General features: G+C 64.0%; 402 protein-coding genes and 2 tRNA genes (2 of these 404 cut by a window edge). 220 read left to right on the top strand and 184 right to left on the bottom strand.

Features of this window, described 5'->3' with window-relative positions; translation table 11 throughout:
* On the top strand, positions 1–2499 hold the 3' portion of the coding sequence (locus AC07NV_RS10065; RefSeq protein ID WP_495166210.1) for an ABC transporter permease. 3 nt of this gene lie to the left of the window's left edge; the window shows 2499 of its 2502 coding nt (coding positions 4–2502); its start codon lies beyond the left edge, outside the window; its stop codon occupies positions 2497–2499.
* Positions 2500–2643: 144 nt separating this feature from the next.
* Here AC07NV_RS10065 and AC07NV_RS10070 read toward each other — a convergent pair whose 3' ends face one another.
* From AC07NV_RS10070 to thrS, 5 genes are all read right to left on the bottom strand, one after another.
* Positions 2644–3405 (bottom strand): sulfite exporter TauE/SafE family protein, encoded by a 762-nt coding sequence (locus AC07NV_RS10070; protein WP_495166211.1) that lies wholly within the window; start codon positions 3403–3405, stop codon positions 2644–2646.
* A gap of 122 nt (positions 3406–3527) precedes the next feature.
* A complete protein-coding gene (locus AC07NV_RS10075; protein WP_495166212.1) occupies positions 3528–4682 on the bottom strand; it encodes a hypothetical protein in 1155 nt (384 codons plus the stop codon).
* 9 nt (positions 4683–4691) lie between these two features.
* A complete protein-coding gene (locus AC07NV_RS10080) occupies positions 4692–5381 on the bottom strand; it encodes a helix-turn-helix domain-containing protein (protein ID WP_495166213.1) in 690 nt (229 codons plus the stop codon).
* On the bottom strand, positions 5378–6241 hold the full coding sequence (locus tag AC07NV_RS10085; protein ID WP_495166214.1) for a metallophosphoesterase: 864 nt from the start codon (positions 6239–6241) through the stop codon (positions 5378–5380). The genes AC07NV_RS10080 and AC07NV_RS10085 overlap by 4 nt, the downstream gene beginning before the upstream one ends.
* Positions 6238–8241 carry a threonine--tRNA ligase gene (gene thrS / locus AC07NV_RS10090; protein ID WP_495166215.1) on the bottom strand — a complete coding sequence of 668 codons (2004 nt, stop codon included), beginning with the start codon at positions 8239–8241 and terminating at the stop codon, positions 6238–6240. Before thrS ends, AC07NV_RS10085 begins: the two co-directional genes overlap by 4 nt.
* Before the next feature lie 144 nt (positions 8242–8385).
* Here thrS and AC07NV_RS10095 point away from each other — a divergent pair, with 144 nt between their 5' ends.
* The 11 genes from AC07NV_RS10095 to AC07NV_RS10145 all read left to right on the top strand — a co-directional run bounded on the left by AC07NV_RS10095 (position 8386) and on the right by AC07NV_RS10145 (position 13754).
* Positions 8386–8808, top strand: a complete 423-nt coding sequence (locus AC07NV_RS10095; protein ID WP_495166216.1) for a MerC family mercury resistance protein — start codon at positions 8386–8388, stop codon at positions 8806–8808.
* Complete coding sequence (locus AC07NV_RS10100; protein ID WP_495166217.1) at positions 8805–9182, top strand: VOC family protein; 378 nt, start codon at positions 8805–8807, stop codon at positions 9180–9182. The genes AC07NV_RS10095 and AC07NV_RS10100 overlap by 4 nt, the downstream gene beginning before the upstream one ends.
* A 103-nt stretch (positions 9183–9285) precedes the next feature.
* A complete protein-coding gene (locus AC07NV_RS10105) occupies positions 9286–9708 on the top strand; it encodes a hypothetical protein (protein WP_495166218.1) in 423 nt (140 codons plus the stop codon).
* On the top strand, positions 9705–9899 hold the full coding sequence (locus AC07NV_RS10110) for a helix-turn-helix transcriptional regulator (RefSeq protein ID WP_495166219.1): 195 nt from the start codon (positions 9705–9707) through the stop codon (positions 9897–9899). The genes AC07NV_RS10105 and AC07NV_RS10110 overlap by 4 nt, the downstream gene beginning before the upstream one ends.
* Positions 9900–9979: 80 nt before the next feature.
* Positions 9980–10234 carry a DUF6356 family protein gene (locus AC07NV_RS10115; protein ID WP_495166220.1) on the top strand — a complete coding sequence of 85 codons (255 nt, stop codon included), beginning with the start codon at positions 9980–9982 and terminating at the stop codon, positions 10232–10234.
* Positions 10235–10366: 132 nt separating this feature from the next.
* Positions 10367–11131: an alpha/beta fold hydrolase gene (locus AC07NV_RS10120; protein ID WP_495166221.1), complete on the top strand. Its 765-nt coding sequence runs from the start codon at positions 10367–10369 to the stop codon at positions 11129–11131.
* A gap of 9 nt (positions 11132–11140) precedes the next feature.
* On the top strand, positions 11141–11578 hold the full coding sequence (locus tag AC07NV_RS10125; protein ID WP_495166222.1) for an acyl-CoA thioesterase: 438 nt from the start codon (positions 11141–11143) through the stop codon (positions 11576–11578).
* Between the two features lie 9 nt (positions 11579–11587).
* Positions 11588–12025, top strand: a complete 438-nt coding sequence (locus AC07NV_RS10130) for a VOC family protein (RefSeq protein ID WP_495166223.1) — start codon at positions 11588–11590, stop codon at positions 12023–12025.
* 10 nt (positions 12026–12035) lie between these two features.
* Positions 12036–12443 (top strand): VOC family protein, encoded by a 408-nt coding sequence (locus AC07NV_RS10135; protein WP_495166224.1) that lies wholly within the window; start codon positions 12036–12038, stop codon positions 12441–12443.
* 68 nt (positions 12444–12511) lie between these two features.
* Positions 12512–13240: a hydroxyacylglutathione hydrolase gene (gene gloB, locus AC07NV_RS10140; protein ID WP_495166225.1), complete on the top strand. Its 729-nt coding sequence runs from the start codon at positions 12512–12514 to the stop codon at positions 13238–13240.
* Positions 13241–13304: 64 nt separating this feature from the next.
* Positions 13305–13754 (top strand): hypothetical protein, encoded by a 450-nt coding sequence (locus AC07NV_RS10145; protein ID WP_495166226.1) that lies wholly within the window; start codon positions 13305–13307, stop codon positions 13752–13754.
* Between the two features lie 209 nt (positions 13755–13963).
* Here AC07NV_RS10145 and AC07NV_RS10150 read toward each other — a convergent pair whose 3' ends face one another.
* From AC07NV_RS10150 to AC07NV_RS10160, 3 genes are all read right to left on the bottom strand, one after another.
* Positions 13964–15769 (bottom strand): AMP-dependent synthetase/ligase, encoded by a 1806-nt coding sequence (locus AC07NV_RS10150; protein WP_495166227.1) that lies wholly within the window; start codon positions 15767–15769, stop codon positions 13964–13966.
* Between the two features lie 49 nt (positions 15770–15818).
* Positions 15819–17510, bottom strand: coding sequence for a gamma-glutamyltransferase (ggt, locus tag AC07NV_RS10155; RefSeq protein ID WP_495166228.1), 1692 nt, complete (start codon positions 17508–17510; stop codon positions 15819–15821).
* Between the two features lie 73 nt (positions 17511–17583).
* A complete protein-coding gene (locus tag AC07NV_RS10160) occupies positions 17584–18651 on the bottom strand; it encodes a quinone-dependent dihydroorotate dehydrogenase (protein ID WP_495166229.1) in 1068 nt (355 codons plus the stop codon).
* A gap of 80 nt (positions 18652–18731) precedes the next feature.
* Between AC07NV_RS10160 and AC07NV_RS10165 the strand changes: the two genes are divergently transcribed.
* The 11 genes from AC07NV_RS10165 to AC07NV_RS10215 all read left to right on the top strand — a co-directional run bounded on the left by AC07NV_RS10165 (position 18732) and on the right by AC07NV_RS10215 (position 29134).
* Positions 18732–20552 carry a DUF885 domain-containing protein gene (locus AC07NV_RS10165; RefSeq protein WP_495166230.1) on the top strand — a complete coding sequence of 607 codons (1821 nt, stop codon included), beginning with the start codon at positions 18732–18734 and terminating at the stop codon, positions 20550–20552.
* Positions 20553–20655: 103 nt separating this feature from the next.
* Positions 20656–21543 (top strand): AraC family transcriptional regulator, encoded by an 888-nt coding sequence (locus AC07NV_RS10170; RefSeq protein WP_495166231.1) that lies wholly within the window; start codon positions 20656–20658, stop codon positions 21541–21543.
* A gap of 298 nt (positions 21544–21841) precedes the next feature.
* Positions 21842–22402 (top strand): peroxiredoxin, encoded by a 561-nt coding sequence (locus tag AC07NV_RS10175; protein ID WP_495166232.1) that lies wholly within the window; start codon positions 21842–21844, stop codon positions 22400–22402.
* A 201-nt stretch (positions 22403–22603) separates the two neighbouring features.
* On the top strand, positions 22604–23113 hold the full coding sequence (locus AC07NV_RS10180; RefSeq protein ID WP_495166233.1) for an SUF system Fe-S cluster assembly regulator: 510 nt from the start codon (positions 22604–22606) through the stop codon (positions 23111–23113).
* Positions 23110–24597: a Fe-S cluster assembly protein SufB gene (gene sufB / locus AC07NV_RS10185; protein ID WP_248455806.1), complete on the top strand. Its 1488-nt coding sequence runs from the start codon at positions 23110–23112 to the stop codon at positions 24595–24597. Before AC07NV_RS10180 ends, sufB begins: the two co-directional genes overlap by 4 nt.
* Before the next feature lie 400 nt (positions 24598–24997).
* Complete coding sequence (gene sufC / locus AC07NV_RS10190) at positions 24998–25828, top strand: Fe-S cluster assembly ATPase SufC (RefSeq protein ID WP_495166699.1); 831 nt, start codon at positions 24998–25000, stop codon at positions 25826–25828.
* 112 nt (positions 25829–25940) lie between these two features.
* Complete coding sequence (locus AC07NV_RS10195) at positions 25941–26669, top strand: SufD family Fe-S cluster assembly protein (RefSeq protein ID WP_495166234.1); 729 nt, start codon at positions 25941–25943, stop codon at positions 26667–26669.
* A complete protein-coding gene (locus AC07NV_RS10200) occupies positions 26666–27847 on the top strand; it encodes an aminotransferase class V-fold PLP-dependent enzyme (protein ID WP_495166235.1) in 1182 nt (393 codons plus the stop codon). Before AC07NV_RS10195 ends, AC07NV_RS10200 begins: the two co-directional genes overlap by 4 nt.
* A complete protein-coding gene (locus AC07NV_RS10205) occupies positions 27844–28338 on the top strand; it encodes an SUF system Fe-S cluster assembly protein (RefSeq protein ID WP_495166236.1) in 495 nt (164 codons plus the stop codon). The genes AC07NV_RS10200 and AC07NV_RS10205 overlap by 4 nt, the downstream gene beginning before the upstream one ends.
* Positions 28338–28694 (top strand): HesB/IscA family protein, encoded by a 357-nt coding sequence (locus tag AC07NV_RS10210; RefSeq protein WP_495166237.1) that lies wholly within the window; start codon positions 28338–28340, stop codon positions 28692–28694. Before AC07NV_RS10205 ends, AC07NV_RS10210 begins: the two co-directional genes overlap by 1 nt.
* 2 nt (positions 28695–28696) lie before the next feature.
* Positions 28697–29134, top strand: coding sequence for a GNAT family N-acetyltransferase (locus AC07NV_RS10215; RefSeq protein WP_495166238.1), 438 nt, complete (start codon positions 28697–28699; stop codon positions 29132–29134).
* Here AC07NV_RS10215 and AC07NV_RS10220 read toward each other — a convergent pair.
* The 4 genes from AC07NV_RS10220 to AC07NV_RS10235 all read right to left on the bottom strand — a co-directional run bounded on the left by AC07NV_RS10220 (position 29131) and on the right by AC07NV_RS10235 (position 33335).
* The gene (locus AC07NV_RS10220; protein WP_495166239.1) at positions 29131–29847 is read right to left on the bottom strand and encodes an extensin-like domain-containing protein; all 717 of its coding nucleotides are present in this window, start codon (positions 29845–29847) and stop codon (positions 29131–29133) included. The two genes, AC07NV_RS10215 and AC07NV_RS10220, sit on opposite strands and share 4 nt — an antisense overlap.
* A 71-nt stretch (positions 29848–29918) precedes the next feature.
* Entirely contained in the window at positions 29919–31310 is a 1392-nt protein-coding gene (locus tag AC07NV_RS10225; protein ID WP_495166240.1) for a cation:proton antiporter, read from the bottom strand.
* 116 nt (positions 31311–31426) lie between these two features.
* Positions 31427–31867: a hypothetical protein gene (locus AC07NV_RS10230; RefSeq protein WP_495166241.1), complete on the bottom strand. Its 441-nt coding sequence runs from the start codon at positions 31865–31867 to the stop codon at positions 31427–31429.
* A 73-nt stretch (positions 31868–31940) separates the two neighbouring features.
* Positions 31941–33335 (bottom strand): cytochrome P450, encoded by a 1395-nt coding sequence (locus AC07NV_RS10235; protein WP_495166242.1) that lies wholly within the window; start codon positions 33333–33335, stop codon positions 31941–31943.
* A gap of 173 nt (positions 33336–33508) precedes the next feature.
* Here AC07NV_RS10235 and AC07NV_RS10240 point away from each other — a divergent pair, with 173 nt between their 5' ends.
* Complete coding sequence (locus AC07NV_RS10240; protein ID WP_495166243.1) at positions 33509–34459, top strand: hypothetical protein; 951 nt, start codon at positions 33509–33511, stop codon at positions 34457–34459.
* Between the two features lie 16 nt (positions 34460–34475).
* On the opposite strand, the gene AC07NV_RS10245 is transcribed toward AC07NV_RS10240, so the two are convergent.
* From AC07NV_RS10245 to AC07NV_RS10275, 7 genes are all read right to left on the bottom strand, one after another.
* Positions 34476–35822 (bottom strand): dicarboxylate/amino acid:cation symporter, encoded by a 1347-nt coding sequence (locus tag AC07NV_RS10245; RefSeq protein ID WP_495166244.1) that lies wholly within the window; start codon positions 35820–35822, stop codon positions 34476–34478.
* Positions 35823–35909: 87 nt separating this feature from the next.
* Entirely contained in the window at positions 35910–37688 is a 1779-nt protein-coding gene (locus AC07NV_RS10250; RefSeq protein ID WP_495166245.1) for an SLC13 family permease, read from the bottom strand.
* 7 nt (positions 37689–37695) lie between these two features.
* The gene (gene aroC, locus AC07NV_RS10255; RefSeq protein WP_495166246.1) at positions 37696–38772 is read right to left on the bottom strand and encodes a chorismate synthase; all 1077 of its coding nucleotides are present in this window, start codon (positions 38770–38772) and stop codon (positions 37696–37698) included.
* 3 nt (positions 38773–38775) lie between these two features.
* Positions 38776–39306, bottom strand: coding sequence for a GNAT family N-acetyltransferase (locus AC07NV_RS10260; RefSeq protein ID WP_495166247.1), 531 nt, complete (start codon positions 39304–39306; stop codon positions 38776–38778).
* Positions 39299–40126, bottom strand: coding sequence for an enoyl-ACP reductase FabI (fabI, locus tag AC07NV_RS10265; RefSeq protein WP_495166248.1), 828 nt, complete (start codon positions 40124–40126; stop codon positions 39299–39301). Before fabI ends, AC07NV_RS10260 begins: the two co-directional genes overlap by 8 nt.
* Positions 40123–41199, bottom strand: coding sequence for a YihY/virulence factor BrkB family protein (locus AC07NV_RS10270; protein ID WP_495166249.1), 1077 nt, complete (start codon positions 41197–41199; stop codon positions 40123–40125). Before AC07NV_RS10270 ends, fabI begins: the two co-directional genes overlap by 4 nt.
* Before the next feature lie 3 nt (positions 41200–41202).
* Complete coding sequence (locus AC07NV_RS10275; RefSeq protein WP_495166250.1) at positions 41203–42138, bottom strand: DnaJ C-terminal domain-containing protein; 936 nt, start codon at positions 42136–42138, stop codon at positions 41203–41205.
* Between the two features lie 133 nt (positions 42139–42271).
* Here AC07NV_RS10275 and pdxH point away from each other — a divergent pair, with 133 nt between their 5' ends.
* Both pdxH and AC07NV_RS10285 read left to right on the top strand, forming a co-directional pair.
* Entirely contained in the window at positions 42272–42850 is a 579-nt protein-coding gene (pdxH, locus tag AC07NV_RS10280) for a pyridoxamine 5'-phosphate oxidase (protein ID WP_495166251.1), read from the top strand.
* On the top strand, positions 42847–43668 hold the full coding sequence (locus AC07NV_RS10285; RefSeq protein ID WP_495166252.1) for a PhzF family phenazine biosynthesis protein: 822 nt from the start codon (positions 42847–42849) through the stop codon (positions 43666–43668). Before pdxH ends, AC07NV_RS10285 begins: the two co-directional genes overlap by 4 nt.
* On the opposite strand, the gene AC07NV_RS10290 is transcribed toward AC07NV_RS10285, so the two are convergent.
* Positions 43663–44820, bottom strand: coding sequence for a serine hydrolase domain-containing protein (locus AC07NV_RS10290; protein ID WP_495166253.1), 1158 nt, complete (start codon positions 44818–44820; stop codon positions 43663–43665). The genes AC07NV_RS10285 and AC07NV_RS10290 overlap by 6 nt on opposite strands.
* Here AC07NV_RS10290 and AC07NV_RS10295 point away from each other — a divergent pair.
* Positions 44819–45253 carry a hypothetical protein gene (locus AC07NV_RS10295; protein WP_495166254.1) on the top strand — a complete coding sequence of 145 codons (435 nt, stop codon included), beginning with the start codon at positions 44819–44821 and terminating at the stop codon, positions 45251–45253. The genes AC07NV_RS10290 and AC07NV_RS10295 overlap by 2 nt on opposite strands.
* On the opposite strand, the gene AC07NV_RS10300 is transcribed toward AC07NV_RS10295, so the two are convergent.
* The 6 genes from AC07NV_RS10300 to AC07NV_RS10325 all read right to left on the bottom strand — a co-directional run bounded on the left by AC07NV_RS10300 (position 45250) and on the right by AC07NV_RS10325 (position 49261).
* On the bottom strand, positions 45250–45495 hold the full coding sequence (locus tag AC07NV_RS10300; protein ID WP_495166255.1) for a hypothetical protein: 246 nt from the start codon (positions 45493–45495) through the stop codon (positions 45250–45252). The genes AC07NV_RS10295 and AC07NV_RS10300 overlap by 4 nt on opposite strands.
* Before the next feature lie 3 nt (positions 45496–45498).
* Positions 45499–46281, bottom strand: a complete 783-nt coding sequence (locus AC07NV_RS10305; protein ID WP_495166256.1) for a helix-turn-helix domain-containing protein — start codon at positions 46279–46281, stop codon at positions 45499–45501.
* Positions 46282–46505: 224 nt separating this feature from the next.
* Positions 46506–47429, bottom strand: coding sequence for an alpha/beta fold hydrolase (locus AC07NV_RS10310; RefSeq protein WP_495166257.1), 924 nt, complete (start codon positions 47427–47429; stop codon positions 46506–46508).
* Positions 47430–47757: 328 nt separating this feature from the next.
* Entirely contained in the window at positions 47758–48642 is an 885-nt protein-coding gene (locus AC07NV_RS10315; protein WP_495166258.1) for a pirin family protein, read from the bottom strand.
* Positions 48642–49016 carry a cupin domain-containing protein gene (locus tag AC07NV_RS10320; RefSeq protein ID WP_495166259.1) on the bottom strand — a complete coding sequence of 125 codons (375 nt, stop codon included), beginning with the start codon at positions 49014–49016 and terminating at the stop codon, positions 48642–48644. The genes AC07NV_RS10315 and AC07NV_RS10320 overlap by 1 nt, the downstream gene beginning before the upstream one ends.
* Positions 49013–49261 carry a BolA family protein gene (locus tag AC07NV_RS10325; RefSeq protein ID WP_495166700.1) on the bottom strand — a complete coding sequence of 83 codons (249 nt, stop codon included), beginning with the start codon at positions 49259–49261 and terminating at the stop codon, positions 49013–49015. The genes AC07NV_RS10320 and AC07NV_RS10325 overlap by 4 nt, the downstream gene beginning before the upstream one ends.
* A gap of 196 nt (positions 49262–49457) precedes the next feature.
* Between AC07NV_RS10325 and AC07NV_RS10330 the strand changes: the two genes are divergently transcribed.
* The 4 genes from AC07NV_RS10330 to AC07NV_RS10345 all read left to right on the top strand — a co-directional run bounded on the left by AC07NV_RS10330 (position 49458) and on the right by AC07NV_RS10345 (position 52675).
* Positions 49458–49949, top strand: coding sequence for a J domain-containing protein (locus AC07NV_RS10330; protein ID WP_495166260.1), 492 nt, complete (start codon positions 49458–49460; stop codon positions 49947–49949).
* Positions 49950–49959: 10 nt separating this feature from the next.
* Complete coding sequence (locus AC07NV_RS10335; RefSeq protein ID WP_495166261.1) at positions 49960–50397, top strand: ester cyclase; 438 nt, start codon at positions 49960–49962, stop codon at positions 50395–50397.
* A 95-nt stretch (positions 50398–50492) separates the two neighbouring features.
* A complete protein-coding gene (gene cobS / locus AC07NV_RS10340; protein WP_495166262.1) occupies positions 50493–51482 on the top strand; it encodes a cobaltochelatase subunit CobS in 990 nt (329 codons plus the stop codon).
* A 5-nt stretch (positions 51483–51487) separates the two neighbouring features.
* The gene (locus AC07NV_RS10345) at positions 51488–52675 is read left to right on the top strand and encodes an alpha/beta hydrolase (protein ID WP_495166263.1); all 1188 of its coding nucleotides are present in this window, start codon (positions 51488–51490) and stop codon (positions 52673–52675) included.
* Positions 52676–52679: 4 nt separating this feature from the next.
* On the opposite strand, the gene AC07NV_RS10350 is transcribed toward AC07NV_RS10345, so the two are convergent.
* Both AC07NV_RS10350 and AC07NV_RS10355 read right to left on the bottom strand, forming a co-directional pair.
* A complete protein-coding gene (locus AC07NV_RS10350; RefSeq protein WP_495166264.1) occupies positions 52680–52811 on the bottom strand; it encodes a hypothetical protein in 132 nt (43 codons plus the stop codon).
* Positions 52808–54025 (bottom strand): MFS transporter, encoded by a 1218-nt coding sequence (locus AC07NV_RS10355; RefSeq protein ID WP_495166265.1) that lies wholly within the window; start codon positions 54023–54025, stop codon positions 52808–52810. Before AC07NV_RS10355 ends, AC07NV_RS10350 begins: the two co-directional genes overlap by 4 nt.
* A gap of 161 nt (positions 54026–54186) precedes the next feature.
* On the opposite strand from AC07NV_RS10355, the gene cobT reads away from it, so the two are divergent.
* The 5 genes from cobT to AC07NV_RS10380 all read left to right on the top strand — a co-directional run bounded on the left by cobT (position 54187) and on the right by AC07NV_RS10380 (position 61507).
* Positions 54187–56010 (top strand): cobaltochelatase subunit CobT, encoded by a 1824-nt coding sequence (cobT, locus tag AC07NV_RS10360; RefSeq protein ID WP_495166266.1) that lies wholly within the window; start codon positions 54187–54189, stop codon positions 56008–56010.
* Between the two features lie 182 nt (positions 56011–56192).
* Positions 56193–57839, top strand: coding sequence for an acetolactate synthase large subunit (locus tag AC07NV_RS10365; RefSeq protein ID WP_495166267.1), 1647 nt, complete (start codon positions 56193–56195; stop codon positions 57837–57839).
* Positions 57840–57975: 136 nt separating this feature from the next.
* Positions 57976–59409, top strand: a complete 1434-nt coding sequence (locus AC07NV_RS10370) for an aldehyde dehydrogenase family protein (RefSeq protein WP_495166268.1) — start codon at positions 57976–57978, stop codon at positions 59407–59409.
* Between the two features lie 151 nt (positions 59410–59560).
* Positions 59561–60442: a UDP-2,3-diacylglucosamine diphosphatase gene (locus AC07NV_RS10375; RefSeq protein ID WP_495166269.1), complete on the top strand. Its 882-nt coding sequence runs from the start codon at positions 59561–59563 to the stop codon at positions 60440–60442.
* Positions 60443–60454: 12 nt separating this feature from the next.
* The gene (locus AC07NV_RS10380) at positions 60455–61507 is read left to right on the top strand and encodes a glycosyltransferase family 4 protein (RefSeq protein ID WP_495166270.1); all 1053 of its coding nucleotides are present in this window, start codon (positions 60455–60457) and stop codon (positions 61505–61507) included.
* A gap of 35 nt (positions 61508–61542) precedes the next feature.
* Here the strand turns inward: AC07NV_RS10380 and AC07NV_RS10385 are convergent, their stop codons facing one another.
* Positions 61543–63939, bottom strand: coding sequence for a TonB-dependent receptor plug domain-containing protein (locus AC07NV_RS10385; RefSeq protein ID WP_495166271.1), 2397 nt, complete (start codon positions 63937–63939; stop codon positions 61543–61545).
* 267 nt (positions 63940–64206) lie between these two features.
* Between AC07NV_RS10385 and guaA the strand changes: the two genes are divergently transcribed.
* Positions 64207–65793 carry a glutamine-hydrolyzing GMP synthase gene (guaA, locus tag AC07NV_RS10390; RefSeq protein WP_495166272.1) on the top strand — a complete coding sequence of 529 codons (1587 nt, stop codon included), beginning with the start codon at positions 64207–64209 and terminating at the stop codon, positions 65791–65793.
* A gap of 417 nt (positions 65794–66210) precedes the next feature.
* Here guaA and AC07NV_RS10395 read toward each other — a convergent pair whose 3' ends face one another.
* Positions 66211–68100, bottom strand: coding sequence for a CocE/NonD family hydrolase (locus AC07NV_RS10395; RefSeq protein WP_495166701.1), 1890 nt, complete (start codon positions 68098–68100; stop codon positions 66211–66213).
* Positions 68101–68615: 515 nt separating this feature from the next.
* Here AC07NV_RS10395 and AC07NV_RS10400 point away from each other — a divergent pair.
* The 3 genes from AC07NV_RS10400 (at position 68616) to AC07NV_RS10410 (ending at position 81069) form a co-directional block, all read left to right on the top strand.
* Positions 68616–78734, top strand: coding sequence for a LysM peptidoglycan-binding domain-containing protein (locus tag AC07NV_RS10400; RefSeq protein ID WP_495166273.1), 10119 nt, complete (start codon positions 68616–68618; stop codon positions 78732–78734).
* Positions 78735–79211: a hypothetical protein gene (locus AC07NV_RS10405; protein ID WP_495166274.1), complete on the top strand. Its 477-nt coding sequence runs from the start codon at positions 78735–78737 to the stop codon at positions 79209–79211.
* Between the two features lie 454 nt (positions 79212–79665).
* Positions 79666–81069: a long-chain-fatty-acid--protein ligase gene (locus tag AC07NV_RS10410; protein ID WP_495166275.1), complete on the top strand. Its 1404-nt coding sequence runs from the start codon at positions 79666–79668 to the stop codon at positions 81067–81069.
* A gap of 66 nt (positions 81070–81135) precedes the next feature.
* On the opposite strand, the gene AC07NV_RS10415 is transcribed toward AC07NV_RS10410, so the two are convergent.
* Positions 81136–82302 (bottom strand): DUF3089 domain-containing protein, encoded by a 1167-nt coding sequence (locus AC07NV_RS10415; protein WP_495166276.1) that lies wholly within the window; start codon positions 82300–82302, stop codon positions 81136–81138.
* The gene (locus AC07NV_RS10420; RefSeq protein WP_495166277.1) at positions 82302–84623 is read right to left on the bottom strand and encodes a TonB-dependent receptor; all 2322 of its coding nucleotides are present in this window, start codon (positions 84621–84623) and stop codon (positions 82302–82304) included. The genes AC07NV_RS10415 and AC07NV_RS10420 overlap by 1 nt, the downstream gene beginning before the upstream one ends.
* Positions 84624–84869: 246 nt before the next feature.
* Between AC07NV_RS10420 and AC07NV_RS10425 the strand changes: the two genes are divergently transcribed.
* The 13 genes from AC07NV_RS10425 (at position 84870) to AC07NV_RS10485 (ending at position 102379) form a co-directional block, all read left to right on the top strand.
* Entirely contained in the window at positions 84870–85796 is a 927-nt protein-coding gene (locus AC07NV_RS10425; RefSeq protein WP_495166278.1) for a helix-turn-helix transcriptional regulator, read from the top strand.
* A gap of 98 nt (positions 85797–85894) precedes the next feature.
* Positions 85895–87079 (top strand): amidohydrolase, encoded by a 1185-nt coding sequence (locus AC07NV_RS10430; RefSeq protein WP_495166279.1) that lies wholly within the window; start codon positions 85895–85897, stop codon positions 87077–87079.
* Positions 87076–88677 carry a GMC family oxidoreductase gene (locus tag AC07NV_RS10435; protein ID WP_495166280.1) on the top strand — a complete coding sequence of 534 codons (1602 nt, stop codon included), beginning with the start codon at positions 87076–87078 and terminating at the stop codon, positions 88675–88677. The genes AC07NV_RS10430 and AC07NV_RS10435 overlap by 4 nt, the downstream gene beginning before the upstream one ends.
* On the top strand, positions 88674–90149 hold the full coding sequence (locus AC07NV_RS10440) for an aldehyde dehydrogenase family protein (protein ID WP_495166281.1): 1476 nt from the start codon (positions 88674–88676) through the stop codon (positions 90147–90149). Before AC07NV_RS10435 ends, AC07NV_RS10440 begins: the two co-directional genes overlap by 4 nt.
* Complete coding sequence (locus tag AC07NV_RS10445; protein WP_495166282.1) at positions 90139–91296, top strand: MFS transporter; 1158 nt, start codon at positions 90139–90141, stop codon at positions 91294–91296. Before AC07NV_RS10440 ends, AC07NV_RS10445 begins: the two co-directional genes overlap by 11 nt.
* Positions 91296–92417, top strand: a complete 1122-nt coding sequence (locus AC07NV_RS10450; RefSeq protein ID WP_495166283.1) for a DUF2817 domain-containing protein — start codon at positions 91296–91298, stop codon at positions 92415–92417. The genes AC07NV_RS10445 and AC07NV_RS10450 overlap by 1 nt, the downstream gene beginning before the upstream one ends.
* Positions 92418–92475: 58 nt before the next feature.
* Positions 92476–93150 (top strand): hypothetical protein, encoded by a 675-nt coding sequence (locus AC07NV_RS10455; protein WP_495166284.1) that lies wholly within the window; start codon positions 92476–92478, stop codon positions 93148–93150.
* Between the two features lie 152 nt (positions 93151–93302).
* A complete protein-coding gene (locus AC07NV_RS10460) occupies positions 93303–94526 on the top strand; it encodes a DUF3089 domain-containing protein (RefSeq protein WP_495166285.1) in 1224 nt (407 codons plus the stop codon).
* 79 nt (positions 94527–94605) lie between these two features.
* Positions 94606–95067 carry a hypothetical protein gene (locus AC07NV_RS10465; protein WP_495166286.1) on the top strand — a complete coding sequence of 154 codons (462 nt, stop codon included), beginning with the start codon at positions 94606–94608 and terminating at the stop codon, positions 95065–95067.
* A gap of 114 nt (positions 95068–95181) precedes the next feature.
* A complete protein-coding gene (locus AC07NV_RS10470; protein ID WP_495166287.1) occupies positions 95182–97467 on the top strand; it encodes a TonB-dependent receptor in 2286 nt (761 codons plus the stop codon).
* Between the two features lie 138 nt (positions 97468–97605).
* Positions 97606–100158 (top strand): alpha-L-rhamnosidase-related protein, encoded by a 2553-nt coding sequence (locus tag AC07NV_RS10475; protein ID WP_495166288.1) that lies wholly within the window; start codon positions 97606–97608, stop codon positions 100156–100158.
* Positions 100155–101612 (top strand): MFS transporter, encoded by a 1458-nt coding sequence (locus AC07NV_RS10480; protein ID WP_495166289.1) that lies wholly within the window; start codon positions 100155–100157, stop codon positions 101610–101612. The genes AC07NV_RS10475 and AC07NV_RS10480 overlap by 4 nt, the downstream gene beginning before the upstream one ends.
* A 104-nt stretch (positions 101613–101716) precedes the next feature.
* Complete coding sequence (locus tag AC07NV_RS10485) at positions 101717–102379, top strand: TetR/AcrR family transcriptional regulator (protein WP_495166290.1); 663 nt, start codon at positions 101717–101719, stop codon at positions 102377–102379.
* Here the strand turns inward: AC07NV_RS10485 and AC07NV_RS10490 are convergent.
* The 8 genes from AC07NV_RS10490 to AC07NV_RS10525 all read right to left on the bottom strand — a co-directional run bounded on the left by AC07NV_RS10490 (position 102374) and on the right by AC07NV_RS10525 (position 112201).
* A complete protein-coding gene (locus AC07NV_RS10490) occupies positions 102374–104680 on the bottom strand; it encodes a family 78 glycoside hydrolase catalytic domain (RefSeq protein WP_495166291.1) in 2307 nt (768 codons plus the stop codon). The two genes, AC07NV_RS10485 and AC07NV_RS10490, sit on opposite strands and share 6 nt — an antisense overlap.
* Positions 104677–105609, bottom strand: a complete 933-nt coding sequence (locus AC07NV_RS10495; RefSeq protein WP_495166292.1) for an alpha/beta hydrolase fold domain-containing protein — start codon at positions 105607–105609, stop codon at positions 104677–104679. Before AC07NV_RS10495 ends, AC07NV_RS10490 begins: the two co-directional genes overlap by 4 nt.
* Positions 105606–106817 (bottom strand): MFS transporter, encoded by a 1212-nt coding sequence (locus AC07NV_RS10500; RefSeq protein ID WP_495166293.1) that lies wholly within the window; start codon positions 106815–106817, stop codon positions 105606–105608. Before AC07NV_RS10500 ends, AC07NV_RS10495 begins: the two co-directional genes overlap by 4 nt.
* Positions 106818–107067: 250 nt before the next feature.
* Entirely contained in the window at positions 107068–107349 is a 282-nt protein-coding gene (locus AC07NV_RS10505) for a hypothetical protein (protein ID WP_495166294.1), read from the bottom strand.
* Positions 107350–107539: 190 nt separating this feature from the next.
* Positions 107540–108739, bottom strand: a complete 1200-nt coding sequence (locus tag AC07NV_RS10510; RefSeq protein ID WP_495166295.1) for an ABC transporter permease — start codon at positions 108737–108739, stop codon at positions 107540–107542.
* Positions 108739–109470 carry an ABC transporter ATP-binding protein gene (locus AC07NV_RS10515; protein WP_495166296.1) on the bottom strand — a complete coding sequence of 244 codons (732 nt, stop codon included), beginning with the start codon at positions 109468–109470 and terminating at the stop codon, positions 108739–108741. Before AC07NV_RS10515 ends, AC07NV_RS10510 begins: the two co-directional genes overlap by 1 nt.
* Positions 109467–110777, bottom strand: a complete 1311-nt coding sequence (locus tag AC07NV_RS10520; protein WP_495166297.1) for an efflux RND transporter periplasmic adaptor subunit — start codon at positions 110775–110777, stop codon at positions 109467–109469. The genes AC07NV_RS10515 and AC07NV_RS10520 overlap by 4 nt, the downstream gene beginning before the upstream one ends.
* Positions 110774–112201 carry an efflux transporter outer membrane subunit gene (locus tag AC07NV_RS10525; RefSeq protein WP_495166298.1) on the bottom strand — a complete coding sequence of 476 codons (1428 nt, stop codon included), beginning with the start codon at positions 112199–112201 and terminating at the stop codon, positions 110774–110776. Before AC07NV_RS10525 ends, AC07NV_RS10520 begins: the two co-directional genes overlap by 4 nt.
* Before the next feature lie 453 nt (positions 112202–112654).
* On the opposite strand from AC07NV_RS10525, the gene AC07NV_RS10530 reads away from it, so the two are divergent.
* From AC07NV_RS10530 to AC07NV_RS10545, 4 genes are all read left to right on the top strand, one after another.
* Positions 112655–117097, top strand: a complete 4443-nt coding sequence (locus AC07NV_RS10530; RefSeq protein WP_495166299.1) for a hypothetical protein — start codon at positions 112655–112657, stop codon at positions 117095–117097.
* A gap of 331 nt (positions 117098–117428) precedes the next feature.
* Entirely contained in the window at positions 117429–117797 is a 369-nt protein-coding gene (locus AC07NV_RS10535; protein WP_495166300.1) for a DMT family transporter, read from the top strand.
* 5 nt (positions 117798–117802) lie between these two features.
* A complete protein-coding gene (locus tag AC07NV_RS10540) occupies positions 117803–119089 on the top strand; it encodes an ArnT family glycosyltransferase (protein ID WP_495166301.1) in 1287 nt (428 codons plus the stop codon).
* Positions 119079–120539, top strand: coding sequence for a UbiA family prenyltransferase (locus AC07NV_RS10545; protein ID WP_495166302.1), 1461 nt, complete (start codon positions 119079–119081; stop codon positions 120537–120539). The genes AC07NV_RS10540 and AC07NV_RS10545 overlap by 11 nt, the downstream gene beginning before the upstream one ends.
* An 81-nt stretch (positions 120540–120620) precedes the next feature.
* Here the strand turns inward: AC07NV_RS10545 and AC07NV_RS10550 are convergent, their stop codons facing one another.
* The gene (locus tag AC07NV_RS10550) at positions 120621–122093 is read right to left on the bottom strand and encodes a hypothetical protein (RefSeq protein ID WP_495166303.1); all 1473 of its coding nucleotides are present in this window, start codon (positions 122091–122093) and stop codon (positions 120621–120623) included.
* 604 nt (positions 122094–122697) lie between these two features.
* Between AC07NV_RS10550 and AC07NV_RS10555 the strand changes: the two genes are divergently transcribed.
* Positions 122698–123606, top strand: a complete 909-nt coding sequence (locus AC07NV_RS10555) for an alpha/beta fold hydrolase (RefSeq protein ID WP_495166304.1) — start codon at positions 122698–122700, stop codon at positions 123604–123606.
* On the opposite strand, the gene AC07NV_RS10560 is transcribed toward AC07NV_RS10555, so the two are convergent.
* Positions 123596–124522, bottom strand: coding sequence for a LysR substrate-binding domain-containing protein (locus AC07NV_RS10560; RefSeq protein WP_495166305.1), 927 nt, complete (start codon positions 124520–124522; stop codon positions 123596–123598). The two genes, AC07NV_RS10555 and AC07NV_RS10560, sit on opposite strands and share 11 nt — an antisense overlap.
* Before the next feature lie 110 nt (positions 124523–124632).
* Between AC07NV_RS10560 and AC07NV_RS10565 the strand changes: the two genes are divergently transcribed.
* The 8 genes from AC07NV_RS10565 to AC07NV_RS10600 all read left to right on the top strand — a co-directional run bounded on the left by AC07NV_RS10565 (position 124633) and on the right by AC07NV_RS10600 (position 133302).
* Positions 124633–125868 carry a metal-dependent hydrolase family protein gene (locus AC07NV_RS10565; protein WP_495166306.1) on the top strand — a complete coding sequence of 412 codons (1236 nt, stop codon included), beginning with the start codon at positions 124633–124635 and terminating at the stop codon, positions 125866–125868.
* Positions 125865–127028: an MFS transporter gene (locus AC07NV_RS10570; RefSeq protein ID WP_495166307.1), complete on the top strand. Its 1164-nt coding sequence runs from the start codon at positions 125865–125867 to the stop codon at positions 127026–127028. Before AC07NV_RS10565 ends, AC07NV_RS10570 begins: the two co-directional genes overlap by 4 nt.
* A gap of 121 nt (positions 127029–127149) precedes the next feature.
* Positions 127150–127935, top strand: a complete 786-nt coding sequence (locus AC07NV_RS10575) for a HalD/BesD family halogenase (protein WP_495166308.1) — start codon at positions 127150–127152, stop codon at positions 127933–127935.
* A gap of 45 nt (positions 127936–127980) precedes the next feature.
* Positions 127981–130239: a TonB-dependent receptor gene (locus tag AC07NV_RS10580; RefSeq protein ID WP_495166309.1), complete on the top strand. Its 2259-nt coding sequence runs from the start codon at positions 127981–127983 to the stop codon at positions 130237–130239.
* Between the two features lie 26 nt (positions 130240–130265).
* Complete coding sequence (locus AC07NV_RS10585) at positions 130266–131534, top strand: M24 family metallopeptidase (protein WP_495166310.1); 1269 nt, start codon at positions 130266–130268, stop codon at positions 131532–131534.
* Between the two features lie 34 nt (positions 131535–131568).
* Positions 131569–132159 (top strand): discoidin domain-containing protein, encoded by a 591-nt coding sequence (locus AC07NV_RS10590; protein WP_495166311.1) that lies wholly within the window; start codon positions 131569–131571, stop codon positions 132157–132159.
* A 208-nt stretch (positions 132160–132367) separates the two neighbouring features.
* Positions 132368–132691, top strand: coding sequence for a hypothetical protein (locus tag AC07NV_RS10595; RefSeq protein ID WP_495166312.1), 324 nt, complete (start codon positions 132368–132370; stop codon positions 132689–132691).
* A 14-nt stretch (positions 132692–132705) separates the two neighbouring features.
* Positions 132706–133302 (top strand): YdeI/OmpD-associated family protein, encoded by a 597-nt coding sequence (locus AC07NV_RS10600; protein WP_495166313.1) that lies wholly within the window; start codon positions 132706–132708, stop codon positions 133300–133302.
* 18 nt (positions 133303–133320) lie between these two features.
* On the opposite strand, the gene AC07NV_RS10605 is transcribed toward AC07NV_RS10600, so the two are convergent.
* Complete coding sequence (locus AC07NV_RS10605) at positions 133321–133617, bottom strand: winged helix-turn-helix transcriptional regulator (RefSeq protein ID WP_495166314.1); 297 nt, start codon at positions 133615–133617, stop codon at positions 133321–133323.
* Here AC07NV_RS10605 and AC07NV_RS10610 point away from each other — a divergent pair.
* Together AC07NV_RS10610 and AC07NV_RS10615 are read left to right on the top strand one after the other, a co-directional pair.
* Entirely contained in the window at positions 133616–134464 is an 849-nt protein-coding gene (locus tag AC07NV_RS10610) for a glutathione S-transferase family protein (RefSeq protein WP_495166315.1), read from the top strand. The two genes, AC07NV_RS10605 and AC07NV_RS10610, sit on opposite strands and share 2 nt — an antisense overlap.
* 106 nt (positions 134465–134570) lie before the next feature.
* On the top strand, positions 134571–135053 hold the full coding sequence (locus AC07NV_RS10615) for a GFA family protein (protein WP_495166316.1): 483 nt from the start codon (positions 134571–134573) through the stop codon (positions 135051–135053).
* A gap of 4 nt (positions 135054–135057) precedes the next feature.
* Here AC07NV_RS10615 and AC07NV_RS10620 read toward each other — a convergent pair whose 3' ends face one another.
* Positions 135058–135738, bottom strand: coding sequence for a helix-turn-helix domain-containing protein (locus AC07NV_RS10620; protein ID WP_495166317.1), 681 nt, complete (start codon positions 135736–135738; stop codon positions 135058–135060).
* 45 nt (positions 135739–135783) lie between these two features.
* Positions 135784–136215 carry a nuclear transport factor 2 family protein gene (locus AC07NV_RS10625; protein WP_495166318.1) on the bottom strand — a complete coding sequence of 144 codons (432 nt, stop codon included), beginning with the start codon at positions 136213–136215 and terminating at the stop codon, positions 135784–135786.
* 149 nt (positions 136216–136364) lie between these two features.
* Between AC07NV_RS10625 and AC07NV_RS10630 the strand changes: the two genes are divergently transcribed.
* The gene (locus AC07NV_RS10630) at positions 136365–137600 is read left to right on the top strand and encodes an MFS transporter (protein WP_495166319.1); all 1236 of its coding nucleotides are present in this window, start codon (positions 136365–136367) and stop codon (positions 137598–137600) included.
* Here AC07NV_RS10630 and AC07NV_RS10635 read toward each other — a convergent pair.
* Positions 137597–138079 carry a methylated-DNA--[protein]-cysteine S-methyltransferase gene (locus AC07NV_RS10635; RefSeq protein ID WP_495166320.1) on the bottom strand — a complete coding sequence of 161 codons (483 nt, stop codon included), beginning with the start codon at positions 138077–138079 and terminating at the stop codon, positions 137597–137599. The genes AC07NV_RS10630 and AC07NV_RS10635 overlap by 4 nt on opposite strands.
* Before the next feature lie 115 nt (positions 138080–138194).
* On the opposite strand from AC07NV_RS10635, the gene purT reads away from it, so the two are divergent.
* Complete coding sequence (gene purT, locus AC07NV_RS10640; protein ID WP_495166321.1) at positions 138195–139376, top strand: formate-dependent phosphoribosylglycinamide formyltransferase; 1182 nt, start codon at positions 138195–138197, stop codon at positions 139374–139376.
* On the opposite strand, the gene AC07NV_RS10645 is transcribed toward purT, so the two are convergent.
* Together AC07NV_RS10645 and AC07NV_RS10650 are read right to left on the bottom strand one after the other, a co-directional pair.
* The gene (locus AC07NV_RS10645; RefSeq protein ID WP_495166322.1) at positions 139373–140797 is read right to left on the bottom strand and encodes a sensor histidine kinase; all 1425 of its coding nucleotides are present in this window, start codon (positions 140795–140797) and stop codon (positions 139373–139375) included. The two genes, purT and AC07NV_RS10645, sit on opposite strands and share 4 nt — an antisense overlap.
* Positions 140798–140810: 13 nt before the next feature.
* On the bottom strand, positions 140811–141551 hold the full coding sequence (locus tag AC07NV_RS10650; RefSeq protein ID WP_495166323.1) for a response regulator: 741 nt from the start codon (positions 141549–141551) through the stop codon (positions 140811–140813).
* 135 nt (positions 141552–141686) lie between these two features.
* Here AC07NV_RS10650 and AC07NV_RS10655 point away from each other — a divergent pair, with 135 nt between their 5' ends.
* The 3 genes from AC07NV_RS10655 to AC07NV_RS10665 all read left to right on the top strand — a co-directional run bounded on the left by AC07NV_RS10655 (position 141687) and on the right by AC07NV_RS10665 (position 146096).
* Positions 141687–142529, top strand: a complete 843-nt coding sequence (locus tag AC07NV_RS10655; protein WP_495166324.1) for a MipA/OmpV family protein — start codon at positions 141687–141689, stop codon at positions 142527–142529.
* A gap of 253 nt (positions 142530–142782) precedes the next feature.
* Positions 142783–145596, top strand: coding sequence for a DNA polymerase I (polA, locus tag AC07NV_RS10660; protein WP_495166325.1), 2814 nt, complete (start codon positions 142783–142785; stop codon positions 145594–145596).
* Positions 145593–146096, top strand: a complete 504-nt coding sequence (locus AC07NV_RS10665) for a hypothetical protein (RefSeq protein WP_495166326.1) — start codon at positions 145593–145595, stop codon at positions 146094–146096. Before polA ends, AC07NV_RS10665 begins: the two co-directional genes overlap by 4 nt.
* 18 nt (positions 146097–146114) lie before the next feature.
* Here the strand turns inward: AC07NV_RS10665 and AC07NV_RS10670 are convergent, their stop codons facing one another.
* On the bottom strand, positions 146115–146726 hold the full coding sequence (locus AC07NV_RS10670; RefSeq protein ID WP_495166702.1) for a DUF805 domain-containing protein: 612 nt from the start codon (positions 146724–146726) through the stop codon (positions 146115–146117).
* A gap of 285 nt (positions 146727–147011) precedes the next feature.
* Between AC07NV_RS10670 and AC07NV_RS10675 the strand changes: the two genes are divergently transcribed.
* The gene (locus tag AC07NV_RS10675; protein WP_495166327.1) at positions 147012–147686 is read left to right on the top strand and encodes a CDP-alcohol phosphatidyltransferase family protein; all 675 of its coding nucleotides are present in this window, start codon (positions 147012–147014) and stop codon (positions 147684–147686) included.
* A 9-nt stretch (positions 147687–147695) separates the two neighbouring features.
* Here AC07NV_RS10675 and AC07NV_RS10680 read toward each other — a convergent pair whose 3' ends face one another.
* The gene (locus tag AC07NV_RS10680; RefSeq protein ID WP_495166328.1) at positions 147696–148589 is read right to left on the bottom strand and encodes a prephenate dehydratase; all 894 of its coding nucleotides are present in this window, start codon (positions 148587–148589) and stop codon (positions 147696–147698) included.
* A 182-nt stretch (positions 148590–148771) separates the two neighbouring features.
* Here AC07NV_RS10680 and AC07NV_RS10685 point away from each other — a divergent pair, with 182 nt between their 5' ends.
* Together AC07NV_RS10685 and AC07NV_RS10690 are read left to right on the top strand one after the other, a co-directional pair.
* Positions 148772–149425 carry a c-type cytochrome gene (locus AC07NV_RS10685; protein ID WP_495166329.1) on the top strand — a complete coding sequence of 218 codons (654 nt, stop codon included), beginning with the start codon at positions 148772–148774 and terminating at the stop codon, positions 149423–149425.
* The gene (locus AC07NV_RS10690) at positions 149425–149850 is read left to right on the top strand and encodes a c-type cytochrome (protein WP_495166330.1); all 426 of its coding nucleotides are present in this window, start codon (positions 149425–149427) and stop codon (positions 149848–149850) included. The genes AC07NV_RS10685 and AC07NV_RS10690 overlap by 1 nt, the downstream gene beginning before the upstream one ends.
* Before the next feature lie 98 nt (positions 149851–149948).
* On the opposite strand, the gene AC07NV_RS10695 is transcribed toward AC07NV_RS10690, so the two are convergent.
* Complete coding sequence (locus AC07NV_RS10695) at positions 149949–150821, bottom strand: LOG family protein (RefSeq protein WP_495166331.1); 873 nt, start codon at positions 150819–150821, stop codon at positions 149949–149951.
* 38 nt (positions 150822–150859) lie between these two features.
* Positions 150860–151561 carry an extensin family protein gene (locus AC07NV_RS10700; protein ID WP_495166332.1) on the bottom strand — a complete coding sequence of 234 codons (702 nt, stop codon included), beginning with the start codon at positions 151559–151561 and terminating at the stop codon, positions 150860–150862.
* Positions 151562–151733: 172 nt separating this feature from the next.
* Between AC07NV_RS10700 and AC07NV_RS10705 the strand changes: the two genes are divergently transcribed.
* From AC07NV_RS10705 to AC07NV_RS10715, 3 genes are all read left to right on the top strand, one after another.
* Entirely contained in the window at positions 151734–152861 is a 1128-nt protein-coding gene (locus AC07NV_RS10705; protein WP_495166333.1) for a phosphoserine transaminase, read from the top strand.
* A gap of 81 nt (positions 152862–152942) precedes the next feature.
* Complete coding sequence (gene serA / locus AC07NV_RS10710; protein ID WP_495166334.1) at positions 152943–154529, top strand: phosphoglycerate dehydrogenase; 1587 nt, start codon at positions 152943–152945, stop codon at positions 154527–154529.
* A gap of 144 nt (positions 154530–154673) precedes the next feature.
* Positions 154674–155786, top strand: a complete 1113-nt coding sequence (locus AC07NV_RS10715; RefSeq protein ID WP_495166335.1) for an ATP phosphoribosyltransferase regulatory subunit — start codon at positions 154674–154676, stop codon at positions 155784–155786.
* Here AC07NV_RS10715 and AC07NV_RS10720 read toward each other — a convergent pair.
* Entirely contained in the window at positions 155783–156160 is a 378-nt protein-coding gene (locus tag AC07NV_RS10720) for a DOPA 4,5-dioxygenase family protein (RefSeq protein ID WP_495166336.1), read from the bottom strand. The two genes, AC07NV_RS10715 and AC07NV_RS10720, sit on opposite strands and share 4 nt — an antisense overlap.
* 133 nt (positions 156161–156293) lie before the next feature.
* Here AC07NV_RS10720 and AC07NV_RS10725 point away from each other — a divergent pair, with 133 nt between their 5' ends.
* Positions 156294–157583, top strand: a complete 1290-nt coding sequence (locus tag AC07NV_RS10725; protein ID WP_495166337.1) for an adenylosuccinate synthase — start codon at positions 156294–156296, stop codon at positions 157581–157583.
* On the opposite strand, the gene AC07NV_RS10730 is transcribed toward AC07NV_RS10725, so the two are convergent.
* The gene (locus AC07NV_RS10730; RefSeq protein ID WP_495166338.1) at positions 157527–158795 is read right to left on the bottom strand and encodes a methionine gamma-lyase; all 1269 of its coding nucleotides are present in this window, start codon (positions 158793–158795) and stop codon (positions 157527–157529) included. The two genes, AC07NV_RS10725 and AC07NV_RS10730, sit on opposite strands and share 57 nt — an antisense overlap.
* A 90-nt stretch (positions 158796–158885) precedes the next feature.
* Here AC07NV_RS10730 and AC07NV_RS10735 point away from each other — a divergent pair, with 90 nt between their 5' ends.
* The gene (locus AC07NV_RS10735) at positions 158886–159386 is read left to right on the top strand and encodes an Lrp/AsnC family transcriptional regulator (RefSeq protein ID WP_495166339.1); all 501 of its coding nucleotides are present in this window, start codon (positions 158886–158888) and stop codon (positions 159384–159386) included.
* Here AC07NV_RS10735 and AC07NV_RS10740 read toward each other — a convergent pair.
* Positions 159376–160263, bottom strand: coding sequence for a haloalkane dehalogenase (locus tag AC07NV_RS10740; RefSeq protein ID WP_495166340.1), 888 nt, complete (start codon positions 160261–160263; stop codon positions 159376–159378). The two genes, AC07NV_RS10735 and AC07NV_RS10740, sit on opposite strands and share 11 nt — an antisense overlap.
* Positions 160264–160350: 87 nt before the next feature.
* Between AC07NV_RS10740 and AC07NV_RS10745 the strand changes: the two genes are divergently transcribed.
* Complete coding sequence (locus tag AC07NV_RS10745) at positions 160351–160854, top strand: L,D-transpeptidase family protein (protein WP_495166341.1); 504 nt, start codon at positions 160351–160353, stop codon at positions 160852–160854.
* 10 nt (positions 160855–160864) lie between these two features.
* A complete protein-coding gene (locus tag AC07NV_RS10750; protein ID WP_495166342.1) occupies positions 160865–161455 on the top strand; it encodes an NADPH-dependent FMN reductase in 591 nt (196 codons plus the stop codon).
* Here the strand turns inward: AC07NV_RS10750 and AC07NV_RS10755 are convergent.
* Entirely contained in the window at positions 161452–162765 is a 1314-nt protein-coding gene (locus tag AC07NV_RS10755; protein WP_495166343.1) for a spinster family MFS transporter, read from the bottom strand. The genes AC07NV_RS10750 and AC07NV_RS10755 overlap by 4 nt on opposite strands.
* A 111-nt stretch (positions 162766–162876) precedes the next feature.
* On the opposite strand from AC07NV_RS10755, the gene AC07NV_RS10760 reads away from it, so the two are divergent.
* Positions 162877–164451: an amidase gene (locus AC07NV_RS10760; protein WP_495166344.1), complete on the top strand. Its 1575-nt coding sequence runs from the start codon at positions 162877–162879 to the stop codon at positions 164449–164451.
* Positions 164452–164457: 6 nt separating this feature from the next.
* Here AC07NV_RS10760 and AC07NV_RS10765 read toward each other — a convergent pair whose 3' ends face one another.
* The 3 genes from AC07NV_RS10765 to AC07NV_RS10775 all read right to left on the bottom strand — a co-directional run bounded on the left by AC07NV_RS10765 (position 164458) and on the right by AC07NV_RS10775 (position 167001).
* A complete protein-coding gene (locus AC07NV_RS10765) occupies positions 164458–165213 on the bottom strand; it encodes a class I SAM-dependent methyltransferase (RefSeq protein WP_495166345.1) in 756 nt (251 codons plus the stop codon).
* 85 nt (positions 165214–165298) lie between these two features.
* Positions 165299–165781 (bottom strand): DUF2721 domain-containing protein, encoded by a 483-nt coding sequence (locus AC07NV_RS10770; protein ID WP_495166346.1) that lies wholly within the window; start codon positions 165779–165781, stop codon positions 165299–165301.
* Positions 165781–167001, bottom strand: a complete 1221-nt coding sequence (locus AC07NV_RS10775) for an LL-diaminopimelate aminotransferase (RefSeq protein WP_495166347.1) — start codon at positions 166999–167001, stop codon at positions 165781–165783. Before AC07NV_RS10775 ends, AC07NV_RS10770 begins: the two co-directional genes overlap by 1 nt.
* A 116-nt stretch (positions 167002–167117) precedes the next feature.
* Here AC07NV_RS10775 and AC07NV_RS10780 point away from each other — a divergent pair, with 116 nt between their 5' ends.
* The 3 genes from AC07NV_RS10780 to clpS all read left to right on the top strand — a co-directional run bounded on the left by AC07NV_RS10780 (position 167118) and on the right by clpS (position 170346).
* Positions 167118–168899, top strand: coding sequence for a PHA/PHB synthase family protein (locus AC07NV_RS10780; protein ID WP_495166348.1), 1782 nt, complete (start codon positions 167118–167120; stop codon positions 168897–168899).
* Positions 168900–169020: 121 nt separating this feature from the next.
* On the top strand, positions 169021–169773 hold the full coding sequence (locus AC07NV_RS10785; protein ID WP_495166349.1) for a phasin family protein: 753 nt from the start codon (positions 169021–169023) through the stop codon (positions 169771–169773).
* A gap of 207 nt (positions 169774–169980) precedes the next feature.
* Complete coding sequence (clpS, locus tag AC07NV_RS10790) at positions 169981–170346, top strand: ATP-dependent Clp protease adapter ClpS (RefSeq protein ID WP_495166350.1); 366 nt, start codon at positions 169981–169983, stop codon at positions 170344–170346.
* Between the two features lies 1 nt (position 170347).
* Here the strand turns inward: clpS and AC07NV_RS10795 are convergent, their stop codons facing one another.
* Positions 170348–170839, bottom strand: coding sequence for a winged helix-turn-helix transcriptional regulator (locus tag AC07NV_RS10795; protein ID WP_495166351.1), 492 nt, complete (start codon positions 170837–170839; stop codon positions 170348–170350).
* Positions 170840–170930: 91 nt separating this feature from the next.
* On the opposite strand from AC07NV_RS10795, the gene AC07NV_RS10800 reads away from it, so the two are divergent.
* Positions 170931–171662, top strand: a complete 732-nt coding sequence (locus AC07NV_RS10800) for an SDR family oxidoreductase (RefSeq protein WP_495166352.1) — start codon at positions 170931–170933, stop codon at positions 171660–171662.
* Complete coding sequence (locus tag AC07NV_RS10805) at positions 171656–172273, top strand: 2-hydroxychromene-2-carboxylate isomerase (protein ID WP_495166353.1); 618 nt, start codon at positions 171656–171658, stop codon at positions 172271–172273. The genes AC07NV_RS10800 and AC07NV_RS10805 overlap by 7 nt, the downstream gene beginning before the upstream one ends.
* A gap of 2 nt (positions 172274–172275) precedes the next feature.
* Here AC07NV_RS10805 and AC07NV_RS10810 read toward each other — a convergent pair whose 3' ends face one another.
* Both AC07NV_RS10810 and AC07NV_RS10815 read right to left on the bottom strand, forming a co-directional pair.
* Positions 172276–173199 (bottom strand): DMT family transporter, encoded by a 924-nt coding sequence (locus tag AC07NV_RS10810; RefSeq protein ID WP_495166354.1) that lies wholly within the window; start codon positions 173197–173199, stop codon positions 172276–172278.
* A gap of 84 nt (positions 173200–173283) precedes the next feature.
* Positions 173284–174345 (bottom strand): DUF3011 domain-containing protein, encoded by a 1062-nt coding sequence (locus tag AC07NV_RS10815; RefSeq protein WP_495166355.1) that lies wholly within the window; start codon positions 174343–174345, stop codon positions 173284–173286.
* 186 nt (positions 174346–174531) lie between these two features.
* On the opposite strand from AC07NV_RS10815, the gene murA reads away from it, so the two are divergent.
* Positions 174532–175815: a UDP-N-acetylglucosamine 1-carboxyvinyltransferase gene (gene murA / locus AC07NV_RS10820; protein WP_495166356.1), complete on the top strand. Its 1284-nt coding sequence runs from the start codon at positions 174532–174534 to the stop codon at positions 175813–175815.
* Here murA and AC07NV_RS10825 read toward each other — a convergent pair.
* The 5 genes from AC07NV_RS10825 to AC07NV_RS10845 form a co-directional block, all read right to left on the bottom strand.
* Entirely contained in the window at positions 175802–177082 is a 1281-nt protein-coding gene (locus AC07NV_RS10825) for an alpha/beta hydrolase family protein (RefSeq protein ID WP_495166357.1), read from the bottom strand. The two genes, murA and AC07NV_RS10825, sit on opposite strands and share 14 nt — an antisense overlap.
* 35 nt (positions 177083–177117) lie before the next feature.
* Positions 177118–178080 carry a DMT family transporter gene (locus tag AC07NV_RS10830; protein ID WP_495166358.1) on the bottom strand — a complete coding sequence of 321 codons (963 nt, stop codon included), beginning with the start codon at positions 178078–178080 and terminating at the stop codon, positions 177118–177120.
* A complete protein-coding gene (locus tag AC07NV_RS10835) occupies positions 178077–179087 on the bottom strand; it encodes a threonine aldolase family protein (RefSeq protein WP_495166359.1) in 1011 nt (336 codons plus the stop codon). The genes AC07NV_RS10830 and AC07NV_RS10835 overlap by 4 nt, the downstream gene beginning before the upstream one ends.
* Positions 179088–179627: 540 nt before the next feature.
* Positions 179628–180845, bottom strand: coding sequence for an argininosuccinate synthase (locus AC07NV_RS10840; RefSeq protein WP_495166360.1), 1218 nt, complete (start codon positions 180843–180845; stop codon positions 179628–179630).
* A 332-nt stretch (positions 180846–181177) separates the two neighbouring features.
* Positions 181178–181726, bottom strand: a complete 549-nt coding sequence (locus AC07NV_RS10845) for a hypothetical protein (RefSeq protein WP_495166361.1) — start codon at positions 181724–181726, stop codon at positions 181178–181180.
* Positions 181727–181809: 83 nt separating this feature from the next.
* Between AC07NV_RS10845 and AC07NV_RS10850 the strand changes: the two genes are divergently transcribed.
* Positions 181810–182769 (top strand): helix-turn-helix transcriptional regulator, encoded by a 960-nt coding sequence (locus tag AC07NV_RS10850; RefSeq protein ID WP_495166362.1) that lies wholly within the window; start codon positions 181810–181812, stop codon positions 182767–182769.
* 48 nt (positions 182770–182817) lie between these two features.
* Positions 182818–183255 (top strand): DUF1801 domain-containing protein, encoded by a 438-nt coding sequence (locus AC07NV_RS10855; protein WP_495166363.1) that lies wholly within the window; start codon positions 182818–182820, stop codon positions 183253–183255.
* On the opposite strand, the gene AC07NV_RS10860 is transcribed toward AC07NV_RS10855, so the two are convergent.
* The 4 genes from AC07NV_RS10860 to AC07NV_RS10875 are packed head-to-tail and all read right to left on the bottom strand — an operon-like array spanning position 183243 to position 187888.
* Complete coding sequence (locus AC07NV_RS10860; protein WP_495166364.1) at positions 183243–184481, bottom strand: class I SAM-dependent methyltransferase; 1239 nt, start codon at positions 184479–184481, stop codon at positions 183243–183245. The genes AC07NV_RS10855 and AC07NV_RS10860 overlap by 13 nt on opposite strands.
* A gap of 42 nt (positions 184482–184523) precedes the next feature.
* Positions 184524–185303 carry a molybdopterin-dependent oxidoreductase gene (locus AC07NV_RS10865; RefSeq protein WP_495166365.1) on the bottom strand — a complete coding sequence of 260 codons (780 nt, stop codon included), beginning with the start codon at positions 185301–185303 and terminating at the stop codon, positions 184524–184526.
* Positions 185300–186151 (bottom strand): cytochrome b/b6 domain-containing protein, encoded by an 852-nt coding sequence (locus tag AC07NV_RS10870; RefSeq protein ID WP_495166366.1) that lies wholly within the window; start codon positions 186149–186151, stop codon positions 185300–185302. The genes AC07NV_RS10865 and AC07NV_RS10870 overlap by 4 nt, the downstream gene beginning before the upstream one ends.
* A gap of 30 nt (positions 186152–186181) precedes the next feature.
* The gene (locus AC07NV_RS10875) at positions 186182–187888 is read right to left on the bottom strand and encodes a class I adenylate-forming enzyme family protein (RefSeq protein ID WP_495166367.1); all 1707 of its coding nucleotides are present in this window, start codon (positions 187886–187888) and stop codon (positions 186182–186184) included.
* Positions 187889–188022: 134 nt separating this feature from the next.
* Here AC07NV_RS10875 and lgt point away from each other — a divergent pair, with 134 nt between their 5' ends.
* The 6 genes from lgt to AC07NV_RS10905 all read left to right on the top strand — a co-directional run bounded on the left by lgt (position 188023) and on the right by AC07NV_RS10905 (position 193849).
* Positions 188023–188841: a prolipoprotein diacylglyceryl transferase gene (lgt, locus tag AC07NV_RS10880; protein ID WP_495166368.1), complete on the top strand. Its 819-nt coding sequence runs from the start codon at positions 188023–188025 to the stop codon at positions 188839–188841.
* A complete protein-coding gene (locus AC07NV_RS10885; protein ID WP_495166703.1) occupies positions 188828–189901 on the top strand; it encodes a class I SAM-dependent methyltransferase in 1074 nt (357 codons plus the stop codon). Before lgt ends, AC07NV_RS10885 begins: the two co-directional genes overlap by 14 nt.
* Positions 189898–190416, top strand: coding sequence for a GNAT family N-acetyltransferase (locus tag AC07NV_RS10890; protein ID WP_495166369.1), 519 nt, complete (start codon positions 189898–189900; stop codon positions 190414–190416). Before AC07NV_RS10885 ends, AC07NV_RS10890 begins: the two co-directional genes overlap by 4 nt.
* Entirely contained in the window at positions 190413–191174 is a 762-nt protein-coding gene (gene pgeF / locus AC07NV_RS10895; protein WP_495166370.1) for a peptidoglycan editing factor PgeF, read from the top strand. Before AC07NV_RS10890 ends, pgeF begins: the two co-directional genes overlap by 4 nt.
* A gap of 19 nt (positions 191175–191193) precedes the next feature.
* Positions 191194–192477, top strand: coding sequence for an MFS transporter (locus AC07NV_RS10900; RefSeq protein ID WP_495166371.1), 1284 nt, complete (start codon positions 191194–191196; stop codon positions 192475–192477).
* 79 nt (positions 192478–192556) lie between these two features.
* Entirely contained in the window at positions 192557–193849 is a 1293-nt protein-coding gene (locus tag AC07NV_RS10905) for a cystathionine gamma-synthase family protein (protein ID WP_495166372.1), read from the top strand.
* A 32-nt stretch (positions 193850–193881) separates the two neighbouring features.
* On the opposite strand, the gene AC07NV_RS10910 is transcribed toward AC07NV_RS10905, so the two are convergent.
* Positions 193882–194601 carry an HAD family hydrolase gene (locus tag AC07NV_RS10910; protein WP_495166373.1) on the bottom strand — a complete coding sequence of 240 codons (720 nt, stop codon included), beginning with the start codon at positions 194599–194601 and terminating at the stop codon, positions 193882–193884.
* A 100-nt stretch (positions 194602–194701) separates the two neighbouring features.
* Here AC07NV_RS10910 and AC07NV_RS10915 point away from each other — a divergent pair, with 100 nt between their 5' ends.
* From AC07NV_RS10915 to AC07NV_RS10935, 5 genes are all read left to right on the top strand, one after another.
* Complete coding sequence (locus tag AC07NV_RS10915) at positions 194702–195808, top strand: ABC transporter permease (protein WP_495166374.1); 1107 nt, start codon at positions 194702–194704, stop codon at positions 195806–195808.
* Positions 195808–196662, top strand: a complete 855-nt coding sequence (locus tag AC07NV_RS10920) for an ABC transporter ATP-binding protein (protein ID WP_495166375.1) — start codon at positions 195808–195810, stop codon at positions 196660–196662. Before AC07NV_RS10915 ends, AC07NV_RS10920 begins: the two co-directional genes overlap by 1 nt.
* A 9-nt stretch (positions 196663–196671) precedes the next feature.
* On the top strand, positions 196672–197613 hold the full coding sequence (locus AC07NV_RS10925) for an MlaD family protein (protein ID WP_495166376.1): 942 nt from the start codon (positions 196672–196674) through the stop codon (positions 197611–197613).
* Between the two features lie 14 nt (positions 197614–197627).
* Positions 197628–198236, top strand: a complete 609-nt coding sequence (locus tag AC07NV_RS10930; protein ID WP_495166377.1) for an ABC-type transport auxiliary lipoprotein family protein — start codon at positions 197628–197630, stop codon at positions 198234–198236.
* Positions 198237–198382: 146 nt separating this feature from the next.
* The gene (locus tag AC07NV_RS10935; RefSeq protein WP_495166378.1) at positions 198383–198703 is read left to right on the top strand and encodes a DMT family transporter; all 321 of its coding nucleotides are present in this window, start codon (positions 198383–198385) and stop codon (positions 198701–198703) included.
* 24 nt (positions 198704–198727) lie between these two features.
* Here the strand turns inward: AC07NV_RS10935 and AC07NV_RS10940 are convergent, their stop codons facing one another.
* On the bottom strand, positions 198728–199123 hold the full coding sequence (locus AC07NV_RS10940; protein ID WP_495166379.1) for a VOC family protein: 396 nt from the start codon (positions 199121–199123) through the stop codon (positions 198728–198730).
* Positions 199123–201714, bottom strand: a complete 2592-nt coding sequence (gene pepN / locus AC07NV_RS10945) for an aminopeptidase N (protein WP_495166380.1) — start codon at positions 201712–201714, stop codon at positions 199123–199125. Before pepN ends, AC07NV_RS10940 begins: the two co-directional genes overlap by 1 nt.
* A 46-nt stretch (positions 201715–201760) precedes the next feature.
* On the opposite strand from pepN, the gene AC07NV_RS10950 reads away from it, so the two are divergent.
* Positions 201761–202552 (top strand): Rossmann-fold NAD(P)-binding domain-containing protein, encoded by a 792-nt coding sequence (locus AC07NV_RS10950; RefSeq protein ID WP_495166704.1) that lies wholly within the window; start codon positions 201761–201763, stop codon positions 202550–202552.
* A 9-nt stretch (positions 202553–202561) separates the two neighbouring features.
* Here the strand turns inward: AC07NV_RS10950 and AC07NV_RS10955 are convergent, their stop codons facing one another.
* The 13 genes from AC07NV_RS10955 to AC07NV_RS11015 all read right to left on the bottom strand — a co-directional run bounded on the left by AC07NV_RS10955 (position 202562) and on the right by AC07NV_RS11015 (position 218430).
* Positions 202562–203746 carry a DUF445 domain-containing protein gene (locus AC07NV_RS10955; RefSeq protein ID WP_495166705.1) on the bottom strand — a complete coding sequence of 395 codons (1185 nt, stop codon included), beginning with the start codon at positions 203744–203746 and terminating at the stop codon, positions 202562–202564.
* Between the two features lie 159 nt (positions 203747–203905).
* The gene (locus AC07NV_RS10960; protein WP_495166381.1) at positions 203906–207322 is read right to left on the bottom strand and encodes an efflux RND transporter permease subunit; all 3417 of its coding nucleotides are present in this window, start codon (positions 207320–207322) and stop codon (positions 203906–203908) included.
* A gap of 46 nt (positions 207323–207368) precedes the next feature.
* Complete coding sequence (locus AC07NV_RS10965; protein WP_495166382.1) at positions 207369–208577, bottom strand: efflux RND transporter periplasmic adaptor subunit; 1209 nt, start codon at positions 208575–208577, stop codon at positions 207369–207371.
* A gap of 293 nt (positions 208578–208870) precedes the next feature.
* Positions 208871–209140, bottom strand: coding sequence for a GlsB/YeaQ/YmgE family stress response membrane protein (locus tag AC07NV_RS10970; protein WP_056371821.1), 270 nt, complete (start codon positions 209138–209140; stop codon positions 208871–208873).
* Between the two features lie 119 nt (positions 209141–209259).
* Positions 209260–209523, bottom strand: coding sequence for a GlsB/YeaQ/YmgE family stress response membrane protein (locus AC07NV_RS10975; protein ID WP_039572182.1), 264 nt, complete (start codon positions 209521–209523; stop codon positions 209260–209262).
* A 1004-nt stretch (positions 209524–210527) separates the two neighbouring features.
* On the bottom strand, positions 210528–211637 hold the full coding sequence (locus AC07NV_RS10980) for a DUF2853 family protein (RefSeq protein ID WP_495166383.1): 1110 nt from the start codon (positions 211635–211637) through the stop codon (positions 210528–210530).
* A 151-nt stretch (positions 211638–211788) separates the two neighbouring features.
* Positions 211789–212778 carry a quinolinate synthase NadA gene (gene nadA / locus AC07NV_RS10985; protein ID WP_495166384.1) on the bottom strand — a complete coding sequence of 330 codons (990 nt, stop codon included), beginning with the start codon at positions 212776–212778 and terminating at the stop codon, positions 211789–211791.
* Between the two features lie 63 nt (positions 212779–212841).
* A complete protein-coding gene (locus AC07NV_RS10990) occupies positions 212842–213480 on the bottom strand; it encodes a DUF4230 domain-containing protein (protein ID WP_495166385.1) in 639 nt (212 codons plus the stop codon).
* A complete protein-coding gene (locus tag AC07NV_RS10995) occupies positions 213477–214277 on the bottom strand; it encodes a hypothetical protein (RefSeq protein WP_495166386.1) in 801 nt (266 codons plus the stop codon). The genes AC07NV_RS10990 and AC07NV_RS10995 overlap by 4 nt, the downstream gene beginning before the upstream one ends.
* Positions 214278–215195, bottom strand: a complete 918-nt coding sequence (locus AC07NV_RS11000; protein WP_495166387.1) for an MBL fold metallo-hydrolase — start codon at positions 215193–215195, stop codon at positions 214278–214280. It abuts the gene before it with no gap.
* 135 nt (positions 215196–215330) lie between these two features.
* Entirely contained in the window at positions 215331–217019 is a 1689-nt protein-coding gene (locus AC07NV_RS11005; protein ID WP_495166388.1) for a M56 family metallopeptidase, read from the bottom strand.
* Positions 217016–217384: a BlaI/MecI/CopY family transcriptional regulator gene (locus AC07NV_RS11010; RefSeq protein WP_495166389.1), complete on the bottom strand. Its 369-nt coding sequence runs from the start codon at positions 217382–217384 to the stop codon at positions 217016–217018. Before AC07NV_RS11010 ends, AC07NV_RS11005 begins: the two co-directional genes overlap by 4 nt.
* A 452-nt stretch (positions 217385–217836) precedes the next feature.
* Positions 217837–218430, bottom strand: coding sequence for a TetR/AcrR family transcriptional regulator (locus AC07NV_RS11015; protein ID WP_495166390.1), 594 nt, complete (start codon positions 218428–218430; stop codon positions 217837–217839).
* A gap of 71 nt (positions 218431–218501) precedes the next feature.
* Between AC07NV_RS11015 and AC07NV_RS11020 the strand changes: the two genes are divergently transcribed.
* Positions 218502–219500 carry a saccharopine dehydrogenase NADP-binding domain-containing protein gene (locus tag AC07NV_RS11020; RefSeq protein WP_495166391.1) on the top strand — a complete coding sequence of 333 codons (999 nt, stop codon included), beginning with the start codon at positions 218502–218504 and terminating at the stop codon, positions 219498–219500.
* 70 nt (positions 219501–219570) lie between these two features.
* Here the strand turns inward: AC07NV_RS11020 and grxD are convergent, their stop codons facing one another.
* From grxD to AC07NV_RS11035, 3 genes are read right to left on the bottom strand one after another with little or no spacing between them, the layout of a single operon-like run.
* Positions 219571–219903 carry a Grx4 family monothiol glutaredoxin gene (grxD, locus tag AC07NV_RS11025; protein ID WP_495166392.1) on the bottom strand — a complete coding sequence of 111 codons (333 nt, stop codon included), beginning with the start codon at positions 219901–219903 and terminating at the stop codon, positions 219571–219573.
* 50 nt (positions 219904–219953) lie between these two features.
* Positions 219954–220187 carry a BolA/IbaG family iron-sulfur metabolism protein gene (locus AC07NV_RS11030; protein WP_495166393.1) on the bottom strand — a complete coding sequence of 78 codons (234 nt, stop codon included), beginning with the start codon at positions 220185–220187 and terminating at the stop codon, positions 219954–219956.
* A gap of 4 nt (positions 220188–220191) precedes the next feature.
* A complete protein-coding gene (locus tag AC07NV_RS11035; RefSeq protein WP_495166394.1) occupies positions 220192–220518 on the bottom strand; it encodes a DUF1476 domain-containing protein in 327 nt (108 codons plus the stop codon).
* Positions 220519–220727: 209 nt separating this feature from the next.
* Between AC07NV_RS11035 and AC07NV_RS11040 the strand changes: the two genes are divergently transcribed.
* From AC07NV_RS11040 to AC07NV_RS11075, 8 genes are all read left to right on the top strand, one after another.
* Entirely contained in the window at positions 220728–223826 is a 3099-nt protein-coding gene (locus tag AC07NV_RS11040) for a CHAT domain-containing protein (protein WP_495166395.1), read from the top strand.
* A 4-nt stretch (positions 223827–223830) separates the two neighbouring features.
* Positions 223831–225918: a CHASE2 domain-containing protein gene (locus AC07NV_RS11045; RefSeq protein ID WP_495166396.1), complete on the top strand. Its 2088-nt coding sequence runs from the start codon at positions 223831–223833 to the stop codon at positions 225916–225918.
* The gene (locus tag AC07NV_RS11050) at positions 225905–226666 is read left to right on the top strand and encodes a hypothetical protein (RefSeq protein ID WP_495166397.1); all 762 of its coding nucleotides are present in this window, start codon (positions 225905–225907) and stop codon (positions 226664–226666) included. The genes AC07NV_RS11045 and AC07NV_RS11050 overlap by 14 nt, the downstream gene beginning before the upstream one ends.
* A gap of 123 nt (positions 226667–226789) precedes the next feature.
* Complete coding sequence (locus AC07NV_RS11055) at positions 226790–228667, top strand: ShlB/FhaC/HecB family hemolysin secretion/activation protein (protein ID WP_495166398.1); 1878 nt, start codon at positions 226790–226792, stop codon at positions 228665–228667.
* Positions 228668–228696: 29 nt separating this feature from the next.
* The gene (locus AC07NV_RS11060; RefSeq protein WP_495166399.1) at positions 228697–235632 is read left to right on the top strand and encodes a hypothetical protein; all 6936 of its coding nucleotides are present in this window, start codon (positions 228697–228699) and stop codon (positions 235630–235632) included.
* 58 nt (positions 235633–235690) lie between these two features.
* Positions 235691–237136 carry a cysteine--tRNA ligase gene (gene cysS / locus AC07NV_RS11065; protein WP_495166400.1) on the top strand — a complete coding sequence of 482 codons (1446 nt, stop codon included), beginning with the start codon at positions 235691–235693 and terminating at the stop codon, positions 237134–237136.
* A 38-nt stretch (positions 237137–237174) separates the two neighbouring features.
* Positions 237175–237531 carry a hypothetical protein gene (locus AC07NV_RS11070; protein WP_495166401.1) on the top strand — a complete coding sequence of 119 codons (357 nt, stop codon included), beginning with the start codon at positions 237175–237177 and terminating at the stop codon, positions 237529–237531.
* Between the two features lie 7 nt (positions 237532–237538).
* Entirely contained in the window at positions 237539–238483 is a 945-nt protein-coding gene (locus tag AC07NV_RS11075) for a D-2-hydroxyacid dehydrogenase (protein WP_495166402.1), read from the top strand.
* Between the two features lie 184 nt (positions 238484–238667).
* Here the strand turns inward: AC07NV_RS11075 and AC07NV_RS11080 are convergent, their stop codons facing one another.
* The 6 genes from AC07NV_RS11080 to pyk all read right to left on the bottom strand — a co-directional run bounded on the left by AC07NV_RS11080 (position 238668) and on the right by pyk (position 247490).
* A complete protein-coding gene (locus AC07NV_RS11080) occupies positions 238668–239516 on the bottom strand; it encodes a metallophosphoesterase (RefSeq protein WP_495166403.1) in 849 nt (282 codons plus the stop codon).
* Positions 239517–239559: 43 nt separating this feature from the next.
* Positions 239560–241494: a cytochrome c3 family protein gene (locus AC07NV_RS11085; protein WP_495166404.1), complete on the bottom strand. Its 1935-nt coding sequence runs from the start codon at positions 241492–241494 to the stop codon at positions 239560–239562.
* A 16-nt stretch (positions 241495–241510) separates the two neighbouring features.
* Complete coding sequence (locus AC07NV_RS11090) at positions 241511–242392, bottom strand: hypothetical protein (RefSeq protein WP_495166405.1); 882 nt, start codon at positions 242390–242392, stop codon at positions 241511–241513.
* On the bottom strand, positions 242392–244827 hold the full coding sequence (locus AC07NV_RS11095; protein ID WP_495166406.1) for a cyclic nucleotide-binding domain-containing protein: 2436 nt from the start codon (positions 244825–244827) through the stop codon (positions 242392–242394). Before AC07NV_RS11095 ends, AC07NV_RS11090 begins: the two co-directional genes overlap by 1 nt.
* Before the next feature lie 237 nt (positions 244828–245064).
* Positions 245065–245838: an arginyltransferase gene (locus tag AC07NV_RS11100; RefSeq protein ID WP_495166407.1), complete on the bottom strand. Its 774-nt coding sequence runs from the start codon at positions 245836–245838 to the stop codon at positions 245065–245067.
* Between the two features lie 197 nt (positions 245839–246035).
* A complete protein-coding gene (pyk, locus tag AC07NV_RS11105; protein ID WP_495166408.1) occupies positions 246036–247490 on the bottom strand; it encodes a pyruvate kinase in 1455 nt (484 codons plus the stop codon).
* A gap of 108 nt (positions 247491–247598) precedes the next feature.
* Here pyk and AC07NV_RS11110 point away from each other — a divergent pair, with 108 nt between their 5' ends.
* The 3 genes from AC07NV_RS11110 to AC07NV_RS11120 all read left to right on the top strand — a co-directional run bounded on the left by AC07NV_RS11110 (position 247599) and on the right by AC07NV_RS11120 (position 248565).
* Positions 247599–247919, top strand: a complete 321-nt coding sequence (locus AC07NV_RS11110) for a DUF1244 domain-containing protein (RefSeq protein ID WP_495166409.1) — start codon at positions 247599–247601, stop codon at positions 247917–247919.
* A gap of 63 nt (positions 247920–247982) precedes the next feature.
* Entirely contained in the window at positions 247983–248225 is a 243-nt protein-coding gene (locus tag AC07NV_RS11115) for a DUF2312 domain-containing protein (protein ID WP_037514655.1), read from the top strand.
* Positions 248226–248247: 22 nt separating this feature from the next.
* Positions 248248–248565, top strand: coding sequence for a YbjQ family protein (locus AC07NV_RS11120; protein ID WP_495166410.1), 318 nt, complete (start codon positions 248248–248250; stop codon positions 248563–248565).
* A 21-nt stretch (positions 248566–248586) separates the two neighbouring features.
* On the opposite strand, the gene AC07NV_RS11125 is transcribed toward AC07NV_RS11120, so the two are convergent.
* Positions 248587–248880 (bottom strand): YciI family protein, encoded by a 294-nt coding sequence (locus AC07NV_RS11125; protein WP_495166411.1) that lies wholly within the window; start codon positions 248878–248880, stop codon positions 248587–248589.
* Positions 248881–248995: 115 nt separating this feature from the next.
* On the opposite strand from AC07NV_RS11125, the gene AC07NV_RS11130 reads away from it, so the two are divergent.
* The 11 genes from AC07NV_RS11130 (at position 248996) to pal (ending at position 257172) form a co-directional block, all read left to right on the top strand.
* On the top strand, positions 248996–249742 hold the full coding sequence (locus AC07NV_RS11130) for a YebC/PmpR family DNA-binding transcriptional regulator (RefSeq protein WP_495166412.1): 747 nt from the start codon (positions 248996–248998) through the stop codon (positions 249740–249742).
* Positions 249743–249838: 96 nt separating this feature from the next.
* Positions 249839–250312, top strand: coding sequence for a crossover junction endodeoxyribonuclease RuvC (gene ruvC / locus AC07NV_RS11135; RefSeq protein WP_495166706.1), 474 nt, complete (start codon positions 249839–249841; stop codon positions 250310–250312).
* A 221-nt stretch (positions 250313–250533) separates the two neighbouring features.
* Positions 250534–251133, top strand: coding sequence for a Holliday junction branch migration protein RuvA (gene ruvA, locus AC07NV_RS11140; protein ID WP_495166413.1), 600 nt, complete (start codon positions 250534–250536; stop codon positions 251131–251133).
* The gene (locus tag AC07NV_RS11145; RefSeq protein ID WP_495166414.1) at positions 251130–251540 is read left to right on the top strand and encodes a GFA family protein; all 411 of its coding nucleotides are present in this window, start codon (positions 251130–251132) and stop codon (positions 251538–251540) included. The genes ruvA and AC07NV_RS11145 overlap by 4 nt, the downstream gene beginning before the upstream one ends.
* Positions 251533–252564, top strand: coding sequence for a Holliday junction branch migration DNA helicase RuvB (gene ruvB, locus AC07NV_RS11150; protein WP_495166415.1), 1032 nt, complete (start codon positions 251533–251535; stop codon positions 252562–252564). Before AC07NV_RS11145 ends, ruvB begins: the two co-directional genes overlap by 8 nt.
* Positions 252565–252685: 121 nt before the next feature.
* Positions 252686–253150 carry a YbgC/FadM family acyl-CoA thioesterase gene (locus tag AC07NV_RS11155; protein WP_495166416.1) on the top strand — a complete coding sequence of 155 codons (465 nt, stop codon included), beginning with the start codon at positions 252686–252688 and terminating at the stop codon, positions 253148–253150.
* Positions 253144–253842 (top strand): protein TolQ, encoded by a 699-nt coding sequence (gene tolQ / locus AC07NV_RS11160; protein WP_495166417.1) that lies wholly within the window; start codon positions 253144–253146, stop codon positions 253840–253842. The genes AC07NV_RS11155 and tolQ overlap by 7 nt, the downstream gene beginning before the upstream one ends.
* Positions 253842–254351, top strand: coding sequence for a protein TolR (gene tolR, locus AC07NV_RS11165; protein WP_495166418.1), 510 nt, complete (start codon positions 253842–253844; stop codon positions 254349–254351). The genes tolQ and tolR overlap by 1 nt, the downstream gene beginning before the upstream one ends.
* Positions 254352–254360: 9 nt before the next feature.
* A complete protein-coding gene (tolA, locus tag AC07NV_RS11170) occupies positions 254361–255182 on the top strand; it encodes a cell envelope integrity protein TolA (RefSeq protein WP_495166419.1) in 822 nt (273 codons plus the stop codon).
* Positions 255183–255187: 5 nt separating this feature from the next.
* Entirely contained in the window at positions 255188–256552 is a 1365-nt protein-coding gene (gene tolB / locus AC07NV_RS11175) for a Tol-Pal system beta propeller repeat protein TolB (protein WP_495166420.1), read from the top strand.
* Positions 256553–256653: 101 nt separating this feature from the next.
* Positions 256654–257172, top strand: coding sequence for a peptidoglycan-associated lipoprotein Pal (gene pal, locus AC07NV_RS11180; protein ID WP_495166421.1), 519 nt, complete (start codon positions 256654–256656; stop codon positions 257170–257172).
* Here the strand turns inward: pal and AC07NV_RS11185 are convergent.
* The 15 genes from AC07NV_RS11185 to AC07NV_RS11255 all read right to left on the bottom strand — a co-directional run bounded on the left by AC07NV_RS11185 (position 257159) and on the right by AC07NV_RS11255 (position 273606).
* Positions 257159–257899: a prepilin peptidase gene (locus AC07NV_RS11185; RefSeq protein WP_495166707.1), complete on the bottom strand. Its 741-nt coding sequence runs from the start codon at positions 257897–257899 to the stop codon at positions 257159–257161. The two genes, pal and AC07NV_RS11185, sit on opposite strands and share 14 nt — an antisense overlap.
* A 31-nt stretch (positions 257900–257930) precedes the next feature.
* Positions 257931–258647: a type II secretion system protein N gene (gene gspN, locus AC07NV_RS11190; protein WP_495166422.1), complete on the bottom strand. Its 717-nt coding sequence runs from the start codon at positions 258645–258647 to the stop codon at positions 257931–257933.
* Positions 258644–259126 carry a type II secretion system protein M gene (locus AC07NV_RS11195; protein WP_495166423.1) on the bottom strand — a complete coding sequence of 161 codons (483 nt, stop codon included), beginning with the start codon at positions 259124–259126 and terminating at the stop codon, positions 258644–258646. The genes gspN and AC07NV_RS11195 overlap by 4 nt, the downstream gene beginning before the upstream one ends.
* The gene (gspL, locus tag AC07NV_RS11200; RefSeq protein ID WP_495166424.1) at positions 259123–260268 is read right to left on the bottom strand and encodes a type II secretion system protein GspL; all 1146 of its coding nucleotides are present in this window, start codon (positions 260266–260268) and stop codon (positions 259123–259125) included. Before gspL ends, AC07NV_RS11195 begins: the two co-directional genes overlap by 4 nt.
* Position 260269: 1 nt before the next feature.
* Complete coding sequence (gspK, locus tag AC07NV_RS11205; protein WP_495166425.1) at positions 260270–261277, bottom strand: type II secretion system minor pseudopilin GspK; 1008 nt, start codon at positions 261275–261277, stop codon at positions 260270–260272.
* The gene (gene gspJ / locus AC07NV_RS11210) at positions 261274–261885 is read right to left on the bottom strand and encodes a type II secretion system minor pseudopilin GspJ (protein ID WP_495166426.1); all 612 of its coding nucleotides are present in this window, start codon (positions 261883–261885) and stop codon (positions 261274–261276) included. The genes gspK and gspJ overlap by 4 nt, the downstream gene beginning before the upstream one ends.
* Positions 261882–262259 (bottom strand): type II secretion system minor pseudopilin GspI, encoded by a 378-nt coding sequence (gene gspI, locus AC07NV_RS11215; protein ID WP_495166427.1) that lies wholly within the window; start codon positions 262257–262259, stop codon positions 261882–261884. Before gspI ends, gspJ begins: the two co-directional genes overlap by 4 nt.
* The gene (locus tag AC07NV_RS11220) at positions 262249–262728 is read right to left on the bottom strand and encodes a GspH/FimT family pseudopilin (protein WP_495166428.1); all 480 of its coding nucleotides are present in this window, start codon (positions 262726–262728) and stop codon (positions 262249–262251) included. The genes gspI and AC07NV_RS11220 overlap by 11 nt, the downstream gene beginning before the upstream one ends.
* A complete protein-coding gene (gspG, locus tag AC07NV_RS11225) occupies positions 262706–263164 on the bottom strand; it encodes a type II secretion system major pseudopilin GspG (RefSeq protein WP_495166708.1) in 459 nt (152 codons plus the stop codon). The genes AC07NV_RS11220 and gspG overlap by 23 nt, the downstream gene beginning before the upstream one ends.
* A 33-nt stretch (positions 263165–263197) precedes the next feature.
* On the bottom strand, positions 263198–264412 hold the full coding sequence (gspF, locus tag AC07NV_RS11230; RefSeq protein WP_495166429.1) for a type II secretion system inner membrane protein GspF: 1215 nt from the start codon (positions 264410–264412) through the stop codon (positions 263198–263200).
* Complete coding sequence (gspE, locus tag AC07NV_RS11235) at positions 264405–265898, bottom strand: type II secretion system ATPase GspE (protein WP_495166430.1); 1494 nt, start codon at positions 265896–265898, stop codon at positions 264405–264407. The genes gspF and gspE overlap by 8 nt, the downstream gene beginning before the upstream one ends.
* A complete protein-coding gene (gspD, locus tag AC07NV_RS11240; RefSeq protein WP_495166431.1) occupies positions 265895–268108 on the bottom strand; it encodes a type II secretion system secretin GspD in 2214 nt (737 codons plus the stop codon). Before gspD ends, gspE begins: the two co-directional genes overlap by 4 nt.
* A gap of 6 nt (positions 268109–268114) precedes the next feature.
* Positions 268115–268993: a type II secretion system protein N gene (locus AC07NV_RS11245; RefSeq protein ID WP_495166432.1), complete on the bottom strand. Its 879-nt coding sequence runs from the start codon at positions 268991–268993 to the stop codon at positions 268115–268117.
* Positions 268994–269268: 275 nt separating this feature from the next.
* On the bottom strand, positions 269269–271956 hold the full coding sequence (locus tag AC07NV_RS11250) for a TonB-dependent receptor domain-containing protein (protein ID WP_495166433.1): 2688 nt from the start codon (positions 271954–271956) through the stop codon (positions 269269–269271).
* Positions 271957–272037: 81 nt separating this feature from the next.
* A complete protein-coding gene (locus AC07NV_RS11255; protein WP_495166434.1) occupies positions 272038–273606 on the bottom strand; it encodes a beta-helix domain-containing protein in 1569 nt (522 codons plus the stop codon).
* A 304-nt stretch (positions 273607–273910) separates the two neighbouring features.
* Here AC07NV_RS11255 and AC07NV_RS11260 point away from each other — a divergent pair.
* A tRNA-Leu gene (locus tag AC07NV_RS11260) sits at positions 273911–273997 on the top strand.
* A gap of 115 nt (positions 273998–274112) precedes the next feature.
* Here the strand turns inward: AC07NV_RS11260 and AC07NV_RS11265 are convergent.
* From AC07NV_RS11265 to AC07NV_RS11275, 3 genes are all read right to left on the bottom strand, one after another.
* Positions 274113–275903, bottom strand: a complete 1791-nt coding sequence (locus AC07NV_RS11265; protein WP_495166435.1) for a DUF885 domain-containing protein — start codon at positions 275901–275903, stop codon at positions 274113–274115.
* A 157-nt stretch (positions 275904–276060) separates the two neighbouring features.
* Entirely contained in the window at positions 276061–276699 is a 639-nt protein-coding gene (locus AC07NV_RS11270; RefSeq protein ID WP_495166436.1) for an NADPH-dependent FMN reductase, read from the bottom strand.
* A gap of 11 nt (positions 276700–276710) precedes the next feature.
* On the bottom strand, positions 276711–277475 hold the full coding sequence (locus AC07NV_RS11275; RefSeq protein WP_495166437.1) for a phytanoyl-CoA dioxygenase family protein: 765 nt from the start codon (positions 277473–277475) through the stop codon (positions 276711–276713).
* Between the two features lie 99 nt (positions 277476–277574).
* Here AC07NV_RS11275 and AC07NV_RS11280 point away from each other — a divergent pair, with 99 nt between their 5' ends.
* From AC07NV_RS11280 to AC07NV_RS11290, 3 genes are all read left to right on the top strand, one after another.
* Positions 277575–278495, top strand: a complete 921-nt coding sequence (locus AC07NV_RS11280) for a LysR substrate-binding domain-containing protein (RefSeq protein WP_495166438.1) — start codon at positions 277575–277577, stop codon at positions 278493–278495.
* A gap of 992 nt (positions 278496–279487) precedes the next feature.
* Positions 279488–281800: a TonB-dependent receptor gene (locus tag AC07NV_RS11285; protein ID WP_495166439.1), complete on the top strand. Its 2313-nt coding sequence runs from the start codon at positions 279488–279490 to the stop codon at positions 281798–281800.
* A 185-nt stretch (positions 281801–281985) separates the two neighbouring features.
* The gene (locus tag AC07NV_RS11290; protein ID WP_495166440.1) at positions 281986–283995 is read left to right on the top strand and encodes an alpha-glucosidase; all 2010 of its coding nucleotides are present in this window, start codon (positions 281986–281988) and stop codon (positions 283993–283995) included.
* On the opposite strand, the gene AC07NV_RS11295 is transcribed toward AC07NV_RS11290, so the two are convergent.
* On the bottom strand, positions 283941–284858 hold the full coding sequence (locus tag AC07NV_RS11295) for a LysR family transcriptional regulator (RefSeq protein ID WP_495166441.1): 918 nt from the start codon (positions 284856–284858) through the stop codon (positions 283941–283943). The two genes, AC07NV_RS11290 and AC07NV_RS11295, sit on opposite strands and share 55 nt — an antisense overlap.
* 65 nt (positions 284859–284923) lie before the next feature.
* Between AC07NV_RS11295 and AC07NV_RS11300 the strand changes: the two genes are divergently transcribed.
* The 4 genes from AC07NV_RS11300 (at position 284924) to AC07NV_RS11315 (ending at position 289418) form a co-directional block, all read left to right on the top strand.
* Positions 284924–286477: a glycerol-3-phosphate dehydrogenase/oxidase gene (locus AC07NV_RS11300; protein ID WP_495166442.1), complete on the top strand. Its 1554-nt coding sequence runs from the start codon at positions 284924–284926 to the stop codon at positions 286475–286477.
* Position 286478: 1 nt separating this feature from the next.
* Positions 286479–287882 carry an FAD-binding oxidoreductase gene (locus tag AC07NV_RS11305; RefSeq protein ID WP_495166443.1) on the top strand — a complete coding sequence of 468 codons (1404 nt, stop codon included), beginning with the start codon at positions 286479–286481 and terminating at the stop codon, positions 287880–287882.
* Between the two features lie 109 nt (positions 287883–287991).
* On the top strand, positions 287992–288174 hold the full coding sequence (locus tag AC07NV_RS11310) for a hypothetical protein (protein WP_495166444.1): 183 nt from the start codon (positions 287992–287994) through the stop codon (positions 288172–288174).
* Positions 288171–289418 carry an FGGY-family carbohydrate kinase gene (locus AC07NV_RS11315; RefSeq protein WP_495166445.1) on the top strand — a complete coding sequence of 416 codons (1248 nt, stop codon included), beginning with the start codon at positions 288171–288173 and terminating at the stop codon, positions 289416–289418. Before AC07NV_RS11310 ends, AC07NV_RS11315 begins: the two co-directional genes overlap by 4 nt.
* Positions 289419–289429: 11 nt before the next feature.
* Here AC07NV_RS11315 and AC07NV_RS11320 read toward each other — a convergent pair whose 3' ends face one another.
* On the bottom strand, positions 289430–290266 hold the full coding sequence (locus tag AC07NV_RS11320) for a sugar phosphate isomerase/epimerase family protein (protein ID WP_495166446.1): 837 nt from the start codon (positions 290264–290266) through the stop codon (positions 289430–289432).
* 194 nt (positions 290267–290460) lie between these two features.
* On the opposite strand from AC07NV_RS11320, the gene AC07NV_RS11325 reads away from it, so the two are divergent.
* On the top strand, positions 290461–291807 hold the full coding sequence (locus AC07NV_RS11325) for a spinster family MFS transporter (RefSeq protein ID WP_495166447.1): 1347 nt from the start codon (positions 290461–290463) through the stop codon (positions 291805–291807).
* Positions 291804–292970 carry an iron-containing alcohol dehydrogenase gene (locus tag AC07NV_RS11330; RefSeq protein WP_495166448.1) on the top strand — a complete coding sequence of 389 codons (1167 nt, stop codon included), beginning with the start codon at positions 291804–291806 and terminating at the stop codon, positions 292968–292970. Before AC07NV_RS11325 ends, AC07NV_RS11330 begins: the two co-directional genes overlap by 4 nt.
* A gap of 202 nt (positions 292971–293172) precedes the next feature.
* On the opposite strand, the gene AC07NV_RS11335 is transcribed toward AC07NV_RS11330, so the two are convergent.
* The 4 genes from AC07NV_RS11335 to AC07NV_RS11350 all read right to left on the bottom strand — a co-directional run bounded on the left by AC07NV_RS11335 (position 293173) and on the right by AC07NV_RS11350 (position 297780).
* Positions 293173–294240, bottom strand: a complete 1068-nt coding sequence (locus AC07NV_RS11335; RefSeq protein WP_495166449.1) for an LLM class flavin-dependent oxidoreductase — start codon at positions 294238–294240, stop codon at positions 293173–293175.
* Positions 294237–295139 (bottom strand): aldo/keto reductase, encoded by a 903-nt coding sequence (locus AC07NV_RS11340; RefSeq protein ID WP_495166709.1) that lies wholly within the window; start codon positions 295137–295139, stop codon positions 294237–294239. Before AC07NV_RS11340 ends, AC07NV_RS11335 begins: the two co-directional genes overlap by 4 nt.
* 162 nt (positions 295140–295301) lie before the next feature.
* Entirely contained in the window at positions 295302–296603 is a 1302-nt protein-coding gene (locus tag AC07NV_RS11345; RefSeq protein ID WP_495166450.1) for an MFS transporter, read from the bottom strand.
* 172 nt (positions 296604–296775) lie between these two features.
* Positions 296776–297780 (bottom strand): LacI family DNA-binding transcriptional regulator, encoded by a 1005-nt coding sequence (locus AC07NV_RS11350; RefSeq protein ID WP_495166451.1) that lies wholly within the window; start codon positions 297778–297780, stop codon positions 296776–296778.
* A gap of 160 nt (positions 297781–297940) precedes the next feature.
* On the opposite strand from AC07NV_RS11350, the gene AC07NV_RS11355 reads away from it, so the two are divergent.
* Positions 297941–299041, top strand: a complete 1101-nt coding sequence (locus AC07NV_RS11355) for a YeiH family protein (protein WP_495166452.1) — start codon at positions 297941–297943, stop codon at positions 299039–299041.
* Here AC07NV_RS11355 and AC07NV_RS11360 read toward each other — a convergent pair.
* A complete protein-coding gene (locus AC07NV_RS11360; RefSeq protein WP_495166453.1) occupies positions 299038–299880 on the bottom strand; it encodes an amidohydrolase family protein in 843 nt (280 codons plus the stop codon). The genes AC07NV_RS11355 and AC07NV_RS11360 overlap by 4 nt on opposite strands.
* Positions 299881–300004: 124 nt before the next feature.
* On the bottom strand, positions 300005–302749 hold the full coding sequence (locus tag AC07NV_RS11365) for a TonB-dependent receptor plug domain-containing protein (RefSeq protein WP_495166454.1): 2745 nt from the start codon (positions 302747–302749) through the stop codon (positions 300005–300007).
* Between the two features lie 184 nt (positions 302750–302933).
* Here AC07NV_RS11365 and AC07NV_RS11370 point away from each other — a divergent pair, with 184 nt between their 5' ends.
* Together AC07NV_RS11370 and AC07NV_RS11375 are read left to right on the top strand one after the other, a co-directional pair.
* Positions 302934–304910, top strand: coding sequence for an isoaspartyl peptidase/L-asparaginase (locus tag AC07NV_RS11370; protein ID WP_495166455.1), 1977 nt, complete (start codon positions 302934–302936; stop codon positions 304908–304910).
* Positions 304910–305356: an Lrp/AsnC family transcriptional regulator gene (locus tag AC07NV_RS11375; protein ID WP_495166456.1), complete on the top strand. Its 447-nt coding sequence runs from the start codon at positions 304910–304912 to the stop codon at positions 305354–305356. The genes AC07NV_RS11370 and AC07NV_RS11375 overlap by 1 nt, the downstream gene beginning before the upstream one ends.
* 4 nt (positions 305357–305360) lie before the next feature.
* On the opposite strand, the gene AC07NV_RS11380 is transcribed toward AC07NV_RS11375, so the two are convergent.
* On the bottom strand, positions 305361–307007 hold the full coding sequence (locus tag AC07NV_RS11380) for a sulfatase-like hydrolase/transferase (RefSeq protein WP_495166457.1): 1647 nt from the start codon (positions 307005–307007) through the stop codon (positions 305361–305363).
* A 121-nt stretch (positions 307008–307128) separates the two neighbouring features.
* On the opposite strand from AC07NV_RS11380, the gene AC07NV_RS11385 reads away from it, so the two are divergent.
* Positions 307129–307755, top strand: coding sequence for a TetR/AcrR family transcriptional regulator (locus AC07NV_RS11385; protein ID WP_495166458.1), 627 nt, complete (start codon positions 307129–307131; stop codon positions 307753–307755).
* A 4-nt stretch (positions 307756–307759) separates the two neighbouring features.
* On the opposite strand, the gene AC07NV_RS11390 is transcribed toward AC07NV_RS11385, so the two are convergent.
* The 3 genes from AC07NV_RS11390 to AC07NV_RS11400 form a co-directional block, all read right to left on the bottom strand.
* A complete protein-coding gene (locus AC07NV_RS11390) occupies positions 307760–309592 on the bottom strand; it encodes an arylsulfatase (RefSeq protein WP_495166459.1) in 1833 nt (610 codons plus the stop codon).
* Between the two features lie 80 nt (positions 309593–309672).
* Positions 309673–310461 carry an enoyl-CoA hydratase/isomerase family protein gene (locus AC07NV_RS11395; protein ID WP_495166460.1) on the bottom strand — a complete coding sequence of 263 codons (789 nt, stop codon included), beginning with the start codon at positions 310459–310461 and terminating at the stop codon, positions 309673–309675.
* A complete protein-coding gene (locus tag AC07NV_RS11400; protein WP_495166461.1) occupies positions 310458–311234 on the bottom strand; it encodes an SDR family NAD(P)-dependent oxidoreductase in 777 nt (258 codons plus the stop codon). The genes AC07NV_RS11395 and AC07NV_RS11400 overlap by 4 nt, the downstream gene beginning before the upstream one ends.
* A gap of 531 nt (positions 311235–311765) precedes the next feature.
* On the opposite strand from AC07NV_RS11400, the gene AC07NV_RS11405 reads away from it, so the two are divergent.
* Positions 311766–313349, top strand: a complete 1584-nt coding sequence (locus AC07NV_RS11405; protein WP_495166462.1) for a Na+/H+ antiporter — start codon at positions 311766–311768, stop codon at positions 313347–313349.
* Between the two features lie 175 nt (positions 313350–313524).
* Here the strand turns inward: AC07NV_RS11405 and AC07NV_RS11410 are convergent, their stop codons facing one another.
* Together AC07NV_RS11410 and AC07NV_RS11415 are read right to left on the bottom strand one after the other, a co-directional pair.
* On the bottom strand, positions 313525–315060 hold the full coding sequence (locus AC07NV_RS11410) for a serine hydrolase (protein WP_495166463.1): 1536 nt from the start codon (positions 315058–315060) through the stop codon (positions 313525–313527).
* 130 nt (positions 315061–315190) lie between these two features.
* A complete protein-coding gene (locus AC07NV_RS11415) occupies positions 315191–317512 on the bottom strand; it encodes a TonB-dependent siderophore receptor (RefSeq protein ID WP_495166464.1) in 2322 nt (773 codons plus the stop codon).
* A 101-nt stretch (positions 317513–317613) separates the two neighbouring features.
* On the opposite strand from AC07NV_RS11415, the gene AC07NV_RS11420 reads away from it, so the two are divergent.
* The 3 genes from AC07NV_RS11420 to AC07NV_RS11430 are packed head-to-tail and all read left to right on the top strand — an operon-like array spanning position 317614 to position 319818.
* Positions 317614–317898, top strand: a complete 285-nt coding sequence (locus tag AC07NV_RS11420) for an iron transporter (protein WP_495166465.1) — start codon at positions 317614–317616, stop codon at positions 317896–317898.
* A complete protein-coding gene (locus AC07NV_RS11425) occupies positions 317895–319499 on the top strand; it encodes a PepSY-associated TM helix domain-containing protein (RefSeq protein ID WP_495166466.1) in 1605 nt (534 codons plus the stop codon). Before AC07NV_RS11420 ends, AC07NV_RS11425 begins: the two co-directional genes overlap by 4 nt.
* Positions 319489–319818 carry a DUF3325 domain-containing protein gene (locus tag AC07NV_RS11430; protein ID WP_495166467.1) on the top strand — a complete coding sequence of 110 codons (330 nt, stop codon included), beginning with the start codon at positions 319489–319491 and terminating at the stop codon, positions 319816–319818. Before AC07NV_RS11425 ends, AC07NV_RS11430 begins: the two co-directional genes overlap by 11 nt.
* A gap of 100 nt (positions 319819–319918) precedes the next feature.
* Here the strand turns inward: AC07NV_RS11430 and AC07NV_RS11435 are convergent, their stop codons facing one another.
* From AC07NV_RS11435 to AC07NV_RS11445, 3 genes are all read right to left on the bottom strand, one after another.
* On the bottom strand, positions 319919–320599 hold the full coding sequence (locus AC07NV_RS11435) for an isochorismatase family protein (protein ID WP_495166468.1): 681 nt from the start codon (positions 320597–320599) through the stop codon (positions 319919–319921).
* Between the two features lie 64 nt (positions 320600–320663).
* The gene (locus tag AC07NV_RS11440; protein ID WP_495166469.1) at positions 320664–321305 is read right to left on the bottom strand and encodes a hydrolase; all 642 of its coding nucleotides are present in this window, start codon (positions 321303–321305) and stop codon (positions 320664–320666) included.
* A gap of 144 nt (positions 321306–321449) precedes the next feature.
* Complete coding sequence (locus AC07NV_RS11445) at positions 321450–322316, bottom strand: pirin family protein (protein ID WP_495166470.1); 867 nt, start codon at positions 322314–322316, stop codon at positions 321450–321452.
* A gap of 111 nt (positions 322317–322427) precedes the next feature.
* Between AC07NV_RS11445 and AC07NV_RS11450 the strand changes: the two genes are divergently transcribed.
* Positions 322428–323351 carry a LysR substrate-binding domain-containing protein gene (locus AC07NV_RS11450; RefSeq protein ID WP_495166471.1) on the top strand — a complete coding sequence of 308 codons (924 nt, stop codon included), beginning with the start codon at positions 322428–322430 and terminating at the stop codon, positions 323349–323351.
* Between the two features lie 60 nt (positions 323352–323411).
* Here AC07NV_RS11450 and AC07NV_RS11455 read toward each other — a convergent pair whose 3' ends face one another.
* From AC07NV_RS11455 to AC07NV_RS11480, 6 genes are all read right to left on the bottom strand, one after another.
* Positions 323412–323759 carry a hypothetical protein gene (locus AC07NV_RS11455; RefSeq protein WP_495166472.1) on the bottom strand — a complete coding sequence of 116 codons (348 nt, stop codon included), beginning with the start codon at positions 323757–323759 and terminating at the stop codon, positions 323412–323414.
* Between the two features lie 112 nt (positions 323760–323871).
* Positions 323872–324483 (bottom strand): glutathione S-transferase, encoded by a 612-nt coding sequence (locus AC07NV_RS11460; protein ID WP_495166473.1) that lies wholly within the window; start codon positions 324481–324483, stop codon positions 323872–323874.
* Positions 324484–324543: 60 nt separating this feature from the next.
* Positions 324544–326691, bottom strand: a complete 2148-nt coding sequence (locus tag AC07NV_RS11465; protein WP_495166474.1) for a beta-glucosidase family protein — start codon at positions 326689–326691, stop codon at positions 324544–324546.
* Between the two features lie 102 nt (positions 326692–326793).
* Positions 326794–328521 carry an arylsulfatase gene (locus AC07NV_RS11470; protein WP_495166475.1) on the bottom strand — a complete coding sequence of 576 codons (1728 nt, stop codon included), beginning with the start codon at positions 328519–328521 and terminating at the stop codon, positions 326794–326796.
* Between the two features lie 65 nt (positions 328522–328586).
* Complete coding sequence (locus AC07NV_RS11475; protein ID WP_495166476.1) at positions 328587–330884, bottom strand: TonB-dependent receptor; 2298 nt, start codon at positions 330882–330884, stop codon at positions 328587–328589.
* A gap of 158 nt (positions 330885–331042) precedes the next feature.
* A complete protein-coding gene (locus AC07NV_RS11480; RefSeq protein ID WP_495166477.1) occupies positions 331043–332098 on the bottom strand; it encodes a LacI family DNA-binding transcriptional regulator in 1056 nt (351 codons plus the stop codon).
* 125 nt (positions 332099–332223) lie between these two features.
* Here AC07NV_RS11480 and AC07NV_RS11485 point away from each other — a divergent pair, with 125 nt between their 5' ends.
* Positions 332224–333147 (top strand): formylglycine-generating enzyme family protein, encoded by a 924-nt coding sequence (locus tag AC07NV_RS11485; RefSeq protein WP_495166710.1) that lies wholly within the window; start codon positions 332224–332226, stop codon positions 333145–333147.
* A gap of 79 nt (positions 333148–333226) precedes the next feature.
* On the opposite strand, the gene prfH is transcribed toward AC07NV_RS11485, so the two are convergent.
* The 5 genes from prfH to rtcR form a co-directional block, all read right to left on the bottom strand.
* On the bottom strand, positions 333227–333844 hold the full coding sequence (gene prfH / locus AC07NV_RS11490) for a peptide chain release factor H (RefSeq protein WP_495166478.1): 618 nt from the start codon (positions 333842–333844) through the stop codon (positions 333227–333229).
* Entirely contained in the window at positions 333841–334947 is a 1107-nt protein-coding gene (locus AC07NV_RS11495) for an RNA ligase RtcB family protein (protein WP_495166479.1), read from the bottom strand. The genes prfH and AC07NV_RS11495 overlap by 4 nt, the downstream gene beginning before the upstream one ends.
* A complete protein-coding gene (locus AC07NV_RS11500) occupies positions 334944–335429 on the bottom strand; it encodes a hypothetical protein (protein ID WP_495166480.1) in 486 nt (161 codons plus the stop codon). Before AC07NV_RS11500 ends, AC07NV_RS11495 begins: the two co-directional genes overlap by 4 nt.
* Complete coding sequence (locus AC07NV_RS11505; protein WP_495166481.1) at positions 335419–335559, bottom strand: hypothetical protein; 141 nt, start codon at positions 335557–335559, stop codon at positions 335419–335421. Before AC07NV_RS11505 ends, AC07NV_RS11500 begins: the two co-directional genes overlap by 11 nt.
* A gap of 207 nt (positions 335560–335766) precedes the next feature.
* On the bottom strand, positions 335767–337356 hold the full coding sequence (rtcR, locus tag AC07NV_RS11510; protein WP_495166482.1) for an RNA repair transcriptional activator RtcR: 1590 nt from the start codon (positions 337354–337356) through the stop codon (positions 335767–335769).
* A 266-nt stretch (positions 337357–337622) separates the two neighbouring features.
* Between rtcR and AC07NV_RS11515 the strand changes: the two genes are divergently transcribed.
* The 17 genes from AC07NV_RS11515 (at position 337623) to AC07NV_RS11595 (ending at position 358974) form a co-directional block, all read left to right on the top strand.
* Positions 337623–339170 carry a vWA domain-containing protein gene (locus tag AC07NV_RS11515; RefSeq protein WP_495166483.1) on the top strand — a complete coding sequence of 516 codons (1548 nt, stop codon included), beginning with the start codon at positions 337623–337625 and terminating at the stop codon, positions 339168–339170.
* 456 nt (positions 339171–339626) lie between these two features.
* Positions 339627–340853 (top strand): RtcB family protein, encoded by a 1227-nt coding sequence (locus AC07NV_RS11520; protein ID WP_495166484.1) that lies wholly within the window; start codon positions 339627–339629, stop codon positions 340851–340853.
* A gap of 30 nt (positions 340854–340883) precedes the next feature.
* Positions 340884–341333, top strand: a complete 450-nt coding sequence (locus tag AC07NV_RS11525) for a hypothetical protein (protein WP_495166485.1) — start codon at positions 340884–340886, stop codon at positions 341331–341333.
* A 31-nt stretch (positions 341334–341364) separates the two neighbouring features.
* On the top strand, positions 341365–342150 hold the full coding sequence (locus AC07NV_RS11530; protein ID WP_495166486.1) for a nucleotidyltransferase domain-containing protein: 786 nt from the start codon (positions 341365–341367) through the stop codon (positions 342148–342150).
* Positions 342147–343166, top strand: coding sequence for an RNA 3'-terminal phosphate cyclase (gene rtcA / locus AC07NV_RS11535; RefSeq protein ID WP_495166487.1), 1020 nt, complete (start codon positions 342147–342149; stop codon positions 343164–343166). The genes AC07NV_RS11530 and rtcA overlap by 4 nt, the downstream gene beginning before the upstream one ends.
* Before the next feature lie 166 nt (positions 343167–343332).
* Positions 343333–343914, top strand: a complete 582-nt coding sequence (locus AC07NV_RS11540) for an ANTAR domain-containing response regulator (RefSeq protein WP_495166488.1) — start codon at positions 343333–343335, stop codon at positions 343912–343914.
* Positions 343911–345122 (top strand): CmpA/NrtA family ABC transporter substrate-binding protein, encoded by a 1212-nt coding sequence (locus AC07NV_RS11545; protein ID WP_495166489.1) that lies wholly within the window; start codon positions 343911–343913, stop codon positions 345120–345122. Before AC07NV_RS11540 ends, AC07NV_RS11545 begins: the two co-directional genes overlap by 4 nt.
* A 258-nt stretch (positions 345123–345380) precedes the next feature.
* Positions 345381–346613 (top strand): nitrate/nitrite transporter, encoded by a 1233-nt coding sequence (locus AC07NV_RS11550; RefSeq protein ID WP_495166490.1) that lies wholly within the window; start codon positions 345381–345383, stop codon positions 346611–346613.
* Positions 346614–346616: 3 nt separating this feature from the next.
* The gene (locus AC07NV_RS11555) at positions 346617–347819 is read left to right on the top strand and encodes an alginate export family protein (RefSeq protein ID WP_495166491.1); all 1203 of its coding nucleotides are present in this window, start codon (positions 346617–346619) and stop codon (positions 347817–347819) included.
* A complete protein-coding gene (nirB, locus tag AC07NV_RS11560; protein WP_495166492.1) occupies positions 347819–350296 on the top strand; it encodes a nitrite reductase large subunit NirB in 2478 nt (825 codons plus the stop codon). The genes AC07NV_RS11555 and nirB overlap by 1 nt, the downstream gene beginning before the upstream one ends.
* Positions 350293–350634, top strand: a complete 342-nt coding sequence (nirD, locus tag AC07NV_RS11565; RefSeq protein WP_495166493.1) for a nitrite reductase small subunit NirD — start codon at positions 350293–350295, stop codon at positions 350632–350634. Before nirB ends, nirD begins: the two co-directional genes overlap by 4 nt.
* Positions 350634–353231, top strand: coding sequence for a molybdopterin-dependent oxidoreductase (locus AC07NV_RS11570; RefSeq protein ID WP_495166494.1), 2598 nt, complete (start codon positions 350634–350636; stop codon positions 353229–353231). The genes nirD and AC07NV_RS11570 overlap by 1 nt, the downstream gene beginning before the upstream one ends.
* Positions 353221–354006: a uroporphyrinogen-III C-methyltransferase gene (gene cobA / locus AC07NV_RS11575; RefSeq protein WP_495166495.1), complete on the top strand. Its 786-nt coding sequence runs from the start codon at positions 353221–353223 to the stop codon at positions 354004–354006. The genes AC07NV_RS11570 and cobA overlap by 11 nt, the downstream gene beginning before the upstream one ends.
* Before the next feature lie 10 nt (positions 354007–354016).
* A complete protein-coding gene (locus AC07NV_RS11580) occupies positions 354017–355225 on the top strand; it encodes a molybdopterin molybdotransferase MoeA (protein ID WP_495166496.1) in 1209 nt (402 codons plus the stop codon).
* A complete protein-coding gene (locus tag AC07NV_RS11585) occupies positions 355216–355707 on the top strand; it encodes a hypothetical protein (RefSeq protein WP_495166497.1) in 492 nt (163 codons plus the stop codon). Before AC07NV_RS11580 ends, AC07NV_RS11585 begins: the two co-directional genes overlap by 10 nt.
* A 214-nt stretch (positions 355708–355921) precedes the next feature.
* Positions 355922–357010: a LysR family transcriptional regulator gene (locus AC07NV_RS11590; protein ID WP_495166498.1), complete on the top strand. Its 1089-nt coding sequence runs from the start codon at positions 355922–355924 to the stop codon at positions 357008–357010.
* A gap of 194 nt (positions 357011–357204) precedes the next feature.
* Positions 357205–358974, top strand: a complete 1770-nt coding sequence (locus AC07NV_RS11595) for a DUF885 domain-containing protein (RefSeq protein ID WP_495166499.1) — start codon at positions 357205–357207, stop codon at positions 358972–358974.
* Here AC07NV_RS11595 and AC07NV_RS11600 read toward each other — a convergent pair.
* Positions 358881–359303: a hypothetical protein gene (locus AC07NV_RS11600; protein ID WP_495166500.1), complete on the bottom strand. Its 423-nt coding sequence runs from the start codon at positions 359301–359303 to the stop codon at positions 358881–358883. The two genes, AC07NV_RS11595 and AC07NV_RS11600, sit on opposite strands and share 94 nt — an antisense overlap.
* 75 nt (positions 359304–359378) lie before the next feature.
* Between AC07NV_RS11600 and AC07NV_RS11605 the strand changes: the two genes are divergently transcribed.
* The 5 genes from AC07NV_RS11605 (at position 359379) to AC07NV_RS11625 (ending at position 367210) form a co-directional block, all read left to right on the top strand.
* Positions 359379–362102, top strand: coding sequence for a TonB-dependent receptor plug domain-containing protein (locus AC07NV_RS11605; RefSeq protein WP_495166501.1), 2724 nt, complete (start codon positions 359379–359381; stop codon positions 362100–362102).
* A 29-nt stretch (positions 362103–362131) separates the two neighbouring features.
* On the top strand, positions 362132–363691 hold the full coding sequence (locus AC07NV_RS11610; RefSeq protein WP_495166502.1) for a serine hydrolase domain-containing protein: 1560 nt from the start codon (positions 362132–362134) through the stop codon (positions 363689–363691).
* 140 nt (positions 363692–363831) lie between these two features.
* Entirely contained in the window at positions 363832–364440 is a 609-nt protein-coding gene (locus AC07NV_RS11615; RefSeq protein ID WP_495166503.1) for an RNA polymerase sigma factor, read from the top strand.
* A 107-nt stretch (positions 364441–364547) separates the two neighbouring features.
* Positions 364548–365810: a M20/M25/M40 family metallo-hydrolase gene (locus tag AC07NV_RS11620; protein ID WP_495166504.1), complete on the top strand. Its 1263-nt coding sequence runs from the start codon at positions 364548–364550 to the stop codon at positions 365808–365810.
* The gene (locus AC07NV_RS11625; RefSeq protein ID WP_495166505.1) at positions 365807–367210 is read left to right on the top strand and encodes a CapA family protein; all 1404 of its coding nucleotides are present in this window, start codon (positions 365807–365809) and stop codon (positions 367208–367210) included. Before AC07NV_RS11620 ends, AC07NV_RS11625 begins: the two co-directional genes overlap by 4 nt.
* Positions 367211–367213: 3 nt before the next feature.
* Here the strand turns inward: AC07NV_RS11625 and AC07NV_RS11630 are convergent, their stop codons facing one another.
* Positions 367214–368107: a LysR family transcriptional regulator gene (locus AC07NV_RS11630; RefSeq protein WP_495166506.1), complete on the bottom strand. Its 894-nt coding sequence runs from the start codon at positions 368105–368107 to the stop codon at positions 367214–367216.
* A gap of 203 nt (positions 368108–368310) precedes the next feature.
* Between AC07NV_RS11630 and AC07NV_RS11635 the strand changes: the two genes are divergently transcribed.
* The 5 genes from AC07NV_RS11635 to AC07NV_RS11655 all read left to right on the top strand — a co-directional run bounded on the left by AC07NV_RS11635 (position 368311) and on the right by AC07NV_RS11655 (position 372248).
* On the top strand, positions 368311–369450 hold the full coding sequence (locus AC07NV_RS11635; protein WP_495166507.1) for an NAD(P)/FAD-dependent oxidoreductase: 1140 nt from the start codon (positions 368311–368313) through the stop codon (positions 369448–369450).
* A 337-nt stretch (positions 369451–369787) separates the two neighbouring features.
* Positions 369788–370483, top strand: a complete 696-nt coding sequence (locus AC07NV_RS11640) for a hypothetical protein (RefSeq protein WP_495166508.1) — start codon at positions 369788–369790, stop codon at positions 370481–370483.
* 49 nt (positions 370484–370532) lie between these two features.
* Complete coding sequence (locus tag AC07NV_RS11645) at positions 370533–370778, top strand: YdeI/OmpD-associated family protein (RefSeq protein WP_495166509.1); 246 nt, start codon at positions 370533–370535, stop codon at positions 370776–370778.
* A gap of 40 nt (positions 370779–370818) precedes the next feature.
* On the top strand, positions 370819–371514 hold the full coding sequence (locus AC07NV_RS11650) for an MFS transporter (RefSeq protein ID WP_495166510.1): 696 nt from the start codon (positions 370819–370821) through the stop codon (positions 371512–371514).
* Entirely contained in the window at positions 371511–372248 is a 738-nt protein-coding gene (locus AC07NV_RS11655; protein ID WP_495166511.1) for a hypothetical protein, read from the top strand. Before AC07NV_RS11650 ends, AC07NV_RS11655 begins: the two co-directional genes overlap by 4 nt.
* Positions 372249–372370: 122 nt before the next feature.
* Here AC07NV_RS11655 and AC07NV_RS11660 read toward each other — a convergent pair whose 3' ends face one another.
* Positions 372371–374170, bottom strand: coding sequence for an ABC transporter ATP-binding protein (locus AC07NV_RS11660; RefSeq protein WP_495166512.1), 1800 nt, complete (start codon positions 374168–374170; stop codon positions 372371–372373).
* Positions 374171–374747: 577 nt separating this feature from the next.
* On the opposite strand from AC07NV_RS11660, the gene AC07NV_RS11665 reads away from it, so the two are divergent.
* The 7 genes from AC07NV_RS11665 (at position 374748) to AC07NV_RS11695 (ending at position 381052) form a co-directional block, all read left to right on the top strand.
* Positions 374748–375284, top strand: coding sequence for an RNA polymerase sigma factor (locus AC07NV_RS11665; RefSeq protein ID WP_495166513.1), 537 nt, complete (start codon positions 374748–374750; stop codon positions 375282–375284).
* The gene (locus AC07NV_RS11670) at positions 375274–376227 is read left to right on the top strand and encodes a FecR family protein (protein ID WP_495166514.1); all 954 of its coding nucleotides are present in this window, start codon (positions 375274–375276) and stop codon (positions 376225–376227) included. The genes AC07NV_RS11665 and AC07NV_RS11670 overlap by 11 nt, the downstream gene beginning before the upstream one ends.
* Positions 376214–378574 carry a TonB-dependent receptor gene (locus AC07NV_RS11675; protein WP_495166515.1) on the top strand — a complete coding sequence of 787 codons (2361 nt, stop codon included), beginning with the start codon at positions 376214–376216 and terminating at the stop codon, positions 378572–378574. The genes AC07NV_RS11670 and AC07NV_RS11675 overlap by 14 nt, the downstream gene beginning before the upstream one ends.
* Positions 378575–378791: 217 nt before the next feature.
* Complete coding sequence (locus AC07NV_RS11680) at positions 378792–379085, top strand: YMGG-like glycine zipper-containing protein (RefSeq protein ID WP_495166516.1); 294 nt, start codon at positions 378792–378794, stop codon at positions 379083–379085.
* A 69-nt stretch (positions 379086–379154) separates the two neighbouring features.
* Entirely contained in the window at positions 379155–379808 is a 654-nt protein-coding gene (locus AC07NV_RS11685) for an outer membrane protein (protein WP_495166517.1), read from the top strand.
* Between the two features lie 62 nt (positions 379809–379870).
* Positions 379871–380275, top strand: a complete 405-nt coding sequence (locus tag AC07NV_RS11690; RefSeq protein ID WP_495166518.1) for an RcnB family protein — start codon at positions 379871–379873, stop codon at positions 380273–380275.
* A gap of 701 nt (positions 380276–380976) precedes the next feature.
* A tRNA-Thr gene (locus AC07NV_RS11695) sits at positions 380977–381052 on the top strand.
* A 376-nt stretch (positions 381053–381428) separates the two neighbouring features.
* On the opposite strand, the gene AC07NV_RS11700 is transcribed toward AC07NV_RS11695, so the two are convergent.
* On the bottom strand, positions 381429–381974 hold the full coding sequence (locus AC07NV_RS11700; protein ID WP_495166519.1) for an arsinothricin resistance N-acetyltransferase ArsN1 family B: 546 nt from the start codon (positions 381972–381974) through the stop codon (positions 381429–381431).
* A gap of 99 nt (positions 381975–382073) precedes the next feature.
* Between AC07NV_RS11700 and AC07NV_RS11705 the strand changes: the two genes are divergently transcribed.
* The 6 genes from AC07NV_RS11705 to AC07NV_RS11730 all read left to right on the top strand — a co-directional run bounded on the left by AC07NV_RS11705 (position 382074) and on the right by AC07NV_RS11730 (position 388383).
* Complete coding sequence (locus tag AC07NV_RS11705; protein ID WP_495166520.1) at positions 382074–382403, top strand: ArsR/SmtB family transcription factor; 330 nt, start codon at positions 382074–382076, stop codon at positions 382401–382403.
* Between the two features lie 13 nt (positions 382404–382416).
* Positions 382417–382845 carry an arsenate reductase (glutaredoxin) gene (gene arsC / locus AC07NV_RS11710; RefSeq protein ID WP_495166521.1) on the top strand — a complete coding sequence of 143 codons (429 nt, stop codon included), beginning with the start codon at positions 382417–382419 and terminating at the stop codon, positions 382843–382845.
* A 3-nt stretch (positions 382846–382848) separates the two neighbouring features.
* A complete protein-coding gene (gene arsB, locus AC07NV_RS11715; protein WP_495166522.1) occupies positions 382849–383910 on the top strand; it encodes an ACR3 family arsenite efflux transporter in 1062 nt (353 codons plus the stop codon).
* 4 nt (positions 383911–383914) lie between these two features.
* Positions 383915–384673 (top strand): arsenical resistance protein ArsH, encoded by a 759-nt coding sequence (gene arsH / locus AC07NV_RS11720; protein ID WP_495166523.1) that lies wholly within the window; start codon positions 383915–383917, stop codon positions 384671–384673.
* 607 nt (positions 384674–385280) lie between these two features.
* A complete protein-coding gene (locus AC07NV_RS11725; RefSeq protein ID WP_495166524.1) occupies positions 385281–385616 on the top strand; it encodes a hypothetical protein in 336 nt (111 codons plus the stop codon).
* A 1441-nt stretch (positions 385617–387057) separates the two neighbouring features.
* A complete protein-coding gene (locus AC07NV_RS11730; RefSeq protein WP_495166525.1) occupies positions 387058–388383 on the top strand; it encodes an alginate export family protein in 1326 nt (441 codons plus the stop codon).
* Between the two features lie 7 nt (positions 388384–388390).
* Here AC07NV_RS11730 and AC07NV_RS11735 read toward each other — a convergent pair whose 3' ends face one another.
* The 8 genes from AC07NV_RS11735 to AC07NV_RS11770 all read right to left on the bottom strand — a co-directional run bounded on the left by AC07NV_RS11735 (position 388391) and on the right by AC07NV_RS11770 (position 398866).
* Entirely contained in the window at positions 388391–390232 is a 1842-nt protein-coding gene (locus AC07NV_RS11735; RefSeq protein ID WP_495166526.1) for an ABC transporter ATP-binding protein, read from the bottom strand.
* Positions 390233–390236: 4 nt separating this feature from the next.
* Positions 390237–392039 (bottom strand): ABC transporter ATP-binding protein, encoded by a 1803-nt coding sequence (locus tag AC07NV_RS11740; protein WP_495166527.1) that lies wholly within the window; start codon positions 392037–392039, stop codon positions 390237–390239.
* A 20-nt stretch (positions 392040–392059) separates the two neighbouring features.
* On the bottom strand, positions 392060–393118 hold the full coding sequence (locus AC07NV_RS11745; protein WP_495166528.1) for an ABC transporter substrate-binding protein: 1059 nt from the start codon (positions 393116–393118) through the stop codon (positions 392060–392062).
* A gap of 11 nt (positions 393119–393129) precedes the next feature.
* Entirely contained in the window at positions 393130–394491 is a 1362-nt protein-coding gene (locus AC07NV_RS11750) for an LLM class flavin-dependent oxidoreductase (RefSeq protein ID WP_495166529.1), read from the bottom strand.
* A gap of 70 nt (positions 394492–394561) precedes the next feature.
* Positions 394562–395308: a class II aldolase/adducin family protein gene (locus AC07NV_RS11755; RefSeq protein WP_495166530.1), complete on the bottom strand. Its 747-nt coding sequence runs from the start codon at positions 395306–395308 to the stop codon at positions 394562–394564.
* 3 nt (positions 395309–395311) lie between these two features.
* Complete coding sequence (locus AC07NV_RS11760; RefSeq protein ID WP_495166531.1) at positions 395312–396442, bottom strand: ABC transporter substrate-binding protein; 1131 nt, start codon at positions 396440–396442, stop codon at positions 395312–395314.
* Between the two features lie 161 nt (positions 396443–396603).
* Positions 396604–397707 carry a sigma-54 interaction domain-containing protein gene (locus AC07NV_RS11765; RefSeq protein ID WP_495166532.1) on the bottom strand — a complete coding sequence of 368 codons (1104 nt, stop codon included), beginning with the start codon at positions 397705–397707 and terminating at the stop codon, positions 396604–396606.
* 106 nt (positions 397708–397813) lie between these two features.
* Entirely contained in the window at positions 397814–398866 is a 1053-nt protein-coding gene (locus tag AC07NV_RS11770) for an ABC transporter substrate-binding protein (protein ID WP_495166533.1), read from the bottom strand.
* Positions 398867–399207: 341 nt separating this feature from the next.
* Between AC07NV_RS11770 and AC07NV_RS11775 the strand changes: the two genes are divergently transcribed.
* The 7 genes from AC07NV_RS11775 to AC07NV_RS11805 are packed head-to-tail and all read left to right on the top strand — an operon-like array spanning position 399208 to position 405495.
* Positions 399208–400317 (top strand): ABC transporter substrate-binding protein, encoded by a 1110-nt coding sequence (locus AC07NV_RS11775; protein ID WP_495166534.1) that lies wholly within the window; start codon positions 399208–399210, stop codon positions 400315–400317.
* Complete coding sequence (locus AC07NV_RS11780; protein ID WP_495166535.1) at positions 400317–401123, top strand: ABC transporter permease; 807 nt, start codon at positions 400317–400319, stop codon at positions 401121–401123. The genes AC07NV_RS11775 and AC07NV_RS11780 overlap by 1 nt, the downstream gene beginning before the upstream one ends.
* Positions 401120–401887 carry an ABC transporter permease gene (locus AC07NV_RS11785; RefSeq protein WP_495166536.1) on the top strand — a complete coding sequence of 256 codons (768 nt, stop codon included), beginning with the start codon at positions 401120–401122 and terminating at the stop codon, positions 401885–401887. Before AC07NV_RS11780 ends, AC07NV_RS11785 begins: the two co-directional genes overlap by 4 nt.
* Before the next feature lie 17 nt (positions 401888–401904).
* On the top strand, positions 401905–402759 hold the full coding sequence (locus tag AC07NV_RS11790; RefSeq protein WP_495166537.1) for an ABC transporter ATP-binding protein: 855 nt from the start codon (positions 401905–401907) through the stop codon (positions 402757–402759).
* A complete protein-coding gene (locus AC07NV_RS11795) occupies positions 402759–403367 on the top strand; it encodes a nitroreductase family protein (protein ID WP_495166538.1) in 609 nt (202 codons plus the stop codon). Before AC07NV_RS11790 ends, AC07NV_RS11795 begins: the two co-directional genes overlap by 1 nt.
* Positions 403364–404326, top strand: coding sequence for an LLM class flavin-dependent oxidoreductase (locus AC07NV_RS11800; protein ID WP_495166539.1), 963 nt, complete (start codon positions 403364–403366; stop codon positions 404324–404326). Before AC07NV_RS11795 ends, AC07NV_RS11800 begins: the two co-directional genes overlap by 4 nt.
* An 11-nt stretch (positions 404327–404337) precedes the next feature.
* Positions 404338–405495, top strand: a complete 1158-nt coding sequence (locus tag AC07NV_RS11805; protein ID WP_495166540.1) for an LLM class flavin-dependent oxidoreductase — start codon at positions 404338–404340, stop codon at positions 405493–405495.
* A gap of 72 nt (positions 405496–405567) precedes the next feature.
* Here AC07NV_RS11805 and AC07NV_RS11810 read toward each other — a convergent pair whose 3' ends face one another.
* The 6 genes from AC07NV_RS11810 to AC07NV_RS11835 all read right to left on the bottom strand — a co-directional run bounded on the left by AC07NV_RS11810 (position 405568) and on the right by AC07NV_RS11835 (position 412815).
* Complete coding sequence (locus tag AC07NV_RS11810) at positions 405568–407898, bottom strand: TonB-dependent receptor (RefSeq protein WP_495166541.1); 2331 nt, start codon at positions 407896–407898, stop codon at positions 405568–405570.
* A gap of 352 nt (positions 407899–408250) precedes the next feature.
* A complete protein-coding gene (locus tag AC07NV_RS11815) occupies positions 408251–408913 on the bottom strand; it encodes a Type 1 glutamine amidotransferase-like domain-containing protein (protein ID WP_495166542.1) in 663 nt (220 codons plus the stop codon).
* Between the two features lie 280 nt (positions 408914–409193).
* On the bottom strand, positions 409194–409784 hold the full coding sequence (locus AC07NV_RS11820) for a 2OG-Fe(II) oxygenase (RefSeq protein ID WP_495166543.1): 591 nt from the start codon (positions 409782–409784) through the stop codon (positions 409194–409196).
* Positions 409781–410611, bottom strand: coding sequence for a multinuclear nonheme iron-dependent oxidase (locus AC07NV_RS11825; RefSeq protein WP_495166544.1), 831 nt, complete (start codon positions 410609–410611; stop codon positions 409781–409783). Before AC07NV_RS11825 ends, AC07NV_RS11820 begins: the two co-directional genes overlap by 4 nt.
* Positions 410604–412544, bottom strand: a complete 1941-nt coding sequence (locus AC07NV_RS11830) for a RiPP maturation radical SAM C-methyltransferase (RefSeq protein WP_495166545.1) — start codon at positions 412542–412544, stop codon at positions 410604–410606. Before AC07NV_RS11830 ends, AC07NV_RS11825 begins: the two co-directional genes overlap by 8 nt.
* 4 nt (positions 412545–412548) lie before the next feature.
* The gene (locus tag AC07NV_RS11835; protein ID WP_495166546.1) at positions 412549–412815 is read right to left on the bottom strand and encodes a Nif11-like leader peptide family natural product precursor; all 267 of its coding nucleotides are present in this window, start codon (positions 412813–412815) and stop codon (positions 412549–412551) included.
* Positions 412816–412918: 103 nt separating this feature from the next.
* On the opposite strand from AC07NV_RS11835, the gene AC07NV_RS11840 reads away from it, so the two are divergent.
* A complete protein-coding gene (locus AC07NV_RS11840) occupies positions 412919–413227 on the top strand; it encodes a hypothetical protein (protein WP_495166547.1) in 309 nt (102 codons plus the stop codon).
* A 335-nt stretch (positions 413228–413562) separates the two neighbouring features.
* Here AC07NV_RS11840 and AC07NV_RS11845 read toward each other — a convergent pair whose 3' ends face one another.
* Both AC07NV_RS11845 and AC07NV_RS11850 read right to left on the bottom strand, forming a co-directional pair.
* Positions 413563–414807 (bottom strand): tyrosine-type recombinase/integrase, encoded by a 1245-nt coding sequence (locus AC07NV_RS11845; RefSeq protein ID WP_495166548.1) that lies wholly within the window; start codon positions 414805–414807, stop codon positions 413563–413565.
* Between the two features lie 267 nt (positions 414808–415074).
* A complete protein-coding gene (locus AC07NV_RS11850) occupies positions 415075–415731 on the bottom strand; it encodes a TetR/AcrR family transcriptional regulator (RefSeq protein ID WP_495166549.1) in 657 nt (218 codons plus the stop codon).
* Between the two features lie 72 nt (positions 415732–415803).
* On the opposite strand from AC07NV_RS11850, the gene AC07NV_RS11855 reads away from it, so the two are divergent.
* From AC07NV_RS11855 to AC07NV_RS11865, 3 genes are all read left to right on the top strand, one after another.
* On the top strand, positions 415804–416538 hold the full coding sequence (locus tag AC07NV_RS11855) for a hypothetical protein (RefSeq protein WP_495166550.1): 735 nt from the start codon (positions 415804–415806) through the stop codon (positions 416536–416538).
* 174 nt (positions 416539–416712) lie between these two features.
* Positions 416713–417276: a DUF1993 domain-containing protein gene (locus AC07NV_RS11860; protein ID WP_495166551.1), complete on the top strand. Its 564-nt coding sequence runs from the start codon at positions 416713–416715 to the stop codon at positions 417274–417276.
* A 227-nt stretch (positions 417277–417503) separates the two neighbouring features.
* Positions 417504–418265: a sulfite exporter TauE/SafE family protein gene (locus tag AC07NV_RS11865; protein ID WP_495166552.1), complete on the top strand. Its 762-nt coding sequence runs from the start codon at positions 417504–417506 to the stop codon at positions 418263–418265.
* Between the two features lie 84 nt (positions 418266–418349).
* On the opposite strand, the gene AC07NV_RS11870 is transcribed toward AC07NV_RS11865, so the two are convergent.
* From AC07NV_RS11870 to AC07NV_RS11890, 5 genes are all read right to left on the bottom strand, one after another.
* Positions 418350–418973, bottom strand: coding sequence for a hypothetical protein (locus tag AC07NV_RS11870; protein ID WP_495166553.1), 624 nt, complete (start codon positions 418971–418973; stop codon positions 418350–418352).
* A 143-nt stretch (positions 418974–419116) separates the two neighbouring features.
* Complete coding sequence (locus AC07NV_RS11875) at positions 419117–419830, bottom strand: lysozyme inhibitor LprI family protein (RefSeq protein WP_495166554.1); 714 nt, start codon at positions 419828–419830, stop codon at positions 419117–419119.
* Positions 419831–419973: 143 nt separating this feature from the next.
* A complete protein-coding gene (locus AC07NV_RS11880; protein WP_495166555.1) occupies positions 419974–420660 on the bottom strand; it encodes a DUF4189 domain-containing protein in 687 nt (228 codons plus the stop codon).
* A 24-nt stretch (positions 420661–420684) separates the two neighbouring features.
* Positions 420685–421173, bottom strand: a complete 489-nt coding sequence (locus AC07NV_RS11885; RefSeq protein ID WP_495166556.1) for a hypothetical protein — start codon at positions 421171–421173, stop codon at positions 420685–420687.
* A 98-nt stretch (positions 421174–421271) separates the two neighbouring features.
* Positions 421272–422111, bottom strand: a complete 840-nt coding sequence (locus tag AC07NV_RS11890) for a hypothetical protein (protein WP_495166557.1) — start codon at positions 422109–422111, stop codon at positions 421272–421274.
* A 369-nt stretch (positions 422112–422480) separates the two neighbouring features.
* On the opposite strand from AC07NV_RS11890, the gene AC07NV_RS11895 reads away from it, so the two are divergent.
* The gene (locus tag AC07NV_RS11895) at positions 422481–423107 is read left to right on the top strand and encodes a LuxR C-terminal-related transcriptional regulator (protein ID WP_495166558.1); all 627 of its coding nucleotides are present in this window, start codon (positions 422481–422483) and stop codon (positions 423105–423107) included.
* A 4-nt stretch (positions 423108–423111) separates the two neighbouring features.
* On the opposite strand, the gene AC07NV_RS11900 is transcribed toward AC07NV_RS11895, so the two are convergent.
* The 4 genes from AC07NV_RS11900 to AC07NV_RS11915 all read right to left on the bottom strand — a co-directional run bounded on the left by AC07NV_RS11900 (position 423112) and on the right by AC07NV_RS11915 (position 428651).
* Positions 423112–424770: an ATP-binding response regulator gene (locus AC07NV_RS11900; protein ID WP_495166559.1), complete on the bottom strand. Its 1659-nt coding sequence runs from the start codon at positions 424768–424770 to the stop codon at positions 423112–423114.
* Between the two features lie 240 nt (positions 424771–425010).
* Positions 425011–426024: a formylglycine-generating enzyme family protein gene (locus AC07NV_RS11905; RefSeq protein ID WP_495166560.1), complete on the bottom strand. Its 1014-nt coding sequence runs from the start codon at positions 426022–426024 to the stop codon at positions 425011–425013.
* Between the two features lie 78 nt (positions 426025–426102).
* Positions 426103–428241 carry a beta-glucosidase gene (locus AC07NV_RS11910; protein WP_495166561.1) on the bottom strand — a complete coding sequence of 713 codons (2139 nt, stop codon included), beginning with the start codon at positions 428239–428241 and terminating at the stop codon, positions 426103–426105.
* Between the two features lie 104 nt (positions 428242–428345).
* Entirely contained in the window at positions 428346–428651 is a 306-nt protein-coding gene (locus AC07NV_RS11915; RefSeq protein ID WP_495166562.1) for a hypothetical protein, read from the bottom strand.
* A 121-nt stretch (positions 428652–428772) separates the two neighbouring features.
* Here AC07NV_RS11915 and AC07NV_RS11920 point away from each other — a divergent pair, with 121 nt between their 5' ends.
* The gene (locus tag AC07NV_RS11920; protein ID WP_495166563.1) at positions 428773–430140 is read left to right on the top strand and encodes a sulfatase-like hydrolase/transferase; all 1368 of its coding nucleotides are present in this window, start codon (positions 428773–428775) and stop codon (positions 430138–430140) included.
* 31 nt (positions 430141–430171) lie between these two features.
* Here AC07NV_RS11920 and AC07NV_RS11925 read toward each other — a convergent pair whose 3' ends face one another.
* Genes AC07NV_RS11925 through AC07NV_RS11935 form a run of 3 tightly spaced genes read right to left on the bottom strand, consistent with a single transcriptional unit; the run spans position 430172 to position 434575 of the window.
* Positions 430172–431191, bottom strand: a complete 1020-nt coding sequence (locus AC07NV_RS11925) for a LacI family DNA-binding transcriptional regulator (protein ID WP_495166564.1) — start codon at positions 431189–431191, stop codon at positions 430172–430174.
* Position 431192: 1 nt separating this feature from the next.
* Complete coding sequence (locus tag AC07NV_RS11930) at positions 431193–432170, bottom strand: alpha/beta fold hydrolase (protein ID WP_495166565.1); 978 nt, start codon at positions 432168–432170, stop codon at positions 431193–431195.
* Complete coding sequence (locus AC07NV_RS11935) at positions 432170–434575, bottom strand: TonB-dependent receptor (protein WP_495166566.1); 2406 nt, start codon at positions 434573–434575, stop codon at positions 432170–432172. Before AC07NV_RS11935 ends, AC07NV_RS11930 begins: the two co-directional genes overlap by 1 nt.
* A 173-nt stretch (positions 434576–434748) precedes the next feature.
* Between AC07NV_RS11935 and AC07NV_RS11940 the strand changes: the two genes are divergently transcribed.
* Together AC07NV_RS11940 and AC07NV_RS11945 are read left to right on the top strand one after the other, a co-directional pair.
* Positions 434749–436446: a sulfatase family protein gene (locus tag AC07NV_RS11940; RefSeq protein ID WP_495166567.1), complete on the top strand. Its 1698-nt coding sequence runs from the start codon at positions 434749–434751 to the stop codon at positions 436444–436446.
* Positions 436447–436751: 305 nt separating this feature from the next.
* A complete protein-coding gene (locus AC07NV_RS11945) occupies positions 436752–436946 on the top strand; it encodes a hypothetical protein (RefSeq protein WP_495166568.1) in 195 nt (64 codons plus the stop codon).
* Positions 436947–436990: 44 nt separating this feature from the next.
* Here AC07NV_RS11945 and AC07NV_RS11950 read toward each other — a convergent pair whose 3' ends face one another.
* On the bottom strand, positions 436991–437266 hold the full coding sequence (locus tag AC07NV_RS11950) for an HU family DNA-binding protein (RefSeq protein ID WP_447751101.1): 276 nt from the start codon (positions 437264–437266) through the stop codon (positions 436991–436993).
* A 309-nt stretch (positions 437267–437575) separates the two neighbouring features.
* Between AC07NV_RS11950 and AC07NV_RS11955 the strand changes: the two genes are divergently transcribed.
* Positions 437576–438085: a DUF3617 domain-containing protein gene (locus AC07NV_RS11955; RefSeq protein ID WP_495166569.1), complete on the top strand. Its 510-nt coding sequence runs from the start codon at positions 437576–437578 to the stop codon at positions 438083–438085.
* A 292-nt stretch (positions 438086–438377) separates the two neighbouring features.
* Here the strand turns inward: AC07NV_RS11955 and AC07NV_RS11960 are convergent, their stop codons facing one another.
* A complete protein-coding gene (locus AC07NV_RS11960) occupies positions 438378–440102 on the bottom strand; it encodes a hypothetical protein (protein WP_495166570.1) in 1725 nt (574 codons plus the stop codon).
* Positions 440103–440709: 607 nt separating this feature from the next.
* Between AC07NV_RS11960 and AC07NV_RS11965 the strand changes: the two genes are divergently transcribed.
* Positions 440710–441456, top strand: a complete 747-nt coding sequence (locus tag AC07NV_RS11965; RefSeq protein ID WP_495166571.1) for a gamma-glutamylcyclotransferase — start codon at positions 440710–440712, stop codon at positions 441454–441456.
* A 60-nt stretch (positions 441457–441516) separates the two neighbouring features.
* Here AC07NV_RS11965 and AC07NV_RS11970 read toward each other — a convergent pair whose 3' ends face one another.
* Positions 441517–442104 (bottom strand): MGMT family protein, encoded by a 588-nt coding sequence (locus AC07NV_RS11970; RefSeq protein WP_495166572.1) that lies wholly within the window; start codon positions 442102–442104, stop codon positions 441517–441519.
* A 223-nt stretch (positions 442105–442327) separates the two neighbouring features.
* Here AC07NV_RS11970 and AC07NV_RS11975 point away from each other — a divergent pair, with 223 nt between their 5' ends.
* The 11 genes from AC07NV_RS11975 (at position 442328) to AC07NV_RS12025 (ending at position 449755) form a co-directional block, all read left to right on the top strand.
* Positions 442328–442594, top strand: coding sequence for a hypothetical protein (locus tag AC07NV_RS11975; RefSeq protein WP_495166573.1), 267 nt, complete (start codon positions 442328–442330; stop codon positions 442592–442594).
* A 151-nt stretch (positions 442595–442745) separates the two neighbouring features.
* On the top strand, positions 442746–443201 hold the full coding sequence (locus AC07NV_RS11980; protein WP_495166574.1) for an ester cyclase: 456 nt from the start codon (positions 442746–442748) through the stop codon (positions 443199–443201).
* Between the two features lie 150 nt (positions 443202–443351).
* Positions 443352–444449 (top strand): bifunctional DNA-binding transcriptional regulator/O6-methylguanine-DNA methyltransferase Ada, encoded by a 1098-nt coding sequence (gene ada / locus AC07NV_RS11985; protein WP_495166575.1) that lies wholly within the window; start codon positions 443352–443354, stop codon positions 444447–444449.
* A complete protein-coding gene (locus AC07NV_RS11990; protein ID WP_495166576.1) occupies positions 444446–445087 on the top strand; it encodes a DNA-3-methyladenine glycosylase family protein in 642 nt (213 codons plus the stop codon). Before ada ends, AC07NV_RS11990 begins: the two co-directional genes overlap by 4 nt.
* Positions 445088–445164: 77 nt before the next feature.
* Entirely contained in the window at positions 445165–445791 is a 627-nt protein-coding gene (locus AC07NV_RS11995) for a hypothetical protein (RefSeq protein WP_495166577.1), read from the top strand.
* 8 nt (positions 445792–445799) lie between these two features.
* On the top strand, positions 445800–446450 hold the full coding sequence (gene alkB, locus AC07NV_RS12000) for a DNA oxidative demethylase AlkB (protein WP_495166578.1): 651 nt from the start codon (positions 445800–445802) through the stop codon (positions 446448–446450).
* Between the two features lie 146 nt (positions 446451–446596).
* Positions 446597–446848, top strand: coding sequence for a hypothetical protein (locus AC07NV_RS12005; RefSeq protein WP_495166579.1), 252 nt, complete (start codon positions 446597–446599; stop codon positions 446846–446848).
* A 120-nt stretch (positions 446849–446968) separates the two neighbouring features.
* Positions 446969–447721, top strand: a complete 753-nt coding sequence (locus AC07NV_RS12010) for a 2OG-Fe(II) oxygenase (RefSeq protein WP_495166580.1) — start codon at positions 446969–446971, stop codon at positions 447719–447721.
* 36 nt (positions 447722–447757) lie between these two features.
* Entirely contained in the window at positions 447758–448504 is a 747-nt protein-coding gene (locus AC07NV_RS12015; protein WP_495166581.1) for a 2OG-Fe(II) oxygenase, read from the top strand.
* Between the two features lie 95 nt (positions 448505–448599).
* The gene (locus AC07NV_RS12020) at positions 448600–449112 is read left to right on the top strand and encodes a methylated-DNA--[protein]-cysteine S-methyltransferase (RefSeq protein ID WP_495166582.1); all 513 of its coding nucleotides are present in this window, start codon (positions 448600–448602) and stop codon (positions 449110–449112) included.
* A gap of 1 nt (position 449113) precedes the next feature.
* Positions 449114–449755, top strand: a complete 642-nt coding sequence (locus tag AC07NV_RS12025; protein WP_495166583.1) for a hypothetical protein — start codon at positions 449114–449116, stop codon at positions 449753–449755.
* A 61-nt stretch (positions 449756–449816) separates the two neighbouring features.
* On the opposite strand, the gene AC07NV_RS12030 is transcribed toward AC07NV_RS12025, so the two are convergent.
* From AC07NV_RS12030 to AC07NV_RS12040, 3 genes are all read right to left on the bottom strand, one after another.
* Positions 449817–450524, bottom strand: coding sequence for a 2OG-Fe(II) oxygenase (locus AC07NV_RS12030; protein ID WP_495166711.1), 708 nt, complete (start codon positions 450522–450524; stop codon positions 449817–449819).
* Between the two features lie 41 nt (positions 450525–450565).
* Positions 450566–451129, bottom strand: a complete 564-nt coding sequence (locus tag AC07NV_RS12035) for a methylated-DNA--[protein]-cysteine S-methyltransferase (RefSeq protein WP_495166584.1) — start codon at positions 451127–451129, stop codon at positions 450566–450568.
* 130 nt (positions 451130–451259) lie between these two features.
* The gene (locus tag AC07NV_RS12040) at positions 451260–452195 is read right to left on the bottom strand and encodes a hypothetical protein (RefSeq protein WP_495166585.1); all 936 of its coding nucleotides are present in this window, start codon (positions 452193–452195) and stop codon (positions 451260–451262) included.
* Between the two features lie 188 nt (positions 452196–452383).
* On the opposite strand from AC07NV_RS12040, the gene AC07NV_RS12045 reads away from it, so the two are divergent.
* Positions 452384–454375, top strand: a complete 1992-nt coding sequence (locus AC07NV_RS12045) for a M3 family metallopeptidase (protein WP_495166586.1) — start codon at positions 452384–452386, stop codon at positions 454373–454375.
* A gap of 362 nt (positions 454376–454737) precedes the next feature.
* On the opposite strand, the gene AC07NV_RS12050 is transcribed toward AC07NV_RS12045, so the two are convergent.
* Both AC07NV_RS12050 and AC07NV_RS12055 read right to left on the bottom strand, forming a co-directional pair.
* Entirely contained in the window at positions 454738–455442 is a 705-nt protein-coding gene (locus AC07NV_RS12050; protein ID WP_495166587.1) for an anti-sigma factor family protein, read from the bottom strand.
* A complete protein-coding gene (locus AC07NV_RS12055; protein ID WP_495166588.1) occupies positions 455439–455927 on the bottom strand; it encodes an RNA polymerase sigma factor in 489 nt (162 codons plus the stop codon). Before AC07NV_RS12055 ends, AC07NV_RS12050 begins: the two co-directional genes overlap by 4 nt.
* A gap of 123 nt (positions 455928–456050) precedes the next feature.
* On the opposite strand from AC07NV_RS12055, the gene AC07NV_RS12060 reads away from it, so the two are divergent.
* The 4 genes from AC07NV_RS12060 to AC07NV_RS12075 all read left to right on the top strand — a co-directional run bounded on the left by AC07NV_RS12060 (position 456051) and on the right by AC07NV_RS12075 (position 460769).
* Complete coding sequence (locus AC07NV_RS12060) at positions 456051–457319, top strand: S8 family serine peptidase (protein ID WP_495166589.1); 1269 nt, start codon at positions 456051–456053, stop codon at positions 457317–457319.
* Between the two features lie 94 nt (positions 457320–457413).
* The gene (locus AC07NV_RS12065; protein ID WP_495166590.1) at positions 457414–458262 is read left to right on the top strand and encodes a hypothetical protein; all 849 of its coding nucleotides are present in this window, start codon (positions 457414–457416) and stop codon (positions 458260–458262) included.
* Between the two features lie 316 nt (positions 458263–458578).
* A complete protein-coding gene (locus tag AC07NV_RS12070; RefSeq protein ID WP_495166591.1) occupies positions 458579–460099 on the top strand; it encodes a hypothetical protein in 1521 nt (506 codons plus the stop codon).
* A 223-nt stretch (positions 460100–460322) separates the two neighbouring features.
* Complete coding sequence (locus AC07NV_RS12075; RefSeq protein WP_495166592.1) at positions 460323–460769, top strand: hypothetical protein; 447 nt, start codon at positions 460323–460325, stop codon at positions 460767–460769.
* 139 nt (positions 460770–460908) lie between these two features.
* Here the strand turns inward: AC07NV_RS12075 and AC07NV_RS12080 are convergent, their stop codons facing one another.
* On the bottom strand, positions 460909–461373 hold the 3' portion of the coding sequence (locus tag AC07NV_RS12080) for a M48 family metalloprotease (RefSeq protein ID WP_495166593.1). 1512 nt of this gene lie beyond the right edge of the window; the window shows 465 of its 1977 coding nt (coding positions 1513–1977); the start codon falls outside the window, past its right edge; its stop codon occupies positions 460909–460911.

Consider the following 461373-nt stretch of genomic DNA (forward strand, 5'->3'; position numbering starts at 1 on the left):
CTGCCGCTCGCCACGCTTTGGCGGATCGCGCGCCGCGACCTCGCGGCGCGCATCCGTGGTCTGCGCCTCCTCGCGATCTGCCTGTTCCTTGGGGTTGCGACGCTGGCGGCGATTGGCAGCCTGACGCGCGGCATCACGTCCGAGCTGGAAGTGCGCGGGCAGACGATCCTCGGCGGCGACGTCGAATTCAGCCTGCCGCAGCGCGAAGCGACTCCTGCGGAAATGGCCGGTTTTCGCCGCGTCGGCACGCCCTCGGCGACCGTGCGGCTGCGCGCGATGGCGAACGATCCCGACGGCGAGGCGTTGCTGTCCGAGCTGAAGGCGGTCGACGGCGCCTATCCGCTCTATGGCATAATGCGGCTGGAGAGCGGCGTGCGCAAAGGGCCGCCGCCGCCGGGCGGCATCTGGATCGGCAAGGACCTCGTCTCGCGATTGGGCCTGAAGGTCGGCGAACGCGTGAAGTTCGGCGAGACGAGCTTCCTGATCGACGGCGTGATCGCCGAGGAACCAGACCGTCTGGGCGAGGGCTTCACGCTCGGCCCGGTTGCTATCATCGGGCTGGCCGACTTGCCCGCGACGCAGTTGATCCAGCCGGGCAGCCTGTACGAGAGCAAATATCGCGTCCGCCTGCCGGGCAGCGCGAACCCCGAAGCGGTCGGCAAGGCGCTGACAACCGAATTCCCCGACGCCGGCTGGGACGTCACCGACAGCAGCAACGGCGCGCCGGGAACGCGGCGCTTCATCGAGCGCATGGGCCAGTTCCTGTCGCTCGTCGGCCTCGCCGCGCTGGTGATCGCCGGGATCGGCGTCGGCAACGGCGTCGCGAGCTATCTTGCGGGCAAGCGCCCCGGGCTTGCGACGCTGAAAGTGCTCGGCGCCGATAGCGGCACGGTGGCGCGCATTTACGGGCTTCAGATCCTTGCGGTCGCGGCAGTGTCGATCGTCGCGGGGCTGATCGTCGGCGCGCTCGCGCCCGCGATCATCGGTGCGATTGCGGGCGATGTGCTGCCGGTCAAACCCGGCGTTGCCATCTATCCGCTGCCGCTCGCGGTGAGCGCGGCCTATGGCCTGCTGATCGCGATCGCCTTTGCCCTGCCCCCGCTCGCGGCGACGCGGCATGTTCCCGCTGCGGGCCTTTACCGCGCGACGGTGAGCGGTGCGGCGCGGATCGACCGGCCGACGGTGATCGCCGTCGCCGCGGCGCTGGCCGCGATTATTGCGCTGGCAGTCGGCACCGCGCGCGAGCCGCTGTTCGCATTGGGTTTCATCGGCGCTGCGATCGGGCTGCTGCTCATCCTCGTCGGGCTCGGCTGGCTGGTCCGCCGTACCGCGAGCCGCCTGCCGCGGCCGAAACGTCCGCTGTTCCGCCTCGCACTCGCGAACCTGCACCGCCCCGGTGCCGCGACGGGCGCGCTCGTGGTGGCGCTCGGGCTGGGGCTCACGCTGTTCGTGACGCTCGCGGCGATCCAGACGAGCATCACCGCCGAAATCCGCTCGACCGTACCGCAGCGCGCGCCGAGCTTCTTCGTGCTCGACGTGCCGCGTACCGAGACCGCGCGTTTCCGGACGATGGTGACGGGAGCCGACCCCAAGGCCGAAATCAATATGATCCCCGCGCTGCGCGGCAGCGTCACCGAATTCGCCGGACAGCGCGTCGACGCGCTTGCCGAACTGCCCGAAGGGGCATGGGTGCTGCGCGGCGACCGTGGGCTGACCTACAGCCCCGTTCTGCCCAACGGCAGCGAACTCGTCGGCGGAAAATGGTGGGCGGCCGATTACAAGGGGCCGCCGCTGGTCAGCGTCGAGCAGGATGTCGCGACGTCGCTCGGGCTCAAGCTGGGCGACACGCTGTCGGTCAATGTGCTGGGGGTCGAGGTGCAGGCAAAGGTCGCGTCGTTCCGCACCGTGAATTGGGACAATTTCGGGCTCAACTATGTGCTCGTTTTTTCGCCCGGCACTTTCGACGCGGCGCCGCACAATATGGTCGCGACGGTGGCGGTTGGCCCCGAGGCCGAAACCGCGCTATCGCGCAGCATCCCGCGCGCCTTTCCGTCGGCCTCGCTGATCGCGGTGCGCGATGTGGTGTCGCAGGTCACGACCTTGCTCACGCAGATGAGCCAGGCAATTGCGGCGGCGGCGAGCATTGCGATCCTTGCCGGCATCGCGGTGCTGATCGGTGCAATTGCGGCGAGCCGCGAGCGGCGCGTTTACGACAGCGTGATCCTGAAGCTGCTCGGCGCGACGCGCGGGCAGATCCTCGGCGCGCAGGGTATGGAATATGCGGTGCTCGCGGGCATCCTCGCGGTGCTCGCGCTTGGGCTGGGGCTTGCGGGCGCGTGGTATGTCGTGACGCAGCTGTTCGACTTCACCTTTGCGCCCGACCCGTTCATCGTCGGCGCCACGCTGCTGGGCGGCGCGGGGCTGTCGTTCCTGATCGGGATCGCGGGGAGTTGGCCCTTGCTGTCGGCAAAGCCGGCACAGGCGCTGCGCAGCCTCTAACCCATATCCGTTCGTGTCGAGCGAAGTCGAGACACCCAGAAGGCGTGCACCAACGAGGGGCATCTCGACTTCGGCCGAAGGCCGAAGTTTATCCTGAGCGCCTGCCAAGGCAGTCGAAGGGCTCGATGCGAACGGAAGTAAAAGTTAGGTCAGGAGGCGGAGCAGCGCCGACATCCCGGCGACGCCGAGCACGGCGGCGACAATGCCGCGCCACACGGGCACGGGGACGCGGCCGAACAGCCGGGTCCCGACATGGTCACCGATCACCATGGGCACGAAGAGCAGCAGCGACAGGGTGAAGAGTTTCATCGCCGCAAGGCCAAGCCAGAGCGAGGCGAGCGTCCCCGCAATCGCGGTGGCGAAAAAGACGAGCATCATCGACGCACGCGCAACGCCGGGTTCGATCCGCTGGCGCAGGTAAAAGGGCACGACGGGCGGGCCGGGCATCGCGGCAAAGCCGGTGAGGATACCCGACGCAATCCCGGTCAGACCGATCGAGACGCGCCCCGGCCGGTGGCCGTCGGGGTGCTGCGGCATCAGGATCAGCAGGAAGGCGGCGATGGCGATCACCGCGATCAGCAGCCGCGCGACGTCGGGGGTTACCGCCTTCAGCGCGATCATGCCGATCGGCGTCGCGAGCATCGCGAGCAGGCCGATCGGCACCGCAGTGCGGCGGTCGGCGCCCGCTGCGATCCGCCCGAAACCGACCGGACCGATCAATAGCTGCAGCAAGATGCCGAGCACCACCGCCTCGCCCGGCGGCATGATCAGGCCGAGCAAGGGCACGAGGATGATCGCCATGCCGAAGCCAGTGAGGCCGCGCACGAAGGCGGCGCCAAAGGTCATCGCCGCGGCCCCCGCGAAAGTCAGCGGAGCGATACCGACGAGGTGCGACAGGTCGTTCAAGCGGCGTGCGCCACAACTGGCGTGCGGAAGGCGGGTCGGAAGGGCAGCACTTGTTTCCCCGGCAGCGGATCGGTCGGCCCGGCCGATACCCCACGAATGCCGGGGCGGCTAGCCCTCGCCGCTCAGGTCAGCGGCCAGAGTTTGCCGACCGGCCGTTCGAGCACCTGCGCGGCGATGCTGTGCAATCGCTGCGGGGCGAGACGCCCTGTGCTTGCCGCCTGCCCCAGCCAGGTTTCGATCGATCCGCCGGTGTCGATCCATTTGTCCTGCCGGAGCATCCCGTAAAAAGCACCTGCGAGGACATGGATGCCGTCGTCCGATTTGCGCCAGCGGTCGGCGGGATTGCGCGCGACCCCCAGTGCCTCGGCGATCAGCTGATCGAGCGCCTGCGCAAGGTCCTCGTTCAACAGGCCGTCGAGCGTCGTATAGCCCCATTTGGGGTCATGTTCGCTGACGACGCGCGGGATCAGCGGGTCTTTCGCGAGGATGGCGAGGGTCGCCTTTGCGGCGGCGCCGTCCATCGGCACCGGCGGGTGGAGCATTTCATGCGCGGCGTTGCGCACGGTGATCGCAGTGTTCCAGTCGGCCGCCTGCAAAAAGGTCTGGCCCTGCACCTTGATGCCGTGCGGCTTGCAAAATTGCAGCAGAACCACCTCGACTTCGGGGTCGAACGTCCGGCCGGTCAGCTTTTCGTGAAGACGGATCACATCATAGGCACCGAGGTCGGCCTGAAGCTGCGCGATGCGGCCTTCGAGCGCCGCTATGCGTTCGGTACGGAACGCAGCGAAACCGGCGTTCTGCATCGCTTCGAGTACCGCCTTGACGCGCGGGGCATGGCCGGCGAACCAGCCCCAGTCCTTTTCGTTCCAGTTGCTGCTCGCGCGATAGGCGGGAAGCAGGCGCGTCTCGGGCGCCGCGGCCGCAGCGATCAGCGCGGCAAGGCTGGTGTCGTCGCCGCCCGAGAAGATGAGCGACAAGACCGGCCCGAGCAGCCCGAAACCCGCTTCGCTGGCCTCGCGCGACAAGGCGGGAATCTCGGCGCGAACCGCGGCCGGAAGGCGCGGCGCGAAGGCGTCGGCATCGGTCTGGTAATAGGGCAGATAGAGCTCTCCCCCGGCTAGCGGCCCGAGAAAGGCGAGCGCGTCGAACCCTTCGGACCCACGCACTTTCCATTGCGTGCGCATCGGCGGGCGCGGGCCTTGCGCCAGGGCGACAGAGGGAGCAGCGAGGGCGAAGGTGCCGAGCGAGGCGGCAGCAAGAAAAAGACGGCGATCCATGACCCGGGTCTAGCGCGGATCGGTGCCCCCGGCTTGAACGGACTTTGCCCGGTGCAGGATTGGCGGAAGGCCGGTCAGCGCGGTGATCGACCGCGTCAGATGCGCCTGATCGGCAAACCCCTGATCGGCGGCAAGATCGGCGAAACTGCCGTGCCAGCTGTCGAGCGCGAAGAGCGCACGCCGCGTGCGTGCCTCCAGCCGGAAGCGCTTGGGACTGACGCCATAGGCGCGGGCAAAGCCGCGGCTGACCGACGCCGGGTTGATCGCCATCCGGCGCGCCCATGGCTCGAGCGCGATGTCGGGATCGGTACGCAGCGCGGCGGCGAGCAGGTCAGGCCAGTCGTCGCGCTGCGCAGCGCCGGGCCGGAAATATTCGCAGACATATTCGGCGGCGGCCAACGGGTCGCGCTCGGCAAGCCGCGCGGCGATGTCGGGATCGGAAAGGCTGCCCGCGCCGATAGGCAATTGCCCCATTGCCGGGAGGTTGAGCACGCGCGCGCCACGTGCGCCGAACCGGTCGAGGTGCGCCGTCCAGCGGCCGTGTATCACAACCGTTCCGGGGAGCGCCGCAAAGCGCCCCTCGTCGCCCGCCTCCTCATACCCGCCGTCAAGGACCAGCGCGATATAGCCATCGGCATGGCGATGGCGTGGCAGGCATTCGCCCGCTTGATGCCGGCCGATGTCGCCCGGGCCGTTCATCGTGCCGGATCCGGGCCCAATGTCACGACCCACGCATCGGGCGGCGTGTTGAAACGGATTGGCAGGAGGCTCGTCCCGAGCCCCGCGCCGACGAACACGCGCTGGGCGCCGTCGCGAATGTCGCCGCAGGCAAAGCGGTCGCCGTAGCGCGAAACATAGCTGAGTGCGCCGATGAACGGGAAGCGGATCTGGCCACAATGCGTGTGGCCGGCGAAAATTGCCGCCACCGACGGTTTCACCGCGGGGACGATATCGGGACTGTGCGTCAGGATCAGCGGCACGCCTGGACCGAGCCGGTCCATCGCGGCGAGCGTCGCGAGCACATCGTCGTGCCCCGAATAATCGTCATCGACCCCGCCAATGACGAGCGGGCCGAGCTTGATCGCCTCGTTCTGGAGCACGCGAAGTCCGCGTCTTTCCAGCTCACCGCGCAGCGCATCGGGTTTGAACCAATGATCGTGATTGCCGGGCGCGACGACAACGCCGAGCGGCGCACGAAGGCCGCCGAGCGGTGCCACCACTTCCGCCGCCGTGTAGAGATGCGTCGCGCTGCGCTTTTCGCTGACGAGGTCGCCCGCGATCAGCACAAGGTCAGGCTTCAGCCGGTTGAGGTCGCCGACGATCCGCACCAGCCGCGCGGGCGGCATGTCGGGACCCGCGACGTGAATGTCCGACAACAACAGGATCTTCAGCGGTGGCTGACCCACCGGCCAGTCGGCAACCGCGACCGTCGCGGTGCGGATCAGCGGGTCGCGCGTCGCGTTCCAATAGCCCCTGGCGAGAAGCGCCGCGCCGATGAACGCCAGCAACGAAAGCCAGCGCAGCCACCGGCGCGGGCGACGCTTCTCCGCCGCGATCAATCGCGAAGATCCGGCGGGGTCGCCTCACCCTTCAGCATCGCGATGGCTTCGGCGAGCGGCATGATGCGCTGGCCGTCCTGCCCGAGCGTGCGGATCGCGACGGTGCCTTCTTCGGCTTCGCGATTGCCTACGACCAGCAGATACGGAACCTTGGCAAGGCTGTGTTCGCGGACCTTGTAGTTGATCTTCTCGTTGCGGACGTCGCTTTCCACGCGGATGCCCGCCGCGGTAAGCTGCGCCACCGCGTCCTTGGCGTATGCGTCGGCGTCGCTGACGATCGTCGCGACGACCGCCTGCACGGGCGCAAGCCAGGTCGGGAAGCGGCCGGCGAAATGCTCGATCAATATGCCGATGAAGCGCTCGTACGTGCCGAGGATCGCGCGGTGGAGCATCACCGGGCGATGCCGCTCGCCATCCTCGCCGATATACGACGCATCGAGGCGCTCGGGCATCACGCGGTCGGACTGGATCGTCCCGCACTGCCACGTCCGGCCGATCGCGTCGGTCAGGTGGAATTCGAGCTTGGGCGCATAGAAGGCGCCCTCGCCCGGCAGTTCTTCCCAGCCATAATCGTCGTTCGCCATGCCGGCGCGCTCGACGGCTTCGCGAAGCTCGGCCTCGGCCTTGTCCCACATCTCTTCGGTGCCGAAGCGCATGTCGGGGCGCAGCGCGAGCTTCACCGCATATTTCTCGAAGCCGAGCTGTTTGTAGACGCGATCGAGCAGCGCGCAGAAATCGCGCACTTCGTCGACGATCTGGTCTTCGCGGCAGAAGATATGGCCGTCGTCCTGTGTGAACTGGCGCACGCGCATGATGCCGTGCAGCGCGCCGTGCGGCTCGTTGCGGTGGCAACAGCCCATTTCGGCCATGCGCAGCGGCAGGTCGCGATACGACTTCATGCCCTGACGGAAGATCAGGACGTGCGCGGGGCAGTTCATCGGCTTGAGCGCCATCCACTCGGCGTCGTCGGAGACGATCGGACCTTCGTCTTCGATATTCGGGACCTCGTCGGGGATCACGAACATATTCTCGCGATATTTGCCCCAGTGACCCGATTGCTCCCACTGCTTGGCGTCCATCACCTGCGGGGTCTTGACCTCCTGATAGCCCGAGCCGTCGATCGCGCGGCGCATATAGGCCTCGAGCTCGCGGTAGATGCGGTAACCCTTCGGGTGCCAGAAGACGCTGCCGTGCGCCTCTTCCTGCAGGTGGAACAGGTCCATCTCGCGGCCGATCTTGCGGTGGTCGCGCTTCGCGGCCTCTTCGAGGCGGACGAGATGCTCATTGAGCTGCTTCTTGTTGAGCCAGCCGGTGCCGTAAATGCGGCTGAGCTGGGCATTCTTCTGGTCGCCGCGCCAATAGGCGCCCGAAACGCGCGTCAGCTTGAACGCGGCGGGGTCGAGCTTGCCCGTCGAGGCCAAATGCGGCCCGCGGCACATGTCCATCCAGCCGTCGCCCGAGCGATAGACGGTGAGTTCCTCGCCCTCTGGCAGTTCGACCGCCCATTCGGCCTTGAAGCTCTCGCCCTCGGCCGCCCATTTGGCGATCAGCTTGTCGCGCTCCCACACTTCGCGCGTCAGCGGCAGATCGGCGGCGATGATGCGGCGCATCTCCTCCTCGATCAGCGGAAGTTCGTCGTCGCGGAACGGGCCATGCTCGGCGGTCGGCGCGAAGTCGTAATAGAAGCCGTCGCCCGTCGACGGGCCGAAGGTGATCTGCGTGCCCGGAAACAGGTTCTGCACCGCTTCGGCCAGCACATGCGCATAGTCGTGGCGGAAGAGTTCGAGCGCGTCGGCCTCGTCGCGGCTCGTCACCAGCGACAGGTTCGTGTCTTCCTCGAGCGGGCGCATGATGTCGCGCAGCTCGCCGTCGATCTTCGCGGCGAGCGCGGCCTTGGCGAGGCCGGGTCCGATGTCCGCCGCGATCTGCAGCGCGGTAGTGCCGCGCACGACTTCACGGGCAGAGCCATCGGGAAGGGTGACACGGATCATTTCGGACATCGAAAATACAGCCTTTCTGGGCAAAATTGCCGCGCCCCTTTGCCAGCATGCGATATGGGCGGCAAGGGGCCGATTCACAACAAGCCTTGTAATGATACAATGTATCCTTATCTCGCGAGCACGCCCTCCCGCGAAAGAAACCCCATGTGCCTCCCCGCCGCGCGCCCGCGCCTTGCCGACCTGACGGGGATTGCCCTGTCGTTCACCTGCCTGATCCATTGCCTCGCGCTGCCGCTGCTCCTTCTGCTCGCCCCGGCGCTCAGCCGCTGGATCGTGCTGCCCGAGGGGGTTCATGCGGCGATCCTGCTGCTCGCCTTGCCCGCGGCGGCGATCGCGATGCGCGATGGGTGGCGGCGGCATCGGCGCCTGACGCCGGGCCTGCTCGCGGTCGTCGGGCTTGGCTTACTAGCGACAGGTCTCGCGGCGCACGAAGGCTGGTTCGCGGTTGCCGGCCCCGAGGCCGCAGACAGGTTGCTGACATCGGCCGGCGCGCTCACCCTCGCCGCCGCGCACCTCGTCAACTGGCGCTGGCGTCACCGCGGCGGCGGGCATAAGCTGGGGGCATGACCGACGCCCCGCCCCACAGCATCGCCGCGATCCTGCCCTGCACCGACCTCGACGCCAGTACCGCTTTCTATGAAAAGCTCGGCCTGTCGGTCGTCAGCGATCATGGCAGCTATCGGTTGCTCGAAGACGGTAAAGGCTGGCAATTGCATCTGACGAACGAGTCGCCCGAGGGGTGGCTGGTGCCGGGGCAAAATCCCTTCGGCCTGTACCTCTATACCGAACGCGTCACAGAACTGGCGGAGCGAGTACGCGACGATATTCTCGAACGCGAGAAGGCGCCGACGCACAAGCCGTGGGGCATGTATGAGTTCGCACTGTCGGACCCCGACGAGACGCTGGTGCGCATCGGCTGGCCGAGCCGGCTGGTGGGTTGAGCGCCCTCCTTTGAATGGGAAGCTTGTCGTTATGCATAGCTTCCTTGACAAATTGCGAGCAGATAGGTAAATTGTGCTTGTCATTTTATGGAGCACCCTTGACATGTCGACCTATAAGAGCCCCGCTATCCGACGCTACACGATCCGCCTCGCGGTGCTGATGAGCCTCTATGCCCTCCTGATCTTTGCCGCGGGCTGGACCTTCCGGCATAGCGAGATTGCAGGGCTTCCAGCCTACGCGCTGGCGATCGCGCCGGCGCTGCCGATCATCGGCGTGTTCTGGGCCGTGATGCGCCTGCTGGTCGAAGAGAGCGATGAATTCATCCGGATGCTGCACGTCCGGCAGTGCCTGTTCGCTACGGGCTTTTGCCTGATGGTGATGACAATCTGGGAGTTTCTGCAGAATTACGGCCTCGTGCCGGCCGGGAACGGCGGCTTCGGCGCAGCCTTTTTCTGGTTTATCGGCCTCGGGCTGGGTGCGGTTTATAACCGGATCACGATAGGCGCGATCGGCACCCAAGCGTGAAAAACCGCCTGAAGGTGCTGCGTGCCGAACGCGACTGGAGCCAGAGCGATCTTGCCGATCATTTGCAGGTGTCGCGCCAGTCGGTCAATGCGATCGAAACAGGGAAATATGACCCGTCGCTGCCGCTCGCCTTTCGCATCGCCGACGTCTTTGGCCTGCCGATCGAAGACATATTCCTGCGCGAGGGATAATCGGACGGATCGGCGCGCCACCCTTGCGGCAGAGAGCCTCTCCCGCTACGGCGACGGCCAGCCGGAAAGGAGCCTTCCCCATGTTCAAGCGCCTGTTCGTCGACCACCCGAAGAGCGTCGATGAGAATTACGTCGAGCATTTCGGCGTCGCGTCGAAATTCGGCGTCACGATGATCTATGGCGGGGTCTGCGCGCTGATCCACGCGATCGTCCCCGGCTGGTGCATCACCACGGGCAGCGACACGATCCAGCGGCTCAACCATATCATGGTCGAAAAGCGGCGCGCCAAGGGGCAGGCCATGATGCAGATGAGCACGATCGACTGGGTCATCTGATCCGCGTGCGTTTCGTCCACGCACTATATTCACCGTTCACATCGAGCGAAGTCGAGATGCCCCTCGGCTTGGCGCCCGCGCGATGGGTGTCTCGACTTCGCTCGACACGAACGGAATTGATTGGACAGCTTCATGGCTGATCCCGCGCCCCCCGATTATCTCGACCGCACGGGCCGCCCGCGGCTCGCCTATCGTCATACACCCGGCACTGGCCCGACGATCGTTTTCCTGCCGGGCTATATGTCCGACATGGCGGGAGGCAAGGCGACCGCGCTGTTCGACTGGGCGGCGGCCGAGGGCCATGCGTGCCTGCTGCTCGATTATGCCGGATGCGGATTGTCGGACGGATTGTTCGCCGATCAGACCCTGCTCGACTGGCGCGGCGATGTGCTCGACCTGATCGACGCGAAGGCCGAGGGGCCGGTGATCATCACCGGATCGTCGATGGGCGGATGGCTGATGCTGCTCACCGCATTGGCACTGGTCCAGCGCGACGGACCAAGCCGGGTGGCGGGGCTTGTCGGGATCGCCGCGGCGCCCGATTTCACCGACTGGGGTTTCAGCGATGCCGAAAAGGCGATCATCCTTGCCGAAGGCGCGCTGATCGAAGAGACGCCGTACAGCGATCAGCCCTATATGACGACGCGCGCTTTCTTCCAGTCGGGTGAAGCGAACCGCCTGCTCGGCAGCGAAATTCCCCTCACCTGCCCCGTTCGCCTGCTCCACGGCGAAGAGGATGGCGATGTGCCGTCCGGGATCAGCCTGCGCCTGTCTGCGGCGCTCGCCAGCGCGGATGTGCAGGTGACGCTGGTCAAGGGCGGCGACCACCGCCTGTCGCGCGATACCGATATCGCGCTGCTCGTCGACACGGTCGCGCGGCTCGCGACGTCCAGCTAGAGGATTATCATGGCCCGCAGCGACTTCCGGTTCCTCGTCTCCAAACGCGTCCGCTATGCCGAGATCGACGCGCAGGCGGTGGTGTTCAACAGCCGCTACCTCGAATATTTCGATATCGGAATCACCGAATATTGGCGCGGCGTCGGGGTTTACGATCGCTGGCCGGCGCATAGCAGCCCCGAGTTCCACGTCGCCCGCGCCGAGGTCAATTATCGCGCACCGATCCTCCTCGACGAGGAAATCGACATTTGCGTGCGCGTCTCGCGCGTCGGCAACAGTTCAATGACCTATTTGTTCGAGCTGCACGCGGCGGGCAAGGACGACCTGCGCGCCGACGGGCAGCTGATTTATGTCCATGTCGCCGAGGCGCAGGGCGCGCCGGCACCGGTGCCGGACGAATTCCTATTCTTGTTCGAAGCGTTTGAAGATCGGTCCCTTCGCGCCTAATATGGCGTCATGATCAAATATCTTCACACGATGATCCGCGTGTCGGATCCGGACGCAACCGTCGATTTCTTCAAGTTGATCGGGCTGGAAGAGACCCGCCGTTTCGACAGCGAGCAGGGGCGTTTCACGCTGATCTTTCTTGCCGCGCCCGGGCAAGGCGACGTCGCCGAGGTGGAGCTGACCTATAACTGGCCGCCCGCCGACGGCAGCGCGCCGGAAGAATATGGCGGCGGCCGCAATTTCGGGCATCTCGCGTACCGCGTCGACGACATCTATGCGACGTGCCAGCGGCTGATGGACGCCGGGGTGACGATCAACCGCCCGCCGCGCGACGGCCATATGGCCTTTGTGCGTTCGCCTGACGGTATTTCGGTCGAGCTGCTTCAGGAAGGTCATCTTCCGCCGCAGGAACCCTGGGCATCGATGCCGAACACCGGCGCCTGGTAAGGACCGCGCGATGCCGGGCCTGTTGATCAACATCGACGTGCCCGATCTCGCCGCTGGAGAGCATTTCTATACCGGGGCCCTTGGCCTGACCGTCGCCCGGCGGTTCGACGATGATATCGTCGAGCTCGCCGGTTGCGAGGTGGCGATCTATTTGATCCGGAAGCGCGCCGGATCATCGATCGGCCCCGAAGCCGGCGACTTTCGCCGTTACAACCGGCACTGGACTCCGGTGCATCCCGATTTCATCGTCGCCGACCTCGACCTTGCCGTCGCGCACGCTCTTTCGGCGGGCGCGGTGCAAGAAGGCGAGACATTGGACCTGCCCTATGGCAGGCAGGCAATGTTCGCCGACCCGTTCGGCCACGGATTCTGCCTGATCGAGTTTAACGACAGGGGTTACGACGCCCTTGCGACCTGAACGGGCAAACCAAGGCCCAAAAGCCTTCGCTCCGTCTTCAAGGAGCGAAGGGCTGGAAAGGAGATATCATGGCTGCGCTGGACATCGTCCGTATCCCCGTCCTCAGCGACAATTATGTCTGGCTGGTCCATGACCCCGAAAGTGGTGCGACGATGGTCGTCGACCCCGCGGTCGCCGAGCCGGTGCTCGCAGCGGCAGCCGAACGCGGCTGGACGATCACCGATATCTGGAACACCCACTGGCACCCCGATCACACCGGCGGCAATGCCGCGATCAAGGAGGCGACCGGCTGCACGATCACCGGCCCAGCCGCCGAGTTCGCGCGCATCCCGACGCTCGATGTGCAGGTGAAGGGCGGCGACAAGGTGCGGCTCGGCCAGCATGTCGTCGAGGTCTGGGACGTGCCCGCCCACACCGCGGGCCATATTGCCTATCATTTCGCCGGGGACGCCGCGATTTTCGTCGGCGACACAATGTTTGCAATGGGTTGCGGCCGGTTGTTCGAAGGCACCGCCGAGCAAATGTTCGCCAATATGCAAAAACTCGGCACGCTCGACGATGCGACGCGCGTGTATTGCGCACACGAATATACGCTGTCGAACGCGCGCTTCGCGATAACGGTCGACCCCGACAATGACGCGCTCGCCGCGCGCCTCGCGGCGGTCGAGGCGGCGCGTGCCGTGGGCGAGGCAACGGTGCCGACGAGTATCGGCGAGGAGCGCGCGACCAATCCGTTCCTGCGCGCACCAAGCGCCGCCGAACTCGGGCGTATCCGTGCGCTGAAGGACGCGGCGTGATGCCGCCGCTTCAGCCGTCATTCATTTTCCGGCCACTAGGCTGTTCAATCCAGAGGAGACCCTGATGGCGAAGCTAAAGCTGATATGTGCTGCGGCACTTATGACAGCGACCGCGCCACTGATCGCAAGCTGCGCACCGGCAGGCGCCGGTGAGCCCGGCGCGGCTGCGCTGACGCCGAAACAGGCCGAACGGCTCGAAAAGCAACTCGCGGGCAAGGTTCCCGGCGAGCCGCTACGATGCCTCCCCAATTATCGCAGCAACGATACGATCCGCGTATCGGACAATATCCTGCTCTACCGGTCGGGCGGCAATCTCGTATACCGCAACGACCTGAAAAGCAGCTGCCCGGGCCTCGCGCGCGACAGCGACATCATGGTCGTGCGGCAATTCGGAACGTCGACCTGTGAGGGCGATTTTTTCCACCTGGTCGACCGGTCAAGCGGCATTCGCGGGCCGACATGTGTTTTTGGCGAATTCGTCCCCTATCGCAAACCGGCGGGGGACAAAGGCTGAGCCTTGGGTTCAGTCGCAGGCGGGGTCCGGTTTGCGCCGAGCTCTCGGGTCGCACCCCCGCCTGCTATTGCACAAATATAAGCCCTCCCCTTCAGGGGAGGGCAGCGAGACTTGCCAGCTTGCTGGCTTAGTCGCAGCGGGTGGGGGCCATCGGCATAGTGCTACACTGACAGCCCCCACCCCAACCCCTCCCCTGAAGGGGACGGGCTTTAGGCCTTGTACAAGGCCGCGATCTTGTCCTCATAAACCTGCTTCAGGATGTGGCGTCGGATCTTCATCGACGGCGTCATCTGCTCATTTTCGATCGTGAACGGTTCGTCGGCAAAGTCGAACTTGCGGACCTTTTCGATCACCGAGAGCTGGCCGTTGACACGGTCGACCGCGGTGCGAATCGCGGCGCGAAACTTCTCATGCTCGCGCAGGCGAACCAAATCCTTGGGCAAGCCCTCGGCCTCGGCCCATTCGGCCATCCATTCGGGATCGGGGACCAGAATGCCGACGATATGCGGGCGCTGGTCGCCATAGACCATCGCCTGCAAAATCTCGGGCTGGAGCGTCAACATGCCCTCGACACGCTGCGGCGAGACATTGTCGCCCTTGTCGTTGACGATCAGATCCTTCTTGCGGTCGGTGATGACGATACGGCCCTTGTCATCGATATGGCCGATGTCGCCGGTGTGCAGCCAGCCATCGACGAGCACGCGCTCGGTCTCGGCCTTGTTGCGCCAATACCCCTTCATCACCAGTTCGCCGCGCACCAATATTTCGCCATCGTCGGCGATGCGGACCTCGGTGTTCATCAGCGGCGGGCCGACGGTGTCCATCTTGATGCCCGCGCTCGGGCGGTTGCAGCTGATCACCGGCCCCGCCTCGGTCTGGCCATAGCCCTGCAGCAAGGTCAGCCCGATCGAGTGGAAGAAGACGCCGATTTCGGGATTGAGCGGCGCGCCGCCCGACACCAGTGCCTTCATCCGGCCGCCGAAGCGTTTCTGGATCTTGGGCCGGAACAATTTGTCGAGGATCAGGTCGACCGGCCGGTCGAGCACCCCCATGCGGCACTCATAATCCTTTTCGCCGACGCGCAGCGCCTGACGCAGCATCCAGTTCGCGAGCTTGCCCTGCTTCTCGACCGACTTGATCATCCGCGCGCGGATCACTTCGAACAGGCGCGGGACGACGACCATGATCGTCGGGCTTGTCTCCTCGATGTTCGAGACGAGCTTTTCGAGCCCCTCGCTGTAATAGATTTGCGCGCCGACCATGATCGGCAGGAACTGGCCGCCCGAATGCTCATAGGCGTGGCTGAGCGGCAGGAACGACAGGAACACCTCCTCGTCGCCGATGCCGAAATCGTTGACGAGCACTTCCGCGGCGCCCGCGGCGTTGTGCAGGATCGCGCCATGGTGCTGCATCACCCCGCGCGGCGCGCCGCCGGTGCCGCTGGTGTAGATCAGGCACGCGGTATCCTCGCGCTTGACCCCCAGCCCGCGTGCCTTGGTTTCCTCGACCCACGCCTCGCCGCCCTGCACCAGCGGATCCCAGTCGTGGACCGCAACGTCGCCCTGCTGGCCGACGCGCAGGCTTTCCATGCTGATGACGATATGCGCGTCGGAGCGCATCACCGCGGGCATCAGCGTCCGCGCGAGCTTTGCGGTCGAGACGATCACCGCCTTCGCGCCGCTGTTGTCGAGGATATGCTGATGATCGCGCTCGGTGTTGGTCGTATAGGTCGGAACGGTGATGCAGCCCGCGGCCATAATGCCCAGGTCGGCGATGCACCATTCGGGGCGGTTCTCGCTGACCAGCACCACCCGGTCGCCTTCCTTGAGCCCCATTTCGCGCAGATTATGCGCCAGCGCCGACACCTGGTTCGCGACCTGCCGCCAACTCAGCGGGTGCCATGCGCGGTCGGCCTTGCGCCACAAAAAGGGATCTTCGCCGCCGCGCCCCGCACGGTCGAAGAACATCGCGACCAGACTCGGAAAATGGTCGAGATGGGGATTTACGAGCTTCATTCTGCCTCTCTCCAGGGAGATGTCATTACGTTTGTTTTGTTATCGTTGATTAATTCTGCGCCGGTGCGCCGTCGATCGACGAGCTCCCGGGGCCGCGCGGGTCGGCAGCACCGCGCCAGCCCGCCGTGGTGCGTTCGACCGCATTGAGTTTCGATCCGAGGCTGGTCGCGGTGAAGCTGTAGCCGAAAGGTTTCATCTTCGCGGCGATTGCCTGACCCGCCTCGTTATTCTCGATCAGGACGCCGTCCTTTCCGAAGAACAGGTTGGGAAGCTCCATCGCCTGTTTGGCGTCGAGTCCCCAGTCGAGCACGCCGACCAGCACCTTCGTCACATGCATGATGATGCGCTTGCCGCCCGCCGAGCCGACCGCGAGCACGACCTTGCCATCGGGACCATAAACGATCGTCGGCGACATCGAAGACAAGGGGCGCTTGCCGGCTTCGACACGGTTCGCGGTCGGCACGCCGCCCTCGGTCGGTGCGAGGTCGAAATCGGTGAGCTCGTTGTTGAGGAAATAGCCGTTCGCCATCAGCTGGCTGCCAAAGATGCTCTCGACGGTCGAGGTCATCGAGACGAGGTTGCCGTCCTTGTCGACCGTGACGAAATGCGTCGTCCCCTGCTCCTGCACCGGCGGCGCGGCCGCGCGCGGCTTGGCGCCCGGCGGGGTGCCGGGTTCGTAATGGCCCGCGGCGCCATAGGGTGAAATGAGCTGGCGGCGCTCGGCGAGATAGGTTTTGTCGAGCAGGCCCTTCACCGGAACGTCGACGAAATCGCCATCGCCGAGATAGGCGGCGCGGTCGGCATAGGCGAGCTGCATCGCTTCGGAGAGCAGATGCCAGCTCATCGGATTGTCCTTGCCCATCGTCTTCATGTCCCAGCCCTCGATCATGCCGAGGATGCCGAAGACGGTGGTCGCGCCCGACGATGGCGGGCCCATGCCGCACACCTTGTAGACGCGGTAGGTGGTGCAGACCGCGGGGCGCTCCTTCGCCTTATAGGCGGCGATGTCCTTCATGGTGAGCTGGGTCGGATGGCGCGGCGCATTGGCGACCGCATCGCTGATCGCCTTGGCATTGGCGCCCGAATAAAAAGCCTCCGGACCGCGCGCCGCGATGTCGCGGAGCAGCTTGGCATAGGCGGGATTCTTGATGCGCGTGCCGACCGGCGCGGGCTTGCCGTCGACATAATAGATCGCCTTGGGAGCCGGAAATTCCTTCCACATCGGCTCGAACTGGACGAGCCAGTTGTTGAGCGCCGGGGTGACGATAAAGCCGTCTTCGGCGAGCTTGATCGCGGGCTGGAACAGCGCCTTCCATTCGAGCTTGCCCCATTTCTTGTGCGCCATTTCCATCAGCCGCACATTGCCGGGAACACCGACCGACAGCCCGCCGGGGATGACGTCCATATAGCCGCGCGGCTTGCCGTCGGCGCCGAGAAAACGATCGGGCTTGGCCGCCGCCGGCGCCATTTCGCGGCCGTCGATCGTCGAGATGCTGCCGTCCTTGGCATTGTGGTGGACCATGAAGCCGCCGCCGCCGATTCCACTCGATTGCGGTTCGACGAGCGTGAGCACCGCGACCATCGCGACCGCCGCGTCGGCAGCGGTGCCGCCCTGGTGCAGGATCTCGCGCCCCGCCTCGGTCGCGCGCGGATCGGCGGACGAGGTTACGCCCTGCGCGAGTGCCGGCGAGGAGACGGTGACGGAAAGAAGGGCGGCGAGCGGAAGGAATTTTTTCAACATGGCGCGACATTGGCGCGGAGGTGGAGGCAGCGCAACCCTTGTTCCCCCTCCCGCAGGCGGGAGGGGGAACAGCCTATTCCGTCCCCACCGCGTCCGACACGCGCGCGAACCCGTCGCGCGCAGCCAGCTTTTCGAGCCCATGCGCAATCCGCGCCGCAAGGCCGGGGCCCGCATAGACCATCGCCGAATAGATCTGGACCAGACTGGCGCCCGCGCGGATGCGCTCCCACGCCTGTTCGGGCGACGCGATCCCGCCCGCCGCGACGAGCCGCAGCTTGCCACCGCTCGCCCTGTGGAAATCCCTCACCCGTTGCAATGCCAGTCCGGCGAGCGGGGCACCCGAGAGGCCGCCCGCTTCCTCCGCATGGCGCGATGCCAGCGCCGGACGCACGATCGTCGTGTTCGAGACAATGACCGCCGCCAGCCCTTTGTCGAATGCGACCGCGACAATATCGTCGATGTCGGCGGGCTCCAGATCGGGCGCAACCTTCAGGAAGACGGGCTTCGATGCGCCCGCGGGCTGCGCCGCCGCGACACCGTCGAGCAGCGCTTCGAGCGCGCCCTTGTCCTGCAGGGCGCGCAGCCCCGGCGTGTTGGGCGAACTGATGTTGACCGTAAGATAGTCGGCAAGCGGCGCCATCGCGGCGGTGCCCTTGGCATAGTCGGCGATGCGGTCGGCGCTGTCCTTGTTCGCACCGATATTGATGCCGAGCGGCACCGGCAGGCCATAGCGGCGCAGGCAGGCTATGCGCTCCGCTGCCGCCGCTTGCCCGCCATTGTTGAAGCCCATCCGGTTGATCACCGCTTCATCCTCGACGAGGCGGAACAACCGCGGGCGCGGGTTGCCGTCCTGCGGCAGCGGGGTCAGCGTGCCGACCTCGACGAAACCGAAACCGAAATGCGGCATGACATGCGCGACGCGCGCGTCCTTGTCGAAACCGGGGGCAAGCCCGACCGGGTTCGGGAAATGCAAGCCCGCAAGCTCGGTCGCCAGCACCGGACTGGTCAGCGCATGGCGCGCACGCGGCAAAGGCTGGAGCGCGCTGAGCGTGAGGTTGTGCGCCGCCTCGCCATCGGTGGCGTGGACGATCGGGCGGACGAGCGCATAGGCGGTATCGGTCAGGGATGCGAAGAGCGACATGCCCCGCCATTGCGCCGAGCCGGGGCCTATGGCAAGCCCCGGCCGGTCATCAAAGTCATCGGAAAAACCGGGAGAAAATCGTGTCGCACCTTCGCATCCTCGCTCGCCTGTCTACGGGTCTTGCCTTGCTCGCTGTCGCGGGCTGCGCGCCGGCGGCGGTGCAGGAAGCCCCCGCTACGGCCGCGTCGGCTCCGGCACCCGACGCTGCGCCGGCCGGGGCGAACCTTGCGCAATTCTTCGACAATTATGACGCGGCGCAGCTCTCGCTCAGCCCGCAAGGCAAAGCATATCGCGGCATTCGCGACGGCGACTATGGCCGCTGGAACGATGTGAGCGACGAGGGCGCGGTCGCCAGTCACAAGCTGCAACAAGCGACCGCCGAAACGATGCGCGCCAGCTTCGATCCCAAGACGATGTCGGCCGACGAAGCGCTGTCGTTCGAGTTGTTCAACGCGCAGGCGGCGCGCGCCGAACGGCTGTTTCCGTTCCGCAACAATGGCTATGTCTTCGACCAGATGAACGGCGCGCAGAGCCAGCTCCCCGCCTTTCTGATCAACATCCACCGCGTGGCCGATGCCGCCGAGGCCGAAGCCTATATCTCGCGAATTCGCGGGCTTGGCCCCGTTCTGGATGCGCTGTCGGCCCAGTCGGCCGAGCGCGCGAAGAAGGGCATCCAGCCGCCGAAGTGGGTCTATGCCTATCTGATCTCCGACATCGGGAACCTGCAAAAGCCTGACAATGCGGTGATCGAGGATATCACGGCGAAGGTCGGCAAGCTTTCCATCGATCCGGCGGAGAAGGCACGGCTGGTCGGTGCAGCCAAGGCGGCGTGGAGCGAAAGCGCGGGTCCCGCCTATGGCCGCCTGCTCACCGAGATGAAGCGCCAGCAAGCGATCGCGCCGACGCAGGACGGCATCTGGCGCCTGCCCGACGGCAAAGCCTATTATGAAGCGCTGCTCGCCGGTTATACGACGACCGACATGACCGCGGCGCAGATCCACGACCTCGGCCTCGCCGAAGTCGCGCGCATCCATGGCGAAATGACGACGATCATGAAGAAGGTCGGCTTCAAGGGCACGCTGCAGCAATTCTTCGCGCATCTGCGCACCAGCCCGCAATATTATTACACGACCCGCGAGGCTTATCTCGCCGACGTCGATGCCAAGGTGAAGGCGATGGAAGCGCGCCTGCCCGCTTTCTTCAATACGCTGCCCAAGGCGGCGTTGCAGGTGAAGGCGGTCGAAGCGTTCCGCGAAAAATCGGCGGGCAAGGCCTTCTATTCCTCGCCCTCGCCCGACGGGTCGCGGCCGGGCACCTATTATGTGAACCTCTATGATTTGCGCGACATGTCGAAGACCGAACTCGAGGCGCTCGCCTATCACGAAGGCGTCCCCGGCCATCACCTCCAGCGCGCGGTGCAGACCGAGCTGACCGGCCTGCCGCCCTTCCGCCGCTTCGGCGGATTTACCGCCTATACCGAAGGCTGGGGCCTCTATACCGAGGAGCTCGCCAAGGACATGGGCTTCTACACCGATCCCTATAGCGATTTCGGGCGGCTGGGGATGGAGTTGTGGCGCGCGTGCCGGCTCGTCGTCGACACCGGAATCCACGACAAAAGGTGGAGCCGCGAGCAGGCGATCCAATATCTCAAGGCCAACACGCCCAACCCCGACGGCGACATCGAAAAGGCGATCGAGCGCTATATCGTCTATCCGGGACAGGCGACCGCCTATCTGATCGGCAAGCTGAAGATCATGGAATTGCGCGGCCGCGCGCAGACAGCGCTCGGCGACAAATTCGATTTCCGCACCTTCCACGACGTGGTGCTCGAATCGGGTCCGGTACCGCTCGACGTCCTTGAGCGGCGCGTCGACGCGTGGATCGCCACTCAAAAAGGTTAGGAAACTGACTATTTGCCGCTTGACGCGCGAGGATGAAACGCAAATGATTTGTTCCAGATAAATAAGGCAGCCGGGTCACGGTTGCCAATGGTCTGGGTCTGACATGTCGCAAACATCATCCTCGTCCGGGGGCGCGGACGGCAGCGCGCCGTTCGAACTCTATTATTTTCCGCCCGATCCCGATCTGGCGGACATGGTGTCGAGTTTCTATTTCGCGCGCATCAACATGCCGCACTTCGACGAATATGAGCGCGCCGACCGGCCGCAATTCCGCTTCGTCACCAACGCCAACGGCGAATATATCTTTGCCGACGGCCACCAGTCCACCGTCTGCCGCGCGAACATTGTCGGCCCGACGAGCGGGCGCGTCCGTGCGATCAATCGCGGCCCCGCGCTGTTGTTCGGGTTCGGCATGCTGCCGGCGGGCTGGGCGGCGCTGATGGGCGCCGACGCCGAGAAGTTGACCGACCGCGCGATGGACGCCGCCGACCTGTTCGGGCCGTGGATCGACGAAGTCGCGACCGCGCTGGAAAATGCCGCCGACGTCGAGGAACGGCTGATCATCGGCAATAATTTTGCCCGCGAAGTGCTGACGCGCGACGAAGCCGCGCCCTTGTGGTTCATCCGCACGGTCGATCAGTGGCTGACCGCATCCGCCTCGCCGCAGGTCCCCGAACTGGTCGAGGCGACCGGCATGTCGATCCGTTCGGTCGAGCGGATGACCAAACATTATTACGGACTGTCGCCGCGGATGCTCGCGCGCAAATATCGTGCGGTCCGCGCCGCATCGGCACTGGCGCGCGGCGAAGGGCTCGATGCCGCACAGCTTGGCGATGCCTTCTACGACCAGTCGCACCTGATCCGCGAGATCAAACGCTTCGCCGGCGCGACTCCGGGCCAGCTCGGCAAGCCGACCGACTATACCGAAGCGACGACCAAGGGCCGCAAACAGCTTGCCGGCAAGGTCGGCGCGATCGTTTCGGAAACCTGAGACCGTTATTGGGGTCGAGACCCCGATCTTCGAAAAATATGTGTCCCGTCGTTTTGGCGTTTTCATCCAATCACGAATCGTCGCGTCGGCATAATCACCCGTTGCGACCCAGAAGAGCTCATCCTCTGACGAGGACTTGAGACCTTCATCTTGGCACTCATTTGGCTATGGCCGGATGGGTGCCTTTTTTTTCGCGCGCGCGTGGCGCGGACGATCGAGGTAGACGGCTTCAACCTTTTCTATCATCTTGCGCCCTGGTCGCACCCTTTTGTCATGTGCCGACGCTGGAGAAGCGCAGATGAAAATCCGGATGAAGTTCGCAATGTCGCTTGGCCTTGGCCTGTTGCTGGCGACCATTCCGGTACAGGGTATCGCGGCCCTGCAGCAGGGTACGAAGGCACCCGACTTCACATTGAACGCCGCGCAAGGCGGCAAGCCCTTCAGCCTGTCGCTGAAGCAGACGCTGCGAAACGGGCCGGTCGTGCTCTATTTCTTCCCCGCCGCCTTTACGCCGGGCTGCACGATGGAAGCCCATCTTTTCGCCGAAGCGACCGGCAGCTTCAACCAATTGGGCGCGCGCGTCATCGGCGTAACTGCGGGCAATATCGATCGCGTCGCGGAGTTTTCGAAGTCGGAATGCCGCGACAAATTTGCCGTTGCCGCCGATCCGGGTGCCAAGGTCGCGGCGACATATGACACCGCCGTGCAAGGTCCCGACAAGAAGATGATCTCCAACCGGACGTCGTTCGTAATCGCGCCGAACGGGACGATTCTGCTGAGCTACACCGATCGCAATCCGCAGGCGCATATCGAAAAGACGATGGCGGCGGTGCGCGCCTGGAAAGCCAGGCGCAGCTAGTCCGGGTTCACCGGGCGACGGCTTTCACCGAGGCGCCGGCGATACGGAGGGCCCCAAGGGCCGCCACGCGTGCGGCTCACGTTCACACACCGGATTTGACATAAACGACACCGTCGGTTGCGCCGTACAAAAGCTTTCCCTATATAAGTGGAGTGATTTACTCCAGTTAAGAATCGTTCGCAACTGCGACGGAAAAGAACAATGCGCCTGTCCAACCTTGCCGACTATGCCGTGGTGCTGATGAGCGCCGCCGCCCGCCAGTGCGGATCGGTGCCGATTCACGCGGGCATGCTCGCCGAACAGACGGGCATCCCCGGCCCCACCGCGCAAAAGCTGGTGAGCGGCCTCGCGCGCGCCGGCCTGCTCGTCGCCTCGCGCGGCAGCGGCGGCGGGGTCCGGCTGGCGCGGCCTGCCGCGGCAATCAGCGTTGCCGATATTATCGAAGCGGTCGAAGGACCGATCGCCCTCACCTCCTGCGTTTCCGAAGGGCGGCACGATTGTTCGCTCGAAGGCAGCTGCAAGGTGCAGCCGCATTGGGGCGTGGTGAACGGCGCGGTGCGCGGTGCGCTCGCAGAGATTAGTTTGGCGAGCCTCACTGTCGCCCCCGCAAAAACAAACCCGTTCGTGTCGAGCGAAGTCGAGACACCCCTCGATAGTGCACGCACGATGGGCCTCTCGACTTCGCTCGAGGCGAACGGAATTCTGACATGACCGACAACACCGAACTCCCCGTCAAGGACCAGGCCGCGCACGATGCCGCGGCGAAGGTCGCCGATTATGAACATGGCTGGTCCTCGACCATCGAGACCGACTTCGCGCCCAAGGGGCTGACCGAGGATACGGTCCGCTTCATTTCGGCGAAGAAGAACGAGCCCGAATGGATGCTCGACTGGCGGCTGAAGGCGTTCCGCCATTGGCAAACGATGGAGACGCCCGACTGGGCGAAGCTCAACGTGCCGCCGATCGACTACCAAGACGCGTACTATTATGCGGCGCCGAAGCCGAAGCCCAAGCTCGGCAGCCTCGACGAGGTCGATCCGGAGATCCTCGAGGTCTACAAGAAGCTCGGCATCCCGATCGAGGAGCAGAAGGTGCTCGCGGGGGTCGAGGGCGCGCGCAAGGTCGCGGTCGACGCGGTGTTCGACAGCGTCAGCGTCGCGACGACCTTCCGCGAGGAATTGAAGCGCGCTGGGGTGATCTTCCTGTCGATCAGCGAGGCGATCCGCGAATATCCCGAGCTGGTGAAGAAGTGGCTCGGCAAGGTCGTGCCGATGCACGACAATTATTTCGCGACATTGAACTGCGCGGTCTTCAGCGACGGGACGTTCGTCTATGTGCCCGAGGGGGTGCGTTGCCCGATGGAGCTCAGCACCTATTTCCGCATCAATGCCGAGAATACGGGGCAGTTCGAGCGGACGTTGATCATCGCCGACAAGGGTGCGTACGTCTCTTACCTCGAGGGCTGCACCGCGCCGATGCGCGACGAGAACCAGCTTCATGCGGCGGTGGTCGAACTGGTGACGCTCGACGATGCCGAGATCAAATATTCGACGGTGCAGAACTGGTACCCCGGCAATGCCGAGGGCCTCGGCGGCATCTATAATTTCGTCACCAAGCGCGCGCTGTGCCAGGGCAAGCGCAGCAAAGTGTCGTGGACGCAGGTCGAAACCGGCTCGGCGATCACGTGGAAATATCCGAGCTGCGTGCTCAACGGCGACGACAGCGTCGGCGAATTCTACTCGGTCGCGGTGACCAACAATTATCAGCAGGCCGACACCGGCACCAAGATGATCCACAATGGCAAGCGCACGCGCTCGACCATCGTGTCGAAGGGGATCAGCGCGGGCAAATCGAACAACACCTATCGCGGCATTGTCCGCGTCGCGCCGAACGCCGAGGGCGTGCGCAACTTCACCCAGTGCGACAGCCTGCTTTTGGGCTCGCTCAGCGGCGCGCACACCGTGCCCTATATCGAGGTCCGCAACCCGACCGCGACCGTCGAGCATGAAGCGACGACGAGCAAGATCAGCGACGACCAGCTCTTCTACGCTATGCAGCGCGGGCTGGGGCAGGAAGAAGCGGTGGCGCTGATCGTCAACGGGTTCGCGAAAGAGGTGCTGCAGCAGCTGCCGATGGAGTTTGCGGTCGAGGCGCAGAAATTGCTGGGGATCAGTCTTGAGGGGTCCGTGGGGTGAGGCAGGCCGCTACCTTCTTAGTCTTGCTCTCGGTTTTCTCAAGCGGATGCGCAAGCTCAGGCAATCGCGATGAGTTGCGTTGGATCAATCTAAGGAATGGATCCGGGCCACATGCCGCATGGGCACAATGTGTCGACCTGCGTTCCAGGGCGTATGTTGACCGGGACAAGCCGGCTTCTCCTCCACCTTGGTTTAAAGGCTCTATTCCGGGCCAGCCGAAGGTCGTCTTCAGCTGGGTCCTGTCTGACTGCTCGGACAAGATGGTAGGTCCAGGTTGGGATGATCTTCCACCGAAAGAATTGGGACGATTGTTGGGCGATGCCTACAGGCAATTCAACACAGCGTCGTCCATCCAAGCACTAGAACCAGAGGACTTCGGCCCAAACGTTGAGGAAATATGATGCTTCAAATAGATAACCTCCACGCCACCGTCGCCGACAAGCCGATCCTGAAGGGCCTGTCGCTCAGCATCAATGCGGGCGAAATCCATGCGATCATGGGGCCCAATGGCGCGGGCAAGTCGACTTTGTCCTACGTGCTCGGCGGGCGTCCCGGTTATGAGGTTACCGAGGGTTCGGTGATGTTCTCGCCCAACGTGATCCCCGGCGAAAGCCGGGGTCCAGAGGGCGCGATCGAACTGGGCCCCGACTTTCGCCGGGGAACGGGAACCACCGAAACGCTCGACCTTCTCGCGCTCGATCCGCACGAGCGCGCCGCGGCGGGGCTGTTCCTCGGCTTCCAGTATCCGGTCGAAATCCCCGGCGTGTCGAACGTCCAGTTCCTGCGCGAGGCGCTCAACGCGCAGCGCAAGGCGCGTGGGCTGGAACCGCTGTCGGGCGGCGACTTCCTGAAGCTGGCGCGCGAGAAGGCGGGGCTGCTCAAGATGGACATGGACATGCTCAAGCGTCCCGTGAACGTCGGCTTTTCGGGCGGCGAGAAGAAGCGCAACGAGATGGTGCAGATGGGGATCATCGACCCCAAGCTCGCCATCCTCGACGAGACCGACTCAGGGCTAGACATCGATGCGCTGCGTACCGTCGGCGACGGGATCAACGCGATCATGCGGCGCCCCGACAAGGCGGTGTTGCTGATCACGCACTATCAGCGCCTGCTCGACTATGTGCAGCCCGATTTCGTGCATGTCCTTGCCGCCGGGCGGATCGTGAAGTCGGGCGGGCCCGAGTTGGCGCGCGAGCTGGAAGAACATGGTTATGCGGAGATTGCCGCGTGATGATTTTCACCCTCCCTGCTTTCCCACGTCATGCCGGACTTGATCCGGCATCCATGACCGCGTGGACCCCGGATCAAGTCCGGGGTGACGAAGTGAGGGAGATCGTGGTTTGATGAATGCCGCCCTCCCCACCCGGCGCGACGAAGCCTGGCGCTACTCCGACATCGACGCGGTGGCGGCGGCTTGGCCGCTGCCCGCGCCCGAAAGCATCATCGTACCCGCAGGCGGCGATTTCAAACGCGCGATCGTGCAGGACGCCGGCGATATCCGGCAGATCGAACTGGTGCTCGGCAAGGGCGCGGCCGCTTCGCTGCATATACTCAACATCGGCGGCGCTTATGGCCGCATCGAACTCGCAGTGACGCTGCACGAACGCGCCGATTTTCATCTCGGCGCGGCGCAGATCGGCGGCGGCGAGCAGAATCTCGAGATCATCACCACGGTCACCCACGCCGAACCCGGCGCGACGTCGCGGCAGGTCGTGCGCTCGGTGCTCGGCGGCACCGCGACAGGCACCTATCTCGGCAAGGTCGCGGTCGCGCGCGATGCGCAGCAGACCGACAGCGAGCAGGATGTGAAGGCGATGCTGCTGAACCGCAGCGCGACCGCCAACGCCAAGCCCGAACTCGAAATCTTCGCCGACGACGTCAAATGCGCGCACGGCTGCGCGATCGGCGAGCTCGATGCGATGGCGCTCTATTATCTCCAATCGCGCGGACTTCCGCCCGGCGAGGCAAAGAAGCTGATCCTGCAGGCATTCGTCGCCGGCGTGTTCGATGGCGCCGAGGATGAAGAACAGCTGCAGGCGCTGGCGCTCGCGAAGCTGGGAGAGCTGGTGTGAGCACCACGACCGCCCTCCGCATCTTTCCCGACGTCCGCGCCGACTTCCCCGGCCTGACGCCCGGCTGGCACTATCTCGACACCGCCGCGACCGCGCAGAAGCCGCAGGCGGTGATCGACGCGACGGTCAATGCGATGGGCCGCGATTACGCGACCGTCCACCGCGGCGTCTATGCGCGTTCGGCCGACATGACGCTCGCTTACGAGGCGGCGCGGCGGCGAATTGCGGCGTTTATCGGCGCGCGCGAGAATGACGTGACCTTCGTGCGCGGCGCGACCGAGGCGATCAATCTGGTCGCTTATTCGCACCCGAAGAAGGGCCGCGTGCTGCTGTCGGTACTCGAACATCACAGCAATATCGTGCCCTGGCAGCTCGCGGGCTGGCAGGTCGATGTGTGTCCGCTGACCGAAGACGGCCGCATCGACCTCGATGCCGCCGAGAAGCTGCTCACCCCCGACCATAATATGGTCGCCTTCGCGCATGTCTCGAACGTGCTCGGCAGCCCGCTCGACGTCGCGCGCGCCGCCGAACTCGCGCACCGCGTCGGCGCCGAATTGTTGATCGACGGCTGTCAGGCCGTCCCGCGCCTGCCCGTCAACGTCGCGGCATTGGGCTGCGACTATTACGCCTTCTCGGGCCACAAGCTTTACGGCCCCACCGGCATCGGCGTGCTGTGGAGCGACAAGCTCGACACGCTCCCGCCCTGGCAGGGTGGCGGGTCAATGATCGACCGCGTGACCTTTGCGAAGACGACCTATGCCCCCGCCCCCACGCGCTTCGAGGCGGGTACGCCCGCGATTATCGAGGCGATCGGGCTCGCGGCAGCAGTCGACTATGTCGAAGCCATCGGCATCGACGCGATCCATGCGCATGAGGTGTCGCTGGTCGGCACGCTGCGCGAAGCGCTCGCACGCAAGAACAGCATCACGCTCTTCGGCCCTGAAAACAGCGCCGGAATCGTAAGCTTTTCGATGGCGGGGGTTCATCCGCACGACATCGGCACTATCTTGGACGAAAGCGGGGTCGCGATCCGCGCCGGGCACCATTGCGCACAGCCGCTGATGGAGCATCTGGGGGTACCCGCGACCGCGCGCGCGAGCTTCGGTGTGTACAACAATGACGACGATGTGGCGGCGCTGATCGATGGCCTCGCCCGCGTCGAGAGGATTTTCGGATGAACGAGGACCGCATGAGTGAGACCGGGATTCGGGTCGAGGAAGTGGACAGCGTCGAAGCCCCGCCGAAGGCGCGCGTCGCCGATGCCGAGACCGCGCCAGAAACGATGGGCGAGAAACTCGAGCGCAAGCGCGACTATCTGGAAGGCTTCCTCGCGGCCAAGCCCGCGGCGGTCGACCCGCACAGCGTCGGCGGCGACCTGTACGAAGCGGTCGTCAACGCGCTCAAGGACATTTATGATCCGGAAATTCCGGTGAACATCTACGACCTCGGCCTCATCTACAATGTCGAGATCGACGAAGGCCATGCCGTGGTCACGATGACGCTGACGACGCCGCATTGCCCGGTCGCCGAATCGATGCCCGCCGAGGTCGAATTGCGCGTCGGCGCGGTGCCGGGCGTCGGCGACGCCGAAGTCAATCTTGTCTGGGATCCGCCGTGGAGCCCCGAGAATATGAGCGACGAAGCGCGGTTAGAGCTGGGAATGTTGTGATGACCGAAACGAAAACCCGCGCCCGTCCCGCTGCGGTGGTCCTGACCGCCAACGCCGAAGAGCGCATCACGAAGCTGATGGCGGCGGCGCCCGAAGGCGCAATCGGCGTCCGCCTGTCGACCCCGCGCCGCGGCTGTTCGGGCCTCGCCTATTCGGTCGACTATGTCACCGAAGAACAGAAGTTCGACGAAAAGATCGAAACCCCCGGCGGCGTCTTCTATATCGACGGCGCATCGGTGCTGTACCTGATCGGCAGCACGATGGACTGGGTCGAGGATGATTTCGCCGCGGGCTTCGTGTTCGAAAACCCGAACGCCAAGGGCGCGTGCGGCTGCGGCGAGAGCTTTACCGTCTGACGATGCCGGTCCGACCCGCCCGGTTGTCGGACATTCCGGTCTGGGCGGCGATGCGCGCGCGGCTGTGGCCCGACGCCGATGTTGCGGAGCTGGCCGAAGAATTGCCCGCTATGCTGAGCGACGATACGCTCTGGAATTTCATTCTGCTCGACGATGCGAATAGCGTGACCGGCTTTGCCGAGGTGCAGCTGCGCACAATGTTCGACGGCTGCCCGGTCGCTCCCTATCCGCATGTCGAAGGCATTTGGGTCGATGCGAGCCTTCGTCGCACGGGCGGCGCTGGCGCCCTGCTCGCAGCGATCGAGGAACGGGCACGTAACGGCGGCTATAACCGCATCGGATCCGACGTCGAGCTCGACAATATCGGCAGCCAGGCGTGGCACGAGGCATCCGGATTCACAGAAGAAGCACGGTCGATCCTCTATTCAAAACCCCTCTAGTGACAGACGGTCCAGCCCGCCGTCCGCGCCGCCATGTCGAGGTGGAAATGATCGGCGTGCGCGCGGTTATAGTCGGGTGACAGCACCGTACTGAACAGACCGCAGCTTTCATCGCGAACTTCGTGCAGGAACTCGCTGCGCTTGTCCCCCGGCGCCCAGTCGTTGATCAGCGAAATGCGGGTGCCGTCGGCCAGGACAAACGCCGAGATGTCGATCGCATTGGCGGTCGAATGCTGGCTTTGCGCCTGCTCCCCGGCGATCTTGCGGCAGTTATAGCTGCCAAGGTTTTCGAGCTCGACGACCTTTTGCCCGAAATGCTTTTGCGCCAGCGGCTGGACGACGTCGCGGTTCCACAACGCCATCGCCGCCGTCACCGCGCAGCCCGGGGCGGCATTGGCCGGCCGCATCGTCGGCACAAAACTGTCTCCCGTCAGAATCATGCGCTGGCTCGCACGGCACGAGCCACTTCCGACCACCGGCCGTCGCAGATAGCCCGCACCGGCGCGGTCGAAGGCGGCAAAGCAGGCGGTGTCGTCACCTGCCAGAGCGACCAGCTTGCGATGCGTCGCCCAGCCCTGCGGATGCCTCAGTTCAAAGCGCGCGGTCGGGATATGCTCGGGATGATCGCGCACCCACTGCATGCCAAGGATCGCGCCGATCGTCAGCAGCACCGCAACGGCGAACCAGATCAGATAGGGGCGGAGAGTCTTCACTCGTCCCGCACAGCATAATTTGCCGCTCGTTGAAAGCGCCGTGCCGCTCGATGGCCGTACTTGCGCCCGATTCAGACGGGTCCCGCCGCGAGCCGTTCGCTGGCGTGGGCATCATCGGCCGCTTCGGTGCCCAGCGCCCCGAGCTCCCCCCGCTCGCGCGCCTTGCGGCCATAGACCAGTTCGAACAGCGGCCCCGCCATCACCGTGGTGACGATCGCCATCAGCACCATGATCGCGAACAAGGTCGGACCGATGATGCCCTTTTGCAGGCCGATGTTGATGATGATCAATTCCATCAACCCGCGTGCGTTCATCAATGCGCCGATGCCCATCGCCGTACGATTGTCTTCGCCCGCGAGGCGTGCCGCGAGCCAGCAAGCGCCGAATTTCGCCGCGATCGAGACAAGCAATATTCCGGTTGCGATCGCGAGCAACGTCAGGCTGTTCACTGTCGTGAGCTGGGTATTGAGGCCCGAGTAAGTGAAGAACATCGGCAGCAGGAAGACGACCGTCATCGGTTCGATCTTGCGCTTGACCTCTTCGGTCAGCAGCCCGCGCGGCATGCAGGCGCCGAGAAGGAAGCCGCCGAACACCGCATGAATGCCGACCGCGTCCATGAAGAAGGCCGACATCGCATAAAGCATCAGCACGACCGCCAGCAGGCTGTGGGTCAGTTCGCCCTTTGCCTCGACCGCGCGGCCGAGCGGGATGAGCAGCTTGCGGCCGACGAAGAGCATGAACAATGCAAAGCCGACGCCGCCAATGATTGCGAGCAGTGCAACCCCCGCCCCGGCGCCAAAGGTTGCGAGCACGATCGCGAGCACGCACCACGACACGGCATCGTCGAACGCGCCTGCGGTCAGGGTCAGCGTGCCGAGCGACGTGTTCGCGAGCCCACGCTCGTTGATGATCCGCGCGAGCATCGGGAAGGCGGTGAGCGCAATGCACGCGCCCATGAACAAGGTCGCGCTCCCCTGCCCGAGCCCCTCGGTAAACAGGCCGGGGATGTCGAGCAGGAAGGGTGTGATCGCCGCGGCAAACAGGAAAGGCGCGACGATCCCCGCGGCCGACACGCCAACGGCGCTTTTTGCCTTGGACTGGAAATGGTCGAGCCGCAGCGTCGTGCCGACAAGGAACATGTAAAGGCCGACGCCGAACTGGGCGCCGACATACAGCATGTTGCGCGTTTCCTTGGGGAACAGCGCCGCCTGAAATTCGGGGAAGAAAAGGCCGAACAGCGAGGGGCCGAGGACGACGCCGGCGATCATCTCGCCGACCACCTGCGGCTGGCCCATGAAGCGGTGCGCCAACCAACCGACGACGCGGCAGACGAGCAGGATCACAGCGATCTGCAGGAAGAAATGGATGCTGTAATCGCTCGGCGCATAGCTTTGCGCCGCGTTCACCGCCGGCCCGTGCGCACCGATGACATCGCCGACGGCGCGCATCAGCTCATCGAACATATGTGATACCAATTTCGCTCTCCCCTGCGAACCGGCGCAGCCTCTTATCTTCGGGCCCCTATTCGCGGCGCAATATGCGCGATGTGAACGCTATCAGCAAGCGCGATGGAGAGCGCTCAGGCCGCGATCCGCAAGGGGCACGGGTCGTCGTCGTTGGCGGCCGAGTTACGGCCGGCGGGCGAAACCGGCCGGCTGCGGCGCGAACGCAGACGAAGGCGCCGGAATGGCGCCAGCAGCGCCGCCAGCCGAACGGCAATCAACGCCTTCGCCGACCGGAAACGCGCGAAAGTCGACAACGCCCATGTCGCGATCATCGCATCGACATAGGCGGTCATGTCCCAAGCCAGCGCGACCGCAAGTTCGGCCGGGAGCACGGCGGCGTACGCTTGAATAGCGAAGAGCCCGACAACCAGGAACAGGATATGCTTGCGCTCGAGCCGCTCGACGAGCCGGAGCGGCTCCTCGACCGTCGAACGGTGGAGCCAGCGTGCGATATCGGTATCGGGCGCGAACAGCATCGCGACGATCAGACCCGCCAGAAAAATCGCAAAGACCATCGCCGCCCTCTCCACCCTCGAAAGACAGGAGATAGGGCGCCGCGCGGCCCCAACAAGCGGGCGTCAGCGCGGCTCAGCCTAGCGGGACGAAACTCACCGTCAGCCCATCCTTGGGCCGCGGGATCGGCAGCACATGCCACTTGGGGTCATAGCCCTCGGCAACGACAATGCGATGCGTGGTGATGACATGGTGGAAGAAGATTTTCGCCTGCATGTAAGCGAAATGCAGCCCGAGGCACATATGCGCGCCGCCGCCGAAGGGAACCCACGCATATTTGTGCCGCTCGCGCGCGACCTCGGGCGAAAAGCGCATCGGGTCGAACTTTTCGGGCTCGGGCCAATGCTCCGCCATCATGTGCGTATAGGCGGGGCTGACGCCGACCGACGTGCCCGCCGGAATGCGGTAGCCGCCATATTCGAAATCCTTGAGCGCGCGGCGCGGAAAGCTGGGGACCGGGGGCACAAGCCGCAGCGATTCCTTGAACGCCCATTCGGTCAGTTCGAGCTCGCCAAGGCCGTTGTGGCCGACGCCTTCGCCCGCGGGCGACACCGCGAGCATCTCCTCGCGCAGCCTGTCCTGCCATTCGGGGTGCTTCGCAAGCTCCCAGACCATCGACGTGATCGAGCTGGTGATGGTGTCGTGCGCCGCCATCATCAGGAAGTTCATATGGTCGACGATCGCCTCGGCGGAGAGATATTCGCCGTCGTCGCCCTGCGCGCGGCAGATCTGGCTGAAAATATCCTCGCCCGCCCCTTCGCGCCGCGCGGGCACCATCCGGCCGAAATAATCGACCAGATAGGCGCGGCCTTTCGCGCCGCGGCCCATCGCGGTGAAGGGCAGCGGGCGGCGGACGACGCCGATCGACGCCTGCACCATATCGACAAACGCCTTGTTCACCTTGTCGGCTTCGGGGCCGAACGGGATGCCAAGGAAGCTGGTCGCGGCGAGGTCGAGCGTCAGTTCCTTGATCGCCGGATAGAATTTGAAGGTCTGGCCGCTCCATTTGGCGACCCGGCCCTTGATGCCCTCGTTCAGCGAGTCGGCATAATGGCGCATCGGTTCGGGCTTGAACGCGACCGACAATATCTTGCGGTCGGCACGATGCTTTTCGAAATCCATCAGCATCAGGCCGCGCGGGAAAAGCAGGTTGAGCACCGGGCCCCAGCCCTGTTCGGACGAGAAGATCTTCTCGCGGTCGAACATGACGAGCTCGTTCGCCTCGGGGCCGTGCAACGCGATGCTGCGCCCGCCAAAGCTGTTGTTGCGATAGACGCGGCCATATCTGGCCACCATGCGGTTGGTGAACCCGCGATAATCGCCAAGCTGTTCGAGCGTGTTGCCGATCACCGGCAGACCATCTTCGCCCGGGATGTGATCGAGCGTGTGGTCGGGATTGCGCGGCAGCCAGTGCTGCGTTTCGGGGCCAAAGCGGGCCTCGGACCATTTGATATTCGTGGGCGCGTTCATCGGGTCAAATCCTCGTCCATCTTGCCTTGCACATGGCGTAACGCACTACTGACATTGATGCAAGTAACGCTGGGTCTAAGGTGGAACACCATTCACCGCAAATTCAACTCGACTCGCGCAATTTGCTATCCAAGGTGACGGGTCGCATCCGTTGGACCCAAAAGGATAAAGCTATGGCGAAGAGTTTGAAGCGCCCTCTCTCCATCGCGCTCGGCGCGCTCGCGACGACGATGCTCGGCGGCTGTTACTATGGCGATGTCCAGGGCGTGGGCTATGCGTCGGGCGGCGACTGCGCCGCGCGCTATGGCAACAGCTATTACGACTATGACGGCTATGCCTATGACGATGGCTATGGTTACGACTGCTACGATGCGTCGGACTATGGCGGTGGCTTTGCCCAGATCGGCTTCGGCGGCGGCTGGTATGACGATTATTATTATCCCGGTTACGGGACGTGGATGTTCGACAACTATCGCAACCGATACCCGCTGCGCGGTCCCTATCTGGATTATTGGGGCGGACGCCGCGCCTGGTGGAAACATCATGGCGGACGCGGCGAGGGACAGCCGGGTCGCCCCGGCGGCTGGAATCGCGGCGACGGCAATGGCCGACCGGGCGACGGTCGTCCAGGCAGGCCCGGCGGATGGAACCGCGGTGATCGCGACAATGACGGCCCGCGCGGGACCCGTCCGGGCCGCGGCCCGGGCGATGGCAATAACGGCACACCGCCGGTGAGCGGCAACCCCGGGCGTCCCGACTGGGGCGCTGGTCGGCCGCGTCCGTCGCAAGGCGATGGCAGGCCGGGCCGACCCGGTGGCTGGAACCGCGGCGACCGCGACAACGACGGCCCGCGCGGCCCCCGTCCGGGCCGGGGTCCCGGAGATGGCAATAGCGGCACGCCTCCGGTGACCGGCAATCCCGGGCGCCCCGACTGGGGAGGCGGCCGTCCGCCGCGAACGCGCCCGGCGCCGTCGGCGATGCCCGACCACGCCCCGCGCGCCGAACGGCCGGCACCGGTCTATCGTCAGCCGGCCCCGCAATCGGCACCCGAGGTCCGCCGTGCGCCCGAACCGCGCCCGGCGCCTGCGGGCCGTGCACGGATGAACGAAGAGCGCCCGGACTAAATCAAGGGTTCAGGCCTCAGACGTCCGGTTTCGACCGGGCATCGGTCACCATGTCCTCGGCAAGTTCGAGCCCCCGTGCGCCGCCGTGCGCCGTATGTGCGGGGGCGTGCGGCCGGTCCATGTCGGCCGGGGCGGGCTCTTCGAGCATACCCTCCCATTTGGTGATGACCGACGTCGCCACGGCATTGCCGACAACGTTAGTCGCGGTGCGGCCCATGTCGAGGAACTGGTCGATGGCGAAGATCAGCGCGACGCCCTCGACCGGCAGGTCGAACATCGCCAGCGTCGCGGTAATGACGACCAGGCTGGCGCGCGGCACCGCAGCAATCCCCTTTGACGACACCATCAGGGTCAGCAGGATCAGGATTTGCTGCGTGATCGACAGCTCGATGCCATAGGCCTGTGCGATGAAGAGGGTCGCGAAGCTGGCGTACATCATCGACCCGTCGAGGTTGAAGCTGTAGCCCAGCGGCAGCACAAAGCCCGAGATACGGCGCGGCACGCCGAAGCGGTCGAGCTGTTCGAAGAGCTTGGGCATCGCCGCCTCGGACGAGGCGGTCGAGAACGCGATCAGCAGCGGCTCGCGAATATAGCGGATCAGCGAGAAGATGCGCCGGCGCAGGAAGATCGCGCCAATGCTGAGCAGAATGACCCACAACACGACGAGCGAAAGATAGAATTCGGTCACCAGCTCGGCGTAGGTGCCGAGGATGCCGAGGCCGTATTTGGCGACGACGCCCGCGAGCGCACCGAACACGGCGATCGGCGCGAGGCGCATCACATAGCCGGTGATCTGCAGCATCAGTTCGGCAAGCGCCTCTGCGCCGCGCAGCAGCGGCTTGCCCTTTTCGCCGATGGCGGTGAGGCCAACGCCCGCAAAAAGCGCAAAGACGAGGATCTGGAGAACGTTGTTGTCCGCCATCGCCTGAAAGATATTCTTCGGGAAGACATGTTCGACAAATTCGAACAGATCGAGTTTCTTGACCTCGCCCACCTCGGCGATCGAATGCGCGCCGACCGTGAGATTGAGCCCTGCGCCCGGCTCGAAAAAATTGACCATGATCAGGCCGAGGCTGATCGAAATCAGGCTGGCGAGGATGAACCAGGCAATGGCGCGCGTTCCGATGCGGCCGAGCGCCGAGCTGTCGCCCATATGCCCGATGCCCGCGACGAGCGTGCCGAGAATCAGCGGCGCGACTACCAGCTTGATCAGGTTCAGGAAGATGGTGGAGAGCGTGCTGAAGCTGCGCAGCCAATAGGTGAAAGCCTCGCTGTCGGCGGGAACATAGACGCGGACCAGATAGCCGGTAATGACCCCCAGAATCATGCCGATCAAAATATATAAAGTCAGGCGATGGCCCATGTATTCACTCCCCTGTTCCGCCCCGGCGGATCGTTATGAAGCGGGGGGTAACAGCCCGATCGTTCCCGGGCAATCGCCACGCGACGATCAGGGGGTCCAGAAGGCGAGCGCGGCGCACCCCGCGACGCCGGTCAAGATGTTGAGCGGGACGCCGATCCGCACGAAATCCATGAAACGATAATCGCCCGCAGCATAGACGAGGGTGTTCGTCTGGTAACCCACCGGCGTTGCAAAACAGGCCGATGCACCGAGCATCAGCGCGATCAGCAGCGGCTGCGGCGCGACCCCCGTCGCCTCCGCAACCCCGATGACCAGCGGCCCCATCAACGCCGCGACGGCATTGTTGCTGAGCAGTTCGGAAAGCAGCAACGCCGAGAAATAGACGATCGCGATCACCGCCCATTGCGGCGCACCGGTCAGGATCGGGTCGAGCGCGCCGACCATCAGGGCGACGGTGCCCGCCTGTTCGAGCGCGGCGCCGACCGCCAGCATCGCGAATATCAGGATCAGCACATCGCCGTCGATGCTGCCCCATGCCTCCGACGCGTCGATACAGCGGGTGAGCAGGACGATGGCAACCCCGATGAAGGCCGCGATGCCGATCGACATCACACCGGTCGCCGAGAGCAGCACCGCGCTGGCCATCACGAGGATCGCAATCCACGCCCGGCGGCGCCGGAAAGCGGTGACCGACGCCATCGCGAGCCCGATCAGGCCGGGATTGTCGCGCAGACGCGCGATATTCGTCTCGTCGGCCTCGACGAGCAGACGGTCGGCGGCACGGATCCGGTTTTCGGACAGCGTCGGTCCCGGATGGTGACGAAAGCGCGAAACGCCGAGGATGCGGACACGCAGACGCTGCAGGAACGGGATTTCGGCGAGCGGCCGGTCGATCGATCGATGATTGGGCGCAACCGTGACTTCGACGACCGTCGATTCGCCTTCCGGAGTATCACCGATACCGATCGCGAAACGCCCCTCGCTCCTCAGCGTCATCAGTGCGGCGCCGTCCAGCCGCGCGACAATGCGGTTACCCGCCGCGAGCCGGTGATGCTGGGCGTCATTTCCCGTAATCAGGCGTCCGCCCGCGACGACGCCGACGACCTGAGCAGGCGCGATGCCAAGGCTCGCGGCATCGAGCGACATGTCAATCGCGGGATCGCTGTCGCCGAGGCCCAGTTCGGTGAGATAAAGCTGCTCCGCCCCGTCGGCCTTTTCCGCGATGCGCGGATAGTCGGACGGCAGGAAACGCGCCATGATCAACAGCCCGACGACGCCCGCCGCCGCGACCGCGAGGCCATAGGGGGTGATGCTGAACAGGCCGAAACGTTCGATCCCCGCCTGTTCGGCGATCCCGGCGACGACGAGGTTCGTCGACGTGCCGATCAGGGTCAGGCAGCCGCCAAGCACCGCGATCACCGACAGCGGCATCAGCAATTTCTTGGGCGAGACGCCGAGCGCCTCGGCAAGCCGGAAGCAGACCGGCATCATCACGACAACGAAGGGCGTGCTGTTGATGAAACCCGATACGAGCAGGCCGCCGCCGAACACCTCGAGCACAGCAAGGCGCGGATGCCGCTTCGCGCGGTCGACGACATAATTGCCGACCTTGTCGATCACCCCGGTACGGATCAGCGCGCCCGAGAGGATGAACATCGCGCCGACGGTCAGCGGGGCGCTGTTCGAAAAGACGCCGTAAGCCCCCTTTTCGTCAAGCAGCCCGAGCGCGAGCATCGTGCCCGCCCCCGCGACGGCGACGACCGAGGGCGAGAAGCGCTCCCAGACGAAAGCCGCAAACATGCCCGCGAGCACGAACAGGCCGATGACCGCCTTTTGCTCTGCGATAAAAGCCGCGACAAATTCCACTAGATCGTCAGCCGTTTTGTGCCCTGTGCAGCAATTTGTGGTCGGCGAGAACAAGCGCCATCATCGCCTCGACCACCGGGGCGCCGCGGATGCCGACGCACGGATCGTGGCGGCCCTTGGTAACGATGTCGGTCGCCTCGCCCGCCTTGTTGATCGTTGGGACGGGGGTCAGGATCGAGCTGGTGGGCTTGAACGCGACGCGCACGACGACGGGCTGGCCGGTCGAAATGCCGCCCGCGATCCCCCCGGCGTTGTTCGACAGGAAATCGGGGCGGTTGCTGCCGTCGGTCGCCGGACGCATCGGATCGGCATTTTCCTCGCCGCGCAGGCGCGCAGCATTGAAGCCCGCACCGATTTCGACCGCCTTCACCGCGTTGATTCCCATCATCGCGGCGGCAAGGTCGCTGTCGAGCTTGGCATAGATGGGCGCGCCCCAACCGGCGGGGACGCCGCTCGCGGCGCATTCGATCACCGCGCCCAGCGAACTGCCCGATTTGCGCGCAGCGTCCATCAGCCCCTCCCAGCGCTGCGCGGCAGCGGGGTCGGGGCAGAAAAAGGGATTGCGGTCGATTTCTTCGAGGTCGAAGTTCGCGGGATCGATCGCATCGCCGCCGATTTCGGCGACCCATGCGTGAATCTGCACCTCGGGGATCACCAGCCGTGCGACGCCGCCCGCGGCGACGCGCGCCGCGGTTTCGCGCGCGCTCGACCGGCCGCCGCCGCGATAGTCGCGGATGCCGTATTTGGCATCATAGGCATAGTCGGCGTGACCGGGGCGATAGGCTTGCGCGATATCGCCATAATCCTTCGAGCGCTGGTCGACATTCTCGATCATCAGGCTGATCGGGGTACCCGTTGTCTTGCCCTCGAACACCCCCGACAGGATGCGCACCTGGTCGGGTTCCTGCCGCTGCGTCGTGTGGCGCGACTGGCCCGGGCGGCGCTTGTCGAGAAAGGGCTGGATGTCGGCTTCGGATAGCGACAGGCGCGGCGGACAGCCGTCGACGACGGCACCGAGCGCAGGGCCGTGGCTCTCCCCCCAAGTCGTGAAGCGAAGAACGCGTCCGAAGCTGTTGAAACTCATCGCCTATCCCATCCGGCCGAATGCGGGTGCATAATCTGCCCGTCCGCCTAGCGGCCAAGCCGCATCCGAGTCCAGCATCATCGCCATGAAATGCGGCCCGGCAAAGGGCGATGCGAAGCGCACCGCGAGTTCGGGCGAGTAGCCGAAGCGCGGGTAATAGGCCTCGTGGCCGAGGACGAAGCTGATCGCGACACCCTGTTCGCGCAATTGGCCGAGACCGGCGCGGATCAACGCATCGCCGACGCCCTGTCCCTGCACATCCGGCACGACCGCGACCGGGGCGAGCCCGGCGGCGGTGAGCGGCGCGCCGTCGGCCTCGACATCCATGCGGCTGAACAAGACATGCCCGACGATATCATCGCCCTGCTCGGCGACGAGCGAGACCTGCGTATCGCCATCATCTTCGATCATCCGCACCAGCTCCGCCTCGCCCTGATACCCATATTCGGTCCCGGCGAAGGCGGCGCGATGAACGGTATCGATGGCATCGGCATCCGCCGCCGTCGCGGCGCGGATGACGAGCCCGTCAGACAAGCGCGATGTCCGGCGCGTCTTCCTGTTTCATGCCGACGGTGTGATAGCCGGCGTCGACATGGTGCGTCTCCCCCGTCACGCCCGACGCCAGATCGCTCAGCAGGTAAAGCGCCGAGCCGCCGACATCGTCGATGGTGACGTTACGGCGCAGCGGGGCATTATGTTCGTTCCATTTCAGGATCAGACGGAAATCGCCGATCCCCGAGGCAGCGAGCGTCTTGATCGGGCCGGCCGAGATCGCGTTCACGCGGACCCCCTGCGGGCCGTAATCATTGGCCAGATATTTGACGCTGGTCTCCAGCGCCGACTTCGCCACGCCCATGACATTGTAGTGCGGAATCACCTTTTCGGCGCCATAATAGCTCAAGGTCAGCAGCGAGCCGCCGCCATTGCCCGTCTCGGGATCGAACGGCGTCATCATCGCCGCCGCGCGCTTGGCAACGGCGGTGAAGCTGTAAACGCTGATGTTCATCGTCATCAGGAAGTCGTCGAGCGTCACATCGGCATAATGACCGCGCAGCGCTTCCTTGTTGGTATAGCCGATCGCATGGACGACGAAGTCGATCGTCGGCCAGCGCGCGGAAAGCGTCGCAAACGCCGCGTCGAGATTGTCCATGTCGGACACGTCGCAATCGATCAGAAAATCGCAGCCAAGTTCGTCGGCAAGCGGCTTCACCCGCTTGAGCATAACATCGCCCTGGTATGAAATCGCCAGCTCGGCGCCATGCGCGTGCAGCGCCTTGGCTATACCCCATGCAAGCGATTTGTCGTTCGCAAGGCCCATAATCAGCCCGCGCTTGCCAGTCATCAGACCCGTCATTTTTTGTCTCCGGCCTTTTCAATAATCACATCGTCGACGCGCCCAATAGCGTCATGGCCCAAATCCTCAACCTCAACCAAAGCGGCATTGAGTTCGGCGCCCATCACCATACCCAATCCGACAAGGTAGAAAAAGAACAGCGCGACCATCACACCCGCGAGGCTGCCGTAGGTTGCGTCATAGCTGAGCAGGCTGGCGAGCAGCGGCGGCAGCGCGAGGGTGACCCCGATCCACCACAAAGTCGTGAACAGCGCGCCCGGCCATTTGGGGAATTGTTTCCGCCGGTATTTGGACGGCGTGAGGCTGTAGAACAGCATGTAGATGGCGAGGAACAGGCCGAAGCCCGACACCCCGCGCGAAATCGCAACGACGCCGAACGACTGGAATTGCTCGGGCAGCACGCGGGTGACGAACTGTTCGATGCCCACGATCAGCACCTGCATGCTGAACGACAGCAGCATCAGCACGACCGCCCCGGTGATGATGCCGATCGACAGCAACCGGTAGTGGAAGAAGCCCTTGCTGAAATGCGTGCCATATGCGCGGCGCAAGATATCGCGCACCGTCTCGATCAGGCTGCCGACGGTCCAGAGCGCGACGAGCGCACCAAGCCACAGGAAAATGCCCGTTCGCGCGGTCATCACTTCGCGGATCGGCCCCGATAGCGCCTTGGCCACCGTCGGCGGCATGGTGGAGAAGACCGCTTCGATCGCTGCTTCGCCGCCGACGCTGCCGCCAAAGATCGACAGCGCAGCCGCCATCAGAATGAAGAAGGGGAAGAGCGCGATCAGCGCCAGATAGGCGAGATTGCCGGCGTGGATGAACCCGTCGGTATAGGTGCCGACGACGACGCGGCGCATGATCCGGTACGCGCGGGTGCCGGGGGCCAGCTGCTCGCGGCCGCGTGCGAGAACCCCTTCGGCGCGGGCGCGCAGCTTGACCCGCTTGGCCCGTTCGGCACGCGCTTCGGGCGAGTGCGGCGAATGACCTTCCGCCAAAAATTCCTTGCCGACCTCGTCGGCAACCTCGCGCTCGAGCGCGGCGACGATCTTTTTTTGGTTGGCGTCAGCCACGCATCATACGCCAAGGTCCGCCCGCACATCGCGCGGATCGGTCCATTCGCCGAGCAACGTCACCAGCGATGCGTCGTCGGCGGGCAGGTCGACCATCAGCCGCACCAGCTGATCGCCGCGGCCGCCGCTTTTCTGGCTGAACCCCTTGCCCTTGAGGCGCATCACCTTGCCCGAGGTGGACCCGGCGGGAATCGACAGCATCACCGGCCCGTCGACGGTCGGCACCTTGATCTTCGCGCCCTTGACCGCCTCGTTCAGCGTGACCGGCAGGTCGAGGCGGATATTGGCGCCCTCACGCACGTAAAAAGGATGGTCCTTGACGGTGATCGTCACGATGCCGTCGCCGGTGCCACCCGGCCCCGCCTGCCCCTTGCCCGCAAGGCGCATCTGGGTGCCGGTTTCGACCCCGGCAGGAAGCTTCAGGTCGATCGTGCCGCCATCGGCGAGCGCGATGCGCTGCGGCGCTTGTGTCGCGGCATCGATGAAAGATACCGACAGGCGATAGGCGACGTTGGCGCCCTTTTGCGGCGGGGCGCTGCGGCCGCCAAAACCGCCGAACGGACCGCTGCCGCCACTGCCGCCGCCCCGGCCGAACAGACCTTCGAAAATGTCGCCGAAGTCGGAGCTCTCGCTTCCGAAACCGCTGAACCCGCCGGGGCCCGTACGCTGATCGCCGCGAAAACCGCCGCCGCCGCCATAGCCATAGGGCATGGCAGGATTGCCCTCGCCGTCGATCTCGCCGCGGTCGAATTGCGCGCGCTTCGTCTTGTCCGACAGGATGTCATACGCCCTGGCCGCCTCGGAGAATTTCTCCGACGCCTTGGGGTTGTCCTTGTTCTTGTCGGGGTGCAGTTCCTTGGCGAGCTTGCGATAGGCGGATTTAATCTCCGCATCACTCGCGCTCTTTGCAACGCCCAGGGTGGAATAGGGATCGGCCATTTTGCTCCTGTAACCCGATAAGTGGCTGACCGTGAAGGCCCGATTGCGCGTCGATGTGGTAATGTGCGGCTAAACGGTCAAGTTCCATATATCCTGCTCGACCATATACGCGGGGCGCATTATGACCGCAGGCATGACGCACGATCCCTTTGCCCTGTTCGATAGCTGGTTCACCGAAGCGCGGGCAAGCGAGCCCAATGATGCCAATGCGATGGCGCTCGCGACCACCACCGCCGACGGACACCCGTCGCTGCGCATGGTGCTGCTGAAAGGTCATGGTCCCGATGGGTTCATCTTCTACACCAACCTCGACAGCCGCAAGGGCGGCGAGCTTGCCGCGAACCCGCATGTCGCGCTGCTCTTTCACTGGAAATCGCTGCGGCGGCAGATCCGCATCGAGGGCGCGGTGACCCCCGTCGATGACGCGACGGCCGACGCCTATTTCGCGACGCGCAGCCGCGACAGCCAGCTTGGCGCGTGGGCGAGCGATCAGTCGCGGCCGCTGGATGATCGCGCAACCTTCGAGGCGCGCTTTGACGAGGTGCAGGCCCGCTTCGAGGGACAGGATGTGCCGCGCCCGCCGCGCTGGTCGGGCTGGCGCGTCACGCCCTCTGCGATTGAATTTTGGCAGGACCGCGCACACCGGCTGCACGAACGCACCCGCTTCACCCGCGACGGCGATGGCTGGTCCAGCGGGCTGCTTTACCCATGAGCGCCTCCCGCCGCCTTCCCATCACACAGGTCGACGCCTTTGCCGATCGGCCTTTCACCGGGAATCCCGCCGCGGTGATGCCGCTCGAGGAATGGCTTCCGGACGCGGTGCTGCAGGCGATCGCGGCCGAGAACAATCTCGCCGAAACCGCGTTCCTGATCCCCGACGAGAGCGGCGAGGCGGATTACGAACTGCGCTGGTTCACCCCGGGGCTGGAAGTCGCCCTGTGCGGCCATGCAACGCTTGCAAGCGGGCACGCGCTGCTTTCGGCGGCCCCCTGGCGCAACGAGATGACCTTTCGCACGCGCAAGGCCGGCATCCTGCGCGTCGAACGAAACGGCGACGACGAGGGCTACAAGATGAGGCTGCCCGCCTATCCGCCGGCCGCCAAAGCATTGCCTGACATCGTCCGCGCGATGGGCGGCGATGTCCGTGAAACGCTGTGGCACGACGGCGGCTATGCGGTGATCGTCTATCGCGACGCGGAAAGCGTTCGCGCACTCACCCCCGACCTGCGCGCCCTGAAACAGGGCGGCGACCTGCTGTACATCGCCACCGCGCCCGGGGGCGGCGATCCGTCGGACGCCGATGTCGTCAGCCGCGCCTTCGCGCCCGGCGCCGGGATCGACGAGGACCCGGTGACCGGATCGGCGCACAGCGTGCTGACGCCCTATTGGGCGACCCGATTGGGGCGCGACCGCTTCGCGGCCTATCAGGCGAGCGCCCGCGGCGGCCATGTCGGCTGCCGCCTCGACGGCGATATGGTCGAACTCACCGGCACCTGCGTCACGACGCTGGTCGGCGATTTCCTGCTATAAAGCCGCGGTCAGGTCGGCGAGACGCCGGCGCAGCGCAGGGAACTGATCGTCCTTGGTGACGCCCAACCGCACGATCGTCACCCGCTGCGACGGCGAGACGATGATATATTGCCCCTGATGGCCGATGCACGCGAACAGGTCGTTCGGGCCGCGGTCGGGCCAGAGCGCGGGGGTGACGCCCGCGGGCCGTTTGCGGTTAAGCCAGATATGCCCGCCATAGCCCGCATCGTTGGCGGACGGGCTCAGCATGAATTTCATCCAGGTTTCGGGGAGCAGCCGCTGGCCGTTCACCACGCCATGATTGCGAAGGAATTCGCCGAACTTCGCATAATCGCGTGCGGTCGCGTGCATGATCGATCCGCCGATCATCGTTCCCTTCGCATCATACTCGGGGGTCAGGCTGGTCATGCCGAGCGGTTCGATCAGCCGGCCGCCGATGAAATCGCGCATCGCGTCGCGCCGCGCGACGGGGTTTTGCGACGGGGTTAGCGTATCGGCGATGATATCCGACAGGATGACGCTGGTCGCCGAGCTGTAGTTGAAGATTTCGTCGGGCTGCGCCGCCGCCGGCTTCGCTTCGGCGAAGCCCGCCATGTCGCCCGCGCCGCCGCCGAACAGCATCGAAACCGTATCGCCCTGCCACACCGGATCGCCATTTTCGACATGCTCGAGCCCCGAGGTCATATGAAGCAGATTGCGCAGCGTAATCGCCCCGCGCGGGTCGCCGCTGCGCTGCCACGCCTCGACCGGCGCCGGCCCGTCGAGCGACAATTGCCCGTCGGCGACGAGGAAGCCGGTGAGCACCGCGGTGATGCTTTTCGCCATCGACCAGCTGATCAGCTTCGATTCGGGTCCGAAACCCGCAGCATAACGTTCGTAGATCGGCTCACCGTCGCGCAGCACATAAAGCGCGCGCGTCTGCCCGACATCGTCGGCATCGGTGAACAGCGCGTCGGCGCGCGCGCGGATCGCGGCGGGGAGCGCAGGCAGTGGCTCCGGCGTGTCGACCGCCGCAACCCCATCGAGCGACGCACCGAACTTCGGCGCGGGCGAAGCCGGCGCGAGATTGCCCTGCCCCGCGGCATGGCCCAGCGACCAGGCGCCGAACATCGCGAGGGCGGCACTTGCCAGCAGCCGTTTTTTGGTGATCATGGTGGCAGTGAATAGCACCAACCCGACCGCTCCTTCAACGGGCGAGACACCGGCGGCGGCGCCGCCGCCGTCGGCGCCCCCCGCCCCGCCCCCGACCGAACCGCGCCGGGAAGCAAGCCGCTGGGGCGGCTGCCTGCCGTGGGCGATCGTGCTGGCCGTGCTGTTCGCGGTCTTCGCCATCTGGAAATTTCCGTCGTTCAAGGCGCAGGCCGAACTCGGCTCGGCCTATGCCGCGCGCGTCGGCTGTTCGTGCCGCTACGTCCAGGGCCGCAGCCTCGAAAGCTGCCAGAGCGATTTCGAACCGGGCATGGAGATGGTATCGCTAAGCGAGGACCCCGCCACCAAGACCGTGACCGGCAGCGTGCCGCTGCTCGCCTCGCGCAGCGCGCGATACGCAGGTGCGAGCGGGTGTTTGCTGCGGCCGGAGGATTAGCGCGAGACGCGCCGGACCGCGAGCGCGATCACCGCGGGGACACCGAAAACCAATAGAGCGATACCGGCCTCCTCGGCCCAGCCGTACCCGGCGTAGAGGACGCCGACGAGCAGGTTGCCGATCGCGACGACCAGCCACAGAATGAGGAACAGCCGCGTCGCCCGCGCCGCCTCGCTGATCGTCAGGCGCAACAGGATCAGCAAGGCAAGCCCGGCCAGCAGCATGATGGCAGTGTGCGACATCCCTTACTCCTTTGCGTCTGCCGGAAGAACGGCCGATTGATGACGACGGCGCCACTCGCCGGGCGACATGCCGAACTTGCGACGGAATATCGCACAAAGATGCGCATGACTTGAAAAACCGGTCGCAAAGGCGATTTCGGCGATCGACAGCGGGCGGTTCATCAGGAACCAGCAGGCGTGGCGCAGCCGCTGGCGCAGCACATATTGCGCGGGGGTGCGCCCGGTCGCACGGGCGAAATGAACGATCAGGCTGTTTATCGACATCCCGACTTCGGCCGCCATATCCTCGACGGTCAGCGGCACTTCGAGTTGCGTCTGGATAAAGGCCATCAGATCGTTCATGCGCCGCGCAATCGCGGGCGATTCCGGGCGCCCCGCCATTCCTTCCAATGTCTTGGCGAGGATCGTAACCAGCGGTTCGGCGGCGGCCGCATCGCCGGCAAGCAACGCGCGGACAAGCGCCGCGAGCGCCAGATCATGATGCGCGGCCAGCGCGCGCGTGTCGGGTGCGACGGTCAGCCGTGACGCCGGGATTTCGACAATGATAGAGCGAACCGCACCGCCCTTCGCCGTGCCGCGATACCGACGGCCGGCAGGCACGAGCCACATTTCACCGGGGAGCGGATCGCCGAGCGACGTCCGTTGATCGTCGAGCCATGTTTCGAGCCAGTGATAACTTCCCGCTTCGTACAGGATCAGCGCATGGACATCGCGCTCGATTGTCCAATCCGACGGGCCATCGATCCGGTCAATGATCGAGGCAACCCTGAGTCCTCCCACTTCCATCGCATGAATATGGCAAGAATGGGAAAATGTGAAAGCCTGCTATATTACCCAATTCTATGGTTAACTCGCGCTTCCCAATTCTTCGGCCGATAGTAAGGCCGGAAGAAAAAGGTCGCGACCCAAACTAATTCGCGTGCCCGTACACGCATGAACAGACCCCCCCGACGGCGGGCGGCACAATTGCCGCCCGCCCCTTTTTCAAAGCGCCCGCCAAAGACGCTGATTCAGCCTCCGGCGAAGAATTCGTCCATCGCCAGATTGACCGCATCGGGCGCTTCCCACGGTACGAAATGGCCGCAATCGGGGACCTGAACGATCGTCACATCGGGAACGAGTTCCTCGATGCCGTCCAGATTGCACGGCGGCAGCGCCACATCGTCAAGCGCCCATACGACCAGCGTCGGGATAGCGAGCTTCGGGAACGGGACGGCGGGCGGTTCGGCATAGGGCTCATCCATCGCCGGCACGGTCATCGGCGAACCGCGATACCAGTTGATCATCGCGCGGCAGCTGTCGCGATCCTCCCAATCCTTGAGCAGCCGGGCGATTTCGTCGGGCGGCTGGATACCGCCGCTCGGCACCCGGTCGGCGAAGGCGTGAGCCAGGATGCCCGCAATGCCATGCGCCTCGATCAGCGCATCGCTCGCAGGGTCGCGGAAAATACGGATATACTGGCTGGCCGCGCGCTGATCGGCGTTGGTCGCGAGCAGGCGCTGAAAGATCGCCGGGTGCGGCGCATTGGCGATCACCGCGCGCGTCACGCGGCCCGCCCATCCCGGATGCAATCCGCCCGGCTGGCCGCCAAGCGCGACACCCCACGCAATCGCCCCGCCCCAGTCGTGACCGACGATGGTGAACTCGCCCACCCCCAGCGCATCGGCGAGCGCGAAGATATCGGCGATCAGCTTGTCGGGGGTGTAGGATTCGGCGTCCTGCGGCTTCGATGACCCGCGATAGCCGCGCTGGTCGGGCGCAATGCAGCGAAAGCGTGTGGCAAAATGCGGCAGCTGGTGGCGCCAGGTGCGGTGCGATTCGGGAAAGCCGTGGAGAAAGATCAGCACGGGCGCATCGCGCGGACCGATGTCGACGACGTCGAGTTCGACCCCCGTCGAAAGCTTCACCCGCTGCTGTTCGAAATCGACGGTCATCCACACCACTCCTTTGGTTTCTTTTCAAAACCAATCTGGCGGGGATCGATGCGGCTGGCAAGTAGGCACCGCTCAGGTGCCATCGCGAAGGATGGTCTCGCAAGGACCGTCCGTTTTGGGATGGAAAGCGGACGTTGCTCTCCCCTCCCGCAAGCGGGAGGGGCAGCGAGGCTTGCCAGCTTGCTGGCTAGCCGCAGCGGGGTGGGCACGAACGCAACGTCGCTGCCCACCCCCGACCCCTCCCGCTTGCGGGAGGGGAGAAGATGTCCGCAATCGGTCGTCAGCAGCCATCCATATCCTCGCTACGCCCAGGGTTCTGGAATCCCCTTTAGGGATAGCTGACCGTCTTCGGCACTTCGGGGATCGGGATAAATTCCTCGCTGTCGCCGGGGACGAGCGGGAATTTACGCTCTTTCCAGTCGTGTTTTGCCTGATTGATGCGGTCGCGCGAGGAACTCACGAAATTCCACCAGACGTGACGCGGGGTCTTGAACGCCTCGCCGCCGAGCAGCATCACGCGCGCGTCGGTGTCGGCGCGCAGCGTCATCGCTTGTCCCGGCTTCAATATGTAGAGGCTGTAACGGTCGAGGCGCTCGCCATCGAGGCTCGCATCGCCGAGCGCCACGAGCACCGCGCGCTCGTCGGCTTCGGCATCGATCGGAATCGTCGCGCCCGCATTCATCAAGATATCGGCATAGATGGTCGCGGCGTGCTGGGTGATCGGCGAGGTCGCGCCCCACAGGCTGCCCATGATGACGCGCGCCGACACGCCATTGTCCTCGATCAGCGGCAGATCGTCCTTCGCGACATGCTCGAACGCCGCGTCGATCTCTTCCTTGCCGTCGGGCAAGGCAAGCCAGGTCTGCATTCCCGAAATGCCCGATCCCGTGGCGCGCTCGGCAGCGGGGGTGCGCTCCGAATGGGCGATACCGCTGCCCGCGGTCATCAGATTGCACGCGCCGGGGCGGATCGTCGCGAAGGTGCCGATGCTGTCGCGATGATCGATCGCGCCCTCGAACAAATAGGTCACCGTCGCGAGGTTGATATGCGGATGCGGGCGCACGTCCATGCCGCGGCCGATGTCGAAATGCGCGGGGCCGAACTGATCGACGAAGATAAAGGGGCCGACCATCGTCCGCGCCTTGTTCGGCAGCGTGCGCCGCACTTCGAAGGCGCCAAGATCGTGGGTCGAGGGGGTGATGATGTCGAACATCAATCGAGCCTTTCCAGTGTTTTCTTCGTCTTTTCGGTTTCGACATTGCCCGTGTTCAATGTCGAGTTCGGTTCGAGGAGAAGCACCTGGCATTCGCCGTCCAGCGCCTCGGGGCAATGTTCGGTGCCGTGCGGGACAATGATGAACTCGCCGGGTTCGACGATCACGTCGCCGGTCCGCAGCCCCATCTTCATCCGCCCCGCGACAACAAGGAACAATTCATCCTCATGGTCATGGTGATGCCAGTCGAACTGGCCGGCAAACTTGACCAGCTTGACCTGGAAATTGTTGATATCGCCCGCGACGCGCGGGTTCCAGTGATCGTGGAAGGTTGCAAAGGCTTCTGCGAGATTGACCTTGTCCGGCATCTTCATTCTCCCGGCGCGGTCGCCTTGATCGCGAGCGCATGAACGCGCTGCCCCGGCAGGTCGCCGAGCGCCTTGTTCACCGCGCGCTGACGCGCGACACGGTTCTGGCCGGCAAAGCCCGCCCATTCGATGGTCAGGCTGAAATGCGACTCGCCGCTGCCGTCGTCGCCAGCGTGGCCATGATGCTGGGCGCTGTCGTTGCTGACGGTGAAAATGGCGTCGGGAAAGGCTGCGGCGAGCAGGCTTTCCATCTCTTGCTGTGCGGGGCCTTTGCTGCTCATGGGGTTGACCATAGGCGCTTCGTCGCCAAATTATAAGACCTCCAGCACCTCTTGAAAGTCTGTTGTGCCTTCTTCTGCACGCCCTTCCCGTTTTCATGGCCGTGTCCCGCGCGAGGAGCCCTGCGCCGCGCCCGGATGCCGCGAGCCGGGCGAGTTCCGCGCGCCGATGTCGTGGACACGCTCGCCCGACGGTCCCCCGCAATATCGCTGGTTGTGCCTCGACCATGTTCGCGAATTCAACGCGGGCTATAATTTTTTCGAGGGCATGAACGCCGACCAGATCATGGAGGCGCAGTCACCGACCGCGGGCTGGGAAACCGAAAGCCGTACCTTCCGCGCCGCGGGCAGCGCCGACCTGCCACCGCGCTGGGCCGATTTCAGGGACCCGATCGACGCGCTCGGCGCGCGCTTTCGCCAGCGGATGGACGAGGCCCGGCGCGAGGCGGCCAATCCCGGCCTGTCGCGCGAGGAACATGCCGCGATGCAATTGCTGGGCCTGGCCGCCGGTGCCGACCGCGCGGCGCTCAGGCGGCGTTACAGCGAGCTCGTCCGGCGCTATCATCCCGACCGCAACGGCGGCGACCGCAGTTTCGAGTCGCGGCTGGGCGAAGTCGTCGCGGCGTACCAGTTGCTCCGCAAGACAAAGGCTTTCGCATAGGGAGACTGCGATGACCGACCTCAATGAAGCCCGGATCGAGGTGGTGCGCCGCCACATGGCCCTCGAAATCACGCACGACTGGGACGGCGTCATCGCGACCTTCGACCACCCGCGCTACGAGCTGATGGGTCCCGGCACCATCTTTGACGGCGAGACGGCGGTACGATCCTATTTCGCCGCATCGCGCGAGCCTTTTCCCGATCAGGCGAACGAGGTCATCGCGATCGCGGCCGACGAGGGCACGAACACGGTGCTCGTCGAATTCTGGCTGACCGGCACCCATCTTGGCCCGCTGAAGCTCGGCCTCAGGACGATCGAGCCGACCGGCAAGGCGTTCCGCATTCGCATGGCCGCGAGCTTCGAGTTCGCGCCGGGCAGCGACAAGATCGTCTGCGAACGCCCCTATTACGACCAGTCGGCGGTGATGAAGGCGCTCGATTTGCTCTGAAAAGGCGTTGCAAGCTGAAACCGGGGCCTATACCGCGCTAGCCGAAGCGCCGTCCGCGGCGACTCTCCCCTTATCGTTTCGCTGGACCTTGTGACATGACCGATATTCCGAACAGCCTTCCCGATCACCATGGCTCGACGCTCCTTGCGGCGCCCGATGTCGAGATCGACGCGCGCGAGATATTCGGGGTCGACATCGACATGAAAGTACCGGCGTTCAGCGAGGCCGATGAACGCGTTCCCGACCTCGATCCCGCCTATGTCTTCGACGGCGATACGACGCTCGCGATCCTCGCGGGTTTCAAATACAACCGCCGCGTCATGGTGCAGGGCTATCACGGCACCGGCAAGTCGACGCATATCGAACAGGTCGCGGCGCGCCTCAAATGGCCGTGCATCCGCGTCAACCTCGACGCGCATATCAGCCGTATCGACCTTGTCGGCCGCGACGCGATCGTGCTGCGCGACGGTCAGCAGGTCACCGAATTTCGCGAAGGCCTGCTCCCCTGGGCGCTCCAGACCCCGACCGCGCTCGTCTTCGACGAATATGACGCGGGCCGTCCCGACGTGATGTTCGTGATCCAGCGCGTGCTCGAGACCGAGGGCAAGCTGACCCTGCTCGACCAGAACCGCGTGATCCGCCCGAACCCGCATTTCCGCCTGTTCTCGACCGCGAACACCGTCGGGCTCGGCGACACGAGCGGGCTTTATCACGGCACGCAACAGATCAACCAGGGCCAGATGGACCGCTGGAACATCGTCGTCACGCTGAACTATCTGCCCGCCGCGACCGAGAGCGCGATCATCCTCGCCAAGGTACCGAACACCGACGAGACGACCGTCGCCAATATGGTGAAGGTCGCCGATTTGACGCGGCAGGGCTTCATCAACGGCGATATCTCGACCGTGATGAGCCCGCGCACAGTGATCAGCTGGGCGCAGAACACCGCGATCTTCAACAATATCGGTTTCGCCTTTCGCCTGACCTTCCTCAACAAATGCGACGAGGCCGAACGGATGATCGTCGCCGAATATTATCAGCGCGTGTTCGGCGAAGACCTGCCCGAAAGCGTGGTCGCCAAGTGAAGTCGATGCGCCGCCTGCCGGTGGCGTGCGCGGCATTGGCCCTGTCAGGGTGCAGCATCGCGGCGGTCGATTATGGCCCAGTCCGCCACGCCGACTATGTCGCCGACCCGCGCTGCACGGCGCAATCGGGCGCGGCGGTCGATGCCGAAGCGCTGCCCTATTTCTTCGTGACGAGCCGCCTGCCCGACTGCCGCACCGACGACATCAGTCTGCTCCGCCATCGCGGCGACAAGATGCGCTATGGCCATTTCGCCGCGCCCCGCGAAATCGAAGTGGGCAAGAAGAAGAAACTGCGGACCCCGCTGGCGTTTCAGGAATCGGGTGACTGGTGGAAGGCGCTGCAGTCCGAAACCGACAAACGGCAGGGACGCGTCCTGCTTTACGTCCATGGCTATCGCGAAACGTTCGAGAGCACATCGAAGGACGCGGCGCAGATCGCCCGCATGACGGGCTTCGTCGGACCGGTCATCGAATATAGCTGGCCGTCGCAGGGCGAGGTGCTGAGTTATGCAGTCGACGAAACCAACATGTATCACGACGTCCGCAATTTCCGCGACTTCCTGAAGACACTCGCCGAACGGCCGTGGGTCAAGGAGATCGTCATCGTGTCGCATTCGCTCGGCGCGCGGCTCGTCATCCCGGCGATTTCATACGTCGACCGGACATCGAGCAGCGCCGACAGCAGCAATATCTCGAACATCATACTCGCCTCGCCCGACATCGACCGCGAGACGTTCGAGCGCGATATCGAAGAGGAAGTGCTCGCGGCGCGGCGCGTCGCGCGCGATCGGCGGATCACCATCTATGTCTCGCACGCCGACAAGGCGCTCGCCGCATCGCGCGCACTGCACGGCTATCCCCGGCTCGGTTCGCCCTATTGCTTCGACCCGTTCGAAGCCGCTGACCTCAACGCCAAGGGATTGCCGGTCCGTTGTTATACCGCGGCGGTTTCGGGACTGACCGTGATCGACACCACCGACGTTTCGCGCGGCACCACCGGGCACAGCAACTTCCTGCGCAGCGCGGTCGCGTGCCGCGATTTTGTCGATGTCGTCGCGGGCAAGCGGACGCGGCCCGAGCGCACGGCGACGCAGCTTGCCCATGTGTTCCGGCTGCTCCCCGATCCCGCCGTGCCCAAGGGCGGCGACGACGCAATCTGCCACCGAACCCCCGAAATCGAAGCGGCCGAGTAGCTTTTCAGAAGCCGCACATGATGGCGAAGTTGGTGAGCCAGACGACCGGCCCCTCGCCGGTCCACAGCCACAGGCCGCCGGCCGCGACAAGGCCGAACAGCGCGAGCGCAATCCAGTCCTGCCGCGCCAGCCTCACGCCGGCTGCAACCGCTTGACCGGTGCGTCGGCGATCGGCAGGTGGACGAGCCCGGCGAACAGCCCGAGCGCGATCGAGAAACCCCACGCGATATTATAGCTGCCGGTCGCGTCGAAGATCAGCCCTGCCGTATAGGCACCGAAGAAGCTTCCCAGCTGATGGCTGAGGAAGACGATGCCGTAGAGCATCGACAGATGGCGGATGCCGAAAACACGCCCGACGATGCCGCTGGTCAGCGGCACGGTGCCGAGCCAGAGGAAGCCCATTGCCCCCGCGAACACCAGCGCGCTGGCGTGGCTGAGCGGGAGGAAGAGGAACAGCGCGATCACCGCCGAGCGCGCGGTATAAAGTGCCGACAGCACATATTTCTGGCGCAGGAAATCGCCCGCCCGGCCGAACACATAGGAGCCGAGGATGTTGAACAGCCCGACAAGCGCCAGCACCTGCGCCCCGATCTCGATCCCGAGACCCTTGTCGTCGAGATAGGCGGGCAGATGCGTCGCGATGAAGGCGATGTGGAAACCGCAGACGAAAAACCCCGCGTTGAGCAGCCAGTAGCCACGATGAATCGCGGCCTCGCGCAGCGCTTCGCGCGCGGTCTGCTCCTCGACCGCGAGCGTGCCCGGTGTGTCGGTGCGGCCGGAAACGCCGATCGCGAGCAGCCCGCACAGCGCGACAAGACCCGCCATGATCCACAACGTCTCATGATAGCCGATGTTGCCAAGCAGCATCGATGCCAGCGGGACGACGAGGAATTGCCCGAGCGATCCGCCCGCCGTCACGATCCCGAACGCACTGCTGCGCTTTTCGGGGCTGACGACGCGCCCGACTGCGCCGAGAACGACGACAAAGGTCGTTGCCGACTGCGCCATGCCGATCAGCAAACCGAAGCTGATATGCAGCCCGATCGCATCGGTTGCAAAGGCCGCACCGATCAGCCCGAGCGCGTAGAGCAGCGCCCCGGCGAGCACGACGCGCCCCGCACCATGCTTGTCGGCAAGCGCGCCGACGAACGGCTGGACGAGGCCGAACAACAGATTCTGGAGCGCCATCGCGAGGCCGAAGTCGGACCGGCTGATCCCGATATCGACGCTCATCTGCGGCAGGAACAGGCCGAACGACTGGCGCACACCCATCGCGAGCGTAACGATGAACGCCGCGCAGACGATGACGACCCACGGCTTTTTCATGGGGGAGAGTGCGGGGGAGCTCATATCCAGCCGATGCTCCTGAGCCCGCGCAAGGTCAAGCGAGCTTAGCTACTACCCTGTCCACTCCCTCTTTCGTCACCCCGGATCAAGTCCGGGGTGACGATTGAAAAGACGGCTACCCGACTCTTCCTTCGACGGCAAAAGCTGGTTAGAGCCGACTCGAAATGTCTGCCCAATCTCCCCTCGACGATTTCAAGGCCGCGCTGTCGAGCGTCGCGCGCGCCGTCACCCGCGATGCCGAAGTCGAGGTCGGCTTTACCGCCGACGCGCCCGCGCAGATCGGCAAGGCGATCAAGGTTCCCACGCCTTCGCGCACCCTGCCCGCCGATCAGGTCGCCGAGGCCCGCGGCTTCGCCGACGCCTATGCGCTGCGCATGAAGCACCATAGCGAAAAGCTGCACGCCGCGGCGCGCCCCGCCGAGCCGCTCGCCGCCGCCGCGTTCGACGCGATGGAGCGCGCCCGGATCGAGGCATTGGGCGCGCGCCATATGGACGGGATGCGCAGCAACCTGTCGGCCAGCCTCGCGATGCGGATGCGCAGCGACCCGATCAGCCGCGCGCAGAACCGCGACGAAGTCCCGGTATCGAGCGCGCTCGAACTGATGCTGCGCGAAGCGCTGACCGGCGAACAGGCACCGCAGGGCACCGAGACCGGCCTGTCGTTGGTCCGCGAATGGATATCGAAGGAAGCGGGCGGCGACTTGACCGCGCTCTCGATGCTGCTCGACGATCAGGCGGCCTTTGGCGAAACCGCGAAGCTCGCGCTGCGCCACCTCGACCTCATCTATGGCGACGAGCCGATGGAAGAGGGCGCCGAGGACGGCGGCGAGGAAGATGAATCCGAGGCCGAGGAAAATCAGGAAGAGCAGGACAGCGAAGACGGCGGCGCCGGTGAATCGCAGGTCGATGCCCGCGCCGAAATGGCGGGCGATCAGGCCGACGACGGCGACAGCGACCCCGACGCGCAGGAAATGGAAGCCGACGGCGAGCCCGAAATGGGCGGCGAAGGCGACGAGGGCATGTTGCCGGTGCGCCCCAACCGCCTGCCGAGCGACATTCCCGATTTCAACTATCTGCGCTTCACCGAAAAACATGACGAAATCATCCTCGCGACCGAGCTGTGCGACGCCGACGAACTGACCCGCCTGCGCGCCTATCTCGACCAGCAGATGGCGCATCTGCAGGGCGCGGTGACCAAGCTGGCGAACCGGCTCCAGCGCCGCTTGATGGCGCAGCAGAACCGCGCGTGGGACTTCGATCAGGAAGAAGGCCAGCTCGACGCGGCGCGGCTCGCGCGCGTCATCGTCTCGCCCGGCCAGTCGCTGAGCTACAAGATCGAGCGCGATACCGACTTCCGCGATACCGTCGTCACGCTGCTGATCGACAACAGCGGATCGATGCGCGGCCGTCCGATCAGCATCGCCGCGATCAGCGCCGACATCCTCGCGCGCACGCTCGAACGCTGCGGCGTGAAGACCGAGATTCTGGGCTTCACGACGCGGACATGGAAGGGCGGGCAAAGCCGCGAGGACTGGCTCGCCGCGGGGCGCCCGGCGCACCCCGGCCGCCTCAACGATTTGCGCCACATCATCTACAAGCCCGCCGACGAACCCTATCGCCGCGCGCGCAAGTCGCTCGGACTGATGATGCGCGAAGGGCTGCTGAAAGAGAATATCGACGGCGAGGCGCTGACATGGGCGCACAGCCGCATCATCGGCCGCCCCGAAGAACGCAAGATACTGATGGTGATTTCCGACGGCGCGCCGGTCGACGACAGCACGCTGTCGGTCAACCACGGCGCCTATCTCGACCAGCATCTGCGGCAGGTGATCGAATGGATCGAGTCCCGCTCGCCGGTCGAGCTGTGCGCGATCGGCATCGGTCACGATGTGACGCGCTATTACAGCCGCGCCGTCACCATCATGGACGCCGAGCAGTTGGGCGGGACGATGGTCGAGCAGCTGGCGGGCTTGTTCGACATCGATTGAGCTGAAATGGGGGGCCCTACGGGGTGGGTGACAACCCCTTGCCCCCTCGTTACAAACCCTTCCGGGGCAGCAGGGACTCGCGACCTTACGACGAGGGCCGCTGCACTGACATTAATGCTGAGGGGTCGCCGGCATGACTTGGGGCCGCACCATGGGGTGCGTGGCTGAGGGGGCGACTACGCATGAAAAAAGCATCCGACCTGTTCATCGAGTGTCTGGAAGAAGAAGGCGTCGAATATATTTTCGGCGTTCCGGGCGAGGAAAATCTCGACTTCCTCGACAGCCTGTCGCGCTCGACCAAGATCAAGCTGATCCTGACGCGGCACGAACAGGGCGCGGGCTTCATGGCCGCCACCTACGGGCGTCACACCGGCAAGACCGGAGTCTGCCTCGCGACATTGGGACCGGGCGCGACAAACTTCGTCACTGCGGCTGCCTATGCGCAGCTCGGCGGCATGCCGATGATGATGATCACCGGGCAAAAGCCGATCAAGAAATCGAAGCAGGGCCGCTTCCAGATCCTCGACGTCGTCCGGATGATGGGACCGATCACCAAATTTACCCACCAGATGGCGTCATCGGACAATATTCCGAGCCGCGTCCGCGAAGCGATCCGCCTTGCCGAGGAGGAAAAGCCCGGCGCGGTGCATATCGAATTGCCCGAGGATATCGCCGACGAGCATACCGACAGCGTCCCGATCAAGCGCAGCCACGTCCGCCGGCCGACCGCCGACGTGAAGTCGGTTCGCGAGGCGGTGCGCGTGCTCGAAAAGGCGAAATCACCCGTGCTCGTCATCGGTGCCGGCGCCAACCGCACGATGACCAGCCGCATGCTGCTGCAATTCATCGAAAAGACCGGCATTCCCTTCCTCACGACCCAGCTCGGCAAGGGCGTGATCGACGAACGGCATCCGAAATTCCTCGGCTGCGCCGCGCTCTCGTCGGGCGACTTCGTGCACCGTGCCGTCGAGGCGTCGGACTGCATCGTGAACCTTGGTCATGATGTGATCGAAAAGCCGCCCTTCTTTATGAAGCAGGGTGGGCCAACGGTGATCCATGTGTCGACCAAGACCGCCGAGGTCGATCCGGTCTATTTTCCCGACATCGAAGTGATCGGCGATATCGCCAATGCGGTGTGGCAGATGAAGGAGGACATCGTCCCCAACGGCGGATGGAAATTCGACCATCTGCTCGCCTATCGCCAGGCCGAAGTCGACCATACCGCGCCGCTGGCGAAGGACGAGCGCTTCCCGATCTTCCCGCCGCATCTGGTGCAGTCGGTGCGCGACGCGATGCCCGACGACGGGATCATCTGCCTCGACAATGGCGTGTACAAGATCTGGTTCGCGCGCGGCTATACCGCATGCAAGCCGAACACGGTGCTGCTCGACAATGCGCTGGCGACGATGGGCGCGGGGCTGCCGTCGGCGATGATGTCGGCGATGGTCTACCCGGATCGCAAGGTGATGGCGATCTGCGGCGACGGCGGCTTCATGATGAACAGCCAGGAGATGGAGACCGCGGTCCGCCTCGGCCTCAACATCACGGTGCTGATCCTGAATGACAACAGCTATGGCATGATCCGCTGGAAACAGGCGAACATGGGCTTCAAGGATTGGGGGCTGACCTATGGCAACCCCGATTTCGTCAAATATGCCGAAAGCTATGGCGCACACGGACACCGCGTGACAAGCGCCGCGCATCTGAAGGAACTTCTCGCCCACACGCGCGATACGCCGGGGGTGCATCTGATCGATTGCCCGGTCGATTATTCGGAGAATGACCAGATCCTCAACATCGACATCAAGAAGCTGTCGAAGGAGCTGTAACATGGACTCCCCTCCCGCAAGCGGGAGGGGCAGCGAGACTTGCGAGCTCGCTCGCTAGTCGCAGCGGGGTGGGCTATCCGCACCGTTGCTGGCCCACCCCCAACCCCTCCCGCAAGCGGGAGGGGGGAGAAGCTGAATGAAACTCAAAGACGTCTATCCGCTCTATCTCAACAACAAGGCGGTGCAGCCGAACACCGACCTCGAGGTGATCGACAAGTTCACCGGCGAGGTCGCCTTCCGCACCGCCTTGGCGACACCCGATGTGATCGACGAAGCGATCGCCGGCGCGGTGCGCGCCGCCGAGCCGATGGCGAAGCTCGCGAGTTTCGAGAAACGCGACGTGCTGACGCATTGCGTGACGCGATTTCAGGAGCGGTTCGACGAGCTCGCTTTTGCCCTATGCGTCGAAGCCGGCAAGCCGATCGCCGATTCCGAGGGTGAGGTCACGCGCCTGATCGACACCTTCCGCATCGCCGCCGAGGAAGCGACCCGCAACTATGGCGAGGTCCAGCCGCTCGACATTTCGGCGCGCGCCAAGGGCTATATGGGGATGTGGAAGCGCGTGCCGATCGGGCCGTGCAGTTTCATCTCGCCGTTCAACTTCCCGCTCAACCTCGCCGCGCACAAGATCGCACCGGCGATCGCGATCGGCTGCCCGTTCGTGATGAAGCCCGCATCGCTGACCCCGCTCGGCGCGATCATCATGGGCGAAGTGCTCGCCGAATGCGATATCCTGCCCGAGGGTGCGTTCAGTATATTGCCGGCGACGCGCGCGGGCGCCGACCTGTTCACCACCGACGAACGGCTGAAATTGCTCAGCTTCACCGGCTCGCCCGGCGTCGGCTGGGATTTGAAAACGAAGGCGGGCAAGAAGAAGGTCGTGCTCGAACTCGGCGGCAATGCCGCGGTCGTCGTCGACAAGGACGCCGACCTCGACCATGCACTCGCACGCATCATCTTCGGCGGCTATTACCAGTCGGGACAAAGCTGCATCCATGTCCAGCGTGTGATCATCCACGAGGATATCTACGACACGTTCCGCGACATGCTCACGGCGAAGGTCAGGACGCTGAAATCGGGCGATCCGAAACTGCGCGACACCTTCATCGGCCCGATGATTTCGGTCAAGGAAGCACAGCGCCTCAAGGGCTGGATCGACGACGCCGTCGCTGCCGGCGCGACGCTGCTCGCGGGCGGCGGCTGCGAGGGCAATATGCTCGACGCCGCGCTGCTGGAGAATGTGCCCGGCGACACCGACGTCGTGCGCGAAGAGGCCTTCGGCCCGGTCGTCATCCTGTCGAAATTCTCGAACTGGGAAGCCGCGCTGGCCGAGGTCAACGATAGCAAATTCGGGCTTCAGGCCGGAATCTTCACGCGCGACATTCACAAGATACTCGACGCATGGGATCATCTCGACGTCGGCGGTATCGTCGTCAACGACGTGTCGTCCTACCGCGTTGACAATATGCCTTATGGCGGGGTCAAGGATAGCGGGCTCGGCCGCGAGGGCGTTCGCTTCGCGATCGAGGATATGAGCGAAATCAGGAATTTGGTGATCCGGCGAACCTGATTGGATCATGGCTAACCATATATGTGTCAGATAGGCAACGTCATGGAAGTGACGCCGAACCGTCCCTGAATTGTCGCGACTTTGAGTCGAAGGGTGTAACAAAACTCCTGTCTAGGCCGAGAGCAGCTAAAGGCTGCTTTCGGAGTGTGACATGGCATCGATTTCGACCCTGCCCATCCCCGCGCGTTTTCCCGACCCCTTCACGACCGATCCGCATGTTCCCGAACGGCTGATCGGCGAGCGGCGGAGTTATCGGACGGTGTGGGTCAGCGACATCCACCTCGGCACGCGCGGCTGCAATGCCGCGATGCTGATCGACTTCTTCGACCATGTCGATTGCGAGACGCTCTACCTCGTCGGCGACATCATCGACGGCTGGCGTCTCAAGAAGCGGCATTTCTGGCCGCCCGAACATAATGACGTCGTGTGGCGCGTGCTCAAGCGTGCGAAACGCGGCACACGCGTCGTCTATGTCCCCGGCAACCATGACGAAATGTGCAAGCCGTTCGACGGCTTCGATTTCGGCGGGGTCGAGATCCGCCGCGAGGCGATCCACGAGACCGCCGACGGCCGCAAACTGCTCGTCGTCCATGGCGACGAATTCGACGCGGTGATGCTCGCGCACCGCTGGCTCGCCTTCGTCGGCGACGCCGCCTACACCGCGCTGATGAAGTGCAATGTGGTCGTGAACCGCATCCGCAGCGCCTTCGGCCTGCCCTATTGGTCGCTGTCGATGGTCGCCAAGCACAAGGTCAAGAACGCGGTCCAGTTCATCGGGCGCTATGAGGAAGTCGTCGCGCATGCGGCGCGCTCGCGCGGGGTCGACGGGGTCGTGTGCGGCCATATCCACAGCGCCGAAATGCGCGAGATCGAGGGCACCGAATATTATAACGACGGCGACTGGGTCGAAGGCTGCACGGCGCTGGTCGAACATCATGACGGGACGATGGAAATCCTGCACTGGGCCGAAGAGGTCGCAGCACGTTCGGCGCCGACGACGCTCCAGCTCCCCGCTCCGGCGCGTGCAGCATAAGGATCCGGCAGCATGAGAATCCTCATCGTCACCGACGCCTGGGAACCCCAGGTCAATGGCGTTGTCCGCACGTTGCAGGCGACGATCGCCGAACTGCGCGCCGCGGGGCATGAGGTCGGGGTGGTTTCGCCGGACCTGTTCCGGTCGATGCCCTGCCCCTCCTACCCCGAAATCCGTCTCGCCTTCGCCGGTTGGCGCAAGGTCGGGCGGCATATCCGCGCTTTCGGTCCGCAGGCGATCCATATTTCGACCGAGGGTCCGCTTGGGCTCGCGGCGCGGCGCTGGTGCGTGAAGAACGGCTTTCCGTTCACCACCGCCTATCACACGCGCTTTCCCGAATATGTCGCGGCGCGGCTGCCGGTATCGCCCGCCCTTGTCTGGCCTTTCATTCGCTGGTTCCACCGCCCGGCGCAGCACATCATGGTCGCAACACGCAGCCTCGCGCGCGAGCTCGCCGCGCAGGGGCTTGGCCAGACGATGATGTGGGAACGCGGCGTCGACCATGACCTGTTCCGCCCCGGCCGCGCACCGCTGCCCGCCTATGAAGGCCTGACCCGTCCGATCCAGCTCTATGTCGGCCGCGTCGCCGTCGAAAAGAATATCGGCGCCTTTCTCGACTGCGATCGGCCGGGAACCAAAGTCATCGTCGGCGACGGCCCCGCAATCGCCGAACTGAAGGCGCTGCATCCCGGCGCGCTGTTTCTCGGCAAGCTCGGCGGCGAAACGCTCGCCGCGGCCTATTCGGGGGCAGACGTCTTCGTCTTTCCCAGCCGCACCGACACCTTCGGTCTGGTCGTCATCGAGGCGCTGAGCTGCGGCACACCCGTCGCCGCCTTTCCGGTGCCCGGGCCGGGCGACATCCTGACGGACGGCGCCGGCGCGCTCGACGAGGATCTTGGCAAAGCAATCGACACCGCGCTGGCATGCGACCGCGCCGACGCCGAGGCACTGGGCGCGCGATACAGCTGGGCAAGCTGCACCGCGCAGTTCGCGAAGGCCCTGACCTTCGTGCCTGCCAATCGGACACCCGAAAGCGCGCTTGGAACGACCCGGCTGCCGGCCTAAATCCCTTCCCCCTTTGATAGGGGAGGAGATCAGTTTCAGAAGGTCTTGCGCCACTCCAGCTCGATATAGCGGCCCAGAGGGTCGATATAGCTGGGCTGGTAATTGAGCGGCACGCGGCCATTCGCATCGGTGATCTTGCGTTGGGCGTCGAAGATGTTGTCGACCGCAAGGCGCAGGCGCGACCCCTTCAGGAACGGCAATTTCTCGGTCAGCTTCGCCTTCTGGTTCAGGTCGACGAAAAAGCGCAGATTGAAGGTCGCGAGGTCGCCGAACTTCAGGTCGCCCGCGGTGCCGCCGGTCACCGTGCTGCCGCTGTCATATTTGGCGCTGAGCCGCACGCCCATACCCTTGTAGAACACCCCGCTGTCGAGCTCGAACAAGTGGCGGTTGCTGCCGCCGCTACTGCCCGTCGCCGACCCGTTCAAAAGATCGAGTTCGGGAACGCCGGGGCGGATCAGCACTTCGTCGGTCAGTTTGATCGTGTGATAGAGCGACACCGACCAGCGCCCGCCCTGCGGCCCGCCGAACATGCCGCCGGGCCCACCGAGACCGCGCCCGCCGCCGCCCATACGCGGGCCACCGCCGCCGCTGCCGCGCGGGCGATCACCACCGGCACCCGGTCCGCCACCCGCGCGAGCGCCCGCACCATCGGGGCGCCCGCCGCCGGGGCCACCCAGGCCCGGGCCGCGCTGTTGCGGCTGACCAAAACTCTTGCCGAAGTTCAGGCCCCAGCGGATCTGCGAATTCTCGGCGCGGTCGAAATTGACCGGCCGCTGATCGAGCGCGATCAGCACGCCGTTCGCATCGCGCGTCACACGGTCGGGAAAGGCGGCTTCGATCTCGGGCGTCAGCAACGGGAAGCTGTTGGCGGTGTCATAGCTCTTGTTGCGGTTGTAATTGACCGAGAAGCTCAGCCCTTCAAGCATCGGCGGCGACCAGTTGAGCCCGAGTTTCAGGTCGCGGCGCTGCTCGGCGAGCAGGAAGGGATTGCCTCCCGTCGTCGTCGTGATCTGCACCGTCTGCCCGGTCGAAAAGTCATAATAGGTCACCGCAGGTGTCACCAGCGGCGCGGCGCCGAGTTGCTGGATACCGGGCGCCGCTTCGTCCTGGTTGAAGCTCGCGATCAGCGACAGATTGTCGGTCAGGCCCCAGTTGAGGTTCGCGCCCCAGCTCTTGAGCGCAGAAAAGTCGCTGGGGTTCTGAACCTGACCGCTCAAAGTCAGCGAGACACGGCCGATCTTGCCGACCTCATATTCGGGATCGAGGAGCGGGATTGTCAGCGAACCGAAAACGCCCGGAAGGTCGCGCGCGAGATCGGTGGTCGTGATGCCGTTCGCATTGTCGGAGCGGCTGTCGAAACGCTGGCCCGAGTAGCTGCCGGTCATCGACAGGCGGATCGGTCCGGCCCATCCCTCGGTGACAGTGCCCGACAGGTTGGCGTTGCCGCCGAACGTCTGCTGACTGCTGTCGAACCGGTCGCGGTTTCCACTGATGCGGTCGGTGAAGGTGAGCTGATCGGCGTCGGCATAATTGCCCGACACGGACCAGCGCCAGTCGCCCAGCATGCCGTTGACGCTGGCGGTGGTGGTCAGATTGCGGCTGCGGCTGTCGCGCGTCAGCGGGTCGTCGACCCCGCCGACCCCAGGCCCGAGCAACGAGAGGCTGTCGGTCTGGTCGAAGCGCACATTGATCGATGCGTCGGTCAGCTTGTTCAGGCTGCGCTGGACCGTCGCGTCGATCGAATATTCGTCCGACGCGCCCAGCAGACTGCGCGCGGGTGCCTCGGCGGCCTGCGCCGGGTCGTCATAATCGAGGTTCCGCTCGCTTTCGCGGAGCATCGTCTTGTGATCCCAACCCGCGTTGACGTTCACCCGGCCGTTTTCGCCGATCATCAGGAAGCTCGGCTGAAGCTCGCTCTGGAACCGTCCGCCCTGCGTCGGGATACCGCCCTCGCCCTCGACCGCAATCTGACGGAAATTGGGCTTGAGCACCATGTTGACGACGCGCTCGTCGGCCGAATAGCCATATTGCAGCGCGACCTCTTCGGGAAAGACCTCGACCTTTGCGATCGCCTCGGGGGGCAGGTTGCGCACTTCGCCGAAACCGCCGATGCGGCGGCCGTTGACGAGGATGATCGGCCGCCCGCTGCCGCGCCCGCGCCCCGAGCGCGTCTGCGGCGCGAGGGCGTCGAGCAGTTCGGAGACGTTCGACACGCCATAACTCGCAATCGCCGCCTCATCGAGTTCGACCTCGGCCTTGATGTCGGTTTCAAGCTGCCCTGCAAGCCGCGGTGCGGTGACGACAATCTCTTCGCCGTCGATATCGTCATAAACGTCATCGCCGCCATCGGACGCCGTCGGGGCAGGATCGGCCGGCTGGTCAACCTCGGCCGTCACGGCAGCGCTCGCCGGCAGCGCATCGGTTTCCGCCATTGCGGGCCAGGCAAGCGCAGCACTTGCCGTCAGCAATAGGGCGCGCGCGGAAAGGGAGAGGCGATAGTTATTCATCGGGGGAGATGCCTTCTATTCTTGTCTTCGTTTTTATTGGCGCATCAGCGGTTAACCCCTCCTGACGCACGATTTCGTCTGCGGTTCATCTATGTCGCAATTGTCGCAACAATGTGTCGAGGCCATGCCTGTTCCACGAACAGGCCATATCGACCGCTGGACAGCATGCGCCTTCACCCTTATCGGCCACCCATGCCGACTCCCAACTCTTCCGCTCCGCCCGAATCCATCCTGATTGTCGATTTCGGCAGCCAGGTCACCCAGCTCATCGCCCGCCGCGTCCGCGAAGCCGGCGTGTATAGCGAGATCGTCCCCTTCACGCAGGCCGAAGCCGCGCTCGAGCGGATGCAGCCCAAGGGCGTGATCCTGTCGGGATCCCCCGCCTCGGTCCCTGCCGACGGCAGCCCGCGCGCGCCGCAATCGATCTTCGACAGCGGCCTTCCGGTGCTCGGCATCTGTTACGGTCAGCAGGTGATGAGCCAGCAGCTCGGCGGACAGGTCGAACCTGGCGGCGCCGACGGCGAGCGCGACGGCGAATTCGGCCGCGCCTTCCTGACCGTCACCGAACCGTGCGTGCTGTTCGACGGCCTGTGGGAAGTCGGCGAGCGCCATCAGGTGTGGATGAGCCATGGCGACAAGGTCACCGAGTTCGCGCCGGGCTTTCGCATCGTCGCGGTCAGCGACGGCGCCCCGTTCGCACTGATCGCCGACGACGAGCGCCGCTATTATGGCACGCAATTCCATCCCGAGGTCGTCCACACCCCTGACGGCGCGAAGCTGATCGCCAATTTCGTCCGCCACGTCTGCGGCTGCAGCGGCGAATGGACGATGGCCGAGTTCCGCGCCACCAAGATCGCCGAAATCCGCGCGCAGGTCGGCGACAAGCGCGTGCTGTGCGGCCTTTCGGGCGGCGTCGACAGCGCGGTCGCCGCGGTGCTGATCCACGAAGCGATCGGCGAGCAGCTGACCTGCGTCTTCGTCGACCATGGCCTGCTTCGGATGAACGAGCGCGAGCAGGTCGAGCGCCTCTTCCGCGACCATTATAATATCCCGCTCGTCGTCGTCGATGCCGAGGAACGCTTTATGGCCGGGCTCGCCGGGGTCACCGACCCCGAGAAAAAGCGCAAGTTCATCGGCGGCGAGTTCATCAATGTGTTCGACGAGGAAGCGCAGAAGCTCGGCGGCGCCGACTTCCTTGCACAGGGCACGCTCTATCCCGACGTGATCGAGAGTGTGTCGTTCACCGGCGGGCCGAGCGTGACGATCAAAAGCCACCACAATGTCGGCGGCCTGCCCGCTCGCATGAAGATGGCACTCGTCGAACCCTTGCGCGAATTGTTCAAGGACGAAGTCCGCCTGCTCGGCAAGGAACTGGGGCTCCCCGAAATTTTCGTCGGCCGCCACCCCTTCCCCGGCCCCGGTCTTGCGATCCGCATCCCCGGCGAAGTGTCGAAGGACCGCTGCGACATCCTCCGCAAGGCCGACGCCGTCTATCTCGACGAAATCCGTAACGCCGGTCTTTATGACGCGATCTGGCAGGCGTTTGCGGTGCTGCTCCCCGTCAAGACGGTGGGCGTGATGGGCGACGGACGCACTTACGACCATGTCTGCGCGCTGCGCGCGGTCACCTCGACCGACGGCATGACCGCCGACATCTACCCCTTCGACGCCAGCTTCCTCTCGCGCTGCGCGACGCGCATCATCAACGAGGTGCAGGGCATCAACCGCGTGGTGTACGACTATACATCGAAACCGCCGGGCACGATCGAGTGGGAGTGACGATAACAATCGATATCCATCGGTGCGATCCCTTCGATTGCTCGACCAAATTGCCCAATTCGATCTAAAAAGCGGTAGTCACGGCAAGGGCGCGGATTTTGGGCGCTGGCGTCACCTTCGCGCGACCGTCCAGATTGCTTTGGCGACGCTCGGCAATCCAAGCCTCAACCTCCTCCAAATCCCAAACATCGTGGCGTGAGCTTGAATCGACGCGAAAACCCGCCTCGTCTTTCCATCTCAAAAATGGTGCTGTCGGCCAATGGAACGACGAGCTTGAGCTCGTGCCGCCGGATCATTCGGGGCAGCCCAGTGAATATCGCGCCAGCCCCCGAATTATCGACACGGCTTTCGGTTACAAGATAGCAGAAGCGGGGGCCACGCGGACCGCGCAGAGTTGTAACTTCATGGCGGGCTGGTTCATTCGGCGCCGGACACGACGGACATGGAGATTGAGGAAGGGAAAGTGCGCGAGAAAAAGACCGAGTGCGTCTGCGCCCGATAATCCGCCGGTTTCGCTTTCAGTATGTTGGGGACGAAGGTCTGCGGGTTGCGGTTGATCAGCGGGAACCAGCTGCTCTGGACCTGCACCCCGATACGGTGCCCTTTTTGAAACACATGCGATGCCGAATGAAGGTCGATCTTATATTCCAGCACCTTGCCCGGCTGGATAGCCGCCGGTTTCTCATAGCTGGCGCGAAAGCGGCCGCGGAACACCTCGTTCGCGATCATCCGTTGGCGGCCGCGCAAATTCGCGGGTGTCGCCGCGTCGGACGGATAAATATCGACCAGCTTCACCACCCAGTCGGCATCGGTGCCCGTCGTGCTGGCAAACAAGCGCGCCGCGATGTCGCCAGCGACCGTGACATCCTCGGCCAGCGGCTCGGTCTGCCAGAATAGGACATCCTTGCGCTGCGCGAAGGGCGCCTGATCGTCGGATATCCACGTCGACCAGTCGGAGCCCGGCCGCATGAACGGCTTCAATATCGCGCGGTCGCGGTAGGGCACCGGGTTCGCCGGGTCCGAAATGAAACTGCTGGCGCCCTTGCCCGACTGTGGAGCGTCGAAGGAGAGCTTGCCGTCAGGATGCAAATACAGGTTGCGTCGCTTGCCCCCGACCGCAGGCCAACGCGAATGGCGCTGCCACTGGTTGCTGCCCGACTGGAAAACAAGCGCCTCGGGCTGGTCGAGCTTGCCTACGCCTTTGAGCCAATAGCGAAACCAGGGAAGTTCGACCGAGCTGCGAAACCATTGCCCCGTCGGTCCGCCTAGTTCGAACGGACCATAATTGCTGCCCTCGCCGCGCCAGCCGCCATGATTCCATGGCCCGACAACCAGATAGTTCAGGCCGCGATCGTCACCCTTCTCCTGATTGGCGTAAATCGTCATGGGACCATAAAAATCTTCCTGATCCCACCAACCGGCGACGATCAGATTGGGGACGGCGACCTTGCCAGGCATCATATGCGAAGTTCGGCTGTCGCTCCAGAAACGGTCGTAATTCGGATGCGAAACGAAGTTTTGCCAGCTCGGCATCACGCGGCCGAGCAGCCGCTGATCCATGTTCGCGAGGTCCGGCTGTTTCAGATACCAGTCATAGGCATCGTCGGTCCCGAAATCGAAAGCATTCATCGTGCGGCCGTCGGTCTCGAGCGCCGACACCCACGACCAGGCATAATCGAGCCGGAAGGCACCGTTGTGGAGGAAGTCGTCGCCGATAAACATGTCCTCGGGCGACGCCTGCGAGGTCACCGCCTTCAACGCAGGGTGCGGATTGACGGTCGCGATCGCGGCAGTCCAGCCTCCATAAGACACACCGAACACGCCGACCTTGCCATTATTGTCGGGCAGATTTTTTACCAGCCAATCGATGCTGTCATAGGTGTCGGTGGCTTCGTCGATGCCGTCCGCCTTTGTCTTGAGCGGGCGCAGGTTGACGAACTCGCCTCCCGAACCAAACCGGCCGCGGATGTCCTGAAAGACAAAGATGAACTTGTCTTCGGCCAATTCGCCATAGCTGCCACCCTTGCCAAGGCCGCCTTCGATCCGCGCCTTGGTGAAGCCATAAGGCGACCGCGTCATGAGAATGGGGAGTTTGCCGACATGGCCTTTGGGACGCCAGACCTGCGCGTGCAGACTGATGCCATCGCGCACCGGAATCATCACATCCTGCGCTTCATAGCCAGAAGCATTTGGCGCAGCCGCGACTGGTTGGCTCGTCGTCGGCCGAGCCACAATCGGGGCTCCGACAACGGTGCCCAGCACCATCGCGAACGCTGCAATAGCGAACCGAACCGAACGACTGCGCATCACCTTGACACCTCCCCCAAACCAGACCGTGGCACCATGCCCAATTCCGGGTTCAAGTCCAAAGAAATTCTCCGATCAGGTCAAATTTCTCCAATTATCCCATTTGCGGCCCTTCATGGTCGCGTCCAGCGCCGACAGTGCGCGGGCGGTTCGCGATGAAGAAAGCCGAGGCTCGGCATAATTTATGTTCGCGTTGGCGAAATTTCGTGTCGTGGCGAAACGCACGTCGAACAGATTGTCAACGAAATTGACGGCAATTGGCCGCCGGGCCTATCCGCAGGTCGCCGGCTGCGGCCGGCCCGGATAGGCGATGAATGCCATGACAGCCCACATTAACGTGGAGATTCCGGGCGATTGCCGCTGCCGTATCGGCCCAAGTCCAAAAAAATCCCATCGAAGCCTAAACATTTTCGCAAATGGTCGGATTGGGACATGACGGGAGCTTCGCATCGTGTCGGCCGGTTGAAGGCGATGCCGCGAAACGCCCCGGAGGCACGGCCTGGGCGGAGGGTTCGATGGTATCGATATTCACTGGAGCTGGAGCGGGTTTCCAGCGTGGTTCGGGCAATATTCTGGGCGGCGCGGGCCTGTTGGGATCGGCGGTCCAGGGGCGAAGCGGCGAGAGCGTTTCGGTCAATGCGGCGACGGGAAACCTGCTGATATCGCAGCAGGACGACTTCCTGATCGGGCGCGGTCCCGACAGCGCGGTATCGCGAACCTACAACAGCCTGGCGCAGGTCAGCGACGATAATGGCGATCATTGGCGCTTCGGGTCGCAGCGGCGGCTGCAGAACTGGACGGGGACTGCCAACACCGCAGGTGCGACGGTCGACCGGGTGGGCGAGGACGGGTCGGTCATCACCTATACCTATGACACGGGGCTCGGCTATTATCGCGCCACCGATGGTGCAGGCGCGCACGACAAGATCGTCAACACCGGCCACTGGACCTGGACCGACGGCAACACGCGGGCGGCCGAGGTCTATGACATTGGCGGCACGCTGATCAACCTGACCGACACCGACGGGAACAGCATCGCCTATACCTATCACATGCACACCACCGGGTGGCGGCTGTCGCGCGCGACCACCAGCAACGGCGAATATCAGGAATATCAGTGGTCGGGCGAGAATCTCAGCCAGATCGTTACCGGCTACACCGACCTTGCGACCAGCACGGCAAAGACGCTGACGCGCACGCGCTATGCCTATGACGGGCTGAACCGGTTGACGCAGGTGACGGTCGATCTCAGCCCGGCCGACAACAGCATCGCCGACGGCAAGACCTATGTCACCAACTACAGCTACGACGGGTCCAGCCGCCGCGTCTCGGGCATCACCCAGACCGACGGATCGAGCCTCGCCATCGCCTACGACGGCGCCGGGCGCGTCATCACCCTGACGCAGACGGTGGCAGCGGGCGACGTCCGCACGACGACGATCGACTATCAATCCAGCAATTATACCGTGATATCCGACGCACAGGGTTGGCTGGCTGCAATAACCACCAATGCGAGCGGCGAGTTGATCCGCCTCGACGAACGCGCCGCGAACGGCAGCAGCCAGACGCGGGTCACCGATTTCGTTTACGACGGCAACGGCAACCTGCTCCGCACGGGACGCTATGACGGGATCGGCGGCGCTGCTTTTGCGAATATCTGGTACCGCTACGACGCCAATGGCAATATGCTCGACAGCTATGAAAGCATGGTCAGCGGCTATGCCGTTACCCGCTGGACCTACGGATCGAATAACGAGGTCCTAACCAAGACGCGCTTTACGACGCAGGATCTCGACGGGCACGGCGGGGCGGACCCTACCGGCGCACTGACCACGCGCTACGCCTATGACAGCCGCAATCACCTGCGTTATACCGTCTCGCCTGAAGGCCGGGTCACCGAATATTATTACGACGGCTACGGCCAGATGTATTGGTCGGTCGAATATCCGCAAGCGTCTTACGATGTATCGGGCCTGGCACCCGGCACATCGATCTCCGAAACGTCGCTCAATGCCTGGCGGACAAGTTTCGACAACACCTATAGCCAGATAAGCCAAACGATATATGATGCGCGCGGGAACGTGACGCGAGCCATCGACTATGGCCGCGCGCAGTCGAGCTGGGGCTACGGCGATGCCAGCGACGGCTACAATGACACCTATTTTACCTATGATCAGGCGGGCCGCCTGCTGTCCCGCAACGAGCTGAACGAGGTCGCAGAAACCTTCTTCTACGACGGGATGGGCCGCATGGTCGGCTCGACCGATCTCGCGGGCGGCACGACCAGCATCGTCTTCAACGATGCAGCGTCGCAAACCGTCATCACGCTCGGCAACGGCCAGGTGACGTCGTCGACCTACAACAAGGCCGGCGAACTGGTCAGCACGACGCAGGGCAGCGACTGGTCCCCGAGTGCGACGTCGGCGTTCAAATATGATAAAAATGGTCGGCTTCGCATGGCGACCGACGCCTTGGGCTACAACAGCTATTATCTCTATGACAAGGCGGGGCGGAAAACCGCCGAAGTAAGCCACAACGGCGAACTCGTCGAATATCGCTACGACAAGTTCGGCCGCGTCGCGGCCACCATCCGATATCATTATGCGCCCGCCGCAGCGCAGCTGGCGGCGCTGGCCAATCCCGACAACACGCTGACGATCGACAACCTGCGGACGTCCGCGGACTCGGGCGTCTGGCTGTGGAATATTTATGACACCAAAGGCCGGCTGGTCGAGGAGATTACCGGCGACGGCCGCGTCACCGCCTTCACCTATGACGACGCCGACCGGCTGATCGAAACGCGCAAATATATCAACCTGGTGTCGGTGGGATCGTTCATGACGACCGCCCCGAGCTCGGTCGTCCTTCCCTCGGCGCATGGTTCCGACGCGGTCACACGCTATTTTTACGATCGCGACAGCCGCGCCATTGGTTCGCTCGATGCCGAAGGCTATCTGACCGAAGCGGTATATGATCAGGCCGGGCAGCTGGTCGAAGAAATCGCCTACGCCCAGCGCACCCATTCGGCCTATTGGGCAAGCGGGACCTTCAGCCAGCTTCGGTCGACCGCCGCGCCAGGCTCCCCCGCCGACCGGCGTGTCCGCCACGTCTACGACGGCCGCGGGATGCGCCGCTATTCGATCGATGCGCAAGGCGGCGCGAGCAGCTTTGGCTATAATGCGGCGGGGCAGCTGATCCAGACGACCGTTCACGCGGCGCCCATCTCGACCGCGAACTTCAACTACGACAATGTGAAGGCGTTGGTAAATTCCATCGCCAACGGGTCCAACGACCGGACCAGCACCATCGCCTATAATTCGCGCGGCCAGATCGCCTCGACAACCAGCGCGACGGGCCTGGTGACCAGCTTCACCTACGATGTGATGGGCAATGTCATCAAAACGGTCGCGGGGAGTGGCGGGTCGGCTGTGGTCACGCGCAGCTGGTATACGCAGAAGGGCGAACTGCGCTTCTCGGTCGACGGCGAAGGCTATGTCACCGAACATAACTACGATGCGCGGGGCCAAGTATCGAGCACGATACGATATGACACGGCAACAAGTTTCGGGGACGGAACATCGATCGGAACCGTGGCAGCGACCGTGGCCCCGGATTATTCGGCGGGCCGTTACCAGAGGAAGAGCTTTGGATATAGCGCCAAGGGCCAACTGACCGACACCTATGATGCCGATAATATACGGACCAATGTCTGGTTCCGCGGCAACGGCGAAGTCGGCCAAGTCCAGACGGCTCTCGGAACCTCGGATTACAGCATCCCCGAATATTTCGGCTATAATCATTCGGGCCAGCTCACCTGGAAAGGCGAAGCGTGGGAACAGTCGGAATCGCGCGAAACCAATTATACTTATGACGGCCTGGGCAATCTGACCTCGTTCGTCGACCCCAACGGCAAGACGACCAGCTATACCTATGACAAATTGGGGCGCGTAACCTCGGTCACCGATGCGCTCGGCAACCAGACGCTGTACCAATATGACGCCTTCGGCAACAAGACCGCGATACGCGACGCGCGCCTGAACTGGACCTATAATAATTACGACAATCTGGGCCGCCTGTGGCGAACGACCGATGCGTCGGGGGTCAACACCGATTCCGCCTATAACCGCTTCGGCGAGCTGGCCAGCGTCACGCGGGCGGGCGCGACCACCAGCTTCCTATATGACAAGGCCGGCCAAGTAACGCAGTCGACCGACGCTCGCGGCTTCGTCGAGACCTATGCGTATGACCTGCTCGGCAACCGCGTCCGATTCACGAACAAGCTGGGGGGCGTCACCAACTATACCTACGATCGCAAGGGCCAGCTCCGCTACGAATGGGTCGACACCAAGGCCTATGACAATGCCGGCAATGTAGCGGCCGACGGATTTTACAAGAATATCTATGAATATGACGCGCGCGGCAACGTCCTGCGCCGGATCGAAGCCTATGGCCTCGCCGAACGGCGCGACACGAATTTCGTCTATGACAAGAACGACCGGTTGATCGAGACGATTGGCCAGACCTTCCTCGGCATGACGCCGCACGAATATATTCGCTACGATGCACGGGGCAATGTGACCAGCACGGTCAATGCCGCGGGCGGGCGGACGATATTCTATTATGACGATCTCGACCGCAAGACGGTCGAGATCAGCCCGACGGGCACCTATACCCGCTATACTTATGACGATGTCGGCAATGTGACCGAGGTTCGTGTCTTCGAAACCATCGTCGGCGTGCCCGCCGATGGCGGATCCGAGGAAGAAGCGCCCGGTGCGCCCGGCGGCAATGCGCGGGTGACCAGCTTCACCTACGACAATGTCAATCGCATGCTGACCAGCTCGGTCGCCAGTGTGAATAGCTATATCACGAGCGGGGGGGCCCACGCCCTGCAGGCGACGACACTGCACACCGCGTATCAATATGACGCGAACGGCAATGTCGTGAAGCTGACCGACGCGAACGGCAACGCGAGCTATTATTACTATAATGCTCTTGGCCAGAAGACGCACCAGGTCGATGCCGAAAATTACCTGACGGCATGGACCTATGATGCCGAAGGCAATGTGCTGTGGGAATATCGCTACAGCAACAAGGTTTCCGCTGCGCCGCAAGTCGGCGTCCTGCCCGACGTCGTGGCCTCGTCGAGCGATCGCTACACCAGCTTCACCTACGACCTCGCCGGCAACCGGCTCACCGAAACGCGGCACAACGTTCTTGTCCACAACGGCAGCGGCGCGCACGCCTATACGAATTCGACGATCGGCTACAGCTACAACGCCTTGGGGCAGGTCACCCGAAAGAGCGAAGCGACGGGCGACTTTGTCGACTATGTCTACGACACGTCGGGCCGCCTGACGCTGGAGGCGCGCAAGGCCTATACCGACCATAGCGGCGCGTCGGTGACCCCGACCGTCGACTATTATTATAATGGCGTGAACGATCTTTCGCGTACCCGCCAGCGCGGGTCGGGCGATGCCGCCGAGCGCGTGACCACCTATGGCTATGACGGGGGCAAGCTACGCTGGATCACCGACGCCGAAGGCAACAGCCGCTATTATTGGTACGATCAGGGCGGGCGCCAGAATTACGAATATTACACCCGCACCAAGTCCGACGGATCCGCCGATACCAGCTACAACGGCAATCTGACCGGCTATGACGTTGCCGGGCGCGTGGTCTCGAAGTGGCAGGCCGACTATACCGGCGGTGGCTGGACGACGCGCGGCCCGGTCACCGAGCTGTCCTACAACGCGTTCGGCGAGGTTGCGGGCACCTATGTCGGCGGCCTGCTGCAGCAGCAGAATCAATATGACCTCGGCGGGCGCCTCGTCGCGACCACATCGGGCGACGGCATCTGGAAATATTTTGGCTATGACGGCAACGGCAACCAGACGATCGCGATATCGAGCGCGGGCGCGAACCTCGCCGGACTGAGCTTCGACGCGGCGCGAGGGCTGATCGGCCAGGCCGATGTCAACGCCAGCTTTACCGTTTACGACAAGCGCAATCTGGCCGCCACCGTGTTCGAAGAAGGGCGCCAGTTCAGCGTGGGCGGCGCGCTGCAGAATCTGACGACGACGCGCACCTATACCGCGTTCGGCGAGGTCGCGAGCGAGACCAACGCCCTCGGCGCGACGATCAACTACGGCTACAATGCGATGGGCCGGATGATCCGGAGCGAGAGCCCGCTGGTCGAGATCGTGCTCGAGAACGGCACCGGCCAATGGATTCGGCCGGCCGAGGATTATTATTATGACGCGTCGGGCCGCCTTGTGGCCACGCGCGACGCGAACGGCAGCTATTCGGGTTCGACGAAAACCGCCGATACCGGCAACCTGACGCGGCTCACCCTGCTCACCGGTACGGGTTATGGAAACAGCCAGGCGCTGGTCACAGCGGAAACGCACGCCGACGGCGGCGTGAAACAGACCCGCTACGATATTCACGGCGACGCGCGGGTGCTGATCGACGAAATCGGCCGCAGCGCGGCGCGCACTTACGACCGCATGGGCCGGGCCGTCACCGTCAGCAATATCGGCGGGCTCGTCGACTATTACAGCTATGACCTGTTGGGTCAGCAGATCAAGCATTGGAACAACCAAAACCAGACGCCAATCTATGGCGAGACCGTCATTATAGGCTGGGACTATTATGGCGAGCCGATCTACGACACGCCGGTCATCGGCTACACCCCCGATGTCGAAACCACCGACTACGACATTCAGGGCCGGGTGGTTTCGCAGCGCAGCTTCGGCGGCGACACGACCACCACCGCCTATAGCTGGGACGGCGCGATCGCGACGCCCGGAATCGGAACCTTCGGCGGCTGGCTGCAGACCACCACCATGGCGAACGGCCTCTATGCACAGGAAAAGACCGACCTTTTCGGCCGCGTGACATGGAAGCGCGATCTGGCCGGGCGCACGACCGACCATGCTTATGATCTCGCCGGCCGGATGACCTCGTCGAGCACCAACGGCATGCTGGTCAGCTTTGTCTGGTTCAACAGCGGCCTGCAGGCCTCGACCGTCATCGGCACCCCGAACGCCGGGCAGGTCAACACGAGCTGGAGCCGCAAGACCGCGACCTACAGCTATAACGCGACGGGCAACCGGCTGACCGAAACGCTGGTCGACGAATATGGCTATTATTCCCCCGAATGGTGGGAATATCCGAGCAACCCCGGTGGCGGCCCGCCCTATTATCTCGACCCCTATGAGCCCTATTATTACGATCCGATCTACCATCCGGAAAGCTACTCCACCTCTTCGGTCCAGATCAAAAACCAGAGCGCCACCTATGACGCGCTGGGCCGCATGAAGAGCTGGGCAGAGGCGGGCACGGCCTCGTCTCCCGCGTCGAGCACCACCACCAGCTATGACGCGAACGGCAATATCCGCCGGACGCTGGCCAACTATTACAGCCTCGACGCCAATGGCGCCGCGTCCACCGCGACCACGCGCGATTACTGGTTCCGCTACGACAGCATGAACCGCGTCGTCGTGAATCAGGGCGCGCTGGAAAATGGCACGATCGTTCGCGGGATGGGCGCCTATCTCTACGGCACCGGCGGCGGACAGGACATCATGTATGATGTCGCCGGGCAACGCACCGCGGTCGCCACCACCCAGGCTTATTATGATAGCTATACCACCTATTATCAGGAAAGCCGGGAAACCTATATTTATGACGCGGCGGGTCGGCTCAGCCAGGTCCAGGCGTCGCAGGGCGCCGCAGCCTCTGGCTCATATGATCCCGTCACTTATGCCTATATACCGCCGGCCTCGATCCCTGCCGCCCCCAGCACCGGCACGCTGCGTTCGGTCTTCTATTACGACCTGATGGGTCGCATGACCTCGCAGACCGACTATGACACGAACGGCTATACCGCGCTTTACAGCCGGACGGCCGCATATAACGCCAAGGGCCAGCTTTCCTACGACTCCAGCTGGACGAAAAAGACCGACAACAAAATCTATTCGTCGAGCACCTCCTATTATTTCACCGATTATAACAGCGGCCAATATCTGCTCGGCAGCGTCGGCTGGACATCGTCGAGCACGTCGGTCACGGGCGGCGGCACGACCTACAGCCGGACAGTCAACGGCTATGCCTGGTGGGACGGCGCGGTACAGGTCTCGATCGTCGAGACGCCCAATACGTCGCAATCGACGACCCATAGCAGCAGCTTCACCCTCAACAGCTTCGGGCAGTTGACCGGCGCCTATGTCGGGGGCGGCAAGGCGCATTATGTGTCGTTCACGCTCGACGAGCTGGGCCAGATCATCCGCCGCGACGAGAGCCAGCCCTCGGGACAAACCGGGGCGCCGCACGAGGTGTGGTACCGGTTCGGCGGGCGCCAGCTCGGCTACACCGGCAACAATGGCACCTCGGACGTCACCTACGACGCGTCGCTGAACGAGCGGCGGATCGTCCAGCCGACCAGCCCCGGCACCTATCGGAACGGTCAGTTCTATGGTGCGAGCTACGCCGACTTCGCGCAGAATTACGACCCAATCAACAGCTATTACCAAGGGTCGGCGGGCGGGACCTATACGGTCCAGCAGGGCGACACGCTGCAAGGCATCGCCCAGTCGCTGTGGGGCGACGCGTCGCTGTGGTACAAGCTCGCCGAAGCGAACGGCATGTCGGGAGCCGGCGGGCTGATCGAGGGCCAGACGCTGATCCTGCCAACGGGCGTGATGCGCTCGAAGAACAACGCCGCGACGCTCAATCCGTATAACCCCGCCGACGCGATCGGGGATCTTTCGCCGACGGCACCGCAGCCGCCGAAGAAGGCGAAGAATAAGTGCGGTGTGTTTGGGATGATATTGCTGGCGGTCGTAGCCGTTGCGGTGACGGTGGTGACGGCAGGCGCGGCGCTAGCTGCTGTAGCGCCTGCCAGTGCGGGCATAACCTCGATTGGTGTTGGAATCGGAACGGTGCTTGGGACGGCTGCAGGAGTCGCAGGCGGCGTTGCAGGCGCGGTGGGAGCGATGGGAGCGATTGCTATCGGAGCTGGTGCCGCAGCTATTGGCTCTATCGTGAGCCAAGCGGTCGGCGTCGCAACGGGAATCCAAGAAAAATTCAGCTGGAAGGGCGTGGCGATGGCTGGCATCGGATCCTTTGTCGCCGCCGGAATCGGGCAAGCCTTTGGCGGCGGCGGATGGCTTGCGGCCGGAGCGCGCGGTATGGCGAGCAGCGCTATCACGCAGGGGATAGGTGTTGCCACTGGATTGCAGAACAAATTCGACTGGGCAGGCGTAGTTGCAGCGGGTGCGGGGGCAGCGATTGGCTCCGCTGTGTCGAAGGGGATGACAAGTACATCAGTGCTTCAGGATAGTGTCGGAAATTTCATTGTTAGCGAATCGCTGACAGTCGGTGGACGGATTGTTGCATCAATGGCGGGCTCTATCTCCGCGGCCGCCGCGCGCTCAATGGTTGAGGGCAGCAGCTTTGGTGACAATATCATCGCGACTTTGCCCGACATTGTGAATCAGACCATTGGCGATATCATAGCGGGAAATACCAACCGGTCGTATACGGTACACAAGGGGGAGGCGCTTGCTTATGCAATCAGCGGCATCGGGTATAAGATTCCGACACGCAACCAACTCGTGCAGCAATATGGCGCTCAAAGAGCGGACGAAATGCTCGGCCGATTTACGGAAGGCACCGGTACTACCGTCGTTAACGGGCGGATCGAGCTTACGCAGGATTTGAAGGACTATCTTGCGACAAATAGGGTTTCGGGATCAATGGTCTCAACTCGGGAGGCGGAGATTGGGCGCTTGCTTCAGTCTGGGGGTATTAGGGCGTATTACGACTTTGGATATCAACGGGATCCCGCCAGAAGATTCGATGAATCGATGGTCCAAATAGGGGATGATCGTGCTGCTGCGCGCCTCACGTTGACGCATTACGGCCTTGCAAATCCGACCGCTCCACAGATTGATATCTTGTTGGCTAGGGCGGCAGGGGATAATTCGGTTGCCATTCCAGCCGGTCAAGAGGCAATATTTAATTCAGCCCGTGGCGATTTGCGAGGAATGTACACGCACCGAGCCGAATTTATCACAGGCGTCGCGCGAGCTTCTTTAGCAGTTGATGCTCTAGTAAACTTTTCGAGCGGCAGGGCAGGTTATTCGATATTATCAAGCTCAGCTGGTGAAATGCATGGTGCAATATATAGCGGATATTTCACTTTGCGCCCAAGAAGCTTAGTTAATAGTCAAGCGTTCATGGCACAATATGGAGTCGGGGGCACCTCCGACATCCATATTTTCCACAATGGATTCGGATCGCAGAAAAAACTGTTCTCCGAAGGCATCTTCCATGAATTGCTGCACTCTGCATCTTGGCAAGAACGCGTTGGATCCGTCACCAATTGGCGGGGCCCAATGAATAAGTTTGATGCCAATCCCAAGGCGTATTATGATAGATTCTGGGGAGATCGACCGAACGCCGACGCACCAGTCTATATTCCGACGCCCGGATCGACGCCGCCGCCGGGGCCAGTGCAGACCGCGCCGCCTGATACCGGTCCCATTCTCTATGAACATGACGCATTGAACTGGTATGCGCGATCGATATTCAGAGGGCTCGGCATGTACAAGAACAAGATAAAATAGATGAAAAGATTCACGATGTTGTTTGTGCTTCTGGGAGGGGTCACCCTGTCCAGTCTTTCAGCGGCAAGGCAAGTGGGCGGAGAATTCGTAGTGCTAGCAAAATTGGTACAAAAGGAACGAATTTTGCTGCGAGAACGAGAAGGAACGACGAGGGGGGCGGATGAGTATGTATTCGAGATTGAAGCACGTCCTGCCGGATACCCGCCTATCGGACTGCTTAAAGGATCTAAAATCAAAAGAAATGTAATCCGGGTATTCGATCCGTCCTATGTCACCGATCCTCGATCAGACTATAAAGATGATTTGTCGGAAACGCATCATGATTCTCCTGGAGGACAAGGCTGCATCGCGGATAATGATAAGACCTATCTTCTCTTCTTGAAGCAGGACGTATCGAACAGAAAAGAAGAAAAATTTATCCTGTTGTCTTGTGTATCTATGAAAAACACAGAATATTCTGGATTTGTGAAGGACTGATTATAATCTATACTGGAATTACGGTGATAGGTGCAACAACCCCTAAATGATCACCCTGTCCAAAAAATCGCTGTCCTACAAAATCGCGCGACGCTAGCCTCTGCGCATGTCGGCCTGGACCTTTCCTTTATTTCACGCGCCGCTCCACCCGCACTTCAACTGCGCCCGTTGCGAGCTCGATCATAAACGCCCCGCTTACGCTCTGCCTAAAGCCACAAAGGACACATTTCCGGTGCGCTTGTGCAGGGTTTTTGTGGCTTTAAGCGCCGCCGTCAGCCGTTCTGGCCGATACGCGTCATGGACGATCTTCACGACGTTCAAGACCGCGATTGTGAGCCGCGATTGTGACATTGCTCACACGAAAAGCACCGTCCGCACCCCCGCTTTCCGTGTGAAGCTACGCAATTTTCCGCCATTCCCCTCGCGCACACCCAACAGCTGAGGTCCCCGCCCCATGCCACCCCATTTCGCCGACAATCCCGCCACCTGGTTCGGCAACGACGCAAGCCGCGCGCATGCCATGCCGCGCGCCGAGGCCGAGGCGTTGCAGCTCGAAACGCTACGCGCGCGCTTTGCCGCGCTCGAGCCGCAGCTCGCGCCGCTTCGCGCCTTGGCCGGCGCGCAAAGCATCGCCGACATCGCTTCGCTCGATGCGGCGGCAGCGTTGCTCTACCCGCACGGCTTCTTCAAATCCTATCCCGAACATTTGCTGATCGAGGGCGATTATGCCGCGATGACCGAATGGCTGTCGCGCCTCACGGCGTCCGACCTTTCGATGGTGCGCGGGCGCGGCTTTGCGCGGATGGACGACTGGCTCGACGCGCTCGACCACGAAGGCCCGCTCGAGATGTACCACAGCTCGGGGACGACCGGCCGCCTTTCCTTCTACCCGCGCAGCAAGCATGAGCGTGCGACGCAGGTGGCGCATGCCAGCATGGCGATCGCGCAATGGTTCGACCCGCCGAAATTCCGTCACGGCGACCATGATTTCACGCTGATCTGGCCGGGCCATGCGTTCGGCCGCTCCGCCATCTTGCGATCGTCGGGCCTGTTTCGCGAGATGTTGACCGCGAATGACGAGGATTTCCAGCCGCTGGTGCCGACCGCGCTTAGCGCCGACTATCATTATTATGTCCTGCGAACGCAAAATCTGATGGCGCAAGGCCACGCCTTTGGCCCCGTTGCGAGCGACTATGTCAAGGCAAGGCTCGACGAAGCCGAAGCGCTGAAGGCCTATCTGCCGCAGCGCACCGGGGAGCTGCTCGACATCATGGCGGACCGCAAAGCGCACGGGCGCCGCGTCATGATCGCGGGCGGGCCGGTCAGCATCCACAACCTCGCCACCGCCGGCCTCGCGCGCGGGATGGAGGCGCTTTTGCATCCTGGCAGTCTCGTTCGCGCCTTTGGCGGGCTCAAAAACCATCCCGCCGTTCCCACATTGGAGGACGATGTCCGCCGTTTTACCGGCGAACCCAATTATCTGAACGCCTTCGGCATGACCGAATTGACCTCGACATTCTCGATGTGCCGCGCGGGACGCTTCCATATTCCGCCCTGGGTCGTGCCCTATGTCTTCGACCCCGTCACCGGGGCCCCTCGGCCACGCGACGGGCGACAACGCGGGCGGTCGGGCTTTTTCGACCTGGTCCCGCAAAGCTTCTGGGGCGGCGTGATCACGGCGGACTTGGTCGAGATCGGCTGGGATGCATGTTCTTGCGGCAGGGCGTCGCCGCATATGGCCCCGGAAATCAGCCGCATACCCGAACAGCGCGGCGGCGATTGCCACATCGGCCCCGCGCTCGACACCGCTACCGACAGCGCGCTAGAATCCCTGCTCGAAGGCCTGCGCCGACAGTGATCCCCGGCCTCGCCGGCGTGTTATCCCAACGCTCTGAACCTCGACGGTCCGGGAGCGCCAAGCTTTCTACGACGTCGAGCCTGCGGCGGCCGGCTTCCGATGCAGCGCTCTCCAAGCGTCGACGCGTTCTGCGGCATTGCGCCGGATCGCGGCATAGAAGATACCGTAATCGCCGAGATGATAGCTGCCATAGAGCAAGCTCAGAATGTCACGAAAACCACTCGGCGCGGACCAGGGAATATCGACCTTGAGCAGGCCTTCGTCGCACATCGCGCCGGTAAGATGCGGCGTCAGCGCCGGCAGGCTCCTGCCCTCGTCGCGAGCCGGTCGTTCGGGAAACGGCAGACTGCCCGGATTGGTGGTGGCGGAAGCCGTACCCTGCCGGCGCCAGGTCAACGGATTGACGCAGATCGCCGGCGGCTGCCCACTGTTCTTTTCGCTGCCGCGCCACCAATAGCTCTGGTCGCGGATCAGGCGGAAGGCGCCGGTGCGGCCCGTCTGGCTGGTGTTCCACGAAAGGATGCAGCCGGTTTCGCGGGGCCCGTCGCAAACCGGCAGACCGATCGTTCCGAAATCCAACGGCGCATAGGCTCCGACGACATAGGCCGCGACCAGCCGCTCCTGCAGCGGTGTGCCGAGAATCTCCGCCTGAAGCAGCCGGACCGCGTGCATCGCGCCCTGGCTGTGCGCCGCGATCACGAACGGACGACCGCCATTTTCATGCGCGATATAATGGCGAAAGGCCCGCGCAACGTCGTCATAGGCCAGCACCACGGCCGGGCGGCTGCGTTCCAGCGCGCGGAGCGAAGCCTGACGGTAATGCGGGGCGTAAATGCGACAACAGCCGTTGAACGCGCTGGCCTGCCCCAGCAGCACGGCGGGGTCGAATTCGGATCGTTCGGTATAGGCGACATTCCAGACATCGCTCTGTTGATAGGTCGTGGGGTGGATGAAGAAGACGTCGGCCGGGGCGTCGGTTTCGTCGATCGCCACCACGCCCGACGGCGTCGAGCGTTCCAACCCGCCCCGCCCCGGAAACGCCAGCCACGCATCGGCCCGGGCATAATCGGGCTCGGGCGGAACATGCGCGGCGTCAAATGGCTGCGACGGCGATCCGAAGGTCGCGATGAGGGTCGCGACCGGGCCCACGCCGGCCACGCCCAACAGAATCGCAGCGCCGCCCCCGGCCAGCGCGAGCAGCGCCGCTTTCTTCCATATCCCCCGTCGGCGCACTAGAATTGCCGGCGCACGCCCACGCCAATCGTCCTTGGCCGCAAGGTGACCGCCGCCGCCATCCCGCTGACGACATTATGGTCGAGCAGCGGCGTCTTATCGAGCAGGTTGTTGACGAACAGGTCAACCTGCCAGTCGCCGGTATCGACCAGCAACCCCAAGTTGACGACATCATAGGCCTTTTGGTGCTGGGTGAAGTTGTTCGCCGAGACCGGGCCGGTCGGGGTGTTGACGATAAAGCTGTCCTCGAACATCCTGAGGCTCGAGCTGCGATACTGATAATCGGCGCGCGCGGTTGCAGTGACGTCGCCGCCAAGCGGGATACGATAGGCCATATTGGCACTCACGATCCATTTGGGTGTGTCGAGCACCGGCTGTCCGACATCCGCCGACACCCCCGCCGCGCTTTTGGAGATTTTGGCATCGGTGTAGCTCGCCGCGACGCCGAGCGTCAGGGCATCGAGCGCAAGCTGGCTGCTCAATTCCGCGCCCTTGATCTCGGCACCGCCGACGTTGCCGCTGAACGAGAATCCGCAGCCGGGCAGAAAGACATTCTGCTGGATATTCTTCCAGTCGGTGTAGAAGGCCGCGCCGTTCAGTGTCAGCCGGCGGTCGAACAACTGGTTCTTGCTGCCAACCTCATAGGTCCACAGCGAATCCGACTTGTAACTTACCGGCACCGAGGACAGGCCGAGATTGGCCAGGTCGGCCTCGCACTGGTCCGGCGCCACCGCGAACGGATTGCCGCCGCCGGGGCGGAAGCCCTTGGCCGCGCTCGCATAGATCAGATTGTCACGCGTCGCGCGAAAGGCGAGCTCGAACTTCGGATTGACCCCGTCCTGACGGGTGCGGGCGCTCCCCTGGGTATTGCCACCGTTGAGCACGCCGTCGCCTTGCGTCTCGATCGTCTGCTTGATGTTGAAATAGCGCAGCGCGGCGGTCGCCTCGAGGCGCGGCAATATCTCGTAGGTCAGCGCCGCGAAGGCGGCATATTGCGTCAGCCGGCTGACACTATTGCCATGATAGACGGTGTCGGTGCCGGTCCCGAGCAACGCGCCGACGCCAATCGAATTGACGGTCTGGTCGAGTTCGTCGCGCTGGCGCGAATAATAGAGACCCGCGGTCCAGCGAAGCCGCGCCGCCGGGTCCGCCGACGCCGCGCGCAGTTCCTGGCTGAACGTCTTTGTGCTGCTGTTGGACGCATTGGGTGAATTGACCCCGAACAGCGTCGGAACCAGCGTCGCAATATAGAAGGAATAGTCGCGATCAAATGCAACCGACCGATCAACATAGGCGGTCAGCGAGGTGATATCGACATCGCCGAGCCGTTTTGCGATGTTCAGCGAATAGACACCGAGATCGTCATCGGTCGGCTGCTTGAGCCGGAAAGAGCTCTGCAGGCCGGGAAGATTGGTGAAGAAGGCGCCGGTGTTTTTCTGCCGATAGGCCTGCCGGAACAGCGACGGGGTGATATCGAGCGTGTCGTCGGGCTGCCACAGCAGCGCGGCCTTGACCGCGAAGACATGGTCCGAATTCTGATTGTCGTCGGCCAGTGTACTCAGCGAAGGATGCGCGAGCGGCGTCAGTTCGGCCGGCGGCGCGGTCGTACTGGTCCGCACATCGACGACGGTGCCATTGGCGATGTTGTCGACATAGCCGGCGTTGCTGCGATAGAGCACGCCGGTGCGCAGCGCGAGCTTGTCGGACAGCGGGACATTCAGCACCGCCTCGCCATTCCAGGATATGCCGCCGTGCCGCGTGGTCGCGACGCCCGCCGCAGTGTCGAGGGTGGTGGTCCCCAGCTCGGGCGCGTGGCTGACATATTTGATCGCGCCGCCCATCGCGCTGCCGCCGTAAAGCGTGCCTTGCGGCCCCTTCAATATTTCGACCCGGCTGAAATCGAAGAAGACGGGATCGGCTGCGCCGCTGAAGGCATTGGACGCGCTGAGCAGCGATATATCGTCGAGATAGATGCCGACGGTCGGGCTGGGCGAGGTCGTGCTGACGCCGCGAATACTGTAGCGGCTCTGCCCCAGCTCGGCGCCCGAGAAGGACACACCCGGCACCTTGCGGAGGACGTCCTTGAAGTCGCGTGCATTGCCTTCGCGCAGATCGTCTTCGGAGAAGGCCGAAATGGAAATCGGCGCGTCCTGCAGGCGTTCGCTACGCTTGCGCGCGGTCACGACGATGTCGCCGGACGTCGCCTCGTCTTCCTGCAGTTGAGGCTGCGTTTGCTCCTGAGCCGATGCCGACGGAATGAAACCGCCGATCGCCACAAGTGCGCAGGCCGTCCAAGCCGTTCCGCCGAGATAATATCGCATGCCAATCCTCCGTCCCAATCGAGCGCCCCGCGCCCTGCACGCCACATTGGGTTGGCGCGCGTCATTCAATGCGACACTCATCGACGCCTTTTCATCAAATGCTATTATGCACAGGCGCGGCCAGCTTATGCCGCGCGCAGAAAATCAACCGCCCGCCCTCGTTCGATACGATATTCGACACAATTTGGCATGGACCGGTTTTCATGCGAAACCGGACGCAGGCACGCTGCTTATGGGACAAGATTGATGGCGCTCGCAGAACAGCACGGGAAAATCCCGCATTATGTAAATGGGCGCTTCGAGCCGTTCCTGCGCGAAGACGACATCAGCGGCGTGGTGATCGATGGCCGGTCCCGCGGCGAGATCGACGAACATGTGATCGGCGACGACCGGCTGACGTTCAAGGTGCAACTGACCGGGGCCGGAGAATATCAGTTCAACGATGCCCCGACGTCCGAGATTGCCGGGGAGTGCCTGGTCATTGCCCATCAGCCGTCGGGCGTCGTCAAGCGGCAGATCATCCATGAGGACACCGAAGAGCGCTCGGTGACGCTGTTTCTGCCACGCCTCGGCAACGGCCGGATCGCCGGATTCGAGGACAGCGGATACGAGGTTCAGGCGGCCAGCGACTTCCTCGATCAACGCCTCCTGTTCCGGCGCTATGCGCTGCCGCGCGCCGCGGCGCTCTGTGCTTCGGACATTCTCGATGCACGCCGCTCGCCATGGATGCAGGAACGATACAAGCGGGCCCGGATTGACGAGATGACCTGCCTACTGCTCGATTTCTTCATCAGCCAGTTCAAGCGCTCCGACGACCATGGCCTCACCGAACGCGAGGTGCGCCGCGTGCAGCAAGTCCGTGCGATCATGGCGGAACGTCTCGACCAGCCGCTCGGCATCGCCGAACTGGCCAGCGCGGTCGGCACGAACCGGACCCGTCTGAACACCATTTTCCGCGCCTTTTATGGCGAGACGATCGGACAGGCGCTGCAAAGGGAACGCATGGAAAGCGCCCGCACCTGGCTGGGCGAGGAAGACATGTCGATCAGCGAGATCGCCGAACGCTGTGGCTATGGCCACCTGAGCAATTTCTCGCTCGCCTACAAAGCCTATTTCGGGATCAGCCCGTCGCTGGCGCGCGAAGCTGCCACACAAATAGTGCGGCCGTCATAATCCATCCCGTCGCAGCCATAAGCGCCGCGCCGGCATGTCGGCCTAAGGTCGCCTAGCTCGCCCCTTTGTCCGGGAGGCGTTCGACCGTTGGAGCCACCATGAACCTGGATCGAGATATCGCCCCGCTCGTCGCTGATATGACGGCTTGGCGGCGGCACTTTCACCAGCATCCCGAACTGGGCTTCGAGGAAGTGCAGACGTCGACCTTCGTCGCCGACCGGCTGCGTTCGTGGGGCATCGAAACCCATATCGGCATCGGCGGCACGGGCGTGGTCGGGGTGATCCTGGGCGATAGAGGGGCAGGACCGAACATCGGGCTGCGCGCCGACATGGATGCGCTGCCGATCGAGGAACAGGGGCAAGTAACGCATCGTTCGTCCCGCCCCGGCCTGATGCATGCCTGCGGGCATGACGGCCATACGGCCATGCTGCTCGGTGCCGCCCGGGTGCTGGCCGGGCGGCGCGATTTCGCAGGAACCGTCCATCTGATCTTCCAGCCGGCAGAGGAAGGGCTTGGCGGCGCACCGGCGATGATCGCCGACGGCCTGTTCGATCGCTTTCCCTGCGACGCGGTGTTCGCGCTCCACAATGCGCCGCCCCTGTCGCTCGGCACTGCGGCGGTGCACGCCGGCCCCGCCTGCGCGGGCGCCGCGCGTTTCGAGGTCGAGATTAGGGGGCGCGGCGGCCATGCGGCGACCCCGCATCTCACGGCCAGCCCGGTATCGGCCGCCGCCAATCTCGTGCCGCTGATCGAAGCGGTGCCCGGACGCCGAACGCAGGCGAGCGGCATGGCGGTGATGACCGTGGCCTCGATCAACGGCGGCGGCGCGTTCAATGTCGTCCCCGAAAGCGTGAGCCTGACCGGAACCGCGCGCGCGTTCGACGCCCCGACGATGCAGGCGCTGGAAGCCGAACTTCGCCGGCGCTGCGCGGGTGTCGGCCTTGTGTATGATGTATCCTGCGAGGTGACCTTCGACCTCCTGTTTCCGCCGACCGTCAACCATGCCGGCGAAGCGGCTATCGCGGCGTCGGCACTGGACGACATTCTCGGCACCGGCGCGGTGATCCGCGACATGCCGCCCGTCACCGGCTCGGAAGATTTCGCCTATATGCTCGAACGCCTTCCGGGTGCCTATGTCCTGCTCGGCACCGGCCTCTCGGAGGATACGCCCATGCTGCACAGCCCCGACTATGATTTCGAGGATCGATTGCTGCCCATCGGCGCGAGCTTCTTTCTCAAGATGGTCGATCTCAAGCTCGGCGCGCGGAACGAACCGGCATGACCGGCAACAACGAGATTTTCGACTTCGTGGTCGTCGGTGCCGGCGCGAGCGGATGCGCGGTGGCCGGGCGGCTGGCGGGCACCCCCGGAACCCGCGTTGCGGTGCTCGAAGCCGGACGCGCGGGCCGGCTCAGGATCGAAGCGATCCCCGCCGCGACCATCCACACCAACGGCCACCCCTTTTACGACTGGAAGCTTGTTTCCCAACCCGACCCCACCCGGCTCGACCGGACCGAGGACTGGCCCAGAGGCCTCGGGCCCGGCGGCAGCACGCGGATCAACGGGATGATCTATGTCCGTGGTGCGCCCGAGGATTTCGATGCGTGGCGCGATCTCGGCGCGGCGGGTTGGGGCTATCGCGATGTCCTGCCCTATTTCAGGCGGATCGAAACGAGCGCCGAAGGCGAATCGCAGGTTCGCGGCGCCACCGGACCGCTCCACATTTCGCCGCTGCCCTATGTCCATGATCTGACGCCCCGTTTCATCGCGGCGGCGGGCGAGGCAGGCCTGCCTTTCAATCCCGATATCAATGGCGAACGCCAGGACGGGATCGGCTATGTGCAAAGTTCGGCGCGGGGTGGCCGCCGGCACGACAGTTTTACCGCCTTCCTGAAACCGGCCATCGCGAGCGGCGCGGCGACCATGCTGGAAGGCGCGCGGGCACGGCGGGTGATGTTCGAAGACGGCCGGGCGACCGGGGTCGAATATGAGCAGGACGGCACCGTCCACACGGTCACCGCGCATAGGGGTGTCATCCTGTCGGGCGGCGCGATCCACACGCCGCAATTGCTGATGCTGTCGGGCATCGGCCCCGCCGCACGGCTGCGCGAACTCGGCATTGCGGTTGTCGCCGACTCCCCCGAGGTCGGCAGCAACCTGATGGAGCATGCCGGCATCTGGATGGGCCTGAAAGTCTCGGTTCCGACGCTCAACCAGCAGGTCAATCTGGCGGGGATGGCGCGCGCGATGCTGCAATGGCTCGCGGGCAAGGGACCCGCCGCGAACCCCACCGCGCAGGCCGTGGGCTTTGCGCGGACGATGCCCGGGCTGGCATCGCCCGACATCCAGCTTCATCTGACCCCGTTCGGCCATGTCGGCAGCGGCGGCGACCGCAAGCTCGCGCCGTTTCCGATGGTCAGCGTCGTCGCCAGCGTCAACCATCCGCAAAGCCGGGGACGGATCGACCTGGCGAACAACGATCCCGCCGCCGCGCCGCTGATCTTTCCGAAGCTGCTCGATGCGCCCGAGGATATGGCGACGCTGCGGCGCGGCGTCGCGCTGTGCGAACGGATCGTCGACGCGCCGGCGTTCCGCGCGTTTGTCGTGGAGCGGATCGGCTGGCCCGATCTCGATGCCGGCGATGCCGAGGTCGAGCGGCAGATCCGCGGCCTTGCCGGCCCGATCTATCACCCCGTCGGCACCTGCCGGATGGGCTCGGACGCCGCGTCGGTGGTCGATCCGCAGCTCAAGGTTCGCGGCGTCGACGGGCTGTTCGTCGCCGATGCCTCCATCATGCCGCGCCACATCAGCGGAAACACCCAGGCCGCCGCGATGATGATCGGGGACAAGGCCGCAGATTTGATTGGAATGCCCCTATGAGTTCCGCCGCCGCCACACTGGACCTTCCGGCTTGGGACCAGCCGCTTTCCGAAGCGCTGGCGCATGGCTGGATCGACGGCGAAACCCGGATATCCGGCGCGAGCTCGATCCAGAGCGTCAATCCGGCGACCGGCGACAGCTTTGGCCAGTTCGACGAAGGCGGCGCACCGGCGATCGATGCCGCGGTGATCGCGGCGCGATCGGCGCTCTCCGGCGAGTGGGCACGGATCGGCGCCGCCGGCCGCTCCGCCTTGCTGTTGGCTTGGGCAGCGCGGATTGCCGAAGAGATCGATCAGCTGGCCTGGCTCGAAACGCTCGAAGTCGGCCGTCCGATCACCGATGCCAAGGCGTTGATCGCGCAGGGTCCGCTTCTGATCGGCTATTACGCCAGCATGATCCCGGGCCTCGAGGATCGCACCGATGGCGCGGCGCGGCGACCGCGGGGCGTCATCGGCGCAATCACGCCGTGGAACTTCCCCACCGCCAATGTGCTGATCCGGATCGTGCCGATCCTCGCGGCCGGCAACACACTGGTCCTCAAACCGTCCGAACTGTCGCCGCGATCGGCGGTGCTGCTCGCGCAACTGGCCAGCGAAGCGGGTTTTCCGAACGGCGTACTGAACGTCGTGCTCGGCGCCGGACATACCGCCGGCGCGGCGCTTGCGGCGCATCCCGGCATCGACATGATCGCCTTTACCGGATCGACCCGGACCGGCCGGGCCATCATCCAGGCGTCGGCGTCCCGATCGCTCAAGCCGGTGATGATGGAATGCGGCGGCAAATCACCGCAACTGGTGCTGCCCGACATGATCGGCGAGCCCGCGATCTGGCCCGGCGTGTTTCATGCCGCCTTCTGGAACACCGGCCAATGGTGCGCGGCGCGCACCCGGCTGCTGGTGCCCAAAGGCGGGCTGGAAGCCGCGGTCGAAGGACTCCGCGCGGCGGCGGTCTGGCCGGTCGGCGACCCGCGCGATCCGGCGACACGGCTGGGGCCACTCGCCAGCCGCACGCAATATGAAACCGTCCAGCGCTTTCGCGAGATTGCACACCAGACCGCCCGGGTTGTGCCGTTGTCGACCGCGCGGGACGACTTGCCGGCTCATGGCTTCTACGCCGAACCCGAACTGATACTCGATGCGGCGCAGGACGGCGAACTGGTCCAGCAAGAGATATTCGGCCCGCTGCTGACGGTGCAGGAATATGACGACCTGAACGAAGCGATCGCGCTGGCCGACGACGGTCCGTACGGGCTGGGCGCGACAGTGTGGGGCGCGGATCGCGACGCCGCCGAGCGGATCGCCGCGGGGCTTCGGGTCGGGTCGGTCGATGTGATCGCAACGCCCACCGCCCGGCCGGGGATGGCGCTGGGCACGCCGTTCGAACCGCGCAAACAGTCGGGCTTCGGAGTCGAGGGCGGGTTGACGGGCCTGTCGGCCTTCACCGCGCCCCAGGCGATCACCTATGCGGGCTGATACGCCACCCGAATCGCGCGCCACGCTGGCCGCGCTGATCGTCATCGGCACCGGTGCGATGACCAGCGCCACGTTGAGCCCGGTCTTGCTCGGTCTCTATATCGACGAGCTTCGCCTCACCGCGTCGCAGGCGAGCCTCGCGCTCGCCGCGGAAAATGGCGCCTATGCTCTCGGGTTGCTGTTCTTCTACCTCATCCTGCACCGGGCGCGGCGCCCGGTGCTGGCGGCCACCGGCCTCGCGATCATGATCGCCACCAGCCTGTTGACCGCGAAAGCGGGCGGTTTCGTGCCGCTGCTGGCGATCCGCGCGGCTTTTGGCCTCGCGATGGGATTTACCGCGTCGGCGGTGTTCGCCGCCTATGCCGGACGCACCGATCCGCAACGCGTCTGGGCGATCGCCACCTTCGTCAACCTCGCCTATGCCGCCGTCCTCCTGAGCCTGTCGGGATGGATCGCGCAGACCTTCGGCCTCGCGGGTATCGTTGCGGTGCTCGCGCTGACCGCGCTCATCGGATTGCTATGCGCCCGGTTGATCCCGCCGGCGCCGGCTGCGCCACCGGCCGAAGCGACCGGCATCGCGGCGGCGCGCGGACGAACGATCAATCTTCCCGCGGCGTGCGGCGCCCTCGCGCTGCTCTGCCTCTATGCCGGTCACACCACATTATGGTCGTTTCAGGAACGCATGGGGCTGGCGGTCGGTCTCGACCGCAGCCAGGTCGGCCTGTTGCTGGGGATTTCCGTGCTGGGCGCGATCGCAGGCGCCCTGCTGTCGATGACCGCGGGGCAGCGGTTCGGCCAGCGCGGCCCCAACGTCCTCGCCTTTGCCGGCCTGATTGTCTCGGCGCTGCTGCTCGCAGTGCCAGACATGACGGCCTATGTGGCCGGCGCGGTGATCGTCAAAACCGCGTGGTTCTTTGGCCTGCCCTTCATCCTCGGCGCGATCGCCAAGCTCGATCGCAGCGGCCGGTGGAGCAGCATGGGGGCGGCGTTTCTCGCACTGGGATCGGCGGTCGGACCCGCAATCGGCGCAACACTGGCCGACCACGGCGCGCATATGATCGGCTTTCTGGCGGCGGGGCTCTATCTGATGAGCTTCCTGTTCACCGTGCCGCTCTTCGCGGCGGCGCGCGCTCCGGCGGATCGCTGATGTTTGCCGAAAGCTATGCGGAGGCACGGAACGCCTTTCGCGCGGCGATATCGGCGCTGGGCGGGCGGCTCGCCTCGGCGACGGTGCCCGGGACCGGCGCGCAGGGCGAGGAACTGACGGTCGACTGGGCGATGATCGGGCCGGACGATGCACCCCGCACCCTCTTGTCGATCTCCGGCGTGCATGGTGCGGAAGGCCATGCGGGGTCCGCCGCGCAGCGCGCCTTCGCCGCCGCGCTCGACCCCCGCGATCTCGGCGCGGACTGCAATGTCGTGATCGTCCACGCGCTCAACCCCTGGGGGCTGTCGCACGGGCACCGGGTCGATGCCGACAATGTCGATCTCTCGCGCAATTTCGGCGATTTCGGGGCGCCGCTTCGGCCCAATCCCGACTATGCCCGGATACATGGCGTCGTATGTCCCGATCACTGGGATGCGGGGCTACCGGGCCGGGCAAGCGAATTGTTCGGCGCGCTCAGCGCCGAATGGGGCGCCGCACGCGCGCTCACCGCCTTTACCGGCGGCCAGCACAGCCATGCCGATGGTCTCGGCTTTGGCGGGATCGGCCCGTCGCCGTCGCACCGGATATTCGAGCATATCGTCGAAACCGAGCTCGGCCGCTGCCGGCGCATGGCCTATCTCGAATGGCACACCGGTTTCGGCGATTATGGCCGGCCGCTGGTCGTCGCCCTCGACGCCCCCGGGTCAGAGCCGCGCGCGCGGATGGCGCGCTGGTGGGCCGATCAGGATCTGCAATCGGACGACGAGGCCTTTGAATCGGGCGAAACGCCCGATTGGTCAGGCCTGCTCCTGCCCGGCCTGCGCCGGCTGGCGCCGCACATCGAAATTGCGGGGGCTCCGATCGAGATCGGAACCGTCTCGAATTTCGAAGCGTTCGAAGCGGTGATGATCGATCGATGGTTGCGCCTCGGGATCGGGCCGAACGATGCCCGCATGCGCTCGACACTGCGAGCGCGATTGCGCGCGGCCTATAATCCGGCCGACGCCGCCTGGCGCAGGAGCGTGGTCGAGATCGGCCGTTCGATGCATGTTGCGGCTTTGCGGGGTCTGAACGCGTGGCGCGTACAGGATGTCCGGCCAGCCCGCGCCCGGCACGTATGAGAAGGCCGGCCCCAGCCGATAATGCGCGGCAGCGCCCCCTCTATCAGTCAGGTCTTTGATGGGCACCCTGTCGGCAATCCTCTACTTCCTCACCCACCATCCCTTCTGGTCATGGCCCCTCATCATTGCCGTGGGTGTGGTGCTGGCCCACCTGTTGGCGAGGTGGAGCGGCCGCGCCCGCTGGTACATTCTGATCCTGCCCTTTTTCCTTTATGGCCAGATCAACATCTTCACCGCGCACATCTTCAACGCGCTGTTTCTTGAGGCTTTCGGGATCGATGGAACCGCCGTCATTACCCAGTCCGAAGAAACCAGTTCAACCCTGAACGACCAGAGCATTTGGGCCTATGATGCGGTGATGAAAACTGCGGACGGCCGCGATGTGATCGCGGGGTTCGACACCATGTCCGCCAGCATCTATCCGATCACCAACGCCATCCTCATCCCGCCGCAGGGCGAGCGGTTCGTGGTTCGCTATATTCCGGACTTTCCGCGCAATTTCGTCATCATGCGCGACCTCTCGCCCTATGGGAAAAAATATCGGATCGGCGAGGATCGCAAGCCCGTCGAAAAAGCCGCCGCGCAATTCGCCGCCAGCCCCGACAACCGCGCCTTCATTGCGGAATACAGGGACGCGTTGGCGGCATTTATCGACAAGCACCATGATGATGCCAACCCTGCCCTGATCGAAAATTATCGGGCGCAGCTCGGCGCGCTTCCCGAACCCGACTGAAGCCAAAATAAACTTACTGGCCAATCAGTTAGTAATTGATCAGCGCACGCTTTCATGCATTATCGCTCCGCTCGCAGGCCACTGGTGGAAAGCCCCCGGGAAAGGAAATCAAACCTCGAATTTGATCGGCATCGAGCGGGAAAGGATGTTCTATGTTGAGGCGAACCAAGGTGGCTTCCCTGTCGCGGCGCATAGCCGCGATCGCAGCGGCTTTCACGATGGCGGCGGGGCACAGCCCGGCAAATGCCCAGGTGCTTCCGTTATCAAGCGCCAATAATTACGCGAAATATGCCGATGCCAACCGCTGGATATGCCTGCCCGGACGCGACGATGTCTGTTCGCGCGACCTCCAGGCGATCGAACTGCTCGCCAACGGGTCGTCGGTGCCCGTTCCGCCGCGGCCGCCAGCCACCTCGAGCACGGTCGACTGCTTCTATGTCTATCCGACGGCCGGACTGAACCTCATCCCGGGCAACCCCGATCCCTATTATATGAACAGGAGCGCGATCGAGGCGGCGACCGCGGCCCAAGCGGCCTCATTCGCAAGCGAGTGCCGGGTGTTCGCGCCGCAATACCGGCAGGCGACGATTGGCGCCTATGCCTTGCCAGAATTCGTCCGGCAAATGTACATTGAGGTAGCGGCTTCCGACGTCCTCGCCGCCTTCGACTATTATCTGGCGAACCACAACCATGGGCGCAAAATCGTGCTGATCGGGCACTCGCAGGGCGGCGAGATGCTGATCAGGATGATTCAGGGCAGGTTCGAAAGCTCACCCGAACTTCGTCAAAAGCTGCTGCTTGGAATTCTCGCCGGCATCCCGGTTAATGTGCCGATCGGCCAGAAGGTCGGCGGCACCTTCGCCAATGTACCGGTTTGCACCCAGCCGGGGGAAATCAGCTGTTTCATCGCCTTTGGCAGCTATGCCGAGGGTTCTGACCCCACAACCGATACGCGCGTCCCGACCCCGGCGGGCCAGGAACGGGTCTGCGTCAACCCGGCCACCCTCGACGACCTCGCGCTTTCCCCCGAAGCACGCCGGAGCGGGCGCAAGCTGTTGCAAGGAACGCTGCTGATGCCCGCCGCCGACTCGTCGGGCTTCGTCCGGGACGACGCGCAGACCAAGTCCTTTACACGCTTGAGCGGCGCCTACAGCGGCGCGTGCACCGCGGGGACGAATACCCAAATGCGTTTCTTTTCGATCAGGGAGGAGATGGATCCGACCGATCCGCGCCGCGGGATCGTCAAGCTTTCCAAAAATCTCCTCGACTGGGTTACCCAGCTGCTGATCGGCGATGTCGGGCTGCATGTCCTCGACATGCAATTTCCGATGCAGGACATGGTCTCGCTTGTCGCGGCAAGGCGCCCATCGCCGTGATCAAGCCGTGCATTCGGCTTCTGAACGACGCCATCCGAAGCGCCAAGTCGTTCAACTTTTGCATAGAGACAAACAGCAAATGCAGATCGAAACCGCATTACCACGCCTCGCGCTCGTCACCTCGGCCATCCTCATTTTGTCCGGACTATTTTGGTGGAATATCGATAGAGGGTCGAAAACGGACGAAAATGCTACTGTCACGGTGCAGGCGGTCTCGCTCCCGGCGACCGATGCTCCAACCGAAGCATTTGTTTGGGTCGAACGACAGATTCTGGAGACCATTGCGGAACCCGGAACACGCCTTCACGATCTCCGCATCGTCGATCAGGAGCGGTTGATCGTGTGCGGCGAGCGTGTCGACAGCGGCTCCGCAACCTCGCGCCGCTTCGTGTGGCTAAGCCAACTCCGCCAGGTCGTCACCGACGACGGCGGTCCCGATTTCGCTATCCTTGTGCATGTCTGTACTCCGCCTGCCCCGTCCCGAATCCAACCCCTCTCCCCGAAGGATGCCGGAAACGCGAAGTCGCGCAGTCTCGATTGAATTTAAAAAACTGGCTGGACGACCAGTTAATTTATGATATTGGATCGCAACGGCTGAAAAAAGGTCGTGGGGGCGCGCAACGGAGCGCCCATGAGAGGGAGAGGCGTTTTTCCAATGCAGAAATTTTCGATTATGAGTTCGACGCTCGCCATTGGTGCGGCATTGCTGGCGGCGCCCGGCGCCGCGCAGGCGGCCAGTGCGGATGAAGCGCCCCCCTCCAGCGCGGCGCCGGTGACCGATACTAGTCTGGAAGAGATCATCGTCACCGCCCAGCGCCGGACGGAGACGCTGCTGAAAGTGCCGGCGTCGGTAGAGGTCTTGAGCGGCGACCGACTCCAGGCCGCGCACATCAGCAATCTCGCGAACCTCCAGGAGGTATCGCCCAGCCTGAGCGTGTCGCAGACCTCGAACCCCAGCAACGCCATCTTCACCGTGCGCGGGATCGGGACGGCGGTTCGCGGTTCCGAGCAATCGGTCGGCGTCTATATCGACGGCGTGTTCCGCGGGCGGCCCGGTGCCGCGTTGCAGGACTTGCTCGACATCGAGCGCGTCGAGGTGCTCCGCGGACCACAGAGCACCCTGTTCGGTCGCAACAACTCGGCCGGCGCGATCAATATCTCGACCACGCTTCCCGACACAAATGCGTTCGGCGTCTATGCCGAGGGCACCTACGGCAATTTCGACACGATCCAGGCGCGCCTTTCGGTCAATGTCCCGCTGGTCGCCGACAAGCTCGCGCTGAGCATCGCGGTCGCCGAAAGTTACAACCACGGCTACCTCGATGCCCCGAATCTGCGGAGCGGCCGAAGCAATGGACGCGACCGCCAGAGCATCCGCGCCCAGCTCTACTGGACCCCGACCGACGCAACCCGCGTCCGGCTGATCGGCGATTATTCGCAGATGGACGACAGCTGCTGTTCCTATGTGCCGCTGTTCGTTTCCGACGCCGCCGTCACGACACCCTTTTCGTTCAACGTACGCGGCGGGTTCATCGGCTACACCCCCCCGACACCTGGCACCCCCGGCGTGTCGCCGAGCAATCCTGCAAGCAGCGGCACCTTTTACCGGCCGTTCGACCGACGCACGATGCAGGACACGCCTTCGGGCGAGAAAGCCAGGGATAAGGGCGTTTCGTTTCAGATCGACCAGGATTTCGGCAACCTCACGCTGACGGCGATCGGTGCGCACCGGCGCTTCCGGGGCAGTTCCGCCCTCGACATCGACGGCGTCGATTCCGCGATGATGAGCGTCCGGTCCAGTCCGACGAGCAATGTCCGCGAGACGTCGGCGGAGGTCCGGCTTCAGAATGCCGCGGGCAGCCCGGTCGAATTCGTCATCGGCGGCTATTATTTCGACCAGAAAACGGTCGATCTCAACCTGCTACAGATATTGATCAAGCCGATCGCGCGGACGATCACCTTCTATGACTCGCTGGGCACCGGAACGGCGAAGAGCGGCGCGCTCTTCGGTCAGGCGACCTATAATCTGACCGACACGCTCCGCCTCACCGGCGGGCTGCGTTACCTCAGCGAAAAGAAGACGGGGCATGTCACGGTCGCGCCCGGCTCCTTTTCCTTCCCGGGCGACGCAGAACGGAACGACGACGCGCTGATGGGGTCGGCGACGATCGCCTGGCAGCCGAGCGCCGCGGCCAATTTCTATCTTCGTTATGCGCGCGGCTATAAATCCGGTGCGATCAATCTTCTTCTGACAAATCCGGCCGAGCCGTCGGTCGCCCCCGAGACGACCGACGCGTTCGAGGCGGGCGCGAAGTTCCGACTGTTCGGCGATCGGCTGAGTACCAATATCGCGGTCTACACCCAGACCGTGAACGACCAGCAGGTTCAGGCCTTCAACAGCCAGACATCGTCGTTCCTCACCCTGAACGCCGCCAAGGTCCGCTCGCGCGGTGTCGAGGCGGAAATCCTCTATCGCCCGGTCAAGCCGCTCTCGTTCAGCGCCAGTGTGAACTATCTCGACGCAGAATATCTGAGCTTCCCGGGCGCTCCGCCGCCCGCCGGCAGCGTCGTTCCCAGCCAGGACCTCACCGGCCGGCCGCCGCCCAACGCGCCGCGCTGGACGCTCGTCGGCGGCGTCAGCCTCGACCAGCCGCTCAGCGACGAGGTTCGCTTGCTCGGCAACGTCAATTTGCGCCACGCGACAAGCTATTACACCGATCTGCCGCTGACCGAGGCGTTCCGGAATGGGAACACCGACTTTCTGGGCGCCAGCGTAGAGCTTGCTCTGCGGAACGGCATCGGAATCCAGCTTTGGGGGCGCAACCTGACCAAGGAAAACACCTTTCTGGGGGGCATCGGCACCCCGGGCGGCAGCGGAAGCCTCGCCGTGTTCGTCAACGAGCCCCGAACCTATGGCGTGACGTTGCGGTTCCGCCATTGATCGACGCGCGCGGCCGCGACCACAGGGTCGTGGCCGCGCCTCCCCCTCGGCGACACACGCCGCAGATTGAAACTCATTCGAGAATAAGGCGGCTTTCTTGACATTCAGCCCGATCGGCCCTTTCGCGGCGCCCGCAGCATGACGCTTTTTCGTGCCCCGTTCATCTGGACGCCGCAGCAGCCGATCGCCGAGAACTGGCTGCTAGCCTCACGGGACCTGCCCGAAAGAGACGATGGCAAGAACCGGTGGTTCCTGTTCCGCACCGAGGTGGAACTGGAGGCAGCACCGCTCACGGCCCCGACCAGCATCACCGTCGACGGGCGCTACATCCTCTATGTAAACGGCGAAGAACAAGGACGCGGCCCGGTCCGATGCAGTCCCCTCGCCCAGCGTTACGACACGTACGACATCGCGCCCGCGCTGCAGCCGGGCCGGAATGTCGTGGCGGTGCTGATCCACACCTATGGCGTCGATACGGCCTTTTACGAAGGGGTCCGCGGGTTATGGCGGCCCGTCTTCGGCGACGGCGGACTCTGGGTCGAAGGCCCGGTCGTCGACACCCGCCGGACGTGGCGCTGCACGCAATCTTTCGCCTGGGCCCAGAATGTCGAGCAAGCCAATCACAGCCTGGGCTTCATCGAAGCGCTCGACGCCAATCGCCTGCCGGCCGACTGGACGGCGCCCGATTTTGACGACGCGAGCTGGGACCTCGCGCGTCCTCTGCTTGCGGGCGGCGGAGGCCCGGAGTCGCTGTATCAGGGCATGACCGTCCGCCCCTTTCCCATCCTGCTGCCCCGCGGCATTCCCGCACTTCGCGAAATTCAGGTGCGGGGACAAAGCATTCGCTGGGTCAAGGGTCAGCACTCGCGGCCCGACCTGCCGCTGCATCTGCGGCTTTACGACGAGCAGCTCGTCACGGCATCATCAGGCGCGGCGCATCGCCTCGAGGATGTGCTCCGCGACGGAGACGCTGCCACCACGATCCGCACAACGGACGGCATTGATACCGCCTTCACGATCGATTTCGGCCGCATCTTCTCGGGGCATCCCTGTTTCGAGATCGAGGCTAACGGCGGCGAGGTGATCGAGATCGCGTGCGCCGAACGCCTGCCCGGCGAATGGTCGGGGGAGGTCGCCAACGACGCGCGGATCGAGCGACGACCTTATATCGGCACCGACGCTCATCTTTGCCGCTATGTCGCGCGTCCGGGACGACAGGATTTCCGGCGCTTCGAATGGTGCGCCATCCGCTATATGCACGTCGTGGTGCGCAATGCCCCGGCGGGCGTCGCCATTCGCCGGCTCGGCGCGATCGAAACCCATTATCCCGTCGAGGAACGCGGCCGCTTCTCCTGCTCGGACCCTGTCCTGACCCGGCTATGGGCAGCGGGCGCCTATACGCTCAAACAGTGCATGCACGACGCGTGGGAGGATTGCCCGAGCCGCGAGCAGCGCCAGTGGCTGGGCGATGTGACGGTCGAGAACCTCGCCGCGCATGCGGCCTTCGGCGGCTCGGCCGCTGCGCTGACCGCCAAATATCTGGTGCAGGCCTCGGAAAGCCAACGCCCCGACGGCCTGACCCAGATGTTCGCACCGGGCGATCATGGCCACAACGCACGCCTGATCCCCGACTGGACGCTGCAATGGATCTTGTGCGCGGCCGACCATTGGCAGCTCACCGGCGACCTTGCGACGGTTGGCTATATCTGGCCCTCGATCCGCAAGGCGCTCGGCTGGTTCGAGCGGATTGCCGGGCCGAATGGGCTGGTCGTCGACATGCCCTATTGGCACTTCATGGACTGGGCGGGGCTCGGCCGCGACCATCAGGCCTTGCCGCTCAACGCACAGCTCGCCGGCGCCTATGACGCCGCAGCGACGATCGCGCGCGCGCTGGAGGACCAGCGGGCAGCGCGCATCTATGCCAAGCGCGCGCGTTGTATTGCGACCCGACTGGACGCCAACCATTGGGACGAACGGCGCGGCGTGTGGGTCGATATGGTCGATCCGGCCGATGGCAGGCAAATCGGACGGACGTCGCAGCATGGCATCGCCGCGCTCGCGCTGTGGGGCGACGCCGCGCCCGACCGGATCGCACGCGCATTCGACTGGGCAACCGATCCCGCACGCGAAACAGTGACCCCCGCCCCGCCGGTGGTTCCCGTCGGAACCCCGCTCGACGAGGAACATGGGGCCGTTGTCGCGAACACCTTCTACAGCCATTTCGTCAACGAGGCGCTGGCCCGGCATGGCCGCGGTGCGACCGCTCTCGACAATATCAGGCGACGATACGCGCCGATGATCGAAGCCGGATCGACCACGCTCTGGGAAGCGATCACGCCATGGGCCAGCCTCTGTCATGGCTTTTCGGCCTCTCCGACGCACTTCCTTTCGCGCCACCTGCTGGGTGTGGCACCCGCCAAGCCCGGCTTTACCCGGGCGCGGATCATGCCCGATCTGTTCGATCTCGATTTCGCCGAGGGCGTCGTGCCGGCGGGCAGCGGGGAGATTTCGGTCGAACTGCGCCGCAACGCGAGCGGGTTCGACGCCGTGATCCGCGCCGGATCGATTCCGTTCGACCTGGTGGCGCCGCCCGGCTTTGCCCTGCAGTCGCGCCGCGATCAGGATGGCGTGACCCATGCGGATTTTGTCGAATTGAAAACATCGTGCCGAGACATTCGATGCGCCCTGTGACCAGCCATGTTGCGGCGGCGGCCCGCACACACCGATTGCCGCTTCGGCACAAGCTCGGCTTCGCGGCGGGCGGCCTCGTCGACGGAACCGCCTTGCATCCGCTCAACATATTCCTGCTCTTCTACCTGACCAGCGTGGTCGGGATGTCGCCCGCGCTCGCGGGTGCGGCGATCGCCGCGGGGCTGGTCGTCGACGCAATCGCCGATCCCCTCATCGGCTCGGCGTCCGATCATTGCCGGTCGAGGCTGGGCCGGCGGCTTCCCTTCATGCTCGCCGCGCTTGTGCCGATCGCCTTGGGTCTTACTTTGCTCTTTTCACTGCCGCCCGCGCTTGGCGGCGCCGGACTCTTCGTCTGGGTTGCCTTCCTGTCGGTGGTGTTGCGCGTGTCGGTGTCGCTGTTCCTGCTGCCCGCGACGGCGCTCGGCGCCGAGCTCACCGACGATTATCGCGCGCGCTCGACGCTGATGACGCTGCGCTGGTTCTTCTTCATGTCGGGCGGCATCGCTGGCCTCCTGCTCGGTTTCGGCCTGTTCTTCGCCGGACCCGAAGGCCTGATGGCACGCGGCCAGTACACCCCGTTCGCGCTCGCGCTGTCGCTGATCATCATCGGTGGCGGCCTGGTCGCCTGCCGGACGGCGCTGGCGACCCGCGAGCGCGAACATGCGCCCGAAACCCGGCCCCATTCGGCCTCCGCCTTCTTCAAGGAGCTCGCCGAATGTCTGCGCAATCCGGCGTTTCGCTCTGTGCTGACGACGAACATCCTGTTCTTCGTCGGTTTCGGGGTCAACAGCGTGCTGGGAATCCATGCCAATACGCTGTTCTGGGGGCTGAACGGCGAACAGGTACAGGCCGTCACCATGACGCTGTTCTTCGGCCTGTTCCTCGGCGCGCCCTTTGGCGGGCTGCTGCTCGCGCGAATGGAGAAGCGAAGCGTTCTGATCCTGGGGATTTCGGCGCTGCTGACATGCCAGTCGGCCCCGGTCCTGTTGCGCCTCGCCGGGCTCCTTCCGTTCGACGGGAACAGCCTCGCGACCCTGTTGACGATATTTTCGCTGATGATGGGGATGTTCATGGGCTCCGCCGGGATCGCGATGAACGCGATGGGCCCCGATGTGGCGGATCAGCATGAACTGCTGTTCGGCACCCGGCGCGAAGGGCTTTTTGCGGCCGGCAATGCCTTTGCCAACAAGGCGGCGTCGGCGGGCGGGACGCTGGTTGCCGGGCTCCTGCTCGGCTTCATCGCTTTGCCGAAACAGGCCGGCGCGCCCCTCGGCGCGGGCGACGTGCCCGAACGCAGCCTGAACCTGCTCGGGCTTGTCTATGGCCCCGGCGCCGCGCTGTTTTCGCTGATGGCGGTTTTCGCGATCCTGAAATACCGCATCGACCGCGAAACCCATGCCCGGAATATCGCGGCGCTGAACGATCGGCGGCGGGCGGCGAGCCCGGCGGCGTAATCATTCCCGCATCGCAAATCTAAATATTGGCATCCCGGCGAGCGCTGTGCTTACGTGCCGACCACAGTCATCGGCCCTCTTATAATCAGGTTCCAAGCGAGCGTATGTCCTCATCACCCCCCGCCCCCGAGCGCGTCAAACCCGTCCGCCGCAAACAGGAAGACCGGACGGCCGACACGCGGCGGCGTATCCTCGAAGCCACGATCGGCTGCCTGTACCGGATGGGATATAGTGCGGTCACGATTGCGATCGTGGCGAAGGAAGCCGGCGTCAGCCGCGGCATCATTTCCTATCATTTCGCCAGCAAGGCCGATCTGATGGTGGCGGTGCGCGACGCGGTCCATCTCGAGGAAACGCGGCTGATCGAAGAGACGCGCAAGCGGATCGGGACCGAAGCCTATCTGAACGAACTGCCGCGCCATGTTCTTTCGGGCATGCTGCGCGAGCCGGGGATCGCGGTGGACGAGATCTTGCTCGCGGCGCGCGCCGACCCCGATCTCAGCACGAAGCTGCGCACGGCCGAAAGCGACATCGAGCACCGGGTGCTGAGCGGTCTCAAGGGCTATTATGCCGAACTGGGGATCGAGCCCCCGCCCAATCTCGCGATCATCATGCGCGTGTTCGTCGCGGCATTTCGCGGCCTTGCGATCACCGAACTGGTGCAGGGCGAAGAGGCCGAAACCGAGGCCAGCGTCGCCTATCTGATGGAGCTTTTCGGACAGCTCAATATCGGGCGCGGCGGCGGGCGCACGCCGGGGCCGTCATAAGGATATTTGCACCGCGGCCACCGGTACGACGCGCTCATACGAACCGGCCCCGAGTGCTTCGGCATCCCGCCCCGGCAGGACCAGTTCGATCGACGCGCCTTCGGGCACGCTGACCTCGACCCGCAGCCCGCCAGCATCGAGGTCCCAGCGCACGCGAAGCCGCCCCTGCCGCGTCTCCCATACCGTTTCGGCCCAGCTCACGCCCCCGCCCGGCTGCGGCGCGGCGCGATAGCGTCCGTCGGCGGCCGACAGCGGCGCGATACCGCCGATCGTGCGGTGCATCCAGTCCGCGACGGCACCGAGCGCATAATGGTTGAAGCTCGTCATTTGGCCGGGGTTGATCGAACCGTCCGCGAGCATCGAGTCCCAGCGTTCCCAGATCGTCGTCGCCCCCATCTTCACCGGATAGAGCCACGACGGACATCCGGTCTCGAGCAGCATCGAATAGGCATCATCGAGATGCCCCGTCCGAGCGAGCGCGTCGCAAATATAGGGCGTGCCGGCAAATCCGGTGCTGATCCGGTGGCCCGATGCGCGCGCCAGTTCGGCGAGCCGGTCTCCGGCGATCGCGATGTCGGCTTCATCGAGGATGCCGAACACGATCGCCATCGCATAGACGGTCGTGCAGTCGCTCTCGATGCGCCCGTTCACGACATAGGCATCATGGAAGGCGCGGCGCAGGGTCGCCGCCTTCCCGGCGAACCCGGCCCCATCGTCGCGGCCGAGAATAGCCGCCGCCTCGGCAACGAACCGCAGCGAACGATAGAGGCTGATTGTGGCGACGACCCCCGCATCGGCCTTTGCCGCCAGAGGATTTTGCGGCGGCGCCTCGGGATCGAGCCAGTCCCCGAACTGGAAACGGCCTTCCCACACACCGCGCTCCGAAAGCTGTGACCAGGCGCGGTTCACATGCGCGACCTGCGCGTCGAACGTCTCGGCGAGAACGCGCGTGTCGCCGTACGCATCCCGGATGGCACGCGGCACCCAGACAATGGCATCGGACCAGATCGCGGCTGTCTCGACCAGCTTGAACAGGGGCGTCGCGTCGAAATATTTGAGAATATCGGGAACGACCCACGGCACGAGGCCATCGCGGTGCGCCTGTTCGATCTGGACGTCGCGGAGCCATTCGCGAAGGAAATCCTCGACGTCGAAAAGAAACGCCGCGGTCGGCGCGAAAATGGCAATATCGCCGGTCCAGCCCAGCCGTTCGTCGCGCTGCGGGCAGTCGGTCGGCACGCCGACGAAATTGCCCCTGGTGCTCCAGACGACATTGTCGTGAAGCTGGTTGAGATCGTCGTTCGAGCAGCGGAACCAGCCGGTGCGCTTCATGTCCGATCCGATGACAACGGCTTCCACCCCGCCGGCGCGCGCCAACGCGTCGATCCCGCCCAGCCAGCCGTCGATTTCGGCATAGCGAAAGCCGTGGAAGACCAGCGTCGGCTCGAAAAGATCCTCGCCGCCGCTGAGGGTATAGATATCGGTCGCCTTTGCCGAGCGGAGCGGCCTCACGCCAAGTTCGTCATTCTCCAGAACCTCGGCATGGCGGATCGTCAGCGTGTCGCCCGCCGCGCCCTGAACCTTGACGCGGAGCCAGCCGACCAGATTCTGACCGAAGTCGACGAGGAGCTTCCCGGCAGGCGATGTCCACAGCCGCGTCGGCGCGCGCGTCTCGATACGCCGTATCGAGGGCCCGAACTGACGATCGAACTTGCCGGTATCAAAATCGACGACTTCGGCGGGAAGCCACCCCTCCGCCGCAAAACCCGGCTGCAGCCAGTCGGCGGCCGTGAGCCGCGCATCGACCGACTGACCGTTATAGAGGTTCGACCGGGTGATCGGACTTGCACCCACAAGCCAGTCCCCGTTCGTCGCCACGACCTGCCGGTGCCCGTCGGCAAAGCGAATATGAAGCTCGGCAAAGCCGGCCGGCCGCTCGCCATAGGTCACATGCGGCGGAATGAAGAGCGGGGTCGCGTACCAGCCGTCGCCAAGCTGAAGCGCGAGCGCGTTCGCGCCGTCCGACACGAGCCCGGTCACGTCGCTGACCGTGTAGCGCACGCGCCATTCGTAGGAGGTCCAGCCCGGCGCAAGAAGATCGTCGTTGACCGGCGCACCGTTCAGCCACGCCTCGACCACCCCCAGCGCCGAAAGCAGCAACGTCGCGTGGGCGACCGGGCCGTGCCCCGCGTCCAGCGCAAATTCGACTCGCAGCCGCGGTGCCGTCTCGATCGCGGCGGGTGCGGCGAGCATCTTTCCGATGCGCGGCGCCGGGGCGTCGATGTCGAACGGTCCGCTCATGGAAATCCTTCGAATATCCGGGCGATGCGGGGAAGCGCATCGCGCGCCTCGGGAAGGAAAGTGAGGACGGGCCAAGCGTGCACGAGCCCCGGGCTGATGATGAAAGTCATCGACAGCCCTTCGTCACGGCTCCGCTTCTCGAGGCGGGCGGTGTCGGGATAAAGGATATCGCGCGTGCCCGCGAAGACGGTGACGGGCGGGAGCCCGTTCAACGCGCCAAACAGCGGGCTGACCCGCGCGTCCACCGGATCGAGATCTCCGGCCCAGTGCCGGCCGCACCATCGAAGCCCGTCCACCGTCATCAGCGGATCGTCGATCGACAGCGACCGCGGATCGGACAGCGTGACATCGAGCCAGGGCGCGATGAGGAGCAGATGCGCGGGCTGCGCGCCACCACGGCGGACGAGTTCCTGCGTCACCGCGAGCGCGAGCCCGCCGCCGGCAGAGTCGCCAAGGACCGAAACCGGCGCGCCCGCGGCCAGTGCCTGTGCAACAAGGTCAGCCGCCTCGGGAACAATGATCGCCGCGGTCCCGCGCGGCGCGAGCGGGTAGAGGGGAACGAGCGCGCGGCAGCCAAGCGCCCGCACCAGTGCGGCGATCCAGCTCCACTGGAAACCCGCCATCTGGGCGATATAGGCGCCGCCGTGAAAATAGATGAGCGTCTGCGCGCGTGCGGCGCCGCCCTCGGGCTCGAGACGCCAGACCGGCCATTCGCCGAAATGGTCGAGCGAGGCGGTGACGCCGTCCAGGCTGGCCGCCGGCGGTGCGGGCGCCGGAAGCGGCGCACCGACCGAAGCTGTAGTTGCTTCCACCAGCGTGACGGCCTTGCGGGCCGACCGGTGCCGGATGCGCATCAGGCGCGCCACGCCGACGACCAGCTTGTGCCGCCAGCTCGTCCGACCACTCTTCGGATGCGATAGCGGCATCATGGATGAAGCGACGCCTCTTCGATCTCGAACTCGCTATGCTGGTCGCGCGAGCGAAAGACGATCCACGCGGTGGCGACGCCGATGAAGGTCGTCACCGTGAGGATACCGTAAAGCGCCCGGATACCGATCTCCTGAAGGAGCAGCGGCGTCACCGACGCCGCAGCCGCAGCGAACAGGCGGGCGATGGCGATGATCGTTCCCTGCGCGGTCGTGCGTACAAGCGTCGGGAAGGATTGCTGCGACCAGACACGGTACATCCCCTCGAAGGCGAAGGAGGCACCGATCGCGTTCAGGATGAAGGCGAAGACGAGCGTTTTCGCCGAAAAGCCGAAGACGGCGATGACGAGCGGCATCAGCACGAAACACACCGCACCGAACTGGAAATAGCGGAAGCGCACAGGCTTGTCGGCGATCTGCATGAACCAGAGGAAGCCGATGAGCACGAGCGGGAGCGCGAGGAAGGAGAATTTCGCCGCCGACGAAACGGTAAACCCCGCCTCCTTCACCATCATATAGCTGAAATACTGCCCGTTGGTGTTTCCGAGGATACTCGTGCCGACATAGAAGATCGACAGGCCAAGGAAAGGGACGAGATAGGGCGCACGAAACAGGGTCGATACCTTCACCGTATCCCCCTTTCGCACGTCATTGCCCGCTTTTCGCGCCGCGCGGGCATCGAGCCAGAGCTGCGATTCGGGGATCGTCAATCGGGCGAGTAGCACGATCACGGAAACCAGAACGACATGGCCGAAGATATAAGTGATCGCGTTGCGGCCGAGGTCGCCGACAAGCGCCACGCAAATGCCGTTTGCGGCAATGCCGACAAGCCAGAGCAGGTTCGAAAAGCCGAGCAATCGGCCGCGATTGTCGTCATCCGCAGCCTCGGAAATCGTCGCGAGCGACACCGGAAGATCGGCGCCGATCGCGAAGCCCATGACGGCGACCCCAAGGAAAATCGCGGTAAAGTCCTGCGCCGCCATCAGCGCCAGCGCTCCGCCGATGATGAAAAACATTGTGATCACGAACACCGGCCGACGACCGAAACGGTCGCCGAGACGACCGCCGACGGCGGCGCCGACCGCCATCGCAAGCGTCAGGGTGCTCGCTGTAATGCCAACCTGACCAGCCGAGAGGCCCAGTTGTTTTTCAAAGATGACGAGACTGGCGCTGAAGGCCGTGATCGCGGCGGCGTCGATATAGGATGCCATGCCCGCGACCGTCCCGGCCCACCACGGGTTAATGACAAAGATCGATCGGACGGGCAAAGGTATCGGGCCCCGATCCGCGGTTTCCAATGGCATCCGTCCTCCCCTGCGTCATTCCGCACCCACGCGACCTCTTACAGGTCACAGCATCAGCGTAGCATATATTTACTGGACATCCAGCCAGTTATTTTCACAAACTCGGGACTTATGAGTACGCCAACGATGAGCGTGGATTTTCCGGTCGACCACGCTGTCAGTCGTTGTGAAAAGATGACCCTGGAGTATCGACCGCCAGCCGATTGAACAGGCCCTGTTGAATCGGCTCAAAAATGCGGCCGCAGCTGTATCCGGGCAGTCGCAAACGATCGTTGTCCTCGGCCGGGACGTCAGCGACGACATCTTGCGTTTTACCGTCGAGGACAATGGCCCCTGACTTCCCGCCGGAGCCGACGACATCTTCCTCCCACTTTACACGACAAAGGCAGAAGGAGGTGGAATCGGCCTCTCGCTCACACGTCAGATAGCCATTTCGCATAGCGGCACCCTGACCGCAGCCCCGATGGCAACCGGCGCAAGATTTTCAGTTCAGCTCAGAATTTGAAATGGAGTGCTGCGAATATTTCATGTTGCCGCGCTTCGATCTCGATCTCCTGGATACGGCCGATTGCAGACGAGCGGGTTTCGGACCACGAGCCGCAGAAATAGACCGCCAGCGATACCCAGTGCTATTCATGGCGAAGCGCATCGATCGGGTCGAGTTTGGACGCCCTTCGCGCGGGATAGAAGCCGAATGTAATCCCCATCAGCGCCGAAAAGAGGAAGCTGAGAATATTGACCAGCGGGTCGAATACGAAGGGCACGTCGATGACCCCTGCAAGACCCCAGGAAAGCAGGAAGGCCAGCGCGATTCCGACCATTCCGCCAAAACAGCAGAGCACGACCGCTTCGGTCAGGAACTGGAGCTGGACCTCGCGCGCGAGCGCGCCGATCGCGAGGCGGATACCGATTTCGCGCGTGCGTTCAGTTACCGAAACGAGCATGATGTTCATGATGCCAATCCCGCCGACCAGCAGGCTGATCCCGGCGATCACCGCGACCATCGCCGTCAGTGCCCCGGTTGCCGCGCCCAAGGCCTGATTCACCTGCGCGGTATCCACGATGTTGAAGTCGTTGTCGGCAGCACCCTGCAAAAGCCGTCGCTCGCGCAGCAGCCCGACGAGCGAGGTCTGGATTGTCGCGCTGGAATAGGCGCTGCTGTATTTGATCACGAAATGTTGAAGATCGTCGCTACCGCTGAAGCGCCGTTGTACCGTCTTGAGCGGCATCATCACGACATTGTCGCTGTCCTGGTTGGGGCCACCGCTCTCCCCGCGCTCCTTCAATACGCCCACCACGGTGCACGAAACATTATCGAGCCGGATATTCCCGCCGAGCGGGCTGGAGCCCGCGACAAAGATCGCCTGTCTCACCTTCGGTCCGATCAGGCAGACATTCTTGCCGGCGCTCACTTCTTCATCGGTAAACGTGCGCCCCTCGGCGACTTCGATTGACTGGGCACGAAGAAAGGCATTTTCCACGCCCTGCACGCTGGTCCGCCAGCTTTGGCCATTATGGAAGGAGGTGGCGCTGGCTGAAACGCTGCCCGACACTTCCTCGACGCCCGCAATCTGCTTGCGCACGGCATCGATGTCCTCCTGTTTGAACGACCGCGGCGTCCCGCGATCGCCCTGGACGGGGAAAACGATGAGGACGTTGGAGCCGAGCGAGGATATCTGCTGCTGGATCGAGGCGGTGACCCCATTGCCGAGCGTGACCATGGTGATGACCGCCGCAACACCGATGATAATCCCGAGTGTCGTGAGAAAGGATCGCAGCAGGTGTCTCCGGATCTCGCGAAACGCAAGGAGCAGGGTCGCGCCAAACATCAGTCAGGCACTCCCGTATCGGCACGCGCCCCGCGTTCGATGCTCTCGACGAGACCATCGCGAAAATGGACGATGGTGCGGGCAAAGGCCGCCATTTCCTCCTCATGCGTCACCATCAGGATCGTGATCCCCTCCCGGTTGAGGCGAGTGAGTAGTTGCATGATCTCGAGCGAGCGCTCGGTATCGAGATTGCCGGTGGGCTCGTCGGCAAGTAATACATCGGGTTCGGTGACGAGCGCGCGCGCAATGGCGACACGCTGCTGCTGGCCGCCCGAAAGTTCGGCGGGCGTATGGTGGGCCCAAGGTGCCAGCCCGACCTGATCGAGTGCGCGCATCGCCGCCGCGTGGCGAATATTCTTCTTCTCGCCGCGATAGAGCAACGGCAGCTCGACATTCTCGACTGCACTCGTCCGCGCAAGAAGATTGAAACCCTGAAAGACAAAGCCGAGATAGCGCCGCCTGAGCAGGCTGCGCTGATCGCGGTCGAGCGCCTGCACCTCGACGCCGCGAAACCGGAAGATACCGCTGGTCGGCACGTCGAGGCAGCCTAGGATGTTCATCGTCGTCGACTTGCCCGACCCCGAAGGCCCCATGACCGCGACGAAATCGCCCCGATCGATCTGCATATCAACGCCCTTGAGCGCCTGAAAGGCGGCCTCGCCCTTACCGAAGGTCTTGGTGATGCCTTGCAGTTCGATCAGCGGTGCGTCGGGGGGCGTTGCGGAACTCACGGGCTCGCAGCCCCTTTGCCGGTAACGACTTTCATTCCGGGCCGTAGTTGCTTCGACGTGACCGCCGTCAACCGCCCGTCGCTCTGGCCCGTCACGACGTCGATCGGCTTCAGCTTGCCGTCCACCTGCAACACCCAGACCCGCTGGCGGCTTCCGGCGCCGATCGTTGCGCGCTGCTCATTCTTTTCGAGCCCGATTTCGGGGTTGAGCACGCTCGCCTCGTCCTTCTCCTTCGCGTCGGGCTGGAAGCGCAGCGCGCTGTTTGGCACGAGAAGCTGCTTGCCGGTGCTGCCGGTGGCGATGGTGGCGGTGGCAGTCATGCCGGGCCGCAGCAGCCCATCGCCGTTCGCGACCGCGAGCCGGGCCTCATAGCTGACGACTGCATTGCCGCCGGTCGCCGTCGCGGCCGCCTGCTGGCTCGCCTGCGAGGCCGTGTTGCTCGACGCCTGATCGACCCGTTCGACCCGCGCCAGAAAGCGCCGGCCGGGATAGGCATCGACGGTAAAGGTCGCCGCCTGCCCTTCATCGACCTGCCCGACGTCGGCTTCGTCTATTTTGACGCGAAGCTGCATCGCCGAGAGGTCTTCTGCAAGGATGAACAGCGTCGGCGTGTTGAAGCTAGCCGCCACCGTCTGTCCGGGCTCGACTTGACGCGCGAGCACGACGCCCGAAACGGGCGAGCGGATCACCGCCCGGTCGCGATTGGTCACCGAGGTGGAAAGCTGTGCCTCGACCGCGCGGACGTTGGCGTTTGCCGCGGCGACGCCCGCCTTGTCGCGCTTGACCGCCGCTTGCGCCTGCTCGAGTTCGACCTGCGACGGCACCTTGCCGCCCGAAATCCGGAAGACGTTCTGCAATCGCGCCAGTTGGGCCTGATCGACATCGAGCGTCGCCTGCGCCTGCACTACCTGCGCCCGCGCCGCGTTGAGATTGGCCTGCGACTGCGCGATCTGGTCTTCGATCACATCGGTGTTGATCTGCGCCAATATCTGTCCGCGCGTCACGCGGTCGTTCACATCGACATAGATATGATCGATTTTTCCGGAGACTTCGGAGCCCACCTCGACCTGATTTGTCGGGCGTAAATTTCCCGTCGCCGTGACGCTGAGATCGAGCGACCGCTGAGCGACCGTTTCGGTAATATAGTCGGGCTGGTCACCCCCGCGCGTGCAAGTGGCGACCGCGAAGATTGTCACGATCACGAGTAGCGCGGGCAGCCAATATTTCATCCAGCGCCGCCAGCGCGCGCGGGGCGCCGCGCCAAGCAGTTGATCGAGTTCATGCGCCTCGGTGACGGCATCGGTCATTCTGTCATCCCCCCGTCCGGACCGGAGCTGTCCGGATCGAAATTCGCTGCGCCCCATCCGCCACCAAGAGCTTGGTTGAGTGTGATAAATGCATTGGCGCGCTCGGCTTCGCTGGCCGCGCGGGCGTTGCGTGCGCCCAGCAGTTGACTCTCGGTGGTCAGCAGGGTCTGGAAATCGATCAGGCCTGCTTGATATTGGCTGCGAGCGAGCAGCGCGGCGTTGTTCGCGGCATCGAGCGCCGTCCCGAAGAGCCGGACGCGCTCACGCGCGGCTATCAAAGCGACGCTTGCGCTCTCCACATCCTCGAGCGCACCGAGGATCGCCTGCTCCCATGCGGCAAGTGACGCCTGCGCCGAGGCCTCTGCGCCGGCAACCTGCGCCCGCGCGCGTCCGCCGTCGAAGATGAGCTGACTCACTCCCGCGAAGAGCCCGCCAGTGACGATGTCGAACAGATTGTCGAGTCCGAAAGAGGAGGTTCCGATATTGCCGGTCAGACGCACGAGCGGCAGCAGTTGCGCTTTCGCGACCCCGATGCGTGCGGTATCGGCGAGTAATGCTGCCTCTGCCTGGCGCACATCGGGTCGGCTGCGCATGACCGCCGCGGGCGTTTCGACACCGACGGTCTCGGGCGGCAGGGGAATCGGCGCGACGTCCGCGTTCAACGCCAAGCGAACGGGGCCGGGCGCCTCGCCAATCAGCGTCGAAATGGCGTTGGCCGCCTGCGCAAGATCGCGTTCAAGCGCCGGAATGCTTGCCGCCGTCTGCGCCCGCTGCGCCGCCGCTTGCTCGACGTCGAGGCTGGAAACCAGTCCGGCCTGCAATCGCCAGCGGGCGATCTGCAGATTGTCGTCCTGTATCGTCAGCGTGTCGCGCGCGATGGCGAGCTGAACAGCAAGCGCCCGCGCCGATACCGTCGTTTGCGCAACCTGGCCAACGATGAGCCGCTGCAGGTCCGCAAGGCCATAACCGGCCGCTGCCAGATCCGCCCGCGAAGCCGCGACATCGCTGCTGATGCGACCGAAAAGGTCGATTTCCCACTGCGCATCGGCGCCCATCGAGAACTGCAGCCGGTCGTCCGCAAGATCGCCGACATCGCGCCGGACGCCGCCAGAGGCATCGATCCGCGGGAAAAAGCCGGCGCGAGCGGCACGGACGCCGGCCCGCGCCTGCATCAAACGCGCGGTGGCTTGCGAAATGTCGCGATTGTTTGCCAGCGCCCGTTCGACGTGGCGATCGATCAACGGATCATTCAGGCGCGTCCAATATCTTTCGGAATCGAGCGACTGAGACTGCGTGTCGCCTGACCATTGTTCTGGTACTGCGGCACGGGGCTGCAGTGCGGTCTGCGTGGTCATCGGTGTGCATGCACCCAGCCCGGTGGTCAGTCCGGCGGCGAGCATCCAGCGCATTCCGGTCTTTCGCATTCGCCCCCTCAATGACGCTGTTGCAGCCGCAGAGCTTCCATTCCTCCGGACGGCGTGATCTCATCATGCCGGGATGGGCGACATTTCGGGACGAGACAACATCAAAACGACCCGGAATGAAATCGTTTCCTATATTTGCAATCCCTTAGCAGAAGGGATGGTTGGCCAATGCCATTGCACCGGCGATCCTGGCCGGTTGTGGTTGGTCGGCTTCGGGTCGAAAATTGCAAAAGCCGACATTGTCTGGCCGGCATCCCCAAAGCGTTGGATTTCTCGCTGAACAGCGAATGATTCGTTTGGGCTGCGTCCGATACCTTCTTCCCCAGCAGGAGAATTTTACCGCGGGTACGAAATAGGATTTTTCCTATCTTTCCTACAATATTCGTTCTCTTTACGTTCCAAATCGAATCAGCCCCCTCCCTTTTTTAACCCGCTGATTCGAAAAGGATCGCTATGAAAATTTCAACTTTTACCTTCTCGAACGCAACCGGCCCTTACGCGCCCTCCCAAACCGATGGCGGCGTAACTGCGCATAATTTTGCTATCTCGGGTTCGGGTGCAACCTTTGACGGGACGTATTTGCGACTACCGGCCGGCACCTACCTGACCGCCGGAATGGCGGGCATCTCGCTGCCGACGAATACCGATCCGGCAAAAACCCAGACCCCCGAAGAATTCACTCTCGAATATACCGGCATCCTGCCGGCGGACGAAAGCCCGCTCGTCTCGCTGTTCGACTATGGCGACGGCCGTATCGACCTTTATTCACATTGGGATACTGGTCGGCTACGCGCCAATTTCGAGCGCAACGGCACCACGGCGATGATCGACAGCATCGCGGGTCTCTCAACGACCGCCGAAGAGCGCGTCGGATTGCGATATGTCGACAACCCCTCCGGTGCCGGAGGCATCGTGACCTTTCTGCGTAATGGCGCCGCATTCGGGCCCAGCCAGACGATCGCGTTCAAACCGCGCATCACGCCCGGTTCAACGCTCGAGTGCAACGCGTCGCTCGCGAACACCTCGAACAGCCGCGCCCAGAAGGTTCGCGAGATCAAGCTCTCGCTCGGCGCGCAGACGACCACCAACCCTCCCGGTGGCGGCAATGGCAAAAGTTCGACCTTCGGCTTCCCCAATGCAGCGGGCCCTTACGCGCCAGTGCAGGCGAACGGCGGCGTCACGACGCAGGGCTTCTCCATCTCGGGCTCGGGCGCGACCTTCAACGGCACCTATCTGCAATTGCCGGCCGGAACCTATCTGACCGCAGGGAACGCCGGTATTACGCTGCCGACGAACACCGACCCTGCCAAGACGCAGACCCCGGAAGAGATCACCCTCGAATATGTCGGTATCCTGCCGGCCACCAACAGCCCCCTCGTCTCGCTCTATGATTATAACGATGGCGAGATTTCGCTCTACGCGCATTGGGACACCGGCCGCCTGCGCGCCAATTTCGAACGCAACGGCACCAGAGCGCAGATCGACAGCATCGGCGGCCTTTCGATGACCGCCGAGGAACGCGTTGGCCTACGCTATGTCGACAATCCGTCGGGCGCGGGCGGGACGATCACCTTCCTGCGGAATGGCGTCGCCTTGGGAACAAGCCAGACGCTCGCTTTCAAGCCACGGATTACCCCCGACGCGATGCTCGAATGCAACGCCTCGCTCGGCAATACGGCGAACAGCGGCGCACAGAAGGTTCGCGAGATCAAGTTGACGCTCGGCACGCAGGGCACCAACCCTCCCGGTGGCGGCGGCGGCACCTTCACCGTTTATGGCAAGCCCGGAACACGTTTCCCGCTCGACATCCCGGTTTCGGGCAGCGCGGCGACCTATGCCGTGACGATCCCCTCGGGACTGGCGGTGCAGGAACGTGTCGCGTCGGACGTGCTCGTCGACCGGACGTCCACGTACGGTTTCCCGAACACCGGACCGAATTTCGCGCCGACCCAGACCAATGAGGGAATCACGTCCAATTCGCTGTCCATGGTCGGCTCGGGTGCAACTTTCGACGGCACCTATCTGCGGCTGCCCGCGGGAACCTACCTGACTGCGGGTGCGCTCGGGATTAGCCTGCCGACCAGCTCGGATCCGGCAAAAACCCAAACACCCGTCGCGATCGAACTGGAATTCACGGGCATTCTCCCCGCGAACCAGAGTCCGCTCGTCTCGCTCTTCGGCTATTCCACGGGCGAATTTTCGCTGAACAGCCATTGGGATACGGGACGCCTGCGCCTGACGATGCAGCGCGATGCGCAGAGCATCCAGATCGACAGCATTGGCGGGCTTTCGACCACGGCGCAGGAAAAGCTTGGCGTGCGTTACGACGACAATCCAACGGGCGCCGGCGGCACGATCACCTTCCTGCGCAACGGCGCCGCTTTCGGTCCGAGTCAAGCGGTGGCGTTCAAACCGCGGATCGCGCCCGATGCCGAACTCGAGCATAACGCGTCGCTCGGCAATACGAGCAATTCGGTTGCGCAGAAAATCGCCAACATCGCGGTGAAGATCAAGACGGCCGGGCAATCCTATGCCTTCCAGCCAGTGACCTCGGGAACGATCTCGGCCGCGCGGCTCGAGGCGCTCTATGTCGATGCGACGGGTGTCTCCGCACCCCAGGCCGCAAAGACAATCTCGGCGACCCCGGCCGGTGGCACGGCCTTCACGGTCGATGTCATCGTCGGACCTGTCGCCGTGGCGACGGGGCAAGCCTATCGCGCGGTGCTCGAAAACTGGAGCAGCGGCAGCCGGGTCGATCATCCGCAGGCGCTGGTGATGACGCGCCCGGCGCGCCAGAACTGCCAGTTCGAGGACAGCTTCCTGCGCGCCAATCAGACGCCGTGGATGGAGTGCCTTCCCGAAGGACCGGTACCGACGATCGGCGGCATCGCCTATTATTGCGAGGCGACCCGTTCGGGCAGCTATGTCCAGTTCCAGTTCGGTTACGACTGGACGACGGCGGTCATGCCCGACAATCCGTTCGGCGATCCGACCGGCAAGGACAGCTATATGGTGCCGCACAAATGGCGCATCGAGGATCAGGCGGGCAATGTGCTGTCGACGGTGCAACGTCCCGATGGCGGGCCGCTCAACGGAACCGACATTCCGCGGATTTTCTCCGGCAGCTATGACGGCAACGGCGCCGCGATCACCAACGCGACAAACAAATGGTATCCGCATGGCACCGTCCGGTCCGGAGTGATCTGGCGCTCCGGCACACCGGCCGCTTATGATCAGCTGGCGATCAACGCCAACCTGCCGCGGTACGACGCCTCGGTTCCCTACGGCTCACATACCCATTTTTCGAGCAACGGCTTCGATGTCCGTCTGTTCGGATCGGACGGGTTCAACGGCTTCGGGAACACGCGGGTCATGCCATATCAGCCGACCAACCATGCGACGCTGGTTCCGCAGGCGGGGGTGACGAACGATCCCTATAAAGGCTCGCTCTACACGGCGTCCTCGCTCGCGGCGGTCGCGTCGACATGGCTTCGGTATACGCCGTTCAACCAGTGCGGCCGGTCCCCGATCACCGGTCCGGGCGGCGTACGCGACGACCGGTGCGCAATCGCCGAACCGGTTGCTGCCTATATGTACGACGTCGCCTCGCTGCGTCCGCATGACGGCACGGCGCGCGCGCAGATCGCGATCGATTATCTGACCGCCTATGCCAGCGATCCGTTCCATTGTTTCGAGGGTGGACGCAACGTCCCGCTGTTCAAGGGGGCCAACGCCGCCCGCGACATCGGGATGCGCGGCCATTATTACGGCTATGGATCGGGTTCGCGGCCCGCCAACAGGTCCTATTACGTCCAGGGCGGCCGCCAATATGATATGGCGGACAGCTATGATCCCTGGTCGACGAAGGTGCCCTATGGCGGCGTCGCGGCGGACAAGCCCTATTTCGGGACCAACGAGATCGATCTGCCGCACGCCCACCAGTTCCCGCATTGGGGGTCGCTGCTGTGGAAATCGCCCGAATTCGCCTTCCTCGGGCACAAGCTCAGCGACCAAGCGCGGCTCTATGAGAATTGGATCCTCTCGGGTCCGTTCGGCGAGCCGAACCTGTTCGCCGAGCGCGGCGCGGCGTGGCAGTTCCTGCATGCGGCGCTGATCTGGAAAACCGCCTCGCGCAATTCCGATCGCCTCTATTCGCGCGACGAAATACTGGCCTTTGTCGTTCAGGATTTCGAGGCGTTCAGCGCGGCGCACAAAACCTCGAACCCGGGGTTCGACAATCCACCGACCAATGTGATGGTCGGAGGCAGCATCGACGATGCCCGGGCAATATATGCCGCCACCCACCGTTTCGGTGTGTGCGGCCTCCACGATGACGATATCGCCCAGCACGACTTCTACATCGGATATTGGCTGACGGCGCTCGGGATCGCAGAACGGATCGGTTTCAACGCCGCTGTTCAGGCACGGTCGGCCACGGCGGGTGCGGTACTCGACTGGCTGATCGCCAAGCATCGCCAACGCATCGTTGGCCGTATCAATGTCGCGGCCAACACCGACTGCGGCACGGGCTCGCCTTATCTGCTGCGGATCTGGAGCCGCGCCAGCCTGACCGCGGCCGGGGGCAATGTCGCCAGCCTTCCGCAGGGCTATGCGAATCTCGCGGCGGTCAACGGCACCAACGCGTCATGGGATGTGTTCAAGGAAGGCGGGAGCGTTGGCACCCGTGATGGACAGGCGATGGATCAGCTAATCGCCGGGCCCTCGATCCTGAAAACCCAGCTCGGCCAATCGGGAACCGACCTCGACCAATCGGCAACCACCGCGGCAAGCTGGCGCAGCCAGAAGATCACACAGCAAAATCTGCTCGGTCCGAACGGCGCGGGAACAACCTGGTTCCGCTATCTTCAGATCGTGCACAATCCTGTGATTTCCTGATGATCTGTAAGGCATGATGGACGAGCCGGCTCTGTTCGGCCCGGATTGATTGCAAAGCTTGAGGGGCGGATCGTCATTGACGTTCCGCCCCTCTTTTTTGGACATTTTCGGACCAAATGCGCTCCGGAGACGGCTGGAAGCTATAATGTGTTTCTCGTCCCCGAATCTTCACGGTCGAATCCCCACAGACCGTGTATCGTCTGTTGATCGATAGCCCGAAAAGCCAGGTCGGCCTGCTCCGTAGGAATTGGCTCGACATTCCGCCCAATATTAACCTTATCTTGAATCGCCGCCACTAGTGGCAAACCGCTGATAGACCGAAAGATTGTCCATGACGTTACGCCTGCTCCTTCTGATCCTCGCGAGCGTAAGCCTCTCCGCGCTTGCGCAGCTTGCACTCAAGATCGGGACCACGGCCGCCGCTGACGGCCGGCCGACGGGAATCGGCGGAGAGATAGGCGGCCTCGCACAATCCCCGATGATCATCCTGGGCCTCGGTCTCTACGGCATCGGAGCGCTGCTCTGGCTTTTCGTCCTCGGCCGTGCCCCGCTGTCGCTGGCCTATCCCTTCGTCGGGATCGGATTCATCCTGACGATGCTCGCGGGCGCCTTATGGCTGAACGAAAGCGTAAGCGTCGCCCGCGTTGCGGGAACCCTGCTGATCGCAACCGGCTGCGTGCTGGTCGCACGTTCGGCGTAAACCCCATGAATCCACAGGCCGCAAGCTTTCATCCCCCGACGCCGTGGCTTTCACCGCGAGCCTGTTCCGCCCTGCTCGCCGCGATCATCCTTGTCGCTATAGCGCTGAGACTGGCGGGCGCGTGGATACTGAAGCACCCGCTCGAAAGCGATTCGCTGGCATATTTCACGATGGCCCAAGGCCTCGCCGAACGCGGCGAACTCATGGATATATACGGGCAGAAGGCTTTCTACAGCGCCGGCTACCCGTTGCTGCTAGCTCTCTTTTTCAAGGCGCTGGGCAGTTCGGTTGGCGTGGCGATAGCCGTCAATCTGCTTCTGGGTGCGATCAGCATCTGGCTAATCTACAGGCTCACCGTCGCACTGTCCGGAAATCGCAGCGCGGGCCTGATCGCCGCGGCCATTTATGCGCTTTGGTTTCCCGGCCTCTGGAATGCGACGATGCTGGCAAAGGAAAATCTCTCGACGCCCTTGCTGCTCGGTATTGCCCTATGTGCGGTCGGGATCGCTCGCGACGAGCGCCCGGTGGGCACAGCGCTGGTTGCCGGCCTGCTGTGGGGCGCGGCGCTGGTCACGGGCGGCTCGGCGCTGCTGCTCTGCTTCGGCGTCGCGATCGCATTGTTGATACTCGCACGCACGCGAAGGACATTTATACCCGCTTTTGCTGCAGGTCTGAGCTTCACCGCCGGTGCCGCGCTGATGCTGGCGCCATGGCTCTATGCAACCAACCAGATGGTCGGCCGCCCGGTCCTCACTACCAATGCCGCGTTCAACCTGTATCTTGGCAACAACCCCGCCGCGACGGGCCGGTTCGTGAGCATAGCCGACACGCCGCTGGCGAAGGATTGGAACGCCACGCGCACGCGCCTTGGCGAGGTCGGCAATGCCGATCGCCTGCAAGCCGAAGCGCTCGACTGGATCGACGCGAATCCCGGCAGGGCGACAGAACTGGCCGCGCTCAAACTCGTCTATTTCTGGCAACCCAATCTTCCTGACGCGAGCGACTTCGCGGCCTCGAAGGCACTTGCTTCGATCCGTCTCGTCGAGGTTGTACAATATGGACTGATCCTGCTGATCGGGCTGCTCGCCTTTCGTTCCCGCCAGATCGCAAGCGACGGCAAATGGATTTTTGCTGCCATGATCGCAGGCTTCTGGCTGATCCACGCCGCCGCCTATATCATCGTCCGCTACCGCGATCCGGCGATTCCGCTGCTGATCATCATGGCAGCCATTCCGGTAGCGGTCTGGGTCGAGCGGCTCGCGGCGCGAAGGGCCGTACCCGATGCTGCATGAACAACCCATCGGCGCCAACGAGGCTGTACCGCTGTTCGTCGATGTCGACGGGACACTGACGCGCGCGGATATTTCCCTCGAAAGTTTCGTGCGGATCGCGCGATCCGGCATAGCGGCCATGATCGCGGTGCTGACATGGCTGCTCGCGGGCCGCGCGGTCGCCAAAACGATGGCGGCGCGGCGCGACCGCATCGACGCCGCGCAGCTGCCTTACCGGCCGGAAGTGCTCAATCTCATCGAACAGGCCAAGGCCGAGGGCCGCCCCGTGATCCTCGCGAGCGCAAGTCACTGGCGGCATATCCGCCGCATCGCCGACTATCTGGCGCTTTCGGATCCGGTCATTGCAACGCGCGGCCGCTCCAATCTCAAGGGGCCTGCCAAACTGGCTGCCATCCGCGCACGCATTGGTCCCGATACGCCGTTCGACTATGTCGGCGACAGCCGCGCCGACACCTGCCTGTGGCGCGAAGCGCGGCATGGCTGGTCTGTCGGCCATGTCCCGCCGCGATCGGCGGTCGAACGCCTCGGCGCCCCACGCCCCAGTCCGGCCCGGGCAATTATCAAGGCCATGCGGCCGCACCAATGGGCCAAGAACGCACTGGTGATCGTTCCCGCACTGACGTCGGGCGAATTCACGAAACCCGCTGTGCTGCTCACGGCAGTGGCGGCTGCGTTGCTCATGTCGTTGATCGCCTCGTCGATCTATTTACTGAACGACCTGCTCGATATCGACTCCGATCGCGCGCATCGTACCAAATGGAAGCGGCCGCTTGCACACGGAGATCTCCCGATTCCCGCCGCGCTCGGCCTGTCCTTGCTCCTTGCGGCTATCGGCCTTGTCGGGGGGTGGTTGTTGGGTGGCCCGGAACTTACCTTCTGGCTCCTGGCCTATATGGCCATCACGACCGCCTATTCGTTCCGGCTGAAAGCGGTGATGGTCGGTGACGCCATTGTCCTCGCCTCGCTGTACACGATCCGCATCTGGATTGGCGCGATCGCGATCGGCGTAGCCTTAAGCTTCTGGCTGCTGCTCTTCTCGGTTTTCCTGTTCCTGAGCCTCGCCTATCTGAAACGCTATGTAGAGATGCGAGACGCGATCGAACCGCAACGCCTGCTCAGCGGGCGCGGCTATGTTGGGGGCGATCTTGATGTGGTGATGATGTCTGGGATCTCGGCCGGAATGGTCGCGATCCTCGTGCTCGCCCTGTTTGCGCACGACCCGGCGACGGCCGAACATTATGCGCTGCCCGAAATGCTGTGGCTGCTCTGCCTGCCGCTGATCTACTGGCTGAACCGCATCTGGATGATGGCGCGGCGCGGCGAGGTTGAGGGCGACCCGGTGGCCTTCGCGATAAAGGACGGGCGGAGCCTCCTCATCGGCGCCGTGACCGCCTGTATCTTCGTGGCGGCTCTCTACGGACCGGCGGTCGCACATCTGATTGTCGGTTGAGCGCTCGGAATCGAGATAAGCAGTCTAGGCATCGCTTCGATCATTCTTTCCGGGCCGACCTCCCCTTCTCCGGTCCGGGGTTCAGCGCGATCCAGGCGCCTGTTTGATCAGCAGGGTATCGATCCCGCGGCTGTAGGCGATTGCGTAGCCCGGCAAGCGGGGAACGCGCTTCTCATCGAGCCCCGCGATCCACAATGCGCTGAAATCCGCCTGTGCCATGCTTCTCATTCGCTCGCCGAGCACATGCATGTCCGGTACGCCCTCGGGGCAGCGGACCGGAATATCCTGCGAGCCGTCGAACCAGCGGGCGCGGTCCGACGGTTGCCGGATCGTCATCAAGTCGGATCCGGGGATCTGGAACAGCGTATTGCTGAAAGCGTCGCGTCGCGTGATCGCATAGGCGCCGAGCTTGCGATCCGGGGTCAATATCCAGTTTTCGCACCCCGCTTCCGCCGACAGGAATCCAAGCCGGCTCCCTCGTGGCACCTCGTCCAGTAGAAGCAGCCTTTTTTGCAACACGCGATCGGCCTGCCACCAATGTACCGATGTCCACCCTGTGCGCAGCACGAACAGGCTCGCACCCAGCATGATCAGCAGCCGCTCGCGTTCAGGCCTTTCGGCGGGGCGGATCGCCATGATCATGACCATCATCGCCACCGGGGTCAGGCGCAGGTCTGCGCCCCAGCTTCCCAAAACCGTCGTCGGCAGCAAGAGCGTCGCGAACAGCAGCAATCCGCCGCCCGTGGCGAGACGAGGCTCCAGCCGGCGCCCGCTCGCCCACCAGAACGTAAGAACCGCACCGAGGCAGATGCTCGCAGTCATGGCGAGGTCGAATGGCATCGACAGGCCTTTGAGCACCGTGACGAAATTCATCGCCTTCGCCTGCAGGAGGTGAGGCGCATACCAGAACAAGCGGCCGTCGCCATCGGCGCGCCAGACCAGAAGCGGCACCAGCGGCAGAAGCAGCGGCACGGCGCGCAGGGCGCGATACACGAGATCGCGCCAGTTTCGCACCACTGCCAACTCTGCTCCGGCGACAAGGATAAGCAGGATCGCCCACCCCATGATATGGGCCGTCCATACTACGATCGCGCCGAGGCCAAAGCCAAGCGAGGTATAAAGGCTCGTTCGACGGTTGGTGTACCAGGCCGCCGCGACGAGCAGCGCCAGTGCCACCGACAGACAGTAATTGAGGAAGCCGAACAGAAAGGGCTGCGCGAAAGCGAACGGCAGCGCGAGCATGGCGCTGCCCGTCACACGACCGTGGACGGAGCGAGACAGCAAGAGAATGCCAGCGACGGTTAGCGGCGCGATCAGGGCGCTCACAACGCGCGTCGCGCACTCCACGCCAAGCCAGGGCGAAAGCGCCAGGACCGGAAGATCGACGCCGAGATTGCCGACCCATCGCCAATCGACGACAAAATAACCGTCGATTGCCGTTCCCTGCCCGATCGACGCCAAGATATGGTGGCGCGCGAGATGATTGGGGTAATCCGATGCTCCGGGCACTGTTACGATCAGTATCGGCACAGCGGCGAGAATGACGAGCAGCACCGCGCACCAGAGCGGAACTCCGCTTTTACGGATGATCATCCCGCCATATTCCTTCCGGAAAGCACTCGTATTTCATGTCCGGCAACAGTCGCGCTGCCGGAAAGCGCTTCATGCGGATCGCTTGATGGCATACCGGTCGAAGTCGGCCGCGCGCAGCAAAAAACCTCTCGCACTCCCCTATGCACCCCAACCATGTCCCACCGTCATAACGTTGCCCCTGCCTTCTATGCCGACCATGCTGCCATCATAAACGTCCATATGGAAAATTCGTCATTTCTCCATTGATCCAGTCGAGACGAAGCCACGTTTCCTCTTTTCGCGTCTGACGACCGGTAGCACGCGTGACGAGTTGTCGAGTCTGCGTCTTCTTCAGCGCAAAATTCGGGCGGCCTTTCAATATTGATGCAACGGCATTTCATGCCCGAGATGGCGAAACCGATCTGCAAAATCGCACGCGTGTCAGCGCAGCGGGTAGCCAGACCTGGCGTCCACATCCACAGTCGATTGCATAGCCTGCTGTCATGCATGCATCTGATCTTTGCGGTCGCCAGATCCAAGCTTCCTTCCTAATCGCTGGATCGACCGATTTTCTGGAGAGAGAGCCATGATCTTCCGCAAGCCTCGTCGTCTCGTCTTCGCGCTTTGCCTTGGCATCGCCGCGCCAGGCCTTGCGTCTGCACACGAACCGGCATCGCCGGCTCCGCGCGGCGAGACGCTCTATCATGTTACGATCGGTGCGCCGGGCGAGGTCCCGCTTGTCGCCGTCAACGGCGGCCCCGGCTTCGATCACAGCTATCTCGTCAATGCGCCGGTCTGGAAAGACATGTCCGCCCGCCGTCAGATCATCTTCTACGACCAGCGCGGCACCGGCAAATCGCCGGCGGCGCAAGGGCCCGAAGATTTGACCGTCGACGGGATGGTCCGCGATCTGGAAGCGCTCCGGCGACAGCTGAAGGTCGAGCGGATCGATCTGCTCGGGCACAGCTGGGGCGGCATTCTGTCGATGGCTTACGCCGTCCGCTATCCCCAGCATGTCGCTCATCTCGTGCTGGTCGGATCGGGCGCGCCGAAGCCCGCCGAACATGAATTTCTCTTCGACAAGCTGTATCCGGAGATTGTCGCCGCCATTCCCCCCGACACGACGCCGGCAGGACAGATGGGGTGCATCGCGATCGACGCCTATGACCGGATGTCCTATTACGACCAGCGCAATCTGGTAGCGGGCGGCGGCGATGCCGGCACCTTCTCGCAGACGGTCTGTACCGAGGTCATGCTCGATGCGATGAAGCTCGATCTTTATCCCGCGCTCGCCAAACTCGACGTTCCGACACTCGTGATCAACGGGCGCTTCGATGCGAATGTCTCGCCGACGGTCGCGTACAAGATCAGCCAGACCATCCCGGGGGCCCGGCTGGTCTATTTCGAACGGAGCGGTCATTCGCCCCAGGTCGAGGAGCCCGATAAATTCGCGCTCGAAGTCGAGCGTTTCCTTGCGGGAAGCGTCAGGAAATAGCCGGGCCAGCCGGCGGTTGGGGATTCGCCAGCACCTCGATCACCGCCTCGATCACCGCCTCGCAGGCGTCGGCGCGGTGGACGACGTAGAAGGCGTGCCCCGAGGTCATCGACCGGTTCGCGAGGCGCACGAGTTGGCCAGTTTCGAGATAGGGATCGACGATACCCCGCCAGCCGAGCACGACGCCGCGTCCCGCGAGCGCTTCCTGCAGCATCGGCGTATACGCGCTGAACATCGGGCCGTCCCGCGATGGCTGGATGCCGAGATCGCCGAACCAGTCGAGCCAGTCGACGCGCCCCTGCGCATCGGGCGCAAAATGCAGCAACGGCGCCTGTTGCCACGCCTGCGGGCTATCTTCGGCAAGCCCCGGAAACTGCGCCAGCATGGCCGGCGCGCAAACGGGGAAGACTTCTTCCTCGAGAAGTTTGCGGTGCCTGAGGCCGGGCCAGTCGGACGGTTCGCCATAGCGGATCGACAAATCCACCTCGTCCGCATCGAAGCTCTGATAGGTGTCGGAGGTGATCAGGCGGAGCTGCGCCTTGGGTAGCACCGCGCGCAACATCCCGAACCGCGGCATCAGCCAGTCGTGCGCCATCGCATAGGTGCAGGCAATGGTGAAGCTGTCGGCTTCGCCGCGCCGGCGACGAATGGCCTCGACGCTGTCGCGAATGCGGCCGAGCCCGGACAGGATCGCATCGGCGAGCGTTTCTCCCGCGCCGGTGAGCGCGAGCCGGTTGCCGCTTCGCATGAAGAGCGTGACGCCCAGATCCGCTTCGAGGTTCGAGACGTGGCGGCTGACCGCCGATTGCGCGATATTGAGCTCGGCGGCTGCGCGCGTGAAGCTGCGATGCCGCGCCGCCGCTTCGAATACCGCGAGCGCGTTGAGCGGTGGCAGGGACTGGCGCAGGCTTCGCATCGCCCTTTCATATCGAAAAGGCATCGAGTGTCCACATTTCTCTTGTTACGGGACAGCCCTGCCGCGCCTAGGCTGTCCACCTTCAGGCAAGGCCGATGGGGACAGACCAGTTGACGATCATCATATTTGAAAATGCCCGTGTGTTGAACGAGACGGCGGACGGTTATCGCGAGGATTGCCATGTGGTGGTCGAAAACGGCCGGATCGCGGCAGTCGATACCGGTCCGGCGCGCGTGGCCAATGCCGATATCGTCGACGTGCGCGGCGGCGCCCTGATCCCCGGCCTGATCGACGTTCATATCCATGCCAGGCTTTCGAGCGCCAACGCGGCGCAGCTTCTCGATCACCCCTCCACCTATTCCTCCGCCCATGCCGCGCGGATGTTGCGGCACGCGCTCGATTGCGGATTCACCAGCCTGCGCGATGTCGGCGGCGGCGACCATGGCCTCGCGCAGGCGATCGAAGATGGCCTGATCCCGGGACCGCGCTTCTTCTATGCCGGCCGCACGCTTTCGATGACCGGAGGTCATGGCGACATGCGCCCCAGCCACGAGGATATCGAGCCGTGCGGGTGCAGCCGGATGAACATGATCGCGCATGTCGTCGACGGCGCCGACGACGTGCGCCGCGCCGCGCGCGAGGAATTGCGCATGGGCGCGCACTGTATCAAGATCATGCTGTCGGGCGGTGTGCTTTCGCCCACCGACCCCATCTGGATGCAGCAGTTCACCGACGACGAAGTGCAGGCTGCGGTCGAGGAGGCGGCGCGGTGGCGCCGCTATGTCGCGGCGCATGCCCACACGGCCGAGGCGGTGATGCGCGCCGCGCAACTGGGCGTGCGGACGGTCGAGCATGCGACGCTGATTTCAGCGGAAGCCGCCGACACGCTGCGCGATGCGGGCGGCTTTGCCGTGCCGACGCTGTCGGTCGTGATGGCGCTGACCGAGCGCGGCGAGGCGCTCGGCTTGCCAGCGGCGGCGGCGGCGAAGGCGAAGGAGATTGCCCACCTCGCGATGCAGGGGTTCGAGACCGCGTGGCGCGCGGGCCTCCCCCTGGGATTCGGTACCGATTTGCCCGGCGATGTGTTCGACATGCAGGCGCGCGAGTTCCTCTATCGCCGCGAGATCCAGCCCGCCGCCGCGATCTTGCGATCGGCAACGCTCACCGGCGCCGACATATTGGGGCGGCCCGACCTCGGCCGCATCGTTCCGGGCGCCACCGCGGACTTGCTCGTCGTCGATGGCGACCCGCTCGAGGACATTGCGCTACTCGCCGAAGACGGCCGGCGCCTGCGCGCGATTATGAAGGCGGGACAGTTCCACAAGCGCGAGCCCGGGCCGGCATGACGGCACATATAGCGCCCGCCGTTTCGCCGACGTCCTTTGTTTCGACGCCGCCCGCCTCGACATGGGCCGCGATCTATCTGGGCGTCGCGGCGGCAACGCTGCCGGCGGTCCTGCCTGTCATGGTCGGCGTATTCGCGGACCGTTTTGGCTATGGCGTCGCGGGAGCGGGCACGATTGCCGCGCTGAACATGGGCGGAATCCTCATCGGCAGCCTGCTATGCCCGCTGATTACGGCGCGTTTTGGCTGGGCGGCGGTCATTCGCGCCGCGCTTGCGGTGATGATCGCCGGCAATTTGCTGACCATGCTCGATGGCCATTATGGCTATGTCGCGGCGACCCGCTTTCTCTCCGGACTGGGGGAAGGCGTGGTCGGCGGAATCTGCTATGCGGCGATGGGCCGGTCGGCGCGCCCCGAACGCAGCATCAGCATCTATTTCGCGGGCCAGTCGATCGTCGGCATGGTCGGCATGGGGAGCTTTGGCTGGATCGCGGCGAGCCTCGGATGGCCCTGGATTTTCCTGATCCTGTCCGCGATCACCCTTCCCGGCTTCTGGCTTGCCGCCGTCATCGGCCGGGCGCAGCCCGCGCCTGCGGGGCCGCGTCAGGGCCACCTGTCCGCCAACCCGCTCGTGATCGGCGCGCTGGCGTGCATCCTCCTCTATTTCATCGGCATGGCCTCGCTGTGGCCGTTTCTCGAACGCGTCGGCATCGGCAAGGGGCTTTCGCCCGGAACCGTCGCCTTCGCGCTTTCGGTTTCGGCGTTCGGCGGCCTCACGGGGTCACTCGTCGCAAGCGTGGTGGCAGGTCGCCTGCCGCGGACCGCCGGCCTGCTGTCGGGGCTCGCCCTCCTCGTCGCCGGGGTTGGCGGCCTCGCCTTCCTGCCCGGCACGACGCCCTTCATACTTTCGGTGAGCATCTTCGCCTTTGCCTGGCCGTTTCAATACGCCTTTCAGTTCGGCCTGCTGGCATCGGTAGACCGCGGCGGACGGCTGATCGCGCTGACGCCGGCGGTGACCGGCGGCGGCCTTGCGCTCGGGCCGGCGATCGGCGGCCTGTTGCTCCAGAATCTGTCGCTGGGCGCCGTCAGCGCCTTTTGCCTGCTGTGCGTGGTGGTCGCCGTCGCCGGGACGATCAGTCTGCGCCCCCGTTCAGCGGATTGAAGCTTTCCGATCCATCTCATTTCGAGATGATAACCCCGAAATACTCTGCTGGCGTGAGCCATTGTGCATGCGATTATCTCATGGAGCGGATTTCTTCCGACCGTCTTTGTCAGGAGCCTTCATGTCGATCGTAAACGCCAATCTATACCCCCTGTCCGATCCCGATCGCCGTACCGCGATCGTCGAAAGGGCTGCCAGCCAGCTCGGGCAGGATGGCGCGGCCGCCTTTCCCGATTTCATCGCGCCCGACGCGCTGGCCGAAATGGTGGCCGAGGCCGCCGCGAAATTCCCGCTCGCCTATCGCCGCGACCAGCGGCTCGGCTTCAACCCGCAGGGGCCGATCGCGGCGATCGCCGACGAGAAGCTCCGCAGCCGCACCTCGCCCTATTCGATGTGGATATTGGGCTCCGACCTTCTCGATTCCGCTGGCGCGCTGCGCCGTTTCTATGAATCGGAGGAGCTGATGTCGCTTGTCCGCGACGCGCTGGGCATCGACAGCCTCCACACGATCGCCGACCCGCTCATCAACATCAACCTCACCTATATGGGCGTCGGCGATCAGCAGGGTTGGCATTTCGACGACAATGACTTCGTCGTCTCATTGTTGCTCCAGGAGGCCGAAACCGGCGGCGCGTTCGAATATGCGCCCGGCGTCGACGATGTGCCGCCCGAGGACATCCACGCCATTCTCGACGGCGCGTCGCCCCGAACCCGCCTCCAGAAGGTCGGGGCCGGCACCCTGCTCCTCTTCCGCGGACGGCGGGCATTGCACCGCGTGACCGAGGTGGCCGGGGGCACGCAGCGGATCATCGCGCTGCTCAGCTACCACCGCGAACCCGGCTTCATTTACGCCGACACGGTCAAGCAGAACGGGCTCGGCCGCACCGAAATACTCACGGCGCCGTAAAAGCGGCGGATCGACACCAGAACAAAAAATTCGAGAGGGATTGATATGTTGAAGCGGACCATGATGATTTCCTTGCTGACGGGCTGCGCCTTTGCCCCGCCGGCCTATGCGCAGGGCGAACCCGCCGCCGCCGACGGATCGGGCGGCGATATCGTCGTCACCGCGCAGCGGCGCGAAAGCCGGCTGCAGGACGTGCCGCAGGCGGTGACCGCCTTTGGCAGCGAAGCGCTGCAACGCTTGGCGATCCGCGATACCGAAAGCCTCGTCCGCAACACGCCCAGCCTGACCTTCACGCCGGTCGGTCCGGGCGAGTCCAACGTCGGGCTGCGCGGGCTCACGACCGACCTCGGGCTCGCGCCGTCGGTCGCGGTCTATATCAACGACACACCGTTCGATTTCCGGACCGACGCCTATAGCGGCACGCCCAACATCGATCTGTTCGACATGCAGCGCGTCGAGGTGCTGCGCGGGCCGCAGGGCACATTGTTCGGGTCGAGCTCGACCGGCGGCACCATCCGCTATATCACCAACCAGCCCGACAGCTCGGGGTTCGACGCGCATGGCGAAGCCTTCGTCAACAGCGTCAAGGGCGGCGGCGAAGGCTATGGCGCGAAAGCCGCCATCAACCTGCCGATCTCGCCCAACGCCGCACTGCGCTTGACCGGCACCTATGAGAAGATCGCAGGCGATATCGAGCGCTACGACGCCACGCTCGCCGGACTGACGTCGCCGCAATCGGACGATGATATCGCCGAAAAAAACGCCAATGACGCGACGATCTTCAGCCTGCGCGGCGCGCTCCGGCTCGAGGCGGGCGATGACTTCACGATCACGCCGAGCCTGTTTTTCCAGCGCATCGATGCCGACAATCCGATCGCGACGCAGAGCAATCTGCCGGGGTTCGGCCGGGCGAGCGCGATCGGGCCCGAGCCGTCGCGCACCGACCTGCTGGTCGCGAACCTGACGCTCGAAAAGAGCTTCGGCAGTGTCGAACTCGTCTCGTCGAGCTCCTATCTCCACAAGGAATCCGATGCGACGCTCGACTACACCGCGCTCGGCTATAATATTCTCGGCGCGTTCGCGCCCTTCGCCAGCCTGACCCCGGCAAAGGCCGACACCTATGTCCAGGAATTGCGGCTAACCTCGTCGAACGACGGCCCGTTCAACTGGATCGCGGGTGTCTATTTCAGCCATACCGATCAGCAATTGGGGCAGATTTTCGTCGGCCAGGCATTTACCGACCTGCTCGATGCGACCTTTGGCCCCACGCCGGGACCGGTCGGTCCGATCTCCTACGACTATATCCAGAAGACGTCGGACCAGCAGCTCGCCGGATTTGCCGAAGTCAATTTCGACGTCAGCGAAACCGTCGAGCTGATCGCGGGGCTGCGTGTCTACAAGCTCAAGAATACGCTCGAGGCCAGCTGCACCGAAGTCGTTCCCGGCATCCTGTGCGGCGCCGATACGCCGCGGGTTACCGCGAAAAAGACGAGCGCCAGCCCGCGCTTTACGGTCAATTTCCGCCCCAATAGCAACACCACCCTTTATGCGACCGTCTCGCGCGGCTTCCGCGCGGGCGGGGCCAATGCGGCGGTTCCCCCTGCCCTCGGCTGCTCGCTCGCCGAATCGGTCGGCGCAATCTTCAGCCCCGATTCGGTGTGGAATTATGAAGTCGGGGCAAAGGTCGAAACATCGGACCGGGTGCTGACCGTCAACGGCGCCGCCTATCGCATCGAACAAAAGGGCGTCCAGCTCGCCATCCCCGACCCGTGCGGATCGACTTTCTTCGCCAACGCCGGCGACGCGCGCATCGACGGCGCCGAGCTGGAGGTCAGCCTGCGTCCGGCGCGCCATGTGACGCTCAGCGGACAACTGAGCTATGCCGACGCCCGCTTTACCGATGTCCCCGACCTATTCGGCGCGGCGGCCGGCTATGCCGAGGGTGATCGCACGCCCGAGACGCCGCGCTGGAAATTCGCGCTGTCGTCGGAACTGCGCTATCCGGTGAGCGATGCGTGGGAGCTTTATGCGCGCGGAAGCTGGCAGCATGTCGGCAAGACGCCCTTTGCCATCGACGGCGTCGTCAGTTCGGGGCGATTCCGGCCGGCCTATGACATCGCGAACTTCGACATCGGCGGCGAGAGCGGTAAGGTCGATGTCAGCCTGTTCGTCCGCAACGCATTCAACAAACGCGGCATCCTCGCGGTCGGGTCGGGCGCGGTGAGCACGATCGTGGGGGCGTATGAGAATGTCACCTACGCGGCGCCGCGCACCATCGGCCTCAGCGTGCGGATCAAGGGCTGACCGGCCAGTTTGCGAGGAGACGAAGCGTGACCGGCAGCAATTATTTCCCGCGCGAGGAATATGAAGCGCGCTGGAAGCGCGTGTGGGACGCCATGCGCGCCAAGGGCTATGACCATCTTCTCGTCTGGTCGCGCGGCGCCGGGTCCTACGACCGGCTCGGCAATGGCCTGTGGCTCACGAACTTCGCCAATAACGGCACGGGTCAGGACTGGGCGGACGACGTCCAGATGGGCGCCTGGACCTTTTCGGCGGTGCTGTTCCGCGACGGCCGCGCGCCCGAACTGCACAGCGCGCAGCCGCCGCAGGAAACCGAATATGCCAAGGTCGTTTGCGGCGAGTTGATCATCCACGAGCCGAGCCTGATAACGGGGCTTCCCGAATATTTCCGCAAGCATGGCATCGAAGGACGCATCGCGGTGGTCGGCGACGACGTGCTTCCCGGGCTCTACGACCGGCGGCTGCGCAGCCTGACCCCGCAGATCGAATGGGTCACCGACGAATGGTTCCTGCTCGAACCCCAGCGCGTGAAGTCGAAGCGCGAGCAGGAGGCGTTTCGGACCGCCGGCGACATCACCACCCATGCGCTCGCGGCCGGGATGGATGCGTTGATCGCCGGCGAGACCTCGGCCGAAGCCGCGGCGCGCACGGCCATGGAAATGATGCGGCGCGGCGGCGGCTTCTCGCGCATCGACATGCATCACGGCGCACATGCCGAACGCTTCCTCCTCGGCGACATGTTGTACGGGTACGACATGAGCGCGCCGAAAAAGGGCGATATGGTACGCGGATGGATTCAGGGGCCGATCTTCCAGGGCTATTGGCTCGATCCCGGCCGTACCGCCGTTTGCGGGGGGCGGCCCACCAAAGAGCAGCGGCATATATTGGAGGGCGCCACCGAGGTGTGCAAGGCGATCATCAAGGCGATCCGCCCCGGCGTCACCCCAAGGCAGCTCGGAATAATCGGCGAGAAAACGGCCCAGCGATACGCCGGGGAAGGGATCGACCTGAATTTGGGGATTTTCGGCCACCAGATGGGCACCTTCTATGGACCGCACATCATTCCCGTTGGAGACCCCGGCGCGCTGGAGGACGTCAAGGAAAAGCAAGGCACTTCGGCGAACGAAATCATGTTCAAGGAATATGAAAAGATCGACGAGCCCTATGAGCCCGGCATGCTGATCGCGGTCGAAGCCTTCATCAAGCATCCGGGCGTCGGCATGAGCGGCCTCGAAGACCATGTCCTGGTCACCAAGGACGGCTGCGAACAGGTTACCAATACGCCCTATTATCTTTGAACATGGCGCGATCGGGGTTTCAGGGGATCGAGGAATGCAGACGAACCGGCGACAATTTATCGCGCGATCGGCAATCGGTGGGCTCGGCCTGGTCGCCGCACCGCTGCTGCCAGCGGGATTAGCTCGCGCAGAGAGAGGCTCTCTGCAGGCGGCCGAACCGCCGATCACCGCTTCGCGCGCGCGCTATTACCGGCTTTCGCCCGAAGATGGCGCACAGCACGAAGATTTCGCCTGGGTCCAGATCGATCTGGGTATCTCCCGACCGATCGACGCGATCCGGTTGCGCCCGACACAGACCGGCATGGTGCCGGGACACGGATCTCCGATCCATTTCTGCATCGACTGTTCGGATGACCCGGCCTTTGGAAAAACGCGATCGCTCGTCAACTGGCGCGCGGAGCATCCTGCCGACCCGGAGAATTTTCTTGCCCGCTTCCCGCTGAAAGCCGTGAATGCCCGATATATCCGGCTGAGCGCAGGCGCCGAAACCCTCTCTCCCGGCGCCATATTGCCGTCCGGATTTGCCACGATAGAAATCCTGTCTGGCGGCGCCATAATGCCTGTCGCCGTGCGACGGTGGGAAGCGACACCCCGTCGCGGCCTGACGGCGGGCGGCCCGCTTTAGCGTGACCGCGTGCCAACGGAAACATGGGAAGCGACTCATTATTGGCGCGCGCTGCATCCTCGTCAGACCCGCGCTTCTGAGCCGCCCCCCCAACACCGGACGCGCTATTTGGGCGAGCCGTTCCGGATCCTCTGCTCACAAAGCGCGATGAAGCCGTCTGTCATGAAAGTGGTCATCCGCGCTTTACCCCTCCCTCGCTTTTCGCGGATTGCCGCCGAACGGCAATCCGCGTTACCCCGGCAGCGCGCGCTGCCCAGCCCCTATTGCTGGCCGCTTTCAGGCCGCCCTCAAGCGTCTCGCAACGACCAAAATCGGGCGCATGTGGATGGGCGATCCCACGCTGGTGATTCACTTGATGCGAGCGCGAGGCGCGAATGTCGGCAAGGATATTCGAAGCCCGGAATTTCACGATCCGACCGATTATCGAATGATTTCAAAAGCATATTTTCCCGACAGCATCGATACCGGTCAATTCGGAGAAAATGATTTTTATTTCTGTTTTTCAATATATTCCAAAGCATGGAGCAATTGAGCGGGAACAGGTTCGTGGCGGCAATCGAGGTAGATCCGGACAAGGTCCATGAATTTGCGGACATGGACGGTTTCTATCAATGGCTTGCGGGGCATCACGCCGCCGAACGCGAAGTCTGGATCAAGATCCACAAGGTCAAATCGGGCCTTCCGTCAATTACCCCCGAACAGGCGATCCAGGCGGCGCTGTGCTGGGGATGGATCGACGCCATCCGCAAATCCTTCGACGAAAAGAGTTTCCTCCAACGCTATACACGGCGCGGGCCGAAGAGTGTCTGGAGCCAGATCAACATCGACAATGTCGCGCGGCTGACCGCCGAGGGCAAGATGACGGAGCACGGCCTGAAACCCGTGGAAGCCGCCAAGGCGGACGGCCGCTGGGACCGCGCCTATCGCGTCAAGGGCTCGAACATTCCCGAGGACCTGCAGGCGGCAATCGATGCCGAGCCCGAAGCCCGGGCCATGCTGGAAAAACTGACCGCGCAAAACCGGTTCGCGCTGACCTTCCGTCTCGGCGCGATCAGAACCGAGGCCGGGCGAAAGAAGAAGATTGCCGACTTTGTGGCGATGCTGAAACGCGGCGAGACCTTTTACCCGCAGAAGACAAAGTGATGGCGCCGGAAGGCGGCCTCAGCCATCGGCCGCGGTGACGACATTTCCCGCCAAAGCGTCCCACCAATTGCCAAGCGCGTCGATCAGCGGAACAAGCCGCTCGCCATCGGGTGTCAGGTCATATTCGACCCGCCGGGGATAGCCTTCGAATTCGGTGCGCTGGACGATTCCGGCATCCTCGAGCTTGCGTAGTTCGAGCGTCAGCATCTTGTGCGAAATCGTCGGATTGTCACGGCGCAGATCGCTGAAACGCCTCGTCCCATCACTCAAATAATAGATCAGCAGCGTTGGCCAGCGGCCACTCAGTACCTGCATGATCTCTTCGATCGGGCATCGGGAAACAAGGTCTTTCATCGGTCACCCATGGTTACAAAAAGGTGCGTTATGTACGCGCGAACGATGCGCACTATATCGGTTTCCGCTGCGCAGCTCCCCCTCTAAACAATGGAGCAACATCTTGGAACCGATCCTAATTTATGGCTTCCCGTCGGGAAGTTCCATGGGACTTGTCGCCGCCCTCGAATGGCTGGGCAAACCCTATCGCCTGAGCCGCGTCGACATGTTCGGCGAAATGCGCGACCCCAGCTATGCCCGCATCAACGCCCGGCACGAGACACCGGCCCTGATCACCGATCAGGGAGCGGCGCTGACCGAAACGATGGCGATCGCACACTGGTTCGCCGCGCGCGACAGCGAACGGCGCATCAGTTTCGACCCGCTGTCCCCGGAAAACGACCGGATGATCCAGCGGATGGCGTTCATCAACACAAGCTTCACCGGCGGCTTCGGCCCGCTGTGGGCTGCGCTCGAAATGGCCCCGCCCAATCCGGTGCTGCAAGCAGCGCTGCGCGATTGGGGAGCAAAGGGCGTGATAGAACAGCACAACAGGCTGGAAGCGATGATGGCAGACGGCCCCTATCTTGCCGGAAACAAGCCGACGCTGGCCGATGGGCTTTTCATCGGCGTTGCGCGCTGGCTCGATTTTCACGGGGTCGCCGACAAGGCGCGCTGGCCAAAGCTTTCGGCGCTGCGCGACCGGCTGGAGGCCGATCCAGCGGTCATCTTCGCGACGAAGCTGGAAAGCGGCGAGGTGGCGACCGGCAGCGGCGCGTTCATCGGCCATGTGGCGCTGGCCGAGGTTATTGAACGACACGGCGTATGAACCGGGCGATGCGCGGACGGCCTGCCGCGCCCGCGCATCGCTTTCCCGCCGCCCGCGCCGGTCGCATGTTGCCGCGCCGCCGGCCGGGTGATAATAATCGACGCCGATGGATCGTATCGAAACCGAAGCCTCTGGCGGCTGCCAGTGCGGCGCGGTGCGCTGGCATGTGACGGCGGTGCTCGACACGTCGCACATCTGCCATTGCCGCATGTGCCAGAAGGCGGCGGGCAATTTCTTCATCGCGCTGATCGGCGTCCCGCGCGACGCGATCACCTGGACGCGCGGCGCGCCCGCCATGTTCAACAGTTCGGACAAGGCGGCGCGCGGATTCTGCCGTGAGTGCGGGACGCCGCTCACTTATGACTATGCCGAGAGCAAGCATATCAACCTGACGACCGGATCGTTCGACGATCCCTCGGCGTTCCCGCCGCAAGTCCAGTTCGGGCTCGAAGGCCAGCTATCGCTGTTCGAAGACCTGCCGATCAAGGGCGAAGGCACCACCGAAGAGACAATGAGCAGCCTTGTCGGCGCGATCAAGGCGAGCAACCACCAGCATCCCGACCACGACACCGACCGCTGGCCCGCCTGACCTCTTATGAGGGGAGCGCGCAGATCGCCGCGCTGGGCGTCAGACCAAAGGTTTCACGAAAGACGCGCGACAGATGCGCGGCGTCTGCGAAGCCGGCGTCCATCGCCGCAGTACGAACGAGAGCGCCCTGCTTCATCTGCTCGGCGGCAAACTGCATCGCTGACCAGCGCTTGAATTCGCGGAAGCTCTGCCCGGTCGCCGCCCTGAAATAACGCAACGCGCGCGTGCGTTCCATCCCGAGCCGCCGCGCAAGCTCGCCTTGCGACATCCGCCGCATCGGGTCGGCATAGATCGCGCGCACGGCATCGGCAACGCGCGGCAATGGCGCAGCGGCAGCGGCGGTCAACCGCGCGCGCAACTCATCGTCGGCATCGCCCGCGCCGTCCAGAACCGCCCCCGCCAGTTCGGCCAGCTTGCCGTCGAGCGCGCGCGCCAGCGGAACGTCAAACGGAAAGGCGAGACCGTCGAGATAGAGGATGTCGGCACCGCGCGCAGGCAAGGCGATGGCATGCACGACACCGGGACGGATCAGCAGCATGTCGCCCTCGACCGCTGCACCATCCAGCATCAACCGCAACGGACCGCCGCGCCCAATCAATATCCCGGTCACCGGGTTGGCGTGCGGCGCAAGCGGCGCGTCGACCGGCAGCAGCGAGTTCCGGAAAGGGGAGAGCGGGTCGGACATCGCGGTAACTATCTGCCGGTCGAGCATCGGGCGCAAGCAACGGCGCTAACGGTCGATCCCGGCACGCACGAAGGCGCCGTGCATCTCGCGCCCGTTCGGATAGACATCCTTGCGCACGACCTCGCCCACATCGTTCAGCGTGACGACGTCGAGCATCCCGACGCGCGCGACAAAAGGCGCGCCGCCCGGTTCGGTGAGCGCAAGCAGCATCGTCCATTCGAACACCCAATGGTCGGCCCCGTAGAGTCGCCGCCCCATTTCCTGCGTGAAATCGAAGGCTGCGAATAGCTGCCGACAATGTTCGCGCAGCCGCTCGCGCCCCTTCACCGGCTCGGTGCCGTCATGGAGCGCGAATACCGTGTCCTCCGAGTGAAGCGAGGCGATCAGGTCGGGATCCCTGGTTTCCCAGCCGACATGATAGCGGTCGAACAAGGCCGCAACGGGAAGGACGCGTTCGATTTGTGTGGTGGCGGACATATGCTTTCTCCCAAGATGTCGCAGGGAAGATTAACGGGCCCGTCGGCGAACGCGTTGAACAAACGTGCTCGGCGCCATGTCGGGTAATTTTCGCTAAGCCCTCCCATCCGCCTGTGATACGCCCGCGCCCGGGCAGGGGGACGTCATCAATGGCAACGCAAGCGTTCGACGAGAGTATAGGCAAGGCACGCGTAAAATGGATCGTGGTGCTGATCGCGCTGTCGGTCCTGCTGAACTATGTCGATCGCGGCGCGATCGGTGTCGCGGCGCCGCTGATGAAGGAAGAGCTGAAGCTGTCGGCAACGGGCTTCGGTCTTGCGGTCTCGGCCTTCTTCTGGGTTTATGCCCCCGCCTGTTTGCTCGTCGGCTGGCTCTGCGACCGCTTCTGTGTGTATCGCGTCTTTGCGCTTGGCGTCGCAATCTGGGCGATCAGCACCGCGCTCACCGGTTTCGTCGGCGGACTGGTATCGCTGATCATATTGCGGCTGTTCCTCGGGCTGGGCGAGAGCATCGCCTTTCCCGGCAGCACCAAAATTTTCGCGGCGGAAGTGCCCGCCGAACGGCGCGGGATCGCCAATGCCGCAGTGGCGGCAGCCATTGCATTCGGGCCGGCGATCGGTGTGCTCGCGGGCGGCGCGATCCTCGGCGAATGGGGATGGCGACCGGTCTTCTGGATTTTCGGCGCGGTGACGCTGCTCTGGCTCATCCCCTGGCAGATCGCGTCTTCGCCGATGCGCGCACGCGCGCGGGCGGATCGCGCCAGCGAACGGGTTTCCATCCGCCGCCTGCTCCGAGTTCCGACGCTGTGGAAGATGAGCATCGTCCATTTCCTGTCGAACTACGGTTTTTATTTCCTGCTCGCCTGGCTGCCGCTCTACCTCGTCAACACGCGCGGTTATTCGATCGGCGAAATGACGGTGCTGACAACGCTGAGCTTTACGACGCAGGGCATCGTCGCGCTCGCGGGCGGCTGGCTGTCCGACCGGATGGTCGCGCGCGGCGCCGACGAAGGCGAGGTTCGCCGCTGGCTGATGATCGCGGGACAAATCGCCATCGGCACCGCGACCGCCGGCATCGCGGTTGCCGAAGGCTATACAATGCTGGCCGTCTGGCTGGCGGTGGCGGGATTTGGCGCCGGGCTGATCGCGACGAACATCTTTGCCGTCGGCCAGATTTTCGCAGGTCCGCGCGCGGCAGGCAGCTGGATGGGGGTGCAGAACGCCCTCGGCAATATTTCGGGCATCGTCGGCCCGATCGTCACCGGGCTGATCGTCGATTATCTCGGCGGCTATGGCTATGCCTTTGCGACCGCGGCCGGTCTGTCGCTGCTCGGCGCATTGCTGTGGTGGAAGATGATCCCCGAAATCCGCACCCTCGATCTTTAATCCACCCGTTCGAGATCGAGCAGGAAGGCCTTGGCCTCCAGCCCGCCGGCGAAGCCCGTCAATTTGCCGGTCGATCCGACGACGCGGTGACATGGCGCGATGATCGAAATGGGATTGCGCCCATTGGCGGCGCCCACCGCCCGCGATGCGCTGGGCGTACCGAGTTGCTGCGCGATCTCGCCATAGCTGCGCGTCTCGCCGAACGGGATGGCGAGCAGGGCGGCCCAGACGCGCTTCTGGAAATCGGTACCGGCAAAAGACAGCGGAACATCGAAGGTACGACGTTCGCCCGCGAAATATTCGCCCAGCTGGCGTTCGGTTTCGACCAGTACGGGATGGTCCGCCTGCTCGTGCAATGCGCCCAGCCGGACCCGGTCGGGCTTGTCATCCTCCCACAAGATCGCGGCTAGCCCCCGGTCGTCGGCGACCAGCGTCAATTCGCCAACCGGCGACCAGATGGTTTTGGAATAGTAAGTCACGGGATCGATCCTTCGATGTCATTCGCTGTCGCACTTTGATGCGGACATTTATATGGCGGAGGTTGCACAGCGCTGCGTCCCGAATCTTGCGCCCAACGTCGATGGAAAGTTTGACATGACCCCCACCGCTACCATCCTGCTGCTCGGTTCGGGCGAACTCGGGCGTGAATTCGTCATTTCGGCGAAACGCCTCGGCTGCCGCGTCATCGCCTGCGACAGCTATGCAGGCGCGCCCGCGATGCAGGTCGCCGACGGCTTCGAGGTCTTCTCGATGCTCGACGGCGACGCGCTGCGCGGCGCTATCGAAAAGCATCGGCCCGACCATATCGTGCCCGAGGTCGAGGCGATCCGCACCGAAATCCTCGCCGAAGTCGAGGCCGAGGGTTTCCACGTCGTCCCCTCGGCGCGCGCCGCGCAGCTCACGATGAACCGCGACGCGATCCGCGATCTGGCGGCGAGCGAACTGGGGCTCAAAACCTCGACCTTCGAATATGCGACAACCCGCGAGGAGCTCGCGGCGGCGGCGGAGCGGATCGGCTTTCCGCTGGTCGTAAAGCCGGTCATGTCGTCGTCGGGCAAGGGCCAGAGCACGGTCCGGGACGCCGACGGCATCGACGCCGCATGGGACTATGCCGCCGCCGGGATGCGCGGCGACCGGCTGCGCGTCATCGCCGAGGCCTTCATTGACTTCGACTACGAGATCACCTTGCTCACAGTCCGCCACAAGGACGGCGTCAGCTTCTGCCCGCCGATCGGTCACCGGCAGGAACGCGGCGACTATCGCGAAAGCTGGCAACCCGCCGCCATGTCGGATGCCGCGCTCGCCGCGGCGCAGGCGATGGCGACGAAGGTCGTCGATGCGCTCGGCGGCCACGGTATCTTCGGCGTCGAATATTTCGTGAAGGGCGATCAGGTCATCTTCTCGGAACTGAGCCCGCGCCCGCACGACACGGGTATGGTGACGCTGATTTCGCAGTCGCTGTCCGAATTCGACCTCCATGCGCGCGCGATTCTGGGCCTGCCGATCCCCGCCATCGACGTCGCCGACGCCAGCGCGAGCGCCGTCCTGCTCGCCGACCGCGATGCACAGGATTTCGCGATCACCGGCCTCGCCGACGCGCTCGCCGCGCCAGATACCGCGACCTCGGTCGACATCCGTATCTTTGGCAAGCCCGTGACGCGCCCGTATCGCCGCATGGGTGTTGCGCTGGCCCGCGTCGCAGACGGCACAACCGACGAGGCCCGGACCGCGGCCGTCGCCGCAGCGGCAAAACTCGCCATCGAATACGGTAATTAGGTCGCTGATGGCCGGGAAGCCGGGCGCGGCAGCAGGACACGCACGATAAAGCCCACGGCTGGCCGCTGAAAGCTGATTTCGCCCGCGTGACTGCTCACAATGTCGCGGCTGATCGCGAGCCCCAGACCCGACCCGCCGGTTTCGCGGCTGCGCGACGTTTCGAGCCGTTCGAAAGGCTGAAACGCCTTTTCTTCATACTCGGGCGGGATCCCGTCGCCCTCGTCATGAATATCCACCGCGAACGCATCGGCCATGACCACCAGCCGGATCTCGACCGCGCCGCCATATTTACATCCATTGGCGATCAGGTTCGAAAAGGCGCGTTTTAATGCGACCGGACGGCAGGGAAGATCGGCATGTTCGGGACCTCTGTAGGAAACGCGCTCACCGAAATCGGAATATTCATCGGTCAGGCTGATCAGCAGCACCGCGAGATCGACGATCTCGACCTTTTCGCTCCGCGCTTCGGCGCTCATGAACGCTAGCGCGTCGCCGACCATCGTTTCCATTTCGTTGACGTTCAGCAGCAGCTGTTCGCGCTGCTCGGGGTTTTCGACATATTCGGCCATCAGGCGAAGCCGGGTAAGCGGGGTGCGCAGGTCGTGCGAAATCGCGGCGAGCATCCCCATCCGTTCGTCGATGAACCGTTTCAGCCGGAGCTGCATCGTGTTGAAGCTTTCGGCGATGGCGGCATATTCGGGCAGCCGCATTTCGGCGAGCAGCGCCGGCTCGCGGTTGCGCCCGAGCGATTCGATCGCGACCGAGAGACGGGTCAACGGGACGACGATGCTGCGCGCGATCCAGACCGAGAACAGGATCACGATCAGCAGATTCCCGATGACGCCGAACGCGATACGCGTGTAGTGGCGCCAGGATGTGGTGAGATTACGTTGCGTCACGGTCAGCCAACTGCCGTTGTCCAGCTTCACCGAAATGACGAGTTCGCCTAGCACGCTACTTTCGCTGCTCGCCAAGGTTTCCGACCGGAGCACCGCAGGAAGCTCGGGGATGACGACGATCGCATTGCGGGCAGATCGTTCCATATTCTGTTCGTCGTAGACCCCTGTCATGACGGCAACCCGCTCCACGGGAACCCCGATATCCCTGGCTATCGACTGCCGCAGGCCTTGAGCAAACTGCGAACCGGATTCCTGGACGATCGGAGGCGCGGCGCGGGTCAGGACAAAATCCAGATATCGCGACGACGCCATCGCCCCGAGCGCCTTTTCGCGGGGCGCGCCAGCGCTGGTCTCGGCAAGGCGGGCGCCGGCCACCACCGAATCGATCAGCCACGCACGTTCGACCATCACGAACGGCGGCGGCGGGATCAGATACTGAAGGCTCTGGTTGAGAAGATAAGCCGCGGCGACCGTCAGCACGATCGCAAAACCGATCCGTGGCGCGAGCTTCAGCCTAGACATGCTCGGCCGGAACCTACCCATGCGACGGCGCCCCGCTCTCGACATCGGCCGCGAAGAAATAGCCGCCGTTCCGGACGGTACGGATGAGCAGCGGCTCCTGCGGATTTTCCTCGATCTTGCGGCGAAGCCGACTGATCTGGACGTCGATGCTGCGATCGATGTTGAGGTTACTGCGGCCATGGACAAGGTCGAGCAACTGGTCGCGGCTGAGGACATGTTGTGGATGCTGCGCCAGTGCGGTTAGCAGGTCGAATTCGCCAGTCGTCAGATCGACGCGGGCCCCGCGCGGCGAAGTAAGCGCACGTTTTGTCAGGTCGAGCGTCCAGCCGGCAAAACGCAATCGCGCCTGCTTGGCGGCGACGGCCGGAGTGGAGGCCATCGTCGCCCGGCGCAGCATGGCGCGTATCCGCGCGAGGAGTTCGCGCGGATTGAATGGCTTGGCGACATAATCGTCGGCGCCAAGCTCGAGGCCGATCACCCGGTCGGTTTCGGTATCGCGGGCGGTCAGCAGGATGATTGGAACATGACTGCGCGCGCGCAGTCGCTGGCACAGGGTAAAGCCGTCGTCGCCGGGCATCATGACATCGAGCACGACGACATCGAACTGATGGCCGGCGAACAACTCCATCATCTGCTGGCCACCGTCGGCCATCGTGACCCGCAGACCATGGTCGCTGAGATAGCGCGCCAGCATCGTGCGAATGTGACGGTCGTCGTCGACCACGAGGATATGGAATTGCCGGTTAGTCGACATCGCCGGACGATAGCCGCCGCAGGGGCCCAAGTCTTTAGCCGACACATATTGAAACAAATCGATACGGACGGGTTATCGGCCGCGGCCGGCGGCGGTCTAGACCCGGCAGGCCATCGCCCTTCCCCCGGAGATTCCATGAACAACAGCCAACCAGCCGCCGCGCCCACGTTGAAACAGTCGCTGGCGATTGCCGCCTTCGGCGCAGCGCTTGCCGCAGCGTTTCTCTTTCTGCCCACAGACGTCCATGCGCAGGAACCGCCTGCCGAAGGCGATGACTGGAATATCGTGGTCGGCGCCGGCGCGATCTATGCTCCCGACTATGAAGGATCGAAGGATTATGAAGTCCTGCCTTTCCCGTATATTTCCGTCGGATACAAAGACATCGTCTATCTTCGCGGTCCGGAGATGGGCGTGAATATCATCCGCATCAAACCGGCCGAAGACATGAAGATCAGCTTTGGTCCGGTCGCGCGTTATCGCCGCGACCGGACCGAAAAGCGGAACCGCGCGCTCGTCGGGCTCGGCAAGGTCGATACATCGATCGAAGTCGGCGGCGCGGCGCGGCTCGATATCGGGCGGGCATGGGTGGAGCTTTCGGTGGCCAAGGATGTGGCCGGCGGTCACGACGGCGTCGTCGGTATCGCGACCGGGGGGGTCGACCTGGACCTGTCGGACGACCTGTCGCTGTCGCTAAGCGGCACGACAAGCTGGGCCGACAACAAATATATGCGCAGCTATTTCGGGGTCACGCCCGCGCAGGCGACACGCAGCGGACTTCCCGCCTTCTCTGCCGGAAAAGGGATGAAGGATGCCGGCGCGAATATCGGCCTGCATTATCGCCTGACCGACCATTGGATGATCGCCGCGACCGGGGGATATACCCGGCTGCTGAACGACGCGAAGGATGCTCCGCTGGTCCGTCTCCGCGGTTCGCCCGACCAATGGCAGGGCGGCGTATTTGTCGCCTACCGGTTCTGATCCCCCGTGCGCGGGCGTAGTCTCTCCCGGCCACGCTCGCGCCTCCGGATCTTTTCCTGCTCCCTCGATAATTATGGCGTACTCCCTGCTATGGCGGTCCCAGTCGCCGGGACGACCGCACCGGAACCCTGACGGCCGGGTCTACGCCGACATGCTCCCCATCTTTCGGTCCAGGCTCTTGTTCCGCGAATAGGGAGAAGAAAGACGCAGCCGCGCCCTAGGCCGTACCGGATACCCCTGCTACATCCCCGCCATGTCCGAGAAGAATCATCTCTATCTGGTCGATGGCTCCAGCTACATCTTCCGCGCCTATCACCGCCTGCCGCCGCTGACGAACCCGAAGGGTGTCCCCGTCGGCGCGGTTTATGGCTATACGACGATGCTGTGGAAACTCGCGAAAGATCTCCACGACGCCGACGGGCCGACGCACCTCGCGGTCATCCTCGATCATAGTAGCCAGTCGTTCCGCAACGAAATCTACGACCAGTATAAGGCCAACCGCCCCGAGCCGCCCGAAGACCTGCGCCCGCAATTCCCGCTGATCCGCGATGCGACGCGCGCCTTTTCGCTGCCGTGCATCGAGATGGAGGGCTTCGAGGCCGACGACCTGATCGCAAGCTATACCGAGGCCGCGGTCGCGGCGGGCTGGGATGTCACGATCGTCTCGTCCGACAAGGACCTGATGCAGCTGATCCGCGAGCCAGAGGGTGATGCGCCGCAAGTCGACATGCTCGACACGATGAAGAATGTCCGCCTCGGGCTGGAAGCAGTCGACGAAAAGTTCGGCGTTGCGCCGGACCTCGTCGGCGACGTGCTCGCGTTGATGGGCGACAGCGTCGATAACGTGCCCGGCGTGCGCGGGGTCGGGCCCAAGACCGCGACGAAGCTGATCCAGGAATATGGCGACCTCGAAAAAGTGCTTGCCGGCGCCGAGACGATGAAGGTGTCGAAGCTGCGCGACAATCTGATCGAACATGCCGACATGGCGCGGCTGTCGCGTATCCTTGTCGAACTGAAACGCGACGTGCCGCTCATCGACGCGCTCGACGATCTCAAACTCGGCGCAATCCCGCCCGAACCGCTCAAACTCTTCCTCGACGAACATGGCTTCCGTTCGCTCTCGGCGAAGCTCGACCTCGGCGCGACACCGGGCGGCCCCCCGACCTTCCCGCGCGCGAATGCCGCGCCGGTGGCGGCGCCCGTCGGGCCTTCGACCCCGGCGCTGCCGCCGATGCAGCCCATCGACCGCACCGTCTATGAATGCGTCACCACCCTCGAAGCGCTCGACCGCTGGATCGCCGAAGCGCGCGCCGCGCACGTCGTCGCGATCGACACCGAGACCGCGAGCCTCGACAGCGTCACCGGGCGCCTCGTCGGCGTCAGCATGGCGACCGCGCCGGGCAAGGCCTGCTACATTCCGCTCGGCCATGGCGGCACCGACATGTTTGCCGAAAAGCCCGAGCAGATCGCGCTGGACGTCGCGATCGAGCGCCTCCGTGCCTTGTTCGCCGACGATGCGGTGCTGAAGGTCGGGCATAACCTCAAATATGACATCGGGGTGCTCGCGCAGCACGGCGTCACCGTCGCGCCCTATGACGACACGCTGGTGATGAGTTTCGCGCTCGACGCGGGCAAGCACCAGCACGGCCTCGACGAGCTGGCAAAGCTCCACCTCGATCACACCTGCCTGACCTTCAAGGACATGTGCGGTTCGGGCAAGTCGCAGATCAGCTTTGCCGAAGTCCAGCTCGACCGCGCGACCGAATATGCCGCCGAGGATGCCGATGTCGCGCTGCGGCTTTGGAAGCTGCTCAAGCTCCGCCTCCCCATCGAGGGTGGGACGCGCGTCTATGAAATGGTCGACCGTCCGCTCGCCTCGATCGTCGAGGGGATGGAGCGCGCGGGTATCATGGTCGACCGCGAATATCTCGCCCGGCTATCGGGCGAGTTCGCGACCGAAATGCTCCGCATCGAAGGCGAGATTCACGGCCTCGCCGGCCAGCCCTTCGCCATCGGCAGTCCCAAGCAGCTCGGCGAAATCCTGTTTGACAAACTGGGCCTGAAGGGCGGCCGCAAAGGCAAGTCCGGCGACTGGTCGACCGACCTCAGCGAACTCGAGCGGTTAGAGCGCGATGGCGTGCCGATCGCGCGCAAGATATTGGAGTGGCGCCAGCTCGCCAAGCTGAAGTCGACCTATACCGACGCGCTGCAGCAGCAGATCAACGCGACGACCGGCCGTGTACATACGAGTTACAGCCTCGTCGGCGCGCAGACCGGACGCCTTTCGTCGACCGATCCCAACCTGCAGAACATTCCAATACGCACCGAAACCGGCCGCCAGATCCGCGACGCCTTTATTGCCGCGCCGGGGCATGTGCTGATCGCTGCCGACTATAGCCAGATCGAACTGCGGCTTGCCGCGCACATGGCCGATGTCCCCGAACTCAAAGAAGCCTTTGCGCGCGGCGACGATATTCACAGCGCAACCGCGATCGAATTGTTCGGCGAGGTCAATCGCGACACGCGCGGCAAGGCGAAGACGGTCAATTTCTCGATCCTCTACGGTATTTCGCGCTGGGGCCTCGCGGGCCGGCTCGAAGTCTCGCCCGACGAGGCGCAGGCGTTGATCGCGCGTTATTTCGAGCGCTTTCCTGGGATTTCGGACTATATCACCGACACCCTCGAAAGCGTTCGGGCGAAGGGCTATACCGAGACGCTGTTCGGCCGCAAAACCTGGTTCCCGCGCATCAAGGCGGCGAACCAGAACGAACGCGCGGGCAGCGAGCGCGCCGCGATCAACGCCCCGATCCAGGGCACCAGCGCCGATCTGATCAAGCGTGCGATGGCGCGGATGCCGAAAGCCCTGGAGGACGCAGGCCTGTCCGACGTGAAGATGCTGCTGCAGGTCCACGACGAACTCGTGTTCGAAGCCCCCGCAGACAGGGCCGAAGCCGCAAGTGCAGTGATCCGTGCGGTGATGTCGGGCGCCGCCGAGCCGGTGCTCAAGCTTTCGGTCCCGCTGGAGGTTGAGGTCGGCATCGGCAAGAGCTGGGGCGAAGCGCATTGATCGCGGCCCTGCTGTTCGTCGCGGCGCTCGTCGCCGATCCCGTCGCGGTGCCCCCGGCAGTTGCGGCGGCGACGTCGCCGGGACGCCCCTCCCCCCTCGCCGACGCCGATTTGCGCGAATTCGCCGCAATCGCGGGGCGCAAGGTCGTGGGCCGACCGGTCGGCGGACCTTATCCCACCGCCGACAAGGTGTTGCTGGTCGCACGGGACGACAAGGGTTTCCCGGTGATCGCGGCGAGCATCGGCTTTCCCGTCCGCCAGTCGCTGCCCGCGCCGCCACCCACCACGCTCGCGGTCGTCCGGCTGCACCAGCGATCTGAAACGATCGTTCCGGGCCCAACCCCCGACGACCTCGCCTTTGTCGCCGCGAACAAGCTGCCGCTGTTCGTTATCGGCGAATGGGCACGTCCCGCGCCGATGTGGGAGGTCGCATGGGTCGACGACGCGGTCCGTTACCGTACGATCGGCGAAGTCGGCGAAATCGGTCCCTGGCAGGACTGAAGCATCCGCGAGCGCCCGCTATTCGGGAACCGGCCCGAAACGATTGGGCCCTGCCGTGCCCCCGCGGGCCAGCTCGATCAAAAGCCCGAGCAGCAACAGGGCACCAGCGACAGCCAGCCAGTCGGGCCCGCCCGTCGACACATTGGCCTTGACCGCCCAATCGAACATCGCGGCAGGATCGGGGGCGGATTGCCGTTCCATCTCTGCCAGCATCGCAGGCATGCGTTTGGCCGCCTCCGCCACACGTTCGGCCTGTCCCACCCCCGTCGTGAACAACCCGAGCGGCAGGATCAGCGCCCACCAGCCGCTCCGCCCGCGATCGTGCAGGCGGCGCGCCGCCGCCGCGAGCAAAAGCAGGGCTCCCAGAAGATATATGCCGATATTCACATAAGCCGCGGTCACGAGACCCCGCATCTGGGCCTCAAAAATCTTTGCATTTAACGGCGCTTCTCCGGGCGCCGCCTCCCTCATCTCATGGAGCGACGGAAAGGTCAGCGCGATCTGCGCCGCGAACTGCCCGATGATCAACGGCGCGAAGACAAGCGCACCAAACATCCAGAATTGCATCCGGCCGTCACGGCCATGGCGATGAAACAGGCCACCAAAACCGTGCCGCGAAATATGCCTGATCGAAAATTCGCCCCCCCCCGCGCCATCGGGCGCTTTGCCTGCATATCAACGATATACCGGAGTACCAATGATCGGGCCGTCCCGCACCGGTAACAACGTCCGATCGAGCGCTCGCTTTCGTCCATCATGGCTCGCGGCCGGCAAAATCGGGTCTTGGCGAGACTGACCGGCACCCTGACGCGCCGCGCCGAACCTCCTGCCCTTTCGCGCGCGGAACTTTGCCTCTATGACGTCGCGATGACATCTGACTGGCACCTTTGTGACAGCCGGCAACAAAGGGTCCACATGAGCAAGTTCGAACCCGTCGCGAAGGCGCCGGTCCGTATCCAGCAGAATATTCTTGCCCGAGGCGAACGCCGCCTGCTCAACTGGTTGTGCGCACGTCTTCCCGGATGGGTCACCCCAGATCAGCTCACCGCCCTCGGCTTTGCCGGCGCGGTCCTGGTCGCTGCGGGCTATGTTCTCAGCTGGTTCGACAGCGAATGGCTCGGCCTTTCCCTCGTTGGCTATATTGTCAACTGGTTCGGCGATTCGCTCGACGGCAGCCTCGCGCGGTGGCGCGGTATCGAACGCCCCAACTATGGCTATTTCGTCGACCACAGCGTCGACGCGCTGGGAACGCTGCTGATGGTCAGCGCGATCGGGATGAGTCCCTATATGCGGTTCGACGTCGCACTGATGGCGGTGATCGGCTATTTCCTGCTGTCGATCCATACCTTCATCGCCGCCAAGGTTGCCGGCGAGTTTCGCCTGTCCTATATGGCGGGCGGGCCGACCGAACTTCGACTGATGCTGATGGCGATGACAATTGCCATGCCGATCGTCGGCGGCGGCGATATTCGCGGCACCAATTTCTCGGCCTTCGACCTGATCGCTCTCGTCGTCTCGAGCATCCTCGTGACGCTGTTCATCGTCCAGACGTCGGCGACGGCGCGGATGCTTCGCCGCCGCGGCGGCTAGCGAAAAAGCTTACGGGCGGACCCGCGCCTGCGCGTAGGTACCGAGCAGCCGCAACGATTTGGTCTGGAAATCCAGTTCTTCCAGCGCGCGGTCGATCCGCTCTTCGCCCGGCGCGCCTACAATGTCGGCATAGAATTGTGTCGCAGCAAAACTGCCGCCGGTCTGATAGCTTTCCAGCTTGGTCATATTGACACCGTTGGTCGCAAAACCGCCGAGCGCCTTGTAGAGCGCCGCGGGAACATTCTTCACCTCAAACATGAAGGTGGTCATCACCGGGCCGCTAATCGCCGAAAAATCGGGCAGCGGCGCACGCGCGAGCACGACGAAGCGCGTCATATTGTGGTCCGCGTCTTCCATCCCCGTGCCGTGGAGCGTCAGACCGTATAGTTCGGCGGCGTGCGGCGGTGCGAGCGCGGCAAGGCCGACCTCGTCGCTGTCGGCAACCCATGCCGCGGCACCCGCGGTGTCGCTATGCGCGACCGGCGCGATATTGTTGGCACGCAGCCAATGGCGACATTGGCCGAGCGCCTGTTCGTGACTCATCGCGCGCGTCACCGGGCCCAGGTCGCGGCTCATCAAGCCATAGCGGATCGGCAGGAAATGCTCGCCGACGATCGACAGACCGGATTCGGGGAGCAGGAAATGAATGTCGGCGACACGGCCGTGCAGGCTGTTTTCAATCGGGATGATCGCGCGGTCGACGCGGCCTTCCCGCACCGCGTCGATCGCATCCTCGAACGCATAGCAGGGCATCGGCAGCGAATTCGCATCATATTCACGCGCGGCGAGATCGCTGTTCGCACCGGGAGCGCCTTGGAACGCCAGCCCGCGTGCCGGCTCGGCGAGCGCCGCTGCGCGCATTTCGTCGACCAGATGCTGTGCCGAAGCCGAATAACTGCCCATATTTGCCTTCCCAGGGTGGAGCCGCGGCGCATAGCGAGCTGGTGCCCTTCACGCAACCGGCACCCGTGTGGTTCCCTTGGGCGATTTCATCCCCTTGCGCCGCCGTCGCCGCGCCAGTAAGGGAGCGTCCAAATCAAATATGCGCCCGGCAAGCGGGCGTCCGTAAACGGGGCTGCTAGAGCATGGACAATCGCAACAACACTATTGCCGGATGGGTGCTGTTCGCCGGCATTTGCGCGCTGGGCCTGACGATCGGGTCGAGCATGTTGTTCGCCAGCCACGCCCCGGAAAAGCCAGGTTTCGTTATCGAAGACGCCGAAGCCGGCGGCGGTGGTGCCGAATCGGCCGTGCCGCTCGCCAACCTGCTCGCCGCCGCCGATCCGGCGAAGGGCGAAGCGGTGTTCGCAAAATGCGCCGCTTGCCATACGATCAACACGGGCGGCGCCAACGGCATCGGTCCGAATCTCTTTGGCACGCTGGGCGAAGAAATCGGCCACGGTAAGCATGGCTTTGCCTTCTCCGCGGCGCTCGCCGGCATGGGCGGCAGCTGGGACTTCGAAAAGATGAACGCGTGGCTGACCAGCCCGCGCAAGTTCGCCCCGGGCACAAAAATGTCCTTCGCGGGCCTGTCGAGCCCCGAAGACCGGGCCAATCTGATCGTCTATCTGAATGCGCAGGGTTCGAACCTGCCGCTGCCTGCCGCCGAAGCCGCTCCCGCTGCTGCGGAAGGCACCGCTCCAGCAGAGGGCGCAGCCGCTGCGCCGGCCGCCGAGGGCGCTGCGGCTCCGGCCGCTGATTCCGCCGCCGCCCCCGCTCCGGCCGAAGCCAAGAAATAATGCGGCTCGCGCCAGCCGTGCTGGCGGGCGCTCTGGCGCTTGCCGGCTGCGGCAAGAGCGAGACACCCGCCGACGTACCGGCGACGGGCGAGACCGTTGCCGAAGCCCCAACCGCCACGCCCACCGCGGCGATGGGCGAGCAGGTCTTCCGGCGTTGCGTCGCATGTCACACGATCGACAAGGGTGGATCGAACGGCATCGGCCCCAATCTGCATGGGATCGTGGGACGCCCGGTCGCCTCGCACCCCGGGTTTTCCTACTCGGGCGCAATGAAGGCCAAGGGCGGCGTCTGGGACGATGCCGCGCTCGACACCTATCTCGAAGCACCGATGAAAGCGGTGCCGGGGACACGCATGGCCTTTGCCGGCGTGATCGATGCCGCCGACCGCAAGGCGCTGATCCTGTATCTGGACGAGCAGAAATAAGCGCCGCCCTCGCGAAAGCGGAGGCCGCTGGAGGCTTTACGCCATCAATCGCTGCTTAGGGACGACCGCGGCCCCCGCCTTCGCGGGGGCGACGGCTGTCAGTGATGTTCGCTATTCGCGTAGAAATCCTGGACGATCTTCCAAGCCTCGTCCGCCGTCTCGACGAATTTGAACAGGCCCAGATCGCGCGCGCTCACCACGCCCTCCTCGACCAGTGCCTCGAAATTGACGACGCGATGCCAGAATTCTTTGCCGAACAGCACGATCGGGATCGGCTTGATCTTGCCGGTCTGGATCAATGTCAGCAGTTCGAACATCTCGTCGAACGTACCGAAGCCACCGGGGAAAACACAGACCGCGCGGGCACGGAGCAGAAAGTGCATCTTGCGCAGCGCGAAATAGTGGAACTGGAAGCTGAGCGACGGGGTGACGAAGCGGTTCGGCGCCTGTTCGTGCGGCAGCACGATGTTGAGCCCGACCGATTCCTTGCCCACGTCGTCGGCACCGCGATTCGCGGCCTCCATGATCGATGGACCGCCGCCCGAACAGACAACGAAGTGACGGCAGCCATTTTCGTCGGGCGGGACCTGGCTCGCGAGCCGCGCGAGCGCACGCGCCTCCTCGTAATATTTCGATTTTTCTTTCAGTCGGCGCGCGATGTTGCGCTGGACGTCGTCGGTTGCCGCAGCTTCGAGCGCATCGGCCTGCGCAGGCTCGGGAATGCGCGCCGAGCCATAGATGACGAGCATCGATTCGATCTTTGCCTCGTCGAGCAGCAGTTCGGGCTTGAGCAGCTCGAGCTGGAAGCGAACAGGGCGCAAATCTTCGCGCAGCAGGAAATCATTGTCCTGAAACGCCAGCTTGTAGGCGGCGCTTGCGGTCTGCGGGGTGGTGGTCGCCTGTTTGGCGAACTTCGCGTCATCCTTGGCTTTGTGGAAACGCGAGCGATGGGGTTGTTTATCTTCTGCCATTGGCGGACGGCTAGCCGTTTCGCGCGGCTTTGCCAAGCTTAGCGGCAGTAGCCGTTGCCGCTCATGTCGAAGTGGAAATGATTATAATGGGCCGCGTTATAGTCGGGGCCGAGCACGGTTCCGAAGCGGCGGCAGCCCGATTTGTGCAGCGCGCGGAGGAAGTCCTGCGACGGCTTGTCACCCTTCCAGCCGCCGTCGAGCATGATGCGGCGCCCATCGGCGAGCACGAAGCCCGACACGTCGATCGCGTTTGAAAACGCGTGCTGCGACATCCGTCCCGAGCGGCCGCCATAGATATTACGGCAGCTGTAAGTGCCAAAGGTCTCGATCTTCACGACCTCGGTCCCGAAAAATTTCCGCGCGGCCGGTTTCACGGCATATTGCGCCCAAGCCGCGAAATTTTTTGCCAGCGGGCAGGTCATCGCGCCGAGGTTCGTTACCGGCGTGCCGATGTCGAGCAGCTTGACCGAATCGATCGAGGTGCAGCCGCCGCCGTGATCCTGATTGGCGAGCGGAGTGAAGCGCACCCCGGCCTGTTTGAGGTCGAAGGCGCATTGCTGCGCTTCGGCGCTGGTGAAGGACGGGGTCCCGACGGCTTGCGGGCGGTTGGGCTTGCTTGCGGTGGTCTGCTTGCCGCCCCCTTTCTTCATGACTTCGGGAGCGCCGAAACAAGCCGACAGTGCCAGCGCCGCGGTGGCGGCGATCAGGATCCGGGGTTTCAAGAAGGTCGGGATCGGCATGCCCGTCAAAATACCGACGAAATGGTTAACAAGCTGTATACCTTTTGCTCGGCTCGTCGAAAATTTCGCGCGGCCCGTGCAATTTGTTTGACAGTTGCGTGGCCCGCCCTAAACGCGGCGCCGGGCCACGCGGTCCCAACGCCGCGCGAGCTCTCTGCAAGGAGAGACTATAATGACTGAAGTGCCGACACCCGCATTGCGCCCTGCGCGCCCCTATTTCTCCTCCGGCCCCTGCGCAAAGCCGCCCGGATGGGATGCCTCCAAAATCGCAACCGAATCGCTGGGCCGCTCGCACCGCGCCAAGATCGGCAAGACGCGTCTCCAATATTGCATCGACCTGATGCGCGAAATGCTGCAGCTCCCCGACACGCACCGCATCGGTATCGTTCCGGGCTCCGACACCGGCGCCTTTGAAATGGCGATGTGGACGATGCTCGGTGCCCGCCCGGTCACGACGCTCGCTTGGGAGAGCTTCGGTGAGGGTTGGGTCACCGATGCCGCCAAGCAGCTCAAGCTCGATCCGACCGTGATCCGCGCCGATTACGGCCAGCTTCCCGACCTGACGCAGGTCGACTGGTCGAACGACGTGCTCTTCACCTGGAACGGCACCACGAGCGGCGTCCGCGTTCCGAACGGCGACTGGATCGCCGACGATCGCGAAGGTCTGTCGTTCGCCGACGCGACCAGCGCGGTGTTCGCCTACGACCTGCCGTGGGACAAGATCGACGTCGCGACCTTCAGCTGGCAGAAAGTGCTCGGCGGCGAAGGCGGCCATGGCGTGCTGATCCTTGGCCCCCGCGCGGTCGAACGGCTGGAAACCCATACCCCTGCATGGCCGCTGCCGAAGGTGTTTCGCCTCGTTTCGAAGGGCGCGCTCGCCGAGGGCGTGTTCAAGGGCGAGACGATCAACACCCCGTCGATGCTCGCGGTCGAAGACGCGATCTTTGCGCTCGAATGGGCGAAGTCGCTCGGCGGCCTCGACGGCCTGAAAGCACGCAGCGATGCGAATGCCGCCGCGCTCGACAAGATCGTTGCCGACCGCGAGTGGCTCAGCCACCTCGCCGCCGATCCCGCCAGCCGGTCGAAGACTTCGGTCTGCCTGTCGGTGGCGGGCGCCGACGAGGGCTTCATCAAGAAGTTCGCCGGGCTGCTCGATGCCGAAGGCGCGGCCTATGATATCGCAGGCTATCGCGACGCGCCTCCGGGCCTGCGGATCTGGTGCGGCGCGACCGTCGACGCCGCCGATGTCGAAGCGCTCGGCCCGTGGCTCGACTGGGCTTACGCCTCGCTCGGCGCCTGATTCTGTTCCCCGGCGCAAGCCGGGGCCCATTCCCCCATTCCGCCAGAGGTCCCGGCTTTCGCCGGGATACGGAGACATAAAATGACCGCACCCAAAGTTCTCATTTCCGACAAAATGGACCCCAAAGCCGCCGCGATCTTCAAGGAACGGGGCATCGACGTCGATGTCATCACCGGCAAGACCAAGGACGAGCTGATCGCGATGATCGGCCAATATGACGGCCTCGCGATCCGTTCGGCCACCAAGGTCACCGCCGACGTCCTCGCCGCCGCGACGAACCTGAAGGTCGTCGGCCGCGCCGGGATCGGCGTCGACAATGTCGACATTCCCGAGGCGTCGAAGAAGGGCGTCATCGTGATGAACACCCCGTTCGGCAACAGCATCACCACCGCCGAACATGCGATCGCGATGATGTTCGCGCTCGCGCGCCAGATTCCCGAAGCCAACGCCGGAACGCAGGCGGGCAAATGGCCGAAGAATGATTTCATGGGGGTCGAGCTGACCTCGAAGACGCTCGGCCTGATCGGCTGCGGCAATATCGGCAGCATCGTTGCCGAGCGCGCGCTGGGCCTGCGCATGAAGGTCGTCGCCTTCGACCCCTTCCTGACCCCCGAGCGGGCGATCGAACTCGGCGTCGAAAAGGCCGATCTCGACACCCTGCTCGCCAAGGCCGATTTCATCACGCTGCACACGCCGCTGACCGACCAGACGCGCAACATCCTGTCGGCCGAGAATATCGCGAAAGCGAAGAGGGGCGTGCGGATCATCAACTGCGCGCGCGGCGGGCTGATCGACGAAGTGGCGCTGAAAGACGCCCTCGAAAGCGGGCAAGTCGCGGGCGCAGCGCTCGACGTGTTTGTGCAGGAGCCGCCGGCGGCGGACCATCCGCTGTTCGGCGCGCCGAACTTCATCTGTACCCCGCACCTTGGCGCGTCGACCGACGAAGCGCAGGTCAATGTCGCGATCCAGGTGGCCGAGCAGCTGTCGGATTACCTTCTCACCGGTGGCATCACCAACGCGCTCAACGTGCCGAGCCTGTCGGCCGAGGAAGCCCCGAAGCTGCGCCCCTATATGAGCCTCGCCGAAAAGCTCGGCAGCCTCGTCGGCCAGCTTGCGCACGATAACCTCACCACGATCTCGGTCGAAGTCGAAGGCGCCGCCGCCGAACTGAACCTCAAGCCAATCACCGCTGCGGTGCTCACCGGCCTGATGCGCCGTTATTCGGACAGCGTGAACATGGTCAACGCCCCGCATCTCGCGCGCGAGCGCGGGCTCGATGTCCGCGAAGTCCGCCACGACCGCGACGGCGACTATCACACGCTCGTCCGCGTCACCGTGGCGACCAGCGACGGCGACCGCTCGGTCGCGGGCACTTTGTTCAGCAACGGCGACCCCCGCCTCGTCGAGATGTTCGGCATCAAGGTCGAGGCCGATCTCGACGGCCACATGCTCTATATCGTCAACGAGGACGCACCGGGCTTCATCGGCCGCATCGGCACCGCGCTCGGCGAAGCCGGGCTCAACATCGGCACCTTCCACCTCGGCCGCCGCGATGCGGGCGGCGAAGCTGTCCTGTTGCTGTCGCTCGATTCGCCGATGCCCGAGCCTTTGCTGTGGCAGCTCTGCCAGCTTCCCGGCGTGAAGACGGTGAAGGGCCTGAAGTTCTGACCTTAAGCCCCCCTCCCGCTTGCGGGAGGGGTTAGGGGAGGGCATGTCAGCACTGGACTGACCGCAACAAGCCCTCCCCCGTCCCCTCCCACAAGTGGGAGGGGAGTTATTGACTCCGCTCTCTGCCGTTCTAAGGCCGCACCCATGACCAAGGCCCCTGCCCTGCTGCCCGAAGGTTTGCGCGACCGTCTCCCCCAACAGGCGGAGGCCGCGTCACGCGTCACCCGCGCACTCGTCGATGCGATGCGCGCGCACGGCTATGGCCGCGTCTCGCCGCCGCTCGCCGAGTTTCGCGAGACGCTCGGCGGCGAGGATGAGCGCTCGACCCGCGACCTCCTCCGCTTCACCGATCCGGTGTCGCAGCGCACGCTGGCGCTGCGTCCCGACATCACACGACAGGTCGGCCGCATCGCAACCTCGCTGCTCGTCGGCGCGCCGCGCCCGCTGCGCCTCTGCTATGCCGGGCAAGTCGTCAAACTGCGCGCCAGCCAGCTCCGCCCCGCGCGCGAAATGCTCCAGGTCGGTGCCGAACTGATCGGCAGCGACAGCGTCGCCGCGGCGCGCGAGATCGTGACCGTCGCGATCGACGCGCTCGAGGCCGCAGGCATCGGCCCCGTCACGATCGATTTCACCCTGCCCGACGTCGTCGATCTGCTCGCGGGCGGCCCGCTGCCCGTCGACGTCGATATCCAGCAATTGCGCGACGAGCTCGACGCCAAGGATGCCGGCGCGCTGACCCGCCTCGGGGCAGAAGCCTATTTGCCGCTGCTCCGCGCAACCGGTCCGTTCGACCAGGCGATCACCGACCTGCGCGCCTTCGACACCACTGGAGTCCTCACCGCCCGCATCGACGCGCTCGAAGCGATCGCGGCGCCGGTGCGTGGCCGCGTCACGCTGACGCTCGACCCCACAGAGCGCCACGGCTTCGCCTATCAAAGCTGGTTCGGCTTTCAGATCTTCGTCCCCGGCCAGGGCGATGCCGTGGGCCGCGGCGGCGGCTATTCGATTCCAGTCGGCGAACAGGAAGAATCGGCGGTCGGCTTTTCGCTCTATCCCGATCCGCTGATCGATGCGGGTCTCGGCGCCGAAGATGACGCCGACCGCCGCATCTTCCTTCCCCTCGGCCACGATCCCGCGCTCGCGGCCAGCCTCCGCGCCGACGATTGGCAGACGGTAGCGGCGCTGTCCGAAGGTGATGATGCCAAGGCGCTTGGATGCGGCTGGCGCCTTGGCCCGGATGGGCCAGTCGAAGCCTAGAAGTCGGATATTCCGAAGCGCGGAATGCCCTGATTGATCCCCGGCGGGTCGAGCACGGTTACGTCAAGTTCAACCGGCTCGCCAATCCAGTGCGCCAGCGTGGTATGATCGGCCAAGTCGTCATCGGTCAGCGGATGCACCAGCGCGCGCAGCCCGGTCGCCTCGATCGTCGCGACCACCGCCGGAACCGCCGCACCAAGAAAATGCACCTCATATTGCGCGATCGGATGCGGCCCGGCGGCGCCGTCGGTCATATCGCCGACGAACAATATGGCGGGATCGCGGCCAAAGCCGTCGCGCAATTCGGTGGCGGCTGCACGTTCACCGTCGTTGAAATAGATATGGGCATGATGGGGCGCATCGGGGTCGATCATCGCGGGCATCCTTCTTTCCGTCTCGCTACCTTGTCGAAAAGAGCGACGCAACCGCGCCACACCGCTTGCCTCTTCGGCCAAATCCGCTAAGGCCGCGCCGGGTCAGAATGGCCCCGCACAGCAGGACATTGTCATGGCAAATGTTACCGTCATCGGGTCGCAATGGGGCGACGAGGGCAAGGGCAAGATCGTCGACTGGCTCGCCAGCCGCGCCGACGCCGTCGTCCGTTTCCAGGGCGGTCACAATGCCGGCCATACGCTCGTCGTTGGCGAACAGGTCTACAAGCTGTCGCTGCTTCCCTCGGGCATCGTCACCGGGACGCTGTCGATCATCGGCAACGGCGTCGTCCTCGACCCGTGGGCGCTGCGCGACGAGATCACCAAGCTGCGCGGCCAAGGCGTTGCCATCAACCCCGAGAATTTTGCGATCGCCGACAATTGCGCGCTGATCCTGCCCTTCCACCGCGACCTCGACGCGCTGCGCGAGACCGCCGCTGGCGCGGGCAAGATCGGCACCACCGGGCGCGGCATCGGCCCTGCCTATGAAGACAAGGTCGGCCGCCGTGCGATCCGCGTCTGCGACCTCGCGCACCTCGACAAGCTCGAACCGCAGCTCGACCGTCTGACCGCGCATCACGACGCGCTGCGCGCCGGCTTTGGCGAACCGCCGATCGACCGCGAGCGCCTGATCGCCGACCTCACCGAAATCGCCGACTATGTGCTCGAATATGCACAGCCGGTGTGGAAGCGCCTGAAAAAGGTCCGCAAGGCCGGCGCGCGCATCCTGTTCGAAGGCGCGCAGGGCGTGCTGCTCGACGTCGATCACGGCACCTACCCCTTCGTCACCAGCTCGAACACCGTCAGCGGCACCGCCGCTTCGGGCTCGGGCCTCGGCCCCGGTGCGGTCGGTTTCGTGCTCGGTATCGCCAAAGCCTATACGACGCGCGTCGGCAGCGGCCCCTTCCCCACCGAACTCGAAGATGACATCGGCCAGAAGCTCGGCGAGCGCGGCCACGAGTTTGGCACCGTCACCGGGCGCAAGCGCCGCTGCGGCTGGTTCGACGCCGTGCTCGTGCGCCAGAGCTGCGCCGTCTCGGGCGTCACCGGCATCGCGCTCACCAAGCTCGACGTCCTCGACGGCTTCGACACGATCCGCATCTGCACCGGCTATCGGCTGCGCGGCAAGATCCTCGACTATTTCCCCGCGCACTCGGCGGATCAGGCCGAGGTCGAGCCGATTTACGAGGAAATGGACGGCTGGCAGGAAACGACCGCCGGCGCGCGCAGCTATGCCGATCTGCCCGCACAGGCGATCAAATATATCCAGCGCGTCCAGGAACTGATCGAAACCCCGATCGCGCTCGTGTCAACCAGCCCCGAGCGCGAGGACACCATCCTGATCCGCGATCCGTTCAGCGATTGACGATGCGCCGGGAGTTTCGACTCCCGCGCATTCCAATGCCTGGGCCAGGTCGGCGATAATATCTTCGACCTCCTCCAACCCGACCGACAGGCGGATCAGCCCGTCCGAAATCCCGTATTCGGCGCGTTCTTCGCGCGAGTAGGTCGAGTGCGTCATGCTCGCGGGATGCTGGATCAGGCTTTCGGCATCGCCCAGCGACACCGCGCGATGGATCAGCTTCAGGCGGTTCATCATCGCGACCCCCGCCGCATAACCATCGTGCAGTTCGAACGCGATCATTCCGCCAAATCCACCCATCTGCCGCATGGCCAGGTCGCGCTGACCAAAGCTCGTCAGCCCCGGGTAATGCACCGCGGCGACCGCCGGATGCGCTTCGAGCATGTCCGCGATCACCATCGCCGACCGGCAATGCTCGGCCATTCGCAGCTTCAACGTTTTCAGCCCGCGCATCACTAGCATCGCATTGAATGGCGCCATGATCGCGCCGGTCATATCCTTGATCCCGACCAGCCGCACCTCGGCCATATCGCCCGCATTGCCGACCGCGATCCCGCCGACCAGATCGCCATGTCCGCCCAGATATTTGGTCGCCGAATGGACGACTATATCGGCGCCCAGGATGATCGGCTGGGTCAGCACCGGGGTCGCATAGGTATTGTCGACCACGGTCCGCGCGCCATGATCGCGCGCGATGGCCGATACCGCGGCAATATCGATCAGCCGCATATTGGGATTGGCCGGGGTCTCGAAATAGACGATCTTTGTAGCAGGCGAGATATGGCGGGACAGATTGTCGGCCTCGGTCAGATCTACATGGGTGATGGTGACGCCAAAACGCGCCAGACCGTGCCGCATGAACGCAAAGGTGCAGCCATAGAGGGTCTTGTCGACGATCACTTCGTCGCCGGGCTTCAGGAATGACCATAGCACCCCGGCGATCGCCCCCATCCCCGATGCGGTGGCGACGGCCGCTTCGCCGCCCTCCAGCAAGGCCATGCGCTTTTCCAGCAGATCGAGTGTGGGATTGGACACCCTGCTGTAGAAATATCCCGGGCGCTCGCCCGCAAAGATTTCGGCGCCAGCCTCTGCCGTGTCGAAAACGAACGTCGAACTGAGGTGCAGGGGCGGACAGAGCGCCCCGTCATGCGCCTTTGGATCATAGCCGGCATGGATCGCCTGCGTCGCAAAACCCGTCTTCGAAACGCCCGTCATATCCTGCTCTCCCGATCTTTCCGATGGAGCCCGGAATATCAGGAACGCTCTGGCAAGTGCTGCTCATTACAACTATGAAAACGACATATTTTGGCATATTATGCCACGATTATGCCTCTTGACCAAAAAGATCACCAGATTGTCCGTGCCCTTTTGCAGGATGGGCGCCTGACGAACCAGGATTTGGCGTCGCGGGTTAATCTGTCGCCATCACCCTGTTTGCGACGCGTCCGATTGCTCGAGGAACGCGGGGTCATCAAGGGTTATGCCGCTCTGGTCGATCAGAAAGCTTATGGCTTCCCCCTCACAATTTTCGTCGGCATCAAGCTCGACGGTCATGGCAAACTCAATGTGAGGCAATTCGAGGAACGTGTCGCGACAATCGAGGAGATTCTCGACTGCTTCCTGATGACTGGCGATATGGATTATCTTCTGCGCGTCGTCGCCACCGACCTCGAAGGATATGAACGCTTTGTTCGCGAAACCTTGCATATGATTCCCGGCGTGGCGTCGATCGACACCAGTTTTGCCTACGGAGTAGTTAAACAAAGCCGGGTCTTTCCTATGCCGCAAACGGTGGTCAGGGATTGAAACTACCCACATCGCGGATTGCCGCCACAAAGCCCGCCGGATCGTCCTCCTGAATGAAATGCCCGCCTTTCAATGTGCGGTGCGCGGCGCCCTGCGTTCCCGGTACCCGGCTGGTGAACAGTGCATCGCCGCCGCGCGTGATCGGGTCGCCGTCGGAAAAGCAGCAGAGGAAGGGCTTGTCGAACGCCTCCAGCGCCGCCCATGCGCGCTTCTGGTCGGGTACCGCGACATTCTCGCCAAGCGGTACGAAGGACGGAAAGACGCGCGCCGCGACCTTCGATGCGCGCGTAGGAAACGGCGCGTCATAGGCTGCAATTTCGGCGGCGCTCAACTCGCGCTTGGTCCCCGCCTTGACGATCTTGCCGATCGGGAAAACCGGACTGTAGCGCGAGAAACCGCGCCAGATGGCAAAGGCGCGCGGTGCCGGCTGGCCTTCGGGCAGCCCCCCGTTCGACAGCGCGACCCCCGCGAAACGCTCGGGCATTTCGGCGACGAGGCGAAGGCCGATCAGCGAGCCCCAGTCCTGGCAGGCGAGGATGATACCCCGAAGATCGAGCGCCTCGATCCATTGCCGCATCCACGCCACCTGCGCCGCATAGCTGTACGCGCCGCGATCGAGCGGCTTGTCCGACCGCCCGAAACCGATGAGGTCGGGCGCGACAACGCGAAAACCCGCCGCCGCTACAGGACCGATCATATGGCGGTACAGATAGGACCAGGTCGGCTCGCCGTGCAGCATCAGCACCGGCTGCGCATCGGCTGCGCCCTCGTCGACATAGTGGACACGCAGCCCGCCCGCGATTTCCAGATAGTTCGGCGCATAAGGCCAGTCGGGCAGCGCTTCGAAACGCGCGTCCGGCGTGCGGTATATGGTCATGATGATGAATCCCCCCGCGACCATCTTAGGCGGTGCCTCGCCGCTGGCAATACTTGCTGTCCGCCGGTGAGGGGTTAGGGTGGCGCGATGCGCAGCCTGCTCGCCCCGATGTTGCTCCTCCTCGCGGCCTGCGGTTCGGCGAATTCGCAGACCCCCGCCTTGCCCAAAGGAACGAAGGCCGACCGGCTGCTCGTCGACAAGAGCGAGCGGGTGCTGATCGCCTATGCGGGCAACCGCGAAATCGTCCGCTACAGGAATATCCGCTTCGGCGATGCCCCGACGGGGCACAAGCAATTCGAAGGCGATGAGCGCACGCCCGAGGGGACGTACCGGATCAACGGCCGCAACCCGGCCAGCGCCTATCATCTGTCCCTGCGCATATCATACCCCAACGCGGCCGACCGCGCTTTTGCCAAGGCGAAGGGGCGATCGCCCGGCGGCGACATTTTCGTCCATGGCCAACCCAACGCCTGGCCCGGACCGCCGATCGCGCGCGACTGGACCGACGGTTGTATTGCCTTGTCGAACGCCGAGATAAAACAGCTGTGGGATATCGTGCCCGACGGCATCCCGATCACCATCCGCCCCTAAGGAACCCCCTATGTCGCGCCACATCCTCGTCTTTTACGGTAGCTACCGCCGCGACCGGCAGGGCATCAAACTTGCCCGCTGGATTGTCGAAGCGCTCGGCGCACGCGGAGACCGCGCCGAATTGATCGATGCCAAGGCGGTCGACCTGCCGATGCTCGATCGGCGTTTCAGCGACTATCCGCCGGGCGAGGCGCCGCCGGCGATGGCTGAGCTGGCGACGCGTATCGCCGCCGCCGATGGCTTCGTCTTTGTCACCGGCGAATATAATGGCGGTCTTCAGCCGGGGCTCAAGAATCTGACCGACCATTTCCTCGAACAATATGGCTGGCGGCCGGCGGCGATCGCATCCTATTCGGCCGGGCCCTTTGCGGGGATCAAATCGGCGACCGCATGGCGCGGCACGCTCGCCGTGATGGGGATGGTGGTCACCTCGACCGCGCTATCGCTCGCGCGCATCGGCGGCGCGTTCGACGCCGATGGTCAGCCGGCGGGCGAAGATGGCGGGCGGCTCGCCAAAGCCTTTCCGCGCTTCGCCGACGATCTGGTCTGGTGGGTCGATGCCGCAAAGGCGCAGCGCACCAAGGCCGGCACGCCTTCCTAACCCGACTTGAGTTCGGCGTTGAGCCGCAAACTCGCACGCCAGAAAAAGAAGGCGGGGATGAGACCGAGCCAGGCGGCGCCATAGAGCACCCAGCGCACGCTTTCCTGTCCGGCGAGCGGCTGCAGCGCATCCGACAACACTCCGAACAGGAATGGGCCAAAACCCAGCCCGATCAGATTTTGCCCGAACAGCATGACCGAGGCGGCGACCGCGCGCGCCTGCGGGCGCACCAGCCCCTGCACACAGCCATAGGCCGGCCCGTAATAGGCCGAGTTCAGGACCGTGGGGATGATGAGCAGGGCGACGGCAATGCGCCAGTCTTCCATAAAATAGCCGAGGAACAGGATCGGCGCGGCAATGGCCATGCCAACGGCCGGAAAGGTCAGAATGTGCCGCTTGTCGCGCGCGCCGAACTTGTCCGCCATCTTGCCGCCGAGCCAGGTGCCGAGCACGCCTGCCAGCCCGAGCACGACGGCCATCGAAAGTCCCGCTTCGGTCGTCGACAGCCCGTGACTGCGGATGAAGAAGCTGATCGTCCACAGCGCCTTGCCATAGCCGAGGAAGGCAACGACCGACGATGCGATCAGGATGTAAATGAACGCACGCGAGGCGAAAATCTCGCGCATCGCCTCGCCGGTCGAAAGCGGGACGGCCGCGGCCGCGGTCGCTGCAGCCTCGGCGGTCCGGCTGTGCCGTGGTTCGCGCATCACGAACAGAACGACGAGCGCGAGCAGCAAACCCGGTGCGCCCACCATCATCAGCGCGACCCGCCAACCGTACAGATCGTTGACGACGCCGCCGATAATCAGCCCGAGCAGCGATCCGATCGGCACGCCGAGGCCGTAAAAGGCGATCGCAGACGAGCGTTTTTCGGGCGGCACGCTGTCCGAAATCAGCGAGTGCGCCGCGGGGGTGCACCCTGCCTCACCGACCCCGACCCCGATGCGCGCGAACAGCAGCTGGACGAAATTCTGCGCGAGGCCGCAGACTGCGGTCATCGCCGACCAGATCGCGAGCGCGAGCGAGATCAGACGGACGCGGTTCGTTCCCTCCTTGTCGGCATAGCGCGCGATGGGAATGCCGAGCAGCGCGTAGAAGACCGCAAAAGCCGGACCGGCAAGCAGACCCAGCTGCGTGTCCGAAAGCCCGAGGTCAGCCTTGATCGGTTCGGCAAGGATGTTGACGATCTGCCGGTCGAGGAAATTGAAGATATAGACGATCAGCAGGATCCACAGCATCGTCCGCGTCTGCGATGAAACGCCGGTGGCCGGTGTGACGATGCCCTGCGACGAGGCAACTTTGTCGGTCATTATTATCTCCCGCCGCCATCGGAGCAGACCCGAGGGAGTGGTGTCAACGCCGTTGCGCGACTCCACAAATGCCCGCTTGCAATTGCCGCTACGGCTGCCAGCCTGTGGCGCATGCAAAAAATCTCGCTGCTCGTCGCCATCGCCCTGCTCGCCATCGCCCCCGCCGCCGCGATGCCCCCGCCTCTCCCGCCGGTCGAGGACAAGGATGCCGCGACGCTGCAGGCCGAAATGACCAGCGGGTCGATGTATGAAGAATTGCTGATCACGCTTTATCTTGACCGCATCCTTAAGGTCGACGATTACGGTCCGAAGCTCGACTCCGTCATCGCAACCTTCCCCGATGTGCAGGCGGATGCCAAGCGTCTCCACGAAGAGCGTAAGACGGGCAAATTGCGCGGCCCGCTCCACGGCATCCCGATCCTCATCAAGGACAATATCGAAGCGAAAGGCCCCGTTCCGACGACCGCTGGCTCGCTGGCGCTCAAAGGCAGCGTCACCAACCGCGACGCGCCGCTGGTCGCACGGCTGCGCGACGCGGGCGCGATCATCCTCGGCAAGACCAACCTCAGCGAATGGGCGAACATCCGCTCGGACCATTCGACGAGCGGCTGGAGCGCGGTTGGCGGGCTCACCAAAAACCCCCATGCGCTGGACCGCAATACCTGCGGCTCTTCATCGGGCAGCGCCGCGGCAGCGGCGGCGTCACTTGCACCGCTGACCATCGGCACCGAAACCGACGGGTCGATCACCTGCCCCGCGGGCGTCAATGGCGTCGTCGGTTTCAAACCGACCGTCGGCCTCGTCAGCCGCACGCATATCGTGCCGATCAGCCATAGTCAGGACACCGCGGGTCCCATCACGCTGACCGTGCGCGATGCCGCGGCGGTGATGACGGTGATCGCCGGAAGCGACCCCGCCGATCCGGCCACGGTGGAGGCCGATGCCCGCAAGACAGACTATACCGCAGCGCTGTCGCCGGGCGCGCTCAAAGGAAAACGCATCGGCGTGCTGCGCGACCGGATCGGCGATCGTGCCGATGTCGCCGCGCTGTTCGACGCGGCATTGAAACAAATGGCCGGTCTCGGCGCGACATTGGTCGAGATCGCCGACAGCCAGAAAGGCACCGAAGGGCTCGGCGCCGCCGAATTCGAAATACTCATGACCGAATTCAAGGCCGACCTCGGCACCTATCTACAGACGCTTCCCACGGCTGCCACGCCGAAAACGCTCGCCGATGTTATCGCATTCAACCAGGCGAACGCCGAAGAGCTGAAATGGTTCGACCAGTCGCTGTTCGAACTCGCCGAAAGCAAGGGCGGGCTCGATAGCGCCGCCTATCTCGCCGCGCGCGAAAAGGCGGCACGGCTCGCGGGCCCCGAAGGCATCGACCGGTTGCTCAAGACCCATAACGTCGATCTGCTCGTCGGGGTCACCAACGGTCCCGCGTGGGTCAGCGACCTTGCCAAAGGCGACAGCTATAGCAGCCCCGGCACCAGCCAGCTTCCCGCCGTCGCCGGCTATCCGCACCTGACCGTGCCGATGGGCGCGGTCGAGGGCTTGCCGATCGGCCTGTCCTTCATCGGACCGAAGTGGAGTGACGCCGTGGTGCTGGCTGCCGGCTATTCCTATGAGCAGGCAAGCCGGAAGCGGGTGACGCCGACCTATCGAGCGGGTGCGATCCCCTGAATCGCGCTACGCCGGCTTCTTGAATCGCATCATAAAGCGGTCAGTCTTGCCGCGGATCGCGGGATCGAACACATTCTTGCTGTGGTCGTCCGCCGCGATGCGCAGCGCCTCGCTGTCGCCGTCGAAGACAAAGCCTGCACGCTCCATATCGGCGCGTACCTTCGCCGGATCGATGCGATGCAGTTTTTCGACAAGCGCGCGCGTGTCGCCCGCTGGCCCGACATGGTCGACGACGATCACCGTACCGCCCGGACGCAGCGCGCGATACCAGTCGGCAACCATCGCATCGACATCGACGCGCGGGAATTTGAACTTTTCGCTTTCCCAATAGAGGTCGTGATAGACGAGGTGGGTAAAGATCATGTCGACGCTCTTGGGAGCGAGCGCCATCTGGTTCACCGGCCGCACCATCGGCGCCATGTTCGGATGCGCCTTGAGCAGCGTCGCCCAGGTTTCTTCCTTGTGAAACCCCGGCGAATTCATCGGGATCACCGTGCCTTTGGAGCCAACTAGGTCCGCGAGCATCTCGCTGTAATAACCATTGCCCGCAAGCAAATCGGCGACCGTCGAGCCGCGCTTCACCTGAGCAAAGGCCAGCACATCGGCGGGATGGCGTCCCTCGTCCTGCTTGCGGTTGTCGGCGAGCCGCTGTTTGTCGGCGACGGCGGCCGCGACCGCCTTGTCGGGTGCTGCCGCAGCAGCCGGCAGGGCGAACAGCATCGCCGCCCCGATCAATGGTGTCCAAAGTCGATAGTTGCGCATGGCATCCCTCCCCTGTGTCGGCTCGGCCTGACCGCAAGCTGGAAACATTGCGAGCGCGCTTCGACCAGCAGTCGCCCTGCGTCTATCAACCCCGGTCGCGCCGGCGCTTCCATCCCATTTCCTCGAACTCGAGCAATTCCATCGGCACATGGATGGTGCGGATCGCGAGCCGTACCTCCACAAGGAACAGAATCAGCGAGGTCAGGAGCAGCAGCATCGCGACCGTAAACGCCCACGCCGCTGCCCTCCCGAGGTTGAAACCGGCAACCTCCTGCGCGAAGAGCAATGCCACGAGCAGGCAGACCACGATACCGCAGGCCACCGCCGCAAGAATCGAATTGTTGATGATCGCCATGCGCCGGTCGGCGGTGCGCAACTCGGCGACGATGCGCTCATGCTCCGCCCCTTCGGTTTCCGACCAGCGCTCCATCAACGTCCGCGAGCGATCGATCACGCGCGCGAGTCGCCCCGCAATGACGTTAAGCAGGCTGCCGGTCGCCACCAGCAAGAATACCGGTGTGACCGACAACTGGATCGTCTGCGCGATCGCGCTCGTGGCGGAGGCCACTATCCCCCGCCGCCCGCCGCAACCGACGGCGTATTCACGCCGTGCATCTGGAGGAACTTGCGAATGTTACGCGCCGCCTGCCGGATGCGCTGTTCATTTTCGACCATCGCGATGCGGACATAGCCCTCACCATCCTCGCCATAACCGACACCCGGCGCGACCGCGACTTTCGCGTGAGTCAGCAGTTGCTTCGAAAATTCGAGGCTGCCCATTTCCTTGAGCGCGGGCGGCAGTGGTGCCCATGCGAACATCGACGCCTTGGGGCTCGGAATATCCCAACCCGCGCGGCCGAAGCTTTCGACCATCACGTCGCGGCGCTTCTGGTACAGGTCGCGGTTCTTCTGGACGATATCCTGCGGGCCGTTCAACGCCGCACATGCTGCGGCCTGAATCGGCGTGAAGGCGCCGTAATCGAGGTACGACTTCACGCGCGTCATCGCCGCGATCAGCCGCTTGTTGCCGACCGCAAAGCCCATGCGCCATCCCGCCATCGAATAGGTCTTCGACATCGAGGTAAACTCGACCGCAACATCCTTCGCGCCCGGGACCTGAAGGATCGAAGGCGTCGGGTTGCCGTCGTAATAAAGCTCCGAATAGGCCAGATCCGACAGGACCCAGACCTTATTCTCCTTCGCCCATGCAACGAGGCGCTCGTAGAAAGCCAGATCGACCGATTCGGCGGTCGGGTTCGACGGATAGTTGACGACGAGGATCGACGGACGCGGCACGGTGAAGGCCATCGCGCGGTCGAGCGCACGCCAATAGGCTTCGTCGGGGGTCGTTGGAACGCTGCGGATCGTCGCGCCGGCGATGATGAAGCCGAAGGTGTGGATCGGATAGCTGGGGTTCGGTGCAAGGACGACGTCGCCGGGTCCGGTGATCGCGGTCGCGAGGCTGGCCAGCCCTTCCTTTGACCCCATCGTCACGACGACTTCGGTTTCAGGGTCGAGTTCGACATTAAAGCGGCGGGCGTAATAATTGGCCTGCGCCTTGCGCAGCCCGGGAATACCCTTCGACTGCGAATAGCCGTGCGCGTCGGGCTTCATCGCCACCTCGCACAGTTTCTCGATCACATGCGCCGGCGGCGGCAAATCGGGATTGCCCATCCCCAGATCGATGATGTCTTCTCCCGCGGCGCGGGCGGCCGCACGCATCGCATTGACTTCGGCGATGACATAGGGCGGCAGGCGCTTGATGCGATAGAATTCATCTTCAGACATGGGAAACTAGAACAACTCCTTTGCGTATGCGTTTGAATTGACGCGAGCGACAACCTCGCCAGCCGCATCGCGGCTTGTTATAGGCATTCTATCCGCACTGACCAGCAGGAACAGATATGAGCGATACGGGCAGCAACAACGACACGACCGAAGCTCCCAACCCCTTCCTGCCGTCCCCCGACGACATGCAGCATTGGGCCAGCGTCATCGGCCGCGCGCAGCAGATGATGCTCGAATATGCACTGGGTCAGGCAAACGACGGCAATGCGAGCGCTGCCGCCCTGTTCGATCCCACCAAATGGCTCGACAATCCGGCGACGAAGCTGTGGACCGAACAATCGTCGAAAATGTGGGAACAGGGCGTCGCTTTTTGGACCTCGCTTGCCAGCATCGGCCAGCCGATCGCCCCCGACACGCCGGCCGAGCCCGCGAAGGACCGTCGCTTCACCGATCCCGACTGGACCGCCAATCCGGTCTTCGCGATGATCCGTCAGACCTATGGCCTGCTCGCCGAACAAATGCTGGCGACGACGCGCCAGATCGAGGGACCCGACGCCGCCGCGCGGGCCAAGATGGAATTCGCGGCCAAAGCGATGGCCGACGCGATGGCGCCGACCAATCTGGCGCTCACCAATCCCGAAGTCATCAAGCGCGCGGTCGAAACGCGCGGCGAAAGCCTGCTCAAGGGTCTGAAGCACATGCTTACCGACCTGTCGCGCGGGCAATTGAGCCATGTCGACCCCGATGCTTTCGAGGTCGGGGTCAATATCGCGACCACCCCGGGCAAGGTCATTCACGAGACCGACCTCTATCAGCTGATTCAGTACACACCGACGACCAAGGAGGTGCTGGGCGTCCCGCTCCTCATCTTCCCGCCGTGGATCAACCGATTCTATATCCTCGACCTCAACCCCGCGAAAAGTTTTGTCGCCTGGGCGGTCGAACAGGGCCTCAGCGTGTTCATGGTGTCGTGGAAATCCGCCGACGCCTCGATGAGCGAGATCGTCTGGGACGATTATATCGCGGCGCAGGTCGATGCGATCGACACCGTGCGCGACGCCCTCGACGTGCCTGCGGTCCACACGATCGGCTATTGCGTCGCGGGCACAACGCTCGCTGCAACGCTTGCGATGCTCTCGGCACGGGGCGAAGCCGACAAGGTCAAGTCGGTAACCTTCTTCACCGCCCAGGTCGATTTCGAACAGGCCGGCGATCTCAAGATGTTCGTCGACGACGGCTATCTCGCGTTGCTGCAGCAATTATCGGCTCCGGGCTTCCTCGACGGGCGCTATATGGCCGCGACCTTCAACAGCTTGCGCGGGCGCGACCTGATCTGGAATTATGTCGTCAGCAATTATCTGCTCGGCAACGACTATCCGCCCTTCGACCTGCTTTACTGGAACGGCGACACGACCAACCTGCCTGCAAAGTGGCACCGCCAATATCTGGTCGACCTCTACCGCGACAATCGTCTGGTCATCCCGAACAGCCTGTCGGTCATGGGCACGCCGATCGATCTCAAGAAGATCCAGACCCCGGCCTTTATCCAGGCGGGGCGCGAGGATCATATCGCGCCACTCGCCAGCGTCTGGCGGCTGATGGACCATCTGTCGGGTCCCAGGACCTTCCTGCTTGCCGGATCGGGGCATATCGCGGGGGTCGTCAATCCGCCCGCCGCGGGCAAATATCAATATTGGACCGGCGACAGCAAGGCGGCGACGCTCGACGATTTCGTTGCGGGCGCCCAGGAGACCAAGGGCAGCTGGTGGCCGCACTGGATCGGCTGGATCGAGGCACAGGATAGCGCAAAAACCGCTGTCAAAGGTTCGCGTATCCCCGGAAAAGGTGCTAAGAAGGCTATCGAGGATGCCCCCGGCCGCTATGTCAAACAACGGTAATATCGGGCGAATATAAGGCCAACGAGGCTGCGATCATCTTTTTTGTGCACTGCACAAAAATATCCTTGAAATCGCTCAGCCACTCCTATATTGTGCACTGCAACATAGAGGAGTACCACCAATGGCTACCAAGATTGATAGTGCCGAAAAGGCTTTCGAAGCCGCGACGCTGGAAACCGCCGTCAAGCCGGTGGCGACTCCCGCCGCACCGGCCGCCGCTGCTGTTCCGGCCGCAGTGAAGGCCGATCCGGCCCCCGCAACGATCAAGACGGTGAAGGCAAAAGCCAAGCCGGCCGCGAAAAAGGCCGCTGCCCCCAAGGCAGTCGCCAAGAAGGCCGCCCCCCAGAAGGCGGCTGTGAAAATTGCATCCAAGCCCCTCAAGGCCGCGCCGAAGCCGGTCGCAGCCGCTACCAAAGGATTCAAGACCATGAACGACACCGTCAAGAAGTTCGCCGACGAAGCGAAGACCCGCACCGAAGCCCTGACCGCCGACTTCAACGAGAAGGCCAAGGAAGCGCTGAGCAAGACCAGCAAGCTGGCTGAAGAAGCTGTCGAATTCAACAAGGCGAACGTCGAAGCGCTCGTCGAGGCCGGCAAGATCGCTGCCAAGGGCATCGAAACGCTCGGCCAGGAAGGCGTGACCTATGCTCGCAAGAGCTTTGAAGACACGACCGCCGCGCTGAAGGGCTACACCGCCGTCAAGACCCCGGCCGACTTCTTCAAGCTCTATGCCGAAAACAGCAAGAAGGCTTTCGACGCCGCTGTTGCGCAGACCTCGAAGACCAGCGAACTCGTCGTCAAGCTGACGAACGAAAGCTTCGCGCCGATCTCGAACCGCGTTTCGGTCATCACCTCGAAGCTGAAAGCCGCTTAAGGCGCTTTCAACTTCCGTTGGCGCGGGCCCCCTCCCCCTCCCTCCCCGCCTGCGCCGACACCCCCAAGGCCGCTCGCTTCCCCGGAAGCGGGCGGTTCTTGTTTTCGGGAACCACGTTCCGGCAGCGATAGCTGGCTGGCGAACAAGAGGTTAAAAACCGCGCGCGCGCCTCTTGCGCTTCGCCCGCGGCTTGCGATATTCCTGCCCATGATGTTTTCTGTTTCGACCATAGACCCGCCCCGCGCCATGGCGGACAAGGACGAGAGTTCGCCCGGGTCCCCCGGCGTCGGCATTGCGACGCGCACCCGCGCGAAGGCGAAAAAGCCGTCGATGTACAAGGTGCTGCTGCTCAACGACGATTACACGCCGATGGAATTCGTCGTGATGGTGCTGCAGCGTTTCTTCAACATGGATATCGAACAGGCGACTCAGGTAATGCTGCACGTCCACCAGCAGGGTGTCGGCGTGTGCGGCGTGTTCAGCTATGAAGTCGCCGAGACCAAGGTGAACCAGGTGATGGACGCCGCACGGCAGAGCCAGCACCCGCTGCAATGCACGCTGGAAAAAGCCTGAGCTAACCCGCTCGCGCGACCTGTTCGGCCTTGAGCGCCGAGGACGGGTCGCCCTTCAAATCGCCATAACCGAGTTCGGCGCCGCAACCGGGGCAAATAGTCGCCGTCCCGACATCGGCACCGCACGCCCGGTGCACATAACGGATCGCCGGCCCGTCCCCCGTCTCGCCTGGCGCATAGGCCCAGCGTTCGGCCCAGTTGCGCATCGCATAGAGGACATCGAACAGGCCCTTGCCCTTGTCGGTCAGCCAATAATCGTGGCGCACCGGCCGTTCGCTATAGGTACGGCGTTCGGCAATCCCTTCCGACACCAGCAGCTTGAGCCGCGCCGATACCAGTTGCGGCCCCAGTCCCGTGTTCGCGGCGATGAGCTCGAACCGGCGGCGGCCGAAGAACAGCTCGCGCAGAATCAACAGCACCGCGCGGTCGCCGAGGAGTTCGGCCGATCGGCCGACGGGGCACAAAGTGTCCGACAGATCCACACGCTTGGGCAAACCTCAGCTCCTGACCTATTATTCCCTGAGACGAAAAACCTCTTGTCACTATGATTATCATAGTTACTATCGCACGCAAGAGGAGAGTCGCATGCCCAATCCCGCCGCCGTCATCATCGGAGCAGGGGACGCCACCGGCGGCGCCATCGCCCGCGCCTTCGCCGCCGAAGGCCTCACCGCCTGCGTCAACCGCCGCGAACGTAACGCCGACCAGCTCGAGGCGCTCGCCCAGTCGATCCGCGACGAGGGGCATCAGGCGCGCGCCTTCCCCGGCGATGCCCGCGAAGAAGACGCAATGATCGCGCTGTTCGATCGGGTCGAGGCCGAGGTCGGCCCGGTCGAGGTCGCGGTATTCAACATCGGCGCCAATGTGAACTTCCCGATCAGCGAGACGACGGTGCGGGTTTATACCAAGGTCTGGGAAATGGCGTGCCTCGGCGGCTTTCTGACGGGGCGCGAGGCGGCAAAGCGCATGACACCCCGCGGCCGCGGTACGATCATCTTCACCGGTGCCACCGCAAGCCTGCGCGGCGGGTCAGGTTTTTCGGCCTTCTCGGGCGCCAAGGGCGCGCTGCGCATGCTCGCGCAGTCGATGGCGCGCGAACTGGGGCCGCAGGGTATCCATGTCGCGCACACGATCATCGACGGCGCGATCGATACCGACTTCATCAAGGGCCGCCACCCCGACTTCGACAATGCGAAGGCGCAGGAGCTGATCCTCAATCCCGGAGCCATCGCCGCCAATTATGTGATGCTCCACAAGCAGCCGAAAAGTGCGTGGACCCACGAACTCGACCTCCGCCCATGGGGAGAAAAATGGTGAGCAAAACCGTCCAAAAGACGTTGGAGCTGATTTTCGATTTCGGCAGCCCCAACGCCTATCTTTGCATGAAGGCGCTGCCCGAACTGCTCGAACGCACGGGTGCCGACCTGATCATCACCCCCTGCCTGCTCGGTGGCATCTTCAAGGCCACCGGCAACAAGGCGCCGATGATCCAATACGCCGACGCACCCGCTAAACTAGCCTATGAAAATCTCGAGATGCGACGGTTCATCGAAAGGCACGGCCTTACCAAATTCCGCATCAATCCGCACTTTCCGGTCAATACGCTGACGATCATGCGCGGCGCGATCGTCGCCGGGGATGAAGGCACGCTCGACGATTATGTCGACGCGGTGAACCGCGCGATGTGGGAAGACGGGTTGAAGATGGACGATCCCGAGATCATCGCGACCTTCCTCTCGGCGAACGGCTTCGATGGCCCCGCGCTGCTCGCGCGTACGCAGGAGCCCGAAATCAAAGCGAAGCTTGTCGCCAACACCGAAGACGCGGTGGCACGCGGCGTCTTCGGTATCCCGACCTTCTTCGTCGAAGGCGAAATTTTCTTCGGCAAGGACCGCCTCGCGCAAGTGGAAGAAGCGCTCGGCCGATAAGCTCAGGTTTTGGCGGGCGCCTGCGCGCTGCGGCCCGCCACCACGATGCCCGCGACGACCAACACCAGCCCGGCGACATGGAACAGGTGGAGCATTTCGCCGAGGAACAGCATCGCCAGCCCCGCTCCCATCAGCGGCATTACATTCATATATTGCGCGGTCGACGCCGACCCGATCAGCTCGACCCCGCGATTGAAGAAGAGATAGGCGAGAAAGGACGGAAAGATCGATACATAGGCGATGGCCAGCGCGCTGCCCATCGTCGGAACGATCAACCTCCCCGACCGGATTTCCATCGCATAGACGGGGATGATCACCATCAGGCCGACGATAATCGACGCCGCGAGAAAGCTGAGCGGATGCACCGCCGGCCGCTTGCGCAGCAGCACCGAATAGAGCGCCCAAAGCAGCACCGCAAAGGCGATGATCGCATCGCCGCCATTCAGCTGCAACGCCAGCAACAGCCCCGCGTCGCCGCGCGAGAGGATGATCAGCACCCCCGCCAGCGACACCACGACGCCGGCAATCTGCCGGACGCTGGTCCGGTCGCGCATCACCAAGGCGCCGACCATCAGAATCAGCGCTGGCTGCGCCGACTGGATCAGCATCGAATTGAGTGCGGTGGTGGTTTGCAGGCCGGTATACAGCAGCGTGTTGAACGCCCCGATCCCGAGCCCGCCCAGCAGGAGCATGACCGGCCAATGTGCCCGCAGCACCGGCCAATCGCGCTTCAGATGCGGCCAGGCGAGCGGCAGAAGCAGCGTAAGCGCGAATGTCCAGCGCCAGAAAGACAGCGCGGCGGGCGGCACCAGATCGCGCGCGGCGCGTCCGACGATCGAATTTCCGGCCCAGAAAAGCGCCGTCATCGACAGCAGCAGATAGGCCCGCGACCAGAGCGCCGCCGCCGGCCCGCCGTTTTCCACCATGTCGTCCGACCCTATTTTACCTCAAATGCCGTCACCCCGGCCTTCGCCGGGGTGACGGCATATACATCAGACATTACGCCACTTTTATGTGAAATCGAGCTGGATGATATCGCTCGGCGTTGCGCGGCAAAACATCTCGATCGGCTTTGCGCCATCCGGGTAGGTCGCCGTCATCGCGGCGCGGATCCGCCAACCGCCATTGCCCTGTTCGAGCGAGATCAGCTTGTCATAAGACAGCCGCGTCCCGCCGGTGACCCCGATCTGGCGCGCCGCGTCGGTCATGCAATTCTGCACCGATGGCCGAGCTGCGCTCGGCAGCGCAGACAGGTTGGCGCTCAGCGCCGCCGGCGGACCTGCGGGATAGGTGGTTTCGCCGCCGCTGCCGGTTGCCGGCGCAGTGGTCTCCGCCGGCTTCTTTTTCTTCCCGCTCGCGAGCAGCGCGATCAGCCCGGCGGCGACGACAGCACCGCCGATGATCAGCCCGGTGCTCGGTCCCTTGTCCTTGTCCTTTTCGGGCCGCGAATTGCGGTAGCCATAGCCGAATTCGGCACGGCAGCCCTTGTCGACCCAGATATAGTCGCCGGTGTAGCCCCATTGACGCCCGGCGTTGCACTTACCCGCAATCTTGCGCGTGAGTTCGACGCGATCATTCGTCCGCACATTACACTGCTGATAGCTGTAATTCCAGGATTCGCAGTTCATTATGCCCGCATAATCCTCGACCGGCTGCGGCATCGGTGTCGGATAGCCGCCACCATCATTGGCATAGCCATAAGCAAATTCGGCACGACAACCGCCCGACACCCAGATCTGGCTCGCGGTAAAGCCCCAGTCGCGCCCCTTCGAACAGCGCCCGCCGATCACCCGCTGCAGATCGACCCGGTTATCGGTGCGCACATTACAGCGCTGCATGTTGTTGTTTCGCGACTCGCAGCGGATCGTTCCCTCATAGCCATAACCATTGCCGGGACGTGGCGGCTGGATTTGCGGTCCGCCCGGGTAAGGTGGCACCGGACGCGGTGGCTGGATCTGGGGGCCGCCTGGCGGCGGATAGGGCAGCGTCGTCGCTTGCGGCATCGCCGGGACGGCAAGCTGGCTGGCGATCAACGTGGCCGTGGTGACGAGTGTGACGACATTATTCCGCATGACCTTCTCCCTGTGAAAAGTCGCTTCGTTTTACGCTGCTCTTGCCTTGACCTCGATATCGGCATGAATAGTTTCATATTTCGGTCGGGAAAGCCACGGCGAAAGCCGCCCGTTATCGACGGCAACTTGACGTTATCCAACCGGCCACCCGCTTGCGCACCGCAACACATGCGCTAAGGACAGCCGATGGATCAGATCGTCATTCGCGGCGGCCAGCGACTCAAGGGCCGTATCCCCATCTCCGGTGCCAAGAATGCGGCGCTCACCCTGTTGCCGTGTGCACTGCTCACCGACGAGCCGCTGACGCTGCGCAACCTGCCGCGGCTCGCCGATGTCGATGGGTTCGGCCACCTGCTCAACCAGCTCGGCTGCTCGACGACGATCGAGGGTTCGCGGCCCGAGGATTTCGGCCGCGTCATGACCGCGCGCACGACGACACTGACCTCGACCGTTGCGCCCTATGACATCGTACGCAAGATGCGCGCGTCGATCCTCGTGCTCGGCCCGCTGCTCGCGCGTGCGGGCGAGGCGACGGTATCACTGCCTGGTGGCTGCGCGATCGGCAACCGCCCGATCGACCTCCACCTGAAAGCCCTCGAAGCCTTCGGCGCCGAGATCGAACTCACATCGGGCTATGTGAAGGCCGTCGCGCCGGGCGGACGCCTTGCGGGCGGCAAGTTCACCTTCCCCGTCGTGTCGGTCGGCGCGACCGAAAATGCATTGATGGCCGCGGCGCTCGCCAAGGGCACCTGCGTCCTCGAAAATGCGGCGCGCGAACCCGAGATTGTCGACCTGTGCAACTGCCTCGTCGCGATGGGCGCACATATCGACGGCATCGGCACCGAAACGCTGACCATCGAAGGTGTCGACCGGCTGCACGGTGCGACCTATCGCGTGATGGCCGACCGCATCGAGGCTGGCAGCTATGCCTGTGCCGCCGTGATCACCGAGGGCGACGTCGAACTCGTCGGCGCCAAGGCCGACGAGATGGAAGCGACACTCGCCGCGCTCCGCCAGGCCGGCGCGACGGTCGAGGAGACCAAGGCAGGTATCCGCGTCGCCATGTCAGGCCGCGCCGAACCCGTCACTTTGTCGACCGCGCCTTATCCGGGCTTCGCGACCGACATGCAGGCGCAGTTCATGGCGATGGCGACGCTCGGCAAGGGCGCGTCGCTGTTCACCGAAACCATCTTCGAGAACCGCTATATGCACGTGCCCGAATTGGCGCGCATGGGCTGCGACATCGATGTGCGCGGCCGCAGCGCCGTGGTGCGCGGGGTCGAAAAGCTGGTCGGGGCGCCAGTGATGGCAACCGATTTGCGTGCCTCGATGAGTTTGATCATCGCGGGCCTCGCCGCCGAGGGCACGACCGAAGTCAATCGCGTCTATCACCTCGACCGCGGTTACGAGCGGCTCGAAGAGAAGCTCCAGGCGGTCGGCGCGGACATCGAACGGATCAGCGCGGGCTGACACCCTTCGTCAGATGCTCGGCGCGGCCATAAGCCCCGCGCGCATTGTCTTTGATCCAGTCGCCCAGCAATTTCAGATAGCCGTCGGTGATGCGCGTGACATTGCGCGACCCGTCGGCGGCCGTCGTAAATTCGAACATGCCGTGGTCGGTGTCGGGAAAGAGGTAGACATCGACCGGCTTGCCCGCCTTGGCGAGGTCGAGCAGCGCCCCGCGCGTCGTTTCGATCGGCGCCTCGCGATCCTCACCCGCAAGGACCCATAGCAGCGGCGCATCGAGCTTTTTCAGCGCCGCCACCGCGTCATAGTCCCAGATCAGTTCGAGATTGTCGACGCGCGCCCGGCCGATCCGCCGCAAATCGTCGCTCGGCATCCGCGCGATCGCGCCGCTATATTCGCCCTCGATCTTCGCAGCCCATGGCTTGTCCGCCATCTCGCGCCGCACCGCGTCGAGCGCATCATAGCCGGTACGAAAATCGGACAGCAGCAACCCCGCCGTCGCCTGCGACAAGCGGTTGACCAGCGCGACCGCATCATCCCCCAGCCCCGCCGCGCGAACCTCCGACACCATCTGCTCGCGGTCTTCCTCGATCGGCGAAGCGACAAGGCCGAAACCAATGGCGACAAAATCGGCCTTTGTCCGCGTGGCGGCGAGCGGCGCCACCCAGCCGCCCTGGCTGCCGCCGAAAAAGCCGCTGCGCCCGTGCCGCCCGGCCGTCATCCCGCGTGCCTGCTCGAGCGCATGTCCCGCGTCCTCGGCGAGCAGCTCAAAATTCTGCGTATATTCGCCGTCCGACCCGCCAGTGCCGCGCTTGTCATAAACGAAGACCGAAATCCCCTGCGCCGCCATCGCATAGCCATAGACGCCGCCGATCGGCGAAGTGCGTTCGGACCCGTGCACCATGACCACGAGCGGGCGCTTCGCATCGGGCGCGCCCGGCGGTTCGATCAGCACGCCAGTCATTTTCGTGCCCACGCTATCGAAGGTTGCCGGGGTCTCGCGAAAGGCGATCCGCTTCCACGCCTTTCCCTTCACGGCCACATCGTCGGCGCCGCATGTCAGCGGCACCGCCGCGTCCGATGTCGCGCCGCGCCGGCCGTCGCGGAACAGATAGCGCAGCGCGGGCGCCGGGACCGCCGGCGTCTTTACCAGCACCACGAAGTCGCCATCGGGGGCGGTGTAAGTGCCGGGCTGGCAGGCGGTCTGCGCAAAGGCCGGCGCCGCCGGGAGGATTGCGAGCGAAAGGAGAGTGCCGAAGAGAGTGTTCATGAAGCCGTACTATTGAAATAATACACCAATGGCAATCAGCTTTCGCGCTCCACCGCAACGGACACCATATTGCCGCTGACCGAGGGCCGCTCGGGCCGTTTTGCCACCGCGATCACCAGCCCGACCAGCGCGACAACGCCGCCCGCGATCGACAGCATGGCCCAGCGGTAATGTTCGAACGCAGTCGAGAACCCCATCGCGATAATCGGGATCAGCACGCTCGACCATGCCGCCTGCCCCGGCCCGACCGCACGGATGACGTTGAAATAGAGCGGGAAGGTTACTGCGCTCGCGATGACACCAAGATAGAGGACCCCACCGACATAGGCGGCGGTGGGCTCGATGACCGGCGGACCGGTGGTGATCCACGCATAGCTGCCGTCGGCGAGCGCGCCGAACAGCATCGCCCAGGCGATCATCACGACCATCGACTGCGCCCGCGCGATGCGGGTGCCCTGCATCACATTGGCGGTCGATGCGCTCATCACCCCCGCCAGCGTCAACATGGTACCCAGCAGCACTTCGCCGGCCCCAATCGAAGCCGCGCGATATTCATGGAGGATCATCAACCCGACGCCGACGATCGCAATCCCGGCTCCGGCGAGGAAGCGCCCTTCGAGCGGAGTCTTCAGAAAGGCGCGCCCGAGCAGCGTGTTGGGAACAATCAGCAGCGCAAAAAGCACCGCTACGAGGCCCGAAGTGATATGCTGCTCGGCGCGGTAAACGAAGTTGAAGTTGAAGGTGAACTGCGCGACGCCCAATGCCATCGCAAAGGCCATCGCGTGCGGTTCAAGCAACAGCCGCTCCCGCCGGATCGCGGCGAAAGCGAACATCGCGATCGCCGCGACCACGAAGCGATAGGTCACCGACCAGCTCGGCGGGACGATGCCAAGCTGTCCCTTGATGACGATCCAGGTCGACCCCCAGATCAAAGTCACCAGCGCAAAGGGCAAAAGAACGCGAGGGCTGAGCAGCGTGAGCGGCTGCTCGCTGCTCATAGCGCGCCGATCGCGGCCGCCAGCGGTGCGACCGCTTCAGCATCCTGATCCCAGCTGACGACAAGCCGCGCCGCGCCCTCACCCCAGTCGTAGAAATCAAAGCCGGCACCGCGCAATTTTGCGGCTTCCTCGGCAGTCAACCGCACGAACAGCTCGTTCGCCTCGACCGGATGCATCAACCGGCCACCGCACGCTGCGGCAAGCTTCGCCGCGCCGGCATTGGCGGCGCGCGCATTAGCAAGCCACAGGTCGTTCGCGAGCATTGCGCGGATCTGCGCTGCGACGAACCGCCCCTTGCTGAGCAAATGGCCGCCACGTTTCTTGAGCTCGCGCACCCCGGCACCACCGCTACCGCCGAAAAAGACGATCGCCTCGGCCATCATCGCGCCATTCTTGGTGAAACCGAACGACAGCGCATCGACCCCGACGCGCCATGTCACGTCGGCAGGCGCGCAGCCGAGGAAGGCGACGGCGTTGGCAAAACGCGCACCGTCCATGTGGAGCTTCATATCCGCGCCCTTGGCGATCTCGCTGATCGCGCCGATTTCTTCCGCGCGCCAAGCAAGCCCATATTCGGTCGCATTGGTAATGCTGACCGCTGCGGGCTGAACCTGATGCACATCCCGGCGGATTCCGGCGATGCGATCCTTCAGGGCGTCGGTATCGATCTTCGCGCCGCGTCCGGGCAGCGGCATCATTTTTGCACCACCCGAATAAAAGGTCGGCGCCCCGCATTCATCGACTTCGATATGCGCTTCCTCGTAACAGAGGATGCCCTGCCACGGCCGCACGAAATGCGCGAGGATGATACTGTTCGCTGCGGTCCCGGTCGGGATCCAGACGACTTCGCAATCGGTCTCGAAAAGTTCGGAAAAGGCCGCATCAAGCGACTGGCTGAGCGCATCGCCGTCATAGGCCGTATCGACTTGGTTGGCGGCCGCCAGCGCCTCCATCACCACAGGATGGACGGTCGCAGCGTTGTCGGAAAAAAAACGGGTCGCAGTCATGAATCGCGCCTTAGCGCAGGTGGGATGCCTTGCTAACCCTTCATTTCGTCTGGCTTTCATTGGGTGGGCCGACACCGTCTCCGCCGGCACCGCCAGCTCTTGCCGCTGATCAGATATGTCAGGCGGGACGCCGGTATATCCACCGGCTGAACGTCCGCGACCTGCGGACAAGATACTGCCCGGGCCAGATCAGCCGGGTGCTTATCCCATGCCGATTGACCAGCAGGCCGAAGCGCGGAATGGTCACCCGACACGGCTGCCATTCATATTCATTCTGGTCCAGGGCGTGCTCGTTATGCATTGCGTATCACTCGCCATATGCCCACCCCCGGCCATTTTCTTCCATATTGTCACTGATTTAACGCTGCATTGATACCCTTGCCTCATTGCCGGGCCATGACTCGCTCGCGCAGCGCGGCGCGCGAATGCCTCGCCTCGACTGGGCACGGTCGCTTATTCACGGCGAAGCGATCCCGGCCCTCTATCGGGCCGGGACGATTATGTTCGGGAAGATGCCGGGGCCGATATGGGCCCGCGGGTTCAGCGGTCGCGCTTGGCGAGAAGCTTGAGGCGCAGCGCGTTGAGCTTGATGAAGCCCGCCGCATCCTTCTGATCATAGGCGCCAGCGTCGTCCTCGAAGGTCACATGACGTTCGCTGTAAAGGCTGTTCGGCGACTTGCGGCCGACGACGCTCGCATTGCCCTTATAGAGCTTGAGCCGCACCGTGCCGCTGACCTTTTCCTGACTGTGGTCGATCGCCGCTTGCAGCATCTCGCGTTCGGGCGCGAACCAGAAGCCATTGTAGATGAGCTCGGCATATTTGGGCATCAGTTCGTCTTTCAGATGCGCTGCGCCGCGGTCGAGCGTGATGCTTTCGATGCCGCGGTGCGCGCGCGCATAGATTTCGCCGCCCGGCGTTTCGTACATGCCGCGCGACTTCATGCCGACATAGCGGTTTTCAACCAGGTCGAGCCGGCCGATACCATGTTTGCGGCCCAGTTCGTTGAGCGCCGTGAGCAAGGTCGCAGGCGACATCGCTTCGCCGTTGAGGGCCACGCCGTCGCCGCGTTCGAAATCGATCGTGATATATTCGGGCGTATCGGGTGCATCCTCGGGATTCACCGTGCGCGAATAGACATAGTCGGGGGTTTCATCCCACGGATTCTCGAGAACCTTGCCCTCCGACGAGGTGTGAAGAAGGTTCGCGTCGGTCGAGAAGGGGCTTTCGCCGCGCTTGTCCTTCGGCACCGGAATCTGGTGCTTTTCGGCAAATTCGATCAGCGCCGTGCGGCTCGCCAGATCCCATTCGCGCCAGGGCGCGATCACCTTGATGTCGGGGTTCAGCGCATAGGCGCTGAGTTCGAAACGCACCTGATCATTGCCCTTGCCCGTCGCGCCGTGCGCGACGGCGTCGGCGCCGACCTCCTTGGCGATCTCGATGAGACGCTTCGAAATCAGCGGGCGTGCGATCGAGGTTCCGAGCAGATAGTCGCCCTCGTAGCGCGCATTGGCGCGCATCATCGGGAAGACGAAGTCGCGGACGAACTCCTCGCGCACATCGTCGATAAAGATATGTTCGGGCTTGATACCCATCAGTTCGGCCTTGGCGCGCGCGGGTTCGATCTCTTCGCCCTGCCCCAGATCGGCGGTGAAGGTCACGACTTCGCAGCCATAGGTGACCTGCAGCCATTTCACGATGACGCTGGTGTCGAGCCCCCCCGAATAGGCGAGGACGACGCGCTTGAAGGACTCGGACATGATGGCACCTTTGGCGAGAGAAAGACGCGGGCGCGGCTAGCAGGCCACCAGCCGGGGCGCAACCGGATAGGCAAGCCGGCGGAAAGCCGGCCAACGTCACGCCCGATACGGCAATGCACCGGCTAGACGGCCTCCTAAGGCGACAAAATATACCGATGCACGCGGCGAAACTGTCTCCTTTGTCGCTTTAAGCCGCCGCCGGTCCGCCGAAGCCGGACGAGGCATTTGGAACAGCGAAGTGCGCATCGGCGGGTCATGTATCGGGCATAACATCCCGGGATTTTGTAGGACAGCGGCCTTTTGCGGCCGGGAGCCCGGTATGATGTTGTGCTTCAGCCCACCCGCGTCCAATCCATGAACCAGCTGTCGTCCCACGTCTTGCCGCCGTCGCGCGAGGTGCCCTGGAACCAGCGGCAGCTTGTTGGCGTGATCCGGTCCCATACGCCGCGATAGAGTTCCGGCCCCTTGTCTCCCTCGCCTTCGGAGAGGAAAGTCCCGGCGCCATCTTCGAACACACCAAGTTGGCCGGGCACCGTGACGACGCCCGATTTGGCGTTGACCCAATGGTCCGACCAGATCTTCTTTTCGACGTCGAGCAGGCGGAGGCCCATTCCCGAAAAGCCGCGCGCTGGGATGCGCAATTCCTCGACGCTCGCGATCCCGCCGAGGATACCGACGACGGTGGCCTCGGCAGGGAATTCGATCCACTTTTCGCTCTCGCGGAATTTGTTGTGAATGCGCCATTCGCCGGTGAGGAAATCGAAGTCGCCGGGCTTGCCGACGGGGGCGGGATTGATGGCGGAAACAGCGGCGGGGATCAGGCTGGACATAAAGGCTCCTGCGCTAAGGGTGATGATGGTGCGGCGGTCGATCTGGGTCATGGGTCGCTCCCTTCGTGACCCGACCACTTTTACGCCGCCTATCCTGACATTTTCTGTCAGTTATTTTCTGCTATGACGAAATAATGCGCGCCAGCCGCCTCCTCTCGATCCTCATTCTGCTGCAATTGCGGCGGCGGCTGACGGCCTCCGACTTGGCGGCGGAGTTCGAGGTGTCCGAGCGCACCATCTACCGCGACATCGACGCGCTCTCGGCCGCGGGCATTCCGGTCTATGGCGATCGCGGTCCCGGCGGCGGCTTTCAGTTGCTGGGTGGCTATCGGACCCAGCTCACCGGCCTGTCGGCGGGCGAGGCCGAAGCGGTGGCGATGATCGGCCTGCCCGGCCCTGCGGGCGAGCTCGGCCTCGGCGCCGCAACGAGCGCCGCCCAGAACAAGCTGATCGCTGCGCTACCCGCCGACGGCGGCGCGCTAGCCGACCGGATGACGACGCGCTTCCATCTCGATGCGGTCGACTGGTATCGCGGCGGCGAGGCGCTGCCGCACCTCCCCGCAATTGCCCGCGCGGTGCTCGATCAGCATCCTCTCAAAATGCGCTATGAAAGCTGGCAAGGCCTGCGCGACTGGACGGTCGATCCGCTCGGCCTCGTCCTGAAAGCAGGCATCTGGTATCTCGCGGCAAGGGGCGGCGGAAAGATCCGCATATTCCGGATCGCGAATATCGACCGGCTAATGGTCGGCGACACGGTTTTCGATCGCCCCGCCGATTTCCGGCTCGCGTCGTGGTGGCAGGCCGAACAGGCCCGGTTCGAGGCCGAGTTGTTCGCCGCGAAGGCGACCATCCGCGCCTCCCCCGATGGCTGCAAGCGGCTCGCTGCACAGTCGCCGCGCGGCGCCGAGGCGGTCGCGGACGCCGGCGCGCCCGCCGCCGATGGCTGGCGCGAAATGACGATGATGGTCGAAGACAGCGACCATGGCGCGCGCGATATGCTCGCACTCGGCGCCGAGGTGGAGATACTTGCGCCCGGCACCTTTCGTCACCGGATCGGTGTGCTCGCCCGCGAAATCGCCGCGCGGCACGGCTGATTGGCACCGCCATTCCGGAGCGCTATCCTGGCGTCAGGGAGACAGGTCATGGGCAAAGCGGAAATCAAGACCAAAGCCACCGAAGTGAGCGTCGGCGATTTTATCGCCGCCATCCCCGAAGCGCGGCGCCGCGAGGAAGCCGAAGCGATCAACGCGATGCATCGCCGCGTGACCGGCCTTGATCCGAAAATGTGGGGTCCGTCGATCATCGGCTATGGCAGCTATGATTATCTGTACGAGAGCGGCCGGTCGGGGACGATGTGCCGCGCCGGTTTCAGCCCGCGCAAGGCCGCGATGACGCTTTATTTGATGGGCGATTACCTCGGCCGGCAGCCCGAGGCGGACGCATTGCTCGCGAAGCTCGGCAAATATAGAAACGGCAAATCCTGCCTCTACGTCAACAAGCTCAGCGACGTGGACCTCGAGATTCTGGAAAAGCTCGTCGTGCTGAGCTGGGATATCATGAACGAACGTTACCCGGCGTAACGCCCTTCCGCCTCGCTCAGATAGTCGCGCGTGAGCGGCAGCGCATGGCGGCTGCGCGCGAACTGGATCTGGTAATTGCCCATCCCGCCGCTTTCGAACGCCGACGTCGCGCCGGCGAGATAGAAGCACCACATACGAAAGAAGCGGATCCCCATCATCGCGACGATCTCCGCCTCATGCGCCAGCGTGCGCGCATACCATTGGCGCAAAGTCAGCGCGTAATGGAGACGGAGCGTCTCGACATCGGTGACGATCAGCCGGCTCTTTTCGCTCGCTGCCAGCGTCTCGCTGAGCGCGGGGATATAGCCGCCCGGAAAAATATATTTGCGCGTGAAGGCATCGGTCGCACCCGGCCGTCCGAAACGGCCGATCGTGTGGAGCAGCATCACCCCGTCGGCGGTCATCAGATTGGCGCAAGCACGAAAGAAGGTCTCGAAATTGCGCGCGCCGACATGTTCGAACATGCCGACCGAGACGATGCGATCGAAGCGCCCGGCATCGCGCGCGGCAAGATCACGATAATCGATGAGTTCGAAGGTCACGCGGTCGGCGACCCCCGCCGCTTCGGCGCGCTGCCGCGCGAGCGCGAGTTGCTCCTCCGACAGCGTGATCCCCAGCACGTTGACCTCAGCAAGCTTCGCCAGCGTGATCGCCATGCCGCCCCAGCCGCAGCCGATGTCGAGTATCCGCTGCCCCGGCGCGAGCGCGAGTTTCGCTGCGATATGGGCCTTCTTCGCCGCCTGCGCTTCGTCCAGCGTCATGTCCGGCCGCAACCAGTAGGCGCAGCTATATTGCATATCCTCGTCGAGGAAGAGGCGATAGAGGTCGTTGCCGATGTCATAGTGATGCTTGACGTTGGCGCGCGACTGTCGCTGGCGGTTGATCGACCCGATCCGCGTCTTAACCCAGTCGGCGCATCGGCCGAACCACGTCTTGTCCTTGAGCGTCGCGCCGCGATCCCATGGCGTGTTCATGCGGATCAGGCCGATGAGGTCCATGATGTCGCCGCCCTCGATCCGCATATCGCCGTCCATGAAGGATTCGGCAGCGCCAAGCCGCGGGTCGAGAATGATGCGGCGCATGCCGGCGCGCGTCGCGAAGCGCAGAGTGAGTTCGGGAAACCCCGGTGCGGTCGCACCGAAATGCTCCTCGGCGCCATCGGGTGCGATGACGGTCAGTCGCCCCTGACGCACCACGCGAGAAAGAAACGGACTTAGTATCGACATGTGAGTAAAGTCGAAAACCCCCATCGCCCCAAATGGTTGCGGTCAGATACCGGCATACCATTCATAATCGATGCGGTCTTCCCAATAGCCGCCCTTACCCGCGCCGATCGCATCGAGGCTGGAAACCGCTTCAATCCCCTGCACATATTTCGCGTGCTTATAGCCAAGCTGGCGCTCGATCCGCAGGCGGAGCGGCGCCCCGTTGGCGATCGGCAGCACCGTCTCGTTGAGTGCCCACGCCATGATTGTCTGCGGGTGCAACGCGTCGACCAGATCGCAGCTTTCGTAATAGAGCGCGTCGCCGATCCGGTCGGCACAGCGGAAAACGATATAGCGCGCGCCGTCGCGAAGTCCCGCCGCGGCCAGGATGCCACCGAGCCGCGGCCCGGTCCACTGACCAATCGCGCTCCACCCCTCAACGCAGTCGTGGCGCGTGATCTGGGTGCGTTGCGGCATCGCGCGGATATCGGCCATCGACAGCGACAGGGGCCGTGCGACCAGTCCCGTCACCTTGATCCGCCAGTCGGCAAAGCCGCTCGCCGCATGTGCGGCATACGCATCGCCCGGCGGCAGCTTCGTGCCGTTCGAACGGAAGGTCGGCGACAGATCGGCGCGGGTGAATTCGCGTGCGAGCGCGTCGCGGTCCATCAGCGCGCGCTGACTCGCCCGGTTCATCTCCTCGCCCATCGACAGGATCTTGCGCACCGCCGGCGCCTCGTTGATTGCGTCGCAGCCCGACAAGAGAGGCAACGCTCCAGCCGCGGCGATCAAGCCGCCGGCGCGCGTAATCATTTGCCGGCGCGGCAGGATGACCGCGCTCATATATCGTCCTCCCGCTCGGGCGGCAGGCGGAACCAGCCGGTCAGCATTGAACGGACTTCGTTCAATGGTCCCGCAAGCAGAACCATCGCGATGTGGACGAAGAAGAAGGCGACCAGCGCCCATACGGTGAGAAAATGGATCGAGCGCGCCGACTGGCGCCCGCCGAACAGGTCGAGCAGCCAGGGAGCAGATGCATTCATTCCCGGCGACATGGTGAGACCCGTCGCGATCATCAGCGGCAGCAACATAAAGATGACACCGATGTAGCTGAGTTTCTGGAGGATATGATAGCGCGCCGCCGCCTCGCCCCTTGGAAAGCGCAGCCGGGCATGGTCCTTCACATCCTGCCAGATATGGCGCGGCGACCATTCGGCGCGGCGAACATGCAGATCCTTCTTCAGATGGCCGCCGAGCAGCGTCCACAACATATAAAGCGTCAAGCTGATCGCGAGCACCCATGCGAACAGAAGATGCCAGCGGCGCCCGTCGGCGAGGCTATAGGTCGTGGGGATCGTCGCCCAGCCGGGGAAAGCCCAGGTCTGCGGTTCGCCCTTGGCGTCGGTCCAGCGGCCGAGCACCCCGGTCGTCTCGATCCGCATTTCCCCGATGCGCAAGAAGCCCGTCTTCGGTGTCGAGCCTATCGCCAGCCAGGCATGGTCGGGGTTCGCGCCATATTGGCCCCAATAGAGGCGCGGGTGCGCGTTGAAGATCATCAGCCCGCTCATCAGCAGGACGAGCAGGGTCACGGCATTGACCCAGTGCCAGATACGGACGGGCAACCGGTGGCGATAGACGCGCACCGGCGGGACGGGCCTGGAAGGAGCGGCGGGAGTTTCAGCCTCGGCCATGATCCCGCCTCGCTCCTTCACTGTGCCCGGCTACGCAACGACCTCCGCCGCATATTCCCCGCGATACTGGTTGCGCAAACTGACCTTGTCGATCTTTTCGCTGCCGAGCTTGGGCAGCGCGTCGTTCGACATCCAGATCTTGCTCGGTACCTTATAGGGTGCGAGGCGCGCGCTGAGGAAGGAGCACATGTCTTCCGCGGCGACGGTGCTGCCGGGTTTCATCCAGATCACCGCGCCGACGACTTCGCCCAGCCGCTCGTCGGGCAAGCCGAACACCGCACATTCATTCGCCTCGGGATGCTCGTAGATCGCGGCTTCGACTTCCTGGCAGCTGATATTCTCGCCGCCACGGATGATGATGTCCTTCTTGCGGTCGACAATGAACAGATAGCCGTCCTCGTCGAGATAGCCGAGGTCGCCCGACCGGAAATAGCCATTGTCGAAGAAGGCCGCTTTGGTCGCGGCCTCATTGTTCCAATAGCCCTCGAAATTGGCAACCGAGCGGATGCACACTTCGCCAACGCCGCCCTGCGGCAATTCATTGCCCTCTTCGTCGAGGATCGCGAGATCGACGAGCGGCTTCGATGCCGGGCCGGTCGACATCGGCTTGGCGACATAATTTTCGTTGACGATACCACAGCCGACCGCGTTGGTTTCGGTCAGGCCATAGCCGAGCAAGGGCTTGCTCTCGCCCATTTCGGTCGCGAGGCGTCGCACATGCTCGGGCGGGCGCGGCGCGCCGCCACCAGCGTAGCTCTTGCACGTCGACAGATCATAATTCTTGCGGTTGGGGCTGACGAGAATCTCGTAGCTCATCAGCGGCACGCCGACGAAATAATTGCATTGCTCGTCCTGGATCAGCCGCATCGCCTCATCGGCGTTCCATTTGGGCATCAGCACGAGTTTGCGGCCCAGCGCGAAGCTTTGCAGGAACACAGGGATTTCGGCGGTGACGTGGAACAAAGGCGTGCAGATCAGGGTCGCGGGCTGGATGTCCGACATCTGCCCATCTTCGGTCAGCAAATGGACGATGCTCGCGGTCTGGGTGACATAGTTGAAGATCGCCTGACACACCGCTTCGTGGCGCGAATAGGCACCCTTCGACTGGCCGGTCGAGCCCGACGTGAAGAGGATGGTCGCCAGATCCTGTCCGGTCAGCATCGGCAGCACCGTTTCGGCGCTGCCGCCCGCGCCGGTGATCGGCGCGACCGCCTCATCGATCGGCCGGGTGACGTCGAGCGTGACCACTTTCGCACCATGCTCGACGCCTTCGAGCCGCGCGGCGCGCTGCACGTCGGCGATCACGAGTTTCGCTTCGCTGTCGAGGATGCCCGCCGCCAGCTCGCCGCCCTGCCACCAGCCGTTGAGCAGCGTGGCGCAGCCGCCCGCCATCAGGATGCCGATATAGGAAACGCACCACGCGTTGGCGTTGCGCATCGCCAGCCCGACGCGATCGCCGCGCTGGATGCCATAACCCTCGACCAGCCCCGCCGCGACCTGCCGCGCCGCGGCGTGGACCTGCTTGAACGACAGCCTCTCGTCGCCTTCGACCAGGAAAGTCGCGTCGCCATGCACCGCAGCAAAAAACGCAACATAGTCGGCAAGGTTGGTCGGCGCGTTGGTGATGAAGGGAAGCTGGTGGCCGAAGCGTTCGACGGACCCGAGCTGGATCGGGCCGCCGGGGCCGGTGATCAGATTATAGGCGGCTTCCAGGCGCAAATCGAGCGCTGATGGCATCTTTCATCTCTCCTCTTGGTCTCGCTCGCCTTACCCCTTATGGGGAGGCCTCTCCTGGGGAAGGACAGCGCGACTATATGTTTCTTTTTGCAACCTTAGCCGAAGCAACGCAATATCTTAACTTTCAAGATTTGATGGGCGAGAATTCCGAGATTGCGTTCAGCGTTTTCGGCCTGCCGATCCGCTGGTACGCGCTCGCCTATCTCGCCGGGATCTTCGTCGGTTACTGGTATCTGCTCAAGCTGATTGCGCAGCCCGGCGCCCCGATGGCGCGGCGCCACGCCGACGACATGATCTTCTATGCCATGCTCGGGATCATCCTCGGCGGACGGCTCGGCTATGTGCTCTTCTACAACCTCGGCAACTATATCCAGAAGCCGCTCGAGATCTTCAGACTGTGGGACGGCGGCATGTCGCTGCACGGCGGCGTCATCGGCGTGCTGATCGCGATCTGGTATGTGACGCGCAAGGAGAAGCTCAGTTTTCTGCGTTTCTGCGACTATGTCGCCTGCGTGGTCCCCTTCGGCCTCTTCTTTGGCCGCCTTGCCAATTTCGTGAACGGCGAACTGTGGGGCCGCGCAACGACGGTGCCCTGGGCAATCATCTTTCCGGGCAGCGGCACGATGGACCCGCGCCACCCGAGTCAGCTGTATGAGGCCGGCCTCGAAGGCCTGTTGATGATGGCGATCCTCGCCTTCTTCTTCTGGCGCACCGATGCCCGTTATAAGCCTGGCTTCCTGTTCGGCTTGGCGGCAATCATCTATGGCCTCAGCCGCTTTGCGGTGGAATTTGTGCGCGAACCCGATGTCCAGCTCGGCACCCTGTCATGGGGGCTGACGATGGGCCAGACGTTGACCGTGCCGATGCTGCTGATCGGTTTCTGGCTGGTCGCGACCGCCAAGGGCCGCCGTCAGCGGATCGAACCGGTCGCCGGAACCGATAGCGTTGCGTGACGGACCGCCGAGCCCGGAAACGCTGATAAGCGAAATCGCGGCGGCGCGGCCGACGACGATCGCCGACTATATGGCGGCGGCGAACAGCCATTATTACGCAACGCGCGACCCGCTCGGCGCAGCAGGCGATTTTACGACCGCGCCCGAAATCAGCCAGATGTTCGGCGAGATGGTCGGCATCTGGATCGCCGACCTGTGGCAACGCGCGGGCCGCCCCGCGTTTCGCTATATCGAGCTGGGCCCCGGCCGCGGCACGCTCGCCGCCGATGCCCTGCGTACGATGGCGCGGTTCGGCTGCACGCCGCGGGGCGTGCATCTGGTCGAGACGAGCCCGATGCTGCGCGCAGCGCAGTCGGCGCGCCTGCCCGCGGCGATCCATCATGACGATATCGACGGCCTGCCGGACGACGGTGCCGCGATCATCGTCGCGAACGAGTTTTTCGATGCCCTGCCCGTCCACCAATATATCCGCACCGCCGCCGGCTGGCGTGAGCGTATGGTCGAACGCACGGGCGAGAAACTGACGGCGATACCTGGCGACGTCCCCGCCGACGACAACGTCCCCGCGTCGCTGCAGGGCAGCGCCGAAGGAAGCATCGTCGAAACCGCGCCCGTATCCGCTGCGATCATGCAGCGCTGCGCCTTCCGCCTCGCGCGGCAGGGCGGCGCGATGCTGGTGATCGATTATGGCTATCGCGGCCCCGCCGCCGGCGACACGCTGCAGGCGGTGAAGGCGCACCAATTCGCGGACCCCTTCGCCGATGCCGGCGAGGTCGACCTCACCACCCATGTCGACTTCTCCGCGCTCGCCGATGCGGCCGGGCGCGCAGGAATCCCTGTCGCGGGACCGGTCGGCCAAGGCGCCTGGCTTCGAGCACTCGGCATCGACGCCCGGCTGAATGCGCTGGCGACTGCGGCCCCCGCCCACGCCGACGAACTCGCGGGCCAGCGCAACCGGCTCGTCGAGCCGCAAGCGATGGGCGAATTGTTCAAGGTCATGGCTGCCTGTGCCCCCGGCTGGCCGCGACCCGAAGGTTTCGGGGCAGAGGCAGCAGCATGACGACCATCACCCTCGCACGCGACAAAGATGTCGGAGAATTGACCCTGTTCGCGAGCACATCCTTCACCCACACCTTCGGGCATATCTATGACCCCGCCGACCTTGCGAGTTTTCTGGCCGGCTGGAACCCGCCCGAGCGGCTGCGCGCGCAAATCGCCGACCCGGCGTGGGCCATCGCCCTCGCCCATGATGAAGCAGGCGCGATCACCGGGTTTATCAAGATGGGTCCGATCGATTTCGACCTGCCCGAAGGCCAGCCGGTCGAAGACGCGACCGAGCTCCACCAGCTCTATGTCGGCGAAGCGGCGAAGGGCACCGGCATCGCCGCGGCATTGACCGACTGGGGCATCGCCTGGGCACGCGAACGCGCGTCGATCCTTTACCTCTCGGTCTTTACCGAAAACCCGCGCGCGCAGGCCTTTTATCGTCGCTACGGCTTTGTGGACGTCGGCCGCAATGCCTTCCGCGTCGGCAACCATATCGACGAGGACCGCATCTTCCGGCTCGACCTGTGACGGCACCATTTGTCACCGCACCGCCGCTCGACGGCATCCCGCACGGTTTTTTCGGCCGCCGCGGCGGCGTCTCGACGAGCGAGCTTGCATCGCTGAACTGCGGTCTCGGCTCGAACGATGACCCAGCGCTGATTGCCGAAAACCGGCGGCGCGTCGCGGACGCCATCCTGCCCGATGCGGCGCTCACCGGGCTCTATCAGGTCCATGGCAATCGCTGCGTCATCGTCGATCGCGACACCGATCCTGCGGCGCGACCCGAGGCCGATGCGCTTGCGACCCGCACGCCGGGCATATTGCTCGGCATCCTGACCGCCGACTGCGTGCCGGTGTTGTTCGCCGACCGCGAAGCAGGCGTCATCGGTGCCGCCCATGCCGGATGGAAAGGCGCGATTTCCGGTGTCACCGATACGGCTCTCGACGCGATGGAAAGTCTCGGCGCGCGCCGCGCGCATATCGCGGTCGCGATCGGCCCATGTATCGCGCGCGCGTCCTATGAGGTCGACGAAAATTTCGTCCGGCGCTTCACCACTGACGATCCCGCAAACGAGCGTTTCTTTGCTGCCGGACGCGCGGGCCATGCCATGTTCGACATCGCCGCTTACGTCGCGGCGCGGCTCGCTGCGGCGGGTGTCACCCGAATTGCCATCGGCGGGCAGGACACCTATGCCCAGCCCGACGACTATTACAGCTATCGCCGCGCGTGCCACAAAGGGGAGAACTCCTATGGCCGCCAATTGTCGGTGATCGGCCTACGATAGCGCGCAAAAGGGGGACGGAATGAAGGCGCTCGACATACCGCGCAAACGGCTCGTTTCGATCATCGGCGGATCGATGGGCAATCTCGTCGAATGGTATGACTGGTTCGCCTACGCCGCCTTCGCCATCTATTTCGCCCCCGTCTTCTTCCCCAAGGCCGATCCGACCGCGCAGCTTCTAAGCACCGCGGCGATCTTTGCCGTCGGCTTCATCATGCGGCCGATCGGCGCGTGGGTGATGGGACGCTTTGCCGACACCCGCGGGCGCAAGGCCGGCCTCACATTGTCGGTGGGGCTGATGTTCAGCGGGTCGATCCTGATCGCCGTTGCGCCGACCTATGCAACGGCCGGACTGCTCGGCCCCGCGACATTGCTGATCGCGCGCATGTTGCAAGGCCTGTCGCTCGGCGGCGAATATGGCGCGAGCGCCACCTACCTCTCCGAAATGGCGCCGCGTGAGAATCGCGGGTTCTGGGCCAGCTTCCAATATATGACGCTCTGCGGCGGGCAGCTTTGCGCGATCTTCGTCGCGGTTATCCTGCAATTCTTTCTGACCGAGGCCGAGCTGACCGCATGGGGATGGCGCATTCCCTTCGTCATCGGAGCGCTGCTCGCGCTCGGCGTCTATATGCTCCGCCGCAATCTCGCCGAAACGCCCTCGTTCGAGAACCAGACAGTCGACCGCCCGGTATCGACCGCGAAGCTGCTGTGGAAAGAGCATCGGCGCGAGAGCATTCTCGTCGGCATGCTGTCGGCGGGCGGCGGGCTCGCGGCCTATACCTACACCAGCTATATGCAGAAATTCCTCTACAACACCGTCGGCTTCGACAAGGCGACCGCCACCTATATCATCGCCGCGGCCTTGCTGTGGTTCACCGCGATGCAGCCGGTGTTCGGCGCGCTCGCCGACAAGTTCGGGCGCAAGCCGATGCTGCTGCTGTTCGGGATCGGCGGCGCGATTGTCGCGGTGCCGACCTTCATGACGCTCGAGACCGTCACCTCGCCCTATATCGCGACATTGCTCATCATGATCCCGCTGACGCTGCAGAGCGGCTACAGCGCGAACAATGCGCTGGTGAAGGCCGAGCTGTTTCCCGCCCACATTCGCGGGCTCGGTGTCGCGCTCCCCTATGCGATCGGCAACGCGATCTTCGCAGGCACGCTCGAAATGGTCGCGCTGGCGCTGAAGGACGCCGGCATCGAGCGCGTCTTCTATTTCTATGTCGCATTGGTGATCGCGATGGCCGGGGTCGCGACGCTGCTGCTTCCCGAAACGAAAGAGCGCAGCTTGATCGTCGAGGACTAAGGAGCCGCTCGCCGCGCATATAGTTTCAAACGAAACAGGCGTGCTATACAGGGCTCCAACACCTCAAGGAGCATCCCCCATGGCCATGCGCGGCAAACCCAAGACGAATACGAAGAAAATCGGCGATCGCGACCTCAGTCCCGCCACTCTGATGATGGGACTCGGCTATGACCCGGTGCTCTCCGAAGGCTCGCTGAAGCCGCCGATCTTCCTCACCTCGACCTTCGCTTTCGAAAGCGCCGCCGCGGGCAAGCGTTTCTTCGAACATATCACCGGCAAGCGCGAAGGCCCCGCCGACGGCCTCGTCTACTCGCGCTTCAACGGCCCGAACCAGGAAATCCTCGAGGATCGCCTTGCCGTCTGGGACGGCGCCGACGACAGCCTCGTCTTTTCGAGCGGCATGTCGGCGATCGCGACCCTGCTCCTCGCGCTCGTCGGCCAGAATGACGTGATCGTCCATTCGGGCCCGCTTTATGCTGCGACCGAAACGTTGATCGCACGTATCCTGTCACGCTTCGGCGTTAGCTTCCTCGACTTCCCCGCCGGGGCGACGCGCGAAGAGATCGATGCGATTCTCGAACGCGCCAAGACGCTCGCCAATGAGAAGGGCGGCAAGGTCGCGCTCGTCTATCTCGAAAGCCCGGCAAACCCGACCAACGCGCTCGTCGATGTCGAGGCCGTCCGCGGCGCGCGCGATGCCGCCTTCCCCGGCGAACAGCAGCCGCCGATCGCGATCGACAACACTTTCCTCGGCCCGCTGTGGCAAAAGCCGATCCGCCAGGGCGCCGAACTCGTGGTCTACAGCCTCACCAAATATGCCGGCGGTCATTCGGACCTCGTCGCGGGCGGCGTGTCGGGCGACCAGCGCTTGCTCAACATCATCCGCCCGATGCGCAACACCATCGGCACGATCTGCGACCCCAATACTGCGTGGATGCTGCTGCGCAGCCTCGAGACGCTCGAACTGCGCATGAACCGCGCCGGCGAAAATGCACTGAAGGTCTGCACGTTCCTCCGCGATCATCCGAAGGTCGACGGGCTCGGCTATCTCGGCTTCATCAGCGACGTGCGCCAGAAGGATATTTTCGACCGCCATTGCACCGGCGCCGGATCGACCTTCTCGCTGTTCATCAAGGGCGGCGAAGCCGAAAGCTTCCGTTTCCTCGATGCGCTGAAGATCGCGAAGCTGGCGGTCAGCCTTGGCGGCACCGAGACCCTCGCGAGCCATCCCGCAGCGATGACGCATCTGTCGGTTCCCGATGAGCGCAAGAAGGCATTGGGCATCACCGACAATCTGGTGCGTGTGTCGATCGGTATCGAGGATCCCGACGATCTGATCGCCGATTTCGCGCAAGCCCTCGACGCGGTGTGACCTCTTTCACCCCTCCCGCTTGCGGGAGGGGGTTATTTCCGCGCGCGCCAGTCGACGACCTGCCAGCCCATCCGCGGCGCGAGACGCTTGAGTTTGCGCGACGGGGTCGTGGCGACCGCTTCGTCGGCGAAATGCAACATGGGATGGTCGGACACATGGTCCGAATAGGCGCGGATATGTACGCTATCGCGGGTAATCGCATTGGCCGACATCCAGCCGTCGATCCGCGCGAATTTTGCGTCACCATAGCAATTGTCGCCCGACAGTCGCGCGTGAATGTGATCGGCGCCGTCGGCTTCGTCGAGTTGGGTCGCGAGCACATCGTCGATCCCCAGCCGCCGCGCGATGGCTTCAACGTAAAGATGGAACGACGCGGTCGCGAGGAGCAGCCGGTATCCAGCCTCGCGGTCGGCGGCGATCTGTTCGAGCGCGGCAGGATGCAGCCCGCGCGCGACAACCTTGTCAGCATAGCTTTCGGCAAGCGGCGCGATTTCGGTACGGCGAAACCGCTTGCCGACCAGCAACCGCAGATTGATCGCCTTGAGGCGCGACCGGTCGATGAGGCGGAGCGAATAGGCCGCGCCAGCCAGCCCGACGAGCGGCAGCAGCAACAACCGCCATTGCTGGCGCCGCCGGGCAACATGCATGAGGAATCCGCTGTAAGTCCCTGAACGCGTTATCGTCCGGTCCATGTCGTACATCGCGACGCGGTGCGTGTAGGCGGGTGTCGGCGTGACGAGTGGCTCTTCCATCCCTCACCCATAGAGTGACCCTGCATGACGGCCAAGACCTGACAGGCTAAGTCACGGATTCGCTTGCCGTCATGGGGCAAATAAGACAAGGTCGCGCACGATGGTGGCCCGGGCGGATTTCGAACATAGCGACGGCACCGATGGCGCCGAAGTTCGCTTCACGGGACGTCTGACGCTTGCGCGTCTGGGCGACTTGCCCGCACGGCTCGAAGCGCTCGGCCCGATCGCCACCCTCGACTTGTCGGCGCTCGACCGGATCGACACCGTGGGCGCGTGGATCGTCACGCGCACGGTCAATCAGCATGGTTCCAAGGTGGTCGGTGCAAGCGAAGAGGCGCAGCGCCTCCTCGAAGCATTGGCCAGCGACAAGAGCGAATATCGCGTCCACCGCGACCGCCGCCCCGCGTGGGTCCGCATGCTCGAACAGGTCGGGACCGCCAGCACCGCGATCTGGCACGAACTGCTTGGTATCGTGGGGTTCTTTGGCGCGATGATCGTGGCGCTCGGCATCCAGATTCGCGCACGCCGCCGCCTTCGCTGGAATGCCGTCGTCACACGTTTCCAGACTGTCGGTGTCGACGCCCTGCCGATCATCGGCCTGATGAGTTTTCTGATCGGTATCGTCATCGCGCAGCAGGGCTCGGTGCAGCTTGAACAATTCGGGCTCGAAGTGTTCACGATCAATCTTGTCGGCCGCGCCTCGATCCGCGAACTGGGCTTGCTGATGACCGCGATCATGGTCGCAGGCCGGTCGGGCTCGGCGTTTGCGGCGCAGATCGGTACGATGAAGCTGACCGAAGAGATCGACGCAATGCGTACGATCGGTGTGTCGCCGATGGAAGCCATCGTGCTGCCACGCGTCGCCGCTTCGACGATCACCATGCCGCTGCTCGGCTTCTATGCCAGCCTGTGCGCCATCGCCGGCGGCGGCCTGTTCTGCTGGGTCGGGCTCGACATCCCGCCGCTCACCTATATCCAGCGCCTGCGCGAAATCATCCCGATGACCGATTTCTGGATCATGTTGATCAAGGCGCCGGTGTTCGGGATCCTGATCGGCGTTACCGGCTGTTACGAAGGCATGCAGGTTCGCCAGAATGCCGAGGAGGTCGGGCAGCGCACGACGTCTGCCGTGGTCGCCGCTATCTTCCTCGTCATCGTGCTCGACGCGATGTTCGCCGTCTTCTTCTCTTCGCTGGGGTGGAATTGATGGCCGAAGAGATCGAACAGGAAATCAAGGAAGAGCTGGCAGCCGCCGACGCAGTGCGTCCCGAAAAATTCGACAAGGCCATCTGCATTCGCGGTCTTCGCAACCAGTTTGGCGACGCCGTCATTCACGACGACCTGAATCTCGACGTCCGGTCGGGCGAGATCCTTGGCGTCGTCGGCGGGTCGGGCACCGGAAAATCGGTCCTGATGCGCTCGATCATCGGGCTGCAGACGCCGACTGCGGGCGAGATCGAGGTCTATGGCAAGACGCTCGACACCATCGCGAACGAGGAAGAATCGCGCGACCTGCGCCGGCGCTGGGGCGTCATGTTCCAGGGCGGTGCGCTCTTTTCGACGCTGAGCGTCGCTGAAAATATCCAGGTACCGCTGCGCGAATATTACCCGCGACTCGACCAGAAGCTGCTCGACGAGATCGCCGCCTACAAGGTCGCGATGGTCGGCCTGCCTCCCGACGCCGGGCCCAAATATCCCGCCGAGCTGTCGGGCGGCATGGTCAAGCGCGCCGGGCTCGCGCGCGCGCTCGCACTCGATCCCGCCCTGCTCTTCCTCGACGAGCCGACCGCGGGCCTCGACCCGATCGGCGCCGCGAAATTCGACGAATTGCTTCGCGGGCTCGCCGACACAATGGGCCTGACGGTCTTTCTGATCACCCACGACCTCGACACGCTCTATGCCACCTGCGACCGTGTCGCGGTGCTTGCGGAGAAGAAGGTGATCGCAGTCGGCACGATCCCGGAACTGCTTGCCACCGAGCATCCGTGGATACAGGATTATTTCAACGGGCCGCGCGGCCGCGCTGCGGCCAGCGGGAACCAGACCGCACAGCGGCGATAGGAACAGCTGATGGAAACACGCTCAAACAACGTCCTCGTCGGCGCTTTCGTTCTCTTCTTTACGGCCGCGCTCGCTTTTTTCGTCGTCTGGCTGGCGAACGACAGCGGCGGCAACAAACGCGAATATGACATATTTTTCAAACAGTCGGTTGACGGACTGAACAAAGGTGCGGCGGTGCAATTCTCCGGCGTGCCGGCAGGTCAGGTCCGGGAAATCGCGCTGTGGCCCGAAGATCCGCAATTCGTCCGGGTACGGATCGAAGTGAATGAAGGCGTGCCCGTGCTGCAGGGCACGACCGCCGCACTCGAAGGCGTCGGCTTCACCGGCGTGTCGCAGATCTCGCTCGATGGCGCGGTCAAAGGCGCACCGCCGATCTCCGACAAGGGCCCCGCCGGCAAGCCGGTCATCCCGACCCGAGTCGGCGGCCTCGGCGAACTGCTCAACACCGCGCCGCAATTGCTCCAGCGCCTGTCGACACTGACCGAGCGCCTCGCCGAACTCGCCGACGACGAGAATCAGGCAAGCCTCCGCGGGATCCTCAAGAATGTCGAGGCGAGCACGGCCATCCTCGCGCGCAACGGCCCGGCAATCGAAAAAGCCCTCGCCGACACGCGTATTGCCATCCAGCAGACCGGCAACGCCGCCGAGCAGATCGGCAATCTTGCCGCATCGGCGCAGGGCACGATCGACCGCAATGTCGATCCGGCGATGGCAAATCTGCGCGATACGCTGAAATCGGCCAATGCATCGATGGCAACGCTGGAGAGCGCCATCTCCGACGCGCGTCCCGGCCTCAAGACTTTCAGCGAGACGACGATCCCCGAAGCCAATGCGCTGATCCGCGACCTGCGCCGCACCTCCGCCTCGCTGTCCAGCCTGACTGACAAGCTCGACCAGCAGGGTGCGGGCGCCGTCATCGGGGGCAGCAAGCTGCCCGACTATAAAAAGTGAGGACCAGACCCCCCATGCCCAGTTCCTTCCGCCGCCTTCGTGCCCCGCTGCTCGCCGCTATCGCCGCCGTCTCGCTGTCGGCGTGCATCGGCCTCGGTGGCAAGACCCCACCCTTCCTGCTGACGCTCGACGCCGACGCGGCGCCAAGTGCCGGCGGCGCGCGCACCTCGGCCGAAGCCGCAACGCTGACGATCCTGATTCCGACCGCGCCGCAGAAGCTGCGCACGACACGTATCCCGGTCCAGCAGGACGGGTCGAGCGTCACCTATGTGAAGGACGCCCAATGGGTCGAGGCGCCCTCGCGCCTGTTCCAGCGGCTTGTTTCCGAAACCGTGTCGGCGCGTACATCGCGGGTCGTGCTCGACGAAGGGCAATATCTGACGGCGCCGGGCGAGCAGCTCGCCGGTCAGCTCATGGAATTCGGCGTCGATGCGAGCACCAACGAGGTGGTCGTCGTCTATCAGGCGATGCTGGTGTCGGCGGGCGGCAAGACGGTGACACAGCGCCGCTTCGAAGCGCGCGAGGCGATCGGCGGCAAGGTCGAGGCGAAGCCCGTCGGCGAAGCCCTGACGCGCGCGGCGAACAAGGTTGCGGGCGAAGTCACCGGCTGGCTCGGCGGTTAGGTCCCGCTTCCGGGACCCTTCCCATTGCCATTTTCCGTTGCGGGCCCTAGAGGGCGCCGCATCACATCACCTCTTTCTGCACAGCCTCTTCCGGGTTTCCGGCTGTGCCCTTCCTTTCGAGCCCGCTGACTTGAAAGGATCATGCTATGGCGTGGGTCATCCTCGCGATCGCCGTTTTTACCGAAATCTGCTGGGCGCTCAGCCTCAAATGGGCCGCGACGATCGGCACCTGGCAGGCCTCGATCATTCCCGTCTCCTTGAGTTTTGTGAATATGGCGCTGCTCGCGTTCGCGATGCGCGGCATCTCGGCGGGCACCGCCTATGCGATCTGGACCGGCCTCGGCGCGGTTGGCGTTATCATCGGCGGCATTTTCTGGTTCGGCGAAAAGGTAAACGGGGTCCAGATCGGCTTCATGACGCTGATCGTCATCGGCGTCGTCGGAACCAAGCTCTTTTCGTCTTCCTGATCGGTTGACGAGACAGTCGGCGGCCTAATGCTGCCAAGGCTTGTAAACGAACTCCAGGCTGTAGCCGTCCGGGTCAATCACCTGCGCGGCATAATATCGAGGATCATAATATTCCTGCGCGCCGGGAATGATCTTTACAGTCGCGCCGGCAGTCAGAGCCGCATCAAAAGCCGATCGCACCTCTGCTTCCGAATGGGCGACGAAGCCGACGTGCACTGCATCGGGTGACGGCGCCCCTTGCCGGAGCCAGAAAAAGACGCGTCCGTTCGCACCAAAACCCTTGAGATCGGGGTGACCGGGCGGACCGTCTTTTCCAGCATAATCGTGGCGAATGCTGATGCCCAGCGTGGGCAAAACCGCCTCGTAGAATAGGATCGAGCGGTCCAGATCGCCCACGGTCAAAAAGATATGATCGAGCATCAACCCAGCAGGCTCTTCGATGCCTGCTCAGTCACGTCGCGTGACAGACCGGGCTGCGCGAGAATACGTTGCAGTTCGGCCTTCATCAGCGCCTGCCGTCCTTCGTCGAAGCGTTTCCAGCGGCCGAGCGGCGGGATCATTTTCGCCGACGTCTGCGGATTCTTGGGATCGAGCGCAATGACGAGATCGGCGATCAGCCGGTACCCTGCGCCGTCGGCCTGATGAAACGCCGCCTGATTGCCCGTCAGCGCGCCATAAAGCGAGCGCACGCGGTTGGGGTTGGTCAGCGTGAAGTCGGGGTGCTGCGCGAGATCCTTCACCGCATCGACGGTGTCGGCACGCAACGACCAGGCCTGCACCTGAAACCATTTGTCGAGCACGAGCGGATTGTCACGATAGCGCTGATAGAAGATGTCGAGCGCTGCGACGCGCTCGTCGCTGTCGCCATGCGCGAGCGTCGCGAGCGCAGCCTGCCGTTCGGTCATCCCGTCGGCGTCGGAGAAAATCCGGAAGGCCTGCGCCGGGACATCATCGATCCCCGTTGCGGCGAGATAGGCCAGCGCGACACCGCGCAGACGGCGGCCACCTTTTGCCTTGCGCGACAGGTCGGTCGCCGGCGGCGCGTATCCTGCAAGGATCGTCCGCCATTCGCTTTCGAGCGCGGTGCCGATCGCGGCCTGCAGCGCGAGCCGTTCACGGCGGATCGCATCGGGATCGACCGTCACCATCTGGTCACCGATGAAGGCTTCGCTGGGCAGCAGCACCGCTTCGGCGACGAAAGCGGGATCTGCGGCCGCACCGGTCAGCGTCTGCCCGATGGCATCGATCACCGCCTGATAGTCGCCGCGCTCGCCCGACACCGCGACGACGAGCGTGTCGAGCATCAGCTGCTGGAGCGCTTCATAGCGCGCGAACGGATCGTCGTCGTGCGCGGCGAGCCAGGCCAGTTCGCCCGCTCCGCGCTCGAAATCAACGATGATCGGCGCCGAAAAGCCGCGATTGACCGACAGCGCCGGCCGCGCAGCAAATTTTCCGAGCGCGATACGCTGGGTCGCGCCGGTCACGATAACCAGCGTGTCGGGCAGCGCATCGCCGCTGCCGTCCATGGCAAAGGCGGCGAGGCGCAGCGGCATCATCATCGGCAGTTTCTCGGGCTGCCCCGGTGTCGGCGGAACCGTCTGCACGATATCGAGCGACCATATGCCGCCCTCTTCGGTCAGCGACAGTTTGAGCCGCGGCGTTCCCGCCTGCTCGTACCATCGGCGGAATTGGCCGAGGTCGATGCCCGCGCCCTCCTCGATCGCCTTGACGAAATCTTCGCACGTCGCCGCCTCGCCGTCGTGGCGGTCGAAATAGAGATCGGTGCCTTTGCGAAACCGGTCGGCCCCGACCATCGTCGCCATCATCCGGATGATCTCGGCGCCCTTGTTATAGATGGTCGCGGTGTAGAAGTTCGAGATTTCCTGAAAGCTGTCGGGGCGGATCGGGTGCGCCAGCGGTCCCGCATCCTCGGGGAATTGCGCGGCGCGGAGCAGACGGACATCCTCGATCCGCTTGACCGGCGGCGATCCCATATCGGCCGAAAAACTCTGGTCGCGAAAGACGGTGAAGCCTTCCTTCAGGCTGAGCTGGAACCAGTCGCGGCAGGTAACGCGGTTGCCCGACCAGTTGTGGAAATATTCATGCGCAACCACACCCTCGACACCGTCATAATCGACGTCGGTCGCGGTGTCGGGGTCGGCGAGGATGTAACGCGTGTTGAAGACGTTGAGCCCCTTATTCTCCATCGCCCCCATGTTGAAATCGCTCACCGCGACGATGTTGAACAGGTCGAGGTCATATTCGCGGCCATAGACGCGCTCGTCCCACGCCATGCTGTCCTTCAGCGCCTGCATCGCATGGCCGGTGCGATCCTCGTCGCCGCCGCGCACCCAGATACCCAGTTCGACCTCGCGCCCCGACATCGTCGTGAAACTGTCGCGGTTGACGACAAGATCGCCAGCGACGAGCGCGAACAGATAGCTCGGCTTCGGCCACGGGTCTTCCCACAACGCCCAATGGTCGCTCCCCTCTTCGCCCTGTTCGACACAATTTCCGTTCGACAGCAGGATCGGGAAGGCCGCCTTATCGCCCCGCATCCGCACCTTGTAGCGGCTGAGCACATCGGGGCGGTCGGGGTGGAAGGTGATGCGGCGGAAGCCTTCGGCCTCGCACTGGGTGCAGAGCAGGCCGCCCGACGCATAGAGCCCCGACAACTGGGTATTCGAAGCGGGGTCGATGACGGTATCGACCTCGACCGTCGCCGTCGTCCGCTCGCCGAGATCGACGATCAGGTCGCTGCCGTCCATCCGCCAGTCGTTCCACACCTCGCCGTCGACGCGCACCGCCGCCGGGGTCAGGCCGTCGCCGCGCAGCAGCAGCGGCACCGGCGCATCGGCATGGCGGACCACCGACAAGGCCGCGCCGACCTGCGTCGCGTCGATGCCCAGCACAAAATCGAGTGCGATGTCGGGGATCTGCCATTCGGGCGGGCGATAATCGGCGCGATGGATGGTGACGGGGATGGCGGGGGTGGAAGAGGCATCGGTCATGATAAGCGATCTAGGCGCGGCGTCGTGGGCGCGCAATAAGGGCGCGATGGGACAGATGCTGATTTTCGGAATGGGTTATGCCGCGAGCCACCTCGCCGACCGGCTGCGCGCGCGCGGCTGGGAGGTCGCGGGGACGACGCGCGACGGGCGCGGCAACAATATCGCGTTCGATGACGCGCCCGCCATTCTCGCGGCGCTACGCTCGGCAACGCATATCCTGTCTTCGGTCCCACCCGCCGACGGCGACGACCCGGTACTCGCGCGCTATGGCGATGCTGTTGCGCTCGCCCCCGCTAGCTGGGTCGGTTATCTGTCCTCGACCGGGGTCTATGGCGACGCGGGCGGTGCGTGGGTCGACGAAAGCGCGCCGATTAAGGGCCGCCGCGCAGACCGCAACGCCGCCGATGCAGCCTGGCAAGCGTTACGCAGCGATGTCAGCGTCTTCCGCCTTCCGGGCATCTACGGTCCCGGCCGCTCGATCCTCGATCGCATAGGGGAAGGCCGCGCGCATCGCATCGATCTGCCCGCACAGGTCTTCAGCCGTATCCATGTCGACGATATCGCGAGCGGAGTCATCGCCTCGTTCAGGGGACCGGCGGGTGTCTATAATCTGGCGGACGACGAGCCGTGCCATCAGAACCGGCTGGTCGAATGGGGCTCTGCGATGCTCAGTGCGCCGCTGCCCGCGCTGCAATCGATCGAGGAAGCGGGCCTGTCGCCCGCCGCACGCGCCTTCTACGCCGAGAACCGCCGTGTCGCGAATGGCCGCGCAAAGCGCTTGCTCGGCTGGACACCGCGCTATCCGACGTTTCGCGAGGGACTTGCCGCTCTAACCTGACCCCGTGGATCAGATCAGCACGTCCACCGTGTGGATCAGCACGCCGACGAGGCCGCCGACCAGCGTCCCGTTGATGCGGATATATTGGAGATCGTCGCCGACCGCGCTTTCCAGCCGATCGGTGATCGTCTTGGCATCCCAGCCGCGGATCGTGTCCGACACCAGCTTGAGCGCGGTCTCGCCATAGCTGTCGACCACACCGACCACCGCGCGGCGCGCATAGCGGTTGAGCGTGCGCTTGATGCCGGCATCCTCGCCCAGCATCGCACCGAACTGGGTGACGAGTTCGCCGATCCGCCCCGCCAGCATCGTGTCGGGGTTGCGCGCGGCCTTGAGCAGCGCGGTACGCCCCTGCTCCCACAAACCGTCGAGCCAGCGCTTGACCGCTTTGTTTTCGAGCAGTTCGTCGCGGACCTTCGCGACCTTGGCCTTCACTTCGGGGTCGTGCTGCAGATCGAGCGCCATCTTGGCGAGGCCTTCCTCGACGCGGATACGCAGCGGGTGCGTCTCGTCGACGGCCATTTCGCTGAGCAGCTTGCTCAGCCCGGCGACGATGCGGTTCGAAATGCTTTCGTCGAGTCCGGTGAAGCGCACGATCGCATTCGAATTGTCGTGGACCATCTGATGAATCAGATGTTCGTTGAGTTCGAGTGTCTTCGACCCCCATTTGACCATGGCGTCGAGCAAGGGCTGATGCCGCCCCTCGGCGAGCGCAGCCTGCAGCGCCTGCCCCAGCAGCGGCGCGACGTCGAGTTCGCGCAGCCGGTCGGCGATCGCCGATTTGACCATGCCGCCCAGCCGTTGCTGGTCGAGCGCACCGAGCCCGTCGGCGATGATGCGTGATGCGCCCAGCCGCAGCCGGCCGCCGCCCTCGCCGGGTTCGGACAGGAATTTGCCGACCGCACCCGCGACGTCGACCGTCTGCATCTTGCGCGCAATCAACCGCGGCAACAGAAAGTTGGTGAGCAGAAAGCGTGCGAGCGTGTCACCGATGCGGTTCTTGTTGCGCGGGACGATCGCGGTGTGCGGGATCGGGATGCCCATCGGGTGGCGGAACAGCGCGGTGACCGCGAACCAGTCGGCAAGCCCGCCGACCATCGCCGCCTCGGCAAAGGCGCGGACGAAACCGACCGCGGGGTGAACATCTTGGAAATATCGGGCGCCGAGGAAGACCATCGCCATGACGATGAGCATGCCGGTCGCGACGACGCGAACGTTCAGCCCGCCAGTGGGAACGGCAACGCCCACCCCGGGCGGGTGGGCGCGTCCGGTTTCGACCGGGGTGGAAACTTTATCCGTCATGATCACCAAATGGCGAAGCGCCGCAAAAGTTGCAACCGGCGCGGCGCCCGATCACTCGGCGGGCTGCGGCGCAGGCTCTCCGTGCGGTTTGGTGTCGTCACCCTTCTTGTACGTGAGCAGATTGCTCGAGAAGAAGCGGCCAAGACGCTTTTCGATGCTGTCGGCCAAGCTGAAGCCAGCCGGGACGATCAGCAGCGTCAGCATTGTCGACAGGATCAGGCCGCCGATCACGACCACGCCCATCGGCGCGCGCCATGCCCCGTCGCCCGACAGCGACAAGGCGGTCGGCACCATGCCCGCGACCATCGCGACCGTGGTCATGACGATCGGCTGTGCACGCTTGCGCCCCGCATCGAGCAGCGCATCCATCTTGCTGACCCCATGATCCATCTCCTCGATCGCGAAATCGACAAGCAGGATCGAGTTTTTGGCGACGATACCGAGCAGCATGAGCAGGCCGATATAGACGGGCATCGAAATTTCCATGCCGGTCACCCACAGGCCGAGCAGGCCGCCAAGCGGCGCCAGCAGCAGCGACGACATGTTGACGAGCGGCGACAGGAAACGGCGATAGAGCAGCACCAGCGTCGAGAAGACGAGCAGCAGACCCGAGACCACCGCAATGATGAAGTTCATGATCAATTCGGCCTGCCACTTGGCATCGCCCTGAATGACCTTGCGGATGCCCTGCGGCATGGCCTTGACCGCCGGCAGCGCATCGATCTTCTGCTGCGCTTCGCTGGTCACCAAGCCGGGTGCCAGATCGGCGCCGATCACGATACGCCGCGTCTGGTTGTAACGGCGAAGTTCGGTCGGCCCCGCACCAAAGCCGATCTCTGCCACCGACTTCAGCGGTACCGTGGTTCCGCGCGACGTCGGGACCGGCAGGTTTTCGATCGTGGCAAGGCTACGGCGCGACCCCTCGGACAATAGGACCCGGATCGGGATCTGGCGATCGGACAGCGAGAATTTCGCTGCATTCTGGTCGATATCGCCCAGTGTCGCGATGCGGATCGTCTGGCTGAGAGATGACGTCGTCACACCGAGTTCGGCCGCCAAGTCCATCCGCGGATTGACGATGATTTCAGGACGCGGAATGTCGCCTTCGACCCGCGGCGACCGCAATTCCTTGAGCTTCAACATCTGCGAGACGATCAGGCGCGCATGTTTGTCGAGTGCGACCGGATCGTCGCCGCCGATCACCATCGTGATGTCGCGGCCCGAAAAACCGCCCGACTGGCTCTGGAACGACACGCGGGCGTCGGGGATTGCGGCTAGCTTGGGTTGCAGGCTACGTTCCCATTCGACGCTGGTCATCTCGCGCTTTTTCTTGAGCGTGATGAAGGCGTTGCCGCCGCCGACATTGACGTCGTAAAATGCGGTTTCGACCACCGGACTATTGTCGAGGATCGCACCGATCTGCCGCACGATCTCTTCGCTCTGCGCGAGCGTCGACCCCGGCGGCAGTTCATAGCGAACCTGGCTATAGTCGCTGTTGGTCGTCGGCTGGAACTGCTGCGGCAAATGGGTGAACAGCCAGATGCTCGAAAGGAAGGCTGCGAGGCCGATGCCGACGATCCAGACGCGATGGTCGAACACCCGCGCCCAGGCGCGTAGGACCATGAATTTCGCCCAGTGGGTGTAAGCCCATTGGCGCATCCCCGAAGCATAAGCGAGCGCGGCGAGAAGGATCGCAACGAGGCTGGTCGCGAGGAAAACGCCGATGGCCGACAGCGGCGTCAGCAGCAGGAAATGCAGCGCTGCATTCGGCGCATCCTGTCCCACTGGAACGGGCTGGAAGTAAGAATAAATCGAAAACAGGACGGAGACGCCGGCGAGCACGAGCGGAACGGCGAGATAGATCAGCCGGGTCGGTACATTTTCGTACCGCGCCTTCTTCGCTTGCTGTTTCGTGCTGTCGAGCGTCCATGCGAGCAACTGTTCATAACGGTCGACCCACGGCCCCGACGCATGGTCCTGCTCGCCCTGCGCCGACAGGAAATAGGCGGCGATCATCGGCGTAATCATGCGCGCGACCGCAAGGCTGACGAGCACCGCGAACACGACGGTCATACCGAACTGGATGAAGAACTGACCCGACACACCGGGCATCAGCGCGACCGGCAGGAAGACCGCAACGATCGACATCGTTGTCGCGACGACCGCCAGACCGATTTCGTCGGCGGCATCGATCGACGCCTGATAGGCGGTCTTGCCCATGCGCATATGTCTGACGATATTCTCGATCTCCACGATCGCATCGTCGACCAGCACACCCGCGACCAGGCTGAGCGCGAGCAGCGACAGGCCGTTCAGCGAAAAGCCCATCATGTCCATGAACCAGAAGGTCGGGATCGCCGACAACGGGATCGCCAGCGCGCTGATCAGCGTCGCGCGCCAGTCGCGCAGGAACAGGAACACCACGACGACGGCGAGCACGGCGCCCTCGATCATCGCGGTCATCGAACTGCGATACTGCTCCTTGGTATATTCGGTGCGGGTGAAGAGAATCTTGAAGTCGACCTTCGGGTTGTTCTTCTTGATCTCCGCCAGCTTCTTCATCGTCTCGTCATGGATCGTGACGTCCGATGCGCCCTTTGCCTTTTCGATCGAGAAGCTGAGCACCTGCCGCCCCTTGATCTTTGCAAGGTTGCGCTGTTCGGCATAGCCGTCGGTCACTTTGGCAACATCGGACAGGCGAATGGTACGACCGTTACCGGTCGACAGGCGCGTTTCGCCGAGTGCAAACGCATTGGCAGCGTTGCCGAGCACGCGCACCGCCTGTTCGGAACCGGCGATTTCGGTGCGGCCGCCCGAGGCGTTGACATTGGTCTGGCGCAGCTGCTGGTTCACCTGGCTCGCCGTCAGGCCATAGCTTTGCATGCGTGCGGGATCGAGAATCACGCGAATCTCGCGGTCGACGCCGCCCGAGCGGCTGACCTTGGCCATACCGGGGATCGAGAGCAATTCCTTCGCAACACCGTTGTCGACGAACCACGACAGCTGTTCGAGCGTCATGTCCGACGCTTCGACCGCGAAATAGGTAATCGGACCGCCCGCGATGTCGACGCGCACGACCTGCGGTTCGAGAATGCCATCGGGCAGGTCGCTACGAATCTGCTGAACCGCCTGATTCACGTCGTTGTAGGCGCGGTCAATCGGCGTGCCGATCGCAAACTGCACCATCGTCCGGCTGTTGCCTTCACCGACGAAGGACGACAGTTCGTCGACGCCGCTGACGCCGCGAACCGCCGCTTCGACCCGCTGGGTAACTTGCGTTTCCAGTTCGGACGGCGCGGCGCCCGGCTGGGCCACAATGACCTGCACGGCCGGGAATTCGACGTCCGGATTGTCGTTCACATCCATCCGGTTGAAACTGACAATACCGGCCAGCAACAGCAGGACGAACATGACGACAGGCGGAACCGGATTGCGGATGCACCAGGCGGAGATGTTGCGAAAGCTCATGATTCAAACGCCCTTGTGCACCAAAAGACTGCGCGTCGTGTCCGGGTTACTGCGACGATTTCTGAACGACCGGCTTCACCTTGTCGCCGACGTTGAGGAAGGCGCCCGCAAGCACGACGACACGTTCGTTGCCGGCAAGACCCGATGCGATCGACACCCCGTCGTCGGTGACCGTGCCGATTTTCACGGCGCGGCGCTGGATCTGGTTCTTGCCATCGACGATCAGGACAAAATTGCCTTCGGGGCCGCTCTGGACCGCGCTTTCGGGCAGCATCGGCGCTTCCTCGGTGCCCGACACCAGCCGCGCATCGGCAAAGCCGCCGGGACGGAGCGCCGCGCTATAAGGAACCGCAATACGGACCATACCCTGCCTTGTGTCGGGATTGATGACCGGCGACACCTGCCACACCTGACCCGCGATCTGCAGGTTGCTGCCGACCGGGCTGATCGTTGCGCGGGTACCGACGCGGACGCGCTGCAAATCGGCCTCGGCCATCTGCGCCATCAATTCCATCTCGCCGCCCCGCGCCATGCGGAACAGCACGCCGCTGCCGGCGCCGACGATCTGGCCGGTTTCGACCTGCCGCGTCAGCACGAGGCCCGCGGCGGGCGCGACGATATTGAGCCGGCCGTTGCGCGCCTGCGCCTCGGCATATTGAGCCTGCGCGACGCGGACGCGCGCATTGGCGGCGTCGCGGGTCGCGCGCTTGCGATCCATATCCGCCTTCGAAATGAAGCCGCGCGACACCAGTGCGTCCGCACGCGTCAGCTCGGCCTGCGCAAGATCGGCATCGGCCTGCGCGACGCGGATCGAGGCCGCGAGGCTTGCGGCCTGCTGCGCCTGGACCGCGCGATCGATGATCGCGAGCGGCTGCCCGGCGCCGACCCATTGGCCGGGTTCGACGAGCACGCGCACGACCTGGCCGCCTTCGCCGGCGACACCGACCGGCATTTCACGGCGCGCCGCGATCGTCCCGTTGGTCGAGATCGTTGCCTGGACCGACTGGCGGCCAGGAATGACAACAGTGATGTTGGGGATGCTTGCCGCACCGGGGCCGCTGGCCGCGCCGTCAGCGCCGGCGGCTCCGCTCTTTGCGGCACTGAAAGCATACCATGTCGCGGCCAGCGCGAGGGCAATCAGCACCAAAGCGACGATTAGCCGTGTCCGCTTGCGGCGGCTGTCCGCCTCTTCGTAAAAGCTGTCGGGCGCGCTCGCCAGGCTGTCCATCGAATCCACTTTCCGCTCGTAGTTCACGCAGAATCCCTCCCTGGCTTGCGCGGCTTATGGTGCGGCAGGCACGATGGCACCTGTCCCCTTGACCCCGCACGACAGGATCTAATCCCGTGCGAGGTGTATTACCTAATTAAATCACCACTGGCAAGAGGCGAAACTTTGCCATCCCCCTGCGCGCCGGATCGAGGCCCATAATCGCTTCGTTGCGCGATTTCCAGTGGTTGCGGACACGAAAAAGGGCGGCACGCCCCGCGGGCGGCCACCCTTTTGCCCGGCCGGTCCTCAAGGACCGGCGGCCATTGATCAATCAGCGATCAGCGAACTCGGCCGCGCCGTACCAGATTGACGATACCGAGCAGGATCACCGCGCCGATAAAGGCGGTGAGCAAGGTCATCGGGTCGAACGCGTTGCCGCGCAAATGTCCGCCGCCGAGCACGCCTTGCAGCAGGAAACGACCGAGGATCGATCCGATACAGCCGACGATGATATTCAGGAAGATGCCCTGCTGTGCGTCGGTGCGCATCACGATGCTGGCGAGCCAGCCGATAATGCCGCCCATAATGATAGCAATAATCCAAGTCATAAGATGACCCCCTACGATCGTTGTTGCCGCCTGACATTGCAGGCATCCCGTTGGTAACCCAAATATCTGTTATCGCCTAGCAGAATGGCGGCGAGGCTACATCCTCGCCGCCATTCTGTTCAGCGGACGCTGCCACGTCGTATCAGGTTGATAATGCCCAAGAGCACAACGGCGCCGATGAAGGCCCAGAGGAGCCCGATCGGGCTGAAGGTATCGAGGCTGGCACCCATGCCAAAGAAACTGCCGAGGAAATTGCCCAGAAACGCGCCGACGATGCCGACAACGACATTCAATATGATGCCCTGCTGGGCATCGGTGCGCATGACGATACTCGCCAGCCAGCCGATGATGCCCCCGACGATCAATGTGATGATCAGACCCATGATATTCCCTTCCTGAATCGGCCGGGCAGACGCCGATACCCGGCGAACATAGAAACGTCCGGTCACGCCCGGACATCGTTGGACGATGCCGAAGTAATGCGGAAAGGAAGCGAAAGGTTCCCGGCCCGCCCCGAAGGGCGCGGCCGGGAAAGTGGGATCGGTTCCTGATCGGGAACGTCTCCGGGTCGCAATGTCGGATTAAGCAGCCGGAGTTGACCGGGGTGTGACGAACGTCACATGCGCCGAAATAAATGGGGACGCGCCAGCAGATCGACGGCGGCGCGTGGACGCGATGCGAATGCCGGCTCTGCCGCGCACGCGAAATGGGGGCCGACATCGCTGCCAACCCCCACTATCCGGCTTTGCCCCACGCACTCCGCCTCACTTCATCCCGGTCCGCTTCTCTTGCGATTAGCAGCCCGCAAAACGATGCGTTGCGGCGCACGCCGGAACGATCCGGCGACGGTTTGGTCGGCCCCCTTTCGGGGGCCGGCCGCACCTGGAAAGCCCTTCATCATCTCTTCTTGCGTCTGCCGAAACAGTCGCTGCCCAAGCGATGGACTGCATTTCCTGTACCCGGTCGGGTCCGCATCAACTCGTGGGAATCGCTGCGTTCCGTGATCAGGCTATCGGTAGATTTCCTCGTCAATCCGTCCGTTCTCTTCTGGCTAGTCTTGCAACTACCCTTGATGTCCCGGTGGTCTGTCGTCTCTGTCTTCCGATGATTTGAAGCTGACATGAAGCTTTCGGGTCGCCAACAAAAAAGGCGCGAAAAGCACCCCGGAGCCGACTGCGCTTGTGGATAAGTCCGGCATTAGCAACAAGCGGATTCCTTGCAGCATTTTTGTAACAGCGTTGCAGCATTTTCGGATTCAAAATTCGAACCGACTCGCAAGCAGGGCTGTCCGATCGACGTCGTTTTTTTTTCCACGAGTCGCGACTTGGCACAAAAAAAAAGCGGGACCCGCAGGCCCCGCTTTCTATTCACCATGGTGGGAGGGCAATCAGCCCTTCACGGTGACCTCGACCCGGCGCGCGGCCGAATTGTCCGTGCCGGTCGTCGTCGCGTCGGCGGGCTTTTCGAGCACGACCTTGTCGGCTGCGAAGCCGAGCTTCTCGAGCGCCGCCTTGACACTCTGCGCGCGGTTCTTCGACAATTCGGCATTGGCCGCGGCGTTGCCCGTCGGGTCGTTATAGCCCGAAACCGCCAGGGTCGCAGCCGGATTGCTGTCGAGATAAGCCTTCACCGACGATGCCGCGGTCGACAAATCGTTCGACACGACCGACTTGCCGGTGTCGAAATAGACCGTCAGCATCGGTTTGCCTTCACGGTCCGCTGCGACAACCCCGGCCCCCTCGGGAATGGCGGCCACGGGAGCCGCGGGCGCAACGGTCTCGCTGATCGCTGTGTCATCGGTAGCCGGGGCGACCGCAGCATCCTGTTTCGAACAATAGCGTAGGCCGAAAAACAACAGCGCGGCCAGAACCAGAAGGAGCAGCAGCCAGGGTAGCCAGCCCATACCGCCGCCTTCTTTTTCGCTCTCGCCGCCCGAATAGGCCGTCTGCGGACTTGCCGCCGACGGAGCCGGTGCGGCGGGGGCCGCAGCGAGCGGCGGCGCGGCAGCAGCGGGCGCTGCCGCTGCCGCTGCACCGGCCAATCCTGCCGCGGCCAGCGGGGCCGCCGACGCTGCGCCACCGTCCTTGTCAGAATCGTCGCTGTCGGAATCACCGCCCAAACCGCCAACGGCGGCCAGGCCGGCGGCGGCACCAACGGCTCCTGCGGCGCCGGCTGCACCGCCAAAGAGGGTAAGCAGGCCATAATGCTGCGCGAGGAGATAATAGACGGTGACGCGGTTCTTGGTCCGGTCTTCCTTCATCCGGACGCCCACGTCGGCGATCGCCGCATCGAGCGCCGCATCGTCGTGGGTCAGTCCAAGCTTCTTTTTCAGGAAGTTTTCGCGAACGCGGTCGGTTTCTTTTTTGTCGCTAAAGGAAACGAGTGAGGAATCGCGGTTTCTGAGGGCGATGCCGAGATATGAAACGATCTTGGAAACCACCACTTCATCGGCGTCCGCGACATATTTCCTGACATCCGCCAGCCAATCTTCTGCCATGCGACCATGCTCCTACCCAGACGCAAGGCTTCGCCGTTCGGCGCTCGCACGGGTGGCGAGACTCGCGCCTTAGGGATCGGAACTTATATCATTTTCCGCGAATGCAACATCGAACCCGAAAACGGGGCCATCGCATGGTGCAGCGCGCCGCCTAGCGCTTGCCGAGATCGCCCTGACCCACCGTCCCCGAGGCCATCTCCAGCATCCGGTCGAGGCTCTTGCGCGCAGCGAGGCGGAGCCCTTCTTCCATCTCGATCTGCGGCTTGAGATCGCGCAGCGCGATGTAGAGCTTCTCCATCGTGTTGAGCGCCATATAGGGGCAGATGTTGCAGTTGCAGTTGCCGTCGGCACCGGGCGCACCGATGAAAATCTTTTCGGGCAGCGCGAGTTCCATCTGGTGGATGATGTGCGGCTCGGTCGCGACGATCAGCGTATCGCCCGGAAAGCTCTTCGCGAACTGCAGGATGCCGCTGGTCGATCCGACATAATCGGCATGGTCGACGATATGCGGCGGGCATTCGGGGTGCGCGGCGACGGGTGCGCCCGGATGCTGCGCCTTGAGCTTGATCAGCTCGGTCTCGCTGAACGCCTCGTGGACGATGCACACGCCCGGCCACAGCAGCATCTCGCGCCCGAACTTGCGGTTGAGATAGCCGCCGAGGTGGCGGTCGGGACCGAAAATGATCGGCTGGCTTTCGGGAATCTGGCTGATGATCGTCTCGGCGCTCGACGAGGTGACGATGATATCGCTGAGCGCCTTCACCGCCGCCGAGCAGTTGATATAGGTCAGCGCGATATGGTCGGGATGCTTCTCGCGGAAGCGCTTGAACTGTTCGGGAGGGCAACTGTCCTCGAGACTGCATCCCGCGTCCATGTCGGGCAGGATGACGATCTTTTCGGGGCTGAGGATTTTTGCGGTCTCGGCCATGAACTTGACGCCGCAGAAGGCGATGACATCGGCATCGGTGTCCGCAGCCTTGCGCGACAGTTCGAGCGAATCGCCGACGAAATCGGCGAGATCCTGAATCTCGGGCTTCTGGTAATAATGCACGAGGATGACGGCGTTGCGTTCCTTGCGCAGGCGCTCGATTTCAGCGCGCAGGTCGAGGCCCGAGAGATTCTCGCGGATGGGAGCAGTCATCGCTTTTCCTTATCTGGCTTTTGCCTTGGCGAACCCCCTACACCGCGACCGCTGGCAGGGCAATCAGCCCGCGGGTGCGTCGGCGAAGCGCGCGGTCACCTTCGCATCGATCCCCGCGGCCTTCAGCGGCATCGCAAAGCTTTGCTCGACCGCGGTGCGCGCCGCGCCTTGCGCGAGGCGCATCGGCGTCGCGCCCTTTGCCTGCGCGATCAGTTCCTCCTGCGCGCGCTTGCGGTTCGCGGCGTCGAGCGTGCGCTCGGCATCGGTCAGCGTCAGCAATATCTCGCCGTCGCGATATTCGCTGATCGCATCGATATCGATCTCCGGACCCGCGAGCCGCAGCGGGGGCAACGTCACCGTCAGCGCATTGGTCGCCGCGTCCCAGTCGAGATCGGGCTGCTTGAGCTTGCCAAGGTCGAGTTCGTAGCGGACCGTGCCCGGCATGATCAGCGTCTTCTTCGCGCTCAGCCCCAGTCGGCTTTGCGTCGAGGTCACCACCGCAACATAACGCGCGGTGAAGGGCACCAGCACATTCTGTTCCTGCAAGCCCTGCAGGCTCGCCGCGACGACGGTTTCGGGATCATACCCCTTCTGCCAATCCTGCCACGCAGCGACGGCCCACCAGACGGCGACGAGCATCAGCGCCGCAGCGGCGAGCAGGATGAGGCGGGGCGCAAGGCGAGCGGGAGAGGAGGAGGTCATGGCGTTGTGTAGTCCGAACAATCGGGCGCTGCACGGTCCATTTCATACCGCGCCGTCGCATCGCTAAAACGAAATAGCTGAGTGTAGCTGCACGTGGGATCGCGCCAATCGGTCAGATCGCTGCGCTTCAGCTTTTTGCCGCTATTATCATCGCTCCGGCGCGATGTCCGCGGAAAGGCTGTCGCGACGCTGCGATAGGTCAGCGACGGAAACTCGCCCTTATCGTCGGGGGATGCAATGAGGCTCGCCTTGAAACTATATTCGTCGTGACAGGCCTCCAGCCGATCCTTCACATCCTGCTCCGAAAAACAGGCGCGGATCATCAACGAGCTGTCCCAGGCGACATCGAGGACCGAGTCGCCCAGACCCACACCGTGCAGCCCCATGTCGAAACGCAGCAGATGCAGTCGCCCACCCGAGCCGCCGCCGCCCGAATACATCGCGCGTTCTTCGCCGATAACACCGACAAGAAACTCCGCGCCTTCGCGCTGCTCCCCTTCCTCCACGAGCACGGGGATCAGATGGGGCCACAGGCTCAGCCTTTGCGGTTCGCCCGACAATGCCGGCAGCGTCAGCGACGTCTTTTCCGCATCGCCCGAGCCCGGGAAAGAGATGGTCAGATCGGTCGGCACGCCGGTGGAGTCTGACCCGCCGGACAGTTCGAAGCAGATTTTTTCGCCGGGCAGGCAATATTGGCCGCCCTCTTTCGCAACGAGGTCGAGGATGAGCGGGTTGGGGGCCGCGGGAGTGTCTGCAGCAGCCGGCAGTGCGGCGGCAAGCATCATGGCCAGGATCATTCAGGCGAGTTCCCATTCGTCGTCATCGTTGCGCACAACGCCGCGCGCCCGAAGGTCGAGCAGATGCGCGAGCACCGAGCGGCCGGCGGCGCCGGTCAGCCTGGGGTCTAGTCCCTTGTACATATGCGACACCATGACGGAGATCACAGCCGTCCCCTTTTCGAGTTCGCGCAAAATCTGCCGCTCGCGCTGCTTGCGGTGACCCAGCATGCCGCGCACCAACTGCCGCGGCTTGCTCACCGCAGGACCGTGGGCGGGATAATAGACACGATCTTCGCGCTCATAGAGCTTCGAGAGGCTGGCCATATAGGCGGCCATGTCACCATCGGGCGGACTGACGACGCTGGTCGACCACGCCATGACATGATCGCCGGTAAACAGCGCTCCGCTCTCGACAAGGCCGAAGCAGAGATGGTTCGAAGTGTGGCCGGGGGTCGCCACGGCTTCCAGAGTCCAGCCGTCGCCCGAAAGTCGTTCGCCGTCGGCGAGCACGCGGTCGGGGGCATAATCGGGATCGAAGGCTGAATCGGCGCGCGGGCCGTCGTCGGACAATGCAAGCGGCGCGCAGCCGATGATCGGCGCGCCGGTCGCTTCTTTCAGCGGTGCGGCGGCGGGCGAATGATCGCGATGGGTGTGGGTGCAGAGGATCGCGGCGATGCGCTGCCCCGCGGTCGCGCGCAGGATCGCGTCGACATGGCCGACGCCGTTGATGTCGGCAGGGTCGCCGATGCTCAGCCCCGATCCGGTCGGGCCGGGATCGATCACAGCGACGTCGCTTCCTGCACCGACGATCCACGTCTGGGTGCCGGTGAAAGTATAGGGCGACGGGTTGGGCGCGAGCACGCGGCGCACCAGCGGCTCATGCTGCTCGCACTCGCCGGCGCGGATGGTGTCGGGCCAAGGCTTGTCTTCGCTCATGCCCACCATGTGGCATCGCAGGGCGCGAAGGAAAAGGGCAAGGCACGAAAAAGGAGGCGGCATGGGCCGCCCCCTTCCCCGCCCCTGCCGCCGGCTCCACCGGGGAGCGAAAGCCGGCGTCGAAGCTATTCGGGCCTAGTTGCCCGATTTCTCGATATCCGCGATCGCCCTTTCCAGATCGGCAGCGACCTTGGCGCGCATGTCGTCGGACAGGCCGCGCGCGCGTTCGCCTTCGACAAAGGCTTCGCGCGCCTTCCTCAGCGCCGACAGGCGCGCCGCCTTGCCGTCGGCCGTGTCGTTGCACACGAACATTTGGACGCTGCTCTGCTTGTTGCCGGTGCGTTCGTCGCGATTGACGATCGGTGCGGCCTGCTTTCCGTCGCCACATTTGCCAATCGTTATCGCCCTTTTGTCCACCGACCACGCGCCGCGCGGCATCGGGGGAATGGGCGGCATCGGAGGCATCGGGGGTATCGGCGCCATGACGGTACGGATGCGTTCCTTGCGCTTGGATTCCAGCCGGTCGGCGATCGCTTCGGCGCGCTTGCCGTTGACGCCCTGTTCCTTGAGCGTCGCGATGACATCGTCGCGCGACAAGCCGCCCGGGGAGCGGATTTCGATGCGGCGCATCTTGTCCTTGCCGTCGACGGGAGCGAACATCGCCGCAGGCGCCTTGTCGTCACCTTCGCCGTCGCGGCGGATCACGATGCGATGCACTTCGCGCTTCTTCTTGCCGTCATCGGTCGACGCATCGTCGCTATGTTCGGTGAACACCATCACCCCCGGCGCGTCGGGCGGCAGCGGCGCCTCCGGCGGCAACGGCGCTTCGGGAGGCGCGGGCGGCTCGGCGATATCCGCGGCCTGCGCCTTCGCCATTACGATTCCCGCCGGAACCAGCGTCGCGGTCGTCGCGAGCACCGCCAGCGTCGCGCCGCCGACGAGCAGCCGGCCGACAAGGCTCCGCTTTTTTGAGATATCCTGCTGCATCAACATCGTCAGCCTCTCCTGCAAATTGTCGTGGACCGCCATCGGCGCGGCGAGCGACAACCGCGGGCCAACCGCCGCCTTGACGATCGCGGTCGCATAACGTGCGGTCCGTTCGCTGCGCTCTTCGTGGCCGGTCATCGTCAGCACACGGGCGTCGCACGCGGCTTCCTGATCGAAGCGGAACGCGCGAATCGCGCGCCAGGCAAAGGGATTGAACCATTGGGCGGCGAGCATCAGCAGCGCTGCGCTGTTCGCCCACAAATCGCCATGCCGATGGTGCGCCAGCTCGTGATCGATCGCCAGCGCGCGCTCTTCGGCGACATAGCGGGCGAAGAAATCGTGCGGCACGGCGACATAGCGCTGCCACAGGCCAAAGGCGACCGGACCATCGACCGCGTCTGACATCACCAGCCGGATCGTGCCGATCGGTTCCAGTTCGACCGCCTCGCCGAGCACGTCGCGGCGAAAGCGGCGATGCGACACCATGGCGGTCGCAAGCACCACAATCACGCCCGCCGCCCACAGCGCAAAGAAGGACGGAATCAGCTCTGCGAACGACCAGAGCGGTTCGGCGACCGGCGCGGGCGCGGCAACGGGCAAGCCGGCGGGCACCATCACTGCCATTTCCGCCGCGGGTTCGGGCATAACAACGACCGGATCGGCGAAGGGCAAGGGCGGCAGCATGAGCCGCAGTGCAGGCACCGCCCACAGCGCATAGGTCAGCCGCGGACCGAAATGCCGCGCAAAGGGCTTGCGCACGATCAGGACCAGCAGGACGAGGACGGCGGTGGTGACCAGCGTATCGGTCCACGCCTGAAGGAGCATCGCGGCGCTCATGACTTGAGCCTCTTCAGCAAGGCCTCGATCTCGGCGATGTCGGTGTCGGTCAGCGCCTCGCGGTCGGCGAGATGCGCGATCAGCGGGCTGACGCGGCCGCCGAACAGGCGGTCGACGAAACGCTGCGATTCCTCGCCGACAGCCTCGGCACGCTCGATTGCCGGGCTATAGAGATAGCGCCGGCCGTCGGCCTCCGCCGTGACCGCGCCCTTCTGGACCAGTCGGGCGAGCAAGGTCTTCACCGTCGCCTGCGTCCAGCCGTTGATCTTGCCGATGCGCGAGGTCAGGTCGGCGGCGGTTTGCGGGGCATCGTCCCACAGCGCCGACAGCACCTGCATCTCCGACTCGCTTGCTCGTTCTGCCATGCGAACCCCTCCCATTGGCATCGCCATTTGCGACACGACTACAGATGTAGTCAATGGGCTGAACGCTTCCTGAACGAAGCTGAACGGCGATCCATCCGTCATCCCGGCGCAGGCCGGGAACTCGCCGGTGCATCATACCCAAGGTCGAGATCCCGGCCTTCGCCGGGACGATGTCAGGGCGGATCTGTCGGAATATTTGACACACTCTGTTCTTGGTAAGGAATTGATAACCAGTGCCTCGCGCCGGAATCCGCGCGGGCCGCAAACTGGCACGGCAATTGTATGGTATCAGATGTTCCCGAGTGTTCCGCTCAAATGGAGCGGTGGGGGGCATCAGTCTGGTCCCTGATGTCCCCTGCCCCCACCCGGGAAAACCCCACTTGCCCCCGATGCAGACGGGGGGCGGAGCGGCCGAAAGGCCCCGCCCCCCGGAAGCTTTTCCCCTCGAAAGTTCAGTTGGTCGCCACGAGGCGATGAATGGCCGCCTTGATCAGGCTCGGCGCGTCGAACGCAGAGAGACGCCCGTCGTTCATGAAGGCCCCGTCGAGCAGAAGCGCGATCTGCATGGCCACACGGTCGGCCGGGCCCACTCCCGCTTCGGCACAGGTCTCCTCCAGCCGCCGGACCATCTCGGCCTTGTGTCGCCGCGCGATCGCGCGGGCGGGGTGACCCGCGTCGGCGAATTCCGCCGCAACATTCAGTTGCGGGCAGCCTCGATAGGCGTCGCGCTGAACGCGGCTGCCGATCCAGTCGCTCAGCGCATCGAGCTTGGCGATCGGCGTCTTTGCGGTCCCGATCGCGGCGTCCCACTGCTGCCAGAATTCGGTGTCCTCCTTCTCCAGAAACGCTTCGATCAGCGCATCCTTGGTCGGGAAGTGGCGATAGATGGTGGTCTTCGCGATCCCCGACGTCTCGACGATCTCCTCCATTCCGACCGCTCGCACGCCCTTTTTGTAGAACAGCGCCGACGCGACATTCAGCGCCTGCATGCGCGCACGCTGCGAACGGGTGGCGGGCTCGTCGGATGCAGGTGTCGCGTCGCTCATCTGACCATATTGACAACGATACCGATCGGTGTCACTCGATAAAACGATACCGATCGGTAGCGGAGGTGAAAATGACGATTCATACTGTAGTTGTGCTGGGCGCCAGCGGTCATACGGGCCGGTTCGTCATCGACACCTTGCGCCGCGAAGGCATCACCGCGATCCCCGCGACCCGCTCGGGCCGGTTCACGGCGATCGACGGCAGCGAAGAGGATTGCCGTATCCTCGACTTTTCGCGGCCCGACGAACTCGACCGCACGCTGGCGGGGGCGAATGCGGTCATCAACTGCGCGGGCCCCTTTTTCGATACCGCCTTGCCCGCCGCCGAAGCCGCACTGCGCGCCGGCATCCCCTATCTCGACGTCGCCGCCGAACAGACGACGACCTTGAAGCTGTTCGAGGCGCTCGACGAAAAGGCAAAAAACGCCGGGATCACGATCATACCCGCGATGGCCTTTTACGGCGGCCTTGCCGACCTGCTTGTTTCGGCGCTCGCACCCGATGGTACCCACGTCGATTCGATCGAGATCGCGGTCGGCCTCGACAGTTGGCAGCCGACGGCCGGCACACGGCTGACCGGCGAGAAGAACATCTATCCGCGCGTGATTGTACGGGACGGCGCACTTGCCCCGATCCCCGATCCCGTGCCCGGCGGACAATGGACATTCCCCGCCCCGCTCGGCGAACAGCCCGTCACCTGCGTCGCGCTCAGCGAAATCATCCTGATATCGCGGCATATCCATGCTGCCTCGATCACCAGCTTCATGAACCTCAAGCCGCTCGCCGATATCCACGACAGCGACACACCGCCGCCGCAGCCAAGCGATGAAAGTGGAAGGTCGGCCCAGAAATTCGCTATCGAGGTGTGCGTCACGACGCAGGGGCGGACACGACACGCAACGGCGACCGGCGTCGATATCTATGCCATCTCGGCGCCGCTCATCGTCAAAGCCTGCCGCGCCCTGCTCGATGGCCGCCAAAAACCCGGCGTACGCGCGCCGGGAGAGTTGTTCGAGGCCCGATCGTTCCTCACCGGCCTGTCGCCCCACATTGCGGTCGAATACCGCTGAACCCCGCGACGCAAAAAGCCCGCAGGCGCCAAAGCGCCGGCGGGCTTTTTGTTATCCGATGGGACGCGCGTTATTCGGCGCGCGCCGGAATTCCGGTCATCAGCGTGTGAAGCTCGCCCGCTTCCCACATTTCCATCATGATGTCCGAGCCGCCGACAAATTCGCCCTTCACATAAAGCTGGGGGATCGTCGGCCAGTCGGAAAATTCCTTGATGCCCTGGCGCACTTCCATGTCCTGCAGCACGTCAACGGTATCATATTCGACGCCGAGGCGGTCGAGCATCGCGATCGCGCGCGAGGAAAAGCCGCACTGCGGGAACAGCGGCGTCCCCTTCATGAACAGCAGCACGGGATTGTCGGCAACCAGCTTGGCGATGCGGTCGTGGGTGGTGGGATCGGTCATTTTATGTCTCCGGGCAAGCGCGCTGTCGCGCCGCAAAATAGTCCATGCCCCTATGAAGGAACGGCAGTCGTCAATTGCAAGGCATGAAGTTCGCCGCCCATGCGTCCGCCGAGCGCCGCATAGACCGCCTTGTGCTGGGCAACGCGGGTCATGCCGTCGAAGGCGGCGCTGACGACATGCGCCGCATAATGGTCGTTATCGCCGGCAAGGTCGGTGATCGCGACCTCGGCGTCGGGAAACGCCGCGACGATCATCGCCCGCAAATCATCTTCGCGCATACCCATGGTTTCAGCCCTGCTTGTCCATGAACTGGCGCCGCGCCTCGACCGCCTTGTCGTTCAGCGCCGCGCGAATTTCGGCGTCGCTGATCTCGACCTGCGCCGCGGTCAGGTCGCCCGCGAGCTTGCGGATGACGTCCTCGTCGCCCGCTTCCTCGAAATCGGCCTGGACGACGGCCTTGGCATAGGCGTCTGTTTCCTCGGGGGTCAGGCCCATGCGTTCGGCGGCCCATTCGCCGACCAGCCGGTTACGCCGTGCGGTGATCCGGAATTGCACCTCTTGGTCGCGTGCAAATTCTGCCTCGAAGGCGCGTTCACGATCGTCGAATCCGCTCATTTTGTCCTCGCTGAATGGAATGTCCCCCTGCAGATAGGTCGCCCACCCCGGCGGCGCAAGCGACCTGTGCGGCAGATCACTTCCCTTTCTGTTACGAAGGGTTTAGGGTCCGGATCAAGGGAATGGGTCGCACCGCAGCAATAAAGTTACCGCCTTGCCGGCTTTGCGTCGGCATGGCGTCGCTACGTCTGTGATTGGGGGAATTGGTAATGACGGCTCGACGTCCGCATTTTCTGTCGGCTCTGGCCGCGCTTGCCCTGGCAGCGCCGGGGGCTGCGCAGGCACAGGGCACCGACCCCACGCTCCGCGACAGTTTTTCGATCGGCGATCAAGGCGGATCGCTGTGCGAGGTGCAGGCAACGGTCCGCGACAGCGTGATCAAGGGCATGTTCGATCGCGCGTGGACGATCATCTGCCGCGATGCGAGCCAGCCGGTGGGCTATGTTCGCGAACTCCGCGCCGGTTCGGCCGAGGCGCTCGCCCGGATCGAGAAGGGCCGCGCCGGCACGATCGCCTGCACCGCCGATGGCGCCTGCACGGTGAAGGGCAGCGACATCGCCTGGCAGACGCGGATCGAGACCTCCGGCAATGTCGCCTATAGCGTCGAGGGTTTCGCGGCCTATGGCGACGCACTGAACCTCGCACTCGAATCGGTACGCCAGCACAGGGTCGTCCCGGGCGTGATCAAGGTCGCGACGACCTCGGTCGGCGGCAACGACGGTTTTGCCCGCACGCTCGCCGGGACGATCGATCTCGACAAGGCGCTGGCCGAAGGATACCGGCGCAACCACAGCGGCGACTATGCCGAGGCCGCCGAATTTTTCGAGGCGCTGTCGCGCCGCGCGCTCGATGAGCAGGCGGCGGCGGATATCGACCCCACCGAATTCACGCTGAACCGCGCGCTGCAACGGTCCAATCTGGGCGAATTTGCCGAGGCCGCGCGGCTGTTCGCCGAAGTCGACGCGACCCCGACGCGCGATCCCGTCCAGCTTCGCCTGCGCCGCAATTTCCGCGCGATCAATGCGCTGAACCAGCGCGACTATGACGGTGCGGCAAGCCTGTTGCAGATGTTGATCCCGCCGCTGACCAGCGGGGTGACGGTGACGGACGGCGCGGTCACGCTGACGCCAGAGATCGTTGCCGGGATCAACACCGGCGACAATGCCCGCGCCGTACGCCAGACCAGCGATCGCGAGCGGCTGACCCCGCTCGAACGCGCACAGATCATCGATGCGCAGGCGACCCATCTGCTCGGCACCATCGAACGGCTGCGCGGCAACGCCAAAGCGGCAAAGGCGGCGCAGCTCAAGGGACTCAATGACGCGCTTGCAGTCCGCGAAGGCCGCGTCACTTCGATCATCCGCCTGCGCTCGCAGATGCTCGGCGAACTCGCGCTCGCCGAAGAGGCGCTGGGCGACACTGGCGCCGCCGACGCACGCTTCGTCGAATCGGTAAATGCGCTGGCGATCGAATATCCCGAAACCAACGCACTCGCATCGGCGCGGGCGCGCTACGCCGCCTTCCTGACCCGTCACGGGCAGGACGACAAGGCCATGGGCATCTATCGCGAAGTCGTGACCGCGCTCGCAAGTTCGCAGCGTTCGACCACCGGCATGGCCAATATGATGGGCCCCTATTACCGCCTTCTCGCAAGCCGCGCCGCGACCGACCCCGCGGCAATCGGCGATTTCTTCGTCGCCAGCCAGCTTCAGGTCCGCCCCGGCGTCGCCGATACGCAGGCGGTGCTCGCACGCGAATTGTCGGGCGGCAGCGGCGATGGCGCGCGCCTGTTCCGTCAGGCCACGACGCTGAACCGCGACATCGAACGCGCGCGGATCGAGGATGCACGCCTTGCCCAGCTGCCGGTTTCGCCCGAAACCAGCGCGCTGCGCGCCGACATCAAGACCCAGCTCGACAATCTCGCTTTCCAGCAGTCGGAAACGGTCGTCGCGCTGTCGGCCTTCCCGCAATATCGCGTCGTCGCATCGGGCAAACTCGACCTTGCCGAATTGCAGAAAGTGCTGCGCCCCGACGAAGCCTATCTGAAGATGCTGGTCGTCGGCGACTCCGTCTATGCGATGCTGATCGAACAGGGTGGCGCACAGCTCTGGCGTTCGGAGATCAGCGCATCGGCCCTCGATACCGAGGTCGATGCGATCCGCTCGACGATCTCGATCGTCGAGAACGGCCGCCGCGTCACTTACCCGTTCGACGCCGCGACGGCGTACAAGCTTTATGGCCAGTTGTTCGGCCCGGTCGCGGCGCGTCTGCCCACGATCGCCCATCTGATCTTCGAGCCCGACGGCGCCATGTTGCGGCTGCCGATCAACCTTCTTGTCACATCCGACACCGGCCTCGCGGCTTATGAACAGCGGCTGCTCGATCCCGATGCCGATCCCTTCGACATGCGCCAGATCGCATGGCTCGGCCGGACGTCGCGGCCGAGCACGGCGGTCTCGACACTCGGCTTCCGCAACGCGCGGCAGGCCGCGCCCTCGAAAGCCACCCATCAATATTTCGGGCTGGGCGAGAATCTGCCCGTCAACGGCCGGCTGCCCTCGCTCGGCACCCGCGGCGCGGTGGGCGGCAGCGTCGATGGCGATTGCCTGTGGGACGTGTCGCAATGGGGGCGCCCGATTTCGGCCGATGAACTGGTGACCGCGCGCAACGCGATGGGCAGCGAGGCCGGAACCTTGCTGACCGGCGGCGCCTTCACCGACACAGCGGTGAAAAATCGCGCCGACCTCGGCGACTATCGCATCATCCATTTCGCCACCCATGGCCTGGTAACCGCGCCGCGCGCCGCCTGCCCCGCGCGCCCGGCGCTCGTCACCTCGTTCGGCGGCGGCGATTCGGACGGCCTGCTGACCTTTCAGGAAATTTTCGACCTCAAGATCGATGCCGATCTCGTCATCCTGTCGGCGTGCGACACCGCGGGGGCGGCATCGGTCGCGGCAACGCGCGAAGCGGGTCTGTCGGGCGGCGGCAATGCGCTCGACGGGCTGGTGCGCAGCTTCATCGGTGCCGGCGGACGTTCGGTGATCGCCAGTCACTGGCCCGCCCCCGACGATTTCGACGCGACAAAACGCCTGATCGGCGGACTGTTTACCGCCGCCCCGGGCGCCAGCGTCGCCGATGCCCTGTGGGGAACGCAGACGCGGCTGATGGACGACAAGCAAACGTCGCATCCTTATTATTGGGCCGGTTTCGCAATCATCGGCGATGGCGGTCAGGCGCTGCTCCACGGCAACAATGCGGCCACCGCCGTCGCGCCCGCCGGGGAGGCCGCCGGCCGCGCCGCCCGCTAGATCGATGACCGCACCCGAAGCCATAATTCCCGCGGCGGACACGACCGCGCCGGACGGCCAGCGAGCCGCCGTCCCGCTGCGCAAGCGGGTGCGCCGGCTGGTCATGCAGCTCGGCCCGTCGCGGATGGCGGCGACGATCGTCTTTCTGCTCGTTGCGATGCTGATCGCGCGATTCAGCTGGCAGATGCCGCTCGTCGATGCCGCCGAACGCGCGCTCTACGATGCGCGCGCGACGCTGATGGCGCCGCATGTCGAACAGGATAAACGCATCGTCCTCGTCACCTATAATGACGAAACCCTGTTCAACACCGGCATCCGCTCGCCGCTCGACCGCACGCTGCTCGCCAATGCGCTCGGCAACCTCGACCAGATGGGCGCAAAGGCGATCGGGATCGATATCGCCTTCGACTCCCCCCGCCCCGACGATGATGTGCTGAAGGCGCAGCTGCGCGCGATGAAGACACCGACTTGGCTCGCCTATGCCGAACAGGCGAGCAACCCGAACACGATCTTTTACGAGCAGCAGAAATATCTCGCATCCTACATCGCCGACGTCCGGACCGGCAAGACAAGGCCGACGAGCGTGTTGTTCCGCACCGACGACGACGGCGTGATCCGCAACTGGCCCGATCGGCCGAAGGGGCTTCCGCCGCTGATGGCCAACGCGTTGGCCCCGGTCGATCCAGCCCATGCGGGTTATCGCGGCAATATCCGTTTTCTCGTTCCCGCACGCGCCGCCAAAGGGCAGGAAGAGCCGGTCTTTGCCAACATCCCGATCGATGCGTTTGCGCTGCCGATGGACGCCGACATGCGCGCGGGTTTTTCGGAGCTGGTCAAGGGACGTTATGTCCTGATCGGCGGCGATATCATCGACAACGACCAATTCGACACGCCCCTGAGCAGCTTTCCCGATGCGATCACCGGTCAGCATGAAACGATGATCGGGCTGGAAGTCCACGCGCATATGCTGGCGCAACAGCTCGACAACGCCTGGTCGAAGCCGATCCCCGGCGCGGCCTTGTGGCTGCTCGCGATCCTGATTGTGCTCGCGGGCGGACTCACCAGCCTGATCGATCTGCGCGCACGATGGGTGGCGCTGGCGTTCCTCGCGCAAATGGCCTTCTTCATCGCCTTTCCCTTCTGGCTGCAAGGCCGCGGCATCGACACGACGACGCTTCCCACCTTCGGCTGGGCGATCGGCTGGCTGTTCGGTTATGCCGCCGTCGGCACGGCGGCGCGCACTATAGGATCGCGCCAGCGCGCCTTTGCGCAATCGGCGCTGGGCAAATATCTGCCCGCCGACGTCGCGGCGCAGATCATGCGCGACCCCGACCAGCTTTCGCTGCATGGCGAACGGCGCAATATCTTTTGCATATTCACCGACCTCGAAGGCTTCACCAAGCTGAGCCATGCGACGACGCCGGAAACCGTTGCACGCCTGCTCAACGCCTATCTCGACCGGCTTTCCGACATCGTGCTCGACCATGGCGGAACGATCGATAAATTCGTCGGCGACGCCGTCGTCGCCTTCTGGGGCGCGCCACTGAGCCGCCCCGACGACGGGCCGCAGGCGGCGGCGGCGGCGCTCGCGATGTATGAAGCGGGCGAGAAGTTCCGCATCGACCTGGCCGAAGGCGTCCCGCCGCTCGGCATGACGCGCGTCGGCCTGCACGTCGGCGACGCGATCGTCGGCAATTTCGGCGGCGAAGGCCGCATCCAATATACCGCGCTCGGCGACAGCATGAACACCGCCTCGCGGCTGGAAGCGGCGAACAAGAGCCTGAAGACCGGCGTCCTGATCTCGGCCGAGGCCGCGGCGCGATCGGGCCGCGACGACCTGGTGCCGATGGGCCGGGTGACGCTGCGCGGACGCGCGCAGCCGGTTGATGTTTTCACCCCGCGCTCCGACCTCGATCCCGAACAACGCGAGCGCATCGCGATGCTTGTCGCGGCGCACGGAGCGGGCGATAAAAATGCCTATGTGACCTGCACCACAGCACTGACGAATGAATTCGGTCAGGATGCAGCCATAATGTTTCTGATAGAACGTCTCAACGAGACGAAAATGGGAGAAAGCTATGTCCTTTCCTGACTTCCGGATGCGACGCCTCGGCCTGACCGCCGCCGCCGCTATCATGGCGGTTGCCGTCGCCGGCACCGCCGCCGCGCAATCGATGATCGTCCGCTCGACCGGACCGTCCGCCAGCAAATATCCAACGGGTGCAAAGCTGAAGTCCGCCGACAAGATCACCCTCGTCGCGGGCGACAAGGTCGTGCTGATGCAGGCAGGCAAGACGCGCACCCTGTCCGGCCCCGGCACCTTTGGCGCCAGCGGTACCGTGCAGGCGAGCCAGTCGCTCAGCGGCAACGTATCCCGCATGCTCGCCAAAGGGCCGACGATGCGGTCGCGCGGCGGATTTTCGCGCGGCGGCCCGAACGACCCGACCCCGGCCGAAGCCCGGGCGCCCAATTTGTGGCTGCTCGACTATCGCGAAGCCGGCACCTTTTGCGTCGTCGATCCGGCCACGCTGATGCTGTGGCGGCCGAATATGGAAGGCGACACCGCGCTGGAAATCCAGGGTGCCGGCAAGAAGGCGACCGTCGCACTGGTCGACGGCGCAAATTTCCGCAAATGGCCGACCGACACGCTGCCCGTGCAATATGGCGTCGATTACCGCCTGTCGGGCGGCGGCCTTGCCGCGCCGGTGACGGTGCGCTTCACAGCGCTGGAAAATGCGCCCGACACGGTCGAAGGATCGATCGAGATGCTGATGGCCAAGGGTTGCTCGCCGCAGCTCAACCGGTTGGTCGATACGATGTCGGAAGCCGAAGCAGGGTAAGGTTGAGGGACCTGGCGGCATTGAACCCGCCCGATCCATCTGATATTCATCAGAGAAAATTCGCCGACGACGCGGCGGAACCTTTCCTTGGGTCGAATTTGCCTGCCGGTATCGGCAGAGCCAGTGAAATTGGCCCACCGCGATCATCGCGGCGGCGCCTGTACGCAAGGGGTGGTGATGAGCGTTTCGGGGGTTTTTGGGAATATGGCGATCGCACGGCCGGAACGCGCCGCGATCCGCAGGGCGCTGGCTTGTTGGGCGGGCGTGATGGCCGCCGCCTTGCCCGCGGCCGCACTGGCGCAGGCAACGCCGATCGTCCCGACGCGTGAAGAAATCCAGCCACCGACGCTGCAGCCCACTGTGCAACCGAATGAGCGGGTCGTCGCCGTCGACGACGGGATCGAACATGCGCCCTGCCCGCTCGCCAATCCTGAATTCGCCAACGTCCGCTTCACCCTGCGCGGGGTCGAGTTTTCGAGCGTCGAGGGCATCGACAGCGCGATGCTCGCGCCGAGCTGGACCGACCGCGTCGGCCAGGAACTGCCGATCTCGGTGGTCTGCGACATTCGCGACCGCGCCGCGACGATGCTGCGGGCGAAAGGCTATCTGGCGGCGGTCCGCGTACCGCCGCAGACGATCGGCGACGGCGTCGTGCGGCTCGACATCCTCGCGGCACGGATGGCGCGGATCGAGGTGCGCGGCGATGCCGGCGCCAACGAACCATTGTTGCAACGCTATCTGTCGCGGCTCGACGACCAGCCGGTGTTCAACATTGTCGAGGCCGAACGCTATTTGCTGCTCGCGCGCGACATTCCGGGAATGGACGCACGCCTGACGTTGCGCCCCGGCGGCGCGCCCGGCGAAGTCGTCGGCGAAGTAACCGTCGCCCGCACCCCGGCGATGTTCGATTTCAACGCCCAGAATTTCGGTTCGCGCGACGTTGGCCGCTGGGGCGGCATTGCCCGCGCGCGCCTTGCCGGCCTGACCGGCATGGGCGACCTCACAACGGTCAGCTTCTATTCGACCCCCGATTTCGACGAGCAAAAGGTCGTTCAGCTCGCGCATGAATTCCGCGTCGGCGGCGAAGGGCTACGCTTCGGCGCCAGCTACACCTATGCCTGGACGCGTCCGGATATCACCGGCCTTCCGATCAAGTCGGATACCCAGATCGTCAGCCTGTTCACGGCCTATCCGCTCGTGCTGACACAAGCGCAGCGCGTCACCATCGGCGGCGGGCTGGATTTCATCGATCAGGATATCAGCCTGACCGGCATCCCGATCAACAAGGACCGGTTGCGCGTCTTTAACGTGCACGCCGACGCGAGCTGGGTCGACCCCGCGTCGATCGCCGGGCGCGGTGGCTATAGCCCCAGCGAACCGCGCTGGTCGCTCGCCACCTCGTTCGAGGCGCGAAAGGGCGTCGATTTCCTTGGCGCCAGCGACGATTGTGGTCCCCGCGGCGCGGCCTGCTTCCTGCCGGGTGCGGTGCCGCTGACCCGTATCGAGGGCAAACCCGACGCATTCCTCGTTCGCGCCAATGCGCTTGCCGAATGGCGGCCGCACAAGCTGTTCACGCTATCGGCAGCGCCGCGCGCGCAGTGGGCGAGCGATCCATTGCTGGCATATGAAGAATTTTCAGGCGGCAATTTCACCGTCGGACGCGGCTTCGACCCGGGCACGGTGATCGGCGACAGCGGTATCGCCGTGGCATTGGAAGCGCGTTACGGCTCGTTCGTTCCCGCCAACATCAAAAGCTTCGCCTTTCAGCCCTTCGCCTTTTTCGATGCGGCCTGGGTGTGGAACAAGGACAACGCATTCAATGGCTTCAACCCGCAGAAGCTCTATTCGGCGGGGGGCGGCCTGCGCGTCGCCTATGGCGACCTCGCGCGGCTCGACATGACGCTGGCGGTGCCGCTCAACCGGGGCGGTTTCCTGACCGAAAAACCCGATCCGCGGCTGCTGGTGTCGCTGACCACCCAATTCGGCGTGAGGGCGCGCTGACCATGACCTTTGCATCAAGGACAACCGACATGCGTGCCAATGTCCCCCTCTCGCCGATCCACAACGGCAAGCGGCGCCTGCTCGCGAGTTGCGCGATCACCGCCGGAATGGCTGCGCTCGCCTATGGCGGCCCGGCACTGGCGCAGGTGGCCGGCACGGGGCAGGCCGTCACCGGCCCGGGACTGAGCATTCCGACAATTTCTCCCCCGGGCCCGGGCGCGACGAACGTCGATACGACGGGTGCGCAGACCATCATCGACTGGACCCCGACCGATGGGTTGCCGACCGGCGGTGCGATCGATTTTCTACCTGCGGGCAACACGCTCAATTTCAGCGGCTTCGGCGACTACACCGTCCTCAACCGCTTCGTCGACGGCAGCGGCGGATCGCTGAGCCGCCAGATCGCGCTCAATGGCACGGTCAACAGTACCAATACCGCGACGTCGGGCCAGCGCGGCGGCAATATCTGGTTCTATAACGCCGGCGGCATCCTGATCGGTGCGACGGGCGTCATCAACGTCGGCAGCCTCGTTCTGACGAGCAATGACATCATCACCACCGGCGGGCTGTTCGGCTCCGGGGGAGAGATCCGCTTTAACGGGACGGCGGGCAGCACCTCGGCGATTACCGTCAACGGCGCGATCAACGCGAACAAGGTTGGCAGTCCGGGCAGCAGCTATGTCGCGCTGGTCGCGCCGCGCGTCGTGCAGGCCGGTGCCGTCCGGGTCGACGGTTCGGCAGCCTATGTCGCGGCCGAAGTCGCCGACATCCGGATCAACAGCGGTCTTTTCGACATCACCGTCACCCGCGGCGTGGAAGGCGGCAATGCGATCACACACACCGGCACGACCACCGGCCCGGCACATCTCGACAGCAACGGCAATCAGAGCCGCATCTATATGGTCGCCATTCCCAAAAATGACGCCGTGACGATGCTGGTGTCGGGCGCGATCGGCTATGACGATGCGCTGTCGGCGCAGGTCGATCCCGATGGCGCCGTGCGCCTGTCGGCGGGTTATAATATCGTCGGCGGCGAGCTGGCCGCGGCGCCCGTCAATGCGACGCCCGCGAACATCACCGCAAGCGACACGCTGTTCCGCAGCGACACGATCGCGCGCGCCAGCGGCGCCTTTGCCGCCCAGCCAACCCAGCAATTGCCGGGCACGCCGCCGCCGCTATCTTCCGCCGGGCAGTTTTTCGTCGAAGGCAACGGCACCTTCATCGGCGACGCCAGCGCGACGCTTTCCATCGGCGCCGGTCAATCGGGCGGCGCTACGGGTAGTCTGACGGTGCGGTCGGGAGGTACGGGCGGCGCAACCGGCAACGCCGCGGTCAACGTCACCGGCGGCAGCTTGACCACAACGGACCTCACTGTCGACGCCAACGGCCTCGCATCCGGAAGCAATGGCGGCAACGGCCGTGGCGGTATCGCGACAATCAACCTGCTGGGTGGTACGATCACCGCAGCCGATATCTCCGCGACCGCCAACGGCGAGGGGAGCACGGGTTCGTCCGGTAACGACAACGACCCGTTGAACATCATCCCTGGCGGCATCGGTGGCGGCGGACGCGGTGGCACCGCGACAATCAATATCGACGGATCGGCGGTCGTAAACGCCAATGCCATTCAGGCCAGCGCGATCGGCAGCGGCGGCGCGGGCGGCAACTTCTTCAACGTCTCGAGCTTCGGCGGCATACCCGGAACACCGGGCAATGGCGGCGAAGGGATTGGTGGCAACGCGGCCGTCAACGTCCGCGGCGGAACAACGACCACGACCGACATGGTCGCCAACGCATCGGGTATCGGCGGCACCGGCGGCAACAGTTTCTTCTCGAGCAGCAGCGGCACCGCCACCGGCATCGGCGTCGGCGGCACGGGCGGCGCAGGCCGTGGCGGCACGGCGACAATCGGCCTTTCCGCGCCGGTCGCGGCCAGCAACCTGATCAACAGCGTGGCGCAGGGCTTTGGCGGCAACGGCGGCAGCCACAATGTCGGCGGCAATGGCGGCGACGGCTTTGGCGGCACGGCGCAGGCCATCGTGACCGGCTTCGACGTCGGGAATCTCAGCGTTATCCTCGACGCGAGCGCGCAGGGTGGCACGGGCGCTGACGCCAATGATGGCAATGGCGGTAATGGCGGCAATGGTTTCGGAGGAATCGCGCGCGCGCAGGCCGATGGCGCGGGCGGCCGCGTGGCCATCGTCGACGGCAATTTCCTCACCGACGGTGTCGGCGGCGACGGCGGCCGCGGCCGCATCGCCTTCGGCTCCTTCCCGCCGACCGCATACACAGGCGGGACCGGTGGCAGCGGCACCGGCGGCACGATCGAAACCGTCGCGAGCAACGCGGCCACCCTTGTCATCAATGCCACCAATTCGGGGGGCATCGCGTTTCTCGACAGCCAGGGGCGCGGCGGCAACGGCGGCAGCGGCGCGAGCTATTTTGGCGGCGTCGGCGGCGACGGCGGCGACGGCGGGGCGGGCATCGGCGGCTCGATCAACCTGATCGCCAATGGCGGCACCATAGCGTTGAACGGCAATTCGCTAGCCGTCGCGGTGAACGGGGTTTCGGGCGATGGCGGCCTGGGCGCCGATGGTTCGGGCGGCGTTGGCGCGATCGGTGCGACATCGACGACGACGGGCGGCAAGGTCCTGTTCGAGGCCAACAATGGCCCGACTTCGGCGGGTCAGATCCAGCTCGGTCTGACCGGCATCGCTGCAAATGGCGACACGGCGGGCCGCGTCGTCTTCCGCGGCGACGGGTCGATCGCAATGACTGCACTGAACGTCCTTGCCACGGGCCTCGCGGCGCTGACGAACAACAACGTCGACACCGCGGCCTCGGGCATCTTCTTTGCGCCGGTCGGGGGCGGATCGATCACGACGACGGGCGACATGGACCTGACCACCGACGGTTCGGTCGGCATCTATGCCCAGTCGGGCGGAGCCGTCGCGGCGGGTGGCGCGCTGACCATCCAGGCCGGCGATCAGGTCGACATCCGCCATGACGGCCGCGGGGGTACAGCATCTACGGTCCGGGCTACGGGCAACCTCGGCATCACCGCGGGAACCAGCATCAGCGGCGCGCCGGGCAGCCTTCTCGGCGCCGGGGGCACGCTTTCGCTCACTGCCAACGGTCCGACCGCCACGATCGGCGTCGACCGCCTCGACGGTGCCGATATCGTCATCAGCAGCAGCGGCGCAGCCAGCGTCGAACATGCCGAGGCAACCGGCAGCTTCACCGCGACCGCCGGCAGCTTCCGTACCGGGCTCAATTCGATCATCACCGGCGGCGACATTTCCATCACGTCGCCGGGCGCGGTCGACCTTGGCAATTCGAACGCGGGCGGCTTCGTCTTCGTCGACGGACAGTCGATCGTCTTCAACACGATCGACGCCGGAACCTTCGTCTCGCTGCGCGCCAATGGTTTGGGCGCAACCGACGGCATTACAGGCGTGAACATCACTGCGGGAAGCACGGTCAGCCTCAACGGCGGTGGTGTCAGTCTCAGCGGAACGGTCGACGCCGGCGATTCGCTGTTCGTAACAGCGACGCAGCGCGATGCAGCGATCGGCCTCGCCACTGCCGTCGGCGACGTCTCGATCTTTGCCGCCGGCAATCTGACCGGCACCTATCGCTCTGGCGGCAACGTCAATCTGAACGCCAACGGCAATATCACGGCAGAGGCCGACGCCGTCGGCGGCTATATCAATCCGGTTACCGGCCTCGCAGCCGAAGGCTATGTCTTCGTCGATGCGGACGGCGACGCGACGCTCTCGGACAGCAGCGCCGCGACGATGATCGGCATCAGGAGCGGCGGCGCGGCGGCGCTGACAGGCGCCACCGCGGGCGAAGATGTCTTCGTCCTCGCCGGCACCACTGCAAATCTGTCCGGGGTCACCGCCGGCGACGACATCGCAATAGAGGCCGTGGGCGGCATCACGATCGCCAATGCGCAAACGACCGGCGCGGGCCCCGATGGCCGCAGCGTGATCTACGCAACCGGCTCTTCATCTCCGACCCCGTTCCTGCAGATCCAGAATACGGGCGCGGACCTGTCCAACATCACATTGCTGGCGCCGAACGCAGCGATCGCCGCGGCCAATGTCTCGGCCTTCGACAATCTGAATGCGACGGGCGGGACGATCACCGCATCGGGGCCGCTTTCGGCGGGCGGCAATATCGCCCTGGCCGCGACCGGAGCGGTCGACCTTGGCGATTCGACCGCGGGCGGCTTCGTTCAGGTGCAAGGCCAGTCGATCGCCTTCAACACTATCGACGCCGGCCTGACGGTCGGCCTGACGGCGGGCGGCACGGCCGCGGGCGCCGAAGGCATAAGCGGCGGATCGATCGCTGCGGGCGGGGACATCAACCTGTTCGCCAACAGCATCGCGCTCACCGGCACGGTCACCGGCGACGCATCCTTCTTCGCCTTTGGTACCGGCGGTCCGGTTTCGGTGAACGAGGCCGACGTCGACGGCACCATCTCGATCTTCTCGGCCGCGGATCTGACCGGCACCTATGTCGCGGGCGGCAACATCTTCCTGAATTCGAACGCCAATATCGCCGCTTCGGCGCAGGCCAATGGCGGCTATGTCGATGGCAATGGCAATGTGGCAGAGGGCAATCTCTTCGTCATCGCCGCGGGCAATGCGGCCCTGACCGATAGTTCGGCGGGGCGCATGTTCGGCGTCAACGCCGGGCTTGCGGCGTCGATCACCGGCGGCACAGCGGGTGAAGACATGCTGGTGCTTGCCGGCACAACCGCAGGCCTCACCGACATCACCGCGGGCGACGACATCACCGTCCGCGCGCCGGGCAATATCACCGCGCTCAACGTCCGCACCACCGGCGCGGGGGCCGACACGCATATCCTCGACTTTACGGCAACGTCGGGCAGTCCGACCTTCACGATCGGCGTGGGCGAAGGCACCGCCGGCACCAATGGCGCCGATATCGTCATGGCGTCGACGGCAGGGGCGATCAATGCAACCACGCTGTCGGCGGGCGACGACATCCTGCTCAACGCCGCGACCAGCATCGCTCTCAACGGCGCGACCACGCTGGGGCTTGGCACCACGGGCGGCGACAGCAGCATCCGCACCCAAGGAGGCGCAACGACGCTCGCGAGCCTCAATTCCTTCAGCGACGTGGTCGTCGATGCGGCGGGCCTCGCCAATCTGACCGGACCGGTCGCGGCGGGACGCAATGCGACGATCAATGCCGCGGATGTCAGCCTCGCGGCGCTGTCGGCACCGGGCGGAGGCGCGATCGATACGCTGACCGCGGCGGGCAATATCGTCGTCGATTCCGGCGCCGGCATCACCGGTGGCGGTGTCCAGGCGCTCGGCGATGTGACGCTGACCGCCGGCACGGCGATTGGACTGACCACCATTGGCGGGGTCAATGTCGCGCTCACCGGCGCGACCGGCGTCGCCGCCGACCAGCTCTTTGCCGCGGGCACGACCAGCCTCGACAGCGCGAACGGCAATATCCGGCTCGGCGCCCTCACCTCGAGCGGGCCGATCACCGCCAGCGCCAACGCGATCCGCATCGACGGCGGCGGCGACATGAGCTTTGCCAGCCTGACGACCGACGTCGGCGACGCGGTCATTCGCGGAAGCGGGGATCTGTCGGTCGTCAGCGGCAATGTCGCCGGCCTCGCCGATATCCGCACCAGCGGCGAATCGTTGAGCATCGTCAACCTGACCGCGAACAGCGCAGCGCTGGAAAACACCGGCGGATTCATGAACCTCGACACAGTCACCGTCGCGGGCAACCTCGGTGCGTCGGCGCTGTCGTCGCTGGGCATTAGCGGTGTCGTCACCGGTCAGGGAATCTCGCTTGCATCGGCCGATATCACCATCGGTTCGGCGGCGCGCGTCGGCACCGCGGGAACGACCCAGCAATTGTCGGTGACCAACAACAACAATGATAATCAGACGTTCATCGGCGGCACCGGAACGCGCAGCGGCTATCATCTCGACGCCGCTGAGCTGACGCGCCTCTATGGCACCCAAATCGCGATCTTCGCGCCCGAGGTGCAGGCCGTGGGCGGCACCTCGGTCGGATCGGCCGCACCGCCCGACGTCATCGTCGACAGCTTCACCCTGGCTGGCGGGACCGCGGGATCCAATCTGGGCGCCAACGGCGCGCTGACCATCCGCACGCCGGGCAAGATGCGCGTGATCGGTAACGTCCAGCTGACCGGCCTGACCGACGCCAACACGCTCAACCTCGTCGCCGACGATGCGCTCGAGGTAATCCTCGGTCAGGGCACCGTCCGGCTGGTCAACGGCACGGCCCCGGCAGGGCAGCTCAACATGGTGTCCGCCGATGTCATCGTTGCAACGCAGGCCGCGATCGCCGCCGTCGGCGCCGCGACCACGACCGACGCGATCAACACCCGCCTGCGTGAAAATGACGGGGTCGTCCTCGACGAAGGCGCGCTCTTCGCGCGCGGGATCCGTGCCAATGTCGCCGGCGGCTTCTATGTCCAGAACAGCGGAGCCGGGACCGACTTCGGCCAGCGCCGCGGGCTGACGTTCGGCGCCGGCGGGCTCAGCGTACAAACGCAGGGGCCGTCGCGCATTGTCCTGAACGGTGTCCAGATCGGCGCGAACGGCCAGGTCACGGGGCTCGATGTGATCCCGTTGCTGACGATCGCACCGCAGTCCAATGGCGCACCGGGTAGTTTCGATCCGCGCTCGACCCTCAACGGCTGCTTCATCGCCAACCCGGCTGCCTGCAACGCTCTCGGTTTTGAAAGCAACTTCCCGGTTCAGGATGTGATCGAGGAAGAAACCGAAGGCGAAGGCGAGGACGGCGCCGAGGGCCAGAGCCTGCCGGTCCCGCTGATCACGATGCGCGACATCGACCCGCTGACCGGCGAGCCTTTGCTCGACGATCCGGTGACGGGTGCCGGAAACGACGATTTGTGGACTTCGCCAGCCGGGCAACCCTAGGCGGCCGCTCTCGCCTTTCGGTTGACGGGGCGCCTCGGCGCGGGGCATGGGCGGAGGCATGACCGACGCCCCTGCCACCCCGCTCAAGCTGTTCAACAGCCTGACGCGCAGCCTCGAAATCTTCGAGCCCGTCCACCCCGGCGAGGCGCGCGTCTATAGCTGTGGTCCGACGGTCTATAACTATCCGCACATCGGCAACATGCGCGCCTATGTCTTCGCCGACACACTTGGCCGGACGCTGTCGTACAAGGGCTACAAGCTCACCCACGTCATCAACATCACCGACGTCGGCCACCTGACCGACGACGCCGATGCGGGCGAGGACAAGCTGGAAAAGGCCGCCGCCGAACGCGCCCAGTCGATCTGGGACATCGCGCGCCACTATACCGAAGCCTATTGGGCCGATGTGAAGGCGCTGGGTATCCGCCAGCCCGCGCACTGGTCGATCGCGACCGACTATGTTCCGGCGATGATCGAATTCGCCAAGGCGATCGCCGACAAGCATTGCTACGAACTCGACGGCGGCCTCTATTTCGACACGACGAGCGTCGCCGACTATGGGCGCTTGGCACGCCATGGCACCGACGAGGGCGAAAGCCGGATCGACCCCGTCGACGGCAAGCGCCATCCCGCCGACTTCGCGATCTGGCGCAAGACGCCCGCGGGCGAGACGCGCCAGATGGAATGGGATTCGCCTTGGGGCCGCGGCGCGCCCGGCTGGCACCTCGAATGCTCGGTGATGTCGGAGGCGCTGCTCGGCTTTCCGTTCGACATCCACACCGGCGGCATCGACCATCGCGAGATCCACCACCCGAACGAAATCGCTCAAAATCAGGCGCACAGCTGCTCGACCGACAGCGGCGCGCGGATGTGGATGCACAATAATTTCCTCGTCGAACGCAGCGGCAAAATGTCGAAATCGAGCGGCGAATTCCTGCGCGTCCAACTGCTGATCGACAAGGGCTACCACCCCCTCGCCTATCGCCTGATGTGCCTGCAGGCGCATTATCGCAGCGAGCTGGAGTTTTCGTGGGAAGGCCTTGGCGCTGCGCTGACGCGGTTGAAGCGGCTCGTGATGGCCGCAGCGCCGGTCCGCAACGCGGAGGCGGCCGAGGTGACCGATCGCCGTCTCGTCGATCTGCTGGCGAAATTCGACGCCGCCGTATCGGACGACCTCAACACCGCGGTTGCGCTGACGCTGCTCGAAGAAGCGGCGGCGATGAAAAAGATCGACGCGGGCCAGAAGCGCGGAACGATTGCCGCGATGGACACGGTGCTCGGTCTCGACCTCCTGACAATCGACCGCATCGATCTGCGCGTGCGTCCGAAAGCCGCAACGATCGGTGAAGAGGACATCGAAGCCACGCTCGCGCGCCGCAAGGAAGCGCGCGCGGCGAAGGACTTTTCCGCCTCCGACGCGCTGCGCGACGGGCTCATCGCCGCCGGGGTCGAAGTGATGGATGGCGACCCCCTCGGCTGGGACTGGCGGCTCGACGCCAATTAGAGGCTTGTACCGGCTCCGCGGGCTGCTAGCTTCGTTGCATGTCGCAACTGATCTGCTGGCTCCTTGTCGGTCTTGTCCATCTGATCCCGGCGCTGGCGCTGTTCCGGCCGGCGCTGATCACGCGGCTCTATGGCGTTGCGCCGGACAGCCCGGTCTTCCTGTTGATGCACCACCGCGCCGCGCTCTTCTTCGCGGTGCTCGTCGCCTGCGTCTGGGCCGCGTTCGATCCCGGCGGACGCAAAGTGGCAACGCTGGTCGCCGCCATCAGCATGCTGAGTTTCCTTGTCCTTTACGTCGCATACGGCCGCCCGGCTTCACTGGGCACCATCGCCATCGTCGACCTGATCGGTCTTGTTCCGCTCGCATGGGCGGGCTGGCACGCATTTCAGCAGTAGGAAAACTATGACCAAGACCGTCACCGTCCTGTCGGGCCTGATCCGCCCGCTCGTCGAGAACCGCCTGCCCGACTGGGTCGAACCGCGCTTCTTCCAGTCGAAGGACGAGGCGCTCGAGCTGGCGCCGCACGCCGAAATCGGCTGGTTCGACATGTACGACAAGAAGGACATGGCCGCGATCATCACCGCCGCGACCGGGCTCAAATGGCTCAACTCGATTTACGCGGGAGTCGACGGGATGCCGCTGACCCTGCTCCACGAGCGCGGCACGCTGGTCACCAACGGCGCCGGGATCAATGCGATCACGATCGCCGAATATGTCGTGATGGGCATGCTCACCGTCGCCAAGGGGTATCGCGAGGTCGTCCGCGCGCAGGAACGCCGCGAATGGCTGATGGATTCGCCGGGCAAGGTCGAACTGTTCGGATCGAAAGCACTGCTCCTGGGCTATGGCGCGATCGGCAAGCTGATCGAGGAGCGGCTGAAGGCCTTTGCGGTCGATGTCACCGTCGTGCGCCGCTCGTCCGGCCCCAATAAGCTGACCCCGGACCAATGGCGCGACCGGCTGGGCGAGTTCGACTGGGTGATCCTCGCGGTCCCCGCCACCCCCGAAACCGACGCTATGATCGGTGCGAGCGAACTCGCCGCGATGAAGCCGACAGCGACCCTCATCAACATCGCGCGCGGCAGCGTCGTCGATCAGGATGCGCTCGTCGCGGCGCTGAACGGCCGGCAGATCGCGTCGGCCTTCCTCGACGTTACGACGCCCGAACCGCTGCCCGCGGACGATCCGCTGTGGAGCCTCGACAATGCGCATATCACCATGCACCTGTCGGGCCGCGCGCAGGACAAGATGTTCGTCCGCTCGGCGCAGCGCTTCCTCGAAAATCTCGGCCGCTGGAAAAAGGGCGAGGCGGTCGAGCCACGGGTGGACCTGACGCTGGGTTATTGAAGAACCGCCTAGAGAAACCGCGCGCTTCTCAAATTCGTCATGCTGAACTTGTTTCAGCATCCATGGCCCGAATGTCGCCTCCAGCACTGCATAGAGGGAACCGGCAGACCGTGGACCCTGAAACAAGTTCAGGGTGACGAGAAGGAAATGGCGGTTGACGAGAATGCGTCACCGCAACCCTGTCTCAGCCCGGCCGTTCGGCTTTCAATTCGCGCACCAGCGGCTGCAGCCGTTCGTCATATTTGGCGAGCATCGTGTGCGCACCGGCATGGTCGTAAAAGCTGACGAGCTCGCGGCCGTTCCAGCGGTGGAGCGCATAGGCGGGGTCTTCGGCGACAATCATCGGCCGGTCGTCGGGCTTGTTCTCGTCGATGGGGCGGAGGTCGAGCGCGACCTGCGGTGCGGTCGACGAACAGATCGCCACGGTGCGCCCTTCCCACGCCACGGTGACCGAGCGGTGAAGATGACCACAGATCAGCCCGCGAACCTGCGGGTGACGGCGCACAATGTCGGTAAAGGTCGCAACCCAAGGTTCGTCGGGGTCGGTGTTCATCCACTCGATCCCGCTTTCGATTGGCGGGTGATGCATGACGATATAGGTCGGCTTGGCGCTATCCTTTGCCAGTTCGGCATCGAGCCACGCCGCGCGCTGTGCACAAAATGCGCCGCCATGGCGCCCTTCTTCCAGCGTATCGATCGTCACCAGCCGCAGTTCGGGAAGTTCGATCGTATATTGGACGAAACCGTTGCCGTCGTCGAAGCCCGGAAACCGGGCATGGAAATTGTCGCGCAGATCATGGTTGCCGACACTCGGCCACACCGGAAAGGGGCAGCGCGAGAAGGCGGTTGCGAGGCGACGATAACTGTCTTCGTCGCCGCGATCGGAGATGTCGCCGGTGGCGAGCAGCAGATCGGGGCGGTTCGGCCCTTCGATCAACAGGTCGAGCACCTCGTCGAGGCGCTTGCGATTATATTCGGCCGGATTGTCCGGATCGAACCCGATATGGATATCTGTGATCTGTGCGATCAGCATATCCGTCCCCTGCTCCGGCCGGTTCGCCCCGGCCGTCCAAAACCTACCCGCCCTGCCTTGCCGCGTGCAAGGAAGGTGTGCGCCACGTCACGTCGTAAAGGCCCCGCCCCCCGGTTCCTGTGATCATGCTCACACCAGATGTACTGCGTAGAGGTTTATTTGTGATTGCGGCCACATTTTTCTTCCTTTGGCGCGGCGGCATCCACGGCTTGCCGCCGTCCGAATGATATTCGTGGCACATCGCGCACGGCGATTCGGTCGCGGTTTCGACCTTCACCACCCGCGCCCCGGTCTCGCCGACATGGCAGTCGCGGCATTGGCGAAGGCCCGGCACGAGCAGGTCCGCCGACTGTTTCGACGCCGGCGCCGCGGTGTGGCAATCGGCGCAATCGGTCTCGCGGTGCGCGTCATGGTCGAACCAGCCCTTTTGCAGATAGCGCGCGGTCTGGCCCACCGGCATCACACGCCAGCCGTTGCCCGCTTGCGGCGCGAAAACCGTGTGGCAGTCATAACAGGCGCCGCCCTTTGAAAAGACCGCGCGGACCGCGTCCTCGGCCCGGTTCGGCCGTGTGGCGACTTCGCGGAAATAGATGTTGTAGACCTGCCCCTCGGCATAGGCGCCCGGCCGCCGCCGTTCCATGCCGCCAAGTTGGAGCGGGCGGCTCGGCGGGGTCGAGCGGTAATAGGCGGTGAGGTCGGCGACGACCTGATCGGGCTCGCCGTGGCGCAGGGTCCGTGTCACCCCGCCGACGGTTTCGAAGGCGAGGCTGTGGCACATTGCGCAATCGCGCTCCATCTCGACCGGCTTGACGCGCACGCCGTCCGCTTCGACGCGGTGGCAATTCTGGCACTCGAGCTTTTTCCCAAAATCATAGCGCCCGCGGAAACTTGCCGCCATGCGCGCAACCCCGCCGGTAGCCTGCAAATGCATATCGTGCGGGAATTTCAGGCCGTTGTAATCGACCGTCCCCTTGCCCGCCGCGGCGCGCACCGGCTTTGCCCCCGGCGTCAGGCGCACGAGCGGGCGGAACTCGGGATGGCTGGTGCCGAAATCGGCGGCATCGGCGAGCGTCGTCGGGTGCCCCGCGGTCTTGAGCCGCCCCGACATGCCGTTATGGCAATCGGCGCAGAATTTCTGCGGCGTCGCGGGCATCGGCCCCGACCCTTCATGCTCGGTATGGCACTCGACGCAGCGTCCCTGCGGCTTGTTGAAGGTCTTGGCAAAACCATCGAGGACCCGTTCGCCCACCCCCGGCGGATGGCGCGCCGCGAGCAGCATCGCGGCCGGGGCGTTGGCGTGCGCCATGCTCATCGTCTTGTGCTCGCCGGTGTGGCAACCGACGCACGCCTTGTCGGTCACCGCGACGAAGGGCTCGACGTGGCACGACTGGCAATCATTCTTCAAACTGGCGTGCGCGCTCGACAGCGGGCCCGACAGCCAGGCGCTATCGGCGTGATAGCCATCGGGGCGCTCGTCGACATTCTTGTAGCTGTACCACGCCCAGATCGGCCCGATCAGGAAGGCGAGCAGCATCAGCACGCCGAACACCCATGCGCCCATGCGCTTGCCCGGCATCACGCTTTGCAGCGAAAACGCCTTGGCCTCGTCGACGTCCTTCGACGATTGCGACAGCTCGTCGATGCGCTCGACGAGCAGAATGATATTCTCGTCCTCGCGCGCGATCGTCAGCCGGTGGCCGCCGAAACGCAGTTCGCCGCCCGCGCCGCTGTCGATGTCGGCAAGCGTTTCGCTGCGGCCGTTGAGGTCGAAGCCCAGCCCTTCATTTGCCGCAACGCGGACGTGACGCCCGTCGGTGCTGCTGATCGTCGCATGATGCGGGTTCACCGCCAGATCGGCGACGTGGATGACATTGCTGCCTTCGCGGCCGAGCGTGATGATGTCGCCCGGCAACGCCTGATCGCGAATGATCTGCTTGCCCGTCTTCGTCGTCGAGATGCGGCGCAGAATGAAGCTCATGGTCCCCCTCCCCGCCTTACCAGTAGAAGAAGACGCTGATGATGTGCGCCGACAGCGCCGCGATCAGCGCAAAGGTCAGCGGCACATGCACATAGAGCCAGATTTCGAGCAACGCCCGGATGCGCAGATGCCGGCGCAGGCGGGTCAGCGCCGCCTCTTTCTGCTTCAGCAGCCCGGCGACCTTCTCGCGCGCTTGCGGGTCGCTGCCGTTCGAGGCCGACAGTGTGCGCAGCGCGGCGGCGGTCGCGCAATTCGGGTAGCGCCCCGACAGTCGCGCACCGATACCCCCCGCAAACGGATCTTCGTCGAGCGCCGCGAGCACCGGCGCCGTGTCCGCGGGCGTCAGCGGCTGCGCCGCGCTGTGCAGTTGGCGATCGAAGGCACGGATCGCCTCGAGCATCTGCATCTGCGTCATTTCATCGCGGTTGTTCGACAGCGCCGCAGGCAGCGTCGCATAGACGATCACGCCATAGAGCCCCGACAGGATCACCAGCATCATCAACGCCCACGCCAGCGTGTGGACGTTCCACCCGAGCTGGAATCCCGTATGCCAGGTACCGATAACGATCAGGCTGAGCCCGAGATAGACGTGCGCCGAGGTCCACGCCTTCAACGACCAGGCGTCGTTCGTCATCTTGCGCTTGCGATAGCCGAGCGCCGTGAGCCAAAGGATCAGCCCCGCGCCGATCGTGCCGAGCGTATAGCCGTACCAGCTGCCGCCATTATGCCGCGGCGTGACGTCGACCAGCGCATAGGACACGATGATCAACAGGCAGAGCCCGCCCGAAATCTTCGCCCAGCGAAAACCGGCGTAGCGCAGGAAGCCCTCATGCTTGCGCTCGCGGACACGTTCGGTCTGGGTCGCCTTCGACCGGCGGCGCTGAAACAGGCTTGCCATCAGCCGGCGTCCTCTTCGAGCCGGGCGATCGACAGGAACTCTTCGGGCGAAACGCGGATCGCGGCGCCCGTCGGGCACGCCCGCACGCAGGCGGGACCGCCCGAAATGCCTTTGCACATGTCGCATTTGACCGCGATCTTCTTGGGTTTCTCGTCGCCCAATTGCTTCTTGGTCCATTTGGGCGAAGGCTCGCCGGGACCGGGACCAAAGCCGGTGAGCAGCCAGCGCAGCAGGCTCGGCTTCTCGGGCGGCGCGGCTTCCATGCGGATCACACCATAGGGGCAGTTGCGCATGCAATTGCCGCACCCGATGCAGCCCGGCTCCATGAACACTTCGCCGTCGGGGCCGCGGTGGATGACGTTCGGCGGGCAGTCGGCCATGCAGTGCGGATGCTCGCAGTGGCGGCAGCTTGTCGGCACATGCAGATGCGCAAAGGTCTTGCCCGCCTCGCGGTCGAGCCGCGACAGGCCCTCATGGCTGTCGGCGCACGCTTTCTCGCAATTGTCGCAGCCGACGCACAGATTCTCGTCGATCAGCAGCGCGTCGGTCGCCTCGCCCAGCCCTTCCTTCATGATGAAGCTGGCGGTGTCCGAATAGAGATCGACCGCGCTCGAATAGCTCGCCTTGCGCGATTCGATGAAGCTGTTCATCGCTGCGCGTTCGGCGACCGCGGCCTCGGTCGCTTCGCGCACCTGCGGCCGCTTGGCGAGCATCGCCTTGAACGCATCGCCCTTCAGCCGGATCACTTCGCTCGCGACCGCAGCCTTGACGGTGGCATTGCGCGGCGCGCCGCTGAGCACCGCCATTTCGCCGAAGAAGCTGCCCGCGGGCAGGTAGCGGAGGAAGATCGGTTTGCCGCCGATATCCTTCTCGACGACCATCGATCCCGACCGGATGACATAAACATCGTCGCCCTCGTCTCCCTCGGCAAGCACGACCTTGCCCGCGGGAACGCGTTCGATTGCCGGATCCTCGACGATCGGCTCGAGATCCTCGACCGTCAGTCCGCCTTTGAAAATCTGGAGGAGTTGGCGTTCGAGCGAGATGCGGTTGATCACGCGCTTCGCGCCCGGCACCGCCGCCATCAGCTTGAGCGCCGCAGTGCGCGACACTTCGACGAAAATGCCATCCTCGCCCGCTCGGATCGTCGCGCCGCGCTTGCGGCCCGAAATCAGGCCGACTTCGCCAAAAATCGATCCCTGTTCGATCGGCACATTGATGTCGGGGCCGACCTCGACCACCGCATGGCCGTCGGCGATCGCGAACAGCGACGACCCCGGATCGCCCTTTTCGAACACGATGTCGCCTTTGGAATAAAAGGCGACCTTCGAATCGAGCATGAACTCGCGCATCTGCAGCGGCGAGACATCGGCGAAGATGCGAATGCGGGTCCGCAGGAAGTCGAGCCACTCGCTGACCGATTTCTGCTGCGGCAGCTTTTCGAAGATCGCCGCCAGATCCTTTTCGTCGGCGGGGGTCAGCGCCTTGTTGCCATTCAGGAACTCGACGACGTCATAGCCCTGGTTCATGCAATGCTTGATCAGCGGATAACCCGCGAGCGCGCCGATGACATAGAGGCCGGGCACCGTCGTCTCGAAGGTCGGCGACAGCTTCGGAAAGGCTTCGCGGTCGGGACCGGTAAACTCGATCCCCATCGATTCGACAAAGCCGCGCGGCGCGACCGATCCCAGGCGCGCGACGATGACGTCGCATTCGATCTTTTCCTCGCCGGTCGGGGTTTCCAGCGTCAGCCAGCCGGGTTCGACCAGCTTCGGCTGGGTCTCGGTGCGGATCGACATGAAGCCATTCTCGCCCGCCTCGGTCATGTCGGCGACATTCTTCGCCTTGGCGCGCGCGAAATCCTTCGAGCGGTTGAGGATGGTGACGGTGTTCTCGAGCGCCTCTTCGGCGACGCCGAGCGCATTTTCGATCCCCGCGTCGCCCGATCCGACGACGGTGATATGCTTGTCCTTGAAATCCTCGGGATCGTCGACCTGATAGATGATGTGCGGCAGGTCGGCGCCCTCGCAGCGCATCCGGTTCGGATTGCCCTGCGTGCCGATCGCCAGCACAATATTTTCCGCCGTGTAGATGTCGCCCTTCGCGGTCTTGATCGCAAACGCGCCCTTCGCGCCGGTCACTTCGGCAACCTCGGCGTGATAGGCCACATTCACCTTGTTGTTCGCCGCATCCTCGTCCCAGTTGCCGAGGATATATTCGCGCGCACCCTCGGCGAAGCGGCAGTCGGAGCGCAGGTCGAGCCGCTCGGGGGTCGCGAGCACGCGCTTGCCCTTTTGATATTTAAAGATGGTATCCGACAGATGGTCGGTCTTTTCGAGCAGGATATGGCTGAGCCCGAGCTGCGCGGCGCGCGATGCGGCGCTGAGCCCCGCGGGCCCCGAACCGATGATCGCGACCTTGACCGGCTCGCTCATGCGCGTGCCGACCGGCGGCGAAACCCGCTATCCCGATCACTGGCCATGATGCTGACGAACGCGCGCACGGGCATCCTTTCCCCCTCTCGCCAGCCCCCCGGCGAATTCATAACGGATGCGACCCGGACTTATGTCCTGGACGCAGAGCTATGCCCTTGAAAGCGAGGAAAGGTCAACCAGTGGCGGCGAGAATTCGGCCGTTGCGAGACGTTCGCAACAGCGATGCGCCGGCAAGATTCAGGCGAGTTCGAACATCGCGGCGATGCGGTCGGACGCGTCGGGTTCGAACCGCGACCAGCCATCGGGCCCGAGCCGTTCGAGCGGACGGAAACGCGCCTTGTACGCCATGCGCGCCGACCCCTCGATCCAGTAACCGAGATAGACATAGGCCAATGATGCCCGCGCAGCACGCTGGATATGGTCGGCGATGATATAGGTGCCAAGGCCCTCACGCACCGGATGCGCCGCGTCGAAGAAACTGTAGATCATCGACAGGCCGTCACCTTGCCGGTCGGTCAGGCAACAACCGACGAGGCGCCCCTTGCCGCCATCCGCCGCAGGCTCGCGATATTCGATCATATAGCTGTCGACCGGGGTCTGTTCGACCATGTCGGCGAAATCCTGTTCGTCCATGTCGGCCATGCCGCCGTTGGGATGGCGCGAGCCCAGATAGGAGCGCAGCAGCACATATTGTTCCTCGGTCGCCCAGGGCTTGCAGGCGGTGGCGACGAGATCGCCATTGCGGCGCATATTGCGCTTCTGCGAACTGCTCGGTGCAAATTCGGCTGCGCAGACGCGCACCGATACGCATGCCGAGCAGTCGGCGCAGCTCGGCCGATAGGCGACCGACTGGCTGCGCCGGAAGCCGATGCGTCCGAGCGCGTCGTTGAGCTCGTTCGCGGTATTGCCGCCAAGCTCGGTGAATACCTTTCGCTCGGTCTTGCCCGCAAGATAGGGGCAAGGCGCTGGGCTGGTGACGAAAAAACGCGGAAAACGGAACGGTGCGGACACGCGGAAAAGACCTCCGGACTTGCGGTGCGGATCCCCCCAACGCGGGTCCGACGCGCTACATCCACCAACTATGCCGCGCGGCGTCAATGGTGCAAAGTGCATTTACCATTTTTGCACGTCCCGTTCTGAATCAACCCGAAAATTTTCTGAATCACCCGGTAACTGTTGTGCCGATTTGAATCGATTAGGACCGAATCCTAGCTGTAACCGCGCAGTTCATCGCCGGTCAGCGTCGCCACGTGCAGCACGTTGGTCGACCCGGGGGTGCCGAACGGAACACCCGCCATCATCACGAGCTTTGCACCCGCCTTGCAGATGCCATGGCGCAGCGCCATGCGCTTGCCCTTGGCAATCATCTCTTCGAAGCTTCCGATATCCTTGGTCGGCACTGCGTGAGCCCCCCACAGCAGCCCCATCCGCCGCGCCGCCTCTTTTTTGGGCGTCAGCACGAGCAGCGGCGCGTTGGGACGCTCGCGCGCAACGCGCCGCGCTGTCGATCCCGAAAAGGTAAAACAGATGATCGCATCGGCGGCAATCGTCGAGATGATACTGCCCGCCGCTTCGGCGAGCGCGTCGGCGGTCGTTGCGTCGGGCTGCGTCTCGGTGAAATGCAGCCGGCGGAAATAATCGGGGTCGCTTTCGACCGAACGCGCGATGCTGTCCATCATCGTCACGGCCTCGACCGGAAAGGCGCCCGCCGCGGTTTCGGCCGACAGCATGATCGCATCGGCACCGTCGTAGATCGCGGTCGCGACATCGGACACTTCGGCGCGCGTCGGCGAGGGCGAGGTGATCATCGATTCGAGCATCTGCGTCGCCACGACCACCGGCTTGCCCATGCGGCGCGCGGTCGCGACAATCCGCTTCTGCAGCGGCGGCACCGCTTCGGGCGGCAGTTCGACACCCAGGTCGCCGCGCGCGACCATCGCGGCGTCGGCGAGTTCGAGGATTTCCTCGATCCGCTGCACCCCCGACGGCTTTTCGAACTTGACCAGCAAAGCCGCCTTGCCGCCGATCAGCGTGCGCGCCTCGGCGACATCCTCGGGCCGCTGCACGAACGACAGCGCGATCCAGTCGACATGCTGCTCCAGCGCGAAAGTCAGGTCCTTGCGGTCCTTTTCGGTCAGCGCCGCGAGCGGGACGACGACGTCGGGGACATTCACACCCTTGCGGTCCGAAATCTTGCCGCCGACCTCGACCACGGTCTCGATCTTGCCGGGCGCGACACGCTGCACGCGCAGCACCAGCTTGCCGTCATCGACCAGCAACCGCGTGCCGGCTTCCAGCGCCGCGAACAACTCGGGGTGCGGCAGATGGACGCGCGTCGCGTCGCCCGGTGTTTTATCGGTGTCGAGGATGAAGGGCTTGCCCTTCACCAGTTCGGCCGGTCCATCCTTGAAGGTGCCGACGCGCAGCTTGGGGCCCTGCAGGTCGACGAGGATCGTCGTCGGGCGGCCGGTTTCCTTTTCGAGCGCACGGATCGCGGCGATCACCTTGGCGTGACCGGCATGGTCGCCATGGCTCATGTTGACGCGAAAGGCGTCGGCGCCGGCGCGGTGCAGTTCGGCGATCATCTCGGGGGTGGCGCTTGCGGGGCCAAGGGTCGCCAGGATGCGCACCTTGCGCTGGCGGGGAGTGAAATTCTGGACCACAAATGCTCCGGACGGATGAAAAAGCTGGGGCTGCTTGCGTAGGCGCGTTGCCCCGGCCAAGGCAAGCCGCGTATAGCTATTCATGCCATCATCAGAAGGAAATCCGCCATGTCCTGCAGCGACGACCAGCCCGCCCCGAACGACGCGCTGGATGCGCTCGACGATGCGGCCGCGGCCGCGGCCTTTCGCCGCCTGGTCCGGCTGCTCCAACACCGCAGCGACGCCGCGAACATCGACCTGATGGGGCTGGCTGGCTTCTGCCGAAACTGCCTGGGCGACTGGATCGCCGAGGCGGGCGGCATGGACAGGGAGGCCGGACGCGCGATCGTCCACGGCATGCCCACCGCCGAATGGAAAGCGCTCCATCATACCGCCGCGACGCCCGAACAGCTCGCCCGGATGGAAGAAAGCATGGCCAAAAATCCTTGAGGCGATTAGGGACGCGCCAAGCGCGATTCTCGCGCCACATCATCCCTATTACCGGAGCCCAAAATGAGCGAAGCCACCGTATCCGACGAACAACTGCGCCTTTTCATCGAGCGTATCGAGCGTCTGGAAGAAGAGAAAAAGGGCATCGCCGACGATATCCGCGACACTTATAACGAGTCGAAGTCGCAGGGCTACGATCCGAAAATCATGCGCCAGATCGTCCGCCTGCGTAAATTGCCGGTCCACGATCGCAAGGAAATGGAAGCGATTCTGGACGTCTATAAATCGGCGTTGGGAATCGACTAAAAGCAGCAAGGAGAGTGTGACGATGTTCAGCACCACCACCAATACTGTCGAGGGCCGTCCGGTCCGCGAATATCTGGGCATCGTCACCGGCGAAGTGATCGTCGGCGCCAACCTGTTCCGCGACCTGTTCGCCAGCATCACCGACATCGTCGGTGGCCGCTCGGGCAAATATGAGGACGTCCTCGCCCGCGCGCGCAAGGAAGCGATCACCGAAATGGAAGCCGAAGCGACGCGCCTTGGCGGCAACGCCGTGGTCGGCGTCGACCTCGACTATGAAGTGCTCGGCCAGAATGGTTCGATGCTGATGGTCAGCGCGTCGGGCACCGCCGTCGTTATCTGACCTTTGCGGTCGCGCCCGACGCTAATCGGCAGGCAGCGTGCGAATTTCGACCGTACCGCCGCATTCAAAGGTCGGGTTCCCGGGCACCAGACGGCGCGCTGCGTCCACCGATGCGGCCTGAACGCGGATATAGCCGGTCAGACGATCGGACGGCGGCGCCGGATCGCCGTTTTTGCGGACGCATAACCCTTCTCCGATCACGCTCCCGCCGCCGAACGCCCCGCTGGCTTGCAGCTGGCCGATATAGGCCTGCCACGCGGAGTCACTTTCCTGTTCCACCGTATCGCCGTGCATCAACATGATATAATCGCCCATCGCTCGCCTCCCGATTTTGGAGACCATGCCGCATCTGCGCCATGGTTGCCACCATCCGCACGCCGAGCTAGGAGCCGCGATAAATCTTGTCCGCTATTCGTCAAAGGAGCCAGCCGTGGCCGGCCATAGTAAATTCAAGAACATCATGCACCGCAAGGGTGCGCAGGATAAAAAGCGCAGCTCGCTGTTTTCCAAGCTGTCGCGCGAAATCACCGTCGCGGCGAAAATGGGCCTGCCCGATCCCGACGCCAATGCCCGCCTGCGCGCAGCGATCAACGCTGCCAAGGCGCAGTCGGTGCCCAAGGACAATATCCAGCGCTCGATCGACAAGGCCGCGGGCGGCGAAGGCGATAATTACGAAGAAATCCGCTACGAGGGCTATGGTCCCGGCGGCGTCTCGCTGATCGTCGAGGCGCTGACCGACAACCGCAACCGCACCGCAACCAACGTCCGCACTGCCTTTGCGAAGAACGGCGGCAACCTCGGCACGAGCGGCAGCGTCAGCCACGGTTTCGACCGGCTGGGCATGATCAGCTATGCCGCGAAGGCGGGCGACGCCGACACGATCTTCGAGGCCGCGCTCGACGCCGGCGCCAACGACGTCGAATCGTCCGAGGACGGCCATGACATCTGGACCAGCGTCGACAGCCTGCACGAAGTCGCAAAAGCGCTCGAAGCCAAGCTGGGCGAGGCCGAAGGCGTCAAGCTCGCCTGGCGCCCGACGCTGAAGAGCGAAGTCGCCGACGAAGCGACCGCGCAGACCTTGTTCAAGCTGATCGACACGCTCGACGACGACGACGACGTCCAGACCGTGTGGGGCAATTACGAAATCCCCGACGCGGTGATGGAAAAGCTTGGTTAAAAACCAAAACCCGTTCGCATCGAGCGAAGTCGAGATGCCCATCGGTCGTGCCTGCCTTCGAGGTGCCTCGACTTCGCTCGACACGAACGGAATTTGATGATCATCCTCGGCCTCGACCCTTCGCTCAGCTGCACCGGCTGGGGCATCATCCGGGTCGAGGGCAGCCGGATCAGCCATGTCGCCAACGGGCAGGTGAAGACCGACGCGAAGGCGCCCCTGCCCGACCGGCTCGCGCATCTCGACACGGTACTTGCGGCGGTGATCGCCGATCACGCGCCGCAGTGCGCGGCGGTCGAGGAAATCTTCGTCAACGACAATCCGCAATCGACACTCAAACTCGCGCATGCGCGCGGCGTCGTGCTGCTCGGCTGCGCGCGCGCCGGGCTGACGGTCGGCGAATATGCGCCGCGGCTCGTCAAGAAAGCGATCGTCGGGACCGGCGGCGCGGCGAAGGAACAGGTGCAGGCGATGCTGCGCGTGCTGCTGCCCGGTGCGAAGGTGACCGGCACCGACGCCGCCGATGCGCTGGCGGTCGCGATCTGCCACGCGAACCATCGGCCGCGTTTCTAGGAATTTCGCGCAAAGGCGCGAAGGCGCGAAGAGCTTGCGAGCACCCCCCTCTTCGTCATGCTGAACTTATTTCAGCATCCATGGCCCGGCCTCTCCTTGAACGCGACGCCTTATTCGAGGGCAGGCCATGGACCCTGAAACAAGTTCAGGGTGACGAGGCATTGCCGGGCGACAAAGGGAAATTTGTTCCCTTTTCATTCCCACCGCGTTAGGCACGGATCATGATCGCGAAACTCACCGGACGGTTGGACAGCAGCGGCGCAGGCCATGCGATAATCGACGTCGGCGGCGTCGGTTATCTGGTCGAGGCGTCGGCGCGCACGCTCGACGCCTTGGGGCCGGTCGGCGGCGACGTCACCATCCACACCGAAATGCTCGTCGGCGAGGATTTCCTGCGCCTGCTCGGCTTTGCAAAGGCCGAGGAACGCGACTGGTACCGCCTGCTCAACAGCGTCCAGGGCGTCGGCGCCAAGGTCGCGCTCGCGATCCTCTCGGCGCTCGAGATCGGCGACCTGCAACGCGCCCTCGCCAGCGGCGACAGCGCGATGATCGCGCGCGCCAATGGCGTCGGACCGAAACTGGCGCAGCGCATCACGCATGAGTTGAGGGACAAGGCCGGGGCACTCGGCGGCATAGCGGGAAGCGGGCCTATTCTCTCGGCCACCCCCGGCCCGCTCGCCGACGCCATCACCGCCCTCACCGGCCTCGGCTTCAAGCCCGGCGAAGCGAGCGGCGCGGTTGCGGCAGCAAGCGAGGAATTGGGCGCGGATGCGAGCCTTGATGCGCTGGTGCGTGTCGCGCTCAAAAAGGCCGCGAAGTGACCGACCGCATCCGCAACGCCGCCTGCCGCTGCGGCCAGATCCGCATCGCCTGCACCGGCGAACCGATCCGCGTGTCGGTCTGCCATTGCCGCGAGTGCAAGGCGCGGAGCGGCAGCGCCTTTGCCGCGCAGGTGCGTTTCCCCACCGAACAGGTCCGGATCGAAGGCGAAGCGAACGCGAAGATGTGGCAATATACCGGCGACAGCGGCAACACCGCCGACTTCTTCTTCTGCGGCACCTGCGGTTCGGGCGTCTGGTACAGGGCGCGCCCCTATCATGACGCTTTTGCCGTGCCGCTCGGCAATTTCGAACCCGGCCACGGCTTCGTTCCCGGCTATTCGGTCTATGAGGGACGGCAAGAGCCTTGGGTTTCGATCAGCGGCGATGCAATAGAGCATTATGACTGAACCCGCCGCCCTCACCACCCCCATCCGCACCCCCGAGGATGCCGACGCTGCGCTGCGCCCGAAGACGCTCGCCGAATTCGTCGGACAGGCGGCGGCGCGCGAAAATCTGCGGATTTTCATCGAGGCCGCGAAGTCTCGCTCCGATGCGCTCGACCATGTGCTCTTCTATGGCCCGCCGGGGCTCGGCAAGACGACGCTGGCGCAGATCGTCGCGCGCGAGCTTGGCGTCGGCTTCCGCTCGACCTCGGGTCCCGTGATCGCCAAGGCAGGCGACCTCGCCGCGCTGCTCACCAATCTCGAGGACGGCGACGTGCTATTCATCGACGAGATCCACCGGCTGTCGCCCGCGGTCGAGGAAATCCTCTATCCGGCGATGGAGGACCGCGCGCTCGACATCATGATCGGCGAAGGGCCGTCGGCGCGCTCGGTGCGGATCGACCTGCCCAAATTCACCCTCGTCGGCGCGACGACGCGGCAGGGCCTGCTCACGACGCCGCTGCGCGACCGCTTCGGCATCCCGGTGCGGCTCCATTTCTACACCCATGGCGAACTCGAACAGGTCATCACCCGCGCCGCGCGGCTGCTCGCGCTGCCGATCGCGTCCGACGGCGCGCTGGAGATCGCCAAGCGCTCGCGCGGGACGCCGCGCATCGCGGGGCGGCTGCTGCGCCGCGTGCGCGATTTCGCGACCGTTGCGGGGCATGCGATCGTCGATGCGAAATCGGCCGATGCCGCGCTCAACCGGCTCGAAGTTGACGCGCTTGGGCTCGACGCGATGGATCGGCGCTATCTCCTTATGATCGCTGACATTTATCGCGGTGGTCCGGTCGGCGTCGAAACCCTTGCAGCGGGACTTTCAGAGCCGCGCGACACGATCGAGGATGTTATCGAACCTTATCTGCTCCAGATCGGCCTGATCGCACGCACCGCGCGCGGCCGGATGCTAAACGCAAGCTCTTGGAAACATTTGGGTTTATTGCCGCCAACGGGTGTCCAGGACAGCCTGTTCGACTCCGAGTCCTGACACAGGCTACGCGGCACTTTCGCCAACATCCGCATGTTTCTGCCACCAATCGGCCCGTCCCTGCGACGAACCGTTGGTTAGGGGTTTGCGACGAGTCGAAGGGCGGCTATCGATCAAGACCATGGTAAATACCCCGCCTCCCTTCATCCCCGGCGCTTTCGTCGGGGCTGAGCATCATTATCGGGCGCGCGTCTATTTCGAGGACACCGACCTTTCGGGCATCGTCTATCACGCCAATTACCTGCGCTATATGGAGCGCGCGCGGTCGGACATGCTGCGGATCGCGGGCATCGACCAGCGCGCGGCGATGGAGGGCGGCGAAGGCGCGTGGGCCGTCACCGACCTGACCATAAAATACCGTAGCCCGGCGAAGCTCGACGACGATCTGCTCGTCGTCAGCACGGTCGAGGCGGTGCGCGGCGCGAGCGTGATTATCGCGCAGCGCATCCTTCGCGGTCATGGCACGTTAACCGACGGGCGTGTTACCGCCGCATTCCTGTCGCCCGAGGGCCGGCCACGCCGCCAGCCCGCGGGCTGGGCCGACCGATTTACCGCCATCATGAATGGAGAGACTTTCCCTTGCTAGACAATATCAAGCTGGCCGCCGACGCGGCAACGCTGTCCCCGGTCGCGCTGTTCATCCAGGCCGATATCATCGTGAAGGCGGTGATGATCGGCCTCCTGCTCGCGTCCATCTATGTCTGGGCGGTGATTTTCACCCACGGGCGCAGCGTAGCCAAGCTGATGAGCGCGTCGGAACGCTTCGAACGCGATTTCTGGCGCGCCGACAATATCGACAAATTCTTCGACAAAAATGGCAGCGAAGAACTGCCGAGCGCGAAGGTGCTGGGCGCGGGGATCAGCGAATGGCGCCGGTCGACCAAGACCAAGAATGTCGACCGCGACGGGACGCGCGAACGCCTCGGCATTGCGATGAACAGCGCGGTTGCCGGCGAAGTCGACCGTCTCGCCGAAAAGATCGGCACGCTGGCGACCATCGGCTCGGTCGCCCCCTTCGTCGGCTTGTTCGGCACCGTATGGGGCATCATGCGCAGTTTCACCGCAATCGCGGCGGAGAATAACAGTAGCCTCGCCGTCGTCGCGCCGGGCATCGCCGAAGCGCTGTTCGCGACGGCGATCGGCCTGTTCGCCGCGATTCCCGCGGTCATCGCCTACAACGCCTTTTCGCAGCGGTTGAACCGGCTTGAATCGCGGCTCGGCCGCTTCGCCGACGGGTTGCACGCAACCTTCAGCCGCGAACTCGAGGTCGAAGCCTGATGGCGATGAGCGGCCCTTCCGGCGGCATCGGCGGACGCCGCGGGCGCGGCAGTCGCCGCGCGCCGATCGCCGAAATCAACGTCACCCCGCTCGTCGACGTGATGCTCGTGCTGCTGATCATCTTCATGATCACCGCGCCTTTGCTCGCGTCCGCGGTGCCGATCGACCTGCCCGAAAGCCGCGCGAAACCGGTCGAGACGGAAGAACGCGAGCCCGTCCAGCTGTCGATCAACGCCGACGACACGCTCTATATCGGCGAAGATGTGGTCCCCGAGGCCGAGCTTCCCGCGCGTCTCGACGCGATCGCGCGCGAAAATAAGGACGGCGAAAAATCGCGCCAGATCATGCTGCGCGCCGACAAGGGGCTCGACTATGGCCGCGTGATGCGCGTCATGGGTGAGCTCAACCGCGCCGGCCTGACCCGCATTTCGCTGGTGACCACCGGTTCGGAAGGCGCCGCCGACAGCGCACCGGCCGCGGTCACCGACGGTTCAGAAACGCGGCCCTAGGTTAAGACGATGGGCGAAACACGGGCAGTGAGGGGGAAGGAAGGACGCGGCTTTGCCATCGCGGTGGCGGCGCATGTCCTGATCATCGGCCTGCTTTCGGTGCAGTGGACCGCGGGCGACCGCCGCTTCGACAATCCCCCGATGGAAGTCGATCTGATCGCCGAAACCGCGGTGCAATCGACCGCGCCGGTGATCAGCGAGACGCCTCCGGCCGCGCGGCTGGGTGAAGAAGACGCCGTCGACATCGCCGCGCCCGAACCGGTGCCCGCGCCGCCGCTCCCCGAACCCGTCGTGCGGCCGACGCCCGCTCCGACGCCCAAGCAGGTCGCACGCCCGAAACAGGTTGTGCCAAAGCAGCCGCCCGCCGCACAAAAGGCGCAGCCGAAAGCTGCGCCGAAAGCCCCGCCCGCAAAGGATCGCCCTACCCGTCCGACCGGGCGCCTCGACGGCATTGCCGAGGGGCTTTCGAGGTCGCAGCCCAAGGCGCCCGCGAGCAAAGGCGCCCCGGCTGCCGCAACCGCCGCCGAAGTCCGGCGCTCGATCGACGTCAGCATCAAGGCAAAGGTGGGTCCACGCTGGAACGGTTGCCGCATTTCGGGTGTCGACGTCGACCAGTTGAAGACCGTCGTGAAATTCCGCCTGACCCAGTCGGGCGCGCTCGCCGGTTTCACTAGCGTCGATACGACGGGTGAAAACGACAGCAACAAATTCCAGGTCCAGCGGCACCAGGAATGCGCCAAACGTGCGGTGGAACTCGCCGCCCCCTTCGATCTGCCCGAGGAAAATTACAGCTTCTGGCAGAATTACACGCTCGATTTCATCAAGAGGTAAGAGAAATGCTCCTCCGTCCGATCAGCCTTTCGCTCGCCCTGCTGCTCACCGCGGCACCGGTCGCCGCGCAAACGAACCCGACGCCCCCCGCGGTCACGCAGACCGAACCGCGCGAGACGATCGAGGGCACGCTCTCGCAGGATCGAACCGTGATCGCGATCCCGTCCTTCGCCACACCGTCGGCACAGACCGTCGCCGGGCTCCGCACCGACACGCTCGGCCGCCAGATCGCCGAAGTCATCGCCGCCGATCTCGAACGCAGCGGGCTCTACGACCCCGTCGGTCCCGCTGGCCTTCGCGCGATCACGATGGCCGAGGTCACCGCGCCGAGCTTTGCCGACTGGCAGGGGCGCGATGCCGAAAATGTCGTGCACGGTTTCGTCCGTGCCAGCGGCACCGGCGGCCTCGTCGTCGGCTGTTATCTGTATGACACGCAGCTCGGCAGCGAGCTGGTGCGTCAGGGTTTCGAGATCCAGCCCGGCGACTGGCGCCGCGCCGCGCACAAATGCGCCGATGCCATCTATTCGCGCCTGTCGGGCGAAGCGCCCTTCTTCGACAGCCGTGTTGCCTATATCGCCGAAAGCGGCCCCAAGGGAAACCGCATCAAGCGGCTTGCGATCATGGACAGCGACGGCGGCAACCATCGCTTCATCACCAACGGCCAGGCGCTCGCGCTCAGCCCGCGATTCTCGCCCGATTATAAAAAGATCGTATACGTCAGCTATTTGAACAACCGCGTCCGCGTCTTCATCTATGACGTCGCGAACGGATCGCAGAAGCTGGTGACCGAAAGCAGCAACGCGACCTTTGCGCCGCGCTGGTCGCCCGACGGAACGCAAATCCTCTATTCGATGGCCGTGAACGGCAACACCGACATCTATCGCATCTCGGCCAATGGCGGCACCCCGGTGCGGCTGACCAGCACCCCGGGCATCGACGTCGGCGGCAGCTTTTCACCCGACGGCAAGAAGATCGTTTTCGAAAGCGACCGGTCGGGCGGTCAGCAAATCTATACGATGAACATCGACGGATCGAACCAGCAGCGGATCAGCTTCGGCGGCGGCCGCGCCGCGACCCCCGAATGGTCGCCGCGCGGCGATCTGATCGCTTTCACCCGCATGGGCGGCGGCGAGTTTCGCATCGGGGTGATGACGCCGTCGGGCGGGGGCGCGCGGATGCTGACGAACAGCTGGCAGGACGAGGCGCCGACCTGGTCGCCGAACGGCCGCGTCATCCAGTTCTTTCGCACCACCCCGGGCCGCGAAGGCAAGTCGAGCCTGTGGCAAGTCGACCTGACCGGCGTGAACATGCGCCGTCTGCCGACCCCCCAAGACGGGTCGGACCCCAGCTGGGGCCCGGTACTTCCCTGAGGAAAACCGGAACCAAAGGGACGCGGTCGGGTTCAACTATCGCGTCCTGAACGGGCCAATTTGGCCGCACGAATGATTTTCAACAACAAGAGGACAGAGACATGACGATACGCAAAAGCACCGCGATGATCGCGGCGATCACCATGCTTGCTGTTGGCGCCTGCGCGAAAAAGGCCCCTGACACGCTTCCCCCCGCCCCCGAAGGCACCGGCACCGATACGGGCACCGGCACCGGAACCGGCGTGGTCCCCGGGTCGCAGGAAGACTTTCTCGCCAGCGTTGGCGCCATGGGCGACCGCGTTTTCTTCGACTATGACCAATATAATGTCGACGCGCAGGATCAGGCGACGTTGCAGACCCAATCGCAGTGGCTGCAACGCAACCCCGCCGTCCGCGTCACGCTCGAAGGCCATGCCGACGAACGCGGCACGCGCGACTATAACATCGCGCTGGGCGAGCGCCGCGCCAACGCCGCGAAAAACTATCTCGCGTCGCTCGGCGTCGATCCGTCGCGGATCAGCGTCATCAGCTATGGCAAGGAACGCCCGGCCGAACTCGGTTCGACCGAGGAAGCCTATGCCAAGAACCGCCGCGCGGTGACGGTCGTCATCGGGCGCTAAGAAGCGGCCAGAGCGGGACCGTCGCGAAAGCGGCGGCGCTGGCAAACAGACCGAAGGGGACCCGTCGCTCGCCGAGCGGCTGGTCCCCTTTTCGTTGCGCGGCAAGCGCCCAGACGATGCCCCCCAGACTCGCGAGCAGCAGCATCAGCGGCAGCGCCTGCCAGCCAAGCCATGCGCCGATGGCGGCGACAAGTTTCGGGTCGCCGCCGCCCATCGCGTCCTTCAATCGCACCCGGCGATAGAATTCGGCAATCGCGGCGAGTGTCAGACCGCAGACAACGGCGCCGACCCAGCGGTCGACCAGCGATGTGTCCAGCAAGGGCCCGGCGACCAGCAAGCCGGCCGCCCCGAGCAGCAGGTTGAGCCGGTCGGGCAGCCAGAAATGGCGCGCGTCGAGCAACGCCAATGGCAACAGCAGCCAGCCGAACAATGCCCATAGCCATCCCGCCGTTCCGGGCAGCAACGCAAGCGTGATCATACCGATCGATGCCGAGCCCAGTTCGACCCGGCTATGGAACGGATCGATGCGCGCGCCGCAGCGCCGACAGCGACCGCGCGACCAGAGTGCCGACAGCAAGGGAATGAGGTCGAGCGCGCCCAGCGGCCGCTGGCAGCCATCGCATTGCGAGCGTCCGCGCACCGAACGCCCCGCCGGCCAGCGCAGCACCAGCGTCGCGATAAAACTGCCGAGGACCAGCCCGGTCAGCGCGGCAAAGGCGACGCCCATGCCAAAGGGCAAGGCATCGAGGATCGTCACGTCAGAAGCGGCCCGTGGTTGCCAGCACAAACCCGCCCGAACCGGCCTTGAAGCCTAGTGTCGCAAGCGTCGCCGCCATCGCCGGGTCGCGGTCGACATTGATCGCGAACCGGGCGCGATACGCGCCGCTGCCGTCGAACGACAACGTCAGCCGCTCCATGCCCGACTGGCTGGCGAGCGCTGCCTGCGCACGTCCCTTTGCGCAAGTCAGCGGACCCGAAAGGCCGCGCGACAAGTCGAGGCCCGCAATCGGCGCGGTCACCGCAAGCTGGACCCGCCCGCTGGCCGCGGTGCATTTTCCTGCACTGTCGAAGCGCACCGTCGCGCCTTCGAAACGGATGGTATCGACAGGGATCAGGCCGAGCCCGCCCGACATCGAGGTCGTGCCGCTGACATCGGAGACACCGCGCGGGTTGCTGCCATGTAGGCGGCCTCCCAGCGCGCCAAGCCGTTCGTCGGCGCGCGAAAAGGCCAGCTCGACGCCGCCACCCAGCAGCGCCAGCGGCGACAGGCTGGCGCGCACCGTGCCGAGCGGCAAGGCGCCGAGCCGCGCTTCGACCAGTTCGCCCGACCAGACCGAGCCGCGCGTTTCGCGCGCAGTGATGCCCGCATCGGTGGCGCCCGACCATGCAAGTGCAAGTCGCATCGGGAAGGTTGCGATGATCAGGACCAGCGCGAGCAGCAGCGCCGCGATGCCCCAGCGCCGCCGCGCGCTCATTGTCCGCCCTTCCGCAGTTCGGCGGTCAGCCCGACGGTGCCGTCGGCCGCCGGGGTGATCGTCAGCTGGTCGACGACGAAGCCCTGCCCCTCTAGCGAAGCGAGCCAGTCGGTGAGCACCGGCGCGCGTGCAGTGGCGATCGCAATCGTCGCCTGTCCCGCGCCGCGCGCTTCATTGCGGTCGAGCGTCAGGCCGATTTCGCCCGCCGATTGGGCGAGATACTGGTCGATCGCGACCGCATCGATTGTCGCGACGACCGATTTGGCGGGGCGCTGGGCCAGCAATTGCACCTTTGCAGCCACCCGGCCTTCGCGCTCGATTGCGGCGCGATGCCGGCTTTCCAGATCGATGAACGCAGCGACGGCCGGACGGCCGAGCCCCCAAAGGACAACGCCCAGCGCAAGCACACCGGCAACACCGACGAGCCAGCGTTCGCGCTGCGACAGGGCGATCCACCAGTTTTGCAGTCTCTCGGTCATGGTACCGCCCGGATCGTGATATTGGCCATTTGCTGGCCGTCACTGCCCGCCATCGGCTGCGCTGTGATGCGATAGCCGTGTGCCTGCAGCGCGAGCAGCACCTTGTTGATGTCTTCGACGCGCGGCGCGGCGAGCGTCGTCGTCAGCGTCCCGTCGGTGCGATGCGACAGCGTCTTGAGCGACACGCCGGGCGCATCGCCCATCGCGTCATAGAGCGCCGACGCGGGAACCGAGAAAGCGAGCGGACCGCCGCCCGCCGCGGCAAGGCGGCGATCGACTTCGGCTTCGGCTGTCGTGGCATCGTTCGCCGCCACCCCGGCCTTCTTCGCCATCGCGACGACCGCATCGTCGGCGCGGCCCGTGTCGGATGTCAGCCGCACCGCATAGACGAGCGGAACGAGCAGGCTGACCACGACGAGTGCGATCGCCAGACGCTTCGCCAGCCGCAGCATCGCCGTATCGACCGACCAGCTGCGTTTGGGCTTCCATCCCGCGCTGAGCAGGTCGAGCGGCGGGGCGGCGAGCGTCAGCAGCAGCGCCTCGCGCATTCGCTCGGCATCGAGCGGCGCGATATTGTGGCCGCCCGCGATCAGCGGGTCGAGTTCGGGGTCGGACACATAGGCGCGGTCGGCGGTGCGCACGATCTGCTCGCCGCCAACCTCGGCTGTCCATAGCGTATCGGGTTCGGGCGGCGGCACAGCGGCGGCGGCGGGGATAATTGCCGCGGGCGTCAGGCCGCGTGCCTTCAGCCAGTCGGTCCACGCGGTCATCGCGGCATGCGTTGTCACCGCGACCGGAACCGTCTGCCCTGCCTCCGCGGGTTGCCCCGCAACGACGTGAAGCAAAGCCGCCTCGCCCAGACTGCCCTTGAGCGTGTCGATCCGCGCCGCAGCGGCGGCCTGCGCGGGGGCCGCGTCGGGATAATGAAGCCAGCGCAGCGGCACGTCGGCGGCAGGCGCCAGTGCGACCAAGCGGTCGTCGGGGCCGTCGTCGCGGGGTTTTTCCCACGCATCGACCCAGCCGTCGTCCTGTCCCGAATCGACAATCACGCCGTCATCGACGCGCAGCCATGCCGCGTCGGGACCGGGCTCTTCGCCAAGCGCCGCCACCGAGGGCAGCCAGAGAACCAGTGTGCGCGACATATCAGTCCGTCTCGCCCCAGTCGCGGCGGACAATCGTCGGCGGCGCGATGCCGGCCGAAGGCGCCCCGCCATTGGCATCGATCAGCGAAACTGCGGTCAAGAAACCGTCCCCCATCGTCACATTCGTCGTCAGCGCCAGCCAGCGGCTGGTTACACCCGCCTGTTCGGCGACATCGGCAGGCGGTTTCCGTCCTTCGAACGGTCCCGCCTCCCAGAATCGTACGCTGCTGCCATAGCCGCCAGCGGGGCGCGCCGCCAGCACCGCCCGCGCCTTGGCGACGCCGATTTCGCCGGGTACCAGCATCGCCACCAACGGCGCCTGTTCGGGCGCCAGCGTATTGACGTTCAGCCGCACCGGCTCTGCCACCGGCAGCACGCAAATCCAGGGTTTGAGCCGCGCATAGATCTTCGGCGTCACGCCGCGCACCGCGCGCAGCTCGCTGACATCGGCCATCTTGCGGTTCGCGGGCAGATAGGCACCCTGCATCGACCGATAGGCATTGTCCTCGGCGCCGAGCGGGCCCTCGTTGCTGTCGCTGTCGATCCAGTCGGCGGCCGCACCGGCGATCGCCTGCGCCTGCGCCGCATCGATCCCCAGCAAGGTCATCAGCTCGCCGAACTGGCGCATCGAACCCGACCGCTGCGTGAACCGCCCGGGCACGGTTTCGGCAACAAGGCTGTTGAGGTTGAAACAATTGTTCGCGTCGGCGAGCTTCGCCCGCCCCTCGCCGCCGGGCAGCGGCAGAACGAAATCGCGCCCCAGCCAGTCGCCGGCGAGCGTCAGCCTGGCCGGGTCGCGCCCGACCAGATCGGCAACGCGGCGCTGCGCAATCTGCTCGGCGGCAAAGGTGTAGGCGCGGCCCTGATCGACCGTCGCGGCGCTTCCCGCGATGCGCGTCGCGAGCGTCAGCCGGTCGAGCGCGGTCGCCGCGATCACCGCCATTACCGCCACGAGCAGCAATACGGTGAGCAAAGCCGCCCCGCGCTCGTCTGTCGTGTCGCGCGTCATGGCTGCGGAACCTCTGTCGCGGGTGGCGGCGGCAGCGTCGGCGCGGTGAGGAACAGCATCGTCAAAGCCTCGCGCCCCGTGCGCATCATCCGGACCTCGACGGCGCGCGGCAGGCGATCGCCGGGCTCCGAACTCCAGCTCTCCCCCCAATTGCCTCGCTCGTCGCGATAGCGCACCCGGGCGGTCGCAACATCGCCGACCAGCCGGTCGCCTTCGCTCAGCGCGGTGCCGTCGAGCATGGGCTGGGTCGCGCGCCGCCATTCGCTGCCGACGAGAGCATAGGCAACACGCTCGACATTCGGGCGCGGGCTGCCGTCGAGCGAGCCCGCACCGCCGTGGACAAAAGCGAAGCCGTTCGCCGATCCGAAAAAGGCCGGAACCGCCTCCCCCGCTGGTCCGCGCGTCGGGCGTTGCACGGCCTGCGCCAGATCGTTCGCCATCACCGCGCGCAGGCGGTTGATGCCACCCATCGCCTTCAGCCGCCCCTGCACCGCATCCTGCGTATCGATGCTGCTGCGCAGCAAGCCGACGCCCATCGCCGCAATCACGGCAAAGATCGAAAGCGCAACGAGCATTTCGACGAGGGTGAAACCATTCTGGTTCTTCATCGCGACGGCCGGATGATCGTCAGCGCCGCCTGCCCCCGGCCGCTTTCGGGGCGGACAAGCAGGTCGATACGCAGCAGCGCATCGTCGGCGGTCTTCGCGACGCGTTGTTCGACGCGCCAGTTGCGACCGGCGTTGGTCACGCCGATGGCGCTGTTGCCGATCGTCGGCGGCGCCGGGTCGGTCCACAGTTCGACCGCGCGATTCTGCGCGACGACACCCGCCATCGTGCTTTCATCGAGGTCGCCCGCCGTGCGCACTGCGTAGGCATCGAGCCGGACGAGCGCGAGCGCGGCGATGCTGATGACGCTCAACGCGACGAGCATCTCGAGCAATGTGAAGCCGCTTTCGCGCGTGTTGACGCGATCATTGCCCACGGCTGACCTCCCCGGTGGCCGAGACGCGCACGATCTCGCGCGCATCGCCGCCTGTGAGGACAACGACTTGCGGGGTCGGGCTGGTGCCGACGCGATCGAACAGGACGCGCGCCGCGCCCTGGCCATTTCCCGCCGAGAAGTGCACATCGCCGGGCCAGTTACGTTGCTCGAACGCCCGGCCGGGCAGCGGTTGCCATTCACCCGAAATCCGCCGTTCGAAGCCATAGCCCGACGGCGCAAAGCTGACCGCAACGCTGCGCCCCTCGATCACCGCGACATCGCGCGCGGCGGCGAGACGTGCGGCGAGGCGGTCGGCCTCGCTGCGCACGGTGCGTTCTTCGCCCGGAATGGTGAGCACGACGGCGGTCGCGGCGAGCGCCATGATCGCCAGCACGACCATCAGTTCGACGAGCGTAAAACCGTCGGCTCCGCGACGCGGCCGCGCCTCAGTCGCTGCGAATATCCGCATTGTCGTCGGTCCCGCCGGGGGCGCCGTCGGCGCCGAGTGACCAGACGTCGAACGCCTTCCCGTTCGGCCCGGGCGCCTGATAATTATAGGGGCGGCCCCACGGATCGGCAGGCAGCTTCTTGATATAGCCGCCGCGGCGATAACGTTCGGGCTGCGCGAGCGCGGGCGGCGGCGTGCTGAGCGCGTTCAGCCCATCGGTCGACGCCGGATAGGTCAGATTGTCGAGCCGGTATTGCTCGAGCGCGGTCTCTAACGTCGCGATATCGGCTTTCGCCTTGGTGACCATGGCCCGGTCCTGACTGGGCAGGACGTTGATCATCACCACCGTCGCGAGCAGCCCGATGATGAAGATCACGACCATCAGTTCGGTCAGCGTGAAGCCGCGCTCGTCCTTTTTGCGGTGCCGGGTAACCGGCGGGCGACCGGAGTCGAGCATCAGGCGAATGAAAAGCTGCATCAGGGACATCTATTATAGACCTGCAAGGTTCTGCAACTGAAGGATCGGAAGCAGAATGGCGAGGATGATAAGGGCAACGCACGACCCCATAACGACAATTATGACAGGTTCGAGAAGCGCCATCGACGCGGCTGTAAACCGGTCGAACTCGCGCTCGAGATAATCGGCGGCGCGTTCGAGCATCTGCTCGAGCCGTCCTGCGCTTTCACCGCTGGCGGTCATGTAGACAAGCAAGGGCGGAAAGACGCCCGAATCGCGCAGCGCCGCCGACAGGCTGCCCCCGGCTCGCACCTGATCGACGATCGTCGCGGTCGCGCCCGCCAGCGCCGCGTTGCGGATCGTCGGCAGCGTCAGACGGAGGCCATCGACGAGCGGCAAGCGGCTTGACACCATCGTCGACAGCGTGCGCGCGAACCGCGCGGCATAGAGATCGCGGAGCAGACGGCCAAAGAGCGGCAGGCGCAGCAGACGGCCATCAACGCGCGCCTTGAACGCGGGGCGGCGCATCGCAGTCACCCAGCCGAAGCTCGCGGCGGCGATCAGCAACGCGACCAGCCACCACCAGTTGGCAGCAAAGCTGGAGATCGCGATCACCGCGCGGGTGAGGAAGGGCAATTGCTGGCCGACATCGTTGAATTGTTCGACGACGCGCGGGACGACGAAGATCATCAGCGCGGCGACGACACCGATCGCGACGACCGCGAGGACGATCGGATAGGCGAGCGCGGCGATCAGCTTGCCGCGCACTTCGGCCTGCCGTTCGAGCAGGTCGGCGAGACGCGCGAGGATGGTCGTCAGGCTGCCCGTCGTTTCGCCTGCGGCGACCATCGCGCGATAGAGCGGCGGGAAGCTCGCGGGCTGGCGCGCCATCGCGTCGGCGAGGCGGCGGCCTTCGAGCAGGCCCGCGTGAACATCGCCGATGACACTCCGCGCGCTTTCGGCCTCGCTCTGGCGCGACAGCGTGCGCAGCGCTTCTTCGAGCGGCGCGACTTCGGCGAGCGTCGCGAGTTGGCGGGTGAAGAGCGCAAGTTCCTTGGCTGACAGCTTGTTGCGGCGGAACGCGAGCAGCGAGCGGCTGGCGGGCCTGGTCCCCGCCGTCTCGACCGCGACGATATGGAATTTCCGCCGCATCAGGTCGGCGCGCGCGGCATCGTCGTTCGCCGCGGTCAGCCGCCCCTTGCGCTCGCGGCCCTGCGGATCGATCGCCACATAGCGATAATCAGGCATCGATTTCCTCGCGCCGCGCGATGCGGATCGCCTCTTCGGCGGTGGTCAGCCCCTTCGCGACCATCGTCCGCGCCGCCGAAGCGAGCGTCGGCGATTTCAGGAAGGCGTGGCGCGTGATCATTGCCTCGTCGCCGCCGTTATAAATGTAGCGGCGGACCGTCTCGTCGACCTTGATCGCCTCGAACACGCCGATGCGGCCCTTGTAGCCGGTGCCGCTGCAATGCTCGCAGCCCTTCGGGCGCCAGATGACGGTGCCGATATCGAGCCCGAGGATCGCCGCGACGCTGTTGTCGGCCTGGACGGGCTCGCGGCAATTGTCGCAAAGTTTGCGCACAAGGCGTTGCGCGATGACTGCGCGCAGAGTGGAAGCGAGAAGAAAAGGCTCTACTTTCAAATCTTTAAGGCGAGTTATCGCACCGACCGCATCGTTGGTGTGCACGGTCGAGAGCACGAGGTGCCCCGTCAGCGACGCCTGCACCGCGATGTCGGCGGTCTCGCGGTCGCGGATTTCGCCGACCATCACGACATCGGGATCCTGCCGCAGGATGGCGCGGAGGCCGGCGGCGAAGTCGAGCCCGACCTTGCTGTTCACCTGCGTCTGGCCGACGCCATCGACGGCATATTCGACCGGATCCTCGACGGTCAGGATATTGCGCTGGCCGTCGTTGAGTTGCTTGAGCGCCGCATAGAGCGTCGTCGTCTTGCCCGAGCCAGTCGGGCCGGTGACGAGGATGATGCCATTGGGTTCGGCGAGTGCCTCGCGCAGAATCTGGTCGGCGGCGCCGGTCAGGCCGAGGATATCGAAGTCGATCCCCGCCGCATCCTTGTCGAGGATACGCATCACGACGCGTTCGCCCGCGCGGCTGGGAAGCGTCGAGACGCGGACGTCGACCGCCTTGCCCGCGAGCGTCAGCCCGATGCGGCCGTCCTGCGGCACGCGGCGCTCGGCGATGTCGAGCCGCGCCATCACCTTGATACGGCTGACCACCACGGGTGCCACATGCGGCGGCATGCGCAGATGCTCGCGCAATACGCCGTCGGTGCGCATCCGCACGACGAGCCCGCTTTCATAAGGTTCGATATGGATGTCGCTGACACCCTGCCGCACCGCTTCGGCGATGATCGCGTTGATCAGGCGGATCGCCGGGGCGTCGTCGGCGCTGTCGAGCAAATCCTCGGCGCTCGGCAGGCTGAAGTCGATGTCGTTGCCGTCGAGCGAGCCCGCCATCGCGGCGGCCGAGCTGTCGACCGCATAATGGTCCGAAAGCAGCCGGTCGAACTCGGCGGTGTCTGCCGTCGCGACGCGCAGCGGCTGCGCAAGATAGCGCTTTACCTCGATCAGCACCGCAGGATCGGCACCTTCGCGCAACGTCGCCAGCCACACGCCATTCTCGCCCGGGGCGATAACGACGCCATGCGCGCGAGCAAAACCATATGGAATATCAACCGGCGCCGGGGGAGGCGCCGCCGGTTCGATGTCGGTCACGGATATTCTCCGGTCGGAGGCGCGGGCGCCTGCGAAATCGAGGGCGGGACGTCGGTGGTCGTGACGCTGCCGTCGGGGCCGCGCAATTCGGGCAGATTGACCGGACCAACGGTGATGTCGGCAGCAGACTCCGCGGTCGGAACCGGCGGCACGGCACCGAGATAGTCGCGCACCAGCGCATCGATCGCGGGTTCTTCATCGGGGTTCCGGCGAAGCTGGAAGTCGCGGATATAACCGTAACGACGGGAGGTCAGCGCTGCGTTGTCCTCGCGGTTGCGCAGGATCGTCGGGCGGATGAAGACCATCAGGTTCGTCTTCGACCGTGTGCGGCTGCGCGATTTGAACAGTTCGCCGAGCACGGGAATGTCGCTGAGCAGCGGGATGCGCTCGATCGTCTTGCGCTCGTCGTCGTTGAGCAGGCCGCCGATCGCAAGGATTTCGCCGTCGTCGACGGTCAGCACGGTTTCGAACGAGCGTTTGTTGAGGATGAGATCGCTGTTGCGCGACGAGACGGGGCCAGCGACGCTCGACACCTCCTGGCGCAGGAACATCTTCACTTCGCCGGCGCCATTGACCTGCGGCGTCACTTCCAGCTTGATCCCGACCTCTTCGCGCTGGACGGTGCGGAAGGCGTTTTCGAAATTGGTCCCGAGTTTTTCGCCGGTCGTGATCGGCACGTCCTGACCGACAAGGAATTTCGCAGCCTGATTGTCGAGCGTAACGATGTGCGGGGTCGCGAGCAGGTTCGAGGTCGTGTCCGATTTCACCGCGTTGATGATCGCGCCGAAGATCGTGTTCTTGCCGATGTCGCCCGCAAAGCCCGCAAAGCCCCCCGTTGCCGTCAGGAGCGAGGCCGCCGCCGCTTCCTGCAAACTGTTGCCGAGCGAGCTGTTGGTCTGGGTCACCGTTGTGTTGCCGTTGACCGTGGTCGTCTGCTGCGACAGCCGGTTTGCCGCATAGGCGCCGCCGAGCGTCAGGATGTTGGGCGACGCATTGCTGTAGCTGGTCGCGACGAACGGAATATTCTTCCCGCCGAGCAGGAACTGGACGCCGAGCCGTTTCGCCGCATCGTCGCCGATCTCGACGACGATCGCCTCGACCAGCACCTGTTGGCGGCGGCTGTCGAGCTGCCGGATCAGCTCGCCGAGCATGCGCTGCACTTCGCTGTTGGCGGCGACGATGATCGCATTCGCGCCTTCGTAGCGCGTGATGATCGCGGGGCCGCGGGTCGAGATGCTGCCGCTGCCTCCGCCGCCGGTCGAGGCCCCGGCAGTGGAGGCCGGCGCGGGGGCCGGCGTCGCATTGCCGCCCGAGGAAGAGGAAGATGTTGCCGATGCCGGCGGCAGGCCGGCTTTCTGCGCGGGGTCGCTGCCGCCGCCGATGAGCTGCTGCAGCGTCGGCAGCAGCGTTTCGGCGTTGGCATGCTCGAGCCAATAAACGCGGAGTTCGGTGCCGCCCGCGGCCTTGGCGTCCAGATCGTTCGCCATCGACACGAAGCGCGCGACCATCGCCTGATCGCCGCGCAGCGCAATCGCATTGCTGCTGTCGATCGGAACGATCGCGACCGGCGACTGCGCGCCCTCACCCGCCGACGGCACCAGCGCCTGCAACGCGGCAGCGATTTCGCGCGCACCGGCATTCTTCAGCGTGACGATCTGGCTGGTCGAGCTGTCACGGTCGATGCTCGACGCCAGCGCCCGGATGCGGCGGATATTGTCGGCAAAATCGGCGACGACCAGGCTGTTGGCGTTGCGGTTCGCGGTGAGCGAACCCTGCGCGCTGACGAGCGGGCGCAGCGTTTCAACGGCGGCCACGGCGCCGATGTGGCGCAGGCGGATGATTTCGGTGACGAACTGGTTCTGCGCCGCCCCGCCGCTACCGATCCGGCCGGGCTGCGCTGCGGCGCCGTCGATCGGCTGGACGCGATAGGCGCCGTTCGGCCCCGGCACCGCGACGAGACCGTTCGAGCGGAGCGTCGAGAGGAAAATCTCGAAATATTCGCTGCGCGACAGCGGCCGGTCGGTGACGACCGACACCTTGCCGTTGACGCGGCCGTCGATGACGAAAGTCCGCCCGGTGATCCGCGCCGCATCCTGGATGAAGGCGCGGATGTCGGCGTCGCGGACGTTGAGTGTATATTGGGCGAACGCGGGCCCCGGCGTGGCGGAAACCAGCGCGGCAGCGAGCATCAGGGAAAGTTTGAGGCGCATGGGTCTCTATTGTTTCGAGAGGAAAATGGCGACGGGAACGACGCTGGCGCCGCGCTCGACTTCGAGCGAGATGCGCGCACCCGGCGTAAGTTGATTGGCGAGCGAAGCGGCATCGCTCGCCGAGCCGATCGGACGGCCACCGACCGAGCGAATAACATCGCCCGGACGCAAGCCCGCGGCGCGGAAGGCCGCGCCGTCGCCCTGCGGCTGAACGACGATCCCGGTGACGCGGCCATTCTCGGTACGCGGCGCAAAGCCGACCCCGGCCTTGATCGCGGCGGGCGTCATTTCGCCGCTCGCATTGCCTGTCGACACCGTCCCGATCTCGGGCGTCGGCGCCGGTAGCGGGGTCGCGGGGTTTACGGCCGCCGCATCGCCGCTCTGGTCGAGGAACAGGCTTTCGCGCGCACCGCCGCGGTCGAGCAGCACATGGTCGAAGGCGACGCCGACCAGCTTCACGCCCGGTGCGATCTCGTCGCCGACAGCATAGCTCGTCTGAATCCCGTCCTCGCCCGCGATAATTGCCGAGCCCCCGCCCGTCGCCTCGTTAAGGTTGATGCCGAAGAGGGTGAGGCCAAGCGCGGTCACGGTCGCCGAAGCGGGCCCCTGCGACGCACTGCGGAAAAAGGGATCGAAGCTGGAAAAGAGCGCGCGCCGCTCGGCGGGCGAGGCGATCACCGCGGCTTGCGGTTGCCACGCGCCCAGCGGCGACAACGGGGTGAGCAGCGTCCAGAGCAGACGGACGCATTGCCACACGAGCAAGGCACCGAGCAGTCCGACAAGCAGCTGCGGCCAGATTTCGCGCGGCGAGCGCTTGCCGCTCCGCAACCACGCGGGCAAACCGCGCGGCAGCCGAACGGCCGATCCGGACATCAGCGTCACCATGAAATCGTCCCTGTCCCCCAGACTGAAAACCCTGTCTCGCGAATCGCCTACGGGCGAACGGTGACAATCAGTTGACCGGAAGATTACAGTTTTTTGACAATGGAGCGAGTCCGGCGAGACGGCTGGACCATATCCTCCCTGTGCCCGAGCCAAGGGCAAGTGTCAGTCCCGCCAGGGCTGACGAAAGGGCTTTGGCGCCGCGATTGCCGCCTCTCCACCACCCGCACGACGGGCGGCCCCCTCCCCATGGCTTTGCCACGGGGAGGGTTTCGACCTTAAAACTTCAACGACGCGCTCAGCGAGAAAGTACGGCCCAGCTTGTAGCGGTTGAAATAGATCTTGTTGTCGCCCGAGGTCTGGACTTCCTGATATTTGCGTCCGGTCAGGTTGCGCGCCTCGAACTTCAGCTCGATTTCCTTGTTCAGCAGCGTGACGCCCTGACGCGCGACGAAATCGAGCTGGATACCCGGCTTCTCGAGCAAATCGGGCTGCCCCGACGGGCCGCGGCTGGTGACACGCGGGCTAGCGTAGGTGAAGAGCAGGGTCTGCTGCGACAGCTTGTCCTGATCCTCCAGCCCGATCTGGACGTTGACGAGATGATCCGACTGGCCGGTCATCTTCGATCCGTCGAAGAAATAGTTGCTCGCGTCCTGCACCACGCCGTTGATGACGGTGGTGTCGCCCGCGCCAACCTTGATCTCCGATTTGGTGAAGGTGTAATTGCCGATCAGCACGAGGCGACGGCTCGCCCAGAACGGCGAGTCCGACAACGTATCGAGCGGGAAATATTTCTGCGCTTCCAGTTCGACGCCATAGAGCGTCGCCTTCGGCGCGTTGGCATAGCTGGTGTTGACCGACGAATCCGAGATCGAGGTATAAGCCTCGATCGGCCGGTCGATCGACTTGTAGAACCCCGCCGCGGTGAAGCGCTGATCCTTGGCGAAATACCATTCGTAACGCAGTTCGGCGTTCCACAGTTCGCTGTCGGTCAGCGACGGGTTGCCGCGGAACAGGCGGTTCGATTCGGGATCCTGATAGACCTGCGCGACGAGTTCGCGGAACTGCGGGCGCGCGATCGTCTTCGACCCGTTCAGGCGCACCTGCATGTCGGGCGCGACTTCCCATGTCAGGGTGACGGCGGGCAGCCAGTAATCATTGTTCAGATTGGTTGCGATGATCGAGCTGCCACCCGTTCCGAACAGGTCGACGGGAACGACGGTCTGCTTGCCGTCCTCGTACCGGACGCCAGCGTTGATGTTCACGCCGGAGACCAGCTCGGCCTGAACCTGCGCATAGCCAGCGTGCGTCGTCAGGTCAGCTTCGAACGCCGCGGTGCCGTCTTGCGCCGACGTTTCGATCAACCCGATATCATAGAGCTGGATCGTCGCGTCGGAGAGCAGATAGTCCGGGCGAAGCTGGGTCACAGCAACCGGCAGGCCCGACGCGCGAAACTGGAACGCGCGGCGCACCGACGTGCGATGGGTATCGGTATAGGCATAGCCGACGGTCGCGGTGATGCGCGGCGCCAGCTCGTACGACAGGTCGACGCCGCCCGCCCACAGATCCTCATTGAGGTCCGAAAAGGCGATCGTCGCATCGCCGCGGTTGCCGCCAAGGTCGTTGACGAACTTGTTGCCCGTCGGATCCTGCGCAACCGGAAGATTGGTGCGAACATAGGTGAAACCGCGCTCATAGGGCGCCTCGCGCTGCGAATTGGCATAGGCGCCGCGCAGGTCGACCTTCAACTGGTCGAAGTGGAATTCGCCAACGAACTGCGTGTTGATCAGCTGGCGTTCGTACCAGGCGGTGTCCTGCTTCATGATGTCGCGGCCGACCTGGTTTGCGTCGGTACCGACTGCAAGGCGCGCCTGCTTCAACGTGTCGCGAATATAGAGGTTGGTCCAGCGCAGCTTGTGCTCGCCGATTTCGAGCCCGAAACCGAGCAGACCGTTCACGACGACACGGTTGTCGGTGACGACGCGGTTATAGCTCGACTGCGGATCGCCCGACAGGTCCTTCTCGACCGAGGTCTGCTGCAGCGTGTCGCGGGTACGCCATTTGTTGCTGATGCCCGCGGTAGCAATAATGCCAAGTTCGCCGCCCGCGAACTGGATCGTCGTGCCGCCGGTCACGCCCGCCGACCAGTTGACCGGGATGTGGTTATTCTGTTGCAGCAGCGTCGTTTCGGCGTTGACCAGTTCCATCTGGATCGCCTTGAGGTCGTCCTTCGTGAAGTCGGCACCCTCGAGGATCGGCTTGCCGCTGGCGAATGCGGCCTTGAGCAGCGGCGGGACGTCGCGGGTGCCGTCGTCGAACCCCGTCCAGTCGGTGTCGCTGCCATAATAGGTATAGCCAAGCTGGTTCGTCGTCTCGCTGTCCCAGCCGATCCCGCCGCTGAAGGTCAGGAAAGGTTCGCGCGGGATCGCCTTGGTCGTGAGATTGATCACGCCGCCGCCGAATTCACCGGGGAAATTTGCCGAATAGCTCTTCTGGACGAGGGTCGAATCGATGACGTTCGACGGAAAGATGTCGAGCGGCACGACACGCTTCAACGGTTCCGGGCTCGGCAGCGGCAGACCGTTGAGCAGTGCGAGCGAATAGCGATCGCCAAGGCCGCGGACATAGACGAAGCCGCCACCGACGACCGACAGGCCGGTCACGCGCTGGAGCGAACCCGAAATGTCGCCCTCACCCGTGCGCGCGATGTCCGCCGATGACAGGACCGAGACGACTTCGGGGGTCGCGCGGACGACGTTGGGGGTAAAGCGGCCGGTGACGACGATTTCCTGAGTGGCGCCGCCGGGGATCGACACATCGCCGTCTTCATCCTCCTGCGGGGCAGGTTCAGCGGCCGCGGCTGCATCGGCCGCAGGTTCGCTGGCTGCATCCTGCGCAAGCGCGGCGGGCGCGACGAGCGCGGAGCTGAGGAGGAGCAGGCTGGCAAAGATCGGCCGCTTGGTCATGATGGAAAGTCCCCAATTATATGCAGGAAGGGAGCGGGCCAGCCGTCAGGCGAGCCCGCTCCCCAATTGGATCGCGAGCGATCAGGTTGTCGGGATGGCGCTGCAGCTCTTGCTCGTCGTGCCGAAGTTGGCGGTCGACGAGTTGCAGGTCCAACCCTGGTACCAGCTGTCGTTGGCGTCACGGACGGCGCCGACATAGGCGGTGGTGTCGAAGAAGGCGTTCAGCGTCTTCGCGTCGAAGGGGGTAAAGCCGGTTTCGGTCGCACCGTTGATGAACAGGCTGGTCAACGACGGCACATAGTTCGAACGGTTGTTCGTGCCACCTTCAAAGATTGCCTGCACCTGTGCGTCGGTGACACCGCTCGTGCCACGGAACGGCGAGGCGTTGCACTGCATCGACACCGAACGGAAGACCGGCGGGCCGGCTTCGTCGAGGGCGGGGTTGGCCGCCTGCGTCGTCGTTGCGCTGTTGAAGCCCAGGCAGCGGAAACCCGGAGCGACGATCAGGCCATTGGCAAAGGTGTAGTCGGCGCCGCCACGAACGAGGATCGACACGCCGTTGCCCGCCGCATTGGCGCGGTGGATATAGGTGAAGTTCGAGATCGCAACGCGCTGGCGCGGGCTCGCATCTTCGTTGCCGTTCGAGTCGATTTCCATCATCGAGTCGCCGACCAGGCCGTCTGCGCGCTGTACGCCGATGACATACTGGATGTTGCCCTGATAACCGACGTCGGTGTCGAGGCCGTCGTCTTCGGCACCGGTGATCACCAGATGCTTCATGTTCACGCGGCCGCCGAACACTTCGATGCCGTCGTCCGAGCTGTTGTGGATCTGGATATGGTCGAGCTGCGTGCCCGAACCCGTGCCCGACGGCGTCAGACCCTGCAGTTCCTTGTCGGCGCTGAGAATGAAGCCCGAATAGCGGATCTGGACATAGGACATGCGGCCCGAATTGTCGGCCGGCTGCGCGCCGCCATATTTCGCGCCCGAGGTGCCCTCGGTGTCGCGCTCACACGCCGCGGAGCCCGGCGTCGCGGCCGGAGCGTCGCAATCGGTGACCGGCGCACGGCCGAGCAGCACGACACCACCCCACAGCTGCGACGTCTGGTCGCCCGCCGAACCGACGACGTTGCCGCGGCCGGTGAAGATGATCGGCTGGGTCGGCGTGCCGACCGCGTCGATGCGGTTGCCGCGGTTGACGGCAAGGAAAGAAACGCCGGTCGCACCGAAGATGGTGACGCCGGGGTCGACCGTCAGCGTGACGACATTGTTCGTGCTCGCCGCGCCCTGATCGCTGCCGACATCGACACGGCCGGGGAGCGAGTAGATGACGCCCGCAACCTTCGGGATCGCCGTTGTCGCGGTGAAGCGGGTCGGGAAGCCGCAGTTGCGCCACTCGCCGCCGGGACCCGAAATGGTGCCGAGGTTCGCGAGCTGGTCGGGGCCGGCGATGGTCGGGCAGTTCGCGGCGGGGGTCACGGTCGCCGGGGTCGGGGTCGGCGTGGGGGTCGGCGTCGGCGTGGGGGTCGGCGTCGGGATGACGATCACGCCTTCGCCCGGCGACGCGACGCCGTCGGCACCGCACGCTGCAAGGATGGAACAGGCCACGCCGCTGAGCATGACCAAACGAATGCGTGCGAAAGCCGCCATGAAAATCTCCGTCCCGGTGTGCGCCTGGAGCGCCCCTGATGAAAAACACGCCGCGGATGAGAAGAGATAGCTGCCTCGCCCCCGGTGACGTCGCCACTAGGGTGATTCGATGACGGTCTGACGCCAGAGCCATGACAGTTGAGTGACTCTTTTGAGTCGGTTCGATGACATCGGCGGCGGCTGTAGGAGCCGCTTGTTCGCACCCGCAAAAATAAATGCAGCGAAGCTCGCTTGCATCGCCCGGAAAGCTTTGCTAGGCGCCCGCTCCTACCTGGTGCCGGACCCGTCCGGACCATCATGATGTGCGGTCGTGGCGGAACTGGTAGACGCGCAACGTTGAGGTCGTTGTGGCCGAAAGGCCGTGGAAGTTCGAGTCTTCTCGACCGCACCATCATCGCCAGTTTATGGCGTTTTTTAGTAGCTTGGAGCGACGGTTGACCTTTGGTCGACCTTCGCGGCCCCTGCTGCGCTTTCACAGGATTGCGCGGCCGCGTGCCGCCGCGCGGTCAGGCGGGTGCGGCGATCCAGCGGTCGACCTGCGCTTCCAGCACCGGCAGCGGCACCGAACCTCGACCAAGGACGATCTCGTGAAACAGGCGCTGGTCGTATCGAGCGCCCAGTCCCGTCCGCGCCTTTTCGCGCAGCGCAAGGATGCGCTGCATGCCGACCTTGTACGAGGTCGCCTGCCCCGGGGTGACGAAATAGCGGCGGATTTCGGAACGGATTTTGGCCGTAGGCTGCGGCGAATTGGCGGTGTAATAGGCCAGCGCCTCCGCCTCGCTCCACCCCTTGGCATGAATGCCGGTGTCGACCACGAGGCGAATCGCGCGCCAGATCTCGCGCCCCAGCCGTCCGAAATCGCTATAGGGATCGGTGTAGAAACCCATCTCCTTCGCGAGCCGCTCGACATAGAGCGCCCAGCCCTCGCCATAGGCGCCATAGAAATAATTCTTCCGGAACTCGGGCGTACCGGTCATTTCCTGCGCGAGCGCGATCTGCATATGATGGCCGGGCAGGCCTTCGTGATAGACGGTGCCTTCGATCTCGTAGGTCGGCGTCGCGCGCGTGTCGGCAAGATGGACATAGAAGATGCCCGGCCGCGACCCGTCGAGCGCCGCGGGCGAATAATGCGCGGCGCCGCCCGGCTCCTCGCGAAAGGCTTCGACGCGCTTCACGATCAGATCGGCCTTGGGCAGCCGCCCGAATTGTTCGGGCAACCGCGCGCGCATGCCGGCAAGATAGTCCTCGGCTTTCTTGAGATAGATTGCGCGGCCGGCATCGTCGTTGGCGACATAGAAACGGTCGTCGCTGCGCAGGAAGACAAAGAAATCCTCGAGTTTGCCCTTAAAGCCGATCTTCGCCTTGAGCGCCTCCATCTCGGCGCGGATGCGCGCGACTTCGGACAGGCCGAGGTCATGGATTTCACCGGCGGTCATGCCGGTCGTCGTCTGCAGCCGCAGCATCGCATTATAATAGGCCGCACCATCGGGCAGCGCCCCCGCGCCGCGCGGTTCGACAGACGCTTTGACGCGGTCGGCGGTGAGCCATGCACGCAGCCGTTCATAAGCGGGCTTCATCGATCCGGTCATCGCCGCGGCGACCTGCGCGGTAAGGCGATCGGCGGCGGTGGCGTCGATTTTCCCCGATGTGACGAGACCCGCGGCCTTCGCCTTGGCGTCGGCGAACAATGCATTGTTCGCGCCGTCGTCGAACGGCGCCCCCGTGGTGAGCCGCCCGACGAGTTCGATCGACTGATCATAGGCGAAACCGGGCATACGGATGCCCTTTGCCGCCGCAGCCCTGGCACGATCGAGATAGGCATCGAGCGTCGGGCCGAGCGCGGTAACGCGGGCCACATAGGCCTTCATATCGGCCGGTGCATCGACGCGATGCTGGTTGATCAGGAAGTTCGGCAGCCCGGTGTGCGGGCCGTTGCGGTCGAAGATATAATTGTGGCCGCGCCACTTCGTCGACGCCTCGGCCCGCTCGAGTTCGAGCACCCACATGTCATACGACACCCTTGCATCGTCGCCGAGCGTCGCGACATCGAATTGCCGCTTCATCGCCGCGACATTGCCCCGGCGCCACGCGAGGCGCGCCGCAGCGGCCGCATCGCTCGGATCGGTGAACCGGTCCTGTTGTTCCTTGCGGCCAAGCTGGGTGAGCTGCTCGGGATCGAGCGCGAGTTCGGCCTCGAAGGCCGCATCGAGAAAGGCGGTGAACGCCGCATCGCTCGCGCCGCTTTTGCCCGCCGCGCGGGCCGCCGGTGCCGCAACCAGACTGGTCGCCAGCGCCAATGAAAACTCCCGTCGTGATAGCCGCACTGGACCCCTTTCTCCGCTTCCTCGAACCAGCGGTACCGCGATTGGCGGCCCCGGGCCAAGACTAAATATGGAGGCCATGGGCGGTTATCGCCAAGGGCGCCGATCGGAGAGTCTCACCCGGACGGCGGGGTCAGCCCGCCAGCGACGACAGCGCTTCGGCCTGCCCGCGCGCCGTGGCCGCTGCATATTCGGCCTTCATCCGCGCGAACAGCACGACCTGCTGCACCATGATGTCCAGTTGCAGTTCGATGCCCCGATCGGCGACAAGCCCGTCCGGATCGAACAGCGCCTGACCCGAATTGGCGGTGACCGCCATCGGCGTCGGCCAGCCGCGCAGCGCATGGGTGATCGAGCGCAGCGTCGCGAGCGTGCTGCCCGCCGCCTGCCATCCGCCCGCCACCGCGATCAGCCCCACCGCGCGGCCGTCGAAATAGGGCTGCGCATCCGAAACCAGATCCTGCGCATAGTCGAGCGCGTTCTTGACCACCCCCGACACCGTCCCGTGATAGGCGGGCGAGGCGACGATGATGCCGTCGGCCGTGCGCAAGGCGGCCATCAACGCCTGCGCCTTTTCGCATCGCTCGCTGCGGTGCGGCGCATACATAGGAAGGTCGATCGCCTCGCCCGCGAAGAGCGCGGTATCCGCTCCCTGCGCTTCGCAGCGCGCCAGCGCGTGGCGGAGCAACCGCTCGGCCGACCCGCCCGGGGTGGCGTTGCCGCCAAGCGCGACGATATGCGGACGGCTGTTCGAAACGCGGCGCTCGATCATCGGGGCCTCCCTCAGTTGAACGTCACCTGGCGGCCACCGCGCAGGAAGGCGATCGCGTTGCGGCGCAGATGGTTGGTGCCGGGGTTGAGGATCGGCTCGGGCGAATATTGCGCGAGATAGACGCGGCGCATATTCGGGGTCGAATTCGATCCGGTCGCGTGGAGCGCGAGGCTGGAGAAAGCGACGACGCTGCCCGCCGGAACTTCGAGCGTCACGCCTTCGCTGTCGCCCGTGTAGCCGACAAGGTCGTTGCTGCCTGGCTGGCGGACGTGCGGAACGATCCCGTCGCGCGTTTCGGGCGCCTGCGAGAAAGGCAGGATGCGCACCGTGCCGTTGGCGACCGTCGTGTCGTCGAGCGTGCACCAGCAGGTCAGATACGGCTTGTGATCGGCGGGGCCGCCGTTGCCGACGACATAGCCCGAATCCTGATGCCAGCTGAACGGCATCCCCTCGCTGGCGCCCTTCACGACATATTGGTCGTAGAAGAAGTACGCATCGTCGCCGAGTGTCGCGCGGCAGATGTCCGCCATCGTCTCGCTGAACAACATCGTGCGGAGGTCGGGCTGCTGGCGCTGGCATTCGCCCGCGAAGTAACGCTTGCCCTTGTGGCTGATGCCGTCGACTTCGACGCCGAGACTGTCGAGGCGCGCGTCTTCGCGGTCGATGACGCGGCCGCATTCTTCGCGCAGCAGGTCGAGCAGCGGGCCTTCGAGGATGCGTTCGAACACCGCATAGCCTTCGGTCGCGAACTGTTCGCGCTGGGCCGCAAAATCCATCTCACTCTCCCGATGTTGTCTAAGGTGCCACGTAGCGCAACATCATCCATCGCATCCAATCGAATTGCATCGCACGATCATACGTCTATACTATGACCGATGCGAATGAGACAGGTCGAGGCGTTTCGCGCCGTGATGATGAGCGGGGGCATTACGGCCGCCGCGACGATGCTGAATATCAGCCAGCCGTCGGTGAGCCGGCTGATCGCCGACATGGAGCGCGCGGTGGGCTTTCGCCTGTTCGACCGGCGCGGCGCGCGGGTGCATCCGACCGCGCAGGCGCAGGCGCTGTATGAAGCGGTGCGGCGAAGCTATGCCGGGCTCGACCTGCTCGATCAGGCGGCGCGGCGCATTCGCGCGCATCCGGTGGGGACGGTGCGGATCGCGGCGCTGGCGGCGATCGCGATGGCGATATTGCCCGCGGTGATCGCACGCTTTCGCATCCTCTATCCCGACATCAAGATCATCGTGGAGTCGCTCGGCCAGCGCGCGATCGAGGAGCGCGTCTTTCTGGGTCAGGCCGACCTGGGCATCGGGGTCGACATGCAGGGACGCGAAGGCATCCGTGCGACCCCGCTCGCGCGCGCCGAATATGTCTGCATCCTGCCCGCCAACCATCCGCTCGCCGCGCGCGAGCGACTGGCGATCGCCGATCTGGCGGGCGAGGAGTTCGTCGGCCCGATGCACGAAGCCGACGCGCTGTGGACCGGGATCGACACCGCGCTCGAAGAGTCGGGTATCAGCGTATCGCGGCGGCTGGAGACGCAGCATTCGCAGATATTATATGCCTTTGTCGAAGCCGGGCTGGGCGTGACGATCGCCGAGCCGTTCAGCGCGCCGCGATTCCACCGGCTCGGCGTCGCGATCCGCCCGATCACCCCGCCCGTCACTCTGGATTTTGCATTGCTGGAACCCGATATCGGGCCGACGCCGGAGATTGTCGCCTGGCTGAATGCCGATGTGCAGCGCGAGACCGAGGCGTGTCTGGCGCATGTGAAGCGGGTGGTGGCGTCGAAATAGGCGGGCCTGCGAATGGCCGTGTTGGGGTGGAAAGCGGACGGCAAATTACCCCCGCTTCGTCATCCCGGACTTGATCCGGGACCCGTCTTCCTTCGCCGATGAAGGAAAGACAAGGCAGGCCCCGGGTCAAGCCCGGGGTGACGATAGTCGATAGGTAGCGGCTGGACGCTTTCGGAAACGTCCCGCGTCCGTTCGTGTCGAGCGAAGTCGAGACACCCTTCGTCCTTGTGCCGTGCCGATGGGCATCTCGACTTCGCTCGATGCGAACGGGCAAAGAGGTCGCCTTTCGGTCGTTTCCTGTCATTCCCCTCCCTGCAAGGGAGGGGTTAGGGGTGGGTAGCGAGCGAAGCGAGCTTACACCCTCTCGATAGGGAGCAGCGCCGCGGCGCGGCGACCCACCCCCGGCCCCTCCCTTGCAGGGAGGGGAGAAAAATGTCCGCAATTGGTCCAATTCAGGCCTTCGTCATCCCGGACTTGATCCGGGATCGATTGGCGCGGCGGTCGTTATGGACCCCGGAGCAAGTCCGGGGTGACGATCGTAGACGGGGCCGCTTCCGATCATTATATTCCATCACTCTCCCTTGCCTACCGCCGGCGCTTCCCCTCGCTCTCCAAGTCATAGCATTTGGACATAACCGACCGACATTTCTCGATTAGACTGCAATGATTTTGACGCGCATCCCTCGGTCGGTTGATGGGCAATGGCGCCGGTCAGCCGATTCGTGGCCGTGAGCGACATGTTCGCGGCCTGATGTCGAAGCGGACGCACGATCCGCCACGGCAAGGGAGTGTGGTGCTGATGACAAAGTCGACACGCGAGCCAGAGCCAAAGCCTGCCCCTCGCGCTGTCCCGCACGCCATAGCATTTGAACATGGCACCGCGACATTTCTCTATTGGACCACAAATATGAATGCGCGCATGGGTCGGTTCTTAATTGTCAATTGAATTAATTGACATACCGGTTTGCAGCGCATCAAGGGAGGATTTGAACATGGTTTCGTCGAAAGCCAAAGCGTATCTGGCGGTCACCACGGCCCTGGGAATGGCGATGCTCGCCGTTCCGGCGCACGCGCAGGAGGCCGAAACCAAAGAAGCCTTTGCCAGCACCGACATCATCGTCACCGCGCAAAAGCGCGAGCAGAATCTGCAGGACGTGCCGGTCGCGATCTCGGTCGTGTCGGGCACGCAGCTCGAACGCTCGAACGTCAATTCGGCCGAACAATTGTTTCAGCGTGTGCCCACGCTGACCTTTCGCAAGGGCAACACCAACAAGGATTCGGCGCTGTCGATCCGCGGTGTCGGCACCATTTCCTTCTCGTCGGGCGTCGAGCCGTCGGTGTCGACCGTCATCGACGGTGTCGTCTATGCGCGCACCGGCCAGCAGACGTCGGACTTCCTCGACGTCGAGCGCATCGAAGTGCTGCGCGGGCCGCAGGGCAGCCTGTTCGGCAAGAATGCCAGCGCCGGCGTGATCAACATCGTGTCGCGCGAGCCCGGCAACGAGCTGGGCGGCTATGTCGACGCGGCCTGGTATCAAGGCAATGAATATCGCATCCGCGGCAGCATCGGCGGGCCGCTGGGCGACGGCATTCGCGCTTCGCTCACCGGCTTCTGGTCGCAATATGACGGCAACGCCCGCAATGTGTTCAACAACCACAAGGTCAACGGCTACAAACATTGGGGCGTGCGCGGCAAGGTGATTGCCGAGCCGACCGACAATCTGAAGATCACGCTGATCGCCGACTATTCGAAGAATAGCGACAATGGCTTTGCCGACAGCATCGGCACCGTTTTCCCGTCGGCGTTCAACAATGCGGTGTTCATCCCCAGCCTCGCGCCGCTGACGCTCGACGGCAAGAACAAGGACATCGACAACGACCTCGACCCTTATACCAAGGACAAGAACAGCGGCGTGTCGGGGCAGATCGACCTCGACCTTGGCGGCGTCACGCTGACCTCGATCACCGCATACCGCCACTGGTATAATTTCCAGCAGCGCGACGGCGATTTCCGGTCGGACGCGCCGCGTTACGTCAACACCGGCACCGCGTCGGGCGACGTCCGCTCGCACGATCGCGGCGATTTGAAGTTCGACCAGTTCACGCAGGAACTGCGCATCGCATCGTCCAATCCGCAATTTTTCGAATATGTTACGGGGCTTTATTATTACCACACGAAGGAAGTCGATTTCTTCAACCGCACGGTGACGAGCTGCACCGCGTCGACGCTGCCCACCGTCGGCGGGCTGACGCCGTGCGCCGCCGGATCGTCGACCTATCTGACCAATGAAGGCAATGCCGATTTCACGACGAAGCTGACCAGCTATTCGGCCTTCGGTCAGGCGACGCTGAATTTCACCGACGCGTTCCGCGGCATCGTCGGCCTGCGGCATACCAACGACAAGGTCAGCTATGACTTTGCCCGCCGCTCGACCTCGCTCGCGGCCTTCTCCGGGGTCAACCCGGCCTTCGCCTCGGCGGGGTCGATCAAGGACACCGGCTGGTCGGGCAATGCCGGCCTGCAGTACGACCTGACCGACGATGTCGTCGCCTACACGACCTACACGCGCGGCTATAAGGGGCCGGCGCTCAACGTCTTTTTCAACATGCTGGCGCGCGACACCGGCCGCATCGATCCCGAAAAATCGGACGCCTATGAAGTCGGCCTCAAGACGCGGCTGTTCGACCGCCGCCTGACGCTCAACATCGCGGGCTTCTATGCCAAGTACGACAATTATCAGGCGAACTTCCTCGACCTCGTCGCGGGGCAGGTCGTCACGCGCCTGACCAATGCGGGCACGGTGTCGACGCGCGGGATCGAGGTCGATTTCAACGCCGCGGTGACCGACGATTTCTCGCTGTCGGGCGGGTTCAACTACACCGACGCGCATATCAACAAGTTCATCTGCCCGTCGGGCGCCGCGGTGACCTGCGCCGATGCGATCAACGGCAAACCTTTGCCCTTTGCGCCGAAGTATAAGGGCACGGTGACGATGGACTGGCGCCTGCCGCTCAACATCGACGGGTTCAACGTCGATCTGAACAGCTCGCTCGTCTATCAGAGCCGCACCCAGTTCGACATCAACCAGAACCCCAACGCGTTCCAGGGCGCCTATGCGATCTGGGATGCCGGGATCAAGGTGAGCACCGACGACGACAAATACAGCCTGTCGTTCATCGTCAAGAATCTGACCGACAAGCAGTTCGTGATCCAGCGCATCCCGAACGGCACATCGTTCATGCGCCAGATCACCCCGCGCGATGCCGAGCGTTATTTCGGCGTCACCGCGCGGATGAACTTCTAACAGTCCCCTGCCCCGCCGCCCATAATGCCAGGCGGTGGGGCAGATTTTTCGGGTAAGTGGCGATAGCATGATCGTCGCCCCCGCGAAGGCGGGGGCCGTTGTCGGCCTAAATCTTCGCCGCTGCATATGCCCTCCAGCGGCCCCCGCCTCCGCGGGGGCGACGGGAAAGAAAAGGATCCTCCCCTATGGCGCTTGAGGCGCTCGATACCGGCTTTGCGCTTCGCCTCGGCGGGCAGACGATCCTGACGCACAGCGCGGGCGCACCCTGTTTCTTCGTCGGGCGCGGCGTGCCGCATATCCATTCGAAGCTCGGCCATTTCGATGTGGCGCAAGAGGTGAGCGAGCGGATCGCGCTGGGGCATGTCGAGATCGTGGGCGATGTGGTCCGCTTTGCCGCGGCAGCGGGTTCGCCTTGGCTGCTCGAAGCCACCGTGTCGGGCGATGGCGATGATGCGGTGATCGCGCTGACGGCGCTCGACCCGGCGCTCAACCGGCTGTGGCTGCGCGTGCCTGCGGGTGCAGGCGAGCATGTGTGGGGCGGCGGCGAGCAATTCTCCTATTTCGACTTGCGCGGGCGGCATTTCCCTTTGTGGTCGAGCGAGCCCGGGGTCGGGCGCGATCCGGCGTCGCCCTTGTTCCGGCAGGTCGAGGCACACCGCAAGGGCGGCGGCGGCAGCTATGCGCACACCAATTATCCGCAGCCGACCTATGTCAGTTCGCGGCGCTATGCGCTGCATGTCGACAGCTTTGCCTATGCGGCGTTCGATTTCCGCGCGGCGGATTATCATGAGGTCGAGGTCTGGGAGATTCCGGCACAGATCGAGCTGTGGGCGCGGCCGCGCTTTACCGCGCTGGTGTCGGCGCTGTCCGAGCGTTTCGGGCGCCAGCCGCCATTGCCCGAATGGCTGCTGAAGGGCGCGGTCATCGGCTTGAAGGATAGCGACAACAGCTTTGCGCGCCTCAAGGTCTATGAGGACGCCGGGGTCGCGGTGTCGGGGCTGTGGTGCGAGGATTGGGTTGGCCTGCGGATCACCAGCTTCGGCAATCGCCTCTTCTGGGACTGGCAGTGGAATGCCGAGCGCTATCCCGACCTGCCGGCGCGGATCGCCGGGTTGAAAGAGCGCGGCATTCGCTTTCTTGGCTATGTGAATCCTTATCTGGCGGTCGACGGGCCGCTCTATGCCGAGGCCGCCGCGCGGGGCTTCATGGTGATGCATCCCGAGAAAGACGAGCCCTATGTGATCGACTTTGGCGAGTTCGATTGCGGGCATGTCGATTTCACCAATCCCGACGCCGCCGCATGGTTCGCCGATACGATCATCGGCGAGAAGATGATCGATTTCGGGCTGTCGGGCTGGATGGCCGATTTCGGCGAATATCTGCCCGTCGATGTCCGCCTCGCGAATGGCGAGAGCGGGATGACCGCGCACAATCGCTGGCCGGCGCTGTGGGGCGAAGTGAATGCCAAGGGCGTCGCAGGGCGCGGGCAGACCGGCGAGACGATGGTGTTCATGCGCTCGGGCGCTACGGGCGTCCAAGGCCATTGCCCGATGCTGTGGGCGGGCGACCAGGCGGTCGATTTCAGCCGCCACGACGGGATCGGGACGGTGATCTGCGCCGCGCTGTCGGCGGGGATGCTCGGCAACGCGCATCATCATAGCGATTGCGGCGGTTACACCAGCCTGTTCGACACGACCCGCGATGCCGAACTGGCGATGCGCTGGGCGGAGATGTCGGCGTTTACGTCGATGATCCGTACGCATGAGGGCAACCGGCCGCGGCAGAATGTGCAATATGACGACGATCCCGATCTGCTCGCGCATTTTGCGAAGATGACGCGGATTTACGCGCATCTGGCACCCTATATCCGCCGGCTGTCGCAGGAGGCGTCGGAAATGGGGCTGCCGGTGCAGCGGCCGCTGTTCCTGCATTTCGAGGACGATCCGGAGACCTATGCGATCCAGACGAGCTATCTGTTCGGGCCCGATCTGCTCGTCGCACCAGTGATTGCGGCGGGGAAGAGCGAGTGGACGACCTACCTGCCGACGGGTGCCGAGTGGGTGCATGTCTGGTCAGGTCGGACCTATGCGGGCGGGAGCGATGTAACGGTTGCGGCGCCGTTCGGACAGCCGCCGGTATTTTACCGCGCGGGGTCGGCGGAGGCGGCGCTGTTCGACGCGATGGTTTCGGCCTGAGCCACATCCTTCAGCACCGCCACGAAGGCGGCGACGAGCGCACTGCGGCTGCGGTTGCGGAGGAGGTGGATCGCGTCGCGGGTGACTTCCGAGGGCGGAAGCGCGATCATATGGAGGCCGCTACGCAGCGCAAGCGCGCGCGGGACGACGGTGATCGCGCGGCCGCTCCGCACCATGTCGAGACAGGCCGCGGTGGAGTCGAGCTCATAGTCCGGAAATTGCCCCGCGGCGTAACGCGCGCGGAGGGGGCGCGGGAGGTTGCTGCCCGGCGCGGGACGCGGGAGCGCCCAAGGGAAGTCGGCGCTGTCGCCCTCTCCCCTCGCGAGCGGATGGGCGGCGGCGCAGACGAGCATCAGCGGCTCGGGCGGCAGCGGGATGCAGAGCACTTCGTCGGCGTGGCCCGAGGACGCGAACTTCGCGCGGTTGCAGACGACAAGGTCGAGGCGGCGGTCGACGAGCGTTTCGAGCAATTGTTCGGATGGCCCGCCGGTGACGGTGACGCGGACGCCCGGGTGCGCTTCGGCGAAGCGCGCGATCGCGCCGGTGAGCAGGGGTTGCAGCGGGTACGGGCCGCTGCCGACCGCGACGGCGCCGCCGCTCGGCTGGCCGAGGCCGCGCGCTTCCTGTTCGAGGTTCGCCGACGCCGCAATGACGTCGCGCGCCGAACGGATCAGGCGGTCGGCATCGCTGGTCGGACGGACATAATGGGTGGTGCGGTCGAAGAGTGTCGCTCCCAATTCCTCCTCGAGCTTCTGGATCGAGCGGGTCAGCGCCGATTGCGTGAGGCCGAGTTCGTCGGCGGCGCGCGCGTAGCTGGCGAGGCGATAGAGCGCATCGAAATGGCGGAGGCGGCGGAGGTTCATGGCGCGCACCATATCATTCCTGTTTTGCAATACCAATGCCCCGGTCATGTGCGTAGCGTGAGCATATGAGCAGCACCTCTCTCGATGCGCGGCGCCGTGCGCAGGTCTTTGCCGAGCTGGAGTCGCGCCCATTCGACCTCGCGGTGATCGGCGGCGGGATCACCGGTGCGGGGATCGCGCGCGATGCGGCGATGCGCGGGCTGTCGGTCGCGCTGATCGAGGCACGCGACTATGCGAGCGGGACGAGCAGCCGGTCGTCGAAGATGATCCATGGCGGGCTGCGGTATCTGGCGCAGGGCGATATCGCGCTGGTCAAGGAAGCGGCGTCGGAGCGGCAGATTTTGCGCCGCATCGCGCCGCATCTGACGCGGTTGTCGCCCTTCCTGATCCCGACGACGAACATGGCAATGACGGCGAAGCTGCGGACAGGGCTGTGGACCTTCGAGAAATTGGGCGGCGTGCCCGAGGCCGAGAAGCATGAGGTGATCGGGCTGGCGGAACTGCAGCAGCGCGAGCCGTTGATGCGCACCGACAAGCTCAATGGTGCGGTGCTTTATCCCGAATTTCTGACCGACGATGCGCGGCTGGTGCTCGCCAACATCCGCAGCGCACAAGGCGCGGGCGCGGTGGTCGTGAACCATGCGGCCGCTTCGGAGCTGACGGGCAATGGTCTCGTCGCGACCTCGACGCTGGACGACGGGCTGGGCGCGCGGATCAAGGCGAAGCTGGTGGTGAATGCCGCGGGCGCATGGGTCGATCGGGTGCGTGGGCTGGAGGCGGGCGAGAGCGACACGCGCATGGCGCTGAGCCGCGGTATCCATCTGGTGTTGCCGCGTGAGCGGCTGCCGATCAACGCGACGATCATCATTCGTGCGCCCGACAAGCGCAGCATCTTTGCGGTACCGCGCGGGGCGTTCACTTATATCGGCACGACCGACGTGTTCCACGACGGCGCCGACTACTGGCCCGCGCCGACGCGCGACGACATCGACTATCTGCTGCGCGCGACCGAGGCGGCGCTCAGCATCGATCCGATCCGCGACGCCGAGATCGTTTCGCTGTGGTCGGGGATGCGGCCGCTGATCGCGCAGCCGGGCAAGAAGGCCAATGAAGTCTCGCGCAAGGACGAGATATGGACTTCGCCGGGCGGGATGATCTCGATCGCAGGGGGCAAGCTCAGCGCCTATCGCGCGATGGCCGAGCGTGTCGTCGACCTGGTCGTCGAGCGGCTGGGTCGGGCCGCCCTGCCCTGTTCCACCGCCGATGCACCGCTGCCCGGCGGATCGCGGACGCCGCAACTGGACGGCCTCGACCCGCGCGCCGCCGAGCGACTGGCGGGGCTCTATGGCGACGAGGCGAACGAGATATGGATCGCGGGCGGCGATGTGGCTGCCGAGGCCATACGCGCGGTGACGCATGAGGGTGCCGCCAGCCTCGAGGACTATTGGGTGCGGCGAAGCGCGCGCGCCTGGTTCGATGACGGCGCTGGCCTGGCCGCACTCGCCCCCGCGACCGAGGCAATGGCCGCGCTGCTCGGCTGGGATGACGCCACAAAGGCCGCGCAAATCGCGCATTGCCGACAGATCAACGATGAGAGCCGCAGGCTTTTGGGAGAGTGAAATGCGTTCGATAACCGAAGCCCTTGCCAGCATGATCGGCGCCGACCGCGTCGCGAGCGACGCCGAGGCGCTGAATGCCCGCCGCTACGACCAATGGGCGGTCAAGCATCTGCGCGACTGGCGCAGCGAAGCGGTGCCCGCACCGGGCTGCGTGGTGCGGCCGCAGTCGGTCGAGGATGTGCAGAAGGTCGTGCGCTTTGCCGCCGAAAAGCGCGTGCCGCTGATCCCCTATGGCCTTGGCAGCGGGGTGTGCGGCGGAATCGAACCGACGCCCGATGCGATCTTGCTCGACATGAGCGGCATGAACCGCGTGCGCTATATCGACAGCGACGATCTGCTCGCGAGCTTCGACGCCGGTTTGAACGGCATGGAGGCCGAGGAGGCGGTCGCCGCGCATGGACTGACGATCGGGCATTGGCCGCAGTCGATCGCGATCAGCAGCGTCGGCGGCTGGGTCGCGACGCGCGCGTCGGGGCAATTCTCGACGGCTTATGGCAATATCGAGGACATCATCCATTCGATCGAGGCGGTGCTGCCGAACGGCGAGTTGGTGACGCTGGGCAAGGCGGTGCGCGCGGCGGCGGGGCCCGACCTGCGCCATCTGCTGATGGGCGCCGAAGGGACGATGGGCGTGATCACCGGCGTGACCTTCTCGCTACGTGCCAAGGCGCCGCACCGCGATTACAGCATCTTTTATGCCGAGGATATGCGTACGGGTTTCGAGGCGCAGCGGCAGATCGTCCGCGCCGACTGGCGCCCGCCGGTGATGCGCCAGTACGACGGGCGCGAGGTGCGGCGGCTGTTCCGCGATTATGAGCGTGACGGCAAGGCGATGCTGTTGATGGTGCATGAGGGGCCGAAAAGCCGCGTCGATGCCGAGTTGGCGGCGATGCACGAGATTTGCGGCGCGGCGGGTCTTGAGGCTGGCGATCCGATGGCGGCGAAGCAGTGGATCGAAAAGCGCAACCATGTACCGAGCTGGCGCGACATGTTCGAGCGCGGCTATGTCGCCGACACGGTCGAGATTTCGGGGCGCTGGAGCGAGATCGGCGCGATCTATGACGCCAGCATTGCGGCGCTCAACGAAATCCCCGGCGTGATCAACGCATCGGCGCACAGCAGCCATGTCTATCGATCGGGGATCAACCTTTATTTCAGCTTCGCCGCGACCTTCGAGGACAGCGCGAAGATGGAACCCGCCTATTTCGCCGGCTGGCGCGCGATCATGGAAGCGACCGCGAAACATGGCGGCGGGGTCGCGCACCATCATGGCGCGGGGCGGCTGCGCAAACCCTATCTGCATCACGATCTGGGCGAGAGCGGCGTGGCGTTGCTTCGGCAATTGAAGGCCTGTCTCGATCCGGCGGGGATCATGAACCCGGGCAATCTGATACCCGATGCTTAGGTTTCGGGCTGAACCGGCAACAATGTGTGCCCCGGCGAAAGCCGGGGTCCATGCTATGTTTGCACCCGAACGCTCTGGGCCCCGGCTTTCGCCGGGGATCACGTAACCGATGGGCATGGAGGGAGGCCTCCTTCTCGCGCTCGATGCGGGCACGACGGGCGCCCGCGCCATGCTGGTCGATCCGGCGGGCGCGGTGCTGGGCGTCGACAAACGGCCGATCGCGAGCCACTTCCTGCCGCCGGTCTTGTCGAGCAGGATGCCGCCGCAGTGTGGGAAATTTGCCGCGCGGTGATCGACGGCGCGTTGGCGGCGGCGGGACGTAGCATCGCCGATGTCGCTGCGATCGGGGTGACGACGCAGCGCGCGAGTATCGTGCTGTGGGACCGTGCCACCGGCGAACCGGTCGCGCCGATGCTCGTGTGGAGCGATCTGCGCGGGATGGAAGAGTATAAGGCGCTGCGTGCGGCGGGGTTCACCGGATGGCCGCAGGTGCCGTCGGCGAAACTGCCCTCTGCGATCGCTCTATCGGCGCGCGATCCCCGCGACCTGCAATGGGGGACGCTCGATAGCTGGCTGACCTACAAGCTGAGCGGCGCGCATGTCACCGACGCCTCGGCGGCGTGGCTGACAGGCTATTATGATTATCCGGCGGGTGCGGGCTGGGATGCGGCCTTGCTCGCGCATCAGCGGCTGCCCGCGAGCCTGTTTCCGGCGCAAGTCGAAAGCTGGGGCGCGATTGCCGAGAGCGATCCCGCGGTGCTCGGAGCACGCGTCCCGATCACCGCGCTGATCGCCGATCAAGGGGCCGCAATGGTCGCGCATGGCGCGCTGGCGCGCGGCGACTGGAAAGCGACCTATGGCACGTCGGGCGTGCTGATGGCGGGGACCGGCGATGTGCCCGAGACGATCCACAACAGCATGCCCGCCGAGGCGCTGGCCTTTGCGGGCGGGAAGCCGCGCTTTTGTGTGGAAGGAATGGTGATCACCACCGGGTCGCTGATCGAATGGCTGTGCGGCGGGCTGGGGCTGTTCGCATCGCCCGCGGCAATGGAGGCCGCGGCGGCTTCGGTGGCCGATGCAGGCCACGTCGTGGTGCGGCCTTCGCTCGCGGGGATGGGCGCACCGCACGGCAAGTTCGACGCGCGCGGGCTGATCGCGGGACTGAGCTTTGCCGACGGACCGGGACAGGTTGCGCATGCAGCGCTGCAAGGGATCGCGTTTCGTTTTCGCGAAATCGCCGATGTTATTGCCGACGCGCTGCCGGTGCCCGAGGCGCTGCCCATCGCGGGCGGGCTGTCGGCGAGCGATACGCTGATGCAGTTGCAGGCCGACGCATTACAGCGGCCGGTGCGGCGGCATGCGGTGCGCGAGGCGAGCGCCTATGGCGCGGCGCTGGCGGCGGGCATGGGTGCAGGGCTGTTCGGCGAGAGCGACCTCAAGCGGCTGGCGCGATACGATGCCGAGTTTTTGCCGAAGGTCGGGCGCGACGAGGCCGATGCGGCATTTGCGCGCTGGCGGAATGCGGTGGCGGTGTGACGCGCAGAGTGTCAGGCCCCGCTCACCTCGCTCCACAGCCCGCGCACGATATCGCGCATGCGCCGTGCCTCGTCCCACCGATTGGTCAGTTCGCTGCCGTCGGGCGCGGTGATCGCGTACGGGGGAGGCCCGAGTTCGCACATGAAGGTGAGCGCATCGTCCGCGCGCGCCTGTTCGAGCCAGAGTTCGAAGCCGCGGCGCCACCAGGCGATATGCCGGTCGAGCCAGTCCCGATGCTGCGGCGCATCGAGCGCGACCTGCACCTGATGCGCCGTCGAGACGCGGCCGTGGAAATTATGGCTTCCCTGCAGGATCGTTTCGATCGCCGCGAGCTGGTCGTCGCGCAGCGGCAGTTCCATCTCGCCCGCGACCGGATAATGCGACAGGTCGGCGGTGAGCGGAAAACCGGGACGTTCCTCGAGCAATTGCAGCGTGAAGAGCAAATCGTTGGTGAGGCGGCCACGGTGGGTTTCGAACCAGACGGGGAGCGGCGCGTCCTTCGCCGCGTCGACAAGGCTGTCGATCAGGCGCAGCGCGGCGCGGAAGTCGGCGGTCGGGCCGGCGATCTGGACGTTAAGATGGTGCGCGCCGAGGCGGTGCGCTTCGCCGATCCAGTGCTTGAGCTGGTCGGCGTCGTGGACGAGCACCTGCCCCTCCCACGCGAGACCGAGCGGGTTCATCACGCGCGCGACGCCATCGGTGCGCGCGGTGCGTGCGAGGTTGACGCCGACGCCGTCGAAGCCCGCGGCGACGACCTGGCCGAGTGCTTCGTCGAGGCGGTTTTCGATGTCGAAACCGGGGCATTTGTCGAGGCCCCAGACCGATTGAAGAACGAGCAATTCGGGCAATGGCTTCCCTTTCAGACAACGCTGTCATATCGTGTCGGGAGGGGGAGTCAATTGGGCTTGTGGGCGTCGTATTGTGATCCCCGGCGAAAGCCGGGGCCCAGAATCGGAAGACCGCGCTCGCCTTCGTGGGCCCCGGCTTTCGCCGGGGATCACAGGAGGACAGCGAAGAAAAAGAAAGACCGTGAGAGGATGAGATGACCAACGATGTCCCCGCCCCGCCGGTCATCCCGCCGCCGTTGTCTCCGGTGTCGCTGGCGTACCGCCGCTATGCGCTGACGGTGCTGCTGATCATCTATATCCTCAACTTCCTCGACCGGCAGATCGTCGCGATCCTCGCCGAGCCGATCAAGAATGAGCTGCACCTTGCCGACTGGCAGCTCGGCGCGATGACCGGACTGGCCTTTGCGCTCTTCTATACGGTGCTCGGAATCCCGATCGCGCGTTATGCCGAGACCGGGCACCGGCCGCGGATCATCGCGGTTGCGGCGGGGCTGTGGAGCCTGTTCACCATTGCGTGCGGCTTTGCGCAGAATTTCGTCCAGCTCGTCGCGTGCCGCATCGGCGTCGGGATCGGCGAAGCGGGGTGCACGCCGCCTGCGCATTCGCTGATCACCGATTATACGCCGCGCGAAAAACGCGCGTCGGCCCTTGCCTTCTACGCGCTCGGGACGCCGCTCGGCGGGCTCCTCGGGCTCGCGCTCGGCGGACTGATCGCCGATGCCTATGGATGGCGCACCGCCTTCCTGTTCGCGGGATTGCCCGGGCTGCTGATGGCGCTCGTCGCGTGGACGACGCTGCGCGAACCGCGGCGGCAGCTCCATGCCGACCTCGCCGCACTCAGGGCGTCACGCCCCGACTTCAGGACCGCGATGGCGGAGATCCGCGGCAAGCGCAGCTTCTGGCTGATCGCCTTTGCCGCCGCGATCAAGGCGTTCATCGGCTATGGCGCCGCGTCCTTCCTCGCGCCCTTCTTCTTTCGCAACCATGGCGCCGAGCTGACGCAGATCGCGGGCGAGTTCGGGCTCGGCGTGACCGGCTTCCTCGGGGTGGCATTGGGCATCGTGCTGGGGCTGACCGGCGCGGTGGGGACATGGATGGGCGGCTGGCTGGCCGACAAATATGGCGCGCGGGACCTGCGCGCCTATGTGTCGATCCCGGCGATTTCGACGCTGCTGGGTATCCCCTTTTACATCGCCGGGCTGCTCGCCGATTCGGCGGCGACAGCATTGGTCCTTTTCGCCTTTCCGCCGATCCTCAACACGCTCTGGTACGGCCCCGGCTATGCTGCGGTACAGGGGCTGGTGCAGCCGCAGACGCGCGCGACCGCGACGGCGGTCCTGCTGTTCATTATCAATTTGATCGGGCTCGGGCTTGGCCCGCTCGGGGTCGGTGCGGTTAGCGATTTTCTGAGCGGGCCGATGGGGCTAGGGTCGGCGGAGGGCGTGCGCTGGTCGCTGATGATCTTCATCCTGTTCGGCGCGGTCGCATCGGGATTATTCTGGCTGGCGCGGCGTTCGATCCGCGAGGAGATGGTGAGTTGAGTATCGCGAGTATCGCCCTGCCCCGCATCCTGCGCATCGGCGGCGGCGCGTCGAAACAATTGGCCGAGGTGCTGGCAACGCTGGGACTGGCGCGGCCGCTGATCGTGACCGATGGCTGGCTGGTGAGTAGCGGGCGTGTTGCGGAATTAGTCGATGGCCTGACGGCGGCGGGGATCGCGGCGCGGGTGTTCGCGGAGACGGTGCCCGACCCGACGGTGGCATCGGTCGATGCGGGGGTGGCGTATCTGCTCGAAGGCGATCACGACTGCGTCGTCGGCTTCGGCGGCGGCAGCCCGCTCGACAGCGCGAAGGCGATTGCGCTGCTCGGCCAATTCGGCGGGGCGATGGCGGATTACAAGGCGCCGCATGTGCAGGACGCGCCGGGGTTGCCGGTGATCGCGATCCCGACGACCGCGGGCACGGGGTCGGAGGCGACGCGCTTCACGATCATCACCGACGAGACGACCGACGAGAAGATGCTGTGCCCCGGGCTCGCTTACCTGCCGGTCGCGGCGCTCGTCGATTATGCGCTGACCTTTACGAAGCCGGTGCGGCTGACCGCCGATACGGGGATCGATTCCTTGACGCACGCGATCGAGGCCTATGTGTCGAAGCGCGCGAACCCGTTCAGCGACGGCATGGCCTTGCTCGCGATGCGCGCGATCGCGCCGAATTTACGGCGCGTGTGCAGCGATCCGATGGATGCGGCGGCGCGCGAGGCGATGATGCTGGGCGCGACGCAGGCGGGGATCGCTTTCTCGAACAGCTCGGTCGCGCTGGTCCACGGGATGAGCCGGCCGATCGGCGCGCATTTCCATGTCCCGCACGGGCTGTCGAACGCGATGCTGTTGCCCGTAGTGACGGCGTGGTCGGCGCCGGCGGCACTGCACCGCTATGCTGATTGCGCGCGGGCGATGGGCGTTGCCGACGAGGCGGAGGGTGACCAGTCAGCGGTCGCGCGGTTGCTCGACGAGCTGGCGGCGCTCAATCGCGAGCTCGAGGTGCCGGGGCCGGCGGCATGGGGGATCGACGCGGCGCGCTGGGAGGCGCTGGTCCCGACGATGTGCACGCAGGCGGCGGCATCGGGCTCGCCCGCGAACAATCCGCGTGTGCCCGATGCGGAGGAGATGGCGGAACTTTATGCCGCAGTTTGGGCGGGATAACAGCTTCGGTTCATCGACGGGCAAGATGCACTCTGCTTAAGCGCGCTCGCCCCGTCCCCTTCTCTCCTACGTCTCAAACGTGGGGGCGGGGTATCTACCATGCACCATCGTCATCCCGGACTTGATCCGGGATCCATGACTTCGAAGACGACGCTCGCCCTCGTGGACCCCGGATCAAGTCCGGGGTGACGAAGTAAGAGGGTCAGATTTCCAGCGGCCCGTGCTTCATCTTCGGCAGCACATGGCGCGCGAAGAGGTCGGCTTCGGCGGCGTGCGGGTAGCCCGAGAGGATGAACGCCTCGATGCCCATGTCCTGATAGCGGTTCAGCTTCGCGAGCACCTGGTCGGGGTCGCCGACAATCGCGGCGCCACAACCCGAGCGCGCGCGGCCGACGCCGGTCCACAGATTATCCTCGACATAGCCGTCGTCGGAGGCGGCTTCGCGCAAGGCGACCTGCGCGTTGACGCCGAACGATTGCGAGTCGAGCGACTTCGCCTTGATTTCGGCGCCCTTCGCGGCGTCGAGTTTCGAGAGCAGGCGGTCGGCGGCGGTGCGCGCTTCGCTTTCGGTGTCGCGCACGATCATGTGCGCGCGGTAGCCGAATTTGAGCGTCCGGCCGTAAACGGCGGCGCGCGCGGTCATGTCGGCGATGATCTCCTTCACCACCTCTTCGCGGTCGGGCCACATCAGGAAGACGTCGCAACCTTTCGCGGCGGCGTCGCGCGCTGCGGGCGAGAGCCCGCCGAAGTAGAGCGGCGGCGCCTTGCCCGACACGGTGCCGACGCGCGCGGGCGCGACCTGCAGCTTCCAGAACTCGCCGTCATGGTCGAGCGCCTCGCCATTGAGCAAGGTCTTCAGGATATGCATCGCCTCGACCGTGCGGCGGTAGCGCGGTTCGGAGTCCATCGTCTCGCCGGGCATGTCGGAGGAGATGATGTTGACCGTCAGGCGGCCGCCGAGGATCTGGTCGATCGTCGCGATCTGGCGCGCGAGTTGCGGCGGCCAGCTTTCGCCGATCCGCACCGCCATCAAGAGGCGGATATTCTTGACCATCGTCGCGATCGCCGCGGCGAAGGCGGTGGTGTCGATGCCGAGCGCATAGCCCGAGGGGAGCAGGATATTGTCGAACCCCAAGGTGTCGGCTTGCACCACGATGTCGCGGCAATGTTCCCAGCTCGATTTGAGCATCGGGTCGGGAACGCCGAGGAATTCATAGTCGTCGTCGCAGAGCGCCGAAAACCAGCTGACTTCGCAACTGCGGTCGGTCATGGCAGATTCTCCCCCATCGATACCTGCAGCACCGCATACCATTCGGCGCGCGTCCAGCGCGGGGCGAAGGCCTGCGGAATTTCACGGATGCGCTCGACATTCTGCGTGCCGACGATCGGGATCGGGCGCGCGGGATGCGCCATCACCCAGCTGTAGGTCGCGGCGGCGCGCGAGACGCCATATTCCGCCGCCTTCGTATCGAGCAGTCCGGCGACTGCGCGCGTGCGCTCGTCGGCCGGGTCGCCAAGCCGGCCGCCGCCGAGCGGCGACCAGGCGAGGAAACTCATGCCCTCGGCCATCGACTGGTCGAAGATGCCGTCGAAGAGCGGGGCGAGATGGAGCGGCGAAAATTCGCTCTGGTGGCTGACCACCGGAACGGGCAGGAATTTAGCCAGCGCGGCGGTCTGCGCCGGGGTGAAGTTCGACACGCCGATCGCGCCGATCTTGCCCGCGCGGTGCGCCGCCTCGAGCGTGCGCGCGATTTCCTGCGGGTGGGTGAGCAGGTCGGGGCGGTGGATCTGCCACAGCTCGACATGGTCGGTGCGCAGTCGCTGGAGCGAGATGTCGATCGCCGAGGTGAGGTAGGCGGCGCTGCTGTCATACGGCACGCCGAGGATGATGCCGCCCTTGGTCGCGAGCACCATCTTGTCGCGCAGCCCCGGCGCTTCGGCGAAGACGTCGCCGAGCAGCGCCTCGGCCGAACCGAAGCCGCCCGGCGTGTCGCAGCCGTAGATGTCGGCGGTGTCGAAGAGGGTCACCCCTGCTTCGAACGCGGCATCGATGCGCGCGCGCGCGGTGGCGAGGTCGGCACCGGCGAAGCGCCACATGCCCCAGGCGATGGGCGAAACCTCATGACCGGCGAGGGTCACATGGGCGGGAGCGGGAAGAAAATCTGACATCGCTGTCATATACTCCATAAATCGGAACGAGGGAAGCTGGTTTCGTATGCGGTTCGTTAGATTTCGCCCTTCGTGTTCCCCGGCGAAAGCCGGGGTCCATTCGGCGGCGGGAGATGGACCCCGGCTTTCGCCGGGGAGCACAAATATGACCCGTCTTTCCCGTCAATGCGCCAGCACCTGCACTTCGCCATCATCCTCCTCGTCGACCGCGACGATGCGCGGCAGGATGAGGTGGATCGCGGCGAGCGCGACGAGATAGGTGCCCGCGCAGACGAGGAACATCGGGAGATAGCCCCTGCCCGTGTCGAGCGACCAGCCCGCGAACTCGATCATCGCCATGCCCGAGAGATTGCCGGCAAAGGCGCCGATGCCGATCGCCGAGCCGACGATGCGCGCGGGGAAGACGTCGGTGGTGAGGCCGAAGATATTGGTCGAGAAACCCTGGTGCGCGAACAGCGCGAGGCCGAGGATCATCGCGGCGACCCACGCGCTGTCGACCCCGACGAGCAAAGGCACCGGCAGGATGAGCAGCGCGTAAATGAGCATCGTCGTCTTGCGCGCGGCGTTCACGGTCCAGCCGCGGCGGCCCATCAGATAGGACGGCAGGAAACCGCCGGTGATGCCGCCGAGCGCCGCCATGAAATAGACGAAGGCGACCGGGAGCCCGAGCGTGCCCTGCGTCAACCCGAAGACGCGGTGGAACAGGTCGGGCATGAAGAAGAGCAGGAACCACCACACCTGATCGGTGAGCGCCTTGCCGAGGATGACGGCCCATTGGCGGCGGTCGCGAAGGAGGCTGCTCCACGCAATCTTCGGCGCCGCAGCGTCGCGCGCGGCGTTCGGTTGTTCGGGAATACGGACGGCGAGCCAGACGACGACCCAGACGAGACCCAGCCCGCCCGCGATCAGGAAGGTCGCCTGCCACCCCCACATCATCGCCATCAACGGGATGAGCAAGGGCGTGAGGATCGCGCCGACATTGGGCGCAATGCCGCCGAGGCCGAGGACGAAGCTTCGCTCTTTCGCGTTGAAGTAAGTGGCGGCGGTCTTCACCGCAGCGGGGGTGCCGATCGATTCCGCCGCGCCGAGTACCGCGCGCGAGGCGACGAAGCCCGAGACGGTCGAGGCGAAGGCGTGCGCCATGCCCGCGAGGCTCCACACGCCAACGCCGATCGCAAAGCCCCAGCGCAGCCCGACCTTGTCGATGAACCACCCCGTGCCGAGGAAAGCGAGCGCGGCGGCGAACTGGAAGGCCGAGGCCATGTGGCTGTAGTCGCGGTCGGACCAGTCGAATTCGAGCTGGAGCGTCGGTTTCAGAAGCGCGAGAATCTGGCGGTCGACATAGTTGAGAACGATCGCGATGAAGACGAGCCCCACCACGAGCCAGCGGCGTCTATCGGCAATTTGCGCCAAGATCGTCTCTCCCCGAATCCATTTGTCGTGCAGATAAGATAACGTTGTCATATCGGAAAGGACAGACGTTTTTTCATTGCGGCGGGAATGCGGTGGGAAGCGGAGGTTCGCTACCGCTCCTGTTCCCCGGCGAAGGCCGGGGCCCAGAGCGTTAGAAAGCAGACGTCTGCTGGTTGGCCCTGGACCCCGGCCTTCGCCAGGGAACAGCAACTCTTGGTCGCTTTCAGCCCTTCGGCGCTGCGGTCGAACCGCGGATGACCAGTTTGTGCGGCAATTGCCGGCGCTCGATCCGTTCGCCGAATTCGAGCAGCAGGTCGGCGGCGGCGTAGCCGAGGTCGCGGATCGGCTGGTGGATCGTGGTCAGCGACGGCCAGACGACCTGCGCCAGATCGGTGTCGTCGAAGCCCGCCACCGATAGCTGGTCGGGCACCGCAACGCCCAGCCGGTGCGCCGCCGCGAGCACGCCCGCGGCCATATCGTCGCTGCTCGCGAAGATCGCGGTCGGTGGCTGGTCGAGCCCCAGCAAGGCTTCGGCGGCAGCGGTGCCCGACTGGAAATCGAACTGCCCCGGAAAGACCAGCGCCGCGTCGAAACCGATTCCCGCGCGCTGGAGCGCCTGCCGGTATCCGGTCAGCCGCTGGCCGCTCGCGAAATAATTGCCATGCCCGGTGACGAAGCCGATGCGGCGATGGCCGAGCGAGATGAGATAGGCCGTCATGTCGTCGGCCGCCTGCACATTGTCGATGTAAACCGCTGACGTCGCAGTCAAATCGGTACCCGGCTGGACGCGCACGACGGGGATCTTGCGGTGGAACAGTTCAGCGAGCGCGGTGCCGACGTCGGTCACCGGCGGGGTCATGATGATGCCGTCGAGCTGCGCCTGATCGATCAGCGCGCCGATGTCGTCGACGAGGCCGGGCGAATTGATGTCGCACGGCTGGACGATCATGCGGAAGTCGGCCTCGCGGCAGCGCTGTCCGACCCCCGCCTGCATGTTGAAGATATAATAGGGGCTGGGGTTGTCGTGGATCAGCCCGATCTGGAACGAGCGCTTGCCGGCGAGCGTCCGCGCCGCCTGGCTCGGGTGATAGTTGAGGCGCGCGACCGCTTCCTCGACCTTTTGCCGCATCTCGTCGCTGACATAGCGTTCCTTGTTGAGCACGCGCGACACGGTCTTGATCGACACGCCCGCGACGCGCGAGACATCCTTGATCGTCGCCCGGGTCATGCGCGCTTGCGCTCCGCACCCTGTTGGCAAATCCATGTCACGGTTCGGCGTCTCCCGGTTCTGGCCCCGCTGACCATCGTTGTCTGCTTTGGCGCGTCAACCGTGTTTCGGCAAGAGAGGCCTTGCGCGCCTCCCCTGCTTGGCGATAGGACATGAATTTATGACAACGCTAGACAGAACCGGCGGGACATCGCTGCGCCACGCGCACTGGAACAGCCTGCCCAGCGGCGGCGACCTGTTCGGCGAATTGCATCTCGCCGAAAACACGCCGCCGAAGGTCGAGAAACATGGCCTGTTTCCGGGCCTTGCCGCCTGTGCGTCGGCGTCGGCTGCCGCGGCCTGGCTGTCGGACCATTATGGCTTTCCGATCATCCTGCTCGGGCTGCTCGTCGGGCTCGCGCTCAATTTCATCTCGGTCAACGAAGCGACGCACCGCGGGCTGGACTTCGCATCGCGCACCTTCCTGCGCATCGGCATCGTGGTGCTGGGGCTGCAGGTCACCTTCCTGCAGATTGCGGTGCTTGGCCCCGTCCCCTTCGCCGCGTTGATCGTCATCATGACGCTGACGATCGGTGCGGGTTTTCTTGGCGCCCGGCTGTCGGGGCAGACGCCCTATGCCGGATTGCTCGCCGGGGGCGCGACGGCGATCTGCGGCGCCAGTGCGGCGCTCGCGCTGTATAGCGTAATCGGGCGCGAACGCGTGTCGCAGGCGCAATTCGCGATGACCCTTGTCGGCATCTCGCTGGCCAGCGCGCTCGCGATGACGATTTATCCGCTGCTCGCCGCCCGCTTCGGGCTGACCGACGCGCAGGCGGGGTTTCTGATCGGCGCGTCGATCCACGACGTCGCGCAGGCGATCGGCGGCGGCTATGCTTTTTCGGATAGCGCAGGCGCCAGCGCGACGATCGTCAAGCTGGCGCGTGTTGCGTTGCTCGCCCCCGTCGTGGCACTCGTCGGGCTGCTGCTCAAGCCCGTGGACGGCGCCGACACGCGCCTTTGGCGGCGCCTCGCTCTCCCCTGGTTCATCACGGCCTTCTTTGCGATGGTGACGCTCAACAGCCTTGCGCCCGTCCCCGAAGCCGTACGCGGCGGCGCGCTCACCGCTTCGAAGGCGCTGTTGCTGCTTGCGGTGACGGCGACGGCGATGCGCACGCGGCTGGATTTGCTGCTGGGCATGGGCTGGCGCGCGACCATTCCCGTCCTTCTCGCTTCGGTGACGAGCTTCCTGATCTCGCTGCTGTTCGCGCTCGCGATCGTCTAGAGCCCGAGCAATTTCCGCGCGTTGCCCGAGCGGATCTTCGCACGCTCCTCCTCGGTCAGGTCGAGCTTTTCGAACGCCGCGAGTGTCCTGGGCAGCGAGATTTGCGGGAAGTCCGACGCGAGCAGCACATGGTCGATACCGACATTGCGGATCGTCCAGACATATTCATCCTCGATCGGCGAGTCCGCGGCGAGGATGACGCTTGCCGAAATGTCGAAATAGATATTCTCGGCGAAGAGATTTTCGGCGGTGCGCGCGAGCGCCAATATGTTCCAGAAGCGGAAGTTCAGCCCGCCCATATGCGCGAAGACGAACTTCGTTTTCGGCGCGGCGAGCGCGAGGTTGAACAGCTTCTCGCTGTCGCCGGGCAATATATTGGCATTGTCCATCACGACGATCAGCCCGGCGTCGCCCGCGCGCTTGACGAGCGTCAGGATGCGCGGGTCGGCGGGATCGAATTTCTGCGTATGCGGGTGGATCTTGAGCAGCTTGACCCCGCGCGCGGCGACGCGATCGACTTCGGCGAGCGCAGCCTCGCCGTCATAGGGGTGGACGGTTGCGATCGCGATCATGCCGGGGTGTTTCGCGGCGAGCGCGATCAGCGCATCGTTGCGCATGCGGATATCGCCGGGATTGCCCGCGAGCGCTTGATTGGGGCCGCCAAACCACATGGCGCCGAACGCGGCGACCGACTGGTTCGCGGCCTTCAGCTGCGCCTGATATTCGGCAATCGACGCCTCGCCATTCCATAGATGGACATGGGTATCGATGACGGCGTCCTGCGCGAGTGCGGGCGCGAACGAGGTCAGCAGGGCGATCGAAAGCAGCAGGCTTCGCATGCGGGCTCCAGTGAAACGGGTCGCGAACGCCCCGACCTGCCACAAAGCCTGCTGCTTACCAAGCGGGCCTTCACCTTCGAGCGGGTCGCGGGGTTCTGACGCCGTCAGAGCCCTGCGCCTTGTATCAGAGCGCCGAACCGCCGAGCTTGTAGGTCAGCTGCAGGAAGACGCTGCGGCCGACGCTGTCGAACCAGCTGGTGTTATAATAGGGATAGCTCGACCAGGTCGGGTCCTTGACCGGCATCTTGTCGAACACGTTCCGCACCGTCAGCGACCCGCGCATATGATCGGTGAAATCATATTGCAGCGTCGCGTTGAACAGATAGCTCGCCTTGATGAACGCATCTTCGTCATAATTCGGCAGCTTGCCGAGGCGCGTGCCCGAGAAGGTGAACTGCGCGCCGCCCGAGGCCCAGGTGATGCTGCCGTTCGATTTGTCGCGCGGCAAATAAAAGCCGCTGTCCGCCGCCAGCTTGTTCTCGACCGGATCGCCCGCGTACTGGGTGATGGTGTGCTTGAACACATGGCTGTGCGCAAGCGACAGGGTGAAGTCGCCGAAGCTGGTCGGGAGCGTGCCGCGGAACGCGACGTCGATGCCGCTCGTCTTTTCGCGCGCGACGTTGATCGGGTTGATGCTGATCGATTCAATCTGTCCGATCAGCGCACCGCTGGTGAAACGGTTGACGCGATCGAGCGCCGCGAGGCAAGTCGCCGAGCTTGGGTCGAGCACCGTTTTGCCGGCGCCGTCGGGCCGGCAATCGGCCTCGTCACGGACGAGGTCGCTGCCACGCAGGTCGTTGACCTGATTGTCGAGCGACACGCGGAAATAATCGACGGACAGGCTGATCCGGTTCGACGGGGCGAAGACGAGGCCCGCAGTCAGCGTCTTTCCGGTTTCCGCCTTCAGATCGCGATTGCCGCTGCGCTGCGCGACGATGTCGACTTCATAATCTTCGCAATCGCTGATTCCTGCGCTCGAGTCATCCTGCCGGCAGGTGTAATAATCGGTCACGTTGCTTTCGACATTGCCGGGACCGGTGAACAGATAGTGGAGATCGGGCGCGCGGAATGCCGTGCCATAGGCGGCGCGGAACAGCAGGCTGTCCATCGGCCGAACTTCGATGCCGCCATTATAGGTGAATTTGCCGGCGTTCCGTCCAGCATAGCCGAAGCGGTCATAACGGCCGGCGCCGGTCAGGGTGACGAAATCGAGCACCGGCACGCGCACCTCGCCGCCGATCGCGCCATGGCTGCGCTTGCCCGCGCCGTCGCTGTCCTTCCAGCTGTAATAATAATCGGTGAGCGCGAGCGGGTCGGGACGCAGATTATAGCCCTGCTTGCCATATTCGGCCACCACCGCGATCCCGACTGGACCGGCTGGCAACTGGAACAATTCGCCGTTGGTCAGCGTCGCCTGCGCATTGCTCGTCCAGCTGTAGGGCCGATAGACGGTATCGGCCGAGATGCTATCATATTCGGCGCGGGTCAGCTGTCGGTAGAGCTTCGCCGGGTCGGCATTGAACGCTGGATAACCGCGATCGCCGGTCCCATCCTGCGCGCCGAGGAAAAAGGCTTTCGCCTTGCTGTTGACGATCTGCGGCCAGCGGACGATCGACTGGTAGCGGCTATAGTTGAACGACGCCTCGTAATTCCAGGCATTGCCGAAATTGCCGCGGACGCCCGGGGTGATGCTGTAGGTCGTCTGCTTGGTCCGCTGCATCTCGAACCCGCCGGTTTCCTCCGGCGTGAACTGGCGGCCCCAATCCTCGATCTGGTCGGTGAATTTGTTGAAGAAATAATTGTCGGCGCTGCTCGACGACTGTTCGAACGCCCAGCTCGTCGTGTCGTACATCAGCCGGACCTTGCTGATCCCCAGCTGGGCGTCGACGAACAGCTTGGCGCTGTCCGACAGTTCGTAGGTTGCGGTGGCAAAGCTGTTGAAGCCCTTGCGGCCCGAAATGATCGTTCCGTAGGCGATCGATTCCTTGCTGCCGCAAAAGTCGCCATAGCGCGGCCGGTTGAACAGCCCGACCGACCCGAAATTCAGGTTCGACAGACGCTCGCACGTCCCGGCGTCGGGGGTGATATAATCGTCGTTATAATCGGCGCGATAGAAGGTGCGCCGCGCGGACGCGGTCGATGGCACCGGGCTGTCTTCGGTGCTGTCCTGGATCTTGCGCTGATAGGCCCAGAGCGGGCGTTGATCGAGATATTCGATGCCGCCCACGATGCTGAAACGATCGGTCGACCACCCCCCCGTTGCGGTCACGCGGTGCGACATGCCGCCGCCATGCTGGGTCCGGCCGTGACGATAGTCGAGCGTGATGCCGTCGAGCTTTTCCTTCATCTTGAAGTTCACGACGCCCGCGATCGCGTCCGATCCATAGATAGCCGAGGCCGCGCCGCTGAGGATCTCGACCTTGTCGATCAAGCTGACGGGAATGTTCGATATGTCGGTGAAGTTGCTGCGACCGATATAGGGCAGCGGAAAATCGGCGATGCGGCGGCCGTTGACCAGCACCAGCGTGTGGTTGGGGCCGAGGCCGCGGAGGTCGACCTGCTGCGCGCCGGGGGTGAAGTCGGAACTGCTGCCCGACTGCGGACTTTGGGTTGCGCCGCTGTTCTGCGTCATCGCCGCGAGCAGTTCGGGAACGTTGGTATAGCCGTTGGCGCGGATCGTGTCCGAATCGATCGTGGTGACCGGCGACGGGCCCTGATCCTTGATCGTCGGGATGCGCGATCCGGTGACGATGATTTCCTGCGCGTCGCCTTCGGCGGCGTCCTGTGCAAAGGCCGGCGCAGCCAGCGCTGGCACACACACGCCGATTCCGAGGAAAACCCGAAACGCCCGCTTCCCGAAATTTGTCATCTATCAGCCCCTTGTCCTATCCCGGTACGAATCGAGCCCCTGCGCCGCCCACCGGATATTTCACCCAATCCACCAGAAAACGTCGATAATTTCAATCACTATGGTGAAATGGGAAATCATATTGTCTTTTAGTGCCGTCATTATGTATCGTCAGGCCTTTCAGGGGTCGCCAGAAGGAAGACGGATGCTGCGTTCGATCATGCGGGGATTTTGGCTGTTGCTCGCGGCGACGGGCCTCTCGCTCACGCCCGCGGTCGCCAAAGAGGCGAAAGAAAAGCCCACCGAACATTATGTTTTCGGTAAATTGAACACGCCGACGCCGGGCCCGGTATCGGGCGGACTGCTGTTGATGGGCGGCGGCGACCGCAATGTCGATGCGATGAAATGGTTCTTCGGCAAAGCCGGCAACGGCCATATCGTCGTGATCAGCGCCTCCTATGGCAAGGAAATCGGCGAGGAATTCTTCCACGACATCGGCGGCATCCAGTCGACCGAAATCTTCGTCTTCCACGGGCGGTCGCAATCGACGAACAGGAAGATCCTCGAGCGGCTGCGCAAGGCCGACGGCATTTTCATCGCGGGCGGCGATCAGGCGCGCTACGTGCGTTACTGGCGCGGAACGCCGGTTGGCGACATCCTCAACGCGCATGTCGCGGCGGGAAAGCCGCTCGCAGGAACCAGCGCCGGCCTCGCAATCCAGGGCGAAAAGCTGTATGGCGCGATGGATGACGGCAGCCTCAAAAGCCCCGAGGCACTCGCCGATCCCTTCGGCCCCGCGAACACGATCGAGGGCGATTTCCTGCATTTCGCGCTGCTCAAGGGCATCGTCACCGACACGCATTTCAAGGAACGCGAGCGGCTTGGCCGCCTGTTCGCTTTCGTCGCCAAGGCGCAGGCGGGACGCACCGCCGATCAGCCCGCATTGCTCGGGTCCGGCGTCGATGGTGCAGATCAGCCCGCAATGCTGGGGCTTGGCGTCGACGAAAGCGCCGCGCTGGCGGTCGAACCCGACGGCACCGCGCGAATCTATGCCACCGAACCCGACGGCTATGCCTGGGTGGTCGATGGAGCTGGCCTGCGAAATCTGGCAAGTCGCGGACCGCTCGACGCGCCGCGCGTCAAGGTCACCGGGGTGGGCCCGGGATCGGTGCTCCATTTGCCCTCGGGGCAAGTCGACGCCCCGGTGTTCGTGCGCAACTATGCCGCGCGCGCGGGCGAGATCGTCGAAGTGCCGTGCTGGTCGCTGGCGATCCATGGCGGCGCCGGGGTAATCGAGCGCGGATCGCTGCCACCCGAGAAGGAAAAAGCCTATCGCGCCGGTCTCGACGAGGCGCTGCGCGCGGGCAGCGCGGTGCTCGACAAGGGCGGCGCAGCGCTCGATGCGGTCGCGGCAGCGGTGCGCGTGCTCGAGGATAATCCCCTGTTCAATGCCGGGCGCGGAGCGGTGTTTACCGCCGAGGGCAAGAATGAACTCGATGCCGCGATCATGGACGGCAAGACGCAAAAGGCCGGTGCGGTTGCCGGCGTGACGCGCACGCGCCACCCGATCGACCTCGCGCGCGCGGTGATGGACAAGAGCCCGCACGTAATGTTGGCCGGCGCGGGCGCCGACCGCTTCTCGGTCGAGCGCGGGCTCGAACAGGTCGACCCGAGCTGGTTCCGTACCGAAGAACGCTGGCAGCAATTGCTGCGCTGGCGCGAGAAGCAGACTGCGGTGATCGACCCGACGCATCTGTTCGGTACGGTCGGCGCGGTCGCGATCGACGCCGACGGCAACCTCGCCGCCGCCACCTCGACCGGCGGCATGACGGGCAAGCGCTGGGGCCGCATCGGCGACTCCCCCGTCATCGGCGCGGGCACCTATGCGAAGAACGGCCAGTGCGCCGTGTCGGCGACGGGGTCGGGCGAATATTTCATCCGCGAAAGCGCCGCACGGCAGCTGTGCGATCGTGTCGCGTGGAAAGGCGAAAGCCTGAAGGATGCCGCGCGAGCAACGATCATGGCGGTCGGCGCAATCGGCGGCGACGGCGGGCTGATCGCGATGGGCCCCGACGGGCGCCCTGCCTTTGCCATCAACGACCTGGGCATGTATCGTGGCCGGATGAGCGCCGGAGGGTCTCCACAGACAGCAATTTTCGCCGACGAAAAGCTGGCCGATTGATGCCGACCGGCGGCGTCAATCTCGACGAGGTCGACGAACGCCTGCTCACCCTGCTGCGCGACGATGCGCGGCAGACGATCGCGCAACTCGCCAAGGAACTCGGCATTTCGCGCGGGGCGATCTATTCGCGCCTCGCCCGGCTGGAGGAAGAAAAGGTCGTCGCCGGCTATACCGTGCGCCTCGGCAACGCCTTCGCCGCCAGCCGCGTACGCGCGCATATGATGATCAAGACCCTGCCCCGTTTTCACCGCGAGGTCGAGCAGGCGCTGGCATCCTTCGCGTTGGTTCAGGCAATCCACGCGATCAGCGGCGAATATGACATCATCGCGATGCTGGAGGCCGAAGATGGCGCGCAGCTCAACGAACTGATCGACGAGATCGGGCTGCTCGACGGGGTCGAGCGCACGACGACATCGGTGATCCTGGCCACGAAGGTCGAACGCTAACGCCTCAGTTCGTCCAGTAGACATAATCCTGCCCATCTTTCCACGGCGCATTCAGCGGCACATCGATCCGGACGGGCGCCTCGACCAGTCCCGGCCAGATCGGCTTGGCCATGCCCTTGTTCTGCGCGTCGATCATCGCGCGCAATTGGGCAACGCGCTCCGGCTCGCGCGCCGACAGATCATGTTCTTCGGTCGGATCGACCGCGAGATTGTAGAGGCGGATCCTTTCAGGCCGCTTCGTCACCTGCAACTTCCAGTCGCCGGCGCGCACGGCGCGATAATCGCCCGAACGCCAATAGAGCGCCGCGCGCTTTGCGGGACCGGCGAGGATATCCTCGCTGTCGACGATCCGGTCGGTGGGCAGCTTCGCGCCCGCCGCGGCGGCGATGGTTGAAAAGAGGTCGATATGCCCCGTCACGTCGGTGCGGGTCGATCCCGGCGCGAGATGTCCCGGCCAGCGCATGAAGAAGGGCGTGCGGATTCCGCCCTCGAAGAAGGTCGCTTTCCAGCCACGGAAGGGCGCGTTCAAATCGGGCATCCCGTTGTACCATGCGCCGCCATTGTCGCTGGTGAAGATGACGAGCGTGTTGTCGTCGATCCCCAGTTCCTTGAGCTTTGTCATCACATCGCCGATGCGCCGGTCGAGCTGCGCGATCATCGCGCCGTAAACGTGCGTCTTGTGATCCTTGATCTGCGGCAGCTTCGCATAATCTTCTTTCGTCGCCTGAAGCGGCGTGTGCGGCGCGTTGAAGGCCAGATACATGAAGAAGGGCCGGTTGCGGTTCGCTTCGATCGCCTGCATCGCCTGATCGGCGAAATAGTCGGTCATATGGCCCCTGGGATGGAAACGCTTGCTGCCGTTGAACGTCACGGCATGGCGTAAATTGGCCCAGATGAAATGGTCGATCCGGTCCCATGGCAGCTTCGCATTCACCGCATCGGGATCATCCTCGGGCAGAAACATCGCGGCCCCGCCGAGTACGGCGAGGCTTTCGTCGAAGCCCTGCGCCTGCGGTTGCAGCGCCGGTGCCTCGCCCAGATGCCATTTGCCGATGTGGAGCGTGTGATAGCCCGCGGCCTTCACCGCCTCGGCAATAGTCACTTCCTTTGCGGGTACGCCCATGTCGGGATAATCGGGGATGCCGGGCGTGATCAGATCCTTGTGGAAGATCGCCTTGTGCGGTCCTACCCCCTCGCCGTGCGAGACGCTCTCGGCGAACGCGACCGGGACCGCGGTATATTCGAAACCGAAGCGTGTCGGATAGCGCCCCGTCATCATCGCCGCGCGCGATGGCGAGCAGGTCGCATTGGCGGCATAGGCGGTCGTGAAATTCACCCCTTCGCGCGCGAGCGCGTCGATGTTCGGGGTCTTGACGATCCCGCCCGCGACCCCGCCGCCGTTGAGGCTGATGTCGTTATAGCCCAGATCGTCGGCGACGATCAGGATGATATTGGGTGGGCGCTTGCCCGCCGGCAGAGCGGCGGGCACCTGTGCCGGTCCCTGCTGCCAGGCAACCGTATGGTTCGGCTGCACCGGATCCTTCCAGTCCTGAACGATGCCCGGAAGTCTGAATTTATTCGCCTCGAACGCCCAATATCCGCCGGCGCCCGCCAATGCCAGCACGCCCAGAGCAACCCAGCTTTTCCTCATCCCCGCCCCTCATCCCGCCCTGTCGGCGTCTCTCGAAACTATTGGCACTATATGTGTCATTATATACGGATCGATGCAAGATTGTTTGACCTTGGCGCAAAGCCGGGCCAGCAGGGCAGCCATGACGACAGGGGTGAGGAAGAAGGACGCGCCAAAGGCTGGACCCGATCGGGTCGACGGCCGCCGCGAACGCGGGCGATCGAGCCACAAGCGTATCGTCGAAGCGATGATGGAATTGATCGTCGCCGGCGATCTGTCCCCCAGCGCGGCGCGCGTCGCCGAAGAAGCCGGTCTGGGCCTGCGCACCGTATTTCGCCATTTCGACGACATGGACTCGCTGTACGCGGAGCTCGCGGCGACGATCACCGAACGCCTCGCCCCGATCGTCATGGCGCCCTATCCCGATCAGCCCTGGCGCGCCAATGTCCGCGAGCTCGTCCGGCGGCGCATCGGGCTGTTCGAGACGACATTACCCTTTCGCCTCGCCGCCAACATCAAACGCTATCAGTCGCCGTTTCTGATGGGCCAGTACAGCCGCGTCGTGATGCTGGAGCGCGAACTGATCCTCCGCCTGCTTCCCGGGGACGTCCGCGGCAAGCGGATCCGGGTCGAGGCGCTCTGCGCGGCGCTTTCGTTCCACACCTGGCGCACGCTGCGCCACGACCAGAGCCTGTCGGCCGAGGAGGCCGGGATGGTGATGGAGCAGATGGTCGAAGCGGTGATGGCGACGATCACCGAAGAAGACTGATACGCTAAGCGGCGCGCCGCCGCCGGCGCAGGCCCCAGACCAGCCCCGCCAGCAGCAGGACAATCCCCCCGACCCACAGGCCGAGGCGGATCAACCGCGGTTTGCCTTGCCGTTCGAAGGCATAACGGTTGATCTGCTCGTCGGCGGTGTAACCCGCGGGCATGTCGAGCACGCCGTTCGCCTTGGCATAGGCGCGGTAGTCGGCGGTCATCGCGGCGAAGCGCTCGGGCTGGGCGGCTGCGAGATCGCGCGTCTCGCCGGGGTCGGCCTTCAGATCATAGAGCCGCCATTGGCCGTCGCCGGTCGGCGCGAGGTTGCGCACCAGCTTGTAATCGCCGCGAAACAGCGCCGCGTTGCCCGACAGTTCATAGCCCAGCGGCGCATCGCCATGGACGCTGCCCGGTTGTCCTTTCAGCGCGGGCACGAGGCTGCGTCCGGTGACGGACTCGACCGCCTTGCCCTGCCAGCTTCCGCCATGGCCGGACACGCCGGCAAGCTCGGTCAATGTCGGCAATATGTCGGTGACATGCGCGAGGCCGTTGTTGATGCCGCCCGCGCGAATGCTTGCATTCCCCGGCCAGGCGATGATCAGCGGAACGCGCAGCCCCCCTTCGGCGGCGCTGAACTTATACCCCGACAGAGGCGAAGAGGCCGCGCTGGCCCAGCCTGGCCCGATCGCGGCAAAGCTGCCGCGCCGGCCGATATTCGCGGTCGACAGATCATATTGCGTTCCCAGAAACAGGCGATTGCGCAGACTGTGGAACGGGTCGGTCGGCTCGGCGCCATTGTCGGAGAGAAAGACGAAGATCGTGTTGTCGTAATCGCCCGTGGCCTTCAGATGCGCGACGAGGCGGCCGACCTCACGGTCCATTGCGGTCGCCATGCCGCCATAGGCCTGCATCACGCGCACCGCGGCGGCACGCTCGTCGGCGCCCAGCTTGTTCCAGTCGGGCGTCGTCGGCATTGTCACGAGGGGTATGCCCGCGGGCATGACGCCGAGCGCCGCCGCGCGTTTGGCCCGCGCCTGGCGCAACGCCGTCCACCCCTCCTTGTACATCGCCGAATAGCGCGCGATGTCGCTGTCGGGCGCCTGTATCGGGATATGGTTGGCGAGGAAATTGACCGACGCGAGGAAGGGCTTGCCGCTTTTGCGATCCGTTTCGATATAGTCGATCATGCGCTGCACGACGAAGCGCGACGAGTAATAATCCTTGGGGAGCGTCGCGGGCTTGCCGTTCTCGGTCCAGTTCGCCTTGTCGTACATCCCCTCGATCGGGCGCTGTTCAAAATTGTCGGCGCCCGCATCGGCGAGGCTGAACGCGCGGTCGTAGCCGCGCGCGTGCGGCAGCCGCGTCGGGTCGCTGCCGAGGTGCCATTTGCCGGTCATGTAGGTGCGATAGCCTGCGGCCTTCAACAATTGGGCGATCGTCACGACGCGGTGGTTCAGCACCGTGTCGTACCCCGGCTTGCCGCGATGTTCGTCGGGGATCGTCTCGGGCATATTGCCGAGCCCATTGCGGTGATTCATCACCCCCGTCAGCAGCATCGCGCGCGTCGGCGAGCACGACCCGGCGACATGGAAGTTCGAGAAGCGCATCCCCGCATGCGCGAGCGCGTCGATATTCGGCGTCGAAAATTCGGCGCCGAACGCCCCGACGTCGGAAAAACCCCAATCGTCGGCGAGCAGAATGACGATATTGGGATGGCGCGGTGCGGCGCTTTCGGCGCGTTGCGCCTGAACGGGGGTTGCCGCGATCAGGGCGCCGAAGATGATGATGGCAGCGCGCCGGGACCCGCCTATGCGACCCGGCTTAGTGGTCCTCCTGCGCACTGCCATCACTCCCACCCCCTCGGGATGTGACACTTACTATGTCAATATAATGGCGAGTCAATGGGTGCTGTCAGCCGCCGGTAATCTTATCGTTCGCGATACTCCGGCGCGCGCTTTTCGAGGAAGGCGGCAAGCGCTTCGCGATGATCCTCGGTCGCCGAAAGGATGACCTGCTGCCGGTCCTCGATCGCCATCGCGGCCTCGAGACTCGGGGCGTCGATGTTGAGATTGAGCGCCTGCTTCGACAGACGAAGTCCATAGGGACTCGTCGCCAGCATCTCGTCGGCAAGGGCCAGCCCGCGATCGAGCAGCGCGTCTTCGTCGACGATCTCGCTGACGAGGCCGGCGCGCAACGCGCGCTCGGCGTCGATGAAGCGGCCGGTCAGGATCATTTCGGACGCAAGGCTGGCACCGACAAGGCGCGGCAGGAAATAGCTCGACGCCATGTCGCAGCCGCCCAGCCCGATACGGATATAGGCGGCGTTGGCGCGGAACGAGGGCGTGGCATAGCGCACGTCGGATGCGAGCAGCAGCGACAGTCCGCCACCCGCCGCGGCACCATGGCCCAGCGCGATGATCGGCTGCGGACAGGCGCGCATCTTGCGATAGATGTTGCCGATGCGCGTCTGGGTGCGCAGCGTGCGCAGGACCGGCGTCTCGTCGCTCGTCCGGTCTTCCTGAATATCGAGCCCGGCGCAAAAGCCGCGGCCCGCGCCGCGCAGAACGACGACGCGCACCTCGGGTCGCTCGGCAAGCCCGCCGAAATAGGCGTTCAGTTCGTCGACCAGCGTTTCGTTGAGCGCATTGAGCCGTTCGGGCCGGTTGAGGGTCGCGATCTCGACGGCGCCGCGCGCCTCGACGAGCAGGTCGCTCACAGCGTCTGCCCGTCGTCCACCGTGATCACGCTGCCGGTGATGCCGAGCGCGGCGTCGGAGCAGAGCATCAACAACGGTGCGTGCAGGTCGCTCGGCGGGCGCATGCGCTGGCGCGGGAAGCTCTTCACCATCTGCGCGCCGACGTCGCTCTCGAACAGTTCGGCAGTCATTTCGGATTCGAAATAGCCGGGCTGGATCACATTGACGCTGATCCCGCGCCGCGCCCATTCGCGCGCCAGCGCCTTGCCCAGATGGCGCACCGCCGCCTTGGTCGCGCCATAGACCGAGGTGGCGGGAAAGACTTTCTCGGCGGTGATCGATCCGATCAGGACGATGCGGCCGTGCTGCTTCTCGCGGCTCCCCGCCTTGTCGAGACGGCGGGCGCCCTCGGTCGCGGTCAGGAAGACGCCGCGAACATTGGCGGCGAACAGGAAGTCGACCTCGTCGACCGACAGGCTCATCGCCATTTTCTCAGTCGCGACGCCCGCGTTGGCGACGATCGTGTCGACGGTGCCGAACGCAGCCTCGGCGGCGTCATAGGCGGCGATCGTCGACGCTTCGTCGGTGACGTCCATGCTGACGGCAATCGCTTGCCCGCCCGCAGCCTCGATCGCGGCAACCTGTTCGGCCAGCTTGTCGGCGCGGCGCGCCGCGAGAACGACCTTGGCTCCTGCCGCCGCCAGAGCCCTGGCAAAGCCCGCGCCCAATCCGGAAGAGGCCCCCGTCACCAGCGCGACGCGCCCCGACAGATCGAATTTCGGTTGCTCCGCCATCACAGTCCCTTTCCTTAGCTTGCTTTGCATTGGCGCCGATTGACGTTTACGTCAACCTGATGCGCTGTCACGGAAATCCGGGCCAAAGGGGTTGACGGAAGCATTTTGTTCCCTTAATGTTCTTATTGTGCACACCAAACCTCATCCCCCGTCGCGGCTGCCGAGCGTGGCGGGCGGGGGATAAAGGTCTTCTTTTCGCCTTCCCCCGAAGCCGTTGCCAAGAGCCGGCATATGAGGATGTTGAGGCATATTCCCTTGCGCCAAGTCATATCCTGTTCCCCGGCGAAAGCCGGGGCCCACGCGGCGTGACGCTGTGCCTTCTGGACCCCGGCTTTCGCCGGGGAACACTTACTTGCCAGGCCGGAATAATCGACGATAGCTTCGAAGTGCTGACAGGCTTTCGGGCCCGAACCATCTCCAGCATTGATCGCCGCTGCAAACGGCGGCACACATGGACCGTGGGATCGAACGCGAAAACAGGGGACCAAATCATGACATCATCCGGCTTCGCCAGGCATCGGAACTGAACCGGTGCATGCCGTCGAAACCTTCGAGCTTGTTCTGGGACTGCTGGTCCTCGTCATCGGATTGCATTGGCTCGCGCTGAAACTGCGGTGGCCCCCTGCGACCGCGCTTCTCGTCGGCGGCGGCGCGCTGGCCTTTGTCCCGGGGCTGCCCGAGATCTCGCTCGATCCCGAACTCGCACTTGTCCTGTTTCTTCCGCCGCTGCTGATGGACGGGGCCTATTACACCGCACTCGGACGCTTCCGGCGCCACCTGCCCGGCATCCTGTCGCTCGCGGTCGGCGCCGTCGTCTTCACCACGCTGGTCGTCGGCGTGGTCGTGCACTGGATCATTCCCGAATTGCCATGGGCGGCCTGCTTCGCGCTGGGCGCGATCGTCTCACCGCCCGATGCGGTGTCGGCGCGCGCGGTGCTGAAGGGCGTGCATCTGCCGCGCCGGCTCGAAGCGTTGCTGGAGGGCGAAAGCCTGCTGAACGATGCGACCGGGCTGATCCTCTTCCGTTTCGCGGTCGCCGCGACGCTCAGCGGCGTCTTCCACACAGGCGAGGCCTTGCAGAGCTTTGCAACCGTCGCGATCGGCGGGGTGATCGTCGGCGCGGTGGTTGCCGCGGGCTGGATCTTCCTCGCCAAACGGTTTCGCGACCCGATGCTGGTCATGCTCATCACCATATTGCTGTGCTGGGCCGCCTATCTTGCCGGCGAGGCCGCGCATGTCTCGGGCGTGATCGCGACCGTCACCGCAGGCCTGGCCATGGGCTGGTATCAGCATGTTATCCTGCCTGCCGCTGTCCGCTTGCGGGCCAATTCGGCGTGGGCGATCATGGTGTTCGTGCTCGAAGCGCTCGTCTTCATCCTGATCGGTTTTTCGCTGCGCGGCGCGATCGAGCGTATTGGCGGAATCGAGGCAATCCCGACGTCGATGATCATTGTGATCGTCGCCGTCGTCCTGACCGTCACCATCGCGCGTTTCGTCTGGATCTTCGCGTCGGAGGCGATACTCGAAATCGCCCGGAAAGCCGGCCTGAAACGGGCGCGCCCGCTGGGCTGGCGACAGGCGACGGTGCTGAGCTGGGCGGGGATGCGCGGCGTCGTGACGCTCGCGGTTCCGCTGACCCTGCCGATCGATATGCCCGGCCGCGACCTGATGCTGATCTGCGCCTTCGCGGTCATCTTTGTGACGGTTGTCGCGCAAGGGTCGAGCCTCGGCGCGCTTATCCGCAGCATCAAGCCCGTCGACACCGATCCGCCCGCGAAAATGGCGATGCCCGCCGCCGAAGCGGCGATGGCGCGCGCGCGGTTCGCGGTCATCGAGGAGCTTGCCTATGACGCCGACGGGACGCTGATCCATCCCCAGATGCTGGAAGAGCACCGCAAGCGGATGCGGTTCATGGAGCGTTACGAAGAAGATGCGAGCGCGGAAATGGACAATCTGCGCCCGCATTTCGACGTGCTGCTCAAAGCCATCGCCGCCGGGCGTACGGAGCTGATCCGGATCCACCGCGCGGGTCTGATCGAAGACGAGGTTCTTCACGAACTGGAACGCGACCTCGACGTCGAGGAAATGGCGATGACCTTGCAGCGCGGCGAATAGATTTCCGAGAACGCCCGGCGGCGGAGAAAGCAACGAACAGCTGTCGCTGCTTGCGAAGCCCCCTTTGATCACGGGTAGGGCGGGACCGGCTGATGCGCGCCAGTCCCGCGGGGTCCAGAGTTTACGGAGACGACGCCATGGATTGGTCGCGCCCGCCCGAGCCGGCCGTGCGTGCCTATCGGCGTTTGAACAGGTCGCCGCCCAGCGTCAGCGTGGTGATCTCTCCATCCGGGCCGAAACTGAAACCCACCGGCATCTCGCCCATGATGCTTGCCTGGCCCGGGTTCTTCCACCGCGTGCGGAACCTGTCGGCGCGGTCATGATCGAGCACCGCCGAGACGTCCGGACGCGCGAGCACCAGCTTGCCGCCGGCCAGCGTGATGATGACTTCGCCGAGCAGATCGCTCGAATAGGTGCCGGCATAGCGGTCGAGGGCTAGCCTGGGAGGTGCCACCATCTCCGGAGGCGCGTTGGCCGCCGCCTTTTCGCGCGCGATCCGGGCGGCGTTATCGCTTGCCTGCTTCAGCACGGCGCTGTGATCGGTCACCGGGCCGCCGAGAAACGCGTCCAGCACCCGCAGCCTGACGGCGTCGGTCAGCGAGGTGCGCAGGCCGTTGGTCAGCACGACGACGCCGAGCTTCCTTTCGGGTATCATCGCGACCATGCTCTGCATCCCGTCGATCGCGCCCGAATGCTGGACGATCTTTTGGCCGCGATATTCCTGCACGCCCCAGCCGAGGCCATATTCGCTGAACTTGACGGTTGCGCTGGCGCTGCCGCGCGGGACGATCTGGCCGCTATGCATCTCGGCAAGCGTCGCGGGGGCGATCAGCTGCTTGCCCTCGAACGTGCCGCCGCCCAGTTGCAGGCGCACCCACTGCGCCATGTCGCGCGCGCTGGAATTGATCACGCCGGCGCCGCCGACATTGTCGATCATGCGGTAGTCGATCGGTATCATCCGGCCGTCGACCAGCGCGTGCGGGGTCGCGACATTGGCCAGTCCCTTGAGGTCGGTGATGCTGGTACTGGTCCGGCGCATGCCGAGCGGTTCGAAGATGCGGCTGGCAATGAACCGGTCGTAGCTGGTGCCCGCAACGGCGGAGACCACCTCGCCCGCGACAATGAACATCTCGTTCTGATACTGGAACTGGTTACGGAAACCGAGCGATTCGGTCTGGAAGCGCAGCCGCCGGATGATTTCCTTGCGGTCGAACCCCGATCCGTACCAGAGCGCGCCATTGGTGACGACGCCGGTGCGGTGCGACAGCAGGTCGCGCACCGTGGCGTGGCGGGTGACATAGGGATCGTGAAGTTCGAACGACGGCATATAGTCGTGCACCGCGCCGTCCCAGCCGATCTTCTTTTCATCGACCAGCATGCCGAGCGCCGCTGCCGTGAAGGCCTTGGTCGCCGATCCGATCGCAAAAACCGTGTCGGCGTCGACCTTGCCCGGCTTGCCTTGCTCGCGAACGCCGAAGCCCTTGGAATAGACGATCTTGTCGTCTTTGACGATCACGACCGAGAGGCCCGGCATCTGCCACGCCTGCCGGGCGCTCTCGAAATAGGCGTCGAGCCCTGCGAGTGCGTCCGGGGTCGCGGGCGACGCAGCGGGCGTCGGGGTGGGTGCCGTCTGCGCCAGGACAGGGTTGGCGAGCAAGGCCAACATCGCGGCAGACAGAATGGCAGGCTTGATTCGCGCAATCGAGATCATGATTTGGCTCCCCATTTATGGTGGGGATCATCGACCAAGCCTCGCGCGCAATCAACCCATTTAGGACATAATTGTCCAGTTTAGACAATTTTTTCCAATTTTGACCAATTCGGCGACGTTTCCTATGCCCTCACCATTTATATCGCAGCGATCCGACGACGGTTCGCGAGGCGCCGAAATAGCAGCTGTTCGAAAAGAAGCAGGAGGCGATATGCTCCTTGTTGAACAGATTCTGCGCATTCACCGCGATGCTGAGGCCATCGAGCGCCGGACTTGCGTGCCCAAGGTCGTAAGCGGCCATCGCGTCGAACAGCGTGAAGCTCTTCGTCTTGAACAGTTCAAAGGTCGTCACGCTGTTGACGATCTTGTAACTCGTCGACCCGAGCGAGCCGTCGACATAGCGGAATCCGCCACCGAGGCTCAGCCCCCCAAGCGGGGTGTCGGCAGCGCCGCCACGGCCGAAGTCATATGAGAGGAACGCCGACGCCTGCCATTCGGGAACGCCGAGCGGCACCGTGCCGGTGGTCGACGGCGTGCCGGCGGTACCAAGCCGGGTCGGCGTCGGCGGCGCCGCGGGTATGGCCGGCGCGCCCTGCGTGATCAGCGGATCGGTGTAGGTGCCGGCAAAGATGAGGTCGAGCCCCGGGCGCAATTCGCCGCGCGCTTCGAGTTCCACCCCCCGCACGCGCGTTTCGCCGATCTGTATCTGTGAATTGGTCGGCCGGCCCGGGGTCCCCGCCAACGGATCGCCGACCGGGACATTCTGCCGCTTGAGTTCATAGACTGACAGCGTGAAAAGCGCATTCAGGCCGCGTGGCTGATATTTGAGGCCTGCCTCGACCATCTTGCCCGTGGTCGGCGAGAAGGGATTGCCGAGATAGTCGGCGCCCGCCTGCGGTTCGAATGATTCGGTATAGCTGACGTATGGCGACAGGCCGAATTCTAACGCGTAAAGCGCGCCGAAACGCATGGTGAAAGCGCTCTGCGAAAGCGGGGTCAGGGCCCTGTTCTTCTTGTTGAGGGTGCGCTGCTCATACCAGTCCCACCGTCCGCTCGCGATCAGGTGGAGCTGGCCGATCGTCACCTGATCCTGGATATAGAGGCCGGTCTGGTCGCGCGTGGTGTAGCTGTTGGTGTAAGCGGGCGAGAGCAATGTGAGGTCGAGACTCGGAATCCCGCGACCATAGACCGGCGCATAAAGATTGAGGTTCGGAATGCTCGTCAGCGGATTGGCGGTCTGGCCGGTGTTGAACTGCTGGAAATTCTCGCCGGTGATCCGCAGATAATCGAGGCCAACCAATATGTCGTGCGCGATACCCGCGGTTTCGAATTTCGCGTTCAGGCTGTTGTCCATCGTCAGCGTGTCGAAATCCTCGTCGGCGCCGCCGCCGCCGCGGATGATCGTGCTGTAATCGGTGTTGATGGCGAGCCCCGTTCCCGTGGTCGCGAAGCCGCCGACATAGATCTGGCGATAGCTCAGCTTGTTGTTCTGGAACCGGACATTCGAACGGAACGACAGATGTTCGTTGAACTCGCGCCGGAACAGCAATGCCACCGACTTCTGCTTGTGGTCATAGACCTCATAGGCCGGATCGCCGGTGTTGATATGATAGGCGATCGGACCATTGGGGTTCGGCAGCGCGCTGCCGTAAACGGGCACACCCGAATAGCCGCCGCCCGACGGCGCATGTTGATAGGATGCGATGAGCGTGATGCTCGTCCGGTCGTCGGGCGCAAAGGCGATCATCGGGCTGATGTGGTAGCGCTCGCTTTCGGTGCGCTTGGTGAAGCCGTCCGTCTTTTGCCACCCGCCGACGAGGCGCACCCGCCACCGGCCGTCGGCATCGAGCGGCTGGTTGATGTCGCCGACGAAGCGCAGATTGTCATAATTGCCGATCTGGGCCTCGAAACGGCCGAATGACTCGGCCTCGGGTTTCTTGCTCGACAGGTTGATCAGGCCGCCCGGCGTGCCGTTGCCATAGAGGACCGAGGCGGGCCCCTTCATGATGTCGATCTGGTCGATCCGGTTGAAATCGGTCTGCGGGGTCGAATAGGGGCCGGCGATGAGCCGCATGCCGTCAAGGAAGAGCCCCGGGGCAAAGCCGCGCAAATACATCTGGTCGTACCGCGACACCGTGCCGCCGCGCTGGTTCGCCGTGACGCCGGCGACATAACCGACCGCCTGATTGAGCGAGATCGCGCCCCGGCGCTCGAGTTCTTCGCTGTCGATCACGGTGATCGTCTGCGACGTCTCGATCAACGGCGTGCCGGTCTTGGTCGCGGAGGAGACGCTGGCTTCGCGAAGCCCGGTCACAACGATCGTCTCGCCGGCCCCGCTGCTGTCAGCGGCTTCTTCGGCACCGAACGCCGGCTGCGCGCTCACCAGCATCGCCGAAGCGAGCGCCAGCCGCGAGAGATTCGGCCGCGTTCCGGCTCCCGGATTCGATGTCATCACTTGCCCCTTTTTGCTATTGATAGCGATTCGCAGTTGCAGCTAGTCGCATAACCTGTTTAGGGCAAGCCGCAGTCGATCGGCCGAGGATGAAGGGGCAAATGGCGGGTTCATTTTTCGCGAGCGGCCGCATGGCGGCGCGGGCCTTTACGGCAATCATCGGCGGTTATGCCGCGGCGGCGGGCAGCGTGTCGCTTTTCGCACGGATCGCGCCGATCGATCGCGCGGAGGCGACGATCTGGGCGATGACCCTGTCGTTTCTGGTCTATGCCGGCTTCATCCTGTGGGCCTTTCACGAACCCCGCCTCGCGCGCGTTATGGCTGTAATCTGGGGTGTTGCATTGGGTGCGACGGGCTGGGTGTGGATGTTGGGACCCGCGCTATGAAAAAGCCCGCGAACGAGTTTCCCGGTGTTCGCCAGTCGATGGCGTGGATCCACGGCTGGCTCGGCCTGCTGGCGGGCTGGATATTGTTCGCCATGTTCCTGACCGGCACGGCAAGCTATTTCCGGCCCGAAATCACCCGGTGGATGCAGCCCGAGATCGACCTGCGTCCGGTCGCGCCCGCGACTGCGGCGGACACCGCGGTCGCGCACCTGCAAAAGGTCGCGCCGACCGCCGAGCAATGGTTCATCTCCCTGCCCGATACGCGTACGACCGCGACGCGTATCTTTGTCCGCGAACGCCCCAATCCCGATCCGAATGCAAAACCGCCGCCGCGGCCGCCCGAACTCCGGCTCGACCCGGCGACCGGCGAAGAATTGACGTCACGCGACACGCGCGGGGGCGAGCATTTCTACCGCTTCCACTTCCAGCTCCAGATTCCGCATCCGTGGGGACGCTGGCTTGCCGGGCTCTGTGCGATGGCGATGCTGGCGGCGATTATTTCGGGCGTCATCACGCACAAGCGCATCTTCGTCGATTTCTTCACGCTGCGCTGGAGCAAGGGTCAGCGCAGCTGGCTCGATGCGCATAATGTGTCCGCGGTGATCGCGCTGCCGTTCCACGCGATGATCACCTACACCGGCCTCATCACCCTGGTGGCCATGTATATGCCATGGCCGATCCAGGCCAGTTACAGGGATCCGGCAACCTTCGAAACCGCCGTCTTTGGCAACGACCTCGAGGCCGAGACTTCGGGACGCTTTGCGCCGCTGACGCCGATTGCGCCGCTCATCGCGGCGGCATCGAAGGACTGGGGCGGGCGGCCAGCCACGCTGGTGGTCCGCAATCCGAACGACGCGACCGCGACGATCACCCTGTACCAGAACGCAAAGGACAGGCTGAACGCGCGCGGCGGATCGATCGTCTTTTCGGGCGTCGACGGCCGGCGGCTATCCGCCTCGCCGCCTCCCGGCCCGGCGGCCGAGACGAGCGGGGTCATGCTCGGACTGCATATGGGAAGCTTCGCCGGCCCTGTCCTGCGCTGGACCTATTTCCTGCTCGGCCTCGCCGGCACGGCGATGGTCGGGACAGGGCTCATGCTGTGGACGGTGAAGCGCAAGCGCCCGAACGCCCTGCCCTTCTTCGGGCTCCGGCTAGCCGAGCGGTTGAACGTGGGCGCCATCGCCTGCCTTCCTGCCGGCATGGCCGCTTTCCTGCTCGCCAACCGCCTGCTTCCCACGGCGATGCCCGAACGCGCGGCGGCCGAGGTCAGCGTGATGTTCTGGACGTGGTTCGGACTTGCGGCGATCGCGTGCGTCCGCCCGATCCGCCGCGCGTGGACCGAGACGCTGGCGATTGCGGCGGCCGCATTCCTCGCTCTGCCGCTGGTCAATGCCCTCACCACCGACCGGGGCTTCCTCATCTCGCTCGCGCGCGGGGACATGCTCTTTGTAGCCTTCGACCTCGCGATGCTTGCGACGGGGGGCCTGCTCGGCTTTGCCGCCTGGCGCACAACAGTGACATCGTCGAACCCTGCGCGCCGCGGCAACCGGAAATCGGCCTCCGGCGCACCACAGCTCACGGGAGCGGCCGATGCAATTTGAACCGGCGCTTCTCTCCTACGCCGGTCTCGCATGCCTCGCGCTGACCAGCCACCGTATCCGCCGGGACGCCGGCCTGAGGCCGCTGCCGACGGTCGACGCCTTGCGGGTCCTCGCCATGGTCCTGCTCTCGCTCGCGGTGTGGCGAGCCGTGCACCACTTCGGCGCCTATCAGGGACCGGTCGCATTTATCGGCATGCTGGCGGCCGCCGGCTTGCCGCTTGTCCTGATACTATCGCGCGCGCCGCGCGCGGCCTTGCTCGCGGGGCTGGGCACAAGTGCAATCGCTTTTGCCACCCTGTCGCTCGAAATCATCGGATAGCGGACACTGGACGGCAGTTTCCCGCAAGTCCGTTCACCGTTGGCGGAACGGCCGCTTCGAAGCATCGAAGCGGCCGCCCGTCGAGCTGCATCCCGGGCAGCTAGGCGCGCTGCGAATCCAGCGCCTCATGCTCGGTTACGACCTGCTGCGCCTTGGCGTAGCTTTCGATGAGCAACTGGTAGGGCGGAAAGATCTTCGTATAAACTCCGGCCCATTTTTCCGCATCGTCGCGATGCCATGTCTTCTGGATTTCGGAAGCGACCGCAGCGGTGTCCATCGGCACGACCCCGGCCTGGACGACCCGGGCGAGCGTGATTTCCTGGGCCATCTTCGAATAGGTCCCCGATGCATCGACGACCGCAAACACCTTGTAGCCGTCGCGAACCGCGCTGATCGAGGGAAAGGCCATGCAGACGCTGGTGATCGTACCCGCGATGATCAGGGTGCCTCGCCCCGTCGCCTTTACCGCCGCGACAAAGTCGGGATTGTCCCACGCGTTGATTTCGCCCTTGCGCGCGACATATTGCGCGTGCGGGGCATTGGCATGAATTTCGGGGATCAGCGGGCCGTTCGGTCCCTGCGGCACCGACGCGGTCGTGATCACCGGAATATCTGCGAGCGTCGCAATCGAGGCGAGCGCCCCGGCGCGTGCGCGCAGTTCGGTCATCGGCATGTCGCCGACAGTCTGGAACAGGCCGCTCTGATGGTCGATCAGCAGCATCACCGCGTCATCGGGATCGATGACCGGACGGGCTCCGTTGAAATTGGCGGGGATGGACATTGGTCATTCTCCTTGAAGGGGGTCCGCCGGGCGATCTGCGCCGCACCGGCGGAGAGGCTCGGGCTCAGTCGGCCTTGTCGTACGAAAACTGGATCCCGGCGGTGCCGCCCGTCTCGATAAACAGGTTCATGAAGGCCGGAACGGTTTCGCTGCGTTTCCAGTCGCGCTGCAATTCGCAGAAGAGTTGCGGGACCGAGATCATCTTGCCGCCCGCCTGTTCGATGCGCCGCAGCGCGGCATCATGCGCGGCGAGCGACGTGCCGCCGACGGCATCGACCGGGACATAGACCTCATAGCCTTCGGCAAGCGCGTCGAGCGCGGGAAAGGTCAGGCATGCTTCGGTCCATAGCGCGGTCATGATCAGCTTCTTGCGCCCGGTCGCCTCGACCGCCTTGCGGAATTCGACATCTTCCCAGCTGTTGATCGTCGTGCGGTCATAGGTCGGATAATCGCCCAATATCTTGCGGACCTGCGGCACCGGCGGCTTGTTGAGGCCGGTTGCGACATTCACCGTCGAATGGACGATCGGCAGGTCGAAGGCGACAGCCGCACGGGCGCAGCCGGCGATATTGTTGAGCAGTAACTGCCGGTCCATCGAGGCGATCGAATTCACCTGTACCGGTTGATAGTCGATGATGATGAAAGCGGAATTCTGCGGGGTCAGCAGATGGTCGGTCTTCGGATCACGGATGGTTTCGCTTGTCATGGGTCTTCTCCTGCATTCGGGCGCGCCGGGGGATGGGCAGACAGCTGCCATCGCGGCGGGGCACGCGGGTCCGCCGTCAATCAATCGAGGGGAGAGTGAAGAACCCGGCCCGCCGCGGGTTGAGCGAAGCGAGCCGGGTCTGTTTCAGGCGGCGACGGGCGCGAGCCTGCCGTTGTTGAAATCGTCGATGGCCTGGCGGATCTCCGCCTCGCTGTTCATCACGAAGGGGCCATAGCCGACGATCGGTTCGTCGATCGGTTCGCCGGTCAGAACGAGAATCGTTGCTTCGCCGTCGGCGTGGATCTGAACCCACCCGCCCTCACGGCTCAGCAGCACCATCTCGGCCTCACCCGCTGCCTCGCCGCCGCCCACGGTGACATGTCCGGCAAGCACAACCAGCATAGCGGTGTGACCTTCGGGCAGATCGAGCGTCAGATCGGCATCGCGGTTCAGCCGCACGTCCCAGACGTTGATCGGGGTGAACGTCCGCGCCGGGCCCTTCACACCGAGCATCTCGCCCGCGATCACCCGGCCGCGTCCCGCACCGTCGGGCAGCTCGACCGCCGGGATGTCCGCCGCCGTGATACCCTGATAGCCGCCGGGTGCCATCTTGTCCTTCGCGGGCAGGTTGACCCACAGCTGGACCATGCGGAACGGGCCGCCCGTCTTGCCGAACGCCGGCGAATGATATTCCTCGTGCAATATCCCGCCTGCGGCGGTCATCCACTGGACGTCGCCGGGGCCGATGATGCCGCCATTGCCCGCCGAATCCTTGTGCTCGACCTCGCCGTCATAGACGATCGTCACCGTCTCGAACCCGCGGTGCGGATGCTGGCCGACGCCGCGCCGGTCGGTGGTCGGCGCGAAATTATACGGCCCCGCATAATCGAGCAGCAGGAAGGGGCTCACCTGACCGCCGAGGCTGTTGTAGGAAAAGAGCGAGCGGACCGGAAAGCCGTCGCCGACCCAATGCTGGTTGGGGTTGCTGTAGGTACCGAGGATCGTCTTCATCTTGCATCTCCTGCGCCTCCAGAGGGAAGCGTCTGTTGAAAAGCAGAATAATCCTTCATCAAAGCAGCCGAAAGATTGCGAAAATGGACTCAGAGTCCTATTGATAGGACAATGCAGGACCTCAACGACCTCTATCTTTTTGTCCAAGCGGTCGATCATGGCGGCTTCGCCGCTGCAGCCCGCGCGCTCGGTTTGCAGAAATCGAAGATCAGCCGCCGCGTCGGCCTGCTCGAGGATCGACTGGGGGTGCGGTTGATCCAGCGCTCGACACGGCGTTTCTCGGTTACGGAGATCGGCCAGGAATATTACCGCCGCTGCGTCGCCATGCTGATCGAGGCCGAAGGTGCCCAGACCATCATCGACCAGTCACGCGCCGAACCATGCGGCGTCGTGCGCCTCAGCTGCCCCACGGGGCTGCTTGCTTTCCAGTTCGGTGCGCTGTTCGGGCGCTTCATGGCGCTCTACCCGCAGGTCGAATTGCATGTCGAAAGCACCAACCGCCGCGTCGACGTGATCGGCGAAGGGTTCGACCTTGCAATCCGCGTCCGTCCGCCCCCGCTCTCCGAGAGCGAGCTTGTCATGCGCCGGTTCGACGAGCGGACGATCCGCATCATTGCCAGCCCGGAATTGCTCAACCAACGGGCCATCACCCTGCCCGCCGATCTCGCCAGCCTGCCCAGCCTCGACTTCGGGCCCGCGGGCGGCGAGCATCGCTGGCGCCTGACCCATGCCGGCGGCAGCACTGCCGAGGTGCGTCACGCGCCGCGACTGATTACCGACGATATGGCTGTCCTGCGCGACGCGGCGCTTGCCGGGGCCGGCGCTGCGCGGCTCCCGACCCTGGTCGTTTGGGACGATTTGCAAGCCGGGCGGCTGGTGACCCTGCTACCCGATTGGAGGCTTTCGAACGAAATCGTCCATGCGGTCTTTCCATCCCGGCGCGGGCTGCTCCCGTCGGTGCGGGCGCTGCTCGATTTCCTCGCGGACGAATGTGCCGCGCAACGACGGCGGGTGCCGGAATCGGGGCATGACTGATCGGCTCCGGCCGATACCGGAATCAGTTTGCGAACATCAGCCTTGCAGCGACGCCATCCATTACCGGCCCCGTTCCAGAACCACCCGCAGGGAATAGAGAGCCGACGCCAATGGTGTCGTCACGCTCCGCGCCTCCTGCAGCATTGCGGCGAGCAAACGCTCGTCGGCAGAGACCTCCGCCAGTCGCCCGATTTCAAAGGGCCGGTTCAGACTGTCCTCGATCAGACGCATCAGGCTGTCGAACGCCGGCGCCAGCATCGGCCAGCCTTTCGAATACATGAGCGCATAGAGCTTCGGCATCGCCGCCACGCCGGCATTGCGCGCGCGCCGCCAGCAGCGCGCCGCCTCGATCATCAGCGCTTCGCTGCTGGTCCGTTCCGGAGGCAAGTCGATGGCTATGTGGATCATGAAGCGAGGATGGCATAATTGCGAACTATTCGCAATAAGAGATATTCACATTATATCGACGGAGCCCGGGTTCACATTGCGGCGCTTCGCTTGCCTGTTTCCGGGCTGGCGCTCAGACCGGCCCCCCGGCCCATGGCTCGATCCGGACCATCGCCCGCTCATACAGGTCCGACGCCACCAGAACGGCCAGCCATTCGCGCACGCGGCGTGGCGCGCAGGCCGCGAACCAAGCTGCATCGACCCCCGCGAACTGCCGCACGAAGGGAAAGAGCGCGATATCGTTGAACCCCGGCGTTGCACCGCCAAGATAATCCGCGTCCGCGAGCCGCGTGTCGAGCTCTGCCAGAATCGCCAACCCTGCCGCGCGGTGCGCCAGCGGATCGGCGTCGTATCGTCCGGCATATTTGTAGCGGTCGAGATGATGCTTGAATGCGCCGTCGAACAGGGTGACCAGCTCCGCGTCGGCGCGCGCGCGCCAGTCCTCGGGATCGTTCTGCGCCAACGCCCAGTGCATGATATCGATGCTCTCGTCGATCACCGTCCCGTCTGCCAGCACAAGCACCGGCACCGTTCCCTTGGGCGACGCGGCCAGCATGGCGGCGGGTTTGTCGCGCAGCAGCACCTCGCGATGCGCATAGACGGCCCCGCTCACCAGCAACGCCATCCGCGCGCGCATTGCGTAGGGGCAGCGACGAAAGCTGTAGAGGATCGGAACATCGGGCATAGCGGCGCCATAGGCCGGCGAAGCATAGCGTGCCAGTCGGCATTGCCCGAGCGGGTTTCCCTAATCCTGCCAGACACGTCCTTTCAGAGAGACCGTGACCGGGGTGGAAAGCGCCTCCGCGCTTTCTCCCGATGCGAAGCGATAGTCGCCTTTCGCAATCGTCCAGCCGGCGCCGTTCCAGTCGGCAAGCAGGCGCGGGTCGATCGTCATCTCGATCGTCCTTTCGGCTCCCGCTGCCAGCTCGACGCGCTGGAAACCGACCAGTCGCTGTACCGCCTTGCCACCCTGCGAAACGAGATAAAGCTGCGCGACCGTCGCTCCTGCCCGATCGCCGGTATTGCGCACGGTCAGGCTTGCCTTTGCGCCGTCCGTCTTGAGGCCCTGCGCGGCGAAGCGCGTATAGGAAAGACCGTGACCGAAGGGGAACAGCGCCTTGATCCCCTGCCGCGCGTTCCAGCGATAGCCGACATCCGCACCTTCGTTCATGCGCACGGTGACATGCGTATGTTCGGGCGAGCCATAGCTGGGGATCGCCGGACGCGGCAGCGTGTCCGTCGTGGCCGGAAAGCTGACGGGCAGCCGGCCCGACGGATTGACCTTGCCGGTCAGCACATCGGCGATCGCCGCGGCGCCCTCCTGTCCCGGATACCAGGCCGCAACGACGGCCTTCACCTTGGCCAGCCAGGGCATGGCGACCGGATTGCCGGTTTCGAGGACCACGATGGTGTTGGGATTGGCCGCGACCGTGGCCTCGATGATCGCATCCTGATTGCCGGGAAGCGACAGATCCGGAGAATCGAAACCTTCGGCCTCATATTTGCTGACGAAGACGATCGCGACGTCGGAGCGTGCCGCCAGTGCCGCGGCGTCCTGCGGATAGAGTCCGGGATCGAAGCCGATATGCGCCTTGGGCAGCGCCTCCTTCAACGCCGCCAGCGGCGCGCCCGCGAACCAGCGCTCGACCCGCCAGACTCCGATCGATCCTTCGCCGCCGCCAACGGGCACCGATGCCGCCCACCCGCGCGGCGGCAGCCCCTGCGACGAACCGCCACCCGAAAGGACGCCGACATGCGCATTGCGGCCGATCACCGCGACCGAAGCGACATGGGCGGCGAGCGGCAAGGCGTTGCCGTCATTCTTGAGCAGTACGATACCTTGCTGTGCGACCTGCCGCGCGATCTGTGCGTGCGCGGCCATATCGACGGCCGGTGCGGGCGCCGCATCGACGAGGCCGCTTGCCTTCATCGAGCGCAGGATGCGCCGGACCATGTCGGACAGACGTTCGCGCGGCAGGCTGCCGTCGGCGAGCTTCGCCTTCAGCGGCGCGTCGAACCACACCTGCTTGTCGAGCTGCTCGCCCGCCTGCTGGTCGAGCCCCTTGATCGCGAAATCGGCTCCCGACACCGCGCCCCAGTCGGACATCACCCAGCCCTTGTAGCGCCAGTCACGTTTGAGCACCGTGTTGATCAGATGATCGTTGCCGCACGCCTTCTCGCCGTTGACAAGATTATAGGCGCACATGACCGACCCCGGCCGGCCGCGCTCGATCGCGATCTGAAACGCGAGCAGATCGCTTTCGCGATGCGCGGCGTCGTCGATCTCGGCATTCCACGTGTGACGATTGGTCTCGTTCGAGTTGAGCGAGAAATGCTTTACCGTCGACACGACGCCCGCCGATTGCGCGCCGCGGACCGCCTCGGCGCCCATGATCCCCGACAGGAGCGGGTCTTCCGATAGATATTCGAAGTTACGCCCGTTTCGCGGATCGCGGACAAGGTTGATGCCGCCGCCGAGCAGGACGTTGAACCCCTTCGCGCGCGCTTCGCTGGCGACCAGATGCGCGCCCGCAAAGGCGAGTTCGGGGTTGAAGGTCGCGCCGATCGCAAGTCCGGCGGGCAAGGCCGTCGCGGTGTCGCCCTTGCGAACGCCGAAGGGGTTGGTCACGCCCAGACTGGCGTCAGTGGCACGTTGCGACGGGATGCCGAGCCGCGGCACGCCGGCGACATAGCCGGCTCCCGGGATCACATCCTTGGGCCATTTCGCCTGCAGTTCGGGATTGGCGTAGGGGCCGAGCGGAATCGGCATGAAGCCGTGGAGTATCGAGAAGCGCTCGTCATCGGTCATTTGCGCTTCGGTTTTTGCCGCCCAGTCGTCGGCGGCCGCTTCGACACGCGTAGCCGCGGCTCTGCCGTGAGCCGAAGCCGTCATCGTCATAGCTCCCAAAAACATCGCCAGCGCTGTCGTCGCATATAGGCCTCGCATCATCCCGCTCCCCTGTTTCTTGATTTGTCTTTGCCGGTCAGCGACCGGCTAATCCACCGGACGGCGGTCGAACATGTCCGAATAGCGGCACGTCAGCGCCGACGGCTGCGCCAGTTCCCCGGTGCCGTATCGGGCCCACTGATCGTCCCACAGCGCCTTCAATTCCTTGACCTTCGCTGGATATCTGGCGGCGAGATCGGTGCTTTCGGCAAAATCGCTTTCGAGATCGAACAGCTCCCAGCGATCATCGGCATAGGGCTGATCGCAATCGTGGATCGCGACCGCGCGCCAGCGCCCGCTGGTGATCGCGCGGTTTCCGCGCAGTTCGAAATACTGGATCTGCCGGCCAGGCGCCTTGCGGCTTCGGACCGACGGAAGGAAAGAGCGCCCCGCGACCGGGATTTGCGTCACCCCGTCGACGACCGGATCGAACCGTGCGTCAGCCGCCTCGAGCAGGGTCGGCGCAATGTCGACGACGTCGACAAATTGCCGCCTTATGGCGCCCGGGTCGGTCACATGACGCGGCCAGTGAAAGATCATCGGCGTGCGGGTGCCGCCCGAATAAGGCCAGAGCTTGTATCGCCGCAGCGGCGTATCGCCGACCATCGCCCACGGCCGCGGATATTCGGCCTGCGTCCTGGCCGTCCCCAGTTCGTCGATCCGCGCGCGCTGCTCCGCAATCGGGATATTGTTCGCGCGATAGAGGCCATCGAAAAAGCCCGCCTGCCCCGCCTCGGAAGCCGCACCATTGTCCGAGATCAGGACGACGATGGTGTTGTCGAACAGCGCCTTTTCCCGCAGCGCGTCGAGCAATCGGCCGATCTGTTCGTCGCAATGTTCGATGAAGCCCGCGTACACCGCCATATAGCGGGCGAAGACGGCCTTTTCGTCGTCGGACAAATCATCCCACGCCCGGTCGCGCGCCTCGCGCGGTGGCATCCGGGTGTTCGCGGGGATCAGGCCCATCCGTTTCATGCGGGTAAAGCGTTCCTCGCGGATCGCGTCCCAACCCTTTTCATAAATGGCATCGTAGGGCGCCGAATATTTGCGCGCGACCTGGATCGGCGAATGCGCCGTGCCAAAGCCGAGGTTCATGAAAAAGGGCTTGTCGCCCTTCGCCGCCACATGATCGCCGATCAGGCCGATCGCCTTGTCGGCCAGGTCCGCCGAAAGATGATAATCCGCTGGAAACTCGCGCTTGAGATAGAGATTATTCTCGACCAGTTCGGGGCGATATTGATCGGTCCAGCCCCGCGGAAAACCATAGAAATAGTCGAAGCCGCGCTGGAGCGGCCAGTTGTCGCGGCCGGCGTTCGGGCCCAGTTCGTCCATCGGGATCATATGCCATTTGCCGACCGCCCAGGTGGCATATCCCTGTTTTTGCAGCACCTGCGCCATGGTCTGGGCGTTGCCGGGCAGGCGGAACAGGCGCGCCATAGCGGGGTCTTTTCCCAGCACGGCCGCGACATCGGGCACGTCGGGCATGTTGATCGTGTGGCTGTTACGCCCCGTCAGCATCGACGCGCGCGTCGAGGCGCAAACCGACTTGGTATCGAAATGCACATAGCGCAGCCCGGCGGTCGCGAGACTATCCATCGCCGGCGTGCGGATCTCGGCGCCGAAGCAACCGAGATCCGAATAACCCACATCGTCGAGGACGATGGTGATGATATTGGGCCGCGGCCCGCCGCGCCCCACCGACCGGGCTCCCGCGGCGCTGTAGAGCGTCGTGGTGGCGAGAAGCGTGGCGACGAAGCCGCGACGGGAAATCTGCATGGATCAGGCGCTCCATATGGCCGCGGGGGTCACCAATTCACTGGCGTCCCCGCTGCGATAACAACTCAGAAGCGGACCGCGCCTTCGACCCCGAAGGTGCGGAAGGCGTCGGGGGTCAGAAGCTGGGTGTAGCCCGCGCCCGTCGCCGATGTGTCGAGCAGGCCGGTGCCGATGAAGCTGGCGAAATGCTTGTTCGTCAGATTCTTGCCAAACACCGAAACGCGATAGCGCCCATCCTGCGTTTCGAGCGAAACGCGTCCATTGAGCAGGCCATAGCCCGGCTGGACGGTCTTCGGATCGCGGTAGCTGAAGAACACCTGCGAGCGATATGTATATGCCAGATTGGCACTGCCACGCAGGTTGTTGCCGATGTCGGCGCCATAGTTGGCGTTGATCGAATAAGCCCATTTCGGCGCATTGGTCAGCGCCTCGCCGGTCACATCCTGCCGGTTGCCGGTCAGGCAGCCCTGCGCCGCCGTCTGCCCCGCAAAGCAGCTGAGGACCAGTCCGCGCACCTCGGTATCGGTATAGGCCAGATTGCCGGTCAGGGTCAGGCCATCGACGGGCCGCAGGATCGCTTCGACCTCGGCGCCTTGCGTGATCAGCTTGCCCGCATTGGTCAGCTGGAACGAGGTGAGCACCGCGCTGTAGGTCTGCGCCTGGAAATCGGTGAAGGTTTCGTAGAAGCCGGTGACGTTGAGCGTCAGCATCCGGTCGAAGAGGGTCGTGCGGACACCCGCTTCCCAGTTTTGCGCGATTTCGGGCTTGAGCACCGCGAGCCCCGAATTGACCGTCGGCGCGGTCAGATTGTTCAACAGGTTGAGCGCCGGCCCCTTATATCCGCGGGTGTAGGTGAAATAGGCCATGACGTCGGGCGAGAATTGATATTGCGCGCCGAGCTTGTAGCTGAAATCGGTGTCGGTGGCCTTCAGCGTCGGCGAGACATAGGCCGGTCCGCCAAGGCTCGGCATCGCCGCAAGGGCACCCGGCAAGATCGTCCGGTTGAAATGCGCCACGGACTGGTCCGACGTCAGGCGGAAACCGCCGATCAGCGACAGCTGCTCGGTGGGGTGCAGGGTCAACTGGCCGAACGCGGCGACATTCTTGGTCGTGATGTCGCGGTCGACCTGGTTGCCCAGATATTGGCCCGCAGGCAGGTTGGTGACCAGATTGCCCTTGACCTGTGTGCGGCTGACGACGTCCTGCCAGAAATAGAACAGGCCGACGACATATTCGACCGGCTCGCCCGCCGGCGAGGTCAGGCGCAATTCCTGCGTGAACTGCTGCTGCTTCTGACGGGCGTTGTTGACGCTGGCGACGGGCAACGACACGCCATCAGCGTCATTATTGTCGAATACCCGGAATTCACGGTAGGCCGAGATCGATGTAATCGTCTGCCCGCCGAGTTCGGTGTTGACCTCGACCGATGCGCCGCCGGTCTTCTGCCGGTTGAACGACAGTCCGTCGATCGTCACTTCGCGGTTCAGCGGCCCGAGTTGCTGCGCCGACAGAAGCGCCGCGCGCGTCTGGCCATTGTAGTAAGTCGTTGTCGGCAGCACCGACCGCACGGTCGAGACGCAGCAGTCGCGGTTGCTCTCGCCATAGTCGCCGATCACATAGATTGAGGTGACATCGCTCGGCTCGAACAGGAATTTTCCGCGTACGCCCCAACTGTCGGTATTGTTGAGCTTCTTGCCGTTGAAAGTGTTGGTGATGATGCCGTCGGCGGTCGACCGGAACCCCGACAGACGAAGCGCCGCGCGCCCCTCGTCGAGCACGAGCGACCCCGTGCCTTTCAGCCGGACATCGTTGAAAGTGCCATAGCTCGCCGACGCTTCGAGGCTCGAATCATACAGGCTCGGTTTTTCGGTGACGACGTTCAGCGCACCCGCCGACGAATTCTTGCCGAACAGCGTTCCCTGCGGACCGCGGAGCACTTCGATACGCTGGATATCGTTGAAGTCGAAAAAGGACGCCGCCGAACGGCCGATGACGACCCCGTCGATCACAGTCGATACCGACGGCTCGACACCATCCGAGAAATTGAGCGTGCCGATGCCGCGGATCGAAAGCCCCTGCCCGCGTGTGTTGGCGCTGTTGGTGAAGCCGATCGACGGCGAGACCTGCGCCAATTGCTCCAGCCCGTTGACCCGGTTGTCCGACAGCGCGGACGCCGAGAGCACCGAGATCGAAACCGGCACCTTCTGCAAATTCTGTTCGCGCTTCTGCGCCGTCACGATGATTTCGTCGCCCCCGGCGTCGTCAGCGGAAACGGCCACCTCGTCCTGTGCCTGAACGACGGCCGGCACCGACATCGCGATGGCAGCGGTACACAGGCAAAGCGCTTTGCGACGATAATTCATTCTGATCCTCCCCCGGATGTTTCGACGATCGTCTCGCGCATCGGCACTGGAATTCGAACCCTGGTTGCGATTCGAGACAACGTTGTCCCGATTACTTAACGAAGCGCAGGGCAGGCGTCAATATTGGGTCAGGGCAAGAATGTTCGGGGCGGGTCCGCCTAGAGGCCGGGCACCGGAGCAAGCGACTGCCGCATCGTCAATTCATAGGGAACGGTGATCAGCTGAGGCCAGTCCCCGCCCACCTGTCCGCCTTGCGCGATGAGTTTCTGGCCGGCGATGCGGGCGATCTCGATCGTCGGCTGGCTGACGGTGGTGATGCGCGGCCACGTATGTTCTGCGATCGCGAGCCCGCCGAAACCCACGAGCGACAGCTGGCCAGGCACATCGATGCCGGCGTCGATCGCCGCGGCCAGAACGCCCGCCGCCATTTCGTCATTCGCAGCGAAAATGGCGGTGGGACGATCGTCGAGCGCGAGGAGCTCCCGCCCCTTTTCCAGTCCCGACGTAAACAAGAAATTGCCCTGACGCACTTCGACATGCACGTCGGGCACCTTCGACACGGCGTCGAGCAAGCCGGTCTTGCGGTCGCGCTGCGCGGCATGTTCGGATGGCCCGTCGATAAACCCGATCCGGCGGTGACCATGAGCAAGGATCGCTTCGCCCACCTCGCGCGCGGCGCTCCGGTTGTCGATGACCAGACAGAGCGCCCGATCGAGGTCCAGCCCCGGGTTGATCCGGGCGAAGGGCATGCCCCGGCTTTCGAGGAGGTCGAGAACCCACGGGGTATCGCACAAGGACGGAACGAGGATGACGCCGTCGAGCCGGACGAGGTCGAGGAACCGCTCCATCGCCGCCGGTCCGTCCACATCGTCCGGCGCGACACTTTCGATCACCAGATGATATTCGGCCGGATGGCATGCCTGCAACAGCCCCAGAATGACGTCCGAAGCGTAGCTTGGCAGGCGCCGGTCGGGTTCGGGCGAGCTGACGAACCGGGCGCGCGATCCAATGATCAGACCCAGCGAATGGGCCTTTCCTCCACGCAACAGGCGCGCCGCTCGGTTGGGTTTATAGTCGAGTTCGCGCATCGCCTCTTCGACCTTGTGCCGAAGCGCCTCCGCCACCGTTGGCGCTCCATTCAGCACCCGCGAAACGGTCTTGAACGATACGCCCGCGCGCTTGGCGATGTCGATGATCGTGACAGACCGCTTCAAAAACCCTCCCGTTGTCGTGCCCGTTAGGCTACCGGCGATCACGATAGACGGCAGCGGATGCAAATCAAATGGAAGAGATAGAGCAGGTGACCGAGACGATCGCTCCCGCCGACGTGCCGCGCGACATGCGCTTCGTTCCGGGCGGCGACTTCACCATGGGATCGAAGCATTTCTACCCTGAGGAGGCGCCGCTCCGTGCCGTTCGGGTCGATCCCTTCTGGATCGACGCCACCCCCGTCACCAATCGCGAGTTCGCACGCTTCGTCGAAGCGACCGGCTATGTCACTGTCGCGGAGATTGCGCCCGATCCGAAACACTACCCCGGAATGCTGCCCGGCATGGATCGCCCCGGATCGCTCGTTTTTCAAAAAGCAGCTGGACCCGTTGATCTTGGCAACCCCGGCAATTGGTGGCGCTTCGAATTCGGCGCCGACTGGCGCCACCCCGCCGGCCCGCAAAGCGCGATAGAGGGGCTCGAAGATCATCCGGTCGTCCACATCGCCTATGCCGATGCCGAAGCCTATGCCGATTGGGCCGGCAAGGCGCTCCCCACCGAAGCGGAATGGGAATATGCCGCGCGCGGCGGCCTCGACGGTGCCAACTATGCGTGGGGCAACGAGCTCGCGCCGGACGGTGCGATGCTCGCCAACTATTGGCAGGGTCTTTTCCCTTTCGCCAATCAGTGCCTCGATGGCTGGGAGGGAACCTCGCCGGTCGGCAGTTTTCCCGCCAACGGGTTCGACCTGTACGATATGATCGGCAATGTCTGGGAGTGGACGCAGGACTGGTGGTCCGAACCCTCCACCGCTGCGGCAAAGGGCAAGAAATCCTGCTGCATGATCGACAATCCGCGTGGCGGGCCCCTGGGGCGTAGCTATGATCCCGAGCAGCCCGACATTCGTATCGGCCGCAAGGTTTTGAAGGGCGGATCCCATTTATGCGCCGCCAATTATTGCGAGCGCTACCGCCCCGCCGCCCGGCATCCGGAAACGGTGGACAGTTCGACAAGCCACATCGGATTTCGATGTGTGAAGCGGGTCGACGCATGACCGGGAGAAACGGGCATCCGCGCTGGCCGCTCGTTTCCGGAATTGGCAGCGAGCGGCCATTTCATCATCATCCCTTCGATCATCTGGCCCGGAACGCCGAACCCACATAGGTCCGGACCGGATTTCCGCGTTCCAGTTGCCGGCTACGGTCCCATTCTTCCTTACGCGCATTCCGCGCCCCGCCCTCCCGACGTTCGATCAGCATCAGGGCAAGCTTGATCCGAGCGAGTTTGCGATTGGCATGCTGCGATCGCTGATCCTGCGCGGTCGTGACGAGCCCGGTTGGCAGATGGGTCGCCCGGACCGCGCTGTCGGTTTTGTTGACATGCTGCCCGCCGGGTCCCGACGCGCGCATCGCCTGATAAACGACATCATCCTCCCGCAGCTCGGCGACCTCGTCGACCGGGGGGACCAACGCCGCGCCGACGAACCAGTTGCGCCGTTTGTGATTGGGACGGAAAGGGCTGGTGCCCACCCACAGGATCGTCCCCTCCCGCTGCCTGGCAAACCGATCGGCATCCGCGCCCGTAATACGCAGCAGCAGCGAGGCAGGATGGCCCGCGGGTGGTTCGAGCAACTCGCAGCCAAGTCCCGCGCTTGCCGCTTCTTTTGAAAAGATATGCGCCAGCTGGCCGACGACCCAGCGACACTCCTCCGGCCCCTGACCGGAGGACAGATGCATGATGATTTCGGTCATGTGCGCCTCGTCTTGTAGCTGAGTAGCGGGCGCAGGCTGGCGACGACGCGGATCAGCCCCGCCTCCTCCAGATCGCGAATGACCCCGCCAATATCCTTGTAGGCCTCGGGCGCTTCCTCGAAGATCAGCCGACGATCCTCGCAGATCACGCGCCCGCCAAGCGCCGTCCGTTCCAGCTCGGCCGGCCGAAATCGCTTCGAGAGCCGGGCATGGGCGTCGTTGCGGCTCCACTTGCGACCCGCGCCATGGGCGAGCGAATACAGCGCCTCGTCGCCCCGATCGAGAACCGGTTCCACCAGATAGCTGAAATCGCCGCGCGACCCCGGAATCACTACCAGCCCCTTGTCGGCGGGCGCGGCACCCTTCCGGTGGAGCCAGCCGCCTTCATGCACCGTTACGCTGTTATGGCATATGTCGAGCCGGCGCTCCGCAGTCACCCCGAGCTTTTCGCAGAAGCGCCGGGCAATGACCTCGCGGTTGAGGATTGCCCATGCCATCGCACGATCATGCGCCGCCAGATAGGCCTCTCCCGCCTCGCTCACTGCCTCGGCCGCGTTGCCGCCATCGCGCCGCATCCATGCGTCGAGGATAGCTTGGCCCAACCCGCGCGAGCCGCTATGGACCATGAGCCAGAGCGCGTCGGCGCGAAAGCCGAGCGCTTCGAACCGTTCCGTATCGACGATCCGTTCGATGCGCTGGAACTCGGCAAAATGATTGCCGCCGCCGATCGTGCCAAGCGCGGCGCCACCCGGCTCGGGCACCAGACCTGCTCCGGACAGCGCAGCGTCCACATCGCCGTCCCACGGCTCGTCCAGCCCCCGAAGCTTCCGTTCGGCCGCGTCGAGCTTGAACTTGCGGACCGCCACTCCGGTTTCCCACAGCGCCATTCCGCAGCCGATATCGCTTCCCACCAGATGCGGGAAAATCATATCGGGCGACCAGAAGGCCGCACCGACAGCGATCCCGCGCCCGGCATGAAGGTCGGGCAAGCCGACGACCCGGGCAATGCCCTTCAGCCGTGCCGTCTGCGCCAGCTGATCGAGCGCGAGCGGGTCCATCCGGCCGACGTCGGACGCAATGATCCTGATCGATGCACCGGTCATGCGGCACCCCCCTTCCCGTGGCAGCCAGCGGCGATTTCTCCCGGTAGTTCTGACCAATCCTTGAGCATTCCGTCGCGCGGATCGACAAAGAACTCGCGGCACCGGGACCAGCGACGAGGCTGGCCGAGCACATCGCCCTCGAACATCCATTCGCCCTGACGGCCGCTGGAAATCCGGGTCGCGACAATGTCCTCGAGATGCGCCCTGACATGCATCTTCACCGTGCTGCCGGTATCGAGCTGCGCACAGATTTCACTGAACACATCGTCCCACCGGCACCCGCGCCGGCTCCGCAGGAAACGGACGAGCGGCGCCAGATTTTCGTTCAGCATCTTGGTATAGCGGGCCTCGCATTTTGCGTGCCGCTTCAGGCCGATAAATTTGCGGTCCGGATTGCGGCTCCTTTTCAGCTTAACGTGCGGGGCATGGCCTGCGCCCACCCGCGGCCGCTCGACGATGATTTTGAACATGTCAGACCGCATGGCCCACCTCCCCCTTGCTGAAGAAAGGCGGAAAGCAGACGGTCGGAAAATGGATTGTGAAATGATCGGCGGTACCCGGACCGCGCGACCGGATCAGGCGAGCAGGCTCGCCCGAAAGGAAATTGCCCATGCAATTTGTCCCTGAATAGCCTGGAATTCGAAAAATGCTGCGTTGCGGACGGATGCTGCTCGCATGATTTTCTCCTTTCCAGTTTCAGAAACACGCCGGGATCGACGGCCGGCCCATTACGCCATATCGGCAAGAAGTTCAACATCGACGGCGCGGGCGACTGCTTCCGTTTGTCCCGCTCCTCCGGCTGGCGGCGGGAAAGGGCATCTACCGCGTGGTGACGGCGCCCCAGTCGAGATCGAAACGGGCAAGATATTTCCGCAATCGATCCGCATCGTTGGTCGATCGGCGCTCTGCTCGCGAGGCCGAGAAAAGCACGCGCCCTGCGGCCGAAAGGCTACTGTTCTGACGGCAGACGTCGATGACATAAGCGAGCTGAACCCGGTCGAAGGGATCGACCCGCGTGAGTTGATCCACGGACAGAAGATCGTCGAGCGCATCGCCCCGTGCGTCGCCGCCCGACCACAGCGAGCATAGCCTGCCCGTCTCGAATGCGACTGCATCGGAATCGATACGTCCCGTCGGACTGAGCGTCGCCATGCGGGTGACGCTGGCGGCAAGGTCGCGGAAGTTGCCGCTCCACAGCGCCGCCGGACTTTCGGCGAAGCCCAGATATTTCTCGCGCGCTTCCTTGTTGAAGGTGACCCGCGCGCCCTCGCGTTCGGCAAAACGCTCTAGCTCATAATCGAGATTGGGAGCGATATCTTCGCGGCGCGCGGCGAGCCCCGGCAGGCTGAAGGTCCAAAGGTTGAGGCGCGCGAACAAATCTTCGCGGAAGCGACCCGCGGCAACCTCGCGGACGAGGTCGCGGTTCGTTCCAGCGATCAGCTGGAACTCGCTTTTCGCTTCGCTGTCGGCACCGACGGGAAGGAAGCGCCCCTCCTCGATCGCGCGCAGGATCATCGCCTGTTCGTCGAGGCCCAGTTCGCCGATCTCGTCGAGAAAGAGCAAACCCTTGTCGGCCGACTTGAGCAGGCCGGGGCGATCCTGCGCTGCGCCGGTGAAGGCTCCCTTGCGATGCCCGAACAGCGCCGACATCGCGCTGTCGCCCTTCAGCGTCGCACAATTGACCTCGACGAAGGGGCCTGCGATCTGGTGACGCAGCTTCTTCAGCTCGTATATTTTGCGCGCCAGCTGGCTTTTGCCCGCCCCAGTCGGCCCCATCAGCAGGATCGGCGCGCGGCTGCGCACCGCGACCTGCTCGATCTCCTCGATCATCCGGTTGAAGGCAGCGTTGCGCGTCTCGATGCCGCTTTTGAGGAAGCTCGCGCTCTCGGCGCTCGCTTCGGCAAAGCGCGTCGCGATGCTGTCGTAGCGCGAGAGATCGAGGTCGATGGCCGCCCACGTCCCGATCGGCTGCGGCGCCCCGCGCTGCGGCTGCGTCTGCAGCAGGCGTCCCGGGAGATAACGCGCTTCGGTCAGCAGGAAGAGGCAGATCTGCGCGACATGGGTGCCGGTGGTGATGTGGACCAGATAATCCTGGTTGTCGGGATCGAAAGGAAAGGCGCGCGCGAAGTCGAGCAGCTTTCCATAGACTTCCTCGAAATCCCAAGCGTCGTCGAAATCGAGGAGCGTTTGCACCACTTCGGTTTCGGGCGCCACGTCGCGAATGTCGTCGGCGACATATTCGGCGAGACGGCGGTGGTAACTGCCATGCAGCAGGATGAAGCGGTCGACACGCAAATCTTCCTGCATGCAGATGCTGACCGTTGGCCGCCACTTGTTCCAGCGCGACGGGCCGAATTTGGCGGCATCGAGAGTCGAGCCGAGGAATCCGATGACGGTGATGGGCTTCATCGTCCTATTTATATGACAGGATAAACTACGATACAAGATAATCGCCTTTGTCTCATCGGCTCGATGCTGCAGCCAATAGCAGAAGAATTTTAATATAACAAAAACATATAGATGAATGTAATCCCATCCAGCGATGCGCATTTGGCACGCCTTCTGCAATGATATTTGCGTCGGGGCTCACGTCTCCCGGCACAGTGGAACGAAGGGGCGGCCGGAATGGGCTGGCCGCCCCCGAGGATCCGGAATGATTTCGAAGGAGTTGGACGATGGCCAACAAGAACCTGTTTTCCACGGCGCTCTCGCGCTTCCTGCCGCGCACCGATGCGGTGAACGAAGCTGGCGGGGCCGCCTATGCCTATGGCGCCGACGCGAAGCTTGCACAGCTCGCCGCGACCGGCACGCTGTCGCAGGGCTTCTATTCCGGCGCCGACGCGCAGCTCGCCGATGTCCTGTCGGCGGCGCAAGCGGTGTCGCCAGAATTCGTCGCCAAGGCGGCGATCTATGCGCGCCAGTCGGGTGCGATGAAGGATATGCCGGCGCTGCTCGCCGCTTATCTGACCGTCGCCGATCCCGACCTCGCGGTGCCGGTATTCGGCCGCGTGATCGACAACGGCCGCATGCTGCGCAATTTCGTGCAGATCATGCGGTCGGGCCAGATCGGGCGTCGTTCGCTCGGCTCGCGGCCGAAGCGGCTGGTGCGCGAATGGCTGGAAACGGCTTCGATGCGCCAGCTGATGACGGCAGCGACGGGCAACGACCCGAGCCTCGCCGACATCGTTCGCATGGTCCACCCGGCGCCGGCTTCGGCCGAGCGGCGCGCCTTCTACGGCTGGCTGATCGGCAAGCCCTATGAAGTCGCGGCGCTGCCGGCAGAGATCGCAGCGTTCGAAGCCTGGAAGCGCGATCCTTCGGGGCCGCTGCCCCCGGTGCCGTTCGAATGGCTGACCGCTTTTCCGCTCTCGGCGGAACAGTGGGGCGATCTTGCGGCTCGCATGGGCTGGCAGGCGCTGCGCATGAACCTCAACACGCTGGCGCGCAATGGTGCGTTCGACGTGGCGGGAGTGACCGAAGTGGTCGCGGCACGGCTGGCGGATGCGGGGGCGATCGCGAAGATCAAGCCCGCGCCCTATCAGCTGATGATCGCGCTCGATCAGGTCGGCGACGCGGTTCCGCTCAGCGTTCAGGCATCGCTCGAAAAGGCGCTCGAACTGTCGCTTGCAACGGTTCCGGTGCTGGCGGGCAACATCATTGTCTGTCCGGACGTGTCGGGCTCGATGAGCTCGGCGGCGACCGGATATCGCAAGGGCGCGACCTCGAAGGTCCGCTGTATCGACATCGCGGCGCTGGTCGCGGCGGCGGTGCTGCGCACCAACCGGTCGGCGCGCGTGATGCCGTTCGAAGTCGATGTCGTCGACATGGCGCTCGATCCCAAGGCACGCCTTGCGGTCAACGCCGCGCGGCTGGCAGCGATCGGCGGCGGCGGGACAAATGTCTCGGCTCCGCTGGCCCGCCTCAACGCCGAGCGCGCGAAGGTCGATACCGTTGTGATCGTTTCGGACAATGAAAGCTGGGTCGATCCGACCCGGCGTGGCGCCACGGCGACGATGAACGAGTGGACGAAGCTGAAGGCCCGCAACCCGGGCGCGAAGCTGATCTGCATCGACATCCAGCCCTATGGCACCACGCAAGCGCGTGACCGGAAGGACATCATGAATGTCGGTGGTTTCACCGACGCGGTCTTTGGCGCAATGGCGCGCTTTGCCTCTGGCGAAACGCGCGACTGGGTCCAGATCGTGAATGAAGTGGAGGTATGACTACGAAGTGTCACGGCGAATGCGGGGAAGGACTACATCCTGTCACGATGCAGGCGCGGGTTCGAATCCCGCCGGGTCCACCATGATGCGGGCCTGTAGCTTAGCGGAAAGAGCGGCGCCCTTAGGGGCAATGTCTTTGCCAAACCTCGTCGCCGTGACACTTCGAACGAATAGCCAACAGGATCACGGCGAATGCCGGAAGGACTACATTGATAATGTCGGTGTCGCGGGTTCGAATCCCGCCCGGTCGGAAACGAGCGGTAGCTCAGTCTGGTAGAGCACGAATGTCTTTCCAATCCTCGTCGCCGTGCCCCTCTATCAAACAGGCTGGCGAATGCCGGCGGGACTACATGGTCAGGCCGAAAGGCTAGCGGTTCGAATCCGCGCCGGAGAAATCCGGAATGTCTCGCCAAAACTTGTCGCCGGCACCTATGAATGAAAAGAAGGAGGTCAGCGATGACCCAGACGACTTACGAAGTGCTCAATGTCGAGGGCGGACGCCCGGTCAAGATGTGGACGCGCGGCGTCCCGGTCGAGGATGGCGCCCGCGCGCAGCTTGCGAAGGCCGCGCGGATGCCGTTCGTGTTCAAGCATGTCGCGGCGATGCCCGATGTGCATGTCGGCCTTGGCGCGACCGTCGGATCGGTGATCCCGACCAAGGGTGCGGTGATCCCGGCTGCGGTCGGCGTCGACATCGGCTGCGGCATGATGGCGGCGCGGACCTCGCTGATGGCGCACGACCTGCCCGATACGCTGGAAGGCATCCGCAGTGCGATCGAGCAGGCGGTGCCGCACGGCCGCTCGGTCGGTCGCGGCAAGCGCGACACCGGTTCGTGGGGCGACCCGCCCCCGGCGATCGTCGACGCGTGGGCAACGCTCGCCGAACGCTTCGGGCATCTCGTCGCGAAGCATCCGCGGCTGAAGAACACCAACAACCTCGTGCATCTGGGAACGCTCGGAACGGGCAACCATTTCATCGAGCTTTGCCTCGACCAGGATGCGCGGGTGTGGGTGATGCTCCATTCGGGATCGCGCGGCGTAGGCAACGCGATCGGCACCTACTTCATCGAATTGGCGAAGAAGGATATCCGCAAGTGGTTCGTCAACCTGCCCGATGAAGATCTGGCCTACTTCCCCGAAGGGACCGACCATTTCGACGATTATGTCGAGGCGGTCGGTTGGGCGCAGGACTTTGCCGCGCTGAACCGGCGGATGATGATGGCGAATGTGATCGCAGCGCTGCGGCGCCAGATCGCCAAACCGTTCGATGCCGAGATGGAAGCGGTGAACTGCCATCACAATTATGTGACCCGCGAGAACCACTTCGGCGAGAATATCCTCGTCACCCGCAAGGGTGCGGTGCGCGCGGCGAAAGGCACGCTGGGGATCATCCCGGGCTCGATGGGGGCAAAAAGCTTTATCGTGCGCGGGCTCGGCAACCCGGAGTCGTTCGATAGCTGCAGCCATGGCGCAGGCCGCGTCATGAGCCGGACGGCGGCGAAAAAGCTCGTCACCCTCGACGAGCATATCGCCGACACCGCAGGCGTCGAATGCCGCAAGGACGAAGGCGTGATCGACGAAACGCCCAAGGCGTACAAGCCGATCGAGGCGGTGATGGCGGCGCAGGCCGACCTTGTCGAGATCGTCCATACGCTGAAGCAGGTGGTGTGCGTGAAGGGGTGACCCTTCACGCCGCCATCGAAGGGGGACATCATGCGCGACTGGGTCGCCGAATGGCGACAGGAAGGCCAGATTTTCGTCTGGCGCTATCCAAAGCAAAACAAGCATGCGGGCGAATGGCATTTTACCGGTGATCCGGCGGGGTGCCGCTCAATCCGAAATCTCATCGACCGGATGGCTGGCGGCGAAGCCTGCCATCGGACGTTGAAGATCGAGCCGGTGACGGCAGCGATTTCCGCGGTTCCCAACCACGGCCACCCCAAGCCGGATCGCTTCGCCTCGATGCGGGTCGCCTTTCGCCCTGATGCAGGCGAGATGAAGATGGAAGAGGATGATGACCGGTTAATTCTGATCTTCGGCAACAGGCAGGTTCGCGATTTGCGCGCTGCCTTTGCCGACGTCGAGGTCGGGAACGGCGATTTCGGCATAGGGCCGTCCGACGATCGCCAGGCAAAGCCTTGGTACTTCTGGTGGATGCCCTGATCCACCGGATCTTATAAGCAGTAGAAGGACCATGACGAGTATCGAACCCGCCATCCGGCACGAAATCGAAACCCGCCTCACCGCCGTCGAAGCGGAGGACGGCGTGCGCCTGCTGCTCGCGATCGAGTCGGGTTCGCGGGCTTGGGGCTTCCCTTCGCCCGACAGTGATTATGATGTGCGCTTCCTCTATGTCCGGCCGCGGCGCGACTATCTGGCGCTGCACCCGGTGCGCGACGTGATCGAGCGGCCGATCGTCGATGAGATCGATCTCAACGGCTGGGATATCCGCAAGGCGCTGGGGTTGATGCTGCGCAACAATTCGGTGCTGTCCGAATGGATGGGATCGCCGATTCAATATCGCGACCCTGACCCCGTCATCGCGCGAATGGCAGACCTCAAGGATCGCCTTTTCGATCCGAACGGCTTTGCGTTGCATTATGCGAAGCTTGGCCGGACCGCAATTGCGCGCTGGCTGGCGGACGAAAACAAGGTTGCGGTGAAGCGCTATTTCTATGCGCTGCGCCCCGCTTTGGCGATCCGGGTGCTTCGGCTTGACCCGTCGTGCCGGCCGCCGATGCAATTGCAGCAATTGATGGCGCAAGCCAATCTGTCGTCGTCGGCCTGCGAAGAGATCGAGCGGTTGGCGGCGTTGAAGGCGGATACGCGCGAGGCGGGACCGATCGCACGCGTGCCCGAAATCGACGCGCTGATCGACGACGAACTGGCGCGTGCCGGCGAGGTGCCGGCGCGTCCGCCGAGCGAGGCGTTCGCTGCAGACGCGAACGACCTGTTTCTGGATTTGGTAGAAGAAGAATGATCATCATCGATGGCTCTGAAGGCGAAGGCGGCGGACAGGTGCTGCGCTATGCGTGCGCGCTGTCGCTGCTCACCGGCGAACCCTTCACGATCGAAAATATCCGCGGCGGGCGCGAAAAGCCGGGGCTCATGCGCCAGCATGTGACCGCGATCGAAGCCGCCTGCGTCATCGGCGGCGCCGAATGCACGGGCCTCGCGGTCGGGTCGAGCCGCATCGGCTTCCGGCCAGGCAAGGTCATGCCCGGCGACTATCATTTCGCCGTCGGCACCGCGGGCAGCACCGGGCTCGTCCTCCAGACGATCCTCGTGCCGCTGATGCTGGCCGACGCGCCCTCACACCTGGTGATCGAGGGCGGCACGCATGCGGTGGCCGCGCCACCGTTCGAATTCCTCGCGCGCGCCCTGCTGCCCGTCATCAACCGCATGGGTCCGACCATATCGGCCCGGCTCGTCCGCCACGGCTTTTTCCCGCGCGGCGGTGGCCGGATCGAGGTCGACATTGTCCCCGCCCCGCTGCGCCCCGTCGAGTGTATCGATCGCGGCGAAGCCCGCGGTGTGTCGGCGACCGCGATCATCGCGGGCATCCCGTTCGACGTGGCCGACCGCGAACTCAAGACCGCACGCAAGATTCTCGCCGCATGGCCCGACAACGCCTTTGTCACGCGACAGCTGCCGGCCGAACAGGGTCCTGGCAATGCGCTGTTGATCGAGGCGGAGTTTGACCATGTGACCGAAGTGATGTCGGGTTTCGGCAAGCTCGGCGTACCGGCTGAGCGGCTGGCGCAGACTGCAGCCAAGCGCATGGCCGGCTATCTGGCATCGCGCGCCTTTGCCGGCCCCTATCTGCAGGACCAGCTCCTGCTACCGATGGTGTTTGCGCGTGGCGGCGCGTTCACGACAGTCAAGCTCAGCGAACATACACGCACCGCGGCAAGTCTGATCGAACGCTTCACGGGTACCCGTTTTCATGTGTCCGAACGTGAAGACGGACGCAATCTGATGGAAGTGATCCACTAGCCAAGCCGCCGGAATCGGGCTCAAAACCTTTCGCCCTATTCCGGCCGGTAGCGGGCGGTCCACTTATGGCAGAAAGTTTCAACAACCCGCCATTTGACAGCATCAAACATTCGCAAGAGAGAAACCGGCTAGCAGATTTGTGCGCTGCAGCGTAAGGGGCGCGATCATGAGGATCGCGATCATCGACACGAGCACGACGCGCGCCGCGATCATTTCCGATGGCCTGCGCGAGGCAGGCCTCGACGATCTGGTTCTGATCGATCCCGCCGGCCCCCTCGTCGCTCAGGTGGAGGCAGCGAAGCCGGAAGTCGTCCTCATCAACCTCGAAAATCCCAGCCGAGATCTGCTCGAAGATTTCTTCGCCATGTCGCGCGTGCTTTCGAGGCCTATCGCCATGTTCGTCGACCAGAGCGATGCCGAGGCGACCGGAGCGGCGATCGACGCCGGGGTATCGGCCTATGTCGTCGACGGGCTTTCGAAACAACGCATCAAGCCGGTCGTCGAGCTGGCGATACGTCGATTCCAGGCTTTCTCGCGGCTCCAGCGCGAACTCGACGACGCCAAGAATGCGCTCGCAGAACGGGCCGTCGTCGACAAGGCCAAGGCGATATTGATGAAGCGCCGGGAGATCGATGAGCCGGCCGCCTATGCGTTGCTCCGAGGGCAGGCGATGCGAACCAACCGCCGCATTTCCGAAATCGCCGAAGCGATCGTGACCAGCGAAGCGCTGATGGGAGACATAAAATGAGCGCCGATAGCTTCCGCATCGGTTTCCTGCCGCTGGTCGACGCCGCGCTGCCGATCCTCGCACATGAACTCGGCTTCGCGGCTAAGGAAGGCATAGCGATCGAACTCGTGCGCGACATGACATGGGCGACCGTCCGCGACCGGCTGCTCTACGGTCATACCGACGCCGCGCACATGATCGCCCCGCTCGCGATCGCGACGACGCTCGGCCGTGGTCGCCCGGCGGTCCCGCTTGCGGTTCCGTTCGTGCTCGGCCTCAACGGCAATGCAGTGACTTTCTCCGCCAGCCTGGCAAAAGAGGTTGGACTGGGCGGCGACCTAGGCGACCCGGTCGCCATCGGCGCGGCGCTGAAGCGGGTGGCGACGGCGCGGCTTGCGGCCGGCAGACCGCTCCGCTTCGGCGTGGTGCACCGCTATTCAAGTCATAATTATATGTTGCGCTATTGGCTCGCGGGCGTCGGCATTCGTCCCGATCGCGACGTCGAGATCGCCGTGACGAGTCCTCCCTTCGCCGCCGACGCGCTCGCCGCGGGCGAGGTCGACGGCATCTGCGTCGGCGAGCCGTGGAACTCGATCGCGGTGGATCGCGGCGTTGGACAGATCGCGCTCGCGACCGCCCAAATCTGGCGGCGCGGTGTCGAAAAGGTCCTGACGATGCGCGAGACCGTTCTGGATGAGCGGCGCGACGCCGTGGAGGCGCTGGTTCGCGCGCTCCACACCGCGGCGGCGCATTTCGTCGAGCCCGGGGCGGCCGGGGATAGCGCCGACATTTTGGCGCGCGCCGGATATCTCGACGCGCCGCGCGACGCGATCTTGCGGGCGATCACCGATCGTATCCGGCTTACTCCCGGTGGCGAGCCGATCCATTATCCCGACTTCATGTTCCAGTATCGCGAGGCGGCCAACTTCCCCTGGCGCAGTCAGGCCGCGTGGCTCTACTCGCAAATGGTGCGGTGGGACGACATCGACTTCGACGCCGCAGATGCGGCGACGGCTGGAAACGTCTTTCGCCCCGACGTGTATCGCGCGGCCCTCGCAGGCTCTGGCGCGCCCCTTCCCGGTGCCAGTTCAAAGCTCGAAGGCGGACTCGATGCGGCGATCGGCGCGGGCTCGACGCAAGGTCGGCTGACGCTCGGAAGCGACCGCTTCTTCGACGGCCACGCCTTCGATCCCGATGACATCGAGTCCTATCTCTCTGAACTTCTGTGACTAAATGATCGAAGCGGATTTTATGCTGCACCTGCGAAATCAAGGGTTGCCGCCAGCCTGCGAATCATGCAGTCTAATCGCACTCGGCAGGGCTGCCGGGGCAGAATAAAGCGGCGACGGCTCCAACGAGGGGGCCGAACCGCAGGCGGACGGGGAGCCATTCCCCGCAATCCCAACAGGCAATGAAGCCGTCAGGATGCGCCCGCATGGCCGCCGTCCTGGCGGCTTTTTTATTGCCCGTCACAAAGGGGACGGACGATGACGACTGCAAACGGCGGTGCTGCGGCACCCAAATCGACCTTCTGGGCGAGCGGCCATTGGCCGACGCTTGTCGCCGCATTTCTCTATTTCGACCTCGCTTTCATGGTGTGGGTCATTCTCGGACCGCTGGCGCCTGCGATCTCCGAAGACCTGGGACTGAGCCCGGCGCAGAAGGGACTGATGGTCGCGGTGCCGACGCTCGCCGGCGCCTTGCTGCGCGTCGTCAACGGCCTCCTCGTCGACCGCATTGGGCCCAAGCGGTCGGGCGCGATCAGCCAGTGCATCGTCATCGCCGGGCTGTTCACAGCCTGGCTCATCGGCGTGCACAGCTTTGTCGGCACGCTCGCGCTTGGCGTAATCCTTGGCTTTGCTGGCGCGAGCTTCGCGATCGCCCTGCCGCTCGCAAGCCGTTGGTACCCGCCCGAGCATCAGGGCAAGGCGATGGGGCTTGCCGGCATGGGCAATTCGGGCACCGTGCTAGCGGCGCTCTTTGCCCCCGGCCTCGCCAAGATCTTTGGCTGGAACGCAGTGCTTGGCCTCGCCTGCATCCCGCTGACCATCGTCTTCTTCGTCTATCTCCTGATGGCGAAAGACGCGCCGAACGCGCCAGCACCCAAGAAGCTCGCCCACTATTTCGAACCACTGAAGACCGGCGACGCTTGGTGGCTGATGGCCTTTTACTCGGTGACTTTCGGCGGCTTCGTCGGACTCGCCGCATCGCTGCCGATCTATTTCACCGATCAGTTCCACCTCACCCCCGTGCTGGCGGGGTATTGCACTGCAGCCTGCGTCTTCGCCGGATCGCTGGTGCGCCCGATGGGCGGCGCGCTCGCCGACCGGATCGGCGGCGTGCGCGCACTCATGGCGGTGTTCGTCGTTTCCGCGCTGGCGCTCGCAGGTGTGCCGCAGGCCGATACGCTGCCTGCTGCGCTCGGTCTTTTTGTCATCGCGATGCTGGCACTGGGCACCGGCAACGGTTCGGTATTCCAGCTCGTACCCCAGCGCTTTTCGGCCGAGATCGGGGTGATGACCGGGCTCGTCGGCATGGCGGGCGGAATCGGCGGCTTCTACCTCGCCTCTTCGCTCGGTTTCGCGAAACAGTGGAGCGGCAGCTTCGCCCCCGGCTTCCATATTTTTGCGGGCTTGGCCGTGCTGGCGCTGGTCGCCCTCTCGTTCGTCAAAGGCGAATGGCGCCGGACTTGGGGTGCCGCCGAAGGCGTGCGGATCTAACCCATGATCCGCACCCTCGCACTCGTGCTGGCGCTAGCGCCGGCTGGGGCCGCCCACGCCCGGGATATAATGCTGAAGCCGCTCGGCGAAGCCCGCCTTCGTTACGAGACGGTCGATCAGGACGGGATTGCCGCCGACGCCGATGCCCTGACCCTGCGTGTCCGCGCCGGCGTCGAGGCAAAGGCGGGCGCCTGGTCGGCGCTGATCGAAGGGCAGACCACATTGGCGGTCGTCGACGAATATTTCGACGGCCTCCACGCCCCAGCGCCCCATCCGCTGGTCGCAGATCCCGAGACGATCGCCCTCGCCCGCGCGCAACTTCGCTACAGCCGCCCTTCGTTCACGCTGACAGCGGGGCGGCAGCGGATCGCCCTCGACGACGAACGCTTCATCGGCTCGGTTCCCTTTCGCCAGAACGGCCAGAGTTTTGACGCGGTACGGGCGGAAATTACCCCAACCAAGGGCGTGAAGGCCGACATCAGCTATGCGTGGAGCGTCCGCACGATCTGGGGCATCGACGGCGCCGGTGCACGCCAACAGGCCGTGTCGGGTGACAATGTCTTCGGCAATCTCGGCGCCCATACACCGATCGGAAAAGTCGCCGCCTTCGCCTATCTCGTCGATCAGGACGAGGCCGCGATGCAGGGCTTCCGCATGTCGAGCCAGAGCTACGGCATCCGGCTCGACGGATCGAAGGCGCTCGGCAAGGCACAGGTCGCCTATCAGCTCAGCTACGCGCGCCAATCGGACTGGCACCGCAATCCCAACGACTATTCGGCGGACTATTACCTCGCCGATATCGCCGTCGAGCTCGGAGGCCCCCGGGTCAGTGGTGGCTATGAAGTTCTCGGCGCCGATAACGGTCTTGCACTGACGAGCTTCCAGACCCCGCTTGCAACCGGATTCAAATTCCAGGGCTGGGCCGACAAGTTCCTGATTACCCCACCCGACGGCATGCGCGATCTCTATGCGAGCGCGGGATGGCGCTGGAAAACGGTCGGCCCGCTGCAGGCCGTCAGCTTGCAGGCGGTCTACCACGCCTATCGCAGCGACGGCGCCTCACGATCCTATGGAAACGAGATCGACCTGCTGGCCAGCGCAAAGCTGGGCAAGGTCACCGCGGCCGCCCGCTACGCACATTACAACGCCGACAGCTTCGCCACCGACACCGACAAATTTTGGCTCCAACTGGACTGGACGCTCTGATGGAACATCGCCCCCTCAAGCCCGAGACCGATACCCGCGAACATCTTGTGGTGATCGGCAACGGTATGGCCGGCTGCCGCGCGGTCGAGGAACTTCTCGCCCGCGATCCGAACCGCTACCGTGTGACCATCTTCGGCGCCGAACCGCGGGTCAATTACAATCGCATCATGTTGTCACCCGTTCTCGCTGGGGAGAAATGCTTCGACGACATCGTGATCAACAACACCGAATGGTATGCAACAAACGGCATTGCATTGGTCGCAGGCGACCCCGTCGCGGCGATCGACCGCGCAGCGAAGACCGTGACGACGCGCAGCGGGGCCACCGAAAGCTATGACCGGCTGCTGATCGCGACGGGTTCCGACCCATTCATCATCTCGGTGCCGGGCAAGGACCTTCCGGGCGTGATCGCCTTCCGCGACATGGACGATGTCAGCGCGATGCTGGCGGCCGCGGATGCCGGCGGCGACGCGGTCGTCATCGGCGGGGGCCTGCTCGGGCTCGAAGCGGCGCATGGGCTGAGCCTGCGCGGGATGAAGGTCACGGTGATCCACCTGATGCCGACGCTCATGGAACGCCAGCTCGACGAAGCGGCGGGCTGGTTGCTCAAACAGGCACTCGAAGGCCGCGGCCAGACCATCCTGACGGGCGCCGACACTGCCGAGATCGTCGGCGATGACAAGGTCGAAGGGGTACGACTGAAGGACGGAACGCTCATCCCCGCCAGCCTCGTCGTGATGGCGGTCGGCATCCGCCCTTCGGTCACCCTTGCGCGCAATAGCGGGCTCGTGGTCGGCCGCGGCATCCAGGTCGACGACCATATGGTGACGAGCGATCCCGCCGTGCTCGCCGTCGGCGAATGCGTCGAACATGACGGACAGGTCTATGGCCTCGTCGCGCCGCTGTGGGATATGTGTCGCAGCCTCGCCGATGGCCTTGTTGGGCAGCCAACGGGTTATCGCGGCTCGGTGACCTCGACCAAGCTCAAGGTGTCGGGGATCGATGTGTTTTCGGCGGGAGATTTTTCAGGCGGCGACGGCTGCGAGGACATCGTACTCCGCGATGCAAGCCGCGGGGTGTATAAGCGCGTGATCGTCAAGGACGACCGCGTCGTCGGCGCGGTGCTTTATGGCGATACCGCCGACGGCGGCTGGTATTTCGATCTCCTCAAACGCCAAGAGGATGTCTCTCACCTTCGCGACCTGCTGATCTTTGGCCAAGCCTTCGCCGCGGGAGGCGGCGCGGCGGACCCTAAGGCGGCCGTTGCAGCGCTCTCCGATGATGCGGAAATCTGCGGCTGCAACGGCGTCACCAAGGGCCAGGTCGTTTCGTGCATCGCCAAGGGCGCGCACAGCCTCGACGCGGTGCGCGGCACCTGCAAGGCCTCGGCAAGCTGCGGCAGCTGCACCGGCCTCGTCGAAAACCTCCTCGCTCTGACGCTCGGCGACGAGGTGCAGACCGGGCCGAAGACGATGTGCAAATGCACCAGTTTCGGCCATGACGACGTCCGCCGCGAGATCTTGGCGCAAGCCATGCGCTCGATCCCCGAAGTAATGCAGAAGCTGCACTGGACGACCCCCGACGGCTGTTCGTCGTGCCGCCCGGCGCTTAATTACTATCTGCTCTGCGCGCTGCCCGGCGACTATGTCGACGACCAGCAAAGCCGCTTCGTCAACGAGCGCATGCACGCCAATATCCAGAAGGACGGCACTTACTCGGTCGTCCCGCGCATGTGGGGCGGTCTCACCAATCCGCGCGAACTCCGTGCGATCGCCGACGTCGTCGAGAAATATGATGCGCCGATGGTCAAGGTCACCGGCGGCCAGCGGCTCGACATCTTCGGGATCAGGAAGGAGGATTTGCCCGCAGTCTGGGCGGACCTCAATGCCGCCGGCATGGTTTCGGGCCATGCTTACGGCAAATCGCTGCGCACCGTGAAGACCTGCGTCGGATCCGAATGGTGCCGCTTCGGGACGCAGGATTCGACCGGGCTCGGCGTCAAGGTCGAGCGGATGAGCTGGGGCAGCTGGATGCCGCACAAGTTCAAGATTGCGGTGTCGGGATGCCCGCGCAACTGCGCGGAGGCGACGATCAAGGATTTCGGCATCGTCTGCGTCGACAGCGGCTACGAGCTGCACGTCGGCGGCAATGGCGGCATCCATGTGCGCGTCACCGACCTTCTCTGCAAGGTCGCGACCGAGCAGGAGGCGATGGATTATTGCGCCGCCTTCATCCAGCTTTACCGCGAGGAAGCGCGCTATCTCGAGCGCACCGCGCCATGGATCGAGCGCGTCGGGGTCGATTATGTGAAGGCACGGATCGCCAACGATCCAGCCGGCCGCGAGGCGCTGCGCGCGCGCTTCCTTTATTCGCAAAGCTTTAGCCAGGACGACCCTTGGGCACAGCGCGCCGGGGGCGCCGAGGCCGAACATCACGCGCCGATGGCGCGCTTCATCCCGCAGGAGGTACTGACATGAATGCGCCCGAATGGCTGGATATCGGCTGGGTCGATCAGATCCCCGTACGCGGCAGCCGCACCGTTCAGGTCGAGGGCGGCGACGATATAGCGGTGTTCCGCACCGCCGAGGGCAAGGTTTTCGCGCTGCTCGACCGCTGCCCGCACAAGCATGGACGGCTGAGCCAAGGTATCGTCCATGGCGGCGCAGTCGCGTGCCCGCTGCACAACTGGCGGATCAGCCTGTCGACGGGTGAAGCGCTGGGCGAGGACAAGGGCTGTACCCCGACGGTGCCGGTCCGGATCGACGCCGGCCGCGTTCTCATTTGCCGCGCAGGCGCACTCAAGGTCGCGGCCTGATGGTCGAGGCGGTCCGCACGACCTGCGCATATTGCGGCGTCGGCTGCGGTATCCGCGCGACGGTGACGGGCGAGCGGACGGTCGAGATTGCGGGCGATCCCGACCATCCCGCGAACCGCGGCAAGCTCTGCTCGAAAGGCACGCATCTTGGAGAAACGGTCGGCCTCGAAGGCCGCCTGCTCCACCCGATGATCGGCAACAGGCGCGCCACTTGGGACAAGGCACTCGACCTCGTCGCAAAACGCTTCAAGGACACCATCGCGCGCCACGGCCCGAACAGCGTTGCCTTCTATGTCTCGGGCCAGCTGCTGACCGAGGATTACTACGTCGCCAACAAGCTGATAAAGGGCTTCATCGGCACCGCGAACATCGACACCAATTCACGCCTCTGCATGGCGAGCGCGGTGGCAGGCCACATGCGTGCGTTCGGCGAAGACGTCGTTCCCGCGACATACGAAGATCTCGACGCCGCCGACCTGATCGTGCTGGTCGGGTCCAACACCGCCTGGTGTCACCCGATCGTCTATCAACGCATTCGCGCACGTTGCGAGGCCGGCGCGAAGCTCGTCGTCATCGACCCACGCCGCACCGAAACCGCCGAAGAGGCGGATCTGCACCTTCCGATCCGCCCCGGCAGCGACGTCGCGCTGATGAACGGACTGCTCCAGCATTGCTGCGAGACCGGCGTCGTCGACGCAGATTATCTCGCCGCGCACGTCGCGGTTCCGCAAGATTTCTGGGACGAGCTTGGAGAGGGGAATGACCTGTGGTCGGTGGCACGCACATGCGACGTGCCCGCCGCCGACCTCAGGCATTTCTATGACCTGTTCGCCGCAACCCCACGCACCGTGACTCTGTTCAGTCAGGGCATCAACCAGGCGACCGCCGGAACCGACCAGGTCAATGCGATCCTTAACCTCCATCTCGCGACAGGGCGGATCGGCAAACCCGGCGCAGCACCCTTCTCGATTACCGGTCAGCCCAATGCGATGGGGGGCCGCGAAGTCGGCGGGCTCGCCTCGACGCTGGCCGCGCATATGGACTTCGCGCCCGACAACCGCGCCCGCGTCCAGCGTTTCTGGGCGGCACCGGCGATGGCCGAAAAGCCGGGTCTCAAAGCCGTCGACCTTTTCCGCGCCGTCGGCGAAGGCCGGATCAAGGCGCTCTGGGTGATGGCGACCAACCCGGCGGTGTCGATGCCCGACGGCAATCGCGTGCACGAGGCCCTCGCTAGCTGCCCCTTCCTCGTCGTCAGCGACGTTATGGAGCGAACCGATACCGGCGCCTTCGCCCACGTCCGGCTGCCCGCTGCGGCGTGGGGCGAAAAGGACGGCACCGTCACCAACAGCGACCGCACGATCAGCCGCCAGCGCGCGCTGTTTCCGCCGCCCGGGGAGGCGATGCCCGACTGGTGGATCATCAAGGAGGTGGCGCGGCGGATGGGGTGGAAGACCGCCTTCAGCTATGACCGGCCCGCCGACATCTGGCGCGAGCATTGCCGCCTGTCGACATATGACAATGACGGCGCGCGGCGGTTCGCGCTGCCGGGCGCTGCGCAGGGAGGCAACGCCGCCTATGACGCGATGGCCCCCTTTCGCTGGGGCGGCGACCGCCCCTTTGCCGACGGTCGCTTTTCGACCGAAGACCGCCGCGCCCGGCTCGTCCCGGTGGCGCAAAAACCTTTGCCCGAACCGCTCGCCAAATGGCCGCTGACGCTCAACACCGGGCGGTACCGCGACCAATGGCATACGATGACGCGGACCGGCCTCGCACCAACGCTCGCGCGCCACCGCGAAGAACCGCTGGTCGAGGTCCATCCCGAAGATGGCGCGCGGCTCGGCCTCCTCGATGGGGGGCTCGCGCGCGTCGAGACGCCGCAAGGCGCCAGCCTCTACCGCGTCGCCTTCCACACGGGCCAGCGCGCGGGCGAACTCTTCGTACCGATCCACTGGACCGACCGCACGTCGAGCGGCGGGCGCACCGGGCGGCTCCCTCGCCCGCTGGTCGACCCTGTGTCAGGCCAGCCCGGTTTCAAGCGCACGCCGGCATCTATCACCCCGGTCACCCCCAAATGGCGCGGCTTCCTGCTCCTCGCGCACGAACTTTCGGAAACCCCGAGCTGCCTGTGGGCGACGCGCGTCGCCGTTCCGTCGGGCGTACTTTGGGAACTCGCGGGCAATGGCGCGCCCAAATCCATCGAAGCATTGCTCCCGAAAGGCGAGCGTATAGAGGCCGAAGACGCCGCGCGCGGGACGCGGCGCATCGCTATCGTTGTGAACGGCCGCCTCGCCGGCGCGCTCTTCATCTCCGAAAACGGCGAACTGCCTCCGCGTGATTGGCTCATTGCACAGCTTGCCGCCCCCGAAATCGCGCCCACGCTGCTCGCGGGCCGTGCACCCGGCGTGCAGATCGATCGCGGGCCAATCATCTGCGTGTGCTTCAATGTCGGCCTGAAAACGATCGTCGGCGCGATCCGCGAGCAGAGTTTCGCGGATATCGCAGCCATTGGAGCCGCGCTGGGTGCGGGCACGAATTGCGGGTCGTGCCGCCCGGCCCTCGCCCGCATCCTCACCAAGGAGAACAGCAATGCCGCATAACGACTTCGCTCCGGGCACCGTCTGGCTGGTCGGTGCCGGCCCCGGCGATCCCGAGTTGCTGACAATGAAGGCAGCGCGCCTGATCGAAAGCGCCGACATCATCTTCTACGACGCGCTCGTAAGCGACGCCGTGCTCGCGCTGGTCCCGGCCCGTGCCGAGAGCATCAACGTGGGCAAAAGGTCTGGCCGTCATTCGAAGGATCAGCGGACGATCGACGCCATGCTTGTCGAAGCTGCCGCCGCGGGAAAACGCGTCGTCCGCCTGAAGGGTGGGGATCCTTCACTTTTCGGCCGTTCCTCGGAAGAAATTTCCGCACTGACCGCCGCGGGCTTCCCCGTCCGCATTTGCGCCGGAATCACAGCGGCAAGCGCAGCTGCGGCCTCAGCGGGTATCTCGCTTTCACTCCGGGGCGTCGCCCGCGACGTGCGTTTCGTCACCGCGCACAGCCAGCGCGGGGCCGCGCTCGACATCGACTGGACCTCGCTCGCATGCGGTGGCTCTACGCTTGCCTTCTATATGGGCCGCGAGGCTGCCGGAGAGATCATGCGCGGCCTCGTGCGGGCGGGCATGCCGGGCGCGACGCCAGTGCTGATCGCATGCCACGTCAGCGCCCCCGAGGAACGGCAGCTTGCGACGCGGCTCGATCTGCTCGAACTGGCCACCAAGTCCTTCGCGGCCGACGCACCGACGCTTATCCTGATCGGGGCGGCCGTTGCCCAACCCGATGTCCTGCCGGCCAGTTTCGAGCCTATCGCCCGGTCTGCGCATGGGTAAGCATGGTGAAATGACCGCCGCCGCCGAATGCGCCGCCTCGATCGATTTCGACACCGCGCTGACGATCCTCGCAGCCCATGCGAAACCGTTTGACGAGACGGCCGTCTCGCTCGCCGACGCCGGCGGATGCTATCTTGCGGCACCGGTGCACGCGCACCTCGATTCACCGCGCCAGGACTGCGCCGCAATGGATGGTTATGCGGTCCGCGACCTCGCCGCCGGCGTCTCCACGCTCCGGCAGGTCGGCGTCAGCTATGCCGGCAGCGGCGAAGCGAGCGAGATCGGGCCGGGCGAGACCATGCGCGTGATGACCGGTGCGCCCTTGCCTCGCGGCGCCGACCGTGTCGTCATGATCGAATATTGTCGCCAAGAAGGCCCGAGCGTGCGGGTCGAACATCCGCCGCTCGGAAAGACGCACATCCGGCGCCAGGGCTCGGACTTCATGTCGGGTCGGCTCCTCATTCCAGCGGGCACGAAAGTGACGCCGGCCGTTGCCGTCACGGCGGCAGCGGCGGATCACGACCAACTCCGCATTTGGCGGCGCCCGCGTGTCCAGCTCCTTGCCACCGGCGACGAGATCGTCCCGCCTGGTTTCGCCGCCGATGCCCCATTCAGTATCCCCGACAGTCTCAGTGTTGCAACCGAGCTGCTCTGCATATCCTCGGGCGCGAAGGTCATATCCAAAGCACGAATTCCGGACGACGCGGAAGCGATCGCCCGTGCGACAACCCCCGCGTCGGCCGATGTCATCGTCGTCCTTGGCGGTGCATCGCGCGGCGACCGGGATCATGCCCGCGCAGCCTTCGATATCCTCGGTCTCGAAATCGCTTTTGCCGACGTCGCCATGAAGCCCGGCAAGCCCGTCTGGTATGGGAAAATCGGGCCAGTTCATGTGCTCGGACTTCCGGGAAGCCCCACCGCTGCCCTCACAATCGCGCGCCTCTTCCTTGCACCGCTCATCACCGGTCTTTTGGGCGGCGATGTCACGGATGCGCTGCCCTGGCAGCTTCTCCCCGCCGTCCGGCCGATCGATGCGAACGGCCCGCGCGAAGCATTTCTGGGCGGGACGACTTCGTACAATGGTGTGGAAATCTGCGACCGACAGGAAGCATCGGGGCAAGCGCGGCTTGCGAAGGTCAATGCCCTGGTGCGACGCCCGGCCTATGCCCCGGCGATCCGTCCCGGGATGCCCGTGCCCACGCTGCCGCTATGTTGCTAGGTCTTCTTGCCCGGCAGTGGACGAGGCCTTCGGCACGCGATGGCGGGCCGTGCATCGCGGTCGCGCGAAATCATCCGGACGCGGCACATGCGGTCCTTCAGGCAATCGCGCGGACAATCTCCGAACATGGCAGGGATGCGCTGACGGACTCCGAAAAGCTGATCTGGAACACGGCGGTCGTGATCTCCTTCATGACAGGCGATCGCGGGCTCGGCGTGCCGCGCGATGCCAGCGTGCTCAACTGGGGCGCGGCCCGGGCCGGCTTCCGCGAAATGGGGCTGCCGACGCTGGCCGAGCTTGTCAGAATGTTCGTGCTTGAGCTCGCCTATCGCGCCGACCTTGACGGCCGGGATCGAGCGGCGGACTCGGCCTCCCTGCTCCGGATCGCAAGATTGAAGCGGAGTTTTCAGGCGATCGATGCCGAGGTCGATTTCCTCCTCCAACTTCGGAGGATGATCGACCGGCTCTACAAATGGCCATGACCCCCTGACAGGCCGCACCGGTTCGACCGTCGAGGAAGTCGCTGTCAGCCCATTCGCTCTATGTCCCGGACCACAAGCAGTCGCCAGCATCATCGAAGAAGCTGCGAAGGGCGCCGAATAAGCTCCAAATCGCAGGATCGCGAAACAGCACCGGGTTCCATCAGAGGAATCCGGTGTATTCGCGTCGACCGGCAACTGGAAAGGCTCGGACAATATGGTGGTCCGCACCGAGCCGTATATGGTGACCGACGGGGCGGTCCGCGACGTGCTGTCTGCCGGTATTTCGGCCATCAACATTACGAAGGACCATGTTTCGAGGAATCTCACATCAGTTGCATGTGTGCAGATCATGGCGCATCGACGCAGCCGTGGCAGGGAGGAACGCGACATGACCAAAGCCAGGAAGTCGCGCCTTTTACGCGATTGGAATGATCTTCAATTTGTCCTGGCCGTCGCCCAGAGCGGCAGCTTTCACCATGCAGCCGAGAAGATGGGCGCCCACGCCACAACCGTTGCGCGACGCGTGCAGGAGTTCGAGCGCGAGCTCAACGCGAAGCTGTTCGTTCGCCGCGCCCACGGCATGACCCTGACGACGGCGGGAAAAGCGCTGGTCGCGAAGGCGAACGAAATGGAAGCGGTCGTATCGGCCGTCACGAACAATATTGCCGGAATGGACGGACAACTGGCCGGGGTCGTGCGTCTTTACGTCTCCGAGGGGCTCGGCACGCATTGGGTCACGCCCATATTGGGCGATTTCCACAAACAATTTCCCGATATTGCACTTGATGTCGTCACAGGATCGCACGCGGGCGACCTCCTGACCGAGGAAACCGATATCTCGATCACCATCGTCAGGCCCACAGACCCGCGCCTTGTCGCCTTCCGCTTGGGAATGCTGGGATTTTCCTTGTTCGCGTCGCGCGAATATCTGCGGCAGAGCGGCGTGCCCGCCACGATAGACGAACTCACAGGCCATGATCTGATCTATCAGGCCATCCATCACACCGATCCGCTGTTCAACTGGTGGCAAGGCATCGTGGATGCCAGCGACGGCCCGACGTTCAAAACCAACTCCGCCAACTTTGCCGTGGCAGCCACGCAAACAGGCTTTGGCATTGCCTTGGGCCCATCCTTCTATCGAAAGGCCGTTTTCGATCTGGTGCGGCTGGAGATCGAACTCCCGTTCGAAACCGAGCTCTGGATGGTTTCACATGAAGAGACAAATCGCAGCGCCCGGGTGCGCGCCGTTTGCGATTTCCTGAAGACGCGTTTCGTACAGGACCGCCTCTGGTGGCAGGGATAGGCGCACGATCTGCAAAAATGCAGTTCACACTAGCGAAATTCTGTCTGGCATGAAGCGGGACGCCCGATAGTCTCGCCTCCACAAGCTGGCGGCTCATTCTCTGCCGGCCCGTCCCCTGCGGATCAATCAAACTCGACGTCGCGACGTTCGCGCGGCAGCAAGTCCCGTTTCGTGCCAAGAAAGATCGAGCCATCATGCCCCGAGCGAGTCGACGTGAGTTTGTTCTTGGTGCCGTCGCGGCAACAACATTGGCCGCGCGCGGCGGAACGGCGACCGCCGCCGCCAGCTCTGCGGACAGGGCGCTCGACGCGATCATAGACGATACGCGGCGTCATCCCCGGCCGATCGGATCCTATTGGGAACCCTATGGCGACAATGGTGCGCTGCACGATTTGTCTTTCGATTATTCGCATGCCTCCGCCGAGCGAACGCATCGCTGGATCGCCGAGCTCGGCCGCCTCGACACCGCGCGGCTGACCGAGGACGGGCGCGAGACTCGCGCAGTCCTGCTCTGGGATCTGGAGCAGAGCCTCGGCTGGCATCGCCATTATTGGCTGGATTTTCCGCTTGGGCCTTACAGCTCGGTCCTGTCCGCACTGACCCGGCGCCTTGGCGCCGCGAGCCTGGCGTCGCCGGCAGACCTCGACAGCTATCTGCAGCTGCTCGAAGCATCTGCGCCCTACATCGACCAGATCACGACGAAACTTCGCGGACAGATCGAGCGTAACATCCTGTACCCACGCGAAGAAATTCTGTCGGTGTCGGGCTATCTGAGCGCGGTTCTTGCCGATCCGGCGCAACAGTTCCTTCCCGGCAGCAAGCGCCTGTCCCATCTGGATCAGCCCGCCGTTGACCGCTTTGCCGTGCGATCCGGAAAAATCATGGTGGAGGCTATTGTGCCCGCGCTGCACCGGCTTTCGGACTTTCTGAACCTCTCCTATCTGCCAAAGGCCAACGACAATGTGGGCCTGTGGCGCTTCAACGACGGACCCGATTATTATCGCTTCCTGCTCGGCGCACGGCTTTCGCGCGACATCGACCCTGCCGAGACTCATGAGGCCGCGTTGCAGACAGTCGCCGAAGCGGACCGCGATCTGGCGGGGCTTCGACGCGAGATCGGATTTACGGGATCGGCCGAAGCGTTTCACGCCGAGCTGTTGAACGGTGCGCGCTGGAAGGCCGCCAATGTCGACGACGTCGCCACGCGATTTCGCAGCGCACTCGCCAAGCTGCAGCCCCGCCTGCCGCGCTTCTTTTCCAATCCGCCATCAAAGCCTTTCGATGTCGCACCACAAGCGGCCGAACTCGAAACCCTGCTGACCAACGGCTATTATCAACGGCCGACGAAGCACGACCCGCGCGGAATCTATGTCTTCAATGGCGGCGACCTCGCCGACGCCTCATGGTTCTGGGCCGCACCGCTGATCTATCACGAACTCAGCCCTGGCCATCACTATCATCTCGACCGGATCGAGGCCAACGCATCGCTTTCGCCATATCGGCGCAGCTTCATCACGTCGGGATTTGCGGAGGGCTGGGGCGAGTATGCACGGAGCATCGCCGTCGAATCCGGGGTGTATGATGATGATCTGATGGGGCGATACGCCAACCGGCTGATGGACCGGCGCATGGCGATGGGTACGGTCGGCGATACCGGCATGCACGTCAAACGCTGGACGCTCGATCAGGCCGAACAATATGCGGCCGGCGACGCGATCACGCGCCCGAAGATGCGGCGGCGCATGATGCTCGCCGACGCGTCGGACTTCCCGGGACTTTCCGCATGCTACTGGGCGGGCGGCGAAGAATTCCGGCGCCTGAGGCGCCAAACCGAAGCGTCCGCCGGCCGGACGTTCGACATTCGCCGGTATCACGATACCGTCCTGTCCGGCGGAATTGTGCCATTTCCGGTATTGGAGAAGCGTTTGGAGAGGCTTTTCAACGCAAGGAAGCCGACGGCCTGACATGGCTTTTGTCCCTGCATGGCGATGCGCCCGGCACTAGCGCCGGAATCCGGCGCGACCGGAAGATCCAGAACGCGATGCTCGATCTTGAAAAGCCGATCATTGACCGGGCGGCCGCCCATGAAAATGCGACCCGGCTTCTCGATGACCACCGGATCGCGCTCGAAGCCTTCCAGAACAAGAAAAAGCCCAGATTCGTCGGCCGCTAGGCGGCCGCGAGGATCGCGGCCGCCATTTTCTACCGGGTAGATCGCGGCGATATGGAAGCAGGAAGCAGGCAGAACCCGATCTGCCGAGGAATCCCTTCTATCGCAAAAAATCCATTTCACCGTTCGGCTACGCGCGAAGCCGACGTCTTCCCTGTGGACGCAGCGTATATTTACGCGGCCATAAGGGGGAAAGACATGACGCGCTCGGATCTTCAGTACCGGTTGATGCTCACGGCGGCGGCGGGCGCCATGGCAGTGACCCTCATGCCCGCCGCAGCCGCCGCGGCCGGGCAGGAAGATGCGGCCGAAGCCGTGGAAGCACGCGACAGCGCGGGCGAAGGCGATGCGATCGTGGTAACGGGATCGCGCATCGACAAGGCGGGCTTTCGCGCGCCCACCCCGACGACGGTCATCAGCGGCGGCGACCTGCTTCAGGGCAATCGGCCCAGCATCGCGCAGGTGCTCAACGACCTGCCCCAGTTCCGCGCGTCGACGACACCGGTCACGAACTTCTCCGGCACCGCTTCGGGTTCGTCGCCGGCGGATCTTCGCGGCCTCGGCACGTCGCGGACTCTGACCTTGCTGAACGGACGGCGTTTCACCGGAGCGGGCGATCTCAACACCGTCCCGCAGGGCCTGATCCAGCGCGTCGAGGTCGTGACCGGCGGCGCCTCCGCTGCCTGGGGCTCTGGCGCGGTTGGCGGCGTGGTCAACATCCTGCTCAACGATTCTCTGGAGGGTCTCGAACTCGGCGTCCAGAGCGGAATTTCTTCGCGCCGCGACGCGTTCCGCTATGGTTTCGACGGCACCTTCGGTGTGAAGTTCGCCGATGGCGCCGGCCATTTCATGATTGGCGGACAATATCTGAATGACGAGGGCGTTCTCGACCGGGATTCGCGCAAGAACCTCGGCAGCACGACGCTTTACACCAACCCCGCCGGCTCGGCGCATGCCTTCGTCATCGCGCGCGACGTCAATTATTCCAATGCCAGCATTGACGGCCTGATCACCACCGGCGTCCTCGCCGGGCAGACGTTCAACCGCGACGGCACCCTGCGCCCCTTCCAATATGGCAGCCCGCGGGGAACGCAGGTGATGGTCGGCGGCGAAGGCACCAGCCTTCGCGACGAGACGGCGCTCGCCGCGCCCTATGAGCGCATCACCGCCTATGCGCGCGCCAGCTATGAGCTCGGCGATGCCAAATTCTGGGTCGATGGCAGCTATTCGCGCATGTCGGCGGAATACCGCTTCTATGCCGAGAGCAATCGCGACAATATCACGGTATCGCGCGACAATCCGTTCCTGCCGACCGCCGTTCGCGACCGGCTCATCGCAGCGAACCAGACGAGTTTCCGTATGGGCCGCGTGTTCGAGGATTATGGCTATCGCACCTTCGGCTATGTGCGCGAGACGATCGATGCGGCAATCGGTGTCGACGGCTCCTTTGCCGACGGCAAATGGCGTTACAGCGCCTATTACGGCCATGGCGAGCTTTCGGACGATCGCGGTTATCTGAACCAGAAAGTCACCGTGCCCTTCAATCAGGCGATCGACGTGGTCACCAGCCCGATTACCGGCCAGCCGGTCTGCCGCGTGGCGCTCACTAACCCCTCTACCGCCTGCCGCCCGCTCAACCTGTTCGGCGAGGGCAATGCCGACCCGGCCGCGGTCGCCTTTGCCTTCTCGAACGCGGCGCATGTGCGCAACACGACAAAATTGGATACGGCCGCCGTAAGCCTGCGCGGTGACCCCTTCTCGCTCTGGGCCGGACCCGTTTCGATTGCGGTGGGCGCCGAAGCGCGTTGGGAGTCGATCGAATCGAGCGGCCTCGACGATCTTTCGCGGGCGCAGGCCTTCTCGACCTTCAACTTTTCCGAGATCAACGGCGGCTTCAACGTCAAGGAAGGCTTCGCCGAAGTCGCGATCCCGCTGCTGAAGCAGGATTTCAGCGACCTCGAGTTCAGCGGCGCCGCCCGTTACAGCCACTATAGCAACACGGGCAGCGTCTGGTCGTGGAAGCTCGGCGCGACCAACCGCATCTATGACAATCTGCTGCTTCGCGTCTCGCGATCGCGCGACATTCGTTCGGGCAGCCTGTCCGAACTCTACAACACCCGCTCGACCACCCAGTCGAATATCGCCGATCCGGTCACCAAGACCACCTATCAGATCGTCACCTTCGGCGGCGGCAATCCGATGCTGGACCCGGAAATCGGTACCACGACAACGATCGGCGGCACCTATGCACCGCCGTTCATCCCCGGCCTGAATCTGTCGATCGATTATTTCGATATCAGGATCAAGGGCGCGATCGCCACGCTGAGCGGACAGGACATCGTGACCCGCTGCGCCAACGGCAATACGGCATTATGCGATCAGATCGTTCGTCAGAACGGGCTGATCACCACCGTGTTCGCAACCTTCGTCAATCTGGCTGAATACAAGACGAACGGCATCGATTTCGAAGCGTCCTACTCGCTCCCGCTCAACAACGTCGCGGCATCGGTCCCCGGCACGCTGCGTTTTCGCGCGCTTGCGACCTATGTCGACAGCCTGACCACCGACGACGGCATCAGCAAGATCGAATATGTCGGCGATGTTGGCGAGGCGGTTCCGTTCGGCACGCCGAAGTGGCGCGGCACATTCAGCATGACGTACGATCAGGGTCCGCTGAGCGCCGATGCGCGGGTCCGCTATGTCGGCGGCGGCAAGTGGAACCATCTTCTGGATATCGAGAACAACGATATCTCTGCGCGAGCCTATCTCGACATCGGCGCACGGGTGAGGATCGACAAGCTGACGCTGGCCGTGAGCGTCAACAATGTATTCGACCGCGGCCCGCCGCTTACGACGACGGGGCAGATCCACTATGATCAGATCGGCCGCTATTTCTCGACCACGGCCAAGCTGAAATTCTGACCCTGTGCGGGTGATATGGGAGCAATGATATGAAGTCGAAACCTGTTGCCCCCTTCCCCGCCAGGTCACGCCGCCGATATAGTCTGGCCGCGGCTATCATCCTGTCTTCTCCCGGGCTGGCGCAAGCGCAGACCGGACCGGCTGCACCGGATATCGACCCGATCTTTGCCCAGTGGAATTCGGCAAAGTCGCCCGGCTGTGCAATCGCGGTCGATCGTCCGGGCCAGCCCGTATTGGCGCTTGGCTATGGCATGGCCGACCTCGAGCACGACATCCGGATCACACCCGACACCGTCTTCGAAGCCGGGTCGGTTTCCAAGCAATTCACCGCAGCAGCTGTGCTCAAGCTGGTGGAGACCGGTAAGCTGAAACTGGACACCGACGTCCGCGCCATCATTCCCGAACTGCCCGACTACGGGCAGGTCATCACCGTCGATCAGTTGATGAACCACACGAGCGGTCTGCGCGACTGGGGCGCAGTCGTGGGGCTCGCAGGATGGCCGCGCACCACGCGGGTCTTTACGCAGAATGACTTTCTCGGCGTCGTGGCCCGGCAGAAGGCGCTCAATTTCGAACCGGGTGCCGAATCGAGCTATTCGAACACCGGCTATAATCTGCTGACCGAGATTGTGCGCCGGGTGAGCGGGCAGTCGCTGGCCGATTTCAGTCAGGAGGTCTTTTTCCGGCCGCTCGGAATGAAGCATAGCCAGTGGCGCGACGATTTCCGCAGGATCGTGCCCAATCGCGCGCAAGCGTATGAATGGACCGGCAAAGACTATCAGCAGGAAATGCCGTTCGAAAACACCTATGGCAATGGCGGGCTGCTGACCACGGTCGGCGATCTTCTGATCTGGAACCGCGCGCTCGACAGCGGTGCGGTCGGTGCGCTGGTTACCCAAAAACTGTCCGAGCGCAGCACGCTTCGCGACGGGCGGACGCTGACCTATGGCCGCGGCCTCTTCAACTATAGCTTTCAAGGCGTGCCGGAGATCGCGCATTCCGGATCGACCGCCGGCTATCGCGCCTGGCTTGGTCGCTATCCCACGCAGAAGCTCTCGATCGCGATGCTCTGTAATGCCAGCAACGCGCCGACGACGCTGGGGCGCCAGGTCGCCGCGAAATTTTTGCCGATGTTCACGCCGCCCAAGCCGGTGAAGAAGGTGCTGGACGGCCTGTTCGTCAGTCAGGCCACTGGCGCGCCGCTGGAGTTGGAAGAATATCAGTCGGCCGAAAGCCGCGTGGTTTCGAAGGACCGGATCGAACTTGTCGGCCGGGACGGGAACATTACAGTCTATTTGCGCACCCCGCCCGTCATCCCGGCGTCGGTCAAGCTGGTCGAATTTCCGGGCCGCTATGCAAGCGACGAAGTCGGTGCGGTCTATGTCATAGGCGCCGGGACCGATGGCCTGATCTGGCGCATTCAGGATCGTCCGGATTTCGTGCAGACCCTGAAACCGATCTACCGCGACGCTTTTCAGGCTGACGATGCGATCATACGGTTCACGCGCGACAGCAGCGGACAGATTACCGGCCTCACTGTCGGCGTGGAGCGCGCGCGCAAGGTCGCCTTTTCCCGCATCCCGAACTAGCGACTTCACCAGACTGCTGAAGCCCGGCCCAGCCGCCTTGCGCCCCCGGACCGCCGCGCGACATCGGGTTATGCAAATTTGGAATGACCCTTTCGGCATTGGCATTGGACAGTACGTCCAGCCATAGTCACCATTCCGTCATGCAATTGGAACATCACCTTGTTGACGGATATCGTGATAGCCTCCGAAAATATATCGTACCAAGACTGAGCAATAAGAGTGATGTCGATGATATAATACAGGATACCTTTATCAGGTATCACTCGTACAATTCAGACACAATGGTTGCATCTCCGATTGGGTATTTACTCAGGATTGCCAGTAACCTGATTCATGACCGCGGAAGAAAGAAATCCCTGCTGTCAAATTCTGTTGAGATAAGCTCTGTCTCTGAAGATCTTTTGCAAGCGGAGCCGCGGCAAGAAGACGGCCGGCTTCTGTCGGATCTTCAGGCGGCTTATGCTGCGGCACTGGCGGAACTCCCCCCGCGTCGCCGGGAGGTTTTCCGGCTTCGGCGCCATGAAAGCATGCTGACCCCGGAGGTTGCCGAGACCCTGTCGATCACACCGCGCATGGTCCAGAAGCATATGATGGCCGCGATGGCGCATCTTCAGGAGCGCTTGCGCCCCTTTCTCGACGACGACAATTTCGCCCCCCTGCCCGATGGCGGATCGCACGCGCCGGCCCGACGCCAGAGCGGAAGCAGTTCGCGGCAGCGCCCGAGCTGGCGCAGGTTGGACGCTCGATAATTATCGGCAATCTCCATTCTTTCTCCGTTCGCGTGCGACGCAACTTCGCGTCTACAGACGAGCGTGTATGCTCGACGTGCGTCACCTGTAGATAAAGAGGCTTGCCGATGTTCGCTGTCCCACTGCTTTCCATGCTCGCTCTGGCCGCCGCGCCGACCGACGATCGGCCACTGAAACAAGTCCTCACCAGCCCATCCTATACTGCCGCCGTATCGCAGCTCGACCGCGAGCATGACCGGATTGTCGAGGACATCGTCACGCTGACCGAAATCCCCGCCCCTCCCTTCGCCGAAACGAAGCGGGGCGCAGCCTATCTGGAAATGCTAAAACAGGCGGGGCTGGAAGATGTCGAGATCGACGCCGAAGGCAATGTGATGGGCCTGTATCGCGGCACCGGCGCACCGGATGGCATGCTCGTCATGCTTGTCGCGCATCTCGACACGGTCTTTGCCGCCGGAACCACTGTGAAGGTCCGCCGCGAAGGCACGCGCCTGCTCGCGCCCGGCATCGGAGACAATAGCCGCAGCCTGTCGGTGCTCTTGGCTTACGCTCGCGCGCTCAAAGCCAATAAGATCCAGACCAAGCAGGACATATTGTTCGTCGGCAATGTCGGTGAAGAAGGCCCGGGCGACCTGCGCGGCGTCCGCTACATGTTCACACAGGGCAAATATCGTCAGCGGATCGGGACATTCATCTCGATGGACGGCCTCGAATCCGAGCGTATCGTCAACGGCGGCGTCGGGTCGAAACGCTATCGCATCACCTTCAAGGGGCCGGGCGGACACAGCTTCATGGCCTTCGGCCTCGTCAATCCCATGACTGCAATGAGCCAGACGGTGGTCGATCTTTACAAGCTGAAAGTGCCCGCCACGCCGAAGACAACCTATTCGGCGAGCGTGGTCAGCGGCGGCACATCGGTGAACTCCATCCCCAATGAGGTCTATATGGAGTTCGACATGCGATCCGAGGACCCCGGCGAGCTCGCCAAGGTGGAGAAGGCATTTCTCGCCATCGTGCACGCCAGCGTCGAGGGTGAAAATGCGGCGCGCAATGCGCGCGAAGGGAAAGTGGAAGCCGAGATCAAACTGATCGGCGACCGCCCGGCCGGCAGCACCCCCGCCACCGCCGACATCGTCCGCATCGCATCCGGTGCGATCGAGGCCAGAGGCCTCAAGCCGAGCCTCGCCTATTCGTCGACCGATTCCAATTTGCCCATGAGCCTTGGTATCCCTGCGATCACCATCGGGTCGGGCGGATCGGGAGGCCGGGCGCACTCACTGGACGAATGGATCGACGTCGAGCGCGGAGCAAGCGTCCGCGGCATGGAGATCGGCCTTGCCATTCTTCTCACCGCCGCAGGTGCAAAATGACTCTCCGACGCATCGTTCTGGCGGTTGCCGCCGCCGCGATGCCGCTGGCCGCCGCCACAGCACAACAACCTCTGGTCACCACGCCGGTGCCGACCACCCCGATCGCGGACGAATTCACCCTAGCGGCCGCCGGAGACCTCATCTATCTGCGGCCGATGCTTGCGACACTGGAAGCGCGAAGCCCCGATATGGTCCGCTTGCTGCGCGAAGCGGACGTGACTTTCGGCAATTTCGAAACCACCGTTCTGGATCTGGCTACCACAAAGGCTGTGGCGCAGGCGGAATCGGGTGGCACCTGGATGCTCGCCGACCCCCGCGTGCCCGATGACATAGCGAAACTCGGTTTCGACATGGTCAGTCACGCCAACAATCATTCCACCGACTGGGGCGTGGAGGGCATGATCGAGACGGGGCAGCGTCTCACAGACGCCAATATCGTCTGGTCGGGCACGGGCACGACGATGAGCGGCGCCCGCGCCCCGCGCTATCTCGACGTTGCCAAGGGACGCGTCGCCATCGTGTCCGCAACCTCGACATTCACGCCGATGTCGCGCGCCAGCGATCCCGTCGGCGAGATTGCTGGCCGCCCCGGTGCCAACACGATCCGGACCGTGCGCACGACGCTGGTAACGCCCGAACAATTCGCTGCCATCGGCGACCTCGCCGCAAAATCGCCGCTGGCCACCGATAGCCGGACGGACGAGGCGGCGACGCTGTTTGGAAACCGCTTCGCGCCCGGCGACACGGGTGGCAAGCATCTGGACTTTCGCTATCGCATCCATGCGGGTGACCTCGCGGACAATATGCGGGCGATCCGGCAAGCGCGGCAGAACGGCAATTTCGTGATCTATTCCGTCCACAATCACGAGCCCGGAAACGCATTTCAGGAACCGGCCGATTTCGCGATCGAGCTGGCGCATGCCGTCATCGATGCGGGCGCCGACGCCTATATGGGCCATGGCCCGCATCAGTTGCGCGGGATCGAGATCTACAAGGGCAAACCCATTTTCTATTCGCTTGGCAACTTCGCGATGATGAACAACTCGCTCGATGCCGTACCTGCCGACATGTACGACCAGTTCGGCGTCGACCCCGACAGCGCGACGGTTCCCGAACTGCTTCAGGCGCGCAACACCCGCACCTTTTCAAACCCCGATTTCTACGAATCGGTGATTGCCGTGTCGCGATACGCAAAAGGCGAACTGACCGAGATCCGCCTCTATCCGATCGATCTGGGTGTCGACATCAAGGGCGCCGATCGCGGCGTTCCTCGCATGGCGAGCCGCGACCATGGCGCGAAAATCCTCGATCGCCTGAGCCGGCTTTCCAAGCCGCTAGGGACAACAATCGAGATCAAGGACGGCGTTGGCCTGATCAGGGTCGCCGCAGCCAAGAAGTAACCCTTATGCGCCGCCCATCGTCGGCAGGGCATTGGCGGCATCCCAGACCCTGACCACCGATTTGCGCGTCCGCTCGGCAGACCGGTACATGCGGATTTCCATCGGCACGCCGGCACCCAAATCGTGCAACTGGGCGCTCTCGAGGTCGCGCCGGATCAGGCTTTCGGGCAGCCAGGCGATCCCGTGGCCCGCGAGCACCATCGCCTTCAATATCTCCGCGACGGCATTGTCGTTCACGTGACTCGGCGGCTGATCGATCCCGGATACGCGCGCGGCATAGGAGCTGAGCCGGCCGAGGAAGGAATCCTGACCATAAGCCAGCAACGGCGCGCTGGTATCAAGCTGGAACAGCGGCTGGCCGCCCTCGATGCGCGTCGTTGCCAAAAGCCGGTCGGTTCCGAGTACTACATAGGGAAAGCGTTCCGGATCCAACGACACCGGCACGGCTTCATGATGGAAGGTCAGCAGAAAATCGCTCTTCCCCTCCACAAGCGACTGGAAGCAATTATGGGCATTGTCGGCAAGGACATCGGTCTTGAGCGGCCCGGTAAGCCGTTCGACACTCTTGAGCCAGTCGGGAAAAACGCTGAGCGCCAAAGTGTGGAGGGCGGCGAAACTGATCGTCTTGCGCGACTGGCGCTGCCGCGCCTGGATATCGGTCCGCGCCTCGCCCAGCATGTTGAGCACCTCGTCGGCGGTTTCCCGAAACAGCCGCCCTTCTGCTGTCAGCGAGGTGGGAAAGGTGCTGCGGTCGACCAGCGGCGTGCCCAGCCAAAGCTCCAGCGCCTGAATCCTGCGACTGAAGGCCGACTGCGTCACGTTGCGAATATCGGCAGACCGCGAAAAACTGCGCGTCTCGCACAGGCTTACGAAATCTTCGAGATGCTTGAGATCCATGCGAATTGGGCAATCTTTACTGGCCGTCCGATCGAACTATCTGATCTGCTCAACGCGACGTTGTCAAAGGCATAACCGAATATTGGGCCAATGCGCGGTTCGCTCAATCGAGCAGCTTGCGTCTATTGAAGTGAAAGTAAAATCGCTTGCGCACCCCAGCCCGACCGGCTGGATAGGCACAAAGCCGGAGAAAGTCGTTTATAATGCGCAGGCAGGTTGATGTGATCGTGATCGGCGGCGGTATCGCGGGCATGTCGGCCGCGGCGCGTATCGCCCGTCACGCCGAGACGGTGGTTCTGGAACGGGAATCAGCGCTCGGCTATCATTCGTCCGGCCGGAGCGCGACCTTCTATCATTTCGGGATCGGCGAAGACGCTGTGCGCGGCATGACGGCCGCCAGCAGCGACTTCTTCGCCGCCCCGCCCGCAGAATATGGCGATACCGCGCTCTGGGCCAGCAAGCCGGCGCTGTTTATCGCCGACGAGGCGACGGTCCCGCAACTCGAAGCGCTTCACACGGAAATGGACCGGTTTACCGGCACCGTCTTCCGCGCCAGCGAGCGCGACATGCTCGACCTTGTTCCTGTGCTCAAAACCGGCACGGACGGGATCGTTGCCGGCCTGATCGATACGGGCGGGCGCAAGCTCGATGCCGATGCCCTGCTTCAGGCGAACGCCCGCGCATTCCGTCATGCCGGAGGAACGATTGTCTTCGATGCTGCCGTGATCGCGATCAGCCGCGCGGAGGGTGGCTGGGACTGCGATGCGGGGGGCGAGCGTTTCTTTGCAAAGACGATCGTCAACGCGGGCGGTGCGTGGGCAGACGAAATCGCGATTCTAGCGGGCGTCAGGCCTCTCGGGCTCCAGCCGCTTCGCCGTACGATCATCGGCTTTGCCCCGCCGCCGGAGCTCGACGTGTCGGCCTGGCCCTTTACCAAGACCGTCCAGGACGATGGCTTCTACATGCTGCCCGATGCCGGGCGCCTGCTCGCCTCACCCATGGACACGACACCGTCTGTGCCCTGCGATGTCCAGCCCGAGGAGTATGAAATGGCGCTCGCCGCCTGGCGGGTCGAGGAGGCGACCACGCTGAAGGTCGACCGCATCAGCGCGCGCTGGGCGGGGCTGCGGACGTTTACGGCGGACAAGGTGCCAACGGCAGGCTTTGCGACCGACTGTCCGGATTTCTTCTGGCTGGCCGGTCAGGGCGGCTATGGCCTGCAGACGGCGCCCGCGATGGCGATGGCGGTGGAGGCACTGATGTTCGGCCTGCCCTGGCCCGAGGAGCTGGCGAGCCGCGGCGTCCGTCCGCAACATTTGCTCCCCGATCGTCTGCAAACCTAGAAGATCGTATCAAAGTCCGGCTGTCCCCTATGCGGCGACATTGGCAGCTCGCTTTGGACGGGAAATTTTTCGCCCCGCAGCCCTTATGACGGTGATGCGTTTGCCCGGCTGCGGCCGATCGACACGAAAAGGTCGTTTCCAGCCGCCGTTTCGGTCATCGGGCAGCACTCGCACTTGTTAAAAGTCCGACGCCCAACTATCTGGCCTATCTCGCCCCGGGGCAGCTTGACCAGCGGACGCCGCCACCAAAGATTGCCTGCACCTGAGCCCTGTTCCAGCCACTTCCAACATCGAACAGCTCAGCATCGGGGTGGGCCGCCGCACGCTTGCCATAAGCTTGGCCATTCTGATCCCGGCGCTCCTGCTGCTCATGCTGCTCTCCTTTGGCGTAGAAAAGGAGCCCGATATCAAGGAGGAGCGTGTCAGCGTCGTGAGCATCAAGGCTCCCGGGATGTCGGAGGAAGCCCCCGAACCGAGCCGCCGGGAGCCCGACCGGTCCGAAGCGCAACCCGAATCTCCACAGCCGGTACCTCAGCCTTCGGAACCCGCCCAACAGCCGCCCCCGCCGGCCGCCATACCAAAGGCCGCGCCGATCGTACCCGCGCCAAGCGAACAGCCACCTGCGCCCGCGATTCCCCGGATCGGCACGCGCCCGCCGGGCGGGGCGGTCTATGGGCCACCCAACACGGGCGGCTCCTCTTCTTCGCGTGACACGGAGCGGGTGGGCACGGCGCCCAATGGGGAGCCGCTCTATGCGGCCGCCTGGTATCGCGAGCCAAGAGATGACGAACTGCGCGGCTATCTGTCCACCGCCAGCGGACCCGGCTGGGGGCTGATCGCTTGTCGCACAGCGCCGGAATATCGTGTCGAGGATTGCGTCGGGCTCGACGAGTACCCGAACGGATCGCAGATCAATCGCGCTGTGCTCGCTGCGGCGTGGCAGTTCAGGGTGCGGCCTCCGCGCGTCGGCGGACAGCTACAGGTAGGCAGTTGGGTCAGGATCAGGATCGATTACGGCACCAGGCGGCGTTAGGGTCGGACGACGGGACCCGTTGCGCCGGCGGCCGCCCCAATGGAAGCTTTTGACCCGCTACATTGGGCGAGCGCGGGAGGATCCTGCCGAAGCGGTCGACAGCATGACGCGCCTCGATGGCGACCCCTTGGCCAAGGCGCGATGGGATAACCTCTCACCCAGCCACAGGAAGGAAATTCTGCGATATCTTGCCCGGCTGAAATCGGAATCGGCACGACAACGCAATGTCGAGCGAGACATCCGGGCACAGCATCCGCATGCCGGCTCGTTATCGCTTGATCTCAACCATGGTTGAGATTGCAAAGACCATGCGAACCTGACGTAATGGAGGACGCATGACTATCCAGACCACCGCCCCGGCCGACGGCCGCCTCGCCGTCTGGCGCGATCTTGTTTCGGGCGGCCGGGGCCCCGCGCTGGCACTAATCCTGCTCGGCTGCTGGGTCGTGGCGGCCGATTCGCTCGTCACCGCGACGATTATGCCGAGTGCCGGCGCAGCGCTAGACGGTTACGCCTGGTTCGGCTGGGCCGGATCGGGCTTCATGACCGGGCTGGTCGTCGCCGGAGCATCGGCGGGCTGGCTGGCCGAACGGATCGGCCTGCGTGCATCAATGATCCTCGCCGGCATCGTCTTCGCCTTTGGCTGCGCGATGAGCGCCGCAGCGCCTGGGATAGCCATGTTCCTCGCCGGCCGCGTCGTACAGGGTGCCGCCGCGGGCTGGATCGGCGGCCTTATCTATGTCGCCATGGCGCAGCTTTTCCCCGGCTGCCATCTCCCCCGCGTCTTCGCGCTATGCACCGGAACCTGGGGAATCGCCACACTGGCCGGTCCCCTGATCGGCGGAATTTTTGCCGACGCCGGCTTCTGGCGCGGCGTATTCTGGCTGTTCGCGGCGCAGGCTGTGCTGTTCGCCGCGGCAAGCTGGTTCCTCGTCCCCCCACCGGTGGATCAGGTGACGGACAGCCGCCTGCCGGTGCTCCCCATGCTGCTGATCGCACCCGGCATTCCGCTGTGGCGACCGCGGGCGTGACCGGGGGCATCTTGCTCCCGATGTTCTTGCTTGCGGGCGGGGGCCTTTTGCTCTTCGCGGCGCTTGCCGCCGACCGCACTAGCACCAACGCGCTGTTGCCGCGGCGCAATGGGGATTTTCCGCTTGGCGTTGCCTATCTTACCTATTTCGCCACAACCGCCGCCGGAACCGCCTTTGCGCTTTACGCTCCGGCCATCCTGCAATTCAGTGCAAAGCTCAGCGCGCTGGAAGCCGGATATGTCACGGCGATCGAGGCCCTGGCGTGGACACTGGCATCGCTTTCCGTCTCGGGCGCCCCGGTGAGCTGGCAGCCCCGGCTGATCGTGCTGGGGGTTCTTGCGATCCTCGCCGGCAATATCGGGGTGCCCTTGTCGATGGAACGGGAAAGCCTGCTCGCGACCGGCGCTTCGGCTGCCTTGCTGGGCGGTGGATTCGGCCTGTCCTATGCCTTTCTGGCACAGCAGGTGATCGGTTCGTTCGACGAGGCAACGCGGGCGCGGGGGGCAGCTGCGATCGGTACCGCCCGCAACGCGGGTGGTGCCATTGGCGCGGCGATGGCAGGGATAGGCGCGAACGCCGCCGGCTTTGGCGAAGGGTTGAGCATCGCCAACCTCTCTGCCGTGGCCTGGGGTGCGCTGGGGATCGGCATTCCGTTCGCGCTGGCAGGGCTGGTCGGAGCGGTCCGGCTCGCCCGGCCTTTACGTCCCGTTCCCGCACCCCCCTCGCTCGCATAGCCGGGACCAGGTGCCGCTGCCATTCCATTGGCGATCCAATATCGGCCTACCCGCAAAACCGCGACATGCTACCGATCGTCGACCAAAGGTCGGCGATCGGTAGCGCCATTCTGCTCGTCGGCTCAGGCATCGAGGAACATCGGATCCTCGTCGACGATGTTGCCCGACTGCCGGTCGAACAGACGCCGATACTGACCGCCCGCATTCTCGAGCAGTGTTTCGTGATCCCCGTCCTCGACGATGCGGCCCTGATCGAACACCAATATCCGGTCGAGCGTGCGCACCGTCGAAAGCCGGTGCGCGATGACGATCGCGGTGCGGCCCTTCATCAACCGGTCCATCGCCTGCTGGATCAGCGCCTCGCTCTCTGAATCGAGGCTGGAGGTCGCCTCGTCCAATATGAGGATCGGCGCGTTGGCCAGAAAGGCGCGCGCGAGCGCAACCCGCTGGCGTTCACCGCCCGACAGCTTGACGCCGCGCTCGCCGACGGGCGTCGCATAGCCACGCGGCAGCCGCGCGATGAAGTCATGCGCATTGGCAAGCCGCGCCGCCGCCTCGACCTCGGCCTGGCTCGCCCCGGGGCGCGCGTAGGCGATATTGTCGGCCAGACTGCGGTGAAACAGGATCGGCTCCTGCTGGACGATCGCGATCTGCGCGCGCAGCGACTGCTGGGTTGCGTGCGACACATCCTGCCCGTCGATCGTCACCCGGCCTTCGTTCACATCATAGAGGCGCTGGATAAGCTTGACGAACGTCGTCTTGCCCGACCCCGAATGGCCGACCAGACCGATCCGCTCGCCGCCCCGGATCAGGACGTCGAGATGCTCGTAGAGCGGCTTTTCATGCCCGCCATACCGGAAGGTGACATCCTCGACGCGCACCTCGCCTGCCCTGATGCAGATCGGCGCGGCATCGGCGCGGTCCTCGATCCCCAGCGGCTGATCGTGGAGATCGACCAGCTCCTCCATCTCATTCACCGCGCGCTGGAGGTGGTGGATGTGGAAGCCGATGTCGACGAGATAGCCGTGAACGACGAAATAGCTGGTGAGCACATAGGTGACATCGCCCGGCGTGGCAGCCCCTTGCCACCACAGCCATAAGGCCACGCCGGTAATCGCGCCGCGCATGATCCAGAGGAGAAGGATCTGCGCGCTGCCCGACCAGGTATAGCGCATCCACGTGCGCCGCGTGCGCTTCGCCCATTTGGCAAGCAACCCGCCGACGCGCTCCTCTTCGCGATCCTCGGCGCCGAACGCCTTGACGACGGCGTTAGAGCCGACCGCGTCGGACAGGAGGCCACCGAGCTTCGTGTCCCATGCGTTGGACAGCGTTGCCGCAGGAGATGCCCAGCGCGTGGCGAGCGTGAGGGTCATCGCCACATAGGCGGCGGCACCGATACCCATGACGAGCCCGAGCACCGGCCAATGCCAGCCGAGGAGCAGCATCGTGCCGACGAGCACGACCGCCGACGGCAGCAGTTGCAGCAGAAGCACATCGTTGAGCGTGTCGAACGCCCACATGCCGCGCGTAATCTTGCGCACCGTCGAACCCGCAAAGGCATTGGCGTGCCAGTCGGTCGAGAAACGCTGAACGCGATGGAAGGCGCCCGCCGTCACCCCCTGCATCATGCGAAGCGTGAAGGGAATGATACCCGCCCACGCGATATGGCGAAGCACCACCATAGTGAGACCGAGCGCCGCCATCGCTGCGAACAGCACGAGCGCGCCATCGCGCCGGTCGGCCGCCAGCGCGTCGATCAGGCGCCCCGCGAACAACGGAACGAAAATCTCCGTGACCGTCGCGGCGGTGATAAACAGGCCGATGAAGGCCGCGCGTCCACGCTGCGCGGCCCAGTGGCGAAAAGTAAAATCGAGGACGCGGCGGATCGAATCCGCACGACCAGTGTCTTGTGTCGATGTCATATCATGAACCGGCGCGGACGCGCCGTCTCCAATGCGTTGCTGTTCAGGGGGCGATCCGGACGAAAGGCCGGATCACGGAGGCTTCAGGACCTAGTGGTGGAAGCGCTCTTTGGCGGGAAACCCGCCGAGAGGGCATGTGGTTGGAAATTTCATCTATGCCCTCCTTTCTTCGCGTTGGAATGATTCGGACATGTAACGGCCTTCCATGCCGTTGGCAATCCTTACGTTTTTTCCATCGGGCCGAACGGATTTACCTGCCTTACTGAAACCGGGGAACTATCCCGGCCGACACCTGCCTGTTTTTTCCCAAAGCCAATTCCAACGAAGCGCGCATCGACGGTGCAAACGCTTTCGTCACTTGGGCATCAGGCAATGGCCGTCGCGGACGCACTTCATTGACTGGGCTTCAATATCGGATACAGGGAGCCGAACATGAAGCGGGCTGACGCTGGTCCGGATTCGGTGCGGCCACGAGCAGCATTCGGCAAGCAAGCGAATACAAGCTCTGAAGGCCGTCGACATTTCCCGAGAAAACTATCAGCCAGGCATGTCCAGCAGCGGATTAATGCAAACCTTCGTGCAGATCAGGCCGGCGTTGCACCGATTCCTGATCGCGCGCGGAACGTCCGCCGCCGAGGCGGAGGATATTTTGCAGGAAATCTCGCTCCGGATTTCGGCCGACGGGATCGGTCCGGTCGCCGAGCCCCGCGCCTATCTGTACAAGATGGCGTCGAACCAGTTCCAGCTCCACCGCCGCACCGAACAGCGGCGTAGCCGGCGCGAGGAAGACTGGGTCGATTCCAACAGCGAAGAGGTGCGCGAAATCGATCCCGGCGTCTCGGCCGAGTTGCAGCTGATCCAGCGCGAGCAGCTTGCGATCCTTCGTGCGGCGCTCGACGGACTACCTGAACGGACGCGATGGATTTTCCTGCAATTTCGGGTCGAAGGCGAACCGCAGAAACAGATTGCAGCAACGCTCGGCATCAGCGTCAGCGCGGTCGAGAAGCATCTGACGCGCGCCTATGGGGCGATCGCGAGCACGAAGCTGTTATTGGATGGGGATCATGCCCTTCCGCGGCATCTCAGGCAGACAAGGGGGCGTCATGAGCATTGAGATGCAAGACCCGATCATCGAACGCGCCATCGCGTGGCACGTCCGGCTGCGCGACGGCGACGACGAGGCATGGGAGGCATTCGCCGAGTGGGTCGCGGCGGACCCGCGTCATGCCGAGGCGTATGAGCGGATCGAGGCGCTCGACGACCGGATCGCGCCGCTGCTCGCGTCGCTGGGCGAAGGACAGCCCGCGAATGACGTCGAGCCCCTGCCCGCACCGCGCCGCCGCTTCCTTCTCTGGACAGGCGGCGCGCTGGCTGCCTCGATCGCCGCGGCGCTGACCCTGACATCGTCGTTCACTTCGCCACGCTACGAGGTTGCGACCGCGGCGGGCGAGCTGCGGCAGGTTCAGCTGGACGAGGGCACCGATATCGCGCTGAACGGTGCGACGAAACTCGTTCTCGACCGCGACAATCCGCGCATGGCCGCACTGGTCGAGGGACAGGCGCTGTTTCGCGTGCGCCACGACGACGACCGTCCGTTCGTCCTTGCCGTTGGCGAGGTTCGCATCGTCGATCTTGGCACCATATTCGACGTGACGCGCGAGAAGGGCGAGATCCGCGTCGCCGTATCCGAGGGTAAGGTCGAGTATCGGGCCGCAGACAAGATCGTCGCGCTCGTCGCCGGCCAGTCGCTGGTCGCCACGAACGAGGGCGACGTTGCAGTGTCCGATACCCCGATCGAGACGGTCGGTTCGTGGCAGAACCGGCGATATCTTTATTCGGGCGCCCCCCTGTCGCGGGTTGCTGCCGACCTGTCACGCGCGCTCGGGATTCCGATTCGCGTCGACCCGGCACTCGCCGGCCGGTCGTTTTCGGGCAATTTGCAGATCGAGGGTTCGGGCGAAGCCGAATTGCGCCGCCTCGCGGTCGCGCTCGACGTCAAACTCGAACAGAGTGGGCAAGGCTGGGTGATGGGACCGTCGAGAAGTGGCCCGAATTGACAATTTGGCGGCCGCCGCCGCGGTCGTGATCAGCCTGGGCAGTGCCAGCCCGGTGCGTGCCGAGAGTTTCGATATTCCTGCCGGCCCGCTTGGCGACGTCGCGGGCAAGGTCGGCGCGCAATCGGGCGCGACCGTCACCGTGACCGATCCCGAACTCGCAAGGCGGCACTCCCCCGGCGTACGTGGCCGGCTCACCCTGCACGAGGCGCTTCGCCGCGCGCTTGCCGGAACAGTCGCCGAGGCGCGTTTTCTGAATGGGCGGACCGTGCGGATCGTCCTAGCGCCGGTAAAGGGCGCGAAGGTTCCCAAGGTGCGGCCGCCCCGCCCGCCGAGCCGGCCCGCCGCTCCACCGGCGGCCATCGAAGCAACCCAAGAGATCATCGTCACCGGAATCAAGGGACAGGCCTCGCTCGATCACTATCCGGGTTCGGTCAATGTCATCGAGATGGATGACGGCTGGAGCACTCGCAACGGCACCGACGGCACGGCTGCGATCACGCGCCTCCTTCCCTCGCTTTCCGCCACCAATCTTGGCCGCGGCCGGGAAAAAATCTTCATCCGCGGCGTCGCCGACAGCAGTTTCAACGGCCCGACCCAGTCGGCGACCGGACAATATCTCGGCGATGTCCGCCTCACCTATAACGCCCCCGACCCATCGCTGAACCTGTACGACATGCAACGGGTCGAGGTGCTCGTTGGGCCGCAAGCTCCCTTGTACGGTGCGGGTTCGCTCGGCGGCATCATCCGGTTCGTTCCCAATACCCCCGACCTCGACCATGTCGCGGGTGCCGCATCGACCATGATCGAATATACGCAGGGGGGCGGGTTCGGCGGCGAAGGCAATGCCATGCTCAACCTGCCGATCGCAAAGGGGCGCTGGGGCGCGCGGATCACGGTCTCCGCCGGCAAGAGGGCGGGCTATATCGATGCGCCGGCACAGGGCGCGACCAACATCAATCCGACGCGAAGCAACGGCCACCGGATCGCGCTCCGCGGCGAAGCGATCGGCGGCTGGACCCTCGACATCGGCCATGTCCGGCAACGGGTCGAAAGCGACGCGGGGCAATACACGCTTCGCCACGGCGGCGAACCGATGGTCGCGCAGCCTTTCCGGAGCGCATATCAGCTGGCTTATGTGCGCGCCGAAAAACCGATCGGTACCGCCGAACTCGTATCGACCACCGCCGCCGTCCGCCACAATCTGCGGACGCTGTTCGAAGCCAGCGCGCTGTTCGAAGTCCCCAGCTGGTATGAGGAACGGAGCAAAATCTCCATCCTCTCGCACGAAAGCCGTATTTCGGGCGGCAGCCGAAGCGCGCCCTGGGTGATCGGGGCCAGCGCGATCTACAGCCACAGTGTCGTTTCGCAAGCCATCGGCTTGACCGACCTGCCATTGCTCAAGGTCGCGTCGGTCGACAGCAATATCGACACGGCGCTCTATGGCCGGATTACCCGGCCGCTAAGCCGAACCCTCTCGGTGTCGGTCGGAGGGCGCCTGACCTACGCGCGGACCGAAAGCTTCGTCCGCGACCCCAAGCCCGAGAATACCGCCGAATCCTATCGCGACGGTGCGCGCTTTTCGCGCACCCTCGCGCTCGATTGGCAGCCGGGCCGAAAATTCTCGGCCTTCATTCGCCACGATCAGGGTTTCCGGGCCGGCGGGCTGACGGCCTATCCGACGCTGATCGGCCTGGTCGCGCAAGCCTATCGGCCCGACACGCTGGACATGTACGAACTGGGCATCCGGATCGGCCGGACCGACCGCAGCAAGCTGTCGTTTCGCGCCGCGCTCTTCCGCAACATATGGCATAATTTGCAGGCCGACCTGATCGATGTCTCCGGGCTTCCCTACACCGCCAATGTCGGCGACGGACGGATCATCGGCCTCGACGCCGAACTGCGCTGGCGCCCGACACCGGATTTTCTTCTGACTGCGGCGGCATTCGTCAACAACAGCCGCCTCACCGCCTCCGAAGCCGTCGGGCCGACGGGGGACGGCCGGCCGCTCCCCAACGTCGCCGGGGTCGGCGGACGGCTGGCTGCCGAGTGGCGCCGCGATCTTGGGTCGGGCGCGACGCTGAATGCCAGGGCCTCGGCGCGTTATGTCGGGCGATCGCGCCTCGGGGTCGGATCGGCGCTCGATATTCCGCAAGGCGGGTATGCGGCGATTGACATGGGCGTCGGGTTCGCTTTCGGCCGAGCGATCCTGTCGCTGAATCTCGACAATGCGGCAAATGCCAAAGGAAATACATTTGCCTTTGGCAATCCCTTCTCGGTCGTTCGCCGCGACCAGACGACGCCGCTGCGGCCGCGCACGATCCGGCTTGGAATCGACCTGACCTTCTGAAGGCTTCCCGGGTGTCGCCAGTCGCGGGCGCGCAGGCATCGAATTTGCGCAAAATAGGACCCTCCAAAATTTTTGGTGGGGGTTCCCGCCAGCGCCGGTGTCTTACCCGTGAAAGACGGCACGCCGGCGTCAACCGGCGCGCGTCATTCAGGCGGATCCATTCCCAGGCCCACGGCTGGGGACCCGCTTCACGGATATGCATGTCTACGGAGGACATATGACAAATAAGTGGATTCTCGCCCCCGTGCTGGCGCTCGCGGTGTCGGGCTGCGCGAGCAACGCCGACAGTCGCGCCGCGGTGCGCGGCGCGCTTATCGGCGCCGCCGGCGGCGCCGCAGTCAGCGCCATAACCGGCGGCGACCTCGCGGAAGGCGCGGCGATCGGCGCAGCGGGCGGCGCCGCGATCGGCGTCATCACGCAGGATGGCCGCAAACGCGAGGTTTACCGCGACCGCAACGGTGGCCGGTACTGGGTGGACGACCGCGGCCGCCGCCACCCCGTCCGTCGCTGATCTCCCCTCCCCCACGACGGTGAGTCCGCCGTCGGCGACCACCGATGAATATCAATCATGGAGTATAATATGCGTAACATAATCAAATCCCTGCTGTTCGCCGCGTCGGCAATGGCGTTTGCCGCACCCGCCATGGCGCAGGATGCCCCGAGCGGCCTCAGGGTCGGGGTGATCGGCGGGCTCGACATCGTTCGGCCGGGAAGCACCGAAGATTCCAACGTGTCGGGCGACGATCAGAGCACCGAAGGCTTCCTCTATGGCGTCGATGCCGGTTACGACCTCGCGCTCGGCCGGATCGTCGTGGGCATCGAAGGCGAATGGAGCAACTCGACCGGAAAGACCAAGACCGATCGCGATGATCCGAACTTCTTCGGCTATGGCAAGGTCGCTCCCGGCCGTGACCTCTATGTCGGCGCGCGCGTCGGCTTTGCAGCCGGTGCGGGAACATTGATCTATGCCAAGGGCGGATACACCAACGCCCATCTCGACGTGCTCACCTCGAACGGCAAAACCGACCGGAAGGAAAAATTCCGGCTCGACGGCTGGCGCCTCGGTGCGGGGGTCGAACATGCCATCGGCAGCCGCAGCTATGCGAAGATCGAATATCGTTATTCGAACTACACCGACGCCGATTTCGAATTCCGCGACGGCGGGACGAGCAACCGGTTCGAAGTCGATACCGATCGGCACCAGATCGTCGCTGGCGTCGGATTCCGCTTCTAGGTTCGCGCGGCGCGGCGGGAGCTCTCCCGCCGCGCCGGCTCTCCCCTGTCAGGAATGTCCTCATGAAGAGAATAGCCACGATTGTGCTTTGCCTGGCGGTCATGCTGCCAGCCACAACGGCCCATGCGCGCGATCATCGCGGGGATCGCGAGGACCACCGCCGCGATTCGCGGGATCATCGCGACGATCGCCGCGGGGATTCGCGTGATTATCGCTCGGATCGTCACGACCGGGATCGCTACGACGGCCGGCGCCACGTCAGGCAGGTCGAATGGCGCAATTGGCGCCGCGGCGATCGTTTCGACCACCGCTACGCGCGCGACTATAAACAGATCGACTATCGCCGGTATCGCGGCTTACGCCCGCCGCCGCGCGGCTACCACTATGTCCGTTCGGGGAACGACGCGGTCCTGATCGGGATTACGACGGGTATTGTCGCCGCGGTGGTCGCCAACGCGATCCGCTGATCGATGCGGCCTGTCGGGACCCGGCGCCCCCCCCTCCCCGCCTTGTTCCGGAACAGCCCGCCCCGATGGCCTGCGGAGGCCGTGCACGATATCGTGCACGGCCTCCGCAGGCCTTTTTTTTCGATGCCTTACATCCCTCGACGGACGAATTCGGTGATCCGTCCCACCCTCGCGCGCCACGGCAGTGACGGCGGCAAAGCGCCGACGCCCCGCGACGATCTCGAAACGGCCTTCCGAGCAATAAGGACCGTGCCGGAGGCCGGCGCTCACCCGAAAGGCCGTAAGGAAGTGGAGGAGCCGGGCGGAGCCCGACTTGCGCACCGGCCGAGCGGTCCCACAGCCGTGCGCCGACTGCCACGTTGTCCGTGGCCGGCCAAAAACCAACGCCGCCGTGCGGTCAGCGCGGCGTCACTATCGGGTAATAGACGCGCCCTTGGCGGAGCCGCAGGCGCGGCGGCGTGCGCAAATATGCTTAAGGGACCGACATTCAGCCGTGACGGTGGGCACTTTGATAGACTCCTGCATTCTATTTCGGGGCTGCGCCCGATGGCAGAAGCTTCCTTTCAAATGGAAAACGGATTGATGCTTCTCCGTCCGCTCACCATAGAAAACGGCAGAAAACCTCTCGCCGCGATCTTTGGACAAAAGTGCGCTACGATGCTTGTCTTCGTCCCGGCACGCTGCTAGTGGCGCCCATCGTTGCCGCTTTAGCTCAGTTGGTAGAGCACATCATTCGTAATGATGGGGTCACAGGTTCGAGTCCTGTAAGCGGCACCAGTTTTCGACCGCTTCCCGGTCGCTTTAACCTCGCAAAAATCACGGTTTTCTGCTAGTTTTGGTACTTCACTTGTACCGGACCAGCTCAAGGCCGCTCATGGCAGCTCACCGCCATTTGGGGCAGAAGAGGAACCAATATTTAAGTCTATGATTTTGAAAAGAAATTTATTTCTCTTCGGCAGGCAAAATGATGGCCCCTTCGATGGCCCGCGTCAACGATTAGTGGAGTGGTTCGAGTGTTGGAAGGCTCAACAACGCTCGCGAAATCTCATAGCGCTTCAGTTGGTTTTTCGCAACCCAGATGGCATTTGATTCAGCTATGCAGTCCCGATACGGCCTAAATTGCTTTAGCGACATTCGGGATCTTCCGCATCGCTCACAGCAGTCGTTGCCACCAGCCGACATCGTGCCAAGCATCGAATTTTCGCCCGACCTCCCGGTAGATTCCTACCGGTTCGAAACCGATAGCTTCGTGCAGCCCGACGCTTGCGTCGTTTGGCAATGCGATCCCGGCAAAAGCAGCGTGATAGCCCAAGCTTGCTGCGGCCGGGAGCAGACGAGAATATAAACAACGCGCCACACCGCGCCGTTGTGCGCCAGACGCCACATAGACTGTCACATCGATAGATGTCCGGTAGGCCGAGCGGGTCCGATGCTCGGAGGCGTATGCGTAGCCGACAACCCGTCCATCCTCTTCGGCTACCAAATAGGGATATTTCGGCAGTATGGCGGCGATCCGCCTTTCGACCTCCCTAATGTCAGGCGGCACGTCCTCGAAGGAGATGATGGTGTCCGTTACATAGGGAGCGTAAATGGCCTGAACGGCTGGTGCATCACCCATGACTATTTGACGTACATCCATGCTTGCCCCGCTTCTGAATCGGAATTTTGCCAGACTGGCCTTCCATATCCAGGCAATCAAGGCACTTCGCCTGGCGCGACATCCGGCGCCACCACTCATATGCATCGTATTTTTCCGATAGGTCTTGACGCCAATTTATGGATCGGATAATCCCGATGCATGGACACCGATACAGCTCTCTCCGCACTCGCTGCGTTGGCGCACCCCACCCGCCTCGAAGCCTTCCGCCTACTGGTCCGACATGAGCCCGAAGGCCTTTCGACCGGCCAGCTAGTCGATGCCTCGGGGCTAACGCAAAGCACTTTTTCGACGCATCTCGCTGTCTTGGCCAAGGCCGGCCTCGTCAAATCCGAAAAGCGAGGACGCCAGTTTATCCAGCGCGCCGAGATCGATGCACTCAAAGGCCTGATGCTTTTTCTCGCCAAGGACTGTTGCCAAGGGCGGCCCGAGCTGTGCGAGCCGCTGCTCGCCGAACTCGCCTGCTGCTGACGGGAACTCAATCATGGCCGACATTATCATCTATCATAATCCCGATTGCGGAACGTCGCGTAACGCGCTGGCCATGATCCGCAACGCGGGCATTGAGCCCCACGTCGTCGAATATCTGAAGACGCCGCCATCGCGCGAGTTGCTCGAACAAATGATAGCGCGCGCGGGCATCGCGCCCCGCGCGCTCCTCCGCGAAAAAGGGACGCCTTTTGCCGAACTCGGCCTCGACAACGAAAGTCTCGACGACGACGCGCTCATCGATGCCATGATGCTGCATCCGATCCTTATCAACCGGCCGATCGTGGTCTCGCCGCTCGGCGTGAAGCTCTGCCGCCCCTCCGAGGAGGTGCTCGACCTCATCCCGACGCGGCAGCGCGGCGGCTTCGCCAAGGAAGGTGGCGAGCAGGTCGTCGACGACGCCGGCAATCGCGTCGGCCGCTGATCGATGGCCAGCAAGCGCGAACGCCTGTCGTTCCTCGATCGCTACCTGACCCTGTGGATATTCCTCGCGATGGCGCTGGGCGTCCTGCTCGGCTCGACCTTCGCCGGACTGCCCGCCGCGATCGACAGCCTCTCCTGGGGTTCGATCAACATCCCGATCGCGATCGGCCTCATCCTGATGATGTACCCGCCGCTCGCGCGTGTCCGCTACGAAGAGCTGCCGCGGGTGTTCGAGGACAAGAAGGTCCTCGCGATCTCGCTGATCCAGAACTGGATCATCGGCCCCGTCCTGATGTTCGCGCTCGCGGTGATCTTCCTGTCGGACCGGCCCGAATATATGACGGGCCTGATCCTCATCGGTCTCGCGCGCTGTATCGCGATGGTGATCGTCTGGAACCAGCTCGCGAAGGGCGACAATCAATATGTCGCCGCGCTCGTCGCCTTCAACTCGATCTTCCAGATCCTGTTCTTCAGCGTCTATGCCTGGTTCTTCCTCACCGTCCTTCCGCCACTCTTCGGGCTCGAAAGCAGCGTCATCGACGTCAGCTTCTGGACCGTTGCGGAGGCAGTGGTCATCTACCTCGGCATCCCGTTCCTCTCCGGCTTCCTGACCCGCAAGTGGCTCGCCGGCGCCAAGGGCAACGAGTGGTACGAGACGCGCTTCCTGCCCACGATCGCGCCGATCACGCTTGTCGCCCTGCTCTTCACGATCATCGCGATGTTCAGCCTCAAGGGAAGCGAGATTGTCACCATTCCGGGCGACATCGTCCGGATCGCGATCCCGCTGACCATCTATTTCGTGGTCCAGTTCGTCATCAGCTTCTGGATGGGGAAGCTGATCGAAGCCGATTATCCGCGCACGACTGCGGTCGCTTTCACTGCGGCGGGCAATAATTTCGAACTCGCCATCGCCGTCGCGATCGCCGCCTTCGGCCTAGCCTCGCCCGTCGCCTTCGCCGCAGTCATCGGCCCGCTCGTCGAAGTTCCCGTTCTTATCCTGCTGGTGAGCGTCGCCTTCTGGCTTGGGCGTCGCTGGTTTCCGGCTTCCACTCCCGCGAAAGATTGAACACATGGTTCCCTCGCCCTTCTCGCGCCTGCGCGCGCTCACCGACCCAGACCATCTCCCGGCGCTGGATCCCGAATATATCCAGACGCAGCCGGCGCTCGGTCTCGGTCCGCTCGAACCAGCGCCGCGCATCCTCCTGCTTTACGGCAGCTTGCGCGAACGCTCCTATTCGCGGCTCGTCGTCGAGGAAACCGCGCGCCTGCTCCAGCTCTTCGGCTGCGAGACGCGCATCTTCGATCCGTCCGACCTGCCACTCCCCGACCTGATCGCTGACGACGATCACCCGGCGGTGGAGGAACTGCGCCAGCATTCTTTATGGTCCGAGGGCCAAGTCTGGTGCAGCCCCGAACGCCACGGCCAGATCACCGGCATCATGAAAGCGCAGGTCGATCACCTCCCGCTCGCCTACAAGGGCCTGCGCCCTACGCAAGGCCGCACCCTCGCGGTGATGCAGGTGTCGGCAGGGTCACAATCGTTCAACAGCGTGAACACGCTACGCATCCTCGGCAGGTGGATGCGCATGATCACCATCCCCAACCAGTCTAGCGTCGCCAAAGCGTATGCGGAGTTCGACGAGGCGGGCCGTATGCTATCATCAAGCTACTATGACCGGATCGTTGATGTCGCCGAAGAGCTGGTGCGCTTTACCGTGCTGACGCGCGGGCACGCCGATCAGCTTGTCGACCGGTACTCAGAACGCAAAGATCGCAAACAGCCAGTCGTGACGCCTGCGGAATTGGCGGGACTGCCCGGCGCTCGGTGAGCGGGTTTGGCCGTTTGCTGTCAGGCCGCTTTTAGCGGAAGATTAAGAGAAGCGGACTTTCGCGGTGCGCCGATGGCTATGACCGCAATCGACCGATTGCGGACATTAAGATTATGCCAAAACGGCTCTTCACCTCTTTTTTGCAGCGGCCAATCCTAGCAGCGAAAAGCAGAAGCCCGAGCCAAGCAAGGCCGTCGTTAATCCTGCTAGCGAGGACCCGGACTTGTCTTGCCCCCCAAGCATTGAAACACCAAAATCAAATACTATCGCGAGACCGCCGAGCCCCATCAGCGCAATTCCGACCCCGATAAAACACACGCGCAACCATGTAGGCATATGAGTTCCTCCCGGCAGATAGCGGGCTAGTAATGCCCGGAAGTTAATGGCAGCTCGGCGACCTCAAGAGAAAATGACTAAGACGAGGTGGATCATGTTCGCTCCCCACCCCGTTGCGGTCGTTGGTCACGCCGCTGGCTTGTACGGCAGCAACCGACCGAAGTTGGACCTTCATTTGGTCGCACTTCGATCTCGAAACCCGCCCGTCGCTACCTCGAAATCATACCGATATCTCGACAAAGATTTCTAGACGGGTTTTGAATCAGCGGGCGTGAAGAAGCCCGAATTGAGGGTGTCATCGACTGCCTTGGCGAAAAACCAGCATTTTTTGGACGATTGTATCTTCTACTTGCTGGCAGGCCGTCCGATTGCTGCGCCTACGCATGCAACGATCAAAGCTATTGGAGTAAAAATTACGAGGATGGGGATCGTAAGCCCCAGTTGGTGCTCGTCGAACGGACTCGGCCTAAAATCGGACAGAGCCAAACTTATGACCGAACCTCCGATCGCCACGAAAGCGCCTGTCACTACAGAGGACAGCCATGATTTTCCTGTTCTTCTCAATATCAAACTTATTGCGGCATCCAAAAAAGCCAGAATATCATAGCCATTGGCGTTTACCTCCTTCTCCCGCAATTGCATGCCGTTGCTTGAAAAAGTGATAAACTGCCCGCAGCCTCTCAATCAAATTAACTAAAGCTATCAGGTCCTGACCCATTGCTACTACCGCTGCTCGCGTCCCGCTCCCCTCTCCAAAACGGCCGTTTTATAGATATTGCTCAAAGAGAGCGGCCAATCCGCTTCCCCCCCATATCGGTCGTCTGCTGCTGATTTGGTTGGACTGGCGGCAACCGACCGAAAGTCGGCCATTCTTGGAGGCTCGTGAAATACCCCGCAGCCGTCGATGACGGAAATCACCTGATTCCGGTCATGCAGGGCGTTTCTTAAGAAAACCTCGCTACTCTGCGGACCTCTTGGGCCAGGGTTGCAGTGCGCCGCGTGTAGGTGACTGTTGGTGAAGAAAGGCGACGCGTTGCGTATGTTGAGTGAATACTGGCTAGATATACTGACGATCCTAATAGCCTGTTCGCTCGCGTCATTTGCGAACCGGAAACTCGGTATATATGTCGCTAGCCTTATAGCATTGGGATCGATTGCGCTAACGATAGTGTTTGGAGCCGGCGGGGTGCCTGGAATCGAATCTTATCTTCTTTTTGGCCTTGGTTTGTTTCCAGGTCTTGCATGGATCGGATTTTGGCTTGGTCGTACTCTCCAAAAGGCGACCGCTAAATGATCGATTCTACTATCGAAACTTGGAGCTATGCCGTTGCGATCGTACTAATCGCACTCGCCGCATCCTACGCATCGAAACGCCTCGGCCTTGCTGTGAGCATATTGTTTTGCGCTGTGTGCATTTTCCTATGCTTTGCGCTAGTTTTAGCAGGAAGCGGTCGATATCTTTTTCTCACTGGCATCGTTTGGCCGATTTTGTCGTGGCTTGGGTTCGCGGTTGGGCGCATTCTGCGTGGGAGGAAGTCCACCTAGTCTAAACGGCAATCACATGAATCTCGTGCATTTCATCACGCGCCTCGAAGCCATTTGCATCACACACGACGTTGTGCGGTCGCGTTGCGCCTCGTTTTTCCGAGAATCGCTGTCGGATTGAGGGGTTTTCCGTCACCGTAAAACGCCCTGTATCGAGCTACGCTTTCCCGAAAACTGCCTGACCGCTTCCCACCCCTTTTCTGGCCGCGACAGACACTTGGGGTATGTCGGGATGCAACCGCTGATGGCCGCTAGCAGACTGTCGGCTTTGGGGCAGAAATCGACAAATGCAGACTATCTAGCCGCTTTCACGCGGCGGTAGCGAGGGTCCGTCTGTTCGCACAGTTTAGTTGCGGCAGCGCCCGCCGCATATTCGCGCCTTGCCAGTAGCGACGACGGAGAATAGTCATATCCTACCGGGATCGAGCAACCTCCCGGAGAAGCGCGGCCTGCGCTCAAGCGTTGCCTTTTACGCTCCGCGTTGCGGAGATGAGGAGGCATGTTTGAAACGATTTCCCTTTCTGTTTTTGGCGGTCGCCGCAACCCCGGCTTTTGCCGAGGACGGCCTGACGCTCGGCGGGAACACACGCATTCGCTATGAGACGATTGAAGGCCAGCCACGGACCGGCTTTAACGACACCGACGATCTCCTGAACCTGCGAACCATATTGAGCGGTGAATATCGGGAAGGCGACCTGCGGATCGGTGCCGAACTCTATGACAGCCGGGTTTACGGCGGCAATGCGGGAACCCCCATCTCGACCAACGAGGTGAATGCGCTGGAACTGGTCCAGGCCTATGTCGGGTTCGATAAGAAGGACGCCTTCGGACTCGGCACGAAATTCGGCCTCCAGGCGGGGCGCTTCACCCTCAATCTCGGGTCCCGCCGCCTCGTCGCCGCCGACGATTATCGCAACACCACCAATGGCTATACGGGCCTGCGCGCCGATATCGGCTTGAGCCACAATATCAGCGCAACGCTGATCTATACGCTCCCGCAGCTGCGCCTTCCCGACAATCGGACCGAGGTTATCGACAACAAGGTCAAATTCGACCGCGAAAGCTTCAATCTGGTCCTGTGGGGCGGCCTCGCCAGCAAGAAGTTCGGCGACAAAAGAACCGTGATCGAACTTTCCTATTTCCATCTCGGCGAGCGCGATTCCGCCCGCCTCGCAACACGCGACCGGTCGCTCAATACCTTTGGCGCCCGCCTCTTGCGCGACACCGCTCCCGGCCCCGTCGATTTCGAGGCCGAGGCTTTCATCCAGACCGGCTCGATCAATGCCTCGGCGTCTCCTACCGCGGCGCGCCTCGATGTCTCGGCCTGGTTCACGCATCTCGAGGCTGGCTATACAATCCGTCACGCCTGGTCCCCGCATCTCTCGCTCGAGTTCGACTATGCGAGCGGCGACGGGCGGGGCGGCAAGTTCGGGCGCTTCGACACATTGTTCGGCATGCGGCGCAGCGATCTCGCGCCTGCTGGCCTCTACAACGCCGTCGGCCGCGCCAATGTGATTGCGCCGGGCCTCCGGCTCGAGGTCACGCCCTCGAAGCGCCTCGACGGCTTCGCCGCCTATCGACCGCTCTGGCTTGCATCGCGCTTCGACAGCTTTTCCACGACGGGCGCGCGCGACGCATCCGGACGTTCGGGGCGCTTCGCCGGCCATCAACTCGAAGCGCGCCTTCGCTACTGGCTCATTCCGAAGACGCTGCGGCTGGAATGGAACGGCCTCGTTCTCGCCAAAGGCCGTTTCCTTCGCGACGCACCGAATGTGACCGCACGGAGAAATACGCTCTACAATTCGTTCAACGCCACAATCTCATTTTGATACCGAGCTAGGCTGTGGCGACATGGGCGCTGGCGCTCTCGCGCCCCGCGGCTTCCTCATAGCTATCGTGGAGGGCGGCATAATGGCCGCGCTTCGCGATCAGCGCATCATGCGTGCCGATCTCGCGCACTTCGCCCTCTTCGATCACGGCGATCCGGTGCGCCGAACGGATCGTCTCCAGCCGGTGCGCAATGACGAGCGTCGTGCGCCCTTCGCTCAGCACCCGAAAAGCCTGCTGGATGCGGCGCTCGGTACTCACGTCGATCGCCGACGTCGCCTCGTCGAGTACCAGCACCGAAGGGTTCGCAAGATAGGCACGGACGAGACAGACGAGTTGGCGCTGCCCCTGGCTGAGTTGGCTGCCGAGCGGCCCCACCTGCGTCGCATAGCCATGGACAAGCGATTGCAGGACGTCGTGCGCGCCGATCCGTGTCGCGGCCGCGATCAGTTCGGCGTCGCTGGCGCCCGGTTTGGCGAGCCGCAAATTGTCGAGCACTGTCCCGCCGAACAGCACATTATCCTGCAACACCACCCCGATATGGCTGCGCAGGCTGCGTTCGGAGATCGTGCGGATATCGCACCCGTCGAGCAGCACCGCGCCCACATCGACGTCGTAGAAGCGCGTCAGCAATTGGACGAGCGTGCTCTTCCCGTGCCCGGTCGGGCCGACGATCGCCAGCAATTCGCCCGGAGCGATCACCAGGTCAAGGTCCCGGATGACCGGCCGGCCCGGCAGATAGCCGAAATGGACGCCGCGAAATTCTATGGCCCCTTCGACCACCGGCAAGGTCACCGCGCCGTCCGCATCAACGATCTCGGGGGCGGTATCGAGAAGCAGGAAGATGCGCTGGGCGCAGGCGGTGCCATTGGCGAAGCGCTCGAAGAGATCGCTGAATTCCTGGAGCGGCGCGAGAAAGAGAAAGACGAAAAAGAGGCTCTGCGTCAGCTCGCCGAGGCTCAGCGTGCCGAGCGCCACGCCGCAGCCACCTATGATCAGCGTCAGCGCGAGCCCGGTGGTGGCGAGCAGCCCCGTGAACGGCGCGAACCATCCCGACCGCAAATTGCCCGAGATAAGCGAGCGATTGAAGTCCTCCAGAAGCCCGCGATATTTGCCGAGATTTTCCTTGTCGCGACCCGACTGCTTGATCAACCGAACCCCCGCCACCGTCTCGACCAGATGCGCCGTAAATCGGCTCCGGTTCTCGGCAACGCGCGCCCAGCTGCGCTGCGACACGCGCTTGAAAGCAATCGTGGCGGCGATCAGGGCGACAACGACCAGCGCCAGCCCGGCGAGCAAGACCGGCGCAATGAGCCAAAGAAGAAAAGCCGACAAAAACAGCCGCAGGATCGCCGAGAGGAATTCGGGCGGCCCCTGGATCAGCAGCGGCTCAAGCGTGTCGACGTCGCGATCGGCGCGCGCAATGATGCGCCCTGCCTTCGTCCGGTCGAAATAGCCGACACTGAGTGTCTGGACGTGCGCGAACACCCGCGCGCGCAGGTCGTTGAGCACGCGGATGGTCGCAATTCCTGCGTGATATTGCGACAGGCCTCCCAGACCGAAGCGAAGCGTCCAGGTGGCGGCGAGACCAAGGCACGCCCAGGCAATGAGCGACGCGTCGACCGCTCCCTGCCGCAGGCCATGATCGATGACGAGGCCGATGAGCAGCGGACGCGCGAAAATAGCGAGCACCTGCACCAGCTCGATTCCGATCACCGCCGCGATCTCGCGCCGCACCGGGGCCACGAGCGGCAAGAGGCGGCTCGCAACGCTCTGGCCGAGCTTGCGCTGCGAGAATTTCTCTTCCAGCTCGATATCCGACAGCGCGCTGTCGCCGCGAAACGCATTCATCGCGTCACAATCCCATGAGCGCGCGATAGGCAGCGCTCTCTTGCGCCAGCCGGTCATGCGGCCCTTCGGCGACGATGCGTCCGCCCGACAGCAAGACCACGCGGTCGGCGATGCGCGCCGTCGAAAGCCGGCTCGCGACGATGAGCATCGTGAGCGGGCGCCCTCCGTCCTTTCGTAACCTGCGGATATTGTCGATCGCCCGGCGTTCGGTGCGGGCATCGAGCGCGCTGGTGGCATCGTCGAGGATCAATATATCGGCGTCGGCAAGCAAGGCCCGCGCAAGGCAGACCCGCTGGCGCTGGCCGCCCGACAGCGTCGCACCCCGATCGCCAACGCGCGTGTCGAGGCCGTCGGCAAGCCTCGCAAGAAGCTCGCCGGCCGCCGCCTTTTCGAGCGCCGCCTCAAGCTCCGCATCGCTCGCTTCGGGCGCGCAGAGCCGAAGGTTAGCGCCGAGCGTATCCGAAAACAGAAAGCTCTCTTGTGGCAGCACATGCACGCGGCGGCGCAGCTCGGCGAGATCCGTATCGCGGACATCGTGCCAGCCCGCAGCAGCCGATCCGATTTCGACGCAGCCGGCGTCGACCTCGACCAGCCGCGGCAGGAGCGCGGTAAGAATGCTCTTGCCCGACCCCGTCGCCCCGACCAGCGCGACGATCTCCCCCGGCTCGGCCGACAGGTCGAGACCGTGGAGCACGGCGGCACCGTCACCGAGCGGCGACGCCGACACATGCGACAGGCGAAAGCCCAGCGGTCCCGCAGGCAGGCGCCCTTCGCCCGAATCGATCACGGGCTCGGCGTCGAGCACGTCCCAGATGCGGGCGGCGGAGGCGCGGGCATCGGCCACCACCTGCAAGAGACGCCCGATCCCCTCGATCCGGAGCACGAGATTGTTGACCACGAGCAGCGCGGCGACGAGCGCACCGAGCCCGATCATGCCGTGGGCGACCATCCATGCGCCAAAGCCGAGCACCCAGGCGTGCGAGAGGGCAATGATCGCCTGCGGCAGCGGAGCACTTCGCGAGGCGTGCCGGATCGCCGCCCGCGCCTCGGCGCGAAACAGGTCGACATGGCGGCGGAACCGCTCGGCGCGCGCCGCGCCGAGCGAGAAGGCCTTGATCACCCGAACGCCGTTGACGCCTTCGGAGAGGTCCTGCGTCACTGCATCATAGGCATCGCCGATCCGCCGATCGAGCGCGACCAACGTGTCGGCTTCCGACCAGAGTTTTGCGATGCCGATGACCAGAAGGATAAGCGGCACCACGGCGAGCCAGGGCGAATAGAAGAAGAGCAGTCCGAGCGAGATCAGGACGATGAGGCCGGTCTCGAAAATCTGACGCCAGAAGTTGATCAGCGCATCGCGCACCTTGTCGGCATCGCGCGTCATCCGCGTCACCATCTCGCCGACACCGTGCCGCCAGTGATAGGCTAGATCGAGCCGCTGGATCTGGATCAGGATGCGTTCGCGCAAGGTGGTGAGCAGTTCCTGCCCGATCGCGAGCGAGAGCAGTCCCGCGCCATATTGCACGGCGCTTCGCGCGAGCGCGAGGCCGATGAGCAGCGCCCCCCAGAACCAGGCGCGGTCATAGTCGAGTGCCCCGCCGGGACCGACAGCGACCAGCATCCCATGCTGCGCTTCCTGTATCGCATGCCCAAGCAGCACCTGCTGCGCGACGAGCGCGATATTGACCGCTGCCAGCAGGACGGCGGTCAAGGCAAAGCGCCCGGGCAACTCGCCATAGATAGCGAGGCAGCGCAGCAACGGGCTGCGCCGAAGGAACGCGCTTGCAGGCTTAGCCCCCGCTGCCATGCAAGCGCGCCCCGGTCCGCTCAGACGGCGATGGGCAAGGCGCGCGCCGCATCGAGCGGCCGCACGTCGATCCACTGACGCACCTCGAAGCTTTCGGGAATGAAGTTCCAGCGATGCAGGAAGTCGGTAAAATGCTGGATGCCGGCGATCGACTGTTCGGCCAGATCGGTCTTCAGCCGCTTCTGTGCGTCTTCACCATAGGCGATGCTGACCCAATATTCGCTGCTGTTGGTCTCGCGCGCGAGATAACGGCGAACCTCCGAAGGATGCGCCTGCGCCCAGGCTTCGGCGCGAAGCACCTGCTCGACGATCGTGACCGCGGCGTCGAAATGATTGTCGATAAGATGCCCGTCGACCGCGAGCGTCCGCGGGGTACCATTGTTCGCCCGCACGAGCGGGTCGGGATGGATGCCCGTGTCGATGACTGTCGTCAGCCCGAACTGGTGCGCGATCTGTGCGCCCGACGCGCCTTTGAGGAAGATCGCATCGACCTCGCCGCGCAGCAACGCGATGAGTTCAAGATTATTGGCGCGCGCGCGCGTCGTGCTGCGGCCGTTCCAGGCGAGCGTGCCCCCGACATTCTCCGCCTGCCCGTCGCTGTAGTGCGTGTCGATATCCTGGTCGACGATCTCGACATCGGACACTTCGAGCCCCTCGAGCCGCAGCGCGTTTTCGAGGCCGCGAAGGGCCTGAGCACGCGTGAAGTCGATCTCGACATTTTTCCAGTTGGGGAGGCCAAAGCGCCGACCCTTCAGATCGCGAACCGAGGCGATGCCGGATCCGGGGCTCGCGAGGATCAGCTGTGTTTCATCGGCCCAAGACAAACCGATGACGCGCGTGTCGCGGCCGCGCGCCTTCGCGCTGATCGCGGGGATATTGCCGCCGTGGCGAACCGAATTCTGCACCGTGTGCGAGAAATGCGATTCCCGCTTCGCAAAATCATTCGATTCGAGCAGCGACGAGAGGCTCGTCCCCTGCTCGGTGAAAGCCTGCTCCAGCCATCCTTGCTGCAGTGCGATGCCGAGTCCGGTCGGGACCGGGCAGCGCGTATACCAGAGCGTGTCGAGTTTCTGGCTCATGGAATATCTCCTTAGTTGGCGGCTTCGAAGGCGGGCGCGACGGCGCTTGTCGCGCGGGCATTGGGGTTTTCAGGGCGCGGCAGGTTCAGATGCTCACGCAGCGTCGTGCCTTCATATTCGGTCCGGAACAGGCCGCGGCGCTGGAGCTCGGGCACCACGAGATCGACGAAATCCTCGAGCGAGCTGGGGAGTAGCGGCGGGATCAGGTTGAACCCATCTGCGGCATCGCGCTCGAACCAGTCCTGGATCTGATCGGCGATGTCGGTCGGCGTGCCGAGCACGACACGGTGACCGCGAACCGCGTTGAAGCGCAGGAAGAGCTGACGGATGGTAAGATTCTCGCGCCGCGCTAGCGCGGTGAGCTGGCGCCAGCGGCCCTTGCCGTTCTCGGGCTCGGGCAGATCGGGCAGCGGCCCGTCGAGCGGATACGCGCTCACGTCCTGACCCATGAGATTGAGGTCGCCGCCGAAGTCGACCTTCTCTTCCAGCGCGCCGAACTTGTCCTGCGCTTCCTGCAGGCTCGATCCGATCGTGTAGGAGAGGCCCGGCATGACCTTCAACGTATCGGGATCGCGGCCATAGCCGATGACCCGGTCCTTCACATCCTTGTAGAAGGCCTGCGCATCCTCGATGAACTGCGCCGCCGCATAGATCATCTCGGCATGGCGCGCGGCGAAGTCGCGCCCGACCTCCGAATTGCCCGCCTGCGCGAAGACCGGATAGCCCTGGATCGGGCGCGGCATGTCGAGGATCGAATCGATGTGATAATAGGGCCCGCGATAATGGACCGGATGGACGGCGGCGGCGTTGAGATAGACGCCGCTTTCCTTGTCGGCGCTGTCGAAGGCATCATCCTCCCAGCTGTTCCACAAGGCCTTGGCGAGCTCGGTGAAGTCATGCGCGCGCGCATAGCGTTCGGCATGGGTCGCCGGCTGGTCGATCCCGAAGCTTTTCGCCGCGCCGTCGGCAAGCGAGGACACGATGTTCCAGCCGGTCCGGCCACCGCTGATATGGTCGAGCGAGGCGAAGCGCCGCGCGAGTGCATAGGGCTGCTCGAAATTGGTATTCACCGTCGCGACCAGCCCGATGTGACTGGTAATACTCGCGAGCGCCGCGATGGCCGTCAATGGTTCGAAGTCTAGGAAGGCGTGGCGCCGCTCGATCCTCCTCGTGCTGTCACCGCTCTGGCCGACGAAGTCGGCGAAGAAGGCCGCATCGAGCTTGCCGCGCTCGGCGGTGCGGACGAGGTCGGCCCAATAACGAAAATCGGGCTTTCCGGTGCTTGCGGTTCCGGGTTGGCGCCAGGCGCCGGGGTGATGGCCGTGCCGGGTAAGGAAGACGGCCAGCGCGAGTTGGCGTTTATTTTGGCTCATGAGAATCGCTCCGAACAAGGGGGATGGTCCGGCGCCCGCTCACTTTCAGAAGGGGCGGGGCGCCGGGACTTCATTCGGCTGCCTGCACGGCTTCTTCTGGCAGATGGATCGTGCCGTCGTCATCGACGCGGGCGTCGGGGGGGACAAGCTTGCCCATCTTCCACTGCTGCTCGAGCACGCCGGGACCGAAAGGCCGCGAGCCGCCGATCGCCGCGGCGAGTATCTGAAACTGCGCGCCTTCCTCGAGCAGCACGATCGTGTTGGCGAGATCACGAATGCCCTTCCAGCTCCAGATCGTCGCACCGCCATTGGCCTCGACGATACCGGGCACTTCGCGGTCCTGCTCGATCGCGTCGAGGATGAAGTCGGGCTCGCCCTGACGGCGGTTGATGTAAACGGGAAGCTTCGCGGTGAAGCGGAAGCGGCGGTTCGGCACATAGAGAAGGGGCAGTTCCTGATGCGCCTGCGAATAGGCGCCGAGGTGCGGCGTATGGATGTGGCTGATCGCCTTGAAGTCGGGATATTTCTTGAAGATCTTGAGATAACGGGCCTCGCCGCCGGTCGCCTCGCCCCACAGGCGGTTGCCCTCGAAATCGATGACGCTGACGCGCGGCTTGTCCGGATCGTCTTCCCACAGGCCGACATAGCTCAATGTCACGATCTTCTCTTCGCCGGGGACACGGACCGCGAAACCCAGCGTGCCGCTCGCCGAGACGGTGCGGCTCTCGCGCAGCAGGCGGAAGGCACGGCGCGCATCGTCGCTCGCCTGATTAATGAAGGCGATCGCCTCCGCGGACAGACCGTTTGTGTCAGACATGATTCAATTTCCTCCGGTTGAAAGGGTGGGACTGCGTTCGGCATTCAATTTGTAAGCCGCCTCCAGCGGTCGGCGATCGACCCAGTCCGCAAGCGCAAAATCGGCATCGAGGAAGCCGTGGGTGAACAGGAACCGCTTCTGTTGGCCGAGCAGGGCCAGCCGCTCGTTATCCAGCGTCGGATGGAGCCCCTCGTGAAGCCGCGCATAGGCCTGATCGACCGCCCCGGCGCTGCCTTCGGTCTCATCCTCCAATATGTCGCGCAGGCGATTGGGCTGCGCTGCGACCCAGTCCGCCGCGCGTAGCGTGACGGCAAGAAAGCGGACCAGGAGGTCGAAATGATCGTCGATCAGGCTCTGATGCACCGTGATCGGACGCGGCGTGCCGTTGTTCACGCGAAAGCGCGGATCGGGCAGCGCGTCGAGGTCGATCGCGACGACGAGCCCGGCCTCGCGCGCCTGATCGAGCGCGGCAGCGCCCTTGACATAGATGGCATCGACACGACCCTCGGTGAGCGCCTCGATCGGCCAAAGGCGGCCGACGCCGCTGCGGCGCCCTTTGCCGCGTGGGAGCAGGTCGCGGCCGGCGCCGCCGATATTACGAAGCCGATCGGGCGTCTCGACCAGGGTCACATCGTCGAGCGTCAGCCCGGCGGACGTGAGCACGCCCTTATACCCCGCGAGCGACATGCCGCGAGCGATGCTGGTGCCCCGCACATGGCTTGGAATGTCGTTCTGGCTCCAGCCCGGCAGCGCCAGGCGTTTGCCCTTGAGGTCGGCGGCGGACGCGATGCCCGACCCGGGCCGGGTAAGGATGAGCTGGCTTTCCTCGATCCAGGTGAGACCGACAAGCTTCGTCGGTTCGCCCTGCGCACGCGCTGCGATGGCGAGCATGTTACCGCCTTCGCGGATCAGCGTCGGCAGGCGGTGATCATAATGGTGGCGGCCAAACTCTGATCCCGATTCCTGCAACGTGCGGAGCGCAATCGCATCCGCCTCGAAGGCTTCGGTCAGCCACCCGAGCTTGTAGGCGATCCCGGTTGCGGTCGGGACCGGGCAGCGAGTGAACCAGATTTCTTGCGGAAGCGTAGCCGCAGTCTGGTTCGGGACTTGTTCGGGTTTCAACAGGGTCGACACGGATCGGCAGCTCCCGGCTCATTTCATGTCCGGTGATGAGCAAGAGCTATGCCAGTCGAGAATCTGGCTGAAATGCTGCGTTCCTGGTGAGACGCCCTTCCCCGCATTGCGGCATATTGAACAGCGGCGCTGTTGGATTTGCAGCCGCCGCTTGTCCGGCGTCAGATCATGCCGAGATTCTTGAGGTGCGTGCGCACGACGTTGCGCGTCACGCCCAGCGCTTCGGCGGTCTTGATCTGGTTCTGGTTGGATTGGCGAAATGCCTCGGTCACGGTGAAGGCGACCAGCCGGTCGAGCAGATTTGAGTGGTCGCTCTTGATGAGGCGCCGCACAAAGGGGCGCATCGCATCCTCGAGCGAGCCCGCGGCGCCTTGCTCAAGGTCGCTCTCGCCATCCTCGAGCCCGAGGTGTGCGGGCGAAATCCGGCCATCCTCGCAGACGAGCGTCCCGCGATGGATGGCATTTTCGAGTTCGCGAATATTGCCTGGCCAGTCGTGCTGAAACAGCGCCTCTTCGGCTGCGACGCTAAGCTCGAGACGACTGGCGCGCACGCGCGCGCCATAGACTTCGAGGAAGTGGCGCGCGAGCGGGAGGATGTCGGCGCGCCGTTCGCGCAGCGGCAGCAGCGAGATCGGGACGACCTGCAGCCGGTAGTAGAGATCCGACCGGAAGCGACCTTCCTTCACCGCCTGCTGAAGCTCGACATTGGTCGCGGCGATCACCCGCACATCCAGCGCTATCGGCTTGCGCGATCCGAGCCGGACCACTTCGCGCTCCTGCAGAACCCGCAGCAGCTTCACCTGCAAGGCGAGCGGCAAGTCGCCGAGTTCGTCGAGGAACAGGGTGCCGCCGTTGGCGGCCTCGAACCAGCCCGGACGCGCGACCGCGGCGCCGGTGAAGGCCCCCTTTTCATAGCCGAACAGCTCGCCCTCGATCATCGATTCGGAAAAGGCGCCGCAATTGACCGCGACAAACGGCGTGTCGGCGCGGCTGCTCAGACTATGAACGTAGCGGGCGACGAGTTCCTTGCCCGTCCCGGTCTCGCCCATGATGAGGACATGGGCATCGCTGGGCGCGACGCGCGCGATTAGCGGGAGCAAGGCACGCGAGCGCGGGTCGTTGAAAATGAGGGCGCGAGCGCGCGGGCCGACGGCGTGATGCGCATCGCAATCATAGGCAAGCAGCGGCGGGCCATCGCCCTTCGCTGCCGACATAAGCCCTACGTCCGCGGCGTGCGGAGCGCTTTGCGGTGAGGTGATTGTCATGCGCCCTCCGTTCCTCGCTCTCGAGGGCCTCCACCATAACAGCGAATTGCCAACTATTTTAGTAGAATTTAGATTCCTGCGGCTAGCTGAGCTTTCAGCGAGGTGATCAGAGCGACGGCAGCGCGGCAGCGCGCCGCTCGAGAACCGCTTCGAGCGGCGCAGCGCAGACCCAGTCGTCGATCGCGACGGGTGATTCGAGAAAGCCGTGCAGCCAGAGGAAATCGGCCTGGATCTTCAGCATCTGGATCCGCTCGTACGAGAGGTCGGGATGCAGCGAGCGATGGAAATTGTTCCGGTAGGCGGTTTCGACGCCATCGATACCCGCGAGCGTCTCGTTCGCGACGATCGCTTTCACTTCGGCCGGATTGTGCGCAGCCCAGTCGGCCGCGCGGAGGCTCTGCTCGAGGAAGCGTTCGACCAGATCGGGATGATGATCGATCATATGCTCGTGAACGACGATCGGGCGCGGCGTACCGTTGTTCACGCGCGCAAGGCGGCTCGGATAGGCATCGAGGTCGATCCCGATTTCCAGCCCCAGCCGGTGCGCGGCATCCGCCGCGGCAGCGCCTTTCACATAGACCGCATCGACGCGGCCCGCGGCGAGCCATTCGAGCCCGAGCCAGAGCCGGCGCATGCCCTCGGCGCTCGCCTGCTCGACAGGCGGCGCCGGGATTTCGACGAATTGGGCGTCGCCCAGGGTGAGGCCGCCGAGTGCGAGCGCACTCTTGATGCCATGAAGCGCCATGCCGCGCGCGATGCTCTCGCCGCGCGTGCGCGCGTAGCCGGGAAGCGCGAAGCGCAGCCCCTTGAGATCGGCGGGATCGAGAATAGCGGCATCGCGCCGCACCATGATCGCCTGACGTTCGTCGATCCAGGTGAGACCGATGACGCGGGTCGGGGCACCGAGCGCACGCGCCGCGAGCGCCTGGATGTTCCCACCCTCGCGAAACAGGTGACGGACCTGATTTTCGGGGTCGCTCTCGACCAGGTTCAGCCCCCGCTCCTGCACGCGCCCCACCGCGATGCCGTCGGGCGCGAAGGCATCCGCCATCCAGCCCTTGGCCCAGGCGATACTTGAGGCTGCCGGCACAGGGCAGCGCGTGACCCAGAGCTTGTCCAACCCGACCGGCGCGGCGCTCGAAGCCTTCCCTTTCGGCATCCAACCTCCCTATCGTCCTCAAATAGCTGCCGGGCGGCAGCAGCACCAGCCGAAACAGGCACATCTGCCCGGTTCCGCTATCCTTGGCCCGTTCTTCGCAAGGCCCGTGCCAGACAGCCGGCGCAAAGGCCGATCCACCCATTCCGGCCCTTTGCGTCCACTGCCGTCCTTCCGGCCGCTTCATTTCGCGCAATTCGCGCAAGCGAGGTGCGTCAAAATCACCACCCCGGACGCGCTCGGGCGGGGAACCCCACGCAAGCGCGCCGATCCGGCGGTTGGCACAGGCCATGCAAGATGGAGCGAGAGCTTTTCGAACCGGCCGGAACAGGGAGCCTTATTCAATGACGCACAGCAGCAGGTCAGCCATCTTCCGTTTCGCCAAGCAGTGGCGCGCCGCCGCGATCGCGCTACTTGCAGGCGCCGTGCTCGCAAGCTGCGGATCGGGCAAGAAGGACGGCGACAAGGTCACCACCGTGACGATCGCGTCGATCGCCTATCCCTATCAGGGCAAGCAAGTCTTCACGGGGCTCAACGGCGTGGTCGCCGATCAGGGCTGGCTCAAGGACCAGCTCGCTAAAAAGGGGATCGAGCTCGTCTTCACACCGGTTTCGACCGCCGTGGGCGCCCCGGTGATCAATGAGGGCTTTTCGGGCAAGCGCATCGATTTCGCCTCGTACGGCGACTTCCCCGCGGCGATCGCCGTCGCGGGCGGCGTCCCGCTCAAGATCGTCGCGCCGGTGGGTCAGGGCCAGGACGTTTATCTGGTCGTGCGCAAGGGGCTGGCGGCCAAGAGCCTCGCCGATCTCAAGGGCAAGAGGATCGCGCTCCATCGCGGCCGGCCGTGGGAGCTTCCCTTTTCGAAGCTCGTCGACAGCAAGGGACTGAAGCTCGAGGACTTCAAGATCGTCAACATCAATCCGGCCGCGACGCCCGCGGCGCTGGAATCGGGAAGCGTCGACGCCGCAGTCCTCCTGTCCGACGGACTGCTGGTCGAGCAGAAGGGCATCGCCCGCGTCCTCTGGTCGACGCGCGAGGCGCCCACCGACTGGAAGATGCGCGCTGAGCTCTTCGCCCGCAAGGATTTCGTCGACGCGAACCCCGAGCTCACCCAGCTTGTCGTCGAAGCCTATGTCCGCGCTGCGGCCTGGTCGTCGGACGACGCCAACAAGGCGGCGGTCATCCGCAATGCGGCGCGCGGCGCGCTGCCCGTCGAGATCGTCGAGAAGGATTATGCCAACTCGAACATTGTGTGGCGCGAGCGCTTCTCACCGCTCTACACCCCGGCGCTGCGCACCCATTATCATTCGGTCGCCGACTATGCCTTCGAGCGCGGATTGATCCGGAACAAGGTCGATGCCGACGCGCTGTTCGACGACCGGTTCGTCACCAAGGCGCTGACCGACCTCAAGCTTGAGGATTTCTGGGCCCGGCCCGCGAAGGACGCAGGCTGATGGCGAGCCGGGCCGCCAACACACTACCTCCGGCCAGGCCGTTTCGGGCTTTGCGCCTGGACCGCCTCCCGGTCGGGGCCCTCCTTGCGCCGCTTCTGCTGCTCACACTTTGGCAGCTTCTTTGCCTCACCGGCGTCTTCCCGCCGCAGGTTCTGGTCCCGCCCAGCGGCGTTGCAAGAACGCTCGAGGAGATGGCGCTGTCGGGCGAACTCCAGCGGCATCTCGGCGACAGCATGCGCCGCCTTCTTCTCGGCTTTGCGATCGGCGCCTTTGCAGGGATGGCCTTTGGCGCGACGATTGCTCTCTCGCGGCTCGCCGAAGCCGCGCTGTCGCCGCTCTTCCTGACGCTCTGGCAGGTCCCGGTTATCGCTTTCGTGCCTATAATGGTGATGTTCCTCGGGATCGACGAACCCTTCAAGCTCGCGGTGGTCGCGATCGCCGCCTTCTTTCCGATGGCGCTCGCGACCTTCGACGGTATTCGCGGCGTCCCCAAGAGCTGGTTCGACGTCGCCAAAGTCTATCGCCTCAGCCTGTTCCAGCTGATCCGCCGCATCCTTCTGCCGGCAACGGTGCCCGCAGTCCTGACGGGCCTTCGGGTGTCGCTCACGCGCGCCTGGGTGGTGCTGGTTGCGGCCGAGCTGCTCGCCGCCGACAGCGGCCTCGGCCAGATGATGGAGATGGGACGCCAGCTGTTCCAGATCGACGTCGTTCTCGCCGGGGTGATCGTCACCGGCCTCGTCGGCTTCCTCCTCGATCGCGGCGCGCGCTGGGTCGAAAGCCATGCGACGCGCTGGAGGGCCGCATGACCGGCTTGCTTTCCCGCTTTCCGGTTCGGGTCGCGATCGGCCTCGTCGCCCCCGCCCTTCTGATCGTCTGGTGGCAATGGCAGACGAGCGCTCATATCGTCACCTTCGCGCCGCCCGCGGCGGTGGGCACCGCGCTGCTTGAACTGATACGCAGCGGCGATCTGCTCCGCGACACGCTCGCGACGCTGAAGCGCGCCTTCACCGGGCTCGCGATCGGCGTGCCGCTCGGCATCGCTGTCGGTATCGCGATGGGCATCTGGAAGCCGATCGACCGGCTGGTCGGTCCATTTCTTCATGCGCTGCGGCAGGTTCCGATGATCGGCTGGCTGCCGCTGATGGGCCTGTGGTTCGGCATGGGCACGACCACCGAACTCGCCGTCGTCAGCATGTCCTCCTTCTTCCCCTCGATGCTGAACAGCCATGCCGGCGTCGCGCAGGTCGAGAAGCGTTATATCGAGGTCGGGGGCATCTTCCGCTTCTCGGTCGCGCAGCGCATTCGCTACATCCTGCTCCCCGGCGCAATGCCGCTCGTGCTCACCGGCATCACGCAGGCGCTTGCCTTCGCCTGGATCGCGACGATTGGCACCGAGCTGCTCACCGGCGCAAATGCCGGCCTAGGCGTCGCGATGCAGCTCGCACAGGTCCAGCAGCGGCTCGACGTCATGCTCGTCATCATCGGCGTCACTGCCGCGCTCGGCTTCACCATCAACCAGCTGTTCCGCCAGCTCCGCCAGTCGCTCTTGCGCTGGCAACCTTCGGTCTGAAGATCAGGAGACATGTCTTGAGTGCCCACTCCCATGCCCGCGAAGACAAGCCCCCCGCACCGGTGCAGCGCGGCGCTCTCAGCGTCCGCGACCTCGACAAGAGTTTCCAGATCGGCGGCCGGCCGCACAAGGTGCTCGACGATATCAACCTCGACGTCCGTCCGGGGGAGTTCGTCAGCATCGTCGGCGCGTCGGGCTGCGGCAAGTCGACGCTACTAAGGCTGATCGTCGGCCTCGACACCGACTATAGCGGCGAGCTTCGCCTCGACGGCGAGCGGATCGCGACGACCAGCCTCGGTCGCGGCATCATCTTCCAGGATCACCGGCTGTTCCCGTGGATGACGCTCGAGCAGAATGTCGAACTCGCTCTGCTCAACACCGACACGCCGAAGGACCGGCGCGCCAAGATCGTCGCCGACCATATTGCACTGGTCAATCTCACCGGGTTCGAGAAAGCCTATCCGCACCAGCTTTCGGGCGGCATGGCGCAGCGCGCGGCGATCGCGCGCGCGCTCGTCACCGAACCGCGCCTCCTGTTGCTCGACGAGCCGCTCGGAGCACTCGACGCGCTGACGCGCGTCCATGTCCAGAACGAGCTCCAGCGCATCTGGATGACGCAGCGCTCGACGATGGTCATGGTGACACACGACGTCGAGGAAGCGCTGTATCTCGGCGACCGGGTGATCGTGATGTCGCCCAACCCGGGGCGCATTCGCCGCATCGTCGATGTCGACCTGCCGCATCCGCGCGACCGGCGTTCCCCGCTTCTTCACCGCCTGAAGGACGAGATCCTCGCCGAACTTACCTCGGGTGCCGACGCGGATGCCGCCGCCGACAATCTCGTTCACCTGCCAAGCCGGGAGCCCCGCTGATGAGCCGCATTTCCGATCACCCCGTCGACGCCCTGTTCACCAACCGCTGGTCGCCGCGCAGCTTCACCGGCGAGCCGGTGCCCGATGCGGTGCTGCAAAGCGCGTTCGAGGCGGCGCGCTGGGCGCCTTCGGCCTCCAACGCCCAGCCCTGGCGCTTCCTCGTTGCCCGGCCCGGCGACACAGTGTGGGAAGGCTATATCGAGCTGCTGGCCCCGAAGAACCGGCTTTGGGCATCGCGCGCCTCGGCGCTGATCCTCATTCTCTCGGCGTTGAAGCTTGAGCGCGGCGGCGCCGTCGTCGACAACAGCTCGCACAGCTTCGATGCCGGCGCGGCGTGGACGAACTTCGCGCACCAGGCCCTGCTGCTCGGCTGGCACACGCACGGCATCGGCGGGTTCGATCGCGTCGCCGCGCGCACGCGCCTCGGCATCCCTTATGATTATGAGATCGAGGCCTTTGTCGCACTCGGGCGTAAAGGCGAGCTCGCCGACCTCGATCCGCAATTCCACGCCGCCGAAGTCCCCAACGGCCGCCGTCCGCTCAGCGAGACGGTCTTTGCCGGATCGCTCGGAACCCCCGCCTTCGCGCAAGAAAGGAATGCCGCATGACGCTCGCCATTCACTGGCGGCTCGACCCCGCCGCCGACCGCCAGCGCTCCGAGCCCAGTCTCCAGTCGCCCCTGCCGGACTTCATCCGCGACCGCCGCGCGGCAAACCAGAACCGCTTCGACTATTATCTCCAGGTTGCCGAGGCCGCAGCCCAGACCGCCTTCGATGGGCTCTATATCCGGCACCGTATCCAGTCGGACGAGAGCCGGATCATTGCCGCGGTCGTCGCGCGTGCGGTGCCGCGCCTGCAGATCATCCCCGAGTTCCCGGCCTCCGTTGGCTCGGCGGTTTATGCCGCGAAGCAGGCGGCGACCTTCCAGCGCGGAACGCAGGGCCGCCTCGGCTGGGCGATCGCCCCGGACGCCGATCACCTCGGCCGCGAGCGCGAGAGCGACCCGCTCGGCGACGAGGAACTGAACGAGCGGCTCGACGAATTCCTCACCGTCGCACGCGGCGTACACGACCAGCGGCCGTTCAGCTTCAAGGGCCAATATTACGAGGTTCAGAACGGCGGCTTCGAAGCCCCGCTGACACGCTTCGCCTTTCCGCGCGTCTATCTGCAGGGCGAGGACGATGATGCGCTGGCGCTCTCGGCGCGCCATGCTGACGTGCATATCTTCCGTGCCGCGACTGCCGCCGAGCTTGCGGACAGCGTCGCGCGGCTGGACGTACTCGCCGCAGGCGAAGGGCGCCGCGTTGCTGCGGGGCTGATCCAGCCGCTTCTGGCGCGCAGCGACGCCGCACAGGCCGCGGAAGATGCATCGGGACGGACGCTGTCCCCCGGGGCGCTCGTGGGAAGCTACGACCAGGTGGCAGAGCAGCTCGCACACTTTGCCGATGCGGGAATAACCGAGCTGGTCCTAAGCGCCGCGCCCGACCTCGAGGAAGCTTATCGCACCGGACAGGAAGTGTTGCCGCGCCTCCGTGCGCTCACGGCGCGCGGCCGCAAGGCAGCGTAGGAGGACAGGATATGACGATCGACTTCTATTGGCGCCTGCCGACGCACGGCTGCCACAACAGCATCCAGACGAGCGGCTACGAACGCGGCGACTGGTCGCCGCTCGCCCCCGGCAACATCGCCCCGGGATTGGGCGCCAGCGGCGAGGCAGACGGCTTTGCCTATATCGACCATCTTGCCGAGATTGCGAAAGCGGCGGAGGCGGTTGGCTTTCAGGGCGGTCTCATCCCATCCTTTCCGAATACCGATGACCCATGGGTCATTTCACCGCTGCTGGCGCGCGAGACGAAGAGCTTTCGCTTCATGATCGCCTTTCAGCCTGGCTTCGGCAATCCGGTGCACACCGCGCGCGCAGCGGCGAGCCTCCAGCGCGCGACTGGCGGGCGGCTGCTCTTCAACATCATCACCGGCGGCGGCGGCCCCGCGCAGCTCTGGTGGGGCGACAGCTTTGCCCATGACGATCGCTATGGCCGCACGAGCGAGTTCCTCGATATCTTCCGCGGAATCTGGGAATCGTCCGACTTCTCCTATGACGGCCGCTTCTATCAGCTGAAGAATGGCGGTCTCCCGGCGATCCTTCGACGGGAAGAATTCCCCGAGATCTGGTTCTCGGGATCGTCCGACGCGGCGCTCCAGACCGCTTCGCGACACGCCGATTATTATCTGTCCTGGCTCGAACCCTTCGACCAGCTCGGCGACAAGTTCGCGCGCGTGAAGGAGCGTACCGCGGCACTCGGCGGCGAACAGAAATGCGCGGTCCGCGTCGACCTTGTCGCGCGCGCGACCGAGGAAGAAGCCTGGCGCGACATCCGCGCGGGGTTCGAGAATGTCAGCGAAGAGACGCGCCGACGCTGGCGCGGGCAAGCCACCGATTCGATCGGCGCGGCGCGGCAGGCGGCGCTGCGCCCGAGCGACGCACGCCATTATGAGGATCTGATCGTCGCGCCCAATCTGTGGGGCGGCTTCAACTTGCTGCGCGGCGGGCCGGCGCTCGGCATCGTCGGCAGCTACGAGCAATGCGCGGCGCAGCTCGACGAGCTGATCGCGCGCGGCGCGGACGCCTTCATCCTCGCCGGCACGCCGCATCTCGAAGAAGCCTACCGCGTCGGCGAAGAGGTGCTGCCGCTCCTCGGCCGACAGGCCGCGGCACTCCTGCAAGCGGCAGAATAACCGGACGACAGCCACGAAAAGGGGCGCCGGGAGAAATCCCGGCGCCCCTTTCTTGCGCGCATCCCGTTCCCGTCAGAAGCGGAAGACGACCGCGGCCCCTGCGGTCAGCGGATCCGCCCAAGCCACCGTATCGCCCGTCACCCCGAGCGCGGCATTGGCCGCCGGCAGCGCGTGGTTCAGATAGCGCACGTCGAAGAGATTGTTGATGAAGCCAGTGACGCTCACATTCTCGTCCTTCGTCGTGTAAGTGACCCGAAGATTGGTGATCGTGTAGGGCTTCTGCGTCAGATAATAGCGGTTTACCGGGTCCTGCGGCGTCACATAGTAGAATTGGCGAGACTGGTACCGCGCATCGGCCGCCAGCTCGAGCTTGCCGATATTGCCGAGCGCGAAGCTGTAGGAACCTCCGAAATTATAAGTCACTTTCGGCGCGCGCACAAAGCGTGCACCCGCAAGGTTGGCGCCGCCGTTCTGAACCTGAAACCGCGTATATTCGGTGTCGAGCAGACCGAGCGCCGCGTTGAAATTCAGGCCTTCCACCGGCTCGAGCGTCAGCTCGAACTCCGCGCCGTCGACCTTGGCCTTTTCGGCATTCTGCAGATAGGACACCGTCGCCCCGCCGACCGCACCGGGGTTTGGCCCGACGACATTCACCTGCACATCGTCATAATCATAATGGAAGGCGGTGGCGTTGAAGCCGACGCGGCCGTCGAACCAGCTCGACTTGTACCCGATCTCATATGCGTCGAGCTTCTCGGGCCGGACATCGGTCAGTGCGATCGCAAGTGTGGCCGCCGTATTGAAGCCGCCCGATTTCACGCCATGCGAGAATTTCGCATAGAGAAGATGATCGCGCGCGATCTTCCACGACGGCGTGATGTCATAGGTGAAGGCGTCCCATGTCTCCTTCAGCGAGTTGCTGAAGGTGCCGGGACCGCCATAGGTGCCCGTGTAGTTGTTCCACCATTGCGTGAGATTGCTCCAGGACGCCCCGGCCGCATTGGGCGAGGCACGGCGCACGAAATCGACTTCCTTGGTTTCCCGGCTCCAGCGGCCGCCGAGCGTCAGCTTGAGACTGTCGGTGAAGGCGAAGCTCGTGCTGCCGAACACCGCGCCGCTTTCGGCCTTGTGATTGTATGCCGTATCGCTGAAGGCCGCGGGGGCCGTGCCCGGCAGCGATGGCACCGAGCCCTGCGGCAGGGTCGCCGAGAAGGCGTTCGAATTGATGTCTTCGTTTAAATAGAAAAGCCCGACGATCCATGTAAACCGGTCGTCCTGCGGCGATGCCAGCCGCAGTTCCTGGCTCCACTGGCGAGAGCGCGCCTCGGTGTAGCCGCGCGAGATTTCGAGCGGCGTGTAATCGCTCTCGCCTGCCCCGCGCGTCTTGTATCGCTCATAGCCGGTGATCGAGGTCAGAGTGACACCGCCGAAATCCCAGTCGAGATGCAGCGATCCGCCAAGCTGGCTCGAGCGGCCATATTCGGGCGCGTTGGCGCTGATGTCGTTTATGCGCGTCGAAGGCGCATAGCCGCCCCGCACGACACCGCTCGGCACATAGCTTGCGGTGGTCCAATAGCTGCCGTCGGTGTCGTAATCGCGGTAATGGACGCTGAACAGCGCCTCGAAATTGTCGGTCGGCGCCGCGAGAAGCTGCCCGCGAACGACGACATCCTTCACAGCATTGGACTTCTCGCCCGTGAAGCGATTGTCGAACCGGCCGCCGCGATCGTCGAAACGGGCCGAGACACGCGCGGCCAGCCGATCCTCGACGAGTGCCGTGCCGACACCCGCCTCGAGGATCTTGTTGTCGTAGGTGCCATATTCGAGCTTAACATAATTATCGTCGTCTCCCGTCAGAGACGGGCGCTTCGAGATGACATTGATCGCACCGCCGGTCGTGTTCTTGCCCCATAACGTTCCCTGTGGACCGCGCAGCACTTCGACGCGCTCGATATCGAAGAGCGGCAGGCCGGTCGCACTTGCGTTGCTGATATAGACATCGTCGAGGTAAAAGCCGACCGGGTTGGCAAGATCGAGTTGCTGCTGCCCTGCCCCCACGCCGCGGATCCACCAGCGCGGACGCCCGTGCTGCTGCGTCCCCGCCGATGCGTTGGGAACAAGGTTCAGCACTTCATTGGCCGACCGGCCGAGCCCTCCGACCGTGAACTTCTCCGCTCCGATCGCAGTGACCGCAACAGGCACATCCTGGAGCCGCTCTTCGCGGCGCTGCGCGGTAACGACGATCACCGAGCCGGAATCGCCCGCATCGGCCGAAGCGGCATCGCCCGCCGCCTCAGCCTCTTCATTTGCATGCGCCGCGCCTGCTTGCCCTGCCGCCAAAAGGGCAGCGAGGCTGCAACCGAGGAGGCGCCGCGATTTGGACGCAAATGATTTCCTGGACACTGAGATTACCCCTTATCGTTGAAACGACCCGCATTTCGCGGAGCAGACAGGGGCGGAAACGCAAAGGGCGTGCCAGTCTTTTAAATAGATGATATAAAACGATAATATACGGACACCGGGATCGAGGGTGAACGAAACTGCACATCACGCAATGTCCTTGCTGCTGTATCCTCAACAGCGAGCGCACGCATTTTTCTCATGACGCGAGGCGGATGCGCAAGGGCAGTCGGACGGCTTCCAGCACCGAAATCTCAAAAATCGTACGTCGGCGAGCTACTCGGGCACAACGTCGGCTCGGGACCGATAGTCGTCGGGTAGATCCGGTGACCGGTCCCGAAAGCGGCCATCGAAATCAGAGATGCAGCTTCGGCAATATCTCTATGCGGCCTCGGTTCTCCACAATCACCTCGCCGTCCCGGAGCGCCACATACTCGACACCATGGTCTCTCGCCCAGTCAACAGCCTTGCTTGCGGCGGGCGCTTCCGGATGATCGGATTCATGGTGCGGGATAATCGTGTAGGGAAGAAGGCCCAGCCCTGTCTTCAACGGATCATTGGTGACATAGCCGGGCGCCGTTGCATCCGGCTCATCCATGACCGCCACCGCTTCCATTCGGTCACCCGCCACGCAAGCGCCAGCGCTCCAGCCTGCATAAACAACGTCGCTTTCGAGCAAATCTTCGAGAATGATGTCGAAACCGCTGTCGCGCATTGCCCGCCTCAGAAGAAAGCTGTTCCCACCCAGAGCCCAGACTACCTTATATTGTTTCAGGATGTCCGCGAGGTCCTGTCGGCGACCGAAATATCGCCTCAAGTCTAGCGACGACGGGTCAAAACCGTTGTGCAAAAAATAGGTCAAGGGATCGAATTTCGTTCTCGCGTGATTGAGCTGCGCATCCAACGGAATGGCATCAAGGGCATTTGTTATGACTGCCATTCTTGCACCCTGTCCTCCTGCCATGCTCAAAAGGCGCTCGCCGTGGTCGCCAAGCATGTAGGAGGAGAGATAAAGCATGTTCGGGTGGCTCCGTTTCACCGCGGCCTTAACATGCGCGAGAGCGTCCACCTTCAAAACATTTCTTTCGTTAGCGAACCGTCCTCCAACCACCTCATTTCTGCTATCCGCGCCGATCCGACCGCGTTGACTAAGGTTGGCCGAAAGCAGAAGTTCACTGTCATGAATAGTTCCCCCAAGGATACACGTTGAAGGCCCAACGTAGCGGTCGTCGCCATGTGTAAGCTCGACAAGAGCGGCGACGCCTGCATTGGCAGACGACTTGGGGCGAATCTCGCCCTCAGCGAAGCGGTGGGCCGAGCGCCCAAGCGACCACCGAGCCACGCGTGCCCGACTCAATTGGTGTCACGCGGTGTAGAAGCCCCGAGGGAAATACGATTGCGGCGCCGAGATCGCGAAAGCCCGGATCACGCCAAACATAGCCGTATTCGTCCTTGATCTCTAAATTGCCGCCTTCGTAAGCGCTTCCGGGCGTCAACGGCACAATGATGCTCAGCTTGCGCACAAGGCCTCGCCATTCGGCGCGCTCATCTTCATCGTAGATGCCGTCCTCGCTGTCTTTGTGCCAGTCAAAAAAGCCGCCGCGCTCGTAGCGGGTGAGCTGGGCGACTTGGATGCTACTGATGTCGTAGCGCCATATCTCGTGGTTCGCGATGTCGCATAGATACTGCATCAGCCCTAAGATCCAGTGCGGATGCTCGATGATCTGGACCGAGGATTGCCGCACGCTCGCGTCCACGCGTGATCCCTTGAGCGGCGAGTGAACCGTCGCCTGTCCGGGCGCGTCGAACTCGTCGAGCATCGCGGTGCAGACAGGTAGCGGCAACGCGCTGGGAAGTAGCCGGAAAATCTGGTTTCTTTGCAGCTTCACCGCTCGGCAATCGCGGAGTACTTTAGCGTTAATTCGTGGATGCGCGCGACATCTCGGTCTATCTCTGCTGCCGCTTCGAAGCGCGCATCGCGCTCATACAAGATGGCGGCCGGGAAGTGCCCGACCAGCGCTTCGAGGGCTTCCATCATCTCGTCGTCGATGCCATTAGCATGGGTATCAAAATAGACCCCGTCGTGATGCATGCCGCCCGAGACATGATAATATGCGGGTGCCGCTCCTAGCGCTGCCGGTTCGGTGCCGGCCGAACGATGGTTTCTGTGATTGGCGACAAAATTGGACAGATCAAACACGACGCTCGTGGGTTCAGACTCGATCAGCGTGCGCAGAAACGCAATCTCGTCGATCTCGTCTTGCGGATAATCGCCATACAAGGCGACATTCTCAACCGCGACCGAAAGCTGTAGTGCGTCGCAGAGCTTGGCCAGCCGGTCGCGCACGCCCGCGAGTAACGTGCGCGTATATGCGGGGCGAACAAACGCTTCGCCATGTGGCCCGGCAGCGAAGCCCGACGCCAGATGTCCGGAGAGCATGGTCGGCACAATGTCGAGCGATGCGATTCCCTCGCGCAGGGATGCGACGCAAGGTTCCTCTGCAGACAGTAGATTTAGCTCGGTACTGTGCAACACGATGGGCATGCCGCACGAAGCGAGTGTCTCTAGCAAATCGGCGGTCGCGGCATGCTTCATTGCAGCGAGCAGGTGCACTTCACAAAACCGGAGCCGGCCGGCGTCTGCCTCGGCAATGATCAGAGGCTTGAGCGGTGTCCGGCAGCCAAGTCCAATCCCCTCTAGGCCGGGTTTACGCATCGACCAGCACTTCGCCATCCTCGAGGAACCGGCCCATCTCCTCGATCGCGCCGATCGCCTGCCAGGGGATGAAGCACGCATCACGCATCGCCACACACAAGTATTCGTCATCCTCGCGCACGACGAACAGATGATGCTCTAGACGCGACAGTGCTTCATCGACGACTTCGCCGGACGCATCGAGCTCTGTAGCGCAGTGCGCATGCAGCGCTGCCCGGCGCTGCGGGCAATCACTCAACCGCAGCAGCGCGTCCTCAAGCTCGGACAGGCCGTAGCTATCGACGAGCCGGGTGAAGCGGCTATCGATCAGGCGCGGGCCAAGGCCACCGTGCGGGTCATAGACGAGATGTCCCGATTGCCGCTGCTCGCTCCAACACGCGGCGAAATGCTCAATCTCAGCGACATAGCTGCTTCTATCGAATGCGTCGGCGAAATCATATTCGAATGAGTTGACCAAGTCACATAGATCCGCGTCAACGAATGGGAACACGTATCGGAAGAAACGTGCCGGGCGCTTGCGATGGAAGCCAAGCGCTTCCGAGTTGTCGAACGACGGGCTGAATCGAGTTAAGCGCATCGCGGTCACCGTCTCGGGCGGGTTCAGGTGAACGAGCGCAGGCAGAAGGCGCAGCGTTTGCTCATAGTCTGCGGGCGTCTCGCCGGGAAATGCGTGAAGCAGGTTCCAGAAGGCCGTGATCCCGGCCTCGCGGCAAAATTTGAGACAGGCAATGTTGTTGAGCGCCGATATTCCCTTGTTCATGATGCCAAGCACGCGTGAGCTCAGGCTCTCGATGCCGGGCTGGAGGTAGATGAAGCCAGCCGCGCGATATTCTTGGACTTGGTGCCGGCTGAGGTTGGCCTTGATTTCGGCGTGAAAGGTCACTGGCAGCGGTTCGCGCGCGAGGCGCTCAAACAGGGGGCGCATTATCTTGGGGCTGACAATATTGTCGGTAAACGCGAAATGGCTGATACCGAAACGCTTGACCAACTCGCTCAACTCGCGGTGAATGCGATCGGGGCTCTTGGTACGATAGCTCATGTCTGCGCCGTTCAGGCCGCAGAAAACGCAATGGTGTCGCTCGCCCCACCAGCAGCCACGCGATCCCTCGATTGGGAAGGCGAGTTCCTTGCGCGGCAGTGGCTCGAAGCGATCGATCTCGTCGAAAAAGTCGGAATAATCTGGCTCGGGAAGCGAATCGAGCGTGCGCACCGGTTCATGCTGTACTTGGGCAATATCGCCGGCGCCGAACCGTGTCCAAACGCCAGCTATCGGCACGTCCGCACCGTTGACTCGCGCCTCGACATAGCGCGCGAACGCGACATCCGCCTCGCCGTCGAAGACGAGGTCGATGATCGGGAACAACTCAAGGAGCTTGCGCCCGACCTGGCCTTCGCACAGCGGTCCGCCGAATAGGATTTCGCCCTGGTAGCCGTTGCGGCGCAAGCGATGCGCGAGCGCCAGACTTGGGCCAAGCTGGTAGAAGACCGCGCTGAAACCGACCGCGTCGTACAGCGACCAGTCGACTGCCAATTCGCATTCGTCGAGGAAGTCGGGCGCAACCTCTGCGACGCGCAGGAAGTCGGGGATGTGCTCGCGGAACGGGTTCGAGTCGGCCGCCTGCCGGAACAACTCGCCGAAGGCCTCAACCGAGGGCAGCGCTTCAGGAAAGATATCGCGGTTAAACATCCACTCGCCTGAATGCATGACACCGGCGAGTTCCGAGATCACCCGCGCCATCTCGTTGTAGCTGCACCCCACGAGCGGCGACTCTACGGGTAGCCGGGCTCTTAGGAATCGGAACCACCAGTCGTTGGCATAAATGACGTCGCAGCGCTCCACGCCGCTCGCGAGCGCCTGCGCCTTAAGCAAGGCCAAGCCAATTGCCGCATTGTTAGGACGCCTCCATGGCATGGAGACGAGCGCGATCCGCATTCCGTCAGGCTACTCTCGTGCTTGGCGGATCGTGGATGATCATGCCGCAGGAGATGAAGTCGACGATCGCGCTTAGATCCTTCGGAACCCGACCCACGTAGTCCTGCTTCGCGGCGTCGAGATCCTTGACCGAGAAATCGAAGCCCTTCTCAGCGATGAACTTTGACCTGCCAACATGGCCGTAATCTCGGGTCGCGTTGAGCAGCTCGAAGCGGAAGTCCGCGTCGCTTTGCAACAGCTTGATGAACTCCCGGGCGCTATCTACACTCATACAGCCTCCTTGAGACGGCGTATTCCAGCAAATAGTGGCATGAACAATCACGCGTTCTGAATGATTGCACGGACCACATGCTATGTCCAGTTCCCGCGAGACAATGGCCGAAGAATTAGACCAAGCCGCGCTTCATCGGTTGCTCAAGTACTTGCTAGAGCTTCAGGTTGCTGTGGAGAGGGACGTCGACAGCGTCGCGGACATTAGATCGGAGCTTCTTTGTCGCGATTATGTGATGCGGAACGGGCCAGTGATGCTCCTCGGCCTTGTCGGCGGCCAGCCGGCCATTGCCCGCTGGACTTTCGATATGCTGGCAAATCGGCTGGGTGGCATGACGATCGAGGTTTCGGCCGCGCGCGAGGGACAGCCCGATTACGAGTGGTGCTACGCCCGCCACCGCTACCAATTGTAGGCGCTCTGCGATACCGAAACCGAGACCAACGATGTGTATTACCCGTCGAGATCGGCGGCAAGCGGCATGACCGCGCCGGGATGCTCACGCGGGGTATGCGGACGCTTGTTCACAGTCCAGGGACATAGTCCAACACAGCGAATAAGCAGCTTGAATGTCCGATCATCGAAATGACGTTGCGAGTGTCATCCAATGTCCGCTTCCAGGCAAGCACCGGCGTAGCTTCGACGACCGAGATCGGGCGCAAAGCTGACTTATGGTGGTTGCTTAATAAACTGCAGCAGGATCCGACGCGAGCAGCCGAGAGGCGATCCCCACGTCGCCCTCAAATGACGCTAGCTCCGGCGCTGTCCAAACAGCGGCTTCAGAACTTTTGCGTTACCTTCGCGCAAGACATCCAATTGATCTGACCAGTGCTGCATCATGCGAATGCGCTCATCCCAATATTGCCCGCGCGTATAAGCACGGCGCACGCCGTTCGTATCCATGTGTGCCAGCTGGCGCTCGATCGCGTCTGGATTGAACTGCCCGGATTCGTTGAGGAGCGTCGCCGCCATCGCGCGAAAGCCATGCGCGGTCATCTCTTCCTTCCCGAAACCCAGCGCCCGGAGCGCAGCGTTAACGGTGTTCTCGGACATGGGTCGCTGCGGCGTCCGAAAGGACGGGAAGCAATATCTGCCCGTACCGGTCAGGTCGTATAATTCTTCGAACAAGGCAACGGCCTGGCTCGAAAGCGGAACATGGTGCGGGCGCCGCATCTTCATCTTGTGATCGGGAATATTCCAGACCGGCCGCTCGAAATCGAACTCCGTCCACTCGGCCTGGCGTAATTCACCGGGCCGGACGAAGAGATGAGCTGAAAGGCGGAGGGCGAACAACGTGATCGCATGACCCGTATAGCCTTCGATCGCGCGCATGAGCTCGCCAGCCCCCTTCTCGGTGGTGATCGCGGCGAGATGCTTGGCCTTCGTAACCGTTAGCGCCCCCCGAAGGTCGCCTGCCGGATCGCGCTCGGCGCGCGCAGTTGCGATGGCATAGCGAAAGACCCGACTCAGGACGCTGCGCATTCGGCGCGCGCTTTCGTAGCGGCCGGTCGCTTCGACCGCGCGCAGCACGACCAGCACTTCCTGCGCGGTAATCTTGGAGACCGCGCGATTGCCGATCTTGGGGTAGGCTTTGGCGAGCAACCAGCGGATCTTACTCAGCGTGATCTCCGCCATGCCTTCGCGCTCGTTCTTCGCGATCCATTCGTCCGCGACCAGCTTGAAGCTATTATCCTCGGAAACGGCCGCCCGCGCCTGTTCGAGCTTTCGCTCGTGCGAAGGATCGAGGCCGGCGGCGACCTGGCGCCGCGCCTCCTCACGCTTCACCCGCGCGTCTGCCAGGCTGACCTCGGGCCAGGCACCGAACGCCAGCGTCCGGTAGCGGCCGAGATACTTGTAGTTCATCCGCAGAAGAGGACTCGAAACGCCCTTTTTTCGCTCATAAAACTGCCGTTTTTGAGCAGCACTACAATGCGATACCCCCATCGATACCCCACAACTTTTTTGCTGTAGAGGTTCGAGTCCCAAAAGCGCCATGCCACCTCTTTTCGCGCAGCCGATTCGCGACCTCTACAATCAAGCAAAGTGCCGCGGACGCATATGATGCAGACAGCGTCCGCCGACTATCGCCACGCTTTCCGCGATACTGCCAGTTGATTTGCCTGGGCCGAGATCGCGGCACGAGTTCAAGCGAAGGTCGACCTTCGGCATTTCGAGCTCATGTGGATGGTTAGGACAGTCTTGGCCGGTTGCGGTCAGGTAGCTTTTGGGACCCAGCAAGGCAGAAGCAGCCTAACTGACCGCTCAATGCTTCTTCGCGACCGACAAAGGAAAGCCTGCCAAATTCTGGCCGACAACCCACGCTGCAATGTCGGCCGCCGCCCGATGGTTGACAGGCTCTCCCAAGATTAGAATGCGGTAGAACAATGGAGCCGCTCCAAGCTCCAAAACTGCGCGCGCCGAGACCCCTTCCCCGACTTCGCCTCTCGCGATCGCACGCGTCACGATCTGTCCGCTTGCTGCAAATCGCTCGCTCCAGAATTCCTCCCGCGCTTTCGCGGTTTGATCATCGCTATCCACGCGCACGCTCATGATATGGAAGAGGTTCCGCATAATGGGATCGGCGAGTACCCGTGCAATGCTCGCCAATAGCTCCGCAAGATCTCCCTCGAATGACCCCGTATCGGGTGTCGGCACCTTCGCCTGCATCTCTCCCAGCATGATATCGAGTAGGAGCTCGGACTTCGTGGGCCATCGACGATAAATGGTTGTCCGGTTCACTCCGGCGCGCACCGCGATATCGGGTATCTCGACGCCTTCGTATCCTCGTTCGACCAGCAACTCGAATGCGGCTTTCCTGACCGCGGCAACAACCGCGGCGGCACGCCCGCCCGGCCTTGCGCGGGTCAACTGCTCGCATTCGGACACCAATTCCTTCGGCTTCTTGCCCGTTCCCGTCATACCTCTTGCCCATTCACACTAATGCAACTATGGTTGCTTTTATAACATAGACGCCGAAGGGGCTACAGGCAAATGACGATCGACCCAGAAATCTTCATCGAAGGCGAACGGATTGCCCCCGACCGCGTCGCGGACTGGGAACGGCGTAGCGCGGCCAAAGCGCTCCGACGACTGGGCGCTCCGTCAGATAGCCAAGACCTTGAGCGGCTCAGGCAGCAGTTGCTTGAGCGCAAACACGCGCTCGGCCACGGCGGCATCCGCGCGCTCCTACGGCGAGAGCTTGCGCTGTCCGATATGGTAGCGCGTCTCGTCGCGTGGGCGTCTCGCGGTCGTCGCGCCTACAGCGTGATCGAAATCGTCTCGCCGGTCGGAACTGCGAAGGCGTTCGCAAACTGGTTCGAGGAGGTCGCGCGGCTGAACCGCGAAGATGTGATGATCGCGGCCCTGCCCGAGCACTATCTGATCGCGACCGACGCCGCGGACCGCCAAGAGGTGATCGAGACGAATGGCGGCGCGCCGATGGCGGCACGTTTCTTTGTAGATTATGCAGACCTGTCGAGCCTGAGGTCAGAGCCCGATCCCGACTACCCGGTGCAGGTGGCGGGCGTGGCTCGGGCACCGAACGGCGCCGCAATCGGCGGGGTCCGCCATCAGTTTCGAAATGAAGGCACGGGCTTCCGCGCAAAGCTGACGGTCGAACTCCCGTCGCTTATCATGCCGTCGGTCGTGACCGGCCACCGCTGGCACCTCGCATGCGAGTTTTCGAACTGGATTCGTGCGGCGATTGCGGAACTTCATCCGAAATAGACTGGTAGCTTCTGGCCGCTTACGGACCGTCCGGTTTTGCCTTTGATTCCAAGATAGCCGACATTCGCCAAGGCCCCGCGGGGACAACGAAGGACAACCAGTTCTTTCCCTTGTCGCCGTAAGTTCAGATCCTTAGGAACTGAAATGCAAACCGCTCAAAATTAGAGATAATCGATGGCGATATCGCTCTACGACCTAAGTGTGCCCACCTTCCTGCAGACCGTGCGGGCTGTAGGAATATTCCTTGATCGCGCGGTCATGCATTGCGCCGAGGAGGGCACTGATCCCAACGAGTTCGTGAACGCGCGCCTCTATTATGATATGGCGCCCTTCCATTTTCAGGTCGAAGCAGCATGCCATCACAGCGTTTGGGGAGTGGAGGCTCTGAGGACCGGCGCCTTCAATCCTCCCGCCTTGGTAGGGCCTGTTCCCTTCACTGACCTACAGGCGATGATCAGCAATGCACAAGGGGCGTTGGAGGCGTTCACCCCCGACGAGGTCAACGGTTGGTCCGGGAAGGAACTGAACATCGAGCTTCATAGACCGCTCAACGAAAATGATACCTGGACGCCGTGGGATCCGCGGACCTTGGCTTTCACAGCCGAGACCTTTCTCTTGTCTTTCTCAATGCCGAATTTCCACTTCCACGCGGTGACCGCCTACGACATCCTGCGTTCGCGGGGCGTCCAGATTGGCAAGCGTGATTATGAAGGTCGGCTGCGCAACAGGTCACCCTAAACCAAACGCTCACTTCCTTGTGCAAAACGCTTGATAAACAGCCGCTTCACCCTTTTAAGCTCTTCGAATGGTTTAGACGCCGTGCCTCTCTCCGCCCTGGGGAAAGGCCAGCAGAGCCCGCCATCAAGCCAGAGCTGGTCGGGGACAGGCTGCTGGGCGCTTGACGCCTATCGATATCGCGGCGATTGGCCCGTAGCGGCCGATTGCGGTCGAAGCCGGAGTGACGCGTGATCGACCTCTCAACCCTTTTGCTCGCCGCCGGAGCGGGCGTGCTGGGCGGCGCCATGAATGCCCTCGCCGGCGGCGGCACGTTCGCGACGCTGCCCGCGCTCATCGCGCTCGGGCTTCCGGCAAATATCGCCAATGCGACCTCGAACGTCGCGCTGCTCCCCGGGGCCGGTACGAGCGCCTGGGCGTATCGGAACGAACTCGGGCCCGTCGCCGGGATCCCGGTCCGATTGCTCGCGGGGTTGACCTTTGTCTTCGGGCTTGTCGGGAGCCTGCTTCTCGTCATCACGCCGACCGAGACCTTTGACATGCTCATCCCGTGGCTGCTGCTTTTCGCCTTTGCGGTGATGGCTTTCGGCAAGCGGGCGGCCGATTGGCTTCACGCCCGCGTGACCATCGGACGGCCAACGCTCCTCGCCGCGCAGGCATTGCTCGGGATATATGGCGGCTATTTCGGCGGCGGCGTCGGCCTCATCACGACTGCACTCTATGGCCTTCTGGCGAATATCCAGCCACGCGAGATGTTCGCGATCCGCACGGCGATGCTGGCAGTCGCGAACCTCGCAGCCGCGTTTATTTTCATCGGTTTTGCCATGGTGTGGTGGTGGGCTTGCCTGCCGATGCTTGTCGGCTCGATTATCGGCGGGTGGCTGGGCGCGTTGATCGGAAAGCGCCTGACGCCCAGTGCTGTCCGTATCTGGACGCTGCTGATCACGGGGGTCACCACGATCGTTTTCTTCGCGCGCGCGTACGGCGGGTAGTTGATATGCGCGGGGCGCTTTTGGCCGAAAGAGGTCCGGCTGGTTGCGAGGCAAAATGTGCAAAGCGGACATGCGGCGTGTCTCTCATCGTCTCTTGCCATCGACCGAGGGCATATCGCACGTCGTTTCCTCGACTGCGCACACACCGCGAAACCAACCGCGTCCGGTCTTGACCTGTCCCATCGACATAGCCGAATCCATTTGCTGCTGCGGACCGGTGTCGACATCGAGTAACGCCCATTCCCGATCGCAAGATAGGATACGCTCGATTCGAGGCCAATCTTCGAGTTCTATCGCCAAGCGGCCGACGGAATGGGGCCGCTCATAGCCATGTCTCGACTGGACGGCGAAACGAACCGAATCCGCAGGGATCCAACCTACGCCCCGATAGATCGGGCGAACGGGCCTCCCTTCGTTTACATTGTAATCATCCGACGCGTCGCTGATTTTCAACCACCCGTTTCTGGCGCCGATGATCCGAAAGGTGACACTGTATTCATATTCCGCGCCACCGGTCGGCAGAAGTCCCACGTGTCGCGCTGTATTCACCGGCTTGGCCCGGACGACTATGCCCTCCCGGATAGCGTTGTTGGTCCAACCACCCAATCTACATTTGGTCGAGCCTTTCGGTACCGGAATCTCTGCGCCTTGCGCATAGGCAAAACCGCACGGCATCAGCTGCGTGGCCGTTATAGCGGCCAACGCCATGCAGCTACAGTTACGCATACCGACAAACCCTCCCGTTCATTCTACCGGGCGACAATCGCGAATTTGCCCAGCCGAACAGTGAATGATCCGCGTTTAGGCATCCAGAGCTGAGGGCATCGAAATGCGGTTATCGGCCGAATGCATCATCGCACGATATCCTCCGTCACCCGAAAATATGTGCCGTCACGGCGATTCCCGCCCGAACAATGTCGGTTGATTACATTTGGGGGCAGAACGGCAAGGCGCAGGATCGATCCCTCGCGCTCGACCGCGATTCTGCGCTCGATCCAGAACGGATCGTTGGCAACAATCCGATCGCCGTGCGCTTCGCCCATACCGTTAGCCGCGCAGGAGGATCCGTAGAAATCGTCAGCATCGACCGAAAATTTCCCATCCGGGTTTTGCGCGATTCTGACGATGCCGAGATAGTTCTCCCACTGCCCTGTCAGACCAGGCGGAGAATTGGCGATGATCCGGTCCAGGAAGCTTAGCCGTGACTCCATCTGTTCCTGAAGCTCGCTATATTCGTCACTGAACAAATCTCCCGTGCGTGATCGTCCGAAGTGTGCGTGGACGGCACGTTGATATTCTCGCTGATCATGTCGCAGTGCCGCGACCCCTCCGACGTCAAGCATGCCGAGCAAAGTCTTATAGTGGTGCGCGATTTCTATATCGATCTTCGCGAGAGCGGTATCAATGCAGATCGCCCGGTCGACCCCATTTTCCGCGTTGGCGCAATTGAACGAGGGGCGCGGCGCCTCTGGCTGGGGGGCCGTCGCTGCCGCGTTTTGAATTTGTGCCGTCAGACAGAGTGCCAAAGCCGAAGTGATCGGACACAACAGAGATGATATTTCCATTTCGGTCCAGTTTTGTCATCTAACACGCCCCTCCTGAACTCCGTATTTCATGCAGGGATGCGCTGGCGCGTCTTCGAAATGGGCGATGCGCAAAATCGCTCCGTCGCGAGAACCGTTTCGGTACCGCCCCGGTCTTGCCGGCGCTATCGCAATTCGGCCACCAACTCGGCGGTCATCGCGTCAATCTCCGACTTGATCTGCTCGGGTGTGCGACCATTGTCATTGCCGACATAATTGCCTTCACCATAGCCGAGCCCCGAACAGAGCGGCAATCGCCACAGCCGACACTGGCCAACGGGGCCGTTCTTGCCGCAATCCTCCATCGCCAGCCGTGCCGCGAAGCGCGGATCGGTGTCACGCCCGCGATAGGTGGCGCGGTTGGTATCGATGACGATTGCCTGACATTCGTCAACGAACCCGCCGAGCGAAACACATGCCTTGCCCGTCTGTTGCTCGCAGTATTCGAGCGCCATATTGAGCCCGTTCTCTGGATTGTAATTCCAGTTGGACGAATAAAGCTGGGTGCGGCCAACGTCGGTGACATGCACGCCATACAGCTTTGGCCGGACATAGGGCATCATCTGGATCTGCGGCATCGCGGAACCCTGCGGCGCGCTCTGTGGCGCTTGCTGCGATCCCCTGCAAATCGGCACCGGCGGCGCGCCCGGAGCCGGCGTGTGCATGCCGATCACCGTTTCGCCCGGTCCCGGACCCGACGGACAGATATGGTCATACGCTGCAGCCGGGTTCGACGGCACAAATGGCAAAAGCAGGCCGAGCGGCGCCAACGCCGCGAACGCGAGGAAACGCCGGTTTGCGGGAAAGGCCATCCTGTCCTCCATCGTTTGCCGCGCCTATTCGCAGCAGCGGTCGGGGTCGTCCGACGCATCGAGTGCGACAAGAAGGCCGACTCCCGCAACGAGTGCCAGCCCCCCTAAGACAGCGGCAACAGTTCCAGCATCGGACAGATTGCTTCGTCCCTTTCCCGATACACGTCCGCCGGGGGCGTAACGCGACGACGCGAAGCGCTGCCCCGCCAGCAAAAAATGCGGCGTACGTTCATCCCCCGTCAAACCGAATTCAAGTCCTTCGCCAAAGCGCCACGCGGGTCCGCGCAGCCCCGACCCTTCGCTCCGCTGCATCGGCGCCACCGTCAGGCTCGCCCGGACTTCCTTGCCACTCTCCCGGGCTCCGCCCAGCGGGATGCGGAGCCGCGCGCCGACGAAGCTGCCCACCGAAACCGGACCGGCACCGTTCATATGTGCAGCGCCTTCAATCGTCTGGGCATGAAGCGGTGCGGTAGAGGTAGCGGCCAACGCCACGGCAAGTATCGATTTTCTCATTTACGATCCATTCCAATGAATTGACTGTTGTTGCTTGAAGACTGGAAACTCGATTGGATTTAACAAAGGGCCAGGAGCCATCGTTCTGCCCGCCCCTCTCACTTCTCGGGCCGGCAATCGCCAAGGTAGAAGGTCGTGCGCGACGCGCGATACTCGAGAAATTTGCCGGTCAACCTGATACGCTCGCCCTTGCTCAGGCTGAGCGCATAGGCGGCTTGATCCTTCGCCATCATGCATTGAATGTCGACCTTGAATTGCGCCGCGCCGGGGCCGGGCGTGAAGAGCAGTTTGCCGGGATCCGGAATGTCGAAGGCGACACGATATTCGGCGCCATCTTGCGCCGCATAATCGAATTTACCCGATACGGTGAAGGACTTGCCGGCGTAGCGCAGTGGTATCGCCGCGGGCTTGTCCTTCATTTCGCCCGCCAGCCGCTGCGACAACGCCAGCGCATCGATTTTGGTCGAGGGGGCCGGCACGACCGCCGCATTGCCCGCTATGATGCCGGCCTTACCCCCGCGCAAGCGCGACAAGAGCGCACACATGTCGCGTCTGAACGTCTTTTCGCCGACGATCGATCCCTTGTTGAATTTGGCGAGCAGTTCGACCCGGCTACCGCCCGCCTCGCGTGTCGCGGTAAAAATGAACGGAATCGCGCGATGCGTCGTACTCTGGGGCATCTCCAGCAGCATGCTCCCGCCAGCGGGATTCGCCGTGAGCACGTCGAGCTTTTCCGAAGGAGCGAGCGCCCGCATCTGGTTCACCGCACTCTCCGGGGTCAGATCGGGCACGGCGAGCACCGCAGTATAGCGCGGCCCCGAAAGGACATTGCCACTGACCTTGAAGTCGTCTTCGCACTTGGAGGCCTGCGCCGTTCCCGGAAAGCACAGGCAGAGTAGAACGGCCAGTTTTCCAAAGATCCGCGCGCGCCATCGCATTTTGGGGCTAAGTGCGGGCGCTGAGCTCGCACCAGGCGTAATCGCAGAAGCAAGGAATCGCCAACTGGCCGTCGCTCTGAACATCGCAAGACTTCCCGTCGTTGCCGCGACTTCCGAACATTCGGAAAGTCGCTTTCCCAACAATATCTTGGCAGCCCACGGAGCTCGTTTCACTAGCACAGATGCACTAGATGCCCACCCTGCGGATCGATGTAGAGGTGTGCGCCATGGACATCGATAAACCTGCCACGATCCACCGCCCAATTGACCCCAGCCCCGCGCTCGCATCCGATTCGTTTCTTTCCTTGCACAAGCGATGAAATCCAAAGACCATGATTCCATGACCGAAATCCTGGGCCTTTACGGACGATGAGCCTGCCCGACGCTCATGCCGAGAGGATCGTGATCGCCGACGATCATCCGATGTTTCGCGAGGGCGTACGGCGGATCGTGCAGCGACTCTGTCCGGAAGCAGATATTGTCGAGGGAGGCGCGTGGAACGAACTGCTCGCCGAGGCCCGTCGCGGCGATGCGCCCGCCATTTTCATCCTCGACCTAATCTTCCCAGGCTTCGACGCCGAGCGCTCGGTCGGCGCACTGCGCCGGGAATTTCCACGCGCTTCGATCATCATCCTGTCAATGATTGACAGCGAAGACGCGATTGCAGCCGTGCTGGCGGCCGGGGCCGACGGCTTCATCGGAAAGGCCGTGCCGCCGCATGAGATCGGCCTCGCCATCCGGGCAGTGCGTGACGGGGAATTCGTTGTCCAGCGATCACCCGCGGGCTTTGAACGGCCTGCGGCGAAAGATTTGCTCACGGCCCGTCAGCGCGATGTGCTGCGCTTGCTTGCCATGGGAAAGACCAACAAGGAAATCGCCCGGGAGCTTCGGATCTCCCCTTTTACGGTCCGCATTCACGTATCCGACCTTTTTCGTGCGCTAGATGTCCGGACGCGCACTGCCGCCGCGGCGAAGGCCTCCGATCTGGCTCTTTGAGCAATCAGCCGGCCTCACGACAGCGTTTTTGGGTGCCGATCAGCGCCCGCAACTCCGCTGGACGCACGGGTTTCGAAACGATCGGGATTGAACGATCGCCGAGTTCGTCGGCAATGAGCTGCACATCCCCTCCAGTGATGATTATCGCCGGCACCTTCTGCCCCAACATCCGGCGGGCATGGACGATACAATCGATGCCCGTCACATCCGAACCGAGATCATGGTCGGCGATGACGATATCGCAGGGCTGGATCGTCGGGGGCTGAGATGCCTCGGCCTGAACGATACAACCCCAGCGTTCGAGCAAGTCCGCGGTCGCTTTCAGCGCCTCGCGCTCGTCGTCAATCAACAATATCCGCAGTCCGCCGAGAGGATCGGCCACGAACGGCTTCGGGATGTCTTGGGCGATCGCCGGCCCATCGATGATCGCAAGTCCCTCGATCGCGAAGACGGTGCCGTAGCCGCGCTGTGACCGCACCGATACCGCGAGACCCAATACGTCGGCCAGCCGTTTGACGATAGACAGCCCCAGCCCGATACCGTCGATATCGCGACCACGCTCCTTGACGCGGTAGAATTCGTCAAAAATCTTTGCGAGGTGGCTTTCCTCGATCCCGTTGCCGCGATCCCATATCTCGATCGCCAACATTCCCCGCCGCCTCCGGCACCCAAGGAGGATGGGCTCGCCCGGCGAATATTTAAGGGCATTCGACAGGACATTCTGCACCATCGTTGCGAGCAGGCCAGCATCGGTGTGCACGCAGAGCGCGCAATCGACGTGGCGAATGACCGACTCCGTCCATTCTGCCGTCTTGGAGTTCTGGCGGATCACATCCTGCAGCAGCGATCCGATGCGCACGGCCTCCATCCTCGGTGCGATGCCGCCGGCATCGAGCGTCGAGACGTCAAGCAACGACCGGAACAGCAACGAAACGCTGTTCAGCGACTTGTCGATACTCTCGACCAGCTGACGTTCCTCAGGACGAAGCGGCGCGTCGAGCAGGCAGTTTGTAAACAAGCCGATCGCATGAATCGGCTGACGCAGGTCATGGCTGGCTTCGGCAAGGAAGCGCGATTTTGCAGCATTGGCCGCAACCGCTGCCTCGGAAGCCCGGCGCAACCTCGTGAGCAGACTGAAGGCGTAAGCTGGAACGATGATCGTCGTCAGGACGAAAGTGAAGGCCAGATAGGGCTGACTCGACCAATAGGGCGTAAAACCGATCACCAGCCCCAGTGAAGATAGCCCGATTGCCGTTGCCGCGACAAGGTAGCGGACGCCGTACCGCAGACCATTCCCCACTGTTACCCAAAGCAGTATGGCGTAGAGCGGAATTAGCGCATACCCACCTTCAATCAGCCCGTAGGTGAGTACGCCATAATCGAGAAACATAACGGCCACACGTCTGGAATGATAGACGCCGGGATATTTCACAACCGCGACAAACACGAATATGGATGCGAGCTGCACAGCTATCATCAGATAGAAGAATTCATGAACTGAATCATAAGTCCTTCTGTCAAATGCCATCATGGCGCTTAGGGACAGCAGGAAGAAAAAGGCGATGACAATCCTGACGACGGCCTGCGACTTCTCGGCGTCGCGGCTCGAGTCCTTTGTCAGAGCCTGTCCGTAAAAAGCTGATTTGCGACTGGTGGAATTCATTCCGGGCTTACCTTGTCGATCCGGTCTTGCCTTGACCGATTATGCAACTTGCCATGACCCATGTCCCGGAGACAGGTAGAATTGAAGGCTTTGGAAGAACCACCGCCACAAACATCATAGCGGATACTCCCAAGATTACCGAGATGTTGCCAGCCGCACCTCCCGACACTCCGATACAAAGATGGTTCATCTCGGCAGCATATGGCCGATTCCGGACAGGCTGCTTCTAGAACAAAAATGTCAAAAGCGGACGATACACCGGAAGCCGATATGGCCGGTCGACGTGTCGACGGTCTGTGGGTGGCGCGCAGCGGGGCGATAGCGCCTGCAATAATTTTCAGCACAAAGATGCGACCCGCCCTTAAGCGTTTTTCTCCCGATCTTGATATCCGGCATGCCCAGATCGCAGCTCTCACGCTTGCGGCCACCTCTGGGATTATCGATGATACAGCAAGCACCCGGCTTCCGCTTGGCACCGATGTGCGGCATCGCATACCAGTCCGCGGTCCACTCCCAGACATTGCCGATCATGTCATAGATACCACGATCGTTGGGAGGATAGCTTCGCACAGGTGAGGTGCGCTCCCATCCATCGGTCAAGAGGTTCGAGAACGGAAATAGGCCTTGCCAGTAGTTGGCCATCATCGCGCCGCCGGGGGCCAACTCCCCGCCCCACGCATAAGGGCGTCCATCGTCATGCCCGCCGCGCGCGGCATATTCCCATTCGGCCTCCGTCGGCAGCGATTTCCCTGCCCATTCGGCATAGGCTAGTGCATCGCGATACGTCACATGCACCACCGGATGATCTTCAAGACCGTCGATCGCGCTGTCGCCGCCGGTCGGGTGACGCCAATCGGCACCGGGCCGGAAATGCCACCAGTTGGTAAAATCCTCGAGATCGACAGGGCCACGCGTTCGTTCGAAGACCAGAGAGCCCGGAACCGCCAAAGCGGCGTCCATGCCCGGGTAGTCGCACGGGTCAGGCGCAGTCTCGGCATCCGTCAAATAGCCCGTACTCTCGACAAAGACGGCGAACTCACGATTGGTAACGGGGCTGGCGTCGATGAAAAAGTCGCCCACCCGGACGCGCCGCACCGGCGCCTCTTCCGGGTAGAATTCATCGGAACCCATTGAAAAGGTCCCACCCTCAACGTGTACCATGCCCCCCAGCGACTGCTCGAAATCTGGCGACGAGCCGCTGGTGGAAGCCGCCCGGCCATTTTTCACCGCCGGTGATCGCATCACTTTACGCAACTATTGCACTCCAGGTGGAAGACCGCCCGTCATAAACGTGGAATACCTCGATGACGACGCCCCCTCCAGAGCCCTTCGTCAGTCCCGCCATGTGCGCTGTTTCATCTTCACGCGAATGGGTGGCCCGACGGTTTCGGCATTCTCCCCGAGCGCAAAACGATATTCTCCAGCCGGGATCGTCCACCCCTGCCCGTTCCAGTCAGCGAGGAGGCGCGGATCGATCTTCAGATCGACCTTCCGCTCCGCCCCCGGAGCCAGTTCAACACGCTGAAATGCAACCAGGCGCTGCTTCGTTTCTTCGCCTCTTGCCAAAAGGTATAGCTGTACCACGGTCGCGCCCGCGCGATCTCCGGCGTTGCGAACCACCACGCTCGCGGTCGAACCGTCAAACTTCGGCCCGCTGGTGGCGAAGCGCGTGTAGGAAAGGCCATGGCCGAAGGGATAGAGCGCCTTGATCCCCTTGCTGGCATTCCAGCGATAACCGACGTCCGATCCTTCGTTCATCCTCACCGTCACTTCGGTCCGGTCGGGCGTTCCATAGCTCGGAATCGTCGGCCGCGGATGGGTTTCCATCGTGTCCGGAAAGCTGATCGGAAGACGTCCCGACGGATTGGCTTTGCCTGTCAGTACATCGGCGATCGCTGCAGCGCCCTCCTGTCCCGGATACCAGGCAGCGACGATGGCCTTGACCTGGTCGCGCCACGGCATGGCGACGGGATTGCCGGTCTGGAGGACGACGATGGTGTTGGGATTGGCTGCGGCCGTCGCCGCGACGATTGCGTCCTGATTGCCGGGCAGTGAGAGGTCCGGCGAATCGAACCCTTCGGCTTCATATTTGCTGACAAAGACGATCGCGACGTCGGAGCGCGCGGCGAGCGCCGCCGCATCCTGCGGATAAAGGCCCGGATCAAACCGAACCTCTGTCTTCGGGAGCGCCGCCTTCAGCGCCGCTTGCGGCGCACCGGCAAACCAGCGCTCGACCCGCCACGACGCCATCGATCCTTCGCCGCCGCCGATGGGGATGGACGCGGCCCATCCACTCGGCGGCAAGCCCTGCGACGAACCGCCGCCCGACAGGACGCCGACATGGGCATTGCGCCCGATCACAGCCACCGAACCGACGTTCGCGGCAAGCGGCAGCGCGCCTGCGTCGTTTTTGAGGAGGACGATCCCCTGCCGGGCAATCTCGCGCGCGATTTCGGCGTGTTTTTTCATGTCCACCGCCGGAGCGGGACCGGCATCGACGAGGCCGTTCGCCTTCATCGATCGCAGGATACGCTTCACCATGTCCGACAGGCGTTCGCGCGGCAGGCTGCCATCGGCGAGCTTCGCCTTGAGCGGCGCGTCGAACCAGACCTGCTTGTCGAGTTGTTCGCCCGATTGCTGGTCGAGGCCATTGATGGCAAAGTCGGCGCTCGACACCGCGCCCCAGTCGGACATGACCCAGCCCTTGTAGCGCCAATCCTTCTTGAGCACGCTATTGAGCAGATGATCGCTCCCGCACGCCGGCTCGCCATTGACGATGTTATAGGCGCACATGACCGAACCAGGCTGCCCCCGCTCGATCGCGATCTGGAAAGCGAGCAAGTCGCTTTCGCGGTGCGCGGCTTCGTCGATCTCGGCATTCCATGTGTGCCGGTTGGTTTCGTTCGAATTGAGCGAGAAATGCTTCACCGTCGAGACCACGCCGACCGACTGGGCGCCCCTTGCCGCCTCGGCACCCATGACTCCCGAGAGGAGCGGATCCTCGGAGATATATTCAAAGTTGCGGCCGTTGCGGGAATCCCGAACGAGGTTGATGCCGCCCCCCAACAGGACGTTGAACCCTTTCGCGCGCGCTTCGCTGGCCACCGCCCGCGCGCCCGCAAACGCAAGATCGGGATTGAAGCTCGCGCCAATCGCCAAACCCGCCGGCAGCGCCGTTGCCGTGTCGCCCTTGCGAATGCCGAAAGGGTTGGTCACGCCAAGGCTTGCATCGGTTTCCCGCAGCGAGGGAACGCCAAGCCGCGGCACCCCCACAATATAGCCGGCGCCCGGCACGAGATCGTCGGGCCATTTCGTCTTCAGCTGAGGGTTTGCATAGGGGCCGATGAGAATGGGCATGATGCCGTGGAGCAGCGAAAAGCGTTCGTCATCGGTCATCTGCGCTTCGGTCTTTGCCGCCCATTCGTCAGCGGCGACATCGGTGGCGTCGGGCGCATATCCCTGCGCTGTCATCGAAGTTCCAGCCAATATGGTCGCCATTGCCGTTGCTGCATATTTCCCTCGCATCACCTGAACTCCCCCGTTTCCATCGTCGCGACCGCTCCTTTGTCCGCGACCTAGGATTTGGCCTTGCTTGCAGCTTCCAGCGCGGCCTCGATCGCCGCGATCTTTTCGTCGGTGATCGCGCCACCGGAATAAGGCTGAAGCTGGCGAAGACTCATGCTCTCGAACTGCTCATAGGCCGGATGCGACATCAGCGTCGGCATCTCCTTGTCCATGACCGCCTTCCCCACGGGATCTGCCATGAGTGTCTCGATCGGCAAGTCGATCGACAATTTTTCGGCGGCAGGAGCCGGCGCAGGTTCGGTCTGTGCCAGCACAGGGCTCGATAAGACGAGGGCGAGCGAAAGGAAAAGGCGCATATAATCTCTCCGACAGGTTTGTGCGGTCCGGGCACGGAATGCCGCCTCATCCATAGAAATGACAAGCTTGTCAATATTCCATGTCGCGTTATGGTGGCCACAAACCACGAGGGAGATGACAATGGACCGCAGAGATCTGCTAACGACCGCCTTGGGCGGCGCTGCCGCCGCCTTGCTAGCGCCATCGGCATGGGCGGCGACCCGCCGGCCGCCGAACTTCATCGTCATCCAGTGCGACGACATGGGCTATGGCGATTGGGGCGCCGCCGCCCAAGGCGCAATCCGGACTCCGAACCTCGATCGCATGGCGCGCCAAGGCACGACGATGACCGACTTTTACGCCGGGGCGAATGTGTGCACCCCGTCGCGCGCGGCCATGCTGACCGGACGCTACCCCGTCCGCACCGGACTCGGGCACCGCGTCATCCAACCCAACGACAAGCGCGTCCTGCCGCTCAGCGAAAAGACGATCGCCGCAGCGCTTGCGCCAACTTACAGCAGCGCCCTGATCGGCAAATGGCATCTCGGGCACACCGGTCCCGACTGGATGCCAACCCGGCATGGTTTCGACTATTATTACGGCATTCCCTATAGTCACGACATGAAACCGCTCGCGCTCTATGAAGCACGGCGCGGCGCCGAGGCCGAAACGGCACCCGCCGACATTGCGACGCTGCAGCAAAAATTCTGCGGCAAGGCGCTGGAGTTCATCGACGCCAACCGCGACCGCCCCTTCTTTCTCGACCTGGCACTCAGCGCGCCCCACTTGCCGGCGATCCCCCACCCCGATTTCCACGGCAAGTCTGCGGCGGGCCCCTATGGCGACATGATCGAGGAGATCGACGCGATCGTCGGACGTATCCTGGCACGCCTCAAGACGCTCGGGATCGCTCGCGATACGCTGGTTTTCTTCACCTCGGACAATGGCCCCTGGTTCGAGGGCGCGACCGGCGGGCTTCGACAACGCAAGGGCGGCGCTGGCTATGACGGCGGCTACCGCGTCCCCGCCATCGTCTGGCACCCCGGGACGGTCCCGGCGGGAAGGCGCAACGACGCCATCGGGATGAGCATCGATTTCCTGCCGACCTTTTGCGCCATGGCCGGGGTTGCGCCGCCCGCAGGCGTGACGCTCGATGGCCAGGACCTGTCGGCGACACTCCTGCGCGGCTCCCCCACCCCGCACGACGGCCTGCTGCTTTTCGACGACGAAGATGTCGTCGCGCTGCGCACCCAGCGATGGAAGTTGGTCACCGCCGACTATTACCGCAACTATCTCCTCGATCTGCCCGCGCGGGGCTATCCACAGCTGTACGACATGCAAAAGGATCCGTCCGAAAGCTACAGCGTAGCGGAACGCTATCCGGACATCCTCGCCGACCTCACCGCTCGCATCGACGCAGCCCGGGCCCGCTTCGCGCCGCTGCGGACCCAGCCGTCGGCGATCATCGGGATGCGGGCGCCGCCCGCACCTCCTGCCGCCGCCAACTGACTGCGAGCGCCTCCGCTGCCATCCTTGCCGATCACGACCGAGGGGGTGCGGTGCTCTCCCGGACGACCAGTTCGATGTCGAGCCGTCGGCGGACGGGATCGAGCTTGCCGCTGGGCTGCGCGGCCAGCAGCATATCGGCGGCAGCTGCGCCGATATGCTCCAGCGGCTGGCGGATCGTCGTCAGCGCCGGCGAAACAACCCGCGCGATCTCGGCGTCGTCGAACCCGGTGACCGACAGATCGTCCGGCACCTTGATGCCGCGCCGTGCGGCCGCCGAGAGGACGCCGGCCGCCATCGCATCATTGGCGGCAACGATCGCAGTCGGCCGCGCGCGTGCGCCCAACAGCGTGTCGGCGCATCTTTGCCCCGACGAAAAGGTGAATTCGCCATAGATGATCCGGCTATCGGGCACCGGCAGCCCGGCCTCCGCCATGGCATCGAGGAAGCCGTCGCGCCGTGGGCGCGGCGCACTGCCCTTCGACGCCAGCGGTCCACCCAGGAAGGCGATGTCGCGATGCCCCAGCTCGATCAAATGGCGTGTCGCCTCGACCGCGCCGCGGCGATCGTCGACGAAGACGCTGGCGCCGCGGTCGGGTTCGGCGGTGGGCGACACACGCACAAAGGGCACCTGAAGCCGCTCGAGAAGGTCGACGATATCGAGGTCGTTCGATTGCGGCGGCACCAAGATAACGCCATCAAGGTGCGCGCGGCGAACGGTGCGCTCGATCATTGCGGGAACGTCGGCGTCCCGCCCCTCGATCGGTTCGGCGGCAAGGAGATAGTCGCGGTCGCGGCACTGACGCGCGGCGCCGAGCTGAATTCCGGTGATGTAGCTCGCCAGCTGCGGACGGAAGAAAAGGCCGATCAGCAGCGAGCGTGCGCTCGCCATGCGCCGAGCACCCGCGTTGGGAATATAGTCGAGTTCGGTCATTGCGGCCCGCACGCGCTCGCGAACCGCGTCGCGAACATTGGGCTCGGCATTCATCACGCGCGAAACGGTCTTGATCGAAACCCCGGCACGGGCCGCAACATCGTGAATGGTAACGCCCAACCTAGTCTCCGACCTTGCCTCCCACCGCGGCCGCAGACGCGCGCCCGTGCAAGGAAGATGAACCTATCGTCCGGTCCAGAAAGCCTGTCAACGACGCGAAGGTATCGTCGAGGATCGCCTTTTGGCGCACCGGATCGTCGGCACGCAAGCCGTGTCCAGCGCCCTCGATCACGCGAAACTCGACCTCAACGCCAGCGGCACGCAACGCGGCTTCGAGTGCTTTTGACTCGGCGAGCGGCACGAGATCATCGCTGCCGCCATGCAATATTTGGGTAGGTGGGTCATCCCCGGATACATAATTAACCGGGCTAGCTGCCTTTATCCGGTCGGCATCGCAATTGAGGCTCGCGAGACAGCCAAGATAGATTGCCGACAGCCGATCGGAATCGACACGTGTCGGACCAAACCAGTCGGCCACGGCTTGGACGCAATTATCCTTGCCGACCGCGCCGCCATCTTCGGGGTCGAGGTCTCGCACCCCGCAGCTCGTGCCGACCGAAGCGGCAATCGTCCCGCCCGCCGAGGACCCCCATATCGCAATACGCCGAGCGTCGATCCCATAATCGCTCGAATGTGCGCGCAGCCATGCGACCGCAGCCTTGGCGTCGCGCACCTGTGCCGGGAATCGCGCCTTGGGCGCCAGTCGGTACTCCATCGAGGCGACAACGTAGCCCTTTGCCGCAAGTGCTGCGAGACGCGCGGGGAAATCGGTCTCGGCGCCCATCATCCGGCTGTGGCCCATAATGAATCCACCGCCGTGGACGAACAATACCGCTGGACGTTTCCCGGCGCCCTTGGGCGGAAGATAAAGATCCAGGACCAGCGTCTGACCATCGACAGTCCGATAAGGAAGATCGGCGATAGTCCGCACACCGCCGACGTAACTTGTCGCCAGCGGTGGGCGCGCCGCCTCATGCTGGCAGACAGCGGCTACCGGAAGGCAGAGCGCCGCCAGCGCAAAGAGCCACTTCTTCTGCATCAGAAGCGATAATCCAGCGCCGCCCCGACGTAGCGGTCGGCATTGCGCGGCCGGTTGGCAAAGCTGTCGACCAGCGTCAGGTTGGCGGGCACCAACGCGCCCGCGGTCATGCCCGAATAGTAATTCTGGTCGAACAAATTCTTGACGTAGAGGGTCAAGCCAAAGCCATGCTCGGGCTGACGCACGCCGATCGAAAGATCAACGATCGCATAACCGTCCTGCTGCAGCAGCGGGTCCTGTTCGAGCGTGAAGCCCTGGTCGCTCTGGAACGACAGATCGGCCTGGATGAATCCGGCGAGGTTCGGCGACAAGTCCCGTTCGTAGCGCGGCGTGAGATTGACGCGCCATTTCGGCGATGCCGGCAGTGTTCCGCCCTTGACGTCCTGTACCGGATCGCTGACCCGCAATGTGCCTGCATTGTCGCGAAACTGATAGCGATAACAGCTATTGATGGGCCGCGTCCCGCCGATGGCGATGGTGGGCGCACCGGGCCGGAACTGCTGCGGACAATTGAGGCCGTCGATATCAAATTTGTTGTCCGCATAGGTAACGGCGGCGGTCAGCGTGAATTCGCGCGAAGGCCGGAAGCTCGCTTCGATCTCGAACCCCTTGGTGCGCGAGTTCCCGGCGTTGGTCTGGACGAAGGACGGGATGCCATTGAGCGGGTCGGAGCGGTTCGCCTGGACCTGGAGGTTGGTATAATCGGCAAGAAAGGCCGCGACGGCGATCCCGAAAGTACCGTCGGCGGTGCGCGCCTTGAAGCCAAGTTCATAGGCATCGACATGTTCGGGCAGAACGGGAGCCTGCCCCGCAAAGTTCGCCCTGATTTCTGTGTCGAGACCAAGGCCCTTATAGCCGCGCGTGTAGGTGCCGTAGGCTTGGGCGAAGCGGCTGAACTCGTATTGGACGCCGGCCTTGCCGGTAACTGCGGTATCGCTGGCCGATGTCCCGGCGCGGGCGCTGGCGGTGGCGCCAAAGAGGGCATCGCCCGGAACCAGCACGCCAAACCGCTCGCCATCGACGGCGATTTTTTCATGTTGCACACGCAGGCCCCCGATCGCCTTGAGGCCGCCGACAAGCTCCAGTTCGGCCTGACCAAAACCGGCGATGCTTTCGTTCGAAAGATCGGCGTCGCTGGCGAGCGATTGATAGATCGGCGCGGCGCAGGGTTGGCCGATGACCCCGGTGAGGCACACCGCCCGTCGCTGCGCGAAATACCGGTCGATCGAGACCTTCGAATAAAAGCCGCCGAGCACATAGGTGAATGGGCCGGACCCGTTCGATGAGAGGCGCAGTTCCTGCGTGAAATTCTTGATATGGGTGTTGCCGGCGTTGACGTCGAACTGTGCGGCCGATGCCGGGCTGATAAAGATCGGCCGGGCATGACCGAAGGCATCGACCTCGCCATTCTGCCTCAAATGATATTTTTGCAGGGCTGTGATCGAGGTCAGCGTGGCCGCGCCGAGATCGAGATCGGCCTGCAACGAATAGGTCTGCTGGTCACTCTTCACACGAGTGGCATCGTTGTTCCAGATTTCGTCGCTGTCAGCCCGCACCGCGATCGGCCCCGACACGAGCGTACGAAGCGGATTGCCCACCTTGACCAGTACGCTCTGACAGCAGTTGGAATCGCTCGTGCGGTAATCGCCTGCGAACAACAGGGTCAGACCGTCGGTGGGCTGCCATTCGAGCTTGCCCCGCACTCCCCAGCTCTTTGTCCGGTTGGCATCATCGCCGGTCAGGACATTGCGGATATTGCCACCAATATCGTTGTAATAGCCGGTCAGGCGAACGCCGATCGTGTCGCCGACCGGACCCGATATCGTGCCGCTGGCCCGATATTCGTCCATTTCCGCGACCGTCATGCTCACACGCCCTTCCAACTCGCGCGAGGGACGCGCGGTGACGACGCTGATGACGCCGGCGGTCGCATTCTTGCCAAACAGGGTTCCCTGCGGCCCGCGCAGCACCTCGACCCGTTCGATGTCCGCAAAGTCGGTAAAATTCTGGGCCTGACGGGCGCTGACGACACCATCGACGACGAGTGCCACCGAGGATTCGGTGCCCAGTCCGAACAGCGACGTACCAACGCCGCGAATGCGAAAGCTGCTCGCAACCGGATTGGTGGCCTGCTGGAAGGTCAGCGATGGGACTGCCTGGACCAGATCGCGCGTATCGCCGATCTGGCGCGCCGCCATCGCCTCACCCGTGATGGCGGTGACCGCAAGCGGAACATCCTGGAGTCGCTCGCTACGCTTCTGCGCCGTCACGACGATTTCTCCCGCGTCCACCGTGTCGGTAGCGGCTTCGGCTGTGTCCGATTCGCTGCTTTGCGCGGCAGCGGGTGTCGCCGATATCGCAGCTGCCGTGCCGATAAGAAGCGCCAATTTAGAGATGTTTCGCATGAGGTCCCTCCCATTTTTCGCCGGGCCTCCGCGCGAAGCGGCGCTGCCGATCTGTTTCATTCCCGACGGTCCCTAACTCGCTTGTTTGAAATTGACAAGCTTGTCATCTTTAAGCCATGACTGAGCCGGAAGAATGATGCGGGCCGCGCGTCGGAAATCTGTCGGGAGGAAATATGCGCTTCAGGAAGTTCATTTTGGCGGCGACTGCCTCGCTGGCCATAAGCTCTGTTCATGCAGCGCCAGCACCTGTTCCGCCCGCCGCTCCCGCCAAACCGCGCAACATCATCTTCATCCTGGTCGATGATCTGCGATATGATGGTCTCGGTTTTCTCCAGCCGCAGGTTCGGACCCCCAACATCGATCGGCTCGCGCGCGAGGGAAGCTATTTTCCCAACACGCTTGTCACCTCGTCGCTCTGCAGCCCCAGCCGCGCCACGATCCTGACCGGGCGGACCGCGCGAAACCACCAGGTCGTCGACAACACGAACTCGTCGGAAGAGGGGCTCACATTCTTCCCATCCTATCTCCAGCAGGTCGGCTACCAGACCGCGTTCATAGGCAAATGGCATATGGGCAACGATACCGACGCGCCGAGGGCGGGCTTCGACAAATGGGTCAGCTTCCGCGGACAGGGCAGCTATTGGCCGACAGGAGATCTACCGCCTGCGGCGGTGCGCGCAGGCGCGGTGAACAAGCTCAACGTCGACGGGAAGCCGGTGCCGCAAAAGGGTTATATCACCGACGAACTCGGCGGTTATGCGCTCGACTGGTTGAAGAAAGAGCGCGACCCGAAAAAACCATTCTTTCTCTATCTCAGCCACAAAGCGGTGCATTCGGACCCCATGCCGCCAGCGCGCTACGCGCATCTATATGACAAGGTGAACTTCGCTATACCGGCGAGCGCAGCCAACACGCCCGAGAATTACAAGGGCAAGCCGATTTGGGTCTATAACCAGCGCAACACCTGGCACGGCATCGACTTTTTCTACAATAGCGACATGAAGATGACGGAATATCTGCGCAGCTATTATGCGACGCTGTCCGCCGTCGACGACGGGGTCGGCGAGATCCTTGCCTATCTGCGCGCGAACAAACTCGAAAAGGACACGATGATCGTGTTCACGTCCGACAATGGCTTCCTGATCGGCGACCATGGCCTGATAGACAAGCGCAACGCCTATGAAGGCTCGGTGCGCGTACCGATGCTCGTTTGGGCGCCCGGTCTCGTACCTGCAGGGAGGACGAATGCAGGGCGCATCCGCAATCTCGATTTCGCGCCGACCTTTCTCGACCTCGCGGGCGCCGCATCCCCCCAGCAGTTCGAGGGATTGAGTGCCCTGCCGCTCATCACCGGCCGCGTCCCGGCCGAGAGATGGTCGCCGCCGGATTTCATCTATGAATATTATTGGGATTGGCAGTTCCCGATGACCCCGGGCACCTTTGCGATCGAACGCAACCGGGTCAAATATATCCAATATTATGGGATATATGACACCGAGGAGCTCTACGACCTCACCAACGATCCGGAAGAAATGAACAATCTGATCGACGATCCCGCTTATCTCGACCTTAAGGTGTCGCTTCGCGCCGCGCTATATAAAGGGCTCGCAAACCAGGCGGGCGAGCATGCCATTCCCTTCACTGCGCGCTACGCACGTGGCAGTGTACGCCGGAACCGCGACGGTACCGGATCGGCGCCCTTCCCCGACGCTTGGCGCGTGGAGCCGAACCGGCTCGATCGCATCGACGATATTTTCCCCGACAACCCGATGAAGGAAAAGGCGCACCGGGAAGGTCGCGCATTCCTCCCCTATCCGGCCATGGGCGGCCAACGCGGGCAGGACGACGATCAGACGGAGCCTGACGAGTAGAGCAGGAACGTCGGGAAAATCATCGGGCCCCAGTTCGGTCGGACGCTCACCGTTGCTAGGCAAGGGCCGGCCGGAAGCGGACGGCGGCTCCAGTCACGTGACCGGGCAATGCAGACGCCGTCGAGACTGCCCTTCCATCGCGTTGCCGGCGTAGTTTTTCGGCCAATCATCCGATAGCGAGCGAGGCCAAAGGCAAGGTGCACGGGCAGCCCTCACGCAGGAACCAAAAAACCGCCCGCTGTTTCTCCGACCATGCGGCGACCCGGCACACGCCGACAATCGTACCGCAGATGCGGGAGGTAGTGATGCGAACCAGATTTCTGCTGCTGGCACCGGTGCTGATATCGATCGCGGGATGCAGCGAAAAGATCGAAGCCGGGGAAAACAGTCCCGAGCCCAGCGAGATCGGGATGCCGCCCGACCAGAAGGACGAGACGGCTAACCCCTCAATGGAGACGGAGACCGACCTTCAGCTTCACTCGCCGGTCGTTCTCGATTGAGGGATGTGTCCCGTCGGCGGGGGCCGACGGGATAACATATCGATTTAGCCGTTCAGGCGGTCCTTGACGGCCTTGGCGGGACCAAAGGTCAGCTTCTTCGCCGCCTTGATCTGAATCGTTTCGCCGGTCGAGGGGTTGCGCCCTTCGCGCGCGGGCGTTGCCTTGACCTTGAACTTCCCAAATCCGTTGACCGATACTTCGTCCCCCTTGGCGGCAGCATCGCTGATCGCGGCAAAAACGGCGTCCACCGCCTTCTTAGCGTCGGCCTTGCTGAGGCCAAGCGATGCTGCAACGCTATCCGAAAGTTCGGCGTGGTTCATACGTATCTCCATAGGGTCAGCCCGGACCATCCCGAGCCGGGGCGCCGCTATAGCGGCTGTGCGGGATTTCACCATATTCGGAACACCATAGGCCGGCAGTGCCAATTCACCTCGGCGACACTTGGCGGTGCCGCCGGATCGACGCCATAATTATTCTGCCTGAACGCCTCCGACTGAGAGTCTTCACGCTCACTTTCGACGTGCATCCCATTGAATTCTTGATACATGCCCGCTCGCAATCGCTTGGGGTGTGAAGCGCTTGCGACCTCCCGGGGGACCCAAGAGCAACAATCGAAGGAATATCGAAGCATGAAGAAGTTTTTGACGGTCGCCGCGCTGGGCGCGGCACTGGCATTGGGCGGCTGCGGCAAGAGCGACGATACGGCGGCTGCGCCGGCCGGGACAGTGAAGCGCGAAGCCGGCAACTGGAAGACCGACGTCAAGCTGGTCAAGTTCGAGATGCCGGGCGTTCCCGATAATGTGAAGGACCAGATGTCGAAGCAGTTCGCGGCCGCCAGCGGCACCGAACAATGCCTGACGCAGGAACAGGCAGACAAGGAGGATGTCGCCGGTGCGCTGTCGAAAGGCCATGGCGAGGCCTGCACCTGGAGCAAGAACCAGATCGGCGATGGCAAGATCGATGTCGCGGGCACCTGCACACAGGGCACGCAAAAGGTCGAACTCGCCCTCGCCGGAACCCTTGGTGCCAAGAAGACCGACGTTCTCGTCACCTCGAAGGGCAAATCGCCGATGGGCGGCGGCGACATGGAAATGCAGATGCAGGTCACCAGCACCAACATCGGCCCCTGTAAAGGCTGACCTTCTCCCAAACATGAAGCAAGGAAGGGGGCGTGGCGAAAACCGCGCCCCTTTTCAAAAGGCCGACGGGAGCGCATATCCGCTGCCTAACGGCTCCGAAGTAGATCTCCAAAAGTGGGCGGGGCCGAGAGTCCATCACCGCCGACACTGGCCGTTTAGAGACGGTCCGCTCTAGCAAACAAAATGCGGAAAGCGGACTTGGCTGTAATGAACAACTCAGCCGCAACCCATGAAATCCGCGGGCGGCGAGTCGAAGCTCGCCGCCCCTTCATGCCCCTAGCTAGATTCACCGCTAAGATATCCATTGAAGGATCCCGCCACGCAGACCTTTCATCACATTGCTCGCCCAGCTCGACGTATCACCATAGCCATCGCGGGTGAGCGTTATCACGCCGGCGCTATCGACGAGAGCAAAGGCTAATACGAAATTGCCCACGCCATCCACCGCAGCCACTGTGCCGGCGGGCGTCGTTCCTGATGGGCGAAAGGCTACGGGCACACCTGTGAGCGTCAAGCTTGCCGCAGTGCTCGTTCCTGCGAAGCTGGCCGCTGGCAGTTGGAGAAGGCAGAGCCTCCCTTGTCGAACAAACCGGGCGGCCTCCACTACCGCGCCAGACACACCCGTCATAGTAAGATTGGCGACTATGCTGTAGTTTCCGTTTAACACAGCGGAAATCGAGTTTCCGCTTGATGGGACCAATTCCCCGTTGGTGCACGCTGTCAGATCAAAGTCCTCGAAGAAGATCGTCCCGCCGCTATTGGTGGAGGTGATCACAATACCATTCACCATGACATTCACGTCCACTGAAGCATTGCGAGCGTCGCTCCGCCACCTAGCGACCCGAAGATCAATGTCATTTCCGTCGACCCGAGCCACCGAAGGATTGACGCTTGCGTGTCGAACATCGGTCGTACGCGCATAGATCGTGGCCCGTGAAATATTGCTTCCGAATTTCCATCCCACACGTTGAGACTGCTCATCGCTAATGCCGTAGAAGCCGTCATTTGCGTTCGCGATCGTTACCGCGCCTTCGTCGCCATTTGGATTACCGTGACCGAATGCAATGCACTCTTGGAAGCGATTGAAGCTGTTAGGCGCCGATCCTGTCGGCCCGATATCCCAGAACGCCTCTCCCTTTTTGGAGGTGCCGTTCGCATTCGTATCAGAGGCAGAAAAATTGTTGTTGGCGATACAGCCGAGAGCCGTGCTGTTCGTCGTTCCCTTGTCGGAAAGACCAGTGAAGACAACTCCGCGACGGCAATTGGTCATTGTTGCATTCTGAACAACCATGGCGTCCGAACCATGGCTATCGATCGCGTGCCACGTCGGAATGTTCAACATCGTCGGGCTCTCAACGACGATATCTCTGCTGCAGGGATCCTGGATGCGGTCGGGCGTATCGTCAATCTTTGCGGTTGCCACGAAGCCGTAAGCATTTAACTCACTTGTTGAAGGGCTTCCGGTCTCAAGTTGGCCAGCTAGCGTGTTCACGAACAAACCAGTCGAACGATAGATGTCGACTGAATATGTGAAGACTCCGGCGTAGCCGCAACGGAGACACCGGATATTCTCGTCGCTGCAATTTCTAGCAAATTGATATTCTACCGCGACATTGCCGAAACCTTCAAAGGTCGCGTTCTTGATCTTGACGTTTTCGATAAACGTCGGCGCCACACCCGGCCCGTTGCGGGTGCCGGTCACGCGGATGGCATTGCTGGTCCCGTTGTAGCCGTTGGTCAATGGGCCCGTGTAAATCCAATGTCCGCCATCAACTTCGCTGGCGTCCGCTCCGGTCTGTATATGCAGGGCGAGGACGGCACCCGGCACCTCGATCCGAGCCCCAGTCGCAACAACCTTAACAGTGCCATTGACCGTGACGGTCGTCATTGGCCAAGTGTAAGTGACGTTCGGACGAAAACGGAGTTCGGCGCCGCGAGAGACTGCCGCATCGAACGCGCTTTGGAAATTATCAAAATCCTCGGGCCAGACATGCTCGCGATTGTCATTGCAGGTCATATGGTCACTATCCCTTCATATCCTCGGTGGACTACCGAGAACATTCAGAGAACAAATAAAATCCTACAACGCAACCTACATCGTCCCCTATTTCGTCATGCGATCAGCGGGCGAAGTGTTCGCGGTCAACACGACCGCGAGTGGCCGTTCTGAGACGGTCAGCTTTTAGAAGAAAATCATGAGGAGCGGACATTAGCTGTCGGGCGTGATCTGACCAATTTTTGACCTGTCTAGGGCGTCCTATGTTCGCCCGTTAGGATCCGCTCTACCGAGTACCAATGCATTTAATCGGCGACGACATTATCGCGCTGAAAATGGGAGCTGACTGACGATCGGTCAAAGACGGCGATCATCATGTTCTCGGTAGCACCACGGCAGGCAGGCGAGACGGACAATAATCCGGTCGCATCTTGCGGGTGCTGGAGCCACCTAGATCCCGACAAGTCCAGCAACAGCCTCGACAAACTCTCCTCCGATTCCTGCCGTGAAATCCAAAGTGGATTGGAAAGCACGATCCGGAGTGCCGGCCGGTCTGTCCTCCCCGATTGCGGCGTCAGTTCGGTGGCGATCCTGGCCGCCGGGAAGCGCCAAGAAACGATGGGGCCAGATGACCACGACGATCGCAGAAATCGACCGCGCGTTCACCGCGCAAGACACGGTAATACCGATCCTCTCACGTAACATGATTGCAGCCGGTGACGCGGCAGCGCTCGCAGCGTCGGATGCACCCAATTTGCAGTTTACTGCGGACGAAGAGCGCGCCGAATCGCTTGCGCGCTTTCTCCGGACTCGCCCGATGGGCGACCTCTGGGTCTTCGCTTATGGTTCATTGATCTGGAACCCGGCCCTCAAGACCTGCGAGCAGCGCGTCGCGCGCGTAAACTGCTGGCACCGCGCGTTCTGCATGTCGATGCCGGCGGGCCGCGGTACCGAAGAACTGCCCGGTCTTGCCCTCGGGTTAGATCGAGGCGGCTCTTGCGATGGTGTCGCCTACCGCATCGCGGATGAAGACATTCGATCGGAACTGCCCATCTTGTGGCGCCGGGAAATGCTGCTCTCTGGCTATATCCCGCGCTGGGTCGAGATCGTCGGAGAAGACGACGTTGTTTTCGGTAACGCCATCGCGTTTGTGATCGACTCGGACAGTTCGCTCTATGCTGGCGGCCTGCCGATCGATGCCCAGATCGTGCGGCTCGCAATGGCAGCCGGTAGTTGGGGAACGGCCGCGGACTATCTGTTTCGAACCTGCGAAGCCCTGTCGGCACATGGCATCACGGATTTCGCCCTCGAACAATTGGCCGTCCGGGTTGCGACCTTCCGCACCGACCGGGTCTTGCGAGCACTCGCCGCCTGAAACACCGCTGCAGGGCCCTGCCCCGGTGAATGGCCCGCGCGCCCGATCGCATAGAACTGATCAGCCGTCGCCGCAGATCGTCTGTGCACACCATTGATGTGCGGCGGCTTCGCGCGCCAATAGCGCCCGGCGGCGCGCATTGCCCCATCGATAAGATGGGCTCGTGCCGTCCCGTTCCTGCAATCGATGGAGCGGCACGACGACCGCGAGCTGGTCCGAAGCGGCATATTCTCGAATCGATGCGGCGCTCTCCGGGGACGCCATGATTTTGTCCGCAATCTCTTCCGGTGTGATCGTGGTGCCGGGCCTGGTCAATGAGAGTGCCGCTCTTATGCATTGATGGAACGTGCTGTCTTCCATGCTGATCGGCAAGATCCCGGCGGCAGCCGGCTTCTCGATAAGGCCGGCCATGGTGCCGACCAGAACGCCATGAAGAACGGGCTCGGCCGCGCACAGGGTCGCCGCCGGATTTGCGCCCTGAAGTTCATTCAGCAATGCGGATCGATCGTCTCCGAACAGGGCCGCACAAAGCCCTCTCGAACTCGCCGCGACCAGAAAATCCCCGAGCGAGCTCGCACCGAAAGCGTACCCAATAGTCGCGGCGATGTCCTCGGCGGGCCAAAGGGGCGTTCGACGTCGCTGTCCCATTTCCGCTCTCCTCAGCCAACCAATGACGTCGCAGGGTGGAGGATGGGTGTGCAGCCGCACTCCGTTCATTGCCCTCAAATTCAAAACAGGGCCGCCGCGTAACGCCTCCGCACATCTCCAATATCAGAGCAAGAACCGGAGTTCCGCCCGCACGCACAGGCGTCACTTTCCGGCCGTCCCGTTCAACACGCGGATCCAACGCGAATGATGGAAGGAAAGAATCATGGTCCAGGCATTTGACGACAGCGCTCCGACCGGCGCCGAAATGACGAGCTACGACCGCGATCATGCGATGCTCTACATCGGCCTGCTCGATCGCGAGAGGAAGGGCCAGGATTGGCGCAAGACCGTCGGCGCCTTCTTCGGCATCGATGCCGACCGGGAACCGGCGCGGGCGCGCCATGTCTATGACAGCCATGTCGGCCGCGCGAATGCCCTCGTCGCCGTGCCGCAGTTCGCCATGCTGCAGCGCATGGCGCCCTATCTCTGAGCAATCCGGCGCTGTCCATGAAGCAACTCACGCCCTTTTGGATTTGAGAAGAAGAAACGGAGTTTGGCTCTCCACCCCCGCAAATACCAACGCTCGCAGGTCATCGAGCCCTTTCGATGCCCCCACCGAGATAGAGAAAAGGACTTGTTCCATGAGCAAAGAAGAAGACAATAAAGCGGTCGTCGTCCGTTGGTTCACCGAATTCTGGGGCAAGGACGTCAATCTGGCCGTGGTCGACGAGATCGCCCATCCCGATATGCTGCTGCACTATTCGCTTCATGAACCCCGCCGCGGCCGCGAGGACATCAAGGCGTTCATGACCGACTTCCGCGCCGCGTTCCCCGACCTCAATTTCTGGGGCACCGCCGACCTGATCGCCGAGGGCGACTATGTCGTTGGTCAGTGGGAAGGTGGCGGCACGCACACCGGTGCTGGCTGGAACGACCTGCTGCCCGGCTACGAAGGCTTGCCCGCCGCGACCGGACTCAAGATGCACTTCACCGGCAAGACCGTACTGAAGGTCGTCGATGGCCTGATCGTCGAAGAAAATGGCCTCGATGACGGCCTGACTGCCATGATGCAGCTTGGGAAGATCAAGAAGGCCTGATCAACACCGCACGGCAAGGGGGATCGGCCGATCCCCCTTGTTGCCCAGACGCGAGAGAATGCGGGCGATTTCGATTTGAAAGCAAGGATCGGAGTGTGCCCCGCACGGTAGGGCGGCATGGTGCGCGCATATTTGCTAGAGAAGACGAAAATGACGATCAGCTCTCAATCCACGCACGTGCTGCGTATCGCGCCGCTTCCGGTCGAAGACGATCCGCGCTGGGCGCGCATCCTCGCTCGCGACAAGGCTGCCGACGGGACGCTTTGGTACTCCGTTGCCACGACGGGCATCTATTGCCGCCCTTCCTGTCCTTCGCGCACCGCGAACCCGGAGAATGTCACGCTTCACGACACGCTGGAGAGCGCACACGCGACCGGCTTCCGGCCCTGCAAGCGCTGCAATCCGGACGGGCTCTCGCTCGATGCCGAAAATGCCGCGCTGGTCGCCAGGGCCTGTCGTTTCATCGAGGCGTGCGAGGAAGAGCCGTCACTGGAGCAGGTCGCGGCGGCCGTGGATCGGAGCCCGAGCTATTTCCACCGTGTCTTCAAGGCCGCGACCGGCCTGACGCCAAAGGCTTATGCGGCGGCCGACCGGGCGCAAAAGGTCCGCGAAGGATTAGAATCCGGCACCAGGGTCACGGACGCGATGTATGACGCCGGCTTCAACTCCAGCGGGCGCTTCTACGAGAAATCGACCGGCATGCTTGGTATGACCCCCACACAGTATCGCGCGGGCGGCGCTAACGAGGAAATCAAGTTCGCCGTCGGCGCAACCTGTCTCGGCGCAATTCTGGTCGCGTCGAGCAAGAAGGGTGTCGCGTCGATCCTGCTCGGCGACGATCCCGATGCGCTGGTCCGGGATCTCCAGGACCGTTTTCCCAAGGCGCATCTGATCGGCATGGACAGCGAATATGAGGCGCTGATCGCGCGCGTTGTCGGCTTCGTCGAGGATCCCGGCATCGGCCTCGATCTGCCGCTCGATGTTCGCGGCACGGCCTTTCAACGCCGCGTATGGCAGGCGCTTCAGGAAATCCCCGTCGGGGTACGGGTCTCCTATGCCGAGATCGCGCGGCGTATCGGCTCGCCCAAGGCCGTCCGGGCCGTCGCGGGCGCGTGCGCGGCGAACAAGCTGGCCGTGGCCATCCCGTGCCACCGGGTGGTGCGCAATGACGGTTCGCTTTCCGGTTACGCATGGGGCGTCGAGCGCAAGCGCGCAATCCTCGAACGCGAGGTTGCGCAAACCGCATGACCCTCTCCACCCGCTACGATACCTCGGTTGCGTTCCTCGCGCGGGTCGACGAAGACTGGGCAAGGCTGATCGAACAGATAGGCCCCTGTCGCCACGATCCCAAGGCCGCGCGCGAGCCTTATGAGGCGCTGGTGCGCGCGATCGCCTATCAGCAACTCACCGCCAAGGCCGGTGACGCGATGATCGGGCGACTGAAGGCGCTCTTCGAGGATCGCGCTTTTCCGACGCCCGGCGATCTGGTCGACGCGGACGTCGATCGCTTACGCACATGCGGATTCTCGGCGAGCAAGACCGCCACCATCCAGGCCATTGCTGCAGCGACGATCGCCGGCATCATCCCGGCCCGCGAGATTGCCGTCACCATGGACGACCAGACGCTGATCGACCGGATGGTCAGCATCAAGGGCGTGGGCCGCTGGACCGTCGAAATGCTGCTGATGTATTCGCTCGAGCGCATGGATGTGCTGCCGGTCGACGATTTCGGTGTGCGCGAAGGCTACCGCGTGCTGAAGTCGCTGGACGGGCAACCCAAGCCAAAGGCGCTGCGCGAGATTGCCCGGGCCTGGGCGCCGCATCGCACCGTCGCGGCCTGGTATCTGTGGCGCATACCGCGCAAGCGCGGAAACGTGCTGAAATAGGCGCTGCCGCCGCAATCGCCGATTTGATCGCAAGAGTCGGAGTGCGCGTGACGCCGGCATCATCCAGGGGCAACGTCATGCCGCTTCAGAATCGTGTCACACCCTTCGGCGACATCGTCGCCATCGCGCAGCGGGGCCTTTTTACCGGCAATCGCGGCATCATCCACGATCCCGCAGCCAGGACCCTGCTGGCGAAGCGCTGGGCCACCCGGGCCTGGCTGATCTGCACCTGCGACTATAAGGGACGTCGCAGGGATGTGATGGCGGCCCGAAGCTGGACCGAATTATTCTTCCTCGACGAGGCGGTGGCGCTGGCCGCCGGTCATCGGCCCTGTTTTTTCTGCCGGCGAGCCGACGCCGAACATTTCCGTGCATGCTGGACAGCCGGTCGCGGGGACACGCACCCTTCGGCGGCACATATGGACAGGGTCCTGCACGGCGAGCGTCTCGATCGCGGCCGCAAGCGCCTGCACGCGGTTCCGATGCCGCTCGCGAGCCTGCCGGACGGCTCGGTCGTCGCAGTCGGACCGGACGCCTTCACGATGCGCGGCGGCCGTCCCCATCGCTGGACCGAGGCGGGCTATGCGCCTGCCCCATCGCTCGACCGTGCGGATGGACTGCTGACGCCGCCGTCGACGCTTGCCGCGCTCGGCGCGGGGTACCGGCCGGCGCTCCATCCTTCGTCCAATTCCAGCATCCGATAGGTGCCAGCATGCTTGATCTCTTTGAAAACCTCGCGCCACTCGATCCCGTGACCGAGGTCATGGCAGGAGGCGCTGTGCTGCTGCGCGGCGAAGCGCTGTCCATCGACAAAGCATTGCTTGCGGCGCTGGATGCGATCGCCGAACGATCGCCCTTCCGTCACATGGTCACGCCGGGCGGCTTCACCATGTCGGTCGCGATGACGAATTGCGGCGCGGCGGGCTGGGTCACCGATCGCACCGGCTATCGCTACGACAGCAACGACCCGCTCCACGGGCATGCCTGGCCGCCCATGCCGGATTGTTTCGCCGAACTCGCCGCCCGCGCCGCCGCCCGCGCCGGCTATCCCGATTTCCGGCCCGATGCCTGCCTGATCAACCGCTACGAGCCCGGTGCGCGGCTCACTTTGCATCAGGACAAGAATGAGCGCGACTTCGCGCTTCCCATCGTGTCGGTCTCGCTCGGGCTGCCGGCGACCTTTCAGTTCGGCGGCCTGAAGCGCAACGATCCGGTCAAGCGCTATGCGCTGCGCCATGGCGATGTCGCCGTCTGGGGCGGACCGTCGCGGCTTCGGTTCCACGGCGTCTCGGACCTGAAGGATGGCGAGCATCAACTGGTCGGTCGGAAGCGGATCAATCTGACCTTCCGGGGTGCCCTGTGATGTCCGGAACGAACATCTTTCAATTTGACGGCAACAACCGGAGTGTCGGCTGGCAAGCGCGGCGCCAAATGGGGCATCATAGGCGCAAGGGAGTCCGATCACCACGATCAGGCAACGATGCGAGGCAGAGCAAGGAACCAGCATCCATGTTTTCGCGCAGCGAATACGACGCGAATGCGCGACGGCGCAGGTTTGCCGGGGCCGAAAAGGCCTTTAACAGCCTCACCGCCTTTGCGAGGAACGACCCGGAAAAGACGCTGGTCCTGACCCATATCGCCCGCCTCGTCGCCGGTGGCCATGCGGAATATGAGGTGCAGGCGAACGGCGAGATCGAAGTGTGCTTCTCTTCGGGCGAGGTCTATCTCCTGGGACGTTCGTCGATCCTGCGGCTGGCTTGATCGACCGGAGCCTCGGCCACCAATGTCCGTTTTGAAAGCATGAACCGGAGTGCCCCGCCGGGCGGGCGAATCTACCCGAAGAGGAAGCCCGTTTCTCCTGACCTGGACGCAAAATCGAACATGAAAGCTCCACTCGACCTTGCAGCGACCACCGGCCCGGACGGCGGCGTCACCGGGCGCCTCGCAAACTATCGCTGGGAAATGATCGCGGCGGATCTCGACAGCTATGGCGCCGCGGTCCTGCCGCGCCTCTTTCTGGGCGGCGAATGCGATACGGCCATCGGCCTTGCCGCCGATCCGGCGGGGAGGCCCATTCCGAACGTGCCCGAGCAGCGCGGCTGGGGGACCGGCGACAATCGCTATTTCGCCTATCCCCTTCCGGGTCCGATCGCGGACCTGCGCACCGCGCTCTATCCTCATCTCACATCCATCGCGAACGATTGGAACGAGCGGATGGGTTTTGAAGAGCGCTTTCCCCAGACGCACGCCGAATTCCTGCAAATATGCCGCCGCGCCCAGCAGATCGTGCCGACATCGATGATGTTCGATCACCGTGCGGGCCAGCAAAGCCTGCTCCATCAGGATGTGTACGGCTGCCACCCGTTTCCCTTGCAGGCCGTCATCCTGCTGTCCGAACCAGGCAGCGATTTCACCGGCGGCGAGTTCGTGATCGCCGAGCAGCGTCCGCGCATGCAGACCCGTCCGGAGGTCGTCTCGCTCGCAAAGGGCGACGCCGTCATCTTCGCGACGGCGAACCGTCCCGTGAACGGATCGCGCGGCAGCTACCGCGTCAATCTTCGCCATGGCTTCAGCAAGGTCAGGACGGGCCGCCAGCACGCGCTGGGGATCGTCTTTCATGACGCCGCCGTCTGATGGCCCGCTGCCAAACCCGCAAATGAAAGAGACCCCATGCCCGCTCTTCAAACCGACATGCCGATCACAGCGCCCCTGACACCGACGGAGCGCGTCGATCGCATCGATTGGGATCGGATGGCATCGGACCTTGCCGCAGGCGGCTCAGCGGTTGCGCGGCAGCTCCTCACGCGCGAGGAATGCGAGGCGCTCACGTCGCTCTATGAAGAGGACGGCATCTTCCGCAGCCGCGTCGTCATGGCTCGATACGCGTTCGGCAAGGGCGAATATCGCTATTTCAGCTATCCCCTCCCCGATCTCGTCGGCGAGCTGCGCACCGCCTTCTACCGCCATCTGGCGCCGATCGCGAACGACTGGAACGCGCGCATGCGGATCGGCGCGCGCTATCCGATGGTGCACGCCGACTATCTGGGTCTCTGCCATCGCGGCGGACAGGCGCGCCCGACGCCGTTGCTGTTGCAATATGGCGCCGGCGACTATTGCTGCATGCACCAGGATCTCTACGGCGATCTGACGTTCCCGATCCAGGTCGTGATCCTCCTCGCGGAACCGGAACGCGACTTCACCGGCGGGGAGTTCCTGCTCATCGAACAGAATCCGCGCGGCCTGTCCAAGGCGGAAGTCGTGCCGCTGCGGCAGGGCGACGCCGTTGCCTTCGCGGTCAATCAGCGGCCGGCACGCAGCGTGCGCGGCACCGCGCGCGTCAACCTGCGCCACGGCGTCAGCCGGCTCCATTCAGGCCACCGCCATACGCTCGGCATCATCTTCCACGACGCCAAATAAAAGGCCTCGCGCTTTTCGATTTGAAAGCAAGGACCGGAGCGAGGCTCGCAGCGGCATCGCCTAAACAAGATCGGCAAACACGATCGAAAGACAAGATGATGACCGAAACAATCCGATTTGCCTGGGGTGCCAGCTCGCTGGGCGACTTCATGGTCGCCATGTCCGCGACGGGCGTTGTCGCCCTCGAGTTCAGCGCTGCTTATGCCGCGATGGAAAGGGCCTTGCGGATGCGTTTTCCGGAAGCGCAAGTGATCCACAGTCCGGATGAGCTGACCGACGTCGTCACGACCGTCGCAGGCCTCATCGAAAACCCGGCAACCGGATGCGAACTTCCGCTCGATCTGCGCGGAACCTCCTATGAGGTACAGGTATGGCTCATGCTGCGGGACATTCCCGCCGGCGAGACCACCAGCTATGGCGCGCTCGCGGCCAAGCTCGGCACGCGCGATGCGCGCGACGTCACGGCCGCAATCGCAAACAACCCCGTCGCGGTGATCATTCCCTGCCACCGGGTCATCAAGAAGGATGGCTCGATCTCGGGCTATCGGTGGGGCGTCCAGCGCAAGCGCGCGCTGCTGGCCAGCGAACAGCGGTCGGCGGTGCACTGAGATGGCCACTGCGCGAAAGCTGGATGGCGACGCATTGCACCAGCAGTGCATCGCCGCCACGCCGAACGATCCCTTTGCCTCCACGGCTGCTTCGAAACGACCGGCGCCGCTCGATCTCGTCCGCCGTGCGCTCGATTGCGTCGACAACGCCAAGGCCCAGTACCCCGGTTATCGCCTGACGCGGCTCATCAGCGAAAGGCTCGAACTGGATAACGAGGATGCCTGGGGGCTCCTCGATATCATCGGGACCGGCGCGGACTATGTCCATTCGGACCCGCAAGACCCCTTCCTGTTCGACCAACTGCTTCGCGGAGTGATCGCCCGCCATGGCCTTGCGCGTCTGTTCGCCGACGATGGTCATGGCCCCTATCATCACGCGATCCGGCCGACCGGTTATGATTTCTTCGAGGACGAGGTTATCCCCGCCGGAATGGAGCAATGGCGCGCCGACTATCGCGCGATGTCCGATCATCGGCAGATGCTGGCCGCCTCGGTCATCTGGCTCTATCGCGGCGGAAAGGACAATGTCTGGCTCCGGCGTGTCCCGTGCACATGGCACGCCGCGGATGCCATTACGCACATGCGCGACACCAATTGCCTTCTCGATTGGGCGGGCCTGTTCGTCACCTATCCCGGTTGGTGAGGCATGGAATCGGTACGCCAGCCTCGACGGCTGGGCGCGCCCTGTAGCGCGGCGATGCAAGTCACCGCGCGTCGTGGAAGATGATCCCGAGCGTGTGGCGCATACCCGAGCGAACCCGGCTGACCCCGTGCCGAAGGTTGACGCGATAATCACCCCGCGTTCCCTGAACGGGGCGACTGTTGACCGCGAAGGCCACGGCGTCGCCTTGGCGCAAGGGCACGACCTCGACACGGCTCTGCATACGCGGTCGCCGTTCGGTCAGCGCGAACTCACCGCCGGTGAAATCGACCTCGGGTTCGGAAAGCAGGATCGCGACCTGGATCGGGAACCAGATGTCGCCGTACATATCCTGATGCAGGCAGTTATAATCGCCCTCGACATATTGGAGAAGCAACGGCGTAGGCTTGATCTGGCCGCCCGCGCGGCACCGCGCGAGGAAATCGGCATGATCGTCCGGAAATCGGCCTTCCAATCCCATGCGCGCGTTCCAGGCGTTGGCGATCCCGGCAAGCCTGGGATAGAGCGCCAAACGAAGATCCCTGATGGGGTCGGGCAGCGGGTAGCTGAAATAGCGATATTCGCCTTTCCCGAAGCCATGCCGCGCCATGATGACGTGGCTGCGAAACCGGCTTTCATCTCGATAGAAGGCCGCGATGTCGCGGCATTGTTCGGGTGTGAGCAGCTTGGGCAGCACGGCGCATCCCGCGCTATCAAGTTCGCCGGTGATCGCGCCCCAATGATAACGGGCAACCCGCGCCTCTGCGGACATGTCCGCAGAGGCCGGAGCTATGAAATCCACCAGCGGCGGCTTCATGCCATCGCTTCCTTCCGGATCAGTTCACGCTTGCGGTCAAGGCCCCAGCGATAACCGGCCAGTTCGCCGTTGCTGCGAACGATGCGGTGACAGGGAACCGCCAGCGCGATCGGATTGGCGGCGCAGGCGCTCGCGACGGCACGCGGATGGCTGAGCGGCATCAGCTTGCGCGCCAGTTCCGTGTAGCTCGCGGTCTTGCCGACCGCGATCGTGCGCAGCTTTTCCCACACACTGCGCTGAAACTGCGTACCGCGCATGTCGAGCGTCAGATCGAGGCCTTCCGATGGCTTGTCGATATAGCGCTGGACCGCTGCGACATCGCTCTCCACAGCGTCCGGGTTCCGAACAAGGGTCGAATCCGGAAAGCGTCCGGCGAGGTCTGTCTCGAGTTCCCCGGCCGTGTCGCCGATCAGGATCGAGCAGACACCCTTCGCGCTGCGCGCGACAAGCACCTGGCCAAGATTACTATCGACAATCGCATAGGAAAGAACGTCAGCGATCGCCGCGTTCGAATTTGCCCGCGAGTTCGCCCGCAGACCATCAGTCGTCTTGAGGTTCATTGCCGTAACTCCTTGCTGTCCTCGTGACCGGAGCTACGCCCGGAGCTGGCACGCCAAACTCCGTTCCTTGTTTTCAAATTGAGGAATCTTTACCATCCCGACGGCATTGCCGGATAAGCGGTGCGAACATTTACGGTCCCGTCACGCCAACATAGACGGGCTTCCGATCGGGACTTGCGTTGATAAGCCGCTGCCTAGCCGCAGCGGCCGTCAGGTCATGGTTGGACATTCCGTCGGCGACAAAGCGATCGAAGCTTTCAAGGATCGCGGGTTTGAGCGTCACCTGCCTGCCCCCGCGATCGATTTCGATCAGCCCCTGCGCTTCAGCGTCGGCCAGGAGTTGCCGGACATGTGTTCGCGAGACGAGAAAGCTCCGGCCAAGACTCGACAATGACAAGGATATTGTCGGCGATCCGTGCTTCATCGAATCCTGCATAAGCCGCATCAGGATCAATATGCCCGCGTCGCGCGAGACAAAGAGCAAAATGGCGGGATTGCGGAGCAGGACCATCGCTGACTGTTCGAAAAAATCGGTCGCGATCCTCCGTTGAACGCGCTGAAAATCGGCATCCTCGCCGAGCGGAAGGACATAATCTCCTTTGCCGAACAGCGTGGCGAGCGGGCTATAATGTGCAACCAGCCACGCCCGGTCATATGCCAGCATCCTGGGCGTCGGGTGCAGAAGACGCACGCGCCCATCCAAGGGCGATATGCGGCTTTCAAGATAGTCGGTCTGGATCAGTCGGCCGACGATGGATTCGATCCGCCTCGGGCTGCTCACACCGAAAAGGGCCAGCACCTTTTTGAGATTGCCGATCGTTGGCCAACTGCTCCGGTCGTCCTCGCGATATCCGGCAGCGAGACAGATGGCGACCGCGAAGATCACGATCCGCGCCGCCTCCATCAGCAGCTTGTTGAGAAAGGCGTCGTCGCCATAGAGCGCGAGCGTCTTGTCGACATATTCAGCGCGCGCGCTCGCGAAATCGGGATGGTTCAGGATCGACGACGAGGTTCGGTAGGCGACACCGAAATGCGGATCAAATGCCTTGCCTTCATGCGGCTTCATTCACGGCTCCCCGCCCGCGTCCGGCCAGCACCCGGCCCCACCGGCCCGCCCTGCCCCGGGGTTCGGGCAACCACAGCGTCCAAGCGAATAGAATATACGCAAAAAGTTCCGGCGCAATATCGCCGCGCTTGCGATAGGCTGTATTAACAAGATCATCATATGCATTGATAAGCAACTTAGGGGGATTAATGCGTCAATATCGTCTCGGGCTCCTCCTGTCGGCGCCCCTTTCCATCCTGTCATTCGTCGCGGCGGCCTCGGCTGCCGATGTCCCCGCTACGCTCCGTGCCGTCGGCGGCGGCGCGGATGCTATCGGCAAACGCTGTAAAACCGATACGCAGGCGATCAACCTGCAGAAAGCCGTGCTCGAAGCGCGCGCCGGTCCGGCAACGATCGCGGACGATTTCGTGGGCTTCGACCGACTCAACGCGATCAGTCAGGATGGTTTCGGTCAATATTATCTGATCATGGAAACCCACCCGGACAAAGGCGTGCGCGAGGCGGCGGCGGCGTGCGTCCAGGAGATTACGACGATCAATACCGCGATCGGCCTCTCGCGTCCGATCTACAATCGACTGGCTGCGATCCCGACCGCCGGCCTCGACACGAAAACGGGGTTCACGCTCGCGAGGACGCTTCGCGCCTACCGGCTCGCCGGGGTCGACAAGGATGAAGCGACGCGGAAGAAAGTGGCGGCACTGACCAACGAAATCGGTGACATCGGCTTGAAATTTTCAGCCAATATCCGGGATGACAAGGGCGATATCGCGCTCGACACGGCTGACCTTGCGGGGTTGCCGCAGGACTATATCGACGCGCACAAGCCGGGCGCGGACGGAAAGGTTCATCTGACTTTCGATTATCCAGACGTGTTTCCGGTACTGGACTTCGGGGCGCGCCGCGACACGCGCAAGATGGTCGCGTCGGCCTATGCCAATCGCGCCTGGCCGGCAAACGGTCCGGTGCTCCAGTCGCTGCTCCGGAAACGATATGAGCTTGCGACAACCCTCGGCTACCCCGACTATGCGACGCTGATCACGGCGGACAAAATGATCGGCACCCCGACGCGCGTTGAGAGCTTTCTGGGCCAGATCGACGCCGCCGCAACACCGGGGTCGGACGCCTATTTCGGTGAATTGACGGCATTTGCGAAGCGCGGGGACAAGACACTCGACCGGATTCAGCGCTGGGACAGCAGCTATTTCGGCAACAGGCTGAAGAAGCAGAAATATGACGTCGACGCCGCCGAAGTACGCCGATATTTCACTTATGAAAAGACCCGCGCGGGAATCTTCGGCCTGATGCGCGACCTGTTCAATGCCGACATGCGCCCTTGGCAGGGCACGCCGTGGAGCAACGACGTGAGCGGCTGGTCGCTCTACGATGGCGACCGGCTGGTCGGCCATTTCTACCTGGACATGCATCCACGCGAGGGCAAGTTCAACCATGCTGCGGCCTTCCCGATCCAGTCGGGCATTTCAGGGCAACAGGTGCCGATCGCGGCGCTCGTCACCAATTTTCCGGCAACGGGTCCGATGGACCATGACGATGTCGTGACCTTCCTCCACGAATTCGGTCATCTTATCCATTGGCTCTATGCCGGAAACCAGACCTATAGCCTTCAGAATATGGGAAATTTGCAATGGGACTTCCTCGAAGCGCCGTCGCAACTGCTCGAGGAGTGGGCGTGGGATTATGACACGCTCAAAGGCTTCGCCTCGAACGACAAGGGCGAACCGATCCCCGCGGCGCTCGTCGAAAAGATGAACGCCGGGCGCTGGTTCGGCGAGGCGCTGACCTACAAGCGACAGGTCGGCCTGGCAGCGGTTTCGCTCAATTTCTACAATCGCCCACCCGATTTCGACCTCGACGCGATGTATGACGAACAGACAAACCGCTACTCGCCCATTCCCAATATCCCGGGCACGCATTCCTATGTTAATTTCGGGCATCTCGATGGCTATTCGGCAATCTACTATACCTATGGCTGGTCAAAGGCGATCGCGACCGACCTGTTCACGGGATTCAAACAGGCCGGCATCCGCAACAAGGATGTCGCGATGCGCTATCGCACGATAGTGCTGGAAGGAGGCGCAACGGCCGATGCCGAAACATTGGTGAATGATTTTCTCGGGCGCCCGTGGAACCTCGACGCCTTTCGCGAGCAGCTGAGCCGATAAACTAGGCTGCGGGTGCGCGCGATGGACGGCCGACAAGCTATTGTCGCACATACCGCTTTGGGGATGCAGGGCATTCCGATCAAAGGCTGGCCCGGAGTTTAGAGCCCGTATGGAACGGCCGCAACGAGCGGATTTTGGCGTATCTTTTGCTCTGGAATGCCCAGCGTGCGTCGTTTTTCCGGCCGAGAACCGGTTATGCTGGCCGCAAGCGGACCGTCCGCTTCCAAGCGCCAAAAATGGGAAAGCGGACCTTAGGACTTCGGTCGACACTGGCTAGAACAGCGCGGGTTTCACTGTCGTCGCCATCATGTGAACGACGGTCGCCGCATGACCGAATATGCAAAAATCGGAACCATCGGCAGCTAGGGACGATCGACCCAACCGGCATTGCGCGCCGCCCGTTCGCCCGCAGCGTCCAGCGCGTCGCCTCGCATCATCGCGGCGGCGGTCGCCGCGATCTCGTCCGACGAGGCTTGCCGATAATCCCTCCTTGTCTGTCCTCGCAACGTTCGCTCGAGCTGCCATCGACCGCGTTCACGGCAGCCAATCCCGTCGATCGAAGCGCTCTCGAACGTGCGGCAATAGCGACCGTCCTTGCCCTCGAAGCTGAGACCGATCCGCACCGGGGCGTCGCCGGACTGGTTCGACGCAAGCTGCGTGTCGAGCGCGTCGGCGAGCGGTCCTGCCGCGACCAGCATGCCGCCCTCGGTCGCCACATCGGCGGGGGGAACCCACGGACGCAATCCGATCGTGAGGCCCAACACGAGCGACGCCGCGATGGCACCCCAATGGATGGCGCCGAAGCGCGCGCGTTTCGCATCGCGGCGACCGGCAAGACTGGCGTCGATCTTGTCGTCGACCGCGAGCAACGATCGCAGCCGCTCGGGAACCTCCTCTTCGGCGATGGGTGCAAAATGCGCCTCCAACCGCGCCTTGAGCGCGCGGTGGCGGGCGATCTCCGCCGCAAGCGAAGCGTCGATCCCGGCTTCGCGCTCGATCCGGCGCGCAGTCAAATCGTCGAGTTCGCCGTCAACAAAGGCGGCAACCGTGGCAGCGTCGAAGCTCATGCGGCCTCTCCCAAATAAAACATCAGACTTTCGCGCCCACGCGCAAGGCGCGATGTGACCGTACCGATCGGCACGTCGAGTATCTTCGCCGCCTCGCGATAGGCATAGCCTTCCACCAGCACGAGCATCACGACTTCGCGCTGCTCGTCCGGAAGGCGGGCCATCGCGCCGCCAACGTCGCCGCGCAGCGCTCCCGCCTCCACCTCGGCTGCGCCATCACCCGTGATCTGCACGACGGCTTCGTCGATCGGTGTTTGAACGCCGCGCCGGCCCGCGGCACGGCGCTCGTCGATCCAGAGATTACGGGTGATGCGGTACATCCAGCTGTCCAGTCTCGTTCCTTGTTGCCATTGGTCCCGCGATTTCAGCGCGCGTTCGATCGCGGCTTGGCACAAATCGTCGGCGTCGCTCGCATGGCGTGCCAAACCGCGCGCGAACCGACGCAGGCGCGGAAGCAATTCGACCAGTTCCTCTTCGAAGCGCATATTTGCCTTTCGCTGTGTCCGAGGAAGAAACGACGCCACCCTATCGTTTCTTCCGCAGCATGCTAAATTTTTCGGACGCGGCCGGTGTACCGCCAGCCGGTTCCGCCGACACGAGGAGTTTCGATGCGCGCACTTGCCGCCCTTGCCCTGACGTTTTGCCTTCTATCCGCCGCGATTAGCGAACGCGTCGTTGCGCAGGTAGCGCTGCCGCAGGTGCAGCTTCCCGACGCCGCCCGCAATTTGCCGTCGTTACCGAACCTCAATGCCGAACCGTTGATAGCCCTCGGCGACAGGCTCGCAGAGATGCGGCTCGACCGGATCACCAGTCTCCTGCGCAACAATCGCGACCGGATCGAGCCCGACCGCGACGGCCAGCCAGCGGTGCGCGGTACACTCGTTGCGACGGGAGTCGACGACGCGATGATCGCGCAGGCGGCGAATAACGGGTTCCGGCTAATCGACCGCGATCATATCGAAGGACTCGATCTCGATATCGTTCGCTTCGCGGTTCCCGAGGGTCGCAGCCTCGCGCGCGCGCAAAAGCAGCTCGCCAAACTGCTCCCCGGCGCCGAAATCGATGCCGACCATATTTATTTCGCGAGCGGTCCGGGCGGAGCGCTGCCGACCGCCTTGCTGGTGACGGCCACAGCGTCCGGCAAAGCATCGCTTGGGTTGATCGATGGTGGGGTGGCTGCGCATCCCTCGGTCGCGGGCCGCGTCGAGCAGCGCGGCTTCGCCGCTGGCGCACCTTATGCGAGCCGCCACGGCACCGCGGTCGCCTCACTGCTGATCGGCACCGGCGCGGTGCGGGGTTCGGCATCAGGGCAAAATCTTCTCGCCGCCGACGTCTATGGTTCCGACGCCGCGGGCGGTAACGCCAGCGCCATTGCCCGCGCGCTCGGCTGGCTGGCTCAGCGCGGCGTCGCGGTAACGACGATCAGCCTCGTCGGCCCCGATAACAAGCTGCTGGCGGTCGCCATCGCGCGCGCGCAGCAGCGCGGCATGTTGATCGTCGCGGCGGTCGGCAACGACGGCCCAGCCGCTCCGCCCGCCTATCCGGCATCTTATAAGGGGGTGTTTGCGGTGACCGGTGTCGACGGCAAGAACCGTGCGCTTCCGGAAGCGGGGCGCGCGCTCCACATCGACTTCGCGGCGCCGGGCGATGCCGTTCTCGCGGCGACCGGCACCGGCACGACCGACCGCCTGCGCGGCACATCCTTCGCCGCGCCGCTGGTCGCCGGACGTCTCGCGCTCCGCTACCCGGCGCCGGCAATCGACCGGATCGGTCCGGCGGTTTCCGCACTGGTGTTCGAAGCGCGCGATCTTGGAAAAAAGGGGCGCGACAAGCTCTACGGCCACGGACTGATTTGCGGGGATTGCGGCGGCCGCTGATCCGTCCGGCAATTTTCGTGGAAGAAATCCGGACGCGCCGTCGTTCTTCCTTCAGGCCCCTCCCCTCCGGGCCGCAAGATGAAGGAGAAGGACAATGGCACATCGTATTTTCACGTCGGCCCTCGCGCTCGCTGCGTCGGCCATGGCATTTTCGACCCCGGCCTCGGCGCAGTTGCTCGGCGGGAGTGGCGGGCTCGGCGGTGGTCTCGGTGGAACGCTCGGCGGCACGCTCGGTAATCCGACCGGGCCGATCGGCGGAACGCTCGGCGGCGCAGGCGAGATCACGGGATCGGGCCGCGGCGACGCCCATGTCGACCGCCGCTCGGGCCGCGTGCAGGGCAAGGGTAACGCCGATGCGAACGGCAAGGGCTCAGCCAATGGCAATGCCGACCTGATCGGGAACACCGTCGGCGGAAACGCTAATGGCTCGGGCGGCGCCTCGGGCAATGGCAACCTTGACGCACAGGCGGTGGGCACCGATTTCGTAGGACAGACAGCCCGCGGGACGGTCGGCACCGTCCAGGGTACCGCTTCGGCCGCCACCGGCACCGCGCGCGGTGCGGTCGGGACTGTCCGTGATCAGACCGGCGGGGCGTTGTCAGACGTCTCGGGCAGCGCCAGCGGCGCCGGTTCGATCGCGGGCAGCTTCCAGGGCGGCCTTGGCCAGCTTGCTGCCGCAGGTAGCGGCGCGGCCAGCGGCAATGGCATGTTTGCAGTCACGCCCGGAATGCCTGTCACCGACCCGCGGGGCAAGGTGATTGGTCATGTTCAGGAACTGCGGCAGACCAGCCGCGGCGTCGTACAGGCGGTGACCGTCGAGGTGGGCGATCGCGTTGCGACACTGCCCGCCGCCAGCTTCGCCGGTTCGGGTGATGTCCTCGTTACCGGCATGACCAAGGGTCAGCTCAAGGAGACAGCCGAACAGCAGAGCGTCAACGACTGATCGATCGAAGGGGCGATCGGCGACGACCCCAATTGACGCCGGTCGATCACTGGGGCGGACCGCGATGCGGTTCGCCCATTTTTTGCCTTCACCCGTTTTTGGCCGCTTGCGGCCTGACCGCTTTAGGGCACGATCCTCGGAAAGCGGACGTCGGCGAAATAGCGAGCGCAACGCTGTCGCCACGCGTTCCCAGCATAGTTGCTTCGGTATTGCTCCGCTGTTTTTCGGATCATTACGAAATAGGACGCAATGTAGGTTGCAATGTAGGATTTTGAATGTTCCACCTTTGTTCCCATCAATGAGGAGCAAAGATATCATGGCCATAACCGATCAACTGCTGACCCCCGAGAATTTCCGCCAGCCGGGTGACACGGTGCTTTTACGTTTACAGCGCTTTCTGGACGCACTGGGCAATGGCATTTGCGGGATGCTCGATGGCGATTATGTCATTCCTTCGCAACTCGTCATCGGGGACAAGTCGAGGTTCAAACTGTTTGGCGGTGGCTATGCGATCAAGATGGCCGACGGCGCAGCGACCGGATATGGCGGCAGCGCGCTTTATCTCTACAAGTGCACCGATTTCGAGATCATCGACCTGATCTGCGACGGCAACCGGACGAACCGCGTGCCTGCCGAGGACTCCGCGCACCTTATCGTCGTCGACAAATGTCATCACTGGAAATTCACGCGCGTCCAGGCGAACGACGGGACTTGCGACGGATTCATGATCTATGCAGGATCGGGTACGGGCGGAAGCGGTGCTGGCGGTGCGGTGGCGCTTGAAGATTGTCCTTCGCACTGGGTGCTGGAGGATTGCGTCGCACTCCGCAATTACCGGCAGGGCTGCTCCCTGCTCGAAGGGTTTTACGGGAAGTTCCGGGGCGGCCGCTACGGTCTCACATCGGGTCTGTGGGATACGTCCCGCGGGCCTTGCGCCGGGATCGACATCGAACCCGATAACAATCCCTTGTGGATTCAGAACCGCGTCGCGAACATCGAAATCGACGACGTTCTGTTCGATCGTAACCAGGGTGCGGGTCTCCTCGTTACGCGGGTCGACGGGGTACGGAATATCCGTATCCGGAACTGCATATTCGAGCATAATCGAAAGGCGGCGATCGAAAGCTTCGCCGACAATGTCGACATCATCGACTGCAAGATCATCGGCTTCGACACGAACGACTATACGGTCAATCCACTGGCTTGGCCAAAGCGCGGCGCGATCGATATCGGCGTTGACGCCGGCCCCACCCGCATCATCGGGCCGGAATTCTCCTGTATCGACAACGCGGGGGTCGGCAATGCCAATCCCTGCATCTATGTGCATGGCGGTGCAGCCGCGGGGATCGAGGTTGCGGGTATCCGCAGCGATGGAACAGCTTCGGATATCGCTAGCCTGCACGCCCCCCATGTCGTTCTCCATGATTGCGTGATCGACGTGTCGGGCGCCGCCGAGGGAACGCATCTGACCTTCCTTGGCGATTATCCGGAAATGTCGAATGTCACGATGATCGGCGTCTATCAGCGCGCGGCCTATTTCAGCGGCATGCAGCCGCGCATCCGCGATAATAGCTTCCATGTCAGGGTGGCCGACCACACCGCATTTGTGGTCGATGCCCATGACGCGACCCAACCCGAGGTTGCTCACAATCGGATCCGTCACACTGCCGCTGTCGCAACCTATGGCTTCGGCTTCGGAAACGGGGCGATCATTCTCGACAACTGGGTCGTCAATAACACGCATGCGGATGCTTATGTGACTGCCGGAATACCGTTGTTGAAGCGCGGGAATATGCGGGTGGGGTCGAGGGAACAGGAAACGCCTATCATGACGTAAAGAGTGACCAGAGACACCGCATCTGTGATCTACTCCCCTTTAGCGGACGCCTCCTTTCGAAAGGCCGGAGGCGTCCGTTTCCTTCCTTGGTTCGCATTGGCCGGTTGCGGCCTGTCGGCTTTTGGGCGCAAATCGTGAAGAGCCGACATTGCGCACACCTGTGCCGGTTGCAGACAAAAATCCCCTGCCCTAGGCTAAGCGTTGATCAACCTGAGGCAATTTTGTGTTGCTGTTCCCGGCTTTCGTTCTGAATTTCGCTGCCCCCGCGCTTCCGCCGCCGCCGACATATGAGGTGCCGGACACTCAGGAGCCGCTGACCAACTCCGATCGAGTGGTCGTGACCTGCCCCGATGGAGGCATTGTCGGAGCAGAATTTATCCGCGAACGCCAAACCGTAACGGTGGTTGGGATTGCCGGATTTTCCCGGGTGCTTTCCGACGACCAGCGCAAAATCGTCGATACCGCTCTCCGGCCTCTTGGATCGCTGGATCGGGTTGAAATCATCTGCAATGGACGCGACAGCGCGATTATCAGGGTCCTTGGCGCGTTTGTCGAAGTTGAGCGCCAAATGTATCAGCAGACGGTCGTCGTCGTCTGGGAAAACTCGGGTATGCTGGGGACTGAGAGGCGCCCCGTTCCGGAAATGGAGCTAGACCCGCGAGCGCTTTGAAGCCCTCCGATACCAGAACCGTGACCGGATTTGGCCGCTTGCTGCCGGTCTGCTTCTGAACGCGAAGCCTAAAAAGCGGACACTCCGCAGCCCGCAAGCTTGAACGATGGCCGGCTCCTGCAATGATTTTTGCGGGGCGCTAGCTAAAGTCTCCGTATTTGAGAGCAGCGCAGGGAACAAAGTGGTCTGGATTGCGGACAAGGGCATTTGCCGACGCGCGATCGTAGGCCGACAGCGCGTCGGCGAAGCCGGGCTCACCGAGCCGAACGCCCAAGCGCCGGACGATTGCTGCATTGCCTTCGCTCGCATAGGCCTCTCGCAGCAACGTCAGGCCCGGAAGGCCGTAATTGTCATAGGCCACCTGAAGTATCGAGCGGCGGGTGTCGATATAGCTTTTGAACCATGCAATCTCGTCCGCCCCCGCAAGTGCCGCAGCCGGAAGCGTCTTCGCCGCCACATCGCTCGCGAAGCCGCGGGCGCTGATGTCGCGATAGACCTCTTCGTCGAGCGAGAGGCGCCCAGCGGGATCGCCATAGTTCAGTGTGACCGGAAAGCATCCGACGCCATCGATTTCCGCAATTTCAAGCGCGCGCGGCGCTACATT

It is taken from the genome of Sphingopyxis sp. GW821-FHT10B01, from assembly GCF_059415685.1.

Bases quoted from the DNA above. Each gene is read 5' to 3' on its own strand.
- AC07NV_RS10785 (WP_495166349.1), top strand. From the start codon at position 169,021: ATGGCTACCAAGATTGATAGTGCCGAAAAGGCTTTCGAAGCCGCGACG.
- AC07NV_RS10105 (WP_495166218.1), top strand. From the start codon at position 9,286: ATGTCGACCTATAAGAGCCCCGCTATCCGACGCTACACGATCCGCCTC.
- AC07NV_RS10130 (WP_495166223.1), top strand. From the start codon at position 11,588: ATGATCAAATATCTTCACACGATGATCCGCGTGTCGGATCCGGACGCA.
- AC07NV_RS10135 (WP_495166224.1), top strand. From the start codon at position 12,036: ATGCCGGGCCTGTTGATCAACATCGACGTGCCCGATCTCGCCGCTGGA.
- AC07NV_RS11195 (WP_495166423.1), bottom strand. From the start codon at position 259,126: ATGACCGAGAGACTGCAAAACTGGTGGATCGCCCTGTCGCAGCGCGAA.
- AC07NV_RS11950 (WP_447751101.1), bottom strand. From the start codon at position 437,266: ATGAACCACGCCGAACTTTCGGATAGCGTTGCAGCATCGCTTGGCCTC.
- AC07NV_RS10580 (WP_495166309.1), top strand. From the start codon at position 127,981: ATGTTGAAGCGGACCATGATGATTTCCTTGCTGACGGGCTGCGCCTTT.
- AC07NV_RS11220 (WP_495166428.1), bottom strand. From the start codon at position 262,728: ATGCGGATATTCGCAGCGACTGAGGCGCGGCCGCGTCGCGGAGCCGAC.
- AC07NV_RS10120 (WP_495166221.1), top strand. From the start codon at position 10,367: ATGGCTGATCCCGCGCCCCCCGATTATCTCGACCGCACGGGCCGCCCG.
- AC07NV_RS11335 (WP_495166449.1), bottom strand. From the start codon at position 294,240: ATGACCGACCGCAGTTGCGAAGTCAGCTGGTTTTCGGCGCTCTGCGAC.
- cobS (WP_495166262.1), top strand. From the start codon at position 50,493: ATGACCGATATTCCGAACAGCCTTCCCGATCACCATGGCTCGACGCTC.
- nirD (WP_495166493.1), top strand. From the start codon at position 350,293: ATGAATGCGCCCGAATGGCTGGATATCGGCTGGGTCGATCAGATCCCC.
- AC07NV_RS11410 (WP_495166463.1), bottom strand. From the start codon at position 315,060: ATGATCTCGATTGCGCGAATCAAGCCTGCCATTCTGTCTGCCGCGATG.
- AC07NV_RS10445 (WP_495166282.1), top strand. From the start codon at position 90,139: ATGCGGGCTGATACGCCACCCGAATCGCGCGCCACGCTGGCCGCGCTG.
- tolR (WP_495166418.1), top strand. From the start codon at position 253,842: ATGGCGATGAGCGGCCCTTCCGGCGGCATCGGCGGACGCCGCGGGCGC.
- AC07NV_RS11880 (WP_495166555.1), bottom strand. From the start codon at position 420,660: ATGGCCTTTCCCGCAAACCGGCGTTTCCTCGCGTTCGCGGCGTTGGCG.
- AC07NV_RS11850 (WP_495166549.1), bottom strand. From the start codon at position 415,731: ATGACGGGAACGGGCAAGAAGCCGAAGGAATTGGTGTCCGAATGCGAG.
- AC07NV_RS10500 (WP_495166293.1), bottom strand. From the start codon at position 106,817: ATGGCATCCTATATCGACGCCGCCGCGATCACGGCCTTCAGCGCCAGT.
- gspG (WP_495166708.1), bottom strand. From the start codon at position 263,164: ATGCTCGACTCCGGTCGCCCGCCGGTTACCCGGCACCGCAAAAAGGAC.
- rtcR (WP_495166482.1), bottom strand. From the start codon at position 337,356: ATGAAGCCCATCACCGTCATCGGATTCCTCGGCTCGACTCTCGATGCC.
- AC07NV_RS11290 (WP_495166440.1), top strand. From the start codon at position 281,986: ATGGCGCTTGAGGCGCTCGATACCGGCTTTGCGCTTCGCCTCGGCGGG.
- polA (WP_495166325.1), top strand. From the start codon at position 142,783: ATGTCCGAGAAGAATCATCTCTATCTGGTCGATGGCTCCAGCTACATC.
- AC07NV_RS10715 (WP_495166335.1), top strand. From the start codon at position 154,674: ATGACCAAGGCCCCTGCCCTGCTGCCCGAAGGTTTGCGCGACCGTCTC.
- lgt (WP_495166368.1), top strand. From the start codon at position 188,023: ATGGGCGAGAATTCCGAGATTGCGTTCAGCGTTTTCGGCCTGCCGATC.
- AC07NV_RS10485 (WP_495166290.1), top strand. From the start codon at position 101,717: ATGTCCTCATCACCCCCCGCCCCCGAGCGCGTCAAACCCGTCCGCCGC.
- AC07NV_RS10650 (WP_495166323.1), bottom strand. From the start codon at position 141,551: ATGTCGACTAACCGGCAATTCCATATCCTCGTGGTCGACGACGACCGT.
- AC07NV_RS11980 (WP_495166574.1), top strand. From the start codon at position 442,746: ATGAGCAAAGAAGAAGACAATAAAGCGGTCGTCGTCCGTTGGTTCACC.
- AC07NV_RS10285 (WP_495166252.1), top strand. From the start codon at position 42,847: ATGAGCGCCTCCCGCCGCCTTCCCATCACACAGGTCGACGCCTTTGCC.
- AC07NV_RS12070 (WP_495166591.1), top strand. From the start codon at position 458,579: ATGGCCATAACCGATCAACTGCTGACCCCCGAGAATTTCCGCCAGCCG.
- AC07NV_RS10685 (WP_495166329.1), top strand. From the start codon at position 148,772: ATGGACAATCGCAACAACACTATTGCCGGATGGGTGCTGTTCGCCGGC.
- AC07NV_RS11470 (WP_495166475.1), bottom strand. From the start codon at position 328,521: ATGCAGATTTCCCGTCGCGGCTTCGTCGCCACGCTTCTCGCCACCACG.
- AC07NV_RS11310 (WP_495166444.1), top strand. From the start codon at position 287,992: ATGGGCATGGAGGGAGGCCTCCTTCTCGCGCTCGATGCGGGCACGACG.
- AC07NV_RS10625 (WP_495166318.1), bottom strand. From the start codon at position 136,215: ATGTCCGCCACCACACAAATCGAACGCGTCCTTCCCGTTGCGGCCTTG.
- AC07NV_RS10545 (WP_495166302.1), top strand. From the start codon at position 119,079: ATGCTGCATGAACAACCCATCGGCGCCAACGAGGCTGTACCGCTGTTC.
- AC07NV_RS11825 (WP_495166544.1), bottom strand. From the start codon at position 410,611: ATGCGTAAACCCGGCCTAGAGGGGATTGGACTTGGCTGCCGGACACCG.
- AC07NV_RS10425 (WP_495166278.1), top strand. From the start codon at position 84,870: ATGGCGCTCGCAGAACAGCACGGGAAAATCCCGCATTATGTAAATGGG.
- AC07NV_RS11500 (WP_495166480.1), bottom strand. From the start codon at position 335,429: ATGCGGTCTGACATGTTCAAAATCATCGTCGAGCGGCCGCGGGTGGGC.
- AC07NV_RS10810 (WP_495166354.1), bottom strand. From the start codon at position 173,199: ATGGTGGAAAACGGCGGGCCGGCGGCGGCGCTCTGGTCGCGGGCCTAT.
- AC07NV_RS10850 (WP_495166362.1), top strand. From the start codon at position 181,810: ATGCGCGCCAGCCGCCTCCTCTCGATCCTCATTCTGCTGCAATTGCGG.
- ggt (WP_495166228.1), bottom strand. From the start codon at position 17,510: ATGTTGAAAAAATTCCTTCCGCTCGCCGCCCTTCTTTCCGTCACCGTC.
- grxD (WP_495166392.1), bottom strand. From the start codon at position 219,903: ATGACCGATCCCACCACCCACGACCGCATCGCCAAGCTGGTTGCCGAC.
- AC07NV_RS10975 (WP_039572182.1), bottom strand. From the start codon at position 209,523: ATGGGTCTGATCATCACATTGATCGTCGGGGGCATCATCGGCTGGCTG.
- AC07NV_RS11635 (WP_495166507.1), top strand. From the start codon at position 368,311: ATGCGCAGGCAGGTTGATGTGATCGTGATCGGCGGCGGTATCGCGGGC.
- AC07NV_RS11110 (WP_495166409.1), top strand. From the start codon at position 247,599: ATGTCCTGCAGCGACGACCAGCCCGCCCCGAACGACGCGCTGGATGCG.
- AC07NV_RS10870 (WP_495166366.1), bottom strand. From the start codon at position 186,151: ATGGCCGAGGCTGAAACTCCCGCCGCTCCTTCCAGGCCCGTCCCGCCG.
- AC07NV_RS10420 (WP_495166277.1), bottom strand. From the start codon at position 84,623: ATGCGATATTATCTCGGCGGAACGGCTTGGACGGCCTGCGCACTTGTG.
- AC07NV_RS11885 (WP_495166556.1), bottom strand. From the start codon at position 421,173: ATGAGAAAATCGATACTTGCCGTGGCGTTGGCCGCTACCTCTACCGCA.
- AC07NV_RS11390 (WP_495166459.1), bottom strand. From the start codon at position 309,592: ATGGCAGTGCGCAGGAGGACCACTAAGCCGGGTCGCATAGGCGGGTCC.
- AC07NV_RS10530 (WP_495166299.1), top strand. From the start codon at position 112,655: ATGAAAATTTCAACTTTTACCTTCTCGAACGCAACCGGCCCTTACGCG.
- AC07NV_RS10860 (WP_495166364.1), bottom strand. From the start codon at position 184,481: ATGTCGATACTAAGTCCGTTTCTTTCTCGCGTGGTGCGTCAGGGGCGA.
- rtcA (WP_495166487.1), top strand. From the start codon at position 342,147: ATGATCATCATCGATGGCTCTGAAGGCGAAGGCGGCGGACAGGTGCTG.
- AC07NV_RS10750 (WP_495166342.1), top strand. From the start codon at position 160,865: ATGTCGCGCCACATCCTCGTCTTTTACGGTAGCTACCGCCGCGACCGG.
- AC07NV_RS10510 (WP_495166295.1), bottom strand. From the start codon at position 108,739: ATGTTTGGCGCGACCCTGCTCCTTGCGTTTCGCGAGATCCGGAGACAC.
- AC07NV_RS11245 (WP_495166432.1), bottom strand. From the start codon at position 268,993: ATGGTGACGCTGATGTCCGGATCGGCCGTTCGGCTGCCGCGCGGTTTG.
- AC07NV_RS12040 (WP_495166585.1), bottom strand. From the start codon at position 452,195: ATGAAGCCGCATGAAGGCAAGGCATTTGATCCGCATTTCGGTGTCGCC.
- AC07NV_RS11780 (WP_495166535.1), top strand. From the start codon at position 400,317: ATGGCGAGCCGGGCCGCCAACACACTACCTCCGGCCAGGCCGTTTCGG.
- AC07NV_RS10970 (WP_056371821.1), bottom strand. From the start codon at position 209,140: ATGACTTGGATTATTGCTATCATTATGGGCGGCATTATCGGCTGGCTC.
- AC07NV_RS11870 (WP_495166553.1), bottom strand. From the start codon at position 418,973: ATGGCGTTGGCCGCTATAACGGCCACGCAGCTGATGCCGTGCGGTTTT.
- AC07NV_RS10915 (WP_495166374.1), top strand. From the start codon at position 194,702: ATGGTGGCCCGGGCGGATTTCGAACATAGCGACGGCACCGATGGCGCC.
- AC07NV_RS10310 (WP_495166257.1), bottom strand. From the start codon at position 47,429: ATGACCGTCGATTTCGAACAGCAGCGGGTGAAGCTTTCGACGGGGGTC.
- AC07NV_RS11000 (WP_495166387.1), bottom strand. From the start codon at position 215,195: ATGAGCGAAGACAAGCCTTGGCCCGACACCATCCGCGCCGGCGAGTGC.
- AC07NV_RS11755 (WP_495166530.1), bottom strand. From the start codon at position 395,308: ATGTCTGACACAAACGGTCTGTCCGCGGAGGCGATCGCCTTCATTAAT.
- AC07NV_RS10150 (WP_495166227.1), bottom strand. From the start codon at position 15,769: ATGAAGCTCGTAAATCCCCATCTCGACCATTTTCCGAGTCTGGTCGCG.
- AC07NV_RS10940 (WP_495166379.1), bottom strand. From the start codon at position 199,123: ATGCTCGATCATATCTTTTTGACCGTGGGCGATCTGGACCGCTCGATC.
- AC07NV_RS10450 (WP_495166283.1), top strand. From the start codon at position 91,296: ATGTTTGCCGAAAGCTATGCGGAGGCACGGAACGCCTTTCGCGCGGCG.
- thrS (WP_495166215.1), bottom strand. From the start codon at position 8,241: ATGTCCGAAATGATCCGTGTCACCCTTCCCGATGGCTCTGCCCGTGAA.
- AC07NV_RS10230 (WP_495166241.1), bottom strand. From the start codon at position 31,867: ATGGTCTTTGCGATTTTTCTGGCGGGTCTGATCGTCGCGATGCTGTTC.
- AC07NV_RS11005 (WP_495166388.1), bottom strand. From the start codon at position 217,019: ATGAGCGCCGCGATGCTCCTTCAGGCGTGGACCGATACGCTGGTCACC.
- AC07NV_RS10470 (WP_495166287.1), top strand. From the start codon at position 95,182: ATGCAGAAATTTTCGATTATGAGTTCGACGCTCGCCATTGGTGCGGCA.
- AC07NV_RS10385 (WP_495166271.1), bottom strand. From the start codon at position 63,939: ATGGCGGAAACCGATGCGCTGCCGGCGAGCGCTGCCGTGACGGCCGAG.
- guaA (WP_495166272.1), top strand. From the start codon at position 64,207: ATGCCGACTCCCAACTCTTCCGCTCCGCCCGAATCCATCCTGATTGTC.
- AC07NV_RS10800 (WP_495166352.1), top strand. From the start codon at position 170,931: ATGCCCAATCCCGCCGCCGTCATCATCGGAGCAGGGGACGCCACCGGC.
- AC07NV_RS10875 (WP_495166367.1), bottom strand. From the start codon at position 187,888: ATGCCATCAGCGCTCGATTTGCGCCTGGAAGCCGCCTATAATCTGATC.
- AC07NV_RS10115 (WP_495166220.1), top strand. From the start codon at position 9,980: ATGTTCAAGCGCCTGTTCGTCGACCACCCGAAGAGCGTCGATGAGAAT.
- AC07NV_RS11120 (WP_495166410.1), top strand. From the start codon at position 248,248: ATGTTCAGCACCACCACCAATACTGTCGAGGGCCGTCCGGTCCGCGAA.
- AC07NV_RS10460 (WP_495166285.1), top strand. From the start codon at position 93,303: ATGTTGAGGCGAACCAAGGTGGCTTCCCTGTCGCGGCGCATAGCCGCG.
- AC07NV_RS11285 (WP_495166439.1), top strand. From the start codon at position 279,488: ATGGTTTCGTCGAAAGCCAAAGCGTATCTGGCGGTCACCACGGCCCTG.
- AC07NV_RS11795 (WP_495166538.1), top strand. From the start codon at position 402,759: ATGAGCCGCATTTCCGATCACCCCGTCGACGCCCTGTTCACCAACCGC.
- AC07NV_RS11325 (WP_495166447.1), top strand. From the start codon at position 290,461: ATGACCAACGATGTCCCCGCCCCGCCGGTCATCCCGCCGCCGTTGTCT.
- AC07NV_RS10375 (WP_495166269.1), top strand. From the start codon at position 59,561: ATGGCATCGATTTCGACCCTGCCCATCCCCGCGCGTTTTCCCGACCCC.
- AC07NV_RS10290 (WP_495166253.1), bottom strand. From the start codon at position 44,820: ATGATCACCAAAAAACGGCTGCTGGCAAGTGCCGCCCTCGCGATGTTC.
- AC07NV_RS12050 (WP_495166587.1), bottom strand. From the start codon at position 455,442: ATGAGCTTCGACGCTGCCACGGTTGCCGCCTTTGTTGACGGCGAACTC.
- AC07NV_RS10315 (WP_495166258.1), bottom strand. From the start codon at position 48,642: ATGTTCGACATCATCACCCCCTCGACCCACGATCTTGGCGCCTTCGAA.
- AC07NV_RS11425 (WP_495166466.1), top strand. From the start codon at position 317,895: ATGAAAAAGCCCGCGAACGAGTTTCCCGGTGTTCGCCAGTCGATGGCG.
- AC07NV_RS10590 (WP_495166311.1), top strand. From the start codon at position 131,569: ATGCAGACGAACCGGCGACAATTTATCGCGCGATCGGCAATCGGTGGG.
- AC07NV_RS10410 (WP_495166275.1), top strand. From the start codon at position 79,666: ATGCCACCCCATTTCGCCGACAATCCCGCCACCTGGTTCGGCAACGAC.
- AC07NV_RS11860 (WP_495166551.1), top strand. From the start codon at position 416,713: ATGGCGATATCGCTCTACGACCTAAGTGTGCCCACCTTCCTGCAGACC.
- AC07NV_RS10080 (WP_495166213.1), bottom strand. From the start codon at position 5,381: ATGAACGGCCCGGGCGACATCGGCCGGCATCAAGCGGGCGAATGCCTG.
- AC07NV_RS11975 (WP_495166573.1), top strand. From the start codon at position 442,328: ATGGTCCAGGCATTTGACGACAGCGCTCCGACCGGCGCCGAAATGACG.
- purT (WP_495166321.1), top strand. From the start codon at position 138,195: ATGACCCCCACCGCTACCATCCTGCTGCTCGGTTCGGGCGAACTCGGG.
- AC07NV_RS11050 (WP_495166397.1), top strand. From the start codon at position 225,905: ATGTCCTTTCCTGACTTCCGGATGCGACGCCTCGGCCTGACCGCCGCC.
- pepN (WP_495166380.1), bottom strand. From the start codon at position 201,714: ATGACCGATGCCTCTTCCACCCCCGCCATCCCCGTCACCATCCATCGC.
- prfH (WP_495166478.1), bottom strand. From the start codon at position 333,844: ATGACCGAAATCATCATGCATCTGTCCTCCGGTCAGGGGCCGGAGGAG.
- AC07NV_RS10405 (WP_495166274.1), top strand. From the start codon at position 78,735: ATGAAAAGATTCACGATGTTGTTTGTGCTTCTGGGAGGGGTCACCCTG.
- AC07NV_RS10890 (WP_495166369.1), top strand. From the start codon at position 189,898: ATGACGACCATCACCCTCGCACGCGACAAAGATGTCGGAGAATTGACC.
- AC07NV_RS11380 (WP_495166457.1), bottom strand. From the start codon at position 307,007: ATGAGGAAAAGCTGGGTTGCTCTGGGCGTGCTGGCATTGGCGGGCGCC.
- murA (WP_495166356.1), top strand. From the start codon at position 174,532: ATGGATCAGATCGTCATTCGCGGCGGCCAGCGACTCAAGGGCCGTATC.
- AC07NV_RS10380 (WP_495166270.1), top strand. From the start codon at position 60,455: ATGAGAATCCTCATCGTCACCGACGCCTGGGAACCCCAGGTCAATGGC.
- pal (WP_495166421.1), top strand. From the start codon at position 256,654: ATGACGATACGCAAAAGCACCGCGATGATCGCGGCGATCACCATGCTT.
- AC07NV_RS11940 (WP_495166567.1), top strand. From the start codon at position 434,749: ATGCGCTTCAGGAAGTTCATTTTGGCGGCGACTGCCTCGCTGGCCATA.
- AC07NV_RS10830 (WP_495166358.1), bottom strand. From the start codon at position 178,080: ATGAGCAGCGAGCAGCCGCTCACGCTGCTCAGCCCTCGCGTTCTTTTG.
- ruvA (WP_495166413.1), top strand. From the start codon at position 250,534: ATGATCGCGAAACTCACCGGACGGTTGGACAGCAGCGGCGCAGGCCAT.
- AC07NV_RS10330 (WP_495166260.1), top strand. From the start codon at position 49,458: ATGTCGTGGACACGCTCGCCCGACGGTCCCCCGCAATATCGCTGGTTG.
- AC07NV_RS11840 (WP_495166547.1), top strand. From the start codon at position 412,919: ATGGCCGAAGAATTAGACCAAGCCGCGCTTCATCGGTTGCTCAAGTAC.
- AC07NV_RS11355 (WP_495166452.1), top strand. From the start codon at position 297,941: ATGACAACGCTAGACAGAACCGGCGGGACATCGCTGCGCCACGCGCAC.
- AC07NV_RS12025 (WP_495166583.1), top strand. From the start codon at position 449,114: ATGGCCACTGCGCGAAAGCTGGATGGCGACGCATTGCACCAGCAGTGC.
- AC07NV_RS11855 (WP_495166550.1), top strand. From the start codon at position 415,804: ATGACGATCGACCCAGAAATCTTCATCGAAGGCGAACGGATTGCCCCC.
- AC07NV_RS11805 (WP_495166540.1), top strand. From the start codon at position 404,338: ATGACGATCGACTTCTATTGGCGCCTGCCGACGCACGGCTGCCACAAC.
- AC07NV_RS10905 (WP_495166372.1), top strand. From the start codon at position 192,557: ATGGCCATGCGCGGCAAACCCAAGACGAATACGAAGAAAATCGGCGAT.
- AC07NV_RS11590 (WP_495166498.1), top strand. From the start codon at position 355,922: ATGGTGGTCCGCACCGAGCCGTATATGGTGACCGACGGGGCGGTCCGC.
- AC07NV_RS11420 (WP_495166465.1), top strand. From the start codon at position 317,614: ATGGCGGGTTCATTTTTCGCGAGCGGCCGCATGGCGGCGCGGGCCTTT.
- AC07NV_RS11030 (WP_495166393.1), bottom strand. From the start codon at position 220,187: ATGGGTATGCGCGAAGATGATTTGCGGGCGATGATCGTCGCGGCGTTT.
- AC07NV_RS10240 (WP_495166243.1), top strand. From the start codon at position 33,509: ATGGCGAAGAGTTTGAAGCGCCCTCTCTCCATCGCGCTCGGCGCGCTC.
- AC07NV_RS10960 (WP_495166381.1), bottom strand. From the start codon at position 207,322: ATGAGCTTTCGCAACATCTCCGCCTGGTGCATCCGCAATCCGGTTCCG.
- AC07NV_RS10630 (WP_495166319.1), top strand. From the start codon at position 136,365: ATGGCAACGCAAGCGTTCGACGAGAGTATAGGCAAGGCACGCGTAAAA.
- AC07NV_RS11270 (WP_495166436.1), bottom strand. From the start codon at position 276,699: ATGATCGAGCGCCGCGTTTCGAACAGCCGTCCGCATATCGTCGCGCTT.
- AC07NV_RS11945 (WP_495166568.1), top strand. From the start codon at position 436,752: ATGCGAACCAGATTTCTGCTGCTGGCACCGGTGCTGATATCGATCGCG.
- AC07NV_RS10845 (WP_495166361.1), bottom strand. From the start codon at position 181,726: ATGACCCAGATCGACCGCCGCACCATCATCACCCTTAGCGCAGGAGCC.
- AC07NV_RS11430 (WP_495166467.1), top strand. From the start codon at position 319,489: ATGCAATTTGAACCGGCGCTTCTCTCCTACGCCGGTCTCGCATGCCTC.
- AC07NV_RS10740 (WP_495166340.1), bottom strand. From the start codon at position 160,263: ATGACCATATACCGCACGCCGGACGCGCGTTTCGAAGCGCTGCCCGAC.
- AC07NV_RS11415 (WP_495166464.1), bottom strand. From the start codon at position 317,512: ATGACATCGAATCCGGGAGCCGGAACGCGGCCGAATCTCTCGCGGCTG.
- AC07NV_RS11775 (WP_495166534.1), top strand. From the start codon at position 399,208: ATGACGCACAGCAGCAGGTCAGCCATCTTCCGTTTCGCCAAGCAGTGG.
- AC07NV_RS10570 (WP_495166307.1), top strand. From the start codon at position 125,865: ATGACGGCACATATAGCGCCCGCCGTTTCGCCGACGTCCTTTGTTTCG.
- AC07NV_RS10345 (WP_495166263.1), top strand. From the start codon at position 51,488: ATGCGCCGCCTGCCGGTGGCGTGCGCGGCATTGGCCCTGTCAGGGTGC.
- AC07NV_RS12010 (WP_495166580.1), top strand. From the start codon at position 446,969: ATGAAAGCTCCACTCGACCTTGCAGCGACCACCGGCCCGGACGGCGGC.
- AC07NV_RS11475 (WP_495166476.1), bottom strand. From the start codon at position 330,884: ATGAATTATCGTCGCAAAGCGCTTTGCCTGTGTACCGCTGCCATCGCG.
- AC07NV_RS11630 (WP_495166506.1), bottom strand. From the start codon at position 368,107: ATGGATCTCAAGCATCTCGAAGATTTCGTAAGCCTGTGCGAGACGCGC.
- AC07NV_RS11610 (WP_495166502.1), top strand. From the start codon at position 362,132: ATGAAGTCGAAACCTGTTGCCCCCTTCCCCGCCAGGTCACGCCGCCGA.
- AC07NV_RS11305 (WP_495166443.1), top strand. From the start codon at position 286,479: ATGCGTTCGATAACCGAAGCCCTTGCCAGCATGATCGGCGCCGACCGC.
- AC07NV_RS10675 (WP_495166327.1), top strand. From the start codon at position 147,012: ATGAGCAAGTTCGAACCCGTCGCGAAGGCGCCGGTCCGTATCCAGCAG.
- gspD (WP_495166431.1), bottom strand. From the start codon at position 268,108: ATGCGCCTCAAACTTTCCCTGATGCTCGCTGCCGCGCTGGTTTCCGCC.
- AC07NV_RS11990 (WP_495166576.1), top strand. From the start codon at position 444,446: ATGACCCTCTCCACCCGCTACGATACCTCGGTTGCGTTCCTCGCGCGG.
- AC07NV_RS10900 (WP_495166371.1), top strand. From the start codon at position 191,194: ATGAAGGCGCTCGACATACCGCGCAAACGGCTCGTTTCGATCATCGGC.
- tolA (WP_495166419.1), top strand. From the start codon at position 254,361: ATGGGCGAAACACGGGCAGTGAGGGGGAAGGAAGGACGCGGCTTTGCC.
- AC07NV_RS11400 (WP_495166461.1), bottom strand. From the start codon at position 311,234: ATGGCGGAGCAACCGAAATTCGATCTGTCGGGGCGCGTCGCGCTGGTG.
- AC07NV_RS10705 (WP_495166333.1), top strand. From the start codon at position 151,734: ATGACTGAAGTGCCGACACCCGCATTGCGCCCTGCGCGCCCCTATTTC.
- AC07NV_RS11090 (WP_495166405.1), bottom strand. From the start codon at position 242,392: ATGGCAAGCCTGTTTCAGCGCCGCCGGTCGAAGGCGACCCAGACCGAA.
- AC07NV_RS10690 (WP_495166330.1), top strand. From the start codon at position 149,425: ATGCGGCTCGCGCCAGCCGTGCTGGCGGGCGCTCTGGCGCTTGCCGGC.
- gspK (WP_495166425.1), bottom strand. From the start codon at position 261,277: ATGACGCGCGACACGACAGACGAGCGCGGGGCGGCTTTGCTCACCGTA.
- sufC (WP_495166699.1), top strand. From the start codon at position 24,998: ATGCTTCAAATAGATAACCTCCACGCCACCGTCGCCGACAAGCCGATC.
- AC07NV_RS10930 (WP_495166377.1), top strand. From the start codon at position 197,628: ATGCCCAGTTCCTTCCGCCGCCTTCGTGCCCCGCTGCTCGCCGCTATC.
- AC07NV_RS10295 (WP_495166254.1), top strand. From the start codon at position 44,819: ATGGTGGCAGTGAATAGCACCAACCCGACCGCTCCTTCAACGGGCGAG.
- AC07NV_RS11440 (WP_495166469.1), bottom strand. From the start codon at position 321,305: ATGACAAGCGAAACCATCCGTGATCCGAAGACCGACCATCTGCTGACC.
- AC07NV_RS11705 (WP_495166520.1), top strand. From the start codon at position 382,074: ATGGACACCGATACAGCTCTCTCCGCACTCGCTGCGTTGGCGCACCCC.
- AC07NV_RS11570 (WP_495166494.1), top strand. From the start codon at position 350,634: ATGGTCGAGGCGGTCCGCACGACCTGCGCATATTGCGGCGTCGGCTGC.
- AC07NV_RS11155 (WP_495166416.1), top strand. From the start codon at position 252,686: ATGGTAAATACCCCGCCTCCCTTCATCCCCGGCGCTTTCGTCGGGGCT.
- AC07NV_RS10495 (WP_495166292.1), bottom strand. From the start codon at position 105,609: ATGATGCCGCTATCGCATCCGAAGAGTGGTCGGACGAGCTGGCGGCAC.
- AC07NV_RS11295 (WP_495166441.1), bottom strand. From the start codon at position 284,858: ATGAACCTCCGCCGCCTCCGCCATTTCGATGCGCTCTATCGCCTCGCC.
- AC07NV_RS11115 (WP_037514655.1), top strand. From the start codon at position 247,983: ATGAGCGAAGCCACCGTATCCGACGAACAACTGCGCCTTTTCATCGAG.
- aroC (WP_495166246.1), bottom strand. From the start codon at position 38,772: ATGAGTTTCAACAGCTTCGGACGCGTTCTTCGCTTCACGACTTGGGGG.
- AC07NV_RS10695 (WP_495166331.1), bottom strand. From the start codon at position 150,821: ATGGCAGAAGATAAACAACCCCATCGCTCGCGTTTCCACAAAGCCAAG.
- AC07NV_RS11875 (WP_495166554.1), bottom strand. From the start codon at position 419,830: ATGGAAATATCATCTCTGTTGTGTCCGATCACTTCGGCTTTGGCACTC.
- AC07NV_RS10400 (WP_495166273.1), top strand. From the start codon at position 68,616: ATGGTATCGATATTCACTGGAGCTGGAGCGGGTTTCCAGCGTGGTTCG.
- AC07NV_RS10465 (WP_495166286.1), top strand. From the start codon at position 94,606: ATGCAGATCGAAACCGCATTACCACGCCTCGCGCTCGTCACCTCGGCC.
- AC07NV_RS10525 (WP_495166298.1), bottom strand. From the start codon at position 112,201: ATGCGAAAGACCGGAATGCGCTGGATGCTCGCCGCCGGACTGACCACC.
- AC07NV_RS10320 (WP_495166259.1), bottom strand. From the start codon at position 49,016: ATGAAGATGCCGGACAAGGTCAATCTCGCAGAAGCCTTTGCAACCTTC.
- AC07NV_RS10095 (WP_495166216.1), top strand. From the start codon at position 8,386: ATGTGCCTCCCCGCCGCGCGCCCGCGCCTTGCCGACCTGACGGGGATT.
- AC07NV_RS11890 (WP_495166557.1), bottom strand. From the start codon at position 422,111: ATGCGATGGCGCGCGCGGATCTTTGGAAAACTGGCCGTTCTACTCTGC.
- AC07NV_RS10365 (WP_495166267.1), top strand. From the start codon at position 56,193: ATGAAAAAAGCATCCGACCTGTTCATCGAGTGTCTGGAAGAAGAAGGC.
- AC07NV_RS10765 (WP_495166345.1), bottom strand. From the start codon at position 165,213: ATGCGCAACTATCGACTTTGGACACCATTGATCGGGGCGGCGATGCTG.
- AC07NV_RS11495 (WP_495166479.1), bottom strand. From the start codon at position 334,947: ATGACCGGTGCATCGATCAGGATCATTGCGTCCGACGTCGGCCGGATG.
- AC07NV_RS11010 (WP_495166389.1), bottom strand. From the start codon at position 217,384: ATGGCAGAACGAGCAAGCGAGTCGGAGATGCAGGTGCTGTCGGCGCTG.
- AC07NV_RS10555 (WP_495166304.1), top strand. From the start codon at position 122,698: ATGATCTTCCGCAAGCCTCGTCGTCTCGTCTTCGCGCTTTGCCTTGGC.
- AC07NV_RS11680 (WP_495166516.1), top strand. From the start codon at position 378,792: ATGACAAATAAGTGGATTCTCGCCCCCGTGCTGGCGCTCGCGGTGTCG.
- AC07NV_RS10615 (WP_495166316.1), top strand. From the start codon at position 134,571: ATGGATCGTATCGAAACCGAAGCCTCTGGCGGCTGCCAGTGCGGCGCG.
- AC07NV_RS10560 (WP_495166305.1), bottom strand. From the start codon at position 124,522: ATGCGAAGCCTGCGCCAGTCCCTGCCACCGCTCAACGCGCTCGCGGTA.
- AC07NV_RS10225 (WP_495166240.1), bottom strand. From the start codon at position 31,310: ATGTTCGATGAGCTGATGCGCGCCGTCGGCGATGTCATCGGTGCGCAC.
- AC07NV_RS10805 (WP_495166353.1), top strand. From the start codon at position 171,656: ATGGTGAGCAAAACCGTCCAAAAGACGTTGGAGCTGATTTTCGATTTC.
- AC07NV_RS11185 (WP_495166707.1), bottom strand. From the start codon at position 257,899: ATGGGCGTCGCCTTTGCCGCGCTGACCGGGCTGGTCCTCGGCAGTTTT.
- AC07NV_RS12065 (WP_495166590.1), top strand. From the start codon at position 457,414: ATGGCACATCGTATTTTCACGTCGGCCCTCGCGCTCGCTGCGTCGGCC.
- AC07NV_RS11580 (WP_495166496.1), top strand. From the start codon at position 354,017: ATGACCGCCGCCGCCGAATGCGCCGCCTCGATCGATTTCGACACCGCG.
- ruvB (WP_495166415.1), top strand. From the start codon at position 251,533: ATGACTGAACCCGCCGCCCTCACCACCCCCATCCGCACCCCCGAGGAT.
- AC07NV_RS10920 (WP_495166375.1), top strand. From the start codon at position 195,808: ATGGCCGAAGAGATCGAACAGGAAATCAAGGAAGAGCTGGCAGCCGCC.
- fabI (WP_495166248.1), bottom strand. From the start codon at position 40,126: ATGACGGGTCTGATGACTGGCAAGCGCGGGCTGATTATGGGCCTTGCG.
- AC07NV_RS10610 (WP_495166315.1), top strand. From the start codon at position 133,616: ATGATCTCTTCGATCGGGCATCGGGAAACAAGGTCTTTCATCGGTCAC.
- AC07NV_RS11960 (WP_495166570.1), bottom strand. From the start codon at position 440,102: ATGACCTGCAATGACAATCGCGAGCATGTCTGGCCCGAGGATTTTGAT.
- AC07NV_RS10215 (WP_495166238.1), top strand. From the start codon at position 28,697: ATGCCGGTCCGACCCGCCCGGTTGTCGGACATTCCGGTCTGGGCGGCG.
- AC07NV_RS11895 (WP_495166558.1), top strand. From the start codon at position 422,481: ATGAGCCTGCCCGACGCTCATGCCGAGAGGATCGTGATCGCCGACGAT.
- AC07NV_RS11815 (WP_495166542.1), bottom strand. From the start codon at position 408,913: ATGCTTTATCTCTCCTCCTACATGCTTGGCGACCACGGCGAGCGCCTT.
- AC07NV_RS11070 (WP_495166401.1), top strand. From the start codon at position 237,175: ATGTCGCAACTGATCTGCTGGCTCCTTGTCGGTCTTGTCCATCTGATC.
- AC07NV_RS10210 (WP_495166237.1), top strand. From the start codon at position 28,338: ATGACCGAAACGAAAACCCGCGCCCGTCCCGCTGCGGTGGTCCTGACC.
- AC07NV_RS11095 (WP_495166406.1), bottom strand. From the start codon at position 244,827: ATGAGCGAGCCGGTCAAGGTCGCGATCATCGGTTCGGGGCCCGCGGGG.
- AC07NV_RS11920 (WP_495166563.1), top strand. From the start codon at position 428,773: ATGGACCGCAGAGATCTGCTAACGACCGCCTTGGGCGGCGCTGCCGCC.
- AC07NV_RS11350 (WP_495166451.1), bottom strand. From the start codon at position 297,780: ATGACCCGGGCGACGATCAAGGATGTCTCGCGCGTCGCGGGCGTGTCG.
- arsB (WP_495166522.1), top strand. From the start codon at position 382,849: ATGGCCAGCAAGCGCGAACGCCTGTCGTTCCTCGATCGCTACCTGACC.
- AC07NV_RS10160 (WP_495166229.1), bottom strand. From the start codon at position 18,651: ATGTCGCTCTTCGCATCCCTGACCGATACCGCCTATGCGCTCGTCCGC.
- AC07NV_RS12035 (WP_495166584.1), bottom strand. From the start codon at position 451,129: ATGAACCTCAAGACGACTGATGGTCTGCGGGCGAACTCGCGGGCAAAT.
- AC07NV_RS12015 (WP_495166581.1), top strand. From the start codon at position 447,758: ATGCCCGCTCTTCAAACCGACATGCCGATCACAGCGCCCCTGACACCG.
- AC07NV_RS10395 (WP_495166701.1), bottom strand. From the start codon at position 68,100: ATGCGCAGTCGTTCGGTTCGGTTCGCTATTGCAGCGTTCGCGATGGTG.
- AC07NV_RS10245 (WP_495166244.1), bottom strand. From the start codon at position 35,822: ATGGGCCATCGCCTGACTTTATATATTTTGATCGGCATGATTCTGGGG.
- AC07NV_RS12045 (WP_495166586.1), top strand. From the start codon at position 452,384: ATGCGTCAATATCGTCTCGGGCTCCTCCTGTCGGCGCCCCTTTCCATC.
- AC07NV_RS11660 (WP_495166512.1), bottom strand. From the start codon at position 374,170: ATGACATCGACACAAGACACTGGTCGTGCGGATTCGATCCGCCGCGTC.
- AC07NV_RS11750 (WP_495166529.1), bottom strand. From the start codon at position 394,491: ATGAGCCAAAATAAACGCCAACTCGCGCTGGCCGTCTTCCTTACCCGG.
- AC07NV_RS11340 (WP_495166709.1), bottom strand. From the start codon at position 295,139: ATGTCAGATTTTCTTCCCGCTCCCGCCCATGTGACCCTCGCCGGTCAT.
- nadA (WP_495166384.1), bottom strand. From the start codon at position 212,778: ATGACTGCTCCCATCCGCGAGAATCTCTCGGGCCTCGACCTGCGCGCT.
- AC07NV_RS12020 (WP_495166582.1), top strand. From the start codon at position 448,600: ATGATGACCGAAACAATCCGATTTGCCTGGGGTGCCAGCTCGCTGGGC.
- AC07NV_RS10680 (WP_495166328.1), bottom strand. From the start codon at position 148,589: ATGGGCAGTTATTCGGCTTCGGCACAGCATCTGGTCGACGAAATGCGC.
- AC07NV_RS10730 (WP_495166338.1), bottom strand. From the start codon at position 158,795: ATGACGGGCGTTTCGAAGACGGGTTTTGCGACGCAGGCGATCCATGCC.
- AC07NV_RS11375 (WP_495166456.1), top strand. From the start codon at position 304,910: ATGCCGACCGGCGGCGTCAATCTCGACGAGGTCGACGAACGCCTGCTC.
- AC07NV_RS11515 (WP_495166483.1), top strand. From the start codon at position 337,623: ATGGCCAACAAGAACCTGTTTTCCACGGCGCTCTCGCGCTTCCTGCCG.
- gspF (WP_495166429.1), bottom strand. From the start codon at position 264,412: ATGCCTGATTATCGCTATGTGGCGATCGATCCGCAGGGCCGCGAGCGC.
- AC07NV_RS10835 (WP_495166359.1), bottom strand. From the start codon at position 179,087: ATGACTGCGACCCGTTTTTTTTCCGACAACGCTGCGACCGTCCATCCT.
- AC07NV_RS10335 (WP_495166261.1), top strand. From the start codon at position 49,960: ATGACCGACCTCAATGAAGCCCGGATCGAGGTGGTGCGCCGCCACATG.
- AC07NV_RS11915 (WP_495166562.1), bottom strand. From the start codon at position 428,651: ATGCGCCTTTTCCTTTCGCTCGCCCTCGTCTTATCGAGCCCTGTGCTG.
- AC07NV_RS11060 (WP_495166399.1), top strand. From the start codon at position 228,697: ATGCGTGCCAATGTCCCCCTCTCGCCGATCCACAACGGCAAGCGGCGC.
- AC07NV_RS11690 (WP_495166518.1), top strand. From the start codon at position 379,871: ATGAAGAGAATAGCCACGATTGTGCTTTGCCTGGCGGTCATGCTGCCA.
- AC07NV_RS11460 (WP_495166473.1), bottom strand. From the start codon at position 324,483: ATGCCCGATGTTCCGATCCTCTACAGCTTTCGTCGCTGCCCCTACGCA.
- AC07NV_RS11550 (WP_495166490.1), top strand. From the start codon at position 345,381: ATGACGACTGCAAACGGCGGTGCTGCGGCACCCAAATCGACCTTCTGG.
- tolB (WP_495166420.1), top strand. From the start codon at position 255,188: ATGCTCCTCCGTCCGATCAGCCTTTCGCTCGCCCTGCTGCTCACCGCG.
- AC07NV_RS10075 (WP_495166212.1), bottom strand. From the start codon at position 4,682: ATGGATCGCCGTCTTTTTCTTGCTGCCGCCTCGCTCGGCACCTTCGCC.
- AC07NV_RS11620 (WP_495166504.1), top strand. From the start codon at position 364,548: ATGTTCGCTGTCCCACTGCTTTCCATGCTCGCTCTGGCCGCCGCGCCG.
- AC07NV_RS11280 (WP_495166438.1), top strand. From the start codon at position 277,575: ATGCGAATGAGACAGGTCGAGGCGTTTCGCGCCGTGATGATGAGCGGG.
- AC07NV_RS10990 (WP_495166385.1), bottom strand. From the start codon at position 213,480: ATGACCTCCTCCTCTCCCGCTCGCCTTGCGCCCCGCCTCATCCTGCTC.
- AC07NV_RS11445 (WP_495166470.1), bottom strand. From the start codon at position 322,316: ATGAAGACGATCCTCGGTACCTACAGCAACCCCAACCAGCATTGGGTC.
- AC07NV_RS11035 (WP_495166394.1), bottom strand. From the start codon at position 220,518: ATGAGCGGATTCGACGATCGTGAACGCGCCTTCGAGGCAGAATTTGCA.
- AC07NV_RS11255 (WP_495166434.1), bottom strand. From the start codon at position 273,606: ATGGCGGCTTTCGCACGCATTCGTTTGGTCATGCTCAGCGGCGTGGCC.
- AC07NV_RS10955 (WP_495166705.1), bottom strand. From the start codon at position 203,746: ATGCTCATCGTCATGGCGATGGTCTTCCTCGGCGCCCGATATTTCCAA.
- AC07NV_RS10535 (WP_495166300.1), top strand. From the start codon at position 117,429: ATGACGTTACGCCTGCTCCTTCTGATCCTCGCGAGCGTAAGCCTCTCC.
- AC07NV_RS10475 (WP_495166288.1), top strand. From the start codon at position 97,606: ATGACGCTTTTTCGTGCCCCGTTCATCTGGACGCCGCAGCAGCCGATC.
- AC07NV_RS11835 (WP_495166546.1), bottom strand. From the start codon at position 412,815: ATGAGTGTAGATAGCGCCCGGGAGTTCATCAAGCTGTTGCAAAGCGAC.
- AC07NV_RS11085 (WP_495166404.1), bottom strand. From the start codon at position 241,494: ATGAGCTTCATTCTGCGCCGCATCTCGACGACGAAGACGGGCAAGCAG.
- nirB (WP_495166492.1), top strand. From the start codon at position 347,819: ATGGAACATCGCCCCCTCAAGCCCGAGACCGATACCCGCGAACATCTT.
- AC07NV_RS10815 (WP_495166355.1), bottom strand. From the start codon at position 174,345: ATGCGGAATAATGTCGTCACACTCGTCACCACGGCCACGTTGATCGCC.
- AC07NV_RS11650 (WP_495166510.1), top strand. From the start codon at position 370,819: ATGACTATCCAGACCACCGCCCCGGCCGACGGCCGCCTCGCCGTCTGG.
- AC07NV_RS10235 (WP_495166242.1), bottom strand. From the start codon at position 33,335: ATGAACGCGCCCACGAATATCAAATGGTCCGAGGCCCGCTTTGGCCCC.
- AC07NV_RS11965 (WP_495166571.1), top strand. From the start codon at position 440,710: ATGACCACGACGATCGCAGAAATCGACCGCGCGTTCACCGCGCAAGAC.
- AC07NV_RS10175 (WP_495166232.1), top strand. From the start codon at position 21,842: ATGAAAATCCGGATGAAGTTCGCAATGTCGCTTGGCCTTGGCCTGTTG.
- cysS (WP_495166400.1), top strand. From the start codon at position 235,691: ATGACCGACGCCCCTGCCACCCCGCTCAAGCTGTTCAACAGCCTGACG.
- AC07NV_RS10540 (WP_495166301.1), top strand. From the start codon at position 117,803: ATGAATCCACAGGCCGCAAGCTTTCATCCCCCGACGCCGTGGCTTTCA.
- gloB (WP_495166225.1), top strand. From the start codon at position 12,512: ATGGCTGCGCTGGACATCGTCCGTATCCCCGTCCTCAGCGACAATTAT.
- pdxH (WP_495166251.1), top strand. From the start codon at position 42,272: ATGACGCACGATCCCTTTGCCCTGTTCGATAGCTGGTTCACCGAAGCG.
- AC07NV_RS10300 (WP_495166255.1), bottom strand. From the start codon at position 45,495: ATGTCGCACACTGCCATCATGCTGCTGGCCGGGCTTGCCTTGCTGATC.
- AC07NV_RS11910 (WP_495166561.1), bottom strand. From the start codon at position 428,241: ATGACAGCGCAGGGATATGCGCCCGACGCCACCGATGTCGCCGCTGAC.
- AC07NV_RS11740 (WP_495166527.1), bottom strand. From the start codon at position 392,039: ATGGCAGCGGGGGCTAAGCCTGCAAGCGCGTTCCTTCGGCGCAGCCCG.
- AC07NV_RS11605 (WP_495166501.1), top strand. From the start codon at position 359,379: ATGACGCGCTCGGATCTTCAGTACCGGTTGATGCTCACGGCGGCGGCG.
- arsC (WP_495166521.1), top strand. From the start codon at position 382,417: ATGGCCGACATTATCATCTATCATAATCCCGATTGCGGAACGTCGCGT.
- AC07NV_RS10325 (WP_495166700.1), bottom strand. From the start codon at position 49,261: ATGGAAAGCCTGCTCGCCGCAGCCTTTCCCGACGCCATTTTCACCGTC.
- AC07NV_RS10950 (WP_495166704.1), top strand. From the start codon at position 201,761: ATGGGACAGATGCTGATTTTCGGAATGGGTTATGCCGCGAGCCACCTC.
- AC07NV_RS12060 (WP_495166589.1), top strand. From the start codon at position 456,051: ATGCGCGCACTTGCCGCCCTTGCCCTGACGTTTTGCCTTCTATCCGCC.
- AC07NV_RS11505 (WP_495166481.1), bottom strand. From the start codon at position 335,559: ATGGGCAATTTCCTTTCGGGCGAGCCTGCTCGCCTGATCCGGTCGCGC.
- AC07NV_RS11530 (WP_495166486.1), top strand. From the start codon at position 341,365: ATGACGAGTATCGAACCCGCCATCCGGCACGAAATCGAAACCCGCCTC.
- AC07NV_RS11435 (WP_495166468.1), bottom strand. From the start codon at position 320,599: ATGTCCATCCCCGCCAATTTCAACGGAGCCCGTCCGGTCATCGATCCC.
- AC07NV_RS10760 (WP_495166344.1), top strand. From the start codon at position 162,877: ATGCAAAAAATCTCGCTGCTCGTCGCCATCGCCCTGCTCGCCATCGCC.
- AC07NV_RS10855 (WP_495166363.1), top strand. From the start codon at position 182,818: ATGGGCAAAGCGGAAATCAAGACCAAAGCCACCGAAGTGAGCGTCGGC.
- AC07NV_RS11250 (WP_495166433.1), bottom strand. From the start codon at position 271,956: ATGACCAAGCGGCCGATCTTTGCCAGCCTGCTCCTCCTCAGCTCCGCG.
- AC07NV_RS11520 (WP_495166484.1), top strand. From the start codon at position 339,627: ATGACCCAGACGACTTACGAAGTGCTCAATGTCGAGGGCGGACGCCCG.
- AC07NV_RS11765 (WP_495166532.1), bottom strand. From the start codon at position 397,707: ATGACAATCACCTCACCGCAAAGCGCTCCGCACGCCGCGGACGTAGGG.
- AC07NV_RS10620 (WP_495166317.1), bottom strand. From the start codon at position 135,738: ATGTCCGACCCGCTCTCCCCTTTCCGGAACTCGCTGCTGCCGGTCGAC.
- cobA (WP_495166495.1), top strand. From the start codon at position 353,221: ATGCCGCATAACGACTTCGCTCCGGGCACCGTCTGGCTGGTCGGTGCC.
- AC07NV_RS10435 (WP_495166280.1), top strand. From the start codon at position 87,076: ATGACCGGCAACAACGAGATTTTCGACTTCGTGGTCGTCGGTGCCGGC.
- AC07NV_RS10925 (WP_495166376.1), top strand. From the start codon at position 196,672: ATGGAAACACGCTCAAACAACGTCCTCGTCGGCGCTTTCGTTCTCTTC.
- AC07NV_RS11745 (WP_495166528.1), bottom strand. From the start codon at position 393,118: ATGAGCCAGAAACTCGACACGCTCTGGTATACGCGCTGCCCGGTCCCG.
- AC07NV_RS11735 (WP_495166526.1), bottom strand. From the start codon at position 390,232: ATGAATGCGTTTCGCGGCGACAGCGCGCTGTCGGATATCGAGCTGGAA.
- AC07NV_RS10780 (WP_495166348.1), top strand. From the start codon at position 167,118: ATGAGCGATACGGGCAGCAACAACGACACGACCGAAGCTCCCAACCCC.
- AC07NV_RS11125 (WP_495166411.1), bottom strand. From the start codon at position 248,880: ATGGGCGATTATATCATGTTGATGCACGGCGATACGGTGGAACAGGAA.
- AC07NV_RS11545 (WP_495166489.1), top strand. From the start codon at position 343,911: ATGAGCGCCGATAGCTTCCGCATCGGTTTCCTGCCGCTGGTCGACGCC.
- AC07NV_RS11970 (WP_495166572.1), bottom strand. From the start codon at position 442,104: ATGGGACAGCGACGTCGAACGCCCCTTTGGCCCGCCGAGGACATCGCC.
- AC07NV_RS11615 (WP_495166503.1), top strand. From the start codon at position 363,832: ATGCAATTGGAACATCACCTTGTTGACGGATATCGTGATAGCCTCCGA.
- AC07NV_RS10645 (WP_495166322.1), bottom strand. From the start codon at position 140,797: ATGTCTAGGCTGAAGCTCGCGCCACGGATCGGTTTTGCGATCGTGCTG.
- AC07NV_RS10745 (WP_495166341.1), top strand. From the start codon at position 160,351: ATGCGCAGCCTGCTCGCCCCGATGTTGCTCCTCCTCGCGGCCTGCGGT.
- AC07NV_RS12005 (WP_495166579.1), top strand. From the start codon at position 446,597: ATGTTTTCGCGCAGCGAATACGACGCGAATGCGCGACGGCGCAGGTTT.
- AC07NV_RS11930 (WP_495166565.1), bottom strand. From the start codon at position 432,170: ATGCAGAAGAAGTGGCTCTTTGCGCTGGCGGCGCTCTGCCTTCCGGTA.
- AC07NV_RS10370 (WP_495166268.1), top strand. From the start codon at position 57,976: ATGAAACTCAAAGACGTCTATCCGCTCTATCTCAACAACAAGGCGGTG.
- AC07NV_RS11345 (WP_495166450.1), bottom strand. From the start codon at position 296,603: ATGACAACGTTATCTTATCTGCACGACAAATGGATTCGGGGAGAGACG.
- AC07NV_RS11595 (WP_495166499.1), top strand. From the start codon at position 357,205: ATGCCCCGAGCGAGTCGACGTGAGTTTGTTCTTGGTGCCGTCGCGGCA.
- AC07NV_RS10775 (WP_495166347.1), bottom strand. From the start codon at position 167,001: ATGTCTGAAGATGAATTCTATCGCATCAAGCGCCTGCCGCCCTATGTC.
- AC07NV_RS10825 (WP_495166357.1), bottom strand. From the start codon at position 177,082: ATGAACACTCTCTTCGGCACTCTCCTTTCGCTCGCAATCCTCCCGGCG.
- AC07NV_RS11040 (WP_495166395.1), top strand. From the start codon at position 220,728: ATGACGGCTCGACGTCCGCATTTTCTGTCGGCTCTGGCCGCGCTTGCC.
- AC07NV_RS11625 (WP_495166505.1), top strand. From the start codon at position 365,807: ATGACTCTCCGACGCATCGTTCTGGCGGTTGCCGCCGCCGCGATGCCG.
- AC07NV_RS11845 (WP_495166548.1), bottom strand. From the start codon at position 414,807: ATGGCGCTTTTGGGACTCGAACCTCTACAGCAAAAAAGTTGTGGGGTA.
- gspJ (WP_495166426.1), bottom strand. From the start codon at position 261,885: ATGAAGAACCAGAATGGTTTCACCCTCGTCGAAATGCTCGTTGCGCTT.
- AC07NV_RS10205 (WP_495166236.1), top strand. From the start codon at position 27,844: ATGAACGAGGACCGCATGAGTGAGACCGGGATTCGGGTCGAGGAAGTG.
- AC07NV_RS10455 (WP_495166284.1), top strand. From the start codon at position 92,476: ATGGGCACCCTGTCGGCAATCCTCTACTTCCTCACCCACCATCCCTTC.
- AC07NV_RS10840 (WP_495166360.1), bottom strand. From the start codon at position 180,845: ATGTCCGAGTCCTTCAAGCGCGTCGTCCTCGCCTATTCGGGGGGGCTC.
- AC07NV_RS11045 (WP_495166396.1), top strand. From the start codon at position 223,831: ATGACCGCACCCGAAGCCATAATTCCCGCGGCGGACACGACCGCGCCG.
- AC07NV_RS11555 (WP_495166491.1), top strand. From the start codon at position 346,617: ATGATCCGCACCCTCGCACTCGTGCTGGCGCTAGCGCCGGCTGGGGCC.
- AC07NV_RS10145 (WP_495166226.1), top strand. From the start codon at position 13,305: ATGGCGAAGCTAAAGCTGATATGTGCTGCGGCACTTATGACAGCGACC.
- AC07NV_RS10180 (WP_495166233.1), top strand. From the start codon at position 22,604: ATGCGCCTGTCCAACCTTGCCGACTATGCCGTGGTGCTGATGAGCGCC.
- AC07NV_RS10430 (WP_495166279.1), top strand. From the start codon at position 85,895: ATGAACCTGGATCGAGATATCGCCCCGCTCGTCGCTGATATGACGGCT.
- sufB (WP_248455806.1), top strand. From the start codon at position 23,110: ATGACCGACAACACCGAACTCCCCGTCAAGGACCAGGCCGCGCACGAT.
- gspN (WP_495166422.1), bottom strand. From the start codon at position 258,647: ATGAGCGCGCGGCGGCGCTGGGGCATCGCGGCGCTGCTGCTCGCGCTG.
- cobT (WP_495166266.1), top strand. From the start codon at position 54,187: ATGTCTGCCCAATCTCCCCTCGACGATTTCAAGGCCGCGCTGTCGAGC.
- AC07NV_RS11015 (WP_495166390.1), bottom strand. From the start codon at position 218,430: ATGAGCGACGCGACACCTGCATCCGACGAGCCCGCCACCCGTTCGCAG.
- AC07NV_RS10605 (WP_495166314.1), bottom strand. From the start codon at position 133,617: ATGCAGGTACTGAGTGGCCGCTGGCCAACGCTGCTGATCTATTATTTG.
- AC07NV_RS11830 (WP_495166545.1), bottom strand. From the start codon at position 412,544: ATGCGGATCGCGCTCGTCTCCATGCCATGGAGGCGTCCTAACAATGCG.
- AC07NV_RS11670 (WP_495166514.1), top strand. From the start codon at position 375,274: ATGAGCATTGAGATGCAAGACCCGATCATCGAACGCGCCATCGCGTGG.
- AC07NV_RS10170 (WP_495166231.1), top strand. From the start codon at position 20,656: ATGTCGCAAACATCATCCTCGTCCGGGGGCGCGGACGGCAGCGCGCCG.
- alkB (WP_495166578.1), top strand. From the start codon at position 445,800: ATGCTTGATCTCTTTGAAAACCTCGCGCCACTCGATCCCGTGACCGAG.
- AC07NV_RS10100 (WP_495166217.1), top strand. From the start codon at position 8,805: ATGACCGACGCCCCGCCCCACAGCATCGCCGCGATCCTGCCCTGCACC.
- AC07NV_RS11275 (WP_495166437.1), bottom strand. From the start codon at position 277,475: ATGGATTTTGCGGCCCAGCGCGAACAGTTCGCGACCGAAGGCTATGCG.
- AC07NV_RS10865 (WP_495166365.1), bottom strand. From the start codon at position 185,303: ATGAGCGCGGTCATCCTGCCGCGCCGGCAAATGATTACGCGCGCCGGC.
- AC07NV_RS10755 (WP_495166343.1), bottom strand. From the start codon at position 162,765: ATGACCGACAAAGTTGCCTCGTCGCAGGGCATCGTCACACCGGCCACC.
- AC07NV_RS11450 (WP_495166471.1), top strand. From the start codon at position 322,428: ATGCAGGACCTCAACGACCTCTATCTTTTTGTCCAAGCGGTCGATCAT.
- AC07NV_RS10195 (WP_495166234.1), top strand. From the start codon at position 25,941: ATGAATGCCGCCCTCCCCACCCGGCGCGACGAAGCCTGGCGCTACTCC.
- AC07NV_RS10725 (WP_495166337.1), top strand. From the start codon at position 156,294: ATGGCAAATGTTACCGTCATCGGGTCGCAATGGGGCGACGAGGGCAAG.
- AC07NV_RS11365 (WP_495166454.1), bottom strand. From the start codon at position 302,749: ATGACAAATTTCGGGAAGCGGGCGTTTCGGGTTTTCCTCGGAATCGGC.
- gspL (WP_495166424.1), bottom strand. From the start codon at position 260,268: ATGTCGCGCACACTGGTTCTCTGGCTGCCCTCGGTGGCGGCGCTTGGC.
- AC07NV_RS11900 (WP_495166559.1), bottom strand. From the start codon at position 424,770: ATGAATTCCACCAGTCGCAAATCAGCTTTTTACGGACAGGCTCTGACA.
- AC07NV_RS11485 (WP_495166710.1), top strand. From the start codon at position 332,224: ATGCGCTTCGTTCCGGGCGGCGACTTCACCATGGGATCGAAGCATTTC.
- serA (WP_495166334.1), top strand. From the start codon at position 152,943: ATGACCGCACCCAAAGTTCTCATTTCCGACAAAATGGACCCCAAAGCC.
- AC07NV_RS11525 (WP_495166485.1), top strand. From the start codon at position 340,884: ATGCGCGACTGGGTCGCCGAATGGCGACAGGAAGGCCAGATTTTCGTC.
- AC07NV_RS11685 (WP_495166517.1), top strand. From the start codon at position 379,155: ATGCGTAACATAATCAAATCCCTGCTGTTCGCCGCGTCGGCAATGGCG.
- AC07NV_RS10125 (WP_495166222.1), top strand. From the start codon at position 11,141: ATGGCCCGCAGCGACTTCCGGTTCCTCGTCTCCAAACGCGTCCGCTAT.
- AC07NV_RS11585 (WP_495166497.1), top strand. From the start codon at position 355,216: ATGTTGCTAGGTCTTCTTGCCCGGCAGTGGACGAGGCCTTCGGCACGC.
- AC07NV_RS11020 (WP_495166391.1), top strand. From the start codon at position 218,502: ATGACGATTCATACTGTAGTTGTGCTGGGCGCCAGCGGTCATACGGGC.
- AC07NV_RS11465 (WP_495166474.1), bottom strand. From the start codon at position 326,691: ATGACGGCTTCGGCTCACGGCAGAGCCGCGGCTACGCGTGTCGAAGCG.
- AC07NV_RS11800 (WP_495166539.1), top strand. From the start codon at position 403,364: ATGACGCTCGCCATTCACTGGCGGCTCGACCCCGCCGCCGACCGCCAG.
- AC07NV_RS10935 (WP_495166378.1), top strand. From the start codon at position 198,383: ATGGCGTGGGTCATCCTCGCGATCGCCGTTTTTACCGAAATCTGCTGG.
- AC07NV_RS10655 (WP_495166324.1), top strand. From the start codon at position 141,687: ATGAACAACAGCCAACCAGCCGCCGCGCCCACGTTGAAACAGTCGCTG.
- ruvC (WP_495166706.1), top strand. From the start codon at position 249,839: ATGATCATCCTCGGCCTCGACCCTTCGCTCAGCTGCACCGGCTGGGGC.
- AC07NV_RS12030 (WP_495166711.1), bottom strand. From the start codon at position 450,524: ATGTCCGCAGAGGCGCGGGTTGCCCGTTATCATTGGGGCGCGATCACC.
- AC07NV_RS12055 (WP_495166588.1), bottom strand. From the start codon at position 455,927: ATGCGCTTCGAAGAGGAACTGGTCGAATTGCTTCCGCGCCTGCGTCGG.
- AC07NV_RS11080 (WP_495166403.1), bottom strand. From the start codon at position 239,516: ATGCTGATCGCACAGATCACAGATATCCATATCGGGTTCGATCCGGAC.
- arsH (WP_495166523.1), top strand. From the start codon at position 383,915: ATGGTTCCCTCGCCCTTCTCGCGCCTGCGCGCGCTCACCGACCCAGAC.
- AC07NV_RS11785 (WP_495166536.1), top strand. From the start codon at position 401,120: ATGACCGGCTTGCTTTCCCGCTTTCCGGTTCGGGTCGCGATCGGCCTC.
- AC07NV_RS10520 (WP_495166297.1), bottom strand. From the start codon at position 110,777: ATGACCGATGCCGTCACCGAGGCGCATGAACTCGATCAACTGCTTGGC.
- AC07NV_RS11770 (WP_495166533.1), bottom strand. From the start codon at position 398,866: ATGCCGAAAGGGAAGGCTTCGAGCGCCGCGCCGGTCGGGTTGGACAAG.
- AC07NV_RS10910 (WP_495166373.1), bottom strand. From the start codon at position 194,601: ATGGAAGAGCCACTCGTCACGCCGACACCCGCCTACACGCACCGCGTC.
- ada (WP_495166575.1), top strand. From the start codon at position 443,352: ATGACGATCAGCTCTCAATCCACGCACGTGCTGCGTATCGCGCCGCTT.
- AC07NV_RS11385 (WP_495166458.1), top strand. From the start codon at position 307,129: ATGACGACAGGGGTGAGGAAGAAGGACGCGCCAAAGGCTGGACCCGAT.
- AC07NV_RS11935 (WP_495166566.1), bottom strand. From the start codon at position 434,575: ATGCGAAACATCTCTAAATTGGCGCTTCTTATCGGCACGGCAGCTGCG.
- AC07NV_RS10720 (WP_495166336.1), bottom strand. From the start codon at position 156,160: ATGATCGACCCCGATGCGCCCCATCATGCCCATATCTATTTCAACGAC.
- clpS (WP_495166350.1), top strand. From the start codon at position 169,981: ATGATGTTTTCTGTTTCGACCATAGACCCGCCCCGCGCCATGGCGGAC.
- AC07NV_RS11075 (WP_495166402.1), top strand. From the start codon at position 237,539: ATGACCAAGACCGTCACCGTCCTGTCGGGCCTGATCCGCCCGCTCGTC.
- AC07NV_RS10700 (WP_495166332.1), bottom strand. From the start codon at position 151,561: ATGCCGATCCCGACCTTCTTGAAACCCCGGATCCTGATCGCCGCCACC.
- AC07NV_RS11955 (WP_495166569.1), top strand. From the start codon at position 437,576: ATGAAGAAGTTTTTGACGGTCGCCGCGCTGGGCGCGGCACTGGCATTG.
- AC07NV_RS10440 (WP_495166281.1), top strand. From the start codon at position 88,674: ATGAGTTCCGCCGCCGCCACACTGGACCTTCCGGCTTGGGACCAGCCG.
- AC07NV_RS11370 (WP_495166455.1), top strand. From the start codon at position 302,934: ATGCTGCGTTCGATCATGCGGGGATTTTGGCTGTTGCTCGCGGCGACG.
- AC07NV_RS11995 (WP_495166577.1), top strand. From the start codon at position 445,165: ATGCCGCTTCAGAATCGTGTCACACCCTTCGGCGACATCGTCGCCATC.
- AC07NV_RS11540 (WP_495166488.1), top strand. From the start codon at position 343,333: ATGAGGATCGCGATCATCGACACGAGCACGACGCGCGCCGCGATCATT.
- AC07NV_RS10355 (WP_495166265.1), bottom strand. From the start codon at position 54,025: ATGAGCTCCCCCGCACTCTCCCCCATGAAAAAGCCGTGGGTCGTCATC.
- AC07NV_RS10505 (WP_495166294.1), bottom strand. From the start codon at position 107,349: ATGCGAAATGGCTATCTGACGTGTGAGCGAGAGGCCGATTCCACCTCC.
- AC07NV_RS10275 (WP_495166250.1), bottom strand. From the start codon at position 42,138: ATGGCCGATCCCTATTCCACCCTGGGCGTTGCAAAGAGCGCGAGTGAT.
- AC07NV_RS10575 (WP_495166308.1), top strand. From the start codon at position 127,150: ATGTCGATCGTAAACGCCAATCTATACCCCCTGTCCGATCCCGATCGC.
- AC07NV_RS10490 (WP_495166291.1), bottom strand. From the start codon at position 104,680: ATGAGCGGACCGTTCGACATCGACGCCCCGGCGCCGCGCATCGGAAAG.
- AC07NV_RS10995 (WP_495166386.1), bottom strand. From the start codon at position 214,277: ATGATCCTGGCCATGATGCTTGCCGCCGCACTGCCGGCTGCTGCAGAC.
- AC07NV_RS10305 (WP_495166256.1), bottom strand. From the start codon at position 46,281: ATGGAAGTGGGAGGACTCAGGGTTGCCTCGATCATTGACCGGATCGAT.
- AC07NV_RS11360 (WP_495166453.1), bottom strand. From the start codon at position 299,880: ATGCGAAGCCTGCTGCTTTCGATCGCCCTGCTGACCTCGTTCGCGCCC.
- AC07NV_RS11300 (WP_495166442.1), top strand. From the start codon at position 284,924: ATGAGCAGCACCTCTCTCGATGCGCGGCGCCGTGCGCAGGTCTTTGCC.
- AC07NV_RS11455 (WP_495166472.1), bottom strand. From the start codon at position 323,759: ATGATCCACATAGCCATCGACTTGCCTCCGGAACGGACCAGCAGCGAA.
- AC07NV_RS10980 (WP_495166383.1), bottom strand. From the start codon at position 211,637: ATGGCAGAAGATTGGCTGGCGGATGTCAGGAAATATGTCGCGGACGCC.